The sequence below is a fragment of the Mitsuaria sp. BK041 genome, from assembly GCF_014193085.1.
Lineage (GTDB): Bacteria > Pseudomonadota > Gammaproteobacteria > Burkholderiales > Burkholderiaceae_C > Roseateles.
Window position 1 is genome coordinate 339,791 of record NZ_JACHYT010000001.1, and the last position, 365,916, is coordinate 705,706.

Genomic DNA, 365,916 nt, shown 5'->3' on the forward strand with positions numbered 1-365,916 from the left:
GCCCGCCAGCAGCGAAGCATCCGGGCCGTACCGGCCGTTGCCGCGCGGATAGGCGTCGTCGTGGTGGACGCAGAACAGGAAGGGGTCGACCGTGTCCCAGGGCATGCCCAGGGGCTGAACGGAGAGGACGGGAGAGGCGGAGAGGTCGGTGCGGAGGGTGGTCATGGCGGGGCCCCAAGGGCCCTCACCCTAACGCGAAATCGTGCATCGTGCTGGGGGCATGCTGGAAGGCGGCGGTCAGCCTGAACCTCTCGACGAAGAAGACGCGCAAGCCAAGACCGGCACGGCGGTGGACGCGACGTTGATCTCGGCGCCCAGCTCGACGAAGAACGCCTCGGGCGAACGCGACCCTCAGATGAAGCAGAGCAAGAAGGGCAACCAGTGGTACTTCGGCATGAAGGCGCATATCGGCGTCGATGCCGAATCGGGCCTGGTCCACTCGGTGCGCGGCACGGCGGGCCCCTTCATCCCGGCCACGAGGCATCGGCCAACGTGTTGTGCAGAACTTCCCTGACGAGTCGACGTCACTTGAGTCGACGTCACTTCGCCAGCGCCGCGATCTCGGCAGCGTTCAATGCGCCCACCTGGACGCGGAAGTCCTGGATGCGGCCGTTGAAGGACGGATGCCCCCAGTTTCGACCCAGGAAGGTGACCTGGTCACCGACCTGCCGCGGCGACAGCAGGATGTCGTCGGCCTTCGCCACCTCCACGCCGTCGAGGTAGAGCCGCCCGGTGCCCGCCCGGAGCGTCACCGCCACATGAGCCCAGCGCCGGATGGGCAAGGGCCCCGGCGCCTCCATGCCTTGCGAGTCGTTGTGGGTTGCGCCTGCAATGGCGAATCGCAGCCCGCCCCGGCCGCTCTGGGGCGCGATGCACATATAGGAGAAAGCGTCGTTCCCGGCGAAGAACAGGCAGGTGTCCCAGCGCAGCGCATTCGCATACGCCCACAGCGACACCGTGAAGTCCTCCAGCCCGCTGAAGATCCCGGCGGGCAACTGCAGGCCCGCCTTCTTGCCGTCGAAGACGATGGCCTTGTCATCCCGGCGTCCGTCACCCCAGGCCGCGCCGTCCAGCAGCTTGCCCTCGATGACGCTCCGGTTGCCGTCGGCGCCCAGCAGCGCGCCGAAGGTCTCCGTGCCGTTCCGGCCATTTAGCGGCAGCGACAAGCGGTCCTCGCCCGGCATCACGGCCCGCACCGCCGGGGAACTGGCGCTCGCGCCGTTGCCCTGCGCGGTGACCTGGTAGAACCAGACGCCGCTGGGGGGCGCGTCGCTGTAGGTCAGCACCTCGCTCGCCGAGACCGTGCCCAGCAGCGTGAACGGCCCGGCGGCCCGGCTGCCGCGCCGGACGGCATAAGCGGTGGCGCCCACGCTGCCCCACCACGACAGCACGACGCGATCGCCGCGCGTGTGCGCCGTGAGGCCGGAGGCCGGCTTCATCGGGGCGGTGTAGTCCGCGCGGCGGTGGATCAGCGTCGGCCACCAGATGTCGTCGCTGCTGCCGCCGTACTTCGGCTCGCACAGCTTCACCATGCGCGCCACGTTCGGCGCCGCCAGCCCCATGCGGTTCACGTAATGGTTGTAGATCGGCTCCCAGGCGTTGCGGCCGTGCTGGAAGGACTGGTTCACCTCCGTCCACAGCGAGGTGTGAGGCTGCGTCGGATTGTGTTCACGGGCGAACGGCATCGGATAGGGCTTGCCGTTCTCGTCGAGCAGGTTGGAGCGCGCCACGTACTCCGCCGCCGACAGGAAGCGGTTGTTGCCCAGCCCATAGAGATCGTCGCCTTGGTTCCAGGCCATCTCCATCACGTCGCCGCCCAGCGACATGCCCAGCGTCGCGTGGCCCTGGTCGCGGCCGCTCTCCTCCCACTGCCCGAAGTGGCCCGGGTGCATGAAGTACACGCCGTGGACCATGGAGCCGTTGCCGAAGTTCCTGAGCTTGCCGCGGTTGTTGCCTGCGTAGCAGTCGCAGGCCAGCCGGTACAGGTCAGGCTGGTCGCAGAAGATACCGATGGCCATGGCGCCGACGATCGAGGCCATGTCCCAGTTGGCATGGGACCCGATGCGCCCGTCGCTGAGGAACCAGGACGAGATCGAGCCGAAGACCTTGAGCAGCATGTCCTGGAAGCGCTTCAGGCTCTCCGGCGCCCAGCCCGGGTAGGTGCGCAGGATCTCGCCGATCTGCGCCAACTGGTGGCCCTGCATGCCGGCCATCAGGATGAAGGTGTGGTCGTCATGGGCGGTCGATCCGGGCGGCACCGTCCCGACCTCCTTCAGCGTGCTGGCCCAGGCGTCCAGGAACTCCACGGCCTTGTCGGCATAGCGGTTGTCCGGCGGGTCCGACAGCTTCCAGCGCAGGGTCAGCGTCCAGGCGCGCCAGATGTCGACGTACAGGTTGTTCTTGCTGCCGTCGGCGCGGTAGACGGCAGGCAGCGGAAAGGGCCGGGTGTCCAGGCTGGCGAAGCGGTCGGCGCTCAGCTTGTTCCACCAGCCCGTCCATGGCTCCTGACCCGCCTTGATGTGGGCGCGGATGCGCGTGAAGTCGTCCTCGGTCACCAGCAGCCCCGGGTGGCGGAAGACGCCGCTCTGTGAGGCCGGGATGCGCCCCGCCGGCGAGCCCGCGGAGCCGTCAGGCGTCTTCGCATCGGCCACGGCCTCGCCCCCGGCGGCCTTGCCTTCCGAGTCGCCGTTGACGCCCCCGCAGGCGGGCAGCAGCGGCAGCATCGGCAACCCGAAGAGTCCCGCCGACAGCCTGCGGCGGGTGGTGTTGACAGGGGCCTCGCCCTCGTCGAATGGGAATTTGTTGCCGGACATTTCACGCCTCCAACCTCCGGTGACCCGGTAGGTGTTTTCCATCGATAGTTCATGCGCCGGCCGAACTAACATGCCGGGATTTAGCGTTATATCAATAACCTGGTCGGGCTTCCGTTACCTTTCGTTCCCCGCTCCTCATGAACACATCAATCAAGAGACAACGACTTGCCGCCCTGTCCCTCGTCGCAGCAGCCCTCGCGTCGGGTTGCGGAGGAGGTGGGGGCGACAGCGGCACCACGACGACTCCCAGCCCGACTTCGGGCTCGGGCGCACCGGCCCCGGCGCCCGCGCCCGGGCCTGCTCCCGCGCCAGCGCCTGCGCCAGAACCCGCGCCGGCGCCACCTTCCGCCCCGGCCCCCGCGCCTGCTCCGTCGCAGGCGACGTCCTGGAACAGCATGAAGTTCGGAGGCGGCGGTTACGTCACCGGCCTGGTGTTCCATCCCAGCACGGCGAACCTGCTGTATGCGCGGACCGACATCGGCGGCGCCTACCGATGGAACCCGGCCGCCTCGTCGTGGACCCCGATCACCGACGGCCTGGGCTTCAGCGCCGCGGAGAGCTCCTACCACGGCATCGAGAGCATGGCCGTCGATCCGAACGACGACCGCCTCGTGTACATGGCCGCCGGCATGTACAACACCGACAAGGCCGATGCCCGCCTGTACATCTCCAGCGATCGCGGCGATCACTGGAGCTTCGTCAACCTGCCGTTCTCGACCGGCGGCAACAACGGCGGCCGCGCGATGGGCGAGCGCCTGATGGTCGATCCCAACAAGCCGTCGACCTTGTTCTACGGTTCGCGCACCGCCGGCCTGTGGAAGAGCGAGGACTCGGGCCGCAGCTGGGCGCAGGTCAGCGCGTTGTCCAGCGCCAGGATGACCCAGGACCAGATCAAGGCCGCGGGCGGCAGCGCGATGGGCATCGAGCTGGTCGTGTACGACACCGGCACGAAAGGCACCGGCACCGCGACCTCCACGCTCTACGCCGCGGTCGCGCCGGACTACGCCAGCGTCGCGGGCCTGGGTTCCAACATGTACCGGTCCACCAACGGCGGCGCCACCTGGACCGCGGTCACGACGCCGGTCTCGGGCTTCCACATCCCGCACATGGTGCGTGCCGCCGACGGCGTCTTCTACGTCGTGTTCACCAAGGACGCGGGACCCGGCGCCGGCGGCCCCGGCCGTCTCTACAAGTTCGACGGCACCACCTGGACCCTGCTCAAGAGCGTGGACCCGGCGGGAGGCATCAACTTCGGCCTGGGCGGGGTCTCGGTCCAGGGCAGCGGGGCCAGCACCCGCATCGCGCTGGGCGTGACCAACTCCTGGGGGAACTGGAACGGCCAGCAGATCGTCCAGCTGTCCGACGACGCCGGCCTGACCTGGCGCGAGATCGAAGCGCAGATGCCGGGCGAGATCGCCTCGGGCTGGGTCGACGACGTCGAGATCGATCCCTCCGACCGCGACCACATCCTGCATGTCCACGGGGGCGGCGTCGTCGAAACGCGCAACGCCTCCGCGGCCAAGCCGACCTGGAGCGGCGTCATCGCCGGCATCGAGGAGATCGCCGCGCAGGCCATCGTGGCGCCGCCGCCCGGCGCGTCCTACCTGCTGATCAACAGCTCGGGCGACGTCGGCACCTGGATCCACACGGATGTGACGACCACGCCGACCCGGTCGCCGGGCCTGGGCTGGAGCAACGGCATCGCGGCCGACATGGCGTGGTCCGATCCGCAGTACATCGCGGCCTCCGGCGTCATCAACTCGAGCGCCACCGGCACCGGCTACTGGTCCGGCGACGGCGGCAAGACCTGGACGACCTTCGCCAGCCTGCCGGCCGGCGCCACGACCAACACCTCCAGCGAGTCGAGCCTGGTCGTCACCGCGCGCAACAAGGCGGTCTGGGCGCCCGCCAATTCGGTGCCGTCCTACACGACCGACAACGGCGCCACCTGGACTGCGACCAACCTGCCGGCGCTGCCCGCCGTCGGGTGGAACCGCGGCTACCGGCTGGTGGTCGATCGCAAGAACCCGAACAAGGTCTATGCCTACGACTCGGGCGGCGCCTGGTGGGCGTCGGCCGGCCGGGTCTACGTCTCGACCGATGGCGGCCACAGCTTCGCGCTGAGCCAGGGCTCGGTGACGGCGGCGCTCGCGCCCAACGGCTGGTGGGTGACCTCGATGGCGGTCAACCCCAACGCGGAAGGCGACCTCTGGATGGCCGACGGCAATGCCGTGTACCACTCGGTGGACTCGGGCGCCACCTGGCAGAAGCTCAGCCAGTTCGCATCGGTCCAGGGCAGCAACGCCTGGCCCGACCTGCAGGGCGCCACCGTGGTGGCCCTGGGCAAGGCGAAGGACGGCGCCTCCTACTCGGCGGCGGTCTACGTGGTCGGCACCGTCGGCGGCGTGTGGGGCGTGTACCGCTCCGACGATGGCGGCGCCACCTGGACCCGCTTCAACGACGACGCCCACCAGTTCGGCGGCATCGGCGTGATGGCGGCCGACCAGAACGTCTACGGGCGCGTCTACCTCAGCGGCACCGGCCGCGGGCTGCTGTACAGCAACTGAAGCCTGATCGCCCCTCGCCAGCGTCCGCGTTGCCCCGGGCAATGCGTCGACGCCGGCGGGGCATCACCATCTCGTCACCACCCCGACATCCGCACCGTCACGCTGCGAGGCGAGATCGCCGGAGACCTTCGACCATGCGCAACTTCAACATCACGCCAGGCTGGCCGTCCGCCCTCTGGCTGGCCCTCTGCACGGCCCTGAGCCCGCTGGCCCACGCGGCGGAACCCGCGGCCCAACCCGCGATGGCGCCGGCGCCTGCTTTCGCCTGGGAATCCAGCGAACCCCTGATCAAGCCGCCCGCCGACGCAGCGGGCCTCTTCGGCGTCAAGGACCCGTCCGTCGTCTTCCACGACAAGCGCTATCACGTCTTCTTCACGACGGCCGGCACCAAGGGTTGGGGCATGGCCTACACCAGCTTCGCCGATTGGAAGGACGCGCCCCGGGCGCCGGTCTTCATGCTGGACCAGTCGCCCATCGGGCCCGGTTACCGGGCGGCGCCGCAGGTCTTCTACTTCGCGCCGCAAAAGCTCTGGTACCTCATCTACCAGGGCGGCGATCCGATGTATTCCACGACCACGAATGTGGCGGATCCCCGCTCGTGGACGGCGCCGCGGCCGTTCTACGCGGCCGCGCCGGACATCGTGAAGGACGAGAAGGGCCAGGCCGCCTGGCTCGACTTCTGGATCATCTGCGACGACCGGAAGTGCCACCTCTTCTTCACCAACGACAACGGCAGCTTCTTCCGCGCGGAGACCTCGATCGAGCGTTTCCCTCAAGGCTTCTCCACGCCCGTGCTCGCCATGAAGACCGAGCGGCGTGAAGACCTGTTCGAGGCGAGCAACACCTACAAGATCGAAGGCACCGGGCACTACCTGACCTTGATCGAGGCCATGGGTCCGACCGGGCGCTACTTCCGCGCCTGGCTGGCCGACCGCCTGGACGGGGAATGGCGGCCGATCCCGGGCAGCGCGATGAACCGGTTCGCGGGTGCCGAGAACCTCAAGTTCAACGGCCGCGTCTGGTCGGAGGGCGTCTCGCACGGCGAGATGATCCGCGCGGGCGTCGATCAGACGCTGACGATCGATCCGTGCAAGCCGCTCCAGTTCCTCTACCAGGGCCTGGACATGACGCCCGGCAAGAAGTACGAGTACATCGAGCTGCCTTATCGGCTGGGCCTGATCACGGCCGTCGGTCGCAACGCCATCAGCGATCTGTGCAAGCGCTGATGGCCTTCACGAAATGAGGCCGCCCGGGGTGACGGGCGCCGCCGCTCACTGGCAGCTCAGCTTGGCCAGCGAGGTGCCGGCCCCGGCCACCTGGGGCAGCTTGGCCTTCACGCAGCTGGGCGTGTCCGGCGTGTAGCTGTAGGAGATGCTGACCGGGTAGGCGGCGGTGGTGGTCCAGTCCGACGCGTTCCTGGACGGACTGCTGTCCGAATCGGTCCACGACACCCCGTAGGTGCTGAAGTCCGCCACCTTGGTGATGTTGTTGTTGCGCAGCTCCCAGTAGCCGAGCGTCGGGCTGTCCCGCGAGGTCACCGGGTTCTTGGCGTTCTCGAAGTAATTGGCTTCGATCAGCGAGTAGCCGCCCATGCGCACGTTGATGCCGGAGGCCGTCACGCCGCTGTAGAGGTTGTTGTAGAGGTGGGTGTAGCCACCCCGCTGCAGCGGCAGGCGCGAGCCGACGTTGCGGTAGTAGTTGTGATGGAAGGTGATGTAGCGGTCGCTCGAGTCGCTGTCGCTGCTGCCGATCAGGCCGACCTTGTGGTGGTCGTGGATGGCGTTGTAGCTGTAGGTGATGTGGTGGGCCCCCGCCTTGTTGTCCACCAGGCCGTCGAACTCCAGGTCCCCCGCGCCGGCGCATTCGGCCAGCGAGCTGAACAGCGTGTTGTGGTCCACCCAGATGTAGGCGGGGAACTTGCTGCCCAGGCCCTCGATGCCGATGGCGTCGATGGAGCCGGGCAGCAGGCCGATCGTCATGTTGCGGATGATGATGTTGCTGGCGTCGGCCTTGATGGCCAGGCCGAAGTTGGCGGCCGAGCCGGTGGCGCCCTGGATGGTGATGTCGCGCTTGCCCTTGAGCTCCACGATGTCGCCTGCCGGCTTCTTCCATTGCGTGCAGGGGTCGGGAATGGTGCCGAAATCAAAGCTGCCGGCGTAGGTGATCACCAGGCCGCCGGAGCCGCTGTAGGCATCGACCGCGGCCTGCATCTGCGCGGCCGTGGTGACCACCACGGGCTTGGCCGTGCCGCCGCCGGTGACCGTGCCGGCATAACCGCCGCTGTGGTTGTCGGTCGGTGTGGGCGGCGGGGTGGACGGCGCGGGTGCCGGTGCTGGAGCCGGAGCTGGTGCCGGTGCTGGTGCTGGTGCAGGAGTCGGCGCAGGCGCAGGAGCCGGTGTAGGCGCTGGTGCAGGCCCAGGGGCTGGAGCTGGCGATGGCGACGGCGACGGCGCCGGTGACGGTGACGGTGACGGTGACGGTGACGGTGACGGTGACGGTGCGGGCGCCGGGGCGGGCGAGGGTGAGGGCGACGGCGACGGCGAGGGTGAGGGCGACGGCGATGGCGTCGGGGTTGACGCGGTCGGCGGCGCGGTGCTCGCCGTGGTGTCCGCGTTGCCGGAGCCGCCCCCGCCGCAGGCGGTCATCAGGCTGGTGGCCGCCACTGCGGCAGCGAAGTAGCGGAGTTGGGCCAACTCCACGGGGCCCACCTGCGTGCGTCTTGTCATGATCTTGATCTTCGATGTGCGCGGACCGGCCTCGCCATCGGCCAGGCGATCGTCCGCTCCCAAACCAGCCCTTGCTGCCGCACCGCGTGCCTGCCGATGCAAAGGCGCCCCTCGTCTCCTGCGACGGAGTACCGCTCCCGCATGCGGGAGTCGGAGCCTCCGTTCCCTGGTGTGCTGACAACGTAGTCAGCGGCGCGGATGCTAAGAGGCGTTCGCCATGCGACTGCGTGACAACTGGTAAGTGCTGTCAGCGACTGCCTGAACGCCGTGGTGATAACTCCGCCACACCGATGACATGACCGGCAGGCAAGGTGACGGGGTTGTTGTTCTTCGTTGTTGGATCACCGCCCATGTCGTCAAAGCATCCGAGCGCCTTGTCGCTGCCCCTCTCCTCGCTGCGTCAACTCGAGGGCCTTCCCGACCGCCAGCGCCGATTGCTGCTGCGCGCGGGCCTGGGCCTGTCCCTGGGCGGTGCCGCCCTTCTCACCGCCTGCGGCGGCGGCGATGACAACGACGGCGGCAGCGGCCCGGACGCCGGCGGCGGCACCCCGGCGGGAACGCCGGCCCAGGTCTCGAGCTTCGCGCTGGCCGTGCTGCCGGACACGCAGTTCTATTCGCGCTACGCCACCACCGACGAGAACCTGCAGTTCCAGCGCAAGTACGGCTCGACGCCGTATGTGGCGCAGACGAAGTGGATCGCCGACAACGCCGCGGCGCTGCGCATCCCGTTCACCATCCACCTCGGCGACGTCGTCGACCAGCAGGGCAAGCCGCTGCAGTGGCAGGTCGCGGATTCGGCGATGAAGGTGCTGGAGTCGGCCAAGATGCCGTACTCCATCCTGGCCGGCAACCACGACGTGATCTCCGACGTGGACTATGTCGATGCCAGCAGCCAGTCGGCCAACACCGACGCGCAGCGCAACCTCGCCAAGGAGCCCTACCTGCAGGCCTTCCCGACCACGCGGGCGCAGCAGCAGTCCACCTTCGGCGGGCGCGACCCGTCGGGCTTCCACGAGTACCACGTCATCAACGTCGACGGCAACGCCTTCATGGTGCTGTCGATGTCCTGGCGCGCGTCCGACGCCGCGATCGCCTGGGCGCGCGGTGTGCTCGCCAAGCATCCGACGCTGCCGACCATCCTCGCGACCCACCAGCTGCTCAACATCGCGGCCGACGGCGTGAGCCCGCTCGAGGTCCCCTACGGGCTGATGCTGTGGGACAAGCTGATCCGCGACAACGACCAGATCTTCATGACCCTGAACGGGCATTACCACGGCGGCGCCCACCTGACGAAGACCAATGACTTCGGCAACGCGGTCGAGGAGATGGTGGTCGACTACCAGATGGCCTACATGGGCGGCAACGGCCTCATGCGCCTGTACGAATTCGACCTGACCAACAACAAGATCAAGGTGATGTCGTTCTCGCCCTGGGTCACGCAGAAGCCGACCGACACGCTCAACGAGTTCGACGTGGCGGTGCTCTCCGACGCGAACCATCAGTTCGAGATCAACATCGACTTCAAGAAGCGCTTCGCGCGCTTCAACCCCGACTTCGCCCAACCGGCGGCCGGCAACGCGCCGATCAACGAGCGCGCCAAGGCGGCCCTGCTGACCCACTTCACCGAGCCGGCGCCCAGCGTCAAGAAGGCGGCGGCGGACCCGAGCGACTACCCGGTGGTGGCGTCGACCGTCGCGCACTGGCGCTTCTTCGGCGGCACCGAGGGCGGCGTCGTGCCGGTGGGCCAGGTGATCCAGGACGAGACCGGCGCCAATCCGATCGCGCGCCAGCCGCTGGCCCAGGGCGGCGCCGCGCAGGAAGGCGACCTGACCTGGTCGAGCGACCACCATTACCTTTCGGCCGCGCCGGGCAGCGTGCGCTTCTCCAACTCGGTGAACTCGCCGCTGCGGATGAGCGCCTTCGCGACCGACGTGACGGCACCGCTGAACGGGCTGAGCTTCAGCGCCGGCTACACGGTCGAGGCCTTCCTCAAGCTGCCCGCCAACTGGACGGCGGCCAACAACGCGTGGATGAACATCATGGAGCGCGAGGGGCGGCGCGGCGATGTCGCCGGCATCGACGCCAGCGCCGATGGCGACGAGAGCGCCCTGATCTTCGCGATCTCCAGCCTGCGCGAGGTGCAATGGGAAGTGACGCCGAGCACGCCGGGCACGCGCTCGCCGGCGGCGAATTTCTCCGGCGAGATTGTCACCGAGCGCTGGATCCACGTCGCCATCGTCAACGACCCGGCGCAGAACAGCACCATCATGTACGTGGAGGGCGCGCCCATCCTGCGCAATGCGTCCAACACGAACGGCATCGCGTTCAGCAGCGCCAGCGACCGGATGATCATCGGCGGCGGCGTCTACGCGAACGCGCCGTCGAACGGCTTCCTCGGCAGCCTGGGCGAGATCCGCATCTGCAGCGAGCCCTTGAGCGCCGACAAGTGGCTCACCGCGCGCAAGCGTTGAGCCCGACGCGGCGGGCGGGCTGAAGGCGGCGGGCCCGCCCGCGCCTGGGTTGTCGCGGCCCGGCTCGGCGCGGCGCGGGCCGTCACGGCAGTCGGGGTCTCCCGCTGGAGGACTCGAACAGGACGTGGTCCAGCGACCAGCGCCCCGGACCCCGACCCACCAGATACAGCATCGGTGCCGCCCAGCTCAGGTGGGTCGGCCAGCCCGACGGATAGACGAAGAGCTGGATCACCGCCGTCATCCCCAGCACGCCCAGCGCCGCCAGGCGGGTGAACAGCCCCAGCACCAGCAGGATGGGCAGGAGGTGCTCGGCGCCGGTGGCGAGGTAGGCGGCCCATTCGGGCGGGATCAGCGGCAGCGCGTAGTCCTGGCGGAACAGCAGGAAGGTGGTGTCGGTGAGCGTGAACCAGCCCTCGACCTTGGTGCGGCCGGATAGCCAGAAGACGCCTGCGATGCTGAAGCGGCAGGCCAGCGCGATCAGGTCGTGCGAGATCAACCGCTCCAGGCGCGCGCGCAGCGCGGCCAGCGACCACGAGGCGCCGCTCAGGGCGCGGGACGAGGACGTGGACAGGGTGTTCATGACGGCATCTCCGTGAGGGCGGCGAAAGCGCCTTGTTGAAGCAGGCGACCCAGCGAGGCGCCGGGATCGAAGCAGGCATGGCGGGCCTGGACCGCGTCCAGCGCCTCGCCCAGCGCCTGGCCGGCGGCGCAGGCCTCGAGCAGCGCGCAGTCGGCGCTGTCGATGGCCAGGCCCAGCACCGCGCCGGCGGGCCGCGTCAGCAACGCGCCCTGGCCGTGCCAGCACGGCGGATTCGGATCGGCGGCCGCGGTCCGTGCGGCCTGCCAGAGCGAGAAGGCGGGCCAGTCCGCGCACCAGCGCCAACGGGCCGCGGGATGCGGCACCAGCCGCGCGGTGGCGAGCCGCCCGGGATCGAGTGCCGCGATCGTGTGGAGATCGAGCACCGGCGCGTCGGCCGCGACGTGGCATTCGCTCCAGAGGCGGTCCAGCCGAGCGACCTCGCCCAGCCAGGGCCAGTCGCCGCCGGCCAGCGCCTGATCGAGGAAGGCCGGGAAGTGGGCGCCGTAGTGCTGCAGGTCACCGCCCGCGGGCGGGGCGGCCCGCGCCGCGTCCAGCGCGACGGCCCGCATCCAGTCGTCGCCGACCAGCCGGTGGACGGCCGGGTACAACGAGACCAGCGCCTCCGCGCAGCCCTTCAGCACGGTGTTGCGGTAGACGGCGAAGCCCGGCTGCGCCGCCGGCCCCTCGGGCGGGGCCCGATCGTCGGCCTCGGCCCAGAGGTCGCGCCAGAAGGCGGTCTGGAATTCAACGAGCGTCATGCGGTCACCTCCAGCGCAAGGCGCGGGGCGGCCGCGAGCACCGACTGGGCACGGCCGCGCTCGGCGATCAGCTCGGCGAATGGAGGTAGGTGGCCGTCGCGCTCGAGCAGGGTGGGGCGTGGTCCGATGCGGGCGGTCAGCCGCTCCAGCAGGGCCCAGACCGGCGCCGCCACCGGCGCATCGTGGCTGTCGATCAGCAGGCCGGTCGACGGATCCGCGTCGGGGCGGTGTCCGGCGACATGGATCTCCATCACCGCGTCGCCGTCGATCGCGTCGATCCATGCCGCGGCGTCCAGGCCGAGGTTGCTGGCCGACACGAACACGTTGTTGACGTCGACCAGCAGGCCGCAGCCGCTGCGTCGGACCAGCTCGTGCAGGAAGTCGACCTCGCCCCACGCATGGTCCAGGCGCAGGTAGTGCGAGGGGTTCTCGATGGCGACCGGGCGTCGCAGCGCGTCCTGCAGTCGCGACACGTTGGCCACGACGCGCCGCAGCGCTTCGGTCGTGCGCGGCACCGGCAGCAGGTCCGGCGCGTAGGCGCCGCCGGCGCGGCTCCAGGCCAGGTGCTCGGACACCAGCGCCGGCGCCACCCGGTCGACCAGCGCCGCCAGTCGCCGCAGGTGATCGGCATCGGGCGGCGCGGCGCCGCCCAGCGAGGCCGAGACACCGTGCAGCGACAGCGGATGCGTGGACCGCAAGGCCTCGAGCAGGGCCAGGCGCGGGCCGCCGGCGACGAGGTAGTTCTCGGGATGGACCTCGAACCAGAGCCCCGGATCGCGCGCGGCCAGCGCGTCCTCCGCGAACTCGGGCTTGAAGCCCAGGCCGGCGCCCAGCGCGCGCGTCATGGCCGGCCGATCAGGACTTGGTGGCGGTCAGCGAGCCCATGCCCTTGGGCGTCTTGATCGTCGTGCAGGTGCCGGCGGGCACGTACTTCCAGGCATTGGCCTGGTAGTCCATCTTGGCGGTGCCGGCGCAGGTGGTGCCGGGGCCGGCGGCGCAGTCGTTCTTGCCGGCCATCGCCACGCCGTAGCAGCGCTCCTTCTCGGCGGCGGCTGGCTTGGCGTCTTGCGCCATCGCGGAAGCGGACAGGGTGGTCAGCGTGACCAGGGCGAGGCTCAGAGTGGTCGACTTCATGGGGGCACTCCTTGTGCGGTGGATCGGGGTTGTGGGTCGGACGCGGCGGCGATTCCGTCGCGTTCCGGCAGCTAGTTCGCGACGGACGCGCTCCGGGTTACAGCGCCACGGGAAATTTCCCGGATTCTTTTTTCGAGCGGTCTGTAACCTTCCAGGCCCATGACGCGAATAGACCCCGTGATCGCGACCGAGCATGAGCTGCACGAGCTGTTCCTGGCCGGGCTGGACGGGGACGCGGCGGCCTACCGCCGCTTCCTCGAACGCCTGGGGGCCTTGCTGCGCGGGTACTTCCGGCGTCGGCTGCAGCAGCTGCCGGACGAGGTCGAGGACCTGGTCCAGGACACCTTGATGGCCGTGCACGCGCAGCGCCAGACCTATCGCCGCGGCGAGCCGCTGACGGCCTGGGTGCACGCGGTGGCCCGCTACAAGCTGGTGGACCTCTGGCGCCGGCGCGCGCGGCAAGAGGCCTTGAACGATCCGCTGGACGAGGACCTGGCCGTGTTCGCGACCGCCGACCACGAGGCCGGCGACACCCGTCGTGACCTCGGCCGGCTGCTGGAGCGGCTGCCGACCAGCCAGCGCCTGCCCATCCTGCACACCAAGCTGGAAGGCCTGTCGGTGGAGGAGACCGCGCGCCTCACCGGCATGAGCGAATCGGCGGTGAAGGTCGGCGTGCATCGCGGCTTGAAGGCGCTGGCGCGCCTGTGGAAGGACATGACATGAAGACCGACGAGCTCATCGCGCTGCTGGCCCGGGATGCCGGCCCGGTGCCCACTGGCGTGGGGGAGCGGCGCTTCGCCGCGGCGCTGGTGCTGGGCATCCTGGCGGCCCTGGCCTGGGTGCAGGCCGCCTTCGGCCTGCGGGCCGATCTGCCGCTGCTGATGACGACCGCCGATTTCTGGCAGAAGGTCGCGATGCCGCTGGCGGTGGCGGTCACCGGGCTGGTCGTGGTCTTCCGGCTGGGCCATCCGGGCGCGCGGGTGCGCGGCTGGTGGCTGGGCGTGTGGCTGCCGGTGTCGCTGCTGTGGATCTGGGCCGCGGCCGTGCTGTGGATGGCCGAGCCGGCCGCGCGCATGCCGCTGGTGCTGGGCACCACCTGGCGCAGTTGCGTGTTCAACGTGACGGCGACCGCGCTGCCGATCGGCATCGCGCTGCTGTGGGCGCTGCGCGGCCTGGCGCCGACGCGGCCCACGTTGACGGGCGCGGCGGCTGGCTGGCTGGCCGGCGCGGTGGGCGCCTGCGTCTATTCGCTGCACTGCCCGGAGATGGCCGCGCCCTTCGTCGCCGTCTGGTACGTGCTGGGCATGGGGCTGTCGGCGGCGCTGGGGGCGATCGCCGGGCGGCACTGGCTGAGATGGTGATCAGCCCCTCACTCATCGGCGCTCGCTCGTCCGTCTTCGGAGCGACCGGCATCTCTTTCTGATCGTCGAGCAACTCGTCGTTCACACAGCCTTCCGACAATCTCCGAGAGGGCCAGCCCGACGAGGGTTGCGACGAGGGGGCGGCCGGTGATCAGATGGCCGACCAAGCCGGATAGCACGATCACGAGGACGCGGGCGGTTGAGCAGTCGATTCGCATGGAAGAGATTCCGGCGCTGTCGATCAGCCTGCGCAGGGCTCATGTTGTCGTCAGCAGGGGCGAAGCCGGATGGACTTTCCGGCGCGGGTCGTGCAACCCCGCTTGCCGTATCGCGTCGGAACGCCACGAATGAATGGCGCCCGCGCATGCATCTATCCGATGGGCGATCCCGGATCCCGATTCGAAGTCGGCGTGACTGTCCGATGAACTGATCAACGCCTGCTAGTTCCCGCTCATGCTTGCATTCACGCCAGTAGGGAGAAATCGAAGGATTGGCCAGCCGTCGTCGCGACGGCCCCACAGGCGCTCGGTCGCGCGGTCGTCACTTGGGGGCTCCAAGCCGCCGTCGCGGCTATTCGTCGCGCCGGAACCGCGATTGCACGCGTCGGTCGAGCGCGCCGGACGCGGCGGCCTTGAGCAGGCCGCGGAAGGTCGCGCAGGCAGCGTGGCTCTTGGCGGGGCAGACGGCGGCGTGCTTCAGCCCGCGGCTGATGGCGCGCAGCTGGCGGATCGTCGCGTCGATCTCGTCGGCCTTGGCGGCCAATAGCTGACGGTCGATCACCGGGCCGGTGGGCGTCAGCATCGACTGGATCTCGTCCAGCGAGAGCCCGCCCGCCTGACCGAGTGCGATCAGCGCCAGGTCGTCCAGCACCTTCGCCGGGAACTGGCGCCGCGCGCCGGCCGGTCCGAGCGACCGGATCAGCCCGCGCTGCTCGTAGTAGCGCAGCGTCGAGGACGCAATGCCGGTCCGTTTCGCGACCTGCGCGATGTCCATCGGACCGGGTGGGGATTGGCTCATGAGCGCTTGACTTGAAGTTGACTTCAACTTCTATCGTGCCGCCCATCGACGCCACACGTCAACCCGCCACCCCAACCGCCCGCGACTGCCCACGAGGCCCACGATGACAAGCCCACCGCTGCCCCTCCTCCTTTCCCTGCCGCCGAGTGCCCTCGGCCACATCGCGCTGATCGGCATCGGTGCGACCGCCATCCTCGACCTTTGGCTGATGGCGCTGCGACGCGCCGGCGTGCCCACGCAGCCGATGGCCTGGATCGGACGCTGGGTCGGGCACATGGCGCAGGGACGTTTCGCTCACGCGTCGATCGGACAGGCATCGGCTGTCCCGGGCGAAGCGGTCCTCGGATGGCTGGTGCACTACGCCGTCGGCATTGCTTTCGCGGCCTTGCTCGTGCTGATCGCCGGACCCGGCTGGCTCCTCGCGCCGAGCTGGGAGCCGGCGTTGGGGGTTGGTGTCGCCACGGTCCTGATGCCCTGGTTCGTCATGCAGCCCGCGATGGGCGCCGGTGTCGCGGCGAGCCGCACCGCCGCGCCCTTCCAGAACCGGCTGCGCAACCTGGCCAACCACCTCGTGTTTGGCCTCGGCCTGCTGGTCAGCGCGCTGGCGCTGCAAGCGCTGCGATGAGCGGGCGGGGCCGCGCCGCGGCCCCGATGTCTGCCTGTCCGCCTCCTCTTCCCTCGAAAGGACTCCCATGAAAGCCACCGCCATCCCCACCGACCGACCGGTCCGGACGACACGCCGCCTCGCGATCGTCTATCACAGCGCCCACGGGCACACGGAGCACATCGCGTCGCACATCCGCGCGGGCGCTCGCGACGTGCCAGACGTCGTGGCCGACCTGCTGAAGGCCGAGCACCTCACCGCGACGCCGGCCGACCTGATCGCCTACGACGGACTGGTGCTGGGCTCGCCGACCTACCTGGGCGGCGTGTCGGGACCGTTCAAGCACTTCATGGACGCGACCGGCCCCTTGTGGCGCACGCAGCGCCTGCGTGGCAAGCTGGCGGCGGCGTTCACGGTGTCCTCGCTGCCGTCCGGCGACAAGCAGTCCACGCTGATGTCGCTGTTCGTCTTCTGCATGCAGCACGGCATGGTGTGGGTCGGCAACCCGCTGTTGCCCGAGCAGCACCGCGGCGTGCCCGAGGCGGAGGCGGCCAATCGGCTGGGCTCCTGGTCCGGGCTGATGGCCCAGTCCGCCCACGGCGCGTCAGCGGATGCGTTCTCGTCCGGGGACGTGCGTACCGCCCGCTTGTTCGGGCGTCATGTCGCGGAGACCCTGCATCGGCTGGGCGGCATGGAGGCCGGCAGCTTGGTCGCCGCGTCGGGTGCGACGGGAGCGCCCGCATGACGCCCGAGCGCCGCGCCGGCCTGCTGTTCGGCTTCATCCTGTCGGGGCTGATGTCGCTGCTCGTCTCGGCGGTGACCACGCTGCGCGCGGTGGGGCTGGTCGACGGCGTCGGCGGCCTGTGGATGACGGGGTGGCTCAGTGCCTGGGTGATCGCGTTTCCCACCGTGCTGGTCGTCGCGCCGCTGACGAGGCGGCTGGTGGCACGGCTGACCGGTCGATGAGCGCGACCCGCAGCTCTCGGGTGAACGCGGTCCTTGTCCGCTGACGCGGTTCCCGCTGCCTCACGGGATATACGACAACGGCAGCGCCGTCGTGAATTTCAGCTCCTCCATCGCGAAGCTGGAGCTGACGTCCGAGAGCTGCGTGTTGGCGATCAGCCGCTTGTAGACCTGGTCGTAGGCCGCGATGTCCGGCACGACCACGCGCAGCAGGTAATCGACGTCGCCGCTCATCCGGTAGAACTCGACGACCTCCGGGATCGCCTCGACCGCGGCGCGGAACTGCTCGAACCAGCCTTGCGAATGCATGCTGGGGCGTGATAAATAGGTTCTTAACCAGCCAAGCCAGAGAATCCCTTCTCTGACAACGACTTAGCTGGGTCACCGATTTTTCCGTGATAAATCCGACTTTAACTGGCCCGGAGCGCCGTTTCTGGCCGTGATAAATCAGGTTCTTAACTGGCTCTACCTGCCGCCGCTGGGCGGCCCACCGCATCTGCCACCACCCCCATCTTTCTACTCCGACGCGCCCCCACTTTCCAGCCTCTCAGGTCGCCGGCCATAGCCTCACGGCCCGGCCCTGGATGCGCCAACGCTCACCCGGGCCGCAGCTTCCTTCTTGGCACGCTCGACCTTCCACATCTTTGGCTCAAGCGTTTGCGTGAGCCGAGTGGAGACGCTCAGACGGTAGGCCATCGCTACCCGCTCCCTGGTGAACTGCAGCCGGCGAGCAAACTGATGCTTGTCCCGTTCTTGGCGCAGCTGAGGTGTTGGAAAGAGGTAGGCCTCGTAGTGTTTGAACAGCTCTTCGGTGATCTGTGAGAACTCACCATCGTCGTCGAGCAGCGACGGGTCAGCCGCAGCTCTACGCGGCAACTCCTGAACTGTCTGACGAGTGCGCAGGCGCTCAGCTTCGAGCTCCGCAACGATGGGCTTCGCCCAAGCTCGCCAAGCTTCTAGGTCTGCCGCGCCTAGTTGCTTGGAAGTCTCGGCGCGCGCAAGGTGTCGGTCCACGCAGTCCTTCACATTGACGTCAAGTCGTAGGCGGTACGCTTCCTCTGGTTCTCTCTCCCCTGCGGGAAGGTCCATGAAACCACGGAAGGAGTCGGAGCACTCCTCTGCGGCGCCTCTGACAGTTACTCGCACCAAGTCGTCCCTGCGCAGCCGGTAGACCTCAGCCTTCCCCTCCGTCAGCGAGGCCTCTACCGCCTTGAGCTCCATCTCGCGCCGCGCCAACTGCTCGTCCACGGCGGCCTTCTGGTACAGCGGAATGACCGTGTAGAAGAGGCCCGCCAGCGCCAAGGCCACGCCGACGATTTGCGCTACCGATGCACCGCGGGAGAGCCAACTGTCCCAGCGTGGCGGTGTTGTTGATGGCGGAGCGGCCGGCGCGGCCGGACCTGGCCGTTGGAGGTGACGGTTGCGGGGCGGAATCAGGCCGGGTTGGTGGGCCGGCCGGCGAAGCGGTTTCATTCGCGGGATGCTATCTGCCAAGTCAAGACCTGGCCCTGCTGAGCGTGGATGGAGGCGTCGCATAGGCAAGAATGCGCCGCCGCGCAACATCTGCCGCGCCCTGAGAGCCAACAACAAGACGCATGACCACGCCGACCCCGACCGTTGAGCCGATTTCGTCCACGCTTCTGTCCCCCAAGGTCTGGCTCGCGCCCTATGCGCTGTTGGTTTCCACGCTGTACCTGTGGGGCTACTGGGGCGCCTTCGGCATCAATGTGCTGGACTACATCGGGGCCAGCGACATCATCAAGGCGGCGGTCTATCCGGTGGTGTCGGCCTTCGCCTTCATGGCCATTGGCGCGCTCCTTGGCGAGGTGCTGTCTCCTCGCCTCGAGCCTGGCGCCGGAGCGAATACTCCAGTCGCTCAGGTCCTGCGCAAGGCTGCGCCGTACATCGTCGCTGGCTACTTCGGCCTGATCGTGGTCTTCGCATTGTTTGGAGGACCGAACAAGTGGCACGTCGTACCCATCATGCTTGCCGTTGCTGGGTATGTGCCGGCAAAGGCGTCTGGGTTGCTGGCCAAGGAGATTCGCTCTGACGGCTTCCGCTCAATCGTCGTGTTCCTGCTGGTCGCGCTGGTGCCGTTCTCGTTTGGTCATGGTCGCAAACAGGCCTACGAGGTGACGGACAGTTCCAAGTACCAAGTTGTCGTGTCCGAGTTGCCCGTGAAGAGTTCAGCGCCCAAGTTGGCCACCGCGGAGAAGCCACGCTTCGTCGGCAAGCTTGGCGACCGATTCGCCATCTACGACCCGGTCGCGCATTCCGTTTCGCTCATCGCGGCCTCGGAAATGAAGGTGCTCACATTGGCAGACAGCGAGGTCCTGTCGAAGGCCATGCACTCCGCTGCGGTTCCAGCGTCCGCACCAGCTTCCAGCACACGGGCGTCCACCACTTCATCACCGCTGTCCGCTGCAAGCGCAGCCAGCACGCAGCCTTCCTCTTCGTCTCCAGCTTCAAGTCTGATTCCCTAAGTGTGACTTCATCCTCAACCGCGCGCGTTCGCAGTCGGGTCGACTAGCTGGCCTCCCTATGATGCGCCGCCAAAGATCATGGGAGAGATAGCGTGCTCAAGAAGATGTGGGGAAAGCTCCTTTGCTGGACGGGCAAGCATGACTTCGTTGCCGATTCAGAAGGGAAGCAGCAAAACGCTCACGAATTCGTCGTGAGAGAGTTCCGCTGCAAGCGACCTGGTTGCAAGGGGTACACACACAAAAAGCTGTAGGTACTTCTGGCAGACCGTTGCCGACGATGATCCTGCAAGACCAGCGCTGAGGCGCTATACGGAACTTTGGAGTTCCGCATGTACCCTCACACTGTCCATGTCTGCGCCGCCACCATCCGGCCGGTCATGGTTTCGCCGGCACGGCCGCCCCTGCGCAATGTCTTCGATCTGGATGCCTTGATGTGTCCAGGTGGGGAGACGATGCACTTCTATTCGGTCTACGCTGAGCCTGCGATTCAGGAGGCCCTGGCGGCCGAACAGATTCGTGAAGTCCACCTTGCCCCATTGGATAGCCCTGCACCTATGAGTCGAATGCTTGGAGCGCACTCGCTTTGGGTGCTGGACCAAGTCGTCACGGCTGAAGGAAAGGTTGTCACGGCTCTGCCGAAAGTGTTGCAGCGCGCGCGTTTCAAGCGCGTGGCGCTGGGACTTGGCTTTGTGGCTACGGCCTTCGCCGCCGGCTTTGTGGGGCATGGCGTCGTTGCGGTCGTTGTAGCTCTCCTAGGCTCGTCGATCCTCTCTTCGGGCCTTCGCTTCCCGAAGCAGCTCTACAGTGAAACGGAAGCCGCGTAGCAGGTATGCGCGTGGACGCTGCGTTTCGGGCGACCTCCGAACGCATGCGGCCCGATGGTGCCGTGGCGCGACAACTTCGTCACACTTCAGATTGCTTCGAGCGGGCGCGCCCCTGGTTGGGCTTCAGCCTCCAACACACTTCCAGCAAACAACCATCGACAGGGAGTCGACTTGAGTTCGCTTGGAATGAATGACCGCGGGGAGGTGCGAAGCGCCTCCGAGTTCAAGAGTGCCTTTCTTGATGGAGAGGGGTCGTACGGGCCGTACAAGTGTCCGTTCTGCGAGGTGGCATACGAAGACCGGTGCATCGTGCGACAGTGCGTGAAAGCGCCGCACTTCAAGCTCCCCAACGGCACTGACCATCGCAATGGGTGCAACGGTGAATCAGGCGACGTCGTGGAGGTCGTAGCGGTCAAGCCTTCTCGCGCCCCGAAGCGCAAGGTGGTGGGCGACATTGAGATGCCGCAGGCGCTTGTGAAGCGCAGACCTCCCCGAGTGGTGAAGCCGGCAGGCGCTCCGGGGCTCACCGTTCCTGATGCGGTCGAAGTGACGAGGCGTCGCAAGGCCCTGGCCGGCGAGTCAACCATGTCGACCTGCTACACGACGACGCAGCTGCGTGCCATCGTTCAGGCGTTTGAAGGACTCAAGGACCACATTCGCAGTGAGGCGCCGAAGAAGGGACTGACTCCCGGAACCCCGGCGTACAACGAGTTCTACCGGGATGTCTTGGCGTCCTTCGACTTGTCGCTCTATGGGCAGCACCTGAGCTACGCCACTGCCTTCCAAAGCCACAAGATTGCGCCGCGGCGCCAACCGCGGATCAGTTTCGGTTCTGGGCGGGTAACTGTCGAGGGCGACACATGCGTCATCACCGACGTGAACGTGTGGCCAACGGTTCCGAAGAGCAAGGACAACCTGGTGCCGTTCGTTGTAGTGCTCAACAGAGTGCTGCCTGGCAATGCCCCAACGAATCATTGGCACGCGCTCGAGGTAATCGAGGGGTTCGCGGCGACCGGTCAGCGCATCTCGTGGCACGGCTATGGGCTGCCGGTCCTTCGAGACGGGCGGTTCGTGCTGGAGGTCGATTCGTTGGACGACCTTTACTGCGCTGCTTGAGGCGGCTGCGCCTCGTGCGCTAGCAGGGCAAGGAGCTTAGAGAGGTCGCTGTTCGTTGGAACAGTGGGGTACGGGTTGCCTGGTCGAAGATCGAGCGCCACCAGGGGGCCAAGGCCCTCTGCCTCCATCGCTTCGGCGGACTCGGCCTGCACCTTCACCGCGGCCAGTCCGTCCCGATGCGTCTCTACGAACGCTAGCAAGTCCTCCTCGGTCGCGGTGATCCTCGCCGTGACGTCGTTCCAGCGCGGGTAGCTCACGAGCTCCAACACCCACGCACCTGTCGGCGCTCGGCGAGCTCCCACCTCTGCCAGATGAGTGGGATAGCCATCCGGATCGTCTTCGCCATCAACAAGGATCGTCACGGGGTGACCGGCGGGTCCGCGAGCTTCAGCAGCCAACGCAAGGGCAGCATCGCGCGTCAACGGGTAGAGGCCCTGAGCTTGAAGAGAGACGAGCGAGATGTGGATGGTTTGACTCAGCATGATTCGGCGGTGGTTGTGCACCTGTCCGTATAGGGTTGAGCCGCATGTTTTTGATCCGGAGCACGTCACACGAATGACAGCGCGACTGCGCTGCTCATTGGGCGCTCGTGCTACAACCCGGCTCTCCCTTGCCACTCCTTAACGAATATGCCGAAACGCTCACTCCGCCAAGTCCTGGACCAGATTGATGTCCTGCAGAAGGAAGCAGCAGAGCTTCGTGCTCGCGAGGTCAAGGACGTCGTCGCCAGAATCAAAGAGGCCATCGAGCATTACGGCCTGACCCCCAAGGACCTGTTCTCTTCAGCGCCTCGAGCAAAGGCGGCGGCTGAAGCGCCGGTGAAGAAGGCTCGCCGCAAGCGCGCCGCCACAGGTAAGCGCGGAGCCGGTGTGCCCAAGTACGCTGACCCCTCTGGGTCCGGCAAGACCTGGACTGGCCAAGGTAAGCGGCCTGGCTGGTACGTGGCTGCTTTGGATGGCGGCAAGACCGCTGAGGATTTGCTCATCAAGTGAGCCTTCTAGCTGGGGCGGTCTGCTCGGCCCAACTCGTGCTCACAGGGATTGTGGCGCTGTGCGAGGTTCTCCGTGTACGTCTTCAAATACTCCGCGCCTTCCATCCTGAGCTTCGGCGCCTTGTCGCGCGGCGAGCTGTACTTCGCTTCGGCCGAGGAGCTGAACGACGGTAGCGAATGCCGGCCCCGGTACATCCTCAAGGGGGCTGTCGAGTTGTGGACTCGGCTTGCAGACATGCTCCTGTTGGATGCGGTCGCCCTGTCGCCCATGCCCTCTTCTGAGGCTGCGAAGACGCTTGGCCGGTTTGCGAAGCCGCTGGGGCGCTCGCTACACGCGAAGGTGGGAAAGCGCGACCTCGACTTTGAACAGCTGGGGACTGTGATTGGAGGCGTACTTCCTCGATTGCTTGAAGAGGCGCAGCTTGGGCCTGCCGCTGAAGGCATCATGGCTCTCGTCCTGCAGGCCTGTGCCCGCGCGCGGAAGCATCTGGACGAGCCCGCATACATCGCGTCGCTTACAACGACCCCGCGCGATCCGACGATGTGGGGGCACTACGGCGGTGCCGAGCGTGGGTTCGCCATCATGTTCCATGCCCCTGAGGGCAAACTGCGGATTCATTCGCCGCTGGACGTCTTTGATGTTTGCCGCGAGCCCGAAGGTGGCGGGCCGCTGGTGGTCGGGCCATATACGGAAGCGGCGGTGGACTTGCAGCCGGTACTTTACCGGGCAGCCCCACAGCGCTTCAACGCATTCCATCGGCTCATCCATCACTTCAGCTTCACCGAAGCGGAGGAGCACTATGACGTGCCCTTGCTGCTCCCGGGAGATGCGCCCACCAAGAAGGAGGCGCAGTACGGCCTGATCAAAGCGAAGACCTGGAAGTACGAGCAAGAAGTTCGAGCCCTTCTGCCGACAGGCCAGGAGCTGACCCCAGAGCAGCGCTGCACGAACTACGACCGGTCCCAGATGGCGGGCCTTGTCTTCGGCCCGAAGATGTCTGAGGGAGACAAGGCGCGAGCGGTGATGTGCTGTTGCAAGCTTCACGCCGCCAGCTCCGGACAGAAACGGCGCTCAACTCCTTTCGTGTTCCTGCAAGCGCGGCAGCAGGTGAGTTCGTTCGAGATGGAAATAAGCGTAGCCGGTGTGCTCCAGGAGACCTACGGAGACCGGAGTTTCCAGTTTCGGCCGATCTCCGAAGTTGATGATGTGACGAAGGCGATGCTGCAGGAACTGCTCATCTCTCTTGGTGCACGCTGATGCCTTACCACCTCTCGTGATTCACCGGATCGCCTCGCATCGAGCATTTCTCAAATCAGAACTGGAGCAGTGTCGCCATGCAATTCCCAAAGGTTGGTGCCACTTATGCGCAGGAGCGGCGAGGAATCGCGGCGGTGCAGCACTACGCGGCGCAGCGACAGCAGATTTGGCGCGAGACCGGCACAGGCGACGTAGGCATCGACGGAAATCTTGAGTTCGTGAACTCAGACGGCCAAGCGCAGGGCCGGATTGTCGCGGTACAGGTCAAGTCGGGGCCGTCGTACTTCGCCGATCCAACGGAGTACGGCTGGAAGTTCTACCCGGAGGAGAAGCATCGCAATTACTGGGAATCGTTCCCGTTGCCCGTCTTGCTCGTGTTGCACGACCCGGTGAAAGATTTGTCGTACTGGGCGGACGTCCGCCAGGCCTTGCGCACGAGGTCGGGCGGGAAGACCAGCTTCGTCGAAGTTCCTTCCACCAATGTGCTGGCTGCCACCGATCCGGTGACGCTATTCGAGACCGCCGGCGTACAGGGGCAGCCATTCATCAGTGACCTGCATGAGGTTCTGAGGGCACTTCTCGACACCCGATCCATCGACGCAGGCTTTCCACTCAGCTACTTCGACCTCTTCGCGCAGGGCCTCACCAACGTCTGTCGCAGCATCTACTACGGCATGGACCTGGTCTGCAAAGCAGCGGAATACAACCTAGGCGCTTCGCAGTCACCCTTTGGTCTGGGAGTGGGCGACGTCGAGCAAAACTTCGCCTTCGATTTTGTGAGGTTCCTTCTCGCCCAAGGCCTTGCTCAAATCGACTACTCCGACTGCTTGATTGACTGGGTTGACCAGCGGATGCAGCCGCACTTCGTGGCGCCCCTAACGGCGCGCGGACGAGCCTTGGTTTCCCTAATCGGACAGGAAGAGACCAGGCTCGTCGCTGAAGGCAGACTTCCTCATGACGATCACCTGCGCGTGGCACAGGAAGCCTTCCTCGAGATGAATCTGATGTCCTACTTTGCTCGGTTGCCGCGCATCCGGAAGTTTCAGCAGCTGCTAGAGCACGGCTCGGAGCCGACCTAGAAGGAGCGCTGCGACCGTTTGGGGTCGCACGATGAGTCGCCGGCGCATCTACCCCCACCGCGCCATCCGCACCGTCAACCACTTCTTGTCAGCTGTCACCTCGAAGCTTCCCACGCGGCAGGCGAGCGGGACATCCGGAACCTGCAGCTCCTCCAGCGCATCGCACACCCGCCGGCGGAAGTCATTCGGCCGGCAGAGCATCCCGCTGACTTCGTGGAGCCGCTCGAAGCTCAGCGTCTCAGCCACGACCTGCGTCGCGAGCAAGCCCGACAACCAACCGCGCAGCGCCTTCATGGCCAGCACCTCGTTCGGAACGACCGTCCAACTCCTCATCCCGTAGAGCAGCGCTACCTGCTCTGGAACGCGGACCAGCAGGTCGTCGGCTCCTTGGGGCTCGTCGTCCCCCTTCGTGAACGCCACATCGAGCAGTTGCGGCACTTGGTGCAGCGCGCCTCGGAGCCTTACCTGCAAGGACGCTTGCCGAAGGCGCAGAAGACTGGATCGGATCGCGGTGTGCGTATTCAGCGTGTACGCGTTGCCCATCGCCTGAGCCACCTCGTAGTAGGTGACCGTCGTCGACCTCCCCGGCGCATCGTCGTTCGACAACGGCTGATCCTTGACGATGGCGAGGCACGCCGCGAAGACCCGTCGGTCGTACTGAAGCAGTGGCTTGCCGCTCAGCAGCACCCTCACATCGTCCCCCAGGGTCGGGATCGCGAGGTCCTTGACCAGCACTTCATCCTGCTCACCGGCCGCCCACAACGCGGAGCGGAGCAGAACAGTTGGAAGGCCGACCGCGCCCGCTGGCCACGACGGTAGGAACACCTCGCCAGCGAAGCGGATAGCTCGGCGGCTGCGAGCTTGCAGCACGGCAGCGCCGGTGGTGGTCGCGGGGAGCTCGAGGAGCGCGGACTCTTCTGGGCCGGTAGCGGCGGTGGGAAGCCCTTCGTAGAAGTCTTGGTCGCGCTTCATGGGTTGAGTGCGGCGGCCAGTGCCAGTTCAAGGTGGATCGTGAACATCGAGTCTGTGAAGCGATTCAGGAGGAGTTGAGCCGTCGAGGCTCATTCACAGATTCTCATGCGTGGGATCGGACTTGCCCTTCTGAGTACCGCTGTCGGTGCGACTTGCGGCCGGCTTCATGAGGCTTCGCCGACGATGACGTTCACGTTCAAGTCTGCGGGTGAGCCGAAGTCGATGATCCAAGCCGACATCGGGCCTGCAACTTCCTTGGGGTCGTCCGGGTCGGTCCAGTCGAGCTGCACGACGGCATGCGTCCAGAGAAGCTCCCGCAGGAACTTGCAGGACCGCCGGACCAGCTCAGGAGCCTCGTCGTACTTCACTCGCTCTTTGTTCACCTGCTCGACGAAGTCGGCAGCGAGCGGGTTCTTCGCATGCATGAAGCCTCCGCACTTCTCGTAGAGCTCCACGAGCCTTCCGTGATTCACGGCCAGGTTGGTCCTGCTCAGGTGGAAGGCCTGCGGGCCGGATGGCTCGATTTGCTTGATGGGAATGGGTAGGGCGTGAGGGCTGAGCTTCACCAGTCGCCCGAGGATTTCCTTGGCCTGCCAGTCCTTGGTCGCATCGCCCTGGTCCCACTTCCCCTGCGGGTTCAACTCCCTGAGCCGACGGTAGCGCCCCTCCTCGCGCTTCATGGCCGAGAACGCGACCAACTCAACCACTCGGCGGAGCTGTAGGAAGCAGAACTCGCTGTCCAACGCGGCGAGCCCCGACAGAGGCTGCACCGCCGCGCTGATGCGCTCGATGGCCAGCAGGCGCTGCTTGGCCTCCGCCATCAGGGTTTGGTAGATGACATGGGCTTCAACTTGTTCGGGAGGCATGGACTGACCCTCGCGGTCGGACATCGTGCGGCGGCAGCCGCCCTGGGTGGGAATCTGTGAAGTTCTCGAGCGATTTTGATGGACGTCACGAGCGCCAGGCTGTTCGTCCAGAACGCGCACGTTGGCGTCTGTTATCTTCCGTTACACAAGTCTGTCCCCGCGCATGTGCGCAGGGAGACGGATGACAACTAGAGCCAGGGAGGCTCGCCTTGCCCAACGACTCGCTGCAACTGCGCGACGACCTGCTCGCGTGCCTGCCCAGCCTTGTCATCGACCGGCCGCTCGCGGAATCCGGCCAACGCGTGGTCTATCTGGCGCGTTTCGATGACTCCTTGATCCCGGACGACGTGCCTCCGCCGGAGGACGACGATCCGGATGCCAAGCCGTTCCTTCACGGTTGGCAAGGATGGGGCGACATTGTCGTCAAGGTTGTGTCCGGCGCGGACTCCGAGACGATTGCTCGCCTGCAGGCCGAGGCGGACATCCTTGGCGAAGTCCGGCCAACCAACTTCCCACGGCTGCTCTACGACAACCTGTTCTACGAGAACCCGGTGACCGAGGAGCGCTTGGCAGAGCGCCTGTACGTGACGGTGGAGGAATTCATCGTTTCGAAGCCGCTGAGCGAGGTCATTGACCAGTACCGCGGCAACGAAGAGCGAGTGCTCGACGTCGCCATCGGCATCGCCGAGGCGTTGCTCCCGCTGTGGATGCATCCCAAGCGCTTCGTCCACCGCGACATCAAGCCGGCCAACGTGCTCATCCGAAAGACCGGCGAGGTGGTCGTGATTGACCTGGGCATTGCGCGCGAGACCGGTGCGAAGGGGGTCACCAAGACCGGCTTCAATCTGGCGCCGTACACCCTGGGTTTCGCAGCTCCTGAGCAGATCGAGAACGAGAAGACCTCGATCACGTTCAAGACCGACCTCTTCACCATCGGGGTGCTCATGTACCTGCTGCACTCCGGCATCAGGCCCTTCGAGCCGCGCAAGAACATGCACGATTTCGAGATTCTGCTGGCAACCAAGAACGACAACCCACCGCCGCTGAGTCAGGCATCTGGCGCGTCTGCTGCGCTCTCGGACTTCGTTGAGAAGGCGATGCAGAAGGAGCCATTCAAGCGGCACCGAACGCCGGCGCTGTTCATCCAAGAGCTGCGGGAACTGCGTGGTCGCTCCACGCCGAAGAACTAGGAGGAGATGCGCATGGCGCTAGGTTTGCTTCACCAGGTCGGTCACAACAGCAACTGGAATGTCGAGTCGTTCCAGGATGACGGCAACGGCGACGGCCTCATCTTGAGTCCGCTTCACCAAGCAAAGAACACGGTCGAGAAACTCCCGCTATCGACTCGGCAGGCGTCTCTATTCGACCCGCAGTTCTATCTGCCCAGCTCAAGGAAGAAGAAGCTGCTGAGCTATCCGTTCTTCCCTGAGCAGGTCGATGGAGGCTTCCGCACGGCGACCTTTGGGACGCATGTGAACGAGGTGGCACGGCAGTGCATCGACTTCCAGCTCGAACAGCAGTTCCGTAAGGTCGTCGTCCCGACGCGCTTCCTGGATCAGATGTATCCCGACTACTTCGAGATGCAGAACCAGTTCACGGTGAACGCGTTCATGCAGCATGCGGGCGACCAGCCGCTCTGCCTGTCGGTTGCGGTGACAGACCACATGATTCGTCATCCGGCCTGGCGCCGCTACCTGCTGAACTGGATCACCGCGTTCCCCACGGTGGACGAGGTCTACCTGATGTACCAGCATGAGCGCGACCTCAAGCAGGTGCAGGACCCGGAGTTCCTTCGCGAGGCACTGCGCTTCTTCTCGGATGTCCTATCCACCGGCCTGAAGTTGACCGTTGGGTACACGAACTGCGAAGGTCTGCTGTTCTCCGCCGTCGGCGACTTGAACATCACCATGGGTGCCTTTGAGAACACCCGAATCTTCTCGGTGGACAAGTTCCTTGAGTCCGAAGGGGATCGCCGCGGGCTGAAGGCGCGCATCTACATGCCAGGTCTTTTCAACTGGGTGCAGTTCGAAGATGCGAAGCGCATCCGCGACCGGGCGCCTGGGGTTTGGCAGCGCATCTACTTCCCAACGACTTGGGCAGATGAGGCGCTGCAGCGCGATGTTGAGCCCACGTTCAACCAGCCGCCGCTCTACAAGCACTACTTCGCCAACATGCAGATGCAGGTGGAGACGCTTCGACCGATGTCACCTGAACAGCGCCGTGCCTTCTTGCTGCAGCAGGTCGAGGCAGCTCAGGGCGCTTATCGGGAGCTGAACCTACACGGCGTGCAGTTGGAGAAGCACGGCCAGGCTTCACATCTCGCCGGTTGGCACGAGGCGCTGCGGACGTTCAGGTGAAGGCCTGCGGGCGACGGCTCGGGCGGCAAGGACTGCTTGGGCTTGCCACCGCTTGCCTACGCTCATGGGGCCCGTGTTCTGTGCTGCCAGGTGGATGAACAGCCCTTGTGCTCGGTCGACGGATGCGAGTCCAACGCCGGAGACCTTGAAGCGGTCGAGCTGGGCAATCGCCGGGCGGATGTATGCGTGGTCGAGCACCACCCACGACTCATCGGCGAACTGCAGGTTTCGGTAGGCCTGGACCAGCACGCGCTGCCACTCGCTGACCTTGGCCTCGACGGCGATGAGCCGTTCGAAGGGGAGCGTTGAGATGGTGGCGAGGCGAAGGTCCGACGCGTTGCCGGTGGCAAGGCCGGCGGAGGTGAGTTGGGACAGGAGGCGTTGTGCGGCTGCGCTCGAGGACCCGATGGTGGAAGCGAGTGCGTCTCGGGTGGTGATGGCGTCACCGACGGTTCGGCTGAGCAGAACGGCAAGCCGCGGGTTCATGGAGCCGAGGGCTCTTAGGGCTGCGGTGGACCTGGGGGAACGTTTGGCGAGGACTAGGTCAGCGATGCCAACGCCGGCGTCGACTTCAGCTTCGACCTTGTAGTCATGGCGCCGGGCGCGCCTGGTGCAGGCAACGATGGCCTTCACCAGCTGCTCTTCGGAGGCAAATCCAACGCTCTTCAATTCGTGTTCTCGGTACCTGGGAGGGGCTCGCGGAGGCTGGCTCCCGGCGGGTTGGGGACTATAGCGCGGCGGCTTCTGAGGCCGTCCAAGGGTATCCGGCCAGGGCGCGCGGCGAGCGCGCGCGGAGGGCTTGGATGAAGCAGTCAAATCAAAGCACGCGGTGTGAGCGGGTGAAGCATGGAGGAGAAAAAGTGACTTGGGATGCAACCACCATGGCGACCGTCGCCTCAGCAGTTTTCGCGGGGCTGTCTGCCATATTCGCGGCGGTCTCGGCGATCCTGTCGGCGCGAACGATAAAGGTCCAGCAACAGACCCAGGCAAGCCAGGCCATCTTGCAGCAAGCTGAGTTGTCGTTGCAGTGGGCGTGGGAAGCTCTCACAGAGCAGGGCAAACACGTCGACCCGCCATTGGCGGACCGGTTGAACTGGCTCACGGCCGCTCGACACATCGAGCGCTACAAGCAGCTGAAATTGGCCATCACTGACTCAGCACACAAAACCATCTGCGAGGAACGCGAGGAGTTCTGGCGCCATCGCTTCTACCTGTCTCTGCCCGCCAAGACCTACCTGCAGCCAGGCTACCTTCGCACCCAGACACCGATGCAGAACGGCCTTGAGAAGACATCTGTAGCTGTGGTCTTCGCGTTCAGCAGTTGGCCCGAAAGCAAGCAGGACCCCATTGCAGACGTCCACGTCCAAAATCTGCTCGAAGGGTCCAAAGTCTTGAACGGCAAGCCGGGCCTCCGAGCCTTCATCGAGACCACGGGGAGGACCGCTTGAGTGACGATGGCCCGGGCAACATGAAGGGGCGCAGCGCGCACTCCTTGCTCACCGACGACAGCATCGCTGCGTGGATTGCCGACAACGGGCCCAACGGCGAAGAGAATCTGCGCAGCGCGCTGGAGCTTGGGAGAATTGGCGGGGCGAGAGCCCGCTACGTTGAGAATTGGTTCCGAAGGCGCGATGCGGCGGCCGAACAGTCTCGTCAAGCCCGAGAGCTCGAGTACAGCGAGCGGAGCGTCGCGGCAGCAGAATCACAGGCAACTAGCGCGAAGTCCTCTTTGCGCTTCGCAATTTTGGCCATCGTTGTAACGCTCGTGGGATTGGTCGTGGCCGCGTTGACTTACGTCCTTCCCCGGAGCGCTTGAACCGCAGTTGAAGCAGGCACTAGAGGTACTTCCCACCAACGGCGGCCACCTTGTAGTAACACCCCAAGATGCCTTTCTCCTCGGCTGGCTGGAGAACGATGACCTCGTTGGGTGCTCCTTGTTTCTCAAGGGTGATCTGGACGGTCTGGCTCTTGTTGTTGTTCCGAATGCGCCAGCTATGTCCGGTCGCCCCAGCGCAGAAGGCGCCCTGAATCAGCTTCACGTCGTCGACCGCTGCAGCCTGAACGGATGCCGGTGCGAACAGGAGCGCCACGATGCCCGCGACGCAGAGGTAAAGGGCAGCAGATCGCATGGGTACTCCTTGTACGACATAGGGTACAGACCTTCATCCTGTTGGAGCATCCCACCGACGTGCGACCGCCGCATCACATAGCTTGACGATGCGACGGCCAACTTCTGCACGCCGCTTGGCGTTTGGTGGGCAGTTGGTTGGTGGCGAAGGTCGGAGCGTTCGAGAATGGATTGTCTGCTTGTCGCTGCCCTCAGTTGTCCACCATCTCTCTCCACTCCGCCCTCGACCAGTGCTCCCGCCTCCCTGCCGGCAAGCGGCTCAGCCGGGTCCTGGAGCTTCGCTTGCACTTGAACGAGCAGGCCTTCCTTCAGCTGCTTGGATCGGTCCTCGGCGATGAACAGCCGCACTGGCCTTTCCGAGACGCGCTGAGGCAGGACCTCCGCGGGCTGGATCATCACCGGCGCACCGCGCTGATGACGGCGGAGGAGCAAAGCCTCTGGGAACAACTCCCGTTGGTGGTCCCGGTCTACCGCGGCTGCTACTGGGAGAACGTCGACGGCCTGGCCTGGTCGTTGGTGCCAGGACTTGCCTCGTCATTCCCCTTGAGCGCGGAGTTCCGTCAGGAAGGGTCCCCGCTTCTCGTGTCGGGCGATGTCGAGCGCGAGAGTTGCATCGTCAAGCTCAACGGCCGCCGGGTGGACATCATTTCTTGCGAGGTGATGGCCGGGCAGCCTGTCCAAATCCCGCCGCGCGGGCACTGACAGGTCAGGCTAGTCCCGCCAGCTCGCGCACTTGCCATTCGCCTTGCGCCAGCCTGGCCCACCTCGGCTGCCGCATCCGCCGCTGGCGTGAGACACCGACGGGGCGTACAGGTATGCGGGCGCGGACGCAGACGGTTGTGCCAAGTACGCGCTCGCGGCCGCTTTCGACTTCTCTTCGGCTGCCGCCACCTGGGTTGCTTGCTCCGAGGTGAGCTTGTCGTGCTTGCACAGCGACGGATAGCGCCCCATGAGGCAGCGTTGTAGGTTGACCTGGCTCTCGGCGGATTCGACCCGCCGAAGCTCCTCCTCGCTTAGTGAGCTCCGCTTGCAAAGCGAGGGGTATGAACCCGTCAGGCATCGGCGGAGGTTGGCTTCGCGTTCTGCCTTATCAGCCTTCAGCTTCTCAGTGTCCGACAGCCAAACCCGCTTGCAGAGGGATGGCGTCGTACCGGTGTAGCAGACGACAAGGTTGCGCGCGTAGTCGAGGTCAGTCTGTGCAGAAACAGGCGCTGCCGCAGCGCCGAAGAAGGCTGCGGCAGCCAACAGGCGCAGGCGATTCGACGGGCTCATGCCGTGGGCACCTCAAACCCTATCCAAGCCGTCCCAGCTTCGTCCTGCGGATTCGGTAACCAGTACCGCGTACTTGCTGACGACCTTGCCAGCACACGACTTCGCCGACTCGAGAACCTGATCCCGCGTTTGGGAGGTCTCGATGTTGTACTCGCCGGGCGGCATCTTGTACTTCACGCCTTCGCCACTGGTCAGGATGTCGGTGTACCCCGCACGTGCCATGTGCTCATAGAGCTTCTTGTAGTGATCCCACGTCGCAGAGTGAAGCTCGATGCGAACGGTGTAACGCGCCATGTGGCCCTCCCATGTTGTTGTGATGGCAGCATCGCACAGTGGCCCGGCGGCTTCGATCCCCCAGTGATGGGGGACCGCGTCAGCCTTGCGGTGACGTAGCGCCGCTCACCCGGAACTCCTCGCGGTTGCGACCTTGCTCTTCGTAGGCCGCCAGCCATCGCGCAGCGCGTCCGCGGCCGCTCCATGTGTTCTGGGGGTTCTGCGGATCGCGGTACATCACCGGGGCCGGGGCGCCCGCATCAGAGCGCTTGCCGCGCTGCTTGTCCTCAACATAGGGTCGCAGGGCATCGAAGGCCTCGTCCGCGGTGAAGCCCGCAGCTTGTGCCTTCTTCACGTAGCCATCCGCGAGCACCTTCAGCTCCTCGTCGCGCTTCTCGCCGATCTCCCGGTCCAGCCGAGCTCGCAAGGCCAGGAGCTCCGTGTAGGTCAGCTTCGCAACATCAAGTTCAGTCATGGTCATCTCAGGCATCCCGCGGAACAGCGGCAGCGGATGGTATGTCGAGGAGGCTGCGGTCCTCGAAGGTGGCCGCTGGCCCTGGTGGAATTAGCCACCTTGTACCGCGTAGAACCTCGCCTGCAGGGAGATGGCGTCTGCAAGCGCGTGATGCCGGTGTAGGCCTCGTTCGGCCCCGAGCCTTTCCCAGCTCGAGGTAGCCGCTCCTTCACCGGTGGGATCGTCAAGCAAGTAACCAACATGCGCCGGGACGACCACCGTGCCAAGCTCACCGGGCAACAGCGTCGTCAGTTGCTCAAGCAGCAGGAAGTCGATGTTGAAGTCGTAATGGACTTCCACCCGTTCTGCACCTAACGAGTTCAGCCAGCCCACGAGCGCCGCTGCTATGGCGTAGGCATCGCCTTGAATCCCCAGACCGGTTCCCATCTGCGCCACGACCTTTGTCTCGATGAAGCTGCCACGCTGCCAGGAGGATCGAGGGAGGGGCAGCGGCCGCTCGGCGTAGAACTCAGTCGTTCCGCAGACCAATCCGAGGCTGAGCAGCTCCACGTCGGTCCGCCGGTCGACGAATTCCGTGTCGAGGAAGACACGGGCCACGTTGCTCTGTTGGGTGGAAACCGTGACCGGATGGCGATGCCCCGGAAGAGGTTGCTCGACAGGAAAGCGGCACTCCCTGAGCAATTGAAGACGGTCCACCAATGCCTTCAACACACCGGAGGTCGTCCACTGATGCAGCAGCCATCCGAGCTCCAGCACCACGCCAGGCGCTTCGCGCTCCCAGTAACGCTGCGCAAGGTAGCGGCCTAGGTGCCGTAGCTGCGCCGCCTCCCAGGCGAAACCATGGATTCGGAGCTGCGGCTCGATGGCCTTCCATTCAGCGTCCGACACAAGTGGCAGCACCTCGCCAGCACGACGAGTCACATCCGTCGACGGGTCCCGATGGAGGAAGAACACCTCCGCTTGGCCGGTCAGGTTGTCTGTGGGATCGACCTCGACAGACTCCACTTCCACCGCCGTGGCATAGAACGACCGGCCAGAATGCTGTCCAACCAGGTTGAGCTCGAATTTGCCGCGAGGCAGGTCGAGGGTGAGTCGGCCTCGACTGGCCCCAACCTCAACGCTTTGCGCGCTGGCACGCGCACTCTGCGAGATATGAATCCAGCGGAGATTACGGTCGTTCCCCTTTCTCGGGTCGAACGACCTGAAGCCCGTAAGCCCGCCTTCGACCTGAACCACAGGCAGGTCATCAGCGAACCTGAGGAAGGCCAGCTTGTCGACGTTCAAGCTCGTGAACGTTTCCGGCAGAACATCCTTGGCCGGCCAGAAGAATGCGCGCATGAACGCCAGCGCGGGCACGAAGAGGCTCTCACCATCATCTCGTTCGATGCGGAACACCGCGTGTCGCGGGCCGGCCCAGGCCGGCAGTTCGATGCCCAGACCCTGAGCGTAGTCCGCGAATCGGGCTGGCTGCCAGTCGGTGAGCGCTCCACTGAAGCTCACCCGCGCTCGCTTCATCGGCAGCCCGTCGGTGGCCAAACTCGGGATGGAAGTCGTCGCGCGTTCGCCGTTCTTTCCAACCGCCTCGACCGCCAAGGAGCCGTCGATGAGAAGGATGCCAATCGCTAGGAACATGCAGGTCGTGCTGTTGAAGTGTTCATGAGTCAAGCTTCCCGCGAGGGCGACCGCCTACTTGCCGTTCTGAGTAGCAGCTGCATTTGAACGCCGCTACCCACTCGGCCACCATTGGCAACTTGCTTCGGCTGTAGCGCCACGAGCTCTCAAGGCCTACGCGCTTCATCAGCGAGTCCACCGAGGAACGTTGGCGCGAACTGCTGAGCGTCTCAAGCTCACGCTCAAGAGCCTCGACTGCCTCAGCATCCACCTGCTTCCAATCAAATTGCGAACCTCGCGGGGTTCGTTCGTGCCGCTCGGGGTCGTACGAGGGGTTCGCTGCGTACTGGAAGAAGACGAGCAGAAGGATGTGCTTGAGCGGTTCGGTGTGGAAGCTGCTGGGCCGCAACAGTCTCGCAGGCCAAGCCTGCGCAAAGTCCGAGCCAATGGCGCATTGAAGGCGTTCAAGAACCTCCTTCCCGAAGAAGGACTGCAGGTCCCTCGCCAGCAACTCGCCATACGCCGATCCATTGAGTCGAACGTACCCACACTCGATGGCGCGCTGTCGATACCAGGTGGCCCAGAGTTCGTCGAGGAGAGTGTGGCCAGCCAGTGCTTCTTCGGACCAGTGAGCGATGGCAAGCTCAATGTCCTCAGCGAGGTGCAGCGCGCACTCACCATCGCAGCACAGTTCATGCGGGAGCGGAACGGGCGCAGGCGCGCTGAGCGGGATGGTCGAACCGACCAGATGGCGGCGGTGCTCGATGCACATGGTGACGCCTGGAAGCTGGTGCACGCGCCGCCAGTAGGACTCACCGTGCATGACCAAGTCTTCATGAACGCAAGCCGGGCAGTACCGCAGCGGAAAGGCTCCGTTGATGGCGCTCTGTGCCAACGCCGCGGGCGGCTTCGGCTTCGGCGTGGCCACCAGCATGCTGGCCCACATGCGGCGGCGTCGCTCCGGTGGCATGAAGCCGATGGAGTAACGGAGCACTGTGTGACGCCTGTTGAAGTCCTCCAGGCTCATCCCGCATGCATGTGCGATCCCGGCCTGCCGCGTCACAACAAGGGAGTGCTGCATCATGGGTTGCCCAGTGAGCTCCTGCAGCAATGTCGTAGGCCGCAGCCCAAGCTCGCGCATGGCCCGCGACAGCACGCTGCCGACGAGCTCATCCCCGTACGGCCGCTGCAAATGCATGGTCAGAGCACCAGAAACTCTTCGACTGCCGGCGCCATACCCAGCAGACCAAGCTGTTCAAGCACCGTCGTGCCGTCTTGCTCGGCGTACGCGTAGGCACGGCGGTAGTCGTACTGGTTGCCGTCGAAGCGCTTTGGGTCTTCTTCCGGCGAGACATTGGCCGCCGCGCCGGAAGTCTTCTTCTTCGGCTTGGTCTTCGGAGGCTTCTCGATGTAGCTATCGGCTAGCAGGACGGCCTGCCGGACGGTCTTTGCCTTGCCCTCCGCAATCACGAAGTCGGCGGCTTCCTCGGCCAGACCGGGGGGCGTCCCCATGTTCATGAGTGCCTCGATGACACTGACGCGGAAGGCCATGTCATCAGGGAGCGGACTGTGCCGCGGGGTCTTCAGATTCTCATGCTGCAGCCAAGCCTGCTGGAGGTGGCGGTCCAGATCGACCGGGCGGATGTCGTCGTACTTGGCCAGCAGCACGAGATTGTTCGTGCGAATTGCATCGAGCAGGTGGTGCAGGATTTTGAAGTCCCGCTTGTAGACCGCTTCGATGAACTCGACCGTGATGGTCTCAGTGCCATTCAACATGGCTCGAATCTGGATAGACCTGAAGAGCTTGATCGTCAGGTCGATGATGCCCTGCGTCGACTCAAACATCATCTGGCGCATAGCACCGGTGAGGGGCACTGGCTTCTTGATCCATTGGTACGCCCAAAGTGTGCCGATGAAGTCCTCCCACTCGCCGTTTCCGCCAGCCGTTTTTGGAACAAGCCGATCCCAGGTGGCGATGCCCTCACCGGTGCTGCGGCGAGCCTGTTGAAGCGCGATGCCGCTGAACCTGGCGGCCTTGTTGGTGCCCACGAAAAGCAGCGGCACGCCGGTGGTATTGCACAGGTTGGTCAACTGGGTCATCAGCACTTGGGCGTTGACCTTCGCGTTGAGCAGGTTGTGGAGCTCGTCACAGATGAGCAGCCCCACGCAGTGCCTATGCATCAGCTTCACCGCGTTCAGAATCATCGTCACCGCGTTCGGGCGACCCTTCGTGTACGTTCGAACGTAGTCGCTCCGCGGGATGCGTTGCTCGAGCGCGTGGAAGATGGAGTTCGCCAGGCCGATGACCGATGCCCCATCGGGCGGGAGCTCAATGTGCAGCACCGGCACCTGATAGGTGTTCGTTGCCGAGTGGTAGATGGTGTCCTTCATGCGAACCCACCAGCGCTTCATCGTCGTGGTCTTCCCCATGCCGGAAAGGCCGATGAGCGCCGTGCTGATTTGAGGCGTCTGCTCGGCCATGAGCTGGTCGAAGGCTTCGCCGGAATGCTGTAGGTCGTACAGCTTCTGGCTGATTTCTGCATGCATGGGTGTCCGCGGAGCGCGACCGACGTAGCCGCTCCGGATCATGTTCTCCAGGGAGTAGAAGAGCTCAACCTGCTGCTGAAGCGGCATCATGAACCTGCTGAGGCTGCTCAACATGTTCATGCGTTCGGACGTGGGCCAGGAGCGTTGCTCCTCGTTGAAGCGCGGCCTGCTGGACAGAGCTCTGAGAACGGCATCGTCTTCGAGCGTCGGTGGCAGGGCCTCGATGAGTGGGTTGCCCTTGTGGTCGGGAATGCGGGAAGGCGTGTACCGGGCCGTCACCGCACCTTCAGGCGCAACGATGGGGTCAAGCTCCTTCATGGCGACTCCTCAGCGGGTGGCGGCGGGAGGAAAGTCTTCTTCAGCGCTGCCAGACGGTCAGCCAGCGACGGAGCAACCTTTTCCGGTGCGGCCACTGGAACTGGTTCGCCGCCTGAGATGTACACCTCTGCCTCGGTGGCCGGCTTTGTGCCCGTGGTGACCACACGCAGCTTCGGCGGAGCTTGCCGCGCCGGAGCCGGAGGTGTCTCACCTGAATCCGAGACGATGATGGGGCGGTCCTCCCGCTCTCGGTTCCGCTCCGCCTCACGATTCTCCTTGGCGTTCTTCTTCCGGGCGCTCTTGGACATGCCCTTGGTTGCCGCCTTCATCTTCGCGTGGCTCTCCTGGATCGCAGGTTCGATTGCATCGAGGTACCGCACGTGCTCCTCACGGTTGCGATGCTTGCCGTCGCCGGTCAGCTTGCTGAGCATGCCCTGAAGTTTGTCGGTGTCCGCGAACGGCAGGCCAGCGTATTGAGCAGAACGAGGAGAAAGCTTGGCCAGATGCGGCTTTGCCTTCCGGTCATTCGGTGGATAGACGAGTATGTGATCGCACCGACGCGGGTCGTATTGAACTTGGACGGGAAACGTCTTGTCGTGCCCGAGGTCGAACCATTCTTCGTCCTCCGCCACCTTGGACCAGTAGTAGAGGTTGTTGAACTGAATGCCGAACTGGTTCACGCTGGCCTTTCCACGGGGAAGGAGAGCGCGGCGAACCGCTTCTTCTGACATCCTTGGGAGTCCGCCCGTCTTGCGGATGCCGTAGGCCCAGAGGTTGAGCGGAGTGGGAAAGACCTCAGCACGGATCATCTCCGAGTTCATCGGGAACTTATGCTGCTCCGTTCGATTCAGCGAGATGATGGTCTCCAGGACGTGCTTGTTCAGCAGCTTCATCGTTGCGTGGGCATCCTTGCGGTAGTCCACCTTCTGTCGGTCGCGCTGGTTGGCGTCCGGATCGGCCGACGGCTCAGAAGTCTGCAAGCGCAGCTGAAGCTGCCCATGCATCGACTCCACGATTGGCTTCATTTCTGGTCGGCTCGCCGGCATGATGTTGAGGACGCCGCCGATGTCCTCGATGTACCTCATGGAGTTTTCGGACGTCCATTCGCTTCCTCGGTCCACGATGAACTCCCATGGGAAAAGCCCATGAGCCGGCCAATCCGCAGGGTCATATTCAACGCCGTATTTTCGGCAGAGCTCTTGCTTGTCCTCGACCATGGAGAGGAACGCCATCGCGGCCGCAGACCAGCTGGGGTTCTCTAGACCCAGGTAGTACCCCACAATCAATCGCGACCAGCGGTCGATGATGAGGTACAGCGTCGGTTTCCCGATGTCGAAACGGGGGTCTTCTTCGAGGACGGCGTAGCATTCCAGCGGGCTTGCATCCACTTCGAAGATATGGCCCACCCCATACACGCCGACCAGCGCGTTCCCCGTCTGGCTTCGCTCATTCTGGTTGAAGTTTTCAATCCCGCCGGCGTTCGTCTTGCGCGTCTTGATCCCGTAAACCGTGTTGTAAAAGTGCCGGAACTGCGCGAGTGACGGGTAGTCGCCCTCATCGCGCAGGGCTTTCGTCTCCTCAGAGACTCGATAGCGCTGACTCAGCATCTCGAGGTGTGTGCGAGGAATCTTCCATCGCAGGTCCTTGATGTACGTCTTGATGAAGTGCCGCATGTTCTCCTGGTCATTTGCCGTGACCTGGTAGGTGCTGACCCCTCGGGGGCTTGGCCGGCCCCGGCCTGCAGTGAGCCCGACGACGCGGCGTTGTTTTGTCTCATCCTGGGGCTTCTTGCCCATAGGGTAGTCGCGCAGGAGTGCCTGCGGCTTCTGACCCCGTTGCCAGAAGCGCCGGAGGTACTTGTACAGAGTCGGCTCCGTGGATGTGGCCGAAGTCACTCCATGTTCCTTCGCCATCTCCGCCTTCAACTTCAGCTTCTCGACGTAGGAACGGATGGCTGCCTTCCTCAGGGAAGGCTGGACCAGACTGAGAAACGGAACGTCGGCACGCAGTCCTTGCAGAAGCGCATAGGCCTTGTTCATTGCGAGCCGCTCGTCTGCCCGGAGCTCGTGCGGAAGGTTCTCTTCGACATCGACGAACTGCAGAAGCGCGACGTGCGACACGCGGAAGATGATCGGCCACGCCTTGTTGTCGTCAATGTCGATGCACCAAACCTGATTGGGGTCGGCGTCGGCCTGCAGAACGCGGAATCGCTTGCCTTCGAAGTCGAAGACTGCATTGAGGTCTAGCTTCATGCCGCGCTCCTGAAAAGGATGCTCTTCTCGTCGCTCGGACGAGGCTGCGTCAGGTGGACCCAGGGAGCGGTGAAGAGGTTGTCAATGTAGAGATTGACGGGAATGGCGCGCTCACGGAACAGAATCGCAAGGAGGCGTAGGCCGTCACCGGAGGGAAGTCCGTAAAACTCCTCGAAATCGGCGCAGAGCAGCGTGGCCGACAGGTCGGCCTGTGAGCCTTTGATACTCCGTGCCCAGCTGACCATCGCCTCTTTGTGGTCGAGCAGCCGTCTCTGTTCAGCGGACTCCTCGCCCTTCCGTATTAGCTTCGAGCGAAGTGTCGCCAGGTTCAGACATACCGACGACGGCAGACGAGACTCGAAGACCAACAGGTGCTTGATGCTTAGGGCTTCGAAGTAGGCACGTTGAAGTTCAAGCCTGTTCAGCGTGCCGCGATCTTCCGCCGCGTCATCGGTCTTGATGTTGACCGCCAGCTCAAAGGGTTGGCCGTTTTCCCCTTGCATGATTAGCAGGAAATCGACCGTCATCACCATGGGGACATTGGTCCTGTCGTACTTCGGATGCGGGAGTCCAACATCGTTCGCGATGCGCAGCGAAACTTCTCGATCCAGCGGGAATTGCTCCCGAATGTCCAGGACGTTCGGCGACCATTCCGCGCACAGCAGAAAGTTGTACTCAGGGTCTGAGAGTACCTGGTGCATGCGATCTATCTTCAGCCCTGGAACAGGACGAGACTTCCCTCGTGACGAGAAGTCGGTGACGTAAATCCACGGCTTGTAGTCAGCCCCTTCGCCCTGACCGCGGCCCTCCTTCTGGAGGCGCGCAACGGTGTCCTCGTCCCACTTCAGTATGGGCATGTCAGACCTCCAGCGGCGGCTGAGGGAGACTCGGCCGCTCGGTCAAACCTTCGATGAGCGAATGGCATCGCAACGCGCGCCGCGTCGCCCGAACCTTCGCCCCCCTCGTCGTTGCGCCGGACGTCATGGGACGCTCCCGTCGCTGACTGTCGGCCATCACCACTCGTCCTGCTGACCGTGTCGTCGATGAGCAGTGGGCACGACCCGACGAATTCATCGTAGGCGATGAATTTTCATCGTCAAAGAAGAAGACCATTGCAGCTAAGTGTGAAGTTTCGGGTGGTGGGAGCGCGGTTGAGTCATCATTGCGTTAGACCATCCTTCACAGATTGCCAACCACGATGAACAGCTGGGAAGAAGAAGCCCGCAACATGCTGCGCGCTGAGATGCAACGCCGCGGCATGAACTTCAAGGCGCTTCAGGAGCGCCTTGAGGCGCTGGGTGTTCGCGAGACTTCTGTGAACCTCTCCAACAAGATGGCGCGTGGGAAGTTCTCTTTCGCCTTCGCCTTGCAGTGCATGGCTGCGATGGAGAAGGACCTGCAGCAGCCCGCGCGGCGGAGCTCCGGTGAGAAGCTCCGAGCCAGGCCGAAGGCGGCCAGCCCTCAAGACGGAGAAGCTGACGCTCCGGTCCTTCGACGAGGCGATTCTGTCGAGAGCAACAGCGCCACTTTCCGGCGGCGCCCTGGAAGCTCATGAGCGCACAGCCAACGAGACCTCAGTCCCGGCCGCGAATCGTGAAGGCCAGGTCAATCTCTTCGGCGTGGATGATCGACTCCACCAGGCGGAACGCCTCGCGGTCCTCGCGCCGGTCGAATTCGGTGTCGATTCGGTCAGAGAAGGGGCTGTAGTTCAGCTCATCGACCAGGCCCGCATGCGCGTCTTCGATGCGGTCCTCGTCTTCTGACGCTACGGCCCATGCGGCCAGGCGACATGCATCAGAGACGTCCCCCAGGTGCTTGCGGTAGGCGATGCCGTCGTCGGTGCGTGCCAGCGCAAGCAGATGAGCTTCTTGCACGAGCGCGACGCAGAACTTCTCCGCCCGTTCGCGCGTCCCTGCGTCGTCAATGACGGCGAGCGCCTTCTGCATGGCGAGCAGCCGATAGTCGATCTTTTCGACCTTCTTGACCGCACGCTTTTTCGCCGGAGCTGCCTTGGTCGCAGCCGTCTTCTTCGCTGCGGCCGGCGCCTTCTTTGCGGTGGCGCTCTTCGCCGGTGCTGCTTTCTTCGTTGCCATATTCCCTCGTGATGGTCCTGTTATGGGTGCGCGTTACATCGCGTCACTGCCATTCTTGCCTTCACAAAATGTCGGCGTCGGCAACAAGCAATAGTTGGGGAATGGAAGCGCGAACTCTTCCACGACCGGCAGAAGGCGGCCGTGCGAATGTCGGAGTGCGACTGTCCCGTTTGGGGGTCAGGTCTTGAGAAGAGTGAGCCGCCCGTCGGTGCGGCGTGCGTCCGCTTGGTCGAAGAAAGCTGAGGCCGGCAGGCCCAGTGCGCTCCTCGCCGCAGTCCCCCGCCGTTCGGCCCAACATCCCAGCGCCTCCCGCCTGAGTGGTCAGCAGTGCATCGCAGCTTCCGGTCGCCCTGGCACGCGGCCGACACACCTGTAGAGCTAAGGTCTCTGGCCACTGTGAAGCGTTGCTTCTGAACGAAAGCGGAACACCTCCAGAGCATGCATCCTCCAGAGTTCGAGAGCGGTCGACGTGACCGCGTGCACTCCAGAGCCGCTAATGACCAAGAAGAACGCCGCTGCCCGCCAGTCCCCTACCGTCGCAGATGTTGCGAGGATGAAGTCAGGTTTCGCGAAACACCACGGCGGAGGCACTCCTCCTCCCCCGCATGTACGTCGCATCGAGCGCGCGTCCGCCAAGGCGCCGGCGAAGGGAGCGAAGTGACATGGCAGCTCCGCGCTCCGGAAACGTCCCTTCGCCGACCAAGCAGGACCAGAACAATCGCTCCGACCAACTCAACCCGAACAACGATGCTTACTGGCAGTCGAGGGGCGACAGCCTGAGGCCGAATGACTGGGAGGACCGCATAAAGCCCGGAGACGAAGACTGAGCCCGTAGCCACTCAGGCCAAGGGAGGTCCGCAGGCGCAGGTAGACGGTCGGCCCAACGCCTGCGGTGTCCCTCCCAAATGTTCCCGTAAGACTCATGGCACAGCACGATCACAGTGCCGGCGAGGCTTGAGCCTGGCTTCTTGCGAACTAACGACCGTTCCATCCACAGCGCCAGCGAAATCCACGGAACTGGAACCTCGAAGCAACCTTCACCGGATAGGTTGGTGGTCAACGAGCTCCACAGCTCAACCGCCTGATCGAACCGCAAAGGCTTGGCGCCGGACACCCATTTGCGGACGACGAGGTCACTCGTGGATTCATGCGCGATGTCTTGCGTCAGTTCTTTCGGGCCGGGCTTCTCGGTAGGCCACTCTTTCCGACCCGTACCTCGTTTTGCGACCGCCCAAAGCAGCTCGAACAGATGCCGCGTGGGCCTCGCGACCACATCCCGCTTCAAGCCGTTTGAGTTCGTAGGATCGAAGTCGGGGTGGAACTTCGGCTGCATCCAAAAGAAGGTCGGCACGGGCTGAAGCCGACCCAGGTAGCGGGCACCCCATTCGACATCGACAGCAGCAAGCGCTGCCATCAGTGCGTAACTCGCTGCAGTGGCCGACGGTTTGACCAGAGCCTGCCATTCACGGGCCTCGAGGATCGCCTGGCGCAGTCCCAAGGCTTCATGTCGAAGCTCCTCCGATGCATACACCTGAGCCTCATCCACCAAGAAGTCTGCCAACACCTGTTTGCAGGATTCGAAGTCGCCTCCCTCAATATGAGCGAGGACGTCGGCCGCGAGACGGTCAACCTTCGCGCAGTATGCGATGGCATGCTCAAGCGGCAGTGGACTGGCTTGGCCTAGCCTGTAGGCGAAGCTTGCTAGCGGCGTCCTCGGATGAGCCGCCAGGACCCCATCGACTTCCTGCTCCGAGTACCCCTTGTCTCTGAGGTACTCCCTCGAGACCCTCTGGGAGTGCTCGCCGATTCGCTCCAGCCGTCGCGCTCCCTTCACGTTGAACCCCTCCTGGCTGAGATGAGCGGGGGAAATGCCCGTGAGCCTGCTGATGAGGCTGCGCAATGAACTGCCTTCGCAGGCGGCAAGCACGTCGAAGGGGAACAGCAGGAGGTTGCCCCAATGGGAGGCAACACCGCGTGATGGGCTTTCGCGGGGCATGCGCTCATTTTCGGCGACTGAGGCGAGCGGATTGAGCGGGCATTCCCACTTGGTGGCGGAGAGACGGCGTACGGCCATCCGTCTTGTCGACTATCAGATGTACGACAGCGGCAGTGCGGTCGTGAACTTGATTTCCTCCATCGCGAAGCTCGATGAGACGTCGAAGAGCTCTGTGTTGTGGATGAGGCGCTTGTAGACCTGGTCGTACGCGGCGATGTCAGGCACGACTACGCGTAGGAGGTAATCCACATCTCCGCTCATCCGGTAGAACTCGACGACCTCTGGGATCGCTTCAACGGTGGCCCGAAAGCGCTCAAACCAAGCCTGGGAGTGGGTGTTGGTGCGCACTGACACGAACACGGTCACACCGACGTTTACCTTCATGCGGTCAAGCAGAACCACGTTCGCCGTGATGACGCCGGCCTCCTTCAGGCGCTGAACTCGCCGCCAGCACGGCGTCGAAGAGAGCCCCACTTCGTTGGCCAAATCCGCGATCTGCATCGCCGAGTCCTTCTGAAGCAACTCAAGCAACTTGCGGTCGATGGAATCCAGTTTTACTTTCGCCATGATTCTTGAAATTTTCCGCAAGTAGACGAGGTCTCCCGCAGGGCCGCAAGCTGAATTTTGGCCAAACACCGAGTGGCCGGTACCTTTGGGCTGTCCGGTCCGAACCGACCTTGGTGGCTCATTCAGTGAGCCACCTTTGATCTATGGTGCTCTCGAAGCTTCGCCGGTTGCGAGGCTAGGGAGTCGCCATGGTGCTCAACGAGATTCGTCAGGCGCTGGCTGAAGCAGCCGGACAGCTTGGGCTCGACCGCTGGACGATGGCGCGGCGGCTCGATCTTCCAGAACCCGCAGTGGAGTCGATCCTGGCTTGCGACACGACCCTCACGGTCGACCAACTCATCCGCGCGGCGGAGGCACTTGAGCTTGAGGTGGTCTTGCAAGCAGCGCGTCCCAGGCCGAGGTTGGTCGGCCCGGTTCCATCAGTCGTCGACGAGGTGGTTGAGCGGCTGTTCCCAGACCGCGTTGTTCATCTCAACGAGGCCGGTCCCGCGCTTCCAGGCGATGCCGAGCCGGAAGGGGAAACGCAATGAACGTCGTGTACTTGGGAATCTCTGGGGTCTTGCACCCGTCGTCCAGCTTCTACCGCTACGTGCATGGGCGGGAAGCCAGCGAGGACGGCCACCGGAAGTATCAGTCGGTGGACGCGTTGGACGATGCACTGGTTGGATGGCCGTCCGCGAGGATCGTGCTGACGTCAACACAACCGTGGGCGAAGAGCCTTGCTGAGGTGCTTGTCGAACTCGGGCCACTCGCTACTCGGGTTGATGGTTTCAGCTTCGAAGACCTGACGACGAAGGCGCCTTCCCGAGTTCGCCGCGGACGTCCGATGTACGACGTGGACTACTGGCGTCTCTCCAAGGGACAGATTGTTCATGCGCACGTGGACTGGTTGCGGCCGAAGGCGTGGATCGCCCTCGACGACGAAGACCTGGGATGGGACGACGATGACCGCAAGCAGCGCTTGGTGCTGACGAGCGGCACGGAAGGGTTGAAGGACCCCAAAGCGATGGACCGACTGGTGACCGTCCTCGAGGGCAACTTTGGGCGGCCTGGATCGCTCGCGACGCGAAAGGAGCGGCGTTGATGGCCGCAGCAACTGCCCCTTGCTGGAAGCTGTTCCTGGACCGAGAGAACCAGGTGTGGGACGAGACTTGGAGGTTGCTTGGCGGAGCGGAAGGTTGGGGCCCAAAGCCCGACGGCCCTTGGGACGTTCAATGCCGCGCGCGGCGTGGGGTGCCGGACAGGGCCCTGACGCAGCTTCTTATATGCCTGGAGGCCCTTGGCCTCTCTCAGGTGGTCCAGCGGCTCAGGAATGATGCCGAGCGGTCAGAGCGGGATGCCGGCGAGAGCTGCCAGATGACACCAGCGCTCGCGCAGAGGGTCTGGCAAGTCGCACATGTCCTAGCCCGGTCGACCGGGATGCAAGGGTCTCAGCGCGCCGCGCGGGCCTGGTTACTGACGCCTGCCAGGAGCCTCGACGCAGCCCGCCCGGTGGAACTTCTGACCACAGCCCAGGGGACCGAGGCGGTCCTTGAGCACCTGCAGCGCTTGGCGCTAAACGCGTACGTCTGAGTCTGTTTCAAGGGTTGGATGCGCGCGCTGTCCCAGAGGCGAGGCAACAGACCGACGAGAAGCTTCGGCGCGGAGCGCCCTGGGTGGCCTGTGAGACCTTCGCGGCGCGGCGCGGAGAGGAAATCAACGCGTTGATTTGATCCTCAATCAAGGATTTCCTCAGAAATGTTGATCTTGGATTTAGGGTGCTGGTGTGACACCCTGGAGGTATGGAGAGGGAATCTTTGCATAGGAATTGCCACCCCGACGCAGCAAGCGTCGGTTCCCTTCAGACTCGCTTCCAGATGCGTGCCTCCCGGGGCACTACCTCAAAGATTTAGCCTTCCGCCAAGACTTGTGTCCACGGGCTCTAGCTTCGCCACCCGCCTCGCTGTCTCAGGACACTACCCCACAGTACGAGTCTCCTCCAGCCGCTGTCGTCATGTCTCTCCCCAGCTGGACGACGGCCCTCTCGAGCCGCAGGCACGGTATAGGTGATCGCAGGCTTGATGCCTCTTGTTCCCTCTGCAAGCAATTCGCCTTGTGACGGTGGGAGTTTTGGCGCCCGGCACCCGAAATGAGCCTCAACGGTGTGTGCGACTGGCGAGCTGGAGGTGCTTCATCGGGCGCGATTAGTCAGGCGAACTCTGGGCCTGCCCCAACTTCTTCCGCAAGGCTGTCGCCTTCCGCGCGACGCCGATCTTGGGATTGAGTGCCAGCGCTGCGTCGTATGACGCAAGAGCCTCAGCGCTCCGGCCTAGCGCTTCCAACGCCTCGCCCTGTACGCGCAGGCCGAGCGCTTGGTAGTCGCCGACATTGGAGCTCAGCTGCTGCAGAGCACCACCCACCGCCAGCAATGCCTCCTCGATCTTCTGTTGGTTGCCGCCAGCGGCGTCCATGGCGGCACGAGCTCCAAGGATGCGACTCTCCGGTCCGCCTTTTTCGAGGCGAGCCCCGCAGAATGATTCGCTATCCAGGAACTCGCCCGTCGGCCCATAGCGGAAGCGCCCAAGCGTCTTGTGAACCACCGTCAGGTGCTTCAACGAACCGTCGTCGCTCACCGCAAACGCGTAGCTGTCAGCCCAGCCTGTGTCAGGTGAAGTCGAGAAAAGGATTGCTCCCCCATCGACGTTCAGCACCTCCAGCAGGTCTCCGTCGGCGTGCGACGAGTTCGCGGTTTGGACCACGACGTAGCGGCCGCACTTTGAGATGTCGAGGTTGTAGACGTTGGCCTCGTACTGCCGACGGAACAGCTCGCGACCAGCAGCGTCGAAGACACGCACATCCCCACTGATGCCACTCTCCCAGGTGCTGTCATCGACCACGAAGATGCCCTCGTCTGAGACGGCACACTCCATCGGACGGGATAAGCCAGTCACGAGCGCCCCGACGCGGTCTGCCGGGTAGTCCACCAGAACGGCGCGTCCGTCCAGCTGGCCGCGCCGCGGGTTGGACAGCGGAGGCCGGTCCATGCAACCGACAACCCAGCGCTTGTTCCGGGACTGGCGTCCTTGGCCCATGAAATTCAAAGAATCGACGGTGAGGAAGTTGTCCGAATAGGACGCGTCCCTGGGGCCTGACCGGCGGGAAGGACTGGCGGGGCCAGATCGGACTTTGGACTTCGAGCTCAAGCCGAGGAGGCGAAGGATGAAACGTCCGACTCCCATGGGTCAGCCAACTCGCAGTTCAGATTGGGTCGTGGGGGCGAGGAAGTCAGGCATCTGCTCTGGTCTGAAGTGGAGCACCAGGCGAACGATCTTCATCGCGAGACCCTGATCCAGCGCGTGCATCAGGCTGCTCATGTTGCGTGTGATTTGCGCGCGTCGCATGACCTCTCGCCAACGGGGACGACCGTCAGGCGTGCTCTCCCAGTGAAGCAACTCCACGAGGGCACGGTGTCCGAACTGGCTTGTGTCGGAGACGGTGTAGTGGAACCAGACGTGCGACGGCGTGTCCTCCACGCGTTCGCCCAGGTCGGAGCACATGAAGATCGCCTGCAGGTTCCCTTCCAGGTCTTCTAGGGTCTCCCCGGTGTAGGACGTGTACTCGATCTTGTCGAAGGACCCGATCCACTTTTCGGTGGTCTCACCGTCCTTGTGCTCGCTTGAAACCAGCTGGTCCTTGCGCATGCGGAGATGGACGCCGGCGCCGTCGCCTAGCGAAAACGCCACATCTCCGGCCAGCGCGCACATCAGGTTCTGTCGCATCGCGAGGTCGAGGTCGATGTAGTGGTTCCCCTTGCGCTCCTCCATGTGCTGGGCTTCGAAGAGCGTCCAGATGCCGTAGTGCTTCCAGGCGATGAGCAGCGACATACCCACCAGGGTCGCGTATGCCTTGAGCCTGTTCAGATACCCGTCGGAGAACCTGAGCTTGGGCCCATCCGACGTCTTGACCTCGATGAGCACCGGCCGTTCATCAACCTGTGTGGTGAACCTGGCCAGCAGATCAGGCACCTGGTACTCCGCCTTCGACGAGGCTGGCACCTGGACTTGGTCCAGCTTGTGCAGCAGGCGGCACTTGCCGAGCCAAGCGCAAACTGCGGCGAACTCATCCTCCGCCGGTATCCCCCGATCCAGCCGTCGGACGCGTCTCGCGAGCTCTTCCGGGTCGGCGCTCCACCCCAGGTTTGCCAGAGCCTCTTGAAACAGCCAGGGGCCATCTGCCGGCATGCTGCCGTTCGTGTTCTTGTCGGTCATCCCAACCTCCCTACGCGGATTCTGCGGCCCACCGCGCAAGTCTTCGAGCGGATGACGTGCCTTGCGGCGACGCCAGCCCTCCGGGCGCCGATCCCCCGGTGGTCGACGCTGCGAGAATGCATCACCCCGCACGTCGCCATCTCTGGTGGACGGCGGCGGAGCGGTGGATAAGGTGACCGATGAACTTTTCCATCCCCGACGCCACAACGGTTGAAGCGCTGCTCGTAGTCCTTGAGCGGCATCCGTTCGGAGTTGCTCTTGCAGCAGGCCTCATTGCTGTGGCCGGGTACTTTTGGAGAACGAAGAAGTGATCGTATTACTCGGCGTCCCAGATGGGCGCCTCGTCGACACGCTCAAGAGGTGCTATGACGAGCACGTTGAGCGGATGAGGCGCATCGTGGGATTCGACTACGACTTGATCGAGCAGGTGCCGCGGGCTGTGCACGTCATGCCTACGACGCCGACGGAAGCCGCCGACGTGGCAGCATCCCAGTCGAACGGGCCAGGCTCGCCCACACGCAGGGGCCGAGTTTGCCGTGGTCGCGAGGCACGGTGGCTGATTACGCCCCAGGTCGAATGGAGCCAGGCTCCCCCCTGCGGCACTTGATGCCGTTCATCAGCTTTGGGGCCCTGCGGGGCCCTTTCGCATTTCGTGTTGGCAGGACAACCGTATGGAGTACGCGCCAGTCTGTCCTGCGGTGAGACCTCGGGCTACTCGCAGAGGCGCTGTCTGATGCCCGGTACAGAAGCAAATCTGAAGGTGAAGCGACCCTCAGGTGCGTGGTGTCAGCCTCCGCTCCACTCCGATACCCTTCAAGATTCGAAGCAAAAAATGAATCGCCCAGGGAGGGTGGAATGGCTTCTAAGTTGAATCGAGCGCTGCAGAGACGGCTGCTGGAGCAGATCGCCGATGGCTATCCTGACTTCGTACAACCTGACGATTTAGGGTTCGACCAAGCTGACCCTGCATGGGTTCAGAACGTGGCCTATCTTGAGGAGCACGGGCTTGTCGAGAATCGCGGCCATGTCGCGCTTGATGGTCCACCTTGCATCTTGCTCTCCAAAATTACGGCGCAAGGCATCGACTTCTTGTCCGAAGACGGTGGCCTAAATGCCGTCCTTAACGTGGTGACTGTCCGGCTCGACGGAGATACTTTGAAGGCGTTGCTGACTCAGAAGGTTGAGGAAAGCCCCCTCCCTCCCGAAGAGAAATCGCGGATCAAAGAGCTTCTTCAGAAGGCAGGCGAGGAAGGGCTAAAGAAGGCCACCACGCTGCTCGTTGAGGCCGCCGTGAAGCACGCCCCGGACATCGGACGCATCGTCCAAGCTGCGCTGACCTGACGGATAACCGGCGTGGGTACTGATGAGCAGTTTCTTCTCAGAGCGCACCGCGGAATACTCGATTCTTCCCCCATTGGTTGGGCACCTCGCAGGGCGCTTCGGCCGGGCGGTGCCAATGTTCCTGTGGAGCAACCGCGAGGGCAACACAACCTCGGGACGAATCCATGAAGGGGTAGACGTCCGCGTCTTGGCCGTCTTCGCGAGGCGACCGAAGGTGACCAAGGACCCCGAGGTTGTGGGCGGAAAGCTCAACGCTGAGCTCATGGAGTTCGCCGCAGAGGCAGCGACTTGCGGGATTCCATGCGTGGCGGGGTTCCCGGCGGTGGGAAGGCTGGTGGACATGTGCGGCGACTTCAAGACCCATTGGTTCTTGGTGCCTACCAGGGGCGCCGGCGACAGCACCTTCACCGTGAACATCTCGAGCTCCGACGCTGAACCTCAATGGGAGAGTGGCCGCCCAATAGACGTGCTGAGCCTGGGGCAGGTCGCTGATCTGGTCGAGGACAGTTCGAGCCCCAGGCCCTGGGCGGCAGCCATGGACGCCATAGAAAGGTCTCGGGTGAAGCGGGCGTACGGCATGTTCGGCCCCTACGGAGGCAATCCCTACCGGCCTGTCTACGTGATGATTCCGGTACAGGCCACTCGACCAACAACACGACGACGCATCCTGTTGGACCCAAGCTAACGGCGCACGCCGGCTTCGAGGAGCTCCGCCGGTGTCGTCGACCCGCCGAAGTAGCTTGGCTTAGCGCGACGTACTCGCAGTGGGAGTTCGCCTAGCTCGAGGGTCCGGCGCAATCTCACCAGCCACACAGGACACAACGTTGCTTGGGTGAATCACCACTTCACTTGCGTCGACCATGTCCAGGCCAATGTTGTGGACCACCTGATGCAATGCCATCTTCTCGTTCAAGGCGACGACAGTTCTGGTGCTTCCATCTCGCAGGGTCGTGTGCCAGTAGCGCCAGGCTGCCTTGTTCAGCAAGGTCCCACACTCGAAGCAGCAGTAGTTTCCAAGCCAGAGCCGATGCACCCCACGCGCACAGTGCCGTCGGCGCATGTAGAGCTGAAGGACGTCAAGGCACGGCCTAGCCAGGATGCTAGGTAGGTGATGTAGCGCAGCGTACAACTCTTCGTAGCGCACGAGATGAGGCGCTCAACGAGCGCGGCTTGATGGCGACGCCGAATTGTCGCGGCTCCCGTTCGACCCCAGTCGCGTCGAAGCCCTGGCCACGCCGCGAACCCGTGAGATTCTCAGCGCGATCACACACCTCGGCGCAGCTCGTTCCTCCGGCACGGATTCAGGGCGGGGGCAACGCCACGAGGGCGGCCCAGTAACCCATCGAAGAAGCCATGCCACGACCAGGCGCTCACGGGCTCGCTGTCAAAAACAGAGGCTTCGACATGCTCGACGACGTTCCGTTCTTGCGGCGCTGACATCAGCCCTCTCCAGGTTCGAACGGAGAGTGCCCAGAAGCTCAGTTCGACCTGGACCTGGTCAAAGCCGTCGCTCCCCCCGCACTCCCTGGAGCAGACCGACTGGCACCCGCTCCTCACGCAAGGAAATCATGGTCCAGCAGGTGCAGGACCCCAGGCCCAGGCGAAGGGCTCGCGAACGGGGTTCAGCATTTGGCTCTCAGAATTGGGGGCTGTTTCACCCCCTCCGCTCCCAAGTCGTGACAAGACAATGGCGCCATGACCCAACCCAGAAGCATCGAGCGGGATGACATTCCCCGGATAGGCGATCCCCTGATTTCGGTTCCGCTGGTCCGCGCACGACCCGACACATCTTCACGCTCAAGCGTGATGCCCACACCCGCCGGGGTGTGGCTTCAGTCTTGACGTCCCAGCCTGACGCAGCCCCTAGGAACAAACACCTCTTCTAAGAACTTCCCATGGCCACCAAGTTCACGCATCGCCTTGTTGAGTTGACCTATGAAGCCGCTCTTAAGTCCTTCTGGCGGAAGACGGCGCTACGCAAGTTCCTCTTGAGTGCCCATGTCGCCGACGCGCACCTGAATACTTGGTCCGTCGATGAGAGTAAGCGCGACTTTCTCGACCGCACGTTCCAGAAGCTTCAGGGCAGCGACCGCGGCAAGGCTGTCATTTTCGAGATGGCCAATGCCCTGTCGGAACAGACATCCTTCCCGGACTTGCGGGACTGGGAGGACAGCGAGCAGAAGATTGCCGCCGCGACAAAGGCCGTGGCAGAACTGAGAGCGTACGTCGGGGCGCAAGCAGAAGAAGTTCGCACCGAGCGGGAGCGGGAGGAAGCGAAATCTCGAGCCCATGAAGAACGCCAGAAGGTCCAGCGGGGCCTGACCGACAAGCGCAAGCTGCAGGAGCGACTGGATCAGCTTCACCCGTTGGTTGGCACCCAGCAGGGGGGCTACGAGTTTCAAGATTGGTTCTACGAGCTGCTGGACTTCTGCGAGATTCAGAACCGTCGGCCCTACGTCAGCGCCGGCCGGCAAATAGACGGCTCGATCACTCTCGACGGGACGACCTATCTGGTGGAGCTGAAGTTCACGAGCGGTCAGGCCAGCGCGACAGACATCGACTCGCTGCGGTCCAAGGTCGACGATAAGGCCGACAACACCATGGGCATCATGGTGTCCATCTCTGGGTATTCGTCGGTCGCTATCACGCAGGCGTCGGGACGCAAGACAGCTCTGCTGCTCTTCGACGCTATGCACCTGTACCTTTTCCTGGCCGGGGCGATCTCGTTCCAAGAGGTGCTGCTGCGTGTGCGTCGGCATGCCTCGCAGACTGGCGAAGCCTACTTGCCAACATCAGGCTTTGGCGGTTGACCGAGCTTGTGCCACCGACGTCATGCGGCGGTCGAGCAACGCCGACCAAGGCCTTGAGCGTTCACCCGCGGTCGGCGCATAGACTCGAGCGCGAAGTGCGGGGACATCGAAGCCCCGCGCCCGTTTCCGGAGCAGAGCCATCTGAATCTTGGAGGCCGCGATGGCAGGAACCAAGCTTGCGTCGAGACTGGCGGTGGCTCGATGGGCCATGGAGACCCTGGCGCCTCGCGTACAGGCTGGCGGGCAGTACCAGCTGGCCGAACCGCACATGCCAGCGTACTACCTACTGAACGAAGCAGGCTGCAGCCTGCTCCTGGCGCCCAACGTGCTTCGCCTTCCGGACGACCCTGAGGCGTCCATGCTCCTCGACGTCAGCATGGAGCACGGCCGCAAGGTAATGTCGATCAGCTGGTTCCCCTCGCGGCCGTGGGTGCCACCGCACATCTCAGCGATGAAAGCTGGGGACTGGATGATCCGACTGGGGTGGCGTGAGCCGGGGTAGGCCGGGTCAACTCCACGGCGTCCTTGCTGCCGACAGCCGCCCTATCAGAGCAGCCTGATCTAGCTACGACGTGATGGCTTACCCAGCAGGTATCCAGAGAGTCTGTCAGGCTCAGTGGGCGACGAGGTCATCCGGTTCTCCGGCCCCGACTATCCCCGCTCGCTGTGGACAACTCTGTTCGTTCTCTGAGCAGCGCGAGCCCAAGTCGTTGTCCCCGTGCGGAAAGTCTTCCTCAGCCACAAAATGAGGCACTGGTCGCGTTAGCACCTCTAGGGCTGCGTTGCTAGCTAGCGGCATTCGGCCGCATCGGACCTGACCAAGGGCCCCGGGTGGGGCCGGAAACTTACGGGCGCGGATCAAAAACGCTTTGGTATCGCCGGAAAATTCACTTTGGTTTCGCCGAGGGGAATCGTTTCAAGTCATTGATTTTGTTGGTGTTTTTACTGCCCACCGCAAACTGTCTAGGATGCGGACGAGCTTGGCTCATGTCATGAGCTACCAGGGGCCCTACGCTGACGGGAGGAGAACGCAATGTGCACTGACCTCACCCCCGCCCAACAACAGCTCGCGACTCTCATGTCCCAGATGTCTGAGCGCGCCTACCGAGCACAGTGGATGCTCAACATCGAGGTCGAACTCTGGCGGGCTATGCATGCACCAGGTGGCGGAGGAGCTCCTCACAACCTGACGCCGGACGATGCAGCGCAGCTCCAGACGATTGCGGAGACCTGCGGAGGTTGAATCGCCCACGACCACACCTCGGGACTGGCGTTCGTGCCGATGGAGGAGTGGCTGGCCCGAATGGGTGAAGGCCAACGCGGCTGAAGGGGAGGCAATGGAGAGGGGCAGAGCCGCGCTGCAGCTTTCGGTCTGAGCCAGGGCGCCCCCCAGCGGACGAAAACGTCCCGCAGTGCCAAGGACGGCTTGAACTTCAAGACGTACATGCCTTCGCTCATAAGGTTGTGCGAATGCTGGAACAACCGAAGCGACCGAAGTGGCAGGTCCGCGGATCGCGAGGTACCGAATCCTCATGAGCCGTTCTTCACTTCTGCGCCGTCGAGGCCCGCCGGCTGCGCTTCGCATAGCCCTTGCTCGCGTAAAGTCTGCTCGCAAGAAAGCGAGCGTTATGTTCAATCTGTTGGTGTCGGCGGACGAGACCGCCTGGGAGGGCCGCCCCTCCATCTTCGACCTTACCCGGTGCATCCGCGAGTACACGGACGCGGACATCACCAAGCGGTTTGGCGACCTCGACGAAGCCAGCGTCGAGCAGTTGAAAAAGCTGCCGGCCATCTTTGCCTACGAGGAGGCCGTCGGTAAGGCCCCGAAGTTCGGGCGGATCACGGACGTCAGCAAGCGTGCGAACCGACGGGAGGTCCGCGTCGACTACGAATTGATCCCGCTCCAGAGGTTCCTGACGAGCGAAGAGCTTTGGTCCATGGGCGCGGAGCTCGACTACGGCACATGGGAATCGAGCCGTACGCATTGGGCGGTGAAAAACGTCGACCTGATGCGAGAACTGCTAGCGAAGGGGATCATCCTGCCGCCCCAGTTCGCCGCAGCTGGTCAGCCGCGCATCCCATCGCCGCTTCAATACGTCGACATCACACAGCACCACTTCGACGTCGCCTTCTCCTTCCCAGGTGAGTATCGAGAGACCGTGGAGGCGGTGGCACGTGAGACCACGGTGCTGAAGGGCAGCCACTCGCGCTTCTACGACAACAACTATCAGGCGCAGTTGGCACGACCCGGCCTAGATTTGCTGCTGCAGGCCCTTTACCGCGACAGGGCAAAGCTTATCGTGGTCTTCATCGGGAGCGACTACCAACGGAAGGTTTGGCCGGGCATCGAGTGGACCGCCATCCGGTCCATCATCACGAACTTGCGGGAGCCTGCGCGCGTGATGTACGTGAAGATGGACGAGGGCCAAGTGGACGGCATCTTCCACCACGATGGGTACATCGACGGCCGCAAGTTCAGCGCAGCCCAGATCGCCGAATTCATCGCGGAGCGGCTCCACTTCCTTGGCCCCCGACAAGCCGTTTGACCTGCCCCACGCTAAGCGCGCATGCTCCGCGAACTGTGAAGTCGCCTTCTCACACCTAGCAGGTTCGACCCGTGGCGTCGTGCCAGTCGCCTTCCTCTTCGTTAACCCGCTGCGCTTCTCGCTTTCGCCATTCCTCCGCTTCTTGCGCTCGCCTTGATTCGTGAGCTCGGATCAGGCGCTCGCATTCACCAAGGCGTTCGTAATCCATCAGCGGCACGACGTGGAAACACACCTGTGCGAGCTCGTCCAACTGCGCGCACGCAGCAGACGCATCGAGGAAGAGGCGAGCGAATCTGCAGCGATGTGCCTCCAGCGCATTTGCGCTCAGCCCAGGCATCTCCAGAGTCTTCGCCGACGAAACGGCACTTTCAAGCTGCGCTGGAAGTCGAAGAATCGCGACCAGAAGGTCCTTCGGGAGCACTTTCCACGAGACGTCGACATCAGGCGGATTGAAGAGTTCCGGATACTTCACCGAAGGCTTCCACCGGTTTTGCTGTCGCAGCCTGGTCGTCCGCCGTGTTGAGCTTTCGCTGGCGCCCTCGTCCGTGGCCACCTCATAGCAGGCGTCAGCGAATTCGGAGAGCTGCCTGCCCACAACGACGGCTAGGTGCACGATGTCCCTTTCGTCGCGTTCCTTTGCGGTTCGACGTTCTCGCCGGTTGGTCAACCATGCACCCAGCATGACTCCGGAGATTCCGGAGACAGCCGTGGCGAGCGGAATGAATGGAACCCACCAACTTTGAGCCATAGCCCCTCCGTGCTCTGGGTTGAGGACCGGCCGGACGTTGCACAGCCCGGAGCCGAACTGCGGGGGAGTTGCACGAGACGCAGGGTGCCGAGCGGTTGTTCACCAGGACGTCGACACCGTGCGACAAGAATGCCATGGAACCGTGATTCGTGTCCGACAGGATCGCATCGCGAGGGCCCAATGACGCGGCACCTCTTTCGTAGACGCTTGTCGTTGCGCTATGTCTCCGCGTCCGAGCCCGTCGCCATGGGCATAACGTCCTTGAACTGCTCGTAGGCCACTTCGATTCGACGCATCACTTCGCGGTCGCCGGTGTACCTGGACAGGAGTCTTGCTGAGAGGTGCACCAGCCCGTTTGAGAGCTTCACAACGCTGACCGCGAGTTGCTCGGGAAAACCGTCCCGGGTACGTGCCAACGGATGGAGCCCGGCGTGGACGAAAGCGTTCATCTGCCTCCAAGCTGCATTACGCAGCTCGCGCAGGGGGGCTACGAGGCCGGCCAGTCCAGGTTGGTCCTTCAGCTTGCGCTCAAGGTCCAGCAACATCTGCTCAGCATTGGGCAGGCCCTTGGCGGCGTCAGCGCTTTCGCGCGTCAGCGGCGCCGACGCCTTTTCGACCTGAGCGTCTGTTGCGGCGTAGAGCAGCCACGCGGCCCTGAGCAGCGCTTCGTACTGGAGCCGAAGGAGAGCCACGCCAGAGTTGGCCAGCCCCATGTCGAAGAGCGCGTTCAGGGCGGTTCCGTGCTCCAGCGCCAGCTCCGCTGCCGCGATGGACGCCTCCTCTCGGTCGTTGGCACCGCCGAAGCTCTCGGCCGCGGCAATCGTGTCCATCAGGGCCTCTAGGAAGGCAGCAGACCGCACTTGGACTTCGGGGAGGGGGCTCATGATCGAGTTCCGGACATGGAAGGACCGCGTCGCCGTGAGGGCTTGCGGCAACAGCTGTTATCGCCACCTCGGTGGACGCATGTGAGCGCGCGCTCTCATTGAAGTGCAGCGTAGACGCCTATACATGGGAAGGACAGCAGCTGCTAAGTTGCTACCGAGTAGGCATAGCCGTAACGCTTGTCACTGTGACGCTATGGATGCTGGCAACAAATGTTGCCGGCAACTGCTACACTGGATGTACTCCGCAACCGAGAAACCCGGAAAGGCGTCCCGGTGGTCGACTTGGTGCACACGAGTCGACATTGATGAGGAAAATGGGAGACCTTGCAGGCTTGCCTGGACAAGGCGACCGACCAAGGGTCGGAAGCTGGTTTCTCAGCCGTCCTCCTCTGTTGCGGAGTTTATTTTTCTACTTTTTAAGAGCTCGCTGGTCGAGCTTTTTTGTTTTTCCGGGGTTCGCCCAGTACGCGGTCTCAAGGCGGAAGTGCGGCTCTGGATAGCTGACCCACTGCAGCGCCGCCACGGGTGACTCACCGCTGACAGTGGCGTCCACACCCTTGTAGCTCGGGTCGAACATCAGCAGCTGATTCGGATACTTTACGGTGTCATGGTGAGGCGCGTACTTCGGCGTACCGTGGATGAAGAGCGCTGCCATCAGCTCTTCGACGCCCGCAATACTGACGCCATCTTCTGTCGTGCGCTCGTGACGCGCGTGCTCCACGCGGTCGCGCGCGATGACGATGGGACCCAGCTCCGCCTTGGTCAGATGGAGCATCGCCAAGTTCTTGCTGCCCAGCCACTTGTTGATGAGTGCGGTCGCCTTCTTGCTCATGAACCATGCGACCTCGTCCGGGCCACCAACGGTCGCCGGATGGGTCCCGTTGATCCAGCCGTTGAAGAGGGTGGCCATCTCCGCTTTTACAAGGCCAGGAGCAACCGCCAACGCCACCTGCATAGTTACAGCGGGGACGGACGACGAAGCCGCCTGCACGGCATTCGCTGCCGACGTCGGCGACGGCAGCGTTGCGTTCGGAACGCCGCTGACGTCCATTTCCTGATCCTGGCCAGCTTGGGCGCCAGCCTCATCCGCGCCCAGCTCGGCGCCATCCTTCATTTCGACCGACATTTTTTTGGAATCTCCTCCGTGGGGGAGAATTCTCAGGGCGCTGCCGCGGATGTGCAAATTTGTGAAGTTAACGACCGCCGGTTAGATGGCGTACGTTGTACAGTTTCTTGATGGGACTTTTTCCCCGGCCAGGGCGCCCGTCCGCGGGCGCGAAATGTTCTCCAGGAATTCGTCCGCCGAACGGACGGCGTACAGTTCTACGAGCTGCGCGCCGTCGCGCACTAAGCAGGCGCCAGAGCCGAAACGCCTGCGGCACCTGGGCGGCCCCTTCAAAAGAGGCGCCTCCCCGTGAAGGCCTGACGTGCCCGTTGCAACACCCGTATGGTCGACAAGGTGATCGACGTGGAGCTGTTCAGGCCACGCAACGACCGGGTTTGCGGCGCCAAACCGGCGTCGCTCTGACAGGTCTGAGCCGGTCGCGACACCACAATTGGCGCATGAACAAACCCACAAGGTTCAACACCGATGGGCGAGCCGCCCGGATCACCGAGCCGCTGAAGCTGGTACCCAAGGATCGGCCATGGCTGTTCCTCACAGCACTGTTCCTCCTGGTGCTCAACGATCAGGTCGGGAAGTGGATGGCCTGTTCATTCGTGGCGCTTGCGAGCGGCAGCGGAGCAGCCTGGTGGGTTTTCCGGCAAGCCGCAGTCGGCTGAGCCCGAACGAGTTGCCTTTGGCACGGACAGCCCGTTGCGTGTTTCAGCGGGTGGCCGCGCGGCAACGGGGGGCCGCGCTCGTCGCACCGAGTGGGTCAGGCCTTCGGCCCGTACTTAGCAATCAGGTCGTCATCATTTCCGAACGTGCCGCGGGTCTTCGCCCACTCGGCGGCGATCTGGAAGATGACGTTGGTGACCGCATTGAAGGCTTGGACCAACTCCAGCTTCGCTTTGGTAGGAACCTCGGGCTCGCCTGCGCCGATGTAGAAGCCGTGCTGCCCGGCATCAGTTGGTTTGGCCTTGCTCAACAAGTTTCCAATAGCGGCATTGGAAAGATGGACGTAGCCCGACGACAAGGAATAGACGTGCTTGATGGCCTTGTTCGCATCGGAAATTGAGCTGAACAGATCGACCAGATAAGCGTCCGTCATCGGCTTCCCGTGTTTGTCCTTGATCTTGGACAGCTTCACTTCGTTCATGACCTGGGTAGCAACGTCATGCGGATCGGTGGTCTGCAGCAATCCGTAGCAGCGGAGGACGGAATCAAGCTGGACGCGCAGCAAGATCATGGAAGTCGAAAAGAAGTCGGCCTTCATCGTCAGCTGAAAGGCGTCGAAGTTCTGCAGCGCTCGATTGCAGGTCGCCATGAAGTAGACGTCCGCCGGGAAGATGCTTCCAGCGCATGCAGTGATGACCTGCTTCCCCGCAGTGTCGAAGTGCCGGCGTTGGCTGGCTAGCTTGCTCAGGGCGCTCCGAACGGTCGCTCCATTCCTCCACCTCCGACTCTTCTTCATCAGGCCGCTCCCTCTTGTGAAGCGGCAACTCTAGCCAGGGAATACGACCAAGTGGCCCACCGGTTTCTGGGGGAGTCATCCAGATAAGGACCTACATATTTTCGCGTTTTCCGGACAACGGGCATTTATCACGACGAGTTGCGCGAAGAATCAGAGAAAGTCTTTGCTCAACAACAAGTTATCCCAACTTCTTGGATGTCGTGTAGTCAGGAATTGTCAGTGATGGCGCCTCGGCCTGGCCAAAATTCGGTGGAACTACGGGTTTATTCGCACTTCGCGACAAAGGTTGACGGGTGATCCGGCTTCGGAGGAGTTAAAGCCGGATTTATCACGTCGGCCAGCCCGAAGAAGGGGCAGTTAAAGGAAAACATATCAAATCCGGGCTGGACAAGGCGGATTTATGTCAGACAAGGGGGTATTTATGATGCCCCAATGCTGGTCCGCACCGACACGAACACCGTCACCCCGACGTTGACCTTCTTCGGATCGACCAGCATCACGTTGCGGGTGATCACGCCCGACTCCTTGAGCCGTTGCACCCGCCGCCAGCAGGGCGTCGTGGACAAGCCCACCTCCGCCGCCAGGTCGCTGACCTGGACCGCGGCATCCCGCTGCAGCACATGCAGGATCTTGCGGTCAATGGAATCCAGTTTTGTCATTTCCGGCCGCCTTGGAATGCATTTGCTGAAAGCGATGAAGGACAGGTGGATTTTGCATGCGGATTCCACAGCGGCCTTCTGACAATCGTCGGCCATGGAAATCTATCTCGACGCCAACGCCACCACCCCCGTCCTGCCGCAGGCCCGCGAGGCCGCGCTCTCCGTGATGGCGGACGCGTTCGGGAACCCCAGCAGCATCCACGGCAGCGGCCTCAAGGCCCGCGCCCGGCTCGACGAGGTCCGCGCCACCGCGCGCCGGGTGCTGGGCGCGCCGGGCGGCCGGCTGGTCTTCACCAGCGGCGCGACCGAAGGCATCCAGACCGCCGTCCTCTCCGCGCTGACCGCGCTGCGCCAGCGCCGCGACGCCGGCCAGGCGATCCCGCCGCGGCTGCTGTACGGCGCCACCGAGCACAAGGCCGTCCCCGAGGCGCTCAAGCATTGGAACGCGCTGCTCGGCCTGGGGCTGGAGGTCGTCGCGATCCCGGTCGGACTGGACGGTCGCCATGACCTCGTCTGGCTGCGCGAGCAGGTGTCCGCCGCCGGCCTGGTCTGCACGATGGCGGCCAACAACGAGACCGGCGTCATCAGCGACCTCGACGGCATCGCCGAGGTGTTGCGCGGCAGCGGCGCGCTGTGGCTGGTCGACGGCGTGCAGGCGCTGGGCAAGCTGCCGCTGCAGCTCGGCGAGCGCGCCATCGACTACGCGCCGTTCTCCGGCCACAAGCTCTACGCGCCCAAGGGCGTCGGCATGCTCTACGTCCGCGAAGGCGCGCCGTTCACGCCGCTGATGGCCGGCGGCGGCCAGGAGGGCGCGCTGCGTTCCGGCACCGAGAACATGGCCGGCATCGCCGCGCTGGGCGCGGTGCTGGACGCGCTCGAGCAGGGCGGCACCTTCGCCTCGCTCAGCCAGCTGATCGACCGCCGCCAGCGCCTGGCCGACGCGCTGCGCGACGCCTTCCCCGGCGTGGTCTTCAACGCGCCGTTCGACATCAGCCTGCCCACCACGCTGAACGTCTCCGTCCCGGGCCTGGGCGCGAAGCTGCTGCTCGACCTCTTCGATGCCGCCGGCCTGCGCGTCAGCGGCGGATCGGCCTGCGGCGCGTCGAAGGCCGCGCCGAGCTACGTGCTCCAGGCCATGGGCCTGCCGGCGTGGCGCGCCGCGTCGGCGGTGCGCCTGTCCTTCGGCGCGGCCGATACCGACGCCACGCTGGAGGAAGCCTGCCGCCGCGTGCGCGCCTGCGGCGAGTCGCTGCGCGCCACCTGCCAGACGCCGTCGCCGAACGACAGCCCGCAGGCGCCGGATCTGCTGACGCGCTTCACCGTCGACGGCGCCTGCTGTTACGTCGTCGCCGATGTCGCCAGCCGCCGCTGCGTCGTCGTCGATCCGCTGCCGGAGCTGACCGGCACGCTGGCGCAATGGCTGCGATGTCGCGGCCTGTCGCTGGCGGCGGTGCTCGACACCCACAGCCATGGCGATCACGCCTCCTCGGCGCAGGCGCTGCGCGACGCGGTGCCGGAGTTGCTGTCCGAGGACGCCCGGCCGGGCCGGGTAGATGCCCTGGGCTGGCCCGCGGGCGCCGAGGTGATCGCGCTGGGTGGCTATCGCCTGTCGCGCCTGGCGACCCCCGGTCACACCGAGGACTCGACCGCCTATCTCCTGCATGCCGGCGGCGACCTGGTCGCGACCTTCGTCGGCGACACGGTGATGCCGGGCGCGCTCGGCCGCAGCGATTTCGCGCAGAGCGCGCCGGCCGCCTTCGGGCCGTCGTTGAAGACGCTGGAGCGCAATGTCGGCCTGGACGGCCTGCTGCTGCCCGGCCATGACTACGACGACCGCTTCGCCACGACGCTGGCGGTCGAATGCGAGGCGCAGCCGCTGCTCGACGGCGTGCTCAAGGGCCGGCTCAGCGCCGAGGCCTTCGCGATCGGCAAGGGCGTGCTGGAGCACGACCTCGCGCCGACCCAGTACCAGACCATGGCGTGCGGCGCGCGCGTGGCCTGCGCGCGGTCGGCGGAACGCGTCGAGCTGGATGTCGCTGGCCTGCAGGCGCTGCTGGGCGAGGGCGCTCATCCGAAGCCGGTGCTGGTCGACGTGCGCGAGGCCTACGAGGCGCGGCTGAGCCCGAACGAGGCGCTCGCGCCCGAGGCCGTGCCGCTGTCCGCGCTGATCAATGCGTTGCCGCGCTGGCGCGCCTTGCCAGCCGACACGCCGGTCGTCTTCTTCTGCCGCAGCGGCAATCGCAGCGCGCAGGCGGCGCGGGCGCTGCGCCGCCTCGGCCATGCGCAGTCCTGGAGCCTGGCCGGCGGCCTCGCCCTGTGGCCGGAAGCCGGCGCCTCCCTCGCGACCGGCGCGCGCGGCAATCCCAATGCCGGCACCACCAGCGGCGTCCCCATCGCCTTCGACGCGATCGCGATCTGAGCGGCCTCGCGTCCTCACCCTCCTGGGGCCATCCCTGGATTGACCGTCGGACGGAGTGCCTCTATGCTCGGTGCTTGAAAGCGCTTTCATAAGCGCGCAGCACAAAGGCATTCCCATGACGGAGACGACGACGGGGCGCGCCAGCGCCTCGCTGCGATGGACGCTGTCCGCCAAAGGCGCGGACCTGGCGAGTTCGACGCGCCTGGCCGCGCAGCCCGACCTGGCACTGCAGCCGGTCGCGCAGCTGATGGCCGATGCCGCGATCGCCGGCATGCCCAAGCTGGTGGTGAACAGCGCCAGGCGCTTCCAGCGCATCGAGGGCTTCGGCGGTGCCTTCACCGAAGCCGCCGCGATCACCTGGCAGCAGCTGCCACCCGCCGAGGCCAACGCGCTGCTGCAGGCCTACTTCGACGTCGGCGCCGGCCACGGCTACACCTTCAACCGGGTGCACATGAACAGCTGCGACTTCTCGCTGGGCAACTACGCCCATGCGGAGGTCCCCGGCGACGAGGCGCTGGCCCACTTCAGCATCGATCGCGACCGCCGCGCGCTGCTGCCGATGATCAAGGCCGCGATGAAGGTCGCCGCCCGGCCGATGAAGCTGCTGGTCTCGCCCTGGAGTCCGCCGGCGTGGATGAAGACCAATGGCGAGATGAACAACGGCGGCAAGCTGCTGGCGCGGTACGCCCGGGCCTGGGCGCAGTGCTACGTGAAGTTCATCCAGGCCTACGAGGCCGAGGGCGTGCCCATCTGGGGCGTCTCGGTGCAGAACGAACCCGACGCGGTGCAGCGCTGGGACTCCTGCGTCTACAGCGCCGAGGAGGAACGCGACTTCGTCCGCGATCACCTCGGCCCGGCGCTGCACGCGGCCGGCCTGGCGCGCATCCGCATCGTGATCTGGGACCACAACCGCGACCAGATGGTGCAGCGCGCCGACGTCGTCTACTCGGACCCCGAGGCGGCGAAGTACGTCTGGGGCTGCGGTTTCCACTGGTATGTCGAGGACCACTTCGACCACGTCGGCCTGCTGCATGACGCCTATCCGGACAAGCAGCTGCTGTTCACCGAGGGCTGCCAGGAAGGCGGCCCGCACATCGGCTCCTGGGCGACCGGCGAGCGCTACGGGCGCAGCATCATCAACGACCTCAATCGCTGGACGGTCGGGTGGATCGACTGGAACCTGCTGCTGGACGAGACCGGCGGGCCCAACCACGTCGGCAACCTGTGCAGCGCGCCGATGCTGGCGGACCGGGAGCAGAACCGGCTGATGCCGCAGAGCGCTTACGACTACCTGGGCCACTTCAGCCGCTTCATCCGACCGGGCGCGCATCGGGTGCTGTGCTCGGCCAGCAGCCAGGACCTGGAATGCACCGCCGCGCTCAACGAGGACGGCAGCATCGCCGTCGTCGTGATGAACCGCAGCGAACGCGCGCACCGATTCACGCTGCGCATCGACGGCCAGGCCGGCGTCGCGGCGCTGCCGGCGCGCTGCATCGCGACCTACCTGCTGCCGCGCTGAGGCGGGGACGACCGCATGACCGTCGCCGATGTCACCGCCTCCGCCCGCGTCGAGGCGCTCTACCTGTACCCGGTGAAGTCCTGCGCCGGCGCACGCGTGCCCGAACTCCGCTTCGATGCCGACGGCCGCATCGAGGGCGATCGCGAATGGATCGTGGTCGACGCGCGTGGCGAGCTGGCCTGGCTGGGCTCGCATCCGAAGCTGGCGCTGCTCCAGCCGAGCCTGCTGCCGGATGCGCTGCTGCTGCGCGGCGGCGGGCAGCAGCCGCTGCGGCTGTCGCGCGAGCCCGAGGGCGACGCGACGCAGGCACTGATCTGGCATCCCGGCGAGCGTCGCATGGTGGGGTACGCCGGACGCGACGCCGGCGCGCTCGCGGCCCAGTTCCTGCGCGAGCTGACCGGCGAGGAGCTGCGGCTGGTGAAACTGGAGCGCGAGGCGATGCTCGCCACCGCGCCGCATCCGCTGCATGCGGTGTCGACGGCCTCGGTGGCGGAGCTCAACGCGCATCTGGCGACGTTGGGACTGAGACCGGTGGACGTGCGCCGGCTGCGGCCCAACCTGGTGCTGGGCAGCGGGCCGGACGCGGGGATGCCCTTCATCGAGGAGCACCTGACGCAGATGGTCTGGCGCGACGGAGAGGGCGCCTGGCGACGCCTGGTGCATCGGATGCCGAGCGAGCGCTGCGTCGTGCCCAACGTCGATCCCGACACCGGCCAGGCGCAGGCCGGCATCGACACGGCGATCGCGGCGCTCAGCGCGCAGCGCTGGCCGGGACAGGCCTCGCGCTTCGGCGTCTACCTGCAGCCGCCGTCGGGCGGCTCGCTGGCCGAAGGCGCCAGCCTGACGATGGAGCTCGACTTTTGAGCGCCGGCCGGGGACTCTCCCGCCGCGGGCTTCTTGCGGCGATGACGGCGCCCGCCTGGACCGGCGTGCTGGTCGTGCCGGCGCGGGCGCAGCCGCGCGAGGTGCTGACCGTCGCCGCCTTTCCGCTGATGGACGAGATCGCCGAGGCGGCGATCCCGGCTTGGCAGGCGCTGCATCCGGACGTCGAGCTGCGCATCCTGATGCGCCAGTACAGCGACCACCACACGGCGATGACGACCGCGCTGTCGACCGCCGTCGGGCTGCCCGACGTGATGGCGTTGGAGGCCAGCTTCGTCGGCCGCTTCGCCCAGGGCGGCGGCCTGGAGGACCTGCGGCAGCCGCCCTTCGGCATCGAGTCGGTGCGCGCGCGGCTGGTGCCGTATGCCTACGACCAGGCGATCGCGCGCAGCGGCGCGGTGGTGGCGATGCCGGCGGACATCGGCCCGGGGACCCTGCTGTATCGCAAGGACATCCTGGACCGCGCGGGCGTGGCGCCGGAGGACCTCACGCGCAGTTGGGATGCCTACGTCGCCGCCGGCGAGCGCATCAAGGCGCGCACCGGCGCCTACCTGGTCGCCAACGTGCAGGAGATCAAGGACATCCTGGTGGCCGACGGCCTGCGGCCGGGCGAGGGCGTCTACTTCGACACCGAGTCGCGGGTGCTGGTGAACACGCCGCGCTTCGAGCGCGCCTTCGAGGTGTCCCTGCGCGCCCGCCAGAAGGAACTGGATGCGAAGGTGCAGGCCTGGTCCAACGACTGGGGCGCGGGCTTCAAGCAGGGGCGGCTGGCGACGGAGCTCTCGGGCGCGTGGCTGGTGGGGCAGCTCAACGCCTTCGTCGCGCCGGAGACCAAGGGCCTGTGGCGGGCGGCCTCGTTGCCGGGCGGCTCGCAGGTGCCCTACGGCGGCACGTTCTATGCGATCGCGCGCCGGTCGGCGCCGGCGCGCAAGCGCCTGGCCTGGCAGTTCATCCAGCTGATGACGCTGGACCCGGCGCGGCAGCTGCAGGCCTTCAAGGACTACGACGCCTTCCCCGCGCTGCGCGACGTGCACGACGATCCCTTCTTCAGCGAGCCGGTGGACTTCCTCGGCGGGCAGCGGGCGCGCCTGCTGTGGCGCGACGATGCCCTGCGCATCACCGCCTTGCCGGTCCACAAGCAGAACAAGTTCGCCGAGGAAGTGGTGCAGACCGAGCTGGACAAGGTGCTGCGCGGGCACAAGACGATCAAGGCGGCGCTCGCGGATGCCGAGCAGCTGCTGCTGCGGCGCGCGAAGCGCTGAAGGAAGGGGAGCTCTTTCATGAAGCAACGAATGACGCGGCGCTGGGCCGCCGTGCCGCTGTTGGCGGCCCTGACGATCGACGGCGGCGCGGCGCTGGCGCAGACCGCGACCGGCAAGGGCGGCGCGGCCTCCGGGCCGATCGCCCTGCCGGCCGGCTACACGCTGGTGTGGTCGGACGAGTTCGACCGGGACGGGCTGCCCGACCCGTCGAAGTGGGCCCACGACACCGGCATGAACCAGCAGGGCTGGCACAACCGCGAGCAGCAGTACTACGCCGGCCCGCGCCTGGAGAACGCAGCGGTGCGCGAGGGCCGGCTGGTCATCACCGCGCGCAAGGAGGCGCTGTCGTCGCGGCCCGACTGGGGCGGCCAGCAATACAGCTCGACGCGGCTGATCACGAAAGGCAAGGCCGAGTGGACCTACGGCTTCTTCGAGATCCGCGCCCGGCTGCCCTGCGGCCGCGGCACCTGGCCGGCGATCTGGACCCTGGGCAGCCAGGGCGACTGGCCGGCCGCCGGGGAGCTCGACATCCTCGAGCACATGGGCCAGAAGCCGGACTGGGTCTTCAGCACGGTCCACACGAGCTCCGGGCACGGCGGGCATGGCGTCGGCGACGGCCGCAAGCTCGCGACCGCCTGCGGCCAGTTCCACGACTACCAGATGCTGTGGACGCCCCGGGAGATCCGCTTCGGCATCGACGGCCAGGTGCATGCCGCCTATCCCAACCTCGGCCAGGGCCCGGCGCAATGGCCGTTCGACAAGCCGCAGTTCCTGATCCTCAACCTCGCCATCGGTGGCGACCTCGGCGGGGAGATCGACGACGCGATCTTCCCGGTCAGCTACGAGGTGGCCCACGTGCGGGTCTATCAGCAGGCGCGCTGAACGCGGGGCGCCGGCGGCGCTCGCCGGACCCGGCGCGGATCGATGGTCTACTTCCGGCTTGGCCGGAGACCGCAAGACGGTCTTCATGACCTGGTCCGTCGACACGTCCGTCGACGCGCCCATCGACCCGCTTCGAGAGCCCCACTTGTCCCGCAGTACCCAAGGCGCCACGCTGCTCGGCCTGATCGCCATCCTGTTCTGGAGCACCTCCGTCGGCGTCACGCGCAGCACGATCGAGTTCCTCGGCCGGACCGGCGCGCCGGCGGTGATGTTCACCCTGTCCGCCTTGCTCCTGCTGCCCACGCGCAGCGCGCTGCGCGAGTTGCCGCGGCGCTACCTGTGGCTGGGCGCCGCGCTGTTCGTCGGTTATGAGCTGTGCTTCGTGCTCGCGCTCGGTTTCGCGCGGACGCGGCACGAGGCCATCGAGGTCGGCATGGTGAATTACCTGTGGCCCAGCCTCACCGTGCTGTGTTCCGCGATCGCCGGCGGGCGGCGGCTGAATGCGCTGATGCTGGGCGGCCTGGCGCTGGCCTTCACCGGGGTCGTCACCGCGTCCTCGCCGCCCGAGGGGCTGTCGCTGGCGCGCTTCTTCCACAACGCCGCGTCGAATCCGCTGGCCTATGGCCTGGCCTTCGTCGGCGCGATCGTGTGGGCGCTCTACAGCACCTGCACCCGCTACATGGCCGAGGGCCGGAACGCGCTGTGGTTCTTCATGGCGCTGAGCGCCGCCGGCTTCTGGGTGGTGCACGCGCTTAACCCGGAGCGAGCACCGATGCAGGCGTCGATGCATGTCGTCGTCCAGGTCGCGCTGGCGAGCACCGCGGTGACGCTGGCGTATACCTTCTGGAACCTCGGCGTGCTGCGCGGCAACATCCACCTGCTGGGGCTGGCGGCCAACGGCACGCCGGTGATGTCGGCGCTGTTCGCGTCGCTGCTGCTGAGCGCGCCCTTGCCGCCGATCTTCTGGGGCGGCGCGGCGCTGGTGGCGCTCGGCTCGCTGGTGGCGGGGATCGGGGCGCGACGCGCCGCCCGGCGCGCCGATTGAACGATTGAAGCAACGGCGATGATCCGCCCGATCAAGACATCGCGATCACGCATGCCCGGGGAGGGGCTTGGATGAACGAGAACGAAGAGGCGCCGACCGCCGCCGAGCCGGACCGCGTCGACCTGGCCGCCTGGTGCCTGGCGGTGTGCCGCGTGGCGACCTTCCGCGCACCGCCGTGGGAACGGCTCGTCACCAACCCGACCTGGATCGCCGCGCTGCTGCTGGGGCATCTGCTGCTGGCCTTCGGCGTCCAGCGCCTGGCCATCGACGGGCCCGCGCGGCTGTATTGGCCGGCGGTGCTGAACGGCTGGGCGGCCACGGTCCTGTGGATCTGGATCAGCTGGATCGCCGCCCGCGCCGCGCGTCAGCAGCCAGGGGCCGCCGCGATGCCCGACACGTCGGTGGTGCTGACCCTGGTGATGGCCAACAGCGCGCTGATTTCCGTCGCGGTCAGCCTGCTCCTCGTGCCGCTGCTGCGACTGATCGGCCCGCTGGAAAGCTGGCCGCTCGGCGCCCGTTGGGGCGTCTGGCTGCTGCCGATGATGTGGCTGCTGGCGACCGCCACCGGCCTGCTCTGGCGCGTCATCCCTTCCGCCGCGCCCCGCGCGTTCGCGGGCCTGGTGGCGCTCGCGGCCGTCGCCATCGCCGGCTGGTTGCAGCCGGCGATGTTCTGGTGGCCCGATCTGTCGGCAAAGACCACCGGCACGGCCGCGACCGACGAAGACGCCGCCACCGACCCGGGCCTGAAGCTCACCGAGGCCGTGCTGGCCGCGCAACCGCGCCTGATCGCCGAGGCCCTGGACGCCTTGCCGCGCTCCGAGCCGGATCGGATCAAGGTCTACGCGGTCACCTACGCGCCCTACGCGATCGAGGACGTCTTCAAGCGCGAGAGCGCGGTCGTCGCCCAGGCGATGGCGGAGCGCTTCGGCGCGGGCGACAGGACGGTCCAGCTGGTGATGAACCCGTCGACGACCGAGTCGCTGCCCTGGGCGACGCAGGCCAACCTGCGCCGGACGCTGGACCGCATGGGGCAGCTGATGGATCGCGACAAGGACGTGCTCTTCCTCCATCTCACCTCGCACGGCGGCCGCGACGGGCAACTGGCCGCCGAGGCCTGGCCGCTCGAATCCGAGCCGGTGACGCCGGCGCTGCTGAAGCAGTGGCTGGACGAGGCCGGCATCCGCTGGCGCGTGATCTCGATCTCGGCCTGCTACTCGGGCAGCTGGATCGAGCCGCTCGCGGGCGACGACACCCTGGTGATGACGGCGGCCGACGCGACCCACACCTCGTATGGCTGCGGGTCGCGCTCGCCGCTGACCTTCTTCGGGCAGGCGCTCTACGTCGACGCGCTGAAGGACACCTGGTCCTTCGCGCAGGCCCATGCGCGGGCGCGCCAGCTCATCGAGGTCCGCGAGCGCGAGGCCGGCAAGACCGACGGTTATTCGAATCCGCAGATCCGCGAAGGCGCGGCGATCGGCGAGGTGCTCCGGCGCCTGGAGCGGCAGCAGCGGGGCGACTGACGCCGCCGTGACGCGGGGTCGGGCGGGGCGGGCTGCGACTCAGCATTCTGCCGATGGCGTTGCCGCGGGCGGTGCGATAGCTTCCCATCGCGGTCACCCGACCCGCAGCGGGAGATGCCTCGATGAAGCGCTCGATCGAACAGGCCGAAGAACGGACCGAAGCCGCGCCGGCTCAGCGCGCGACCGCCCCGCGGTCGGCGGGGTTCGCCTCGACCGGCCCCCGTGACGCGGCGCCGCGCGCCAGTGGCTGGCAGGCCACGATCGAGGCCACGCCGCGCATGCAGCTGCAGCGCCGCACGATCGAGGCTGTTTTCGGGCGCGCGGCCCGGCGCGGACCAATCACCCCGACGCTTCAGGCGGCGGGCCGTGCCGGCGGCACGACGCCGCTCGCGGTGCTGGCCACCGGTGGGGTCGCGCAGCGCAAGATGGGCTTCGAGTTCGAGAGCGGCAATACCTTCATCAAGGACCCGAACGCGGCCGCCGACGACCCGGCCACGCCCGAGGCGCTCGATCGCAAGGACGTCGCCTACGGCAACGGCAACAGCGCGTTCCGCCTGGAGGCCGATTCGGGCCACAACCTGGAATTCGTGACCCAGCCCTATGACAACTGGCCCGCGCTCGCCCAGGCGATCACGGGGGCAAAGGCCTTGGCGGACACGCTCGAGCAGCGCGCCGGAGCGGCGCCTCGGGGAGAGTTCTCCGTCGGCATCGCCGACGGTTTCACCCAGGACGGCATCTGGATGAGGGTAGACGATCCGGCGTTCGAGGCCGCGGTGCAGTCGACGGAAGGGGTGGCGCTGGGCGACCTGTCCCGCATGATCGACGAGCACCTCGAGGCGGGCGACGAGCACGACGACATTCATGACGACATGCGCGACGTGATCGGCGACGCCCGCGCCAACACCTCGCTGGGTCCGCAGACCGCGGTCTTCCCGAACGTGAAAGGCATGCTGCTGGCGCTGGTGATGTACATCGACCGGGCCCGCACGACCGTGCCGGACAGCACGGATGGACCGAAGGCGTCATTCCGGCTGATGGCGCGAACCGATTTCCGCAGCATGTTCCGCTCGCTGACCCAGGGGGAGCGGGACCAACTGAAGCTGATCCTCTACGGCACCGCGACGGCCGGTACGGTCGACAGCAGGGCCAACACCCTCACGCGTGTCGTGGACATGGAGCTGGACAGCCAGCTGTTCCGCCGTGGCTATCTGGACGAAGGCGCTCCGAACGTGCCGCAGAAGGTCAACGCGGGGCCGACCCTGCGCGCCTGGCTGAGCAGCATCACGACGGCGGCCCCCGGCCGCGACGTGTTGTCGCCGCCGCCCGGATACACGCCCCACAGCGCGCTGTCCGGCGAGAACAAGAAATTCCGGTATGGCATGGGTGCGATGGGGATGGATGGCGACCTGGCGCTCTTCGAGATGCGCGGCTACTCCGCGCTGGACGGATGGCAACCTAAGAACGACTGGGAGGCCTTCGCGCAGACCCGTTTCGACCGGGCCGCCCGGCGCAACACCAGCCTCACGCCGCGCGTGCCGCCGCAAGCGGTGGTCCCGGTCAACGCGCAGCCCGCGCAGGTGCCGGTCCCGGTGCCGCAGGCGCCGATCGGTGTGCCCCAGGTGGCGCCCCTCCAGCAGGCGCAGCACCTGCAGCAGCAGGCCATCGCGCTGTTGCCCGTCTTCCCCGCCCAGCCTGCACCGCCCTTGCAGCAGGTGGGGCACCAGGGCCAAGGTCAGGGCCAGGGTCAGGGCCAGGGCCAGGGCCAGGGCGCGCGCAAGCGCAAGTTCGGGCAGTGAGGCGGCTCGCGCCGCGGGGGACATCGATCGCCGGTGGGACCCACGGGGCCGCGGTCGTCGCTATCATCGCCCCCGCAGACAAGGAGTCGAGATGGCATCACGCTTCTGGTTGGCGCTCCAGGTGGGCGCGCTCTTCAGCCTGTCGGCCGCGGCCCAGGACCTCACCCTGACGCGGCTGGACTGCGGCAGCGGCAGCAACGACCCGCGGCGCTTCAGCGACACCTACGCCTACACCGAGACCACCAAGCCCTTCACCTTCAGCTGCTACGTCATCCGGCATGGCAACGACGTGATGGTCTGGGACACCGGCTACCTGCCGGGCTCGGTGCCCAACGCCACCAACAAGCCGCTGGCCGACCTGCTGCGACAGATCAAGGTCGAGCCCGGCGAGGTGAAGTACGTCGGCATCAGCCACTACCACGCCGACCACACCGGCCAGCTCGCCGGGCTCAGGAATGCGACCCTGCTGATCGGCAAGGGCGACTGGGAAGGCATCACCGCCACGCCGCCGATGAGCGGTGCCAACGTCAAGGGCTTCGCCGAATGGATCGCCGAGAAGCGCAAGGTCGAGACGCTGAGCGCGGACAAGGACGTGTTCGGCGACGGCAGCGTCATGATCCTGCGCGCGCCGGGGCACACGCCGGGCCACTCGATGCTGCTGGTGCGGCTCAAGGAGACGGGGCCGGTGCTGCTGAGCGGCGACGCGGTCCACTTCCATGAGAACTACGAGCATGACGGCGTGCCCGGCTTCAACGACGACCGCGCGCAGACGCTCGCGTCGATCCAGCGCATGAAAGAGATCGAGAAGAACCTGAAGGCGACGGTCATCATCCAGCACGACCCGCGTGACATCGGCAAGCTGCCGGCCTTCCCGAACGCGGCGAAGTAGCCGGCGCGGCCGCGTCCCGTGAACCGGGCGCGATTACACGCGGGTACGGCCCTAGCATCGCGCGCATGACGCAAATTCCTTCCCGACGCCTGGTGCTGGGCGCGGCACTGGCGGCGCCGGCCGTGGTGGCCGCCGCTCCCGCACCCTCCAACAGCGCCAGCGCGACCGTCCTGCGCTTGGCGCCGGGCGCTCCCGGCTCGACACTCTCGCCGCGGCGCATCGACCAGACGCTGCGCCGCATGGTGGCCGACGGCCGCGCGGCGGGCGTGTCGGCCCTGGTCTGGCAAGCGGGCGTGGAGCGCTACTTCGGCGCCCACGGCCTGGCCGACGTGGAAGCGAAGCGGCCGATGGCCCGCGACACGCTCGCGCGCATCTGGTCGATGACCAAGCCGGTGGCGTCGGTCGCGCTCATGCGGCTATGGGACGCGGGGCGGTTCCGGCTGGACGATCCGCTGGCGCTCTACCTGCCGGAGTTCAGCTCGATGCGGGTCCATGCCGACGATGGCCGCGGCGAGCGGCCGGCCGAGCGGACCCTCCTCGTGCGCGACGTGCTGCTGCACACCGCCGGCCTGACCTACGCGATGGAGGACGGCCCTGCCGACCGCGCGTTCCGCGCCGCGAGCCCGTTCGAGCGCTCCCCCGACCTGGCCGCCTTCAGCCGCGCGGTGGCTGCGCTGCCGCTGCGGCATGAGCCGGGCACGGCCTGGCACTACGGCACCTCGACCGACATCCTCGCCCGGCTGGTGGAGGCGCTGGCGGAGGAACCCTTCGATGCGCATGTGCGTCGCCATGTGCTGCAGCCGCTGGGCCTGCGGGAGACCGACTGGACCGCGCCGGCTGCGCTGCAGGACCGCATGGCCGCGACCTACCGCCTGTCCGCCGACGGCAAGCCGGAGCGCGAGCCCGATCAGCCCTTCACCTTCGCCAGCGGCGGCGCCGGCCTGATCGGTCCCATCGACGACTACCTGCGCTTCGCCCGGATGCTGCTCGGCGAAGGCGAGCTCGACGGCGTGCGGGTGCTGCGCCCGGCGACGGTGCGACTGATGCTGGTCGACCACCTCGACCCCGCGATCACGCAGCGGCATCTCCTGACGAGCCCGGGCGTGGGCTTCGGCTTCGGCGGTTCGGTGCGCATCGCGCCGCCGCTGCGGGACGAGCCGCCCGGCGCGGTGGGCGAGTTCTCCTGGGGCGGCGCCGCGTCGACGCTGTTCTGGATCGACCCGGCGAATCAGCTCGCGGTGGTGTTCTTCGCCCAGAAGCTGCCCTTCGACGACGCCCTGCATCGCGACCTGCGACGCGCGGTGTACGGCTAGGCCGCTCAGGGCGCGAGCTTCGTGAACACATCGTCGCGCGCCTTCACGAGCGCGTTGTGGCAGGCGAAGCAGGTCTGGTGCTGGGCCGCGTCGACGGGCTTGCCGTCGATGAAGCGGCCGTAGCCCCAGCCGCCGCTGTCGGCGTAGCGCTTCGAATCCTTGACCATCACCTGTACCGTCGTCGGCGCGCCGGGAACCGTCGCGGCCGGGAACTCGGTGGAGCGCTGCCGCTTCCACGCCAGCTTGACCAGCATGGCGCCGTCGGGGAACGGCAGCTGGCCCAGTCGATAGGCCTTCATCGCGATCGGATTGCCGACCACGGCGCGCAATTCGTCGAGCGGTGCGTCCTCCGTGGCGACGCCCACCATCTCCCATTGGCGATAGCCGTCCGGCAGCACCACGCCGTAGATCGGCGAAGCGGGTTTCGAGGGCTTTCCCTGGGCCAACGCGGGAAACGAGCTGGCGCTGAGCGAAGCCAGGAGAAGCATCGAGGCGAGACGGTGGGCATGCATGTGGGTCTTCCAGGCAAGTGGGGCAGTGCCACGGATCAGACCAAATTCATCGCTGCCTGGGCATTGAACCTTGGTATGGGCAGAGCCTCGCGGTGATCGGCGTTCCCGGCGGTTGCATTCGAAAACCCGCTCGTTGTGAAAGCGCTTTCACAATCGACCGATATTGCCTAGGATGCGTCCCGCCGGAGAGAAGTCGCGACCTTGGACCCGCGCCGCAGAGCGCTGGCCGGATCGCGCCGATCGGTGCCCTCCTGCACACCATCGACACCTCTTGGAGACATGAATGGGATTTCCGAACCGCATGGGCGCGCCGATGCTGCGCGCCGTCGCCCTGGGCTTGTGCGCGACTGCCGCCGCGCCGGCGTTTGCCAGCGTCACCAATCCGACCATCGGCCGCCTGTTGTGGTCCGAGGAATTCAACGGCGCGTCGTTGAACACCAGTGTCTGGACGCCCTATGACGGCAATGGCTGCCAGATCAACCTGTGCGGCTACGGCAATGCCGAGCTCGAGTACTACAGCCCCAACAACCTCTCGATCGCCGACGTGCCCTTTGAAGCCGGCACGCGCGCCCTGGCGATCCGCGCGCTGCGGCAGACCATCGGCAGCAATGAGTTCACGTCCGGAAAGGTCGATTCCTACGGCAAGGTGCAGGTGCAGTACGGAATGATCGAGATCCGCATGGCCACGCCGCAGGTCACCACCGGGCTGTGGCCGGCCGCCTGGCTGCTGGGAACCAGTCCGCAGGTCTGGCCGCGCAAGGGCGAGATCGACATCGCCGAGCTGGGCCATCGCGCCTCGGCCTGGGCCGCGGCGGGCGCGCCTTCGCCCGACCATTTCGTCGGCGCCAATGTGATCACCTGGTCGCAGGCCGCCTGCGTGCCGGGCAATGAGTCGTGTGCCGCCTCCACCGCCTGGCAGACCAAGAACTGGTACAAGCCGCAGGCCTCATTGGCGAATCGCTTCGTCAAATACCGCTTCTACTGGACCGAAAGCCAGATGCGATTCACCGTCGTCGACAACGACGGTGAACACGACATGTACGACGCGCCGTTGCCGGTGAACTCGACGGCCTTGCAGGCGCCGTTCTATCTGCTGCTGAACATGGCGGTGGGGGGCAACTTCACCGATGCGGCGACGCCCTCGCAGGTGAACGCGCCACTGCCCGCCACGATGTACGTCGACTACATCCGGGTGTATGAACTCGACGGCAAGGGAGAGGTGAAGTTGGGCAACCAGGTGGTGCCGGAAGTCGCCGGCAAATTCGGCGTGTTCACCGACAACACGGTGGTCAACAACAAGCTGGTCGCCGGCAGCACGTCCGACATCTTCCTGTGGAATGGCGCGTCGACCGCGGCCGGCAACACGCTGCCGTATGAAGGCGGCAATGTGATCGCGTGGAGCTACAACACGCCGGGACAGTGGTTCGGCGGCGGCATCCAGTCCCGCCAGATCCGCGACCTCACCAACTACCGCAATGGCCAGCTGAAGTTCCGGATCAAGATCCCGGCCAACGTGTCTTTCAACATCGGCATTGGCGACACCTACACCAACCAGAACTGGGTGAACTTCCCAGCCAATACGACGGCATTCGGCCTGGTGCGCAATGGCGAATGGGCGACGGCGACCGTTCCCGTCTCGACGCTCATCGGACCGAAGGTCGCGCTGCAATCGATCGCCGACATCTTCATGTTCTCGGGCGACAACAACCGGCTGCCAACTTCGGCTTTCCAGTTCGCGATCGATGACGTGGTGTGGGAGTCCGGCACGACGACCCAGGAGCCGCCGACGCCGGCCGGCATCACCCAGCCGTCGGCGACCACGGTCAAGTTCACGGAGCCGACGGGGACCTGGGCCGACGTGCATTACACGATCAATGGCGGCGGCCAGATGAATGTGCGGATGCTGAAGGAAGGCAGCGGCAATGCCTACACGGTCACCGGGCTGAAGCAGGGCGATGTCGTGCGATTCAACTTCACTTACTGGGACCCGGCCCGCAATGGCGCCTACGACACGGCGCTGCAGAGCTACACGGTGAAGTGAACACGCGGGATGAGGCGTCAGGGGATTGACGACGACTCGTCAGTCGACGATCTCCGCGCCCCATCCGTCGTAGACCACGCCATGTGTTTTCGCGAGCGCCTCGAATTGCGCCGACAACGCCATGAGCGCATCCAGGTCCGGAATCATGCGGCGAGCGGCGACCACCTGCCAGGTCGGCGCATCGTCCTCCGGACCGAAGATCCGCACATCGAAATCCAAGTCGGCCAGGGCGTGCGCGATCGACATCGCGGCGGCTTCTTCGGCGGCGTCGAAGGCGAATTCGGGGACGTGTGGCAAGGACAGATCCGCGCCGAGTTCAACCATCTGCGCCAACACCTTGGCGTCCGGATCGTCGTTGTTGACCAGGCGATCGAGGAGTTCGGGAGAAGTCGGCATGGGTGCAGCGGATGAGAGCGTGAGGAATGGCCTGCCGCCGTCGGTCACGGCGGTGCGGGATCATCCCACGGCGCGATGAGTCGACGCCTTCAGCCCCTGACGTCTTCGCTCGCGCGGCCGGGAGACCCGCGGATCGGGGCGGCCGCATTCGGCGCCCCGACTAACGTCGCGCGATGGATCGAAGCATCATGGCTGTCAGGCCGCCGGGCCATCCGGCAGCTTCGCGATGACCTTGATCTCGAACTGGAACCCGGACAGCCAGGTCACGCCGATGGCGGTGGCGGTCGGATAGGGCGCCTCGCCCCAGAACTCGGCGGCGACGGCCCAGGCGCGCTCGAAGTGGGTGTGGGGATCCACCATGAAGACGGTCACGTCGATGACGTCGCGGAAGCTGCAGCCCGCCGCCGCCAGGATGGCGTTGAGGTTCCTGAACGCGAGTCGGACCTGCTCGTCCCGGTCCGGCTCGGGCGATCCATCGGCGCGGCTGCCGACCTGGCCGGACACGAACAGCAGCCCATTGGCGCGAATGGCGGGGGAGTAGCGGTGCAGCTCATAGAGCGCGTGGCGGTCGGGCGGGGAGACGACATCTCGAGTGAACATGACCGGCATTCCTTTGAAGCACGAATTGCGATGTGCTCACTGTAGAAATTCGCCGCCCGCCGATAAACCAGCGACTCGCACAATCACTGTTTGGGGTCGCCAAACAGTGAGGGCGGATACAACCGCCGCCTCAGCATTCTGCTGATAGGCAAGCCGTGGCGTGCTGACTATCGTCCTCCCTCATCGGCCAGCAATCACGCTGCGCGACAGCATGGAGGAAGCCCACGATGAAAGCTCATGACTCCCGGCCCAGGGTGATGCAACGCCAGCCCGCGGCCGCCGCGCATCGTGGCGATGCCATGGACGGCGCCTCGCGAACCTCGCTGGTTCACCAGTCGCCTCGCATGGTGTCCCAGCGTCAGGCCATCGACGCTGCTTTCGGCGCTGCCTGCCGACATCGGGTTGGACCCGCACCGCGCACCCTGTCTGGCGGGCGCATGGGCCCGCACGGTGCGGTCCTGCAAGGGATGTTCAACCTCACAACCGTGCCACGCCAGAGCAAGAACCGGGGTGGCGTCATGGCCGGCTACACGGCCGGGCCCAATATCGCCGATCTGCACATCGCGGCGGGCGCCAACCTCGCCGGCGAACTGATGCAGAACTTCCTGATGACGCTCTGGGAGGTGCGCGACACCCTGCAGGCCAGGCAGGCCGCAGGTGGCCCGGCCGGCACGGTCGAGATGCATCCGGCCGGGTCTCAGGTCCTCAAGATGACCATGGAAATGCTCGCCGAGGCGGTGGGCCAGAACCCGGCCCTCCAGAACGCGCAAGCGGCCAAGCACCTGCGCCAGCTCAACAACGTGCCGCTGACCGCCAACAACAATGTCCTCGATGCGACCGTGGTCCCTGAGCATGTGCGTTATCGCGACGCGCTCATCGGCGTCGGCGGCGTGACGATGAACCCGGTCGGAGGCGGCACCACCGGTGGCACGGTGGACATGCTGCAGAACAACGCCGGCGGCGCCGCCGAGCGGGTGCTCTACGACACGGCGTTGGCCACCCTGCAGCCTTTCATGAGCATCAACGTCACGATCACCTTGCCAGTGCTGCTTGGCATCATCGGCATGCTCGAGGGAAGGATGAGCGACTTCAAGCGCTGGGCGCTCCAGGCGAAGTACGCCGTGTTCGGGTGAGGCCGAACACGGCCGCCGGCTACTCCTCCAACCGGAACGCCCCCGCCTCGAAATCGGCGATCGTCGCGCGCGCGGCGGCGAGCTGGGAGGCCGGCACCAGCACGCGCACGCCGCCAACGGCCGGCGAGAGCAGCGAGTAGTTCTGCACCATGTGCTCGTCCGCCAGGTGCGGCGTGAGCGCGGCGGACCGGAGTACGCCCATCAGCAGGTGGGCCTCGATGGGCGAGTCGCGCGTGGCGACACAGACGAAGTCATCGGAGCTGGCGTCGGCGCGGTCGGGCATGGGTCCTCCTGGGTTCCTCCCAAGGGCCGCAGCTTAGACCGCTTCCCGCGTGGGCGCATCCGTCGTCCGGAGCGCACCGCGCGCTCAGACCGTCACCGGCGCCTGCGGCACCTGCGGCATCTGCCACTGCGTCCCCGGCGCATAACGCGCGATGTACTGCTGATGCCCCGGCATCTGCTGCACCGTCTGGTCGATGCGCGCCTTGATCCCGCCCAGGAAGCCGGCCAGCTCGCGGTCGCTCATCAGGTCGGCCGTCGGATGATGCTGCTCGGGCATCAGGCCCTGGCCCAGCATCACCTGGATCCACGAGTTCTCGGTGAACAGCTCATTCGGCCCGCGGAACACCCGGCCGCTCTCGCGGAACAGGTCCAGCCGGTGCTGCAGCGACGCCGGCACCGACATCTCGCGCAGGTCGCGCCACATCGGCGAATCGGTCCGCTGCTGCAGGTGGTAATGCAGCACGATGAAGTCGCGGATGTGCTCCAGCTCATGCCGCATCTGGGCGTTGTACTCGTCGACGTCGGACTGCCGGATCCCGTCCTTCGGGAACATCTGCAGCAGCCGGATCGCGCTGCGCTGGATCAGGTGGATGCTGGTGGACTCCAGCGGCTCCAGGAAGCCGCTGGCCAGGCCCACGGCGACGCAGTTGCGCTGCCACACCACGTCGCGCTGGCCCGGCTTGAAGCGGATCACGCGATGCGGCGTCAGCACCTCGCCCTCGATGTTGCCCAGCAGCGCCGCGCGCGCGGTCTCGTCGTCGGTGTAGCGGCTGCTGAAGACCACGCCGTTGCCGACGCGGTGCTGCAGCGGGATCTGCCACTGCCAGCCCCAGGGATGCGCGATCGCGCGCGTGTAGGGCACCGCGTCCCGCACCGACGCGGTCTGCAGCGCGATCGCGCTGTCGCAGGGCAGCCAGTGCGACCAGTCCTGGTAGCCGACGCCCAGCGTCTGCCCCAGCAGCACCGAGCGCATGCCGGTGCAGTCGATGAAGAGATCCCCTTCGACCTCGGACCCATCCTGCAGCTTCAGCGCGCGCAGGTCGCCATCGGGCCGCAGCAGCACCTCGGCGATACGGCCCTCGATGCGGCGCACGCCGAAGCCCTCGCTGAAGCGGCGCAGGAAGGCGCCGTACAGCGATGCGTCCAGGTGGAACGCGTAGTTGATGCCGTCGCCCGGCAGATGCGCGAAGCGGTTCTGCTGCGCCGCGCGCAGTTCCAGGCAGTAGTCGCCGTAGTCCGACGCCATGCCGCGCTCGCGGCCCTTCATCCAGAAGTGCTGGAAGCCGGCGGTCCAGTGGTCGATGCCGGTGCTGCCGAACGCGTGGATGTAGCGCGCGTCGGGGTCGCGCCAGCCCTCGAACTGGATACCCAGCTTGATGGTGGCCTGCGTCGCGGCCATGAACTCCCGCTCGTCCAGTCCGAGCAACTGGTGGAAGGTCAGCATCGTCGGGATCGTCGCCTCGCCGACGCCGACGGTGCCGATCTCGTCGGACTCGACCAGGCGGATGTCCAGCTGCTTGCCCAGGTGCTTGGCGATGCAGGCGGCCATCATCCAGCCGGCCGTGCCGCCGCCGGCGATGACGACGCGTCGCACCGGCGAGCGGGGAACGGACGGGGCGGGGGGCGTGAAGCTCATGGCGTCTCCTCCATGTCGTGGGTCGGGCGGCTTCCGGCGCGACGATGCGGGCGTCCGCAAGGACGCGTCGCTCAACGCTGCCGGAGCCGCTGGATCAGGTGGGCGCGCAGATGGCCGGCGCCCTCGGCGGTGATCGGGGCCAGCGCATGGCGGGCATGCGCGGGGATGTGGGCCGAGGTCTGGCCGTCGGCATTGAACACGTAATGGTCGAAGATCCCCTGCCAGGCGCGGCGTTGCGGCGCCGGCAGATCGCGCAGCGACAGCAGCGCCAGCATCAGCGCGAAGACCGGCGGATCCATGTGGGCCGGCGACTGCCGCCACCAGTAGTTGATCAGCACGTTGAACGCGTCCAGCGCCTCCACCTGGTGCCACCACATGCTGGGGATGTAGAGCGCGTCGCCCGGCTCGAGCTCGGCGACCTGCGCGTGCTCGAGCGCCGTCGCGAAGCGCGGGAAGCGCTCGAAGTCCGGCTGCTTGAGGTCGACCAGGCTGACCGGCTGGCCGGCCGGCGTGAAGTCGATCGGACCGACATACAGGTTGGGCAACTGCTCCGGCGGGAACAGCGTGAAGCGGCGATGGCCGGCCGCCACGCACGCGATGTTGTCGGGCAGGTCGTAGTGCGGCGCGATGCGGCTGCGATTGCCCAGCCAGACGCTGGCCAGCGCCTCCGGTGCCGCCGTGCCGCCGGTCGCCAGCGAGGACAGGTCCAGGTCGTTGTGCGCGCGAAAGCCGGGCAGGCACTCGTCGACCGTCGTTGAGCCGACGTAGTAGCAGGGCGGACGCTCGACCTCCGCGAGTTGGAGCAGTTCCTCCATCAGCGCCGGCAGCGGCGCGTCGGCCCGGCTGAAGTTCATGCCGGTGAGGTCGTCGTTGTAGAAGATGCGGCCGTCGATCTCCGGCGGGCCGGTCATGATCGCCACCGGCGCGCCGCGCCAGCAGCCGTGCAGGTAGTCGACCGCGGCGCGGTCGGAGCGCCGCGCCTCCCGCACCATCGGCCAATGCGACACGAGGCCGCGCAGCACCACCGGCTGCGCGGCCTCGATCAGGAGGGAAGGAAGCCGACCCGGCACCAGGTCGTGGAGTTCTCGGATCGGCTTCATGCGGGCATCGCCCCCGGCGGGGTCAGAACTTGTAGCGGAGGCCCAGCATATAGCGGCGTCCCGTCTGCGTGACCGCGTACACCTCCTCCTTGGTCCGGCCATGCTGGCGCAGGACCGAATCGCCGAGGTTGATGACTTCGGCCTGCAGGCTCAGGCGTTCGCTGAAGTTGTAGCCCAGGCTGACGTCCACCTGCGAGTAGGGCTCGGTGAAGATCGGCGCCGAGCGGCCCAGCTGGTTGCCGTCGTTGACGGCGGCCAGGAACTTGTCGCGCCAGTTGTAGGCCACGCGCACGCTGAACTTCGCGTCCTCGTAGAAGCCCACCAGGTTGGCGGAGTCGCTCAGGCCCACCAGCGCGTACTGCTGCGCGAAGCTCATGTTGTCGTACTTGAGCCCCGACTTCACCTTGGTGTAGTTGGCCGCGACGCCGAAGCCCGAGTTCCCGAACGCGTGCTGCACGTTCAGCTCGAAGCCCTTCAGGCTGTTGGACTGCGTGTTGGCCGGCACCGTGATCTGGAAGTTGGCCACCGGATCGCCGGGCTGTCCGACGATGGTCCCCAGCGCATGGCCGTTGCTCTCGCCGGTCTTGGTCACGCCCGGCTGGCCGTTGTAGCGGTTGAGGATGTAGTCGCGGATGCAGGTGATGTCGCTGCCGCAGCCGCCGGTGGTCGAGGCCTCGTTGTAGTACGCGCCGCCGATCGGGGTGTGGAGGTTGAACGGGGTGGCGTTCTCGAGCGTCGAGCCGATGTAGTTGCTGATGTTCTTGCGGAACACGCCCGCCGCCACATAGCTGGACCGCGCGTAGTAGTACTCCAGCGAGAAGTCGATGTTCTTCGACTTCAGCGGCTTCAGCCCCGGGTTGCCCTGCGAGCCGGTGCCGCCGCTCAGGCGCGCCAGGTCGTTCAGCGTCTGCCCGCCCTGGATCGCGTCCCAGCCTGGACGGCCGATCGTCGTGCCGTAGCTGGCGCGCAGCTTGAGCTTGTCGGTCAGGTCGGCCTGGTAATCGATGTTGGGCAGCCAGTAGCTGTACTTGCCGTCCAGCGTCGTGAAGCCCGGGTCGCCCTTGAGCACCGTCAGCTCGTTGTTGGAGCCCCAGGTGATGCCGGTGGCGATCGGCACCAGCGCGCTGGAGGTGACCTTGGTTTTCTCGTAGCGCATGCCGACCGTGGCGCTCATCGGGACGCCCAGTTCCCACTCGCGGGTGTACTCGGCGTAGGCGCTGGTGGACTTCTCCGTCGTGCGGCGGTCCGTCGAGAAGACGTTGGACGCGAGGTACTTCGACGGATCGCCGTTGCCTTTGGCGGCCAGGTCGCGGACCGTCCCGAAGTCGAAGGTGTAGAACTGCGTGAACAGGCGCGGATCGCCGACGCCGCCGATCTTGCCGAAGAAGTCTCGCAGGTCCTGCGGGATCCAGACTTCGTCCGGGTAGTTGGCCGGGCCGTTGGCCACGCCACCCCAGTTGTCCAGCTGGACGTTGGCGTAGGCCGAGCGGTTCTTCGCCTTGGTCAGGCCGACGCCGAAGTCCAGCTTCGATTCGTCGCTGATCTCCCAGCTGCCGTTGATCTGCTGCTGGTCGACCTGCGCCTTCATGTAGCTGTTGCGGAAGGACGAGCCCGTCACCTGTTGCAGCGCCGCGTTGCGCGTCGTCGTCGGCATGATCAGGATGGGCAGGTCCTGGCTGAAGTCCACGCCGGTCTGGCCGCGGTTGAAGCTGGCCGTGCCGATCACGTTGTTGCTGCCCCAGGGGCTGTCGGCGCCCGACTCCGCAGTGGAGTGGTGGGCGTCGAAGCCGAAGCGCAGCTTGTCGGTGACCTTCCAGTCGGCGTTGAAGCCCAGCGACTTGTTGTCGTTCTTGGTCGCGAAGTCGGCGCCGCCCATGGACAGGTCGGCGTCGCCGTTGGCGATCAGCTCGGTGTAGTTCAGCGGCGCGGACACGGGGCCGGAGGTCCACGAGCTCGACGAGGGGCCGAAGCTGAACCAGGCCGACAGGTCGTTGCGGCGCGTGTGCACCTTGTTCTGCGAGACCGTGTAGTCCAGCGTCGTCGTCAGCGACTTGGTCGGCGCGAACTGGAACGTCAGCTGGCCGTTCGTGCGCTCACGGCTGATGGCGTTCATGTTGTAGTTGACGTTCTGCGGCAGCGAGTAGACGTCGCTCGCGCCCGGACGGTTGGTGATCCGTTCCGAACCCGGCGCGCCCGGCAGCGGGATCGCGCCGTTGCCCGTCTCGTCGCCCTTGAAGGGCAGCCAGCCGTTGGGCACGCCGGCGCTGTTGTAGCCGGCGTCGCGCTTCTGGAAGCTGCCCGAGACCGACACGCCGAACATGCCTTCGCCGAAGGTCGTGCTGTAGATGCCCGACACCTCGGGCGTCACGCTGTCGCCCTTGATGTTGTCCGGCAGGCGCGAGTTGCCGCCGTCATGCACCGCCTTGACGCCGATGCTGGCGATGGTCTTCTTGGTGTCCAGCGGGCGCGCGGTCTTGATGTTGATCGTTGCGCCGATGCCGCCGGTCGGGGCGCTGGCGCGGCTGGTCTTGTAGACCTCCAGCGCGGCGATCGATTCCGTGGCCAGGTTGGCGAAGTCGAAGGCGCGCGAGTTCGACGGACCCGTGTCCGCCAGCGTCGAGGCCGGCATCTGGCGGCCGTTGAGCAGCACCAGGTTGAAGTCGGGGCCGACGCCGCGCACGGTGACCTTGGAGCCTTCGCCCATCGAGCGGTCGATCGACACGCCCGAGATGCGCTGCATCGACTCGGCCAGGTTGGTGTCGGGGAACTTGCCGATGTCCTCGGCGACGATGCCGTCGACCACGCCGCGCTGCTGGCGCTTGAGGTTCAGCGAGGTGTCCAGCGACTGCCGGATGCCGGTCACGACGACGGTGTCGATCTGCGCGTCGGCCGTCTTGCGCTGGGCCTCGGACGCGGCACCCTCGGGGGCCGCGGGCGCCTGCTGGGCATGCGCCGCGGCGGCCAGGAACAGCATCGCGCAGGCCGCCGCCACCGGTTGGGGTTGCGGTCCGCGGCCCTGCCGCTGTCGGGTGGGGTGGACGTGTTTCATGTGTCTCCTTGTTGTCTCTCAGTCTTGGCCATGACCCACGTGCGACGGCGGGCCCGAGGGATGCAGGGCAAGCTGGATCCGGATCTCGTCGGGGCACGGCTTCGTTGGCCGTCGCCCCGTCTGTCCTTCGCTGCCAGGACGCTCCTTCCCTCGCACCGGAGGGCGCGTGGCGGATCATCTTGAAAGCGCTTTCAGAATTTAACTGCTTCGGCTCCGGGTCCTCTACTGACTTTCCCTAGCGAGGGGTCCGCGCCACACCGGGCGCGGGGGTACTGCGAAATGGGGCGGCCGCGGCGGCCTGGCGGACGCCGGGCGGCGTGGCGCTTTCAGGCCGCCACGGGGACGGCGGGGCGCGCGTCCAGCGCGCGGGACTCGGCGTCGAAAGCCAGCGCGTGCTCGGCGCCGGCGATCAGGCGGACGCTGTCCCCGTCGTGCAGCGCGGCCGCGCCGGCGGGCAGCTTGGCGGTGAGCAGCTCGGGGATGCCGTCCACGCGCAGGTGCAGGATGGACACGTCACCCAGGTGCTCCGCCAGCACGACGGTCGCCGGCACCGCGGCCTCGTCGGTGGCCGCCGCCAGCTGCAGATGCTCGGGCCGCAGGCCCAGGCGGGCCGCCGCCGGACGCGCGGCGCCGCCGAGCGCGTCCCACAGCCGCCGCGCCGCGCCGGGCGCGTGCGCGGCCGGTCGTTCGATGAAGTTGATCCGCGGCGCGCCGAGGAAGCCGGCGACGAAGGCATTGGCCGGATGGCGGTAGAGGTCCATCGGCGCGCCGAGCTGCTCGATGCGGCCCTTGTTGAAGACCGCGATGCGGTCGCCCATCGTCATCGCCTCGACCTGGTCATGGGTGACGTAGATCATGGTCGTGCCGAGCTGCTGATGCAGCCGGGTGAGCTCGATGCGCATGTCCACGCGCAGCGCGGCGTCCAGGTTGGACAGCGGCTCGTCGAACAGGAATACCTTGGGCTTGCGCACGATCGCGCGGCCGATGGCCACGCGCTGGCGCTGGCCGCCGGAGAGCTGCCGGGGCGTGCGCTGCAGCAGGTCGGTGATGCGCAGGACCTCGGCGGTGCGGCGCACCTGCTCGTCGCGCTCGGCGCGGCCGACGCCGGCCATCTTCAGCGCGAAGCCCATGTTCTCGGCCACGGTCATGTGCGGGTAGAGCGCGTAGCTCTGGAACACCATCGCCGCGCCGCGGTCGGCGGGGCGCAGGTCGTTGGCGCGGGTGCCGTCGATCAGCAGGTCGCCGCCGCTGATCTCCTCCAGGCCCGCGATCATGCGCAGCGTCGTGCTCTTGCCGCAGCCCGACGGGCCGACGAAGACCATGAACTCGCCGTCCCGCACGTCCAGGTCGATGCCCTGGATCACCTCGTGATCGCCGTAGCGCTTGCGGATGCCGCGCAGCGTGACTTGTCCCATGACGGTGCTCCCGATCAAGCCTGGCGCGCCGCGCGCCGAGCCAACACGAAGTCGCGGTAGGCGAGCGCGCTGTCCTTGGGCGTGCGCCGCTGCGTCGCGTAGTCCACATGCACGATGCCGAAGCGCTTCTCGTAGCCCGAGGCCCATTCGAAGTTGTCCATCAGGCTCCACACCATGTAGCCGCCCATGGGCGCGCCCTGCGCGATCGCGTCGCCGACGGCGGCGATGTGTGTGTCCAGATAGCGGGTGCGGTCGTCGTCATGCACGCGGCCGTCGGCGCCCACCGGATCGGGGAAGGCCCCGCCGTTCTCGGTCACGTACAGGCGCTTGGCCGCCGGGTAGTCGCGATGCACCGACACCAGCAGGTCGGTCAGGCCCTGCGGGTAGACCTCCCAGCCCATGTCGGTGAGCTCCAGGCCGCTGGTCTTCGGGTCGAAGCTGTTGTCCGCGCTGGCCATGCCGCGCGAGTAGTAGTTGATGCCGACGAAGTCGATGGGCACGCGGATGCGGTCCATGTCGCCGGCCTCGACGTACGGCGCGTCATCGCCCAGGTGCTCGATCACGTCCTGGGGATAGTGGCCGTTGAACAGCGGGTCCATGTACCAGCGGCGCAGCTTGCCGTCCTCGAGCCGGGCCTTGGCGCGGTCCGCATCGGAGTCGGTGGCGGGATACATCGGCGCCATGTTCAGCACGATGCCCAGCGAGGCCTTCAGTTGCAGCTCGCGCATCGCGGTCACGGCCAGGCCGTGGCTGAGCAGCAGGTGATGCGAGACCTGCGCGGCCAGGCGGCGGTCCTTGAGGCCGGGCGCGAAGACGCCGGTCTCGTGGCCGAGCTGCGCGACCACCCAGGGCTCGTTGTGCGTGGCGATGGAGACCACCTTGTGGCCCAGCCGCTTCGCGATGCCCACGGCGTATTCGACGAAGCGCTCGACGGTGGCGCGGTTGCCCCAGCCGCCGATGTCCTGCAGCGCCTGCGGCAGGTCCCAGTGGTTCAGCGTCAGGTAGGGCTTGAGGCCGCGCGCCAGCAGGCCGTCGACGAGCCGCTCGTAGAAGGCCAGGCCGGCTTCGTTCCACTCGCCGTCGCCGGTCGGGCGTACGCGCGGCCAGGACACCGAGAAGCGATAGGCCTCGACGCCCAGGTCCCGGATCATGTCCAGGTCCTGCTCCCAGCGCGCGTAGTGCTCGCAGGCGACGTCGCCGCTGCTGCCGTCGGCGATCACGCCGGGCTGCCGGCAGAAGCTGTCCCAGATCGACGGGCCCTTGCCGTCGGCGTCATGGGCGCCCTCGATCTGGAAGGCGCTGGTGGCCACGCCCCAGACGAAGTCGTCGGGGAAGCGCTTGGCGGAGGCGGTCGGCAGGGTGGAGGATGACATCGGAGCAGGCGTGCTTATGGTTGTTGGAGGGCGGAAGGCGAGAGGCGGAGGGCGTGATGCGATGCGTGGCGCGTCACTTCACCGCGCCGACGGTCAGGCCCGAGATGAGCTGCCGCGAGCACAGGACGAAGAGCACGATCAGCGGCAGCGTCGCGATGGCGGAGCCGGCCATCAGCGCGCCCCATTCGGTGTCGACGGGGCTCTGCAGCGAGCGCAGCGCCAGCGGCAGCGTGTACATGTCGGGCGAGCGCATGACGACCAGCGGCCCGATGAAGTTGTTCCAGGAAGAGATGAAGGTGATCAGGCCGAGCGTCCCCAGCGCCGGCTTGAGCAGCGGCAGCACGATGCGGGCGTAGATGCCGAGCTCGCCGCAGCCGTCCATGCGCGCAGCCTCGACGAGCTCGCGCGGCACGGCCGAGGTGATGACCTGGCGCATCAGAAAGATGCCGAAGGCGCTGGCCGCGCCGGGGATGTAGAGCGCGCGCGGCTGATCGATCCAGCCCAGCAGGTCCATGATCATGAAGCTCGGGATCATGTTCATGAAGCTGGGCAGCAGCATCGTGCCCATGACGAGGCCGAAGAGCGCCTTCTTGAAGCGGAACTCGTACATCGCGAAGGCATAGCCGCCCATCGAGCAGAACAGCAGCGTCAGGCCGGTGTTGCACAGGCCCACGTAGAGGCTCAGGCCGAGGTTGCGCCAGAAGGGCAGGCGTTTGGTGAGGATGTCGACGTTGTTCAGGAAGTCGTTGCCGAACCACATCGGCGGCGGCAGGCTGAAGATCTCGGTGCGCGAGTGCGTCGCGAAGACGAACATGAAATAGAAGGGCGCCAGCATGATCAGCGCCCCGGCGCCCACCAGCAGGTAGGCGGCCCAGGCGGTCATGCGCGGCGGCTGCGCGGCGCGCGGCGCGGTGGCGTCGAGGGAGGCAGGCATCGTGGTGCTCATGGCGCGGCGTCCTCAGTCGTCCTTGCGCCGGAAGGCGCGGTTCGTCAGCCACGTCAGCGCGGCCACGATGAAGAACAGCAGCCAGGACATCGCGCTGGCGGCGCCGAAATCGTTGAAGTCGAAGGCGTTGCGGTAGAGGTAGACCGCGGCGCTCATGCCGGCCTGGTCGGAGCCGCCCTTGCCGCCGGTGAGGATGAAGGGTTCCTCGAACAGCTGCAGACCGCCGATGACGCTCAGCGTCACGCCGAAGAAGATCATCGGCCGCAGGCTGGGCAGCGTGATGTGGAAGAACTGCTGCACGCGGCTGGCGCCGTCCATGGTCGCGGCCTCGTAGAGATCGGGCGGGATGGTCTGCAGCGCGGCCAGGTAGAGCACGACGTTGAAGCCGACGTAGCGCCAGAAGACGATGGTCGAGATGGCGGGCTTGAGGGCGTCGGGATCGTTGAGCCAGTCCACCGCGGCCTGCGGCATCAGCGGGCCCAGCAGCGGGATCTCGCGCAGCGTGGCGATGGCGAGGTTGATCAGGCCGTAGTCGGTCGAGAACAGCGAGCTGAACAGGATCGCGATCGCGACGGAGGAGGTGATGTAGGGCAGGAAGTAAGCCCCGACCATCGGGTTGCGCCAGCGCTTGAAGGCGATGTGCAGGAAGGTGGCGAGCGGGATCGCGACCAGGTGCTGCGGCACGCCGGAGGCGATCGCCAGCCAGGCGGTGTTGCGCATGGACTTCCAGAACCACTCGTCCTGCAGCGCGAAAGCGAAGTTGTCCAGCCCGACCCAGTGCATCGCGCCCAGGCCGCTGGTGGGCTCCCAGCTGTGGAAGGCCAGGTAGAGCGAGAACAGCAGCGGGAACAGCCCGAAGACCACGAACAGCAGCAGGAAGGGCGCCAGCAGCGCGTAGGGCGCGTAGCGGGGCGAGAGGCGCAGGGCCGGCGGGAGTCGGAAGTGCATCGTCGTCGTTCCGTGTCAGCGTCGCGCGCGTTGCTGGAGCAGCCGCTGCGCATCGGCGAGCGCGGTGGCGATGTCCTTGCCGCGGTCCAGGACCTTGTCGAGCTCGGTGTCGATGACCTCGCGGGCGAAGGCGTCCTGCTTGTGGACCGGGAAGGCGCGGATGTGGCTGGCGGCATCGCGCCAGTCGCGGCGGGCGACCTGGCCGCCGAGGAAGGGCAGCGGCTGGTCGTAGAAGGCGTCCTGCTGCGCATCGACCAGCGCGGGGAAGGCGTCCTGCGACTTGAAGGCCGCGAGCTGCTGCGCGCGGTTCATCGTCATGAAGCGGATGAAGGCGTAGGCCATCGGCTTGCGGGCGGCGTCGCCATGGCGGGCCATCGCGAAGAAGGTGCCGCCATAGGCGGCGAAGGCGCCCTCGGGCAGCTGCGCCGCGCGCCACTTGCCGCGCGTGCCGGGCGCGAGCCAGGTGTTCAGGTGGCCGGCCAGCCAGGCGCCGGACATCTGCGTGGCGATGCCGCCGCGCTTGAAGCCCTCGGTCCAGTCGGAGGACCAGGCGGTGACCTTGGCGTCGAGCTGCTGGCGGCGCACGGCGCGCGCCAGCTCGAAGGCGCGGACGAAACGCGGCGAGGTCACCAGCGGCCGCGAGTCCTTGTCGAAGTAGAGGCCCTCGCCCGCTTGCAGGCCGGTGCGGATGAGGATGTCCTTCATGTCGCGCGCGTGCGCCATCAGGTAGGCGCCGGTCGAGGCCTTGATCTTCACGCCGGCGGCGACGTAGCCCTCCCAGCTCCGTGTCAGGTCGGCCTCCTTGAGGCCGGCGCGCGCCAGCAGGTCGGCGCGGTAGAGGAGGGTGCCGGGGCCGATGTCGGTAGGGACGGCCAGCACGGCGCCGGCCGGGGTCGTCGCCTGGTCGAAGGCGTAGCCGACGAAGCGCGCGCGCTCGCGGCCGAGCTCATAGGGCGGACGGGACAGGTCCTCGAGCCCGGTGCCCTGCGCGAATCGGCCGAGGTAGCCGATCTCCAGCGCCATCACGTCCGGCAGGCCCTTCGCGGTCGAGAGCGCCGTCGTCATCGCGGTGTGGTGGTCGTTGAGCTCGCGGCTCACGATCTTCACCTCGACGTCGGGATGCAGCTGCTTCCAGGCAGGCAGGGCGGACCGGACGATCTCGTCGATGGCGGGGAAGGCGGCGACGGTGAGCGTGGTTGCCGTAGGCACGGGCGCCGGCGTGGGAGTGGGCGTGGCGGTCGCGCTGGCCGGCTGCGCGGCAACGCCTGACCCCGCCTGGATCAGGGCCAGGGTCAATGTCGCCGTGGATAGCCATCGGGCCCACTGCCGCATGCTTTGTGTCTCCGTCGTTGGTGCCGTTATGAAAGCGCTTTCATGATATCGGTCGTCAGAGTGGGAACGTACCAGGGTTATCGCTAGTGAGGCAGGCTTGCCTGCGGAGCGAGGTCGAGCCCGAAGCCCCGCTCAGACCGCCCGTGTGGACGATCGAATGATCAACCGCGGCTCCGGAAGCTGCGTCGTCGGTGTCTTGTCCGCCAGCAGCTCCAGCAGCGCCTGCGCCGCGCAGCGTCCCAGCTCGAGGCCGGCCTGGTGGATGGTCGTCAGCGGCGGGATGCAGTGCGCGGCGCCGGCCAGGTCGTCGAAGCCGACGATGGAGACGTCCTCCGGCACCCGCAGCCCGCGGCGGTACAACGCCAGCGAGGCGCCGAAGGCCATCTGGTCGTTGGCCGCGAAGATCGCGGTGAAGGGCTCGCGGCTGTCGATCAGGCGCTCGGCGGCCATCACGCCGCTGTCCTCGTGGAACAGGCCGGGCAGCACCAGCGCCGGCTTGTACTTCACGCCCGCCGCCTCGAGCGCGGCGCGGTAGCCCCTCAGGCGCTCCTGCGCGTCGGGGTGGACCGGGTCGCCGGCGATGAACGCGATCTTGCGATGTCCCAGCGACAGCAGATGGTGCGTCGCCAATCGCGCGCCTTCGAAGTCATTGAAGTTCAGCGCATGCAGGCTGGGCGCCTTCAGGCTGCGGCCGGTTACGACGACCGGCAGCTCTTTCGCCAGCTTGCGCAGCGACTCGTCGCTGAGGCGGCCGGTGAGCACGATGATCCCGTCGACGCGGCGCGAGCGCAGCGTGTCGATGCAGCGCTGCTCCTCCTTGGCATTCCAATGCCCGCTGGCGAAGAGCGGCACGAAGCCGGCGGCGTCGAGCACTTCCTCGATGCCGCGCAGCGCGACGCCGTAGTAGGGGCTGTCGATCGCCTGCGTGACGACGCCGACGCTGAGCGAGCGCCCGCCGGCCAGCACGCGCGCGATCGGATTGGGGACGAAGCCGAGTTCCGCGATGGCGCGGTCGACGGCGTCCTTCTTCTCCTGGCTGACGACGGCGGTGCCGTTGAGGATGCGCGAGACGGTGCTCGGCGAGACCCCGCTGGCTTCGGCCACCATGCCCAGCGTCACCTTCGATGACGGGCGGGCGGACTTGGAGCTCTTCATGGGCGGGATGGCGTTGTCGTGGGCGCGGGCGAGTTTAAGGGACGGGAAGTGAGGCGCGATCGGCGGCGTCGTTCAACGACCAGGCGGAGCGGATGAACGAACTGGCGTGACGCTGGCGGTGACCAGCAGCGCGCGGGCATCGTCGAGCTCGCGCTCACAGCCCACGCCACAGGTTGGCCGCGCCCAGCACGATGAACATGAGGAACAGCCCGCGCTGGAAGGCCGCGGCGCTGATGCGCGCGCGCAGCGCCGCGCCCAGCGCGAGTCCGACGCTGGCGGCCGCCAGCGCGACGAAGGAGGGCAGCGACCACAGCGCGCCGCCGTCGAAGGCCTGCAGCCGCGCGGCCAGCGCCAGCGTCGCGACGGTGAAGGACAGGCCCAGCGCCTGGATCATCGTGTCCTTGTCCAGTCGCAGCGCCTGCAGGTAGGGCACGAGCGGCAGCGCGAAGACGGCGGTGGCGGCGGTGACGACACCCGTCGCCAGTCCCGCGGCCAGGCCGACCCACCACGCGCCCGGCGCGACGCGCGGCAGCACCGGTTTCCGCAGGCCCCACAGCCCGTAGACCACCAGGATCGCGCCCAGCGGGAGCCGGGCGTCGATCGGCGCGAGGGTGGCGAGGTCCGGACTCCAGACGGTCGTGAGCACCAGGCCGGTCCACATCGGCCAGAGCGTCGCGACCAGCTCCCGTCCCGCCGGTCCTCGGCACTGCGCGACATTGGTCACCAGCGAGGGCATCACGAGCAGCGCGGCGGCCTGGGCCGGCGCCATCCACAGGCCGAGCAGGCTCATGGCGACCGTCGGCAGGCCCATGCCGGTGATGCCCTTGACGCCACCGGCCAGGACGAAGACCAGCCCGATGCCGAGCCAGGGCGCGAGCGCCGCGAAGGAGATCGACTGCATGCGGCGCATCTTCAGGGCCGGCCGTGGCGCTGTCGATCTCGATGTGCGGCGGATATCCTTCGCGTCTGCAAGAGGATGGCCCTGATGACCGCCGCCAACACCCGCTCCCGCGCCGCCGCGCGACCGATCGACTACCGCGTCGATCCCTTCGACCTGCAGCTCTTCGAGGCGGTGGTGGCGCAGGGGTCGATCACCGCGGGCGCGGCGGCGATGGGCCTTTCGCTCGCCGCGGCCAGCGCGCGCTTGAAGGCGCTGGAGCATCGCGTCGGCGTGCGGCTGCTCGACCGCGCCAAGACCGGCGCCGCGGCCACCGACGCGGGCCGTGCGCTGTCGCGGCAGGCCCACCGGGTGCTGGCGGAACTCGATTCGCTGCATGTCGCGATGTCGGCTTTCGGGCACGGCTTGCGCGGCACGGTGCGCCTGCTGGGCAACACGGCGGCGGTGGTCGAGGCGCTGCCGCCGCGCCTGGGGGCCTTCCTGGCCGCGCATCCCGACATCGACCTCGAGCTCCAGGAGATGCCCAGCGACGCCGCGCTGCAGGCGCTGCGCGACGGCGTCGCGGACGTGGCGGTGGTCGCGGACCACGTCGACACCGCCGGCCTGAGCGCCCACGCCTGGCTGGACGACGAACTGGTCGCGTTGCTGCCGGCGAGCCCGCGCCGGCGCGCGGCATCGATCCGGTTCGTCGAGCTGCTGGATCAGCCCTTCGTCGGCCTCGGCGCCGAGAGCGGATTGAGTCGCTTCCTGCAGGCGCAGGCCGCGCGCGGCGGCCGGGTGCCGAAGCATCGCGTGCGGGTGTCCAGCTTCGAGGCCATCGCGCGCCTGGTCGAGGCTGGCGCGGGCGTGGCCGTGATGCCGCGCAGCGCGGCGAAGCGGCAGATGACGGCCGGCTTGCGCATGGTGGCGCTCGCCGACGCCTGGGCGCGCCGCACGCTGCTGCTGTGCCACACGGCGCAGGCGCCGTCGCTGCCGGGCGTGCGGGCCCTGATCGACGCCCTGTCGATCGCCCCGGCAGGCGATTCGCGTCGCCCTCCGGCCGAACGCTGAACCCGGCGCCGCCCGCCGGCCGGGCGCCTCGCTTGCCAAGCCGGGTATCGTCCCGACTTTCCCGCCCGCCACGCGCCCCAACGCCCATGTCCGTGCCACTCGCGCCCCGCTCCGCACCGCTCTTCGTCGTGTTCAACCGCGCCTCGGGCCGAGGCGACCGCGATGAGCTCGGTCCGGCCGTCGAGGCCGCCTGCCGCGCGGCGGGCCGCGTCTGCGAGCTGATGCCCGTCGAGGAACCGGGCCGCCTGGTCGAGACCGCGCGCGAGGCGGTGCGGCGAGCGAGCGAGGCTGGCGGCGTCGTCGTGGCCGCGGGCGGCGACGGGACCATCAACTGCGTCGCCCAGGCGGTGCTCGGCAGCGGCTGCGCCTTCGGCGTGCTGCCGCGGGGCACCTTCAACTACTTCGCCCGCACCCACGGCATTCCCGCCGAGCTGGACGCCGCGCTGCGGGTGCTGCTGGAGGAGCGCGCGGTGCCGGTCCAGGTCGGCCTGCTCAACGACCGGGTCTTCCTCGTCAACGCGAGCCTGGGGCTGTACTCGCAGTCGCTCGAAGACCGGGAGGTCTGGAAGCGGCAGTTCGGCCGCAGCCGCGCCATCGCCATCGGCGCGGTGCTCGCGACCATCCTGCGCGGTCATCGCAGCCTCGGGCTGACGATCGAGTCGCAGGGCGCGCCGCGCAAGGTCCGCACACCGACGGTTTTCGTCGGCAACAACGCGCTGCAGATGGAGCAGGTCGGCCTGCCCGAGGCGCAGGCCATCGACCAGGGCGCGCTGGCCGGCGTGATGCTCAAGCCGGTGGGCCGCTGGGGACTGCTGAAGCTGCTGGTGCGCGGCGCCATGGGGCGCCTGGCCGAGGCGGACCAGATCGTCAACTTCGCCTTCCGCCGGCTCACGGTGCGGGACCGCCGCATCGGCGCACGGCGGGTGAAGGTCGCCACGGACGGGGAAGTCCTCTGGATGCGGCTGCCGCTGCATTTCGAGGTCTCGCCCCATCGGCTGATGCTGATCCGTCCACCCGGCTTGGCGGAGGAACGCCGTCAGGCGCAGGCCAGCCTCGCCGAGGCGGAGTCCGGGCGATGACGCTGGTGCTGCAGATGTCCGACCCGCACTTCGGCACCGAGCGGCCGATGGCGCTGGCGGCGCTGGAGCGGCTGTGCGGCGAGCTGCGGCCCGATGTGCTGCTGATCACCGGCGACATCACCCAGCGGGCGCGGCCGATCGAGTTCTCGCGCGCCCGGGCCTTCGTCGACAAGCTCGGCATTCCGGCGCGGCTGGTCATTCCCGGCAACCACGACATCCCGCTCTACGCGCTGTCCACGCGGCTGCTGCATCCCTACCAGCGGTATGAACGCGCCTTCGGGCCGGTCCGTGACGACGAGTTCGAGACCGACGATCTGCTGCTGATCGCGCTCAACACCACGCGGCGCTACCGGCACAAGAACGGAGAGCTGTCCGAGCGCCAGATCGAGCGCACCGCGCAGCGGCTGGCCGCGGCGCGCGCCGGTCAGGTGAAGCTGGTGGCGGTCCACCAGCCGGTGGCGGTGACGCGCGCATCGGACCTGGCCAACCTGCTGCGCGGTCATGCGAAGGCCGCCCGGCGGTGGGCGGAGGCGGGCGTGGACGCGATCGTCGGCGGCCACATCCACCTGCCCTACGTGCTGCCGCTGCACGAGCGCCGAACGGACCTGCCGCGGCCGGTCTGGGCGGTCCAGGCCGGCACCGCGCTGAGCACGCGGGTGCGGGGCGGCATCCCGAATTCGGTGAACCTGATCCGGACCGAGCAGGGGCAGGCGGCGGTTGTCGAGCGCTGGGATGTCGACGAGACCGTGGGCCTCTTTCAGCGGGTGAGCTCGACGCCGCTGACCTGAGGCGCTCTGCGCCGGCGCTTGGCCCAGCGGGCGAGCTCGATGCTGGCGATCGAGACCGTCAGCCAGGCCGTGCCGGAGGCGAAGCCGGCGAGGACGTCGCTGGGGAAGTGCACGCGCAGGAAGACGCGGCTCGCGCCGATCGAGAAGGCCAGCCCCGCGGCCGCGATCCAGGCCGGCACATGCCAGCGCCGCGGCAGCAGCCGCACCGCCAGGTAGGCGAGCATGCCCATGGCGATCACCGCACCCGAGCTGTGCCCGCTGGGGAAGCTGAAGCCGTCCTCGGTGAGCCAGTGGGTCGGATGGATGGGGCGGGCGCGCTCGAAGACCTGCTTCAGCGTCGGGTTGAGGGCGCCGTTGCCCAGCATCGCCAGCGCCCAGCCCAGGGCCAGCCCGCGGCGGCGCAGGACCAGCAGGGCCGCGGTGACCACCACGCCCAGCGTGATCAGCGTCTCCCGGTTGCCCACGACGGTGATCAGGTAGAAGGCGCGCAGCGCGAGCTCGGGCACGTGGTCGATCATCGCGACGATGAAGGCCTCGTCGAGCTGGCCGAGCGTCGGCTCGGTGTGGAGCTCCTCCGCGATCGTGGCGAAGAGCATCGCGCCGCCGACCAGGCAGGCGAAACCCGCCGCGAAGCGCAGCAGCAGGGCGACGGGCGAGAGCGGCTCGGGCGCCGCGGCGGACGGGCCGCGCAGGGGCAGCAGGCCGCGGGCGACGAGTCCCGCGGTGAGCATCACCAGCAGCAGGAGCGCGGCGTAGATCGCCAGCGCGTGGGCGCCGGCGAAGCGCACGGCCTGGAGAACGGTCGGATCGGGCATGGGCCGATCATCCCAGCATCCAGACGTACCGCTGCATCGAACGCCGATACAGCCATTCGAAGAGGTCGACGGCGACCGACACGTCGTTGCGCTCGTAGACGCCCAGCATGGCCACCACGTAGTCGCGCTTCTCCGCACCGGCGAAGCTCAGCGGCGCGCAGTGCCCGCTGAGCAGCGGGAGGTTGGCGGCGACCCGGCCGGTGCGCTTGTTGCCGTCGGCGAAGGCCTGCAGGTAGGCGATGTGGATCCACAGGAAGAAGGCGGCTTCGACCGGGTTGCGGATGGCCGCGGCCTTGGTGGCGATCTGCTGGAACATTTCCTCCAGCAAGGCGGGAATGTCGTTGGGCTTGTAGGAGGTGCCCGTGACGCTCACGGCGATGTCCCGAATCCGACCGCATCGGGAGGGCGGCAGCAAATCCGCCATCAGCAAGCCTTGCAGCTGCAGCAGCAAGGCAGGGCTCGCCTTGCGGGTGTAGCCGTGATAGGCCAGGAACTCGAGCGCATGCTTGTGATTCACGACGATGCGGGAGGCCTCGCTTCGCCCGGCCGCGTCGGTCTGGAGCGCGTGGCTGAGCCGCAGCAGGGCGTCGGTCTCTGCCAGCGTGAAGGGGCAGCCCTCCAGCCGCGAGGAGGACCAGCAGAACTCCGTCATGAACTCGGTCAGCATCGTCACCGCGCCTTCGAAATGATGGGGACCGTTCTCCCAGTGCGCGGTGCGGTACAGCGAGTCGGCGAGGCTTGGCGGCAGCAGCGAATCGACGTTGGGCTCGTAGGCATCGAGGAACGCTCGCCGGTAGGACACGGCATCGCGGTAGTCGACCGGGATCTCCATGAAGTCGAACATCTGCCGGGACGGCTCGGACCAGGCGGGCGGTCGGGGCCGGGGGGCGAGATAGCTGGCGTCCGGCTCGCGCAGGACCTGAGGCGCCAGGATGGCGGGCGGGTACGCGCCGCAAGCGGCTCCCGGCTTTCGGGCGTGGAGATTTTCGACTGGCATGGCTGGCCTCCTTCGACAGGAACGAGGCAGCGATGTTGAGAGGCCGTCGATGGCCTTCCGGCCAAAACCCGGTCCGCAGGCGCGGAAGCAACGAAGGATTTGACCGATCCGGACTCGGCGGCCGGCGCAAAGAAAAAAGCCGGACCTTGCGGTCCGGCTCAATCCTTGCAGGAGCGGACGCGGGTCAGGCGTCCGGAGGAGACTCGGTCAATACATCATCCAGCCGTTGCGGGCGACGCGGCGCAGCGAGAAGGCCAGGTCCGGGCGCTCGGCCGACTGCTCGGCGGCGGCCTGCAGCACCGCGTCGCGGGGACGCAGCTCGGCGGCGGCGTTGACGAACTCGACGACCGCATGGCCGGCGCGCAGGGCCAGGCTCACCAGGCGCTCGCCGGCCGCGCTCGCGGCACGGACGCGGGCTGCGTCGGCAGCCATCACTTGGACATTCAGCGTGGTGGTGATCATGGCGGTTCCCTTCTTGAGGTGGTGTTGGGGGCGCTGGGCGGGTGGCCTTGCGCCATGGCCGAGATATTGCGGTTTTTACGTAGGGCACGCCAATTGCGCTTCGGAATCGGGTCATCACGGCCGGAAATGACCCGTGACGGAATTAGCATCCGGCGCATGAGCACCCCCCGCCCCGTCAACTTCCGGACGCTGGACCTGAACCTGCTACGCGTCTTCGACGTGGTGATGGAAGAGCGTCATGTCACCCGCGCCGCGCACCGGCTGGCCATCACCCAGCCGGCGGTCAGCAACGCGCTGCGCCGGCTGCGCGAGGCGACGCATGAGGAGCTGTTCATCCCGTCCTCCACCGGCGTCGAGCCCACGCCGCATGCCCAGGCGCTGTGGCCGGTGGTGCGGCGCGCGCTCTCCAGCCTGCAGCAGGCGCTGGAGCCGCAGGTCTTCGATCCGCGCGCCGCCGGCAACACCGTCAGCTTCACGCTGGCGATGGCCGACGCCACCGCCGCCCTGGTGGTGCCGCAGCTGGCGCGGCGTTTCCTGGACGAAGGCATCCATGTCGGCCTGCGCGTCGTGCCGCTGACCACGCGCGACCCGCGCGAGCTGCTGGAGCAGGGCTGGGCCGACCTCGCGATCGGTTTCTTCCCGGACCTGACCGAGCAGCTGCTGGTCGAGGATGACAGCGCCGCCTTCCGCCGCGAGGCGCTCTACGCGAGCCGTTATGTCTGCGTCATGCGCGCCGACCATCCGCTGGCCGCGCCGGGCGCGCTTACGCTGGACGCCTACTGCGCGGCGCAGCACCTGCGAGTGAGCTTCGCGGGCCGGGCGCACGGCTTCGTCGACGACGCCCTGGCGATGATCGGCCGCAAGCGCACGGTGGCGATGACGGTCAACAGCTTCTTCACCGGCACGATGGCGGTGCAGCAGTCCGACCTGATCACGGTGCTGCCCGACAGCTTCGTGCCCGCGACGGGCTTCGCGGGACAGCTCGCCTGCCGGCACCTGCCGTTCGCGCTGCGCGGCATCGACATCAGCCAGGTCTGGCACGTGCGCGCCGAGCCCGATCCCGCCCAGCGCTGGCTGCGGCAGGTGATCGGCGAGATCTCGGACGTGATCGCCGCCGGCGCGCGGGCGCTGCCGCAGACGGCCCCATCACCGCCCGAGCCCGCGGAGCCCGCCGAGCCGGCCTGAGCGACGGGCCCTGCCCGCGCTGCGGGGCCCCGTCGGCGGGCGCCTACCTCCGCCGTACGGGATACGTCAATTCCTGCGTCCGTCCCAGAATTTGTCTCCTTGCCGGGACGGAGGGTGGCGCCTAAAGTGCGCCACTCCTCAGATGAGAGTAATTCTCATCGACAGGCTCCGGTTCCACCGTCCTCCGGGATACCAGCGAAAGAGACCCACGATGCGCTCACTGACGACCTCCTTCCGACCCGCCCTCCGCCCGACCGCGACCGCCGCGGCGCTGACCGGCTTGGCCCTCGCGACGGTGATGGTGCCGGCGGGCGCGCAAGCCGAGGCCCGACCCGGTGGCGAGCTGACGCTCTACACGACGCGCGAGGTCGCGCTGGTCCAGCCGCTGCTGTCGGCCTTCACCGCCCGCACCGGCACCCAGGTCAACACCGTGTTCGTGAAGGACGGCCTGCTGGAACGGGTCAAGGCCGAGGGCGCGCGCTCGCCGGCCGACCTGCTGATGACGGTGGACGTGGGCAACCTGGTCGACCTCGTCGAAGGCGGCGTGACCCAGCCGCTGAAGTCGGCCGAGGTCGAGGCCGCGGTGCCCGCCCACCTGCGCGGCGCGGACGGGCAATGGACCGCGCTGTCGATGCGCGCCCGCGTGCTGTATGCCGACCAGGCGCTCAAGGCCGGCCCGATCCGCTACGAGGACCTGGCCGACCCGAAGTGGAAGGGCAAGGTCTGCACGCGCTCCGGCCAGCATCCCTACAACACCGCGCTGGTGGCGGCGATGATCGCGCACGACGGCGAGGCCCGGACCGAGCAGTGGCTGCGCGGCCTGAAGGCCAACCTCGGCCGCAAGCCGACCGGCGGCGACCGCGACGTGGCGCGCGACATCCTGGGCGGCATCTGCGACGTGGGCCTGGCCAACTCCTATTACGTGGGCCAGATGAAGTCGTCCAAGCCGGGCAGCGACGCCCGCAAGTGGGGCGACGGCATCCAGGTGCTGAAGCCGACCTTCGCCGCCAAGGGGGCCGGCACGCACGTGAACATCAGCGGCGCCGCAGTCGCCAGGCATGCGCCCAACCCGGCGGCCGCGCGGGCGCTGCTGGCCTTCCTGGTGTCCGAGCCGGCGCAGCAGCTCTACGCGCAGACCAACTACGAATACCCGGTGCGTGCCGGCGTCGCGCTGGATCCGCTGATCCAGTCGGCGATCGGCCCGGTCAAGGCGGACACCCTGCCGCTCACCGAGATCGCCCGTCATCGCAAGCAGGCCAGCCTGCTGATCGACAAGGTCGCCTTCGACCAGTGACGGCGTGAGGACGGTGCTCGGCCGGCCGCGCGCGGTCGGTCCGCTCTGGCACGCGACGGCCACCGCGATCGCGCTGGCGGTGCTGGCGCCGCTGGCCGCGCTCGCCTGGACGGCGCTGGGCGCCGGGACCGCGCACTGGGGGCACCTGGTCGCGCATGTGCTGCCGCTCGCGGCGGCGCAGACGGCGACCCTGCTGGCCGGGGTGGGGCTGCTGACGGCGCTCGTGGGCACCGGCAGCGCCTGGCTGGTGACGCGCACTGACTTCCCTGGCCGCGCCGTCCTGCAATGGGCGCTGCTGTTGCCGCTGACGGTGCCGACCTACATCGCGGCCTACAGCTATGTCGACCTGCTGCATCCGATCGGCCCCTTCCAGAGCGCAGTGCGCGCGCTGCTGGGCGTCGAGTCGCCGCGCCAGTTCCGCCTGCCCGATGCGCGCTCGATGACGGGCGCGGTGCTGGTGTTGTCCGCCGTCCTCTATCCCTACGTCTACCTGATCATGCGCGCCATGTTCGCGACCCAGCCCGCCCGGCTGATGGAGGTGGCGCGCCTGCTCGGCGAGGGGCCGTGGGGCGCGTTCCGGCGCGTCGCGCTGCCGATGGCGCGGCCGGCGCTGGCGGTCGGCGTCGGGCTGGTGCTGCTGGAGGTGCTGAACGACGTGGGCGCGTCGGAGTTCCTCGGCGTGACCACGCTGACCACCACGGTCTACACGACCTGGATCACGCGCTCGGACCTGGGCGCGGCGGCGCAGATCGCCTGCGCGATGCTGGCGATGGTGGCCCTGCTGGTCTGGCTGGAACGCCAGGGCCGGCGGCGGCGTCGCGCCGGCACGGTCCACGCGATGCGGCCCGCGCAGCGGCGCCGGCTGCGCGGCCTGCGGGCGGGACTCGCGACGGCGGCGGCGGCGTTGCCCGTGCTGATCGGCTTCGTGCTGCCGGCCGGCCATCTGGCGGTGCTGGCCTGGCAGCGCGCCGCCGAAGGGCACGGCCTGTCCGCCCAGGTGCTGGCGGGCGCGAAGCACTCGGCGGGCCTGGCGCTCGGCGTGACCGCGATCGCGGTGGCGACCGGATTGATCGTCGCCTGGGCCTCGCGTCCGACCGGCGGGGCGGGGCGTCGTCGCGCCTGGTGGCTGGGCAGTGCGGCGCTGGGCTACGGCATCCCGGGCACGGTGCTGGCGATCGGGCTGCTGCCGCCGGCGCTGGCGGTGGACGGCTGGATCGCCGGCGCGCTGGGCTGGCCCGGCCTGCCGCTGATGGGCCTGGGCGCGGTGCTGGTCCTGGCCTGCGTGCTGCGTTTCCTGGCGCTACCCATCGGTGGCGTCGAGGCGGGGCTGGCGCGGCTGCCGGCGCCGCTGGAGCAGGTCGCGCGCAGCCTGGGCGAATCGCCCTGGGGCACGCTGCGACGCGTCCACCTGCCGCTGCTCAGGCCGGCGCTGTCCGCCAGCGCGCTGCTGGTGTTCATCGACGTGATGAAGGAACTGCCGGCCTCGCTGCTGCTGCGGCCGGCCAACTTCGAGACGCTGCCGACGCTGCTATACGCCGAGGCCGCGCGCGGCAGCTACGAGCACGGCGCGCTCGCGGCGCTGCTGATCGTGGCGGTGGGGCTGCCGGCGGTGCTGCTGCTGAGCCGCGAGCCCGCGCCCGCGTCACCCGCGGACGACGCGTCCCCCGCATTCATGCCGATGAAGGAGGCGACATGAGCACCCTGGCCCTCGAGGACCTCCAGGTCCGGTATCCCGGCGCCGCCGCGCCGGTCCTGCGCGGCCTGTCGCTGGTCCAGCCGCTGGGGACCATCGCCTGCCTGCTGGGTCCGTCGGGCTGCGGCAAGAGCACGGCGCTGCGCGCGATCGCCGGCTTCGAGCCGCTGGAAGCGGGCCGCATCGTGTTGGCGGGGCAGGTCTTGTCCGGCCCGGGCCGGCACGTCGAGCCCGAGCGGCGCGGCGTCGGCCTGCTCTTTCAGGAGATCGCGCTGTTTCCGCACCTGGACGCGGCGGCGAACGTGGGATTCGGCCTGCGGCGCCGGCCGCGCGCCGAGCGTGACCAGCGCGTGCGCGAACTGCTGGCGATGGTGGGCCTGGAGTCGCTGGGCGCGCGCATGCCGCATGAGCTGTCCGGCGGCCAGCAGCAGCGGATCGCGCTGGCCCGGGCGCTGGCGCCGTCGCCGCGGCTGCTGCTGCTCGACGAGCCCTTCTCCAGCCTGGACGCGACCACCCGCGACCGCCTGGCCGGCGAGGTGCGCGACATCCTGCGCGCCGCCGGCCAGACCGCGTTGATGGTCACCCATGACCCCGACGAGGCCGAGACGATCGGCGACTGGATCGGCGTGATGGACGGCGGGCGCCTGGTCGAATGGCGGCCGACCCGCGCGGCGGCGGTCCAATAGCGCAAAGCTGCGATTGCGGAAATCGCGCGGTCGCGCAGCATCACGGGTTCCCTCATCACGGAGCACCCGATGCGACGCGGACTCACCGGCACCTATGAATACTCGATCGCGGGCGGCGACACATGCCAGGCCTTCGTGCCGCTGCCCTTGCCGCCGCGGCCCGCGCTGAGCCTCGACGCCGAGTTGCAGGAGCGGCTCAACGCCGCCCATCTGGCCCTGGGGCGACTGGATGGACTCTCGCTGCTGATGCCGGAGACCTCGGTGCTGCTCTACAGCTACGTGCGCAAGGAGGCGGTGATGTCCTCCCGCATCGAGGGCACGCAGTCGTCCCTCGCCGACCTGTTGATCTATGAGGCGGACGGCGCGCCCGGCTCGCCGCTGGACGACGTGCGGGAGGTGTCCTGCTACGTCGCGGCGCTGGAGCATGGCCGGGACCGCATGCGGCAGGGGATGCCGCTGTGCACGCGCCTGATGAACGACATGCACCGGCGGCTGATGACCCAGGGCCGGGGGCGTGGCAAGGCGCCCGGAGAACTGCGGCGCACGCAGAACTGGATCGGCGGTGCGTCCGCGGCGTCCGCCTCCTTCGTGCCGCCGCCGCCCCATCGGCTCGAGCGCTGCCTGTCCGACCTGGAGAAGTTCATCAACGACCAGCCGGAGCGGCATCCCTCGCTGGTCAAGGCCGCGATGGCCCACCTGCAGTTCGAGACCATCCATCCCTACCTGGACGGCAACGGCCGGCTGGGCCGGCTGCTGATCCCGCTGATCCTGGTGAGCGAAGGCGTGCTGCGCGAGCCCTTGCTCTACCTGTCGCTCTACTTCAAGTCGTGCAGGAACGACTACTACGACCTGCTCCAGGCGGTGCGCGAGCATGGGGACTGGGAGTCCTGGCTGTCCTTCTTCGCGACCGCGGTGCAGGTGGCGGCGATGCAGGCGGTGGAGATGACCCTGGCGATCACGCGGCTCTTCACCGTGGACGGGGCGCGGATCCGCCGCGAGGCGCGGGCCGACGAGGACGCGCTGCGCTTGCATCACGCGCTGTTCAGCCGGCCCGTGGCACGCCGGGTCGACATCACCGCCTTCAACGGCCAGGACGCGGCCGCGATCGATCGGGGCGCGCGGGTGCTGACCGGCCTGGGCCTGCTGCGCACCGTCTTCGGCACGGCTGGCGAGCCGATCTACGTCTACACCGCCTACCTCGACCTGCTGAACCGCGAAGCCCCATGAGCGGTCGAGCGGTCGTGCTTTCGCGATCCCGCGCGCCGCCCCTCGGTTTCTCTTGATGCCGCCTTGATGCCATCCGGGCTACGCTCGCCGCAAGCAAGAACGAGTGAGACGCCCCATGCTCATCAACTGTGTCGCCTACCGCGACGGCCGCCGGCTGGCCGATATCCAGCCCGAAGAGATCAGCGACTACGTGAAGCTGCCCGACTGCTTCGTCTGGGTCGCGTTGCGCGACGCCTCCACCGAGGAGGTCCTCGCGATGAAGGAGGAGTTCGACCTGCACGAGCTCGCCGTCGAGGACGCGTTGCACGGGCAGCAGCGGCCCAAGGTCGAGGAGTACGGCGACACCCTGTTCGCCGTCATGCAGACGGTGCAGTTCACGCCGACCGACGAGCTCTGCACCGGCGAGGTGTCCATCTTCGCCGGCAGCAACTTCGTGCTGTCGATCCGCAACCGCGTCGCGCAGAGCCTGCTGGGCGTGCGGGCCCGCGCGGAGAAGGAGCCGCACATGCTCAAGCGCGGGCCCGGCTTCGTGATGTACGCGATCATGGACGCGGTGGTGGACCGCTACTTCCCCGTCATCGAGGCGCTGGAGGCGGAGCTCGACGCGATCGAGGCCCAGATCTTCGAGCCGGGCGTCACCCGCGAGAACATCCGCCGCGTGTATGAGCTCAAGCAGCGCATCACCACCGTCAAGCATGCGGTGTCGCCGCTGCTGGACGCGGTGGGCAAGCTGGTGCGCGGCCGGGTGCCGCCGATCTGCGAGGACACGCGCGAGTACTTCCGCGATGTCTACGACCACCTCGAGCGCATGCAGTCCGCGCTGGACTCGCTGCGCGATACCGCGACGACGGCGATCCAGGTCCATCTGTCGATGGCCACGATCGAGGAGTCCGAGGTCACCAAGCGCCTCGCGGCCTGGGCCGGCATCTTCGCGGCGGCAACCGCCTTCGCCGGCATCTGGGGCATGAACTTCGAGGTCATGCCGGAGCTCAAGTGGCGCTGGGGTTATCCGGCGGCGCTCGGCGTCATCGCCGCAACCTGCGGCGTCCTGTTCTGGCGGTTCCGCAAGGCGGGGTGGCTGTAGGCCAGCAGTCAGACGAGCGCCGCGATCGCCTGTCCCATCTCGGTCGTGCTGGCCTCGCCGCCGAGATCGCGCGTGCGCGGCCCCGACGCCAGCGTCTGCTCGATCGCCGCGAGGATCGCGTCGTGCGCCTGCTGCTCGCCCAGGAACTGCAGCATCAGCGCGCCCGACCAGATCATCGCCACCGGATTGGCGATGTTCCTGCCGTAGATGTCCGGCGCCGAGCCATGCACCGGCTCGAACAGCGAGGGGAAGTTCCGCTCCGGATTCAGGTTGGCCGACGGCGCCAGGCCGATCGTGCCGGTGGTCGCGGGCCCGAGGTCCGACAGGATGTCGCCGAACAGGTTGGATGCCACCACCACGTCGAAGCGCCCCGGCTGCAGCACGAAACGCGCCGACAGGATGTCGATGTGCTGCTTGTCCACCGTCACCGACGGATAACCCGCGCCGACCGCGTCCGCGCGCCCGTCCCACCACGGCATCGAGATCGCGATCCCATTGCTCTTGGTCGCCACCGTCAGGTGCTTGCGCGCACGCGCCTGCGCCAGCTCGAACGCGTACTTCAGCACCCGGTCCGCGCCGAAGCGCGAATAGACCGACTCCTGGATCACGATCTCGCGGTCGGTGCCGGCGTACATCACGCCGCCGAGGTTGGTGTACTCGCCCTCGGTGTTCTCGCGCACGACGAGGTAATCGATCTCGCCCGGCTTGCGATGGGCCAGCGGGCAGGGCACGCCCTCGAAGAGCCGCACCGGCCGCAGGTTGATGTACTGGTCGAACTCACGGCGGAACTTCAGCAGCGAGCCCCACAGCGACACATGGTCCGGCACGGTCGCCGGCCAGCCCACCGCGCCGAAGAAGATCGCATCCTGGCCTTGCAACTGCGCCTTCCAGTCGTCCGGCATCATCTGGCCGGTCTGCTGGTAGTAGTCGCAGCTGGCCCACTCGATGGGGGTGAACTCGAAGCGGATGCCGAAGCGCCGGGCGGCGGCTTCCAGCACGCGCAGGCCCTCGGGCATCACTTCCTTGCCGATGCCGTCGCCGGGAATGACGGCGATCCTGTACGTCTTGCTCATGGTCGTGCTTTCGGTCTTGAAATCAACGGAGGTCGGAAGGGCGGACCGCGTGCGCCGGGCCGCCGAAGGGGGCGACCGATCAGCGCGGGCGATCCGCCGTCGCGATCAGTACGGCGAGCCGGTCGGCGCCGGTTGCGGCGGCGAGAGCTCGAAGTCTGCCGCAAGGCGCCGCGTGGCCTGTGCGAGCAGCGTGACGTCGATGCCCACCGCGACGAAGCTCGCGCCCAGCGACAGGTAGTGCCGCGCCAGCGCCGCATCACCGGTCAGCGTGCCGGCCGCCTTGCCGCTGGCGACGATGGTGCGCACCGCCGCGTCGATGGCCGCCTGCACCTCCGGATGCGTCGGGTTGCCGCGATGACCCATTGAGGCCGCCAGGTCCGCCGGCCCGATGAACACGCCGTCGACGCCGTCCACCGCGCAGATCGATGCGAGGTTGCGCAGCGCGGTGACCGTTTCCGCCTGCACCAGCACGCAGGTCTCGCCGTCGGCCTCGTCGAGGTAGTGCCGACGCAGGCCCCAGCGCGACGCGCGCGCCACCGCCGCTCCGACGCCGCGCACGCCGTGCGGCGGATAACGCGTCGCGGCCACCACCGCGGCCGCCTGCTCGGCGGTGTCGATCATCGGCACCAGCAGCGTCTGCACGCCGATGTCCAGCAGCTTCTTGATGCCGTCCTTGTCCGCATTGACCGCGCGCACCACCGGATGCGACGGATACGGCGCCACCGCCTGCAGCTGCTGCAGCGTGCTGGTCAGCTCATTGGGTGCGTGCTCGCCGTCGATCAGCAGCCACTGGAATCCGGCCGTCGCGCAGACCTCGGCGCTGTAGGCCTGCGCCATCGACAGCCACAGGCCGATCTGCGGCCGGCGCGCGGCCAGGGCCTGCTTGAAGGTGTTGGCGAAATGCATGGCGCTCATGACAGGCCTCCCTGGCAAACGTACTTGATGTGCAGGTAGTCGTCGAGCCCGTGCGTGGAGCCCTCGCGCCCGTAGCCGGATTCCTTGACGCCGCCAAAGGGCGCCGCCTCGGCGGCGATCGCGCCTTCGTTCAGGCCGACGATGCCGCTCTCCAGCGCGTCGGCGACGCGCCAGGCGCGCGCGATGTCGCGCGTATAGAAGTAGGCGGCCAGGCCGAAGGGCGTGTCGTTGGCGGCGGCGACGACTTCGTCCTCGCGCTCGAATCGGAACACCGGCACCACCGGCCCGAAGGTCTCCTCCTGCCACAGCAGCATGTCGGTCGTCGCGCCGGTGAGCACGGTGGGCGCGAAGTAGTTCGGGCCGGCGGCGACCTCATCGCGCAGGCGGCGGCCGCCGGCGACCGCGGTCGCGCCGCGCGCCAGCGCGTCCCGCACGTGGCGCTCGATCTTCTCGACCGCGCGGGCGTTGATCATCGGACCGATCTGCGAGTCGGCACGGCTGGCCGGCCCGACCCGCAGCGCGCTCACCCGCGCCGCGAGCCGCTCGACGAACCGATCATGGATGCCCGCCTGCGCGAACACACGGTTGGGGCACACGCAGGTCTGGCCGCCGTTGCGGAACTTGGCCGCCATCAAGCCCTCGACGGCCGCGTCGACATCGGCATCGTCGAAGACGATGAAGGGCGCATTGCCGCCGAGTTCCAGCGACAGCTTCTTCAGCGTGGCGGCTGATTCGCGCGCCAGGTGCTTGCCCACCGGCGTCGAGCCGGTGAAGGTGATCTTGCGCACGCGATCGTCGGCGAGCCAGACGTCGACGACCTCCGGCGTGCGCTCGCGCGACGCGCAGACGATGTTGAGCACGCCCGGCGGCAGGCCGGCCTCGACGGCCAGCTCGACCAGTGCCAGCGAGGTCAGCGGCGTGTCCTCGGCCGGCTTGGCCACGACGGTGCAGCCGGCGGCCAGCGCCGGCGCGATCTTGCGGGCGATCATCGCGGCCGGGAAATTCCATGGCGTGATCGCGGCGACGACGCCGACCGGCTCACGCAGCGCCAGCATCCGGCGACCCGCCACCGGCGCGGGAATGACCTCGCCGTTGGCGCGCGTGGCCTCCTCGGCGAACCACTCGACGTAGCTTGCCGCGTAGGCGACCTCGGCGCGACCTTCGGCCAGCGGCTTGCCTTGCTCCTGCGAGATCAGCGCGCCCAGGCGCTCCTGGTCGCGCAGGAGGAGGTCGTTCCAGCGCTTGAGCAAGGCGGCGCGCTGCTTGGCCGGCACCGCGCGCCAGCCGGCGAAGGCGGCGTGCGCGGCATCGACCGCGGCGCGCGCGTCCTCGGCGCGGCTGTCGGGCACCTCGGCGATGCGGCCGTCGTCGGCGGGATCGACGACCGGGAAACGGTCGCCGGCGGCCGCGTCGCACCAGCGACCGGCAATGTGGTTCTGCGTCTGCATGAAGGGACCTGGAGGGAAGCGAAGTCAGGACGCGGCCGGCGCCGCGGCGTGGGCGGCGGTCGCGATGGCGCGGGAAGCGGGCGGGCCGGTCATCAACTGACGATGCCCAGGTGCCAGGGCACGAACTCGTGGTCGCCCAGGCCCAGCAGCTCGCTCTTGGTCGGCTCGCCGGAGGCGGCGCGCAGGATGTGCTCGAAGATCTGCCGGCCCATCTCCTCGATGCTCAAGGTGCCGTCGATGACCTGGCCGCAGTTGATGTCCATGTCCTCCTCGAGGCGCGTGAACATCGGCGTGTTGCTGGCCAGTTTGATCGTCGGCGCCGGTTTGGAGCCGAACATCGAGCCGCGGCCGGTGGTGAAGCAGATCAGGTTGGCGCCGCTGGCGATCTGGCCGGTGACCGCGACGGGGTCGTAGCCCGGCGAGTCCATGAACACGAAGCCGTGCTCGTCGATCGGCTCCGCGTAGTCGTAGACCTGCCGCAGCGGCGTGGTGCCGCCCTTCATCGCGGAGCCCAGCGACTTCTCGAAGATGTTGGCCAGCCCGCCGGCCTGGTTGCCGGGGCCGACGACGCCATTGAACTGCCCGTTGTGGCCGCGGGTGTAGTCCTCCCACCAGGCCAGCCGGTCCAGCAGCTTCTGGCCGACCTCGGGGCTGACCGCGCGGCGGGTGAGCATGTATTCGACGCCGTGGATCTCCGGTGTCTCCGACAGGATCGCAGTGCCGCCGTGGCGCACCAGCAGGTCCATGGCCGCGCCCAGCGCCGGATTCGCGCCGATGCCGGAGAAACCGTCCGAGCCGCCGCATTCCAGCCCGATCTTCAGATGCGCGGCGCTGACCGGCTGGCGCTCAACGCGATTGGCGATCGGCAGCATCGCCTCGACGGCGCGGATGCCGGCCTCGATCGTGGCGCGCGTGCCGCCGGTCTCCTGCATCACCAGCGTGCGCAGCGTCTCGCCGGCCACCAGATGCTGCGACTCCATCAGGCCGGCGACCTGATTGCGCTCGCAGCCCAGGCCGACGATCAGCGCGCCGCCGAGGTTGGGGTGGCGCACGTAGCCGGCGATCGTGCGACGCAGCAGGTCGAAGTGGGGACTGGGCGAGGACATGCCGCAGCCGGTGGTCTGCGCGAAGGCGACGACGCCATCGACGTTGGGATAGTCCTTCAGCCGCTCCGGCGTGAAGTGCTCCGCGATGCGATTGATCGCCGTCGACGAGCAGTTGACCGACGCGAGGATGCCGATGAAGTTGCGCGTCGCGACGCGGCCGTCGGCCCGCACGATGCCCAGGAAGGTCGCGCGTTCCGCCTCGGGCAGGTAGTCGACCGGTTTCACGTCCGCGCCGAAGGCGGGATCGCGGTGGAACTCGACCAGCGCGATGTTGTGCGCGTGGACGTAGTCGCCAGCCTCGATGTCGCGCGCGGCCACGCCGATCACCGCGTTGTACTTGCGGATCGGCTCGCCCGCGGCGATGCGGCGCGCGGCGATCTTGTGGCCGGCCGGCACCTGCGCTTTCAGGCGCAGGCCGAATTCCGGCAGCACCTGGCCCAGCGCCAGCGCCTGGCGGGCGATCAGCACGTTGTCGTCGGCATGCAGGCGCAGCAGCGGCGAGGCCATCGCGAGCGCGGCCGCACCGTAGGCGGGGGCGATGAAGGCGTCGCTCACGCTCAGCCCTTGGCCAGCAGCTCGCGCAGCTTCAGCCGCTCGATCAACTGCGTGTCCTTGCGGTAGGTGGCCTGGATGTACTTCTCGTAGTCGGGTTGGTCCAGGTACATCACCGGCGCATCGATGCGATCGCAGACGGCGATGAACTCGGGGTCGGCGGTCGCTTTGCGGAAGGCGTCGCGCAGCCGGGCGACGATCGCCGGGTCCATGCCCTTGGGCGCGCCGATGCCGTTGGGCGCGTCGACGACCAGGTCGTAGCCGGATTCCTTCAGCGTCGGGACGGCCGGGAAGTCCTTGGTGCGGGTCTCGCCCCAGGTCACGAGCAGGCGCAGCTTGCCGGACTTGACGTGCGGCGCCCACGAGCTGGAGTCCGCCACCGCGTCCACCTGGCCGCCGAGCAGGTCCTGCAGCGCCGGCGCGCCGCCCTTGTAGGGGATGTGGTTGAGCTGGATGCCGGCGAGCAGGTTGAACTCCTCCATGCCGACATGGGTGGCGCCGCCGATGCCGGCGCTGCCGTAGCTGATCAGGCCGGGCTTGGCCTTCGCGGCGGCGACGAACTCGGCCAGCGTCTTCCACGGCGAGTCGGCGCGCACCGCCAGGCCGAAGGTCTGGCCGTTGACGCGGGCGAGGTAGGTCAGGTCCTTGAGCGGATCCAGCTGCACCGTGCGCAGCTGCGCGAAGCGGGTCACCGAGATCGGCACCTGGCCGATCGTGTAGCCGTCGGGTTTGGCCGTGGACAGCACCTTGGTGCCGAGCATGCCGGACGCGCCGGCGCGGTTCTCGATGATGACGGTCTGTCCCAGCACCTTGGCCGCGGCCTGGCACAGCGCGCGCATCGTCACGTCGGCGGTGCCGCCGGCGGGCCAGGGGCAGATGAAGGTGATGGCGCGTTCGGAAGGGTAGGCAGCGGCGCGCGCGACGCGCGGCAGCGACAGGGCGCTGGCGCCGAGGCCGGCGGCGCCGGCAAGCAGGACGCGGCGGCGGTCCATGCGGAAGGTCATCGTTGTCTCCTGGCTCGGGATCGAGGTCTGGCTCGGCATCGAAGGCGGGGCCCTGTCGCGTCGTTTTGCGCCGTTTCGCGCCGTGTCACGTGGGCTCTTTGCGTCGCATTGTGGGCATCCGGTCCATGCGGCTCAATTGAAGAACTGGACAGGCTTCATGCCGGAAACGGCATGAAGCCTAAGATGCGCGCCCATGAGCCAGATCGACCGCGTCCTGCGTTCCAACCTGAAGCTGCGCCACCTGCAGATGCTGGTCGCGCTCGACCAGTTCCGTCACCTGGGCCGCGCGGCGGAGTTCCTGTCGCAGACGCAGCCGGCGGTGTCGAAGTCGCTGGCGGAGGTCGAGCGCATGTTCGGCCTGGCGCTGTTCACCCGCTCCACGCGCGGCACCGAGCCGACGCCGTTCGGCGAGGCGGTGGTGCGCTTCGCGCGTTCGGTGCTGTCGGACTACGCCCGCACCCGCGACGAGATCGCCGCCGTGGCCAGCGGCGCGGCGGGACGTGTCAGCGTCGGCGCGATGGTGGTGGCGATGCCGGGCCTGGTGGCTGGCGCGGTGGAGCGGCTCAAGCGCCACTCGTCGCTGACGACGGTGCACCTGGAGGAGGGCGACCTGACGCGGCTGCTGCCGCGCCTGCGGGTGGGCGAGCTGGACGTGATCGTCGCGCGGCTGGAGCCCGGCTACGCGGCGCCGGACCTGGCGACCGAGCCGCTGATGGAGGAAGCGATGCGCATCGTCGTGAGGCCCGACCATCCGCTGGTCGGCGGCCGCAGGCGGCGCGAGCCGCCCTGGGCCGAGCTCGCGCGGATGCCGTGGGTGATGCCGCCGCCATGGGCCTCGTCGCGGATCAAGCTGAACCAGCTGTTCTACGCACAGCGGCTGGATCCGCCGAGCGACATCATCGAGAGCGCGTCCTTCCTGGTGACGCTGACCTTCCTGCGCCAGCGCGGCGCGGCCGCCTTCGTCGCCGACAACGTGGCGCGTTACCTGGCGCGCGAGGGGCTGGCGAAGGCGCTGCCCATCGACGTGCCGATCGAGCTGCCGCCGGTGGGCCTGCTGACGCTGCGCAACCGGCGCGCGACGCCGGCGGCCGAGCAATTCATGGCCTGCTGCCGGGAGGTCGCGGAGGCTCAGCCGCCCAGGGCGGCGTCGCGGAAGCTGTCCAGGGCCAGCTCGTAGTTCATCTCGCCGAGCAGCGCGACCAGGCGGTCGCGGTCCGCGTTCCAGCTGTCGACGACATGGCGCCAGGCCGGCGCGAGCGAGCGTGGCTCGGCCTCGTCGTCCGGGATCTCCGCTTCGATCGAGGCCGGCGGCAGGTCCGAGGGCAGCATCAGCCGGGAGGCCACGACCGGCCGGTCGGCATCCTCGTCATAACGCGGGTCGCCGGCGCCCGCATCGATGCCGGGGTCGATGCGCCAGCGGCCGTCGGCCTGCACGGTGATCCTCGGGCGCAGCCAGGGCTCGTGGGCGCGCGGGTTCAGCAGGTGGCAGCTGCGATGGCGGGCGTCCACCACCAGCAGGCTCAGCACCGACCCACGGCCGTTGGCCAGTTCCTCGACATAGTCGGGATGCTCCGGCGGGCCGTCGACGTCCAGCACGAAGTAGCGGTCGTCCAGCCATTCCCCGGAGCCCGCGATCGAGCAGCCGAAGGTCAGCTCCTGCGGGTAGGGCAGCAGGCGGCCGTCCAGCCACAGCGCGGCGCCATAGGGCGCTTCGAAGACGGCGCCGTCCCGCGGGAACTCGGGCAGGCGGCCGTCCTCCCACCAGACGACGGCGCGGTGCAGGCGCCCCGGCGCGTCGGCGATGCGGAAGCCGGCGCTGCGCCATTCGGGCCAGGAGCTCCAGACGCGGGACTCGACGCGCTCGTCCAGCCCCATCGCGCGCAGGTCGCGGCTGCTGGCGTGCTGCAACAGATGCTGTGCGAAGTGCCGCCACATCGCCGGGCCGAGCGCGCGCGCGATGGGCTCGGCGTCGCGCAGCCAGTCCAGCAGCAGCGGCACGATCGGCGCCTGGCGCGACCAGAGCGCGTGCGCCGCCACCGACTGCGCCCAGCGCCGCTCCAAGGCCCGCAGGCCGCGGGCGTCGGGGGCTGCGGCCGGTGGCGGCGCGGGGGGGGAGGAGGAGTCGGCGGGCTCCCTGGAGCCGGCCGGAAGATCGGGGAGCCCCACCAGCGAGGGCGGGACGGGGGAGGGCGGCAGGTGGTACAGCGGCATCAGGTCAGGCGCACCGGGGTGGAGAAGCGGTGTCGCGAGCGCTGGTGGGCAGGTGGGATTCCTGGGGCAGGGGACGCCCGTCGCCATCGTGGGGGACGCCTGTCGGGCGACGCGGGGGCGGGTCTTGCCCAGGCGCCGCACCATCGGAAAAAGCTGCCGTCGGGGCGTCGGCCGTCCCGTTCAGTCGGAAGCGCTCAGCGCCGCCGGCGCCACCACAGCCAGGTCCCGGTGACCCCCATGCCGAAAAGCACGAGCCCGAGCACGCCGGTGATCGACCGGTGCGCCACGCCGAACAACTCGCCCGCGTGCAGCGGATAGATCCACGCGGTGGAGCGGCCCGCGAGATCGAGCTCATCCCAGCGCTGGCGCGCCAGCACATGGCCGTCGACCGGATGGGCCCAGACCGAGGACAGCCCGTTGGGATGCGGGTCGCCGGGCAGCTTGAAGCGGATGCGCACCGGGCGCGTGTCCGCGGCGCCGAGCTGGACGAAGCCGACCCGGCCGTCCGGCCAGGCCGCCTGCGCCGCGGCCACGATGGCGTCGAGCGGGCGGCGCTCGCCGTGGTCCTTGCCGACCTGGGGCGGCTTGGGCGCCGTCTCGCCGACCAGCGCATTGAGCCAGCCGCCGATCGGCCGCCAGGCCATCCACGCGCCGCTGGCCACGGTCACCGCGAGCAGCAGGCCCAGCACCGCGCCGCCGAAGCGGTGCAGGTCGAAGAGGCCGCGGGTGGTGCCCTTGTCGAGCTTGAGCCCGAAGGCGTGGCGCCACTGCGCCGCCGTCGTCGGCCACCACAGGACCAGCCCGGTGACCAGCAGCGCAAGGTAGGCCAGCGCGGTGAACGCGAGCACCGCCTTGCCGGTGTCCCCCAGCAGCAGCGCGCTGTGCAGTTCGAACACCAGGTTCGCGAGTCCCTCGGCCTCGCCGCGACGGCCGAGCTCGGCCACGGTGACCGGGTCCAGGTAGAGCGTGCCTTCCCAGGCCGGGCCGCGCACCATCACGCGCAGCGATTCGCCGGGCTCGCGCGGCGGCCGGATCGTCATCGTCGACTTCGGGCCGAATTCATCGGCGACGCGACGGCGCAGGGTTTCCAGCGGCGTGGCCGACGCCTGCGTGACGGGCCCGACGGGCGCGGAGCCGGACGCCGTGGCGGCGGCCACCGGCGCGCGGAAGAGCTCGGGATGCATCGCCTCGTCCAGCGGGCGCAGCACCGTCATCAGCGCGCCCAGCAGCGCCGCCGCGGTGAGCAGCAGGCCGAGCGTCAGCCCGGTCCAGCGGTGCAGCCAGATCCAGACGCGGCGGGCGGTCATCAGCGCCATGGCGTGCTCGCTCCCGGGCCGGCGGTCAGAAGTCGACCTTGGCGGTGAGGCGCAGCGTACGCGGCGCGCCGACGCCCAGCAGGCCGTTGCCGGCGGTGCTCCAGTAGTTCTTGTTGGTCGCGTTGTCGAGGTTGGCCTGCAGGTTGACCGCCTTGTCGAAGATCCGCGTCTGGTAGCGCGCGCCCAGCGACAGCGTCTGGTACCCGTCGACCCAGGCCTGGTTGCTGTTGTTCACCGCACGCTTGCCGACGTGATAGACCCCCGCGTTCAGCGCCAGGCCCGGCACCATCGGCAGCCGGTACTCGCCGAACACGCCCAGCGTGTTCTTCGGCGTGTTCTCCGGCGTCTTGCCCAGCTCCAGCGGGTTGCCGGTGCCGACCTTGGTGATCTCCGCGTCCAGCACCACCCCGGAGACCACCAGCGCGAAGTCGCGGCCGATCTCACCGCTGGCGGAGAACTCCAGGCCGCGATAGCGGGTCTCGCCGCCGACCTGGTAGACGCGGTTGATCGTCGTGGCCAGCGGGCGGTCCGTCTGGAACAGTGCCGTCTGCAGCAGCACCGCGCCCAGGCGGGCCTTCACGCCGAGTTCGTGCTGACGGCTCACCGCCGGCGGCAGTACCTGGCCGAAGTTGTCGGTGTTCAGCGGCGCGGTGCCGGTCTCTTCCAGGCCGCGCAGCGCGCTGGCGTAGACGCTCAGGTCCTTGAGCGGCTTCCACATCACCGAGACGTTGGGCGTCACCTTGTCGGCGCGGTAGGTCGGCACCGGCGACGAGGGATTGCTCGCCTCGCTGCGGTACACCGTCTTGCGCAGTCCCGCCAGCAGCTGCCACTGCTCGCCGACGCTCATCCGGTCGAAGACGTAGAGGCCGCGGTCGTTGACCTCGGACGGGAAGCCGGTCTGCGTCAGCGTCGGGCTGACCGGCGCGATGTCGACCGGGTCGTACAGGTTCTGCGCCGCGCGCGCCGTGCCGTTGAACCAGCCGGCCGAGGCGCGCCGGTTGTAGGTGGCGCCGATCGTCAGCTCGTGGCCGATGCCGGCCGTGTCGAAGCGGCCGATGGCCTCGACGCGGTGATTGGTGTTGGTGTACTCCTGGCCCTTGAGCACGGAGATGTTGGCGGTGCCGGCGCCCGTCTGCGTGTTGTAGTTGGTCAGCGTGGTGTAGTTGCGGTCGCGCTGGGTGTTGGCGCGGCCGGATTCGACGCTCAGCACCCAGTCGTCGCTGAGCGCGAAGTCGCCGCGCACCAGGACGTTGGTCGCCTCGGCGTCGTAGCGGGCCCATTCGGGCGCGATGTTGGTGGTGTTGTCCGGCACGCGCGGCAGCGTGATCACGCCGTTGACCGCGGCCGGCAGCGTGATCGCGCCCTGCTCGCTGACGTTCTTGCGGTAATGCTCGACGTCCACCTTCAGGTTGGCCCACGAGGTCGCACGCCAGTCGTAGGCGACGGCCACCAGGTCGCGGTGGCCCTCGTAGCGGTCGATGCCGGTGGCTTCCTTGCTGGTGACGGCGTTCAGGCGCAGGCCCATGCTGTCGTCGGCGCCGAAGCGGCGGCCGATGTCGACGTGGGCCTTCATGCCGCCGTGGTCGTTGAAGGTGGTCGTGAGCGAGGTGACCGGCGTCGGGCCGGCCCGCTTGGTCACGAAGTTGACGATGCCCGAGGGCGGCACCATGCCGTAGTACATCGAGGACGCGCCCTTCAGCACCTCCACCTGCTCCTTGTTCTCGAGCGGGATGTCGATCAGGTTGACGATGGGCAGGTTGCCGTTGAGGCGGTAGTTGCCGCGGTTCTCGACGACGATGCCGCGGATCGACAGGTTGTCGTAGGTCGAGCCGCTGACCTGCGAGCGGGTCACGCCGGCGGTGTTCTTCAACGCGTCGTACAGGCCCTGCGCGGCCTGCGCGTCGAGCAGGTCGCGCGACATCACGCTGTTGGTCAGCGGCACGTCCAGCGGGTCCTGGTCGCGGAAGGCGCCGACCCGCACCGTCGTCGGCGCGAAGGTCTTCTTGCGCACGCCGTTGACCGTGACCTCGTCCAGCAGCTTGGCCGGCGCCGGGCCGTCGGCGGCGGGGCGGGGGGCGGGCGCTGTCGCGTCCGTCGTCGAGGAAGAAGGCGCTACGGGCTGCGCCGCGGATTGCGCGGCAGCCGCCAGCGGGGCCAGCAGCGCGAGGACGGAGAGGGAAATCAGGGACCGGCGCGGCGAGGCGCCGCGGGACGCGGTGGACGACATGGACGTGGACCGGGGGGACCGGAGATCAGGGATTCGGAGGCGGGCCGGGGTGGCCCGCGGCGCGGCGATGGGCCGTGCGTGCTCAGCTAACGCGATACGTTATCAAATGCGAATAGTTCGCAACATTCGGGTCGCCGGATTTCGTGCGCAGGACGCGCGCGGGCACCCCGATCGGGTGGAATCGCAACGAAATCGTGGCGGCAGCACCACCGTTTCGAGGGTCTCCGGGCCGGCCGTCGCGAACGGGGCGGGGAGCGAGGGGGCCGGGAAGACGTCCGATTCCTGCCAGACGGCGGCAGGGGCCCGGTCCTACGATGCGCCCCTCACCCTTCACGAGGCCCTCAAGATGACCACCGCATCCCCCACCGCCGCCGACAAGTCCGCCGCCCTGTTCGCGTTGCATCAGCGCCCGGGTCCCTTCGTCATCGCCAACGCCTGGGACATCGCGTCGGCGCGGATGCTGGAGGCGGCGGGCTTTCCCGCGCTGGCGACCTCGAGCGCCGCGGCCGCCGAGGCCATCGGCCGGCGCGACGGCCAACTGACTCGCGACGAGACCCTGGCCCACATCCGCCAGTTGGCCGGCGCGACGCCGCTGCCGCTGAGCGCCGACCTGGGCAACGGCTTCGGCCACCGGCCCGAGGACTGCGCGCTGACGATCCGCCTGGCGGCGGAAGCGGGCGCGGTCGGCGGATCGATCGAGGATGCGTCGAGCGAGGGCGGCGCGCCCATCCTCGATTTCAACTTGGCCGTCGAGCGCGTCGCCGCCGCGGTCGAGGCCGCGCGGGCGTTGCCGGTCCCCTTCCTGGTCACGGCGCGCTCGGAGAATTTCCTGCACGGCGTGAACGACCTCGAGGACACCATCCGCCGCCTGCAGGCTTTCGAGCGCGCCGGCGCCGACGTGCTGTTCGCGCCACTGCTGCCCGACCTGGACGCGGTGCGCCAGGTCTGCGCGTCGGTATCCAGGCCGGTGAACTTCATGGCCGGCATCCCGGGGCGCTCGTTCAGCGTGCGCGAACTGGGCGAGGCGGGCGTCAAGCGCGTGAGCCTGGCGATGTCGCTGTTCCGGCATGCGATGAAGGCGGCCCGCCTGGCCGCCGAGGAGATCCGCGACCACGGCACCTTCGGATATCTCGATCCGCGCTGAAGGCGGCGCGCGGGGTGGAGGGAACGACACTTGCTCGCTTCGGCGCGCCCGTTCCCCGTCACTGGAGTCCCCGATGAAGATGCTTCTCGCCGCCGCGCTCGCGGCGCTGTCCCTCGCCACGTCGGCGCAGGCCGCCCCCAGCTACGGCGCCCGGCTCGAGGGTTTCGAGTACCCGTACCCGCAGCAACGCTTCAAGCTGAATTCGCAGCGCCAGGCGCTGGAGATGGTCTACATGGACGTCGCGCCGACCGCGCCGCCCAACGGCCGGACCGCGGTGCTGCTGCACGGCAAGAACTTCTGCGGCGCGACCTGGGCGGAGACGATCGCGGTGCTCGCCGGTGCGGGCTACCGCGTCGTGGTGCCGGACCAGGTCGGCTTCTGCGCCTCGACCAAGCCGGTCGGTTACCAGTTCAGCTTCAACCAGCTCGCCGCCAACACGCAGGCGCTGCTGCAGTCGCTGGGCATTGCCAAGGCGACGGTGATCGGCCACTCGATGGGCGGCATGCTGGCGATGCGCTACGCGCTGCAGTACCCGGCGCAGGTCGAGCAGCTCGTCGCCGTCAACCCGCTGGGGCTGGAGGACTGGCAGGCGGCGGGCGTGCCGTACGCGACCATCGACCAGCTGAACGCGCAGGAACTGAAGACGACGGCCGAGAGCATCAAGGCCTATCAGCTGCGTTTCTATTACAACGGCCAATGGAAGCCGGCCTACGACCGCTGGGTCGAGATGGCCGCCGGCCTGTATGCCGGTCCGGGACGTGAGCTCGTCGCCTGGAACCAGGCCCAGACCTCCGAGATGATCTTCACCCAGCCGGTGGTCCACGAGCTGCCACATCTGCAGGTGCGGACGCTGCTGATGATCGGCGGCAAGGACCGCACCGCGCCGGGCGCCAACCGCGCGCCCAAGGCGATCGCCGAGCAGCTGGGCGATTACGCGACGCTCGGCCGCACGACCGCGAAGATGATTCCCGGCGCCGCGCTGGTCGAGTTCCCGGCGCTGGGCCACTCGCCGCAGGTCGAGTCGCCGAAGGAATTCCACGAGGCGCTGCTGAAGGGACTCGCCGCCCGATGAAGACCCGGAAATGGATCGACGCCTCGCCGACATCCCGGCGCGCGCGCCCGCTCAGCTGACCGGCAGGTTGCTGGGCGCCGTCTTCAGCGCCGGGGCGTGGGCCTTCTTGCGGTAGAGCTGCGCTGGCCGGTGGCTGCCGCCGCTGGTGAAGGCGCCGGGGACTTCCTCGATGACATCGAGCTCCTCGATGCGGCGGCGGAATCCGCGCTTGTCGAGCACCGCGCCGAGCACCTGCTCATAGGTGCGCTGCAACTCGCCGAGCGTGAACTGCGCCGGCATCAGGTGCACCGGCAGCGAGGAGTACAGCGTCTTCGACCGCACGCGCTCGACGGCGGTGCGCAGGATCTGCGCATGGTCGAAGGGCAGCGAGCGCAGGCCGTCGACCGGCGCCCAGCGGAAGCGCCCGCCCGACGGCTCGCCCACCGGCGCCGGCACGACCGCGTAGTAGCTCACCGACAACGACCACCCGCGCGCATCGCGATGCATGCCGGAGAAGGTCCTGAGCTGCTCCAGGTAGGGCGAGACCACCCCCGCCTTGTCCCGCAGGATGCGCGCCGCGGCCTCGTCGGCGTCCTGGTCCTGGTCGGTGTGCACCCAGCCGCCGGGCAGCGTCCAGGCGCCGAGCGCCGGCGCCTTGTCGCGTCGTACCAGGCCGGCGTGCAACGCGCCGTCGAGCAGAGTGAGCAGCACGATGTCGACGGTGACGATGGGGCGTTCGAAGTCCACGGCGCCAAGCTTAGTGCAAAAGGGCACGAATTATGGGCGGTCACATCCTCAGACGTCAAACCGCTTCCTGGAACACGCGAAATAAGCGGATACAAATCGTGGCTTCTGATCCGTCGGTTGCGAACGCGACTTAGTGCAAACTAGCACGAAGAGCGGTATGCTGTCGCCACGACATCACAAAGACCGAAACGGAGTTCCCATGGACCGCCAAGCCCAACTGCTCATCGTTGATCCGCAGAACGACTTCTGCGACATCCCCGGCGCCGCGCTGCCGGTGACTGGCGCGGACGCGGACATGAAGCGCCTGGCCGCGCTGGTGGACCAGGCCGGCGATGCGATCGGCGACATCGTCGTGACGCTGGACTCGCACCCGGTCTACGCGATCGAGCGCCCGGCCTTCTGGCAACAGCCGGGCGCGGAGGGCGCGCCGCAGCCGGTCGCGCCGTTCACGCAGATCCGCGCGGCCGACGTGCGCGAGGGCCGCTACGCCCCGCGCGATCCGGCGCTGCGGGACGCGGTGCTGCGCTACCTCGACGCGCTCGAGGCCAGCCCGAGGAAATACGTGTTGATGGTGTGGCCGACCCACTGCGTCGTCGGCACCTGGGGCCACAACCTGCATGGCGCGCTGGCCGACGCCTTGGGCCGCTGGGAATCGGCGCGCCTGCGCACGGTGGAGAAGGTGCTGAAGGGCCTGAATCCGATGACCGAGCAATACAGCGCCGTGCGCGCCGAGGTGCCGGTCGACGGCGACCCGCGCACGCAGACGAATCAGGCGCTGGTCGACCGCATCGTCGACTTCCCCGGCCTGAGCTTCATCGCCGGCGAGGCCAGCAGCCATTGCGTCGCTGCGACGGCGGAAGACCTCTTCGCGGCGATGACGCCCGAGCGGCTCGCGCGGGTCGTGCTGATCGAGGACGCGATGAGCGCGGTGGGCGGCTTCGAGGCCGGCGCCTCGGCTTTCGTCGAGCGCGCCCGCGCGCTGGGCGTGCGGACGATGACGGCGGCGCAGGCGCTCGGCCTGCTCTCTGCCTGAGCGGGGTGGCTTCATGAACGACACGCCTGTCATCCGCTCCCTGCTGGAGACCGATCTCTACAAGTTCACGATGTGGCAGACGCTGCTGCATGCGTTTCCGGCCAACGATGCCGAGTACCGCTTCGTGTGCCGCAACACGCCCGCCTTCCCGCTGAGCGAGCTCTGCGAGGCGGTCAACCGCGAGCTCGACCACCTCTGCACGCTCGGCTTCAGTGACGAGGAACTCGCCTACCTGGGCGGGCTGCGCTTCATGAAGGCCGACTTCATCGACTTCCTGCGCATCTTCCGTTTCCAGCGGCGCTTCATCGAGGCGCGGCCGGGCGAGGAAGCCGAGGCCGGACAGCTGGTCATCGTCGCCAAGGGGCCGCAGGTCCACGTGATGGGCTTCGAGATCTTCGTGCTGGCGATCGTCAACGAGCTCTACTTCCGCCGCCTGTGCGCGGGCCGCGAGCGCGAGGTGCTGGTCGAGGGCCGCGCGCGGCTCGCAACGAAGGCGGCCCGCCTGCGCGACTACGCCGCGGCCGTGCCCGCGACGCTGGGCGCCGAAGTCCATCCCTTCGAGTGCTTCGACTTCGGCTTGCGCCGCCGCTTCTCCGGCGCCTGGCACGACGAGGTCGTCGCCACGCTCAAGCGTGAGGCCCCGCAGGTCTTCAAGGGCAGCTCCAACGTGGCGCTGGCGCGGCGTCACGGGCTGGTGCCGATCGGCACGATGGCCCATGAGTACCTGCAGACCTGGCAGGCGGTGGGCGTGCAGCTGCGGCTGTCGCAGCGGGCGGCGCTGGAGGGATGGGTGCAGGAGTTCCGCGGCGACCTCGGCATCGCGCTGACCGACGTGATCGGCATGGACGCCTTCCTGGCCGACTTCGACCTCTACTTCGCCAAGCTCTTCGATGGCCTGCGGCATGACTCGGGCGATCCGGTCGAATGGGGCGAGAAGGCGCTCGCGCATTACGCGGCGCTGCGCATCGACGCGCGGACCAAGCGACTGGTGTTCAGCGACGGGCTCGACACCGACGAGGCCTTCCGCTTGCATGCGCACTTCGCCGGGCGCGTGCCGGTCGGATTCGGCATCGGCACGCACCTCACCAACGACCTCGGGCCCAAGCCGCTGAACATCGTCATGAAGCTGGTGCGCTGCAACGGCCAGCCGGTGGCCAAGCTGTCCGACGCGCCCGGCAAGACGCTGTGCGACGACCAGACCTTCCTCAACTACCTGCGGCAGGTCTTTCGAGTGAGGGCCAGCTGAGGAGCGAAGTCATGCTCAAGATCACCATCGCGCAAATCAATCCCACCATTGGCGACCTCGAAGGCAACCTGGCGCTGCACCTGGACGCGGCGCGCCGCGCCCGGCACGACGGGGCGGACCTGGTCGTCTTTCCGGAGCTGTCGCTGACCGGCTACTACCCGGCCGACCTGCTCGACGACGAAGACTTCCGCGAGCGTCTCGACCGCGCGATGGCGGCGCTGCTGGCGGCCACGCGCGAGGTGAGCTCGCTGCACTGGGTTGTCGGCGCGCCGACCCGCAACCCGGGCGCCGGCAAGGCCTTCCGCAATTCGCTGCTGGTGATCCGCGACGGCGAGCTGCTGCTGGACTATCACAAGCAGCTGCTTCCCACCTACAACGTCTTCGACGAGCGCCGGCACTTCGAACCCGGGCCGGACGTCGCCCGCGTGCTGCGCATCGGCGGCGCGCAGGTGGGCTTCATGATCTGCGAGGACGGCTGGAACGACGACGGCAAGGACTACACCGTCAATCCGTTCCAGCGCCTGGCGGATTCGGTGCCCGACCTGATCGTGTCGATCAACGCCAGCCCCAGCCACGTCGGCAAGCGCGAGCTCCGCCACGAGGTCTTCCGCGCCGCCTGCTGGCGGCATCGGCTGCCGCTGGTTTTCGTCAACCAGATCGGCGGGCACGACCAGCTGGTCTACGACGGCGCGTCCTTCGCGATCGAGCCCGAGCCGGGCGTCGTCTTCGAGGCCCGGCGTTTCGAGGAGCAGGTCGTGACCCTGGGCTTCGAGGTCGACCGCGGCCACTTCGCGTCGCTCGACGGCGGCGCGCTGCCGCCAGCGGCCACCGGGCTGGACACGATGGCCTTCTATCGCCGGCAGATCGTGCTGGGGCTGCGGGACTACGCGCGGCGCTGCGGCTTCGAGCGCGTCGTCGTCGGCGCGTCCGGTGGCATCGACTCGGCGCTGACGCTGGCGCTGGCCGTCGAGGCGCTGGGCGCGGACCGGGTCATGGCCATCACCATGCCGTCGCGCTTCTCGTCGAGCGGCAGCGTCGACGATTCGAAGGCGCTGTGCGATCGGCTCGGCATCGCGCTCGAGGTCTGCCCGATCGAAGACATCGTCGGCCAGGTCGGCGAGACCCTGGCCGCCAGCACGCTGGCACTGCGACCGTCCGGCCTGGCGCTCGAGAACCTGCAGGCGCGGGTGCGCGGCACGCTCTTGATGACCGTGTCCAACGCGCGCGGCCACCTGCTGCTGACCACCGGCAACAAGAGCGAGATCGCCGTCGGCTACTGCACGCTCTACGGCGACACCAACGGCGGCCTCGGCCTGATCGGCGATCTCTACAAGACGGAGGTCTTCGCGCTGAGCCGGCATCTCAACGAGGTGGCCGGCCGGGAGCTCATTCCCGCCGCCATCCTCGACAAGCCGCCGAGCGCCGAGCTGGCGCCCGACCAGCGCGACACCGACAGCCTGCCGCCCTACGAGTTGCTGGACGAGGTGCTGAAGCTGCTGATCGAAGGCGAGCGGCTGGCCGCCGACGAACGCGCCGCGGCCGAGGCGGCCGTCGCCGCGCTGCGCGGAAGCGACGAAGGTCAGGCGCTGCTCGCGCGGATCAAGGGCATGATCGCGCGCAACGAGTACAAGCGCCGCCAGGCGCCGCCGATCGTGCGGCTGCGCGCCCGGGCCTTCGGCAGCGGCCGGCAGTTGCCGATCGCGGCGCGGCACTATTGAACCGAAGCGCCGATGACCGCATCGGCGCGCGTCGAATCCGAGGGAAAGGACAAGGCATGACCCGCAAGACCGTCGCCGTGGTGGTGGGCCGTTGGCAGCTGGTGCACCAGGGGCAGGAGGCGCTGTTCCAGGCGGCCTTCGGCCTGGCGGACGAGGTGATCGCGGTGCTGGGCTCCTCGCACAGGGCGCGTGATCCGCGCAATCCCTTCGTGCACGAGGAGCGCCGCCAGATGCTGCTGGCCAACCTCAGCGAGGCGCAGCGGCAACGGCTGCACGTGCTGCCGGTGCGCGACTACTTCGACGACCGGCGCTGGAACGCCGCCGTGACCCTGGGCGTGCGGGCACTGGCGGGCGAGGAGGCCGACATCGTGCTGGTGGGCCATCGCAAGGACCACACCAGCTACTACCTGAACAACTTCCCGCGCTGGCGGCAGCAGCTGGTGGACCGCCTGGCCGACGTCGACGCCACGGCGATGCGGCAGGTGTTCTTCGAGGCCGAGGATCCGGACGCGGCGCTGACCGTCATGACGCCTTACGTCAGCGCGCCGGTGCGCGCATGGCTGCAGGCCTGGAGCCGCCTGCCCGAATACGCGCGGCGCAAGGCCGAGCATGCGGCCGTGGCGAGCTATCGGAAGAAGTACACCGCGGTCGCGTACATGACCGGCGACGCGGTGGTGACCGTCGGCGACCATGTGCTGCTGGTGCGGCGCAAGGGCCCCTTCGGCGAGGACCTCTGGGCCGTGCCCGGCGGCCACCTCGACCGCGACGAGAAGCTGGTGGCCTGCGCGATCCGCGAGCTGATCGAGGAGACGCGCTTTCCCTTGCTGCCGGCCTCCATCCTCGCGGCGCTGCACGGGGTCGCCACCTTCGAGGACCCGCTGCGCAGCGCGCGCGGCCGGCTGATCACGATGGCCCACCACTTCAAGTTCCCGGCCATGGGCACGCTGCCGGAGGTCGTCGGCTGCGACGACGTGAAGGAGGCGCGCTGGTTCCATCGCGATGAGTTGGCGGCGATGGAGTCGCGCTTGTTCGAGGACCACTTCGTGATCCTCGATCACTTCCTCGGGCTGATCGAGGACTGATCGGGACCGATCGGGGCGCGGGTCAGAACGGCAGGCCGATGTAGTTCTCGGCCAGCACGCGGCGGGCCGCCTCCGACCCGAGGACGTAGTCCAGCTCCGCCTCCTGCAGCTTGGCCTGGAAGGCCGGTTCCTGGTCGAAGTTGTGCATCAGGCTGGTCAGCCACCAGGAGAAGCGCTCGGCTTTCCACACGCGGGCCAGGCAGCGGGCGGAGTAGTGGTCCAGTCCGGCATCGCTGTGCTCGCGGTAGTGCTCGATCAGGGCCTGCGACAGGTAGCGGACGTCGGAGGCCGCGAGGTTCAGTCCCTTCGCGCCGGTCGGCGGCACGATGTGGGCCGCGTCACCGGCCAGGAACAGGCGGCCGAAGCGCATCGGCTCGGCGACGAAGCTGCGCAGCGGCGCGATGCTCTTCTCCAGCGACGGACCGGTGACCAGCGCGGCCGCCGCCTCGGGATCCAGCCGCAGACGCAGCTCGTCCCAGAAGCGGGCATCGGTCCAGTCCTCCACGCGCTCGCCCAGCGGCACCTGCAGGTAATAGCGGCTGCGGGTCGGCGAGCGCATGCTGCACAGGCTGAAGCCGCGCGCATGGCGGCTGTAGATCAGTTCGTCGGCCACCGGCGGCGTGTCGCTGAGCAGGCCCAGCCAGCCGAAGGGATAGACCTTCTCGTAGAGGCGGATCGCGTCCGGCGGGACGCTCGCGCGGCACACGCCGTGGAAGCCGTCGCAACCGGCGATGAAATCGGCATGGATCTCGACCGCCTCTCCGCGCACCATGCATCGCCCGCGGGGCGTCGCGGTGTGGAAGCCGTCGATGCGGACCTCGGCCGCCTCGTACAGCGTGGGCAGCCCGGCGGCGTCGCGCGCGGCCATGAGGTCGCGGGTGACCTCGGTCTGGCCATAGACCAGCACCCCATGCCCGCCGGTGAGCTGGCGCAGGTCGATGCGGTGCCGCACGCCGCCGACCGCCAGCTCGAAGCCGTCGTGGACCAGCCCCTCGGCATGCATGCGGGCGCCGACGCCGGCTTCGTCCATCAGGTCGGCGGTGCCTTGCTCCAGCACGCCGGCCCGGATGCGCGAGAGCACGTGGTCGGCGGTCTGGCGCTCGACGATCAGCGTGTCGATGCCGGCGCGGTGCAGCAACTGGCCCAGCAGCAGGCCCGAGGGTCCGGCGCCGACGATCAGCACCTGGGTTCGCAAGGTCTTCATGGCAATCCGGCCTTCTGGCGAGGCGCGTGGTGTTGTCTCCGATGGGCGCAGCCTACGGCGCGGACGATCCGCGGTGAATGGACGGCGCCGACGCGCGCTTGCACAATCCGAACCTATGCCCGAATCGCGCCCGAAGTCCTCTTCCCGATCACGCGCCGGCGCGACGCCGGTGTATTCCCTCTACGGCGAGGAAGGACAAGCGCCCGCCCTGGACGGGCTGCACCTCGAATCGATCGCCGAGCGCAGCCGCTTGCACAATTGGGAAATCCAGCCGCATCGGCATGGCGCGCTGGTGCAGCTGCTGCTGATCGAGCGCGGCCGGGTCGTGGTCCGCATGGACGAGGACGAGCGCGAACTGCGTGCGCCCGCGCTGGTGTGGGTGCCGGCGCTGGCGGTGCACGGCTTCCGCTTCGCACCGGAGACGGAAGGGCTGGTCGTGACGCTGGACCAGGGCCGGCTGCGGGACTTGCTCGATCACCTGCCGGACTTGCTGGAGAGCCTCGCCGAGCCGCGGTTGGTGCCGCTGGAACGCGGCGCGACGGTGACGCGCGCGCTGTTCGCGGTCGGCCATGGGCTGAGGGAAGACTACGCCGGCGCGGTGGCCTGGCGCGGTCCGGCCCTGGACCACGCGGTGGCGCTGCTGGCGACGCAGGCGGCGCGTTTCGGCGCCGCGGAGCCGGCGACCCATGCGGCCGGCGAGGGCCGCGCCTTGCAGCACCTGGCCCGCTATCGCGAGCAGGTCGAGCGCCACTACCGGCGCCAGCCGCCGGTGGCCGAGCTGGCGGCGCCGCTGGGCATCACGCCGACGCAGCTGAACCGGCTGTGCCGCCGCCATCTGCACTGCTCGGCGCTCGCCGTCCTGCACCAGCGCGTGCTGCTGGAGGCCAAGCGCGAGCTGGGCTACACCAACCTGATGGTCCGTCAGATCGCCGACGGCCTGGGCTTCGCCGACCCGGCCTACTTCACGCGCTTCTTCCTGAAGCACACCGGGCGCGCGCCGACCGAATGGCGCGAGCACGGCGGCGGACGCTGACGGCCGCGGCCGCTGATGATGGCCGCGTGCCGTCGCCGAGGATCACAGGCCCAGGTCGCTCAGGCCGGGATGGTCGTCGGGGCGGCGGCCCTGCGGCCAGAAGAACTTGCGGTCCGCGGCCTGGATCGGCTGATCGTTGATGCTGGCGTGGCGGTGGGTCATCAGCCCTTGCGCGTCGAATTCCCAGTTCTCGTTGCCGTGGCTGCGGAACCAGTTGCCGGCGTCGTCACGCCATTCGTAGGCGAATCGAACGGCGATGCGGTGGCCCTCGAAGGCCCACAGTTCCTTGATCAGGCGGTAGTCCAGTTCACGCGTCCACTTGCGCTCCAGGAAGGCCTGGGCCTGCGCACGGCCGCGCGGGAACTCGGCGCGATTGCGCCACTGCGTGTCCGGGCTGTAGGCGAGCACGATGCGCGCCGGGTCGCGGCTGTTCCAGGCGTCCTCGGCCAGACGGACCTTCTGGATCGCGGTGTCGCGGGTGAACGGGGGCAGGGGCGGGCGGGAGTCCATGTCGTTGGCCTTTCATTGGGAGACATCAGGTAGACAGGTCTGTCTACGTCGGCATTCTGTCGGAGGTAGACAGGTCTGTCTACAATAGCCGCATGAACGACATCGATGGCAGCGTGGACATCGGCGAGCTGCCCGCCCGCGATCGCATCCTGCGCACCGCCCACGGCCTGTTCTATGGCGAGGGCATCCGCGCGACCGGCATTGACCGCGTGATCGCCGCGTCCGGCGTCACCAAGGTCACCTTCTATCGGCACTTCCCCAGCAAGAACGACCTGATCGTGGCCTACCTCGACATGCGGCACGCGCGCTGGATGGCGTGGTTCAGCGAGGCGCTCGCTCGCCACGGCGACAGGCACCCGGGTGCGCTCGCGCTGGTGCCGGCGATGGGTGAATGGTTCCGTGACGAGGCCCTGGGCGACTACCGCGGCTGCGCCTTCCTCAACGGGGTGGGCGAGATGGGACCCGCGCTGCCCGAGGTGGTCGAGATCACGCGGCGCCACAAGCAGGACATGACGGACGCGATCGTCGGGCGCTTGCCCGCTTCGCGGCAACGCCGGAAGCTGGCGGCCGCGCTCGCCCTGGCCGTCGATGGCGCGATCGTGCAGGCGCAGTTCGCGGACGATCCCGCGCCGGCGCTGAAGGGCCTGCAGCTGATCGTCGAGTCGCTGACCGGCGATACCGCCTGACGAGCGGGGAGACGCGCGTCCGACGCCACCGTTGTGGGGGCTGCCTCATTCCGCAGCACCGCAATCATTTCCTTGCCGTGACAAGCACTTGCGACATCCGTGCGCGGGCAGCCAACAGAGTTGTCCACAGCAGCCGTGGACAGACTGACCCGCCGGTGCACAACCGGTGGGCACTGTGAGCAACTCCAGGACGGGAACGTGGCTTGCTCAAGGTTCCCGGCCCGGCCGTCAAGACCTGACGCTCGTCAATCGCCCCGCTCGCCGGCCTGCCTGTTTTTAAGGCGAAGCAAGAATTTCCCTGACATGACAAGAGCTTGCGTCGCTCCTGCAGCGGCAGCCAACAGGCTTGTCCACAGCGCGCGGGGATAGCCGCAGCACCGTCGCAGGTCGTTCCGTATGGCTCATTCGGATCACTGCCTCATTTCGCGGCAGTGCAATGAATTCCGTGATGAATCAACGGCTTGCACCATCCCTGCCCGTTGAGCCAACAGACTTGTCCACAGAAGTCGTGGACAGTGCCGTCGGCGGCGAGGCGGGGAGGCTCAGCCTGGCCTCCAGGCCCCCACCCGGGCGGTTGCGGAGGGAGAGGTGTCCCCCCATCGCGGTGGCGAGTTGCTGGGCGATGGCCAGCCCGAGCCCGGTGCCGCCGGTCTCGCGATTGCGGGAGGTTTCCAGCCGGTGGAAGGGTTTGAAGACTTCGCCCAGTTGGTCCTCCGGGATGCCGGGCCCCCGGTCCAGCACGGCGATGGTCAAGCGCGGGGCCGGGCCTTGCGCGTCATCGCGCCGGACCTGGATCTCCGCCGCGCCGCCGAAGGCCAGGGCGTTGTCGATCAGGTTGACCAGGATGCGCTTGAGCGCCTGCGGCGGCGCCACGATGGGCGCGCCCGCCGCGCCGTCGAGCGTCACGGATTCGCCGGCGTCTTCGTAGTCACCGACGATGCTCGCCAGCAGCGCGTCGGTGTCCAGGCGCGCGGTCGGCTCGGAAGTCCCGTGCAGCGTCCGCGCGTAGGTCACGCCTTCACGGACCAGCGCGTGCATCGCGTCGAGGTCCTGCCGGAACTTGTCGCGCAGCGCCTCGTCGGCCATCAGGTCCGCGCGCAGCCGCATCCGCGTGATCGGCGTCTGCAGGTCGTGCGAGATCGCCGCCAGGATCTCCACCCGCTCGGCGGTGTAGCCGGCGATGCGCTGCTGCATCGCGTTGAAGGCGCGCGCGGCATGGGCCACCTCGGCCGGGCCGTCCTCGGCGATCAGGCGCGGCGTGAGGTCCGGGCCGAGATCGTCGGCCGCGGTCGCCAGCGCGTTCAGCGGCCGCGTCACCAGCCGCACCGCCATCCAGGTGCAGAAGGTCAGCACCACCAGCTGCGCCACCAGCACCCAGGTGACCCACTCGGGGATGGGCATGTCGACGCGGCGCGCATGCACGGTGACGGCGGTGCCGTCGCCCAGGCGGACCAGCAACTGATAGCGCCGCGCGCCGACCTGCGCGACGCGCTCGATGCGGAAGGGCCGCAACGCCTGCGTCAACGCGTCGACGAACGCGCCGCTGAATTCGGTGTGATCGACCGGTCCCGCCTGCGCATCAATCTCGTCGGCGAGCGCGAAGCGGAAGTTGGGCCGCTCCAGGCGGTTCAGCCACGCGGCGCGCTCGGCGGGCGGCAGGCGGTCGAGGACGGCGACGCCGGTGGCGATGTCGCGCTCGATGCCCGACATCATCAGCGAGCGCAGCGCCATCGAGCGCTCCTGCCGGATCGCGACGTAGGCCAGCGCCTGTGCGATCGCGATGCCCAGCACCATCATCCAGAACACGCGCGCGAAGAGCGTGCGGGGCCCGAAGCGGCGCGGTCGCGGCGGCGGGTTCGCGCTGGCGCCGCCCGGAGCGCGGAGGGCGCTCATGTCCGGTCGGCGGCCAGCGCGCGCTGCACGAAGTCCAGCCGGTCCTGGCCCCAGAACAGCTCGCCATCGATGACGTAGCTGGGGGCACCGAACAGGCTGGCATCGATCGCGCGCTGCGTGTTGGCGTCGTAGCGCGCGCCGATGTCGTCGGCGGCGGAGCGGGCCAGGCGCTCGGCGGGCAGGGCTTGCTCGCCCAGGATGGCGGTCAGCGTGGCGGCGTCGGCGATGTCGCGTTGCTGCTCCCAGACCGCACGCAGCAACGCGCCGGTCAGGCGCAGCGCCGCCTCCGCGCCGTCGGCCTCGTCGACCGCGATGATCAGCCGCGCCGCCGTATGCGGCACGACGGGAAAGAAGGTCGGCTCCACATGCATCGGCATGCCCAGATGGCGCGAGAAGCGCCGCAGCTCCAGCAGACGATAGGCCTGGCGCTGGGCGGGGCGCTGCGACAGCGGCAGGCCGCCGGAGACCGAGAACAGCTTGAGCAGGTCGATCGGGATCGGGCGCACCGTGGCGCCCGCCTCGCGCGCGATGGCGACGAAGCGCTCGTGGCCGAGGTAGGTCCAGGGGCTGTGGGGAGCGAGGAAGTAGTCGATGACGCGGCTCACGGGGATCTCCGATGCGGTGACGCTGGGGATGAGGTCGAAGGGCGGCGGCGGCGCCGCAGGCAGGTTTATAGGCGCGCGGCTCCGGTTTGTGGCGGGCTTTGTATGGGCGTGTATCCGCGTCCCGCACCGGAGACACAACATTGCCCCGGCCGACGCCACGCGGGCTGCGGGCCGCTACATTCCGGCTCATCCGTCCCCAGCGTTCCGCCTTCCACGCCTATGCAGACGACCGCGCCCACCCAGGACCATGTCCTGATCGTCGACGACGACCGCGAGATCCGCGAGTTGCTCACCACCTACCTGACCCGCAACGGCCTGCGCGCCACCGCGGTGCCGACCGGCCGGCACATGCGCATCGCGATGGAGACCGGCGGCCCCTTCGACCTGGTGATCCTGGACCTGATGCTGCCGGGCGAGGATGGCCTGTCGCTGTGCCGCGACCTGCGCGCCGGCCGGCACAAGGCGACGCCGGTCATCATGCTGACCGCGCGGGGCGACGAGGCCGACCGCATCCTTGGCCTGGAGATGGGCGCGGACGATTACCTGGCCAAGCCCTTCGCGGCGCGCGAGCTGCTGGCGAGGATCAAGTCGGTGCTGCGGCGCGCGCGCATGCTGCCGCCCAACATGCGCTCGTCGGACGAGTCGCCGCGACTGGCCTTCGGCGATTGGGTGCTGGACACGATCGAGCGTCACCTGGTCGATGCCCAGGGCACGGTGGTGCCGCTCAGCGGCGCGGAGTACCGGCTGCTGCGCGTGTTCCTGGACCATCCGCAGCGGGTGCTGAGCCGCGACCAGCTGCTCGGCCTCACGCAGGGGCGCGAGGCCGAGCTCTTCGAGCGCTCGATCGACCTGCTCGTCAGCCGCATCCGCCAGCGGCTGCGCGACGACGCGCGCGAGCCCAAATACATCAAGACGGTCCGCAGCGAGGGCTACGTGCTGTCGATGGCCGTCGAGGGCCGCGATTAGGCCGGCTGCTTCAGCAGCGCCTGGATCTGCGCTTCGGTCTGCTGGTAGGCGCCCTCGCCGAAGTGGGTGTAGACGACCTTGCCCTGCTTGTCGACGAGGTACAGCGCCGGCCAGTAGCGGTTGCTGTAGTTCTTCCACGTCTTGAAGTCGTTGTCCTGCGCCACCGGATGGGTGATGCCCAGCCGCGTGATGGCCTCCTTCAAGCCCGCCAGCGACTTCTCTTCCTCGTACTCGGGCGAATGCACGCCGACGACGACCAGCCCCTGGTCCTTGTACTTCTCATGCCAGGCCTTCACGTAGGGCAGGGCGTTCAGGCAGTTGATGCAGGTGTAGGTCCAGAAGTCGACCAGCACCACCTTGCCGCGCAGCTCCTCCATCTTCAGCGGCGGGCTGTTGACCCAGCTGTTGATGCCGGCGAAGGCGGGCGCCGGCTTGCCGGTCATGCCGCCGCCGCCCAGCAGCGAAGCGGCCGCCGCGTCGGTGGACATCGTCGGCAGCGAGAGCGCCACGGTGGCCGCGGCGGCGGCACCGGCCAGCGCCAGCGGGAGCAGGGAACGTCGGGAGATCGATCGCATGGGGAATCCTTTCCAGGCCAGCAGCGGGAGGCTGCGATGGAGCGGATTCTTCGAGCGCGGGCCGATGGGCGATACGGCTTTCGTATGCCCGTGTATCCGGCCTGGGAAGGAAAGACGATCCGATGCGCGAGGACACATCACCGCACTGGCGACAGCGACACATCGCCCCGCTTGAGCAATCGTGCGATCAGCGCAGCAGGTGCAGTGCCACGTCCGTGAGCTCGCGCTTGAAGCGGCCCGGGTCGTCCGGCAGCGGGGAGACCGCGCGCAGCACATGCGCATACGCCACCGTCTTGCTGATGCCTTGCATCAGCACCGAGAACAGCAGCGCCGGATCGCAGCGGCGCAGCTCGCCGGCATCCATCGCGTCGCTGAACAGCGGCAGGCAGACGGCGTGGAAAGGCCGCACCATCACGTCGACCAGCACGTTGAGCCGCTCGCCTTCCTCGGTCGCCGCCGTCGAGAAGAAGATGCCGATGTCCGGGTGCTCGAAGACGCGGTCGATGAACGCCAGCAGGCAGTGCTCGACCCGCTGCCGCGGTCCCAGCGACGCGTCGGCGCGCAGCGCCGCCGTCGTCTCCAGCATCGGCTCGAGGAGCTCCCTGATCTGCTCCACCACCGCGAGCCACAGCGCTTCCTTCGATCCGAAATGATGGGCGATCAGCGCCGGATCGACCTCGGCCTGGCGCGCGATCTCACGGACGCTGGTGGCTTCATATCCCCGCAGCGCGAAGGTGCGCCGCGCGACGCGCAGCAGTTCATCGGCGCCGCGGGCGCAATCCGCGCTCGGCCGTCCGCGACGCCGCGGCGCCCCGACGGTCCTTGGGGTCTTGTTCATGCGCTGGCTGCCTTTGTTATATTCATCACCCGTTGAATTATTTCAGGCTTCGACGTCGATTGTCGGCGGACGTGAAAGGCGGTGCGGCATGCACAGCAATCTGGCAAACGATCCAACGCGCGAGGGTTGGCTGCGCACGGTGTCTTGGCTCGGGAACGGCGGCGTGCCCGATACGCCTCACCCCCCAACCTCCAAGTCCCGCTCCAACCGCAACCACGACAGCACCAGCCTCTCCTTGCGGCCTCCCCCCACCATCCACGTCCTCGACCGACCCACGCCGCGCACCGCCGCCATCTCGTGGTCCGACGCAGGCGCCTGCCATTACGGCTATCAAATCTGGGACATGGTGCCGTCCAAACGCGATGGCATCTGCGTGCTCAGCGGCGCCAGCATTCGCGCGGGGGACCTCATCTACACACCGAGGGTCGATGAGCCGTCACCCATCAACGCAGGGGAAATGATCGCGGCGGCGTTTGTGGACGCTTGATCGGGGCGTACAGCGCGAGGAGCTCGGTACTTGGCCGGGGCCGCCGGCGAAGCCGAAGCTCAGGGCGCCAACTCGCGACGCTCACCTTCGGCTCGCTCTGCTCAAACAGACGGCGCCCCAGTCAGTTGACGAAGCTTCGGCTTCGCCGGCGGCCCCGGCCAAGCACCCGACGGACTGCGGTGGTCAGAGCAGGACGAAGAGGGACCAGACGACGATCGGGGCAATCACCGTCACGGCAGCGCCGTAGAGCAGCAACATGCGGAAGAAGCGGTCGCGGTCCATGCCCTTGGCATTGGCCAGCACCAGCGCACCGTTCGTCGAGAAGGGGCTCACGTCGACGATCGTCGAGGACACCGCCATCGCAGCGATGAAACCAATCGCCATGCCGGCGTTGTCTCCCGTCAGGAACGGCACACCGAGCGGAATCAATGAGCCCAGCACCGCCGTCGACGACGCGAAGGCCGACACCACCGCGCCCACGAAACACAGCAGCAGCGCAGCCATCAGCGGCGACGTCAGGTTCGCGACACTGTGACCGACGTAGTCGATCGTCCCCATCTTCTCCATCACGCCCACATACGTGCTCACGCCGACGATCAACATGATCTCCGGCCACGACACCTGGCCCAGCGCACTCTTCTGCAGCCGCGGCTGCATCAGGCTCAGCACCAGGCCAATCGTGATCGACACGAAACCGATGTCCAGCTTGTAGCCCAGCGTCAGCACCGCCAGCAGCACCAGGCCCAGCGCCGTGATGACCTGATGCACGCTCGTGGCCTGGAAAGTCTGCGTCTGCACCTGGCCCAGCATCGACGAACGACTCGCCGCGACACGCCGCCCTTCACCATACGACTCGGCCTCCGCACCGCCGAAGACCTGCGGCCCACCCTGCGGGCGCGCCACCGGAGGAATCGGCGCCAGCTCGCCGTCCTCCTCGACACGGCCCCGTCGCATCAGCTTCAAACCGCCCAGCGCCACGAACAGCCCCAGCGCGACCGCGAAGTTCACGCCGAAGCTGGCCAGCATGGTGGTGACCTCGCTGAGCGGCAGCCCCGCCTTCGCGACGATCTTGTTGGTGATGCCGCCGTAGATGCTCATTGGCGAGAACCCACCCGCCTGCGCGCCGTGGATCACCATCAGGCCCATCATCAGCGGATGGATGCCGTGGCGGGCCGCGAAGCCCAGCGCGATGGGCGCGATGATCGCCACCGCCGCCGGGCTGACCGCACCGACCGAGGTCAGCAGCGCCGCCACCAGGAACATGATCCACGGGATGGCGGCGATGCGGCCCCGCACCGCGCGCACGGCCAGTCGCACCAACCAGTCGATCGTGCCGTTGTTCTGCGCGAGGGCGAAGAGGTAGGTGATGCCGGCGAGCGTCAGGAAGAGCTCGGCCGGGAAGCCGGCCATGATCGCTTTCGCGCTCATGCCGGCCACCAGCGTGCCCACCAGAAATGCGCCGACGAAGGCGAGCACGCCCATGTTGATGGGCAGGGCGGTGGCCACCACGAACATGGCCCCGAGCGGAAGGATCGACATCCAGTGTGTGGTCATCGCTGTCTCCTGTTGAGGCGGTCCGGCATGTCGAGCACCGGCCGCTCCGTTCTTCATCGGTTTCTCATCGGGTCGCACGGTATCCAGCGCGCGAGCCTGCTTCAATCAAGCTCCCAAGCGGACCGTTACGCGCGCCGCAACGATCGAGGGTGAACCCGCGCGCAGGTCGCCGCTCACCGCTCACTGCTCGCATGTCGCATCGCCGACCGTCGACCGTCGACCGTCGACCGCTGGCTGCCATTCGCTGATCCCCGCTCAGGTGTTGCAACGCTCGATCCACGCGATCACGCCGTCGACGGTGCGGAACTCGTCCGCCGACCGCGCGGGGATCGCCGGATGACGCCGCTGCCAGAGCCGAGCGAGCGCCTGGCCGCCGCCGATCTCCAGCACGCACGACGGCGCGCGCGCCGCCAACTGGTCCATCACCGCATCCCATCGCACCGTCGTGGCGATCTGCCGCGACAGCCCGTCACGCGCCTGCTCGGCGGTCCAACTGCGATTGCCGTCGCTGTCGAACACCGGCAGCGTGGGCGCGTCGATCGCCGCGCCTGCCAGCTCGACGGCGAAAGCCTTGGCGGCTGTCCGCATCAGCGGTGTGTGCGACGCCACCGTGACCGCCAGGCGCGTGCAGCGCGCGCCGCGTTCAGTCAGCGCGGCTTCGGCCGCGTCGAGCGACCCGTCCGACGGAGGCATCGCCCCAGGTCCGTGTGCATGCGAGTCGCTGAGCGGACCGCCGATCACCACCGAATCCTCGCCATTGCGAATGGCGACGGTCACCGCCGAGCCGTGCAGGAGTTCGTCCACCGCGGCCGCGCCGAGGCCGGTGACGCCGCACAGGCCACCGCGTCCCACGCTGCCCGCGGCATCCATGAGCGCGGCCCGACGCGCCGCCAGCGCGACCGCTCGCTCTGGACTGAACACGCCGGCCGCCGCACAGGCGGCAAGCTCGCCGACGCTGTAACCGGCGAGGGCGTCGACCTCGATTGACGTGACGCGCAACGCCGCATGGAGTTGAGTCCAGGCCGACACCGCGGTCGCGGTGATCAGCACCTGCGCATGTCGGTTCGCGTGAGCCCATGCCTCGTCGGCGAGCGCGCCTCGCCAGTCGTCGACGTCGAGCCGTGCCGCCATCGCGGCGATCGCCGCGTCATGCCGCAACCACGGCAGCATCGCCGGATGTTGGTGGCCTTGCCCGCTGAAGACGATCGCGACGCTCACGAGCACTGCCCGAGGTGTTCACCGGCCGTCGACCGCATCGACCGCGCCGATGCGAACCATCCAACAGACGGCGGCCAGCATGTCGGCGGAGCCGCCGGGCGATAGCCGGCGCACCTCGAATTCCTGACCGAGTGCCTCAGCCCGTGCGGTGGCAAAGGGATGAGCGGCGCCGCCGTCGGCGAGGAATCCGCGCGCCGTCTGCTGCGCGAATCGCAGACCCTCCAGGCCGCCGCGATGCGCGAGGTTGCTGTCGTCGAGGGCAGCCATCAAATGGAAGAAGGTGTCGAGCTGTGCGCGCTCGTGCGACAGGCCGCGCGTGCGCGCCGACCGCATCGCGGGCACGCCCACGTCGAAGACAGCGGGAAATCCGAGCGCCGCTTCTTCCGACGCACTGCGAAGCCCGTGCCGCCGCGCGGCCATGCCGCCGGGCAACATCGACGGACGCTGCGCGCGCCGATGCAGCGCCGCGCCCCAACGCTCGACGAGCATCGCCCGCAGCGCCGCCGGCGTCAGCGGTCGGCCGGCCACGACGAGCGCGCCAGCGCTTGCGCACAGCAGCCCCAGCAGGAAGATCGCGCCGCGATGGGTGTTGATGCCTCCGGTCGCCGCGAGCATGCGGGCCTCGGCCTCGATGCCGGCTCGCTCCAGGGCCTCGAAGTCCGCGCCGGACATGCCCAGCCTGGCAATCCGGACGAAGTAGCCGCGCAGCGCGGCGATGCTGCGAAAGAAGGTCCTCGCGTCCATGTCGTCATGGCTGCCGTTGCTGATCAGGGTGACCAGACCCGGTTTGGGCGACAGCGCCAGCTCGTCGTACAGCGCGGCTGCGGCGGCGTGGCCGAGGTCGCGGGCCACGGGCGCCAGGATCGCGTCGGCGTCGCGTGGGCGCCGGCCCAGCGGCCTCTGCTGCGCTGGCGCGCTCATGCCGCCACCTTCATGTCGCGGACGATCTCGCCCAGATCGCTGGCCAGTCGACTGCCGCTGACGGTCTTTACCAGGATCGAGCGGCTGCCGCCGGCGCGCCAGGTCAACCACTCGCGCCACGACACCGCGGTGTCGCCGTCGAAGATCAGCTCGCCATCAAGCCTCAGCCCGGGGATCTCGGTGCGCGCGAGCAACGCGGCGATCGTGTCGGCCTGGGCCGCATCCTGGACGCCCACCCAAAGGTCCACATCCGAATCCGCACGCACATGCGCCATGCCGGTCAAGGCCTGCCAGCCGTAGCTGCCGTAGACGCGCGACTGGACGCCGTCCGCGGCGGCGGACCGGCACAGCCGATCCCACGCGGGCCGCGCCGCGGCGGGCAGCAGTTTGGTCAGCGCGCGCGCGACGGGGAACTCGTCGAAGAACAGCACCTCGCTCCGCGCGAGCATCACGCCAAGCCGGCGGGATTCCCAGCGCAGCGGCGCGGACAGGCCCGTCGCGATGCCGCCAGCGGTCGAGTCGACGGCCGGGCCGGCGTCGCAGCGCTGCTGCGTGACCACCAGCGGCAGGCCACGCGCGGCCCACAGCATCATGCATTCCCGCTCGACCGCGTCGCGAGCGCCCGCGCGCAGGCGCTCCCAGGCCGCGGGCGACGGATGCACGAGTTGATGTCGATGCAGGCGGGTCATGGCGCCTCCAGCACGCGGTCCATCACGGCCGCAGCGAGCCGGCGACCGCCGCGCTGTGCGCCATCGAGCGCACGGCGGTCCTCGGTCGGCGCATCGGCCAGCGCCTGGCGCAGCGCGGCCCGCAGGTCGCCGGTCCACACGCGCCGCACACCGCCCATCGCGACGTAGTTCTCGACGCCCGGCGCGAAGACCGGGTTGGTCCGGGACAGCCCGGTCAGCATCGCCTCCGGCAGCTTGGTCACCCGCGACATCGCTGGAATGCGCATCACGCGGATCTCCGCCTGCGGCAGCGCATCGCAGGCGTCGGCGATCAGGCCCGACGTGATGAAGCCGCCCGACAGCGCCTGGTCGTAGACCAGGCCCAGCACGCGATGCCCGCGCCGGCGCGCGAGGTCGATGCTCATGCCCAGATGGGCCATCGCGCGGTTGATGCCCAGCAGCTCATCGCGCCGCCGCAACTGCTGTCCCTGGGTGTCGATCAACAGCAGGATCGGCCGGCCCGGATGGCGGGCCACGGTGTCCAGCACCACGCGCGCCTGCGCCAGTGCGAGCCGAACGCCGATCGGCGCATGCCCGGTCGTGCCGACGACGGTCAGCGGTTCATCGTCGAGCGCGACTTCGCCGTGCAGCAGTTCGCCGTCCAGCGTCAGCCCGCGGTCCGAGCCGAACAGCGCCTCGGCCAAGGTCTTCCAGTCCATGTTCGAACTCCTTTGCGGTTCAGCGGTTTATCGGCACGTCGGCACATCGGCACATCGGCTCAGCGGCACATCGGCTCAGTGGTTCTCGGGGACGGCCGCGCCGGTGCGCAACGCAACGACCTCGGCCACGTCCAGGTCCGGCACGCTCGCGGCGTCCTCGACACCCAGCCGGCGCCACAGCGCCAGCGCGTCGTCGCCGGAGACCGGCGCATCGAGCAGCGCCAACCGCCGCGCCAGCAGCGCGTGTTCCGCCTCGAGTGCCTCTAGCGTCACGGCGCGCGCCGTGGGCAGCGCGTCCATGGCGTCGATCGCCGCGCGACGGAACGCGGCGACCTCGTCCTCCACCAGCGCGTCACAGTCGCCGCTTAACCAACGATGCTTGCCGCCCGTGGTGCGCCAGACCAGCGCGCGATCGCGCGCGTCGAATTCCTCGACCCCATGGGACGCCTCGATGACCTCCGGCCCCGACATCGCCAGGCGGCCGAGGTCGCTCATGACGACGAAATCGGTGCAGCGCGCCACGATCCCCATGCCACCGAAGCAGCCGTTGGCCGCGCCGATCAACGCGATCACCGGGATGCCGGCATCGCGCGCATCGAGCACGGCGCGCATCACCTCGGAGACCGCGATCAAGCCCGCGTTGGCCTCGTGCAGTCGCACGCCACCGGAATCGAGCAGCAGCAGCACCGCGGCGGGCCGCTCCCGCAGTGCGCGGCGCAGCAGGCCGACGAGCTTGGCGCCATGCACCTCGCCGACGCCACCGCCCATGAAGGCGCCTTCCTGCGCGGCGACGAAGACGGTCCGTCCGTCGAGCCGCGCGCGGCCGATCGCCACGCCGTCGTCGAAGGCGGAGGGAACGCCAAGCTGCGCCAGGTGCGGACTCATCACGCGCTCGGCGGGCGGCAGCCATTCGTGGAAGCTGCCGGGATCGAGCAGCTGTGCAAGTCGCTCGCGCGCGCTGCATTCGGCGTAGGAGTTCGCGGCCACGGCGCTGGTGGACGCGGCGCTCGCGGCCACGGCGTTTGCGCGGGCGATGGGCGTCGTCGCCGTCATGGCCGCAGCTCCCGCACCGCCTGATCCAGGCGCAGGCTGACGACGGCGGGTGTGGCGCCCATGTCGTTGATGGACACCCGCACGCCGGCCAGGTCGTGGCGATGGTGGAAGTCGTCGAGCACCGCCTGCCAGACCGGCGCGAAGCCGCGCGCGGAGGTCTGCACATGCACCGCGCAGTCGCCGCCGTCCCCGGGCTCGAGCATCACCTCGAGGTTGCCGGAGCCGACCACGCCGACCAGCACCGGCGCGAAGGCCGGCACGGCGCGCGTGCCGGCGAAGCGGAAGTCCAGGGTCTCGAGACCCGGTGGGATGGCTGTCATGGGAGTCCTCGTCGTGGGGCGTGGCGTCGTGGCGTCGGGGGCGTCTCGCGCGGTCCGGCGGCGTCACCAGTTGCGGAAGCGTTTCGGGGGGCGATACAGACCGCCGGACGCCCGCACCAGGTCGCGCATGCCGCGCGCGGCCAGCAGGTTGCGCGTGGCGTCGCGCGGGTCGATGCCCAGGTCCTCGGGACGCCGGATGACGCCGCGCTCGCGCAGCTGCTCGACTGCGCGGCGGTCGCGGCCCAGGCCGACCGCGGTGTAGCCGGCCACGCCGCGGATCGCCTGTTCGCGCTCCTCGTCGTTGCGGCACAGCAGCAGGTTGGCGATGCCCTCCTCGGTGAGGACGTGGGTGACGTCGTCGCCGTAGATCATGATCGGCGGCAGGTCCATGCCGGCCTGGCGCTGCAGTTCCCAGGCGTCCAGGCGCTCGACGAAGGCGGGCTGCATGTGCTCGCGGAAGGTCTCGACCATCTGCACGACCAGCTTGCGCCCGCGCGGCGTCGCGGCCGCGCCGCTGCGATGGCTGCGGGCCTCCTCGCCGGCCTTCAGCCAGGCCGGGCTCGCATGCCGGCGCCCGCGCGCGTCGGCGCCCATGTTGGGCGCGCCGCCGAAGCCGGCGATGCGGCCCAGCGTCGCCGTCGAGCTGTTGCCCAGAAGGTCCATCTGCAGCGTCGAGCCGATAAACAGGTCGCAGGCGTAATGGCCCGCGGCCTGGCTGAACGCCCGGTTGCTGCGCAGGCTGCCGTCGGGCCCGGTGAAGAAGACGTCCGAGCGCGCGCGGATGTAGTCCTCCATGCCGAGCTCGGACCCGAAGGAATGGATGGACTCGACCCAGCCCGCCTCGATCGCCGGGATCAGCGCCGGGTGCGGGTTCAGCGCCCAGTGGCGGCAGATCCTGCCCTTCAGGCCGAGCGATTCGCCGTAGGTCGGCAGCAGCAGCTCGATCGCGGCCGTGTCGAAGCCGATGCCGTGGTTGAGCCGCTGCACGCCGTACCCGGCGTAGATGCCCTTGATGGCCATCATCGCCATCAGGACCTGGATCTCGCTGATCTGCGCCGGGTCGCGGGTGAACAGCGGCTCGATGAAGTTGGGCGTGGGCGCCTGCACCACGAAGTCGACCCAGTCCGCCGGCACGTCGACGCGGGGCAGGGGCGTGCCGTCGGGCACCCGCTCGTTGACCTGCGCGATGACCAGGCCGCCGGAGAACGCGGTGGCCTCGACGATCGCCGGTGTGTCCTCGGTGTTGGGGCCGGTGTAGAGGTTGCCCAGCGCGTCGGCGGCGTGCGCGGCGATCAGCGAGACCTTGGGCGTGAGGTCGACGAAGTAGCGGGAGAAGAGCTCCAGGTAGGTGTGGATCGCGCCGATGCGCACGCGCCCGCCGGACAGCAGCTTGGCGAGCCGCGCGCCCTGCGGGCCGGAGAAACTGAAGTCCAGCTGGCCGGCGATGCCGCGCTCGAAGACGTCCAGGTGCTCGGGCAGGGCGAGCACCGACTGGACCATGTGCAGGTCGTGGATGCGGGCCGGGTCCAGCCGCACCAGCGCCTTGGCCAGGAAGTCCGCCTGCTTCTGGTTGTTGCCTTCGAGGCAGACGCGGTCGCCGGGCTTGAGCACCGCGTGCAGCAGGTCGACGATGGCGTCGGTCTCGACCTGCTTGCCGGTCAGGCGCGTGCCGAGCGCCTCGCGAGCCGCGCCGATGCGCGCGGCGCGGTCGCGGGCCTTGGTGTCCAGGTTGATGCGGTCCATGGGCACGGACGGTACGGGCACCGCCGTGCCCGATCAATCAACCGCCGCGCCTGACGATTACGCGCAGCGGAATGATCGAGGCCGTCCGGGACGGCTCAGTGCCCGCCCAGGCGCAGCGTGCGGCTGGCGGCGAGCAGGGCCAGCAGGTTGGGGTCGCGCTCGCGGGCGCGGAGGAAGCACAGCGCGATGGTCTGGCGCACCGCGTAGCGTTCCTGGAGCGGGATCAGCCGGACGCTGGGCGGCAGCACGGCGCGCACGCGCCCGGGCAGCAGCGTGCAGCCGATGCCGCCGCCGACCAGGTTCATCAACGAGAAGATGTCGTTGGTCTTCATCACGATCTGCGGCTCGAAGCCGGCGATGCGGAAGGCGTCGACGAAGCGGCTGTAGGTGACGAAGCCTTCCTGCAGACTGACGAAGCGCTCCTCGGCGCAGTCCCGCAGGTCGATGGCGGCGAGCGCGGCGTAGGGCGACTGGGCCGGCGCGGCGAAGAAGACGTCGTCGTCGAAGAGGGCGTGGGTCTCGAGTTCCGGTGCGGACTCGGGCAGGCCCATGACGGCGGCGTCGAGCGTGCCGTCGCGCAGGCGCTGGGTGAGGTCGGAGTTGGAGCCCAGGATCAGCTCGGCCTGCACCTCGGGCTTGCGGGCCTTGAGCGCCATGATCATCGACGGCACGGTGCCGCTGGTCAGCGAGTACAGCGAGCCGATGCGGATGCGCTCGGCGCCGTAGCCGGCGATGGCGCGCGTGGCATTGATGCCTTCGTCCATGCGCTGCAGGATCTCGCGGGCGACGTCGGCCAGCGCATGGGCCGCGTCGGTGGGCTGCAGGTTGCGGCCCTCCAGCCGGAACAGCGCGCAGCGCGTGCCGGCCTCCAGCGAATGCAGCGCGCGGTGCACGCTGACCGCGCTCGTGCCCAGCCGCTCCGCGGCGCGCGCCAGGCTGCCGCTCTCCAGGAACGTGATCAGGATCTCGAGTTTGCGGAAGGTGATCTCTTCGCTGATGCGGGGGAGCATGGGTCAGGTGCCTTCGAAGGCGGATTTGACCGCGTCGATCAGACGCGCGTGGCGTTCGTAAAGCTTGCCGCCCTCCTGGAACAACTGGGGCAGGCTCTTGCGCAACTTGCCGCTGACGGCCCAGTTGCTCTCCTTCAGCGACCGGATGATCCGGTCGGCATCCTGGTCCGGCATCTCGATGACGCGCTTGATGGCAGCGCGCGCTTCATCGTTCCGCCGGAGCAGCAGGGCCTCCTCGGCCATCTCGTGCTCGACGGTCTGGCGCAGCACGCCACCCAGGTAGTGCGAGTGCGCCGTGAGGTCGGGGTACCGCCAGGCGTGGATGGCATCGCCGGACTCCAGAAACTCGAAATCCGTGATGACGCCATCGACGCAAGTGCGAAGGTCCCCGAAGCGATAGCTGTCGGTGTATCGCTTCATGAAGGGCTTGGAGATGGTTTCGAGCACGTGGTCGTACTCGGCCCGCGCGCGGGCACTGCCGGCGATGGTGGCCGAGATGGGCACGACGATGTTGGGCGGGACGAGACCGTCGATGGCCAGCAGGTGATTGATCAGGAAGCGGTGTGCCCGACCGTTGCCGTCGGCCAAGGGGTGCAGGTAGACGAAGGCGAAAGAGATGGCGGCGATACGCGCGACGCCTCCAACGCCGCGCGTGCGGAGTTCGAGTTCGCGCAACGCCGTCAGCATCGGTTCAACCAAGTCCTCGGATGGCGCGATGTAGTGGACGATCTGGCCGCGAAACGTGCTTTCTCCGATGAACACGGGAGACTGCCTGATGCCAATGCGCAGCGCCGCCTCGCCGAGCACCGCCCGCTGGAGGATTTCGAGGTTGGCAGGCGACATGGCATCGTCCATGTGTCCGCTGTATTCCTGGATGACGGAGGCAAATCGCTTGACGCGATCCTCCTTGTCGGCCTCGTGCTCGATGGCGAAGCTGGCACGCGATTCCTTGAAGGTCAGCCACGTCGCGCTGCGCAACAGGATCTCTGGGCCGTAGAGGTCGTCCAGGTTCTTGACGCCGGTCTGGACGTCGTAGTCCCAGTCCCGCTGTTCGGGAGGCCCCAGGAAGACCAGTGGGCAGAACGCTGGCATCCCGGGCATGTTGTCGTTGACGCGCCAACGGCGATTGCGTTCAGGTCTTGCAGCGCAAAGGTAAAGATCCCCGGCAATGGCGTCGACATAGCCCACCGTCGAGCGGCAATCCGGCACCGGAAGAACAGCTCCAGTGAACCACTCGAAGAGGAAGCCGGCTCGCCGCGCATAGAGACCTGTGGGTTCCCTGCGTATCCAAGCCGCGACTTCCTCGGGATCGAGCACGGCGAAGAGCCGGGAGAAGAATTCGAAGTTCAAGCGTTCGTACTTCAGACCGAACTCGAAATGTCCAGCGAAGTTGTCCTCGGGCTGGTACCTGGATGTCCATGTCCGAAGCTCGCGCCCGCCCGCTTCTTCGCGTTGGAGCCGTGTCCCGATCCGGCTCCGGGTGAACAACGGCTGCACGAGCCGAAGCTGATGCAGCTCTGCCAGTCGCTGAAACCCGATGTGGACGTCGGCCATCACGTGAAATCCGCTAGAGGATCAGGCATTTTGCTAGAGAAACCGTGCATCCGGAGAAATCCGCTATAGCGAGGTCTCCGGCTGAGGTCGGCCCACGATCGGACCCCAACAGGACTCCAGCGCATCATCCAGCCGCGCCTGCCAGTACGCGGCCGTTGATGACGGGCTGGCGGCCTTCGTCAGCGCCTGCAGCGGCGCGATCAGCCGTGGATCAGCCAGGGCCTCCGCGGCATCCAGTTCATAGACATGGCAATCGGGTGTGAGCCGCTTGATCAGCGCTTCGACGATGCCGTCGTCACGCCGCCGGGCCAGGCCGACCAGCGCTTCGCCGCGCACGTCGAGGTCGGTGTCGTCGAGGTTGCGCCGCAGCGCCGCGCGGATCTCCGGCGAGTCCTCCATCCGCAGCGAGCCGAGCGCGAAGGTGGCCCAGTCGCGCACCTCGTCCGACGGGTCCGCGCTCAGGCGGATGAGCCCCGCGATCGTCTCGGGTTCCTCGTAGGACCCCAGCGCCACCGCGACCTGCCAGCGCATCCTGGCGTCGGGATGCGAGGCCAGTCGCAGCAGCGCCTGAACGCTCTCGCCATGCGGCCGCAGCCCCAGCCCGCCCACCGCCGCGCGGACCACGTCGTGATGCGGATCGGCCAAGCCGCGCAGCAGCAGGCGCTGCGTCTCCTCCTCGGCGTACAGGGCGAGCCCAGCCGGGGTGCGGCGACTGAGCTGCGCGGCGATCGAGACGCCCACGGCCCGTCGCCGGACGTTCGGGCTCGCGCACAGCGCGACGACCCGCGCCAGCAGCGCGGGCGATCCGCGTCGCTGCAGGGCTTCGATCGCGCGCCAGCCCTCGTCGGCGTGCCAGTGCCGCAGCGCATGGCGCAGCAGGCGATCGACACCGAGGGACTTCCAACGGGGGCGGGCGGTGCGCTTCATCGGGGCGGCTCGCAGTCGCGGAGCCCCGACTCTACCGAGCCCGGCGCCGCGCGCCTGACGCTCATCCCGGTGGCAAGGGCCACCGGCCTCCTGGCGAGGCCGGCGACCGCTCACCGCGTCGCGGTCTCCTCTTCGCCGGTCGGCAGGCGCAGCGCGCCGGTGTTGTAGTCGTACTCGAACACCTCGCCATGCCGCGCCCAGCTGACCGCCGTCTGCAGCACGGCGCCGGCCTCGGCATCGTCCAGGTGCTCGCTCAGCAGCCGCAGCACCGGCTTGTCGGGCATCTCGCCGCTGGGCTCCTGCTCCAGGCTGTGGCGGATGTGCGCGATCAGCGGCACGTGGGTGACCAGCTGCTGCCCGAAGAGATCGCGCCGCAGGCCATGCGAGCCCTCGACGTAGCGCCGGCCCAGCGAGGTGAGCTGCAGGTCGCCGCTGTCGAGTTGCGCCAGCCCCAGCAGCGCCAGCGCGTGCGCCACCGGCAGCAGCTCCGCGTCGGGCAGGCCGGCTTCCTCGCAGAGCTGCGGCAGGTCCGCGCGGCCGTCGAAGGGCGGATCGGCCAGCAGCTCCAGCAGGCCGTCCATGCGCGCCACGTCGGCGGCGGGCAGGCGCTCGGCCAGCGGGGCCGGGGCGACCGCCGCATCCACCGTGCCGGCCGCGCGCGTCGGGCGCGCCGCGCCGGCGGTCATCAGCGCGTAGACCTCGTCGATCAGCGCGCGCACGTCGGCGCTCTCGGGATCGCGCGGTCGCGGCAGCTGCACCGACAGCTGGCAGCGGATGCGTCCGGGATCGCTCGCGAAGATCAGCACGCGGTCAGCCATCATGACGGCCTCCTCGATGTTGTGGGACACCACCAGCATCGCCTGCGTCGGCATGTGCCCGCCGTCCCACAGCTCCAGGATGTCCTCCCGCAGCCGCTCGCCGGTCAGCACGTCCAGCGCCGAGAAGGCCTCGTCCATCAGCAGCACGTCCGGCTCCGTCACCAGCGCGCGCGCGATGCCGACGCGCTGCCGCATGCCGCCCGACAGCTCGCGCGGCAGGGCGCCCTCGAAGCCCGACAGGCCGATCAGCGCGATCGCCTCCTCGGCCTTGACCGCGCGTTCGGCCTTGGCCACGCCGCGCGCCTCCAGGCCCAGCTCGACGTTCTGCTGCACCGTCAGCCAGGGGAACAGGGCGAAGGACTGGAACACCATGCTGATGCCGCGCGCCGGGCCCGACAGCGGCTGTCCGCGATAACGGACCTGGCCGGCATCGGCCGGCACCAGCCCGGCCATGATGCGCAGCAGCGTGCTCTTGCCCGAGCCCGACTGCCCCAGCAGCGCGACGATCTCGCCCTCGCGCAGGTGGAAGTCCACGTCCGCGAGCACCGGCCGCGGATGCCCGTCGGCCGAGCGGAAGCGCTTGCCGACGCCATGGAGTTCGATGATGGATGCGGTCATGCGGTGCTCCTCACAGATGCATGCGGTCCTCGGCCAGCCGGTACAGGCGGCGCCAGACGAAGTGGTTCAGGCCCATCACGAAGACGCACATCACGCCGATGCCCAGCGCGATCCGCGGGAAGTCGCCCTTGGCCGTCATCTCCGCGATGTAGCTGCCCAGGCCATGCGCCTTGAGCGTGGTGTCGCCCCAGGACACGTACTCGGCCACGATGCTGGCGTTCCACGAGCCGCCGCTGGCGGTGATCGCCCCGGTGACGAAGCTGGGGAAGACCGCCGGCAGCAGGTAGCGGCGCCATTTCAGCCAGCCGCTCAGGCCCAGGTTGCGCGCGGCGTGCCGCAGCTCGGCCGGGATGTTGGACGCGCCGGCGATGACGTTGAACAGCAGGTACCACTGCGTGCCGAAGATCATCAGCGGCGAGAGCCACACGTCCGGATCGAGCTTCCAGCGCACGATCAGCACCACGACCACCGGGAACAGCAGGTTGGCTGGGAAGGCCGCCAGGAACTGCGCCACCGCCTGCAGGCGGCCGGACCAGCGCGGATTCATCCCGATCCAGATGCCCACCGGCACCCACACCAGCGCCGCCAGCGCGATCAGCACCAGCACCCGCGCCAGCGTCACCAGGCCCAGGCCGACCACATGACCCGCTTCGGACCAGCCGACCTCGGCATGGACGAAGCGCACCAGCTGGTACAGCGCCACCATCACCGCGGCGGCCAGCACCGCATCCCAGGCGCGCTGCCACGCGGCCACGGCGATGCGCGGGCGCGCGCGGATCGAGGTGCCGTCATGGTGCCGGCGGAACCAGACCAGGCTGCCCTCGAGCCGGTCCACCAGCCACGCCGCGGCGCGGCGCGTGAACGCGGTGCGGCGCAGCCAGTTCAGCATCCAGGAGTTGGGCGCGTTGTCGGTGCCGCTGTCCTCGAAGCGGAACTTGTCGGCCCAGGCGACCAGCGGCCGGAACACCAGCTGGTCGTAGAGCACGATGCCCACGAGCATCGCCACGATCGCCCAGCCGATCGCGCCGAGGTCGCGCGCCTCGATCGCCATGGCGATGTAGGAGCCGACGCCGGGCAGCTTGATGCTCTGGTCGGAGACCGAGATGGCCTCCGACGCGACGACGAAGAACCAGCCGCCCGACATCGACATCATCATGTTCCACAGCAGTCCGGGCATCGCGTAGGGCAGCTCCAGCCGCCAGAAGCGCTGCCAGCCGGAGAGCTGGAACACCCGCGCCGCTTCGTCGAGCTCCGAAGGCACGGTGCGCAGCGACTGGTAGAGGCTGAAGGCCATGTTCCAGGCCTGCGAGGTGAAGATCGCGAAGATCGCCGCGCACTCGACGCCCAGCAGGTTGCCGGGGAACAGCGCGATGAAGCCGGTCACCGTGATCGACAGGAACCCCAGGATGGGGATGGACTGCAGGATGTCGAGCATCGGCACCAGCACCTTCTCGGCGGCGCGCACCTTGGCCGCCAGCACCGCGAAGACCGCGCTGAAGAGCAGCGCCAGCACCATCGCTGCCAGCATGCGCAGGTTGGTGCGCAGCAGGTAGTAGGGCAGGTGGGACGGGTCCAGCGACAAGGGCAGCGGATCGCCCAGCGCGAAGGGACGCGTCATCTGCGCCGCGCCGTAGGCCAGCAGCACGAGCAGGCCCAGCACCAGCGGCAGCAGCGCCCAGTCCCAGCGATTGGTGCCCGCCTCGACCACGGGGCGGGGGAAGAATTGGCGGCGGTCCATGCGCGCTCTCTTCTCTACATGGATTCCAGGGAACAGACGACCCCCTGGGGCCCCCCGCGCGAAGGTCCGCAGGATGCCTGCGGCGGCCTTCAGAAACCTGTCCACTGTCTGTCCGCTGTCTGGCCGCGCGCGACCCGCGCGTTACCCGCGCGCTACCTGCGCCTCAGCGGCGCAGGCCTTGCGCCACCTCGAAGAAGGAGCCGAGCAGCAGGCTGTCGCGGCGCTCCTTCAGGCAGTACAGATGGGTCTCGGTGAAGGCCGGGTCGCCCTCGATGCGCACCGGGCGGAAGCGCGCGTCGGGGATGAATTCCGCCTCGGACACGACGCCGATGCCGATGCCGCGCGCGGCCGCCTCGCGCAGCGCCTCGCGGCTGCCGATCTCCATCGCGACGCGCGGCGTGATGCCCGCCTGGCGCAGCGCCGACTCGAGCGCGCGGCGCGTGCTCGATCCGGCTTCGCGCTGCAGCAGCGGCTGCTCGGCCAGCTCCCGCAGCGACACATGCTCCCGCGCGGCGAAGGGATGGTCGAGGTGGACGAAGAGGATGATCGCGTGCCGCGCGTAGGCCATGGTCTCGAAGCCCGGCGCGTCGTGGAAGCGCGCCAGCACGCCGACGTCGATCACGTAGTTCTCCAGGTCGCCGAAGACCTGCGCCGAATTGCCCAGCCGGATCGAGACGTCCACCTTGGGATAGCGCTGGCGGTAGGCGTCGACCATCTCGATGACGTGGAAGGGACCCACCGCGCCGAGCTTGAGCTGCCCCCGGGTGAGCTCCCCGCAGTCATGCAGCAGGTTGTAGGCCTCGACCTCCAGCGCGGCGAGCTGCCGGGCGATCGGCAGCAGCTGGTGGCCGACGCTGGTCAGCTCGATGCGATGGCCGCGGCGGTGGAAGAGCTCCACCTTGTGCTGCTGCTCCAGGCCCTGCACCTGCGTCGTCAGGGTTGGCTGCGAGAGCCCGAGCGCCCGCGCCGCCGCGCTGAAGCTGCCATGGCGGGCGACGGCGAGGAAGGCGCGGAGCTTGGCGGCGGACATGTATAGACGCTCTCGATGATTTCTTGCGGTTGGCCATATTGATTCGATCGAGTGACGGTCACGTGACGTTCCTACGCTGCGTGGGCAGTTCCCCCTCAACCCAACCTGGAGTGCCCATGAACCGCACCCGTTTTCGGCCTGTCTGGCTGACGCGCGCAGGTCCTGGTGCGCGAGCTTCGACTACTACAAGGCCTCGCAGCAGTGCGACCTCAGCCAGAGGCGCGACGGCCTGCGTGGCGACGCCCTGTTCTACGCCGGTCGCGCGACCCGGGGCCCTCGCGGCACGGCCGACCTACGAGCAGGAGGCGTGGCCGATCGTCGGAGAGACCGAGCGGACGATCCATAGATCGCATGAATGCTTCGGTCGAGAAATCAACATGGGATCGATGGATCTGCTGTCATGTTGGATTCATAGAGTGCCGGCATTCGCTCACCACTCCTGGATGCCGCCATGTCCCATCCCCGCTTCTCCGCCGCGCGCCGCGCCGCACTGGGTGCCGCCCTGGTCCTCACCGTCTGCGCGGGCCTGCCGCGGCACGCATCGGCCCAGCCGCGGGCGCTGACCATCGGCCTGATCCCGGCCGAGGACTCCCAGGCCATGATCGAGTCCAGCCGGCAGGTGCTGGACGCGCTGCAGCAGCAGCTGGGCATGCCGGTGAAGCCCTTCGTGGCCACCGACTACAACGGCGTCATCGAGGCGCTGCGCGCGAAGAAGCTGGACGTGGCCTACCTCGGCCCGTTCTCCTACGTGCTGGCGAGCTCGGTGGCCGAGGTCGAGGCCTTCTCCGTCGCGGTGACGAAGAAGACCGGCCAGAGCGCCTACCGGAGCGTCATCCTCGCCCGCAAGGACAGCGGCCTGCGCAGCGTCGCCGAGCTCAAGGGCCGCAACTTCGCCTTCGTGGATCCGAGTTCCGCCTCCGGCCATCTGTTCCCCAAGGCAGGACTGCAGCAGACGGGCCTGGACCCGGACGCCTACTTCGGCCGCGTCGTGTTCTCGGGCTCGCATGACGCCAGCATCCTGGCGGTGGCCAACAGGAAGGTTGACGCGGCCGCTGTCGCGGACCGCATCTTCAACGGCGCGGTCGCCAAGGGGACGGTCAAGCAGGACGACTTCGTCGTGCTGTGGTCCTCCAGGCCGATTCCCGAATCGCCGATGGTCTGGCGCAAGGACCTCGATCCAGCGCTCAAGGAGAAGCTCGCCAAGGCGCTGGCCAATCTCAAGGACGTGAAGTGGGGCGACCAGGGCGTTCTCAACGGCTTCCAGCCGACCAGCGACGCCGCCTACGACGTGGTCCGCGACACCGCCAAGGTGCTCAAGCTCGACCTGCGGGGCATGAAGTGATCGCACTGCGTGGCGTCACCAAGCGCTTCGGCGACAACGACGTGCTGCGCGGCGTCGACCTGGACGTGCGGCCCGGCGAGTTCCTGGTGGTGCTCGGCCCGTCCGGCGCCGGCAAGTCCACCTTGCTGCGCTGCATGAACCGCCTGGTCCAGGCCGACGGCGGGACGATGACGATCGCCGGCCTGGACGCGCGTGGCGCTGCGCGTGCCACGGAGCTGCGTGAGCTGCGTCGGCGCGTGGCGATGGTGTTCCAGCACCACCAGGTCGTGCTGCGGCTCAGCGTGCTGAAGAACGTGCTCAGCGGGCGGCTCGGCGCGATGGCCGTCTGGCGCTCGGTGCTGCAGCTGTTCCGCGCGTCCGACATCGCGCTGGCCATGGCCTGCCTGGACCGCGTCGGCCTCGCCCACAAGGCGGCGTCGCGCACCGACGCGCTGTCGGGCGGGCAGATGCAGCGCGTGGGCATCGCCCGCGCGCTGGCGCAGCAACCGCAGGTGATCCTGGCCGATGAGCCGGTCGCGAGCCTGGACCCGCACACCGCCCGCCAGGCGCTCGGCTACCTGAAGCAGGCCTGCCGCGAGCTCGGCATCACCGTGGTCTGCAACCTGCACCAGGTCGACTACGCGCGCGAATTCGGCGATCGCATCGTCGGGCTCTCGCAGGGGCGCGTGCTTTTCGACCGGCTGCCGCGCGAGCTCTCCGAGGCGGAACTCGAGGCGCTCTACGCGGGCAGCGCCGCGCAGGCGGGCCTGCAGCTGATCGCGCCGGTGAACGTGCCGGTGAATGCCTCGATGAATGCGCCAGCGAATGACCCGGAGCGCATCGCCTCGATGGCCGCGTCGGCGCCGCCGGCCGCTACCGCCCCGACCTGGAGAACCGCATGACGACGATGACCGCTGTGGACCGCGCCGCCCGCGATCGCACCCGCTGGCTGGTGGCGCTACCCACCACGCCGGGCGGCTGGACGAAGCTGCTGGCGCTGATGGTCGCGGGCCTGTGGGCGCTGCAGTGGAGCGCCCGGGGCGCGCAGCTGAGCCCGGCCGAGCTGGCGAGCGGCCTGCCGCAGATCGCCGATTTCCTCGGCCGCACCTGGCCGCCGGACTGGCGCATCCTGGAGCGGCTGTGGGCGCCGGCGCTGGAGACGGTCCAGATCGCCGTGTGGGGCACGCTGCTGGGCGTGATCGGCGCGATCCCGGCGTCCTTCCTCGCGGCGCGCAACCTGCACGGACCCCGCTGGCTGTATCACCTCACCCGCCAGGGCCTGAACGTGACGCGCAGCATCAATGAACTGATCCTGGCGCTGGTGTTCGTGTCGGCCGTGGGACTGGGACCGTTCCCCGGCGTGCTGGCGCTGGCGGTGCATGGCGCCGGCATGCTGGGCAAGTTCTTCGCCGAGGCCATCGAGGAGATCGACGACGGTCCGCTCGAGGCGCTGCGCGCCACCGGCGCCCGGCCGCTGCAGGTGATCGCCTTCGGCGTGCTGCCGCAGGTGATCACCGCCTGGATCGCGGTGGTGCTCTATCGCTTCGAGGTCAACCTGCGCTCGGCGACGGTGCTGGGCATGGTGGGCGCGGGCGGGCTGGGCTTCGAGCTGGTGGGCAGCCTCAAGCTCTTCAAGTATCCCGAGACCGCGACCTGCATCCTCGTGATCACGGCGATGGTCGTCAGCGCCGACCTGGTGTCGAGCCGGCTGCGCCGCGCGATCCAGGATGCCGGCCGGCATTGAGCAGGCATTGACCGTCATCGAGCGCGAGGACCCGCCCATGACCCCCTGGACCTTCCACAACCCCGTCGACGTGCGGGCCGGCAACGGCGCGCTGGCGCAACTGCCGCGCCTGGTCGGCGCGCGCGACGCGCTGCTGATCGCCTTCCCGGAGGCCGACGCGCTCGGTCTCGTCGGCCGGGTGCGCGAGCTGCTCGGCGATCGCCTCGTCGCGGTCGAGACCGACATCCGCCCCAATCCCGACCTGCGCTGGCTCGCGCCGCTGTACGAGCGACTCTGGCGCGAGCATCGCGGCGCGCGCTGCGTGATCGCGCTGGGCGGCGGCAGCAGCATCGACTGCGCCAAGGCGATGCTGACGGCGACGCCCTCGGGCCGCTTCGATGAACTGCTCGATCACCTGGTCGACCCGAAGGCGGCGCCGCTGTCGGCGGATGCGCCGCATCGCGCGCTGATCGCGGTGCCGACCACCGCCGGCACCGGCAGCGAGGTCACGCCCTGGGCGACGCTGTGGGACGCCGCGCGCGGCCGCAAGCATTCGCTGCACCTGCCCTGGACCTGGCCGGAGGCGGCGATCGTCGATCCGTCGCTGATGGTGAGCCTGCCGGTGGGCGCCACGCTCGCCAGCGGACTGGACGCGCTGTCGCACGCGCTGGAGGCGCTGTGGAACGTGCATCGCAATCCGGTGTCCTCCAGCCTGGCGGCGAGCGCCGCGCGGGCGATCGTCGCGACGCTGCCGGCGCTGCTGCGCGAGCCGCGCCGGCTCGACCTGCGGGAGGCGCTGGCCGTCGCGGCGCTGCAGGCCGGCATGGCCTTCTCCAACACCCGGACCGCGCTGGCGCATTCGCTGTCCTACGACATCACCTTGACGCGCGGCACGGCGCACGGCATCGCCTGTTCGTTCAGCCTGCCGCGCGTGATGCGCCTGGCCTTCGGGCGCGACGCGGCGCTGGACGCGCGGCTGCTGTCGATCTTCGACGCGGTCGATGCCGACGGCGCGGTCGCCGCGCTGGAACGTTTCCTGGCCGCGCTGGGCGTGTCCACCGATCCCGCCGACTACGGCATCTCCCCCGACGACTGGGACGCGCGCGTCGCTCAAGCGCTGCGCGGCCCTCGCGGACGCAACTTCATCCAGGCCCTCGCATGAACGACGTTTCGATTGCCACCCCTGTTTCAACGGATTCGACGGACTCGACGAGCCACGGCGCGTCGACCGCCACGACCGCCGAGGCCCGGCGCCATTCGCGCCTGCAGGCGGTGATCTTCGACTGGGCCGGCACGCTGGTCGATCACGGCTCGCTGGCGCCGACGCAGATCTTCGTCGACGCCTTCGCGACCTTCGGGATCACGCTGACGCTGGACGAGGCGCGCGGCCCGATGGGGCTGTCCAAGCGCGACCACATCCGCACGCTGCTGGAGGACGACGGCCTGCAGGCGCAATGGCGCGCGCGTTTCGGCCGCGCATCGAGCGACGCGGACATCGACGCGATCTATGAGCGCTTCATGCCGATGCAGATCGCGCATGTCGGTCGTTACTCGGCGCCGATCCCGGGCGCGGTGGAGGTGCTCGCCGCGCTGCGCGGCGCCGGGCTGAAGATCGGCTCGTGCTCGGGCTATCCGCGCCAGGTGATGGACGTGCTGCTGCCGCAGGCCAAGGCCGATGGCGTCTGGGCGGACCACGTCGTCGCTGGCGACGAGCTGGCCGCGGGCGGCCGCCCGGGCCCGTTCATGGCCCTGGCCAACGTGCTGGCGCTGGGCATCGGCGACGTGCGCGCCTGCGTGAAGGTCGACGACACGACGCCCGGCATCGAGGAAGGCCGGCGCGCCGGCATGTGGACGGTGGGCCTGAGCCTGTCGGGCAACGAGACCGGCTTGACGCTCGAGCAGCTGCAGGCGCTACCCGACGCGGAGCTCGTCGCGCGCCGCGACGCCGCGGCGCGGCGGCTGACGGCCTCGGGCGCGCACCTGGTGATCGACTCGGTCGCGCAGCTGCCGCGGGCGCTCGCGGAGATCGAGGCCCGGATGGCGCGCGGCGAGCAGCCCTGATCCCTCCCGAACGGGCGGTCCCGGCTCCCCGCGTGCGAAACGCGTCCGTGCTCCGGCGGCCCGGGGGATGGGCGCTCCTATCATGGCCGGCGAACTTCCAGCCCCATGAGGTCGCCGTGTCCGCCAATCCCTCGATGCCTGCTCCCACGTCCTCGCGCCGCAAGCTGCTGGTGCTGATGCCGACGGCGGAGGAGCATCTGGCCCAGTTCCGCCAGCGTTATGACGTGATCTACGCGCCGACCGCCGAGGCGCGCGCCCAGGCGGTCGCCGGGCAGGGCGCGGAGATCGAGCTGGTCGTGACCATCGGCGCGGTCGGCCTGCGCGCCGACGAGATGGCGGCGATGCCCCGGCTGGGCGCCGTCGCGGCGCAGGGCGCCGGCTACGAGGCCATCGACCTGGCGGCCGCCCGGGCCCGCGGCCTCACCCTGTGGAACGGCGCGGGCACCAACGATTCCTGCGTCGCGGACCATGCAATGGCGCTGCTGCTGGCCTCGGTGCGGGCGCTCCCGCAGCAGGAGGGCGCGCTGCGCGCCGGCCTTTGGCGCGACGCGCTGCCGCTGCGCCCCAGCGTCAACGGCCGCAAGCTGGGCATCCTGGGCCTGGGCACCATCGGGCTGCGCATCGCCAAGCGGGCGCTGGCCTTCGACATGGAGGTCGGTTATCACAACCGCCGGGAACGCCATGACGCGCTGGGCTCGCGCTACTTCGACTCGGCGCTGGCGCTGGCCGGGTGGGCCGACTTCCTCATCGTCGCCGCGCCCGGCGGCCCCGCCACCCGGCACATCGTCAACGCCGAGGTGCTGAAGGCGCTCGGGCCGCAGGGGCACGTCGTCAACATCGCGCGCGGCAGCCTGGTCGACACCGCCGCGCTGGCCGCGGCGCTTGCGGCCGGCGAGCTCGGCGGCGCGGCGCTCGATGTCTATGAATCGGAACCGAAACCGCCCGAGGCCCTGCTCGGCTTCCCCAACGTGATCCTCACGCCGCACATCGCCGGATGGTCGCCCGAGTCGGTGCAGGCGACCGTCGACCTGTTCCTCGAGAACGCCCGGCGCTGGGAGGCGGGCGAAGCCGTGCTGACGCCGCTTTGAAGCCGCCAAAAAAAAGTCCGCGGCCCCAGGGGGCAGCGGACGAAGACTTGAGAACTGAAAAGAAAGGTCCCCTGGACAGGGGACCCCGGCTCCGCGGACGGAACGAAGGCGGCGGCGGAAGCTAGGCTGTCAACCCAGCAGACCGGTCGCCAACCCCACGCAGGACATGACGCCGATGCAGACCACCCAGGCATCCGCGTTGTTCAACGAGGTCCAGACCGTTTGCTTGAGCATCTGCATTGCCATCTCCTGCTGCAGCCGGAAGTGGCTGCGATGGATGGCAATGTACTGTATGTCCATACAGTATTCAACAGGGGATCGCCGGATTGTGCGCCTCGCGCCACGGCGACCCGCTGATCGACGCGCCCATCACCTTTGGCGCCGGGCCCGGCACGCCGGGTTGGAGCACAGGCCGTACAGCGCCAGCGCATGCTCCACCAGCTCGTAGCCGCGCTCCTCGGCGATCTCGCGCTGGCGCTGCTCGATGCCGGCGTCGTAGAACTCCTCCACCCGGCCGCAGGCCAGGCAGACCATGTGGTCGTGGTGCTGTTCGGAATTGAGCTCGAACACCGCTTTGCCCGACTCGAAATGCTGCCGCGCCAGCAGCCCCGCCTCGACGAACTGCATCAGCACCCGGTACACCGTCGCCAGGCCGATGTCGGCCTCCTCCAGCAGCAGCTGGCGGTAGACGTCCTCGGCGCTGAGGTGGCGTTGGTTCGACTGCTCGAAGATCTGCAGCACCTTGATGCGGGGCAGCGTCGCCTTCAGGCCGCTGGATTGCAGGCTCTCGATCTGGTGCTTGGGGGAGTCGGGCTTGTGCGAGTCGGGCATGGGCGGGCAGGGCAGGTGCGGACTGGCGATCAGGCGGCCGCGGTTTCGGGGTTCGGGGCGTCGTCCGGGTCCGGCGATGCGTCGGCCGCGGCGCCGCCCGGAGCGCCCTTGCGGGCGCCCTGCGGCTTGCGCAGCCACAGGTAGAGGCCGCTGCCCAGCACGACGATGGTCGCCACGTCCAGCAGCGCCCACAGGATCTTCATCGGCATGCCGCCGTAGTCGCCGAAGTGCAGTGGCTGCGAGACCAGCAGCGCGGTGAGGTACCAGGGCAGTTCCGGCGCCGCTGTCAGCTGCGCCGTCCGGGCGTCCACCAGCAGCGGCTGCAGCAGCCGCGAGGTCAGCGGCGTGGTGCCCTTCAGGAAGATCGTGTTGTGGTGCGGGCTGGAGAAGGCCGTGCCCGGGAAGGCGATGAACGAGACCTTGCGCTGCTGGCCGTGATGCATCGCGGTGTCGAGCGAGGCCTGCAGCGGACCGCGGTCCCTGGCCGCGAGCAGCGGCTGGCCCTGGTAGGGGGCGAGCAGCGTGGAGACCTCGGTGTACTGCCAGTACTTCACCAGCAGGTCGGCCCAGGTGTTGATCATCCCGGTCGCGCCGACGACGAAGCACCACACCAGCGTGACGATGCCCACGAGGTTGTGCAGGTCCAGCCACTTGACGCGGGTGGAGCGGTCCTTGCGCACCGCGCCGAAGTCCAGCTTGCGCATGAACGGCGCATACAGCACCACGCCGCTGACCAGCGCGATCAGCAGCAGCAGGCCCATGAAGCCGAGGAAGAGCTTGCCCGGCAGGCCCGCGAACATGTTCACGTGCAGGCGCAGCATCAGGTCCATGAAGCCCTCGCCGACGCGGTACTCGCGCACCACCAGGCCGGTGCGGGCGTCGACGGCGACGGACTTGAAGTCCTCGGTCGGCGCCGGCGTCGGCGCGAGCGTGAACCACCACAGGCGCGGGTCGTCCTCGTTCTCGCCGGCGTACTGGATGACACGGGTCGGATGCACCGCGTTCGCGGCCTTGGCCATGACGTCCAGCGAGACCCGCTGCGCGTCCATGGCGGCGGGCAGCACGGGGGCCTCGATCTCGTCGCCGAGCAGGTGGCCGATCTCGTGATGGAAGATCAGCGGCAGCCCGGTCAGGCACAGCAGCAGCATGAACAGCGTGCAGACCAGGCTGGTCCACTTGTGGAACCAGCTCCAGACGCGGATGGCGCGCGAGCTCAGCATCGTCGTGTCCTCAGAAGTCGGCCGCCAGGCTCAGGTTGACGCTGCGCGGCTGGCCGACGACCAGGTAGCTCTGGTCCGGATAGCCGCCCGCGGACGCCCAGTACTTGCGGTTGGTGAGGTTGTCGATCCGCGCACGCAGCGTGAGCAGCGTGCCCTGCACCTCGAACAGATAGCGCGCGCCCGCGTCCAGGCGGGTCCAGGCCGGCACGCGCAGCGTGTTGGCGCTGTCGGCGAAGACCTTGCCGGTGTGCACGACGCGCGCGTCCAGCGCCAGGGCCTGCAGCGCGGGGACTTCCCATTCGGCGCCGAGGTTGGCCTGCACCCGCGCGATGCCCAGCGTGCGCTTGCCTTCGGTGGCGGCCACGCCGGTGCCGTGCTGCCTGGCGTCCAGCCAGGTCAGGCCTCCCAGCACCTTGAGCTCGCGGGTGGCCATGCCGAAGGCGGTCAGCTCGACGCCGCGATGGCGGTCCTCGCCCTGGGCGGTGTCCCGCGCCAGCACCGCGCGCGGCTTGTCGGTGGTGAAGTAGGAGGCGCCGAAGCCCAGGCGTCCGCCGTCGTACTTCAGGCCGACTTCCTTCTGCTTGGAGGCGTAGGGCGCCAGGTCGCGCGCCGGCTGGCCGTTCTGCGCGGCCAGGCTGTCGCCCTTGTTCAGGCCCTCGATGTAGTTGCCGTAGACCGACAGCTGCCTGGACAGGCGGTAGACGATGCCGGCGACGGGGCTGGTCTTGCTCCGGTCGTAGGTGGTGACGACGCCACCCGGCGTGATCGTGTCCAGGAAGCGGACCGTGGCGCTGATCGAGTCGACCTTGAGCGTCTGGTGACGCAGGCCCAGCGTGATCAGCAGCGAGTCGTCCAGCAGCGACAGCGTGTCGCCGATGGCGACGCTGCGGTTGCGGATGCGGGTGTTGAGCCGCGGGTCGTCGACGCTGTTGCCGACGTACACGCTGTCCGAGAACGCGGGCAGCGCGCTCCGGGCCGGCGTGTAGAGGTTGGTCGGCTGCGTGTTCAGGAAGTCCATCGCGTAGCCGTTCTTCGTGTCCAGCGAGAACACGGCCGCCGAGACCACCCATTCATGCCCGACCGAGCCGGTGCGCAGCTTGCCGCGCAGGCCGGCCTCGCCGGTGTCGACGCTGTCCTTGCGGCCGTTCTCGAAGCGGTAGAAGGTGCCGTCGCCGGTGGCGGCGTCGGTGACCGTGAGGTTGCCCAGCCGGTTCGCTTCCTTGCTGCGGCGCGCGCCGTAGGCGGCCCAGGCGGTGACGGCGTCGTTGAGGTCCCATTCGCCGCGCAGCGTGCCGAAGGCGTCGCGCTCGTTGGAATAGGTCCAGGGCTGGGCGTAGTTGGCCTTGTTGTCCGGCAGCGCCGGCATCGCGCTCAGGCCGTTGACGGTGACGCTGGGGCGCGTGCGGGTGAGCTGGTTGTCCTGCCAGCCCAGGTCGGCGCTCAGGCGGACGTCGCGGCTGCGCCAGTCCACGCCCAGCGCGACGACGCTGGTCCGCGCCTTCTCGTCGTCGACCGCGGTGCCGCCGTCGCGGTAGGCGGCGTTGAAGCGCACGCCGGTGGCCTTGTCCGGACCGAAGCGCCGCGCGACGTCCAGCGCCGCGCCGCCCGCGCCGCCGCTGCCGGCGTTCACCGTGAGGCGCGTCAGCGGCTCGACCGGCGCGCGCTTGGGCAGCAGGCTGATGTTGCCGCCGATGCCGCTGCCGTTGGGGCTCGCGCCCATCAGGAAGGCGGAGGCGCCGCGCAGCACCTCGACGCGCTCGAACAGCTCCGAGGCGATGTACTGGCGCGGCAGCAGGCTGTAGAGGCCGTTGTAGGCGACGTCGTCCGAATTCAGGATGAAGCCGCGGATGAAGTAGGCCTCCTGGAAGTTGCCGAAGCCGCGCGCGGCACGGATGCCGGGATCGTTCTGCAGCACCTCGGCGACGCTCCTGGCCTGGCGGTCCTGGATCAGCTCGTTGGTGTAGGCGGTGATCGAGAACGGGGTCTCGAGGTTGTCCTTGGTGCCGAGGATCCCGGCGCGCCCGCCGCGCGCCACCTGGCCGCCGGCATAGGCCTTGGACAGGCCCTGCTTGTCCGCGGTGGCGCTGACGGTCACCACCGGCAACTGGGAGGGCGCGTCGCCGTCCTTGTCCTTGGGAGCGTCCTGCGCGAAGGCGGCAGGGGCGGCGAGGGCGCACAGGCCCAGGGCGATGGCGAGCGCCAGCGGGCGCTTCGGGAAGTGATTCATGGGACGGGGACCTGGAGGGAGTTCTTCTTCGGGGAGGGACAGCGGCCGGCGCCGGGCCGGCACGGTATGGGTGACGGGCGTCAGGCCGCCTTGCGGGGCCGCCAGGCAAACCAGGCGATCACCGCCACCGGCACGCCCAGGCCGATCCACGACCAGACGTCGCCCCAGGCGTCCGACACCAGCGCCGACAGCAGGCCGGAGGTGCTCAGCACGCCCAGCGCGATCGGCCAGGACCAGAGACGGCGGGATTCGGGAGACCACATCGGCGGACGCTCAGCTTGCAAATAACAATTATTCGCATTCTAGAGCGAAGCGCAGCCCGGCTGGGTGGCGGGATCTCCCGTTTGGGCGGTGGGAAAGCGGAGGCTGAAAGCGCTGCCGCCCCTTTTGGGGGCGGCAGGGGGGGCGAAGGCCGGGCGACCGCTAGACGGTCGCGCGGGCGGCCGCCGCCGGGGTGGTGCGTTCGGCGCGCTCGGCGTCCTGGCGGGCGAGGTACTGGTGGATGCTGGCCACCACCTGCGCGCCTTCGCCGATCGCGCCGCCGACCCGCTTGACCGAGCCCGAGCGCACGTCGCCGACCGCGAAGACGCCCGGGATGCTCGACTCGAGCAGCTCCGGCTTGTACTGCGACAGCGGGCAGGCGCAGGCGCGGCCGGTGATGATGAAGCCGGCCTGGTCCAGTTCGAGGCCGCACTGCGAGATCAGGCCGGTCTCGGGTTCCGCGCCGATGAACATGAACAGGTGCTGCAGTGCCAGCCGGCGCTGCTGGCCGTTGCGACGGTCGCGCCAGCAGACGGCCTCCAGCGAGTCGCCGCCTTCGAGCTCGCACAGCTCCTGGTGCGGCAGCAGCTCGATGTTGGCGGTGCCCTGGATGCGGTCGATCAGGTAGCGCGACATCGTCGCCGCCAGCCCCGGGCCGCGGACCAGCATGATCACCTTGGCGGCGTGATTGGCCAGGAACACCGCCGCCTGGCCGGCCGAGTTGCCGCCGCCGACGATCACCACCGTCTGCCGGCTGCAGATGCGGGCCTCGATCGGCGAGGCCCAGTACCAGACCCCCCGGCCCTCGAAGCGCGCCAGCGCGTCGAGGTCGGGACGGCGGTAGCGCGCGCCGGTGGCGATCACCGCGGTGCGGGCCCGCACCGTGCGGCCGTCCTCCAGCGCCAGGCGCAGCTCGTCGTCCTCGCCGTGGCGCTCGCAGCTCATCTCGGTGACCTTGGCCGGGATCAGCATGTCGGCGCCGAACTTCTGGGCCTGGACGAAGGCCCGGCCCGCCAGCGCCTGGCCCGAGATGCCGGTCGGGAAGCCGAGGTAGTTCTCGATGCGCGAGCTCGCACCGGCCTGGCCGCCGAACGAGCGGCAGTCCATCACCAGCACCGACAGCCCCTCCGACGCCGCGTACACCGCGGCCGACAGGCCCGCCGGGCCGGCGCCGACGATGGCCACGTCGTAGAGCTCGGGGCGCTCGCGCATGTCGACGATGCCCATGCAGCGGGCGACCTCCTCGTCGGTCGGGTCGACCAGCACGTCGCCGCCGGGGCAGATGACCAGCATCTGCACGCCCTCGCTCATGTACTGGTCGGCGAGCGCCTTGGCGTCGTCGTTCTGGTCGGGCTCGAGCTGCTGGTGCGGATAGCCGTTGCGGCCGAGGAAACTGCGCAGCCGCATCACCGGCGCGGCCTTGGCCCGTCCGATCAGCGTCGCGCCGCTGGCGCCGGCCTCGATCAGGCCGACGCGGCGCAGGATGAAGGCGCGGGTGAGGCGCTCGCCCAGGTCGGCCTCGGCGATCAGCAGCGCGCGCAGCTGCGGCGGGCTGACCTCGACCGCCTCGACCTCGGTTTCCGCGATCGCGTCGATGAACGAGGGCCGGCCGCTGAGCTGGCCAACCTCGCCCAGGAAACCGCCCGGGCCGTGCCGGTGGATCGGCGTCACGTGGCCGAGGCTGTCACGCTGGGAGACGGTGATCTCGCCGCTGAGGATCAGGGTCATGCCCATGCCGGCATCGCCGGCACGCACGACCCACTCGCCTTGGGAATAGCGCCGGAACCGGCCGAAGCGCGCGACGCGCGCGATGTCGGCGACGCCGAGCGTGGGAAACATCTGGGCACCGCGCGTGTCGGCGATGCTGGGCTGCTGGACCTGGGCCATGGGACCTCCTGGCGCGCACCCTAACCGACGGGCGGGCCAGCGGCAAGCGCCGGACGGGAGAGCGCGGCGCGCGGCGCCGGGCGGGGGACGGACGGCCGCTGCGCCTCCGGGGGAGGGGGGTCGCCGCCGACTCTGGCACCATGGCGGCCGCCCCTTCCTTCACGATCCGTTCCGGAGCCTTCGCCATGGACCTGCCTTCCCACCAACTGACGATGACCGTGCTGATGACGCCGGACATGGCCAACTTCTCCGGCAACGTGCACGGCGGGACCATCCTGAAGCTGCTCGACCAGGTCGCCTACGCCTGCGCCAGCCGCTTCGCCGGTCGCTACACGGTGACGCTGTCGGTGGACCAGGTGATGTTCCGCCAGCCGATCCATGTCGGCGAGCTGGTCAGCTTCCTGGCCTCGGTGAACTACACCGGCACCTCGTCGATGGAGATCGGCATCAAGGTCGTCACCGAGAACATCCGCGACCAGGTGGTGCGGCATGCCAACAGCTGCTTCTTCACGATGGTGGCCGTCGGCGAGGACGGCCGGCCGGTGCCGGTGCCGCCGCTGTCGCCGAGTTCCCCCGACGAGAAGCGCCGCTGGGAAGCCGCGATCGAGCGCAAGAAGCTGCGCCAGGAACTGCAGCGCCGGCACGACGAGCTGCGCAGCTCCACCCTGCCGGGCTGAGCCGGCGGCCTCAGCCGCGCAGCTGCGCCGGATCGAGGTACTGCTGGCGGAAGGTCTCGAAGTCGACCGTGTCGGCCGCCTCGATCGCCGCCTGCGTCTCCAGCGAGGCCCGCGCCGACTGTTCGAAGCGGGCCATCAGGCCCTCGGGCATCGGCTGCGCCAGCACATGGGCGCGGGCGGCCTCGGAGCGGGCCGCGACGAAGTCCAGGTGCGAGCACCGGTGTCCGGCGCTCATCGCCGCCAGCACCCGCGCCGACGGCAGCTCGTCCGGCCGCTCCCAGCGCTCGACGGCCTGGGCGAGCGCCTCGCGGTAGAGCGAGCCGCCCAGCGCCTCGTCGATCTTGCGGGCGATCGGCGCGAAGTCGGTCAGCAGCTCGCGGCCCCAGTCGCGCAGCGCGATCTCGCCGCCGCGGCGCTCCAGCTTCAGGCCGGGCTCGCGTCCGGCCGAGGCGGTGCGGTGCTGGTTGCGGGCCAGCGCGCCGAGTTCGTCCGGCGTGTCGTTGGGGCTGTCGGTCAGCCAGCAGTGCAGCAGGAAGATGTCCAGGAAACGCATCGTGCTGGCGGCGATGCCGACCGGCTCGAACGGATCCAGGTCCATGCAGCGGACCTCGATGTATTCGACGCCGCGCTCGCGCAGCGCATGCAGGGGACGCTCACCCGAGCGGATGGTGCGCTTGGGGCGGATCGTGCCGTAGAACTCGTTCTCGATCTGCAGCAGCGTGGTCGACAGCTGGTTGTATTCGCCGCCCGGATTGACCACGCCGACCTTCTCGTAGGCGGGGTAGGGGCGGGTCAGCGCGTCCTGCAGCGAGGCGGCGTAGCCGTCCAGGCTGTTGTAGCTGACCGCCAGCGAGGCCTGCGCGTCGCTCTGGTAGCCGAGGCGGCCCATGCGCAGCGAGGTGCCGTGGGGCATGTGCAGCGTGCCGTCGGTCAGCGGCTGCAGGCCGTGCTCGCGGCCGGCGACGAAGCTGGCGCACAGCGCCGGCGACGCGCCGAACAGCGTCAGCAGCAGGAAGGAATGGCGGCGGAAGTTGCGGATCAGCGCGAAGTGGTCGGCGTTGTCCAGGCCCGGCATCGACCAGTTGTAGTGGATGCCGGAGATGGTCTGCATGCGCCGCCCGTAGCGGTGGCCCAGGCCCATCCGGTAGACGCTCTTGGCGCGGCCGATGTTGGAGGCGCCGTAGCGGCCGATGGGGATGGTTTCATCGGCGGGCAGCAGGCAGGGCATGCTCGACGCCCACATCAGTTCCTCGCCCAGGCTGCGGTAGACGGCCTGGTGGATCTCGGTCAGCTGCGCCAGGCAGGCCTCGGCGGAGGCATGCACGCCGGTGATCAGCTCCAGCTGCGACTCGCTGAAGTCGGTGGTGACCGTCTCATGGGTCAGCGCGGAGCCGAGCGCGGTCGGATGCGGCGTCAGCGCCAGCGAGGCGGCGGTCGGCAGCGCGCGCAGGCTTTCCTTCTCCACGCCGCGGCGCATGCCCGCCAGACGGGCCGGATCCAGGGCCTCCAGTCGCTTCAGCCAATCGCTCAAAACCCGCTCCTCGTTCGATGTGGGCGCGCAAGTTAACAGATGTGCACGAATCCCGCTTGACTTGGCTTTCTCGGGTTTGTGCTAAGCGGGGTGAGGCGATCGACCGGCCTTCAGCGGGTCAACGGCCGGCAATCCCTCGCAACTTGCGGGCAATCCGCAGGCCGGAGGAGGCCTCGGGGGCCCGCCCTGGGCCGGACTCGCAGCGGGCCGGCGCGGGACCCGCTCCGGTGGGGAACGCAGCGGCTCAGGCCGGCGCGCTCATCCGTCGTCGCGTGCGCCGGAGCTGCTGATCCGAGCTGAAGCCGGCGGCCAGGGCCGCCTGCGCCGGCCGCTGGCCCCGCGCCAGCTCACGCCGGGCCAGTTCAAGCCGGATCGCGCGCAGGTAGTCGAGCGGCGTGGTGCCGCCGTGCTGGGTGAAGAGCCGGGTGAGGTGGCGCGGCGTGACATGGGCGACCTCGGCCATCCGAGCCAGGCTCCAGTCCGCGCGCGGGTCGCCGCAGATCGCGTCCTGCACCCGGTGCAGCGCGGGATGCAGGTGGTGGCGGTGCGCCAGCATCGGCGACAGCTCCGGGTCCTGCGCGCCGCGCCGCAGGTAGACCACCATCACCTGCGCCACCGACGCAGCCAGCGCCTCGCCGCAGTGCTCGGCGATGAGGGCCAGCACCAGGTCGATGCCGGCCGTGATGCCGGCGCTGCTGGCCAGCGGGCCGTCGAGCACGAACACCCGGTTGGCCTGCACGTCCGCGCCGGGCGCGGCGGCGCGCAGCGCGTCGAGCGATTCATGGTGCGTGGTGCAGCGCCGGCCCTCGAGCAGCCCGGCCCGGGCCGCGAGCAGGGCGCCGGCGCAGATGCTCAGCAGCCGGCCTTCGCCGCCGGCCAGCAGCGCCGTGCCCTCGCGATGCAGCCAGCGCTCGATGCGCAGTTCCTCCTCGCGCTCGACGGCGCCCGGCGCCGGGTCGTCCGGATGCGCATGCCGGCGGCCGCTCAGGATCAGCCAGTCGCGCGGCCCCAGCGCCGGCAGCGGCTCCAGCGCGGCCAGCGTCAGGCCGACCGAGCTCGAGGCCGTCGGCGACGCGGCGCAGTAGCGCAGCCGGAAGGCTTCCGGCTCGCCGCGGCGGCGCAAGGCCTGGTTGGCGAGCCGCAGCGCCTCGGCCGCGCCGGCCAGGTCCAGCAGCAGCGTGTGGCGCTCGACCAGGATCCAGACGTCGACCGGGTTGTCGTCCGGTCGGCGCGCGGCCAGGGGAGAGTCAGGAAAGGACATCGCGGCAGTATGCCCCCGGGGCATTCGGGAATGGGGCTCAAGGGAGAGCGGGCTCCCGGCGCGGGCGAGCGCGCCGCGCCGTGGACCCGCCGACCATCAGGCCGCGACGGCGCTGCGCTGGGTGGCGCGATCGAGCGCCGCCTCGACGTCGACGATCTGCGCGAACCGGTCCTGCAGCGCCACCTCGGTGCGCAGCTTGAGCTCGTCCACGCCGACGACCACGCCGCTGGCATGCCGGATGGGGAAGGTGAGCGTCGCCTCGGTCACGTAGTCGACGGTCCAGCCCTCGTCGCTGGCGTGGCGCGTCGTCGTCTCGCAGCACTGCTCGGTGCGGATGCCCGCGACGATCAGGCGGCGGATGCCGTGCTCGGTCAGCCAGATCGACAGGCCGGTGCCGGCCAGCGCGCTGTGGCGGCGCTTGAGGAACTCGGCGGCGATGGGCACGTTGGCCAGCTCGGCCATTGGGCGCACGTGGCCGCTGACCAGCGAGAAGGGGTTGTCCGGCGTGGCCGGGCCGTCGGTGTGGAGGATGCGCACGATCGGCAGGCCGCGTGCGGCGGCGCCGGTCAGCAGCGCGTTGGTGCGGGCCATGTAGGGCTCGAAGCCGGCCGGGTCCCAGTAGGGGCGGTGGCGGAAGGATTCCTGGACGTCGATCAGCAGGACGGCGGTGTCGGCGTCGGGACGGAAGGCGGTGGCGGCGGTCATCGGGGGCTCCATCGAGCAGTGGGTGATGGACGCCATCGTGCCGACGGACGCGCGCGGCGTCGCGCCGTCGCAGGACCAGTCGCGGTCAAATCAGGACATCGGACGTGCCACGATCGCAGCCCTCACCCCCGCCCCTCTCCCGCAAGCGGGAGAGGCGGCAAGGCGGCGCGGCGCTTTCCTTGGCAGGAGGGAGAGGAGCAAGGCGGCGCGGCGCCTCGCCACTCGACCGATCAGTCCTCGCGCGTGGTGCGCTGGGCCAGCGGCAGCTTGGCCTCGAGGTCCAGCGCGTCCCAGCCCTTGCGGCCGATGCGACGCAGCGTGTCGATGTTGGCCTCGTAGATCGCGTCGGTGTCCGGCATGGTCTCGACGGCCCGCTCGATGCTCTCCTCGCGCAGCAGGTGCAGCGTCGGGTAGGGCGAGCGGTTGCTGAAGTTGTCGACGTCGTCCGCGTCGGTGCCCTCGAACTGGTAGTCGGGGTGGAAGCTGGCCACCTGCAGCACGCCGTCCAGGTCCAGGTCCTCGACCAGCGCGTCGGCCGCGCCCAGGAAGTCGTTGAAGTCCAGGAAGTCGTTGAGCACCCACGGATGGACCAGCAGCGTCGTCTCCGTCTCCTCCGGATCGGCGCGGTTGAGCGCCAGCAGCTCGCGCGCCAGGTCCTTGAGCAGTTCCTCCGGCGTGTGCGCCGCGCTGACCACGGTGCGCAGGCGCTGGTTGACCTCCACGCTCTTGGCGAAGGGGCACAGGTTCAGGCCGATCACGGCCCGCTGCAGCCAGCGCTGGGTGTCCTCGCGGACGGTCTTCTCTTGGTCGGGCGCGATCGGGGCGGTCATCGGGCGTGGGGCTGGAGTCGAAGAAGAGGGCGGGGCGCGGAGGGCGGGGGCGGCCCTCAGGCCTGGGCCGGGCGCGGCCGCTTGAACCAGGCGTCGACCAGCCGGACCCACATCGAGCCGCCCAGCGGGATCAGCTCGTCGTTGAAGTCGTAGCTCGGGTTGTGCAGCATGCAGGGCCCCAGGCCGTGGCCGCCCTCGCGGTGGCTGCCGTCGCCGTTGCCGATCAGGAAGTAGCAGCCCGGCACTTCCTGCAGGTAGTAGCTGAAGTCCTCGGCGCCCATGGTGGGCTCGAACTCCTGCACATTGGCCGCGCCCAGCATTTCGGTCAGCACGCCGCGGGCGAATTCGGTCTCGGCCGGGTGGTTGATCGTCGGCGGGTAGTTGCGGTGGAAGCTGAACTCGCACTCGACCTCGAAGGCGGTGCCCGTGGCCTCGGTCAGTTGCCGCATGCGGCGCTCGATCAGGTCCAGCGTCTCCAGCGTGAAGGTCCGCACCGTGCCCTGCAGCTCGCAGCGCTCGGGGATCACGTTGGTCGCCTCGCCGGCGTGGATCATCGTCACCGAGATCACGCCCGCGTCGATCGGCCGCTTGTTGCGGGTGATGATGGTCTGGAAGGCCTGCACCAGGTGCGCGGCCACGACCACCGGGTCGGTGCCCAGGTGCGGCATCGCGCCGTGCGCGCCCTTGCCCTTGATCACGATCTTGAATTCGTTGCTCGAGGCGAAGACCGGTCCGGTCTTGAGCGCGAACTGCCCGGCGGCCATGCCCGGCCAGTTGTGGACGCCGAACATGGCCTCCATCGGGAACTTGCGGAACAGGCCGTCCTTGATCATCTCGCGGGCGCCGCCGCCGCCCTCCTCGGCGGGCTGGAAGACGACATAGACGGTGCCGTCGAAGTCGCGATGCGCGGCCAGGTGCTTGGCCGCGGCCAGCAGCATCGCGGTGTGGCCGTCATGGCCGCACGCATGCATCTTGCCGGGATGCTTGCTCGCGTGCGCGAAGGTGTTGTGCTCGGTGATGGGCAGCGCGTCGATGTCGGCGCGCAGGCCCAGCGTGCGGCCGCTCCTGCCGCCGTCGCGGCCCGGGATGATGCCGACCACGCCGGTCTTGCCCAGGCCGCGGTGGACCTCGATGCCCCAGTCGGTCAGCGCTTTCGCGACCACGTCCGAGGTGCGGTCTTCATGGAAGCAGAGTTCAGGATGCGCGTGCAGGTCTCGTCGCAGCTTGGCGATGGCCGGCGCGTCGGCCAGGATGGGTTCGATCAGCTTCATGGGCGGGCACTCCGATGTCATCGCGACAGCGCGTCGGGCTTGCCGCGAGCCAGAAAGGCCGCGGCGCCGCTCAGGGCGGCGCCGCTGTGTCGGGCCAGTGTACCCGCCGCACCGCGAAGGTGCCCGACGCCGCCGCGCCCGTCCGGGCGATCAGCGCCGCGTCACTGCCGGATCAAGGCCGGATCAACGCTTCACGCGTCCGTCGCTGGTCAGCAGGGTCATCTCGACGAAGCTGGAGCCGACATGCTTGTTGGGCCGGAAGTTCACGTTGAAGCCGCCGAGGTTGTAGTTCTGCAGGCTGTCCAGCCCGGCGACCAGGCCCTCGCGGGTCGGGCGGGTCGCGCGGCGGATGCCCTCGCTGATGACCTTGGCGCCGATGTAGCCCTCGATGGCGGTGTAGTTGAACTTCTGGCCGGCCTTGGTCGCGGCCTGCTGGTATTCATGGACCACGCCGACCTGGGTGCCGAACGGGTAGGGCATGACCTGGCTGACCACCACGCCCATCGCGTCCTTGCCCAGTTCCTCCAGCAGCGCCTGGGTGCCGACGAAGGAGACGTTGTAGAACACGCCGCCGTAGCCGGCCTTGCGCGCGGCGCGGATGAAGGCGGCGCAGCTCTTGTAGGCGCTGATCATGACGATGGCCTCGGGCGGCGCGCCGGTCTGCACCAGGTCCTTGACCGCCTTGGCGACGTCGACGCTGTTGCGCTCGACGGTGGAGGTGGCCAGCGGCTGGATCGACAGCGGCTTCATCGCGCGCAGCACGCCGTCCAGGCCGGCCTTGCCGTAGGCGTCGTTCTGGTGGAAGACGGAGATCCGCATCAGGCCCAGGTGGGACAGCTGCTTCACGATCAGGGCGGTCTCGTCGTAATACGAGGCGCGCACGTGATAGACCCAGGGGCTGAACGGATCGCGCAGCGCCTCGGCGCCGGTGAAGGGCGCCACGAACGGGATCTTGGCCTGGTTGACCAGCGGCAGCGCGGCCAGCGAGGTCGGCGTGCCGACGTAGCCGAACAGCGCGAAGACGTCGTCGGCGATCAGCTTCTCGGTGTTGGCCTTGCAGCGGTCCGGCTCATAGCCGTCGTCCAGCGTGCGCAGCTCGATCAGGGTGCCGTTGATGCCGCCGGCGGCGTTCTGCGCGTCGAAGAAGAGCTTCGCGCCGGCCTGCATCTGCAGGCCCAACTGCGAGGCCGCGCCCGTCAGCGGCGCCGACTGGCCCAGCACGAGGCGTTTGCCTTGCGCGCGGACGGCCGTCGGGATGGGCAGGGTGGCGAGCGCGCCCAGGGCGCTGGCGGAGGCGAGGAGTTGGCGGCGATCCAAGAGAGGCTCCCAGGGGGTGCGATAGATGTTGTGGCGCCTGCCTGAGCGACTGACGCCAGGAGGCTCGACACGACCTATTTCGGCCCCCAGCAAGCGAGCTTAGCGGTTCGTGCGCCAAGCGTCGTCACCATGTTCGGTAAGAAAGCGCAAGCGTGTGGCGCCTGTGCAATAGTTGACGTTCCTCGCCCGCTCTCCAAGAACCGATCGTGAATCTTCCGCCACCGGCCCATCACCATGACGATCCGGCCCTCGCCCGGACGCCCGCACCGCCGTCGCGGGTGGTGAAGGGCGCCTGCCCGCATGACTGCCCCGACACCTGCGCCCTGCGCATCACCGTCGAGGACGGCAAGGTCGTCAAGGTGCAGGGCCAGCCGGACCATCCCAGCACCCACGGCGCGCTGTGCACCAAGGTCTCGCGCTACCCGGAGCGGACCTACCACGCGGAGCGCGTGCTGCACCCGCTCAAGCGCGGCAACGCCAAGCACGAGCCGCCGCGCTTCGAGCGCATCGGCTGGGACCAGGCGATCGCCGAGATCGCCGGCCGCCTGAAGGCGATCGCGGCGCGCGACCCGCAGGCCATCCTCCCCTACAGCTATGCCGGCACCATGGGCCTGCTGCAGGGCGAGGCCATGGCGGGTCGCTTCTTCAACCGGCTCGGCGCGTCCTGCCTGGACCGCACGATCTGCGCCTCGGCCGGCGGCGCGGCGCTGACGACCACCTACGGGCACAAGGTCGGCATGCACCTGCCGCACTTCGCCGAATCGAAGCTGATCCTCATCTGGGGCAGCAACTCGATCGCCTCCAACCTGCATTTCTGGACCTTCGCCAACCAGGCCAAGCGCGAGGGCGCGAAGCTGATCTGCATCGACCCGCGCAAGACCGAGACCGCGGACAAGTGCCACCAGCACCTGGCGCTGCTGCCCGGCACCGACGGCGCGCTGGCGCTGGGCCTGATGCACGAGCTGATCGCCCAGGACTGGCTGGACCACGACTACATCGCCCGGCATGTCGACGGCTGGGAGGAGCTGCGCGCGAAGGCGCTGGCCTGGCCCCCCGAGCGCACCGCCGCCGAATGCGGCCTGACCGCGGACGAGGTGCGCGGCCTGGCGCGCGACTACGCGACGCTGGCGCCGGCGGCGATCCGCCTGAACTACGGCATGCAGCGCGTGCGCGGCGGCGGCAACGCGGTGCGCCTGATCGCGCTGCTGCCCTGCCTGACCGGCGCCTGGCGCCATCGCGCGGGCGGGCTGCTGCTGTCGAGCTCGGGCTGGTTCGCGCCCTTCAAGAACCCGACGCTGGAGCGTCCCGAGCTGCGCGCCGGCCGGCCCTCCCGCACGATCAACATGAGCACCATCGGCGACGACCTGCTGCGCGAGGCCTCGCCCGACTTCGGGCCGCGGATCGAGGCGCTGGTCGTCTACAACAGCAACCCGGTCGCGGTGGCGCCGGAGTCGCCGAAGGTGGTGGCCGGCTTCCAGCGGCCCGACCTGTTCACGGTGGTGCTGGAGCACTTCCTGACCGACACCGCCGACCTGGCCGACTACGTGCTGCCGGCGACCACGCAGCTCGAGCACCTGGACATCCACACCAGCTACGGCCACACCGACGTGCTGGTCAACGAGCCGGCGGTCGCGCCGCTGGGCGAGTCGCGGTCCAACACGCGGATCTTCCGCGAGCTCGCCGCGGCGATGGGCTTCGACGAGCCCGCCTTCCACGACGACGACGAGGCGCTGCTGCGCCAGGCCTTCCGCGACGACATCGACCTGGCCCAGCTGCGCGAGCGCGGCTGGTTCAAGCTGCCGCTCAAGGAGGCGCCGTTCGCCGAGGGCGGCTTCCCGTCGGCCAGCGGCAAGGCCGATGCGCGCGGGGCGGACTACGTGGCCAACTACGAGAGCCGGTCCAGCGCGCCGGCGCTGGCGGCGCGGTACCCGCTGGCGATGATCTCGCCACCGGCGCGCAACCACCTGAACAGCACCTTCGTGAACGTGAAGAGCCTGCGCGACATCGAAGGCGAGCAGGTGCTCGAGATGAGCGCCGGCGACGCCGCCGCGCGCGGCCTGGCCGATGGACAGCTGGTGCGGGTCTTCAACGACCGCGGCAGCTATGCCTGCCGGCTGGACGTCAGCGCCCGCGCGCGCGAGGGCGTCGTGCACGGACTGGGCATCTGGTGGCGCAAGCTCGGCGCCGACGGCCGCAATGTCAACGAGGTGACGCACCAGCGGCTCACCGACATGGGCCGCGCGCCGTGCTTCTACGACTGCCTGGTCGAGGTCGCCGCGGCCTGAGCGCCGCGCACGGACGGCGACGCCGATGACGACGCGGATCACGACGCCGATCGCGACGCGGATCCCTCGCGGACTGAAGGCGCTGTGCCTCGCGCCGCTGCTGCTGGCGCTGTTCGCGCTGGGCGGTTGCGCGCAGTTGTCCTATTACGGGCAGTCGCTGTCGGGCCATCTGTCGCTGGTGCGCGCGGCCAAGCCGGTCGACGACTGGCTCGCGCAGCCCGACCTGGATCCGGAAGTCCGCCAGCAACTGGTGCTGTCGCAGGCGCTGCGCGCCTATGCATCGTCGGAGCTGAAGCTGCCGGACAACGACAGCTACCGCCGCTACGCCGACCTCAAGCGCGGCGCCGCGGTGTGGAACGTCGTCGCGACGCCGGAGCTGAGCCTGCAGCTGAAGACCTGGTGCTACCCGATCATGGGCTGCGCCGGCTACCGCGGCTACTTCGATCCGCAGGCCGCGCGCGCGCTCGCGCAGCAGCTGCGCCAGGACGGCTACGAGCCCTACGTGTACGGCGTGCCGGCCTATTCCTCGCTGGGCTGGAGCAACTGGCTGGGCGGCGATCCGCTGCTCAACACCTTCATCCGGTATCCGGAGGGGCAGCTTGCGCGGATGATCTTCCACGAGCTCGCGCACCAGGTGGCCTACGCGAATGACGACACCACTTTCAACGAGAGCTTCGCGACCGCGGTCGAGCAGATCGGCGTCGCGCGCTGGCTGAAGGACCGCCCGGACGCATTGCGCGAGGACGAGCAGTCGCGCCGCCGGCAGGACGAGGTCCAGGCGCTGCTCAAGGCGACGCGCGAGCAGTTGCGCGAGGTCTTCCGCAGCACCGCCAGCGACGACGAGAAGCGCGCCGGCAAGGCCGCGGCCTTCGCGCGGCTGCGCGCCGACTACGAGGCGATGAAGCGGGACCGCTGGGGCGGTGACACGCGCTTCGATCGCTGGGTCTCGGGCCTGAACACGCCGGCGCTGGCGATCCAGGGCAGCTACACGGACCTGGTGCCGGACTTCCTCCGGTTGTTCGAGCGCCTGGACGGGGACTGGCCGCGCTTCTACGCGGAAGTCCAGCGACTGGCCAAGCTGCCCAAGGACGAGCGCCGGGCGGCGCTGTCCCGCTGAGGCCGAAGCCGCTTGGAGAGCCGCTTGCGAGGCTGCTTACTTCAGGCCTTCGACCAGGTCGATGTAGTCCTGCATCGCCTCGTCGCTGGTCTTGCCTTCCAGCGTCTTCCAGGCGTCCCACTTGGCGCGGTTGACGAAGTCCGTCATGCCGGGGCGATCGCCCTCGACATCCCCGGCGGTGGCCTGCTTGAACAGCGCGTACAGCTTCAGCAGGGTCTGGTTGTCCGGCCGCTCGGGCAGGGTCTTGGAATCGGCGACGGCCGCGTCGAACTGGTCCTTGAGGCTCATGTGTGTCTCCCGTGGCGATGAGCAGGGCGTCCCGTTGGCGACAATCGGGACGGACGGCCGCGATGTTACCCAGCCCACCTCCCGGCGCGGACTGGGGCCGCCTCTCTAGATGACGCATCATCGGGAGCGCATCGCCCGCCGCCAGAACCCCTTCCGCCAGGAGACCGCATTGCCCACTTCCGCCGCGTCGCGCCCGTCGCCCTCCCGCCGGAGCGCCAAGTCCACGCCGTCGAAGACGGCCGCACCGCCCGCGCGGTCGGCGTCGTCCGCGAGGGCCGCGAAGCCTGCCGGCCTCCCGCGTGACGCGGAGCCGATGTCCAAGGTCGACACCGCCTGGCTGCGCCTGGACACCGAGGCCAACCGCATGATCATCCACGGGGTGCTGCTGCTGAAGCCGACCATCGCGCTCGAGGACCTGCGTCGGCGCGTCGCCGAGCGGCTGCTGCGCTTCCCGCGCTTCCGGCAGCGCGTCGTCGAAACCGGCGACAGCGCCTGGTGGGTGGAGGACGCCGAGGTCGACATCGCCCGCCACGTGGTGCCCGAGACGCTGCCGCGCCGCCGCGGCCGACCGCTGGAAGGCGCGCTGCAGGACCGCCTGGCCGAGCTGGCCGCCGAGCCGCTCGATCCGTCGCGGCCGCTGTGGCAGCTGCACCTGATCGAGCATTACGACGGCAGCAGCGCGCTGATCGCGCGCGTGCATCACTGCATCGCCGACGGCATCGCGCTGATCGCGGTGCTGCTGTCGATCACCGATGGCGGCGCGGTGCCGCCGGCGCAGGCGGCGGCGGGACCGAAGAAGACCCCGGTGGGGAAGGCGGCGAAGGCCGGCTCGGTCGCGAGCGCCGAGGACGCCGAGCCCGAATGGCTCGCCGACGCGATGGTCAAGCCGATCCATGCCTGGACGGTGCGCGAGATCCAGGAACGCGCCGGCTCGGACCGCTCGGGCGCCGCGGCCGCCTCGCCGGCCGAGCGGCTCGGCCGCCAGGTGCTGGAGGACGCGGCGGCGCTGACCGAGGCGCCCGATGACGCCAAGACCCGCCTCAAGGGCAAGGCCGGCCGCGCCAAGCGGGTGGCCTGGGGTGCGCCGCTGGCGCTGGACGCCGTCAAGGCGGTGGGCAAGTCGATGAACGTGTCGGTGAACGACGTGCTGCTGAGCTGCGTCGCCGGCGCGATCGGGCTCTACCTGCGCGGCCACGGCGACGACACCGAGGGCCAGGAGATCCGCGCGCTGGTGCCGGTCAACCTGCGGCCGCTGGAGACGGCCTGGCAACTGGGCAACCGCTTCGGCATGGTGCCGCTGCCGATGCCGGTGGGCATCACGAATCCGGTCAAGCGGCTCTACGCGGTGCACGCGCAGACGCAGGCGCTCAAGAACAGCCTGCAGCCGGCGCTGTCGCTGGGGCTGATGGCGACCTCCGGCACGGTCGAGAAGGCGGCGCAGCGGGCGATGCTCAAGACCCTGTCGCGCAAGGCGACGGCGCTGATGACCCACGTGCCGGGCCCGGCGCAGACGCTGCGGCTGTGCGACTCGGCGGTCGAGCGCGTCATGTTCTGGGCGCCGCAGGCCGGCGACATGAGCCTGGGCATCAGCATCCTGACCTACGCCGGCCAAGTGCAGTTCGGCCTCATCGCCGACGCCGGGCTGTGCCCCGATCCGCAGGCCATCGTGGCCCACTTCGAGCCCGAGTTCCAGCACCTGCTCACGCTGGCGCTGATGCTCCCGTGGGAGACGAAGGACTGAGCGCCGGCCCGCCGTCCGCGCCATGCAGAACGCCGCCCGGGGGCGGCGTTCGTCGCTGGGGCAGGACGCCTTATTTGGCGGCCTTCTTCGCCGGCTGCGGACGGCCGGCGGCGGTCGGGTAGGCGGACATCACCTTGACCGGGTCGGCGCTGGCCAGGTACTCGGCGTACTGCGTCTGGGCGCAGGCGACCGGCTGACCGGAAGTGGCCTCGCCGCGGTACTCGCCGCGGTTGTAGACGAAGCGGTACTCGTTGGCGGCGGCCGGCTGCTCGAAGCGCACCGCGTGCTGGCTGGCGCACTCGGCGCGCAGGGCCTTGGCGTCGGCATTCTCGGCAGAGGCGGCGGCGGCATGCGCCATCGGGGCGGCCAGGGCCAGCAGGGCGGCGGAGATCAGGATGCGCGTCATGGAGTCGGTCCCTAGAGGTCGTTGAATGCGATATCCCTAATTTATAGGGTGTCGTTTTTCGACGCCAACCGCGACCAGGGGGGCTGGCCGCGCACGATGCCAGGGTTTCCTCGGAGGCCCGCCGCGGGACCGGATGCTAGTCCGCCGAAGCGCTAGGGCGGCTCCCGGGGGTCAGGCCGTGCCGTCCGCGGGCGCCTGGTACTTGCCCGCCAGCTGGAACAGGTGGTCCCGCGAGGTCGGCTCCAGGTAGGGCAGCAGCAGCCCCAGCACGTGGAAGGCGCCGCGCATCAGCGCCTCGCCGGCGCGGTCGGGCTCCAGCGCGTTGCGCGGATCGCGCACGTATTCGTAGCTCAGCCAGTAGCTCAGCAGCACCACCATCGCGTTGGCGGTGGGCACGGCCTCGCGCACCTGCATGGTCAGCGCGCCGCTGGCCTGCAGCCCGCCCAGCAGGCCCACCATCGCCTGCGTCTTCTGCTCCAGCACATGCTGGAAGTGCGTCTCCAGCTTGCGGTTCTTGGACAGCAGGTCGTTGAGGTCGCGGTACAGGAAGCGGTGCTGCCAGATCAGCTCGAACAGCATGTGGAAGAACAGCCAGGCGTCCTCCACGTTCCGCACATTGCCCACCGCGCCCAGCAGCTCCGACAGCGACTTGTCGTAGCGGTTGAACAGCGCGTTGATCAGCTCGTCCTTGGCCGGGTAGTGGTAGTACAGGTTGCCGGGCGAGATGCCGAGCTCCGCCGAAATCAGCGTGGTCGAGACGTTCGGCTCGCCGAAGCGATTGAAGAGGTCCAGCGTGACTTCGAGGATGCGTTCGGCGGTGCGGCGCGGCTTCTTGGTGGCCATGGGCCCGTGGGCGTGGGTGGGGGGAGGTGGGCGCATTCTGTCATGACCCCAGGCGGGCACGGGACGGCCCCGCTCCCTACAATCCGCGCCCATGCCCGCAAGCCCCCAACAACAGCCGGCCGCCATGCCCGCGCCGGCCGGCGGTCCGCCCGCCCTGCGATTCAGCAACGTCAGCAAGACCTACCGGGCCGGCCAGTTCCGCGCGCTGGACGGCGTCAGCTTCGACATCCAGCCCGGTGAGTTCTTCGGCCTGCTCGGCCCCAACGGCGCCGGCAAGACCAGCCTGATCAGCATCCTGGCCGGTCTGTCGCGCGCCAGCGGCGGGCAGGTGTCGGTGCTGGGCCATGACGTCGTGGACGACTACGCCAACGCCCGCAAGAAGCTGGGCATCGTGCCGCAGGAACTGGTCTTCGACCCGTTCTTCAGCGTGCGCGAGACGCTGCGCATCCAGTCCGGCTACTTCGGCGTGCGCCACAACGACGACTGGATCGACGAGCTGCTGCTCAACCTCGGCCTGGCCGACAAGGCCCACAACAACATGCGCCAGCTCTCCGGCGGCATGAAGCGCCGCGTGCTGGTGGCGCAGGCGCTGGTGCACCGGCCGCCGGTCATCGTGCTGGACGAACCCACCGCCGGCGTCGACGTCGAGCTGCGCCAGACGCTGTGGCAGTTCATCGCGCGCCTGAACCGCGAGGGCCACACCGTCCTGCTCACGACGCATTACCTCGAGGAGGCCGAGGCGCTGTGCCACCGCATCGCGATGCTCAAGCAGGGCCGGATCGTCGCGCTGAACCGCACCTCCGAGCTGCTTGCCGGCACCGCCTCGACGATGCTGCAGTTCAAGACCGACTCCGCGCTGCCGCTGGCGCTGGCCGAGCGCGCCCGCATCACCGGCCGCATTGTCCAGCTCACCGCGCACGACGCGGCCGAGGTCGAGCAGATCCTGGCCACCTTGCGCCAGGCCGCCGTGCCCATCGAGGACCTGGAGATCGGCCGCGCCGACCTCGAGGACGTCTTCCTGGAAATCATGCAAGGGGGCCGCGCATGAGCGCCAGCCATTTCCCGATCCGCCTCGAGGGCGCCCGTCCGCTCTTCTACAAGGAGGTGCTGCGCTTCTGGAAGGTCGGTTTCCAGACCGTGGGCGCGCCGGTGCTGACCGCGGTGCTCTACCTGCTGGTCTTCGGCCACGTGCTGGAGGACCACGTCAAGGTCTACGGCACCGTCGGCTACACCAGCTTCCTGATCCCGGGCCTGGTGATGATGAGCGTGCTGCAGAACGCGTTCGCGAACAGCAGCTCCTCGCTGATCCAGAGCAAGATCACCGGCAACCTGGTGTTCCTGCTGGTCACGCCGCTCTCGCACTGGGCCTGGTTCCTGGCCTACGTCGGCGCGTCGGTGATCCGCGGGCTGATGGTCGGCGCGGGCGTGTTCGTCGCCACCGTGTGGTTCGCGCCGCCGGGCATGGCCAAGCCGCTGTGGGTGCTGGCCTTCGCGATCCTGGGCGCGGGGCTGATGGGCTCGCTCGGCCTGATCGCCGGCCTGTGGGCGGAGAAGTTCGACCAGATGGCCGCCTTCCAGAACTTCATCGTGATGCCGATGACCTTCCTGTCGGGCGTCTTCTACTCGGTGCATTCGCTGCCCGCGTTCTGGCAGGGCGTGAGCCACCTGAATCCGTTCTTCTACATGATCGACGGCTTCCGCCACGGCTTCTTCGGCGTCAGCGACGCCTCGCCGTGGGTGAGCCTGGGCGTCGTGGCGATCGCCTTCGCCGCGGTGGCCGCGGTCGCGCTGGAGCTGCTGCGCCGCGGCTACAAGATCCGCCACTGAACCGTCGCGACGACCGCGCCGGCCCGGCCCTCGCAAGCCGGGCCTCTCCAAGCACGAAAGCGCCCGCGCGAGGCGCCCGAGTAGAATCCCGCCCCATCATGGCCGATCCGACCCCCGCAGAAGTCCAGAGCTACATCGCCCAGGGTCTCGCTTGCAGCGAGCTCCAGGTCGAGGGCGATGGACGCCATTTCTTCGCGACGATCGTGTCGGCCGAGTTCGAGGGCCTGAGCCGGATCAAGCGCCACCAGCGCGTGTACCAGGCACTGGGCGATCGCATGCGCGAGCAGATCCACGCGCTGTCGATGAAGACGCTGACCCCCGCCGAGTTCGCGCAGCAAGGCAGCGCGCATCACCATCACTGAAAGCCACCCGGCTGCGAGGCGGGTGGCGGTGTGGCCCGTCCGGTGAACCCGCTGCCGTCCCGCTGAACAGCCCGAAGCGCTTCCGCGTGGAGCGCGCGTTCACCGAGGACACCGCATGATCACCCTGGCACTTTCCAAGGGCCGCATCTTCGAAGAGACCCTGCCGCTGCTGGCGGCCGCGGGCATCTCCGTGCTGGAAGACCCGGACAGCTCCCGCAAGCTGATCCTCCCGACCAACCAGGCCGAGGTGCGCGTGGTGCTCGTGCGCGCGACCGACGTGCCGACCTACGTCGAATACGGCGGCGCTGACCTGGGCGTGGCCGGCCGCGACGTGCTGATCGAGCACGGCGGCCAGGGCCTGTACCAGCCGCTGGACCTGCGCATCGCGCAGTGCCGCATGAGCGTCGCGGTGCGGGACGACTTCGATTACGAGAACGCCGTGCACCAGGGCTCGCGGCTGCGCGTGGCGACCAAGTACACCTCGATCGCGCGCCAGCACTTCGCCGACAAGGGCGTGCACGTGGACCTCATCAAGCTCTACGGCTCGATGGAGCTGGCGCCGCTGACCGGCCTGGCCGACGCCATCGTCGACCTGGTCTCCACCGGCAGCACGCTCAAGGCCAACCGGCTGGTCGAGGTGGAGCGGATCATGGACATCTCCTCGCGCCTGGTCGTCAACCAGGCGGCGCTCAAGCTCAAGCGCGAGGCGCTCAAGCCGCTGATCGACGCGATCGGGTCGGCCATCCCGAACGCCTGATCGACCGACCGCCCCCGACGCCTGCCCGGAGCCCCGCCATGAGCCCAGCCCTTCAACTTCGCACCCTCGTCACCACCGACGCCGACTTCGACGCGCAATTCCAGCGCGTGCTGCACTGGTCCGCCGAGACCGACGCCGCGATCGAGTCGCGCGTCGCCGAGATCCTGGCCGACGTGCGCGCCCGTGGCGATGCCGCGGTGCTGGCGTACACCGCCCGCTTCGACCACCTGGACGCCGCGACGCTCGGCGCGCTGGAGCTGACGCGCGAGGAGCTGCGGGCCGCCTTCGACGGCCTGCCCGCGGAGCAGGCGAAAGCCCTGACCCAGGCCGCCGAGCGGGTGCGCCGCTATCACGAGCGCCAGAAGCAGGCCTGCGGCGAGAGCTGGAGCTATCGCGACGAGGACGGCACGCTGCTGGGCCAGAAGGTCACGCCGCTGGATCGTGTCGGCATCTACGTGCCGGGCGGCAAGGCCGCGTATCCCTCGAGCGTGCTGATGAACGCGATCCCGGCGCAGGTCGCCGGCGTGCCCGAGATCGTGATGGTCGTGCCCACGCCGCGCGGCGAGAAGAATCCGCTGGTGCTGGCGGCGGCCTACGTGGCGGGCGTGCACCGCGCCTTCACCATCGGCGGCGCGCAGGCGGTGGCGGCGCTGGCCTACGGCACGGCCACCGTGCCGCGCGTGGACAAGATCACCGGACCGGGCAACGCCTACGTCGCCAGCGCGAAGAAACATGTCTTCGGCCAGGTCGGCATCGACATGATCGCGGGGCCGAGCGAGATCCTCGTGCTCGCCGACGGCACCACGCCGCCGGACTGGGTCGCGATGGATCTGTTCAGCCAGGCCGAGCACGACGAGCTCGCGCAGAGCATCCTGCTGTGCCCGGACGCCGCCTACATCGCGCAGGTGCGTGAGGCCATCGAGCGCCTGCTGCCCGGCATGCCGCGGCGTGACGTGATCCGCGCGTCGCTGGAAGGGCGGGGCGCGCTGATCCACACGCGCTCGATGGAGGAGGCCTGCGAGATCAGCAACCGCATCGCGCCCGAGCACCTCGAGGTCTCCAGCGCCGACCCGCATCGCTGGGAGCCGCTGCTGCGCCACGCCGGCGCGATCTTCCTGGGCGCCTACACCAGCGAGTCGCTGGGCGACTACTGCGCCGGCCCCAATCACGTGCTGCCGACCTCGGGCACGGCGCGTTTCTCCTCGCCGCTGGGCGTCTACGACTTCCAGAAGCGCTCCAGCCTGATCGAGGTCAGCGAGGCCGGCGCGCAGGTGCTGGGCCCGATCGCCGCGACGCTGGCCTACGGCGAAGGCCTGCAGGCGCATGCGCAGGCGGCGGAGTTCCGGCTCAAGCGCTGAGGCCGCGTCGGCGGCCGCCCCGCCTGCGCAGATTTCACGCGGCGGCGCCGGGCAAACCCTGGCTCGCGGATAAGCCGCCACTTTTGACGCTGTTTTGAGGTTCGCCCGCCGGGGCGGACGTTCTAGGATTCGCCGACATCTCCACAAGAGGACGGCGAAGCATGAAGGTCTCCGATCTGCGCGTCGGTGTGCGCATCTCCCTGGGGTTTGCAGCGGTGCTGCTGGCCACGGTGCTCGTGGGCATCGTGGCCATCAACCGCATGCAGGCGATTCAGAAGAACGTCGAGGACATGGGCGGGGACTGGATCCCGTCGATCAACGCCATCAACGCGCTGCGCGGGCAGCTCAACGAGCTGCGGCGCGCCGAGATGTCGATGTGCCTGAAGGAAGTGGTCCTCGAGGTCGAGGAGCAGCAGGAGCGCATCAAGACGCTGCGCGAGAAGACGCTGCCCGAGCTGGCCAAGACCTACGAGACGATGGTCAGCACGCCGCAGGAGTCCGAGCAGTGGAAGGACGCCAAGGCGCAGTACGCCGCCTACCTGGGCATCCAGGACCGGCTGATCGCGGCGCGCAAGGCCGGCAACCGCGGCGAGTACCTGGCCACCGTCAGCGGCGAATCCAGCAAGGCCTTCGGTGCCGTCATCGGCGCGACGCAGAAGCTGGTGGACATCAACACCCAGGGGGCCGAGGCCGACGTCGAAGCGTCGCGCGCGGTCTACAAGGCCGTGCTCACGACGATGGTCGTGCTGATCGTCGCCGCGCTGGCGGCCGGCGGCGCGCTGGCCTTCTACCTGACCCGCAGCACCGTCCGGCCGCTGACCGACATGGTGGGCGTCGCCAGCCGCGTCGCCGAGGGCGACCTGACGGTCGACATCGACACCTCGCGCCGCGACGAGCTGGGACAGCTGGCGCAGGCGCTCTCGGCGATGCAGGGGGCGCTCAACCGCTCGCTGTCGACGGTGCGCACCAGCGCGGAGAGCATCGCGATGTCCAGCGGCGAGGTGGCCGCGGGCAGCAGCGACCTGTCGGCGCGGACCGAGCAGATGGCCTCCAGCCTGGAGGAGACCTCGGCCACGATGCAGGCGCTGACCGACACGGTGCGCATGAACGCGGACGCCACGCGCCAGGCCAGCCAGCTCGCGCTCAACGCCAGCCAGGTCGCCGACCGCGGCGGCGTGGTGGTGTCCGAGGTGGTCAGCACGATGGACCAGATCAATGCGTCCTCGCGCAAGATCGCCGACATCATCGGCACCATCGACGGCATCGCCTTCCAGACCAACATCCTGGCGCTGAACGCGGCCGTCGAGGCGGCGCGGGCGGGCGAGCAAGGCCGCGGCTTCGCGGTGGTGGCGGGCGAGGTGCGCTCGCTGGCGCAGCGCAGCGCCGAGGCGGCGCGCGAGATCAAGGGCCTGATCGGTTCCTCGGTCGAGCGCGTCGAGGCGGGCGCCCGCCTGGTCGGCGACGCCGGCGAGACCATGCGCGAGATCGTCGCCGCCGTGCAGCGGGTGACGGACATCATCCAGGAGATCTCCTCGGCCACGCAGGAGCAGAGCACCAGCCTGATGGAAGTCGGCCAGGCCGTGCGGCGCCTGGACGAGGTCACCCAGCAGAACGCGGCGCTGGTCGAGGAATCCTCGGCCGCCTCGGAATCGCTGCGCGAGCAGGCGGGCAGCCTGCAGCACGTGGTCGCGCAGTTCCGTCTCCAGGGCTGAAACCCGCCCTTCCTAGTCGGATCCCGGCGCCAAGCCCCGAAGGTCGGTAGGGACACGAAGTTCGTGGAACACGAACTTCGTGTTACCCTGCGGCCTTCATGAAGAACGTCACCGTCACCATGGAAGACAGCGTCGCCGAGTGGGCGAGGCTGGAGGCGGCGCGGCGCAACACCAGCGTCTCGCGGCTGGTCGGCGAGCTGCTCGCCGAGAAGATGCGTCACGACGACGCCTATGAACGCGCGCTGCAGGACTGGCTGCACCGCGAGCGCACCTGGTCCTCCGACGGCCAGCCCTATCCGGGCCGGGAGCTGCTGTGAGCGCGGGCCTGGAGCTGACCGCCCCGGTGTTCGTGGACACCTCGGTGCTGATCCTGAGCGAGGACGGCGCCGACTCAGGCCGCCGCGCGCAGGCCATGCGCTGGCTGCGCGTGCTGTGGCAGCTGCGTCTGGGCCGCACCTCCAGCCAGGTGCTCAACGACTTCTACCGCGCCGTCACCACCCGCATCGCGCCCGCCATGCCCAATGGCGACGCCCGGGCCGAGGTGCGCCGCTACCAGCGCTGGACGCCGTGGTCGACCGACCACGCCACCGTCGAGTCCGCCTGGTCGCTGGAAAGCCGCTTCGCGCTGCCCTATGCCGATGCGCTGATCGTCGCCGCCGCCAAGGCGCAGGGCTGCGAGACGCTGCTCAGCCTGGCGCTGCCGCACGGCCAGCTCTACGACAGCGTCCTGATCGTCGACCCGCTGCGCGCGCTGCCGGCGGGCGCGGCCTTCGATCCCGATCCCCTCTCCGATACCCCACCGCCGCTGGCGGTCGCCCCATGAAAGCTGCCCTCGATCGAGCCCTCGGTGTCCTGCGCGACGACCTGCGCGTCATGCACGCCTACGCGGTGCATCCGTCCGCCGGCCTGATCAAGCTGGACGCGATGGAGAACCCCTTCCGGCTGCCCGCCGAGCTGCAGCGGGCGCTGGGCGAGCGCCTGGGCGCGGTCGCGATCAACCGCTATCCCGGCGAGCGCACGCAGGACCTGGCGCGCGCGCTGGCCGCGCACGCCGGCCTGCCGGACGGCAAGGCGCTGATGCTGGGCAATGGCTCGGACGAACTGATCTCGCTGCTGGCGATGGCCGTCAGCAAGCCGGGCCAGCGCGTCGCCGTGCTGGCGCCGCTGCCCGGTTTCGTCATGTACGGACTGTCCTCGGCCTACCAGCACCTGGACTTCGTCGGCGTGCCGCTGACGGCGGACTTCGAGCTCGACGAAGCGGCGATGCTGGCCGCCATCGCCGAGCACCGGCCCGCCATCGTCTACCTGGCCTATCCGAACAACCCCACCGCCAACCTTTGGGACGACGCCGTCATCGAGCGCATCGCCGAGGCGGCGCCGGGGCTGGTCGTGATCGACGAGGCCTACCAGCCCTTCGCCGCGCGAGACGCGATGGCGCTGATGGCGCGCCATCCGCAGGTGCTGATCATGCGCACGATGAGCAAGTTCGGGCTGGCCGGCGTGCGCATCGGCTACCTGATGGGCCATGCCGAGCTGATCCATCACATCGACAAGCTGCGCCCGCCCTACAACGTCAGCGTGCTGAACGCGGAAGCCGGCCTGTTCGCGCTCGAGCATGCCGAGGTCTACGAGCGCCAGGCCGCCGCGCTGCGCGACGGGCGCGCCGCGCTGCAGGCCGCGCTGGCGCGCCTGCCGGGCGTGCGGGCCTATCCGAGCGAGGCCAACATGATCCTGGTGCGCGTGCCCGAGGCCGACCGGCTGCATGCCGACATGAAGGCGCGCGGCGTGCTGGTCAAGAATGTCTCGGGCATGCATCCGCTGCTGGCGGGCTGCCTGCGGCTGACGGTCGGCACGGCCGACGAGAACGCGGCGATGCTGGCGGCGCTCGAAGCCTCGCTCGCCGCGCTGGTTTCCGACTGATGCCAGACTGGCGCCTGCCGGCAGGTCCCCTGTTCTCCTGATCCCTGTGGAATCCCCATGAGCTCCGAACGCATCGCCGAAGTCCGCCGCGACACCAAGGAAACGCAGATCCGCGTGCGCGTGAACCTGGACGGCACCGGCCAGGCCACGCTGAACACCGGCATCGGCTTCTTCGACCACATGCTCGACCAGATCGCCCGCCACGGGCTGATCGACCTGGACATCGAGGCCAAGGGCGACCTGCACATCGACGGCCACCACACCGTCGAGGACGTCGGCATCACGCTGGGCATGGCGGTGGCGCAGGCGATCGGCGACAAGAAGGGCATCACCCGCTACGGCCACAGCTACGTGCCGCTGGACGAGGCGCTGTCGCGCGTGGTGGTGGACTTCTCCGGCCGTCCGGGGCTGGCGATGGACGTCAAGTTCACCGCCGGATCGGTCGGCGCCTTCGACACGCAGCTGACCTACGAGTTCTTCCAGGGCTTCGTGAATCACGCGCTGGTGTCGCTGCACGTGGACAACCTCAAGGGCCACAACGCGCATCACCAGTGCGAGACGATCTTCAAGGCCTTCGGCCGCGCGCTGCGCATGGCGATGACGCCGGACGCGCGCTCGGCCGGCGTGATCCCGTCGACGAAGGGCACGCTGTGAGCGTCATGCCCAGGACGGTCGCCGTCGTCGATTACGGCATGGGCAACCTGCGCTCGGTGTCGCAGGCGGTGATGGCCGCGGCCCAGGACCAGGGCGTGCGGGTGCTCATCACCGCCGAGCCCGACGAGGTCTACGCCGCCGAGCGCATCGTGCTGCCCGGCCAGGGCGCGATGCGCGACTGCATGCGCGAGCTGGAGGGCAGCGGCTTGAAGGAAGCCGTGCTGGACGCCGCCGCGCGCAAGCCGCTGATGGGCGTGTGCGTCGGCATGCAGATGCTGCTGGACCACAGCGAGGAGCAGGACACGCCCGGCCTCGGGCTGATCCCCGGCCGCGTGAAGCGCTTCCGGCTCGAGGGCCGGCTGCAGCCCGACGGCAGCCGCTACAAGGTGCCGCAGATGGGCTGGAACCGCGTGCACCAGACGCGGGCGCATCCGGTCTGGGGCGAGGTGCCGGACGAGAGCTGGTTCTACTTCGTCCACAGCTTCTATGCCGAGACGTCGGACCCGCGCGACAGCGCCGGCCAGAGCGACTACGGCCTGCGCTTTACCTGTGCGGTGGCGCGGGATAACATTTTTGCCACCCAATTCCACCCCGAGAAAAGTGCCGCGTCCGGGCTCGCCCTGTACCGCAATTTCCTGCACTGGACGCCCTGAGGCCTGGCCTCCGGTCCTGCGTCGCACGACACCTTCTCGAGCGTCCCTCCCTCTCTTCCCCTTCCTCCACCCCTAGCTCCCCGGGCCATGCTGCTGATTCCCGCGATCGACCTGAAAGACGGCAAGTGCGTCCGCCTCAAGCAAGGCGACATGAACGACTCCACGACCTTCGGTGAAGACCCGGCGCAGATGGCGCGACGATGGGTCGACGCCGGCGCGCGTCGCCTGCACCTGGTGGACCTGAACGGCGCCTTCGCCGGCAAGCCGGTCAACGAGGCCGCGATCAAGGCCATCCTGCGCGAGGTCGGCGACGACATCCCGGTGCAGCTGGGCGGCGGCATCCGCGACCTGGACACGATCGAGCGCTACCTGGACGACGGTCTCTCGTACGTGATCATCGGCACCGCGGCGGTGAAGAACCCGGGCTTCCTGAAGGATGCGGCCTCGGCCTTCGGCGGCCACATCATCGTGGGCCTGGACGCCAAGGACGGCAAGGTCGCCACCGACGGCTGGAGCAAGCTGACCGGCCACGAGGTCATCGACCTGGCGAAGAAATTCGAGGATTACGGCATCGAAGGCGTGATCTACACCGACATCGGCCGCGACGGCATGCTCACCGGCATCAACATCGACGCGACGGTGAAGCTGGCGCAGGCGCTGTCCATCCCGGTGATCGCCTCGGGCGGGCTGTCCAACATCGCCGACATCGAGGCGCTGTGCGCGGTCGAGTCCGAAGGCGTGGGCGGCGTGATCTGCGGCCGCGCGATCTACACCGGCGACCTCGACTTCGCCGCGGCGCAGCGTCGCGCCGACGAGCTGAACGGGGGCTGAGCGGTGCTGGCCAAGCGGATCATCCCGTGCCTGGACGTGACCGGCGGTCGCGTCGTGAAGGGTGTCAACTTCGTCGAGCTGCGCGATGCGGGCGATCCGGTCGAGATCGCCGCCCGCTACAACGAGCAGGGCGCGGACGAGCTGACCTTCCTGGACATCACCGCCACCAGCGACGGCCGCGACCTGATCCTGCCCATCATCGAGCGCGTGGCCTCGCAGGTCTTCATCCCGCTGACGGTGGGCGGCGGCGTGCGCTCGGTCGCCGATGTGCGGCGGCTGCTGAACGCCGGCGCGGACAAGGTCAGCTTCAACTCCGCCGCGGTGGCCGATCCCGAGCTGATCCGCGCCGCGTCCGACAAGTACGGCGCGCAGTGCATCGTCGTGGCGATCGACGCCAAGCGGCGCCAGAACGCCGACGGCAGTACCGGCTGGGACGTGTACACGCATGGCGGCCGCAAGAACACCGGCCTGGACGCGATCGAGTGGGCCACGAAGATGGCCGAGCTCGGCGCCGGCGAGATCCTGCTGACCAGCATGGACCGCGACGGCACCCGCAACGGTTTCGACCTGGCGCTGACGCGCGCGGTGTCGGACGCGGTGAGCGTGCCGGTGATCGCCTCGGGCGGCGTGGGCTCGCTGCAGGACCTGGCCGACGGCATCACGCAGGGCGGCGCCGATGCGGTGCTGGCCGCGAGCATCTTCCATTACGGCGATCACACCGTCGGCGAGGCCAAGGCGCTGATGGCGTCGCAGGGCATCCCGGTGCGTCAATGAGCGCTGCCAAGGCGAATGCGCCCGACGGCCTGCGCCGCGCCGGCCGCCCCGGTCCCCGCGTGACGGTGGGCGAAGGCGCGGTGAAGCCGCGTCCGCCCAAGGCCGCCGGTCCGGGCGAGGTGCGCATCGTCGGCGGCGTCTGGAAGCGCTCCAAGCTGCCGGTGCCCTTCAGCCCGGGGCTGCGGCCCACGCCCGACCGGGTGCGTGAGACGCTGTTCAATTGGCTGGGCCAGGACCTGGCCGGCTGGCGCGTGCTGGATGCCTTCGCCGGCAGCGGGGCGCTGGGCTTCGAGGCCGCCTCGCGCGGCGCGGCGCAGGTCACGCTGCTGGAGCGCGATGCGACGCTGGCCAGCGCGCTGCGCGCCAACCTGAAGCGGCTGGACAAGGACGGCACCGTGCCGATGGCGATCGAGAACGCCGATGCGCTGGCCTGGATGCGGCGCGCGGCGCCGGAGTCGCTGGACCTGGTGTTCCTGGATCCGCCGTTCGCGCAGGACCTGTTCCTCCCCGCGCTGGCCGCCGCGGTGCCGCTGCTGGCGCAGGGCGGGCTGATCTATCTGGAATCGCCGCATCCGGTGGAAGCGCCCGCGGCGATGGGCTTGTCCGTGTGGAAGGAAGGGCGGGCCGGGGCGGTGCATTACCGCCTGTTGCGACGCGGCGGATAATCCGCGCCCATGACTTCGCAGACCCTGCTGACCGCCGTCTACCCCGGCACCTTCGACCCGATGACCCTCGGCCACGAGGATCTGGTGCGTCGCGCGAGCCGCCTGTTCGAGCGCCTGGTCCTGGCTGTCGCGGCCGGGCACCACAAGAAGACGATGTTCAGCGTCGAGGAACGGCTGGACATGGCCCGCGCGCTGGTGGCGCCGTATCCGAATGTCGAGGTGGTCGCCTTCAAGGGGCTGCTGCGCGACTTCGTGATGGAGAACGGCGGCAAGGTCGTGGTGCGCGGCCTGCGGGCGGTGTCGGACTTCGAATACGAATTCCAGATGGCCGGCATGAACCGGCAGCTGATGCCCGAGGTGGAAACGGTGTTCCTGACGCCGTCGGACCATTACCAGTTCATCTCCTCGACCTTCGTCCGGGAGATCGCCACGCTGGGCGGCGAAGTCTCCAAGTTCGTCTCGCCGCTGGTGCGCGAACGGCTGGAAGACCGCATCGCCAAGAACCGCATGGAGCAGTAAAGCCATGGCGTTGATGATTACGGATGAATGCATCAATTGCGATGTGTGCGAGCCCGAGTGCCCGAACCACGCGATCTCGATGGGCGAGGAGTACTACCAGATCGATCCGGGCAAGTGCACCGAATGCGTCGGCCACTTCGACGAGCCGCAGTGCGCGACGCTGTGCCCGGTCGCCTGCATTCCGGTCGATCCGGCGCACGTCGAATCGCGCGAGACCCTGATGCAGAAGTACATCCGCCTGACCCAGCAGGCCGCCTGAGGCCGGCGTCGACCGGCGGCGGCGCTCAGAGCGCCCAGCGCTCGCCGTAGGCCGGTGGTCGCGGCCATTGATCGGCACGCGGCAGTTCTCCGGGATGCGCCATGGACCAGCGCCGCGCCAGCATCCAGCCGCCATGGCTGACGACCAGGGCGCCGCCCGACCAGCCCGACGCGCGAGCCAGCAGCGCGACCAGCGTCTCGCCGCCTGCCGGCGCGTAGCGCGCGAAGTCCGCGACCCAGGCGTCGATCTCCGCCTTCGGGATCCCGGCCCACGGCCGGCCATCCCATTCACCGAAGTCGAGTTCCGCGAGCGCCGCCTCCACCCGATGCCGCCAGCCCCAGCGCTTCAGCCATCGACCGACGTCGGCGCAGCGCCGCAGCGGCGAGGTCCACACCTCATGCGGCAACCGGTGTCGCCGCGCATGGGCCTGGATGCGCCGCGCGAGGCGCTTGGCCCGACGCCGCGCCACGGGCAGGTCGCAGCGCGCGCCGACACACAGGCCGCTCGCGCCTTCCGGACGGGGATGCCGCCAGACAACGACGGCCCCGTCGGCGCGGGCCTGAGCATGGGAATAGGCATGGGCTTGCGCCTGCGCACGCGCCTGGACGCCAGCACGGGCGTTGGCGTCGACACCGCCGCCCATCGTCAGTCCACCGGGAACAGCGGCGCCAGCGCCAGGAAGGCCAGTAGCGCGCCCAGCTCCACGACCTGCTGCGTCGCGCCCAGCGTGTCGCCGGTGTAGCCGTGCAGGCGGCGCTCGAGCATCGACTGCATGTAGAAGGTCAGCCCCGCCGCCACCACCACCGCGCCCAGCATCAGCGGCACGTTCTCCGGCGTCAGCCAGGCGCCGACGGCCGTCGCCAGCACCACCAGGCCCAGCGCGATGCCCAGGCCCGGGCCGCTGATCTGCGTCGCCAGCGGCTTGGCCTTGGCGTGGTCGGCATCGCCGGCGTAGGGCAGCGCATGCAGCAGCCAGACCGGCGCCGCGCGCGACGCCACATGCGCCCACACGATCGCCAGCGCCGCCAGCGCCGGATCGGTGTCCGCCAGGCCCAGCAGCACCGCCGCCTTCAGGCCCAGCACCAGGATCAGCCCCAGCGCGCCATAGCTGCCGATGCGCGAGTCCTTCATGATGGCCAGCGCCTTCTCCCGCGACACCGCGCCGCCGAGCGCGTCGCAGCTGTCGGCGAGCCCGTCCTCATGGAAACCGCCGGTCAGCCAGACGCTGGCGGCCATCGCCAGCCCCACCGACACCGTGGCCGGGAACAGCTGCATCGCGCCCCACAGCACCAGCGCCGAGCAGCCGCCCACCACCGCGCCGACCAGCGGGAAGTAGCGCGCGCACTGCTGCAGCCAGGCCGGCTCGAAGCCGACCCAGCGCGGCACCGGCACGCGGGTGAAGAACTGCAGGGCGATGAAGAAGAGGCGAAGCTGATGCATGGACACGGAACCGCGGACCCCCGGAATGCCGGGAAAGCGGCCGCGATGATAGGCCGCTTCAGCGCGCCCGATCCCGTGCCAGCAGGCCCTCGTAGGCGATCGCGACGTTGGCGCAGAAGATGTCCAGCATCTCGCGCCCTTCGTCGTCGATGGGATCCGACAGCACCATGTACAGCAGGCTCTCGTTGCCCGAGTGCGTCTGGTAGTAGCCGATGAAGCGCCCGTCCTCGAAGCGGCTCTCGCGCGTGACCAGCGCCTGGTCCAGCGCGTCGCGCACGTCGGGCGGCAGGTCGGTGAGGCGGTTGCCGGCCAGCAGCCCCTGGTACTCCGAGGTGGCGGCCAGCACCTGCAGCCGGCCCTCGGCATGCGAGGCCGCGTACATGCGGCTCGCGCACAGGCCCTGCGCCTGGTAACCCAGCATGTGGCCCACCTGCTCCAGCAGCGCCGATGCGAAGTGGCGCAGGTTGCTCGAGTCGTGGATCTGCGTGATCGCATCGATCGAGCGCCGCAGCGCCGCGCGCGACTGCGACAGGATCACGATGTCCCGGTAGGAACGCAGCGCCGAGTAGAAGACGGTGATCAGCTTGCGCTTGGTCAGCTCCGTCTTCTCCTTGTAGTCGTTGATGTCGTAGGTCTTGATGACATGCTCTTCGGGCGCCTGGCCCGGCTGTCCGGTGCGCAGCACGATGCGCACCTGCGTGTTGCGCAGCTCCTCGCGGATGAAGCGCGCGACGTCCAGCCCGGCGTGCTCCGACTCCATCACCACGTCCAGCAGGATCAGCGCGATGTCGTGGCGGTCGCGCAGCACGTCGCGCGCCTCGCTGCCGCTGTAGGCATTCAGGAACTGGAGCCGGCGCCCGGCGAACTCGAAGTCCGCCATCACCAGCTGCGTGACCTGGTGCACGGCGGGATCGTCGTCGACGATCATCACCACCCACGGATCGAGCACGCGGCTCCGGCTCTCCTCCCCGGGTTCCGGCAGCTCGTCGGCGAACACCATGTCGGTCATCGGTCCCTCCCTGCGGGCTCTTGATGTGCCGGCATTATCAGCAGCGGCCGCGACAAGGGAATGCGGACATGCACGCGGGCGCGGCGCGCCGCGTGACCGCCCGCACGGTTTCGGCGCTCGACAGGGCGCCCGGCCGCCAGCGCGCGGTCAGCAGAGCACGGTCAGCACGGCGGGTCCAGCGGCACAGGCCCGGTGCGGTCGCGGCCCTGGCGGGTGCGCTTGGCCTCGTACATCCGCATGTCGGCGCACTCCATCAGCGCCGTCGCGTCGCGCCAGTCTTCCGGGCAGCGCGAGGCGCCCATGCTGGCGCGCAGCCGCAGCACGCGGTCCAGGTAGGCGAAGGGGCCCTCGACGGCCGTCTGGATGCGATCGAGCGTGGTCGCCAGCGTCGAGGCCGAGCCCGCGTGGGTCAGCAGCACGGCGAACTCGTCGCCGCCCAGTCGCGCGACCGTGTCCGACTCCCGCGTGGCCATGGCCAGACGGCGGCTGAACTCGATCAGCGCGGCGTCGCCGGCGGCATGGCCGAGGCTGTCGTTGATGAGCTTCAGGCCGTCCATGTCCAGCAGCAGCACGGCGATCGGCGGATCGCCGCGCTCGACCTCCGCGGTCGCATGCCGCAGCCGGTCCATGAACAGGGAGCGGTTGGCCAGGCCGGTCATGTCGTCGTGGGTGGCGCGGTGGAAGAGGTCGTCGCGGCCGTAGCGGGTGGCCCAGTACATCGCGGCGCCCAGCACCTTGGACATCAGCGAGAGCACCTCCACCTCGCGGTTGCCGAAGTTGCGGGTGCGGGCGGAGAAGGCCTTGAGCACGCCCACCGGCGTGCCCTGGTGCGACAGCGGCAGCACGACCATCGAGCGCAGGCCGACGCGGCGGCAGGCCTCGAGGTCGACCCGGCTGTCGGATTCGACGTCCTCGCAGATCAGCGGGATGCCCTGGCGCAGGCAGGTGCCGGAGAGGCTGCCGTCGCGCCGCACCCGCACGCCCAGCTGGTGGGAGGCGGCGCCGGCGACGGCGCGGTAGACCAGGTCCTCGCCCTCGGCCAGTTCGATCGCGGCGCCGTCGGCGTCGACCAGTTCCAGCGTGCCGTGGACCGACAGCGACATCACGCCCGCCAGGTCCAGTCCCAGCTGGGCGACCTGGCTGTGGATCTCGATGATGCGGAGAAGCGCTTCCCGGCTCGGCATCGAACGCCCCGAAGAGAACCGCTCCCTGGCCCCTGCCGGCCGCCGCGCGCGCACTGTCGTGCGTCGATGCGCGGCACCACCTTGCCGGCGTGGCGCCAGTCTAGACCTCGTGCCACCGCGATTCATCCCCTGTTTCTGGTGAAAAGGGGGTTGACGTCCGCCGGCCCGCGGCAATCTCCGGATGCCGGCGATGTCTTTACGCCATGTCTTTACGCAGTCGGGACAGGCGGTGCGCAGAATCGCGCCCCATGCCTGACCACCAATCCGCTCCCGCCGGCACACCCGCCGCGACATCCACGGCGACATCCACGGCCCCACCCGCCGCGATGCAGCCCTTCACGCCCTACCAACGCCTGGCCGCCGGCCTGATGGCGCTGCTGCAATTCGCCGTCGTGCTGGACTTCATGATCATGTCCCCGCTGGGCGTGATGATCATGCCGGCACTGCGGATGAGCGCCGGCGAGTTCGGCACGGCCGTCTCGGCCTACGCCTTCAGCGCCGGCATCGCCGGCCTGCTGACCGCCGGCTTCGCCGACCGCTTCGACCGCAAGCGGCTGCTGCTGTTCTTCTTCGGCGGCTTCCTGCTGGGCACGCTGTGGTGCGGGCTGGCCACCAGCTTCGTGTCGCTGCTGGCGGCGCGCATCGTCACCGGCCTGTTCGGCGGCGTCATCGGCTCCATCGTCATGGCCATCACCGCCGACCTGTTCCCGCCCGCGCAGCGCGGCCGCGTGATGGGCCTGCTGCAGGGCGGCTTCGCGGCCAGCCAGGTGCTGGGGCTGCCGTTCTCGATCTTCCTGGCCTCGCGCTTCGACTGGCATGCGCCGTTCATCGCGATCGTGCTGTTCGGGCTGCTCGCCGCGCTGGTGATCGCGACCCGGCTGCAGCCGGTCAATGCGCACCTCGGCGCGGCCGGCACCGGCCGGCACAGCGCCGGGCGGCACCTGCTGCAGACGGTGCGGGTGTCGCGCCAGCAGCTGGCCTTCGCGCTGACCGCGCTGCTGACGACGGGCGGCTTCATGCTCATGCCCTTCGCCAGCGCCTTCGTGGTGCACAACGTCGGCATCCCGCTGGATCACCTGCCGGTGATCTACCTGGTGACCGGCCTGTGCACGCTGGTGTTCTCGCCGCTGATCGGCCGCATGGCCGACCGCGTCGGCGCGATGCCGGTGTTCTACGCCGGCTGCGCCATCACCATCGCCACGGTCGCGGTCTACACCCACCTGGGCCCGTCGCCGCTGTGGCTGCTGATCCTGGTGAACGTGGTGATGTTCGTGGGCATCTTCTCGCGCATGATCCCGGCCCAGGCGACCCTCGCCGGCGTGCCCGCGCCGGAGCAGCGCGGCTCGTTCAACGCGATCAATTCGGCGCTGCAGCAGCTCGCCGGCGGGGTGGCCTCGCTGGTGGCGGGCCACATCGTCCACATCGGGCCGGACGGCCACGTCCAGGACTTCGGCCAGGTGGGCTACGTCGTGATCGGATCGACGCTGGTGGCCGCGCTGCTGATGCGCCAGCTGGTGCGCGGCCAGCCGGCAGGCGGCGCGCCCTTGACGGCGCCTTCACGGTGAGTCCGGTTATCGACCCGTGATTGATTTCACGGAAGGGTTCGGCTTGCGCCTGGGCGGTAGGGAACCGGTGGTCGAGCGGCGGTGGCTGGTGACGCTTCGGTGAGGACGCATCCCTAGAATTCAGGGTTTTCACTGACCCGAACTTCGACCATGTCCTCCGCGATCCGGCGCCTGAGCGGCGTCCTTGTCATGTCCGCCGCCGCGCTGACGTCGCTGTCGGCCAGCGCCGCCGGCTCCACCATCGACACGATGGCCCGCATCAAGGAGACCCGCACGATCACGCTGGGCGTGCGCGAGACGTCCCGTCCGTTCTCCTTCGTCAACGAGCAGAAGCAGGGCCAGGGCTACACCGTCGAGCTGTGCCTGGCGGCTGTCGACGAGATCAAGAAGGAACTCAAGCTGCCCGAGCTGAAGGTCGAGTACGTCGTCGTCTCGGGCGCCGACCGCATCCCCAAGCTGCAGAAGGGCGACATCGACCTGGAGTGCGGCTCCACGACCAACACCAAGGCGCGGCAGGAGCAGGTCGACTTCAGCTACACCGTCTTCGTCGCCGGCATGCGGGTGCTGCTGCCCAACGGCACCCGGGTCGAGACGACCAAGGACCTGGACGGCATGACGATCGCGCTGACCAAGGGCACGACGTCGGAGAAGCTGTTCAACCAGCTGAACAAGTCGGGCGAAGCCAAGATGCAGCTGGTGCAGTACGCCAGCAACGGCGACGCCTTCAAGGCGCTGCGCGAGGGCAAGGCCCGCGCGTTCGCGCAGGACGACGCGCTGCTGCTGGGCCTGACCTCGAAGGAGAAGGCGCAGGACAGCCTGAGCCTGGGCGGCATGGCGTTCTCGGTCGAGCCCTACGGGATCATGATGCGCAAGGGCGACACCCGCCTCGGCTCGATCGTGGACCGCGTGCTGAGCCGCATCTACGCCAGCGGCGAGATCGACCAGCTCTACGCCAAGTGGTTCCAGACCTCGTCGCTGTCGATCCCGATGAACCGCCTGACCCGCGACGGCTTCAAGCGTCCCAACAAGGAAGCCGGCGTGGCGATGCTGCTGGGTTACTCCATCTGATCCGCGAGCGTCGCTCGAGGAACTCCGGCGGGCCTCAGGGCCCGCTTTGCATTTCTGGCACTCCCTAGGGCTGGGGAGAGGCGGACGGACGCATCGCCGTGACACTGCGCGCTCCTCATTGCCGCAGGATCGTCATGCGCCTGGATGCCTTCCGCCGTTGCCTGATGTCGTGGATGCCGCGCATACCGCGAGTGCCGCGAGTGCCGCGAGTGCCGCGGGTGCAGTCGATGCCATCGACGCCACCGCTGTCATTGGTGGGGCTGATGTTCCTCGTGCTCGCCTCGCCCGTCCGCGCGTACGACGCCCCGACCGGCTGGACGATGCGCGTGGTCGATGACGGGCTGCTGCAGCAGCCGGCCGACCTGCCGCCGGGCAAGGTGATGCAGTTGTGGGCGGCGCCGCCGCTGGAGGTCGGGCGCGCCCAGGGCCTGGACGCCTTCGCGCGCATCCGTGAGCCGCTGCGCGGGCTGGGCGCGAGCGGCCAGCCCGCCTGCCGCGCGCCCGAGACGCTGACCGCCGGCGTCGTGGTGCAGAGCTGCGTGGTGACGGTGGCGGGCGCCGCCGTCGAGACCCAGGTCTACATGCGCCCGCCGCGCGACGGCAAGGTCGAATGGCTGCGCATCGCGTTCTCGCAGGAGGAGGCGCTGCTGCAGCGCTACGGCGACGGCCTGAAGTCCATCACGGGCAAGTCCAACGAGCTGTGGCCGACGCTGCGCGCGCTGGCCGGCGACGACCGCCGCCTGCGCGAGGAGGCGGAGCGCAGCGCCACGCTGGAACGCCGCGCCGCCGCCGAGCGCGCGATCCGGGCCGCGCCAGGCAAGGGCGTCGCGGACAAGGACATCGCCTTCCTGCTCTGGACCTGGTACCAGCCCAGCGGCGAGAGCCTGGTCGAGCACGTGCACCTGCTGCTCAAGGACGGCAGCGGCTACCAGCGGCTGGACCTGCCGCCCGACGAGCTCGACATGGCCGGCGCGCGCCGCTTCCAGCCCGAGCGCGTCATCCAGTGGCGCCGCCAGGGCAGCGAGTGGCAGATCCGCGACCACGACGACAAGGACTGGCGCACCGTGCAGGGCCGGCCGGCGCAGCCCGCCGAGGCGGGGCAGCGGGTGGACGGCACCTTCACCCACTCGTGGTACTCGATCCTGGGCGGCAGCAGCTCGCAGAACCGCTTCCACTTCCATGGCGACGGCCAGTTCGAGCAGAGCGGCCGCGCGGTCTTCGGCACCGGCTCGATGGCCGCCGCGGCCGGCGTGACCGGCATGGCGACGACGTCCTACTCGCGCGGCGGCAGCACGGGGACCTCGTCGGTGAGCGCCGTCGGCGCCGGCGCCGGCGGCGGGACGACGCAGCGCCGCAACGGGGCCGATTTCACCGGACGCTACCGGCTCGAGCGCTGGGCCATGGTCGTCGAGCGCGACAACGGCGAGCAGCAGCGCGTGCTGTTCGCCTTCAGCGGCCCGGAGCGGCGGTCGGTGTTCATCAAGGACACGGGCTACTCGAAGTAGCCCGGTCGGCGGCTGTCGGAAGTCGAAGGCCGGCTCCGGCTCCGCACGCCGATGCCAGCCGCGTTCAGACGCTCATGCGCCGAGCGCCCACACGCTGTGCGGCGCGCCGTTGCGGGCGCGATGCCGCGTCGCGCGGGCCAGCAGGAGCAGCAGCGCGGCGCCGAGCAGCGCCGTCAGGTCGACGGTCCACAGCAGCAGGTCGCCGCGCAGCAGGCGCGGGCCGAGCATCGCGGCGTCGGCCAGCGCGATGCAGCCGGTGAGCGCCGCGGCGGCGACGCACAGCTCGAAGGCTGCCTTCGGCAGCGGGCGGACCAGCGCCCAGAGCACGCACAGGCCCAGCACCGCGAAGTAGACCGGCTGCACCGCGTCGGCGAAACGGTCCGGCCCCAGCACCCGGGTGCCGACGAACAGCGCCGAGATGCCCGCGATGCAGCCCAGCGCCACGCCCAGCGTCAGCCGCGCCATCACGCTGGCGCGGCGCGGCTGGGCCGCTTGCTGGTGCTTGCGGCGCGATTCGACCCACAGCAGGTTGCCGCTGTAGAAGAGGAAGGCGCCGGCGAGCGCCAGCACGAAGTACACCCAGCGCAGCGCCAGTCCGCCGAAGTCGCCGTAATGCAGGGTCTGCAAGCCGCGCAGCAGGGCGGTGCCGCTGCCGTAGCTCGTGGGCCGCTGGACCGGATGCAGCAGCGCGCCAGTAGTGCCGGACAGCTCCACGCGCGTGGCCCCGCTGAGGTGGCGTTCGTGCACGACGCCGTCGGCTTCCACCTGCGCGGCGGCGTCGCCGTGATGGCGGATGTGCAGGCGTTCGACTTCCAGTCCGGGCGCCGCCCGGGTGGCCGCGGCGACCAGTTGCTCCACGTTCAGCGGCGATGCCGGCGTGCCGCTGGCCTGGACCGGCCGCGAGAAGCCGGCCTGCGGGCCGATCAGCGCCAGCAGCTTGCCCTCGAAGACCAGGAACTGGAACGGCGCCAGCAGCAGCGTGCCGATGCACAGCACCGCGCCGCTCCAGGCGAAAACGATGTGGAAAGGCAGGGAGAGCAGGCCGACGGCGTTGTGCGCGTCCTGCCAGAGCCGCTTCAGGTTGCGGCCCCAGCGCAGCGCGAAGAGATCGCGCGCCAGCACCGGCAGGTAGATCACCAGCCCGCTGACCAGCGCCAGGCCGTAGACCAGCGACACCACGCCCATCGTGTAGGTGCCCCAGGCGCCGGGAATGCCGACGGTGTAGTGCAGGCGGTAGATGAACTCGCCGAGCTCGCCGCGCTCCCGCTGCTCGCGGGGCTGGCCGTCGGCGCCGAGCTCGAACGACCGCCAGGCCTTCGTCGCGGGATCCTGGCCGTAGGCGCGCAGGCCGTGGCCGTCGTGGGGCAGCTGCAGGCGGATGTCGGCCGCCATCTTCGGCGCCTGCGCGAGCACGCCGTCCAGCAGCCGCTGCGCGTCGGCCAGCGCGGGGGGCGGGCCGGCCGGGGGCTCGGCGGCGGCGGACCATTCCTCGATCTCGTGATGGAACAGCGTCAGCGCGCCGGCGTAGAAGGCGATGAACAGCAGCAGGCCGGCGGCGATGCCGATGCCGCTGTGCACCGAGAGCCAGGTCTTGAGGGTCTTGGCGTTCATGCGATGCGCACCCAGCCGATGAACTTGAGTCCGTGGATCGCCGCGAAGCACAGCGCGGTGATCGCGGTCATGACGATCCAGGCGCGCGTCGCGCTGCGCAGCTGGAAGGGCAGGGCCAGCGCGCCGACCCAGACGGGGCAGGCGCAGACCAGCAGCACCAGCGCGTGGTCGCGCAGCGGGCCGGGCCACAGCAGCGCGGCCAGGCCCACCACGCCGACGGTCAGCGGCAGGCCGAGCAGGCCCGCGGCGAGGGATCTAGCCCACATCGCTGTCTCCCTGGGCGTGGACGCGCCACGCGTTGAGGAAGGGCAGGGCGACCGCGCCCAGCATCGCGGCGCTGAGCGCGACCGAGAACGCGGCGGTGACGCCGAGCGCGGGCACGGCCAGCAGCGTGGCGACCACGAGTAGCGCGAGCGCGGCGCAGCGCCAGCGGCGCGGCCGCGCGCTGCGGGGCCAGAGCCGCTGATGGCTGCTGGCGCGGTAGAGCGCGATCGCGGCGGCCAGGCCGACGACCGAGGCCAGCACGGCGGCCGCACCCGGCGCGGCCAGCAGGGATTGGGAAAGGGGATCGGCGAGCGAGGTGTCGGCGGCGGCCCACGCGGACGTGCCGGCGAACAGACTCAGCGCCAGCGCCCGCGAGGGGCGCGCCAGGGGTGGTCGGGACATGAGGAGCGGTCCTTGTGACAGGCGACGGCTGGCTCACTCATGTTGGCTGGCGGGGCTGGCGATTATTCCATCGCGTCGGCGGAGGTCCGCAATCTCCCTGCGGCCGGCGTGTCGCGCCCGGAAGTCGGCCTCGTCACGGCCCTTCGGGCCTTGCAGCCTCGGGGTCTGTCTCCCCGCCTCGGGGCCGCGTGGCGCCCTTACCAGGGCTGCGCCGCCGGCGTGCCCTGGTGGTAGCGCATCTGCCAGCCGTCGGCGGTCTTCAGCCACAGCGAGGACCGCAGCGTGTGGTGGACCAGCGTCCCGTCCTCCTGGCGATGCGCCGAGCGGTAGGTCAGCAGCGCCGCTTCCGGCGAGATCGGCGCGAGGCGGAAGTCGTCGGGCACGACCTTGGGCGGCTCATGGTCGTCGGCCAGCCACGCGATGATCGTCGGCCGGTCGTACTGGCGACCGGAGCGGCCGACCTCGTGGAAGTCGGGATGCAGCAGCTGCGAGAGCCGCTCGGCGCTGCAGCGCACGCCGGGGTGGTGCAGCTCGACCTCCAGCGCGCGGAGGGTGTCGAGCAGGGAGCGGTCGGTATCGGGCATGGGCGTCGGGCGGGATGCGGAGAGGCGAGGATACCGGCCGCGGCGCTCATGCCCTGTCACTCACGCCCTGTCACTCACCCCCGCCGAGTCGAAGCTCGCCATCTCGTCGAGCAGGCGGCAGGCCGACGCCAGCAGCGGCCAGGCCAGCGCCGCGCCGGAGCCTTCGCCCAGGCGCAGGCCCAGGTCCAGCAGCGGCTCGGCCTGCAGCGTGTCCAGCATCAGCCGATGGCCCTGCTCGTTGGAGCGGTGCGCGAAGACGCAGCGCTCCAGCACCGCCGGCTGCAGCGCCGAGGCCACCAGCACCGCCGCACCGGTGATGAAGCCGTCCACCACGATCACCCGGCGCTCCTGCGCCGCCTGCAGCACCGCGCCGACCATCATCGCGATCTCCAGGCCGCCCAGCGCGGCCAGCGCGGCCAGCGGCTCGGTCGCGCGCGGATGCTTGTCCAGGGCGCGCGTCAGCACGTCCAGCTTGTGGCGCAGCTGCGCGTCGTCCAGGCCCGTGCCGCGGCCGACGCAGGCCGCCAGCGCATGCCCGCCCAGCCGCGACAGCAGCAGCGCCGCCGACGAGGTGTTGCCGATGCCCATCTCGCCCAGCAGCAGCACATTGCCCGGGCGCTTCTGCAGCAGCGTCTTGCCCGCCGCGATCGCGGTGGCGCATTCGTCCATCGTCATCGCCGGGCCGTCCAGCATGTCGCGGCTGCCCATGCCGATCTTCGCGATCAGCAGGCCCGGCCGGGGCTCGAAGACATGGCGCACGCCGGCGTCAACGATGCTCAGCTGCAGCCCGTGCTGGCGCGCCAGCACCGACACCGCCGCGCCGCCCGCCAGGAAGTTCTCCACCATCTGCCAGGTCACGTCCGGCAGATAGGCCGAGACGCCGTGCGCCGCCAGCCCGTGGTCGGCCGCGAAGACCATCAGCTGCGGATCGACCAGCCGCGGCTGCTCGGTGCCCAGGATCAGGCCCAGGCGCAGCATCAGCGCCTCCAGCCGTCCCAGCGAGCCCAGCGGCTTGGTCTTGCGGTCGATGCGGTGGCGCAGCGCCGCGGCCAGCGCGTCGTCGTGCAGCGAAGGGATCGCGGGAATCAGGTCTTGCGTGGTCATGCGGACTTCTTGTGACGTCAAGGAAGACGGGCGCGTCGCTCAGCGTGAGGCCGCTGGCGTCGATGTGCGTGGGGGTGGCGGCGAGGACGAAGGCGCCGGCGACAGCAGGCCCGCCAGCGCGCCGGGTTCGAAGTGGCGATCGACGTAGTCGGCCAGTTCGTCGAAGACCTGGTCGAGCGGGCGGACCGGCCGGTCGAACAGCGCGGTCAGGACCCGCTCGTCCTCGAAGAGGCCGTGCAGGTAATGGCCGAGCACCGGTCCGTGCTGCCAGCCGACCGGTTCGCCGAGGTCGTCGAACAGCACCGGCCGCGCCTCGGGGAGGGCCGGGTGTTGCGCGGTGCGGCCGTGATGGATCTCGTAGCCGCGCGCCGGCTGTCCGCCAAGCGCCGACCACGGCGCCGCCAACTCGGGCGCGAAGCGGCAGCGGCTCTCGCGCAGCAGCTTGTCGCGCTCGAACAGCGTCACCAGCGGCAGCAGCCCCAGGCCCGGCGCGTTGCCGTCCAGGCCATGCGGGTCGACCAGCGCTTCGCCCAGCATCTGCAGGCCGCCGCAGATGCCCAGCACCGGCCGGCCGGCCGCCGCGTGCGCCGCGATCGCCACGTCCAGCCACTGCGCGCGCAGCCAGGCCAGGTCCGCGGCCACCGCCTTCGAGCCCGGCAGCACGATCCAGTCCACGCCGTCGAGCTCGGCCGGCGAGCGGGCCCAGCTCAGCCGCACGTCGGCCAGGTTGCGCAGCGGCTGGAACTCGTCCAGGTTGGACAGGCGCGGATAAGCGACCACCGCGATGCGCAGCGCGCGGCCGCCGCCGGTGCCGCCGGTGGCGCGGTCGTCGAAGACGCCGTCCTCCTCCGGCAGGCCATGGCCGCGCCACATCGGCAGCGTCGCGAGCGTCGGGACGCCGGTCAGCTGCGCCAGCATCTCCGGCCCCGGCGACAGCAGCGAGGCATCGCCGCGGAAGCGGTTCAGCACGAAGCCGCGGATCAGCGCGCGCTCCTCGGCCGGCAGCAGCTGGTGCGTGCCGTACAGGTGCGCGAAGGCGCCGCCGCGGTCGATGTCGCTCACCAGCAGGCAGGCCGCGCCGGCCTCGCGGGCGGTGCGCATGTTGACGTAGTCGCTGCTGTGCAGGTTGATCTCGGCGGGCGAGCCGGCGCCTTCGATGACGACCACGTCGTTTTCGTCCAGCAGCGCGTGCAGCGCGCCGCGCGCGCGGACCCAGAGCGCCTCGCTGCGCTCGCGCCAGGGCGCGCGGCTCAGCGCCTCGTCGACCTCGCCCAGCACCACCACCTGCGAGGCCGTGTCCTTCTCCGGCTTGAGCAGCACCGGATTCATGCGCACCTCGGGCCGCGCGCGGGCGGCCAGCGCCTGGAAGTACTGCGCGGCGCCGATCTCGCCCTGCCGACCGCCGAGGCCGGGCACGACGCGCGCGTTGTTGCTCATGTTCTGCGCCTTGTAGGGCGCGACGCGCAGCCCCTGGCGCGCATACCAGCGGCACAGCGCCGTGGTGAGGAAGCTCTTGCCGGCGCCGCTGGTGGTGCCCAGCACCATGACCGCGCGGCCGCGGCCGGTGGTCGCGCGGGGGCGGTCGTTGTCGCCGCCGCTCATTGCGTGGTCTCCACTGGCACGGTCGTGTCGAACGCGCCATGCACCGACGGCGCCGCGGGCAGCGCCCGATGCCCGCCGAAGGTCTGCATCGCCGCCGCCAGCGCGTCGACGGCTTCCGGCGCCTGCACCGACACCCGCACCAGGCCCGGCAGGCCGAAGGAGCTGGCGTCGCGGAGCTTGATCCCCAGCGCCCGCAGGCCTTCGAGCAGCGGCTCTGGCGTCGCCAGCCAGGGCGCCGGCAGCGCCGCGAGCCAGAAGTTGGCGACGCCGCCGTCGATCTGGTCGAAGCCCAGCGCCGCCATCCGGTCCCATTGCGCGGCGCGCCACTCGCGCAGCAGCGGCAGCGAGGCCTCGAGCTCGTCGCGGATCGCCGGCGTGGTCCAGGCCTCGAGCAGCGCCTGGCCCTCGGCCGACAGCACCCAGCTGGGCGCCAGTTCCGCGACGCGGTCGACCCAGAGGCCGTCGCGCGGCCCGAGCAGGTAGGCGCCGCGCACGCCGGTCATGCCCAGCGCCTTGTTGGGACAGACCAGGCGCCAGGCGCCGTCGGCGATGGCCTGAGGCAGGGCGCAGCCGCCGCCCAGGCGCAGCGCGCCGTAGGCCTGGTCGACGACGAGTTGCGAGCCGCTGTGGCCGAGCGCGAGCGCGACCGCGGTCCATTCGGCCGCGCCGAAGCTGGCGCCGGTGGGGTTGTTGGGATCGCAGACCCAGACCAGCGACGGCAGGGTCAGCGTGTCGGCGAGCTGGAAGGCGTCCTCGTAGCCGCACACCTGCAGGCCGAGTGCATGCGCCGCGGCGGCGTAGTCGCCGAAGCCGGGCTGCGGCACGCACACGCGGGTCACGCCGGACAGCATCGCGGCCAGCGTCAGGCGGCGGATGGCTTCCGAGCCGCCGGAGGCCGGCAGCACGCGGTCGGCATCGACGCCGTGCCAGTCGCCCAGGCGCGCGCGCAGCGTCGAGTAGGCGGGATCGGGATACCGCAGCCGGTCCGCGCGCAGCACCGCGTCGAGCGCGGCCGGCGGCGGGCCGAGCGGATGGGCGTTGGTGGAGAAATCGTGGCGCACGGGCGGGCCGGCGTCGGTGCCGCCGTGCAGCGGCAGGGGGAAGCGGCTCATCGCGGGCCTCCGAGGATCAGGGCCAGGCCGAGGCCCGGCGCGAACGCGCCGCGCAGCGCCGCGGCGCCGAGCGCCAGCAGCGCTGCCAGCCCCAGCAGCGCGCCGGCCGCGAGGCGCTGGGCGGCGCCGATGTCGCCGGCGACCACGGGCGCGCCGGACGGGTTCAGGGTGTAGTGGCCGGGCTTGCTCAGCAGCCGGTCGAGCCGCAAGGCCATCGCGCCCATCGGCCAGCCGCCGTTGGGCGAGGGCGTGCGGGCGGCTTCGCGCCGCAGGGACGCGAGCAGCGCCGGCCGCAGCGCGATGAGGGCCAGGCCGGTCAGCCGCGCGGGGATCCAGGACAGCAGGTCGTCGGCGCGCGCGGCCCATTTGCCGGCCCATTCCCAGCGACCGCGATAACCCCACATCGCATCGGCGGTGTTGGCGAAGCGGTAGGCGGCCGCGCCGGGCAGTCCAGCGACCATGAACCAGAACAGCGGCGCCACGACCGAATCGTTGAGGTTCTCGGCCAGCGTCTCGATGGCGGTCTCGCGCACCTGCACCGGCGAGAGCGCGCGCGTGTCGCGGCTGACGAGGCGGGACAGACGGGTGCGGCCGTCGTCGAGCGAGCGCGCCAGCGCGGTCTCGACGGCGCCGACCTCGTCGCGCAGCATGCGCCAGGCCAGCATCGGCTTGAGCGCGAGTCCCACCAGCAGCGCCGCGGCGCCCAGGCGCCAGCCGCCGAGCCACGGTTCCAGGCCCGCGATGATCGTGTGCTCGATGGCCCAGGCGGTGAGGGCGGCGAGGACAAGGCCGATCGTCCAGGCGAGTGCGCCGCCCAGGAAGGCGGCCTTGGCCGACATCGCGCACAGCCGGTCGCCGAAGAGCGTCAGGAAGCGGCCCATGCCGACGACGGGATGCACGGCGGCCGGTGGCTCGCCGAACCAGCGGTCGACCAGCAGGGCGATCGGGATCGCGAGAGCGAGCAGCCAGGGCATGGGAAGCGTGGACATCTTGGCGCGGGCGGGCGGGATCAGGCGCGCAGCTTAGCGGTCAATCCTCGATGCCCCGCTGGGCGGGGACACCGGCCTTGAAGTGATGCTTGACCATCGTCATCTCGGTGACGGTGTCGGCCAGGTCGATCAGCTCCTGCGGCGCGCCGCGACCGGTCAGGCAGACATGCACATGGGGCGGCCGCTCGCGCAGCGCCTGCAGGACCGGCTCCAGCGGCAGCCAGCCGTAGCGCAGCGGATACATGATCTCGTCCAGCACGACCAGGAAGTGCTCACCGCCCAGGATGGTCGCCTTCGCGCGCTCCCAGCCGTCGCGCGCCAACTGCGCCGAGTGATCCAGGTCCTTGCTCTTCCACGAGAAACCATCGCCGAGCCCCTCGATCGGCACGCCGATCTGCTCGAACAGCCGGTGCTCGCCGAAGCGCGCGCTCGGCACCTTCATGAACTGGTAGATGTGGACCCGCTTGCCGCGGCCATGCGCCCGCAGCGCCAGGCCGAAGGCGGCCGTACTCTTGCCCTTGCCGTTGCCGGTGTGGACCAACACCAAGCCGCGGCGCTCGCCGCTGGGGATGATGCGTTCGCGGTCGACGGGCGGTTGTTCGATTTCCATGTCGTGCTCCGAAAGAGAGAGACCGTGACCCCACTCCCGCTTGCCGGAAAAGAGGTCATCGACGATTCACTCGGTGAACCCCCTCTCCCGCTTGCGGGAGAGGGAAGGGGTGAGGGCCAGCGGTGGTGGAAGGGCGGAGGACTCCTCAAGCGATCAGATCCGCGCCCGCAAGCTGAGGCGGAAGGTGCGCGGCTCCATCGGATGGACGAGCCGGCCGTCGATCCCCGCACCGCCATTGCAGCCCGCGCCTTCGGCCCGCGTGCAGGCGGCACCCCAATACTCGATGTCGTTGGCCTTCGTGTTGAAGACGTTCAGCACATCCAGCCCCACCTGCCAGCGCTCGCTGACCTGGTACCCGAGCCGCCAGTTGGCGGTGAACACCGCCTTGGACTGCTGCGTGCCGGTCTCCTCGAGCGCGTAGGCGCCCAGGTAGCGCAGCTTGACGCCGCTGGACCAGCGCCCCGCCGGCGCCCAGTTGGCCGACAGCGAGGCCGAGACCGGCACCGCATTGGGCACGCGCCGGCCGCTGCCGAATTCATTCGAGGTCGCTTCGACGAAGCGCGCCCGCGACCAGGCGAGGTCCGCGTCGATCAGCCAGTCGCGGCCGACCTGCACGTCGTTGGACCACTCCAGGCCGAGGCGCCGCGACGCGCCGCGTGCCTCGGTCACGCCCTCGTCGCCGACGAAGACCAGCTCCGACGCCAGCCGGGCCTGCCACAGCGCCAGGCTGGTGGTCCAGCCCGACGCCGGCCGGGTGCGCAGGCCCAGTTCGGTGCTTTGCGTGCGGGCCAACAGCGGCAGCGTGTCGGCCGGGCTGCCGTCGGCGGGGTTGGTCGTCATCGTCGCGCCGCGCGCGTCGTTGGAGCGGAAGGCGCGCGCCCAGTGCAGGTAGAGCTCGGTGTCCGAGGCGACCCGCGCGATCAGGCCCAGCTTCGGGCTGAACTGCGACTGGCTCGCCTTGCCGCCATTGCCGAGGTTGAACTCACCGCCGGTGGGCGTGACCGTCGCCCGCATCGTGTCCCAGCGCGCGCCGACGGTGCTGCGCAGCCAGCCGGTCCAGCGGCTGCCCCATTCGACGAAGGCACCGGCGTTGTCCTGCGTGACGCGGTCCTCGCGCACGGTGTGCGTGCGCACCCGGCCGACGGTGTCGTACAGCCCGAGCGTGCCGATCCGGTCATGGCGCCATTGCAGACCCCAGGTCAGCGTCTGGTCGGCGGGCAGCCAGGCGGCCGGCAACTGGTGCTTGAGCGATCCGCCCCAGAGCCGGCGGTGGTCCGCCTGCTCGTGCTGGTCGCCGTCCGGGCCGTTGATGAAGCCCGACGGCGCGGAGAACAGGTTGAGCGCGTAATCGATCACCCAGGCCTGCGCGGTCCACTGGCCGCCGCCCTGGTTGTAGGCGAGCGCGCCGCTCAGGCTGTGGCGGTGGGTGCGGCCGCCGTCGTCGGGCGAGAGCGTGCCGTAGCGGCCGATCTCGCCGCTGTCGATGGCGCGCTCGGGCACGTGCTCGCTGGCGCGCCAGCCGGCGCTGTAGCTCAGCAGGTCGACCTGCGCGCCGTTGCGCTCGTCGCCGCGCGTCAGCCGCAGCACCGCGTTGCGGCGGTGCAGGTCCTCGGGCTGGTCCCAGGGGCCGTCGTACCGGCTGCCCTCGACGGCGCCCAGCAGCGTCCAGCCGCCGCCCACCCGCGTGCTGCCGGCCGCCAGCGCGCGCTGGTAGCCGTAGGGGCCGGCGGTGAGCTGCGCATAGGGGCGCTCGATCTCGCCCAGGTAGCCGATGCGCGAGGCGCCGGTGGTGGCGAAGTCGCCGTCCTCGGCGGCGAACGCGCCCTTGCGGTAGCGCAGGCTCTCGACCAGCTCCGGGATCAGGAAGTTCAGGTCCATGTAGCCCTGGCCGTGCGCGTGGCTGGCCATGTTCACCGGCATGCCCAGGACGAAGGTCGCGAAGTCGCTGCCGTGGTCGAGGTTGTAGCCGCGCAGGAAGTACTGGTTGGCCTTGCCGTCGCCGCTGTGCTGGGTGACGGTCATGCCGGGCATCGCCTCCAGCAGCTCGGCCGGGCGCAGCAGCGGGCGCAGCGCCAGGCGCTCGACGCCGACCTCGCCCTCGGAGGCGCTGCCCGCTTCGCCGAGCTGCGCGCGGCTGCTGATGCGGACGGTGTCCAGCGTGCCCGATGGGTCGGCCTGCGCGGCGGCGCCCGTCGCCGTTGTTGCGATCGCGATGGCGATGGCAATGGCCACGGCGGTCGGGCGATGTGCCCGCAGTGTGTGGGAGTCGTTGGCGTTCATGCAGTCCCCTGTGGGCTCAAGTTGTTGTCGTTGTTCGTCGCCCGTCGCGCCTGCCACATCGCGCCGGCGCTCATCAGCAGCGCCATCGCGACCCACGCGAGCGCCTGCTCGAGCGAGCGCTGCGTCGCCGCACGCGGCTCGGGCTTCGGCGCGTCGGGCACGCGCTGCAGCGCGAGGCCGCGCACGGTCGGCACCGGCGGCACGGTCGCGGGCGCGCGCTCCGGCGCCTTCGCCGCGGGGCGAGGCGCGGCCGCCGGCGCGACCGGCAACGCGGGCACCGCCTGCGGCAGTTGATCCTCCGTCCAGCGCCGCACGGCCGCCAGCTCGTTGCTCAGCGGCGCGTCCTTCGTGAGCTCGCGGTACAGCGCGGCGAGCCCCTGCTTCGTCTGCGCGTCCGGCTGCCAGTAGCCCATGCGCTCGGCCTGCACCAGCCGCTCCAGCGCCTGCGCGTAGGCCTGCGGGTTCTGCTTGAGCCACGCGGGCACGCCGAGCTGGTGCTTGTCCTTCACCAGCACGTCGTAGAAGCTCTGCCAGTGGTCGGCGCGCACCGTGCCCGGCGCGATGCTCTGCCAGCCGAAGCTGTACTGCACCGCCTTGAGCACCTGCAGCGCGCCCGCCCAGCCCTCGGCCTGCTGCGCCTTCAGCCAGCCGGGATGCAGGTAGCGGCTCTGCATCTCCAGCGCGATCGCCTGCGTGGCGGTCTCGGTGTGCGCCTCGGCGGCGTCCTGCAGCTGGCTCACGTGCAGGGCCAGGCCCTTCGTGTTGCCGGCGACCCGCGCGGCCGCGGCCAGTCCGCCGAGGTACTGGAACGGATCGTCGCTGCTGACCATCGCGTAGAGGTGGCTGCTGCGCGACATCAGCGCCGCGTCGGTGTGACGCAGGTGCGCGCCCAGCGCCTGGCGCGCCTGCCCCGCGGGCACGGCAAGCGGCTCGCCGTCGACATAGGGCTGGCTCATCGTCGAGAGGAACAGCTGGCCCAGCCGCGGATCGGGTCGGCCGTCGCCGCCCTGCAGGCCGTTGTCCTGCACCGCGTCGGCGATGCCGGTGCCGTAGTCGCCGGCCGGGTTGCCGAAGACGCGGGCCTGCGCCAGCGTCCGCGCCTGCGCCGCCGGCAGCCCGGCCTGGCGCAGCTCGGCCGCGATGGCGCGGTTGTTGACGGCGATGGCGTTGTCCGCCTCGGCCTCGCCGGCCGCGGCGACCGCCTGGTCCACCAGCTTCATCAGCGCCGGGAACTGGTCGCGGTAGGAGCCGGTGATCGACAACAGCACGTCCACCCGAGGCCGGCCCAGCTCGGCGACGCTCAGCAGCCGGATCGAGGTCGGACGGCCGGTGGCGTCCCACACCGGCGTCGCGCCCAGCGCCACCAGTGCCTGCGCCTCCATCACGCCCTGATGGCGCAAGGTCTCGCCGGCCCACAGCGACAGCGCCAGCCGCGTCGGCGCCGCGCCGGCCCGGGCCTGCTCCTCGTACCAGCGCTTGAACAGCGCCTGCGCCGCCTCGAAGGCCTGGCGCGTGGGCAGCCGCGCGGGGTCGAGGCCGGTGAGGTTGCGGCCGGTCGGCAGGCTCTCCGGATTGCGCAGCAGGTCGCCGCCGTAGGCCGCGGGGATGAAGCGGCCATCGAGCGCGCGCAGCAGGCCGGGCATCTCGCCTTCGGTCGACAGCCGCGCGGCCATCTCCTGCGCCCGCAGCGCGAGCTGGTACAGCGCCGCCTGGTCGATCGGCTTGCGCGCCGCGCGGTTGGGCACGAAGCCGTCGCCGCAGGTCACCGGCAGCGCGTGCGCGGCGCTGGCGCTGCCCGCCGGTGTCGACGCCGCAGCCGACGCCGCGTGTTTCGCCTCGGCCGCCACGGCCGATGCCGCCGACGCCGCCGACGCCGCCGCCGGCGTGCCGACGGCCACGCAGGCGGAGGGTCGCAGGTCGAGCTGGCTGGCCGCCTGCGCGTCCTTCAGCGCGACATCGAGCCAGCGGGCCGGCCGCGCCTGCGCGACGCCCTCGTGGTTGATCAGGAAGGCCTCGTCGATGTCCTCGCCCAGCGCCTCGATCAAGGGCACGCGCAGCAGCTGCAGGATCGAGCCGCGGCGCTGGTCCTCGTCGGGGACCACGCCGAAGACCGCCAGCCCCTTGGGCTGCGAGCTCTGCGCCAGGCGGTCCAGGTAGGGATGCAGCAGCTCCAGGAAACCGCTGAAGTCGGCCGCGATCCGCTCGGCGCTCCAGCCCAGGTCGCGGTGCAGGTTGTGCTCGACGAACTGCTGCAGCATGCGGCGCTCCAGCCCCTGGCGCGTCGGGCCGGGATCGACCGTCTCCCACTCGTGCATCAGCTCATGCATGTGGGCCATGCCCGCGTTGAAGCCCGCCGGCGCGAAGCTCGGCGTGCGGTGGCTCACCATCAGCGCGCGGCCGCGGCGCTTGGCGGTGAGCGCCTCGCCGAGGTTGTCGACGATGTAGGGATAGATCACCGGCGTGTCGCCCAGCGGCAGCCAGACCGGGTCCCACACGTCGGGACCGCGCAGCTTGCCCGGCGCCCACTCCTGCGTGCCGTGCGTGCCGAAATGGAGGATCGCGTCGGCCTGCCGCGCCCACAGGTAGGTGGCGAGGTAGTGATGCGACAGCGGCGTGCGGCTGCGATGCATGAAAGGATCCTGGCCGTTGCGCAGGGTCTCCTCGCGCGGCGGCTGCGGCAGCACGGTCAGCGCGCCGAGCTTCAGGCGCGGGATGACGAAGACCGGCTCGCCGCGCTGCCGCACGACATAGCGGCTGCTCGCGGGCGGGCCCCACTTCGCGACGATGGGCTCGCGCACCGCGGCGGGCAGCGCGTCGAACCAGGCGGTGTAGCGCGCGAGCGGCAAGGCCTCGGCCTGGTCGGCGTCGAGCAGGGCCTGCAGGTCGGTGCCGGGGTAGTAGGCCGAGAGCAGCGGCTTGAGGCCGGCGATCCAGTCCGCCTCCGCCTTCGGCGTGACGGCGTAGCCGGCGTCCTTCAGCCCCTCGCTGACGCGCGCGAGGCTGCGCGGCACGTTGAGGAAGGAGGCGCCGAAGTTGCTGCCGCCGGGCGGATAGTTGTAGACGAAGGCCACCAGCCGCTTGTCGGCGTTGGCCCGGGTCTGCAGCGCGATCCAGCGCGCCGCCTTGCCGGCGACGCTGGCGGCCTGGCGGTCGATGAGTTCGGGCTCGCCCCGTTTCGGATGGGCGACGACGACGACCGGATCGATCAGGCCCGCCGCCTCCGGCTGCGCGAAGTAGAACGGAATGTCGGCTTGCGAGAGGCCGGTCTCGCTGCCTTCCCAGGCCGCGGCCTGGTCCTGCCGGTAGGGCTGCGTCTGCAGCACCGGCACGCCCCAGCGCTCGAAGGTGGGCTGCAGGCTGGCGCCCTGCGGCAGCAGGCTGTGGTTGACGATCACGCGGGCCTGGACCTGGCCGTCGCGCTCCAGCAGGGCCGACAGCGGCTGGTCGCTGAGCTGGCCGCTGAAGGCGGCGTAGGCGAGCAGGCCGCGCTCGCGGAACATCGCGAGCCAGCGGTCCAGCCAGGCGGTGTTGCCTTGGACGAAGTGGTAGCGGTGCAGCAGCAGCGCCACGGCCTCGCCGCGCAGGCCCTGCTGCGCGGCCCAGGCGCGGAACTCGGCGGCGTCGGCGAAGAGCCGCGGCGCGCCGGGGTAGTGGATGCCGCGCTGCGGGATCAACTGCGGTGGGCCGAGGTCGGGTGCGGGCGCGCCCGCGAGCTGCGCCCGCGCGAGCGCGAAGGCGATGCGCGTGTTGGTCGGTCCGCCGGCCTGCAGGTAGGCGCGCAGGCTGCGGTCGCTAGGGGTGGGCTCGCCGGCGGGGATCCACAGCACCTGCGCGTCCGGCTTGCCGACGCGCCGGATTGCGGCGTCGACGATCGGGCGCAGCCGCGCCTCGGCGGTCGCATGCGGGATGTCGACCCAGACCAGCGCGGCCTCGCGCAGCGCGCGGTCGAGCGCGGGATCCTGCTCGATGGGCGCGCCGCGCAGCGGGTATTCGATCTGCCGGACTGCGAAGCCGGCGGCCTTTCCCTCGCGCTCGAGCAGCGCGTGCTTGGCCGCGGGCGTGATGTCGACGCTGAGGAAGAGCACCGGAGTGCCGGCGGCCGCGCCTCCGGCGCCCGCCGACGCGCATGACGCCGCCGCGCAGAAGCTCAGGGCCGCGGCCGCGAGGCAGCGGGCCAGCAGGGCGCGGACGCTCATGGCTGAGGCGTTCCGGCCGTCGTCGGCGCGGGGGCCGCCGCGGCGCCGCGACCGCCGCCCGCAGCAGGGCCCGTGGGACCGGCCGGCGTGGCCGCGGGCGAGCCGCCCGGCGTTCCGGCCGCGCCAGCCTCACCGGCTTCGGGCACGTAGATGATGGAGCCGTCCTTCATCTTGTAGGCGACGCCGGCGCGCTCCCCCTGGCCTTCGGCGCTGCCGCCGTTGCCGCGGTACTTGATCTCCTGCCCGTCCTTGCGCACGACGATCTCCATGCCCGGTTGACCGGGGTTGCGGATCACCGTTTCGTTCGCATGCGATTGCTGCTGCAGCGCGACCGCCGTCAGCAGCGCGACGACCAGCACCAGGAACACGTCCACCAGGTTCACCGCGGACAGCATCGGGTCGTCGTCCTCCTCGGCGAGGATGGACAGGCGGCGGCCGGTGCTCATGCCCAGCCCTGTTCGGTCTTGATCGCCAGCAGCTCGGCCAGCAGCCAGCGGCGGCGGATCGAGTAGACGACCAGCGCGATCGCCGCCGCGGCCAGCGCGAGCACGACGCCCGAGAAGGCCGAGCTGAACACCGCCAGCGCCTGCTGGCCCTGGCCGGCCGCGACGCTCTGCAGCGCCGGGCCCAGCGGGACCATGGTCGCGATCAGGCCCAGCAGCGGGGCGACGCGGCCCAGCAGGCGCGGCGCCTCCAGGCGACGCACGACCTGCAGCTCCAGCGTCTCGAGCGAGCTGCCGGCCGGCACCTGCAGCAGCCGGTAGCCGGGACGGCGCCGCTGCACGGCTTCCATCAGCGTGGCGCCGGCGCTCCACAGCGCATAGACGAAGCCCAGGGCGACGAGGATGAGCACCGGCCACAGCAGGGCCTGCGCGATGTGGGCGAATCCGGATTCGAGCAGCATGGGGAACTCAGTTCGTGGCAGTGGAATGGGGGTGGGCGGGGGCCGCATCGGCGGTGGGAGCGGTCGCGGTGACGGCAGCGGTTGCGATGGCAGCGTGGGCGTCAGCGGTGGCGGCGGTCGCGGTGGCGCCGCCGAAGAACGCGGCGACCGCGGCCGGGTTCGAGGGGAAGTAGTGATGCACGTAGCTCGCGCGCAGCGAGCCCGCGATGTAGAGCGCCTCGGCCGCGCGACCCGCGTTGGGATTGCGCGCGGTGGCCACCGGCGACCACGGCGTCGCCATCGTCGAGTAATGGAAGGTGTGGCCCCGCAACTCGCCCTCCGGCCAGTCGAGCGACTGCAAGCCGAGCGCAGCCAGCCGCTTCTGCATCGAGGCACGGCCCGGCATCAGGCCCGCCATCGGATGGGCCGCGCCGTCGGCATCGGCCAGCTCATCCAGCAGCACCAGCATCCCGCCGCACTCGGCGAGCAGCGGCTTGCCCGCCGCCAGGTGCGCGGCCAGGTCGCTGAAGAAGCCCGCATGCGCACGCAGCGCCGCGGCGTGCAGCTCGGGGTAACCGCCCGGCAGCCACACGGCCTCGCACGCGGGCAAGGGCTCGCCGGCGATCGGGCTGAACGTCAGGACCTCCGCGCCAAGCGCGCGAAGGAGGTCGAGATTGGCGGGGTAGATGAAGGAGAAACACGCGTCGCTCGCCACGGCGATGCGTCGGCCGGTGAGCGGCAGTCCGGCCTGCACGGGATCGAGCGACGGACAGGCAACCGGGGGCCCCTTTTCTCCATCTCCTACCTTTGCTTGCCTACCGGCAAGCAAATTCCTCCCTTGAGTTCCGAAAAGGGGCCCCCGGTCGCCCGTCCCACCACCATCGAGGACTTCGCCGGTCAGCGCTGCAGGCGCGTGGGGCGGTGCTGCTTCTGGCAGGGATGTCGATGTGCGGGTGGCATTCGCGGGGGCGGCCAGGGCGGTGCCTGCGTCCCAGGCATCGGCCCAGGCGTCCAGCTGCGCGTCGATGTCGGGGAGCTCCAGCGCCTGCACCAGGCCCAGGTGGCGCTCGGGGAGCGAGAGCGAGGCGTCGCGCTTGAGCGCGGCAATCAGCGGCAGGTCGGCAGGCAGGGACTCGCCGACCATGCGCGCATGCGCGTCGCTGCCCACCCGGTTGGCGATCACGCCCACGACCTGGATGTCGTCGCGGAAGCGCGCCAGGCCCGTGGCCAGCGCGCCGAAGGTCTGCGCCATCGCGGAGGCATCCATCACCGCGATCACCGGCAGGCCGAAGGCCGCCGCCAGGTCGGCGCTGCTGGGCTTGCCGTCGAACAGGCCCATCACGCCCTCGACCAGCACCAGATCCGACTCGCGCGACGCCTGCGCCAGCAACTCGCGGCAGTGCGATTCGCCGCCCATGAAGAGGTCGAGCTGGTAGACGGTGTGGCCGCTGGCGCGGGCGAGCACCATCGGGTCCAGGTAGTCCGGGCCGGTCTTGAAGACGCGCACGCGCAGGCCGCGCCGGCGCGCCGAGCGCGCAATGGCCGCAGTGACGCTGGTCTTGCCCTGGCCAGAAGCCGGCGCGCTGATCAGGAAGGCGGGGCAGTCGGTCATCGCGGCATCGGCTCCGTCGTTGTCGCGTCGTTCATGCATTGAGCGCCACCCATCGGCCTTGCACCTGCAGGATCAGCAGGCGGTGGTGGAAGACGCGCTGCAACGCGTCGTGCGTGGTGGGGTCGTGGGGCGGGCCCTGGTGGACGATGCGGCCGCCATCCATGACGACCAGCGTGTCCGCCTGCAGCGCGACATTGAGTTCATGCAGCACGCTGACCACCGCGCCGCCCGCCGCGACGCGGCCGCGCACGATGCGCGCCCAGTCGCTCTGGTGCGGCGGATCCAGGTGGGCCAGCGGCTCGTCCATCAGCAGCACGCCGGAATGCACCGCCAGCGCCCGCGCCAGCAGCACCCGCTGGCGCTCGCCGCCGGAGAGGCTGCCCAGCGCGCGGTCCCGCCAGTCCCAGCTCTGCGTCTGGCGCATCGCATGCTCGACCGCGGCATGGTCGGCCGCGCTCGCCGGCGCCAGCCAGGGCTGGTGGGGCAGGCGGCCGAGCATCGCGATGTCGTAGGCGGTCAGGTCCTCGGACGCGGCCTCGTTCTGGCCCAGCCACGCGACCTGGCGCGCACGCGCCTTCGCCGGCCAGGCCTGCCACGGCTTGCCGTCCAGCGTCAGCGTGCCGTCGAAGGGCAGCAGGCCCGCGATCGCGCGCAGCAGCGTGGACTTGCCGGCGCCGTTCGGGCCGACGATGGCCGTCCACGCGCGCGGCGCGGGCGCCAGCGACAGCGGGTGCAGCACCTGCCGGTGGCCCAGCGACAGCGCGCGGAGCTCGATGCGCAGCGCGGGCACGTGTCCGAGCGTCACGGCGTCGGCCGCCTGGGCTGCGTGGTCGCTTGCGCCAGCATCCATGGCGACGGCGGCGGACGCGACATCGGCCGCAGTCGCGGACGTGCCGGCGTTCCCGGTTACGAAGGATGCGCCAGAGCTTGCGAGCACGCCGCCAGCGCCTGGCCGGCTGCCGTCGTCGAATCGGGCGGCGCTCATTGGCTGCCTCCCGCGCCGCCGAAATGCGCCTTGCGTCTGTGCATCAGCCACAGCAGGTAGCTGCCGCCCAGCAGCGCGGTGATGATGCCCACCGGCAGTTCCTGCGGCGCGATGACCCAGCGGGCGGCGATGTCGGACGCCAGCAGCAGCGCGCCGCCGGTCAGCGCGGACAGCAGCAGCAGCGCGCCATGCGTCGTCGGTCCCCAGCTGCGCACCAGGTGCGGCGCGACCAGGCCGACGAAGGCGATCAGCCCGCACTGCGCGACCGCCGCGCCCGTGGCCAGCGAGAGCGTCGCGATCAGCAGCAGTCGGATGAGCGTGAGGCGCTGGCCCAGCGAGCGGGCGGTGTCCTCGCCCAGCGTCAGCGCGTCCAACGTGCGGCTGCAGCCGAGCGCCGTCAGCAGGCACAGGCCCAGGGCGACGGCCATGACCTGCACCGCGCTCCAGCCGACATAACCGGTGCTGCCCAGCATGAAGGCCTGCATCGCGCGCAGGATGTCGGGGTTCATCAGCGTCAGCAGCGCGGCGCCTGAGCCCAGCACCACGCCTACGACGACGCCGGCCAGCAGCAGCCGCAGGCTCTGCGTGACGCCGCGCGCCAGCACCAGCGTGAGCAGCACCGCGCCGATGGCGCCGACGAAGGCCGCGCCGGTCATGCCGACGCGCAGCGCCAGCGCCGCCGCCGCCGGCGAGATGCCCATGACGAAGAGCAGCGCGGCCACGCCCAGCGACGCGCCGGCCGAGCAGCCGAGCAGGTAGGGATCGGCCAGCGGGTTGCGGAACAGGCCCTGCGCGACCGCGCCGGCCAGCGCCAGCAGCGCGCCCGCCAGCCAGGCGCCGAGGGAGCGCGGCGCGCGGATGTCCCAGAGGATCAGCCGCATCGTGTCGCCGGCCTCGGTCCAGGGACTCCAGCCCAGGCTGCCGATCGCCAGGCCCAGCGCGAGCAGCACCGCGCCCAGCACGAGCAGCGCGACGAACTGCGCGGCGGTCCTGGCGGACGCGGCCGATGCGGCCGATGCAGCCGACGGAGCGGACTTGGCGCGCATCAGCGCATGCCTCCGGGCGGGGCGTTGAAGGGCGTGGTCGGCCAAGCCACCGGCCCCTGCGCCGCCTCGCGCAGGCAGCGCGCCATCAGCGCCGCGGCTTCCGACATGCGCGGGCCGGGGCGCACCAGCACGTCGGACTCGGCCGGCACCCAGACGCAGATGCGCTGCTGCTTGACGGCGCGGATCGCGGACCAGCCCGGCCGCTGCGGCAGGCCCGCGGCGTTGCGCTGGCCGACCATGATCACCTGCGGGTCGGCGCGGACGATGAACTCGGGATTGAGCTTGGGGAAGGGCCCGAGCTCGGCCGGGATGATGTTCTTCGCGCCGAGCCGGGCCAGGATCTCGCCCATGAAGGAGGCGGTGCCGGCGCCATAGGGCCCGGCGTCGACCTCGTAATAGACGCTCAGCCCGCGCGCGGCCGGCGGCAGCGTGGCGGCGCTCTGCGCGATGTGGCCGTCGACCCGGTTCCACAGGCGGCGCGCGTCGTCCTCCTTGCCGAGCAGCCGGCCCATCTTGCCCAGCACCCGCTGGACGTCGTTCATGCTCTTGGGTTCCAGCGCCAGGACACGCAGGCCCAAGCCCTCCAGGCGATCGATGACGCGCGCCGAGACGCCGGCCACGACGACGTCGGGCTTGAGCGCGACCAGGGCCTCGATGCTGGTGTCGTCCAGGCCGCCGAGCCGGGGCAGCTTCTGCACGCTGGCGGGGAAGTTGGAGAAGCGGTCGACGCCGACGACCTTGGCGCAATCGCCCAGTTCGCAGATGGTCTCGGTCAGCGAAGGCAGCAGGCTGACAATGCGCCGCGGCACGTCCGGCAAGGTCACCGTGTGACCGCGGTCGTCCTGGATCGTGATCGGCGCGGCGACCGCCGAGGTCGCGGTCAGCACCAGCGTGGCCAGCGACAACGCGGCGCGGCTCAGGGGTCCCATCGACTTCATCGCTTGTTCTCCTCGTTGTCCGTGGCGTCGACGCGCTCGCGGGCGGCGGCCTCGTTGTCGTCCTGGTCCTCGTCGAGCGGCTCGACCGGACGCGTCCACGGTTGGCCGGCCACCATCAGCGTCAGCTCGCCGCACTGCCGCGCGACCTGCTGGTTGAGCCGGCCGAGTTCGTCCACATAGGCGCGCACCTCGCGGCCCATCGGCATCACGCCCCATCCGACCTCGTTGGACACGAAGATCACCGGCGAGGCCAGCGTCGGCAGCAGGCGCCGCAGTCCGGAGCACTCGGCGCGCCAGTCGTCCAGGCGCGGCGCGCCCACCATCGGCATCAGCCAGTTGGTGAGCCACAGCGTCAGGCAGTCGACGACCAGCAGCCGCTGGGGCGATGCCGCCGCCCGCAGCGCCTCGCACAGTTGCAGCGGCGCCTCGACGGTGTCGAAGCCGGCCGGCCGGTCGGCGCGGTGGCGGGCGATGCGCTCGCGCATCTCGTCGTCATGGGCCTCGGCGGTCGCGACCACCGTGACCCGATGGCCCGGCGTGCGCGCCCAGCGCAGCGCGAGGCGCTCCGCATGGCGCGACTTGCCGCTGCGCTGGCCGCCGACGATCAGGTGATGAGCAGGCATCCGGGACTCCGGGGGCGAAGGGGAAGTGCGGACCTTACCGCGAGGGTCCGCGCGGCGGGGAACGACGGTCGAGGCGGGCCGCGCTCACAGCGTCGGCGCGTAGCGCAGCATCACGAACCAGGTCCGGCCCGCCTGGTTGTAGAAGTTCGCCGTCTGGTACTGACGGTTGAACGCGTTGTCGACGTTCAGCTGCAGGCGCCAGTCCTTGGCGAACGCGAACTGCGCGTCCAGGTTGAGCAGGCCGTAGCCGCCGAGCCGGGTCTTGTTGGCGGCGTCGTCGAAGCGCTCGCCGGAACCGACCAGGTTCGCGCCCAGCGTCCAGGCGCGCAGCGTCGTTTCGGCGCGCAGCGTGCCGAAGCGCTTGGCGCGGCGCTGCAGCTGGCGGCCGGTGTTGGCGTCGGTCGGGTCGAGGAAGTCGGCGGTGGCGCTGAGCTTGACCGCGCCCAGGGTCGCGCCGCCCTTGAGGCTGGTGCCCTTGAGCATCGCGCGCGCGACGTTGGTGTAGCAGCCGGTCGTGGAGCGGCAGCTGCCCGCGGCGCCGAAGGCGATCAGGTCGCTGACGCGGTTGCGGAAGGTGGTGATGGCGAAGTCCAGGTCGCCCTGGGCCCAGGCCAGGCCGGCCTCGCGGTTGTGGCCGCGCTCCGGCCGCAGTTCCGGGAAGCCCTTGCTGGTGTCCGGGCCGTAGACGCTGCCGCGGTGGAACAGCGTCGGCGCGCGGAAGGCGTTGCCGGCCGAGGCCGTCACCCGCCAGCCGCCACCGAGCCGGTAGCCGGCCGCCAGACTGCCGGTGTCGATGCCGCCGAACTCGCTGTCGTCGTCATGGCGACCGTGCGCCTGCAGGCTCAGCGCGCCCAGCGTGCCGAGGTAGCTCAGGCCGGCCGCGTTCTGGCTGCGCGTGCCGGTACCGCCGCCGACCAGGTCGGCGTTGACGAGGCGGTCCTCGCGCCGCTCCAGCACGCCATTGAGCTGGTGCGCGGCATCGATCCGGTAGAAGCCCAGCAGCGAGGCGCTGCGGATGCGGGTTCTGGTCAGGTAGGGGGCGCTGGGGCGCGTCTCGTAGTTCTCTTCGGACTGGCCGACGGAGAGCTGCGTCGACAGCGCCTGCGACCAGACCGACTTCAGGCTGAGCTTGGCGGCGATGGATTCGGTGATGCCGCGGTCGTCGGCGTTCTTGCCGGCGTCGTAGCCGACGTCGCTGCGGCTCTTCAGGCCGAGCAGCTCCAGGCGCTGGCCCTCGGCGATGCGGCCGCCCAGGCGCAGGCTGCCGTTGTAGTTGCGCCAGCCGTCCTTGTCGGCATTGAAGCTCCTGCTGGTCGTGAGGCCGTAGGCGTTGAAACCGGTGCCGCGGTCGACGGCCAGCGAGCCGGCGTAGTCGAAGTCCGCATTGCCGCCCAGCAGCGACACGTCGGCCTTGACCTGGCCGAGGTTGCCGCCGCCGACGCCCAGGTCCAGCTGCGGCCGGCCGCTGCCCTGGCGCGTGAAGATCTGCACCACGCCGCCGATGGCGTCGGAGCCGTACAGCGCGCTGGCCGGGCCCTTGAGCACCTCGACGCGATCGATCAGCGAGACCGGCAGGTTCTCCCAGCGCGCGCCGCCGGTGGACTGGCCGTCGATGCGCACGCCGTCGATCAGGACGACGGTGTGGCGGGTCTCGGCGCCGCGGATGAAGACGGAGGTGGTGTTGCCCGGCCCGCCGTTGTTGGTCATCTGCAGGCCGGCGACGTTGCGCAGCAGCGCGGCGACGTTGCCGAAGCCCTGGCGCTCGATGGTGTCGCGGTGGATGACGGTGAGATCGGCGGCGATGTCGCCCAGCCGCATCGGGCTGCGCGAGCCGGTGACGGTGACTTCGTCGAGCCGGCTCGCGGGAGCGGTGGCGTCGGCTGAGGAAACGTCCGGGGTGGAGGAGGGCGCGGACTGCGCGAAGGCCGTGGCGGCGAGCGCCAGCGGCGTGAAGGCGAGCAGCGAGCGGGCACCGGCGCGCGCGCGCGAAACGAACGGAAGCATGAGAACGGACCAACGACGGGTTCAGGGCCCTGCTCACCCGCAGGACGTCTGAGGAACGATGCCGCCGGCTGCGTCGTCGATCCACCGGGTGGGCGGGTCGGGATCGGCTGGCGGGCACCACCTGTTGGCCGGTATCCGGGCTGGTGGCCGCTGCCTGTGTCCTTCCCAGCGCGGGCGCGCCAGTGGACATGGGGACAGGCAGTGCCGGCGGCGTGCCGGGTCCTTCGTCAGGATCCGGGGCGCGCGGCCGGTGGCCACTTACCGTTGCGGGGACAGCTCAGGTTGGCTCGCGCATCGGCGATGCGCCCGCTTCCTGATTCCCGTTTAACTGCACGGACGCAATGTCCGCGCGAGCACCAACGGCGCGCATTCTAGCGAGGTGTTTCCGCCTCGCCGCGTCTGGGCAGTGGCTGGAGCGCGCCATCGCCGACCATCGCGGGCGCCTTCTTGCCGGGCTTGGTCGTCGGCTTGGGCGGCAGCGACGGGTCGGGCGACTTCGGCAGCTTGGGCTTCTTCTTGGGCGGCTGCTTCGGATCCTTGGGCTTGGGCTTCTTCGGATCGGCGGGCTTGGAGGGGCGCGTCGACGCCTTCGGGGGCCGGGGCTCGATGGAGCCGTCGATGCCGGCGGCGGCGGGCGCGGGCGATTGCGCCGCGAGGCGTTCGCGTTCGCGCTGCCGCGATGCGAGCTCGCGGGACTCGTCGGCGGCGCGCTTTCGGGCGGCGGCGGCCTCCTTCGGATCGACGCGGTCCTGCGGCAGGTCCAGCGCCTGCGACGGGCCGTCGGGGCAGGGGCTGTCGCGCAGGTCCAGGCCCTGCGGGCCGCAGCGGTAGTAGCCGAAGGTGCGTTCCTGCGCGGGCTTGGGCTTGGCGCTCTCGGGCTGCGCGTGCGCCGCGCCGAACATGAGGACCAGCACAACAGTCATCAGGATCGAGGGGGCGCGCGTCGGCATGTCAGGCTCCGGAGGTCGGGGGAACGGGATCGGGAACGGGGGGAGTGGACGTCGCCGGCGTGGCGGCGGCCGACGCCCCCATCGGTGGGGCGTCCGCCGGGGCGCCTGTCGGGGCGCCCGGTTTCGGCGGCAGGTGGGCGGGGCGGGGGGGCTTGGGTCTGGGCGGCTTGGCATGCAGCAGCGCCACGGCCTTGGCCATGTCGCCGGCGGTCATCAGCTTGAAGGCCTCGAAGGACTTGGCGATGCTGTCCTCCACCGCCTGGCGCTCCGCCAGCGGCGGCTTGCGCAGCACGTAGCCGGCAACCTCGCCCTTGTGGCCCGGGTGGCCGATGCCCAGCCGCAAGCGCCAGAAGTTCGCGCTGCCCAGCTGGGCCTGCATGTCCTTCAGGCCGTTGTGGCCGGCGTTGCCGCCGCCCTGCTTGAGCTTGAGCTCGCCCGGCGCGATCTCGAGCTCGTCGTGGATCGCCAGGATCTCCTCCGGCGCGATCTTGAAGAAGCGCGCCAGCGCCGCCACCGACTTGCCGGAGAGATTCATGTAGGTCATCGGCTGCAGCAGCCAGATCGGACCGGCGGCGCCCGGCGCATCGTTGACGCGTGCCACCAGGCCGAAGTACTTGGTGTCCAGCTGCGGCGTGACCTTGAGGCCGCGCGCCAGCGCATCTATCCACCAGAACCCGGCGTTGTGCCGGGTGTCCTCATATTCCGGGCCGGGATTGCCCAGGCCGACAAAGAGACGAATCATGGGGAGGAATTATCAGCGTCGAGCCCAAATGCAGAAGGCCCCGCAAGCGGGGCCTTCTTCGGGGCGATGGACACGCGCCTCGTCAGCGGCGTATCCATCGCAGAGGAAGAAATTACTTCTTCTTCTTTTTCTTGTCGTCCGCGGCCGGAGCGGCGGCCACCACGATCTCTTCCACGACCGGGGGCACCGGGGTGGCGACGACCGGGTTCGGCTTGCCGTGGGTGACGATCTTGATGTGATCGGCCAGCTTCAGGTCGTTCACATGGATCGAGTGACCCATCGTCAGGTTGCTCAGGTCCACTTCGATGAACTCGGGCAGCTGTTGCGCCAGGCAGGTGATTTCCAGCTGGGTCAGCACGTGGTTCACGGTGCCCTTGTCGGTCTTGACGGCCGGCGACTCGGCTTCACCGACGAAGTGCAGCGGCACCTTCTTGGTGATGCGGGTCGTGGCGTCGACGCGCTGGAAGTCCACGTGCAGCACTTGCTGCTTGTACGGGTGCATCTGGAAGTCACGCAGCAGCACTTGCGTGGTCTTGCCGTCCACTTCCATGTCGAGGATGGAGCTGTGGAAAGCTTCCTTCTTCATGGCGTGGTACAGCGCGTTGTGGTCCAGTTCGACCAGGGCCGGCTCGCCAGCACCGTAGACGATGCCGGGCACCTTGCCGGCGAAACGCAGGCGGCGGCTCGCTCCGGTCCCCTGCTGCTTACGCTCGAAAGCGACGAATTTCATATCTGACTCCAAATTGACGGAGCACCCCCATGGCGCTCCGGTTGAAGGCCCCGCGACCAGGCACCTTCACGAAACGGCCGCTGTCCTCGCGAACAGCGGCCGGAACTGGCAACGCGATCAGAAGTTGTTGTTCTGCTCGCTGAAGAGGGAGGTCACCGATTCACCGTCCGAAATGCGGCGGATGGTTTCGGCGAACAGGAAGGCAACGGACAGCTGGCGGATCTTGCCGCAGGCCTTGGCGGCTTCCGACAGCGGGATCGTGTTGCTGATGACGACTTCGTCCAGGTGGGAGCCGGCGATGCGCTCGATCGCCGGGCCCGAGAGGATGGGATGGGTGCAGTAGGCGAAGACGCTCTTGGCGCCGCGGTCCTTCAGGACCTCCGCGGCCTTCACCAGCGTGCCGGCCGTGTCGATCATGTCGTCCATGATCACGCAGTTGCGGCCGTCGATCTCGCCGATGACATGCATCACTTCCGAGACGTTGGCCGCCGGACGGCGCTTGTCGATGATGGCCAGGTCGCAGCCCAGCTGCTTGGCCAGCGCGCGGGCGCGCACCACGCCGCCGACGTCGGGGCTGACCACCACCAGGTCGCTGTAGTTGCGGGCCTTCAGGTCCGACAGCAGCACCGGCGAGGCGTAGATGTTGTCGACCGGGATGTCGAAGAAGCCCTGGATCTGGTCCGCGTGCAGGTCCATGGTCAGGACGCGCTCGACGCCGACGGTCTCCAGCAGGTTGGCCACGACCTTGGCCGAGATGGGCACGCGCGTCGAACGCGGACGGCGGTCCTGGCGGGCATAACCGAAGTAGGGGATCACGGCGGTGATGCGGCGCGCGCTGGCGCGCTTCAACGCATCGACCATGATCAGCAGCTCCATCAGGTTCTCGTTCGTGGGCGCGCAGGTGGGCTGGATCACGAACACGTCGCGGGCGCGGACGTTCTGCTGGATCTCGACCGTCACTTCACCGTCGGAAAAACGACCGACCACGGCCTTGCCGAGCTCGAGGCCCAGATGCGAGGCGATTTCCTTGGAGAGGGAAGGGTTAGCGTTACCCGTGAAGAGGACGGTATTGAGCAGCACGACGGGCCATCCTTAGATTTATGGCCCGGTGGCCAACCCAGCGGGTCCCGGATTGAAACTGAGAATTTGGCAGGGGAGGAAGGACTCGAACCCTCGCATGTCGGAATCAAAATCCGATGCCTTAACCAACTTGGCGACTCCCCTACACAGGACATTGTTCGAGGAACAACACCCTACAACCTTCAGTCTTCCGCCCAGCCCCGCAAAGGGTGGACTGACAGACTGCGACACATCCTTCCGACCCAACCGTCCGGGAGTTCCTGGAACTCACCTTCCGGTGTCGCCTTGAGATTGCTCTCCAGGCCGGTGACCGTGTCCTTTTCCTGCACCGCGTTTTGCACTGCTGTTTGCGTTGCAATTCGCGAGGGCCGAACTATAGCAAAAACCGCACTGCCTGAACCCGTCATCCGAGAATTTTCGTAGCGGGTTTGCAACCATTCAAGCGCTGTCGATACTTCGTGACTGGCAGCTTCCGCGGGCGGTTGCAGATCATTTCTGCCCCAACCTTCGTACAACTGCTGCACGGGTATTTCTTGCGTTTGGTGATCGCGGCAGATATTGCCTTTGCGTTCACCCGAGCTATTGGCTTCGTCGCTTGGAAAATCCGCTACCGGGGTAACCAGACTATCTTCGCTGCGTCTGCCGTTCGCTGCAGGAAAGCCCGCTACTATAGCCACGCTTTCCGACCTTTGCAACAGCGGGCTCGAAAAAATTTCCTTGGTGCCGATGCTGACCGCGGGTTTGACCACCGCCAGGCGCAACTCGGGCACCGCCACCGGGGTGAGGACCTCGCCGATGCCTTCGACGAAGGCATTGCGCCCGCCGACGAAGAACGGCACGTCTGCGCCCAGTTGGAGCGCGATCGGCAATAGCCGCCGACGGGACCAGTTCAGCCCCCACAGCCGGTTCAGCGCCAGCAGCGTGCTGGCGGCATCCGAGGATCCGCCGCCCATGCCCGCGCCCGAGGGCAGGCGCTTCTCGATGTGGATGTCGGCGCCGAAAGCGCAGCCGCTGGCCTGCTGCAGCGCACGCGCGGCGCGCAGGCAGAGGTCGTCCGCCGGCAGCGCGTCGCCGCGGTCGTGGCGGCGCAGCGCGCCGTCCTCGCGGCGCTCGAAGTGCAGCGTGTCGGCCCAGTCGACCAGCACGAACAGCGACTGCAGCAGGTGATAGCCGTCCGCCCGCTTGCCCACCACGTGCAGGAACAGGTTGAGTTTGGCCGGCGCTGGCACGTCGTAGAGCGCCTTCAAGGGCGCGGCGGTGGAAATCGGGATCATGGGCGTCGACATGGCGGCGCAGTATGCCGCCGAGTATTCAGGGGCCGTGCGTGCGATTAACGAGCCGCGCGCGATTCCCTCGTGAAAAGTGCTCGAAAAATACCCCGGCGCGACGCCGGGATATCAAGGACTGACGGGCGCGTCGAGTTTCAGGCGCAGCGTCGCCAGCGGTTCGGATCCATTCGGGTTGAGGCGCTGGGCGGAGATCAGCTGGTCGCCGAAGCGGCGCAGGTCCACCTGCCAGCCCAGTTGCTGGAAGCCGGTGCCGTCCGCCGCCCGCGACGGCGCCTGCGGCCAGGGCCGCCCGCGCAGCCAGTCGAACAGGGCCTGCACGGGCAGCGCCTCGCCGAGCAATTCCTGCGTCAGCGCGTCGATGTCGTCGTAGGCGCGGTCGCCGTCGGGCGTCTTGACCCAGGCGGAGCCGGGCTGCCACGACACCCGCGCGACCAGGCTGCCCATCGGCGTGCTCATCTCGAGCTGACCGCGGCGGGGATCGCCGAGCAGCTCGAAGCTGGCGTTGACGTTCTGCCCGCGCGGCTGGCCACCGGGGCCGGCCGGCACGATCAGCCCGAACTTGCCGGTCAGGCGGGGCGCCTGCGCCAGCGAGGCGGCGTCCGCGCCCGAGGCCCGGGGCACCGAGCTGCAACCGGCGAGCGCCGTCGCCCCGAGAACGGCCAGCGCGCCGAGGTGGAATTGCCGCCGCCGCATCAGGGACGGACCTGCAGGCGTTGCATCACCGACTGCAGCGCCTCGTTGCGCGGATCGCGTCTGGCGGCATCGGCGAGGACGCGGCGCGCCTCGTCCTGCTGGCCGGCGGCCCAGAGCACCTCGCCGAGGTGGGCGGCGATCTCCGCGTCCGGGCGCGAGCCGTAGGCCTGGCGCAGCAGCCGCTCGGCCTCGCCCAGCCGGCCGAGGCGGAATTCCACCCAGCCCATGCTGTCGACGATGAAGGGCTCGCCCGGCGCGAAGCTCAGCGCCTTGGAGATCAGGTCGCGCGCCTCCTGCAGCCGCTCGTTGCGATCGGCCAGCGAGTAGCCCAGGGCGTTGTACGCGTGGTAATGCTGGGGCTTGAGCTGGATGACCTTCTGCAGCAGCGCTTCCATCTCCTGCGCCCGGCCGAGCTTCTCGGCCATCATCGACTGCTCGTAGATCAGGTCCGCATCCTCGGGCGACTGCTTGATCGCCTGGCCGAGCAGGTCGTAGGCGGCCTGCCACTGCTTGTTTTCGCGCAGCAGCTGGGATTCGGCCAGCACGCGGGCGCGGCGGTCCTGGTCGCGGTCGGCGGGCAGTTGCCGCAGCAGTTCGCGGCCCTCGTCGAGCCGGCCCTGGCGCGCCAGCAGCGAGGCACGGCGGTAGGCGATGTCCAGGTTGCCCGGCGCGGCCTCGATGCCGGCCAGGCGCTTCTCGGCGGTCTTGAAGTCGCCGCGCATCTCCGCGGCCTGCGCCAGCAGCAACTGGCCCTGCAGGCGGGCTTCCTTGTCGGCCTTGTCCAGGCCGGCCGCCGCGATCGCGCGCTCCGCCAGCGAGGACGAGTCGCCGCCGGGCTTGTCCACCAGCTTCAGATAGCGCTGCAGCGCGGTCTCGGCCGCGTCGGGATGCTGCAAATCCAGCTCCAGCGCGCCCAGCGCCAGCCAGTGGGACGCGTCCTCGGGCGACTCCTGCGTCAGCACGCGGAACTCCCGCGCGGCGTCGCCGGGCCGCTGGGCCCGTGCCAGCGCGCGGGCGTAGGCCAGGCGCAGCGCCTGCTTGTCGGGCTTGGCCTGCAGCTCGGCGGTGACCAGCGCCTCGGCCTCGGGGCGGCGCGGCAGCAGCTCCAGCGCCATCAGCAGCGGTTCCTCGCGCTCGGGGAAGTCCTTCGCGGCGGCGCGGACGTGGATCAGCGCGGTCTCGTAGCGGTCCGCGTTCTTGGCGAGCTGGGCCAGCACCAGCAGCGACGAGAAACGCGTCTCCGGCTTCGCTGCGGTCTCGCGCAGCAGCGGCTCGAAGGCCTCCAGCACGCGCGCCGGTTCCGGGCTGCGCTGGAACAGCGCCGGCAGCGCCGCGATCAGCGCGCCGCGGCCATCGGCCGGCGTCAGCGCCAGCAGCGAGCGCAGCACCGGCGGGATCTCGGCCGGGCGGTTCAGCAGCGCGAGCAACTGGATCTGCGTGCGGTGCGCCTCCAGCGAAGTCGGCAGCGCCTCGCGCCAGGCGCGGGCGGCGATGGCGGCCTGGTCGCCGGCGCGCGACTGCAGCGCGATCTGGACCACGCGGCGGAACAGTTCCTCGTCGTTGCTGCGGCGGGCGGCGTCGAGCAGCACCTGGTAGGCGACGCCGGCCTGGCCGCCCTGGAGTTCGAGCTCGCCGATCAGCAGCTGGTAGAACATCGGCGCGTCGAGGTCGGAATTGACGACCGGCGCCGAGGCGGCGGAGGCGGGCGCGTCGGCCGCGGCCGGCGCTTGCGGGGGCTGGGTCTGGGCGTGGGCGGCGCAGCTCAGGGCGAGGGCGGCTGGGAGCCACCAGCGGTGGCGCACGAGGGCGGGCATGAGGAACTCCTGAACTGGGCGGGAAGGCCTGACGGGCAAGCCGCGGACCATTCTAGGGAAGCGGCGCGGGCGCCGCGCCTATGATTCCGGGATGCCCGAGTTACCGGAAGTTGAAGTTACACGACGAAGTTTTGCGCCGGCCATCGCCGGCGCGCGCGTGCTGGACGTGCGGCTGGGAAAACCACTGCGCTGGCCGCTGGGCGTGGCGGCGGAACGGCTGGTGGGGCGCCGGGTCGGCGAGGCCCAGCGCCGCGGCAAGTACATCTGGCTGCCGCTGGTGGCGACGGCCGAGCAGCCCGGCCATCCGGACGAGAGCGGCGGCGGCCTGTTGCTGCACCTGGGCATGTCGGGCTCGCTGGCCTTCCGCGAGCAGCCGCCGGCGGCCGGGCCGCACGACCACTTCGAACTGGTCACCGACCGCGGCGTGCTGCGCCTGACCGATCCGCGGCGCTTCGGCGCGGTGGTCTGGTCGGACGGACTGGCCGTCGAGCCGGCGGCCAAGCTGCTGGCCCGGATCGGGCTGGAGCCCTTCGACATCGAATTCCACGGCCCCTACCTGCATGACGGTTTCCGCGGCCGGCGCGTGGCGGTGAAGCAGGCGATCCTGGCCGGCGACGTGGTCGTCGGCGCGGGCAACATCTATGCGTGCGAGGCGCTGTTCCTGGCTGGCGTCGATCCGCGCCTGGCGGCGGGCAAGCTGAGCCGGCCGCGCGCCGCCAAGCTGGCGGCGGCGCTGCGGCAGGTGCTGGGCGAAGCGCTCGAGGCCGGCGGCAGCACGCTGCGGGACTTCAAGGATGCGCACGGCGTGGCGGGCAGTTTCCAGATGCAGGCGCGCGTCTATGGCCGCGAGGGCGAACCCTGCCGCGCCTGCGGCACGCCGATCCGGCGCATCGTGCAGGGGCAGCGCTCGACCTTCTTCTGTCCGGTCTGCCAGAAGCGATGAGCGCCAAAGCGATGAGCGCCAGTACGCCAGCCAAGAAGCAAGCCTTGAGAACGACGCCCGACTCCCCGATCCCCGATGCCGACCTGGACGCCCGCGTGGCGGCGCTGCGCGGCGACTTCGCCCCGCGGCTGCTCGCGTGGCAGCGCCGCGAGGGGCGGCATGACCTGCCGTGGCAGAACACGCGCGACCCGTACCGGGTCTGGCTGTCGGAAATCATGCTGCAGCAGACGCAGGTGACGACGGTGCTGGGCTACTACAAGCGCTTCCTGGAGCGCTTCCCCGACGTGGCCGCGCTGGCCGCGGCGCCCAGTGACGAGGTCATGGCCGCGTGGGCCGGGCTGGGCTACTACAGCCGGGCGCGCAACCTGCACAAGTGCGCGCAGGCGGTGGTCGAGCGCCATGGCGGCGCCTTCCCGCGCAGCGCCGCCGAACTGGCGGAGCTGCCGGGCATCGGGCGCTCGACGGCGGCGGCGATCGCGTCCTTCTGCTTCGGCGAGCGCGTGGCCATCCTGGATGGCAACGTCAAGCGCGTGCTGGGCCGGCTGCTGGCCTTCGACGGCGACCTGTCCTCCGCCGCGCAGGAGAAGCGCCTGTGGCGCCAGGCCGAGGCGCTGCTGCCGCCGTCGCCCGAGGACATGCCCGCGTACACGCAGGGCCTGATGGACCTCGGCGCCAGCCTGTGCGCGACGCGCAGCCCGCAGTGCCTGCTGTGCCCGGTGGCGGCGCTGTGCACCGGGCTGGCGCAGGGCGAGCCCACCCGCTATCCGGTCAAGACCAAGAAGCTCAAGCGCGGCCAGCGGGAGAGCTGGTGGCTGTGGCTGGAGCACGAGGGCCGCGTCTGGCTGCAGCAGCGGCCGGCCGAGGGCGTCTGGGGCGGGCTCTGGACGCTGCCGCTGTTCGACGACGAGGCCACGCTGACGGCGCAGAGCGCCGCGCTGGGCGTGGCGGCGCCCGAGCCGCTGCCGCGCGTCAAGCATGTGCTGACGCATTTCGACTGGCTGCTGCATCCGCGCCGGGCGCTGCTGCCGCGCGAGACGCGACCGGCGAGCGAAGGCGTGTGGGTCGCGCGCGAGCGGCTGGGCGAGTACGCGTTGCCGGCGCCGCTGAAGAAGCTGCTGGACTAAGGTCGCCGCGCTGGCCGTCGACCCCCGGTTTCCGGGTCGGGCGCGGGGTTCCGCCGGTTCCCGACGGGCGCCGCTCCGTTATGCTCCCGCGATTGCCAGAACGGGCCACGACAGGCCCGCGCACGCCACCACCGCATTCAGGGACACCATGTCGAACGACGTCAAGCCGGGCCGGGCCGCGGCCCTCAAGAGCGCACTGGAATCGGCCTTCATCGCCGTGCTCGCCAGCGGCGTTTGCCTGTGGTTCCTGATCAGCGAGACGCAGGTGCCCGGCGAGGGCGATCCCGCCAAGCTGACCATGTTCGGCCTGGGTCTGTTCGCCGGCCTGTGCGCGCACTTCGCCTACATGGGCATCGCGCTCAAGCGCGCCGGGCGCAACGTGGTGCTGTGGCTGCTGCTGATGCTGGTGCTGATGCCCTTCGCCTCGGTGGTGCTGGGCATCCTGCTGTTCAACCAGGTGCAGGAGATGGAGCAGGCACGCGAGGAGGGCGGCGCGAGCGCCGTGTGAGCGGACGGCTCAGCGGGCGTCCAGCTCGCGGTGCCGCTTCAGCACCTGGCCGTGGTAGGCGAACTGCTTGGCCAGCGTCTCGACGAGATAGACCGAGCGGTGCTGGCCGCCGGTGCAGCCGATGGCCACGGTCAGGTAGCTGCGCTGGTCCTGCGCGAAGTTGGGCAGCCACTGCGCGATGAAGGCGCCGATCTGGCTGAGCATCAAGCGCACCTCCGGCTGGCCTTCCAGGTAGGCCGCGACTGGCTCGTCGCGGCCGGTGAAGGGCCGCAGCTCGCGGTCGTAATACGGGTTGGGCAGCACGCGCACGTCGAAGACGAAGTCCGCGTCGCTGGGCACGCCGTGCTTGAACGCGAAGGACTCGAACACCAGCGTCAGCGAGGCGCCGCTGACATGCACCAGGTCGCGCAGCCAGCCGCGCAGCTGCGCCGGGCGGAGCTGGCTGCTGTCGATGACGGTGGACTCCATCCGCAGCGGCGTCAGCAGCTCGCGCTCGAGCGCGATCGCCTCCTGCAGCGCGCGGTGGGTGTCGCTGTCCTCGTTGCCGACGCGCAGCGGGTGCGGGCGGCGCGTCTCGGAGAAGCGGCGCAGCAGCGTGTCGTCGTCGGCGTCCAGGAAGATCGAGCGCAGCGACACGCCTTCCTGGCGCATCGTCTTGATGTGGCCCAGCAGCTGCGGCAGCGAGCCGGCGCTGCGCACGTCCACCGCGATGGCCACGCGCCGCCAGCCGCGCTGGCGCTCCAGGTCGAGGAACTGCGGCAGCAGCTCGGGCGGGAGGTTGTCAACGCAGAAGAAGCCGGCGTCCTCGAGCGCATGCATCGCGATCGATTTGCCGCCGCCGGACATGCCGGTGACGAGCACCACCTCGCCGCGCGGCGAGTTGGCATTGGGCGTGGCCTGAGGCGCCGGTACCGGCGCGGTGTGGGGCGCGCTCATGGCTTGACCTTCCTGCCGGCGGCCGCGGGCGCGGCGGGGGTGGACTTGGCGGACAGGTCCAGCATCTCCTGCGCATGCGCCAGCGAGGTCGACGACAGGCGCTCGCCGCCGAGCATGCGGGCGATCTCGGCGGTGCGGGCCTCGCCGGCGATGGGGCGGACCTCGGAGTTGGTCTTGCCGTCCTTGAGCGCCTTGGCGACGAGGAAGTGGTGATCGGCGCAGGCGGCGACCTGCGGCAGGTGGGTGACCGCGAGCACCTGCACCCGCTGGCCGAGCTGCTTCATCAGGCGGCCGACGGTCTCGGCGACCGCGCCGCCGACGCCGGCATCGATCTCATCGAAGATCAGCGTGCCGGCGCCGCTGTTCTGCTGGCTGGTGGTGACGGCGATGGCCAGCGCGATGCGCGAGAGCTCGCCGCCCGAGGCGACCTTGGCCAGCGGGCGCGGCGTGCTGCCGGCGTGGCCGGCGACGAGGAACTCGGCCGATTCCATCCCGAAGCCCTGCGGCTCGTCCTGCGCCAGCAGCGCGACCTCGAAGCGGCCGCCGGCCATGCCGAGCTGCTGCATCGCCTGCGACACCGCATTCGACAGCGCCGGCGCGGCCTTGGCGCGCGCGGTGCTGACGGCCTTGGCTTCCTTCTGGTAGCGCTTGAGCGCGTCGGCCTGGCGGGCCTGCAGCGCGTCGAGGTCGGAGGCGGCGTCGAGCTGCGCGAGCTCGGTCTTCCATTCGGCCAGCAGCGCCGGCAGCTCGGCCGGCTGCCGGCGATAGCGGCGGGCGAGCGTGACCCAGGCGGACAGGCGGTCGTCGAGCTGCCGCAGCCGGTCCGGATCGAGGTCGGCCGCATGCAGGTAGGCGCCGAGGCTGTGCGCGGCGTCCTGCAGCTGGGCCTGCGCGCCCAGCAGCGCGTTGACGGTGTCCTGCAGGCCGGCGTCGTAGCCGAGCACGTCCTGCAGCGCGGACAGCGCTTCGTCGGTCAGCGACTCGGCGTTGATCTCGGCCTCGGCGATGCGCTCCAGCGCGCCGCGCGCGGCGTCCATCAGCGACTGCGCATGCGACAGGCGCTGATGCTCCGCGTTGAGTTCGTCCCACTCGTCGGCGCCGGGCGCGAGGCGGTCGACCTCGCCGATCTGCCAGCTCAGGCGCTCATGCTCGCGCGCCAGGTCGGCCTGCCTGGACTGCGCGGCGCCCAGCGCCTCGCTGGCCTGGCGCCACTCGGTGAAGGCGGCGGCCATCGGCCGGGTCTCGATCTGGGCGAAGCTGTCCAGCAGCTCGCGCACGCTGGCCGGGCGGGTCAGGCCTTGCCAGGCGTGCTGGCCGTGGATGTCGAGCAGGTGCTCGGCCAGCTCGCGCAGCTGGGCGACGGTGGCGGTGCCGCCGTTGATCCACGCGCGGCTCTTGCCCTGGGCGTCGATGACGCGGCGCAGCAGCAGCGTGTCCTCGGCGCCGTCGGTGGTGTCGAAGCCGGCTTCCTCCAGCCAGGCGGCGAGGGCGGCGGGGCGGTCGAACTCGGCGGAGATCTCGGCGCGGGTGGCGCCCTCGCGCACGACGGCGGCGTCGCCGCGCGAGCCCAGGGCCAGCTGCAGCGCGTCGATCAGGATGGACTTGCCGGCGCCGGTCTCGCCGGTGAGGGCCGAGAAACCGGCGGCGAAGTCCAGCTCCAGCGCTGGGACGATGACGAAGTCCTTGAGGCTCAGGCGGCGCAGCATCAGGTGTTTCCCTCGTTCCAGCGGAGCTTGCGGCGCAGCGTGGCGTAGTAGGACCAGCCGCGCGGATGCAGGAAGGGCGCGCGGTGCTGGGAGCGGCGCACGGTGATGCAGTCGCCGTGCAGCAGCGAGGCCAGGGATTGCATGTCGAAGTTCACCGAGGCGTCGCGGCCGGCGACGATGGTCAGGCGCACCTCGCCGCTGTCGGGCAGGACGATGGGGCGGTTGGAGAGCGCGTGGGACGCGATCGGCAGCAGCACCCAGCCGGCGATGCCGGGGTGGAGGATGGGGCCGCCGGCGGACAGCGCGTAGGCGGTGGAGCCGGTGGGAGTGCCGACGATGACGCCGTCGGCGCGCATGTTGGCGACGAACTCGTCGCCGACGTCGACGCGCAGCTCGACCATGGCGGCGGTGGCGCCGCGGGAGACGACGACGTCGTTCAGGGCCACGCCGGAGAAGATCTGCTCGCCGTCGCGGAAGACGGCGCCTTCGAGCAGGGAGCGGTGTTCGATCTCGAAGTCGCCGGCGAGGATGGGGGCGAGGGCGTCGCGGAACTGGTCGGCGGAGATGTCGGTGATGAAGCCCAGGCGGCCCTGGTTGATGCCGACCAGCGGCAGGCCGTAGCGGGCGACCTGGCGGGCGAAGCCGAGCATGGTGCCGTCGCCGCCGACGACGATGGCCAGGTCGCACTGGGTGCCGAGTTCGGCGTGGGTCAATGCGGGGAAGGCGGTGATGCCGGTGCTGTCGGCGGTTTCCTGTTCGAGGGAAACATCCAATCCCTGGGAGGCGACAAAATCGGCAATCTCTTCCAGGATGGGCCGGATGCCCCGGGACTGGGGTTTTCCGACGATGGCCACGTGACGGAAGCGCTTGGACATAGCGCGGAATTACACCACAGCGAGGTGGCGGGGCCGGGGGGTGGGAAGGGGTGCCGCTGGTGGCTTCACTAGAATGAAAAACATGCTCGACGACCGCGCGAAAACACTGCTGAAGGCTCTGGTGGAGCGGTACATCGCCGATGGCCAACCGGTGGGCTCTCGCACGCTGTCCAAGGCGTCGGGGCTGGAGCTGAGCCCGGCGACGATCCGCAACGTGATGGCCGACCTGGAGGAGCTGGGTCTGATTGCCAGCCCGCACACCAGCGCGGGGCGGATTCCGACGGCGCGGGGTTACCGGCTGTTCGTGGACACGCTGCTGACGGCCAAGCCGGGGATGCCACGCGAGGCGGGTTCCTTCGAAAGCCAGCTGCTGCCGGATCAACCGCAACGGGTGATCGCGAACGCGGCGCAGCTGCTGAGCAGCCTGTCGAGTTTCGTGGGGGTAGTGACGTCGCCGCGCAAGACGGCGGTGTTCCACCACATCGAGTTCCTGCGGCTGGGCGAGCGCCGGGTGCTGGTGATCATGGTGTCGCCGGACGGGGACGTGCAGAACCGGCTGGTGTTCACGGCGCAGGACCTGTCGCAGTCGGACCTGACGGAGGCGAGCAACCGGCTGAACGCGCATTACGCGGGGCTGAGCCTGGACGTGGTGCGGGACCGCCTGCGGCTGGAGGTGGATCAGCTGCGCGGGGAGATCGCCAAGCTGATGAGCGCGGCGGTGGACGTGGGCCAGCAGGGGTTGCAGGAGCACGAGCCGATGATCATTTCCGGCGAGCGCAACTTGCTGACGGTGCAGGACTTCAGCCACGACATGGGCAGCCTGCGCAGGATGTTCGACCTCTTCGAGCAGAAGACGCAGCTGATGCGGCTGCTGGATGTGTCCTCGCGCGCGGAGGGGGTGCGGATCTACATCGGCGGCGAGAGCCAGGTGGTGCCGGTGGAGGAGCTGTCCATCGTGTCGGCGCCGTATGAGGTCGATGGGGAGGTGGTCGGGACGCTGGGGGTCATCGGCCCGACGCGGATGGCCTACGACCGGATGATCGAGATCGTCGACATCACGTCGAGGATGGTGAGCAATGCGTTGTCGCAGAAGTGAGCGTGCTAAGCGCGGCGCTTAAGCATGCTTACAATCCGCGCCTTCGGTGCAAAGCCGGAACACGCGAATCCGCCAGGATTCGTATATGCGCATTACCCCCAGGGGGCCGTTAGCTCAGTTGGTTAGAGCAGAGGACTCATAATCCTTTGGTCACAGGTTCAAGTCCTGTACGGCCTACCAGATATTTACTTGGAAGGTCCGGTTTGGGGCCCCATCTCGGGCAACGCAAGCAGCAACCAAGCCAAGTTCTCCAGAGCCAGCTCGTCTCTGGCCTCGCACTCCCAAAGCACAAAAGTGTTCCATCCCGCCTCCTCTAGCAGTCGGATGGAGCGGGCGTCTCGGGCTTGATTTGCAGCGAACTTCTGCTTCCAAAACTCCGGTCGAGTTGACGGCATGACTGCTTCGCGACACCCGGGGTGCTGATGCCAGAAGCATCCGTGCACGAAGACGGCCGCGCGACGACCGGGGAGCACGATATCGGGGCGGCCGGGGAGGTCCTTCGCGTGGAGCCGGAAGCGCAATCCGACCGCATGGAGAAATCTCCGGACCGTCAGTTCCGGACTGGTGTCTCGGCCTCGAATCCGACTCATCATCTTGGATCGAGTCTCAGGAGAGACGATGTCTGTCATACGTTCCTCACGTAGCTGCGGCCACTCGCGCAAGTGGTGCAGATGCCGCCCCAAGACACGGAGGCGCCTGGTAGCATCTCGCAATTCCGGCGGAGTCACGCGCTCGCCGATTAGAAAGAAATACTAGATGAGCATCCCCGTGATTGATCTCTTTGCCGGCCCCGGGGGACTCGGCGAAGGGTTTTCCCGCGCGACTGGCGCTTCGTTCCAGACGGTGATTTCCATTGAAAAGGATGGAATGGCGCATGAAACCTTGCGGCTCAGAGCTGCGCATCGGCACTTGGCCAGAAATGGAGCGAGCGAGGACGACTGGAAGACGTGGGACGGGATCATCGAACGCGAGTCTTGGAACATCGTCTTCAATCAACTCAAGGAATGCGGCAATGCGCGCATCCGTGAGGCGTGCATTGCCGCAGATCATGAGGCGCTGGAGCTCGAACTTGGACCTGCATGTCGCGAAGAAGTCACTCGGGAAATCAGAAAGCGACTGAAGCCTTACATGACGGGCGGCAAGTATCCAAACAACGCGGTGCTTATCGGAGGCCCCCCGTGCCAAGCATACTCAATCGTGGGGCGTTCACGGAACAGGGGTCAGAAGGACTACGTTCCTGAGCTGGATCACCGCCACTTCCTCTACGAGGAGTACCTACACGTAATCACTGAATTCCGTCCCGCCGTCTTTGTGATGGAGAACGTAAAGGGGATTCTGTCTTCTCGAGTAGGAGAGCGCCAAATATTCGAGAAGATTCTGTCCGATCTTCGAAAGCCTGGCTTGGCGGACGGAACTGCAAAGCGTTTGGAATACGTGCTAGTTCCTCTAACGGCGCATGCGACTGGGGTCGAGCCCGAACCGGACGACTTTCTCTTAAAGGCAGAGGGCTTTGGCGTTCCGCAGGCTCGGCACAGAGTAATCATCCTTGGGGTCCGCAAGGACGTGTTTTCCGCTGCCGGAACAATTCGAAAACTGCTGCCTTCCCCGGCGCCAACGGTTCAGAAGGTCATTGGTGACCTAGAGAGTCTGCGTCCTCAGATCTCCAGCCGCGGCAAAGGCATGCATTGGTCGGATGCGCTATCGCTCCCGCTATTCGATGAGGCAGTCCGAACGTTGCATTCGATGGGCGATCAAGGACGGGAAATCGCGGCTGTGATGACGTCTGCAAGGCAAAACATTCAAACCCGCCAAGTCGACCCCGGCCCAGGCGCAGAGCGGTCTCGTGTTCTCCCCACCACCCGAAGCGCAAGGCTTGGGAGCTTGGCGACTTGGTACAAGGACCGGTCGACAACCCTCATGACCAACCACGAAAGCCGTGCGCACATGCCGAGCGATCTGGTTCGCTATTTGTTTGTTGCTGCGTTCGGGAAAGCCACTGGATCAAGCCCGCGACTCGCTGACTTCCCAAGGTGTCTGCTGCCAGCGCACAAGAACGTCGATCCTGACAACGCGGGAGAGTCCATCTTCAAAGATAGATTCCGCGTACAGCTGGCGTCGCGCCACAGCATGACGATCACCAGCCACATCGCCAAGGATGGCCATGCGTTCATTCATTACATGCCGAAGCAATGCAGGAGCCTGACAGTACGCGAGGCGGCAAGGCTCCAAACCTTCCCAGACTCCTATGTGTTCCTTGGGAACAGGACTTCGCAGTTCACCCAGGTGGGCAACGCCGTTCCGCCGCTGCTGGCTGTGCAGATCGCCGAAGTCGTCGCCAGCGTCTTGGCCGCGGCCGCGACAAAAAGCGGGTGCTGACGCCATCCCCGTAAATGCGCGGGTTCGAGTTCGCCAAGCATGCGGTACTCTGTAATGAGTCAAGACCCTCGCTGCGCTGTCGCGCGAGCACAAAAAAAGGGCACGAACTCGATGAAGCGGCATTTGGGAGGGTGCATTGATCCACGTCCGTACTGCGCGCGGGAGCGCGCTGGAAGCCCCATTTTTTAACTGCGATCGCGCCGCAGCGTGTGACGTTAAAAGATGAGTGGGAACTCGTCCGAAGTTTTCGAGGAGACCCTTGAGGTCATTCCCGATCCTGTATCGCTCATGGAGGCAATGCGTGCTGTCGGCTACTCGGCGGAGACGGCAATTGCTGACCTGCTTGACAACAGCATCTCGGCGCACGCTCAGCAAATTCACATTCAATACGATGGCATAGGCGATCCCTACATCGCCATCTTTGATGATGGCGACGGCATGACGAGTCCGGAACTTACCGCAGCAATGCGCCACGGAAGTCGGAACCCTTTAGATCAAAGGCAGGCGCATGATTTGGGGCGATTTGGGCTCGGTCTGAAGACAGCCTCGTTGTCCCAGTGTCGAAAGCTGACCGTCGTGAGCAAAAAGGACGGCGTTGTTTCCGGACGGCGTTGGGACTTGGATATCGTAGAGAAGACGGGAAAATGGCTTGTCGTTGTTCCTTCCCTAAGCGAGCTCCAGGCGATTCCAATGTATGGCCGCCTCGAAAACGCGCCCACGGGAACCATTGTAGTTTGGCAGGAGTTGGATCGCCTTTCCGCAGGGGCCGCTGATATCGAGAAAGAGCTTACCCAGAAGCTCTCCACGCTCCGAGAGCATTTGGCCCTCGTATTCCACAGATTTCTGGAAGGCGATAGCTCTTCCAGAGGCTTGGTGATCTCGGTGAATGGCTTGCTTCTGCCGAAGCGAGACCCCTTTCTAAGAAGCAACAAATTTATTCAGCCGCTGGAAGGTCAATGCATCAAGCACCCTCGTGGCGATGTTCAGGTGCTGCCCTTCGTCCTACCACCAGTTGGGCGACTTTCCGCTGACGAAATAGAGACTGCTGGCGGCGGCGACGGGCTTAGAAGTACACAGGGTTTCTATATCTATCGAAATCGCAGGCTCGTCGTATGGGGTACTTGGTTCAAGATTGTCCCCAAAGATGAATTCTATAAGCTTACGCGCGTTCAGGTCGATATTCCAAACTCATTCGACGATCTTTGGTCGTTAGATATAAAGAAGTCCACGGCCCAACCCCCGGAATTTATACGGAATCGCCTCCGGGAGCTGCTCCCCCACTTCTCTAACGCAAGCCGGAAGACAATTACATTTCCTGGACGAAAAGCGACGGGAAGTTCCGTGTTGTCCTTATGGGTTAGATATGAGGCTAGCAAGGAACGATTCGACTATCGGGTCAACTCCGAGCATCCTCTGATTTCTGATCTTGCATCTGAACTTTCATCGTCTCAAGTCAGAAAGCTCCAAACGCTGACTGAACTCTTTGGCCATGCATTGCCGCTTGAGGCAATCTACGCCGATATGTGCGGAGACCGCCGTTCGAAAGCCGACAAGGTCGAAATCGAGCAACTTGCAGATCTCGTCAGACGGGTAATGGAGGTTTCAGGTATGCCGCTCAATAAAATCATTGAGATGGAGCCGTTCTGTCGATTTCCAGAGCTTTTCGAGATGCTAAAGGGAGGAGAGAAAAATGTATGACGTCGACCCGCTCATGATTGCAGTAGGAATGATTGGCTCTCGCCAACTAACCGATGAACTGCTAAGCGAGACACTAGAGAAACTAAGGATTATATTTCCTCATCTTGGCGATCAGGTGATATCGGAGGTTCGGCGCCAGCTGGAGGGCTCTCTCGGCGTTGTGATGAAGGCCGGACAAGGGCTTCACGACGGGGATATCGCCCCTTGGGTCCAAGATGCAAAGTCGTCAATTGTCTGGGAATACTGGCGATCCTATGTTCGGCAACTTCAGTCCAAAGGCCAAGCACTGGACGTCATTAGAGTTCTGGATGAGGATACCGACAACGTCCTGACTGAATGCGGCGATCCACGCAAGGAAGGACCTTGGCTATCCAAGGGCCTAGTCATGGGAGATGTGCAGTCGGGAAAGACGTCTAACTATTGCGGACTGATCGCAAAGGCGGCTGATGCGGGCTATAAAGTCATCGTTCTTTTGACGGGGACGATCGAGGACCTTCGGGCGCAATCTCAGGAGCGACTCGATGAGGGGTTCGTAGGGAGGGATAGCCGGCAACTGCTGCGTCGCGAGAAGACGAGCGCAACGATTGGAGCCGGCCGCTTTCGCACCAAGATTCCCAACGTTCTCACATCCATCGACTCAGATTTCCTGACTGCGAACAAGCAAGTATTGGGCGGAATTCCTTTGGAGAATCTCAAAGAGCCCGTCTTGCTTGTTGTGAAGAAAAACTCGACCGCATTGGGAAACCTAGTCGAGTTCTTGGACTCTCAAAAGGATGCCGGAAAGATCCAAGTCCCTCTCTTGGTTGTTGACGATGAGGCGGACAACGCTTCGGTTAATGCAAAGAAGGATGACAACCCTGCGACGATCAATCGGTTGATTCGCGAGTTGCTCCAGAAGTTCTCACGTACCTCGTACGTGGCGTATACGGCGACTCCATTCGCAAATGTGTTTATTGACCCCGATCTCGAAGATCTGTTTCCATCGAACTTTGTCTATTCCCTGAATGCTCCAAGTACCTATAGGGGTGTTGGCAGCTTCTTCGTGGAAGGCGGTGCAACAGCTTCTGGCGTGCGGGACATTGTCGATGCGGCTGCCATACTGCCCTACGGTCACAAAATCGATCATCCGATTTCGGAGCTTCCCAAGTCGTTGCAGGATGCTGTCGATGTATTCCTATTGAGCTGCGCCATTCGCGATCTTAGAGACGAGCCGCTCAAACATCGATCGATGCTCGTGAACGCGACAAGGTTCTCTTCGGTACAGGAGCGGATCGCTGAAAAGCTCAAGGAGTATCTGTATCGTACGGTGGAAGATGTTAAGCAGTACTTGGCCGCGGACGAAGTTTGGCAGGGGCATCCCCCCTTGGTGAGGCTTCATGAACTTTGGGAAGAGCATTTCGCCGACTGTGGGAAATCGTGGGATTCCGTTCGGCATTGTCTTTACGACGCCATCTCAAGCGTCAAGGTCGTTACCGTAAATAAGAATACCGAGAAAGCCGAGCGACTGAATTACAGCGCGTTCAAAGATACCCGACTTGGGCGCCGCGTCATTGCAGTCGGTGGCCTCACTCTCTCGAGAGGTCTTACGCTGGAGGGGCTGTGCGTCAGTTATTTCTACCGCAACTCGAAGGCGTACGACACCCTGCTTCAGATGGGGCGTTGGTTTGGGTACCGCCCAGGCTACGAAGACTTGTGCCGAATCTGGGCGGACCCGCAGGCCCAAGATTGGTATGCGCATTTGGCCGATGTCGTTGCAAAGCTGCGATTCGATATTCAGGTGATGCATGCGAACGGTCTGCCGCCGAGGAAGTTCGGGATGAAGGTTCTCGCTCATCCCAACGCCCTTGTCGCAACTGCTGCGGCCAAGATGCGGCATTCAGATGAAATTGAAATCAAGGTTTCGTTCAGCGGCGCTGGAGTCGAAACTCCGCTCCTTCCGGCTGATGGTGCAACGAACGAAAGAAATTTGGAAGAGCTTGAACGGCTGCTCCGGGAGCTTCCGACGAACTTCGCCTTCGAACGGGGAAGGTATTATTGGCAGGGCATCGATCGTTCCGTAGTTTCTCGTTTCCTGGGGCGTCTCGAAATTCTTGAATTGAACCCACATTTCATGAGGGAAATGGAAACCGGGCAGCGACCCCTTCTCAATTTCATTGCCAATGCCGATCTGGAGGAGCTCGAAAAATGGGATTTGGCAATTCCACAGGGTTCGGCAGACGCTTGCAACATATCGTTGCTCTCACCGATCTCAGGTCGATCGGAATATCTGCGCCCGAGAATGCGGCAGTTCGAGAAGGTTTCCAAGGGTACGGGATTCCTTCGACTCAATAAGCAGCGGGTGGGCGAGATTTCCGACGAGCAGGTCGGGTTGCTCGTCGATGAAGAGGCGATAGCCGCGGCTTGGGAGACGAAGAAGTTGGCTGATCCACAGCTCGGCAAGACTATTCCGGGATGGTTCTACCGCAGTTATAGGAAGCGACCGCTGTTGACGATCCATCTCGTCCAACCGGCGAAGAGGGAACCCAAAGAACCAAAGGTCCGGGCGGATGGAAAGGTAATTCCTCCGAGGGAAATGATGGATCCGGCGGACATTGAACCGTCGATCCTGCTCGCACTCAGTATTTCCTTCCCGGGATACGCCGGGAAAGAGGAAACCGTCGTCTATTCGTTGAACAAGGTCGCTCTGCGTCAAATCGGTCTTCTTGATGAGGCGGATGATGACGAAGATTGAGAGTGCATGGGAAATCTTGAGGCGGGCGGAGGATTTGCCGATTTCCGAAAGCCTCGACGGTGTCCGGCTACGAAATCTCCAGATGTCCGCAGAATATGATTTCTATGCGGGCCTTGATAGGGAGGACCGGGCGATCATCGCTTTTGGGTTTGACGCTCGACCCGAATTGCCTGCGCTTGGAAGGGGTGCGCTTGACTCTTTTCGGTTACGTCGAGCAAATGGGAAATGGTTGCTTCTCCTACGCGTGCAAAGTAAATCGATTGAGTCTGTATTTGCGCGACTTGGCACGGATCTAATAGGAGAGGTGATATCGCTGGTAAATGAAGACGTGAAAGGGGTCTTTATTACCGAAAGGATAGAGTTATGGCAACGCCTCTTCCTGTCTGGCATCGATGGAATCTTAGAGGACCGCAGAGTTAGGGGATTGTTTGCGGAACTTTCCTTCTTGGATTCGCTGGTGCGATCGCATGAAAGGTCGGTGAGCGACTGCGTTTCAGCTTGGGTTGGTCCCGCAAGGGCGGACCAAGATTTTGTGTTTCACGACAAGGCGTACGAGATTAAATCTGTCCTGCCCGGACGTGATTCTGTGAAGATATCTTCACTTTCGCAGCTCCAGGCTCGCACTCCTCTAGAGTTGGTGGTGATGAACATCGCAGAGGTGCCGGAAGGCGCGCAGGGCGGAACTACTCTCAACGAACTGGTAGCGAGACTCGAACGGATAATCGCGCATGATGTTCGCGCGCTGGCCATCTTCCGAATGAAACTGCTGGAAGCCGGATATGTATCCCGATTGGAGTACGATGCGCGAGATCTTTACGTCCAAGATCTCCGAAGATTCGATGTCAGCCAAGACTTCCCACGATTGACGTCCTCGTCGGTTCCTGATGGTGTACTTGCCGCACAGTATGACCTTGTCTTGGCGGCATTAGAGAGATTCCGGCTGAGCGCCTAAGCTATGGATGATGGGCAGTTTCTCGATGAATTGAAAGGTATGGTGCGCCGTCGCGCTGCGGCGTCGCATCTTGTTGATACTCTTGCATTCGCTCAGGAAGTGGGGGACCGGCTGGAAGGTGAGCCGGCGTTTGGAGAGCTGATTCCACTTGAGTACTCCGGCTCAGGGCGTCGAGGGCGCGCATTTCGAATTCATGGCTATACACGCCTAGATGAGTCCGACGGAAGCATAGGTCTTGTCATTGGGAGCTGGTCCGACCAAGCTGAAGTCGAGCTTTTTCCTGCCGAAGATGTTGATTTGCTCACCGGCATGTTGGAGACCTTTACTCGAGAGGCGATTGAGGGCGACTTGGTAGAGCTAATGCCAGAGGCGAACTCAGCTTTCGAACTGGCTCTACTCCTTCGCGATGGGCGCTCGGCAATATCGCGGATCCGATTGCATGTGCTTGCAAATCGGCGACTGAGTCAGAGATTTAAGGAGCGCGTGCTGCCACCCATTGGCGGAGTTCCTGTTGAGCAACATGTCTGGGACTTCTCTCGGCTGAAGGATATTTATGGCTCGTCGCGGGAGCGAGAAGCCATCGAGATTTCGCTCTCCGACTTTGATTCCCTGGGCTTTCCCTTCTTGGAGGCGGTCAGACAGCAAGACCTGCGGTCGTATCTCTGTGTCGTCGACGCGGAGACACTTTCGAAGATGTTTGAGCGATTTGGTAGCAGGCTGCTTGAAGGGAATGTCCGAAGTTTCTTGGGAATGAAGGGCGGCGTTAATAAGGGAATACGTCGAACGGTGCAGACAGCCCCCGAGCTCTTCTTCGCGTTCAATAACGGTATCGCGGCAACTGCTTCAGCCGTTGCAATTCAAACGGATGGCGGAGTCGGTCGCATTGTTGGATTGACCGATCTGCAGATTGTGAACGGAGGGCAGACAACAGCCAGTTTACTGAGCGTGCGGAAGAAGGAGGGCGTTACGATTCGTGAGGTCTCAGTCGCGATGAAGTTGACTGTGGTGGCACCTGATCGGGCTAACGAATTGATTCCTCGGATCGCAGAGTACGCGAATACGCAGAATAAAATCGCTGCAGCGGACTTCTTTGCCAATCATCCGTTCCATCGGAAGATGGAGGAGATCTCTCGCCGTCTTTCTGTTGCATCGTTGGTCGATCCGCGCGCAAGGAGTAAGTGGTTCTATGAACGGGCGCGAGGGCAATATCAGAACGAGCGGCTTTATTTGCCTGATGGAAAGCGTAGACTGTTTGATCTTGAATTCCCGCCCATCCAAGTAATTAACAAGACCGAGCTTGCGAAATATGATGGGGTACTGAATTGTCGTCCGCATCAAATTAGCTTCGGTGCACAGAAGAACTTCTTGAAGTTCGCTGCCGCCTTCGAGCCGCCGACATCCGACATTCCACCGCTTGAGTATTGGGAGTCAATTGAGTCAAGCTACTCGGATGAGTACTATCGACGAATCGTCGTCTGTGCGCTTCTTTGGCGCTCCGCCGAATCGGTAGTTGCGCGGGGCAAGGCGGACTGGTACGAGGGCGACTATCGGCCGCAGCTCGTTGCTTACGCTTTGAGCATGATCATCCACGCTCTTCGGGGCGCTGGAGAAGAGTTGGATTTTGCGTCGCTTTGGAATGCGCAGAGCATTCCTCACGACCTAGAGGTGTTGATCAGGAGTGTTGCGATTGAGGCGCAGCAGGTGATATTGAATCCCCCCCTCGGTATGAAGAACGTGGGGGAGTGGGCAAAGAAGGAACAATGCTGGGACCGTGCACGCGTGCGAAGGTTTGAAGTCCCTTCGCAGGCATCGTGGCTCACATCCGCGGAAGTGAATCGCCGTCGAGCAATGGACGCCAAAAGAGAGGGCGTCCGAGACCAGGAAATTGCTCTCCAACAGATGGTTTTGGAGAAGGTGCAGTCAGGCTATTGGGCTTCTTTGGCGAAATGGCCGCGTTTGAGGGACTTTGCAACCGATCAGCAGTTGGCCTTGGTGTTGAAGTGCGCCACAGTGACGGGCTTTAGCCGGATTAACACCGAGCGTGATTGGAAACGGCTTATTGAGACAGGGCGAATTGCTGAGGATGAGGGCTTCGTACACCGACCGGGAAATTGACGCTGCTTTCATCCGACTGAGGCACTTAGCAACCCGTCGGTAAACGACTTTCGTGGTGCTCCTGGGCCGGTAGATCAGCGCCCGTGCATTCGCGCTCTTCATATCGATAGCGAAGAGGCGCCGAGGCGTCCGGAATGGCGGAAATGCACCGCGTCGGCGTCTTGGCAATCGCGAAGTCCGGCACATACACCTCCTTCCACTTCAGATAGCAGCCGAGAAATGCGTCGTAGGCGAGTAGGGGCTCAAACACATGACGCCCCGTGGCTTTGTTGATGCGCTCGCCTTTATAGAAGAAGGACACGCCCTTTCCGAGCGGGATCCTGAAGCTCTGAAAGAGCTGGTAGTCCTCCGTGAAGAGCGACACGCGGAGGTATGCGTTCTTTCCGTATGTGTCTGCCATGAGACGCGCGAGCTGGTCTATGTACTCGGAGCCGCTACTGCGCGGCGGCTTCAAATCGTCGATCACCATGACCTTCGACGTGTCGATCGCTTTCTCGATCCTTTCGAGCAGTCCTGGAAATGCGATCGAGTCGCCGAGCGTGACCTCCGCTGTTTTCCCTGCGGCGACTCGAATCGGGCTCGTGCTGCCAATGCTGCTGTGGAGAGCTCCCTCTCCGAAGTAGCTACCCTGTAATACCGCGCCCTTGGCGCCGACCACTTCGAGCCTTCCAGCGGTCAGGACGACGTCCCTCTCGGACAAGTTCCTGAGCACCAACGAGAGGATTCCGATCTCATTCGAGTGGGAAACCGGCGGAAAAAAGAATGCGGGGGACGGTCGTAGCCAAGCATTTCTAATGACCACCTTGGCAGCCTTTGGCGCGGGTGCCTTGAAGGTGCAATGCACTTCCGCGGAGCCGCTGGAGGCGCCGATCGGCGAGCACGGCCCAGAGGTACTGACTTGCGGTTCCGCGTGTGCCAGCAGCGGCGCGAGCGAGGCGAGCGCGATCGCTCGAAGGAGCAAGGCCTTCATTTGGTTTTGAGCGTTGCGCTGGCGTGGCTCTCGGGGCCGACCGCGATGGGCGATGCGTCGCCATGCGTGACGAACTTGGCCGAGCTGCTGGCCGCTGGGGCGCGGGACGGGGCAGCGCTTTCGGAAGTCATCGACGCCTCGACGGATGCGCCTTTCTCGCCCGCGATGGGCGATGCCTTGCCGAACGTCTCGGCGACAGGCTGACTCTCCGCCGCCTGTTTCGAATCCACCTTGATTTCGCCTGTCTTGGTGTTCATCGAGAGGCCGCGTCCGAGAAACACGGCCAGCACGAGCACGATGACCGCGCCGATCGCAAACACCATGCTGGCGCCCAGCCAGCTGAAAGGCTTCTTCTTCATGTCACTCTCTGTTGGATGAACTGTTTCGGCGATTCTTCCTCAATCGCCTGAGGCACCTGGCCTTAATCGCCGAGGGCCGGCCTCACGCCGCCCTCGTCCCCCTACACGCCGGATACGTCGAGCACCCATAAAACTGCTCACCGGCATTGGGCCCACGTTTCGCGACTCGCCTGACCATTGCGCTTGAGCACAGCGGGCAGACGACCATCGTCATCTCCGCGTTCGCCCGCTCATCGCGCACAGTGGCAGCCTTCCCAGGCCCACCCGTCCTCGCTACTTCCAGCAGCTCCTTCAACCTCGCCCCATCCACGAGCCTGACATTCCGCCCCTGCGCAAACGCCATCGCCTCGGTGGTGAACCTCCCCGACGTCACCACGAACCCGCCCGCCGCGCCTCTGGCCGCCATCACGCCGTAGAGCTCCCGCACCACGTCGACGCCGACCTTGTGGGCCTTCCAGTGCTTGCACTGCACGACGTAGGTCTCGTTGCCGTTCGTGACCGGCTTGCGCAGCACCAGGTCGATGCCGCCATCCGGGCCGCCGCCGCCCGTCTCCACCACGGCATAGCCCTTGCGCCGGAACGCCTCGCCGATCAGCAGCTCGAACTCGTGCCAGGTCATGCCGTCCACGGCCGCGGCGTCCTGCGATCGCAATGCCTCCTCGAGCAGCTTCCCGCGCCGGTATCGACGCACCGCCGACACCACCGCTGCCGCGAGCAGCAAAACCGGTACGACGTACTGCCCGAAGGTCGCGAGACCCCGAAGCGCCGCGCCGACGAGGAGCTTGTCCATCTGATTCAGCGCCTGCGCCGGATCCACCGTCGCCGGCGCCTTCGACGCCAACGCATGCAGCGCCACGTACGCCACCGCCGCCAGAGCCACGCAGGCCCACCACGGCATCAACGCGAGGAGGTCGATGACCGTCTGCGCGTCGCTCTTCTTCTTTCTGGCCATTCGGCTCTCTCCCTGAAGATCTCGGGCAAGCATAGCGAGCGCCGTGGTCTTGAATCCGTCGCGGCGCGTGGAGGAGGCGAATGGACCGTTATGGAGTTCTCGTTTCGCGGAGGGCGGTGCTCTTCATCACGATTCACCCGCCTGAAAACATCGTGATTGCCTTGCCCGGTGCGATGCCCCAAGTTCTTCCATGTCCTGGTCGACTGCCGCTGAATCCCCACTGCGCGTCCTCACGACGCTCGCGCTCGCTGCATTCGTCGGTGCTGCTCACGCCGACGCACCGCCGCCCGCCACGCCGTGCTCGATCGTCGCCTTCGTCGAGGAGACCGATCCCGCCGGTCTGAACGTCCGCGCCGCGCCGAATGCGAAAGCCCGCGTGCTGGGCACGCTGCCGCCCGTGTGGGTCGACAAGGCCTCGGGCACCTGGATCCGCATCCGTGTCGAGATCATCGCGAGCGACTCCGGTTGGTTCCGAATCCGCAATGCGCGGGATGACGAGGACCTCACCGGCCAGCCACCGCGGCCCACGTTCTCCGGCGAGGGCTGGATCTCCGGCAGGAAGCTCGTCGTGAAGCCTCAAGCCCGTGTTGGTCGCGGTCGCCCCGACGCTCAAGCACCGGTCTGGCTCCAGCTCAACGACGAGCAGCTGTTCGACAGCGACGTGATGGTCAGCGCCAGTTCACTCGCCGCGTGCCAGGGGCAATGGGCGCAGGTGGAATACGTCGACGCGAAGCTCCCCGCCGAAGAGCGCAAGGCGCTGAACGTCGCCCCCGCCGCTCGCGCCGGCCTGCCACCGGGCCGGTTCCGTCTCTGGGTGGACAAGATCTGCGGATCCCAGGAAACGGTCTGCGACGGCTTGTAGACGCGCTGACGCGTCGCCGTCGGAAACCTTCCTAAGCCGCCTCCCTCCCCACCCCCCTCGCCGCCACCCTCAACAGCTGCCGCACCTCCTCCGGCGACACCGGCTTGGTGGCATACCGATCGAACCCCTGCGCCAGCGCCTGCTCCCGCACCGCCGCGCCGTCATGCGCCGACAGCGCCACCACGAAGCACCGCGGCTCGCCGCTCAGCTGTTCATGGCGCCGCAGCGCCTGCACCACCTCGAAGCCGCTCATGCCCGGCATCTCCAGGTCCAGGAACACCGCATCGAAGGCCCGCTCGGACAGCGCCTGCAGCGCCTCGCGGCCCTGCGTCGCCGTGACCACCTCTGCGCCCGGGAAGGGGAAGCAGCGGCGCAGCGCCAGCAGGTTGTACTCGTCGTCGTCCACCAGCAGCACGCTCACCCGCGGCAAGGCCTCCTCGGGCTCCGGCAGCGGCGCCAGCGGCATCGCCAGCGAGGCCGGCCCGGTCTCGAGGAACTCCGTCTCCTCCGCGCTCGCCGCCTTCAGGCGCAGGATCACCGTCGTGCCCTCGCGCTCGCTCGTGCGCAGCAGCACCTCGCCCTGCTGCATGCGCGCCATCAGCCGCGCCGAGTAGGTGCCGAAGCCACTGCCATCCCGCTTGCCGTGGCTGACGTACTTGTCGAAGAAGCGCTCCCGCACCTCGATCGGCACCGCGCCTTCGTTGTGGATGTGCAGGCCGACCCAGCCGGTCTCGACGGTGTCGAACCACACCCGCACCTCGCTGCCCGAAGGCGCCGCCTCCACCGCGTTCTTCAGGAGATTGGCCAGGATCGAATAGCACAGCGTCTCCTCGGCCCGCGCCACCGGCCACATGCCGCCGTGGCGCTGCACGCTCACCCGCACGCCATGCGCCGCCTCCAGCGAGGTCAGGTCAGCCCGCACCCGCTGCAGCACCGCCGCCAGGTCCACCGGGCCGGGCTGCCAGTCGTAGCAGCCTTGCTCCATCTTCATCAGGTCCAGCGACAGGTTCACCATGTTGAGCGCGCGATACCCCGCGCGCTCCACCCGCCGCAGCAGCAGTTGCTGCTCGGGGCTCAGCGGCCCCAGCTCATGCAGCAGCCGCGGCGTCGACACGATGCTGATCAGCGGCGTCTTCAGGTCGTGCCGGCTCATGCGGTCGACCTGCTCGCGCAGCTTCACGTTCTCCTTGAGCATCTCGTTCTGCAGCTCGAGCTGCCGCGCCTGCGCCGCCGCCAGCAAGGCGTGATCGCGCTCGCGCCGGATGGAGAGCACCTGGTCGGCCAGGCCCAGCGTCAGCACCACCGCCTCGCAGACGACGCCCACCGCGTAGAGATTCGGCGCATCGGGCGGCACGCTGACGCCCAACCCCTGCAGCGCGCGCATCAGGCCGGCCGCGGCCAGCGGCCCCCAGCCGACGAGGAAGTACCACGCATAGCGACTGCCGCGCCGCGCCACCGCGGCGGCCACCGGCAGCAGCAGCACGCTCACGCTCAGGCTGACCACCGACAGCGCCATGCCGAACCAGTCCCAGTCCAGCGGCAGGACCAGCACCAGCAGGCCCCCCGGAATCAGCACGCCGGCCGTCAGGTCGAAGCCTCGAGCGACGCGCGGCAAGGCAGCGCGCAGGCCCAGGAAGTCCCGCGCGAACGCCACCACGCAGCCCACCGACCAAGCCCCCAGCGCCCACTGCGTGCGATGCCCGAAGGGCGCCAGCACGCCGGCGCCCGGCCACGCATAGAGGAAGCCCACGCTCGCCGCGATGAACAGCAGCAGCGACACCACGTGCAGCGTGTAGAAGCCAAACATGCGCTGGCGCAGCACGACCCAGTAGCCCAGCGCCACCAGCGCGAAGGCGCCCAGCAGCGCCGACAGCACGGTCAGGCGCACCAGCTTGTTGCGGTCGAGCGCGTCCCAGGCCGGACCATCCAGCAGGCGCAGCGTGAGCGGCGTCGGCAGGCGGTCCTCGACATGCAGCCACAGCACCTCGCCCGCCTTCAGCGTGGCGGGCAGGCGGAAGGACAGCGCCAGCGACGAGGCGTCCCCGCCCGCGGGCACCTGCAGCTTGCTGCGCACCAGCCGACGGCCGTCGGGCAGCAGCAGTGTCACCCGCGGCGCCAGCGGGGTCTCCACCATCAGCACCGGTGACTGCGGTACGGAGGCGGGCAGGCGCAGCCGCACCCAGCTGCCGCGCTCGCGGTCGGGCAGCGTGGCGCGCAGCGCCGCGGCGCCGCAGCCCAGCGGCGTCATGGCGGCGCCGGCGGGCGGCGGGGCGGAGACGGGGAGGTCCCGCGCGAGCCAGTCAGCGCACAGGCCGGCGTCGGCGCGCGCGGGCATGACCGTCAGCGCGCCCAGCAGAAGCAGGACGCAGGGCAGCAGGCGGACGACGACGGACAGCAGGAGGGCGGGCACGGACGGGCGGACGAAACGGGGGAGGGCGCGGGCAGGATAGCAACGGCCACGCGCCGCGCGCCGCGCGACGACGGCGCTCTCCGCGATTCCTACACACTTCGCGGCCACACTGCGGCGCACCTCCTGCCGCCCACCCCATGAACTCGCGCCGCAAGCTGCTGCTGATCGACGACGACCAGGCCGTCACCGACTGCCTGAGCATCGTGCTGGGCGGTCGTTACGACGTGGCAGTGCTGCATCAGCCCGAGCAGGCGCTGGCGGCGGTGCGGCGCGAGCGGCCCGACCTGGTCGTCTGCGACCTGGAGATGCCCGGCATGGGCGGGGACGCCGTGGCGCGCACCCTGGCCCAGACGCCGGACACCGCGGCCGTCGCGCTGATGTTCCTGACCGGCGCCTACACGCCGGCCGAGTTCAGCGCCCGGGGCGACGCGCTCGATGGCCATCCCGGCCAGTCGAAGCAGGCGCCGCTGGGCGACATCGTCGCCCGCGTCCACGCCGAGGTGGACGCCGCGCTCAGAAGGACCGGCTGAGTCGCGCGTAGGCGTGCCAGCCGCGCTGCTCCGGCACCACGGTGCTCAGCTCGCGGCCGGCCGTCACGCTCAGCGTCAGGCCCGACCAGCCCGACCAGTTCGCGCCCAGGCCGGCGGCGGTCGGACGCACGCGGGGGTTGATCGAGCGCACCTCGCTGGTGTCGACGAACGCGAACAGGTCCACCCGCGTGCCACCCGGCGACCAGCCGTCGGCGTGCAGTTCCCAGCCGGTGGTGAAGCCCTCGTCGCCGCTGATCTGGCCGGGCTCGTAGCCGCGCACCGAAACCGGTCCGCCCACCGAGAACGCCAGCGCGCCCGGCAGGCCCTTGCGGTTGCTGAGCTGCCAGCTCAGTTGTCCCAGCACGTACCAGTCGCGGGCGAAGCGCCAGGCCAGGGTGCTGTCGCCGGTGAACAAGGTGGCGTTGACCGATTGATCGGGCAGCAGGCGGTTGCGGGCGCGCGCCTGCGTGAGCACCGGGTTGAAGCTCCATTGCCAGCCGGTGCCGGTGACGGTCAGCGGCGCGCCGAGGTTCACGCGCGTCACCTGGTAGCGGCTCACCGCGGCGCCGGCCACGTCGTTGCCGGAATCGGCCACCTGCACGCTGCCGGTGGCGCTCCACCACCAACTGTCGGCCGAGTGCGCCAGCACGCTGGCGTCCAGCCCGACGCTGTGGCCGCTGCCCTTGACGTTGAGCGCGGCGAAGTCGCCGGCCACCATGCGGGTGGTGCTGGTCGAGGCCGAGCCGCCGAAGCGCCAGCTGCTGGTGCCCGCCGGCGCCGAGTACGACAGCGACAGCGCCCGCGTGCCTTGCGAGCCGCTGAGATGCCCCGCCACCCGGTCGCCTTCGGTGAGCACGGCCTGGCGGCGCAGCGCGACACCGGCCTCGGCGCGGCCGGTGCTGGCGTAGCCGAAGTTGTCGATGAAGACCTGGCCGCTGGTGCGCGCCGGCTCCTGCACCGCCAGGACCAGATCGGTTTCGCCGAAGGCCTGGCCGGCCTTGAGCGAGGCCTGCAGCCGCGCGTCATTGATGCGGTTGAAGCGGGCGAGGTCGGCCTCGAGCCGCCGCGCATCCACGTCGCCGCCGGGCTGCACGCCGCCGACCCAGCCGCGGACCCAGCCGTCCGACAGATAAGCGTTCTCCGCCACCAGCACCTGGCCGACCCGTCCCTCCACCAGCTGCACCACCACCGTGCCGTCCTGCACCTGCTGCTCGGGCAGCGTGGCGGCCGCGGTGTAGATGCCGAGCTCGCGATAGAGCTGATTCACGCGCTCCAGCAGCGCCTGCAGGTCGCTCCAGCGGATCGGCCTGCCCAGCAGCGGCTGGGTGAGCGTCGCGAGCTGCTCGCGCTGCAGATGGCGGGAGGCGCTGAAGCGCACCCGTTGCAGAACGAACGAGGGGCCCTCGTCGGTCGCGGCGGCGGGTTTGTCTTCCCGCTTGGCTGGCGGCGCGGCCTCGCGCTGTTGCTGCAGCTGCTCGCGGCGCAGGCGCTCCTGCTCCTGCAGCGCCGGATCGGCGGCGGGCGGCAGCACCGGCGGCGCGGACTGCGCGCGCGCGATCGTCGGCAGGACGGCGGGCGCCAGGGCGGCGCCGGCCAGCGCCAGCGCCGGCCAGGAACGGGAGAACTTCGACACGGGCAGAGACCTTCTTCCAAACATCTGATTCATCCGGATCAGCGCGCCGCCAGCGGTTCGCCGATCACGATCTCGTCGCGGCGCTCCGCGTCGCGCTTGTCGTCGCGCTGGCCGTCCCGCCCGGCATCGCGGCCGAGGTCGCGACCGCTGGCGCCGCGGTCGGTGCGTTCGGCCAGGCCCTCGGCGGCACGCGCCGCCGCGAGGGCGGCCGCCAGGGTGGGCATGCCCTCGAGGTTCACCGCGGGCATCAAGGTGCTGCCCCAGCTCACCAGCGGCGTGCCGGTCACCAGCGGCAGCGAGGTGGCCGGCAGACGCCAGCTGTGGCCGGCGACTTCCTGGGACAGGTGCTCGGTGCTCATGCGGTAGAAGGCCTGCTGGGCGACGAGCTTGTCCTCGGTGGCGCGATGGAAGTACAGCGCCAGCGGCGACTGGAAGCGCGTGACCAGGGCGTCGGTGTAGAGCGCGTTGCCCTGCAGCTGCAGCCAGAAGCGGTCCTGGGGCGTGATCAGTTGCGCGTCGGCGGGACGGGCAGCGGCGCTCACGTTGTCCAGGCTGATCGACACGACCGGCGTCTTGATCGTCAGCTCGCCGCTGGCGCTGGCGTCGCGCAGCGCGACGTCGGCGGGCAGCGTGAGCTGGCCGTCGCGGGTGGAGAGCCGCGTGATGTCGACCTTCTTCGTGCCGGTGACGGTCAGCGCGATCTCCTCGGCGCGAGCGCCGTCGCGGCCGGTCAGCGACAGCGTCGTGACCGGCGCGCCGGCGCCATCCACGCCGAGCGCGATGCGCGGCGCCTCGACCGTCAGCGGTCCGCCGTCGAGCAGCGTGAGGTCGTCGACCTCGAGCGCCTCACGCGAGCTCAGCGTGCCGCCGTGCAGCGTCATCTGGCCGGCCGCGAGACGGCCGTCGATCCACAGGTTCGGATTGCCGATCAGGTGGTCGACGCCGAGGCTGCCCTTCACCGTCATCGTGACCGTGCCATTGGCGGCGCTGATCAGCGGCGAATACAGATCGCGCTCGACGACCAGGTGGATGTCGCCGCTGCTGGTGGTCACGCTCAGCCACGGCACGTCGACCACCAGCGGATCGCCGATGCCCAGGCCGGCCTTGAGCTCGGCGCGCGTGCCGGTGGCGGTGCGCAGATGCACCGCGGCATCGGAGCGGCCGAGCAGCTTGCCGCCGGCCTGCACCGACAGCGCGTCGCCGTGCCCGGTGACGGCCGCCAGCAGCACGTCGCCGCTGGCCTGCAGCCGCAGGTCGCCTTCGGCCTGCAAGCCGCTGCCCGCGCCCATCCGCCATTCAGCGGACTCGCTGCTGAACGCACCGCCGGCCGTGAGACCGTGGCCGTCGGCGAGCTGCGTCGCGCCGCCGCTCTGCAACGCGACCTGGCCGCCCGCGGCCACGCTGCCCTGCAGCGCGAGCTTGTCGCCGGCTGCCACGGACAGGTCGTTGCCGATGCGGAGCTGGTCCAGCTGCGCTCCTTGCGCGGCACGCAGGCTGGCATTGCCGCCGGTCGCGAGCAGGCTGCCCGCTTCCATCACGACGGTGTCGGCGCCGAGCTGCAAAGCCCCGCCCACGTTCATCGCGCGGCCCGCGGCGAGGCGAGCCTCGCCCGCGGCGTCGACCACGGCATTGCCGCCGACGGTCAGCGGCCCGCCCACGCGGAGGTCGCCCCCGGTCTGCAGGGAGAGGTCGCCACCGACGCTCACCTGCTCATTGACGCCCAGGGCGCCGCCGGCCTTCAGCGCGAGGTCGCCACCGGTCTTCACCTGACCGTTGAGGCTCACGCCGCCGCCGGCCTGCAGCGAGACGTCGCCGCCCACGGTGATCCGCTCGTTGACGCCCAGGGCGCCGCCGGCCTTCAGCGCGAGGTCGCCATCGGTCTTCACCTGACCGTTGAGGCTCACGCCGCCGCCAGCCTGCAGCGACACGTCGCCGCCTGCGCTGAGCGTCGAGAGCGTCTGCGCGCCCGATGTCGTCAGCGACAACGAGCCGCCGGCCGACATGGCGCTGCCGCTTGCCATCGCCAGCGTGTCCGCCTTCAGCTGCAGCGCGCTGCCCGTGGTCAAGGCGCTGTCGGCGCCCATCGTCACGGTCGAAGCGTTCAACTTGATCGCATCACCGCTGCGCAGCGCCACGCCGGCGGCGAGATCGACGGAGCCGGCGTCGATCGACACCTGGCCCGCGCGCACCTCACTGTTCAGCGCGACGCCGCCCGATGCCTGCACAGTCAGCGCGCCTTGCGACGCCCAGCCGCCATCGACGACGAGGCTGTCGCCCAGCAGCGAAGCCGAGCCCTGCACCGACACGGCGTCGCGGGTCCGCACCGCGCCGCGAGCCTGCAAGGCGAGACCGCCACCGCTCTCCAGCCGCGCCAGCCGCACGTCGCCATCGGCGACGACCGTCATGTCCCCGCCCGATCGCAGCAGGCTCGCGTCGCCGCCTTCGAGGCTGCGGGCCTGGGCGTCCAGTCGTCCGCCCGCGCCCAGCGTGACGCCAGGAGCGAGGACCAACGCGTCGCCCGTCGCCAGGCCGATGTCGCCCGAGGCGAGCAAGTCGCCGTTCAACGAGACGCCGCCGCCAGCGGCCAGGGACAGCGCGCCGCCAGTCGACACCTGACCCAGGTGCTGCTCGCCACGGGTGCGTAGCACCACGTCGCCTTGCGCGGCGATGCGGCTGCCCGTCGCCATGCTCAGCGAGCCAGCATCGAGGCTCAGGCTGCCGGAGGCCGCGAGCGGCGCACCTGCCGCGATCGTCACCGCATCGGCTTCGACCGACACGTTGCCGGCCTGGACCGCGCGGTTCAGCGCCACAGTCCGGTCCGCGTGCACGCGCAGCGCGCCGGCCGAGTTCCAGTCGCCGTCGAGGGTCAGGCCCTGCACCCGCAACTGCGCATCGCCATTCACGCCGACGCGATCAGCCAAGCTCACCGCGCCGCCCGCCTGCAGCGCGAGCGAGCCGCCCACGTCCAGCAAGGCCAGCGTCACGCCGTTGCCGCTGACGAGCTGCATGTCGCCGCCCGAGGCGATGCGGCTGCCCATGCCGGCTTGCAGGCCGGCCGCCTGCAGCGACAGGGCGCCGCCCGCCTGGACCAGCGCGCCGGGCGCCACGTCGAGCGAACCACCGGCGGTGCCGGTCAGCGACTGCCCCGCGATGGCCTGCTCTCGCAGCGACAGATCGCCACCCGCCTGCAGCAGCAGGTCGGTGCCCGCCTTCAGTCGCGTGATCGATTGCCGGCCCTGCGAGATCAGTTGCATCGCGCCCGCGGCTTCCAGCGCGCTGCCGTCGCCCATCGCGATGGCTCCGGCATTGATCGTCAGCGCGCTCGCGGCGTTCACCGTGACGCCGTCGGCGACCGTCAGATCGGCGGCGCTCAGCGTCGCGTTCGCCGCGTGCAGGCCGCTGTTCAGCGCCAGGCCTTGCGCGGCCGAGACCCGCAGGTCGCCGCTGGAGAACCAGCCGCCGTCGATGGCCAGCGACTGCGCGTTCACCTGCGCATCGCCCTGCACCGAAGTCGACGCCATCAGACGCATCGCGCCGCCGCTCTGCAGCAGCAGGTCGCCCAGCACGTTCACCCGCGCCAGCGTCTGGTCGCCGAGCGTGACCAGGCGAGCGCCGCCCGCGCTGTCCAGCAGGCTGCCGGTGCCCATGAGCAGGCGGCCGCTGTCCACCGACAGCGCGCCGCCGCTGGTCAGCGTCACCCCGTCGCCGAGCGTGAGGCTGTCGGCGAACAGGGACACGTTGAAGGCCTGGACGTCGGCGTCGAGCGCGAGCCCGCGCGCCACATGCGCTGCCAGGTCGCCATTCACCGTCCAGCGGCCGAGGACCTGCAGTTCGCCCGCATCGACGCGAGCACCGGCCTGGGCGCTCAGCCCCTCGTCGGTGCGCAGCGTGCCACCGGCAGACAGCGCCAGCGCGCCGCCGGACACGGCCTGCGCGAGGCCGAGATCGCCACGCGCGGACAAGGTCATGGCGCCACCCGACAGGAAGCGGCTGCCAGCGCCCGCCTGCAGCGCATCAGCCTGCACGTCGAGCGCGCGGCCCGACTGCACGGTGCCCGCCGCGTCGAGGCGCAGCGCGCCATCGGCGACGATGGCCGCGGCACCGTTGGCATAGACCGCTTCTCGGATCGCGAGCGCGCCGCCCGCGTTCAGCGTCAGGTCGTTGCCCGCGTAGAGCGTGGCGAGCGTCTGGTCGCCGGTGGTGCTGAGGCGCAGGTCACCGCCGCTGTGCAGCTGGCTCTGCGCGCCCATGCCGATGCGGCCGGCGTCCACCGCGACGGAACCGGTGGCCGTCGCTTGCACGCCGTCGGCCAGGTCCAGTGACGCGGCACTCACGCCGAGCGCCCGGGCCTTCAACAGGGCCTCGATCGTGACGCCCTGCGTCGCGGTGAGCTGCAGGTCGTTGGCGGATTGCCAGCTTCCCTGCAGTCGCAGGCTGTCGGCCTGCAGACGGGCCAGTCCCTGCACCGACGTGACGCCGGCGACGCTTGCCGCGCCGCCAGCGCTCAGCAGCAACTGACCGCCCGATTGCAGCGCCTCCAAGGCCACGCCGCCGAGGCTGGTGATCTGGAGATCGCCACCCGACACCAGGCGGTTGCCATGGCCGGCGGCCACGCTGCCCGCCTGCAGGCTCAGCGCGCCGCGCGCCTGCACCAGCGAGGCATCGGCCAGCGACAGCACGCCGCCAGCCCGCAGGCTCATGCCCGCATTGGCGGTCGCGAACTCGCCGATCGACAGGTCGGTACCGGCTTGTACCGTCATCGCGCCACCGGAGCGCAGACGCGCCAGCTGCTGGGCGCCGGTGGTCGTCAGCGCCAGCGTGGTGCCCGCGTCGATGCGGCTGCCCGCGGCCATGCTCAGCGTGTCCGCCGTCACGGCCAGCGATTGACCGCCGTACAGCGAGCCCGCCGCGGACAAGCTGACGGCCTGCCCCGTCGCCGTGGTGCTTCCGCCCCAGACCGTGCTGGCGATGGCCAGGTCGCGGTCGCCTTGCAGGCGCAGCGCGCCACCGGCGTTGAGGCCGCCGTCGATCGTCAGCTGCGTCGCCCGCAGGGTCGCGTCGCCGGTCACCTGCGTCGCTTCCGTCAGCCGTGCCTGGCCCGCCGCCTGCAGTTGCAGATGGCGGCCCACCGTCAGTTGCGCCAGCTGCACGTCGCCATCGCCAGCCAGTTGCAGGTCGGTGCCCGCCACCAGTTGGCTGGCCGCCCCGGCCGTGACCTCGGTGGCCTGGGCCGTCAACGATCCGCCGGAGGTCACGGCCACGCCGGCACCGACGGTGAGGCGGTCCGCCGTCATCAGGATCGATGGACCGCCGTGGATGGCGTCCATGAGCGACAGCGTGCCCCCCGACCGCAGCGTGAGCTGGCCGTCGGCCGACACCCGGCCCAGCGACAGGTCCGCTTGCCCGATCAGCGCGAGATCGCCCGCGCTGACGAAGGCGCTGCCGGTGCTCATGTCGATGCTGCCGGCGTCCGCCCGCAGCAGGTTCGACGCCTGCAGGCCGGCGCCGCTCGCGACAAGCAGCGTGCCGGCATCGACCGTGATGTCACGCGCCCGCACCCACTGGTTGAGCGCCAGATCACGAGCGGCGATCAGGCTCACCGCGTTGGACGAGGAGAGTTCGCCGTCCAGGCGCAGGCTGTCGGCCCGCAGCGTCGCGTTGCCCTGGATCCAGCCGGCATCCGCCAGACGCGCATCGCCGTCCGCGCGCAGATCCAGCTTGCCGCCGACGACCAGCTGCGCCAGCAACAGGTCGCCGGTCGTCGTGATCGACGCATCGCCGGCCGATTGCAGCAGGCTGCCGCCGCCGGCGTTCAGGCTGCCGCCTTGCAGCTGCAGCGCGCCGTTCGACTGCAGGCTGGCACCGGAGGCGATCCGGATCGCGCCCTGCGCCGTCAGGCGGGTGTCCAGCGCCGAGGTCGACGCGCCATCCAGGGTCAGCGCACCGCCGGACTGAAGCGCCAGCGCCTCCCCGGCCTGCAGCGAGCGCAGCGACTGGTCGCCCGTCGTGATGACGGTGAGCGCGCCGGCCGTGCCGAGCGAGCTGCCCGCGGCCATGGCGGCGCTGCCCGCTTGCATGTTGACCGGGCCTTGCGCCCAGGCCTCGCCGTTCAGGGACAGCGCGCCGCCTGCCGTCAGCGCCAGCTCGCCGCCCGCGCTCAAGCGCGCGAACTGCTGGTCGCCGGTGGTGGTGACGGCCAGGCGGCCGCCGGTCGACAGCAGCGCGCCATCGCCCATCGTGAGCTGCGTGCCGTTCAGGCGGGCGTCCTGCCCGGCCTGCAACAGGCTGCCGGCCGCGAGATCGATGCGGGTGGCGTCGACCTCGACGCGTGCGCCGCGCAGCTGCCGCGACACGCTCAGCGCGCCGGCGTCCAGCCGCAGGTCGCCGCCCGCTTCGAGGAAGCTCAGGTCCATCGCGCCCACCGTCGTGAACGTGATGCCGCCGCCGGCCGAGGCGCTCGCTCCGGCGTCCATCAGCAGCGACTGGCCATCGGCCAGCAGGTGGCCCGAGCTGGAGATCGGGCCGCGCAGGCCGATCAGCGCCGTGCCGAGCAGATCGATGCCGCCATCGCCGGCGCTCAGTTCGCCGACCTCGAGTCCGCCAGCCGTCGCCTGCAGCGCCAGCGCCGAGGCGGAGAAACGTCCGCTCGCCAAGGCCAGGCTGGTGCCGGTCACGGTGGTGGCGCCGCTGGTGAGCCAGTTCGCCGCAGCGGTTGCCGACACGGCGCCCGTGCCGCGCAGCGTGGCGCTCGCCGCATTGAGCGTGCCCGCGAGCGAGAGGTCGCCGGTGGCGTCGAGCACCAGGCCGTTCAACAGCGAGACCTGGCCGAGCGTCCACTGGTTGCTGCTCTGCGCCTCCAGGGTGGCGGAGGTGCCGGCCAGCGTCAGCGTGCCGCCGGTCAGGCGCAGGCGCAGTGCGCGGTCGGCGCTGCCCAGCGCGCCTCCGGCCAGCAGGCTGATGCTGTCGCCCAGCAGGTGATAGCCGCTGCCATTGGAGGCCCAGTTCGTCAGCGAGCCGCCCGCGGTGACGCTGAGCGTGCCGCCGGCGCCCAGGCTGCCCAGCGCCAGATCGCCGCTGCCTTGGGAGACGTAGATGTCGCCCGGGGCGCTGGCCACGCGCAGCGCGTCGCTCAGGGCCAGCCGGATCGGCGCGGCGGCCGTGCCGATGCTGCCTTGCGACACCGCCAGGTTCAGCCCGTGGGCCGAGATGGTGGTGCCGCCGCCGGTGGCGCTGGTGAGGCTGCCGCCCGCGCTCAGGCGCACGTCGCCCAGCGTCGACTGCACGCCGCCCAGCGCCAGGGCCTGGTCGGACTCCACGTACAGCGCGTCGCGGCTCGTCGCCTTGAACACGCCCGACGCGTTGACCTTCAGCGGATCCTGCTGCTTGACGGTGGCCAGCACCTGCGCGTCGGTCGTGACGAAGCTGAGGTCGCCCGGGCCGGCGCTGACCAGCGCGGCCTTCTCCGCGTCGCTGAGCACAGGGTTGGCACGCGCGATCGCGATGGACAGGCTGGCGGCGTCCTTGCCCACGCTGCCGGCGCTGGTCTTGAGCGTGACGTTGTTGCCGCTGATGTTGGCCGCGCGGCTGCTGATGGTGGTCGAGGTGACCGGCGTCAGCGCCGCCTCGCTGATCGCCACCTCCAGCTGGCTCTGCTTCCACTTCGCGCCCGAGACGAGGCTCGCGTAGAGCGCCGAGTTCGTGTCCAGCGTGTAGCGCCAGCCGGTGTCGAAGGCCGCGGCCGTGTCGAACGGCAACGCGTTGCCGAACTGCGCGGTGAAGAAACTGGTGATGCCCTGGTACTCGGCCTTCACCGCCGCGGTCACCGCGGCGTCGCTCAGGCTGGCGGTGCTCACGCCCTTTTGCAGCGCGACGCGCGTGCGCATCGCCTCCAGATAAGCGGGCGCGATCGCGAAGCCGGCGTCGCTGGCATCGCTCAAACGCTGCTTGATCAGGTGGTACTGCTGGTACCGCGCGCTGACCTGGTTCTCGAAAGCCTTGACGGTCTCCTGGCCGGCGTCGGCGCCGGTCATGTTGAGCGACTGCCACAGCGCCGCGAGGTAGGCCGTCTCTTCCGCGCTGCGCGTGTTGCTGCCGATGCCGTTGAGCAGGCGGCCGTTGTCCACCGTGACGCTGACGTCGCCGCCTTCGGCGGTGAGCGTGTTGAGCGTCAGGTCCCCGCTGGCCTGCCGCAGCGCGATGTCGCCGCGGGTGTTGACGGTCAGCGTGCCGGTGACGGCGGTGTTCACGACCTGGTTGCCCGCCACGTCCCCCAGCCCGCCGAAGGTGCTGGTGACATTGACATTGCGGCCCGCCAGGTGGGTGCCGCTGCCGGTGGGCAGCAGCGACTTGTCCGCGACCACGGTGACGTCGCCGCCGCCGCGGATGGTCTGCAGCGCGATCGACGACGACTGCGCGGTCAGGTCCAGGTTCACCAGCCCGCCCGCGGTGGCGCTGATGTTGCTGGTGATGGCGTTGATCGCCTGCGTGCCGGTGCCGAGGTTGCCGCCGGCGGACAGGGTCAGCGTCTTGCTGTTGACCACGGCCGCGGCGTCCGCGCTCAGGTTGCCGCTGGTGCTGATGCTGGTGCTGCCCAGCGAGTTGCTGATCGTGCCGTTGAGCGCGACGTTGGTGCTGGAGCCGATCGCGACCGTGCCTTGCGCCGCGCCGACGAACTGCATCTTGATCGCGTGGTCGGCCTTGACGTAATAGTCCACCGACATCGTCAGGTCGTAGGGCACGTAGTACTGCCAGTAGCGATCGACGAAGGTGCCGCCGTAGTACGGGGAGTAGGACCAAGGGACGTGGAAGCTGTCCACCGCGCGCACCGAGCCGGCATTGAAGACGCCGGTGAGGTAGTCGCTGCCGCAGCTGCCGCAGGCGGTGACGATGCTGCCGCTGCCGACCGTCCAGGGCGTGTCCTGGTTGACGAACTTCCAGTCGCCGGTGGGCCAGATGGTGGCCAGGTCGTTGGTGCTGCGGCCGCTGTAGCTGCGCGTGACGCGGGTGCTTTCGGTCCACTTGTACCACTGGCCCTGCATCGGCTGGTAGCTGGTGGTGGCGTTGCCGCTCTCCATCCAGCCGTCGGTCACGCCGGTGCTGCCGGTGTAGGTCGTGGCGCCGCTGCCGGTGACGTAATGCTTGATCGACTGGCCCGCCTCGTGGACATACCAGTCGGTGCGGTTGTTGTAGTTGGTGTCGGTGATCCGGATGATGCCGGTGGACTGGTTGCCGGCGTTCAGGTCGTTGACCACCAGCGCCTTGGTCGAGCTGTTGTTGACCTTGATCGTGCCCAGCCCGTCGTCCACCAGGATCTTGCCGTCCTGGCCGGTGGAGACGATCTTGCCGCGCAGCATCACCATGCCGTTGCCGCTGGCGTTCACGTCGGCCAGCGCGAGCTTGCCGCTGGCCACGTCGTAGGTCAGGCCGATGCCGGCGTCGCCGCCGCTGGCCAGCGCCACGCCGGTGTCGATGCTGTAGGTCTTGAGCTTCCAGCTGCAGCCGATGTTGAGGAAGGCGCAGCTGTAGACGTTCTCGCTGTAGTACAGCGGCTGGCCCGGGGTGATGCTGACCGTGTCCCCGGCCTTCAGGCCCTTCTTGGCGATGTAGGTGGCGATCGCGCTGTCGAAGCCCGCGCCGATGTCCACCGACCAGTTGTTGAAGTTGCCCGCGCGGATGGTGCCGTTGATGTCGATCGTGCCGGCGTTCACCGCGATCAGCGACGCGTTCAGCGCGTCCTTCGTGACCGCGGTGCCGAGGAAGCCGCTGTTCTTGATCGTGTCGTAGCTGGCGTGCAGCGTGAGCTTGCCGGTGTAGTCGCCGACGTTGTCGAAGCCCCAGGTGCCATTGCCGCGCGTGCCGCCGCCCGAGTTGTTCTGGAACGAGAAGGTCGTGCAGTTGGTCTTGCACTCGTCCGCGTCGTTGAAGCCCCAGTTCAGGAAGACGTTGGTGGTGACGGTGGCCTGCGAGCCGTAGGCGCTGGCGTAGTCCGTGCCGTAGAAGTACTTGTTGAAATCGGTGATGCCCTTGCTCTTGATCTGGCTCTCGTAGCGATCGCTGACGAACCACATCACCGCCTCTTCGGCGGAGGCGGGCTTCCAGCCGCGGCCGCTGGTCACGTAGCCCGACAGCGACAGCGGCGAGAAGCCGTAGCTCTGCATGCCGCTGGTGTTGACCAGGTAGACGTCGGCGACGGTGAGGTCCAGCTCCTTGGCGTAGATGCTGGCCGTCTGCAGCATGCTGCCGCGCGTGACGTCGACGGTGACCTTGCCGCCGAGGTTGGTGATGTCGCCCTGCACGACCAGATCGGCGCCGTCCACGCCCGGGTTGTGCGTGATCGTGATCTGGCTGCCGGTGCCGTTGCCGCCCTCGCTCACCTTCAGCGCCGCCGGCAGGCTGTTGGCCGCCCCGCCGGTCACCAGCACCTGACCGCCGGCATCGTTGGGGATGCTGAGCGTGTCGACGATCAAGGCCTTGGCGCTGTTGTTGACGATGGTGATGGTGGGATCGCCATGCGCGGTGATCGTCGGCGCGCCGGTCTTCACCGTCACCTTGTCGGCCGCCAGGTGCACGTCGCCGCCGGCGGCGGTGATGCCGGCCACGACGACCGCGTTGACCGTGCCGGCCGAGAGCTCGCTCAGCAGCGGCGTCAGGAAGCTCAGCTGGCTCTGGACCTCCTGGTAGCGCGCCGAGTAGACATAGGAGTCGCGCGCGCTCGCGTCGAGGCTCGCGACGTAGTCGTCGGTGACCTTCTTCTCCGCGGTGAGCGTGTCGATGTAGGTCTGCAGGCTGTCGCGCGAGCTGAAGCTCGGCATGTTGTAGACCGTGGCCTGGGTGCCGGTGCCCTTGGTCCAGGAGCCGTCGGCGTTGATCGTGACCGACTGGTTGTGGCGGATGCCGGCTTCGACCGTGGCCGTGCCCTGGAAGGTGATCGTGGAGTTGGTGGTGCTGGTGGCGGAGCCCGCCTTGGTCTCGGTGCTCAGCAGCTCCAGGTAGGGGTTGTGGCCGCGGCCGGTGCCGCTGACGACCACACGCCCTTCGTCCGCCTGCAGCCAGATGTTGCGCACGCTCGTCACCGAGGCGCCGCTGCCGATGTCGATGTTGTTGTTGACCACCGCGTTGGCGTCGGCCTTCACGTTGGTGCTGATGGAGGCGAGCGTCCAGTTGTAGACGTCGGACACCGCGTTCAGCGACATCGTGTTGTCGGTGATGCTGTCGGCGCTGCGGCCCGCGTACAGGCTGACGCTGCCGTAGCCGGTGAGGAGGTCGCCGGCACCCAGCGTGACGGTGTTGTTGACGGTGGCGTTGATGACCGCCGTGCCGCCGGCACCGCCCACGGCGCCGTAGGTCTTGGCGTTGGCGGTGGCCCACACGTTCTGCAGCGCGTAGGTGCCCAGCTGCACCGTGTCGACCTCGTTGTCCAGCGTCACCGCGTTGCCCAGCGTGATGGCGTTGTTGGCGGTGCTGGTGATGGTGGAGCCCGCATCGGCGCGCTGGATCGCGCCGCCGGTGGAAATCTGCGCCTTGTCGAACAGGTTGAGCGTGCTGTAGGCATCCAGCCGCAAGCGGTTGCCCAGGGTCTCATGCGCCGACAGCGCGAACACGTCCAGGCTGGCGTTGTTGCCCAGGCTGATCTGCGAGCCCTGGGTCACGTTGACGGTCGATCCGGCGGCGTAGCCGTTGATGCCGCCGCCGGCGCCGGCATTCACCGACACGTCCCAGCCCGAGACGGACGGGGTGGTGAGCTGCTCGACGGCGTTCACCGCCGCGATGTCGATCGCCTGCGATTCGAAGGCGGCGTAGGTGCCGAGCTTGACCTTCGCGTCGACGTCGATCGTGGTGGTCGAGTTGGCCGCCGCGCCGCCGATCACCGACACGGCGGTGGTGTCGGCGCCGCCGAAGAACTGCGTCGTGTGCTCGGCCAGCAGCTTCAGACCGCCGGTGCCGACGATGTTGCGCCCGCTGGTCCAGTCCTTGACCTGCACCAGCACGGCGGGGCGGTCGTCGGTGTCGGTGGCCTTGACCACCGCTTCCGCCGCGCCGCCGCTCACCACGCCGCCGCTGCCGCCGATGGCGAAGGCCTCGTTGCGATCCAGGCCGACGGCGCTGAGCGTCAGGTCGCCCGCGCGGGTGACGCCGGCGATCGGGTCCACGCCCAGCAGCACCTGCGTCGAGGTGCTGGACGAGGCGGTGGCGACGTTGCGGCCGAAGGCGAGGATGCCGCCGAAGTAGGCGTCGCCCTGCGCGCGCTGACCGGAGTAGCCGGTGGCGCTGACGCTCAGATCGCCGACCGGCAGCGTCACGTGGTCGCCGACTTGAGCGACGGTCTTGCTGCTGTTGGAGGCCGTGACCTCGGTGCCGGCCAGGCCCAGCAGCAGGCCGCCGGAGGCAGCGACCGCCTTGGCGTCGGCGCTGAAGTAGCTGCCCTGCAGGGCCGCGTTGGTCTCGCCGGTCGTGGCGTTGACCGCGACCGTGCCGCCGCCGGTGAAGACGGTGTTGTCGGCGACCGCCGCGGTGGCGCTGGTATTGGCCGTGGCATAGGCGAAGGAGCCGCCCACCGCGGCACCCAGCGCCGCCTGCACGCCGTAGGCGCGCGCGTAGGTCTCGGGTCGCGCGCTGGCGTTGACGGTGACGGCGCCGGTGGTGCCCGTGTCCACGGTGCCGAACAGCCGCGCATCGGCGCTGGAGTTGTCTTCCGCGTTCGCGCTCACGCCGGTGACATTGATCACGCCGGCGCTCACCGAGAAACCGGTGGCGCGCACCAGCCCGCTCACGCTGGCGCCCACGGTCATGGCGCCATAGCCGTCGAGCGTGTAGCCCGTCTTGCCCATCCAGGCGTCGACGTCGCTGTTCTTCTCCGCGCGAACGACGCTGGCGCCGATCACGCCGATGCCGACGCTGACGTTCTCCGGGCTGTTCTCGTTGTCGCCGCCGACCTTGACGGTGGTGGCGTCGCGCGCGCTGACCACGAGCGCGCCGGTGTCGTTGCCCACCGCGCGGTTCACGCCCGCGACGACGCGGTTCTGCACCAGCACGTCGGAATAGGCGACGCCGATCACCAGCCCGCCGGCGCCGGCGGTGAAGGCCTCGATCTCGCCGGCCGCGCCGCCGGCCCCGTCGCGCGCGGTGGCGCTCACGGTCACCGCATGGGCCTGCACGTTGCCGTCCACGACGGCGCTGTTGACGAAGTATTCGCGCGTGATGCCCAGGCCGCCGGAGAGGCCCGCCAGCGAGCCCTGCACCGCGCCGGCCAGGGTGTACGCGTGGGTGCGGCCATCGGTGCCGACGGCCAGGGTGTCCGCCACGACCGCGCCGCCCGAGACGCGCGCGGCAAGCAGGCTGGCGCTGGCCACCTTCAGCGCGGTGCCGTCGCCGGTGGTGGTGGTCGCGTCCGCGGCGGCCGAGCTGTTCTGCACGCTGCCCGACAGGCTCAGCCCGCCGCTCTGGGCGGTGAGCCGGCTTTGCTCGGCGCTGGTGAGCTGGCTGTTCTGCTGCGCGTAGCCCTGGTTGACCGCGGCGTCGGCCGCGGCGGCGGTGTCGATCAGCTCGCCGTCCGCGCCGCCGGCGTCGCCGGAGCCGAACTTGATGAAGCCCAGGCTGACCGCGCCGGCGAATTTGCCGGCGCCGCCCGCGACGCTGCTCATGCCGACTTCGCGATCGGCATAACCCTGGATGTCGATGCTGCCCGCCTTCACGTCGCTGCCGACGAGCTCGGCCACGGTCGACGCGCGCGACAGCGCCACGTTGAAGGTCGCGCCGATGCCGACGAGGCCGATGCCGGCGCCGGCCGCATGCTGGTTGGCGCTGTAGATGTCCTGCGCGGTGATGGCCAGCGAGGTGGCGGCGCTGCTGCCATCGGCGGCGCGCAGCACGGTGTCGTACACGCCGGCGCGCGTGTCGCCGGTCTGATCGCTGACGTTCACCATGCCCGCGATGCCGGTGGCGGCCACGCCGATGCCGGCGCCGAAGGCGTAGCTGTTGATGACGGTGGAGCGGGCGGCGTCCACGTCGACCGCGCCAGCATTCACCGTGGTGACGGTGGTGGCGTCGTCGTCGTCGGGATCGCGGCCGACGGTGGCGCGGGTCTCGCCGCCGATGCGGCTGACGGACAGGCCGAAGCCCACGCCGACCTGGCCGGCGCCGGCCACGGCGCCGGCGGCGACGTCGCTCTCCTGCTGCCGATCGGCCTTCACCGTCAGCGTGTTGGCCGTGGTCGTGCCGCCCTTGAGCCAGGCGGTCACGTCGCCGTACTGCGTGGTGACCACCATCGACGCGGCGCCCGCGCCGGTGCCACCGCCGGCGCCGCCGGCCGCCACGGCCTGGGCGGTCTGCGTGGCCGCCGCATCCAGCGTCAACGCATCCGCCTTGACGGTGCTGCCTTCGACGCGCGCATCGACGTCGTGGGTCTGCAGGTTCATCGCCAGGCCGGCGATGCCGGCGCCCTGGCTCGCACCGGCGAGACCGGCCGCGATGCCCAGGCCGAAGCTGTGGCCGCTGGCGCGCACGGTGACGTCGGCGCCGGCTTCGCCGCTCACGCCGGCATTGATCGCGCTGTTGGTGACGCGGGCGCTGGTGCGGCCCTCGAAGTCGTTGGTGGTGACGTTGATCGTCACCGCGGCCGCGCCGGTGCTGCCGGCGCCGGCCACGTCGACGGTGCGCATCTTCTGCGCGCTGGTGGCGTTGACCGCCAGGCCGCTGACGGTGGCGCTGCCTTCGGCGAGGCCCTGGTCCTGGAAGGACTGGCTCAGCGCGTCGGTGTCGACGCTGTCGCCAGCGGTGGACAGGTCGGGCGTGGAGGGACCACTGGCGAGCCGGCCGCTGCGGATCGCGACGCCGCCGCTGCGGCCGAGCGCCTTGACCTCGGCGTTGTCGACCAGCGCTTCCGTGATGCCGGTGTCGACGGCGGTGCTCACCGCCAGCGCGCCGGCCGCGGCGCCGGTGCCCAGGCCGATCGCGCCGCTGCCGACGGCGTGGAAGGTGTCCGCCTGCGCGGAGACGCGCACGTTGTTGGTCGCGTCCACCTTGGCCGAACCGGCGATCTGCGCGAGCACGTGGCCGTCGGTGACGCTGGTGCCGATGGAGGCCGCGCCCGACAGCCCGCTGGCGCCGGAAACGCCGACGTCGAAGGTGTACAGGTCGTTGCGACGGCTGGCGTCGACCAGCAGGCTCTGCGTGTAGAGCGTGGTGGCGCGGCCGCCCAGCACCTGCGCGGTGACGTCGCTGTCGATGCGGTTGACGCCGACGCCGATGGCGGCGGCGATGCCGTTCTCGGAGCCTGCGCCCATCACGCCGAAGGCCTGGTTCTCGGTGTCGTCGGAGGCCTTCACCGAGACGCTGACCGGTCGGTAGGTGGTGTTGCCGCTGACGGTGTTGACGGCGCGCAGACCGGCGTCGACCGACTGGTCCACGTTGTTGATGCCCAATGCGCCGGCGAAGGCCAGGCCGCCCTGCGACAGCGCCACGCCCGCGGAGAAGGCGATCAGCGTGTTGGCATCGCCGCTGGTGCCGCTGGTGGCGGAGACGTCGACGGTGCCGTTGGTGTAGAGATCGGTCCAGCCGATCTGCGCGGTGGTGGCGTGCTCGCGCGTGCCGATGAGGTTGAGCGCCAGCGCCAGGCCGCCGGAGCTGCCCTTGGAGACGGCCAGCGCGCCGGCGCCGGCCACGATGTCGGCGCGGTGCTGCGCCGTCACGCTGATGCCGCCGGCGGTGATGGAGCCGCTGGCGGTGGTGGCGTTCCAGTCGCCGATGCGGGCCGACAGCGTGTTGTTGACCTCGTTCACCGCCACCGAGCCGACGCCGGACAGCGTGCCGGTGGAGACGCCCACGCCGGCGGACACCGCGATGGCGGCGCTCTCGTCCTGCGCGTTCACCTTCACGGTCGTGGCCGTGACGGTGGAGCCGGTGATCGCGGCTTCGTGCGTCTGCTCGATGTCGTTGTGGACGTAGGCGATGCCGATGTTGGACTTGCCGTACTGCAGGAAACCGGCCACGCCCAGCACGCGTGATCCGGTGCCGTTGAAGCTGCCGCCGGGGCTGGCGAAGTCGGCGACCAGCGCGCCGCTGAAGTCGAAGTTGCCGTTCTCGCTGCCGCTGCCCAGGCCGTCGAGCGTGGTGTCGAGCGCCGAGTTCACGGCGCCGCGCACGTCGAGGCTGAGCACGCCGGTGTTGAGGACCGTCGAGTTCAGCAGCCTGGCGCCGTGCGTGCCGCCGACCTGGTTGATCACGAAGCTGCCGGCGAAGCCCAGCGCGTCGTTGCCGCCGCCCAGGCTGGCCGCGCCGGAGGCGATGCGGCTGGCGTTGGTGGCGCTCAGGCTGAGCGTGCTGAAGTCGGTGAGCGTGGAGCCGGAGATCAGCGCCTCGGTGGCGTCGCGGCTGCCGTTGCCGATCTCCGCATAGGTGATGGCCAGGCCGATGCCGCCCTTGCCGCCGCCGAACAGCGAGCCGCCGCCGACGCCGATGTCGGTGCGGGTGTAGGCCTGCACGTCCAGCGTCCGGCTGGCGTCCTGGGCGTCCAGCGTGCTGTCTTCGATGCGCGCGCTGGCGCTGTCGTTGACCTGCGCGGCGGAGGCCGACACGCCGACGCTGTAGTTCTTGCCGCTGGCATTGTTGGTGTTGACGGAGAAGCCCAGGCCGATGCCCAGCCGCTGGCCGGCCTGCGCGGCCTGCACGGTGACGTCGCCGGCGTTCAGCGCGGTGACGCTGTTGACCACCGCTTCGGCATCGTTGTTGCTCAGCAGATAGGCGGCGGCGCCGGAGAACGCGGTCGTGCTGCTGGCGGCCGGATCCTTGGCCGCCATGATGAAGGCGGCCGAGCCGGCGGCACCGACCTGCACGGTCTTCTCGAGCGCCTGCACGTCGATCGCGCTGCGCGTGGTGCGCGCGCTGACCGTCACGCCGGTCAACTGGGCCTGGGTGTCCAGGTCGGTGAGGTTGGCGGCGAGGCTGCCCGAGATGCCCAGGCCCGCATCCGGGTTCTGGGCCACGCTGTCGCCCGAGCCGCTGTTCTGCTGGCCGCTCTTGGACTGGCTGCTGATCTGGGACTGGGAGCCGCCGAACGCGGCCGTCAGCTTGCCCTGCAGCGCGGCCCACTTGTCCTCGAACTGCTGGCCGTAGCCGGGCTCGCCGGTCTTGGGCGTGGTGGCGGCGCCGGCGGCGGCGATCGAGCCGCTGGTGCCGTCGGTGCTCGCATGGACCGTGAGCCGGTCCGTCGTGATGCCGGCGGTGGGCGCGCTGCCGGTGTAGGCGGTGCTGACCGGCGTGTAGCCGGCGACCAGCGCGTCGTCGTCGCTGTTGTCGCCGATGCGGGCGCGGGTGGTGCCTTCGCTGTCGTTGATCGCGATGGCGACGCCGATGGCCTTGGAGTCGGTGTACGCGAAGCTGCCGGCCGCGGCCCAGTTGCCGGCGTACTGGTGTGCTTCCACGCCGATCGCCGAGGCGGTCAGACGGGCGCTGTTGCTGATGGAGGCGCGCGTGTCGTTGTCCATCGAGAACACGCCGAGGATGCCGTTGAACGCGGTGCCCGAGCCCATGCCGGAGGTCGGCGCCACGACGATGTGGGCGTCGTCGTTGGTGGCCTTGACCGCGAGGTCGCCCGCGCCGGCGTTCACCGTGGCGCCGCTGCCGATGCCGGCGACGGTGCTGCTCTGGCTGCCGACGTAGGTGATGGAGGCGCCGAGCGAGCTGCCGTCGTCACCGGCGCCGACGGCGGCGCCGATCAGCAGCGCGCCCATGTTGCCGGCGATATCGATGGTCTGGGCCTGGCTGTAGGCGTAGACGCCGGTGGCGCCACCGAAGGTGAAGGCGGTGGCGGCGTCGGCGAAGTCGCCGAGGTCCTTCAGCGTGTGGGCGGCGGTCCAGCCGCCGGCGGCGGCGGTGCTGGTCAGCCTGGCGCGGCTGCCGACCCAGGCCTTGGTCTCGTGGGTCTGCGCCTGCAAGTTGAAGGAGAAGGCGATCGCGTTCTCTTCGGCCTCGCCGGCGGCATTGGCGAAGCCCGACAGCAGGCTGGTGCCCAGGCCGGCGGTGGGGGTGAGGTGGTCGAGGTAGTCGCTGAAGCTGTCCCACCGGTTGTAGGTGCTGACCAGCGGCTGCCATTGCTCGGCCGCGACGCCGATGCGCGCGGCGGTGATGTCGGTGTGATCGCCGATCTCGGCGCTGGCGCGGGTGTCGCCGATGGCCAGGTTGATCGCGACGCTGGCGCTGTTGGCCACCTCCGGGTCGGAGGCGGTGCCGCTGCCCTGGCTGGTGCGGGCGGAGACGCTGCTCTCGCTGGTGGTCCGCATCTCGCGCACGTCGGCACGGGCGCCGACGACGACGTTGCCCGAGGACACCAGCGTCGGCGCATTCTTGCCGGCGACGTTGTTGCCGACATGGGCGACGGCCTGGTGGTCGTACTCGGACAGCGTGAAGGCGGCGCCGACGCGGAAGTCCATCGAGCCGTCGGCATTGCGGGCCAGGTCGGCCGCGGCGTTGGTGGGCACGACGCGCGACATCGCGCTGTTGACGAAGCTCTGCGCCGCGCCGATGGCGGCGAGCGGGGCCGCGCCCAGGGTGCGGAACAGCAGGCTCTTGCCCACGGTGGAGCTGCTGTGCACGCGCTGCTCGGTGGTGCGGTCGAGCGCGAGGACTTCCACGTCGCCCACCTTGGCGGCGTTCGTGCCCACGCTGGCGCCCAAGTCGGCGATCGAGCTGGTGACCAGGTTGCCGTAGGCGACGGTGGCGCCCAGCGCGGTGCCCGACAGGCCGTAGGCCGTGGCGCCGACGTAGAAGGCGGTCTGGTTCTCGGCGTTCACCGCGACGCTGCCGGCGGTGAGGTTGGCGCCGGTTTCCACGAGCGCCTTCGAATGCGAACTGGCTTCGCCGATGGCGACCGAGGCCACGGCGGTGTTGTCGTTGGTGGCGACGAAGGTGAGGGCGCTGACGCTGAGCGTGTTCTCGTTGTGCGCCGTGACCGAGAGCTTGCCGCCGGCGCTGAGCGTCGCGCCGCTGGTGACCTTGGTGGTGCTGTCGGAGGTGGCCTTGCCGTAGACCACGGCGGCACCGATCAGCGAGTTGCCGTTGAGCGTGATGGCGGGGTCGTCGGCCAGGGCGCGGGCCTGGCTGGCGAGGGTCAGGTTGCCGCTGGCGGTGAGGGCGGCGCCGCTGCCCACCGTGACGGTCGCATCGGCGTTGGCGCCGACCCAGTTGGCGTTGAGGCCGCTGACCGCGCCCAGGGCGATGGTGGCTGCCCAGACGCCGGCGTCCTCGCTGTAGGACGAGCGCGCCTGCGCGCTGGCGGTGGCGCTGAAGTCGGTGGCGACGACGCTGCCGTCCAGCGTGATCGAGGTCGCGGCGCTGGCCTGGCCCATGCCGACCTTGTCGGTCGCCGTGGCGGTGAGTGTGACCGCGCCGGTGGCGGCGCCGGCGGTCCGCTCGGTGTTGAGCCTGGAGCCGGCGTTCAGCGCGATGGTCGGGGCTTCGATGGTGATGCCGCCGTCGGCCAGCAGCTGGCCGGAGACGGCGACCGCGGTGCCCGACTTGCCCTGCGCGACGATCGAGATCGTGCCGCCGTTCTGCTGCAGCGTCTTCGGCGCGGTGAGGTCGCCGGTGTTGACCGCGGCGTCGTTGACGTAGCTGGCCGACTTCGCGTTGCCGGCGGTGATCACACCGCCCGCCTCGACGCTGAGCTGGTCGGCGTCGATGACCACGCCGTCGCGGGTGTTGACCTTGCCCTGGATCGTGACCAGCCCGCTGGCCGACAGCGAGTAGGTGCCGCTGGCGAGGTCGCCGATCGCCTTGTTGCCGCTGACGAAGTCGTCGATGTCGGTCTGCGAGGGCGTGCGCAGCGTCAGCTTGCCGACGTTAACGACGCCGGTGGAGCCCACGAGGAAGCCGTCGGCGCTGGCGAAGGTGACGTCGCCACCGAGGCTGCCGTTCTGGTAGGCGTTGAGGACGCCCCAGACCTGGGGGCGGCTGCTGCGCACGATGTTGACCAGCTTGGCGCCGGTCGGCACCTGCAGGTTGACCGTGTGGCCGTCGCCGACGACGAAGTGGTTGAAGACGTTGACCGCGACGCCGCCGGTGGCCGGGTTGCTCACCACCTGCTGGATGTTGGTGCCGGTGGTGGTGACGGTGGTGAAGCCGCTGACTGGGTCGATGTTGTGCGCCGGGCCCGCGGCCCACGCGTTGACCGAGGCCGCCGACAACAGCCAGCGCAGCGGCCGGCTCACCTGGCGCACGGCGGGCGCTCGGCGCGGTTGACGACGGGAGGCGGGGACGCGGCGCTTGGACATGGTGGATCCTGCGAGGGCAGCAGAAAGGCGGGGCCGGGGGGAGGCCCGGGGGGCGTGGGTGCGGGCGGTGGCGCGGCGATCAGGCCGCGGCGCGCGTGTCGAGCTGGTCGCCCAGGCGCTTGAGCGCGCCCAGCGAATGCAGGTGCGCATGGATCCAGGCCAGCCAGCCGCGGCGGAACCACGCATCGACGGTGGCGGCGTCGAGCTGCTGCAGCTTGGTCTCGTCGATGGCGCTCAGGCCGCCGAGGCGGGCGGTCTGCTTGTCGGCGGTGATGACCTGCAGCACGAAGGGCTTGAAGAGGTCCTTGGCCTGGAGGGCGTCGCAGAACTCGCGGGTGCGGGCGTGCTCGGCATCGAACTCACGCAGGAAGCCGATCACACCCTGGAGGGTGGCCGAGGGGCTGTCGCCGTCGAAGAGGGCTTGGCCCTCGAGGGTGAAGTGGGCGGCCGCGCGGTCGAAGCACACGTTCTTGTCGCCGTCCAGCGCGAAGGGATAGCGACGCACGAAGGCGGGGGTGTAGCCGCCGGTCCAGCGGCCGTCGCTGGCGAGCTGGGCGTTGTGGTCGTTGGCCAGGGACAGCAGCGCCAGCGGGAAGCGGCGCTCCTGGGCGTCGTCGGCGAACAACACGGGGAGCGTGCGGCTGGCCTCGAAGAACTCCACCGCCAGGAGGGGGACGGAGTTGACCTCGCGGGTGAAACCGAAGTCGGCGCTGGGGGTGTAGCGCAGCGCGGCGTGGCCGGCGCGGTCGAGCAAGGTCGGCTCGCGATAGAAGAGCAGTTCAGCCATGGATTTTTCCCTCGATGCCCGCGATGTCCCGCCAGCGCCGCGGATGTTTTTGGATCTGCTGACGGGGGCGCGAGTCTAGGGAGGGAATGGGGGGCAAATGCGATTGGCCCGGAGGGGAGGGAGCCCTCCCCAATTGCTACACAATCTTTTGGAAGACTTCTTCGGCTTCCTGGTCCGTTCCGAGCCCCCATTCCCCATGTCCGCGCCTTCCCCTCCGCTGGTGCTCGTCGTCGAGGACGAGGCCCCGATCGCCGAACTGATCCGGCATCACCTGGAGGCGGCGGGATTCGACATCCGGCATCTGGCGCGCGGGGACGCCGCGGAGGCGGTGGTCCGAGCGATCGCGCCGGCGGTGGTGATGCTGGACGTGGTCCTGCCGGGACTGAACGGCGTCGAGGTCTGCCGGCGGCTGCGGCACTTCAGCCAGGTGCCGGTGCTGATGGTGACCTCCAAGGCGGAGGAGGCGGATCGATTGGCCGGGTTCGATGCCGGCGCCGACGACTACCTCTGCAAGCCGTTCAGCGCCGCGGAACTGGTGGCGCGGGTGAGGGTGCTGGCGCGGCGCGGCGCGCAACGACTGGCACCGGCGGTCGATGAAGACGCGCTGGTGCAGGTGGATTCACTGCGGCGCTGCATCCGTTGCCGAGGGCAGGAACTGGAGCTGACGCCGCAGGAGTACCGGCTGCTGTCCGTGATGGTGCAGCACCCGGGGCGGCTGTTCAGCCGGGCGCAGCTGCTGGACCTGGCCTATGACGACGCGGTGGGGGTGTTCGATCGGGCGGTGGACAGCCACGTCAAGAACATCCGCAAGAAGCTCGCGGCCTTGCTGCCGGAACACAACCTGATCCGGTCGGTGTATGGCCAGGGCTACCGATTCGAGATCGGGCCGGAGACCTCCCAGGAGCCCCCGGCGCCGGAGGCGGGCAATGCATTGATCGCCCGCGTGCCCGGGGAGCTCAAGCCATGGCTGCCGGGGTTCCTGTCCTCGCGGTTCCAGGCGCTCGACGACATGGAGTTGGCGATCGGCGCAGGCACCGGGGACGGGGTGTTCCGGATCGCGCATCGGCTGGCGGGCAGTTTCGCGCTGTATGGCTTCAGCGAGGCGGCGCGGACTTGCCATCGGTTGGAGCACGAAGGGCCGCAACTCGGACTGGAGGAATTGCGCCGCCGAGTGCTGGGTCTCCGGGAGCACCTCAGGCAGGTGGAGGTGAGGTTTGTCGATGAGCAGGGACGGGAACTGCCGGGCGGAGGATGACGCGTTCGAGGTTATTGGTCCTGGAATCAAGAGGGCGCCGAGAGGCGCCTGCTGGGCGCGGCACTGATCTTCACGCTGATGCATCCGCCGAAGGACGCGGTGCTGGTGGTGCCCGGCGCGCTGCTGCTGGGGGTCGTTTTCTGGCGCACCCGGTCGCTGGTCTGCACCACCGCCCTGCATCTGTCGATGAACGTGACGGTCGACCTGCTGAAGGCCGCAGCCTGATGGTGTCACCGCTGCTCAGCGCCGAGGAGTTCGCGCCCATGCGGCCGGCCATCGGGCTGGCGCTCATCCTGCTCGCGCTCGCCTTCGAGTGCTGGCATCGCCGCGCAAGCCGGCGCGCCGCCACCGCTCCCCCGAACGAGAGAGCCGCAATCGCCGCCGCCGAATCAACATCGGGATGAGTTCACCTCCCTCGTTCCGATGCAGTACCGCTTCCTCCCTTCGCTCGTGCCCGCGGTTCTCGCGCTCATCGCGGCTGGCGCCCAGGCCCAATCCAGCGTCACGATCTACGGCCGACTGAACGTCTCCCTCGAGCACGCCGATGTCGCCCGTGCGCCACGCGATCGCGCGGTCAACCGCGAGTCCAACAACCGCTCCGTCATCGGCTTTCGCGGCGCCGAGGATCTGGGCGACGGCTACCAGGCGGTGTTCCAGATCGAAGGCTCGCTGGCGCTCGACACCGGCGCCGGGACATCGCTCGCCAACCGCGACACGCGCGTCGGCCTGCAGACGCCTTACGGGCTGGTCTTCGCCGGTCATTGGGGAACGCCGTATCTGCTGGCCACCAGCACCCTCGACCCCTGGTACCCGACCACCGCCGGCTACATGGCGTTGATGGCCAACGGCTCCGCGCCCACCACCAACCACCTCGGCAACACCGCGTCCTTCGACCGGCGCCAGCAGAACATCGTCCAGTACTGGAGCCCCAGCTGGCAGGGGCTCTCCGCACGCGTCGCCTACGCCCTCAACGACGGCGAGATCGGCCCCGGTGGCTCGAAGCCCGACCTGTGGTCCGCCTCGCTCAGTTGGGACGACGGCCCGTGGAACGTCTCCCTCGCGCACGAACAGCACCGCGGCTACCAGGGCCCTGGTCGCACGGACACGGCGACCAAACTCGGCGCCGCGTATCGCGTCGGTCCGGCCCGCCTGAGCGGCGCCATCGAGCGCCTCCGGTACGAAACGCCACTCGGTCCGTTGACCCGCACCGCGCTCTTCATGGCGGCCACCTGGCAGGTCGACCGCTTCAACCTGCGCGCGAGCTTCACCGACGCCGCCGACGGCAAGGGGCCGGCGGGCGCGCGGATCGGTTTCGTCTCGGCGGGCGACGCCACGGGCGCGCGGCAATGGACGCTGGGCGCGGACTACACGCTCTCGCCGCGCACCGGCCTCTATGCGTATGTCTCGCGCATCGACAACCAGGCCCGCGCGGCCTACGACTTCGCCATCAACCCGCTGGGCGTGGGCGCGGGGGAGAAGCCGACGGAGGTCGCGCTCGGACTGCGGCACGCGTTCTGATTCGCTGATCCCGGATCGGGCGCACCCCACCGGCTCCGCGGCACCGATCGACGCAGGGCGTCGACCCTTCCGAGGGGCGTGAAAACTTGCCGGCATTCGGCCGCGTGAGGGTTTGCGGGCGGAGCGAGCCTCGGGCCGACGTGGACACTGGCCGCCCCGCATTGCCGACACGCAACCCATGGCCCTCGTAGACACCGTCGTTTCGTTGATCCCCCTACTCAGGAAAGCCCCGCCGCCGATCGCCTACACCTTCGTCGAGCCCCGATATCAATGGGTCCCCGACGTGGCCTTGAAGAAGATTCACAGTCAGAAGGGCTTCCTGCTGGCCTGGCTCAGCCTCACCAATCTGTCTTCCGTCGTCCTCAGGAACGTGCGGATCAAACTGCCGTTCGCGCCCGAGTACGAGCCCAACGTCGAAGGCTCGAGCCGCTCCGTGGCCATGGCCGTGGCCTACGACCGCCCGGTCAGCGAGTTCCGGCTGGACAAGCTCGATCCGGACGAGCAGCTGTTCATCGCGATCCATCTGCTCCCCGACGAAGCCCATCGATTCACGGAGCCGCAGGTCATCATCGGAGACCGGCTGTTGTCTCGGGGCATGCGTACTGCGGGCTTCGTCAAGCGATCGCCCGGGGAGGCGCTCCTGATGACGGCCGCCATCGGGAGCGTGGTGGCTGCGGCCGCCATGGCGGGCTTCCTGCTCTACCGGACCCTTCATCCCGATGCCGGCACCTTGGCGATCGAGGCCGCTGTGGCGACGCTCCAGCACCGAGGCTGCGTGTTCAAGTCCTTTCCCGCGACCATGGTCAACGACACCCTGCTGGCGAAGCACGAGCGGGACGAGGCCTTTCTGTTGCACATCAACCAGGTGGTGACGCGCAAGGACCTGCTTGCGAAGGAGCAGGTCGTGCTCTGCGTGAGCCAGTGAGCGCCTCGGGCGGCCCCCGTCCCTCATTGCGGCCAGGCATATCCATATGCGAGGGAATGCCAACGACTGGTGGCAACATCGGCCCCTCCTACGAACAACGAGGGGCCTCATGAAAGCCTTCCGCACTTCCCTGATCGCCGCCGCGCTGCTCGCCGGCGCTTCCCTCGCGGCCCAGGCCGCCGACCTGCTCGACGACGTGAAGTCGCGCGGCACGCTGCGGGTGGCCGTCGAGGGCACCTACCCGCCGTTCAACTTCAAGGACGCCAAGGGCCAGCTCGACGGCTTCGACGTCGACATCGCCAAGGCGATCGCCGCCAAGCTGGGCGTGAAGCCGGAATTCACCACCACCGAATGGAGCGGCATCCTCGCCGGCCTGCAGGCGGGCAAGTACGACGTCATCGTCAACCAGGTCGCCGCCACCGACGAGCGCCGCAAGACCTTCGACTTCAGCGCGCCCTACGTCACCTCCTATCCGCAGCTGATCGTGCGCGCCAACGAGACCCGGCCGCTGCAGTCGCCGGCCGATCTCAAGGGCAAGAAGATCGGCGTCGGCCAGGGCAGCAACTTCGCCGACCTGGCCAAGACCTGGGACGGCGCCGAGGTGCGCACCTATCCCGGCGCCACCGAGTACCTGCAGGACCTGGCCACCGGCCGCATCGACGCCGCCCTCAACGACAGCCTGCTCATCCCCTACCTGAAGGAGAAGACCAAGCTGCCGATCAAGGCCGGCGCCGCCATCGGCAAGCCCGCTACCAACGCGATCCCGTTCCGCAAGGGCAGCCCGAAGTTCCAGGCCGCCATCGACAAGGCGATCGCCGATCTCCAGGCCGACGGCACCTACGCCCGGATCTCGACCAAGTGGTTCGAGCGCGACGTGAGCAAGCCCATCGACAACAAGTGAGCCTTGGCCGGCGCGCGGTCCACGCCGCGTGCCGACCGGCGCCGGCCGTCGCTCAGTTGGCTGTCGCTCAGGTGGCTGTCGCTCAGGTGGCCGTCGCTCCGGTCACCATCGCTCGGGTGCCCATCGCTCAAATGGCCATTGCTCAGGTGGCCAGCGTGTCTCTCCCCGCCGGGCGCGGCAGTTCGTCGACCGCGCCGCCCTCCAGCACGATCACCCGCTCCGCGCCGGCGATGGTGTCCGGCCGGTGCGCGATCATCAATCGCGTCAGCGGCAACCGGGCCAGGTTGGCGGTCACCGCCCGCTCCCGTGTGACGTCGAGGTGGCTGGTTGCCTCGTCGAGCGCCAGGATCCTCGGCCGTCGATAGATCGCCCGCGCCAGCAGCACCCGCTGCTTCTGCCCCCCCGACAGGCCGCTGCCCAGGTCCCCGACCAGGGTCTGGTAGCCCATCGGCATCCGGCAGATGTCCTCGTGGATCTGCGCGAGCATCGCGGCGGCCTGCACCCGCTCCGGATCGGGCTGCGTGTCGAAGCAGGCGATGTTGTCCGCGAGCGAGCCGGTCAGCAGCACGTCCTCCTGCATCACCGTGCCGATCTGCCGGCGCACGTTCCTCAATCCGAGCTGCCGCATCGGCATGCCGCCGTAGCGCACCTCGCCTTCCTCGGGCGCCAGCAGCCCCAGCAGCACCTTCAGCAGCGTCGTCTTGCCCGAGCCGCTCGGGCCGGTGATCGCGATGCTCTGGCCGGCGGGCACCGTCAGGTTCACGTGGCGCAGGATCCAGGGCTCGCGCTCGCCGTAGCGGAAGCTGACGTCGCGCAGTTCCAGGCTAGCCTCCAGGTGCGCGAGGTCATGGTCCGGCACCTCGTCGGGTTCGGGCGGCTCGAGCGCGATGTCGGCCAGGCGTTCGGCATGCAGGCCCAGCATCCGCAGTTCCACCGCGTAGTTGATCAGCGCCGACACGCGGCCGGTGAACTGGCCCTTGTAGCTGAGGAACGCGAACAGCATGCCCACCGTCATCGTGACCGTGCCGGCCTGTTGCCCGTCCAGGATGAGCCCGGCGCCGAGGAAGAGCACCAGCAGGTTCTCCACGCCGAAGAGGAAGGTGTTGGCGGTGCTCATCGCCATCGACAGCTTGGCGGTGCGGACATCGCGGTTCTGGACCTCGACGATCAGGTTCTGCCATTGCGCGCGCCGCTCCTGCTCGCGGCCAAAGAGCTTCAGGGGCGTCATCGCCCGCAGGGTCTCGAGGAAGTGCGTGCTTTCCCGCGCGGCGACGACCAGCCGTTCGGCGGCCGCGTCGCGCAGCGGCCGGTAGGCGGCCCAGCGCAGCAGGCCGTACAGCAGCACGGCGGCGATCACGACCAGCGCCAGCGGCCAGGCATAGATCAGCATCATGACCAGCGCGGCCACACCCATCAGGCCGTCGAGGAGGGCCTCGATCGCGGCGGTGGTCAGCGTCTTTTGGATCGCGTCGACCGCACCGAAGCGCGAGGTGATGTCGCCGAGGTGGCGCCGCTCGAAGAATCCAACCGGCAGCCGCAGCAGATGCGCGAAGGTGTTGCCCCGCCATTGCAGCGACAGCGTCTGCGTCAGCAGGACCAGCATCCACGAGCGCGCCAGGCCGAGCGCCGTCTGGGTCACCAGCAGCAGGCCGAAGCCGATCAGCAGCACCTTGAGCAGGTCGCGGTCGCCCGAGGTGAGGACGTCGTCGATGATGAGCTGGTTGCACAGCGGCGCGACGATCGCGAACAGCTCCAGCACCAGCGCGACGAGCAGGATCTGCACCAGCGATCGACGCAGGCCGAGCACCTTGCCGGTGAGCGCGGCGAGCGAGACCCGCGGCGGCGGCGCGGCGGGCTTGAAGTCGGCGTTGGGCGTCAATTCGACGGCGACGCCGGTGAAATGGGCGGAGACCTCGTCCAGGCTCAGCCGGCGCTCGCCGACGGCCGGATCGAGCACGGTCACGCTGCCGCGGCGGACCCGGGCCAGCACCACGAAGTGGTTCATGTCCCAGTGCAGGATGCAGGGCAGCGACAGCTTGGCGAGGAAGGGCAGGTCCAGCTTCAGCGGCCGGCCGGAGAAACCAATGCCCGCAGCCACCTCCAGCAGGTCGCGCAGCTTCATGCCCTTGAGCGCGACCGGGAAGCGCCGGCGCAGGTCCTGCAGCGTCGTGGCCTGGCCATGGGCCGTCGTGATCATCGCCAGGCAGGCCAAGCCGCATTCGGCCACCTCGGATTGAAGGATCGGGGTGGGCCGGGTCATGAATCCTCCTGCCGCACGACGATGACGTAGGGGCCGCCGCCCGGCGTCACCGTGACCTCATGGACCTGTTCCTCCAGAGGCACGACCACCGCGGGGCCGCGGGCGGTCCGCCGGACCTCGAGGTTCACGGGCGCGCCGCTGGCATCGCGTCCGGTCACGGTCAGCGCATCGTCGAGCGGCAGGAAGGTCACATCGGCGCACTGCAGGTCTCGCGCTTGCAGCGCCTGCAGCCAGCCCTGGGCCTTGAACATGGCCACCGCCTGTGCGCAGGCCTCGCGCAGACCGTCGACCGGGTAGCGGTCATCGGCGCGCGGGGCGATCGCGATCCAGTATTCGAGCGACACGCTGCCTTTCGGCCGATTGACGACGAATCGGGCCTTCGCGGCGTCGACCGCGAATGCGGCGGGCAACGGGGCCCATCCTTTTCTTGTCGGGATGGGAATGAGGGTGTCGGCGTCCTCGACCGCGAGCGCGAGCTGCTCGAAGGAGAAGGTGGCGGGATCCGATGGCAGCAGGCGCAGGTACCACTGCACCCGGTCCTGCGGACCCGGGTAGGACTTGACGAAGGCCAGAGCCTGGCCCGCCCCGCGAAAGGGAATGTGATGCCGATGGACGGACTGTCCGGAGATATCGGACCGGGGGAGCGGGATCGGGTCCCGGAGCTCGGGCTCGGCCGAAGCGCCGCCGAGGACCGCGAAGCCGATCAACCCGAGCAGGCCGGTGAACAGGGTGCGTTTCATTGCTGGAGGCTGTCATGCGCCGTCGCGGCGCGACGCGGTGAGCGGCCAGCCACGGAGGTGGCCGGCCGCAGGTGAGGTCGAGTCAACGCAAGGTCTGGGCAGGCGCATCAGCTGACGCGCGCGGCCACCGGGCCGGTCAGCCCGAAGTGCGCGCCGAGGTAGGACGCGGCGCAGCGGACCATGAACTTGGCGAACTTGGACAGGAATCCGCCGCCGCCATGCACTTGATCGATCTCGTCTTGAGTCAGTTCCGTCATTTCAATCTCCGTCAGTTGAAGGGCCGAGAACGGTCGGCCGCCGTTTCCCCGGCGTCGATCACTCGCCGCCGGAAGATCGATGTCCCGCTAGATCCGCCTGGCCGTCGCCAGCAGCGGTTCCAGCAGCCACTCCCAGATGCGCCGGTGCTCCAGCGTCACGTCGGCGTCGAGCGCCATGCCGGCGCGCAGCGGCAGATCGCGGCCATACGCGGCGATCGCCTGGCGCTCCAGGCGCACGTCGATGCGGTACAGCGGCTCGTTGGCCTGGGCCGCGCTGACCAGCGCCTGCGCCTGTCCGGACGGCAGGTCCTGCGGCGCGATCGGCGTCGGGCTGACGTGGGCCACCTGGCCCAGCGCCATGCCGAACTTCTGGTACGGGTAGGCCGCGTAGCGCAGCCAGACCTGCTGTCCGGGCTGGATGAAGCCGACCGTGCGGCTCGGGGCATAGAGCTGCGCCACCAGCACGTCGGCGTCCGTCGTCGCGGCGCTGACCGGCGTCAGCGTCACCAGGGTCTGGCCGGCCTGCACCGCCTGGCCCGCATGCAGCGGCAGCGCGCTGACGCGGCCATCGCGCGGCGCCGTCACCTCCAGACCGGCCCGGGCCTCGAGCTCCGCGCGCTCCTGCTCGAGTTGCGCCGCGGCCCGGTCCAGCTGCGCCAGCGAGGTCGCCAGCGTCGTCGGGATCGCGGCGAGTTCCGCCTCGATGGCGCGCGCCTCGCGGCTCAGGTTCTCGACCGACCGCTGCGCGCCGCGTTCCCGCGCCCGCAGGTCGAGCAGTTCTTCGTCCCGTTGCTGCACCTGGGTGTCGGGCACGAAGCCGTTCTCGGCCAGGGTGGCGTAACGCGACCGGCTGCGCTGCGCCAGCGCGACGCGGGCGCGCACCATGTCCAGCTCCTCGCCCGCCTGCGTCGCCTCCAGGCGCAGGCTGCGCAGGCGGTCACTCAGCGTGTCCTGCCTGTCCCCGGCCTGCCGACGCTGCAGCTGGCGCTCGGTCGCCAAGCTGCCGGCGCGCGTCTGGATCGCGCGGAGGTTGAGCGCGGTCATGTCGCTGCCGTCCACCCGGCGCTCGCTGCGCACCCGCAGCAGCGGCTGGCCTTGGCGCACCTCGTCGTCCTCGCCGACGAGCACGGCCTCGACCTGCCCCGCCAGCGGCGAGGACACCTGCAGCAGCCCGCCCACCGGCATCAGCAGTCCCGGCACGCGGGCCTTGCGCGAGACCTGGCCGATCAGCGCGAAAGCGATCAGCGCGGTCGCCAGCAGCACCGCCACCGCGGCCACCACCTGGAAGGCCGGCCGCTGCGCGACGCGGATGGTGCCCATCCATGGCGCCTGCTGGAACTCCTGGACCGCCGCTCGAAACATGTGCCGCTCCTTCGCCGATGACGCCGCTGGTGCGGCCATGGGAAGGATTCTTTGGTGACCGCGGGCCTCGGCCGCGACGGCGACGGGGTGGCTCCGAATGAGGATTGATTTCGCCGCGGCGGCATGCACGGCGAACAGGACGGGCCTTCGGCTGACTCGCGTTGATCAGCCCACTGCCGGATGCAGGTGTATCGATGCTTCGATCTGTCGGTCGGCCCTGGCGAAGTGCTGCCGCATTTGCAGCAGTCTCCACAAGCTGTGGAAGGAGATGCCGGGGGCATGCCGCTGCACGGCGTGATCGAAATCGGCGCGCGATGTGGCGTGAGGCCCACGATGGCGGGGCGCCTGTCTACACTGGCGCCCCCGTTCCCGGACTCCCCATGCAAGCGCTCCTCGACGTCATCGCCACGCTTCCCCGGCCCAGCGGCCCCGGCCGCTTCTTCCACGGTCGCGGCGGCCTGTTTCCCGGCTGCGAGCAGTGGGCCCTCGATGTCTATCCACCGGTCTGGGTGCTGACCAGCTTCGCGCCGGTGAAACACGAAGACCTGGCCCGCATCGGCGAGGCGCTGGCCGCGCGCTGGGCCGAGGTGGCGCCGGGCGAGCCGCTGAACTGGATGTTCCAGCACCGCGACGAGCACCGTCCCACCAACCGCCTGATGGCCGGCGCCATCCCCGACGAGCATGTGGTCGAGGAGGACGGCGCGCGCTTCGTGGTCCACCTGGCGCAAGGACAGAACCACGGCTTCTTCCTCGACATGGCCGAAGGCCGCCGCTGGGTGCGGCGCTGGGCGGCGGCGCATCCGGATGGGCGGGTGCTCAACCTGTTCGCCTATACCTGCGCCTTCTCGGTCGTCGCGCTGCAGGCCGGCGCCGCGACCGTGGCGAACTACGACATGGCCCGCGGCGCGCTCTCCACCGGTCGCCGCAACCACCAGCTCAATGGCGTGCAGGACCGCGCCGCCTTCCATGCGCACGACATCTTCAGCTCGTGGGGGAAGATCCGCCGCGGCGGTCCCTACGACCTGGTCGTGCTGGACCCGCCGAGCTACCAGAAGGGCAGCTTCGTCGCGACCAAGGACTACGCCCGCCTGGTGCGGCGGCTGCCGGAACTGCTGGCGCCGGGCGGCCATGCGCTCGTGTGCCTGAACACGCCCAAGCTGGATACCGCGTTCCTGCGCGAGCTCGTCGCCGCCGAGGCGCCCGGACTCGCCTTCATCGAACGCGTCGCCAACCCGCCGGCCTTCGCGGACGAGTCGGAGGAGCGGTCGTTGAAGGTGCTCGTCTACCGGCAGCCGGCGGCCTGACGGGCGGGGCGGCCGCGGTCAGAAGGTCCTGGCCTCGATCGCCGCCCTGACGCGGTCCAGCGCCGCGCCCAGCCGCACCAGGTCCACCGACCCCAGCGCCAGCCGGATCGCATGCGGCGCCTGCGGCGTGGTGGCGAAGGGCTCGGCCGTCGACACGGACACCCGCTCGCGCTGCAGCGCCATCGCCACCTGGTCGGCGCGCACGGCCTCGCCCAGCGGCAACCAGACGAAGTAGGACGACGGATGCGCGATGCGCTTCATCGTCCCGAGCCGTTCCGCCACCAGGCGCTGGCGGCGTCGCGCGTCCTCGCGCTTGTGCGCCTCGAGCCGGGCCACGGTGCCGTCCTCCAGCCAGCCGGTGGTGATGGCCGTCATCACGCCGGGCGTGTTCCAGGTCGTCGCGCGGATCGCCCGTTCCAGCGCGTGGACCCGCGCGGCCGGCGCGACGGCGAACCCCACCCGCAGCCCCGCCGCGACGCTCTTGGAGAACCCCGACACGTAGACGGTCCGCTCGGGCGCCAGCATCGCCAGGGGCGGCGGCGGATGGTCGGCGAGGTAGGCGTAGGCGCCGTCCTCGATGATCAGCAGGTCGTGTCGCCGCGCGAGCGCCACCAGCTCGCGCCGGCGCGTGGCCGCCATCACCCAGCCGAGCGGGTTGTTCAGCGTCGGCATCGTGTAGATCGCCTTGACGCGGCGGCGCCGGCACAGCGCCTCCAGCGCATCGAGGTCGGGCCCCGCGCCGGCCGCCGGCAACGGCGCCAGTTCCAGCCGCTGCATCCCGGCCACGAGGCGGAAGCCGGGATAGGTGAGCGCATCCACGGCGACCACGTCGCCCGGCTCCAGCAGCGCCATCAGCGTCACCGCCAGGCCGTGCTGCGCGCCGTCCACGACCAGCACGCGGTCGCCTTCGACCTCGAGGCCCCGTCGCCGCAGATGGCGCGCGATCGCGGCGCGGTCGGCGGGCCGGCCGCCATGCGGCTGGTAGCGCAGCAGCGCTTCCAGGTCGCCCGCGCCGGCCAGCTGGCGCAAGGCGCCGCGCAGCAGTTCCGCTTGACCGGGCAGCGACGGGTAGTTGAAGCTGAGGTCGACCATGTCCGCCGCCACCGCGTCCAGGTCCACGCCCTGGCCGGGCGCGAGCGCGGTCTCCTTGACGAAGGTGCCGCGGCCGGTCTCGCCGCTGATCAGTCCCATCGCCCGCAGCTCGGCGTAGACGCGGGTCGCGGTGACCAGCGCGAAGCCCTCGCGGGTCGCGAGGTCCCGATGGGTCGGCAGCCGCGCGCCCGCGGGCAGGGCGCCCGATCGGATCTCCGCCGCCAGCCGGTCCACCACCGCCTTGTACCTGGGCTCCGCCATGCGCCACCGCCTGTATCCATGACAATTTTTTGATTGTATTGATGAGCCCGCTTACCCTGCGGCCCTTCTTCCATCGAGGCATCGGGGACATGGACACCGCATCGCGAGGCTGGCTGAACGGATTCATCGGCGTGCTGATCTTCAGCGGCTCGCTGCCGGCGACGCGGGTCGCGGTGGCCGACTTCGACCCGGTGTTCCTGACCGCCGCGCGCGCCACCATCGCCGGGCTGATCGCGCTGGCGGCGCTGCGCCTGCTGCGCGCGCCGCGGCCCACGCGCGCGCAGGCCGGGCCGCTCGCGATCGTCGCGGCCGGCGTGGTGATCGGTTTCCCGCTGCTGACGGCGCTGGCGCTGCGGCATGTCACCTCGGCCCATTCGATCGTGTTCATCGCGCTGCTGCCGCTGTCGACGGCTGCCTTCGGCGTGCTGCGTGGCGGCGAGCGCCCGCGCGCGGCCTTCTGGATCTTCTCGGTGCTGGGCAGCCTGTGCGTCATCGGCTTCGCGGCGGGGCAGGGCCTGCGCGCCGCGCCGCTGGGCGACCTGCTGATGCTGGGCGCCATCCTCGTCTGCGGCCTGGGGTACGCGGAGGGCGCCCGGCTTTCTCGCACGCTCGGCGGCTGGCAGGTGATCTGCTGGGCGCTGGTGCTGGCGCTGCCGCCGATGCTCGCCCTGGCCGCGTGGCGCGTGCCGGCCAGCTTCGCGCCGGTCGGCGCCGCGGCCTGGGCGGGGCTGGGGTATGTCTCGCTGTTCAGCATGCTGATCGGCTTCGTCTTCTGGTACCGCGGGCTCGCGCAGGGCGGCATCGCCGCGGTGGGGCAGCTGCAGCTGCTGCAGCCGCTGTTCGGCCTGGCGCTGGCCGCGGGCCTGTTGCGGGAAGCGGTGAGTCCGGCGATGCTCGCGGTCACCGTTGCCGTGATCGGATGCGTGGCGGGTGCGCGCCGCTTCTCGCGCCCCCGCTGAACGCTCGTGGACCGCGCCGTCGAAATGGGCAAGTCTCCCGTCGGATCAGGCAAGCCGCGTCGCCCGTCGCCTTTCTAGACTGCGGGGCAACCCGACGCAGCCATCAGGAGGTCGACATGGGTGATCGCTTCGCAGCGGATGTCTCGATGCCCGCGTCATGCAGGCTGGCGTGCTCGGCGGTGCTGGGCGCGGCGTGCGTGGTCGTCGTGGCGGGCCTCATGGCCGCGGCGGCGCCGGCAAGCGCGGCCGACGGCGCCGCCTTCCAGCCGACGCCGATCTCGGCCACGCCGAACCGGCAGGAAGGCCTGGCCGCCTTCGCGCAGCTCGAGCGCGTGCTGCTCCATCCCCGATGTCTGAACTGTCATGTGCCCAATGCGCCGCTGCAGGGCGACTTCAGCCGGGTCCACTATCCGCCAGTGCAGCGCGGCGCGGACGGCAAGGGCGTCGCGCCGCTGCAGTGCGCGACCTGCCATTCGACGCGCAACAGCCCGCTCCAGCACGCGCCGCCGGGGCTGGAGACCGACGGCAAGCCGGGCTGGCACATGCCGCCCGAGACCATGAAGATGTCCTGGCTCGGCCTGAAGGGCGCGGCGCTGTGCAAGGTCTTCCGCGAGCCCGCGACCAACGGTCACCGCTCTCTCGCGATGATCGAGCAGCACCTGGTCACCGACCACCTCGTCGCCTGGGGATGGCAGCCGGGGCCGGGCCGCGCGCTGCCGCCGCTGGACAAGGCGGCCTTCGACACGCAGGTGCGCGCCTGGATCCGCAACGGCGCGCCTTGCGACGCCACCGAGCCGCTGCGCAAGTCCATCGGATCGACGAAGGCCGCATCGACGCGCGAGGTCGTCGAGCACCTGCGCGCGATGGCCGGCGCCGCCGCTCCGGCCGACCCCCTCATCCCCATCAGCGCCACCGCCACGGTGAGCAGGAGCCAGCCATGATCTCGTTCCGCCTGAACGGCCAAGCGCAGCAAGTCGACGTGCCGGGCGATACGCCGGTGCTCTGGGTCCTGCGCGACACGCTGGGCATGACCGGCACCAAGTTCGGCTGCGGCGTCGCGGTCTGCGGCGCCTGCACGGTGCATGTGGACGGCGAGCAGCGGCGCGCCTGCGTCACGCCGATCGAGTCCGTCGCCGGCCAGCAGATCACCACGATCGAGGCCATCGGCGGCGACCGCATCGGGCAGGCGGTGCAGGAGGCCTGGGTCAAGCACGACGTCGTGCAATGCGGCTACTGCCAGAGCGGCCAGATCATGGCCGCGGTCGCGCTGCTGCGGCACCGGCCCCAGCCCAGCGACGCCGACATCGACGCCGCGATGAGCGCCAACCTCTGCCGCTGCGGCACCTACGTGCGGATCCATGCCGCCGTCAAGGACGCGGCCCGCTCGCTCGCCTGAAGGAGCCTCCCATGCGCCCCATGCTCCAGTACCTCAGCGGTGAACTGCCGACGGCCTTGGCCGAGGCGCCCGAGTCCTCCGCCGCGCCGGGCGAGGGCGGCCTCGGTCGCCGCGTCTTCCTCAAGCTGGGCCTGGCCGCCGGCTTCGCGCTGTACGCGGCGCCCGGCGGCGCGCAGGACGCGTCGGTGGGCGGCTCCGCGCCGGGCGCGCCGGAGCCGCTCAAGCCCTTCCAGCAGCCATCGGCCTTCGTCGCGATCGACGCGGACGGCATCGTCACCGTCACCATCGGCAAGATCGACTTCGGCCAGGGCGTGCAGACCGCGCTGCCGATGCTGGTGGCCGAGGAAATGGACGCGGACTGGAGCAAGGTCCGCTGCGAGCTCGCGCCGGCGGGCGAGGCCTACAAGGATCCGTTCTTCCACATCCAGATGGTGGGGGGCTCGACCAGCATCAAGGCGTCCTGGCAGCAGTACCGCGAGATCGGCGCCCGCATGCGCGCGATGCTGGTCGCGGCCGCGGCGAAGCAGCTCAACACGCCGGCCGCGCAGCTGCGCACCGAGTCGGGCAGCGTCGTCACGCCGGACGGCCGTCGGCTAGGGTATGGCGCGCTGGCGCAGGCAGCCTTTGCCGAGCCGGTGCCGGCCTCGGTGGCGCTCAAGGATCCGTCGCAGTTCAAGCTGATCGGCAAGCCGGTCAACCGGCTCGATGCGCGCGCCAAGTCCAGCGGCCGCCAGGACTTCGGCATCGACCTGCAGCTGCCGGGGCAACGCACCGTCGTCATGGTCCATCCGCCGGTCTTCGGCGGCCGCGTCGCGCGCTTCGACGCGGCGCCGGCGCTCGCGGTGCCGGGCGTGGAGGAGGTGCTGCAGGTGCCGCTGAGCGGCGGCGCGACCGGCCTGGCCATCGTGGCCAACGGCTTCTGGCCGGCGCGCAAGGCGCGCGAGCTGGTCAAGGTCGAGTGGGACCTGAGCGGCGTGGAGCGCGTGGACAGCGCGGCGCAGCTGGCGCAGTTCCGCGCGCTGGCCAGGCAGCCGGGCATCGCGGTCCAGCGGGCCGACACCGCGGCGCTGACGGCGAAGCCGGCACCGGCGCTCATCACCGCGGAGTTCACCTTCCCCTACCTGGCGCACACGCCGATGGAGCCGCTGAACTGCACCATCGACTTCCGGGGCGATCGCTGCACGGTGTGGGTCGGCTCGCAGTTCCAGACGGTGGACCAGGCGCAGGTCGCCGGCGTGCTGGGGCTCAAGCCCGAGCAGGTCACGCTGCACACGATGACCGCCGGTGGCGGCTTCGGACGGCGGGCGACGCCGACCTCGGACTATGTCGTCGAGGCCGCGCAGGTGGCCAAGGCGCGGCACGCCGCGGGCAAGACCGGGCCGGTGAAGATGATCTGGACGCGCGAGGACGACGTGCGCGGCGGCTACTACCGTCCGACGCACCTGCACCGCGTCGAGATCGCGCATGACCGGCAGGGCGGGGTGCTGGCCTGGAAGCATGTGATCGTGGGCCAGTCCATCACCATGGGCACGCCCTTCGCGGACTTCATGGTGAAGAACGGCGCGGATGCGACGATGACCGAGGGCGTGGCCGAGAGCGCCTATCCCTTCCCGATCGCGCTGGAGGTCCATCACCCCAAGGCCAACGTGCCGGTGCTGTGGTGGCGCTCGGTGGGGCACACGCACACCGCCTTCGTGATGGAGACGCTGGTGGACGAGCTGGCGCGCGCCGGCAAGCTCGATCCGGTGGCCTACCGGCGGCAGCTGCTGGCCAAGCATGCGCGCCACCTGGCGGCGCTGGACCTGGCGGTGGCGAAGTCGGGCTACGGCAAGGCGACGCTCGCCAAGGGGCGGGCCTGGGGCGTGGCCGTGCATGAGTCCTTCAACACGGTGGTGGCCTATGTCGTCGAGGTCTCGATGAAGGGCGGGCGGCCGGTGCTGCACCGGGTCACGGCGGGGGTGCACTGCAACCTCGCGGTGAACCCGCGCACGATCGAGGCGCAGGTGCAGGGCGCGCTGGTGATGGGCATCGGCATGACCTTGCCCGGTGCGGCGATCACGCTGAAGAACGGCGAGGTCGAGCAGAGCAATTGGCACGACTACCGGGTGCCCATCCATGTGGACGCGCCGCCGGTGGACCTGCACATCGTGCCTTCCGCGGATCCCCCGACCGGCATGGGCGAATGCGGCGTGCCACCGATCGCGCCCGCGATCGCCAACGCCGTGGCGGCGCTCACCGGCAAGCGCTGGCGCAGCCTGCCGTTCCCGGCTTGACTGCGGCCTGACTTTTCCATCGAAGGGCTTCAGCGGCCTCCGCCGCTGGCCCGGGCCACGTCCTTGAGCCACGGTTGCGCCGCCCAATGCGCGGCCGCGAAGGCCTCGATCCGATCGCGGTAGGTCATCGAGAGCCCGATCGCATCGAGCCCCTCGAGCAGCATCCGCTGGTGCCGCGGCAGCATCTCGAAGCGCGCCTCGACGCCCCCGGCGCTGCGCAGCGTGAGCGTCTCCACGTCGATCTCGACGGTGTTCCCCGGCACCGCGTCCGCCTCGTCCATGAGCCGGCGCACCTCGGCCTCCGGCAGCGTCACCAGCAGCAGCCCGTTCCCCATCGCATTCGAATAGAAGATCTCGCCGAACCCCGGCGCGACGACAGCGCGGATGCCCGCCTGCTGCAGGCCCCAGACGGCGTGCTCGCGGCTGGACCCGCAGCCGAAATTGTTGCCGCCGATGAGCACGGACACCCCGGCGTAGGCGGGCTGGTTCAGCACGAAGCCGGGCCGCTCGCGGCCCTCGCCGTCGAAGCGCAGGTCGTGGAACAGGCCCTGGCGCAGCCCCTGCTTGTCGATGCCGCGCAGGAACTGCTTGGGCATGATCTGGTCGGTGTCGAGGTTCTCCAGGCGCAGGGCCGCGCTGCGGCCCTCGATGCGGCGGACGGGATTCATCGCGGGCTCTCCTCACCGAGGACGGGCGGCAGTCGGCGGACATCGGTCAGGCGGCCGGTGACCGCGGCGGCGGCGGCCATCGCCGGACTCATCAGGTGGGTGATCGCGCCGCGCCCTTGCCGGCCCTCGAAGTTGCGGTTGGTCGTCGAGGCGCAGCGGATGCCGTCGGCAAGCACGTCGTCGTTCATCGCCAGGCACATCGAGCAGCCGGGCTGGCGCCATTCGAAGCCCGCATCGAGGAAGACGCGATCCAGGCCTTCCGCCTCGGCCATCGCGCGCACCGCGCCGGAGCCGGGCACCACCATCGCGCGCACGCCCGGCGCGACGCGGCGGCCGCGCAGCACGGCGGCGGCGGCGCGCAGGTCCTCGATGCGGCCATTGGTGCAGGAACCGATGAAGACATGCTGGATCGGCGTGCCCGCCAGCGCCGCGCCGGCCTCGAGCCGCGTGTAGCGCAGCGCGCGTTCGGCGCTGTCGCGCGCCGGGCCGACGGCCATCCGGGCCGGGTCGGGCGCGTGGCCGTCGATCGGCGCGACCTGGTCGGGACTGGTGCCCCAGGTGACCTGCGGCCCGATGTCGGCCGCGTCGAAGCGGTGCTCGGCATCGAAGCGGGCGCCCGGATCGCTGCGCAGCGTGCGCCAGCGCGCGAGCGCGGGCTCGCGCCATTCGCCGGCGAGGTCGGGACTGCGGGCCAGCACGTAGTTGATCGCCGTCGCGTCGGGCGCGATCAGCGCGCCGCGCGCGCCGGCCTCGACGGCCATGTTGCAGAGCGTGAAGCGCGCCTCGACGGACAGCGCGTCGATCGTCGTCCCGCAGAACTCGACCACGTAGCCGCGTGCGCCCTGCGCGCCGATGCGGCCGATGATCGCCAGCACCAGGTCCTTGGCCGTCGTGCCCGCGGGGAGGGGGCCGTCGACGCGGATCCGCATGTCCCTGGCGACCCGGTAGACCAGCGTCTGCGTCGCCAGCACATGCTCGACCTCGGTGGTGCCGATGCCGAAACCCAGCGCGCCGAGCGCGCCATAGGTCGTGGTGTGGCTGTCGCCGCAGATGACGACCATGCCGGGGCGGATCATCCCGTGTTCCGGCGCGACCACGTGCTCGATGCCCTGCAGCGCGTCGGTCGTGTCGAAGAGGCGGATGCCATGACGGTCGCAATTGGCCTTGAGGTTGCTCGCCTGCAGTGCCGAAGGCGGGTCGGCGATCACGCGCAGGGCCGACGGCACCGCATGCGTCGGGATGATGTGGCTCACCACCGCGACCTGCTGTCCCGGCATCGGCACGCCGCGGCCCTGCTCGCGCAGGCCGGTGAAGGCCTGGGGGCTGGTGTACTCGTTCATCAGGTGCAGGTCGCAGAACAACAGCACGTTCTGGGCGTCGAGCGTCGCCACCGTGTGGCTGTCGACAAGCTTGCGGTAGAGCGTGCGCGGCGCGGCGTTCGAGGACTTGGGATCGGGCGTCGCGATGGGCGAGTCGCTGATGTCCTTTGCGTCCGCGGCGTCAGCGGCGTCAGCAGCGTCCGTGGCGCGGATCGTGCCGGTCACGGCGTTGGTGGCGGTCATGGCTGGCGCTCCGCTTCGGCGGCGATGTCGCGGTCTGGCGCGGTGAAGAAGGGCAGGACCCGATCGAGCAGCGCCTGAGGCGCTTCCTCGGGGATGTAGTGACCGCAGGGCAGGGCCTCGCCGCGCAGGTCCGTCGCCAGCGGCCGCCAAAGCGCCAGCGGATCGAAGCAGCGATGCACGACGCCGTGCTCGCCCCACAGTGCCAGCAGCGGCATGGTGAGCCGCCGTCCGGCGTCGCGGTCCTCACGGTCGTGGACCAGGTCGATGCCGGCGCTGGCGCGGTAGTCCTCGCAGAGGCCGCGCGCGGTGCCCGGCAGCGCGAGGCAGCGCTGGTACTCCGACAGGGCCAGCGGATCGAAGGGCGCCAGGCCCGCGCTGCGGCGGCCCATCACGTCGCGGACATAGGCGGCGGGATCGGCCTCGATGAGGCGCTCGGGCAGCGGCGCCGGCTGGATCAGGAAGAACCAGTGCCAGTAGGCACGCGCGAAGGCGTCATTGGCGCCGGCGTACATGTCCAGGGTCGGCGCGATGTCCAGCAGCGCCAGCCGCCGCACGGCCGTCGGGGCGTCCATCGCGAGTCGGTGGGCGACGCGCGCGCCGCGGTCGTGCGCCAGCACGTCGAAGCGCGCGTGACCGAGCGCCCGCATCACCGCCAGCATGTCCGCCGCCATCGTCCGCTTGCTGTAGGCGGATGCGTCGGTCGCCGAGCCTGGTGCCGACGCCGATGTCGATGTCGATGTCGATGTCGATGTCGACGCTGGCGGCTTCGATGAATCGCCATAACCGCGCAGGTCGGCGGCGACGACAGTGAAGCGCTCCGCCAGCGCCGGCGCGACCTTGTGCCAGATCGCGCGCGTCTGCGGATGGCCATGCAGCAGGAGCAGTGGCGGCCCCGAGCCGCCGACGGTCGCTTCTACATCCACACCATTGGCGGTGGCAACGCGAATGTGGCGGAAGCCGGGGAACAGCGCGTCGAGTGCGCCGCGACCGGCGATAGCTTCGAGCACTCCGGCGCGGGCGGATGGGGACGACGGGGCGTCCATGTCGGGGTAGGGCGGCATGTGGGCTCCAGGGCGGGATCGCCGTCGACGGTGGACGATCAGCGGTCCAAGTCGGCCTGATTCTGGAAGTGAATCGGCCGGACATAATTTCCACTTTGGAAGTTCTTTCATTCCTGGAGTTCATCAATGGACGGCTTCTCCGACCTGGCCTTCTTCGCGCTGTTGGTGAAGCAAGGCAGCCTGGCCGCCGCGGCGCAGCAGCTGGGCGTCACGCCGCCGGCCGTCAGCAAGCGGCTGGCCGCGATCGAGCGCCGGCTGGGTGTCCAGCTGCTGCAGCGGACCACGCGCCGCATCGGCCTGACGCCGGAGGGCGAGACCTACCTCGTTGACGGCGCGCGCGTGCTGGAGGAACTCGAGGCGCTGGAGCGCACGGTGGCCGGGAGCCGGGCGGCGCCGAAGGGGCTGCTGCGGGTGTCGGCGAGTTTCGGCTTCGGTCGCAAGCATGTGGCGCCGGCGCTGTCGCGCTTCGCGCGGCAGTTCCCGGACGTGGAGGTGCAACTCGAACTCACCGACCGGCCGGTCAACCTGATCGAGCAGGGCGTGGACCTGCAGGTCCTGGTCGGCACGCCGCCGGATGCGCGCCTGACCGCGCGGTTGCTGGCGCGCAACCGTCGCGTGCTGTGCGCCGCGCCGGCCTACCTCAAGCGCGCTGGCGAGCCAGCGACGCCGCGCGAGCTCGCACGACACGCCTGCCTCTTCATCCGCGAGAGCGACGAGACCTTCGGCACCTGGCACTTCCAGCAGGGAGCGCGCAAGGAGACGGTGAAGGTGCGCGGACCGCTGGCGGCCAACGACGGCGAGAGCGTGCTGGCCTGGGGTCTGGATGGGCACGGCGTGCTGATGCGCTCGCGGTGGGAGGCGGCGCCGATGCTGCGCTCGGGGCGGCTGCGGCCGCTGCTGATTGACTGGGAACTGCCGCCGGCGGACATCCACCTGATTTATCCGCCGCGCGCGCAACTGGCGGCGAAGACGCGCGCGCTGGTGGACTTCCTGATGGCGCGCTTCGAGCCGCATCGCGACGGCGACGGAGGTTGGTGACGCGGGACGAGACCCCTCACCCCTCCCTCTCCCCCGCGGGGGGAGAGGGTGTTCCACCGAGCGTGTGCTGAAGAAGCCACCGCGCCTGCGGACTCCCTCTCCCGCTTGCGGGAGAGGGCTGGGGTGAGGGCCAGCGGCCTGGGCATGAGGGCAATTTGTCCTAGGGCGATCTGTCCTAGGACGATCTGTCCCTTCCTTGCGATCGCGCAATGCCCAACACTGCGCGGCCATGGACCCGTTCATCCTGGCGCGCATGCAGTTCGCGCTCAACATCACCTTCCACATCCTCTTCCCGACGATCACCATCGCGCTGGGCTGGGTCGTGCTCTTCATGCTCTGGCGCTGGCGGCGCAGCGGCGAGTCCGCGTGGCTCGCGGCCTACCAGTTCTGGACCAAGGTCTTCGCGCTGAGCTTCGCCCTCGGCGTGGTCAGCGGCGTGACGATGAGCTTCCAGTTCGGCACGAACTGGCCCGGCTTCATGGAACGCGCCGGCAACATCGCCGGCCCGCTGCTCGGCTACGAGGTCCTCACCGCCTTCTTCCTGGAGGCCGGCTTCCTCGGCATCATGCTGTTCGGCCGCGAGCGCGTCAGCCCGCGCCTGCATTTCATCGCCACCGCGACGGTGGCCTTCGGCACGACGCTGAGCGCGTTCTGGATCCTCAGCCTCAACTCGTGGATGCAGACCCCGGCCGGCTACGAGATGCGCGACGGCGTCCTGCATGCGGTGGACTGGTGGGCGGTGATCTTCAACCCGTCCTTCCCCTACCGGCTGGCCCACAAGCTGCTCGCCTCCGGGCTGACCGTGGCCTTCCTGCTCAGCGGCGTCAGCGCCTGGCAGATGCTCAAGGGCGTCGAGCGGGCGGAGACGCGGCGGGTGATGCGCCTCGGGCTGACGCTGGGCGCGGTGCTGATCCCGCTGCAGATCCTGGCCGGTGACCTGCATGGCCTCAACACGCTCAAGCACCAGCCCGCCAAGATCGCTGCGATGGAGGGCGTCTGGCACACCGAGCGCGGCGCGCCGCTGCTGCTGTTCGCGCTGCCCGACGAGCAGGCGAAGGAGAACCGCCTGGCCATCGGCATTCCGCGCCTGGCCAGCCTCGTCCTCCAGCACGACGCCGAGGGCGAGATCCGCGGCCTGGATGAATTCGAAGGCGCGCATCCACCGGTCAAGCCGCTGTTTTTCGGCTTTCGCGTGATGGTGGGCATGGGCGTGCTGATGCTGGGTTTCGCCTGGGGCGGCTGGTGGCTGTTCCGCCGCTCGGGCTGGCGGCGCCTGCCGCGCGCCTGGCTGTGGGGCATGTCGCTGATGAGCTTCTCCGGCTGGATCGCGACCGTCGCCGGCTGGTACGTCACCGAGATCGGCCGGCAGCCCTTCATCGTCCATGGCCTGCTGCGGACGCAGGAGGTGGCGGCGCACAACCCCGGCTCGATGATCGCCGCGTCGCTGGCCGGCTACGCCACCGTCTACCTGGCGCTGCTGGTCGCCTACGTCGCCGCCATCAAGCGCATGGCGGAGAAGCGTCCCGCCGATGCGCCCGCGCACCTCGGGCAGGACGATCCGCATCCCGGCAGCGCCTCGCACGGCGCCGGCATTCCCGTCATCTCGAGGACCTTCGCATGAACGCGCTCGCCGCAACGCCACTGGTCGAGGGCAGCGTGCTGCCGGTGATCTTCATGGCCCTGATGGGCGTGTCGCTGCTGCTCTACGTGGTGCTGGACGGCTACGACCTGGGCGTGGGCCTGCTGACCGCGGTGGCGCCGGAGGCCGATCGCGACCGGATGGTCGCGTCGATCGGACCGTTCTGGGATGCCAACGAGACCTGGCTGGTGCTCGCTGTCGGGCTGCTGCTGATCGCCTTCCCGAAGGCGCAGGGCGTGGTGCTCACCGCGCTGTACGCGCCGGTCGTGCTGATGCTGCTGGGGCTGATCCTGCGCGGCGCGGCCTTCGACTTCCGCGCCAAGGGCGACCCGGCGCACAAGCGCTGGTGGGATGCCGCCTTCGCCGGGGGCTCGGTGCTGGCCGCGCTGGCGCAGGGCTGGATGCTGGGCCGCTACGTCACCGGCTTCGACGACGGCGCGGGAGCGCGGGTCTTCGCGGCCGGCATCGCACTGGCGCTGACGGCCTGTTATGCGCTGCTCGGGGCCGGCTGGCTGCTGATCAAGACCGAGGGCGAGCTCCAGCGGCGCGCCGTCGTCTGGGCCAGGCGCGTGTGGCCGGCGGTCATCGCGGGGCTGGTGCTGGTGTCGGTCGCCTCGCCGTGCTTGAGCGGCACGGTGCGGGCGCGCTGGTTCGAGCTGCCGGGGATCATCGCGCTGGCTCCGCTGCCGCTGACGGCGGTGCTGGCGCTCGCGGCCCTGCGGGGATTGCTGAACTCGCATCGCGTGCTGGGCAAGCTGTGCTGGGCGCCGTTCGCGCTGATGGTGGTGGTGCTGACGCTGAGTTTCTTCGGGCTCTCCTACAGCCTCTATCCGTTCGTCGTGATCGACCGGATCACGCTGTGGCAGGCCGCCGCGGCGGACGAGTCGCTGCGTTTCCTGCTGGTCGGCGCGGTGCTGACCCTCCCGGTGATCCTGGCCTACAGCGTGTTCTCGTATCGAGTCTTCAAAGGCAAGGTCCGCGCGCTCGCGTACTGACCGCAGGTCTGGCTGTACCGACTCCCTCTCCCGCTTGCGGGAGAGGGAAGGGGTGAGGGTTCCTGCGACGGCCGCTGGCCCTCACCCCCGCCCCTCTCCCGCAAGCGGGAGAGGGAGTTCGACAGAGGTGGGGAGAGGGTGAGGAGAAGATGGCAACATCGCCACTTCCGCCGCGAGGCGCGCTGCTCCCGAAGAACTCCATGGATCTCCCGTCCTTGCTTTCCCTGGCCGAGATGGCCTGGCCGGTGCTCTTGAAAGGCACCGGCTACACGCTCCTATTCGCGGTGATGGCGATGATCTTCGGCCTGCCGCTCGCGGGATTGATCACGCTGGTGCGCGTGCTGCGCGTGCCGGTCCTGGACACGCTGATGGCGGTCTACGTGAGCGCGATGCGCGGCACGCCGCTGCTGGTGCAGGTGTTCATCGTCTACTACGGCCTGCCCAGCATCGGCATCGAGTTCTCCCCGCTGGTCGCCGGCGTGCTGACGCTGACGCTGAACGTGGCCGCCTACATGAGCGAGACGATGCGTGGCGCCATCGGCGCGGTGGAGCAGGGCCAGTGGCTGGCCGGCACCTCGCTGGGTTTGAGCCGTCACCAGACGCTGCGTTTCGTGATCGGGCCGCAGGCGCTGCGCGCGGCGGTGCCCAGCCTGTCCAACAGCCTGATCTCGCTGATCAAGGACACCTCGCTGGTGTCGGTGATCGCGGTCACCGAGCTGATGCTGGCCACCAAGGAGTTGATCTCCACCACCTTCCAGCCGTTCCCGCTCTACATGGCGGCCGCGGCGATCTACTGGCTGCTGAGCTTCGCCTTCGAGCAGGTGCAGAAGTGGATGGAGAAGCGGATGGCCTACCCGCATTGAGGCCGCTTGGCGCTCACTGCTCACTGCTCACTGCCTGGGCCTCGGCGTGCCTTCTGGCACCCCCTCTCGACACGGGCGCGCATCGCCCGGACCGTGACGCCGAGCGCCGATAGTTCCCACCATGAGCGCCGCCCCGATGACCCATGCCCCTTCGCATCTCTCCACCCACCTGCGCCTGGTCGGCATGGCGGTGCTGTGGGGCGCGTCCTGGCCTTGGGGGCGGGTGCTGGCGCAGGCGATGCCGCCGCTGGCCGCGGCCGCGTGCCGCTTCCTGATCGCCGGCGCGATCCTGATGCTGTGGCTGGCCAGCACCGGCCGCCTGGCCGCGCTGCGCAGCTGGACGGCCTCGCGCTGGGCCGGCATGGTGCTGGCGGCGAGCTTCGGCGTCTTCGGCTACGCGACCTTCTTCATGAGCGGCCTCAAGCATGTGCCGGCCGGCAAGGGTGCGCTGGTGATCACGCTGAATCCGGTGATCACGCTGCTGCTGGCGGCCTGGATCTTCCATGAGCGGCTGAACAAGCGCATCGGCCTGGGCATGGCGCTCGCGGCGGTGGGCGCGGCCGTCGTGATCACGCGCGGCGAGCCGTGGCATGTGCTGGACGGGCGCGTCGGCATCGGCGAGTTGCTGCTGCTGGGCTGCGTCGGCTGCTGGGTGGCCTACACGCTGATCGGTCGCAAGGTGATGGCCGGCGTCGACGCGCTGACCACCACCGCCGTCACCGCCGCGATCGGCGCGGTGATGCTGCTGGCGCTGACGCTGGCCGTCGACGGCACGGCCGGCCTGGCCGGCGTGCTGGCCGCGCCGCGCAACGCGTGGCTGTGCATGGCGGGCATCACCGTCGGCTCGACGGCGCTGGCCTACGCCTGGTACTTCGACGGCGTGAAGGCGCTGGGCGCCGGCGCGGCGTCCGGCTACATCACGCTGGTGCCGGTGTTCGGCGTCGTGTTCTCGGCGCTGTGGCTGGGCGAGGTCGTGGATGCGTCGCTGCTGGTCGGCGGCACGATGGCGATCGCCGGCACCGCGCTGATGAACCTCGGCCGGCGCTGAGCCCCGGGCCGCTTACTTGCGGCCGGCGCCGAGCAGCACCACGCCGCCCAGCGCGATGGCGGCCACGCCGGCCCACATCGGCACGTTGACGTGCTTGGTCTCCTCGACCTTGAGCTCGATCGGGCCCAGCTTGGCGGCGGTGTTCTCCTTCGTGTACGAGAAGCCGCCATAGACCAGCGCGAGCACGCCCGCCGCGATCAGGATCACGCCCACCCAACGAATGCCACCCATGATGTCCTCCAGTCCTTGCGATAGGGATTGACCGGCGGCCGCGTCGCTTCGCGTCCATCCCGCCGGGGTGGCTCATTGGACCTCAAGCCGGCGGCGGCGCAAGTAGGACGGCACCGCATTCTGGCGACGAGGCCGGCCCGAGGCCCGGCTCGCGGCGCGGGCCCGTGGAGAATGCGCCGATGCGTGTCCTTCGAGTCCTCGTCCTGACGCGGCGCCATCCGTCCGCCATCCTGTTGCTGGTGCAGCTGCTGGGGCTGCTGCTGTATCCGCTGATCGAGTCGAGCCGCGCCGCGCCGCTGGCGCTCAGCGCCTTCGGCATCGTGGTGCTGGTCTTCACGACGCGCATGGTGCGCAGCACGCCGGGGCTGACCTGGCTGAGCGTGACCATCGCGCTGCCGGCGATCGCGCTGCTGCTGCTGCAGGCGTTCTGGGGCATGGACCAGCTGCTGCCGTGGTCCGCCGCGCTGGAGGCGCTGTTCTACTTCTATGCCGCAGCCAGCCTGATCGCCTACATGATGAGCGACTGGCATGCGACCACCGACGAGCTCTTCGCCGCCGGCGCCACCTTCACGCTGCTGGCCTGGGGCTTCGCCCACCTGTTCGTCGTGGTGCAGGCGCTGTATCCGGGCAGCTTCTCGGCGGCGGTGGATCCGCAGTCGCCGCGCACCTGGACCGAGCTGATGTTCCTGAGCTTCGCGCTGCTGTCCAGCACCGGCATCGGCGACGTGATCCCGGTCAAGCCGCTGGCGCGCGCGGTCACGACGATCGAGATGTTCGTCGGCGTCATGTACCTGGCAGCCGTCGTGTCGCGCTTGATCGGGCTGACGCTGATCCGGCGCCGCGAGCTGTCCGACCTCGACTGACGATCGCGTCGCGTCGCGGCGCAGCGCCGCGGTGGCCGTCGTCGTCGCCTAACGCTTGGCCGGCGGCACGTCGCCGCGCGGCAGCTGATCGGCGCCGGGGGCCTCGGGTGCGCGCGTCGTCAGGTCCTTGGCCCAGGCGAAGCCCTTCTTCGCGACGCCCATGGCCTGGTTGGCGGCCTCGGCGGTGGTGCTGCGGACCTGCTCGGCGCTGGGCAGCCGCTCCTGCGTCCACTGGGCGGCCTTGCGCGCCGCGTCGGCCGCCTGCATGGCGGCGTCGCCGGCCTGCGCGCGCACCTGATCGATGGTCGGCAGCTGCTGCTGCGTCCAGTCCGCGGCCTTGCGCGCGGCGTCCCAGGCGGTCGTCGCGGCAGTGGCCGTCGTCACGCGCACCTGGTCGGCGCTGGGCAGGCGCTGCTGGGTCCAGTCGGCGGCGTCGACCAGCACGGTGCGCACCTGGCCCGCCGCGCCGCCGGCCAGACCCATGGTCTGGTTCCAGCGCTTGGAGAGCTCGCCCGGCGGCGCGGTGGCGAGCAGCCGCACGACGGTGTCGAGCGCCTCGGCCTCGGCCGGCGTCAGCGGCCCGCCGGCCTCGAGCATGCCGCGCATGAAGACACCCAGGTCCTTGGCGATGGCGGCATGGTTGCAGTCGGGATTCAGGTGCAGGAACTCGGCGCCCTCGGCCGCCATCGCGGCCAGGTCGCTGCCGCCCAGCCGCGCCTCGACGGCGGCGACGGACTGCTCGACGAAGGCGCGGTTCAAGCCCCAGTCGGCGATCAGGTGGTCGACCAGGTACTGGCGCTCGGCGGCCTCGATGGCGCCGTCCACGGCCGCCAGCCGCAGCGACAGCGGCGCGATCAGGTCGAACAGCGCCAGGCCCAGCGTGTCCAGCGGGGTGTTGAGGTACTTGGGGATCTCGATGACGCGGTCGCCCTTGGTCGAGCTCAGCAGGCGGTACATGCCGTAGCAGGCGCCGCCCGAGGCGAGCGCTGCGAAGGCCACCCAGCCGATCGGCGTGGCCGACGCGCCCAGCAGCGAAGCGACCATGCCGGTCTTGGCGACCGCCGCGCCCGCGCCGGCGGCGCCGAGGACGTCCCACACCTCGCGGCCGCGATTGATCATGCGCAGCGAGGCATAGGCAGCCTCGCCGATGGCGAGCTTGGCCTTGAATCGCAAGGGGTCGGCGACGACCTCGTCGACGCCCTTCAATTCGGGCGGGGGCAGCAGCAGGGGCGCGGGGGCGGACATGCGGGACGGCTCCAGTGGAATGGAGGGAGTCTAGCGAAGTGGCGCGACGCCCCCGTCGCGCCTGTCCTCAACGCTTCACATACGCGTCGATCGCCTTGCGCGCCAGGAAGGACTGGTCGCTGAACAGGCCGTCCATGCCGAGCTTGAGGAAGGCATCGATCTGACCGGCGAGGTTGCCGATCGCCGCCGGGTCCTCGCTGCTGTCGAACTCGTTGGGCAGGAAGCTGTTCTCCGCGCGGAAGGTCCAGCCGTGCACGATCAGCCCCGCCGCATGCGCGTCCTTCACCAGCGTCGTCGGCGTGCCCAGGCGGCCGGCCACCAGCGGGATCATCAGGTTGGTGTTGGCGCCGATGCCTTGTGCGTAGCTGGAGATCTCGGCCAGGCCGGCCGGCTTGGCCAGGTCGGCGTAGCTGCGCTTGTCGCCGCTGAGCGTGAAGTCGTAGGGCTGGCCCGTGGCGCTGAGCAGCTGCACCAGCGGCACGCGCGTCATGCGCTTGAGCTTGCGCAGGTTGCCGACCTCGAAGGACTGGATGAAGACCGCCGCGTCCGGGCCGCGGTAGCCGTACTTGTGGAGCAGGCGCACCAGCGGCTCCTCCAGCGGCTGGCCGATGCCGGCGAAGTAGCTCGGGTGCTTGGTCTCCGGATAGACGCCGATCGGCTTGACCTTGCGGTGGCCCCAGCGGCCGTCTCGGCCGTCGCGGCCGGCTTCCTCGCGGCGGCGCTCGTTGGCCTGCTGCACCAGCTGCAGCACTTCCTCGAAGGTCGGCACCTCGAACATGTCGTTGAAGCGGCTGTTGGCCGGCCGGATCTGCGGGATACGCTCGCGGGCGCGCAGCGTCTTGAGCTCGGCCAGCGTGAAGTCCTCGGTGAACCAGCCGGTGATGGCCACGCCGTCGATGCTCTTGGTCGTCTTGCGCGAGGCGAATTCAGGCCGCTCGGCCACATCGGTCGTCGCTTCGCGCACCGAGCCGTCCGGATTCAGGATCGCGATCGCGTTCTCGTGGCGCGCCACCAGCACGCCGTCCTTGGTCAGCACGAGGTCGGGCTCGACGTAATCCGCGCCCTGCTCGATGGCCAGCCAGTACGCGGCCAGCGTGTGCTCCGGCAGATAGCCGCTGGCGCCGCGGTGCGCGATCAGCAGCGGCTCCTTGGCGCGCGGCGGGTGGTAGGCCTCGTGCGCGCAGGCGGTGGACGCCAGCGAGGCGGCCGCGACGGCGGCGAGCAGGGTGGAACGGAGCAGCTTCATGCGAGGGTCTCCTTCGAGCGGATGGTGTCGTTGGGGCGAGTCACGAAGGTCCGCCAGCGCAGAGGCTGTCGAGTCGATGTGACGGTCGCGTGGTCGAAACGTGAAGCGCTCGAAGGGTAGGCGCTGACGGATGAAGATTTGATGATCTCCCCACCGCGGGAAGTCCCCTGAAACAGGTCTTACAGGGGAGGAGGGCGGGGGAGGGCGCTGAGCGGCTGGCGCTCAGGAGGCCACGGGCAGGATTTCGTCGCCTGGCGCGGCGCGGCAGTCCGGTGGCAGCGGCTCCCAGCCGCGTCGCACGACGATCTCGCCGCCAGTCGCGCAGAGCTCGATGCGCTGCGCCTGCGGCACCCGCTGTTGGACGAAGGCCTCCAGCGCCGCCGGGGTGGAGACCTTCAGGCGCATCGCGTAGAGGTCGTCGAGCGGGTGATCGTCGCTGTGGATCAGCGGGACGAACTGAGCGGCGAACATCACCGCATGCGACGGCACGACCACCGGCGTCGGGTCGTAGCCCAGCGCCCGCAGCGCGCGTTGCGCCTGGGCGCGGTCGGGCGTCGACGCGTCGTCCTCGCGGGGCTGCCAGGCGAAGCCCATCAACTCCGCGACCCACTGGTTGCAGTTCTGGTAGCGCGTGGCGAAGGCATAGGCGCTCGCGCTGTAGCGCGGCGACAGCAACGCGAGCGCCAGGCGGTTGTCCAAGGCGCGCGCGGCGAGCCGGCTGCCGGCCTCGCCAGGCAGGGTCACGATGGCGAGCCGGATCGGCGCGGTCTTGCCCGCGCTCAGCAGGAAGCCGGCCAGGCCCTGGTCGTAGAGCCGGGCCCGTGACTCGTCGCAGGAGTAATACAGCTGGCGCACCGACCAGGGGCCGTTGCGGCTGTCCTTCAGCGCGAGGCCGCTGTGGGAGTACTGCAGTTGGAAGCGGCTCAGGTCGGTGCCGGAGCGCGACACCAGCGCGGCGTCGACGCCGCTGGCCACCAGCTCGCGGCGCGCGACCGCGACGACCTGGAGCTGGCGGTCCTGCTCGGTGGCGGGGACCTCGCCGCCTCGGTCGCAGAAGGTCGCGGCGCGGGCGCTCGTGACGAGCGTGAGTCCGAGGGCCAGCGCGGCCAGCAGGCCGAGGCCGAGGCCGGCCGCGGTGGGGACCGCGGCGCGGCGCGGCCGTCGCGGGGTCACAGGGTCACCGGATGGGATTCCAGTTCGCGGTGCCAGTCGTCGCGCAGCGCCAGCAGGAAGGCCTGGCGGTTCTCCGCGCGGGCGAACTCGTAGCCGTAGTCACGCTGGCGCGCCAGCACATGGTCGCCGACCCGCAGCGGCTGGGCGGCGACGGCCTGCTTGGGCACGTAGAGGAAGAAATCGGTGCCGCCTTCGGCGCGCACCGGCTGCAGGTGCAGGCGCGTCGTGTCGGCGCGGCCGGCGGCATCTTCGACGGCGAGGACCTTGTATTCGCCTTCGGCGACCTTGCGGTCCTTGCTGGAGCTGTCGCTCGACTGGCCGATCGAATCGGACAGCTGCTTCGACGACACCGAGCCGGCGCTGGAGGCCGAGGTGACCAGGCTGTCGGCGCGGGCGGGCGTGGTGATGAGGGCAGTGGCCGCGGCGGCGGCGGCAAGGGCGAGGGAAAGGCGGGAGAAGCGGGAGAAGCGGGAGAAGCTGTGGCGCATAAGACCGTCCATGGGCAAGTCGGTCCTGCCGCGAATCGGCGGCCGGACCGGGGCAAGCATACGGGATGACGGACTTTCAGGTGTCAGGGGCCGCGCACTTGGCGAAGACTTGACGAGTGGCATCGAGTTGCTCGCGCACCGCATCTTCGTCGATCGTTTTCCAGAGGTGATAGTCCGCCGCCACTCGGCAGTCCAGTTCCTGCTTGAGGAGCTTCGCCAGCGCGCGAGATCGCTCCGCGAGTGCGTCACAGCATCGCCGGTCCGGCGCGTCAAGACGCTGTATCAGGCGATCATGGACGCCGCCGGGAAGCTTCGCGCGGCCGCGATGAGGCAGCATCAGTTCCCAGCGGCGACATCGGTGGTACGCGGCGTAGTAGGCCCGTGAGATCGCCGAGCGGCGCCCCGCTTCATTGCCGGCCTGGGCGGCCTGGGCGTCGGCGAGACGGCTGAGGTCCTTCGCTTCGATGGGCATGCGATCTCCTCATTCGTCGTCGAAGGACGCTCCGGGCTCATCGTCGAGGTCGTCGAACAGCTCGGCCAGCAGTCGCCCATGAAAGCGGGCCGGCCTGGGGGCATCGACCGACTCGAAGGTGATGTCGAAATATCCAACCGGGCAACCGTACATTTCGTCGTTCAGCGCCGCAGCCCGTTCCGGGGTTGCGTCCACGCTGACGATGACGTCGACATAACAGTCGTCGCAATCGTCGTACCAGATGCGCACCTCGAGCGGGCCGCTGCAGATCTGCACACCGCGCCGCTGCATCAGGCCTCCCGCGTAGAGCAAGGTGGCATAGGCATCCATGCATCGGCGCTGATAGCGACGGAAGTAGCGCTTCAATTCCTTGGTGGTGTGGGGCCCGATCGCCGGGTATCGACTTGACGCCAGCCGCGGGGACGGCACATTGAACAGCGTCTCCGGCTCCTTCAAGTGGTGCACGAACTCGTCCACCCCGGCGGTCCAGAAGTCCAACCTGGGTGCCGGCGGCGCCCCCTCGCGCGCCATCGGCTCTGGCAAATCAACCATCACTGCACTCATCGCATTCATCCTTTCGCCACTGCAAAGACATCCCGAATGCCCTGCAGTTTGCTGGTGAGCGATGCCGAATTCACTCCCTCGGAAGAGCGCATCGTCGGGGGATGCCGGTTCGAGTAGGTCGGTCCCCCGACGCATATCGATAGTGGGGATGGACGCCGCGGGGTCAGGGCTCGCCTGACCCGCACGCTCAGTTGAGCTCGCCCGCCGGCACCACCGGCAGCACGACGCTCGAGGGCCGCAGCGGGCCCGCGTGGAGGGTCGTGATGTTGCCCTCGGCCTGGCGCTGCAGCGGCGCCGGCCAGATGCCCTGCGCCTGGTTGCTCGCGCTGATCGCGATGCGCAACCGGTGCCCCGCGCGGACCAGCGCCGCCACCGGGAACACCTCCACCGGCACCAGCATCGGCTCGCCGGCCACCACCGGCAGCATCGCGGCCGTGGTGAACGGGTGCCACGGCTGGATCATCGTGCCGTTGACGAAGCGGGAGCGGCTCGTGTCCACCGCCCGGTGCGCGGCCGACATCAACCCGTGCGTCAGCGGCTTGACCGTGCCGGTGGCCGGGTCGACATCGTCGATGCGCACCGACAGCGCCGCCTGCGTGCGCGTCGTCGAGATCCAGAGGTCCGCCTGGATCGGCCCGTTCAGGTAGAGGTCCTGCGCCATCGGCGCGGTCTCGAAGACCGCCGCGCCCTGCAGCGACTCGACGCGCGCGCTGTCCGAGTAGCACGGCCGCGGCAGCAGCCCCGCCAGGCCCAGGGTCCACTGCACCTGGCTCGCCGAGCAGTCGCTGTGGTCGCGCACCTGGACGCTCGCGGTGAACAGCGTCCCCAGCGCGGTGCCGCGGGTGGCGGTCGGCGCCGGCGGCTCGGCCACCGTCCGCCCCGCCGCCTCCGCCGGGATGCGCGCGGCCAGGCTGCCGTCGGGCTGCAGGTACCAGCGCTGCGGCGCCATGCGCGGATGCGGCCAGTCGCTCGCCGTCGCGAAGCGCGGCGTGGCGCCGGCGCCATAACCGTCGACGAACTGCGTCACCGTCGGCAGCGCCTGCGTGCCGGTCTCGCGCCCCTGCAGGTACTGGTCGAACCATTGCAGCAGCAGCGAGGTCGTGCTCGGCGGCCCGAACGACGGCGCGCCGCCATAGCCGCCGATGCCCGCCTGCACGGACTGCAGGTGCGCCCCCGGCAGGATCGCCAGCTTGGCCGGCACGTTGCGCTTGAGCTGCTCGTACAGCAGCGGCTGGTCGCGCTGGAAGATGTCCAGCGACGCGCCGACGATGAAGGTCGGCACCCGGATCTTCCCGGCGCTCTCCACCGGCGACCGGCCGGCCCAGAAGCCGCCGTCGTCGGTGGCGATGCCGCTCGCGCCGCCGACGAAGCCGTCGAAGGTCGGCGCGTACCAGCCGTCGATCGCGGCGACGTGGTCCGCCGTCGCGGCGTTGATCTGGCTCGCGTACCAGGGATGGAGCAGCAGCTCCGGCGCGTTGGCCACGCTCAGCGACTGGGTCAGCGGCAGCCAGGTGCTCAGGAACTGCGCGTTGAACATCCCGCCGGTGGCCGCGACGCCTCGGTAGGCGTCACCCATCGGCACCTGCGCGAAGGCGGCCTTCACCGCCGGATGCTGCTGGCCGGCGGTCAGCAGCGCGCTGATGCCGAGGTAGGAGGTGCCCGCCACGCCGATGCTGCCGTTGAAGAACGGCTGCCGCGTCACCCACTCGACCGCTTCGCGGTAGGCCTGCTGTTCCTCCTCGCCGATCAGCTGCGTGACGCCGCCGCTCATGCCGGTGCCGTGGGCGTCGATCGCGACGGTGACATAACCGCGGCGCACCATGAACTGGTCCAGGCCGCCGATCAGCAGCGTGTTGCCGCCGGCCGGGGTGAAGACGCCCAGGAACTGGCCGACGTCGATGCGGTAGGCCGTCTGCGTCAGCACCACCGGGTAGCGGCCCGACCGGGGAATGCCGAGGAAGTCCGCCGGCATCGACACCAGCACCGCCAGCTGCCTGCCTGACGAGAGCGGGATGAACCGCAGCGGCAGCGTCACGGCGCGCGGGTGGTCGGGAGCGCGGGTGTAGGCGGTGGCGGGCCAGCTCGCGCCGGCATTGGCCGTCACCGCCGGATTGGGCGCGGCGAGCGTGCCGCGCGTGCCCAGCGTCGTCGTCTGGGCGACGGCCTGGAGCGACCCGGCGGCGGCGAGCCCGACCAGCAGCGCGCGGCCGCGCGCGCGCCAGGAACGGTCCGCGCGGCGCGGGGTGGGGTGGGCCTGGGTCATCTCTTGTCTCCGTGATCCCGAGGTCGGGTGGTCGCTGCGGCGACTCTGTGCGAGGCATGAGCCGGCGACTATGCCGGCCGCCGCCGTGGCCGGGACGGAGGGGAAATCAGGAGGGCGGTGGGTATGCGGCTTGCCTCGCCGGGCCCTCGGATGCGAAGGATGTCACGCGACCGCGCCGTCGCGATGTCGGCTGGCGTCGCCGCGCCCGTGCTGTAGGGCAAGTCCCTACAGCAGCTGCGGCAAGCGGCGTTCATGGGGAGTGGCAGCCGCTTGCTGGCGCCGGCGGCGACGGAAGCGGACCATGGCGTCCATGAAAGTCGCTGTCATCGAAGACCATGTTCCCGTGCGCCAGCTGCTGGTGCGCCGCGCCCTCAAGCTGGAGGGACTGACGGTTGTCGCCGAAGCCTCCGGCGAGGACGAAGCGGTGGACGCCGTGATGGCCACCACCCCCGACGTCGTCCTGCTGGACCTGCGCCTGGCGCAGGGCAGCGGCCTGTCGGTGCTGACGCGCCTGCGCGGCCAGGCCTACCCCGGCCGCGTCTTCGTCCTCAGCGGCGAATCCTCCGGCGTCGTCGCCGGCCTGTGCCGCCACCGCGGCGCCGATGCCTTCTACGACAAGGCCTTCGATTTCGAGCAGCTGCTCAGCGACCTGCACGAGCTGTGCAAGCGCGGCGCGGCCAACGCCCCCATGCACGCCCCGACCAGCGACGGCCCCCGCGCCGTCGCCGTCGGCTGAGGCCGCGCGACCCGGACCACCAGGGAGGACCCGCCATGAAACTCGCAATGACGCTGCCCCGCATTCCGCTGCCGACGCTGCCCAGGCTGTCCTGGTCGCCGCGCGGCGCCATGGCGTCCTGGCTGGTGGCCGGCAATCTGCTGGTGGTCGTCGCGCTGGTCGGGATGACGGCGCTGAGCCTCTGGAGCCACCGCGCGACCGAGACCGACCGCGCCCGCGACGTGGTCGAGAACCTGGCGCAGAACATGGCCGTGGAGATCAACGCCGAGCTGCGCAACACCGACAACGCGCTGGCCACGATCGCGCTGCGCTACCGCAGCGCGCGCCAGTCGCCGGACCAGGCGGCGATGGTCGCCAAGCTGCTGCAGGAGCAGCGCGGCCTGCTGCCGCAGGTCACCGCGCTGCGCATCGCCGACATCCACGGCACCGTCACCACCGGCCTGATGCCCGGCGAGCGGCCCTTCAACGTGGGCGACCGCGCCTATTTCTCGCAGGCCCGCGCGACCGACGCGATGGTGATCTCCGAGCCGCTGAACAGCCGCGCCCAGAACCACTGGTGCATCATCCTGGCCCGCCGCCTGATCGACCACGACGGCAACTTCGACGGCATCGTCTACGCCGTCGTGACCGCCAAGCACTTCGTCGACCGCTTCAGCGGCGTGGCCCTGGGCCCGTCCGGCGCGGTGTCGCTGCGCTCGGAGGCGATGAACCTGGTGGCGCGCTACTCTGCCAGCGAACCCAACTCGACCAAGGGCTTCGGCACCCGGTCGCTGTCGGAGCAGGCGCAGCGTTCGCTTGAGCAGAACCCCGAACGCGGCGTCTACATCACGCCGACGGCGATCGACCAGGTCGACCGCATCACCGCCTATCGCAAGGTGCCGGGGTATTCGATGACGCTGTTCACCGGCATGAGCAGCGACTACTTCCTGGCGGGCTGGCGCACCCAGCTCGTGCGGCAATCGCTGCTGGCGGCGCTGGTGGCGCTGGCGCTGGCCGCCGCCTCCGGCCTCATCCACCGCATCCACCGCGGCGAGCGCCGCTCGCGGGAGGCGCTGGCGAAGCTGGCGCGCGAGCAGGACGCGATGCTGCAGAACGACCTGATCGGCATGGTGCGCGTGCGCGACGGCCATGCCGTCTGGAGCAACCCGGCGCTGGAGCGCATGTTCGGCTACGGCCCCGGCGAGATGGTCGGCCAGGCCGCCATCCGGCTGTTCCTCAGCCCGCAGGAGCATGCCCGCGTGCGCGACACCGCGCTGGCGACGATGCGGGCCGGCGGCCGCTTCCAGACGCAGCTGCGCATGCGCCGCCAGGACGGCAGCGAGTTCTGGGTGGACCTGCACGGCACCGTCGTCTCGGAGACCGAATCGATGTGGATGCTGGTGGACATCGACGGCCTCAAGCGCAGCGAGGAGCAGGCCCAGCACCTGGCGCTGCGCGACGTGCTGACCGGCCTGCCCAACCGCCGCCTGTTCGAGGAGAAGGTCGGCGACGCCATCCAGGGCGCGCGCCGCACCGGCCGCGGTTTCGCGGTCTGCTACCTGGACCTGGACGGCTTCAAGGCGATCAACGACCAGCACGGCCACGAGGCCGGCGACGAGGTGCTGATGGAGATCGGCCAGCGCCTGCAGACCCTGGTGCGCGGCAACGACGTGGTCGCCCGCCTGGGCGGCGATGAGTTCGCGATCCTGCTCTCGGGCATCGCGCGTCCGGAGGATGTCGAGCAGACGCTGCAGCGCTGCCTGTTCTCGATCCAGCGCCGCATCACGTTGGACTGCGGCGAGAAGGTTTCGGTCGGCGCCAGCATCGGCGCGGTGGTCGGCGGCGGCGGCGACAACTGCCGCGAGCTGCTCCACGCGGCCGACGAATCGATGTACGCGGTCAAGCGCACCGGCAAGGGCCAGATCCAGATCGCCGGCCACGCGCATTCGGAATGGGCCGTGGCCGCATGAGCCCCCGCGTCGCCCGCATCCCCGCACCGGTGCTGCGCGCCTGCCGGGCCGGTGCGTGCGGCGCGGCGCCGTCGGGCCTGCTGTGCCTGTCGCGCCGCCCGCGTTCCCCGCGCCAATCAGGCGGCGGGTCCCTCCGATGGGCGACAGGCGTGGCGGCCAACGCCACCTTGCGCTCAACTTCCGGGCAGGATCTGCCGATGTGGGGGGAAACACCCCCGGCGGGTGGTGGCTAGCCCAAGCCCACGGCCAGGGAGAATTCATCCAGTCTGTCCAGGAGGAGGGATCACATGAACATTGGCGCCTGGCGTCTGTCGACGCAATTGACCGTGTCCTTCGTGCTGCTGGTGGCGCTGTGCGCGCTGGTCGGCGGCATGGGGCTGCTGCAGCTCAACCGGGTCCACGAGAACACGACCGAGATCGCGGAGGACTGGCTGCCCAGCATCCAGAGCATGGCCGCCATCCGGGTCAAGGCCAACCAGATCCGTCGCATGGAGCCGGACCATCTGCTCTCCGACGACCATCAGGAGCGCGCCCAGATCGAAGGCGCGATCGCCAACGCCCGCAAGGAGCTGGCCGCCGCGGAGCAGGCCTACCAGCCCTTCATCACCAACGACGAGGAGCGTCGGCTCTATGCCGAGGTGGTCGCCGCGCGCGACACCTATTTCAAGGCGCAGGAGAAGCTGCTGCACCTGTCGCGCGGCGAGAACTCCGACGCGGAGGCGCGGGCCTTCTTCCGCGCCGAGTCGCGCAGCAGCTTCAACGCCTGGGTGCGGGCGATCGAGCGCAGCGCCGACTACAACGCCGCCGGCAGCGAGCAGTCGCGCAAGGACGCGGAGGCGGACTACGCGGCCGGGCACGGCTGGAGCGTGTCGCTGACGCTGGTGTCGGTGCTGGTGGCCGTCGGCCTGGCGCTGCTGCTGCTGGGGCACGTCCGCCGCCTGCTGGGCGGCGATCCGGCCGAGGCGGCCCGGCTGGTGCGGCAGGTCGCCGAGGGCGACCTCAGCGGCGACATCCGCGTGCGTCCCGGTGACCAGCGCAGCCTGATCGCGGCGCTGCATGCGATGCAGCTGAGCCTGCGCCAGGTGGTGGGCGGCGTGCGCCAGGGCAGCGAGTCGGTGGCCAGCGCCAGCGCGCAGATCGCCATGGGCAACAGCGACTTGAGCCAGCGCACCGAGGAACAGGCCAGCGCGCTGGAGCAGACGGCGGCGACGATGACCGAGCTCGGCGAGACGGTGCATCAGACCTCGGAGAACGCGCAGCAGGCCGATCGCCTGGCGCGCTCGGCCAGCGAGGTGGCGCAGCGCGGCGGTGCGGTGGTGGCGCGCTTCGTCGACACGATGCGCGGCATCGACGAGAGCAGCCGCCGCATCGCCGACATCATCGGCACCATCGACGGGATCGCGTTCCAGACCAACATCCTGGCGCTCAACGCCGCCGTGGAGGCGGCCCGCGCCGGCGAGCACGGCAAGGGCTTCGCGGTGGTGGCGTCGGAGGTGCGCGCGCTGGCCGGCCGCAGCGCCGAGGCGGCCAAGGAGATCAAGACGCTGATCGGCACCAGCGTCGAGCGCGTCGAGCAGGGCTCCGGCCTGGTGGCCGAGGCGGGCGCCACGATGGAGGAGATCGTCTCGGCCATCGGGCGCGTCACCGACGTCGTCGGCGAGATCAGCAGTGCGACGCGCGAGCAGTCGCAGGGCGTCCATCAGGTCGGCGAGGCGGTCAGCCAGATGGACCAGGTGACGCAGCAGAACGCCGCGCTGGTGGAGGAATCCGCGGCCGCCGCCGAAAGCCTGCGGCAGCAGGCCGATGCGCTGGTGCAGTCGGTGGCGCGGTTCCGGCTGGGGTAAGCCCCGCCGCACGGACGGGGGCCGCCCCGTCGCGCGCCGAGGGCGCCGAGGGCGCTGAAGGCCGTCAGCGCGGTCCGTCGGTCACGGCGCGGCGACGGTCACGGCGCGGCGACGGTCACGACGACCTTGCCGAGGTGCCGTCCGTCGAGCAGATCGATCAGGCCGCGGGGCGCGAGCTCGAGCCCGTCGATGACGTGCTCGAGCGCCCGGACCTCGCCCGCCGCGATGGCGGCGAGCATCTCGCGCTGGAAGGCCTTGAAGCGCGACAGCCCGTCGCCGTAATGGTCCAGCACGATGAAGCCTTCCATGCGGACGCGCTTCTGCAGCAGCGTCGCGAGCAAGGCCGCCCGCCGGTCCGGCGCCGGGACCTCGTCCTTGCCCGCCTCGTTGTAATGCGCGATGAAGCCGCACACCGGCACGCGCGCACCGAGGTTGAGCAGCGGCAACACCGCATCGAGCACCTCGCCGCCGACGCTCTCGAAGTAGACGTCGATGCCGGCGGGCGCGGCCTCGCGCAGACGCTCGGCGAAGCGCGGATCGCGCCGGACGACCGCCGCGTCGAAGCCGAAGGTGTCCACCAGGTGCCGGACCTTCTCAGCGCCGCTGGCGATGCCGACGACGCGCGCGCCGGCCCGCCGCGCCAGCTGGCCGACCATCGCGCCGACCGCACCGGTCGCCGCGCCGACCACGACGGTCTCGCCGGGCCGAGGCCGGCCGATGTCCAACAGGCCGACCTGCGCGGTGAAGCCCGGCATGCCCGCCGCGCCCAGCGCCAGCGAGGGCCGGCCGATGTCGCCCAGCGGCACCAGGTCCTGGCCGTCCGACAGCGCGTAGTCCTGCCAGCCGCCGTTCGCCAGCACCAGCTCACCGGCGCGCCAGTCCGGATGGCGCGACTCGACCACGCGGCTGACGGTGCCGCCGACCAGCACTTCGCCCAGCCCGATCGGCGGCGCGTAGCCGGGGCCGACCTCCTCCATCAGGTTGCGCATGTACGGGTCGAGCGACAGGGACAGCGTGCGCAGCAGCACCTGTCCCGCGCCGGGGGCCGGCACGGGCACGGTCTCGAGGCGGAAGTCCTCCGGCACCGGGCGCCCGGCGGGGCGGGCGGCGAGCACGATGCGGCGGTTGAGGGGCGTGGTCATGCGGGATTCCTTCAAGGGGGTGAGGACGTCGCTCAGGCGGCGGCGCGCGGGCCGTGGCGCAGCGTGAGCAGGGTGCCGAGCGTGATCGCGGCGGCGGCGAAGGTCGGTCCGCCGAGCGCGCCGATGTGGTCGACCAGCATGCCGCCGCCGATCGCGCCGCTGGCGATGGCGATCTGGAACGCGGCGACCAGCAGGCCGCCGGCGCCCTCGGCCTGGTCCGGCGCGGCGCGCACGATCCAGGTCTGGAAGCCCACCGGGAAGGCGCCGAAGGCGAAGCCCCACAGCACCACCGCCACCGCGGTCACCCAGGTCGACGACCCCGCCAGCAGCAGGCTGGCGGCGAGCACCACGATCAGGCTGCCGCCCGCGACGATCGCGCGCCGCTCGCTGCGCTCGGCCAGGACGCCGCCGGCCAGGTTGCCGAAGAAGCCGCCGATGCCGTAGCCCAGCAGGATCGCGGTGATCGCGGACACCGGCAGGTGGGTCACGTTCTCCATCAGCGGCCGGATGTAGGTGAAGCCGGCGAAGTGGCCGGAGATCACCAGCAGCACCGCCAGCAGCGCCACCCGCACGCCGGGTCGCGTCAGCAGCTCGCCGAGCACGCGCAGGTCCGGGTTGTCCTTGGGCGGCAGCGCCGGCAGCGTCGCGACCTGCGTCGCCAGCGTCACCAGGCTGAGCGCGCCGGCGGCGACGAAGGCGCTGCGCCAGCCCCAGACCTCGCCCATCCAGGCGCCCAGCGGCGCGGCGCAGACGGTCGCCACCGAGACGCCGGCCAGGATCACCGACATCGCGCGGGCGAACAGGCGCTCGGGCACCAGCCGCATCGCCAGCGCCGCGGCCATCGACCAGAAGCCGCCCAGCGCCACGCCCAGGATCACCCGCGCGGCCAGCAGCACGCCCAGCGAGGACGCGGTCACCGCCAGCAGGTTGGACAGCACCAGCAGCAGCGTCAGCGCGACCATGACCGCGCGCCGGTCGAAACGCCGCGTCAGCAGCGGGATGGACGGCGCCGCGACGGCGCCCACCAGCGCCGTGGCCGTGACCGTCTGGCCGGCCGCGCCGGCGCTGATGCCGAGGTCGGCGGCCATCGCCGTCAGGAGGCTCGCGGGCAGGAACTCGGCGGTGACCAGGCCGAAGACGCCCAGCGTCAGCGAGGCGATGGCCGGCCAGTGCGGGGCGTCGTCCTCGAGCGGCGGCGCGCCGGCCGACGGGGAGGGGGAGGCCGGGGAAGCGGTGGATGAGATTGATGGGGCCGATGAAGCCGCCGTGGGCGACAGGGGCGCGTGCGGATCGAGGCAGTCGGTGCAGGAGGAAGACACGGTGCAGAGACGGGTCAGTGGCAATGGCTTTCAGCTTACGGATAGCATTCCGGCGTTTCCATGACGGAAGAGCCGAAATGCTTGACGAATCCTCCAGCGCTGCCGCCGTCCATGCCCCCCGTCATGCCCCGGTTCACGTTCCCGTGACCGGGCCGCTGCCGCCCACGCCGCTCAAGCCGGCCGACCTGCTGACGCAGATCCTGCTGGGCCTGCGACTGGAAGGCGTCGAGTACGGCCGCTGCCTGCTGCGCGCGCCCTGGGCCGTCGCCTTTCCGGCGCGGGCCGAGGCGCGTTTCCATTTCGTCGCGCGCGGCGGCTGCTGGCTGAAGACCGGCGGCAGCACCGAATGGGTGCGGCTCAATGCCGGTGACGCGGTGCTGCTGCCGCGCGGCAGCGCGCACGTGCTGGCGAGCGCGCCGGACCTGCCGACGGTGGAGATCGATTCGCTGTCGCGTCGCGCCGTCGCCGACGACATCTACCTGGTGGGCGCCGAGGCCGAGGCCGCCGCCAAGGCGATGCCGTCCGCCGAGCCGGTCGACGTGATGTTCTGCGGTGCGATGCGCTTCAACCTGGACCCGCTGCATCCGCTGCTGGCGATGATGCCGGACGCGATGCGCGCCAACGACCTGGCGCGCCGCGACCCGACCGTGCCCGCGCTGCTGGAGGCCATGGAGCGCGAGGTGGCGATGGACCGCATCGGCGCCTGCGGCATCCTGGCGCGCATGGCCGACGTGCTGGCCGCCAGCATCATCCGCGCCTGGGTCGAGTGCGCCTGCAACGACGCCAGCGGCTGGATCGCCGCGGTGCAGTGCCCCAGCATCGGCAAGGTCATCGCGGCCATCCATGCCGAGCCGGAGCGCGACTGGCGCGTGCCCGAGCTGGCCGGGCTGATGGGTGCCTCGCGCTCGCGCTTCGCCGAGGCCTTCACCCGCACCGTCGGCGAGAGCCCCGCCAAATACGTGGCCAAGGTCAAGATGTTCCAGGCGCGCCGCTGGATCGCGCAGGAAGGGATGCGCGTGGCGGTGGCGGCCGACCGGCTCGGTTACGACTCGGAAGCCTCCTTCAGCCGCGCCTTCAAGCGCATCGTCGGGCAGCCGCCCGGCGCGCTGCGGCGCAGCGCGGCGAGCGCCGCGACCTGATCGCCGCGATGTGAGGCCCGCGTGAAGCGCGGCCTGCATTTTCAAGCGCGTTTTTCAAGCGGTTGCAAAGACGGCCGCTCCGCGTTTTTGCGGGTCATCTCCCCCTTGTTTGCGGGGGCCGGAAGGCCGATGGCGACGAGGGCAGGACCCATTCTTGCTATGGACCCCTGCGAACCCGGGATGGAGGCCTCCAGACCCCCTGGAATGAGGCAGTTCCGTCATGGTGCAGGGCTACACTCGCCGCTCGCGAGCGCCCGCTGGCCGCCCTCGACAGGCCTGCGGGACAGACACAACAAACAAGGTCGAAACATGCATGTGAAGCGGACTCGGGTCCACGGTATTCCAGCGCGACGCGCCGCTCCGGTCGGCGCGTTTTTCACCGCCGTTCTTGCCGCAATCCTGCTCACCGCCTGCGGCGGCGGCAGCGGCGCGAAGGCCTCGCAGACCGCGGCCAAGGTGAACAAGGAAGAGATCACCGTCCACCAGATCAACTTCGTGCTGCAGCGCCAGCCCAACATCAAGCCCGAGCAGGTGGACGCGGCGTCGCGCCAGATCCTGGAGCGCCTGATCGACCAGGAACTGGCGGTGCAGAAGGCCCAGGACCTCAAGCTCGATCGCGATCCGCGGGTGGTGCAACAGATCGAAACCGCCAAGCGGGAGATCATCGCCAGGGCCTATGCTGACCATCTGGGCGAGACGGCGGCCAAGCCGACCGACCAGGAAATCAAGCAGTACTACAACGACAAGCCGGCACTTTTTGCCGAGCGTCGTATCTACAACTTGCAGGAAATCAACATCGAGGCGAAGCCGGATCAATTCGAATCGATCCGCGCCAAGCTGCAGGGTGCCAAGACCCTCCCCGACTTCCTCGAAGCGCTCAAGGCCGACAACTTCAAGTTCGTCGGCTCGCAGATGGTGCGCTCGGCCGAGCAGATCCCGCTCAACAACCTCGACGCCATCGCGCGCCTGAAGGACGGCCAGTTCATCATGAACGGCCATCCCAACGGCCTCACCGTGCTGTTCCTCGCCGGCTCGCAGCGCCAGCCCGCGACCGAGGCGCAGGCGCGCGCGTCGATCGAGATGTTCCTGCTGAACCAGCGCCGTGCCGAGCTGGTCGCCAAGGACATCAAGTCCATGCGCGACAACGCCAAGATCGAATACGTCGGCAAGTTCGCCGAGGCCGCGGCCTCCGCGCCCGCCGGCACTCCGCCCGCGGCGGCCCCAGCGCCCGCCGCGTCCGACAGCCCCACCGGCGCCAGCGGCCCGGTGGACAACAACGAACTCGCCAAGGGCCTCGGCATCAAATGATGAACACGCGTCGCTTCCCGATCCTCCCGCTCGTCTCGACGGCCGTCTCGGCCGTGCTGGCGGTCTCGCTCGCCACCGGCGCCGTCGCCCAGACGCCCGCCCGTCCCGGCAACGCGCCGGCGCCGACCGGCCTGTCCACCGGCGCCGCCGCCGAATACCGCCTGGGATCGGGCGACGCGATCAAGATCAGCGTGTTCCAGAACCCGGACATGACGCTGGAGACGCGCGTGTCCGAGGCGGGCACGATCAGCTTCCCGCTCCTGGGCGTGGTGCGCATCGGCGGCCTGTCCGTCAGCGACGCCGAGAGCCGCATCGCCGAGGGCCTGCGCAAGGGCAACTTCGTCAAGCAGCCGCAGGTGACGATCCTGGTGCTCAAGGTCACCGGCAACCAGGCCAGCGTGCTGGGCCAGGTGAACCAGCCGGGGCGTTATCCGCTGGAAGTCGCCGACACCCGCCTGACCGACCTGCTGGCCAACGCGCGCGGCGTCTCGCCCGCGGGCGGCGACCTGCTGGTGCTGACCGGCCAGCGCGGCGGCAAGCCCTTCCGTCTCGAGGTCGACCTGCCGACGCTGTTCGGCCCCAACGGCCGCGAGCAGGACGTGGTGGTGCTCAACGGCGACGTGCTGTGGGTCGAGCGCTTCCCGATGATCTACATCTACGGCGAGGTCCAGAAGCCCGGCCAGATCCGCCTGGAGCGCGGCATGACGCTGCTGCAGGGCCTGGCCGCCGGCGGTGGCCTGACGCTGCGCGGCACCGACCGCGGCATCCGCGTGCACCGCAAGGATGCGTCGGGCAAGGTCCAGGAGATCAAGCCCGGCATGGACGAGCCGCTCAAGGACGGCGACGTGATCTTCGTCCGCGAGAGCCTGTTCTGACGCAGTAACCCCGGGCACCCGTCCCGGTGAAGGAGTGCATGGTGACGCCCAGCAAATTGATGTCGATCATCCTGGCCCGCTGGCAGCTGGTGCTGCTGGTGGTCGTGGTGACCACCCTGACGGCGCTCGGGGTGAGCCTCGTGCTGCCCAAGCGCTACCTGGCCAGCGCCTCGGTGGTCGTGGACGCCAAGCCCGACCCGGTGTCGGCCCTGATCTATCCCGGCATGGCCTCGCCGGCCTACATGAACACGCAGGTCGACGTGATCGCCAGCGATCGCGTCGCGCTGCGCGTCGTGCGCGACCTGCGCCTGACCGAACTGCCGGAGTTGCGCGAGCAATGGCAGGCGCAGGGCGCCGAGGGCTCGATGGAGCAATGGGTCGCCACCTTCCTGCAGGCCAACATGGAGGTCAAGCCCTCCAAGGAAAGCAACGTGCTGACGGTCAACTACCGGTCGCCGTCGGCCCAGGTCGCCGCGCAGATGGCCAATGCCTTCGTCAAGGCCTACATCGCCACCACGCTGGACCTGCGCGTCGAACCCGCGCGGCAGTACGCCGGCTACTTCGACCAGCAGGCCAAGGCGGCGCTGGACCGGCTGGAGCAGGCGCGCACCAAGCTCTCCGCCTATGAACGCGAGCACGGCATCCTGGCCTCCGACGAGCGCCTGGACGTCGAGAACGCGCGCCTGAACGAGCTGTCCTCGCAGCTGGTGGCGCTGTCCTCGCTGGCGACCGAGTCGCGCAGCCGCTCCGGCCAGGCCGCGCGCGGCGGCGACCAGCTGCCCGACGTGCTGGCCAACCCGGTGGTGTCGCAGCTCAAGGCCGACGTCAGCCGTGCCGAGGCCAACCTGCAGCAGCTCAGCACGCGCTACGGCGACAACCATCCCCAGGTGATCGAGGCCAAGGCCTCGGTGGCCGATACCCGCGCCAAGCTCAACACCGAAATCCGCCGCGTGACCGGCTCGGTCGCGGTGACCAGCACCATCAACAGCCAGCGCGAGGCCGAGACCCGCGCGCAACTGGAGGCGCAGCGCGCCAAGGTCATCAAGCTGAAGGAAGCGCGCGACGAAGCCGGCGGCCTGATGCGCGAGGTCGAGAGCGCCCAGCGCGCCTACGAGAACATCACGACCCGGCTGACGCAGACCAGCCTGGAGAGCCAGTCGACGCAGAGCAACGTGAACCTGCTCGCCGAGGCGACGCCGCCGCTCAAGCCCGCCTCGCCGCGCGTGGCGCTGAACACGGCGCTGGCCTTCGTGGCCGGCCTGGTGCTGGCGATCGGCCTGGCGCTGCTGCTGGAACTGCGTGACCGCAAGGTGCGCGACGCCGACGACGTCATGGCCGTGCTGCCGCTGCCGATGCTGGGCGTGCTGCCCGCGCCGGGCAAGCGCGCGCAGGCGCTGCCGTCCGCCGAGCGGCGACTACTTGGCGCACCCGGCGCCGCGAGTCGAGGAGCCGCCTGATGTCGGACCTCAAGGAACCCATTCCCCTGGCGCAAAGCAAACCCGTGGACGGACCTCTGAACAAGCCTTCCGGCAGCGGCGCCGGCGTGCACGACCGCTCGATCGGCGCGATCATCGCCGAGACCCGCAACCTCAGCGCCGACCAGGTCGAGCGCGTGCTGCAGTACCAGCGCGAGCGCGGCATCCGCTTCGGCGAGGCCGCCGTGGCGCTGGGCTACGCGAACGCCGAGGACGTGCTGGAGGCGCTGTCCAAGCAGTTCCACTACCCCTACGCCCCGAACGAGCGCAAGACCCGCAGCCCGGAACTGGTGGCCCTGAACCAGCCGTTCTCGTCGCAGTCGGAAGTCTTCCGCGGCATCCGCAGCCAGATCACGATGCGGCTCTATCGCGAGGGCGAACCGCGCCGCGCGCTGGCGGTGATCAGCCCGGACACGCTGGACGGGAAGAGCTACTTCACCGCCAACCTGGCGGTGACGCTGGCGCAGCTGGGCGGGCGCACGCTGCTGGTGGACGCCGACCTGCGCCGGCCGCGGCAGCACGAGATCTTCGACGTCAGCAACCAGGCCGGGCTGTCCTCGATCCTGTCCGGCCGCAGCGAGCCGCGCGTGATCCAGCAGGTGGAGGGCATGAACAGCCTGTTCATCCTGCCGGTGGGGGCGGTCCCGCCCAACCCGGTGGAGCTGCTCGAGCGCCCTGCGTTCGGCATGCTGATGCGGGAGCTGGCCGGCAAATTCGATTACGTCCTGGTGGACACCTCCGCGAGCCGGTACGGCGCGGACGCGGCCATCGTCGCGTCGCGCTGCGGCGCGGCGCTGGTCCTGGCGCGCCAGAACCAGTCGCGGGTGAGCGCGCTGCAGGACCTCACCGACAGCCTGGACGGTGTGTCCACGACGCTCGTGGGCACCGTGATGAACCAGTACTGACACCGGGCCCCGGGCGAGACGGCACAGCGGCCACCAGAGCCGCGAGCATCGACCACCGGCACGGCCGCGAGGCCACGCCGCCGCATGTCCGGAATCAGCAGCAGGGATCGCAGTGAACACCATGTCGCAGAACGTCCTCCCCGGCGCGCCGGGTCACCCGGGCGCGGCCTTCTGGGCCGCCAACCGGATCGCGCTGATCGCGCTGGCGATCGGCCTGGTCGCGCTCTACGTGCCGACGATCGTCGACTTCATGCGCGGCCCGTGGCGTGGCGACCGCAATTCCCACGGCCCGATCGTGCTGGCGCTGTCGGCCTGGTACTTCTATTTCCAGACCCGGCGCATGGCGCGCCAGGGCCAGTCCTTCCGTCCGCGGCCCGCGCCCCTGGCGGGCTGGACGCTGATCGTGCTGGGGCTGCTGGGCTACGTGCTGGGCCGCTCGCAGTCGATCGCGCTGCTGGAGATGGGCTCGCTGATGCCGGTGCTGCTGGGCCTGGCGCTGCTGCTGCTCGGGCCGACGATCGCGCGCCGCTACGGCTTCGCGTTCTTCCTGCTGCTGTTCGCGGTGCCGCTGCCGGCGTCCATCGTCGACGTCATCACCCAGCCGATGAAGCTGGCCGCGTCCTGGGGCGCGGAGTCCCTCATGTACGCGCTGGGCTACCCGATCGCCCGGGCCGGCGTGATCCTGCAGATCGGCCCGTACCAGCTGATGGTCGCGGATGCCTGCGCGGGCCTGAACTCGCTGTTCACGCTGGAGGCCCTGGGCCTGCTCTACATGAATGTCGTGCGCCATGAATCGGTGTTCCGCAACATCGCGCTGGCGCTGCTGATCGTGCCGATTTCCTACTGCTCCAACGTGATCCGCATCCTGATCCTGGCCTTGCTGACCTACCACCTGGGCGACGACGTCGGCCAGGGCTTCATGCACGAGTTCTCCGGCATGGCGCTGTTCCTGACGGCGCTGATGCTGATCGTGGGCGTGGACACCCTGCTGCGCGGCCTGTCGGCGCGCTGGGACCGCCTGCGCGGTCGGGAGGCGGCGCGATGAGCACGCCCCTGCATCCCCCCGTGCCGACGCCCCGGGGCGTGGCCCCCGGCATGCCCGACCCGGCCGACGCGCTGCCGCGCCTGTCGCGCCGCGCCTGCCTGGGCGGCGCCGCCCTGATGGGCGTGGCCGCGGCCGGCGCGTGGCTGGCCACGCCGCGGCTGCAGGCCGTGACCGGCGCGCCCAGCCTGGACGCCATCGTGCCCAAGGCCTTCGGCGACTGGCGCGTGATCGCCGATGCGACCACGCAGGTCGACGTGGCGCAAGGCGTGGAGACGGTGCTGGAGCAGCCCTATGACCAGACCGTGATGCGGACCTATGCCAACGGCCAGGGCGAGCAGGTGATGCTCGCGCTGGCCTGGGGCGAGCGCCAGCGCCAGGACGTCAAGGTGCACCGTCCCGAGGTCTGTTATCCGGCGCAGGGCTTCGCGCTGCGCCGGGTCGAGCCGGGCCCGCCGATCGCCACCGAGGGCCGCGCCAGGCCGGTGCCCACGACCGAGTTGCTGGCCGAGGCCCGCGGCGGTGGTTTCGAGGCGGTGCGCTACTGGATCCGCATCGGCGACAACTACGGGGGCGACGGGCTGGGCGCGCGCTGGTACATCCTCAACGAGGGGCTGGCCGGGCGCATTCCCGACGGCATCCTGGTGCGCGCGTCGCAGCGCCTGGCGCAGGCCTCGGCCGCCCCGGGCTCGCAGCGCCTGATGGCGCGTTTCCTGGCCGAGCTGGTCGCGGCGGTGCCGGCGCCCTCCCGCGGGATGCTGGTCCGATGAGCGCGACGAGCAGCCCGCTCAAGGGCACCCCGCGGCCGCAGGGCCTGAATCCCTACGGCAACGACCGCCCGTCGCGCTGGCCTGGCTGGCGCACCCTGTTCGCGGCGGCGGCGTTGGCCGCGGGCTGCGTGGTGATGGGGCTGGTCTGCGTCGTGATGGGCGACATGGTGGCGCAGAAGCCGGTGTTTTTCGTCGTGCTGCCGGTGGCGCTGATCGTCGCCTTCATGTTCGTGGCCAATCCGAAGGCGCTGCTGCTGACCATCCTGCTGCTGCGCGCGATCGCCAACCCGGTGCTGGAGGAGGCGCGCTTCGCCAGCTTCGGTGGACTGGGCGGCCTGGTGAACCTGGCGGTGATCCTGCTGGCGGCGGTCTTCTGGATGCGCGAGCCGCGGCGCATCCCGCGCGTGGCGTGGATGGTGTGGCTGCCCTTCATCGCGATGCAGGCGGTGGGGCTGCTCTATTCGCCGGACAAGCTGCCCGAGCTGCGGACCTTCCTCGGCACGCTGAGCACGATGGCGATGTTCGTGGTGGCCTTCTACGTCGTGGACGACTGGAGCTCGTTCGACCGCATCCTGAAGCTGGTCATCTGGTCCTCGGTGCCGGTGGCGATCTACACGCTGATCGCGATCGCGCGCGGCGACGTGCACGTCACCAACGATCCCGCGGCCATGGGCCGCTACAAGGGCCCGTTCTCCCATCCCAACATCCTGGCCTTCTACCTGGTGCTGATGCAGGGCGTGCTGCTGTACCTGTGGAAGAACGCCCGCACGCTCGCCACCACCACCACCGCCACGCGGCTGGCCATGGCGGGCTACCTGCTGGTCCTGCTGGCGCTGCTGGCGGCGACCAAGACCCGCAGCGCCTGGATGGCCGCCGGCGCGATGTTCTTCCTGTACGGGCTGCTCTTCGAGCGCCGTTTCCTGCTCTATCTGATGCTGGTGCCGCTGCTGGCGCTGCTGGTGCCCGACATCCGGGACCGCGTGCTGGACATCGGCCAGGGCAACGTGGTGGTGCAGTACGCCAAGCTGAACTCCTTCACCTGGCGTCGCGTGCTCTGGGCCGATGCCGTCAGCTGGATGGCGCCGGCCCGCTACCTGTTCGGCTACGGCTCGGGCGGCTTCTTCTTCAACTCGCCCACCTTCTTCAGCCTGAGCGGCGGCATGACCACCGGCGCGCACAGCGTCGCGGTGCAGATGCTGTTCGACGTCGGCATCGTGGGGCTGGCCACCTACTACTGGAAGTACCTGCGCGCGGCGCAGATCTTCTGGCGCTTCCGCCGCGACGATGCCTTGCTGTCGGCGATGTTCATCGCGCTGCTCATCGGCTACGTGGTGGTCTCGCTGTCGGACAACATGCTGAGCTACCTCGTCTTCAACTGGTTCTTCTGGTTCGTGATGGGCGCGGGCTGCGCCATCGTCTGCCGCGTCCGGCCCGATGTCGGGCATCGGGCGCCGCGGACACTGGGCCGGCGCGCGCGTCCCTGGTCGGTGAGGCCGGCATGAGCGCCGTCGGCACCCGGTCCGCGGTCCTGGACGGCGTGCGCGGGCTGAGCATCGCGACCGTGCTGGTCGCCCACTGGCTGCCGCTCAACGCGTTGCGGCCCCGGCTCAACGAATCGGTCGGCATGCTGGGCATGGCGCTGTTCTTCGTGCTGTCCGGCTACTTCATCGGCAGGCAGGTGCTGGTGCACGTGCACCCGCTGGAGTTCGTCGCCAAGCGGCTGCTGCGCATCCTTCCGCTGGCCTGGCTGGTGGCGGTGGTGGTCGCGGCGATCTGGCACTTCGAGCCGTCGGTGCTGGCCGCGCACCTGCTGTTCTACGCCAACCTCAGCGACGCCGGCATGCGGGTGCCGCTGGACCATTACTGGAGCCTGTGCGTGGAACTGCAGTTCTATGCGCTGGCCACCGCGCTGCTGCTGTTCCGTCCCGCCGTGGCGCGGGTGCTGGTGCCGGCGCTGCTGGTGGCGGTGACCGGTTACCGCGTGTACATGAGCGGCTACAGCGGCAGCATCACCTGGTACCGCATCGACGACATCCTGGCGGGCTTCGTGCTGGCGATCCTGCTGCACTCGCCGAGCCGGCGCGAGGCGATCGGCTTCTTCGAGCGCCCCGTCTTGCTGTGGGGCGCGGCGGCGTTGCTGTGCCTGGCCTGCTACAACGTCGACGGCAACGTCGCGTCCTTCCTGCGGCCCTATGCCGTGCTGTGCCTGACCGGGGCCCTGCTGTGCCAGCCGCGATCGGCGGCGGCGGCCTTCCTGTCCCGCCCGTTCTGGACCTACCTCGCGACGGTGTCCTTCGCGGTGTACGTGCTGCACGTGCCGCTGGAGCACACCTGGCTGGGCAGCGGCGATGTCACCGAAAAGTACCTCAAGCGACCGCTGCTGCTGGCGGCGGTCTTCCTGCTCGCGCACCTGTCGACGTTTTACTTCGAGCGACACTTTATTGCGATGGGCCACCGGCTGAGGATGTCCAATGACGCGGTTCGTAGTGTTTAAGGGTGGACGGATGACGTCGATGCTCACAATCCGTTCCGCCCGCTGGCTGCTGTCGGGCGTGTTCGCCGGCCTCGCGGCGGCGATGGGCGCGGGCGCGTGGGCGACGCCGCAGGCCACCGACAAGGCCGATGCCGCCGATCCCCAGGCCCGCGCGGTGCGTCACCTGCGCTTCGGCACCGCCGACCGGCCCTTCGCGGCGGACTCGCCCTGGAACGCGCGCCCGATCGGCGTGACGCTGGGCAGCTTCGAAATCCCGAAGGCGAAGAACTTCCCCACGATGGAAGACGGCAAGTGGTCGACCGGCGTGTTCGTGGCCGCGTCCGACGATCCGCCGGTCACCGTGCTGCCGCTGCCGGGCCGCAAGGGCATCTGGGATCCGGACGCCGAGGCGATGCGCGAGCAGATCACCATCCCGCGCTGGCCCGCCGGCGTCGTGCCCGCGAGCGCGGCCGACGGCCATGGCGACATCGTCGACCCGGTGGACCGCGTGATCCATTCCTTCAACGTGCTGCGATTCATCGACGGCCAGTGGCGCGCCGACCAGTACGCGTGGACGCGCCTGGACGGTCGCGGCTGGGGCGAGCCCGGTCACTACTTCCAGGGCGCCCGCGCCGCGGCGGTGCCGACGATGGGCGGCCTGGTGCGCGCCAAGGAGATCGACGACGGCGACGAGCTCTTCCGGCACGCGCTGGCGATGTCGCTGACGCACACCGGGCTGTCGGCCGATCCCGCCTACATCTTCCCGGCCACCTCGGCCGACACCGGCGCCAGGTCCAACACCGGCCAGATCCCGCAGGGCGCGCTGCTGATGCTGCCGCCGGACTTCGACGTCAGCCCCATCGAGGACCCGCTGCTGCGCAAGGTCGCGCGCACGCTGAAGGTCTACGGCGCCTACGTCGTCGATCGCAACGTCGAGACGCCGTTCGTGATCTACGTCGAGATGGGGGCCAACAAGTCGCCGATGAAGCGCGGCTGGCATCCCGCGTTCGCGGCCCAGCTCGACCGGGTGCGCGCTGCGCTGCGCCAGGTCACGGCCGTGGAGCGCTGGGTCGACGGCAATGGCCGGCCGATGTCGATGGAGACGCCGCAGAACCAGATGTCGCTGCGCGGGCCGTGGCGCCGCGGCGGCGCGGAAGCCACCGCGATGAAGGCAGCGGTCGCGGGTGCGGGCGCCGATCGGCCGCCGGGCGTCTTCGACACCCGCCGCCAGGCAGTCGTGTTCCCGCCCGGCGAGGGCATCGCCGTGCAGGTGAACGACAGCGGTCGCAGCCTGCAGCCGGTCACCTGGGCCAAGCCCGAGGCCGGCCGGCGCTACCGGCTGACCGTGACCGCGACCGGCGACGCGAAGCTGCAATTGCAGCTGCTCGACGCGGACCGGCGCACGACGCTCTTCGACAGCGGCGAGCTCGCCGACGGTGCGAGCAAGACCTTCGAATGGCCGCAAGGGCCGGGCGCCGTCCGGCTGACCGTGCGCAGCGGACCCGGACCGGGCGAGTCGTCGGTGGGCGGCGCGCTGGTGCCGGTCGAGGCCTCGGTCGCCCGCCGCGGGCCGGCCCGGTCCGACGGCGAGAGGAGCAGGCGATGACGTTGCGCGCGCACCGCGACCCGGACTGGGCCGCCGATGTCGCCCGCTGGGGGCTGGGCCGCATGCCGCTGCGCGAGCAGTCGATGTGGGCGCTGTGGGTCTACCGCTACGGACGTCGCGTCGATGCGGCGCCGCCCGGTTTCGCGCAGGGCCTGCACCGCCGGCTGCACCTGCTGCTGCACACCGTCGTGGAGACGCTGACCGGCATCAGCCTGCCCAAGCAGACGCGCATCGGGCCGGGGCTCCGGATCTGGCATTTCGGCGGCATCTTCGTGAACCCGGGCACCGTCATCGGTGCTGGCTGCACGCTGCGCCAGGGCGTGACCCTGGGCAACCGCGTCGACGGCGGCCCCTGCCCGGTGCTGGAGGACGGCGTGGAGCTGGGCGCCTACGCGCAGGTGCTCGGCGGTGTGCGACTGGGCGCCGGTTGCAAGGTCGGCGCGATGAGCGTCGTGCTGCAGGATGTGCCGCCGGGTGCGACCGCGGTCGGCAATCCGGCCCGCATCCTGCATCGGGGCGAGGCGCTGCGCGCCAGGAACGATGCTTGCCCTGGCGCCGGACCTGTCGGCGTCGACGCCGGCCAAGAGCAAAACAAGCATCCGGCTCCGCAGGAGCAGGAGCCAGGGAGTGTGACCCTTTGAAGATCGCCTACCTCGTCAATCACTATCCGAAGGTCAGCCACACGTTCATCCGCCGGGAGATCCTCGCGCTTGAAAAGCAGGGCCAGGACGTCCTGCGCGTGGCCGTGCGCGGCTGGGACGATCCCGCGCCCGACGCCCAGGACCAGGCCGAGAAGGCGCGCACCCATTACCTGCTGCGAGGCGGCGCGGCGGCGCTGGGCACCGCGCTCGTGCGCGAGGCGCTGCGCGCGCCCGGACGTTTCCTCGGCGCGCTCGGACTGGCGCTGCGCATGGGCCGTCGCGCCGATCGCCCCTGGCCGCTGCATCTGGTCTACCTGGCCGAGGCCTGCGTCGCGCTGCGCCTGATGCGCGATGCCGGCGTCACGCATGTGCATGCGCATTTCGGCACCAACTCGACCGAGGTCGCGATGCTGCTGCATGCGCTCGGCGGGCCGGGCTACAGCTTCACCGTCCATGGCCCGGAGGAATTCGACAAACCCGAATTCCTCCACCTGGGCGAGAAGATCCGCCGCGCGCGTTTCGTCGTTGCCATCACGTCCTTCTGCCGTAGCCAGCTGTTCCGGTGGGTGGAGCGTGCGCACTGGGCCAAGGTGCAGGTCGTGCATTGCGGGCTGGAGCCCGGCTTCCACGCCGGTGCGGACGCGCCGCCCAGCGGTCGCCGGCTGGTGGCCGTCGGACGCCTTGCCGAGCAGAAGGGCCACCTGCTCCTGATCGAGGCCGCCGCGCTGCTGGCGCGCGAGCGCCCCGACTTCGAGCTGGTGCTGGCCGGCGACGGCGAGTTGCGCGCGGCCATCGAGACCCGCATCGCCGAGCTGGGCCTGCAGCGCACGGTGCGCATCACCGGCTGGATCGGCAGCGACCAGGTCCGCGCCGAGCTGATGGCCGCGCGCGCGCTGGTGCTGGCGAGCTTCGCCGAGGGCCTGCCCGTCGTGGCGATGGAGGCGATGGCGCTGGGCCGTCCGGTCGTGAGCACGTCCATCGCCGGCATCCCCGAGTTGATCGTGCCGGGCACGCATGGCTGGCTGGTGCCCGCGGGCGACGCGCCGGCGCTGGCCGAGGCGATGCGCGAGTGCCTGGACTGCGACGACGCACGCCTGCGCCAGATGGCCGAGGCCGCGCGCACCCGCGTGCTCGCCCGCCACGACGTGGACACCGAGGCCTCGCGCCTGCTCCGTCTCTTCAGCGAGTACGCCCATGCTTGACACCGTCCTGGCCGTCGTCAACGGGCTGCTGCTGGCCGGCACCGCGCTGCTGGTACTGCCCGCGCTGCTGCTGCTGGTGCAGATCGTGCTGGCGTTGCGGCAGCCGCCGCCCTTGCCCGCACAGCCGCGGCCCGCGCGCATCGCTGTGCTGATTCCCGCCCACAACGAGGGCCACGGCGTGCGCGCGACCATCATGCAGACGCTGTCGCAACTGGGGCCCGATGACCGCGTGCTGGTGGTGGCGGACAACTGCAGCGACGACACCGCCGCGCAGGCGCGGCTGGTGGGCGCCGAGGTCGTCGAGCGCCACGATGCGGAGCGCCGCGGCAAGGGCTACGCGCTGGACTTCGGCGTGCGACACCTGGAGATGCTGGCACAGCACGAGGGCCATGCGCCGGACGTCGTCCTGGTGCTGGACGCGGACTGCGTGCTGTCGCCGGGGTTGATCCCGCGCGTGGCCGGGCTGGCGCAGGCGCATGGCCGGCCGGTGCAGGCGAGCTACCTGATGCACGCCCCCACGCCCGGCCTGAAGGCGCGGGTGGCGGAATTCGCGATGCGGGTGAAGAACCTGGCACGCTCGCGCGGCATGTTCCGGCTGGGACTGCCCTGCCAGCTGCTGGGCACGGGCATGGCTTTTCCCTGGGCGGTGGCGCTGCGCGCGCCGCTGGCCAGCGGCCATCTGGCCGAGGACATGCAGCTGGGCGTGCGGCTGGCCCGCGACGGCACACCGCCGCTGTTCTGCGAGGACGTGCTGGTGACCAGCGTCTTCGCCGCCAGCCAGGAAGGCGAGCGCAGCCAGCGCACGCGCTGGGAGCACGGCCATCTCTCGCTGCTGGTGGGCGAGGGCCCGAAGCTGCTATGGGAGGCGCTGCGCCGCGGCCGCTTCGCGCAGGCGATGCTGGTGATGGACATGCTGGTGCCGCCGCTAGCCCTGCTGGCCGGGCTGCTGGTCGTGGCCACGCTGGCGCAGGCGATCTGGGCGCTGCTGACCGGCTGGGCGGCGGGGCTGGTCGTCGCGCTGCTGGGCGTGGCGGCGCTGCTGGTCGCGATCGTCGCGGCGCGCCATCGCTTCGCCGCCGAGCTGATCGGACTGGGCGAGCTGCTGAAGGCGCCGGTCTACGTGCTGGCCAAGCTGCCCATCTACCTGAGCTTCGTCGTGCGCCGCCAGACCGAATGGGTGCGCACCAAGCGCGATCACTGAGACGCAGCCCCGCACCATGACGGATCTCCACAGTTCCACCTCCCGCGCCGCCACCCCGGTCGGTCCGACCTGGATCGACCGCTGGCGCGCGATCCTGGGTGCGCTCACGGTCGTGGCGGATGAACGCGGCGTCGAGGACGAGCTGCTGCGGGCCATGACCGCCGGCGGCCCGGGCGGTGTCGACCGCCCGCGCGTGGTCGCCTTCGTCAACGCGCATGCGATGAACTCGGCGGTGACCGACGCCGGTTTCGCCGATGCCGTGGCGCAGGCCGACTGGGTGCTGCGCGACGGCTCGGGCATGCGCATGCTGATGGACCGGCTGGGCCGCGCGCCCGGCTTGAACCTCAACGGCACCGACCTGATCCCGCGCATCGTCGCGCGTCACGCCGGCCGGCGCATCCTGGTGCTGGGCACGCGCGATCCGCAGCTGTCCGTGGCGGCCGCGCGGATCCGCGACGAGCTCGCGCCCGGCGCCGTGGTCGAGGCACTGGACGGGTTCCAGGCGCCGGAGGCCTACGTCGCGCTGGCCCGCGCCTTCGCACCCGACCTGGTCGTGCTGGGCATGGGCATGCCCAAGCAGGAGCAGGTCGCGCAGCAGCTCCGCCGCGCGCTGGCGCACCCCTGCGTGATCGTGTGCGGCGGCGCCATCCTCGACTTCCTGGGCGGTGGCGCGACGCGCGCGCCGGCCTGGATGCGTCGCCTGGGCATCGAGTGGCTGTACCGCCTGGCGCGCGAGCCGCGCCGGCTGTTCAAGCGCTACGTGCTCGGCAATCCCCTGTTCCTGTCAAGGGCCCGGCGTTATGCCGCGGCCGTCGGCCGGCGGCGCTCGTCAGCCTGACATGCCAGCGATGCCCCTCGCCCGTTCCGGAGGAAATTCCCATGTCCCAGCCTGAGCCGATCGTCCACGCCAATCCCCGCCAGCAGCACGTCATCGCCATCGACCTGGTGCGCTTCCTGGCCGCCGTGCTGGTGCTGTTCTCGCACCTGGCCTTCAGCATCGGCGACCGCCCCGACAGCCGGCCCTACGAGCTCAGCGGCGGCACCTTCGCGCAGCCGCTGATCCCGTGGTTGTCCTTCTACGGCTGGATCGGCGTGCAGGTGTTCTTCGTGATCTCGGGCATCGTGATCGCGTACTCGGCGCGCGGCGCGACGCCCTATGCCTTCCTGCGCAGCCGCGTGGTGCGCCTGGTGCCGGCGGCCTGGGTGTGCTCGACGCTGACGCTGGGGGTGCTGGCCTGGCACTACGGCGGCTTCACCACCGACCTGATGCGGGGTTATCGCCACAGCATGCTGTTCATGCCCTGGTACCCGTGGATCGACAACGTCTTCTGGACGCTGGGCGTGGAGATCTTCTTCTACGCGTCGGTGGGCGTGCTGATCTGGCGCGGCAAGGAGCGCGCCATCGGCCGGCTGGCCGCGGCGCTGGCCTGGATCTGCCTGGCCTACTGGGCGGCCTACACGCTGGGCCAGACCGGCGCGGTGCCGGCGCTGGCGGTGCTGCACAAGACGCTGCCCTACCTGGTGGAGCGCGTGCTGGAACTGCTGCTGGTCAAGCACGGCGCGTTCTTCGCCGCCGGCATCTTCATCTGGGCCGTGCTGATCGACGGCCAGAAGCGACCGTCCTGGGCGACCCTGGCCGCGACGCTGGCGGCCTGCGTGGTCCAGATCTTCTGGACCAACGTCGATGCCAACGGCCCGCGCACCAACCCCTGGTGGCCCGCGCTGGCGATCTGGCTGGTCAGCCTGGCCGTGATCTTGCTTGGCATCCGGCACAACGCGGCGTGGCGCTCGAGCAAGTCGCTGGTGAGCCTGCTGCGCGTGCTGGGCCTGATGACCTACCCGCTGTACCTGGTGCACCAGAACATCGGCGCGGTCGCGATGGGGCAGCTGCGCCGCGTGGGCGTGGAGCCCGCGATGGCGCTGGTGATCGCCTCGCTGGCGGTACTGCTGCTGAGCTGGCTGGTGGTGACCTATGCCGAGCCGGTGGTCAAGCGCTGGGTGGGTGGCGTGATGGACCTGGTCCGCCTGCGCCTGACGGGGGCGCGGGCGGCGGCGACGCCCCGCTCCAAGGGTTGATTCGAGGAGGGGTACTGGGTTCATGGACATCGATCTGCTGATCTCGAAGATTCACCGCAAGCTGGTCTACAAGCTCGCGCCGCGGCTGGTGCCGGGGCAGGTGCGCGCGCTGCAGCGGCTCAACGAGACCGCCACCGAGCCGGTCGTCGCGCCGGGCGGCCCGGTCGTGTCGCTCACGACCTACGGCCCGCGCATCGACACCGTCCACCTGACGATCGAGAGCATCGGCCGCGGCCGGCTCAAGCCCTCGCGGCTGATCCTGTGGCTGGACGACGCGGCGCGCTTCAAGGACCTGCCGGAGGGACTGCGACGGCTGAAGGCGCGTGGGCTGGAGGTGCACCTCACCGACAACCTCGGTCCGCACACGAAGTACTACCCCTACGTGGCCTCGCAGGCGCATCACGAAGTGCCGCTGGTCACCGCCGACGACGACATCGTCTATCCGCGCTGGTGGCTGCGTCGCCTGTGGGAGGCCTACCGCGCCGCGCCGGACCAGATCAGCTGCTACCGCGCCCACGTGGTGGCGCTGCAGGACCCGGACGGGACCGCCATCCGCCCATACCGGGAATGGCCGCCGTGCGGCAGCCGGGAGCCGCGCTGGCGCCATTTCGCCACCGGCGTGTCGGGGGTGATCTATCCGCCGCAGTTCCTGGACTTCATGCACGCGCAGGGCGATGCGTTCAAGGCCTGCTGCCCCAAGGCGGACGACATCTGGCTGCACGCGATGGCGCTGCGCGCGGGACTGCGGGTGCGCCAGCTCGGCCGGCTGCCGCGCTACTTCGAGGGGCTGCCCGGCACGCACGACCAGGGGCTGGTGCACTTCAACAGCTTCAACGGCGGCAACGACCGTCAGGTCGCCGCGACCTATGTCGCGGACGACCTGCGCAAGATGGCGCAGGAGCCGGCCTGAGCCGGCCCGCGTCCAGAGATCCGGAACGCGCGCGTGTCCATCCTGCACAACATCAAATGGGCGGCCTTCTCGCAGCTGGCCCGCATCGGCTCGCAGATCGCCAGCGTGACGCTGCTGGCGCGGCTGCTGTCGCCGTCGGACTACGGGTTGCTGGCGATCGCGGCGATCTTCACCAACTTCGCGATGCTGTTCCGCGACTTCGGCACCGGCTCGGCGCTGATCCAGCGCGAGACGCTGACCGAGGGCCTCAAGGCCTCGGTGTTCTGGCTCAACATGGCGCTGGGCGGCCTGATCTGCCTGACGCTGATGGCGGCGTCGCCCGCCGTGGCGCATTTCTACGACGCCCCGACGCTGGTGCCGGTGCTGTGCCTGATGGCGCTGTCCTTCCCGGTGGCATGCAGCAGCATCGTCCACCAGTCGCTGCTGGAGCGGGCGTCGCAGTTCAAGCGCATCGCCGCGGTGGAGAGCGTCGCCGTGGTGCTGGCGCTGCTGGCCGCGGTCGGCGCCGCGCTGGCCGGCTGGGGCGTGTACGCGCTGGTGGCGCAGACCCTGGTGGCCGCGACGGTGCAGGGCGCGATGCTGTGGGCGATGTCGGACTGGCGGCCCGCGCCGCGCCCGCGCTGGGACGGGCTGCGGGAGATCTCGGGCTACAGCGGCAACGTGTCCGCGTTCCAGTTCGTCAACTACTTCGCCCGCAACGCCGACAGCTTCATCATCGGCAAGGTGCTGGGCTCGGCGGTGCTGGGCCTGTACAGCGTGGCCTACCGGCTGATGCTGTTCCCGGTGCAGAACATCAGCCACGTGGTGGCCCGCGCGGTGTTCCCGCTGCTGACGCAGGCGCACCAGCAGGGCGGTCGCGCGCAGATGGCCGAGGTGTACCTGCGCTCGCTGGGCGTGATCACCTTCGGCACCGCGCCGGTGATGGCCGCGCTCTGGTTCTTCCGCGAGCCGACGGTGGCCGTGGTCTTCGGCGCGAAGTGGGCGGGCGCCGAGGTGCTGCTCGCATGGTTGGCGCCCACCGGCTTCATCCAGTCGGTGCTGAGCACCTCGGGCAGCGCCTTCCTGGCCACCGGCCAGGCCGGGCTGATGCTGCGCTATGGCGTGATCGGCTCGGTGCTGCAGGTCGCGTCCTTCGCCGCGGGCATCCATTTCGGCGTGGTGGGGCTGACGCAGGCCTACCTGATCGCCACCGTGCTCAACCTGCTGCTGACGATGGCCGCGGTGCTGCGCCTGCTCGAGACCGGCCCGGCGCCGCTGCTGCGGGCGATCGGCTACCAGGTGCTCGCGGCGCTGGCCGCCGGCGTGCTGGTCTGGGGCGGCGACCGCTGGATCTTCGGCCACGCGGCGGCCGTGGGCCGGACCGGCCTGTGGCGCCTGGCCGCGCAGTACGCGCTCTTCGCCGCCTGCTACCTCGGCCTGATGGCCGTCCTCGCGCCGCAGAAGATGGCCTCGGTCAAGGCCATGTTCCGCGGCAAGCTGTCCCGTGCATCCTGAGGCGTCCCCGATGACTTCCCCTGTTCCCGCCACTGCCGACCCGCTCGACGAATCCCGGGCCACCGCCTCGGCCGCCGATGGCGCCATCCTGATGGTGTGCTTCACCTTCCCGCCCGAATTCGGTGGCGCGATCGTGCAGGCGCTGCGCCTGGGCGCCGAACTCCAGACGCGCGGCTGCGAGGTCGCCTTCCTGGCCGACAACGGCGACGGCGCCGATGCCGACCTGCGGCACGAGTCCTTCGACCTCTATCGGCGCCGCACCTTCACCGCGGCGCGCTCCAACCTGCGCAAGCTGATCTGGACGCTGCGCATCGTGCTGTTCGCGCTGGCGCACCCCAAGTTCCGCGTCTTCCATTTCCACTCGGTGCAGGGGCCCGAACTGCTGGCCATGCCGGTGCTGAAGTGGCTGGGTCGCAAGACCATCGTCAAGCTGACGCTGGCCGAGTCCGACGACCCCGCCACGCTGACGCGGCGCCGGCTGATGGGCAAGCTGTACCGCGCCTGCCTGGGCTCGGTGCACCGCTACATCGCGATCTCGCCCAGCCTCAAGCGCATGGCCTGCAGCGTGGGCGTGGCGCCCAAGCGGGTGCTGCTGGTGGCCAACGGCGTGGAGACCGCGCGCTATTACCTGCCCATGCCCGACGAGATCGCGCGCGCGCGCGCCGCGCTGGACATTCCCGAGGGCGTGCCGGTGATGGCGAGCATCGGCGCGGTCGAGCACCGCAAGGGCTACGACCTGCTGATCGCCGCCTTCGAGACCATCCGGCGCGAGCGGCCCGACGCGGTCCTGCTGATCATCGGGCCGGGCAACGAGGACACCAACCCCTTCCACGTCCAGCTGCAGCAGTACATGGCCGAGCGCGGCATCGGCGGCGTGCGTTTCCTGGGGCGGCGCGAGGACATCCACGAGATCCTGCGCGCGGTCGACCTGTTCGCGTTCTGCTCGCGCCAGGAGGGCTTCGGCACCGCCATCGTCGAGGCGATGTGCGCGGGGCTGGCCGTGGCGGTGATGGACATCCCGGAGATCACCGGCTGGATCGTCGGCGAGCGCCCGGACGCGGTGAACACGCCGTCGCGCGATCCGCAGGAGTTCGCGCGGCTGTGCCTGCAGCTGCTGGCGCAGCGCACGCCGGCCTCGTCGGCCGCCCTGGCGGAAAGCGCCGCGCGCGACTTCGGCATGGCCGCCATCGGCAACACCTACGAGGCCCTGTATGCGGAACTGCGCGGGCACTGAAACGATCAACACGGAGCACCCTCGATGAGCGCGGTCACCTTCCGCATCCAGCCCACCGGCAACCTGGGCAACCAGATGATGCAGCTGATGCTCGGGCATTCGCTGCGCTCGCGGATCCCGGAGCTCGACATCGTCGGCTACGACATGCCGCTGTGGTCGCTCAAGGGCGGCGAGGAACCGGCGCCGCGCGCCAAGCCGGTGGAACTGCGCGGCCATCTGATCGACATCGACGGCGTGGCGTCGCTGGTCAAGGCCGGGCTGCTGCGCGACATGAAGCTGGTGGGCATCGGCTCGCGCATGGCCAACTACCTGCCGCCCTCGGCCTACCAGGCGCTGTTCCCGGCGGGCCGGGCCGAGGTCGAGCGTCACGGCGACGACGAGCTGCTCATCAGCGTGCGGGGCGCCGAGATCCTCGGCCAGTGCCACCCCGACTACGGCCCGGTGCCGCCGGCCTATTACCGGCAACTGGCCCGCGAGACCGGCTTGCGTCCGGTGCTGTTCGGCCAGATCGAGGACGACTGGTACTCGCGCCTGCTGATGGAGGCGATGCCCGATGCGCGCGTCGTGCGCAGCCAGGGCGTGCTGGCGGACTTCGAGCGCCTGCGCAGCGCGCGGCACGTCGTCACCAGCGTGAGTTCCTTCGCCTGGCTGGCGACGTGGCTGTCGGACGCGCAGACCATCCACGTGCCGGTGCTGGGCCTGCTCAACCCGGCGCAGCGGCCCGATGTCGACCTGCTGCCGCTGGATGACCCGCGCTATCGCTTCTACCGCTTCCCGGTGCGGCTGTGGAATGGGCAGCAGGAGGACGTCGACGGCCTGAGCCGCGAGGCGCATTACCCGCTGATGACGCGCGACGAGGTCGCCGCGCTGCTGCGCCAGGCGGCCTCGCGCACCCGCGCCGAGCGCCTGGAGGTGGCGGCCAAGACGATGGTCAAGGGCCTGCTGGGACGGTTGCGCGGATGACACCCCCCATGAGCAAGGGACCGGCGTCCGCCCGGCGTGATCCGTCATGGAGAATGGCCGGCATTGCGTTCATCGATTCGCGGGAGTGCGCTTGAAGATCCTCGTCACCGGCGCCGCCGGCTTCATCGGCATGCATGTCAGCCAGATCCTGCTGGCGCGGGGCGACCAGGTGGTCGGCCTGGACAACCTCAACGACTACTACGATCCGCGGCTCAAGCACGACCGGCTGGCGCGCCTGAACGGCCGCCCCGGCTTCGAGTTCGTGCACATGGACGTGGCGGACCGCCAGGGCATCGCGGATCTTTTCGCCAAGCATCGCTTCGATCGCGTCGTGCACTTGGCGGCGCAGGCCGGCGTGCGTTATTCGCTGGTGAACCCGCATGCCTACATCGACGCCAACATCGTCGGCTTCACCAACATCCTCGAGGGCTGCCGCCACACCGGCGTGCAGCACCTGGCCTACGCGTCCAGCTCCAGCGTCTATGGCGGCAACACGCTGATGCCCTTCAGCGAGCACCACGGCGTGGACCACCCGGTCAGCCTGTATGCCGCGACCAAGAAGGCCAACGAGCTGATGGCGCACACCTACAGCCATCTGTTCAACCTGCCCACGACGGGGCTGCGCTTCTTCACCGTGTACGGCCCCTGGGGCCGGCCCGACATGGCGCTGTTCCTGTTCACCAAGGCCATCCTCGCGAACGAGCCGATCAAGGTCTTCAACCACGGGAAGATGATCCGCGACTTCACCTACATCGACGACATCGCCGAAGGCGTGGTGCGGGTGCTCGACCGCAGCGCCACGCCCGACCCGGCCTACGACCCGGTGAAGGCGGATCCGGCGCGCTCCAACGCGCCTTACCGCGTGTTCAACATCGGCAACCACGCGCCGATCCCGCTGATGGACTTCATCGCGGCGATCGAGCAGGCGGTGGGCCGCGAGGCGATCAAGGAGTTCCTGCCGCTGCAGGATGGCGACGTCCCGGCCACCCACGCGGACGTCGAGGAACTGGCCGAATGGACCGGTTTCCGCCCGGCGATGCCGGTGCCCGAGGGCATCCGGCGTTTCGTCGCCTGGTACCGCGACTACTTCAAGCAATGAGATCCCAGGCGGACCGGCGAAGCGGTCCGTCCCCGTTGATTCAATCAGGAGTACTGGAATGAAAGTCACGACGATCGGCACCGGCTACGTGGGCCTGGTCACCGGCGCCTGCCTGGCCGAGATGGGCAACCACGTGGTCTGCCTGGATGTGAATGCCGAGAAGATCCGCATCCTCAACGAGGGCGGCATTCCCATCCACGAGCCGGGCCTGGACGCGGTGGTCAAGCGCAACGTCGAGGCCGGCCGCCTGCAGTTCACGACCGATGTCGATGCGGCGGTCAATCACGGCACCATCCTGTTCATCGCGGTGGGCACGCCCCCGGGCGAGGACGGCTCGGCCGACCTGCAGTACGTGCTGGCCGCGGCGCGCTCGATCGGCCAGCGCATGACCGACTACAAGGTGGTCGTCGACAAGAGCACCGTGCCGGTGGGCACCGCGGACAAGGTCCGCGCCGCCATCGCCGAGGAACTGGCCCGGCGCGATGCGACCGTCGGTTTCGCGGTGGTGTCCAACCCCGAGTTCCTGAAGGAAGGCGCGGCGATCGAGGACTTCATGAAGCCCGACCGCATCGTCGTGGGTTCCGACGACGAGCAGGCCACGCTGATGATGCGCGCGCTGTATGCGCCGTTCACCCGCAGCCATGACCGGCTCTTCGTGATGGACGTGCGCAGCGCCGAGTTCACCAAGTACGCCGCCAACGCGATGCTGGCCACGCGCATCAGCTTCATGAACGAGCTGGCGCTGCTGGCGGAGAAGGTCGGCGCGGACATCGAACTGGTGCGTCGCGGCATCGGCTCGGACCCGCGCATCGGCTACCAGTTCCTGTACGCGGGCGCCGGTTATGGCGGTTCGTGTTTCCCCAAGGACGTCAAGGCGCTGGTGCGCACCGGCCGCGAGTACGACCAGGAACTGAAGGTGCTGAACGCCGTCGAGGAAGCCAACGACCGGCAGAAGCTGGTGCTGGTGGACAAGATCGTGGCGCGATTCGGCCAGGACCTGGCGGGCAAGCGCTTCGCCCTGTGGGGCCTGGCGTTCAAGCCCAACACCGACGACATGCGCGAGGCACCGTCGCTGGTGATCATCGAGGAGCTGGTCAAGCGCGGCGCGGCCATCGCGGCCTACGACCCGGTGGCGATGAGCGAGGCCAGCAAGCTGCTCGCGCAGGTGCAGGGCGTGAGCTTCTGCGAACGCGCGGAGCATGCGCTGGCGGATTCGGACGCGCTGGTGATCGTGACCGAGTGGAAGGAGTTCCGCACGCCGGACTTCGACCGCATCAAGTCCGAGCTCAAGCAGCCGGTGGTCTTCGACGGTCGCAACCTGTACGAGCCGGCGCTGATGTCGACGCTGGGCATCGAGCACCACGCCATCGGCCGCGGCAAGCGCAAGCCGGATTGAGGCGTCGGCGCCGCGGCCCTGCCTGGGCGCCGATCCGCACCCGAGGCGTCCTCGCAACGACAACGCCGCGTCCCCGAAAGGGACGCGGCGTTGTCCTTTCAGCCCCTGCGCGTCAGGACGCGCAGACGCTGCCCGTGGCCCCGCTGGCGCGGACCAGCGTCGGGCGCAGCGTCGATTCCACGTTGGCGGTGCCGCTGCGGCCCCAGGTCGTGACCTTGAAGCTGGTGCCCGCCGGCCAGGTGAAGTTGAGCACCGCGCCGTCGGCCAGATACCCGGTGTCGTAGACGGTGGCGCCCGTCTGGCGGTCGGCGATGGTCATGCGGAAGGTCGCGCCGCCGGTGCCCGCGACGGTGAGCCGATACGGATCGCCGGCCACCGGCAGCGCCCAGCTCACCGGGTTCATCGCCCGGCCGGTGGCATTGGCCTGCTCGATCAGCGTCGTCGTCGCGGGGAAGACCAGCGCCTGGCGCCAGGTGTCGAACTCGCCGCTGACCGTGCCCTTGGTGCGCCACCAGGCGCCGCGCATCGACAGCAGGTTCATCGCCGTGCTGGTCACCGAGCTGCTGTTCTTGTTGTTCCCGTCGACCCACCAGGCCGCGCTCTCCAGCGGACGCAGCGCGGCGCGAATGGTGTCCAGGTCGGTGGCCGTGCTGCTGCTCCAGCCGTTCTTGTGCAGCTTCAGGTCAGCGCCGATCTCCACGTAGATGACGAAGGGCGTGCCGTGGTTGCGGTCCACGACGTAGGCGCCGTACTTCTTCAGCGTCTCGGCGATCTTGCGCAGCTCCGGCGTGGCCAGCGCCTGCGCGTCGAAGCTGGCCGGCAGCATCAGCAGCGAGCCCATCGGGATCTGGCCGCTGTTGGTCGTGGCCGCATTCGAATCCGCCGAGGTGGCCGGGAAGCGGTAGGTCGGGCTGTTGCTCAGGCCGGTGAAGTCCAGCGACATCGCCAGCGCGTGGCTGTAGCTGGCCGCGCCGTCGTTGGCCTCATGGATGCGGATCAGGCCGCCGATCGTGGACACGCCCGCGGCGCGCGCGCCCTGGTAGTAGTGCGACGGGTCGCCCATGCCACGGCCGGCCAGCGGCGTCCAGGCGTACTGGTTCGTCACCCAGGCGCCGTTGACCTGCTTGAGGCCCCAGAACGAATGGATGACCCCGGCGGCGGCGTCGACGATCTCGGCGTGACCATCGCTGCCGGTGGCCGGCTGCGTCTGCGCCGGCCAGTGCGGGATGGTGATGCTGGGACGGTAGACCTCGCTGTCCGGATCCCATACGCCTTGCGTGTTGGTGCCGGTCACAACCATGGGCGCGTCGGTTTCCGACGCCTCGAAGGCGGCGCTCGACCAGGTGCCGCTGTCCACGGACGGGTAATAGGTGGAGGCCGGGATCGTCGCCGACCCCAGCACTGCGCCGACCGGGCGGCTGTTCCACGGCGAATCCGGGCTGAACGGACGCAGGAAGCTGCCGAAGTTGCCCGCGGTGCAGGCGGCGGTCGCGGAGGGACGGGCGATGGCGTCGGCGGCCAGGACGGCGACGCCGGCGACGGCCTCGCTGGCCGGCGAGGCGGGCGTGGTGGCGATCGAGACCGGGGTGGAGGCGGCGGTCGGCGGCGTCTCCAGCGCCAGCGGCGCGGCGCCGGCGGCGCTGCTGCCGCCCCCGCCGCCGCAACCGGCCAGCAGCAGGCTGGCGGCGAGCGCGCAGGCGCTCAGGCCGGCGGAGATTCCAAAGGAAGAAGAGGTTTTCGTCATGGTGTTTCGAACTGCTGAAAATGCGCGGAGCGCGTTGACGAGTAAATGCCGGTATCTCTTCTTCTTGCGCGCCGACGCCTCGTTGCAGGCGTCGGGCGGGATTCTTGTTACTGGATGTTGGCACCCGGGAAATTGACTGCTTCATTCCCGCCCGGCTGGGCAGGTGTTGCGGCCATGACTCAGTATGCGGAGTCCGATGGGCTGATTTCCAGAGTGGACGCCGGCCACACGCGGGTGATTCCGGGAATATTGGGCAGCTGCGGGGAGGTACTCTTTGAAACATCCAGGTCAAGGGTTGACAACCTGACGGATGTCTCGGATCGAGGGGTTATTGCCCGTCGTTACATACTCTTCCTCGGGTCCGAGATACTGGGGTTCGATATTCGAAACAAAACATCGGACGTCGCACGAAACTCGGGAAAGCAACCCGCTGAAGGAGGTGTCAGCCGATTCCCGACGGGTCCCCGACGGGCCCCCCGGACGGGCCCCCGATGGGCGGGCGGGACGGTCGATGCCGGCCCCTCAACGAGGGGGGCGAGGCGGCCAGGGGGCGGCCGGTCGCCAGAGGGGCCTATGGGATACTCCGCGCCTTCGCCTCAGGGAATCGGAATCGAGATGGTCAAGATCAATGACATCGTGGTCGACAACGCCCGGCCGTTCGTGCTGTTCGGCGGTGTCAACGTGCTGGAGTCGGAGCAGTTCGCGGTCGATGTGTGCGGCGAATACCTGCGCGTGACCCGGGAACTGGGCATTCCCTACGTCTTCAAGGCGTCCTTCGACAAGGCCAACCGGTCCTCGATCAAGAGCTACCGCGGCCCGGGTCTGGACGCCGGCCTGAAGATCTTCGAGGCGGTCAAGAAGGCGCATGGCGTCGCGGTGCTGACCGACGTGCATGAACCCCACCAGGCGGCCGAGGTGGCCGCCGTCTGCGACGTGCTGCAACTGCCGGCCTTCCTGGCCCGCCAGACCGACCTGGTGATCGCGCTCGCGAAGACCGGCCGGGTGATCAACATCAAGAAGCCGCAGTTCGTCAGCCCGCCGCAGATGAAGAACATCGTCGAGAAGTTCGAGGAAGGCGGCAATCCGAACGTGATGCTGTGCGACCGCGGCGCCCAGTTCGGCTACGACAACCTCGTCGTGGACATGCTGGGCTTCGGCGTGATGAAGCAGGTCAGCGGTGGCAAGCCGGTGATCTTCGACGTGACCCATGCGCTGCAGCAGCGCGAGTCCGGTGCCGCCGCCTCGGGCGGCCGCCGCGGCCAGGTCACCGAGCTGGCCCGCGCCGGCATGGCGATCGGCCTGGCCGGCCTGTTCCTGGAGGCCCATCCCGAGCCCGAGAAGGCGCTGTGCGACGGCCCCAGCGCGCTGCGCCTGTCGCAGCTCAAGCCCTTCCTGGAGCAGGTCAAGGCGATCGACGACCTGGTCAAGGGTTTCCCGGTTCTGGACACCCACTGACCGCCGCGGCCCCTGGCCGCGCGGGCCGGCGCCGGATCAAGCGCCGGATCAGGCGCGGCCCGGCGCGGGCGTGACCGGGCGCTCGCCCTGAGGGGCGGGCGTGCGGCCGTTGAAGAGCAGCCGCATGAGGGCGAAGGGCCGCACCAGCCAGCGGTGGATCGCCAGACTCAGCGCCAGCGTGGCCAGCGCGATGATCGGGAACTTGACCGCCGCCGGCCAATCGAGCGGCAACAGCAGCAGCGCCAGCGCCACCACCAGCAGGTGGTGGACGAGGAAGATCGTGTAGCTCGCTTCCGAGAGCAAGCGGCCAAGCCCGCCACGCGGGCCAGTGCGCCAGCGGCCCAGCGCGCCGACGGCGGCCCCGGTCGCGATCCAGATGCCCAGCAGTTCCACCGCCAGTGCCGCCTCGCGGGCCAGCGGATGCGGCAGCGTGGCGCTGGCCGCGTCGCCCCAGTTGGCCGCGAAGGCGGCCACCGGCAGCAGCCAGAGCGGCGTCGACAGCCACGCACGCAGCCAGACGGGGCGATGCCACAGCGCCAGACCGGCGAGGAACAGCGGCGCGTAGAAGGCCAGGTTGAACAGCGTCAGGTCGCCCGGGCCGGCCTCGTAGGCGATGCCGGTCAACCGGACGGCGAGGATCAAGGCATGGCCCAGCAGCGCGCCGGCCAGCGCCACCGACAGCCAGTGCGCCGGCCCGGCGTCGCCGGCACGCGCGAGCCAGGCGGCGAAGCGCCCGGGGCCGCGGGCGGCGGTCCGGGTGGCGCGGCGATGCCGGCCCTGGGCGATGGCCCAGGCGGCGAGCACCAGCAGGTTCAGCACCAGCAGGTCGCGCAGGAACCAGAGGTGGAACACCGGGGCGGACAGGCCGTCCAGCGCCGCCCAGGGATCGGCGCCCCGTTGCCAGGCGAGCAGTGCCTGCTGCGCGCCGTTGAGCAGCAGCCAGCAGCTCAGCAGCGGCACCCCCAGGCGCAGCAGCTGGCGCACGAGCAGGTCGGGCGTGGCGTGGCGGCGCAGGCTGCCGGCGAAGAGCAGGCCCGACAGCAGGAAGAAGCCGGGCACCCGGAAGCTGTGGATCAGCGCGACCAGCGCGTCGAAGAAGGCGCTGCGGTGGCTGTCGGCGACCAGCCAGTCGCCCGAGGTGATGAAGACGTCCGCGGTGTGCAGGGCGATGCCCAGGACCATCAGCGTCGCGCGGGTCCTGTCGAGGTCCAGATCTGCTGCGCCGGCGATGCCGGGGCGGTGCGCCTCCCTGGTGGAAGCGGTTGAAACATCCATGGCGATCCCCCTCTGCCCAGGCCCGGCGCTTCTCTGAGCGCGTGAGGCCGCAACTGTACGCCCGCGACCCGGCCCGGCTTCACGCCAGCGTGACAGCTTCCCGGGGCAGACCCCCGGAACGCGGGGGGGGCTCAGCAGAGCAGGTCCGTCGCCAGGCGCTCGACGATGCGCGCGGCCGATCGGCCGTCCCACAGCGGGGGGCGTCGCACCGGGGCGGTGCCCGCGCCAGCGGCGTCGAGCTCGTCCAGCCGCTGCCCTGCCAGCGCCAGCACGCGCGCGGCGTCGGTGCCGGCGATGCGGTTGGTGCCCAGTTCCACCGTCACCGGCCGCTCGGTGTTGTCGCGCACGGTGAGGCAGGGGATGCCCAGCGCGGTGGTTTCCTCCTGCAGGCCGCCGCTGTCGGTGAGCACCAGCGCGGCGCGGCGCCACAGCGCCAGGAAGGGGCGGTAAGGCAGCGGCGGCAGCAGGTGCAGGCCCGGCGTCGGCGCCAGGCCCAGCGCCGCCAGCCGGTCGCGGGTGCGCGGATGGACCGGGAAGAGCAGCGGCAGCCGCCCGGCGAGCGTGCCCAGCGCGCCCATCAGCGCCGCGAGCTGGGCCGGCTCGTCGACATTGGACGGCCGGTGCAGCGTGACCACGCCGAAGCGGCCGGCGATCGCGTGCCGGGCGCCGGCCGCGTCGAGCGCGGCGAGCGCCGCGGCCTCGGCGGCCCGGGCCGGGGCGTCGCCGGCCTCCAGGCGGTCGAGCTGGAACAGCAGGTTGTCGACCATCACATGGCCGACCTCGACGATGCGGGCGTCGGGGTGGCCTTCGCGGCGCAGGTGGGCGGCGGCGCTCGGCTCGGTCGTGAAGAGCCAGTCCGCGATCGCGTCGGTGGCGCGGCGGTTGATCTCTTCCGGCATGGTCATGTCGCCGCTGCGCAGGCCGGCCTCGACATGCGCCACCGGCACGCCGAGCTTGCGGGCCGCCAGCGCGCAGGCGAGCGTCGAGTCGACATCGCCGACGACGACGCAGGCCGCGGGCCGGTCGGCCAGCAGGTGCGGCTCATAGGCCTGCAGGATGGCGGCCGTCAGCCGCGCGTGGCCGCCGCCGTGGCAGTCCAGCGAGACGTCAGGCGGCGGCAGGCCGAGCTCGTCGAAGAAGACACCGCTCATCGCGGCGTCGTGGTGCTGGCCGGTGTGGATCAGCTTCCAATCGAGCCGGCCGTCCGCGCGCAGCGCCCGCACCAGCGGCGCGAGCTTCATGAAGTTGGGTCGCGCGCCCGCGATCAGGTGCAGCAGGGGCGCGGCCATCGGCGGGTCAGTCGAAGGACTTCGCGTCGGCGAGCAGCGGCGCCTTCGCGTCCTTCTCGGCGAGCTTGAACTCGACGCCCAGCTTCGGCCAGTCGATGCCGATGGCCGGATCGTCCCAGCGCACCGAGCCCTCGGCCTGCGGCGCGTAGAGGTCGGTGGTCTTGTAGAGGAAGTCGGCGGTCTCGCTCAGCACCAGGAAGCCGTGGGCGAAGCCCGGCGGGATCCACAGCTGACGATGGTTCTCCCCGGTGAGCTCGACGCCGGCCCACTTGCCGAAGTTGGGGCTGGAGCGGCGCATGTCCACGGCCACGTCGAACACCGCGCCGGCGGTGCAGCGCACCAGCTTGCCCTGCGCGTGCGGCGGCAGCTGGAAGTGCAGGCCGCGCAGCACGCCCTGGCTGGAGCGCGAATGGTTGTCCTGCACGAAGCGCACGTCGTAGCCGCAGGCGGCGTTGAACTTGGGCTCGGTCCAGCTTTCCATGAAGAAGCCACGCGCGTCGCCGAAGACCTTCGGCTCGATGATCAGCACCTCGGGCAGCGCGGTCGGGATCACATTCATCAGAACACCTGTTCGTTGAGCACCTGCTTCAGGTACTGGCCATATCCGTTCTTGAGCATCGGCTGCGCCAGCTTCTCCAGCTGCTCGGCCGTGATCCAGCCCTGGCGGTAGGCGATCTCCTCGGGGCAGGCGACCTTCAGGCCCTGGCGCTTCTCCAACGTCGCGATGAACTGGCCGGCTTCCATCAGGCTGTCATGCGTGCCGGTGTCCAGCCAGGCATAACCGCGGCCCATGATCTCGACGCGCAGCTGCTGCTGCTCGAGGTAGCGGGCGTTGACGTCGGTGATCTCGAGCTCGCCGCGCGGGCTGGGTTTGATGTCGGCGGCGATGTCGCAGACCTGGCGGTCGTAGAAGTACAGGCCGGTCACCGCGTAGTTGCTCTTGGGCGCCTTGGGCTTTTCCTCGATGCTGACCGCGCGCTGGGCGGCATCGAACTCGACCACGCCATAACGCTCCGGGTCGTGCACGTGGTAGGCGAAGACGGTGGCGCCGTCGGTCTGCGCATCGGCGCTGTCCAGCAGGCCGGCGAAGTCGTGGCCGTAGAAGATGTTGTCGCCCAGCACCAGCGCGCTGGGCGCGCCGCCGATGAAGTCCTTGCCGAGCACGAAGGCCTGCGCCAGGCCGTCCGGGCTGGGTTGCACGCAGTACTGGAGGTTCAGGCCCCAGCGCGCGCCGTCGCCCAGCAGCGCCTCGAAGCGCGGCAGGTCCTGCGGCGTGCTGATCAGCAGGATGTCGCGCATGCCCGCCAGCATCAGGGTGCTGAGCGGGTAATAGACCATCGGCTTGTCGTAGACCGGCAGCAGCTGCTTGCTGATGGCCAGCGTCGCCGGGTGCAGCCGGGTGCCGGAGCCGCCGGCCAGGATGATGCCCTTGCGGGGGGTGTTGCTCATCGCGGTCTCTCCAATCACAGGATTTCTTCGAGCAGGCGGTCGACGCCGACCTGCCAGTGCGGCAGCACCAGCCCGAAGCGGTCCTGCAGCTTGTGGTTGTCCAGGCGCGAGTTCAGCGGGCGCGGCGCCGGCGTCGGATAGGCGCTGCTGGGCAGCGCCTCGACCTGCTCGGGCTGCACCTTCAGCGCCAGTCCCTTGTCGCGGGCGCGGCCGAGCACATGCCGGGCGTAGGCGTGCCAGCTGGTCTCGCCGCTCGCCACGGCGTGGTAGATGCCGCACAGCGCGCGGTCCCGCAGCGTGGCGCGGACCAGGTGCGCGGTGACATCGGCCAGCAGGTCCGCGCCGGTGGGCGCGCCGATCTGGTCGGCGACGACCTTGAGCTGCTCGCGCTCGGCCGCCAGCCGCAGCATGGTCTTGGCGAAGTTGCCGCCGCGCGCGGCGTAGACCCAGCTGGTGCGCAGCACCAGCGCATCCGCGCCGCTCGCGGCGATGCGCTGCTCGCCCTCGAGCTTGGTCTTGCCGTAGACGCTCAGCGGGCCGGTGGGCGCGTCCTCGAAGCGCCAGTCCGAGCCGGCGCCATCGAAGACGTAGTCGGTCGAGTAATGCACCAGCAGCGCGCCCAAGGCCTTGGCCTCCTCGGCCAGCACGCCGGGGGCCAGCGCGTTGATCTGGCGCGCGGCCTCGGGCTCGCTCTCGGCCTTGTCGACGGCGGTGTAGGCCGCGGCATTGACGATCACGTCGGGCGCCACGCGGCGCACCGTGGCGCGCAGCGCCTCGCTGTCGCCAAGGTCGCCGCCCTCATGGCGATCCAGCGCGACCAACTCGCCCAGCGGGGCGAGCGCGCGTTGCAGCTCCCAGCCGAGCTGGCCGTTCTTTCCGAGCAGCAGAATCTTCATGCCGATGTCCTGCCCGGGCGCTCAGGCGCCGTATTGCTTCGAGACCCACTCGCGGTACGCGCCCGAGAGCACGCGCGAGGCCCAGTCCTCGTTGGCCAGGTACCACTGCACCGTCTTGCGGATGCCGGTCTCGAAGGTCTCGGCGGGACGCCAGCCCAGGTCGCGCTCGATCTTGCGGGCGTCGATCGCGTAGCGGCGGTCGTGGCCGGGGCGGTCCTTCACGTAGGTGATGAGCCGCGCGTAAGGGCCGGCGGGATCGGGGCGCAGTTCGTCGAGCAGGGCGCACACCGTTTTCACGATGTCGATGTTGGCCTTCTCGTTCCAGCCGCCAATGTTGTAGGTCTCGCCCAGCGTGCCGCCGGCCAGCACCGCGCGGATGCCCGAGCAGTGGTCGGTGACGTAGAGCCAGTCGCGGATCTGCTGGCCGTCGCCGTACACCGGCAGCGGCTTGCCGGCCAGCGCGTTGACGATCATCAGCGGGATCAGCTTCTCGGGGAAGTGATACGGGCCGTAGTTGTTGGAGCAGTTGGTCGTCACCACCGGCAGGCCGTAGGTGTGGTGCCAGGCGCGGACCAGGTGGTCGCTGGCCGCCTTGGAGGCCGAGTACGGGCTGTTGGGCTCGTAGGGATTCGTCTCGGCGAAGGGCGGGTCCTCGGCCTTCAGCGAGCCGTAGACCTCGTCGGTGGAGACGTGATGGAAGCGGAAGGCCGCCTTGGCTTCGCCCTCCAGCGCGCTCCAGTAGCCGCGCGCGGCCTCCAGCAGCGTGAAGGTGCCCTCGACATTGGTGCGCATGAAGGCGCCGGGGCCGTGGATGGAGCGGTCGACGTGGGACTCGGCCGCGAAGTGCACGATCGCGCGGGGGCGGTGCGTGGCCAGCAGCTGGTCGACGAGCGCGCGGTCGCAGATGTCGCCCTTGACGAAGACGTGGCGCGCGTCGTCCTTGAGCGAGGCCAGGTTCTCGAGGTTGCCCGCGTAGGTGAGGGCGTCCAGGTTGACGACCGGCTCGTCCGAGGTCTTGAACCAGTCGAGCACGAAATTGCTGCCGATGAATCCGGCACCGCCGGTGACGAGGATCGTCATGAAACTTCCCTGAAATGTGTGGCGTCGCGACCCGGGCGGGCGGTGACGCCGGTCGGATTACAGCCGCCAGACCCGGAGGCCGGCGGCACGGAGATCGTCGGCCCGGAAGGCCGCCTTGACGTCGATGAAGGCGCCGCCTTCCACCAGCTTGGCGGCGAGCGCGCCGGCCGCCAGCGCCTTGTACTCGCGGTGCGCGACCGCCGCCACGATGGCGTCGGCGCGCGGCAGGTCCTCGAAAGCCTGCAGCCGCACGCCGTATTCGTGCATCGCTTCGTCGGCCTCGGCCGCCGGGTCGGTGACGAAGACCTCGACGCCGTAGGTCCTGAGCTCGCGGATGATGTCGATCACCTTGGAGTTGCGCAGGTCGCCGCAGTCCTCCTTGAAGGTCAGGCCCAGCACGTTGACCTTGGCCCCCTTGATCGGCGAGCCCGCGGCGATCATCTGCTTGATGGTCTGCTCGGCGATGAACTTGCCCATGCCGTCGTTGATGCGCCGGCCCGCCAGGATGACCTGCGGGTGGTAGCCGAGCATGTCGGCCTTGTGCGTCAGGTAGTAGGGGTCCACGCCGATGCAGTGGCCGCCGACCAGGCCCGGCTTGAACTTCAGGAAGTTCCATTTCGTGCCGGCGGCCTCCAGCACCTCGGAGGTGTCCAGGCCCAGACGCTCGAAGATGATCGCCAGCTCGTTCATCAGCGCGATGTTCAGGTCGCGCTGGGTGTTCTCGATGACCTTGGCGGCCTCGGCCGTCTTGATGCTGGAGGCGCGGTGCACGCCCGGCACGATGATGCGCTCGTAGGTCCTGGCGACGATCTCCAGCGTCTCGGGCGTGTCGCCGGAGACGATCTTGAGGATCTTCGTCAGCGTGTGGTCCTTGTCGCCCGGATTGATCCGCTCGGGGCTGTAGCCGACGAAGAAGTCCTGCTTCCACTTGAAGCCGGATTCGCGCTCCAGCACCGGGATGCAGACCTCCTCGGTCGCGCCGGGATAGACGGTCGATTCGTACACGACGACCGCGCCGCGCTTCATGTGCCGGCCCACGCTGGTGGACGAGCCGATCAGCGGGCGGAAGTCGGGGATCTTGGCCTCGTCCACCGGCGTGGGCACGGCCACGATGATGACGTCGGCATCGGCCAGGCAGGCCGGGTCGCTGTGGTACTCGGCGTGCACGGCCGCGCGCACTTCCTCGTCGCTCAGCTCGCGCGACGGGTCGGTGCCCGCGCGGCACTTGGCGACCTTGTCCTCGGCGATGTCGAAGCCGATGGTCCGTCCGTGCTTGCCGAACTCGACCACCAGCGGCAGTCCCACATATCCCAATCCGACGACGGCAATCACGGACACGATCTTCTCCTGTCGACGGCCGACGTCGCTGCGACGCCGGCGTCCTGTTGTGGTGGGCCCGGAGCGTCCCCACCGGACCGGAAGGTCCGGGCGCCCCGCGCGATGGTCGGCTTTGTATCCGGTTTTCAGGTCGGCGCCGACCCCTCAAGCGGGGCCCGGGCTTCAGTTCCGGCCGTAGGTGTCCTGGTAGCGCACGATGTCGTCCTCGCCCAGGTAGGAACCGGACTGGACCTCGATGATCTCCAGCGGCACCTTGCCCGGGTTGGACAGGCGATGGACCTGGCCCAGCGGGATGTAGGTCGACTGGTTCTCGGTCAGCAGCAGGGTCTTGTCGCCGTTGACGATCTCGGCGGTGCCCTGCACCACGATCCAGTGTTCGGCGCGATGGTGGTGCATCTGCAGGCTCAGCGAGGCGCCGGGCTTGACCATGATGCGCTTGACCTGGAAACGCTCGCCCATGTCGATGCTGTCGTACCAGCCCCAGGGGCGGTGCACCTTGCGATGCAGGTTCTGCTCGTCGCGCTGGGCGGCGGTCAGCTGGCTGACGATCTTCTTGACGTCCTGGCTCTTGCTGCGATCGGCGACCAGCACCGCGTCCGGCGTCTCGACGACGACGATGTTGTCCAGACCCACGGCCGAGACCAGCCGGCTGGTCGCGTGCACCAGCGTGTTGCGGCTGTCCGCGATGATCGCGTCGCCGCGGCTGGCATTGCCGGACGCATCCTTCTCGGCCACCTGCCAGACCGCTTCCCAGGCGCCCAGGTCGTTCCATCCGGCGTCCAGCGGCACCATGCGCAGCGCGACCGGGCTGCCGGGGCAGCGCTCCATCACGGCGTAGTCGATCGATTCCGACGGCACGGCCGCGAAGGCGTCCTTGGCCGGGCGCACGAAGGGACCGTCCACCGCCTTGCCGCCGAAGGCCACGCGCGTGGCCTGGTCGATGTCGGGGCGGAACTGCTGCAGCGCCTTCAGCCAGACGCTGGCGCGCAACACGAACATGCCGCTGTTCCAGTAGTAGCCGCCCTGGTCGACGTACTTCTGGGCGGTCGGGGCATCGGGCTTCTCGACGAAGGCCTCGACGCGCAGGCCGGTGCCTTCGGCGCCGGCGCGGATGTAGCCGTAGCCGGTCTCGGGCCGGTCGGGCGTGATGCCGAGGATGACGATGGCGCCGCCGCTGGCCTGGCGCACCGCGTCCTGCAGCGCGGCGGTGAAGGCCGGGCCGTCGGTGACCGTCTGGTCGGCCGGGGTGACGACCAGCACCGGGTCCTCGCCGCCTTCCAGCGCCTGCAGCGCCGCCAGCGTGATCGCCGGCGCGGTGTTGCGGCCGACCGGCTCCAGCAGCACGGCGCTGGGCGCGAGCCGCTGCTCGCGCAGCTGGTCCAGCACCATGAAGCGGTGTTCCTCGTTGCCGACGACGATCGGCGGCTTCACCGCGATGTCCTCGGCACCGAGCGTGGCCAGGCGGTCCGCCGCCTGCTGGAACAGGCTGGTGTTGCCGTTCAGCACCAGGAACTGCTTGGGATAACCGGCGCGGGACAGCGGCCACAGCCGCGTGCCGCTGCCACCCGCCATGATCACCGGTTGCGTGTCGATCTTGCTCAAGGTACTGCTCCCTCTGGAACTGGCGCCCCTTGCATGTCGATGCGGGGCTGTGGATTCGAAAAATGGGTCGGAAGTGTCGCAGAGCGGCGGATCAGCCCTCGAAACCGTTCGGATTGGACGATTGCCAGCGCCAGCTGTCCTCGCACATGCGCTGCAGGTCGAAGCGGGCGCTCCAGCCCAGCTTCTCGCGCGCCAGCGCCGGATCGGCGTAGCAGGCGGCGACGTCGCCCGGGCGGCGGGCGACGATCTCGTAGGGGATCTCGCGGCCGCTGGCCTTGGCGAAGGCGTTCACCAGTTCCAGCACGCTGTAGCCGCGGCCGGTGCCCAGGTTGACCCAGATCGACTCCTGGCCGCGCAGCAGGAAGTTCAGCGCGGCGACATGGCCCTCGGCCAGGTCGACGACGTGGATGTAGTCGCGCACGCCGGTGCCGTCGGGGGTGTCGTAGTCGTTGCCGAAGATCGACAGCTTGGCGCGCCGGCCCACCGCCACCTGCGTGACGTAGGGCATCAGGTTGTTGGGGTTGCCGCGCGGGTCCTCGCCGATGCGGCCGCTCTCGTGCGCCCCCACCGGGTTGAAGTAGCGCAGGCAGGCGGTCTGCCATTGCGGGTCCGAGGCGCCCAGGTCGCGCAGGATGCCCTCGCCGATCAGCTTGGTCGCGCCGTAGGGGTTGACCGCCATCAGCTCGGCGTCCTCGCGCAGCGGCAGCGACCTGGGCTGGCCGTACACGGTGGCGCTGGAGGAGAAGACGATGCGCTTGCAGTCATGCCGGCGCATCGCCTCGCAGACCGTCAGCAGCCCGTCCAGGTTGTTGCGGTAGTAGCTCAGCGGCTTGGCCGTCGATTCGCCGACCGCCTTGAAGGCGGCGAAGTGCACCACCGCGGCCGGCTTGTACTCGTTGAACACCGCGTCCAGCGCCGCGCCGTCGCAGACGTCGAGCTTCTCGAACAGCGGGGTCTGGCCGCTCAGCTCGGCCAGGCGATCCAGCACCTTGGGCGAGCTGTTGCTGAAGTTGTCCACGCCGACGACGCGGTAGCCGGCCGCCAGCAGCGCGAGCCAGGTGTGGGAGGCGATGTAGCCGGTCGCGCCGGTCAGCAGGATGGTGTCGTTGGCCATGGAGTCGGAAGGTCAGCGGATCATGCCCTGCACGTAGCAGCCGGCGGTGTAGGCGTTGTAGGAGTAGATCACGTCGGTCGTGTCGCGATCCAGGCGGGTGTACTGGCAGCCCACGGTGACGTTGCGCAGCGCCTCCCAGGCCAGCCCGAGGCTGTATTGCTTGGAGTTGTCCTTGGAACGGATCCCGCCCAGGGCGATGTCGCGATCGCGGCTCAGACGCGTGAAGCCCACGCCGGCCTGAGCGGTGAGCTTGCCGGTGATGCGGTAGCTGAACTGGGTCTGGAAGGCCGTCTGCACCCGGTTGAAGTCGGACTGGCCGTTGTTGATGCCCAGGTAATAGGTTTCGACGCCGGTGTCCCGGGACAGCTTGGTGCTGAGGGTCCAGCGCCCCCCGGGGGCCCAGTTCCAGTTCAGCGAGCCGGTCAGGCCGGTGAAGGTGTCCGAGGTGCTGCGGCTCAGGCGCGCGTTCAGGCTGCTGGCCCCGGTGGCGCGCCACAGCGCCGTCAGGTCGATGTCCTTGCGATCCCACTCGAAGCCGTTCACCGGCACGCGGCCCTTGGTGTAGCGGCCGGCCAGGCCGAAGCGCCAGGCGCTGCTGGCGTTGTAGAGCAGGCCCACGGAGGAGGTGTTCTGGCGGTATTCCTGCGTGTCCCACAGCGGCAGCGAATAGTCGCGCTGGCGCCGCACGAAGGTGCCCTCGAGGGTGAACGGCGACAGCCCCGGCAGGCCCAGGCGCACGCTGCCACCGGCGCTCTGGTCGGTCTGCAGATTGCGCTCGGTGGTCGGGGCGATGCCGGTGTTGCTGTTGAAGTCCGCCAGCGTGCGCGCGCGGGTGTAGTCCAGCGTGCCCGACAGGTTGCCCGCGGTTTCCCAGTCCAGGCCGGTGTCCAGGCTGTAGCCGCGGTTGTCCAGCCGGCTGTTGTCCTGGTAGCGGGTGTCGTTGAAGCGGCCGTCGGCGTGCAAGCGTTGGCGGCCCAGCCGCGTGTCCACGCCGGCCAGCAGGCTCAGCGAGGTGAGCCGGTCGCTGCTTTCGGCCGCATTCGAGCGGAACACGTTGTTCGTGTAGTAATGGCCCAGCGAGGCGCCCAGGTACCAGGGACTGCCCTGGTCGCTCTGGGCCCAGCAGGAGGCGGACGCGAGCAGGGCGAAGGGCAGCGACAGTCGGTGGAGGCGGTTCATCGTGGGAAGGTCTCCTGCGGGTCAATAGGCGTGGCGGTCGAACAGCATCAGCCGCACGGTGCGCACGATGATCTGGAGATCCAGGCCGAGCGACCAGTTGCGCAGGTATTCCAGATCGTATTCGACGCGCGCCTTCATCTTGTCGACGGTGTCGGTCTCGCCGCGCAGGCCGTTGACCTGCGCCCAGCCGGTGATGCCGGGCTTGACCTTGTGGCGGACCATGTAGGCCTTGATCAGCTGGCGGTATTCCTCGTTGTGCGCGACGGCGTGCGGGCGCGGGCCGACGATGCTCATGCGGCCCTGCAGCACATTGATGAACTGCGGCAGCTCGTCCAGCGAGGTCTTGCGGATGAAGGCCCCGAACGGCGTGATGCGCGGGTCGCCCTTGGTCGCCTGCTTGACGACCGCGCCGTTGTCCATCGCGCGCATCGAGCGGAACTTGTAGACGATGATCTCCTCGCCATCCAGGCCGTTGCGGCGCTGCTTGAAGATCACCGGGCCGGGTGAGCTCATCTTCACGCCGATCGCCAGGATCAGCAGGATCGGCGAGATCAGCACCAGGATGAGCGCGGCCAGGATGATGTCGCTGATGCGCTTGACCACCTCGTTCACGCCGGTGAACGGGGTTTCCAGGATGCCCACCACCGGCACGCCGTTCACGTCCTGCAGCCGGCCCTGGATGATGCTGATGCCGAAGACGTCCGGCACGAAGAACAGCGAGGCGGTCGTGCCCTGCAACTGCTCGAGCAGCTGCAGGATGCGGGGCTGCGAGCCCAGCGGCAGGGTGATGTAGACCTCGCGCACGCCGTTGGCGCGGACGTAGTCGCTCAGTTCCGGCAGCGTGCCCAGCACCCGGCCGACGCTGTCGGGATGAAGGCGGTCGTCGGTGCGGTCATCGAAGAAGCCCAGGCATTCGACGCCGCGGATGGAGCCGAAGGACAGCGCCCGGCCGACCTTCGCGCCCAGCGGCCCGGCGCCGACGATCACCGCGGTGCGCCGCACCGAGGGCTGCTGCGCGCGCCAGCGCAGCACGCGCCGGCCGATCTCGACCGCCAGGATCTGCGCCAGCGGCGTCAGCAGCGCCCACCACAGCAGCACCGGGCGCTCGAAGTAATGGAAGCTGCTGGTGGCGTAGGCGAACATGCCCAGGATCAGCAGCAGCATCAGCCAGGAACCGACGATGTCGGTCACGGCGCTGGCGGGATGATCCGAGAAGCGGTTGCGTCCCGGGAAGGTCAGCGCGAACACCAGCATGCACAGCGTGTAGGTGGAGCGCATGACCGGTTCGCCGAACCAGGCCAGCAGGCACAGGTAGATCAGGACGATCAGCGTCGGTTCCAGGAATGCCGCGATGAACGACTGGACCGACTGCGGCGCGCTGTAGAAGGTTCTCTTGTAGTTCCGGTCCTCAAACATCACCCGTTGGTCCTTCGTTGCTTCCCTCGTGGCCGTACGGCGGGCGGCATCGAGGCCGGCCTGCCGCTCCTGTCCGGCCGGAGCCGGAAATTCTCTCTCAATTCATCTCACGAACTCGTAACCGGACGCCCTAGCTTGTCACCGGTTTCCTCGTTCATCAGGCCGTCCTCCGGGCCTGCCTACAATCCGCCCCATGCTTCAAGAATGGTCCAAGCTCCTGGCCCCTGCGCTCCAGGATCGCATCACGCTGTTGCTCAACCATGTCATGTCCCGCGAGCCGGTCGCCACCGCGCGCCTGGCCCCGCACACGGGCAAGACGCTGCGGCTGCGCCTGGTGGGTTGGCCGGCCATGCTGCCGGCCGCGCCGGACCTGCGGCTGCGCATCACCCCGGCCGGTCTTTTAGAACGGTTGGGCGACGAGGATGGCCCTAGGCAAGAACCGGACCTGCTCATTGAACTCGACGCGTCGAATCCGGCGGCGGCGGCCTTCGCGGCCCTGTCCGGTGCCCGGCCCGAGGTGCGGGTGGACGGCGATGCGCAACTGGCCGGCGACTTCAACTGGTTGATCGATCACGTGCGCTGGGACATCGAGGACGACCTCGCCGCCATCACCGGTCCGGCGGTGGCGCACCAGCTGGGTCGCTTCGGACGCGCCGTCGCGGGCGCGATGGCGACCCTGGCCCGCCAGGCGGGCCGTTTCATGCCGGACGGCCAGGGCCGGGCATGAGGTCCGGGAATCCGGTCCGGGCATGAGGTATCTGTCCCGCCTTCTGGTCATCGTCTGGACCCTCTACCGATTCGGGCTGGACGAGCTGGCGTTGTCGACGCTCAAGCGTCGGCGTTTCCGCTTCCTGCGCCGGCTGATCTCGGTCGGCCGCGCTTGGGACCAGCCGCGCGGCGTGCGGCTGCGGCTCGCGCTGGAGCGGCTCGGGCCGATCTTCGTCAAGTTCGGCCAGCTGCTGTCGACGCGGCGCGACCTGGTGCCGCCGGACATGATCGAGGAGCTGTCCAAGCTGCAGGACAACGTGCCTCCATTCCCGGCCGAGCTGTCCCGCGAACTGATCGAGCGTGCCTTCGGGCGCCGCATCGAGGAGCTTTTCGCCACCTTCGAGGCCGAGCCGGTGGCCAGCGCCTCGATCGCGCAGGTCCACTTCGCGACGCTGATGGATGGGCGGGAGGTCGCGGTGAAGGTGCTGCGGCCGGGGATGCTCGACATCATCGAGGACGACCTGGCGCTGATGCGCACCGTCGCGGGCTGGGTGGAGCGCTTCTCCGCCGACGGGCGCCGGCTCAAGCCGCGCGAGGTCGTCGCCGAATTCAATACCTACCTGCACGACGAACTGGACCTGGTGCGCGAGGCCGCCAACGCCGCCCAGCTGCGCCGCAACATGCAGGACCTGCACCTGGTGCTGGTGCCGGAGATGATCTGGGAGCTCTGCCGGAGCGAGGTCATCGTGATGGAGCGCATGCGCGGCGTGCCGATCTCGCAGCTCGAGCGCCTGCGGGAGGCCGGCGTCGACATCAAGAAGCTGGCCCGCGACGGCGTCACGATCTTCTTCACGCAGGTCTTCCGGGACGGCTTCTTCCACGCCGACATGCACCCGGGGAACATCCAGGTCAGCCTGGATCCGCACACCTTCGGCAACTACGTGGCGCTGGACTTCGGGATCATCGGCACGCTCACCGAGGTCGACAAGGATTACTTGGCGCAGAACTTCATCGCCTTCTTCCGTCGCGACTACAAGCGCGTGGCGGAACTCCACATCGAGTCCGGCTGGGTGCCGCCAGAGACCCGCGTCGATGAACTGGAAGGGGCGGTGCGCACCGTCTGCGAGCCGCATTTCGACAAGCCGCTGAAGGACATCTCGCTCGGCCAGGTGCTGATGCGGCTGTTTCAGATCTCCCGCAGATTTAACGTGGAGATTCAGCCGCAGCTGGTTTTGCTGCAAAAAACGCTGCTCAACATTGAAGGATTGGGCAGGCAGCTCGATCCTGATCTGGATCTCTGGGCCACGGCCAAGCCCTTCCTCGAGCGCTGGATGGATGAGCAGGTGGGCTGGCGCGCCTTCGTGCGGCAGCTGAAGAAGGAGGCGCCGCGATTCGCGCAGATGGTGCCGGAATTCCCCCGCCTGATGCACGAGGTGCTGCGCCAGCGCGCCGAAGGCGGGCATTCGGACCTGACGCGGCAACTGCTGCTGGAGCAGCGGCGGACCAACCATCTGCTCCAGACGCTGCTGTGGGGCATCGGCGGATTCACACTCGCGCTGGTGGCGACCCAATTGGTGATGCGCTGGATCGACTGACCGCGCTTGTGCGGCCGGGAGGCGGGAGGCGCGAGGCGGGAAGCACGAGGCGGGGGGATCAGACCGCGTAGTCGGCGAATTCCTGCTTCAGGCGGGCGCGCAGCAGGGTGCGGACGCGGTTCACCCGTGAGCGCACGGTGCCGATCGGGATCGCCTGCAGCGCGGCGACCTCGCGGTAGGACTCTTCCTGCAGGCAGGCCAGGTCGAAGGTGCAGCGCAGGTCGGGTGACAAGCCCGACAGCGTGACGTCGACGATGCCGGCCAGTTGCCGATAGGCGACCTGCTGGCTGACATCCTTCCTGCCGTCGCGCGCGTGGTGGACCGATTCGCCGTCCCGCGTGTGCGGCGCGTCGTCCAGGCTTTCCATCTGACGATTGCGTTTGGCACAGCGCGCCACATGGTTGCGCGCGACGTTGGCCGCGATGCCGAAGAACCAGGTCTCGACGGTGGAGCGGCCCTGGAAGCGGTCGGCGCAGCGGGTGGCCTCGAGCATGGCGTCCTGGATGATGTCGTCGAGCTCGCCGGGCGAGCGCTCGTAGCGCCGCAGGAAGCGCTTGAGCTTGCTGGAATCGCTGCGTGCGTCGTGGGCGATCTTGATGATGTGGGACAGGACCAGTTGCTGGCGCTGCCGGGCCAGTTCCGGATCGACCGGTTCGTCAGGCGCGGCGTGCGGCGCGCAGGCGGCGGCGCTGGAGGGGTGGGGCGCGGCGCTCGTCGCCCCGGACTTCGCAAGGGGGCCGGGCGGGCGGGCCGTGGCGTCGGTGTGATGGCTCATGGACAGACTCGAAGAAGATCCGGTGGGCCTCTCCCGGAGCCAGTGGCTCCCTGGGACAGGGGAGGAAAGGGCGCGCCGCGCCAGACAGGTCACCGTGGATGGCCCCACTGCAGCACCTCGACCGCCAGCCGGTCGTCGTGCTCGACCAACCGTCCGATGCCGAGCTCGGTGCCGTGCGCGACGATGCGCACGAGGGCCGGCGTCGAGGTGTCCAGCGGGACGATCCGGCCCGCCGCGAGGCCGCTCAGTTCGCCGACGGTCATGGCGACGCGGCCGACGATGAAATCCAGGTCTACGGTCAGGGCATCCACGTTGCGGGGCTCCGGTGGCGGTGGCAGGGCGTGGAGGGGATTGGAAAGGGAGCCCCTTGGCGGCCCCATCCCTGGAACTCGCGTGAGACATGCGCCCCATGACCCAAATGGAGGAACTGACCCGCAGATATCTGGTGAAAAGGGGGCGGATCCCCCATCGCGGGTGCCGCTGAAACGGGGTGTCCGGGGGGCGGGGAGGACCCTGGGCAGCAGTCCCCGAGGTTCCGGGGATAATCCGCGCGCAATTTTTTGTGCGCCGGATTCCTGCGCTCCCGCCTTCCCCGCATTCCCAAGGCCCGCTGCCATGCTCCTGACCCTGGTCATCCTTTACCTGCTTGTCACCATCGCGATCGGCCTGTGGGCCGCCAAGCGGGTGAAGAACACGGCGGACTTCGCCATCGCCGGCCGGCACCTGCCGCTGGTGATGATCATCACCACCACCTTCGCGACCTGGTTCGGCTCCGAGACGGTGCTGGGCATCCCGGCCAAGTTCGTGCAGTCGGGCCTGAACGGCGTGGTCGAGGATCCGTTCGGCGCGGGTTCGTGCCTGATCCTGGTGGGCCTGTTCTTCGCGGCCAGGCTCTACAAGATGACGCTGCTGACGATCAGCGACTACTACCGCGAGCGCTACGGCCGCGTGGTCGAGGTGGTCTGCAGCTTCATCATCATCCTGTCCTACCTCGGCTGGGTGGCGGCGCAGGTGACCGCGCTGGGGCTGGTGTTCAAGCTGCTGTCCGGCGGCGCGATCAGCATCCCGGTGGGCATGATGATCGGCACGGCGTCGATCCTGGCCTACACGCTGTTCGGCGGCATGTGGTCGGTGGCGGTGACCGACTTCATCCAGATGATCATCCTGGTGGTGGGGCTGTCGCTGATCGCCTGGTTCGCGGCCGACATGGCCGGCGGCGCCGACAAGGTCATCGCGCTGGCGTCGAGCCAGGACATGTTCCGCTTCCTGCCCGAGCCGAGCTTCCACGACGTCGTGTTCTTCGTCGGCGCGGCCATCACGATGATGCTGGGATCGATCCCGCAGCAGGACGTGTTCCAGCGCGTCATGTCCGCCAAGGACGTCAAGGCGGCGACCCGCGGCCCGGTCATCGGCGGCATCTGCTACATCCTGTTCGCCTTCGTGCCGATGTTCATCGTCGTGAGCGCGCTGATCATCATGCCCACCGAGGCCAAGCAGCTGATCGCCGAGGACCCCCAGCAGGTGATCCCCACGCTGGTGATCGACAAGATGCCCTTCGTGATGCAGGTGATCTTCTTCGGCGCGCTGCTGTCGGCGCTGAAGTCGACCGCCTCGGCCACGCTGCTGGCGCCGTCGGTGACCTTCGTCGAGAACATCTGGCGCCAGTTCTTCCCGCGCGTGTCCGACAAGCAGGAACTGCGCACGATGCGCATCGCGGTGCTGCTGTTCTCGGTCTGCGTCTGCGCCTACGCGATCGCGCTGCAGGGCACCTCGATCTACGAGATGGTCTCCAGCGCCTACCAGGTCACGCTGGTCGGCGCCTTCGTGCCGCTGCTGTTCGGCCTCTACTGGAAGCGCGCGACGACGCAGGGCGCGATCTTCGCCATCGTGCTGGGCGTGCTGACCTGGATCCTGTTCCTGATGACGCCGGCGGGCGAGCAGTTCCCGGCCCAGCTGGCGGGCCTGCTGGCCGGCATCGTGGGCATGCTGGTGGGCTCGCTGGGGCCGCAGGCGATCCGCGACGTGCACGGCAGCCACCACCGCCTGGCCGGTGCGGCGTCGGCGGGCCACTCTATATAATTTCGGGTTTTTGACCCGGTAGTCCCTCAAATGCCGATCTACGCCTATCGCTGCGGCGCCTGCGGCCACGCCAAAGACGTGCTGCAGAAGCTGTCCGACGCTCCGCTGACCGTCTGCCCCGCCTGCGGCGCGGAGAGTTTTTCGAAGCAGGTCACCGCCGCCGGTTTCCAGCTCAAGGGCTCGGGCTGGTACGTGACGGACTTCCGCGGCGGATCGGGCGGCGCCAGCGCACCGGCGTCGCCGGCCGCCGCGCCGGCTGCGGGTGGCGAGGCCGCCCCGGCCTCCGGCGGGACCGCCGCCGCCTCGTCCGAGTCCTCCTCCGGCACGTCGGCCCCGTCGGGCACCGCCTGCGGCGGTTCCTGCGCCTGCCACTGACGCCGAGGCCGGACCCAGGCATGAGAAAGTACATCATCACCGGCCTGCTGGTCTGGCTCCCGCTCGCGATCACCGTCTGGGTCCTGCTGTGGATCCTCGGCATGATCGACGGCGTCTTCGTCTGGCTGCTGTCGGCGGTCGGCGCGGTGCTGCCGCTGTCGGCGCAGACCTCGCTCAAGCAGCTGCATGACATCCCCGGCCTGGGGGTGGTCGTCATGGTCGCGCTGCTGATGCTGACCGGCATGTTCGTGGCGAACATCTTCGGCCAGTGGTGGCTGCGTCAATGGGACCGGCTGCTCTACAAGATCCCCATCGTCAAGAGCATCTACAGCTCGGTCAAGCAGGTCTCGGACACGCTGTTCTCCTCCAGTGGCAACGCCTTCCGCGAAGCCGTGCTGGTGCCGTACCCGCACCAGGGCTCGTGGACCATCGCCTTCGTCACCGGCAAGCCAGGCGGCGAGGTGGCCCAGCAGCTGGGCACGCTCAGCGGCGCGGAGCCGGAGGAGCATGTCGCGCTGTACGTGCCGACGACGCCGAACCCGACCTCCGGCTTCTTCCTGATGATGCCCCGCGCGCAATTGCGGCCTTTGGCGATGAGCGTCGATGAGGCGCTCAAATACATCATCTCGATGGGGGTGGTCGCTCCTCAGGGGGAGCCGGCCATCGTCCTGCCGAGCGAGGTCGCCCGAAATTGACCGGGCTGAGCGCCCCGGCAAGCGCTCAGTCCTGAGGGTCCGCGGGACCCCGCCAGCGCCCATTCCCTGAATCCGTCCTTCCCGCGCCGGCCGCGCGCGTTGCGATCCGCATCGACGCCCCGCCGCCAGCGCCGTCCCGACACTCGAAATTTCCGGAGAACTCCATGCGTACCTGCTATGCCGGCCAAGTCAGCGAGAAGCTGCTGGACCAGACCGTGACCCTGATGGGCTGGGCCCATCGCCGCCGCGACCATGGCGGCGTGATCTTCATCGACCTGCGCGACCGTGAAGGCCTGGTCCAGATCGTCTGCGACCCGGACCGCCCCGAGATGTTCAAGGTGGCCGAAGAGGTCCGCAACGAGTTCTGCGTGAAGATCGTCGGCAAGGTGCGCGCGCGCCCGGCCGGCACCGAGAACGCCAACCTGGTCAGCGGCAAGGTCGAGGTGCTGTGCCACGAGCTGGAAGTGCTGAACCCGTCGGTGACGCCGGCCTTCCCGCTGGACGACGAGAACATCTCCGAGACGACGCGCCTGACGCATCGCGTGCTGGACCTGCGCCGCCCGTACATGCAGAACAACCTGATGCTGCGCTACCGCGTGGCGATGGAGGCGCGCAAGTTCCTGGACGAGCACGGCTTCGTCGACATCGAGACCCCGATGCTGACCAAGAGCACGCCGGAAGGCGCGCGCGACTACCTGGTCCCGTCGCGCGTGCATGACGGCATGTTCTTCGCGTTGCCGCAGTCGCCGCAGCTGTTCAAGCAGCTGCTGATGGTGGCGGGCTTCGACCGCTACTACCAGATCACCAAGTGCTTCCGCGACGAGGACCTGCGCGCCGACCGCCAGCCCGAGTTCACGCAGATCGATATCGAGACCTCGTTCCTGAACGAGGAAGAGATCCGCGCGATGTTCGAGGGCATGATCCGCCACGTCTTCCGCAAGGCGCTGAACGTCGAGCTGGGCGACTACCCGGTCATGAAGTACGCCGAGGCCATGCACCGCTTCGGCTCGGACAAGCCCGACCTGCGGGTGAAGCTAGAGTTCACCGAGCTGACCGACGTGATGGGCGACGTCGACTTCAAGGTCTTCTCCGGTCCGGCCACGACGCCGGGCGGCCGCGTGGTCGCGCTGCGCGTGCCGGGCGGCGCGACGATGAGCCGCGGCGAGATCGACAGCTACACCGAGTTCGTGAAGATCTACGGCGCCAAGGGCCTGGCCTGGATCAAGGTCAACGAGACGGCCAAGGGCCGCGAGGGCCTGCAGTCGCCGATCGTGAAGAACCTGCACGACAAGGCCGTGGCCGACATCCTGTCGCGCACCGGCGCCCAGGACGGCGACCTGATCTTCTTCGGCGCCGACAAGGCCAAGATCGTCAACGACGCCATCGGCGGACTGCGCCTGAAGATCGGTCACAGCGAGTTCGGCAAGTCCACCGGCCTGTTCGAGGACAAGTGGGCGCCGCTTTGGGTGGTCGACTTCCCGATGTTCGAGGAAGACGAGGAGAACAAGCGCTGGGCCGCGGTCCATCACCCGTTCACCGCGCCGAAGGACGGCCATGAGGACCTGATGGTCACCGACCCCGGCAAGTGCGTGGCCAAGGCCTACGACATGGTGCTCAACGGCTGGGAACTGGGCGGCGGCTCGGTGCGTATCCACCGTGCCGACGTGCAGGCCAAGGTCTTCGAGGCGCTCAACATCAGCCCCGAGGAGCAGCGCGTGAAGTTCGGCTTCCTGCTGGATGCGCTGCAGTACGGCGCGCCGCCGCACGGCGGCCTGGCCTTCGGCCTGGACCGCCTGGTCACGCTGATGACCAAGGCCGAGTCCATCCGCGACGTGATCGCCTTCCCGAAGACGCAGCGCGCGCAGTGCCTGCTGACCGGCGCGCCGTCGTACGTGGACGAGAAGCAGCTGCGCGAGCTGCACATCCGCCTGCGCAACCCGGGCGCGGCTTCGGCCTGATCGCCGGGCACGGTGGCCTTCCCGCCACCGTCGCCAGGAACAACGCCTTGAGGCTCAGGCCGTCGGGGCGTTGTCGTTTTCGCGGCGGCATGGCGCGTGCCGCGCCAACCGCGCCGGGTCGTCAGAGCACCGCCTGGCCGGCCCCGGTCAGGACGGTGATCGTGTCGGTGGGCCGCAGGTCCGCCAGCGTGATCGTCAGCTCGGGCTGGTTGAAGTCGCCATTGCCGTGGGCGTCGATCAACAGCTCGACCTGGCCCTGCGCATCGACGCCGCGGCGGATGAAGCGGTCCTCGCCGCCGGCGGGGACGCCGCGCAGCAGCTGCGTCAGGTCGAGCCGGTCGCCCTGGGCATTGCTGTAGTCCAGCACCGTGTCATGGCCGGTCTGGCCGGCCTGCCAGCGGAAGGTGTCGGCGCCGCCACCGCCGATCAGCACGTCGTTGCGCGAGCTGGCGACGATCACGTCGTTGCGCTGGCTGCCGATGACCATCGTTTCCAGGTGGTCGCCGCTGTGCTGGAACTCGCGGCCATCGAGGATCAGCCGGTCCCCCACGTCCATCTGCACGACCAGCGGCGCATCGCCGTTGGCCGCCAGCGTGGCCGAGGTCAGCGTCAGCGTGTTGGCCGCGCCGTTGTCCATCCACACCTGAGCCAGGCCCTTCACGCCGCCGGAGAAGGCGCCGAAGTCGAGGTTCGCATCGCCCGAGACGTACAGCGCGTCATGGCCCAGCAGGCCGTCGATGCGGCTCACCTCGCGCTCGCCCGAGTAGGTCAGCACGTCGTTGCCGGCGGTGCCCAGCAGCGACTGCACGGCCGGCGTGGCGGTGCCGTCCTTGTCGAGGAAGACGAGGAACTCGTTGTACATGGCCTGCTGGTAATAGGCGGTGTCCGTGCCATTCGCCCAGTTGCCGTGCCAGCCGAGCTTCCACTGCGCACTGGTCGGGAACTGACTCGGCAGCGTGCCGTCGGAGGCCACCCGGATCCCCTCCTCGAAGATGACCTGCTTCGCATCGACGTAGTTCAGCGAGGCGGTGCCGGCGCCCGCGTTCCCGGCGTGGGCCTCGAAAACGACGTCATTGGCATGGCCCAGCAGCGCATTGCTCGACGGCAGCGGCTGCACGAGGCGACCATCCCCGCTGGCTGTCATGACGTCGAAGTAGTAGTTGTTCCAGGCGGGGTAATGGCTGCTGAGCCGGTCGTTGTCGGTGCCACCCAGGTTGAACAGCGTGCCGAAGCCCGTGCCTTCGGACTGGACCTTGGTGTAGACCGCCACGCTCCGCCAGTCGTCCGCCGCGACGCCGTTGGCCACCATGTAGTCGTTGTTCTTGCCGTTGCGACCGTTGTTGAAGCTGATGGCGGCTGAGCCATCGGCGCGCTGCACGACCTGTCCCGCGTCGACGATGACGCCCTGCCTGGCCAGGTCCGTCTGCGTCATGTCACGCCCGTTGCCGGACTGGTCGTACCACTGGGTCACGAAGCCCTTGTCCGAGGCGCCGCGGCCGACGAAGTCGAGCAACGCGGTGCGGTCGAGCTCGCCATTGAGGTCGAAGCCGATGTCCTGCTCGGCGTTGTCGGAACCGCGCCGCACCCGGATCGCGAAGTCGTTCTGGTGCGGGTTCAGGTCGCGCAGGCCGTAGGCCGCCTGCAGCCGGTTGACGTCGATCTCGTTGATGTTGCCGATGCCCAGGCCGTCGGCGATCCGTCCCGCCGTCGCGTCCTCCAACCGGACGACGACCTTCTCGTTCACCTCGCGGTAGTGGTCGCCGTTCACCGTGAAGCGGACCAGCTTGCTGGTCTCGCCCGCGGCGAAGCTGAGCAGGCCGGTGCTGGCGCCGCTGAAGTCGGCGGCCGAGGCGAGGGCGGCACCGCTCGAGCCGGCCGAGCTGGCGCCGCGGTCCACGGCGAAACGGACGCTGCCGGCCTCGCTCAGGTCGCCGTCGCGGGTGACCATGAACACCATCTCGCGGCTGCCGTCGGTGCCTTCGATCACATGCGAGTCGGAGATGCTGTACGTGGCGCCCGCGGTCACGCTGTCGGCGGTCTTCACCGTCACGTTGCCCGCCAGGTCGGCCGACGTGACCCGCACGTGCACCGGGTCGCCGGCGTCGAAGCGGTGGCGTTCGCCCGCCACCGGCGTGGCCGTGGCGGTGTCCACGCGCCACTGGCCGGCGGCGTCGGAGTGGGTCACGTAGCGTAGCTCGTAGCCGTTGGCGATGTTGTCGTCGGTGTCGATCTCGACGGTCACCTCGACCCGCGCGTCCGTCGTGCCGGACAGCACCGGACGGGGCTGGACCGTGTCGCCGATGGCCACCACGCTGGCCGGCGGATGCGTGTCGACGGTGAGCTCGAGCGCGCCGGAGGTCAGGCCATCGGCCACGGCGCCGAAGCGGTACACGCCGTCCTCGAGCCCGGCGCCGGCGAGCTGCAATTCCCACCGGCCGTTCCCGTCCGCCACGACCGTGCCCAGGACTTCGTTGCCTGCCATCACGCCGTCGCCGTCGGCGTCGAGGAACACCGTGACCGTCGCTCCCGCCGCGGCGTAGCCCTTGAGGATCAGCGGCGCCGCGGCGGAGCCGTTGGCCGAGGTGACGCCGTCGTACGGCGACAGGCCGGAGTCGCTGTCGCGGCTGAGCAGGATGGCGGGCGTGCCGGCGGGCCGCACCTCCAGCGTCACCTGCGAGGCCACGGCGCTGACGTTGCCCGCCAGGTCGGTGGCGGTGATCTCGACATGGCGTGTGCCCACCACGGCGCCCGCGCCCGCGCTGTAGGCCAGCTGCTCCAGCAGCGCGCGCGTCATGTCCGCGGTGAGCGTCATCGACGGGACGACGGTGAACAGCACCGTGCCGTCCGGCGAGCGCTCGCAGGTGATGCCGTAGCGCAGTCCGGGCGTCGAGGTGGTGGCCTCGACGGACGAGGCGGTCCCCATGCTCAGCATGCCGGCGGTCTGTTCCGGGTCGGCGCGGTCATACAGGCCGAAGCGCTCCAGGCGGTCGGCGTTGGCGGGGTCGTCCGCATCGGTCGCGACGAAGGCGCCGCCCACCTCGCTGCTGAAGCGGAACTGGAGGCGGACGATGCCGTTGGCCTCGGTGATCTCGGTCTTGGACGGCATCGCGAGCGGGAAGGCGATCGGCAGGCCCGGCGACACCGTCACCGTCCGGTCGAGGCCGGGCGCGGGGCCGTTGAGGTCGATGACCGGGGCGGTGCGGTCGACGATGAACAGGCTCGTGGCCGTGCCGGTCCGGCCGAGGTGGTCGGTGACGGTGATCTGGTACGAGCGGGGGCCTTCCAGCGCGAGCGGCGAGGTGTCGATCAGCCGCAGGGAGTCCAGCAGGGCCTGCGTCTGCGCCAGGCTGGCGGCAGAGCCGTCGGCCAGCACGAACTGGTAGCGATCCGCCAGCGCCATCGCCCGCCACTGGACGCCGGCCACGGTGATCGTGAGGTCGACCTGGCCCAGCTGGGTGATCACGCCGCCGTCCAGACAGCCGAGATGGTCGTCCGGGCTGACGCTCTCGCCGCTGATGTCGATCGTCACCTGCTGGAACGTCGCGTCCGGATTGGTGTGGGACAGCGTGCCGCCCGGCGCCAGCAGCGGCTGCGGCGTGGCGAGGTCGTGGATCACCGTCTCGGCGTCGACGCCGGCCAGCAAGCCGTTGAGGTCCAGCGAGGGCACGTGGTTGTCCATCACCACCGACACCTGCGACTCGGCGCTGACGTTGCCGGCGAGGTCGACCACGGACAGCGCGATCACGCGCTCGCCTTCGCGCGGGCGGCCCATGGTGTTGCTCAGGCGGATCGCGTTGGACAGCGCCGCGGCGTCGGAGCCGGTCAGCGCGGTGCCGTCGGAACGCCAGATCGACAGGCTGGCGGTGTCGGCGTCGTAGCGGTAGGAGAGACCGGCCAGGCCGCCGATCTCGATGTTGTCCCTCGCCGTGCTGACGTCGAGGTCCAGGGCCTGGTCCAGCTGGAGCTTGTCGTTGATCGGGTCGAATCCGACGCCGGTGATCCGCACGCGCAGCGCGCTGAGGTCCTGCGCGGTCAACGCGTCCTGCGTCGCGGTGAGGGCGACGCCCGGCGCCAGCTGGAAGCGGTCAACGACGCTGGTGACCGTCGTCTGGAGCCCTGCGGTCGAGGAGAGATCGAGATCGTCCGCGCGCGTCTGGAGGACGAATCGCAGCGTGGTGATCTCGCTGGCCCCTTGGGCATTGATCTGTCGCGCCAGGACGGTCTGCGCGCCGTCCTGCGTGAACTGCGAGGCGGGGATGGTGTCGTCCTGGCCGTCCTGCCAGGTCAGGCCCAGGTCCAGGCTGAACTGCCAGGTCGCCTTGTCCGCGAGGCCGGAGATCCTCACGCGCGCGTCGTTGGTGTGGAGGTCGGTGGCGGACAGGCCGGAATCGTGAACCAGCGCGAGATGGGGCGCGTCCGGGGGAGGGACCGGATCAACCGGATCCACCGGGTCGACCGGATCCACCGGATCAACCGGATCCACCGGATCGACCGGATCGACCGGATCGACCGGATCAACCGGATCAACCGGATCAACCGGATCAACCGGATCAACCGGATCAACCGGATCAACCGGATCGACCGGATCGACCGGATCAACCGGATCAACCGGATCAACCGGATCAACCGGATCAACCGGATCAACCGGATCAACCGGATCAACCGGATCAACCGGATCGACCGGATCGACCGGATCAACCGGA

General features: G+C 69.2%; 316 protein-coding genes, 2 tRNA genes, 3 pseudogenes and 1 riboswitch (1 of these 322 running past the window's edge). Of the genes and pseudogenes, 152 read left to right on the forward strand and 169 right to left on the reverse strand.

Annotated elements, in window-relative coordinates; genetic code table 11:
• Positions 1 to 165: the beginning of a pirin family protein gene (locus FHT38_RS01440; protein WP_147240635.1), read on the reverse strand. The gene continues 915 nt to the left of window position 1, outside the view; only the first 165 of its 1,080 coding nucleotides appear in the window; it begins with the start codon at positions 163 to 165; the stop codon falls past the left edge of the window.
• Positions 166 to 280: 115 nt separating this feature from the next.
• Here FHT38_RS01440 and FHT38_RS01445 point away from each other — a divergent pair.
• Positions 281 to 460 (forward strand): annotated as a pseudogene (locus tag FHT38_RS01445) (transposase); the annotation flags it as partial.
• 79 nt (positions 461 to 539) lie between these two features.
• Here the strand turns inward: FHT38_RS01445 and FHT38_RS01450 are convergent.
• Positions 540 to 2,813, reverse strand: coding sequence for a LamG-like jellyroll fold domain-containing protein (locus tag FHT38_RS01450; protein ID WP_183489155.1), 2,274 nt, complete (start codon positions 2,811 to 2,813; stop codon positions 540 to 542).
• Between the two features lie 395 nt (positions 2,814 to 3,208).
• Between FHT38_RS01450 and FHT38_RS01455 the strand changes: the two genes are divergently transcribed.
• Together FHT38_RS01455 and FHT38_RS01460 are read left to right on the forward strand one after the other, a co-directional pair.
• Positions 3,209 to 5,380, forward strand: coding sequence for a sialidase family protein (locus tag FHT38_RS01455; protein ID WP_183489158.1), 2,172 nt, complete (start codon positions 3,209 to 3,211; stop codon positions 5,378 to 5,380).
• Positions 5,381 to 5,514: 134 nt separating this feature from the next.
• Positions 5,515 to 6,606, forward strand: coding sequence for a non-reducing end alpha-L-arabinofuranosidase family hydrolase (locus tag FHT38_RS01460; protein ID WP_221213724.1), 1,092 nt, complete (start codon positions 5,515 to 5,517; stop codon positions 6,604 to 6,606).
• Positions 6,607 to 6,651: 45 nt separating this feature from the next.
• Here FHT38_RS01460 and FHT38_RS01465 read toward each other — a convergent pair whose 3' ends face one another.
• Positions 6,652 to 7,611: a polysaccharide lyase family 1 protein gene (locus FHT38_RS01465; RefSeq protein ID WP_221213972.1), complete on the reverse strand. Its 960-nt coding sequence runs from the start codon at positions 7,609 to 7,611 to the stop codon at positions 6,652 to 6,654.
• Positions 7,612 to 8,456: 845 nt separating this feature from the next.
• On the opposite strand from FHT38_RS01465, the gene FHT38_RS01470 reads away from it, so the two are divergent.
• Entirely contained in the window at positions 8,457 to 10,577 is a 2,121-nt protein-coding gene (locus tag FHT38_RS01470; protein ID WP_183489164.1) for a LamG-like jellyroll fold domain-containing protein, read from the forward strand.
• 82 nt (positions 10,578 to 10,659) lie between these two features.
• Here FHT38_RS01470 and FHT38_RS01475 read toward each other — a convergent pair whose 3' ends face one another.
• The 4 genes from FHT38_RS01475 to FHT38_RS01490 are packed head-to-tail and all read right to left on the reverse strand — an operon-like array spanning position 10,660 to position 13,049.
• The gene (locus tag FHT38_RS01475) at positions 10,660 to 11,157 is read right to left on the reverse strand and encodes a DoxX family protein (protein WP_091720690.1); all 498 of its coding nucleotides are present in this window, start codon (positions 11,155 to 11,157) and stop codon (positions 10,660 to 10,662) included.
• A complete protein-coding gene (locus FHT38_RS01480) occupies positions 11,154 to 11,915 on the reverse strand; it encodes a DNA-binding domain-containing protein (RefSeq protein WP_183489167.1) in 762 nt (253 codons plus the stop codon). Before FHT38_RS01480 ends, FHT38_RS01475 begins: the two co-directional genes overlap by 4 nt.
• Positions 11,912 to 12,760, reverse strand: coding sequence for a DUF692 domain-containing protein (locus FHT38_RS01485; protein WP_183489169.1), 849 nt, complete (start codon positions 12,758 to 12,760; stop codon positions 11,912 to 11,914). Before FHT38_RS01485 ends, FHT38_RS01480 begins: the two co-directional genes overlap by 4 nt.
• A 10-nt stretch (positions 12,761 to 12,770) precedes the next feature.
• Complete coding sequence (locus FHT38_RS01490) at positions 12,771 to 13,049, reverse strand: DUF2282 domain-containing protein (protein ID WP_091720700.1); 279 nt, start codon at positions 13,047 to 13,049, stop codon at positions 12,771 to 12,773.
• Positions 13,050 to 13,208: 159 nt separating this feature from the next.
• Between FHT38_RS01490 and FHT38_RS01495 the strand changes: the two genes are divergently transcribed.
• Together FHT38_RS01495 and FHT38_RS01500 are read left to right on the forward strand one after the other, a co-directional pair.
• Positions 13,209 to 13,772, forward strand: a complete 564-nt coding sequence (locus FHT38_RS01495) for a sigma-70 family RNA polymerase sigma factor (RefSeq protein ID WP_183489172.1) — start codon at positions 13,209 to 13,211, stop codon at positions 13,770 to 13,772.
• A complete protein-coding gene (locus tag FHT38_RS01500; RefSeq protein ID WP_183489175.1) occupies positions 13,769 to 14,410 on the forward strand; it encodes an NrsF family protein in 642 nt (213 codons plus the stop codon). The genes FHT38_RS01495 and FHT38_RS01500 overlap by 4 nt, the downstream gene beginning before the upstream one ends.
• A gap of 570 nt (positions 14,411 to 14,980) precedes the next feature.
• Here the strand turns inward: FHT38_RS01500 and FHT38_RS01505 are convergent.
• Positions 14,981 to 15,403, reverse strand: a complete 423-nt coding sequence (locus FHT38_RS01505) for a helix-turn-helix domain-containing protein (protein ID WP_147240969.1) — start codon at positions 15,401 to 15,403, stop codon at positions 14,981 to 14,983.
• A 127-nt stretch (positions 15,404 to 15,530) separates the two neighbouring features.
• On the opposite strand from FHT38_RS01505, the gene FHT38_RS01510 reads away from it, so the two are divergent.
• The 3 genes from FHT38_RS01510 to FHT38_RS01520 all read left to right on the forward strand — a co-directional run bounded on the left by FHT38_RS01510 (position 15,531) and on the right by FHT38_RS01520 (position 16,997).
• Positions 15,531 to 16,052, forward strand: coding sequence for a DUF2938 family protein (locus tag FHT38_RS01510; protein ID WP_183489177.1), 522 nt, complete (start codon positions 15,531 to 15,533; stop codon positions 16,050 to 16,052).
• A 67-nt stretch (positions 16,053 to 16,119) separates the two neighbouring features.
• Positions 16,120 to 16,776, forward strand: a complete 657-nt coding sequence (locus FHT38_RS01515; protein WP_183489180.1) for a flavodoxin family protein — start codon at positions 16,120 to 16,122, stop codon at positions 16,774 to 16,776.
• Complete coding sequence (locus FHT38_RS01520; protein WP_183489182.1) at positions 16,773 to 16,997, forward strand: DUF2798 domain-containing protein; 225 nt, start codon at positions 16,773 to 16,775, stop codon at positions 16,995 to 16,997. The genes FHT38_RS01515 and FHT38_RS01520 overlap by 4 nt, the downstream gene beginning before the upstream one ends.
• A gap of 60 nt (positions 16,998 to 17,057) precedes the next feature.
• Here the strand turns inward: FHT38_RS01520 and FHT38_RS01525 are convergent.
• Together FHT38_RS01525 and FHT38_RS01530 are read right to left on the reverse strand one after the other, a co-directional pair.
• Positions 17,058 to 17,294 (reverse strand): annotated as a pseudogene (locus FHT38_RS01525) (Lrp/AsnC ligand binding domain-containing protein); the annotation flags it as partial.
• A gap of 267 nt (positions 17,295 to 17,561) precedes the next feature.
• Complete coding sequence (locus FHT38_RS01530; RefSeq protein ID WP_221213973.1) at positions 17,562 to 18,302, reverse strand: hypothetical protein; 741 nt, start codon at positions 18,300 to 18,302, stop codon at positions 17,562 to 17,564.
• Between the two features lie 287 nt (positions 18,303 to 18,589).
• Here FHT38_RS01530 and FHT38_RS01535 point away from each other — a divergent pair, with 287 nt between their 5' ends.
• From FHT38_RS01535 to FHT38_RS01545, 3 genes are all read left to right on the forward strand, one after another.
• The gene (locus tag FHT38_RS01535) at positions 18,590 to 19,477 is read left to right on the forward strand and encodes a hypothetical protein (protein ID WP_183489187.1); all 888 of its coding nucleotides are present in this window, start codon (positions 18,590 to 18,592) and stop codon (positions 19,475 to 19,477) included.
• 329 nt (positions 19,478 to 19,806) lie between these two features.
• Positions 19,807 to 20,301, forward strand: a complete 495-nt coding sequence (locus tag FHT38_RS01540; protein ID WP_183489189.1) for a hypothetical protein — start codon at positions 19,807 to 19,809, stop codon at positions 20,299 to 20,301.
• Positions 20,302 to 20,622: 321 nt separating this feature from the next.
• A complete protein-coding gene (locus tag FHT38_RS01545; protein ID WP_183489191.1) occupies positions 20,623 to 21,417 on the forward strand; it encodes a hypothetical protein in 795 nt (264 codons plus the stop codon).
• On the opposite strand, the gene FHT38_RS01550 is transcribed toward FHT38_RS01545, so the two are convergent.
• Positions 21,402 to 21,899, reverse strand: a complete 498-nt coding sequence (locus FHT38_RS01550) for a hypothetical protein (protein WP_183489193.1) — start codon at positions 21,897 to 21,899, stop codon at positions 21,402 to 21,404. The two genes, FHT38_RS01545 and FHT38_RS01550, sit on opposite strands and share 16 nt — an antisense overlap.
• 147 nt (positions 21,900 to 22,046) lie before the next feature.
• Here FHT38_RS01550 and FHT38_RS01555 point away from each other — a divergent pair, with 147 nt between their 5' ends.
• From FHT38_RS01555 to FHT38_RS01565, 3 genes are all read left to right on the forward strand, one after another.
• Complete coding sequence (locus FHT38_RS01555; RefSeq protein ID WP_183489195.1) at positions 22,047 to 22,409, forward strand: H-NS family nucleoid-associated regulatory protein; 363 nt, start codon at positions 22,047 to 22,049, stop codon at positions 22,407 to 22,409.
• Positions 22,410 to 22,481: 72 nt separating this feature from the next.
• A complete protein-coding gene (locus tag FHT38_RS25540; protein ID WP_183489197.1) occupies positions 22,482 to 23,666 on the forward strand; it encodes a DUF2971 domain-containing protein in 1,185 nt (394 codons plus the stop codon).
• Positions 23,667 to 23,743: 77 nt separating this feature from the next.
• Complete coding sequence (locus FHT38_RS01565; protein WP_183489199.1) at positions 23,744 to 24,745, forward strand: DUF4365 domain-containing protein; 1,002 nt, start codon at positions 23,744 to 23,746, stop codon at positions 24,743 to 24,745.
• A 48-nt stretch (positions 24,746 to 24,793) separates the two neighbouring features.
• Here the strand turns inward: FHT38_RS01565 and FHT38_RS01570 are convergent, their stop codons facing one another.
• Both FHT38_RS01570 and FHT38_RS01575 read right to left on the reverse strand, forming a co-directional pair.
• The gene (locus tag FHT38_RS01570; protein WP_183489201.1) at positions 24,794 to 25,717 is read right to left on the reverse strand and encodes a hypothetical protein; all 924 of its coding nucleotides are present in this window, start codon (positions 25,715 to 25,717) and stop codon (positions 24,794 to 24,796) included.
• Positions 25,718 to 25,881: 164 nt separating this feature from the next.
• A complete protein-coding gene (locus FHT38_RS01575; RefSeq protein ID WP_183489204.1) occupies positions 25,882 to 26,583 on the reverse strand; it encodes a hypothetical protein in 702 nt (233 codons plus the stop codon).
• A 209-nt stretch (positions 26,584 to 26,792) separates the two neighbouring features.
• On the opposite strand from FHT38_RS01575, the gene FHT38_RS01580 reads away from it, so the two are divergent.
• Entirely contained in the window at positions 26,793 to 27,773 is a 981-nt protein-coding gene (locus tag FHT38_RS01580) for a serine/threonine-protein kinase (RefSeq protein WP_183489207.1), read from the forward strand.
• Between the two features lie 12 nt (positions 27,774 to 27,785).
• A complete protein-coding gene (locus FHT38_RS01585; RefSeq protein WP_183495068.1) occupies positions 27,786 to 28,940 on the forward strand; it encodes a hypothetical protein in 1,155 nt (384 codons plus the stop codon).
• Here the strand turns inward: FHT38_RS01585 and FHT38_RS01590 are convergent.
• Positions 28,896 to 29,609, reverse strand: a complete 714-nt coding sequence (locus FHT38_RS01590; RefSeq protein WP_183489213.1) for a hypothetical protein — start codon at positions 29,607 to 29,609, stop codon at positions 28,896 to 28,898. The two genes, FHT38_RS01585 and FHT38_RS01590, sit on opposite strands and share 45 nt — an antisense overlap.
• A gap of 134 nt (positions 29,610 to 29,743) precedes the next feature.
• Between FHT38_RS01590 and FHT38_RS01595 the strand changes: the two genes are divergently transcribed.
• Together FHT38_RS01595 and FHT38_RS01600 are read left to right on the forward strand one after the other, a co-directional pair.
• Positions 29,744 to 30,388 carry a hypothetical protein gene (locus FHT38_RS01595; RefSeq protein ID WP_183495069.1) on the forward strand — a complete coding sequence of 215 codons (645 nt, stop codon included), beginning with the start codon at positions 29,744 to 29,746 and terminating at the stop codon, positions 30,386 to 30,388.
• Positions 30,385 to 30,756, forward strand: a complete 372-nt coding sequence (locus tag FHT38_RS01600) for a hypothetical protein (RefSeq protein ID WP_183489219.1) — start codon at positions 30,385 to 30,387, stop codon at positions 30,754 to 30,756. Before FHT38_RS01595 ends, FHT38_RS01600 begins: the two co-directional genes overlap by 4 nt.
• Positions 30,757 to 30,775: 19 nt before the next feature.
• Here the strand turns inward: FHT38_RS01600 and FHT38_RS01605 are convergent, their stop codons facing one another.
• The gene (locus tag FHT38_RS01605) at positions 30,776 to 31,069 is read right to left on the reverse strand and encodes a hypothetical protein (RefSeq protein WP_183489222.1); all 294 of its coding nucleotides are present in this window, start codon (positions 31,067 to 31,069) and stop codon (positions 30,776 to 30,778) included.
• A 287-nt stretch (positions 31,070 to 31,356) separates the two neighbouring features.
• Between FHT38_RS01605 and FHT38_RS01610 the strand changes: the two genes are divergently transcribed.
• Positions 31,357 to 31,770, forward strand: coding sequence for a hypothetical protein (locus tag FHT38_RS01610; protein WP_183495070.1), 414 nt, complete (start codon positions 31,357 to 31,359; stop codon positions 31,768 to 31,770).
• A 9-nt stretch (positions 31,771 to 31,779) separates the two neighbouring features.
• Here the strand turns inward: FHT38_RS01610 and FHT38_RS01615 are convergent, their stop codons facing one another.
• From FHT38_RS01615 to FHT38_RS01650, 8 genes are all read right to left on the reverse strand, one after another.
• Positions 31,780 to 32,340, reverse strand: a complete 561-nt coding sequence (locus FHT38_RS01615; RefSeq protein WP_183489229.1) for a hypothetical protein — start codon at positions 32,338 to 32,340, stop codon at positions 31,780 to 31,782.
• Positions 32,341 to 32,352: 12 nt separating this feature from the next.
• Positions 32,353 to 32,634, reverse strand: a complete 282-nt coding sequence (ghoS, locus tag FHT38_RS01620; RefSeq protein ID WP_183489232.1) for a type V toxin-antitoxin system endoribonuclease antitoxin GhoS — start codon at positions 32,632 to 32,634, stop codon at positions 32,353 to 32,355.
• Positions 32,635 to 32,713: 79 nt separating this feature from the next.
• Positions 32,714 to 33,088: an H-NS family nucleoid-associated regulatory protein gene (locus tag FHT38_RS01625; protein ID WP_221213974.1), complete on the reverse strand. Its 375-nt coding sequence runs from the start codon at positions 33,086 to 33,088 to the stop codon at positions 32,714 to 32,716.
• 90 nt (positions 33,089 to 33,178) lie between these two features.
• Entirely contained in the window at positions 33,179 to 34,753 is a 1,575-nt protein-coding gene (locus FHT38_RS01630; protein WP_183489238.1) for a hypothetical protein, read from the reverse strand.
• Positions 34,743 to 35,897: a TnsD family Tn7-like transposition protein gene (locus FHT38_RS01635; RefSeq protein WP_183489241.1), complete on the reverse strand. Its 1,155-nt coding sequence runs from the start codon at positions 35,895 to 35,897 to the stop codon at positions 34,743 to 34,745. Before FHT38_RS01635 ends, FHT38_RS01630 begins: the two co-directional genes overlap by 11 nt.
• 2 nt (positions 35,898 to 35,899) lie before the next feature.
• Complete coding sequence (locus FHT38_RS01640; protein WP_183489243.1) at positions 35,900 to 37,564, reverse strand: TniB family NTP-binding protein; 1,665 nt, start codon at positions 37,562 to 37,564, stop codon at positions 35,900 to 35,902.
• Positions 37,561 to 39,816 (reverse strand): Mu transposase C-terminal domain-containing protein, encoded by a 2,256-nt coding sequence (locus tag FHT38_RS01645; protein WP_183489246.1) that lies wholly within the window; start codon positions 39,814 to 39,816, stop codon positions 37,561 to 37,563. Before FHT38_RS01645 ends, FHT38_RS01640 begins: the two co-directional genes overlap by 4 nt.
• Entirely contained in the window at positions 39,813 to 40,673 is an 861-nt protein-coding gene (locus tag FHT38_RS01650) for a TnsA endonuclease N-terminal domain-containing protein (protein ID WP_183489249.1), read from the reverse strand. Before FHT38_RS01650 ends, FHT38_RS01645 begins: the two co-directional genes overlap by 4 nt.
• 341 nt (positions 40,674 to 41,014) lie before the next feature.
• On the opposite strand from FHT38_RS01650, the gene FHT38_RS01655 reads away from it, so the two are divergent.
• Positions 41,015 to 41,371 (forward strand): DUF6471 domain-containing protein, encoded by a 357-nt coding sequence (locus tag FHT38_RS01655; RefSeq protein WP_183489252.1) that lies wholly within the window; start codon positions 41,015 to 41,017, stop codon positions 41,369 to 41,371.
• Positions 41,372 to 41,390: 19 nt separating this feature from the next.
• On the opposite strand, the gene FHT38_RS01660 is transcribed toward FHT38_RS01655, so the two are convergent.
• The 3 genes from FHT38_RS01660 to FHT38_RS01670 form a co-directional block, all read right to left on the reverse strand.
• The gene (locus FHT38_RS01660) at positions 41,391 to 41,909 is read right to left on the reverse strand and encodes a hypothetical protein (protein WP_183489255.1); all 519 of its coding nucleotides are present in this window, start codon (positions 41,907 to 41,909) and stop codon (positions 41,391 to 41,393) included.
• Positions 41,910 to 42,660: 751 nt separating this feature from the next.
• On the reverse strand, positions 42,661 to 43,983 hold the full coding sequence (locus tag FHT38_RS01665) for a hypothetical protein (RefSeq protein WP_183489258.1): 1,323 nt from the start codon (positions 43,981 to 43,983) through the stop codon (positions 42,661 to 42,663).
• A gap of 15 nt (positions 43,984 to 43,998) precedes the next feature.
• Positions 43,999 to 44,472 carry an Lrp/AsnC family transcriptional regulator gene (locus FHT38_RS01670; protein WP_183489261.1) on the reverse strand — a complete coding sequence of 158 codons (474 nt, stop codon included), beginning with the start codon at positions 44,470 to 44,472 and terminating at the stop codon, positions 43,999 to 44,001.
• A 188-nt stretch (positions 44,473 to 44,660) separates the two neighbouring features.
• Here FHT38_RS01670 and FHT38_RS01675 point away from each other — a divergent pair, with 188 nt between their 5' ends.
• From FHT38_RS01675 to FHT38_RS25715, 3 genes are all read left to right on the forward strand, one after another.
• Complete coding sequence (locus tag FHT38_RS01675; RefSeq protein WP_183489264.1) at positions 44,661 to 45,002, forward strand: hypothetical protein; 342 nt, start codon at positions 44,661 to 44,663, stop codon at positions 45,000 to 45,002.
• Positions 44,999 to 45,556 carry an HAD domain-containing protein gene (locus tag FHT38_RS01680; protein ID WP_183489267.1) on the forward strand — a complete coding sequence of 186 codons (558 nt, stop codon included), beginning with the start codon at positions 44,999 to 45,001 and terminating at the stop codon, positions 45,554 to 45,556. Before FHT38_RS01675 ends, FHT38_RS01680 begins: the two co-directional genes overlap by 4 nt.
• Before the next feature lie 335 nt (positions 45,557 to 45,891).
• Entirely contained in the window at positions 45,892 to 46,044 is a 153-nt protein-coding gene (locus FHT38_RS25715) for an MbcA/ParS/Xre antitoxin family protein (RefSeq protein WP_183489271.1), read from the forward strand.
• A gap of 611 nt (positions 46,045 to 46,655) precedes the next feature.
• Here FHT38_RS25715 and FHT38_RS01690 read toward each other — a convergent pair.
• Positions 46,656 to 47,654, reverse strand: a complete 999-nt coding sequence (locus FHT38_RS01690) for a tetratricopeptide repeat protein (protein ID WP_221213975.1) — start codon at positions 47,652 to 47,654, stop codon at positions 46,656 to 46,658.
• Positions 47,655 to 47,693: 39 nt separating this feature from the next.
• Positions 47,694 to 48,719: a restriction endonuclease gene (locus FHT38_RS01695; protein ID WP_255488573.1), complete on the reverse strand. Its 1,026-nt coding sequence runs from the start codon at positions 48,717 to 48,719 to the stop codon at positions 47,694 to 47,696.
• Between the two features lie 855 nt (positions 48,720 to 49,574).
• Here FHT38_RS01695 and FHT38_RS01700 point away from each other — a divergent pair.
• From FHT38_RS01700 to FHT38_RS01715, 4 genes are all read left to right on the forward strand, one after another.
• On the forward strand, positions 49,575 to 50,060 hold the full coding sequence (locus FHT38_RS01700) for a hypothetical protein (protein WP_183489276.1): 486 nt from the start codon (positions 49,575 to 49,577) through the stop codon (positions 50,058 to 50,060).
• 22 nt (positions 50,061 to 50,082) lie between these two features.
• The gene (locus tag FHT38_RS01705) at positions 50,083 to 50,745 is read left to right on the forward strand and encodes a hypothetical protein (RefSeq protein WP_183489279.1); all 663 of its coding nucleotides are present in this window, start codon (positions 50,083 to 50,085) and stop codon (positions 50,743 to 50,745) included.
• Between the two features lie 1,210 nt (positions 50,746 to 51,955).
• The gene (locus FHT38_RS01710) at positions 51,956 to 52,870 is read left to right on the forward strand and encodes a hypothetical protein (RefSeq protein ID WP_221213725.1); all 915 of its coding nucleotides are present in this window, start codon (positions 51,956 to 51,958) and stop codon (positions 52,868 to 52,870) included.
• Between the two features lie 1,628 nt (positions 52,871 to 54,498).
• On the forward strand, positions 54,499 to 55,416 hold the full coding sequence (locus FHT38_RS01715) for a hypothetical protein (RefSeq protein WP_183489282.1): 918 nt from the start codon (positions 54,499 to 54,501) through the stop codon (positions 55,414 to 55,416).
• Positions 55,417 to 55,471: 55 nt separating this feature from the next.
• Here FHT38_RS01715 and FHT38_RS01720 read toward each other — a convergent pair whose 3' ends face one another.
• The 3 genes from FHT38_RS01720 to FHT38_RS01730 form a co-directional block, all read right to left on the reverse strand.
• Positions 55,472 to 56,098, reverse strand: a complete 627-nt coding sequence (locus FHT38_RS01720; protein WP_183489285.1) for a hypothetical protein — start codon at positions 56,096 to 56,098, stop codon at positions 55,472 to 55,474.
• Between the two features lie 284 nt (positions 56,099 to 56,382).
• Positions 56,383 to 56,994: a DUF6988 family protein gene (locus tag FHT38_RS01725; protein WP_183489288.1), complete on the reverse strand. Its 612-nt coding sequence runs from the start codon at positions 56,992 to 56,994 to the stop codon at positions 56,383 to 56,385.
• Between the two features lie 463 nt (positions 56,995 to 57,457).
• The gene (locus FHT38_RS01730; protein WP_183489291.1) at positions 57,458 to 58,174 is read right to left on the reverse strand and encodes a hypothetical protein; all 717 of its coding nucleotides are present in this window, start codon (positions 58,172 to 58,174) and stop codon (positions 57,458 to 57,460) included.
• A gap of 437 nt (positions 58,175 to 58,611) precedes the next feature.
• Here FHT38_RS01730 and FHT38_RS01735 point away from each other — a divergent pair, with 437 nt between their 5' ends.
• Positions 58,612 to 58,830, forward strand: a complete 219-nt coding sequence (locus FHT38_RS01735; protein WP_183489294.1) for a hypothetical protein — start codon at positions 58,612 to 58,614, stop codon at positions 58,828 to 58,830.
• 95 nt (positions 58,831 to 58,925) lie between these two features.
• Here the strand turns inward: FHT38_RS01735 and FHT38_RS01740 are convergent, their stop codons facing one another.
• Positions 58,926 to 59,624: a hypothetical protein gene (locus FHT38_RS01740; RefSeq protein WP_183489297.1), complete on the reverse strand. Its 699-nt coding sequence runs from the start codon at positions 59,622 to 59,624 to the stop codon at positions 58,926 to 58,928.
• A 434-nt stretch (positions 59,625 to 60,058) separates the two neighbouring features.
• Positions 60,059 to 60,274 (reverse strand): annotated as a pseudogene (locus FHT38_RS01745) (Lrp/AsnC family transcriptional regulator); the annotation flags it as partial.
• Positions 60,275 to 60,377: 103 nt separating this feature from the next.
• On the opposite strand from FHT38_RS01745, the gene FHT38_RS01750 reads away from it, so the two are divergent.
• From FHT38_RS01750 to FHT38_RS01795, 10 genes are all read left to right on the forward strand, one after another.
• Complete coding sequence (locus FHT38_RS01750) at positions 60,378 to 62,702, forward strand: aminotransferase class V-fold PLP-dependent enzyme (protein ID WP_183489303.1); 2,325 nt, start codon at positions 60,378 to 60,380, stop codon at positions 62,700 to 62,702.
• 115 nt (positions 62,703 to 62,817) lie between these two features.
• Positions 62,818 to 64,221, forward strand: a complete 1,404-nt coding sequence (locus tag FHT38_RS01755; protein WP_255488574.1) for a glycoside hydrolase family 30 beta sandwich domain-containing protein — start codon at positions 62,818 to 62,820, stop codon at positions 64,219 to 64,221.
• A 15-nt stretch (positions 64,222 to 64,236) separates the two neighbouring features.
• Entirely contained in the window at positions 64,237 to 65,085 is an 849-nt protein-coding gene (locus FHT38_RS01760) for an MOSC domain-containing protein (RefSeq protein WP_183489306.1), read from the forward strand.
• 41 nt (positions 65,086 to 65,126) lie between these two features.
• Positions 65,127 to 66,365, forward strand: a complete 1,239-nt coding sequence (locus FHT38_RS01765; RefSeq protein ID WP_183489309.1) for an extracellular solute-binding protein — start codon at positions 65,127 to 65,129, stop codon at positions 66,363 to 66,365.
• Positions 66,366 to 66,383: 18 nt separating this feature from the next.
• Positions 66,384 to 67,247, forward strand: a complete 864-nt coding sequence (locus FHT38_RS01770; RefSeq protein WP_255488575.1) for a family 16 glycosylhydrolase — start codon at positions 66,384 to 66,386, stop codon at positions 67,245 to 67,247.
• 145 nt (positions 67,248 to 67,392) lie between these two features.
• Positions 67,393 to 68,292: an aromatic amino acid DMT transporter YddG gene (yddG, locus tag FHT38_RS01775; RefSeq protein ID WP_183489312.1), complete on the forward strand. Its 900-nt coding sequence runs from the start codon at positions 67,393 to 67,395 to the stop codon at positions 68,290 to 68,292.
• 71 nt (positions 68,293 to 68,363) lie between these two features.
• Positions 68,364 to 69,812 (forward strand): C13 family peptidase, encoded by a 1,449-nt coding sequence (locus FHT38_RS01780; protein WP_183489315.1) that lies wholly within the window; start codon positions 68,364 to 68,366, stop codon positions 69,810 to 69,812.
• 122 nt (positions 69,813 to 69,934) lie between these two features.
• The gene (locus FHT38_RS01785; RefSeq protein ID WP_183489318.1) at positions 69,935 to 71,608 is read left to right on the forward strand and encodes a hypothetical protein; all 1,674 of its coding nucleotides are present in this window, start codon (positions 69,935 to 69,937) and stop codon (positions 71,606 to 71,608) included.
• A gap of 91 nt (positions 71,609 to 71,699) precedes the next feature.
• Positions 71,700 to 72,497 carry an N-acyl homoserine lactonase family protein gene (locus FHT38_RS01790; RefSeq protein WP_183489321.1) on the forward strand — a complete coding sequence of 266 codons (798 nt, stop codon included), beginning with the start codon at positions 71,700 to 71,702 and terminating at the stop codon, positions 72,495 to 72,497.
• Between the two features lie 65 nt (positions 72,498 to 72,562).
• A complete protein-coding gene (locus FHT38_RS01795) occupies positions 72,563 to 73,810 on the forward strand; it encodes a serine hydrolase (protein ID WP_183489324.1) in 1,248 nt (415 codons plus the stop codon).
• A 5-nt stretch (positions 73,811 to 73,815) separates the two neighbouring features.
• On the opposite strand, the gene FHT38_RS01800 is transcribed toward FHT38_RS01795, so the two are convergent.
• A complete protein-coding gene (locus tag FHT38_RS01800; RefSeq protein WP_183489327.1) occupies positions 73,816 to 74,322 on the reverse strand; it encodes a cytochrome P460 family protein in 507 nt (168 codons plus the stop codon).
• Positions 74,323 to 74,605: 283 nt separating this feature from the next.
• Here FHT38_RS01800 and FHT38_RS01805 point away from each other — a divergent pair, with 283 nt between their 5' ends.
• Positions 74,606 to 76,363 carry a family 16 glycosylhydrolase gene (locus FHT38_RS01805; protein ID WP_255488576.1) on the forward strand — a complete coding sequence of 586 codons (1,758 nt, stop codon included), beginning with the start codon at positions 74,606 to 74,608 and terminating at the stop codon, positions 76,361 to 76,363.
• Positions 76,364 to 76,402: 39 nt separating this feature from the next.
• Here FHT38_RS01805 and FHT38_RS01810 read toward each other — a convergent pair whose 3' ends face one another.
• Both FHT38_RS01810 and FHT38_RS01815 read right to left on the reverse strand, forming a co-directional pair.
• Positions 76,403 to 76,759 (reverse strand): ribonuclease E inhibitor RraB, encoded by a 357-nt coding sequence (locus FHT38_RS01810; protein WP_183489330.1) that lies wholly within the window; start codon positions 76,757 to 76,759, stop codon positions 76,403 to 76,405.
• Positions 76,760 to 76,954: 195 nt separating this feature from the next.
• The gene (locus FHT38_RS01815; protein WP_147240396.1) at positions 76,955 to 77,359 is read right to left on the reverse strand and encodes a RidA family protein; all 405 of its coding nucleotides are present in this window, start codon (positions 77,357 to 77,359) and stop codon (positions 76,955 to 76,957) included.
• A 227-nt stretch (positions 77,360 to 77,586) separates the two neighbouring features.
• Here FHT38_RS01815 and FHT38_RS01820 point away from each other — a divergent pair, with 227 nt between their 5' ends.
• On the forward strand, positions 77,587 to 78,492 hold the full coding sequence (locus tag FHT38_RS01820) for a hypothetical protein (protein WP_147240397.1): 906 nt from the start codon (positions 77,587 to 77,589) through the stop codon (positions 78,490 to 78,492).
• A gap of 19 nt (positions 78,493 to 78,511) precedes the next feature.
• On the opposite strand, the gene FHT38_RS01825 is transcribed toward FHT38_RS01820, so the two are convergent.
• From FHT38_RS01825 to FHT38_RS01875, 11 genes are all read right to left on the reverse strand, one after another.
• Positions 78,512 to 78,775, reverse strand: coding sequence for a DUF2007 domain-containing protein (locus FHT38_RS01825; RefSeq protein ID WP_091720819.1), 264 nt, complete (start codon positions 78,773 to 78,775; stop codon positions 78,512 to 78,514).
• An 84-nt stretch (positions 78,776 to 78,859) separates the two neighbouring features.
• Positions 78,860 to 80,410 (reverse strand): tryptophan halogenase family protein, encoded by a 1,551-nt coding sequence (locus tag FHT38_RS01830; RefSeq protein WP_183489333.1) that lies wholly within the window; start codon positions 80,408 to 80,410, stop codon positions 78,860 to 78,862.
• 71 nt (positions 80,411 to 80,481) lie between these two features.
• Positions 80,482 to 81,510: a cupin-like domain-containing protein gene (locus FHT38_RS01835; protein WP_183489336.1), complete on the reverse strand. Its 1,029-nt coding sequence runs from the start codon at positions 81,508 to 81,510 to the stop codon at positions 80,482 to 80,484.
• Between the two features lie 22 nt (positions 81,511 to 81,532).
• Positions 81,533 to 84,559: a TonB-dependent receptor gene (locus FHT38_RS01840; protein WP_255488577.1), complete on the reverse strand. Its 3,027-nt coding sequence runs from the start codon at positions 84,557 to 84,559 to the stop codon at positions 81,533 to 81,535.
• Between the two features lie 326 nt (positions 84,560 to 84,885).
• A complete protein-coding gene (locus FHT38_RS01845) occupies positions 84,886 to 85,974 on the reverse strand; it encodes an ABC transporter ATP-binding protein (RefSeq protein ID WP_183489339.1) in 1,089 nt (362 codons plus the stop codon).
• A 14-nt stretch (positions 85,975 to 85,988) separates the two neighbouring features.
• The gene (locus tag FHT38_RS01850) at positions 85,989 to 87,347 is read right to left on the reverse strand and encodes a GH1 family beta-glucosidase (RefSeq protein WP_183489342.1); all 1,359 of its coding nucleotides are present in this window, start codon (positions 87,345 to 87,347) and stop codon (positions 85,989 to 85,991) included.
• Between the two features lie 73 nt (positions 87,348 to 87,420).
• Positions 87,421 to 88,281, reverse strand: a complete 861-nt coding sequence (locus tag FHT38_RS01855) for a carbohydrate ABC transporter permease (protein WP_255488578.1) — start codon at positions 88,279 to 88,281, stop codon at positions 87,421 to 87,423.
• A gap of 24 nt (positions 88,282 to 88,305) precedes the next feature.
• Complete coding sequence (locus FHT38_RS01860; protein WP_183489344.1) at positions 88,306 to 89,241, reverse strand: carbohydrate ABC transporter permease; 936 nt, start codon at positions 89,239 to 89,241, stop codon at positions 88,306 to 88,308.
• A 15-nt stretch (positions 89,242 to 89,256) separates the two neighbouring features.
• Positions 89,257 to 90,450, reverse strand: coding sequence for an extracellular solute-binding protein (locus FHT38_RS01865; protein WP_310737336.1), 1,194 nt, complete (start codon positions 90,448 to 90,450; stop codon positions 89,257 to 89,259).
• Between the two features lie 255 nt (positions 90,451 to 90,705).
• Positions 90,706 to 91,728, reverse strand: coding sequence for a LacI family DNA-binding transcriptional regulator (locus FHT38_RS01870; protein ID WP_091720842.1), 1,023 nt, complete (start codon positions 91,726 to 91,728; stop codon positions 90,706 to 90,708).
• A gap of 154 nt (positions 91,729 to 91,882) precedes the next feature.
• Complete coding sequence (locus FHT38_RS01875; RefSeq protein ID WP_183489350.1) at positions 91,883 to 92,629, reverse strand: sulfite exporter TauE/SafE family protein; 747 nt, start codon at positions 92,627 to 92,629, stop codon at positions 91,883 to 91,885.
• A gap of 84 nt (positions 92,630 to 92,713) precedes the next feature.
• Between FHT38_RS01875 and FHT38_RS01880 the strand changes: the two genes are divergently transcribed.
• From FHT38_RS01880 to FHT38_RS01890, 3 genes are all read left to right on the forward strand, one after another.
• Positions 92,714 to 93,676 (forward strand): LysR family transcriptional regulator, encoded by a 963-nt coding sequence (locus FHT38_RS01880; protein WP_183484916.1) that lies wholly within the window; start codon positions 92,714 to 92,716, stop codon positions 93,674 to 93,676.
• An 86-nt stretch (positions 93,677 to 93,762) separates the two neighbouring features.
• On the forward strand, positions 93,763 to 94,755 hold the full coding sequence (locus tag FHT38_RS01885; RefSeq protein WP_183489353.1) for a diacylglycerol kinase family protein: 993 nt from the start codon (positions 93,763 to 93,765) through the stop codon (positions 94,753 to 94,755).
• Complete coding sequence (locus FHT38_RS01890; protein WP_183489356.1) at positions 94,752 to 95,543, forward strand: metallophosphoesterase; 792 nt, start codon at positions 94,752 to 94,754, stop codon at positions 95,541 to 95,543. Before FHT38_RS01885 ends, FHT38_RS01890 begins: the two co-directional genes overlap by 4 nt.
• On the opposite strand, the gene FHT38_RS01895 is transcribed toward FHT38_RS01890, so the two are convergent.
• From FHT38_RS01895 to FHT38_RS01905, 3 genes are all read right to left on the reverse strand, one after another.
• Positions 95,513 to 96,358: a phosphatase PAP2 family protein gene (locus FHT38_RS01895; protein WP_183489360.1), complete on the reverse strand. Its 846-nt coding sequence runs from the start codon at positions 96,356 to 96,358 to the stop codon at positions 95,513 to 95,515. The two genes, FHT38_RS01890 and FHT38_RS01895, sit on opposite strands and share 31 nt — an antisense overlap.
• 7 nt (positions 96,359 to 96,365) lie before the next feature.
• Entirely contained in the window at positions 96,366 to 97,355 is a 990-nt protein-coding gene (locus FHT38_RS01900) for a Fic family protein (protein ID WP_183489363.1), read from the reverse strand.
• Positions 97,356 to 97,562: 207 nt separating this feature from the next.
• Positions 97,563 to 97,817 carry a hypothetical protein gene (locus tag FHT38_RS01905; RefSeq protein WP_091720983.1) on the reverse strand — a complete coding sequence of 85 codons (255 nt, stop codon included), beginning with the start codon at positions 97,815 to 97,817 and terminating at the stop codon, positions 97,563 to 97,565.
• Positions 97,818 to 97,973: 156 nt separating this feature from the next.
• Here FHT38_RS01905 and FHT38_RS01910 point away from each other — a divergent pair, with 156 nt between their 5' ends.
• From FHT38_RS01910 to corA, 6 genes are all read left to right on the forward strand, one after another.
• On the forward strand, positions 97,974 to 99,002 hold the full coding sequence (locus FHT38_RS01910; protein WP_183489366.1) for a LysR family transcriptional regulator: 1,029 nt from the start codon (positions 97,974 to 97,976) through the stop codon (positions 99,000 to 99,002).
• 211 nt (positions 99,003 to 99,213) lie between these two features.
• Complete coding sequence (locus FHT38_RS01915; protein WP_183489369.1) at positions 99,214 to 100,296, forward strand: extracellular solute-binding protein; 1,083 nt, start codon at positions 99,214 to 99,216, stop codon at positions 100,294 to 100,296.
• Between the two features lie 13 nt (positions 100,297 to 100,309).
• Complete coding sequence (locus tag FHT38_RS01920) at positions 100,310 to 101,992, forward strand: ABC transporter permease (protein ID WP_404935720.1); 1,683 nt, start codon at positions 100,310 to 100,312, stop codon at positions 101,990 to 101,992.
• Positions 101,989 to 102,675, forward strand: coding sequence for an ABC transporter ATP-binding protein (locus FHT38_RS01925; protein WP_183489374.1), 687 nt, complete (start codon positions 101,989 to 101,991; stop codon positions 102,673 to 102,675). The genes FHT38_RS01920 and FHT38_RS01925 overlap by 4 nt, the downstream gene beginning before the upstream one ends.
• A 69-nt stretch (positions 102,676 to 102,744) precedes the next feature.
• Entirely contained in the window at positions 102,745 to 103,902 is a 1,158-nt protein-coding gene (locus FHT38_RS01930) for a Fic family protein (protein ID WP_183489377.1), read from the forward strand.
• Positions 103,903 to 104,017: 115 nt separating this feature from the next.
• A complete protein-coding gene (gene corA, locus FHT38_RS01935; RefSeq protein ID WP_147240510.1) occupies positions 104,018 to 104,986 on the forward strand; it encodes a magnesium/cobalt transporter CorA in 969 nt (322 codons plus the stop codon).
• 8 nt (positions 104,987 to 104,994) lie between these two features.
• Here corA and FHT38_RS01940 read toward each other — a convergent pair whose 3' ends face one another.
• The 5 genes from FHT38_RS01940 to FHT38_RS01960 all read right to left on the reverse strand — a co-directional run bounded on the left by FHT38_RS01940 (position 104,995) and on the right by FHT38_RS01960 (position 111,084).
• Positions 104,995 to 106,059, reverse strand: coding sequence for a tartrate dehydrogenase (locus tag FHT38_RS01940; RefSeq protein WP_183484942.1), 1,065 nt, complete (start codon positions 106,057 to 106,059; stop codon positions 104,995 to 104,997).
• Positions 106,060 to 106,164: 105 nt separating this feature from the next.
• Positions 106,165 to 106,965, reverse strand: a complete 801-nt coding sequence (gene hpaI, locus FHT38_RS01945) for a 4-hydroxy-2-oxoheptanedioate aldolase (protein WP_091724916.1) — start codon at positions 106,963 to 106,965, stop codon at positions 106,165 to 106,167.
• 5 nt (positions 106,966 to 106,970) lie between these two features.
• Positions 106,971 to 108,422: an NAD-dependent succinate-semialdehyde dehydrogenase gene (locus FHT38_RS01950; protein WP_183489380.1), complete on the reverse strand. Its 1,452-nt coding sequence runs from the start codon at positions 108,420 to 108,422 to the stop codon at positions 106,971 to 106,973.
• Positions 108,423 to 108,514: 92 nt separating this feature from the next.
• The gene (locus FHT38_RS01955) at positions 108,515 to 110,035 is read right to left on the reverse strand and encodes a UxaA family hydrolase (RefSeq protein WP_183492361.1); all 1,521 of its coding nucleotides are present in this window, start codon (positions 110,033 to 110,035) and stop codon (positions 108,515 to 108,517) included.
• Positions 110,036 to 110,085: 50 nt separating this feature from the next.
• On the reverse strand, positions 110,086 to 111,084 hold the full coding sequence (locus FHT38_RS01960; RefSeq protein ID WP_254783174.1) for a tripartite tricarboxylate transporter substrate binding protein: 999 nt from the start codon (positions 111,082 to 111,084) through the stop codon (positions 110,086 to 110,088).
• Here FHT38_RS01960 and FHT38_RS01965 point away from each other — a divergent pair.
• The gene (locus FHT38_RS01965; protein ID WP_183489383.1) at positions 111,071 to 111,259 is read left to right on the forward strand and encodes a hypothetical protein; all 189 of its coding nucleotides are present in this window, start codon (positions 111,071 to 111,073) and stop codon (positions 111,257 to 111,259) included. The two genes, FHT38_RS01960 and FHT38_RS01965, sit on opposite strands and share 14 nt — an antisense overlap.
• A gap of 18 nt (positions 111,260 to 111,277) precedes the next feature.
• On the forward strand, positions 111,278 to 112,261 hold the full coding sequence (locus tag FHT38_RS01970) for a LysR substrate-binding domain-containing protein (RefSeq protein ID WP_183489386.1): 984 nt from the start codon (positions 111,278 to 111,280) through the stop codon (positions 112,259 to 112,261).
• Here FHT38_RS01970 and FHT38_RS01975 read toward each other — a convergent pair.
• The 3 genes from FHT38_RS01975 to FHT38_RS01985 all read right to left on the reverse strand — a co-directional run bounded on the left by FHT38_RS01975 (position 112,213) and on the right by FHT38_RS01985 (position 116,838).
• The gene (locus FHT38_RS01975) at positions 112,213 to 113,295 is read right to left on the reverse strand and encodes a hypothetical protein (protein ID WP_183489389.1); all 1,083 of its coding nucleotides are present in this window, start codon (positions 113,293 to 113,295) and stop codon (positions 112,213 to 112,215) included. The two genes, FHT38_RS01970 and FHT38_RS01975, sit on opposite strands and share 49 nt — an antisense overlap.
• 194 nt (positions 113,296 to 113,489) lie before the next feature.
• Positions 113,490 to 114,611 (reverse strand): PepSY domain-containing protein, encoded by a 1,122-nt coding sequence (locus tag FHT38_RS01980; RefSeq protein WP_183489391.1) that lies wholly within the window; start codon positions 114,609 to 114,611, stop codon positions 113,490 to 113,492.
• A 25-nt stretch (positions 114,612 to 114,636) separates the two neighbouring features.
• A complete protein-coding gene (locus FHT38_RS01985; protein WP_183489393.1) occupies positions 114,637 to 116,838 on the reverse strand; it encodes a TonB-dependent siderophore receptor in 2,202 nt (733 codons plus the stop codon).
• Between the two features lie 346 nt (positions 116,839 to 117,184).
• Between FHT38_RS01985 and FHT38_RS01990 the strand changes: the two genes are divergently transcribed.
• Positions 117,185 to 117,982, forward strand: a complete 798-nt coding sequence (locus tag FHT38_RS01990; RefSeq protein ID WP_183489395.1) for an isocitrate lyase/phosphoenolpyruvate mutase family protein — start codon at positions 117,185 to 117,187, stop codon at positions 117,980 to 117,982.
• Between the two features lie 73 nt (positions 117,983 to 118,055).
• The gene (locus tag FHT38_RS01995; protein ID WP_183489397.1) at positions 118,056 to 119,054 is read left to right on the forward strand and encodes an alpha/beta fold hydrolase; all 999 of its coding nucleotides are present in this window, start codon (positions 118,056 to 118,058) and stop codon (positions 119,052 to 119,054) included.
• Between the two features lie 51 nt (positions 119,055 to 119,105).
• Here FHT38_RS01995 and FHT38_RS02000 read toward each other — a convergent pair whose 3' ends face one another.
• On the reverse strand, positions 119,106 to 119,780 hold the full coding sequence (locus FHT38_RS02000) for an NrtR DNA-binding winged helix domain-containing protein (protein ID WP_183484963.1): 675 nt from the start codon (positions 119,778 to 119,780) through the stop codon (positions 119,106 to 119,108).
• Positions 119,781 to 119,979: 199 nt separating this feature from the next.
• On the opposite strand from FHT38_RS02000, the gene FHT38_RS02005 reads away from it, so the two are divergent.
• From FHT38_RS02005 to FHT38_RS02020, 4 genes are read left to right on the forward strand one after another with little or no spacing between them, the layout of a single operon-like run.
• Positions 119,980 to 120,813, forward strand: coding sequence for an isochorismatase family protein (locus tag FHT38_RS02005; protein WP_183489399.1), 834 nt, complete (start codon positions 119,980 to 119,982; stop codon positions 120,811 to 120,813).
• A gap of 13 nt (positions 120,814 to 120,826) precedes the next feature.
• On the forward strand, positions 120,827 to 122,059 hold the full coding sequence (gene pncB / locus FHT38_RS02010) for a nicotinate phosphoribosyltransferase (protein WP_183489401.1): 1,233 nt from the start codon (positions 120,827 to 120,829) through the stop codon (positions 122,057 to 122,059).
• Between the two features lie 11 nt (positions 122,060 to 122,070).
• Entirely contained in the window at positions 122,071 to 123,777 is a 1,707-nt protein-coding gene (locus FHT38_RS02015; protein ID WP_183489403.1) for an NAD+ synthase, read from the forward strand.
• Between the two features lie 56 nt (positions 123,778 to 123,833).
• On the forward strand, positions 123,834 to 124,859 hold the full coding sequence (locus FHT38_RS02020; RefSeq protein WP_183489406.1) for an NUDIX domain-containing protein: 1,026 nt from the start codon (positions 123,834 to 123,836) through the stop codon (positions 124,857 to 124,859).
• Between the two features lie 22 nt (positions 124,860 to 124,881).
• Here the strand turns inward: FHT38_RS02020 and pobA are convergent, their stop codons facing one another.
• Complete coding sequence (gene pobA / locus FHT38_RS02025; protein WP_183492362.1) at positions 124,882 to 126,054, reverse strand: 4-hydroxybenzoate 3-monooxygenase; 1,173 nt, start codon at positions 126,052 to 126,054, stop codon at positions 124,882 to 124,884.
• 124 nt (positions 126,055 to 126,178) lie between these two features.
• Here pobA and FHT38_RS02030 point away from each other — a divergent pair, with 124 nt between their 5' ends.
• The gene (locus tag FHT38_RS02030) at positions 126,179 to 127,096 is read left to right on the forward strand and encodes a helix-turn-helix domain-containing protein (RefSeq protein ID WP_183489409.1); all 918 of its coding nucleotides are present in this window, start codon (positions 126,179 to 126,181) and stop codon (positions 127,094 to 127,096) included.
• Positions 127,097 to 127,138: 42 nt separating this feature from the next.
• Here the strand turns inward: FHT38_RS02030 and FHT38_RS02035 are convergent, their stop codons facing one another.
• Positions 127,139 to 127,606: a nuclear transport factor 2 family protein gene (locus tag FHT38_RS02035; RefSeq protein WP_183489412.1), complete on the reverse strand. Its 468-nt coding sequence runs from the start codon at positions 127,604 to 127,606 to the stop codon at positions 127,139 to 127,141.
• Between the two features lie 92 nt (positions 127,607 to 127,698).
• Between FHT38_RS02035 and FHT38_RS02040 the strand changes: the two genes are divergently transcribed.
• Complete coding sequence (locus tag FHT38_RS02040; RefSeq protein WP_183489415.1) at positions 127,699 to 128,292, forward strand: TetR/AcrR family transcriptional regulator; 594 nt, start codon at positions 127,699 to 127,701, stop codon at positions 128,290 to 128,292.
• Positions 128,293 to 128,745: 453 nt separating this feature from the next.
• Here FHT38_RS02040 and FHT38_RS02045 read toward each other — a convergent pair whose 3' ends face one another.
• Both FHT38_RS02045 and FHT38_RS02050 read right to left on the reverse strand, forming a co-directional pair.
• On the reverse strand, positions 128,746 to 130,185 hold the full coding sequence (locus tag FHT38_RS02045; protein ID WP_183489418.1) for an ATP-binding protein: 1,440 nt from the start codon (positions 130,183 to 130,185) through the stop codon (positions 128,746 to 128,748).
• Entirely contained in the window at positions 130,182 to 130,790 is a 609-nt protein-coding gene (locus FHT38_RS02050; RefSeq protein ID WP_183484984.1) for a 2-hydroxychromene-2-carboxylate isomerase, read from the reverse strand. The genes FHT38_RS02045 and FHT38_RS02050 overlap by 4 nt, the downstream gene beginning before the upstream one ends.
• Before the next feature lie 219 nt (positions 130,791 to 131,009).
• Between FHT38_RS02050 and FHT38_RS02055 the strand changes: the two genes are divergently transcribed.
• Positions 131,010 to 131,756 carry a response regulator gene (locus FHT38_RS02055; protein WP_091721057.1) on the forward strand — a complete coding sequence of 249 codons (747 nt, stop codon included), beginning with the start codon at positions 131,010 to 131,012 and terminating at the stop codon, positions 131,754 to 131,756.
• Here the strand turns inward: FHT38_RS02055 and FHT38_RS02060 are convergent.
• Positions 131,753 to 132,331, reverse strand: a complete 579-nt coding sequence (locus FHT38_RS02060; RefSeq protein ID WP_147241368.1) for a thioredoxin family protein — start codon at positions 132,329 to 132,331, stop codon at positions 131,753 to 131,755. The genes FHT38_RS02055 and FHT38_RS02060 overlap by 4 nt on opposite strands.
• A 187-nt stretch (positions 132,332 to 132,518) precedes the next feature.
• On the reverse strand, positions 132,519 to 133,169 hold the full coding sequence (locus FHT38_RS02065) for a TetR/AcrR family transcriptional regulator (RefSeq protein ID WP_147241369.1): 651 nt from the start codon (positions 133,167 to 133,169) through the stop codon (positions 132,519 to 132,521).
• A gap of 88 nt (positions 133,170 to 133,257) precedes the next feature.
• Between FHT38_RS02065 and FHT38_RS02070 the strand changes: the two genes are divergently transcribed.
• On the forward strand, positions 133,258 to 133,656 hold the full coding sequence (locus FHT38_RS02070; RefSeq protein ID WP_183489421.1) for a DUF3331 domain-containing protein: 399 nt from the start codon (positions 133,258 to 133,260) through the stop codon (positions 133,654 to 133,656).
• 183 nt (positions 133,657 to 133,839) lie between these two features.
• Here FHT38_RS02070 and FHT38_RS02075 read toward each other — a convergent pair whose 3' ends face one another.
• From FHT38_RS02075 to FHT38_RS02140, 14 genes are all read right to left on the reverse strand, one after another.
• Positions 133,840 to 135,210: an SLC13 family permease gene (locus FHT38_RS02075; protein ID WP_183484996.1), complete on the reverse strand. Its 1,371-nt coding sequence runs from the start codon at positions 135,208 to 135,210 to the stop codon at positions 133,840 to 133,842.
• Between the two features lie 255 nt (positions 135,211 to 135,465).
• On the reverse strand, positions 135,466 to 136,428 hold the full coding sequence (locus FHT38_RS02080) for an acyltransferase domain-containing protein (protein WP_183489424.1): 963 nt from the start codon (positions 136,426 to 136,428) through the stop codon (positions 135,466 to 135,468).
• A gap of 18 nt (positions 136,429 to 136,446) precedes the next feature.
• Positions 136,447 to 137,349 carry a triphosphoribosyl-dephospho-CoA synthase MdcB gene (gene mdcB / locus FHT38_RS02085; RefSeq protein WP_183489427.1) on the reverse strand — a complete coding sequence of 301 codons (903 nt, stop codon included), beginning with the start codon at positions 137,347 to 137,349 and terminating at the stop codon, positions 136,447 to 136,449.
• Positions 137,346 to 138,038 carry a malonate decarboxylase holo-[acyl-carrier-protein] synthase gene (gene mdcG / locus FHT38_RS02090; protein ID WP_183489430.1) on the reverse strand — a complete coding sequence of 231 codons (693 nt, stop codon included), beginning with the start codon at positions 138,036 to 138,038 and terminating at the stop codon, positions 137,346 to 137,348. Before mdcG ends, mdcB begins: the two co-directional genes overlap by 4 nt.
• On the reverse strand, positions 138,035 to 138,736 hold the full coding sequence (locus tag FHT38_RS02095; RefSeq protein ID WP_183489433.1) for a biotin-independent malonate decarboxylase subunit gamma: 702 nt from the start codon (positions 138,734 to 138,736) through the stop codon (positions 138,035 to 138,037). The genes mdcG and FHT38_RS02095 overlap by 4 nt, the downstream gene beginning before the upstream one ends.
• Before the next feature lie 75 nt (positions 138,737 to 138,811).
• Positions 138,812 to 139,789, reverse strand: a complete 978-nt coding sequence (locus FHT38_RS02100; protein ID WP_183489436.1) for a biotin-independent malonate decarboxylase subunit beta — start codon at positions 139,787 to 139,789, stop codon at positions 138,812 to 138,814.
• The gene (gene mdcC, locus FHT38_RS02105; protein WP_183485014.1) at positions 139,786 to 140,109 is read right to left on the reverse strand and encodes a malonate decarboxylase acyl carrier protein; all 324 of its coding nucleotides are present in this window, start codon (positions 140,107 to 140,109) and stop codon (positions 139,786 to 139,788) included. Before mdcC ends, FHT38_RS02100 begins: the two co-directional genes overlap by 4 nt.
• A 63-nt stretch (positions 140,110 to 140,172) precedes the next feature.
• On the reverse strand, positions 140,173 to 141,852 hold the full coding sequence (gene mdcA, locus FHT38_RS02110; protein ID WP_183489439.1) for a malonate decarboxylase subunit alpha: 1,680 nt from the start codon (positions 141,850 to 141,852) through the stop codon (positions 140,173 to 140,175).
• Positions 141,853 to 141,947: 95 nt separating this feature from the next.
• A complete protein-coding gene (locus FHT38_RS02115; RefSeq protein ID WP_091721103.1) occupies positions 141,948 to 142,862 on the reverse strand; it encodes a LysR substrate-binding domain-containing protein in 915 nt (304 codons plus the stop codon).
• A 3-nt stretch (positions 142,863 to 142,865) separates the two neighbouring features.
• The gene (locus FHT38_RS02120) at positions 142,866 to 144,416 is read right to left on the reverse strand and encodes a Fic family protein (RefSeq protein ID WP_183489442.1); all 1,551 of its coding nucleotides are present in this window, start codon (positions 144,414 to 144,416) and stop codon (positions 142,866 to 142,868) included.
• Positions 144,417 to 144,479: 63 nt separating this feature from the next.
• Positions 144,480 to 145,343, reverse strand: coding sequence for a HEAT repeat domain-containing protein (locus FHT38_RS02125; protein WP_183489445.1), 864 nt, complete (start codon positions 145,341 to 145,343; stop codon positions 144,480 to 144,482).
• A 110-nt stretch (positions 145,344 to 145,453) separates the two neighbouring features.
• On the reverse strand, positions 145,454 to 146,779 hold the full coding sequence (locus FHT38_RS02130) for a nitrate/sulfonate/bicarbonate ABC transporter ATP-binding protein (RefSeq protein ID WP_183489448.1): 1,326 nt from the start codon (positions 146,777 to 146,779) through the stop codon (positions 145,454 to 145,456).
• A 10-nt stretch (positions 146,780 to 146,789) separates the two neighbouring features.
• A complete protein-coding gene (locus FHT38_RS02135; protein ID WP_183489451.1) occupies positions 146,790 to 148,517 on the reverse strand; it encodes an ABC transporter permease subunit in 1,728 nt (575 codons plus the stop codon).
• A gap of 163 nt (positions 148,518 to 148,680) precedes the next feature.
• The gene (locus FHT38_RS02140) at positions 148,681 to 149,547 is read right to left on the reverse strand and encodes a LysR substrate-binding domain-containing protein (protein WP_183489454.1); all 867 of its coding nucleotides are present in this window, start codon (positions 149,545 to 149,547) and stop codon (positions 148,681 to 148,683) included.
• 451 nt (positions 149,548 to 149,998) lie between these two features.
• Between FHT38_RS02140 and phnD the strand changes: the two genes are divergently transcribed.
• The 6 genes from phnD (at position 149,999) to FHT38_RS02170 (ending at position 155,740) form a co-directional block, all read left to right on the forward strand.
• Positions 149,999 to 150,889, forward strand: coding sequence for a phosphonate ABC transporter substrate-binding protein (gene phnD, locus FHT38_RS02145; RefSeq protein ID WP_183489457.1), 891 nt, complete (start codon positions 149,999 to 150,001; stop codon positions 150,887 to 150,889).
• A complete protein-coding gene (phnC, locus tag FHT38_RS02150) occupies positions 150,886 to 151,770 on the forward strand; it encodes a phosphonate ABC transporter ATP-binding protein (protein WP_183489460.1) in 885 nt (294 codons plus the stop codon). Before phnD ends, phnC begins: the two co-directional genes overlap by 4 nt.
• Entirely contained in the window at positions 151,767 to 152,612 is an 846-nt protein-coding gene (gene phnE, locus FHT38_RS02155; protein ID WP_221213727.1) for a phosphonate ABC transporter, permease protein PhnE, read from the forward strand. The genes phnC and phnE overlap by 4 nt, the downstream gene beginning before the upstream one ends.
• A gap of 37 nt (positions 152,613 to 152,649) precedes the next feature.
• Positions 152,650 to 153,753 carry an iron-containing alcohol dehydrogenase PsrA gene (gene psrA / locus FHT38_RS02160; protein WP_183489464.1) on the forward strand — a complete coding sequence of 368 codons (1,104 nt, stop codon included), beginning with the start codon at positions 152,650 to 152,652 and terminating at the stop codon, positions 153,751 to 153,753.
• Positions 153,750 to 154,652: a phosphonoacetaldehyde hydrolase gene (phnX, locus tag FHT38_RS02165; protein WP_183489467.1), complete on the forward strand. Its 903-nt coding sequence runs from the start codon at positions 153,750 to 153,752 to the stop codon at positions 154,650 to 154,652. Before psrA ends, phnX begins: the two co-directional genes overlap by 4 nt.
• A gap of 134 nt (positions 154,653 to 154,786) precedes the next feature.
• Positions 154,787 to 155,740: an NAD(P)-dependent oxidoreductase gene (locus tag FHT38_RS02170; protein ID WP_183492364.1), complete on the forward strand. Its 954-nt coding sequence runs from the start codon at positions 154,787 to 154,789 to the stop codon at positions 155,738 to 155,740.
• 129 nt (positions 155,741 to 155,869) lie between these two features.
• Here the strand turns inward: FHT38_RS02170 and FHT38_RS02175 are convergent, their stop codons facing one another.
• From FHT38_RS02175 to FHT38_RS02200, 6 genes are all read right to left on the reverse strand, one after another.
• A complete protein-coding gene (locus FHT38_RS02175; RefSeq protein WP_183489470.1) occupies positions 155,870 to 156,040 on the reverse strand; it encodes a hypothetical protein in 171 nt (56 codons plus the stop codon).
• 69 nt (positions 156,041 to 156,109) lie between these two features.
• Entirely contained in the window at positions 156,110 to 156,571 is a 462-nt protein-coding gene (gene fur / locus FHT38_RS02180; RefSeq protein ID WP_091721138.1) for a ferric iron uptake transcriptional regulator, read from the reverse strand.
• A gap of 29 nt (positions 156,572 to 156,600) precedes the next feature.
• Positions 156,601 to 157,791, reverse strand: a complete 1,191-nt coding sequence (locus FHT38_RS02185) for a PepSY domain-containing protein (protein ID WP_183489473.1) — start codon at positions 157,789 to 157,791, stop codon at positions 156,601 to 156,603.
• Between the two features lie 10 nt (positions 157,792 to 157,801).
• On the reverse strand, positions 157,802 to 160,018 hold the full coding sequence (locus FHT38_RS02190) for a TonB-dependent siderophore receptor (RefSeq protein ID WP_183489476.1): 2,217 nt from the start codon (positions 160,016 to 160,018) through the stop codon (positions 157,802 to 157,804).
• Positions 160,019 to 160,098: 80 nt separating this feature from the next.
• The gene (locus FHT38_RS02195) at positions 160,099 to 160,281 is read right to left on the reverse strand and encodes a hypothetical protein (protein WP_091721147.1); all 183 of its coding nucleotides are present in this window, start codon (positions 160,279 to 160,281) and stop codon (positions 160,099 to 160,101) included.
• 160 nt (positions 160,282 to 160,441) lie between these two features.
• Positions 160,442 to 162,166 (reverse strand): cyclic nucleotide-binding domain-containing thioredoxin-disulfide reductase, encoded by a 1,725-nt coding sequence (locus FHT38_RS02200; RefSeq protein ID WP_183489479.1) that lies wholly within the window; start codon positions 162,164 to 162,166, stop codon positions 160,442 to 160,444.
• 185 nt (positions 162,167 to 162,351) lie between these two features.
• Here FHT38_RS02200 and FHT38_RS02205 point away from each other — a divergent pair, with 185 nt between their 5' ends.
• Entirely contained in the window at positions 162,352 to 162,843 is a 492-nt protein-coding gene (locus FHT38_RS02205; RefSeq protein ID WP_091721154.1) for an acyl-CoA thioesterase, read from the forward strand.
• A gap of 10 nt (positions 162,844 to 162,853) precedes the next feature.
• On the opposite strand, the gene gshA is transcribed toward FHT38_RS02205, so the two are convergent.
• From gshA to FHT38_RS02235, 6 genes are all read right to left on the reverse strand, one after another.
• Positions 162,854 to 164,320 (reverse strand): glutamate--cysteine ligase, encoded by a 1,467-nt coding sequence (gshA, locus tag FHT38_RS02210; protein WP_254783375.1) that lies wholly within the window; start codon positions 164,318 to 164,320, stop codon positions 162,854 to 162,856.
• A gap of 298 nt (positions 164,321 to 164,618) precedes the next feature.
• A complete protein-coding gene (locus FHT38_RS02215) occupies positions 164,619 to 165,635 on the reverse strand; it encodes a GlxA family transcriptional regulator (protein WP_183485054.1) in 1,017 nt (338 codons plus the stop codon).
• Between the two features lie 96 nt (positions 165,636 to 165,731).
• Positions 165,732 to 166,340, reverse strand: a complete 609-nt coding sequence (locus FHT38_RS02220; RefSeq protein ID WP_183485057.1) for a cysteine hydrolase family protein — start codon at positions 166,338 to 166,340, stop codon at positions 165,732 to 165,734.
• Positions 166,341 to 166,570: 230 nt separating this feature from the next.
• Positions 166,571 to 167,170 (reverse strand): DUF1415 domain-containing protein, encoded by a 600-nt coding sequence (locus FHT38_RS02225; RefSeq protein ID WP_091721170.1) that lies wholly within the window; start codon positions 167,168 to 167,170, stop codon positions 166,571 to 166,573.
• A 56-nt stretch (positions 167,171 to 167,226) separates the two neighbouring features.
• Positions 167,227 to 168,441, reverse strand: coding sequence for a M20 aminoacylase family protein (locus FHT38_RS02230; protein ID WP_183485060.1), 1,215 nt, complete (start codon positions 168,439 to 168,441; stop codon positions 167,227 to 167,229).
• 183 nt (positions 168,442 to 168,624) lie between these two features.
• On the reverse strand, positions 168,625 to 169,758 hold the full coding sequence (locus FHT38_RS02235) for an ABC transporter substrate-binding protein (protein WP_183489482.1): 1,134 nt from the start codon (positions 169,756 to 169,758) through the stop codon (positions 168,625 to 168,627).
• 206 nt (positions 169,759 to 169,964) lie between these two features.
• Between FHT38_RS02235 and FHT38_RS02240 the strand changes: the two genes are divergently transcribed.
• Together FHT38_RS02240 and FHT38_RS02245 are read left to right on the forward strand one after the other, a co-directional pair.
• Positions 169,965 to 172,043: a molybdopterin oxidoreductase family protein gene (locus tag FHT38_RS02240; protein WP_183489485.1), complete on the forward strand. Its 2,079-nt coding sequence runs from the start codon at positions 169,965 to 169,967 to the stop codon at positions 172,041 to 172,043.
• 25 nt (positions 172,044 to 172,068) lie between these two features.
• Complete coding sequence (locus FHT38_RS02245; RefSeq protein ID WP_183485066.1) at positions 172,069 to 173,160, forward strand: aminopeptidase; 1,092 nt, start codon at positions 172,069 to 172,071, stop codon at positions 173,158 to 173,160.
• A gap of 36 nt (positions 173,161 to 173,196) precedes the next feature.
• Here the strand turns inward: FHT38_RS02245 and FHT38_RS02250 are convergent, their stop codons facing one another.
• Positions 173,197 to 173,448: an acyl-CoA-binding protein gene (locus FHT38_RS02250; RefSeq protein WP_091721188.1), complete on the reverse strand. Its 252-nt coding sequence runs from the start codon at positions 173,446 to 173,448 to the stop codon at positions 173,197 to 173,199.
• A gap of 313 nt (positions 173,449 to 173,761) precedes the next feature.
• Here FHT38_RS02250 and FHT38_RS02255 point away from each other — a divergent pair, with 313 nt between their 5' ends.
• Positions 173,762 to 175,189: a wax ester/triacylglycerol synthase family O-acyltransferase gene (locus tag FHT38_RS02255; protein WP_183489488.1), complete on the forward strand. Its 1,428-nt coding sequence runs from the start codon at positions 173,762 to 173,764 to the stop codon at positions 175,187 to 175,189.
• A 70-nt stretch (positions 175,190 to 175,259) separates the two neighbouring features.
• Here FHT38_RS02255 and FHT38_RS02260 read toward each other — a convergent pair whose 3' ends face one another.
• Both FHT38_RS02260 and FHT38_RS02265 read right to left on the reverse strand, forming a co-directional pair.
• On the reverse strand, positions 175,260 to 175,595 hold the full coding sequence (locus FHT38_RS02260; RefSeq protein WP_091721197.1) for a hypothetical protein: 336 nt from the start codon (positions 175,593 to 175,595) through the stop codon (positions 175,260 to 175,262).
• Between the two features lie 171 nt (positions 175,596 to 175,766).
• Complete coding sequence (locus FHT38_RS02265) at positions 175,767 to 176,438, reverse strand: TetR/AcrR family transcriptional regulator (protein WP_091721202.1); 672 nt, start codon at positions 176,436 to 176,438, stop codon at positions 175,767 to 175,769.
• Positions 176,439 to 176,529: 91 nt separating this feature from the next.
• Between FHT38_RS02265 and FHT38_RS02270 the strand changes: the two genes are divergently transcribed.
• The 16 genes from FHT38_RS02270 (at position 176,530) to FHT38_RS02345 (ending at position 188,729) form a co-directional block, all read left to right on the forward strand.
• Positions 176,530 to 177,486 carry an ABC transporter ATP-binding protein gene (locus FHT38_RS02270; RefSeq protein WP_255488579.1) on the forward strand — a complete coding sequence of 319 codons (957 nt, stop codon included), beginning with the start codon at positions 176,530 to 176,532 and terminating at the stop codon, positions 177,484 to 177,486.
• Positions 177,483 to 178,265 carry an ABC transporter permease gene (locus FHT38_RS02275; RefSeq protein WP_091721209.1) on the forward strand — a complete coding sequence of 261 codons (783 nt, stop codon included), beginning with the start codon at positions 177,483 to 177,485 and terminating at the stop codon, positions 178,263 to 178,265. The genes FHT38_RS02270 and FHT38_RS02275 overlap by 4 nt, the downstream gene beginning before the upstream one ends.
• 98 nt (positions 178,266 to 178,363) lie before the next feature.
• Positions 178,364 to 178,627 (forward strand): BolA family protein, encoded by a 264-nt coding sequence (locus tag FHT38_RS02280; protein WP_091721214.1) that lies wholly within the window; start codon positions 178,364 to 178,366, stop codon positions 178,625 to 178,627.
• 115 nt (positions 178,628 to 178,742) lie between these two features.
• On the forward strand, positions 178,743 to 179,384 hold the full coding sequence (hisG, locus tag FHT38_RS02285; RefSeq protein ID WP_147240828.1) for an ATP phosphoribosyltransferase: 642 nt from the start codon (positions 178,743 to 178,745) through the stop codon (positions 179,382 to 179,384).
• Between the two features lie 38 nt (positions 179,385 to 179,422).
• Entirely contained in the window at positions 179,423 to 180,742 is a 1,320-nt protein-coding gene (hisD, locus tag FHT38_RS02290; RefSeq protein ID WP_183485074.1) for a histidinol dehydrogenase, read from the forward strand.
• A 161-nt stretch (positions 180,743 to 180,903) separates the two neighbouring features.
• Positions 180,904 to 182,454 (forward strand): methyl-accepting chemotaxis protein, encoded by a 1,551-nt coding sequence (locus FHT38_RS25545; protein ID WP_183489491.1) that lies wholly within the window; start codon positions 180,904 to 180,906, stop codon positions 182,452 to 182,454.
• Positions 182,455 to 182,552: 98 nt separating this feature from the next.
• On the forward strand, positions 182,553 to 182,771 hold the full coding sequence (locus FHT38_RS02300) for a CopG family transcriptional regulator (RefSeq protein ID WP_088408424.1): 219 nt from the start codon (positions 182,553 to 182,555) through the stop codon (positions 182,769 to 182,771).
• Positions 182,768 to 183,277: a PIN domain-containing protein gene (locus tag FHT38_RS02305; protein WP_310737337.1), complete on the forward strand. Its 510-nt coding sequence runs from the start codon at positions 182,768 to 182,770 to the stop codon at positions 183,275 to 183,277. Before FHT38_RS02300 ends, FHT38_RS02305 begins: the two co-directional genes overlap by 4 nt.
• Positions 183,274 to 184,374: a histidinol-phosphate transaminase gene (gene hisC, locus FHT38_RS02310; RefSeq protein ID WP_183489494.1), complete on the forward strand. Its 1,101-nt coding sequence runs from the start codon at positions 183,274 to 183,276 to the stop codon at positions 184,372 to 184,374. The genes FHT38_RS02305 and hisC overlap by 4 nt, the downstream gene beginning before the upstream one ends.
• 57 nt (positions 184,375 to 184,431) lie before the next feature.
• Positions 184,432 to 185,028 carry an imidazoleglycerol-phosphate dehydratase HisB gene (hisB, locus tag FHT38_RS02315; protein ID WP_183489497.1) on the forward strand — a complete coding sequence of 199 codons (597 nt, stop codon included), beginning with the start codon at positions 184,432 to 184,434 and terminating at the stop codon, positions 185,026 to 185,028.
• Positions 185,029 to 185,033: 5 nt separating this feature from the next.
• Entirely contained in the window at positions 185,034 to 185,681 is a 648-nt protein-coding gene (gene hisH / locus FHT38_RS02320; RefSeq protein ID WP_175538296.1) for an imidazole glycerol phosphate synthase subunit HisH, read from the forward strand.
• Positions 185,682 to 185,768: 87 nt separating this feature from the next.
• A complete protein-coding gene (hisA, locus tag FHT38_RS02325) occupies positions 185,769 to 186,512 on the forward strand; it encodes a 1-(5-phosphoribosyl)-5-[(5-phosphoribosylamino)methylideneamino]imidazole-4-carboxamide isomerase (RefSeq protein ID WP_147241572.1) in 744 nt (247 codons plus the stop codon).
• Positions 186,513 to 186,515: 3 nt separating this feature from the next.
• Positions 186,516 to 187,286 (forward strand): imidazole glycerol phosphate synthase subunit HisF, encoded by a 771-nt coding sequence (hisF, locus tag FHT38_RS02330; RefSeq protein WP_091721243.1) that lies wholly within the window; start codon positions 186,516 to 186,518, stop codon positions 187,284 to 187,286.
• Complete coding sequence (rsmD, locus tag FHT38_RS02335; RefSeq protein WP_183489500.1) at positions 187,283 to 187,951, forward strand: 16S rRNA (guanine(966)-N(2))-methyltransferase RsmD; 669 nt, start codon at positions 187,283 to 187,285, stop codon at positions 187,949 to 187,951. Before hisF ends, rsmD begins: the two co-directional genes overlap by 4 nt.
• A 9-nt stretch (positions 187,952 to 187,960) precedes the next feature.
• Entirely contained in the window at positions 187,961 to 188,470 is a 510-nt protein-coding gene (gene coaD / locus FHT38_RS02340) for a pantetheine-phosphate adenylyltransferase (RefSeq protein ID WP_175538158.1), read from the forward strand.
• Between the two features lie 4 nt (positions 188,471 to 188,474).
• Complete coding sequence (locus FHT38_RS02345) at positions 188,475 to 188,729, forward strand: YfhL family 4Fe-4S dicluster ferredoxin (RefSeq protein ID WP_091721249.1); 255 nt, start codon at positions 188,475 to 188,477, stop codon at positions 188,727 to 188,729.
• 25 nt (positions 188,730 to 188,754) lie between these two features.
• Here the strand turns inward: FHT38_RS02345 and FHT38_RS02350 are convergent, their stop codons facing one another.
• The 4 genes from FHT38_RS02350 to FHT38_RS02365 form a co-directional block, all read right to left on the reverse strand.
• Complete coding sequence (locus FHT38_RS02350; protein WP_183489503.1) at positions 188,755 to 189,372, reverse strand: histidine phosphatase family protein; 618 nt, start codon at positions 189,370 to 189,372, stop codon at positions 188,755 to 188,757.
• A gap of 2 nt (positions 189,373 to 189,374) precedes the next feature.
• Positions 189,375 to 190,169 (reverse strand): adenosylcobinamide-GDP ribazoletransferase, encoded by a 795-nt coding sequence (locus FHT38_RS02355; RefSeq protein WP_183489506.1) that lies wholly within the window; start codon positions 190,167 to 190,169, stop codon positions 189,375 to 189,377.
• Positions 190,170 to 190,227: 58 nt separating this feature from the next.
• Positions 190,228 to 191,178: a DUF3369 domain-containing protein gene (locus FHT38_RS02360; RefSeq protein ID WP_147241508.1), complete on the reverse strand. Its 951-nt coding sequence runs from the start codon at positions 191,176 to 191,178 to the stop codon at positions 190,228 to 190,230.
• A gap of 161 nt (positions 191,179 to 191,339) precedes the next feature.
• Entirely contained in the window at positions 191,340 to 192,362 is a 1,023-nt protein-coding gene (locus tag FHT38_RS02365; protein ID WP_183485099.1) for a sensor domain-containing diguanylate cyclase, read from the reverse strand.
• A gap of 248 nt (positions 192,363 to 192,610) precedes the next feature.
• Here FHT38_RS02365 and FHT38_RS02370 point away from each other — a divergent pair, with 248 nt between their 5' ends.
• The 3 genes from FHT38_RS02370 (at position 192,611) to FHT38_RS02380 (ending at position 196,500) form a co-directional block, all read left to right on the forward strand.
• Entirely contained in the window at positions 192,611 to 193,927 is a 1,317-nt protein-coding gene (locus tag FHT38_RS02370; protein ID WP_183489510.1) for an MFS transporter, read from the forward strand.
• A 150-nt stretch (positions 193,928 to 194,077) separates the two neighbouring features.
• Positions 194,078 to 194,995, forward strand: coding sequence for an amino acid ABC transporter substrate-binding protein (locus FHT38_RS02375; protein WP_147241510.1), 918 nt, complete (start codon positions 194,078 to 194,080; stop codon positions 194,993 to 194,995).
• 263 nt (positions 194,996 to 195,258) lie between these two features.
• The gene (locus tag FHT38_RS02380; RefSeq protein WP_183489514.1) at positions 195,259 to 196,500 is read left to right on the forward strand and encodes a hypothetical protein; all 1,242 of its coding nucleotides are present in this window, start codon (positions 195,259 to 195,261) and stop codon (positions 196,498 to 196,500) included.
• A 72-nt stretch (positions 196,501 to 196,572) separates the two neighbouring features.
• Here FHT38_RS02380 and FHT38_RS02385 read toward each other — a convergent pair whose 3' ends face one another.
• The 27 genes from FHT38_RS02385 to FHT38_RS02515 form a co-directional block, all read right to left on the reverse strand.
• On the reverse strand, positions 196,573 to 198,111 hold the full coding sequence (locus FHT38_RS02385) for a PepSY domain-containing protein (protein WP_183489517.1): 1,539 nt from the start codon (positions 198,109 to 198,111) through the stop codon (positions 196,573 to 196,575).
• A complete protein-coding gene (locus tag FHT38_RS02390) occupies positions 198,108 to 198,377 on the reverse strand; it encodes a DUF3649 domain-containing protein (protein ID WP_183489521.1) in 270 nt (89 codons plus the stop codon). Before FHT38_RS02390 ends, FHT38_RS02385 begins: the two co-directional genes overlap by 4 nt.
• Entirely contained in the window at positions 198,367 to 198,777 is a 411-nt protein-coding gene (locus tag FHT38_RS02395) for a hypothetical protein (RefSeq protein ID WP_221213728.1), read from the reverse strand. The genes FHT38_RS02390 and FHT38_RS02395 overlap by 11 nt, the downstream gene beginning before the upstream one ends.
• A 197-nt stretch (positions 198,778 to 198,974) precedes the next feature.
• Positions 198,975 to 199,361, reverse strand: a complete 387-nt coding sequence (locus FHT38_RS02400; protein ID WP_091721282.1) for a DUF4440 domain-containing protein — start codon at positions 199,359 to 199,361, stop codon at positions 198,975 to 198,977.
• Positions 199,362 to 199,421: 60 nt separating this feature from the next.
• Positions 199,422 to 200,465, reverse strand: a complete 1,044-nt coding sequence (cobT, locus tag FHT38_RS02405) for a nicotinate-nucleotide--dimethylbenzimidazole phosphoribosyltransferase (protein ID WP_183489524.1) — start codon at positions 200,463 to 200,465, stop codon at positions 199,422 to 199,424.
• 39 nt (positions 200,466 to 200,504) lie between these two features.
• Positions 200,505 to 202,067, reverse strand: coding sequence for a cobyric acid synthase (locus tag FHT38_RS02410; protein WP_255488580.1), 1,563 nt, complete (start codon positions 202,065 to 202,067; stop codon positions 200,505 to 200,507).
• On the reverse strand, positions 202,064 to 203,179 hold the full coding sequence (locus FHT38_RS02415; protein WP_183489527.1) for a histidinol-phosphate transaminase: 1,116 nt from the start codon (positions 203,177 to 203,179) through the stop codon (positions 202,064 to 202,066). Before FHT38_RS02415 ends, FHT38_RS02410 begins: the two co-directional genes overlap by 4 nt.
• Positions 203,176 to 204,168 carry an adenosylcobinamide-phosphate synthase CbiB gene (gene cbiB / locus FHT38_RS02420; RefSeq protein ID WP_255488581.1) on the reverse strand — a complete coding sequence of 331 codons (993 nt, stop codon included), beginning with the start codon at positions 204,166 to 204,168 and terminating at the stop codon, positions 203,176 to 203,178. The genes FHT38_RS02415 and cbiB overlap by 4 nt, the downstream gene beginning before the upstream one ends.
• 40 nt (positions 204,169 to 204,208) lie before the next feature.
• Positions 204,209 to 204,778, reverse strand: a complete 570-nt coding sequence (cobO, locus tag FHT38_RS02425; RefSeq protein ID WP_147242047.1) for a cob(I)yrinic acid a,c-diamide adenosyltransferase — start codon at positions 204,776 to 204,778, stop codon at positions 204,209 to 204,211.
• A gap of 153 nt (positions 204,779 to 204,931) precedes the next feature.
• Positions 204,932 to 207,058 (reverse strand): TonB-dependent receptor, encoded by a 2,127-nt coding sequence (locus FHT38_RS02430; protein WP_183489530.1) that lies wholly within the window; start codon positions 207,056 to 207,058, stop codon positions 204,932 to 204,934.
• Positions 207,055 to 211,254 (reverse strand): cobaltochelatase subunit CobN, encoded by a 4,200-nt coding sequence (gene cobN / locus FHT38_RS02435; RefSeq protein ID WP_183489533.1) that lies wholly within the window; start codon positions 211,252 to 211,254, stop codon positions 207,055 to 207,057. The genes FHT38_RS02430 and cobN overlap by 4 nt, the downstream gene beginning before the upstream one ends.
• Positions 211,251 to 211,700, reverse strand: coding sequence for a DUF2149 domain-containing protein (locus FHT38_RS02440; protein ID WP_091721308.1), 450 nt, complete (start codon positions 211,698 to 211,700; stop codon positions 211,251 to 211,253). The genes cobN and FHT38_RS02440 overlap by 4 nt, the downstream gene beginning before the upstream one ends.
• Positions 211,697 to 212,158 (reverse strand): hypothetical protein, encoded by a 462-nt coding sequence (locus FHT38_RS02445; RefSeq protein ID WP_091721312.1) that lies wholly within the window; start codon positions 212,156 to 212,158, stop codon positions 211,697 to 211,699. Before FHT38_RS02445 ends, FHT38_RS02440 begins: the two co-directional genes overlap by 4 nt.
• A gap of 7 nt (positions 212,159 to 212,165) precedes the next feature.
• Positions 212,166 to 213,749 (reverse strand): cobyrinate a,c-diamide synthase, encoded by a 1,584-nt coding sequence (locus FHT38_RS02450; protein ID WP_183492370.1) that lies wholly within the window; start codon positions 213,747 to 213,749, stop codon positions 212,166 to 212,168.
• A gap of 31 nt (positions 213,750 to 213,780) precedes the next feature.
• Positions 213,781 to 214,599, reverse strand: a complete 819-nt coding sequence (locus FHT38_RS02455) for an ABC transporter ATP-binding protein (protein WP_183489536.1) — start codon at positions 214,597 to 214,599, stop codon at positions 213,781 to 213,783.
• A gap of 131 nt (positions 214,600 to 214,730) precedes the next feature.
• Positions 214,731 to 215,780 (reverse strand): iron ABC transporter permease, encoded by a 1,050-nt coding sequence (locus FHT38_RS02460; RefSeq protein WP_183489539.1) that lies wholly within the window; start codon positions 215,778 to 215,780, stop codon positions 214,731 to 214,733.
• Positions 215,780 to 216,718 (reverse strand): ABC transporter substrate-binding protein, encoded by a 939-nt coding sequence (locus FHT38_RS02465; RefSeq protein WP_310732142.1) that lies wholly within the window; start codon positions 216,716 to 216,718, stop codon positions 215,780 to 215,782. The genes FHT38_RS02460 and FHT38_RS02465 overlap by 1 nt, the downstream gene beginning before the upstream one ends.
• The gene (cobU, locus tag FHT38_RS02470; RefSeq protein ID WP_183489542.1) at positions 216,715 to 217,341 is read right to left on the reverse strand and encodes a bifunctional adenosylcobinamide kinase/adenosylcobinamide-phosphate guanylyltransferase; all 627 of its coding nucleotides are present in this window, start codon (positions 217,339 to 217,341) and stop codon (positions 216,715 to 216,717) included. The genes FHT38_RS02465 and cobU overlap by 4 nt, the downstream gene beginning before the upstream one ends.
• Positions 217,342 to 217,425: 84 nt before the next feature.
• On the reverse strand, positions 217,426 to 219,345 hold the full coding sequence (locus FHT38_RS02475; RefSeq protein ID WP_183489545.1) for a TonB-dependent siderophore receptor: 1,920 nt from the start codon (positions 219,343 to 219,345) through the stop codon (positions 217,426 to 217,428).
• Between the two features lie 108 nt (positions 219,346 to 219,453).
• Positions 219,454 to 219,721, reverse strand: a riboswitch (cobalamin riboswitch).
• Complete coding sequence (locus tag FHT38_RS02480) at positions 219,717 to 220,295, reverse strand: hypothetical protein (RefSeq protein WP_183489548.1); 579 nt, start codon at positions 220,293 to 220,295, stop codon at positions 219,717 to 219,719. (Overlaps the previous riboswitch by 5 nt.)
• A gap of 1 nt (position 220,296) precedes the next feature.
• Positions 220,297 to 221,037, reverse strand: coding sequence for an aminoacyl-tRNA hydrolase (gene pth, locus FHT38_RS02485; RefSeq protein WP_091721328.1), 741 nt, complete (start codon positions 221,035 to 221,037; stop codon positions 220,297 to 220,299).
• A gap of 112 nt (positions 221,038 to 221,149) precedes the next feature.
• Complete coding sequence (locus tag FHT38_RS02490; RefSeq protein ID WP_183489551.1) at positions 221,150 to 221,767, reverse strand: 50S ribosomal protein L25/general stress protein Ctc; 618 nt, start codon at positions 221,765 to 221,767, stop codon at positions 221,150 to 221,152.
• A 117-nt stretch (positions 221,768 to 221,884) separates the two neighbouring features.
• A complete protein-coding gene (locus tag FHT38_RS02495) occupies positions 221,885 to 222,847 on the reverse strand; it encodes a ribose-phosphate pyrophosphokinase (protein ID WP_091721334.1) in 963 nt (320 codons plus the stop codon).
• A gap of 67 nt (positions 222,848 to 222,914) precedes the next feature.
• A tRNA-Gln gene (locus FHT38_RS02500) sits at positions 222,915 to 222,991 on the reverse strand.
• Positions 222,992 to 223,029: 38 nt separating this feature from the next.
• Complete coding sequence (gene ispE / locus FHT38_RS25720) at positions 223,030 to 224,133, reverse strand: 4-(cytidine 5'-diphospho)-2-C-methyl-D-erythritol kinase (protein WP_404935691.1); 1,104 nt, start codon at positions 224,131 to 224,133, stop codon at positions 223,030 to 223,032.
• 111 nt (positions 224,134 to 224,244) lie between these two features.
• Complete coding sequence (locus FHT38_RS02510) at positions 224,245 to 224,829, reverse strand: outer membrane lipoprotein LolB (RefSeq protein WP_183489557.1); 585 nt, start codon at positions 224,827 to 224,829, stop codon at positions 224,245 to 224,247.
• Positions 224,829 to 226,643: a tetratricopeptide repeat protein gene (locus tag FHT38_RS02515; protein ID WP_091721343.1), complete on the reverse strand. Its 1,815-nt coding sequence runs from the start codon at positions 226,641 to 226,643 to the stop codon at positions 224,829 to 224,831. Before FHT38_RS02515 ends, FHT38_RS02510 begins: the two co-directional genes overlap by 1 nt.
• A gap of 91 nt (positions 226,644 to 226,734) precedes the next feature.
• Here FHT38_RS02515 and mutM point away from each other — a divergent pair, with 91 nt between their 5' ends.
• The 3 genes from mutM to FHT38_RS02530 all read left to right on the forward strand — a co-directional run bounded on the left by mutM (position 226,735) and on the right by FHT38_RS02530 (position 229,218).
• Entirely contained in the window at positions 226,735 to 227,586 is an 852-nt protein-coding gene (gene mutM / locus FHT38_RS02520) for a bifunctional DNA-formamidopyrimidine glycosylase/DNA-(apurinic or apyrimidinic site) lyase (protein ID WP_091721346.1), read from the forward strand.
• An 11-nt stretch (positions 227,587 to 227,597) separates the two neighbouring features.
• Entirely contained in the window at positions 227,598 to 228,710 is a 1,113-nt protein-coding gene (mutY, locus tag FHT38_RS02525) for an A/G-specific adenine glycosylase (protein ID WP_183489560.1), read from the forward strand.
• Positions 228,711 to 228,858: 148 nt separating this feature from the next.
• Entirely contained in the window at positions 228,859 to 229,218 is a 360-nt protein-coding gene (locus FHT38_RS02530; RefSeq protein ID WP_091721350.1) for a hypothetical protein, read from the forward strand.
• 9 nt (positions 229,219 to 229,227) lie between these two features.
• Here FHT38_RS02530 and rapZ read toward each other — a convergent pair whose 3' ends face one another.
• Genes rapZ through FHT38_RS02545 form a run of 3 tightly spaced genes read right to left on the reverse strand, consistent with a single transcriptional unit; the run spans position 229,228 to position 232,735 of the window.
• Positions 229,228 to 230,154, reverse strand: coding sequence for an RNase adapter RapZ (gene rapZ / locus FHT38_RS02535; protein ID WP_091721353.1), 927 nt, complete (start codon positions 230,152 to 230,154; stop codon positions 229,228 to 229,230).
• Positions 230,151 to 231,860, reverse strand: a complete 1,710-nt coding sequence (gene recN / locus FHT38_RS02540; protein ID WP_183489563.1) for a DNA repair protein RecN — start codon at positions 231,858 to 231,860, stop codon at positions 230,151 to 230,153. The genes rapZ and recN overlap by 4 nt, the downstream gene beginning before the upstream one ends.
• Positions 231,860 to 232,735 carry an NAD kinase gene (locus FHT38_RS02545; protein WP_091721359.1) on the reverse strand — a complete coding sequence of 292 codons (876 nt, stop codon included), beginning with the start codon at positions 232,733 to 232,735 and terminating at the stop codon, positions 231,860 to 231,862. Before FHT38_RS02545 ends, recN begins: the two co-directional genes overlap by 1 nt.
• 82 nt (positions 232,736 to 232,817) lie before the next feature.
• Here FHT38_RS02545 and hrcA point away from each other — a divergent pair, with 82 nt between their 5' ends.
• Together hrcA and FHT38_RS02555 are read left to right on the forward strand one after the other, a co-directional pair.
• On the forward strand, positions 232,818 to 233,831 hold the full coding sequence (hrcA, locus tag FHT38_RS02550; RefSeq protein WP_091721362.1) for a heat-inducible transcriptional repressor HrcA: 1,014 nt from the start codon (positions 232,818 to 232,820) through the stop codon (positions 233,829 to 233,831).
• A gap of 103 nt (positions 233,832 to 233,934) precedes the next feature.
• Positions 233,935 to 234,011, forward strand: a tRNA-Ile gene (locus tag FHT38_RS02555).
• A 5-nt stretch (positions 234,012 to 234,016) separates the two neighbouring features.
• On the opposite strand, the gene FHT38_RS02560 is transcribed toward FHT38_RS02555, so the two are convergent.
• A complete protein-coding gene (locus FHT38_RS02560; protein ID WP_183489565.1) occupies positions 234,017 to 234,460 on the reverse strand; it encodes a very short patch repair endonuclease in 444 nt (147 codons plus the stop codon).
• 127 nt (positions 234,461 to 234,587) lie between these two features.
• Here FHT38_RS02560 and FHT38_RS02565 point away from each other — a divergent pair, with 127 nt between their 5' ends.
• The 5 genes from FHT38_RS02565 (at position 234,588) to FHT38_RS02585 (ending at position 243,703) form a co-directional block, all read left to right on the forward strand.
• The gene (locus FHT38_RS02565) at positions 234,588 to 236,207 is read left to right on the forward strand and encodes a DNA cytosine methyltransferase (RefSeq protein ID WP_183489568.1); all 1,620 of its coding nucleotides are present in this window, start codon (positions 234,588 to 234,590) and stop codon (positions 236,205 to 236,207) included.
• A 222-nt stretch (positions 236,208 to 236,429) separates the two neighbouring features.
• Entirely contained in the window at positions 236,430 to 237,905 is a 1,476-nt protein-coding gene (locus FHT38_RS02570) for an ATP-binding protein (RefSeq protein ID WP_183489571.1), read from the forward strand.
• The gene (locus FHT38_RS02575) at positions 237,898 to 240,636 is read left to right on the forward strand and encodes a Z1 domain-containing protein (protein WP_183489574.1); all 2,739 of its coding nucleotides are present in this window, start codon (positions 237,898 to 237,900) and stop codon (positions 240,634 to 240,636) included. The genes FHT38_RS02570 and FHT38_RS02575 overlap by 8 nt, the downstream gene beginning before the upstream one ends.
• Positions 240,623 to 241,588: a PD-(D/E)XK motif protein gene (locus FHT38_RS02580; RefSeq protein WP_183489577.1), complete on the forward strand. Its 966-nt coding sequence runs from the start codon at positions 240,623 to 240,625 to the stop codon at positions 241,586 to 241,588. The genes FHT38_RS02575 and FHT38_RS02580 overlap by 14 nt, the downstream gene beginning before the upstream one ends.
• Positions 241,589 to 241,591: 3 nt before the next feature.
• Positions 241,592 to 243,703: an AIPR family protein gene (locus FHT38_RS02585; RefSeq protein WP_183489580.1), complete on the forward strand. Its 2,112-nt coding sequence runs from the start codon at positions 241,592 to 241,594 to the stop codon at positions 243,701 to 243,703.
• A gap of 25 nt (positions 243,704 to 243,728) precedes the next feature.
• Here the strand turns inward: FHT38_RS02585 and FHT38_RS02590 are convergent, their stop codons facing one another.
• The 3 genes from FHT38_RS02590 to FHT38_RS02600 all read right to left on the reverse strand — a co-directional run bounded on the left by FHT38_RS02590 (position 243,729) and on the right by FHT38_RS02600 (position 245,984).
• Positions 243,729 to 244,673, reverse strand: a complete 945-nt coding sequence (locus FHT38_RS02590; RefSeq protein WP_183489583.1) for a hypothetical protein — start codon at positions 244,671 to 244,673, stop codon at positions 243,729 to 243,731.
• Positions 244,670 to 245,032 (reverse strand): hypothetical protein, encoded by a 363-nt coding sequence (locus tag FHT38_RS02595; protein ID WP_183489586.1) that lies wholly within the window; start codon positions 245,030 to 245,032, stop codon positions 244,670 to 244,672. The genes FHT38_RS02590 and FHT38_RS02595 overlap by 4 nt, the downstream gene beginning before the upstream one ends.
• Before the next feature lie 82 nt (positions 245,033 to 245,114).
• The gene (locus tag FHT38_RS02600; protein ID WP_183489589.1) at positions 245,115 to 245,984 is read right to left on the reverse strand and encodes a restriction endonuclease; all 870 of its coding nucleotides are present in this window, start codon (positions 245,982 to 245,984) and stop codon (positions 245,115 to 245,117) included.
• A 190-nt stretch (positions 245,985 to 246,174) separates the two neighbouring features.
• Between FHT38_RS02600 and FHT38_RS02605 the strand changes: the two genes are divergently transcribed.
• On the forward strand, positions 246,175 to 246,846 hold the full coding sequence (locus tag FHT38_RS02605; RefSeq protein WP_183489592.1) for an SH3 domain-containing protein: 672 nt from the start codon (positions 246,175 to 246,177) through the stop codon (positions 246,844 to 246,846).
• 31 nt (positions 246,847 to 246,877) lie between these two features.
• On the opposite strand, the gene FHT38_RS02610 is transcribed toward FHT38_RS02605, so the two are convergent.
• Complete coding sequence (locus FHT38_RS02610) at positions 246,878 to 249,256, reverse strand: response regulator (protein WP_183489596.1); 2,379 nt, start codon at positions 249,254 to 249,256, stop codon at positions 246,878 to 246,880.
• Positions 249,257 to 249,393: 137 nt separating this feature from the next.
• Here FHT38_RS02610 and FHT38_RS02615 point away from each other — a divergent pair, with 137 nt between their 5' ends.
• A complete protein-coding gene (locus FHT38_RS02615; protein ID WP_183489599.1) occupies positions 249,394 to 249,786 on the forward strand; it encodes a two-component system response regulator in 393 nt (130 codons plus the stop codon).
• Here the strand turns inward: FHT38_RS02615 and FHT38_RS02620 are convergent.
• The 3 genes from FHT38_RS02620 to FHT38_RS02630 all read right to left on the reverse strand — a co-directional run bounded on the left by FHT38_RS02620 (position 249,770) and on the right by FHT38_RS02630 (position 272,470).
• Entirely contained in the window at positions 249,770 to 251,419 is a 1,650-nt protein-coding gene (locus FHT38_RS02620; protein ID WP_183489602.1) for a ShlB/FhaC/HecB family hemolysin secretion/activation protein, read from the reverse strand. The two genes, FHT38_RS02615 and FHT38_RS02620, sit on opposite strands and share 17 nt — an antisense overlap.
• A gap of 38 nt (positions 251,420 to 251,457) precedes the next feature.
• A complete protein-coding gene (locus FHT38_RS02625) occupies positions 251,458 to 271,683 on the reverse strand; it encodes a leukotoxin LktA family filamentous adhesin (RefSeq protein WP_183489605.1) in 20,226 nt (6,741 codons plus the stop codon).
• A 79-nt stretch (positions 271,684 to 271,762) separates the two neighbouring features.
• The gene (locus tag FHT38_RS02630) at positions 271,763 to 272,470 is read right to left on the reverse strand and encodes a SapC family protein (RefSeq protein ID WP_183489608.1); all 708 of its coding nucleotides are present in this window, start codon (positions 272,468 to 272,470) and stop codon (positions 271,763 to 271,765) included.
• Between the two features lie 196 nt (positions 272,471 to 272,666).
• Between FHT38_RS02630 and FHT38_RS02635 the strand changes: the two genes are divergently transcribed.
• From FHT38_RS02635 to FHT38_RS02660, 6 genes are all read left to right on the forward strand, one after another.
• Positions 272,667 to 273,725, forward strand: a complete 1,059-nt coding sequence (locus FHT38_RS02635) for a response regulator (protein WP_183489611.1) — start codon at positions 272,667 to 272,669, stop codon at positions 273,723 to 273,725.
• Between the two features lie 51 nt (positions 273,726 to 273,776).
• Positions 273,777 to 273,950, forward strand: a complete 174-nt coding sequence (locus tag FHT38_RS02640; RefSeq protein ID WP_255488723.1) for a CPBP family intramembrane glutamic endopeptidase — start codon at positions 273,777 to 273,779, stop codon at positions 273,948 to 273,950.
• A complete protein-coding gene (locus tag FHT38_RS02645; protein ID WP_183489617.1) occupies positions 273,950 to 274,129 on the forward strand; it encodes a hypothetical protein in 180 nt (59 codons plus the stop codon). The genes FHT38_RS02640 and FHT38_RS02645 overlap by 1 nt, the downstream gene beginning before the upstream one ends.
• Positions 274,130 to 274,175: 46 nt before the next feature.
• A complete protein-coding gene (locus FHT38_RS02650) occupies positions 274,176 to 275,243 on the forward strand; it encodes a porin (RefSeq protein ID WP_310737338.1) in 1,068 nt (355 codons plus the stop codon).
• 178 nt (positions 275,244 to 275,421) lie between these two features.
• Positions 275,422 to 276,168 (forward strand): hypothetical protein, encoded by a 747-nt coding sequence (locus FHT38_RS02655; protein ID WP_183489622.1) that lies wholly within the window; start codon positions 275,422 to 275,424, stop codon positions 276,166 to 276,168.
• Between the two features lie 109 nt (positions 276,169 to 276,277).
• A complete protein-coding gene (locus FHT38_RS02660) occupies positions 276,278 to 277,069 on the forward strand; it encodes a transporter substrate-binding domain-containing protein (RefSeq protein ID WP_091721396.1) in 792 nt (263 codons plus the stop codon).
• A gap of 142 nt (positions 277,070 to 277,211) precedes the next feature.
• On the opposite strand, the gene FHT38_RS02665 is transcribed toward FHT38_RS02660, so the two are convergent.
• The 4 genes from FHT38_RS02665 to FHT38_RS02680 all read right to left on the reverse strand — a co-directional run bounded on the left by FHT38_RS02665 (position 277,212) and on the right by FHT38_RS02680 (position 281,688).
• A complete protein-coding gene (locus tag FHT38_RS02665) occupies positions 277,212 to 279,329 on the reverse strand; it encodes a peptidase domain-containing ABC transporter (RefSeq protein ID WP_183489625.1) in 2,118 nt (705 codons plus the stop codon).
• Complete coding sequence (locus tag FHT38_RS02670; RefSeq protein WP_183489628.1) at positions 279,326 to 280,069, reverse strand: hypothetical protein; 744 nt, start codon at positions 280,067 to 280,069, stop codon at positions 279,326 to 279,328. Before FHT38_RS02670 ends, FHT38_RS02665 begins: the two co-directional genes overlap by 4 nt.
• Positions 280,070 to 280,176: 107 nt before the next feature.
• Positions 280,177 to 280,326 carry a hypothetical protein gene (locus FHT38_RS02675; RefSeq protein ID WP_183485208.1) on the reverse strand — a complete coding sequence of 50 codons (150 nt, stop codon included), beginning with the start codon at positions 280,324 to 280,326 and terminating at the stop codon, positions 280,177 to 280,179.
• 87 nt (positions 280,327 to 280,413) lie between these two features.
• Positions 280,414 to 281,688 carry an HlyD family secretion protein gene (locus FHT38_RS02680; RefSeq protein WP_183489631.1) on the reverse strand — a complete coding sequence of 425 codons (1,275 nt, stop codon included), beginning with the start codon at positions 281,686 to 281,688 and terminating at the stop codon, positions 280,414 to 280,416.
• Between the two features lie 380 nt (positions 281,689 to 282,068).
• On the opposite strand from FHT38_RS02680, the gene FHT38_RS02685 reads away from it, so the two are divergent.
• Positions 282,069 to 282,992: a class I SAM-dependent methyltransferase gene (locus FHT38_RS02685; RefSeq protein ID WP_183489633.1), complete on the forward strand. Its 924-nt coding sequence runs from the start codon at positions 282,069 to 282,071 to the stop codon at positions 282,990 to 282,992.
• Between the two features lie 18 nt (positions 282,993 to 283,010).
• Here the strand turns inward: FHT38_RS02685 and FHT38_RS02690 are convergent, their stop codons facing one another.
• Positions 283,011 to 284,345 carry a PLP-dependent aminotransferase family protein gene (locus FHT38_RS02690; RefSeq protein WP_183489636.1) on the reverse strand — a complete coding sequence of 445 codons (1,335 nt, stop codon included), beginning with the start codon at positions 284,343 to 284,345 and terminating at the stop codon, positions 283,011 to 283,013.
• Positions 284,346 to 284,434: 89 nt separating this feature from the next.
• On the opposite strand from FHT38_RS02690, the gene FHT38_RS02695 reads away from it, so the two are divergent.
• The 4 genes from FHT38_RS02695 to FHT38_RS02710 all read left to right on the forward strand — a co-directional run bounded on the left by FHT38_RS02695 (position 284,435) and on the right by FHT38_RS02710 (position 288,973).
• Positions 284,435 to 285,304, forward strand: a complete 870-nt coding sequence (locus FHT38_RS02695; RefSeq protein WP_091721418.1) for a DMT family transporter — start codon at positions 284,435 to 284,437, stop codon at positions 285,302 to 285,304.
• Between the two features lie 116 nt (positions 285,305 to 285,420).
• Positions 285,421 to 286,245 (forward strand): cytochrome c family protein, encoded by an 825-nt coding sequence (locus FHT38_RS02700; protein WP_255488583.1) that lies wholly within the window; start codon positions 285,421 to 285,423, stop codon positions 286,243 to 286,245.
• A complete protein-coding gene (locus FHT38_RS02705) occupies positions 286,242 to 286,700 on the forward strand; it encodes a (2Fe-2S)-binding protein (protein WP_091721422.1) in 459 nt (152 codons plus the stop codon). The genes FHT38_RS02700 and FHT38_RS02705 overlap by 4 nt, the downstream gene beginning before the upstream one ends.
• Before the next feature lie 11 nt (positions 286,701 to 286,711).
• Positions 286,712 to 288,973, forward strand: a complete 2,262-nt coding sequence (locus tag FHT38_RS02710; protein WP_183489639.1) for a xanthine dehydrogenase family protein molybdopterin-binding subunit — start codon at positions 286,712 to 286,714, stop codon at positions 288,971 to 288,973.
• Between the two features lie 29 nt (positions 288,974 to 289,002).
• Here the strand turns inward: FHT38_RS02710 and leuD are convergent, their stop codons facing one another.
• From leuD to FHT38_RS02725, 3 genes are read right to left on the reverse strand one after another with little or no spacing between them, the layout of a single operon-like run.
• The gene (leuD, locus tag FHT38_RS02715) at positions 289,003 to 289,641 is read right to left on the reverse strand and encodes a 3-isopropylmalate dehydratase small subunit (RefSeq protein ID WP_183489642.1); all 639 of its coding nucleotides are present in this window, start codon (positions 289,639 to 289,641) and stop codon (positions 289,003 to 289,005) included.
• Positions 289,638 to 291,203, reverse strand: coding sequence for a 3-isopropylmalate dehydratase large subunit (gene leuC / locus FHT38_RS02720; protein WP_183489645.1), 1,566 nt, complete (start codon positions 291,201 to 291,203; stop codon positions 289,638 to 289,640). Before leuC ends, leuD begins: the two co-directional genes overlap by 4 nt.
• Positions 291,200 to 292,246: an alpha/beta fold hydrolase gene (locus FHT38_RS02725; RefSeq protein ID WP_183492371.1), complete on the reverse strand. Its 1,047-nt coding sequence runs from the start codon at positions 292,244 to 292,246 to the stop codon at positions 291,200 to 291,202. The genes leuC and FHT38_RS02725 overlap by 4 nt, the downstream gene beginning before the upstream one ends.
• Positions 292,247 to 292,390: 144 nt before the next feature.
• Between FHT38_RS02725 and FHT38_RS02730 the strand changes: the two genes are divergently transcribed.
• From FHT38_RS02730 to FHT38_RS02750, 5 genes are all read left to right on the forward strand, one after another.
• Positions 292,391 to 293,302 (forward strand): LysR family transcriptional regulator, encoded by a 912-nt coding sequence (locus FHT38_RS02730; protein WP_183489647.1) that lies wholly within the window; start codon positions 292,391 to 292,393, stop codon positions 293,300 to 293,302.
• Between the two features lie 229 nt (positions 293,303 to 293,531).
• Positions 293,532 to 294,923, forward strand: a complete 1,392-nt coding sequence (locus tag FHT38_RS02735) for a cytochrome ubiquinol oxidase subunit I (RefSeq protein WP_183489649.1) — start codon at positions 293,532 to 293,534, stop codon at positions 294,921 to 294,923.
• Positions 294,920 to 295,936, forward strand: coding sequence for a cytochrome d ubiquinol oxidase subunit II (locus tag FHT38_RS02740; RefSeq protein WP_183489651.1), 1,017 nt, complete (start codon positions 294,920 to 294,922; stop codon positions 295,934 to 295,936). The genes FHT38_RS02735 and FHT38_RS02740 overlap by 4 nt, the downstream gene beginning before the upstream one ends.
• A gap of 200 nt (positions 295,937 to 296,136) precedes the next feature.
• Positions 296,137 to 296,799 carry an amino acid ABC transporter permease gene (locus tag FHT38_RS02745; RefSeq protein WP_091721452.1) on the forward strand — a complete coding sequence of 221 codons (663 nt, stop codon included), beginning with the start codon at positions 296,137 to 296,139 and terminating at the stop codon, positions 296,797 to 296,799.
• Positions 296,800 to 296,920: 121 nt separating this feature from the next.
• The gene (locus FHT38_RS02750) at positions 296,921 to 297,847 is read left to right on the forward strand and encodes a DMT family transporter (protein WP_254783182.1); all 927 of its coding nucleotides are present in this window, start codon (positions 296,921 to 296,923) and stop codon (positions 297,845 to 297,847) included.
• 12 nt (positions 297,848 to 297,859) lie between these two features.
• Here the strand turns inward: FHT38_RS02750 and FHT38_RS02755 are convergent, their stop codons facing one another.
• Complete coding sequence (locus FHT38_RS02755; RefSeq protein ID WP_183489653.1) at positions 297,860 to 298,078, reverse strand: hypothetical protein; 219 nt, start codon at positions 298,076 to 298,078, stop codon at positions 297,860 to 297,862.
• Positions 298,079 to 298,257: 179 nt separating this feature from the next.
• Here FHT38_RS02755 and FHT38_RS02760 point away from each other — a divergent pair, with 179 nt between their 5' ends.
• On the forward strand, positions 298,258 to 298,941 hold the full coding sequence (locus FHT38_RS02760; protein ID WP_183489655.1) for a two pore domain potassium channel family protein: 684 nt from the start codon (positions 298,258 to 298,260) through the stop codon (positions 298,939 to 298,941).
• Positions 298,942 to 298,989: 48 nt separating this feature from the next.
• On the opposite strand, the gene FHT38_RS02765 is transcribed toward FHT38_RS02760, so the two are convergent.
• From FHT38_RS02765 to FHT38_RS02795, 7 genes are all read right to left on the reverse strand, one after another.
• A complete protein-coding gene (locus FHT38_RS02765; RefSeq protein ID WP_183489657.1) occupies positions 298,990 to 300,186 on the reverse strand; it encodes a hypothetical protein in 1,197 nt (398 codons plus the stop codon).
• A 67-nt stretch (positions 300,187 to 300,253) separates the two neighbouring features.
• Entirely contained in the window at positions 300,254 to 301,432 is a 1,179-nt protein-coding gene (locus FHT38_RS02770; protein ID WP_183489660.1) for a glycerophosphodiester phosphodiesterase, read from the reverse strand.
• Positions 301,433 to 301,654: 222 nt separating this feature from the next.
• Entirely contained in the window at positions 301,655 to 302,605 is a 951-nt protein-coding gene (locus FHT38_RS02775; RefSeq protein ID WP_310737339.1) for a DUF2145 domain-containing protein, read from the reverse strand.
• Entirely contained in the window at positions 302,602 to 303,105 is a 504-nt protein-coding gene (locus FHT38_RS02780) for a hypothetical protein (RefSeq protein ID WP_255488585.1), read from the reverse strand. The genes FHT38_RS02775 and FHT38_RS02780 overlap by 4 nt, the downstream gene beginning before the upstream one ends.
• Positions 303,106 to 303,169: 64 nt before the next feature.
• On the reverse strand, positions 303,170 to 303,565 hold the full coding sequence (locus FHT38_RS02785) for a hypothetical protein (RefSeq protein ID WP_183485245.1): 396 nt from the start codon (positions 303,563 to 303,565) through the stop codon (positions 303,170 to 303,172).
• A gap of 9 nt (positions 303,566 to 303,574) precedes the next feature.
• Positions 303,575 to 304,129, reverse strand: coding sequence for a hypothetical protein (locus FHT38_RS02790; protein WP_183489663.1), 555 nt, complete (start codon positions 304,127 to 304,129; stop codon positions 303,575 to 303,577).
• A 187-nt stretch (positions 304,130 to 304,316) separates the two neighbouring features.
• Positions 304,317 to 306,392, reverse strand: a complete 2,076-nt coding sequence (locus tag FHT38_RS02795) for a CocE/NonD family hydrolase (protein ID WP_183489666.1) — start codon at positions 306,390 to 306,392, stop codon at positions 304,317 to 304,319.
• A 310-nt stretch (positions 306,393 to 306,702) separates the two neighbouring features.
• Here FHT38_RS02795 and FHT38_RS02800 point away from each other — a divergent pair, with 310 nt between their 5' ends.
• The 3 genes from FHT38_RS02800 (at position 306,703) to FHT38_RS02810 (ending at position 310,921) form a co-directional block, all read left to right on the forward strand.
• Positions 306,703 to 307,128 (forward strand): response regulator transcription factor, encoded by a 426-nt coding sequence (locus FHT38_RS02800; RefSeq protein ID WP_175538162.1) that lies wholly within the window; start codon positions 306,703 to 306,705, stop codon positions 307,126 to 307,128.
• Positions 307,129 to 307,163: 35 nt separating this feature from the next.
• Positions 307,164 to 309,077 carry a diguanylate cyclase domain-containing protein gene (locus FHT38_RS02805; protein ID WP_183489685.1) on the forward strand — a complete coding sequence of 638 codons (1,914 nt, stop codon included), beginning with the start codon at positions 307,164 to 307,166 and terminating at the stop codon, positions 309,075 to 309,077.
• Between the two features lie 287 nt (positions 309,078 to 309,364).
• Positions 309,365 to 310,921, forward strand: coding sequence for a methyl-accepting chemotaxis protein (locus tag FHT38_RS02810; RefSeq protein ID WP_183489688.1), 1,557 nt, complete (start codon positions 309,365 to 309,367; stop codon positions 310,919 to 310,921).
• A gap of 98 nt (positions 310,922 to 311,019) precedes the next feature.
• On the opposite strand, the gene FHT38_RS02815 is transcribed toward FHT38_RS02810, so the two are convergent.
• Both FHT38_RS02815 and FHT38_RS02820 read right to left on the reverse strand, forming a co-directional pair.
• Positions 311,020 to 312,063 (reverse strand): NADP-dependent oxidoreductase, encoded by a 1,044-nt coding sequence (locus tag FHT38_RS02815; protein ID WP_183489691.1) that lies wholly within the window; start codon positions 312,061 to 312,063, stop codon positions 311,020 to 311,022.
• Positions 312,064 to 312,095: 32 nt separating this feature from the next.
• Positions 312,096 to 313,340: an MFS transporter gene (locus FHT38_RS02820; RefSeq protein ID WP_221213789.1), complete on the reverse strand. Its 1,245-nt coding sequence runs from the start codon at positions 313,338 to 313,340 to the stop codon at positions 312,096 to 312,098.
• Between the two features lie 185 nt (positions 313,341 to 313,525).
• On the opposite strand from FHT38_RS02820, the gene FHT38_RS02825 reads away from it, so the two are divergent.
• From FHT38_RS02825 to FHT38_RS02925, 21 genes are all read left to right on the forward strand, one after another.
• Positions 313,526 to 314,521, forward strand: coding sequence for an AraC family transcriptional regulator (locus tag FHT38_RS02825; RefSeq protein WP_254783186.1), 996 nt, complete (start codon positions 313,526 to 313,528; stop codon positions 314,519 to 314,521).
• Positions 314,522 to 314,542: 21 nt separating this feature from the next.
• Positions 314,543 to 315,829, forward strand: coding sequence for an EpsD family peptidyl-prolyl cis-trans isomerase (locus tag FHT38_RS02830; protein WP_310737340.1), 1,287 nt, complete (start codon positions 314,543 to 314,545; stop codon positions 315,827 to 315,829).
• On the forward strand, positions 315,829 to 316,704 hold the full coding sequence (epsE, locus tag FHT38_RS02835; protein ID WP_147241812.1) for a polysaccharide export protein EpsE: 876 nt from the start codon (positions 315,829 to 315,831) through the stop codon (positions 316,702 to 316,704). The genes FHT38_RS02830 and epsE overlap by 1 nt, the downstream gene beginning before the upstream one ends.
• Positions 316,705 to 316,745: 41 nt before the next feature.
• Positions 316,746 to 318,161, forward strand: a complete 1,416-nt coding sequence (epsF, locus tag FHT38_RS02840) for a chain length determinant protein EpsF (RefSeq protein ID WP_183489698.1) — start codon at positions 316,746 to 316,748, stop codon at positions 318,159 to 318,161.
• The gene (locus FHT38_RS02845) at positions 318,161 to 319,084 is read left to right on the forward strand and encodes a polysaccharide biosynthesis tyrosine autokinase (protein WP_091721508.1); all 924 of its coding nucleotides are present in this window, start codon (positions 318,161 to 318,163) and stop codon (positions 319,082 to 319,084) included. Before epsF ends, FHT38_RS02845 begins: the two co-directional genes overlap by 1 nt.
• A gap of 121 nt (positions 319,085 to 319,205) precedes the next feature.
• A complete protein-coding gene (gene xrtB, locus FHT38_RS02850) occupies positions 319,206 to 320,129 on the forward strand; it encodes an exosortase B (protein WP_183485287.1) in 924 nt (307 codons plus the stop codon).
• Positions 320,126 to 320,896 carry an exosortase C-terminal domain/associated protein EpsI gene (locus FHT38_RS02855; protein ID WP_183489701.1) on the forward strand — a complete coding sequence of 257 codons (771 nt, stop codon included), beginning with the start codon at positions 320,126 to 320,128 and terminating at the stop codon, positions 320,894 to 320,896. Before xrtB ends, FHT38_RS02855 begins: the two co-directional genes overlap by 4 nt.
• Complete coding sequence (locus FHT38_RS02860) at positions 320,893 to 322,398, forward strand: O-antigen ligase (protein WP_183489704.1); 1,506 nt, start codon at positions 320,893 to 320,895, stop codon at positions 322,396 to 322,398. Before FHT38_RS02855 ends, FHT38_RS02860 begins: the two co-directional genes overlap by 4 nt.
• A complete protein-coding gene (locus FHT38_RS02865; RefSeq protein WP_183489707.1) occupies positions 322,395 to 323,390 on the forward strand; it encodes an acyltransferase in 996 nt (331 codons plus the stop codon). Before FHT38_RS02860 ends, FHT38_RS02865 begins: the two co-directional genes overlap by 4 nt.
• 19 nt (positions 323,391 to 323,409) lie before the next feature.
• Positions 323,410 to 324,975 (forward strand): Atrophin-1 multi-domain protein, encoded by a 1,566-nt coding sequence (locus tag FHT38_RS02870; protein WP_183489710.1) that lies wholly within the window; start codon positions 323,410 to 323,412, stop codon positions 324,973 to 324,975.
• Entirely contained in the window at positions 324,972 to 325,616 is a 645-nt protein-coding gene (locus FHT38_RS02875; protein ID WP_091721529.1) for a serine acetyltransferase, read from the forward strand. The genes FHT38_RS02870 and FHT38_RS02875 overlap by 4 nt, the downstream gene beginning before the upstream one ends.
• Positions 325,613 to 326,818, forward strand: a complete 1,206-nt coding sequence (locus tag FHT38_RS02880) for a glycosyltransferase (RefSeq protein WP_183485304.1) — start codon at positions 325,613 to 325,615, stop codon at positions 326,816 to 326,818. The genes FHT38_RS02875 and FHT38_RS02880 overlap by 4 nt, the downstream gene beginning before the upstream one ends.
• Entirely contained in the window at positions 326,811 to 328,019 is a 1,209-nt protein-coding gene (locus FHT38_RS02885) for a glycosyltransferase family 2 protein (protein WP_183489713.1), read from the forward strand. The genes FHT38_RS02880 and FHT38_RS02885 overlap by 8 nt, the downstream gene beginning before the upstream one ends.
• Before the next feature lie 16 nt (positions 328,020 to 328,035).
• Positions 328,036 to 328,857: a WecB/TagA/CpsF family glycosyltransferase gene (locus tag FHT38_RS02890; RefSeq protein ID WP_183485311.1), complete on the forward strand. Its 822-nt coding sequence runs from the start codon at positions 328,036 to 328,038 to the stop codon at positions 328,855 to 328,857.
• A 41-nt stretch (positions 328,858 to 328,898) separates the two neighbouring features.
• Entirely contained in the window at positions 328,899 to 330,095 is a 1,197-nt protein-coding gene (locus tag FHT38_RS02895; RefSeq protein ID WP_183489716.1) for an acyltransferase, read from the forward strand.
• A gap of 22 nt (positions 330,096 to 330,117) precedes the next feature.
• A complete protein-coding gene (locus FHT38_RS02900; protein WP_091721548.1) occupies positions 330,118 to 331,005 on the forward strand; it encodes a hypothetical protein in 888 nt (295 codons plus the stop codon).
• Between the two features lie 33 nt (positions 331,006 to 331,038).
• Positions 331,039 to 332,499, forward strand: a complete 1,461-nt coding sequence (locus FHT38_RS02905) for a lipopolysaccharide biosynthesis protein (RefSeq protein WP_183485317.1) — start codon at positions 331,039 to 331,041, stop codon at positions 332,497 to 332,499.
• Between the two features lie 10 nt (positions 332,500 to 332,509).
• Positions 332,510 to 333,733, forward strand: a complete 1,224-nt coding sequence (locus tag FHT38_RS02910) for a glycosyltransferase family 4 protein (RefSeq protein WP_183489719.1) — start codon at positions 332,510 to 332,512, stop codon at positions 333,731 to 333,733.
• 24 nt (positions 333,734 to 333,757) lie between these two features.
• On the forward strand, positions 333,758 to 334,696 hold the full coding sequence (locus FHT38_RS02915; protein ID WP_183489722.1) for a hypothetical protein: 939 nt from the start codon (positions 333,758 to 333,760) through the stop codon (positions 334,694 to 334,696).
• 91 nt (positions 334,697 to 334,787) lie between these two features.
• Entirely contained in the window at positions 334,788 to 335,795 is a 1,008-nt protein-coding gene (locus FHT38_RS02920) for an NAD-dependent epimerase (protein WP_310737341.1), read from the forward strand.
• 58 nt (positions 335,796 to 335,853) lie between these two features.
• Positions 335,854 to 337,191 carry a UDP-glucose/GDP-mannose dehydrogenase family protein gene (locus FHT38_RS02925; protein ID WP_183489728.1) on the forward strand — a complete coding sequence of 446 codons (1,338 nt, stop codon included), beginning with the start codon at positions 335,854 to 335,856 and terminating at the stop codon, positions 337,189 to 337,191.
• A gap of 112 nt (positions 337,192 to 337,303) precedes the next feature.
• Here FHT38_RS02925 and FHT38_RS02930 read toward each other — a convergent pair whose 3' ends face one another.
• Complete coding sequence (locus tag FHT38_RS02930) at positions 337,304 to 338,935, reverse strand: Atrophin-1 multi-domain protein (RefSeq protein ID WP_183489731.1); 1,632 nt, start codon at positions 338,933 to 338,935, stop codon at positions 337,304 to 337,306.
• A gap of 615 nt (positions 338,936 to 339,550) precedes the next feature.
• Between FHT38_RS02930 and kdsA the strand changes: the two genes are divergently transcribed.
• Complete coding sequence (gene kdsA / locus FHT38_RS02935) at positions 339,551 to 340,390, forward strand: 3-deoxy-8-phosphooctulonate synthase (RefSeq protein ID WP_183489734.1); 840 nt, start codon at positions 339,551 to 339,553, stop codon at positions 340,388 to 340,390.
• Between the two features lie 48 nt (positions 340,391 to 340,438).
• On the opposite strand, the gene FHT38_RS02940 is transcribed toward kdsA, so the two are convergent.
• From FHT38_RS02940 to FHT38_RS02990, 11 genes are all read right to left on the reverse strand, one after another.
• Positions 340,439 to 341,665: an acyltransferase family protein gene (locus tag FHT38_RS02940; protein WP_183489737.1), complete on the reverse strand. Its 1,227-nt coding sequence runs from the start codon at positions 341,663 to 341,665 to the stop codon at positions 340,439 to 340,441.
• A 131-nt stretch (positions 341,666 to 341,796) separates the two neighbouring features.
• A complete protein-coding gene (gene wecB / locus FHT38_RS02945; RefSeq protein WP_183489739.1) occupies positions 341,797 to 342,954 on the reverse strand; it encodes a non-hydrolyzing UDP-N-acetylglucosamine 2-epimerase in 1,158 nt (385 codons plus the stop codon).
• A gap of 7 nt (positions 342,955 to 342,961) precedes the next feature.
• Positions 342,962 to 343,513, reverse strand: a complete 552-nt coding sequence (rfbC, locus tag FHT38_RS02950) for a dTDP-4-dehydrorhamnose 3,5-epimerase (protein WP_147240364.1) — start codon at positions 343,511 to 343,513, stop codon at positions 342,962 to 342,964.
• A complete protein-coding gene (gene rfbA, locus FHT38_RS02955) occupies positions 343,513 to 344,403 on the reverse strand; it encodes a glucose-1-phosphate thymidylyltransferase RfbA (RefSeq protein WP_091721582.1) in 891 nt (296 codons plus the stop codon). Before rfbA ends, rfbC begins: the two co-directional genes overlap by 1 nt.
• A 14-nt stretch (positions 344,404 to 344,417) precedes the next feature.
• A complete protein-coding gene (gene rfbD, locus FHT38_RS02960) occupies positions 344,418 to 345,299 on the reverse strand; it encodes a dTDP-4-dehydrorhamnose reductase (protein WP_183489742.1) in 882 nt (293 codons plus the stop codon).
• A gap of 21 nt (positions 345,300 to 345,320) precedes the next feature.
• Positions 345,321 to 346,379: a dTDP-glucose 4,6-dehydratase gene (gene rfbB / locus FHT38_RS02965; protein ID WP_183489745.1), complete on the reverse strand. Its 1,059-nt coding sequence runs from the start codon at positions 346,377 to 346,379 to the stop codon at positions 345,321 to 345,323.
• Between the two features lie 57 nt (positions 346,380 to 346,436).
• Positions 346,437 to 347,717: a nucleotide sugar dehydrogenase gene (locus FHT38_RS02970; RefSeq protein WP_183489748.1), complete on the reverse strand. Its 1,281-nt coding sequence runs from the start codon at positions 347,715 to 347,717 to the stop codon at positions 346,437 to 346,439.
• A 162-nt stretch (positions 347,718 to 347,879) separates the two neighbouring features.
• Positions 347,880 to 349,289, reverse strand: a complete 1,410-nt coding sequence (locus tag FHT38_RS02975) for a mannose-1-phosphate guanylyltransferase/mannose-6-phosphate isomerase (RefSeq protein WP_183492374.1) — start codon at positions 349,287 to 349,289, stop codon at positions 347,880 to 347,882.
• A gap of 121 nt (positions 349,290 to 349,410) precedes the next feature.
• The gene (galE, locus tag FHT38_RS02980) at positions 349,411 to 350,433 is read right to left on the reverse strand and encodes a UDP-glucose 4-epimerase GalE (RefSeq protein WP_183489752.1); all 1,023 of its coding nucleotides are present in this window, start codon (positions 350,431 to 350,433) and stop codon (positions 349,411 to 349,413) included.
• A 12-nt stretch (positions 350,434 to 350,445) separates the two neighbouring features.
• Positions 350,446 to 351,612, reverse strand: coding sequence for a hypothetical protein (locus FHT38_RS02985; protein WP_183489756.1), 1,167 nt, complete (start codon positions 351,610 to 351,612; stop codon positions 350,446 to 350,448).
• 21 nt (positions 351,613 to 351,633) lie between these two features.
• Complete coding sequence (locus tag FHT38_RS02990) at positions 351,634 to 353,028, reverse strand: undecaprenyl-phosphate glucose phosphotransferase (RefSeq protein ID WP_183485382.1); 1,395 nt, start codon at positions 353,026 to 353,028, stop codon at positions 351,634 to 351,636.
• 193 nt (positions 353,029 to 353,221) lie between these two features.
• Here FHT38_RS02990 and FHT38_RS02995 point away from each other — a divergent pair, with 193 nt between their 5' ends.
• Together FHT38_RS02995 and ubiB are read left to right on the forward strand one after the other, a co-directional pair.
• A complete protein-coding gene (locus tag FHT38_RS02995) occupies positions 353,222 to 353,755 on the forward strand; it encodes a hypothetical protein (RefSeq protein WP_183489758.1) in 534 nt (177 codons plus the stop codon).
• Between the two features lie 22 nt (positions 353,756 to 353,777).
• The gene (ubiB, locus tag FHT38_RS03000; RefSeq protein ID WP_147242570.1) at positions 353,778 to 355,331 is read left to right on the forward strand and encodes a ubiquinone biosynthesis regulatory protein kinase UbiB; all 1,554 of its coding nucleotides are present in this window, start codon (positions 353,778 to 353,780) and stop codon (positions 355,329 to 355,331) included.
• Positions 355,332 to 355,389: 58 nt separating this feature from the next.
• Here the strand turns inward: ubiB and FHT38_RS03005 are convergent, their stop codons facing one another.
• Positions 355,390 to 356,106, reverse strand: a complete 717-nt coding sequence (locus FHT38_RS03005) for a sigma-70 family RNA polymerase sigma factor (RefSeq protein WP_183489761.1) — start codon at positions 356,104 to 356,106, stop codon at positions 355,390 to 355,392.
• An 89-nt stretch (positions 356,107 to 356,195) separates the two neighbouring features.
• Entirely contained in the window at positions 356,196 to 356,417 is a 222-nt protein-coding gene (locus FHT38_RS03010) for a FliM/FliN family flagellar motor switch protein (RefSeq protein ID WP_183489764.1), read from the reverse strand.
• Positions 356,418 to 356,721: 304 nt separating this feature from the next.
• On the opposite strand from FHT38_RS03010, the gene FHT38_RS03015 reads away from it, so the two are divergent.
• The 4 genes from FHT38_RS03015 to aspS all read left to right on the forward strand — a co-directional run bounded on the left by FHT38_RS03015 (position 356,722) and on the right by aspS (position 361,213).
• Entirely contained in the window at positions 356,722 to 358,185 is a 1,464-nt protein-coding gene (locus FHT38_RS03015; RefSeq protein ID WP_183489767.1) for a sodium:solute symporter family protein, read from the forward strand.
• A 30-nt stretch (positions 358,186 to 358,215) separates the two neighbouring features.
• Positions 358,216 to 358,560 carry an FmdB family zinc ribbon protein gene (locus tag FHT38_RS03020; protein ID WP_183489770.1) on the forward strand — a complete coding sequence of 115 codons (345 nt, stop codon included), beginning with the start codon at positions 358,216 to 358,218 and terminating at the stop codon, positions 358,558 to 358,560.
• Positions 358,561 to 358,580: 20 nt separating this feature from the next.
• Entirely contained in the window at positions 358,581 to 359,255 is a 675-nt protein-coding gene (locus FHT38_RS03025; protein ID WP_091721619.1) for a DUF502 domain-containing protein, read from the forward strand.
• A 164-nt stretch (positions 359,256 to 359,419) separates the two neighbouring features.
• Positions 359,420 to 361,213: an aspartate--tRNA ligase gene (aspS, locus tag FHT38_RS03030; protein WP_091721624.1), complete on the forward strand. Its 1,794-nt coding sequence runs from the start codon at positions 359,420 to 359,422 to the stop codon at positions 361,211 to 361,213.
• Between the two features lie 121 nt (positions 361,214 to 361,334).
• On the opposite strand, the gene FHT38_RS25550 is transcribed toward aspS, so the two are convergent.
• The gene (locus FHT38_RS25550) at positions 361,335 to 365,558 is read right to left on the reverse strand and encodes a type I secretion C-terminal target domain-containing protein (RefSeq protein ID WP_183489774.1); all 4,224 of its coding nucleotides are present in this window, start codon (positions 365,556 to 365,558) and stop codon (positions 361,335 to 361,337) included.
• A gap of 45 nt (positions 365,559 to 365,603) precedes the next feature.
• Here FHT38_RS25550 and FHT38_RS25555 point away from each other — a divergent pair.
• Positions 365,604 to 365,916: hypothetical protein (locus tag FHT38_RS25555; RefSeq protein WP_310739715.1), on the forward strand; the 313-nt coding region annotated here is incomplete at its 3' end.

Coding starts and splice junctions, on each gene's coding strand:
- FHT38_RS01615 (WP_183489229.1), bottom strand. CDS start 32,340: ATGAGCCCGTCGAATCGCCTGCGCCTGTTGGCTGCCGCAGCCTTCTTC.
- FHT38_RS01845 (WP_183489339.1), bottom strand. CDS start 85,974: ATGGGACAAGTCACGCTGCGCGGCATCCGCAAGCGCTACGGCGATCAC.
- FHT38_RS02005 (WP_183489399.1), top strand. CDS start 119,980: ATGGACCGCCAAGCCCAACTGCTCATCGTTGATCCGCAGAACGACTTC.
- FHT38_RS01780 (WP_183489315.1), top strand. CDS start 68,364: ATGAACGAGAACGAAGAGGCGCCGACCGCCGCCGAGCCGGACCGCGTC.
- FHT38_RS01800 (WP_183489327.1), bottom strand. CDS start 74,322: ATGCATGCCCACCGTCTCGCCTCGATGCTTCTCCTGGCTTCGCTCAGC.
- FHT38_RS02390 (WP_183489521.1), bottom strand. CDS start 198,377: ATGTGGGCTAGATCCCTCGCCGCGGGCCTGCTCGGCCTGCCGCTGACC.
- FHT38_RS01850 (WP_183489342.1), bottom strand. CDS start 87,347: ATGTCATCCTCCACCCTGCCGACCGCCTCCGCCAAGCGCTTCCCCGAC.
- FHT38_RS02490 (WP_183489551.1), bottom strand. CDS start 221,767: ATGAAATTCGTCGCTTTCGAGCGTAAGCAGCAGGGGACCGGAGCGAGC.
- psrA (WP_183489464.1), top strand. CDS start 152,650: ATGACCCCCTGGACCTTCCACAACCCCGTCGACGTGCGGGCCGGCAAC.
- FHT38_RS01635 (WP_183489241.1), bottom strand. CDS start 35,897: ATGCATTTGCAGCGGCCGTACGGGGATGAGCTCGTCGGCAGCGTGCTG.
- FHT38_RS02800 (WP_175538162.1), top strand. CDS start 306,703: ATGAAAGTCGCTGTCATCGAAGACCATGTTCCCGTGCGCCAGCTGCTG.
- FHT38_RS02705 (WP_091721422.1), top strand. CDS start 286,242: ATGATCTCGTTCCGCCTGAACGGCCAAGCGCAGCAAGTCGACGTGCCG.
- FHT38_RS02515 (WP_091721343.1), bottom strand. CDS start 226,643: ATGCCCGCCCTCGTGCGCCACCGCTGGTGGCTCCCAGCCGCCCTCGCC.
- FHT38_RS01965 (WP_183489383.1), top strand. CDS start 111,071: ATGCGGAAGGTCATCGTTGTCTCCTGGCTCGGGATCGAGGTCTGGCTC.
- FHT38_RS01915 (WP_183489369.1), top strand. CDS start 99,214: ATGCGCTCACTGACGACCTCCTTCCGACCCGCCCTCCGCCCGACCGCG.
- FHT38_RS01705 (WP_183489279.1), top strand. CDS start 50,083: ATGAGCAGTTTCTTCTCAGAGCGCACCGCGGAATACTCGATTCTTCCC.
- FHT38_RS01540 (WP_183489189.1), top strand. CDS start 19,807: ATGTACCCTCACACTGTCCATGTCTGCGCCGCCACCATCCGGCCGGTC.
- FHT38_RS02055 (WP_091721057.1), top strand. CDS start 131,010: ATGCAGACGACCGCGCCCACCCAGGACCATGTCCTGATCGTCGACGAC.
- FHT38_RS01990 (WP_183489395.1), top strand. CDS start 117,185: ATGACCACCGCATCCCCCACCGCCGCCGACAAGTCCGCCGCCCTGTTC.
- FHT38_RS02915 (WP_183489722.1), top strand. CDS start 333,758: ATGAGCGCGGTCACCTTCCGCATCCAGCCCACCGGCAACCTGGGCAAC.
- FHT38_RS01550 (WP_183489193.1), bottom strand. CDS start 21,899: ATGCTGAGTCAAACCATCCACATCTCGCTCGTCTCTCTTCAAGCTCAG.
- FHT38_RS01660 (WP_183489255.1), bottom strand. CDS start 41,909: ATGGCAACGAAGAAAGCAGCACCGGCGAAGAGCGCCACCGCAAAGAAG.
- corA (WP_147240510.1), top strand. CDS start 104,018: ATGCTCATCAACTGTGTCGCCTACCGCGACGGCCGCCGGCTGGCCGAT.
- mdcG (WP_183489430.1), bottom strand. CDS start 138,038: ATGACCCGCCTGCATCGACATCAACTCGTGCATCCGTCGCCCGCGGCC.
- FHT38_RS02385 (WP_183489517.1), bottom strand. CDS start 198,111: ATGAACGCCAAGACCCTCAAGACCTGGCTCTCGGTGCACAGCGGCATC.
- FHT38_RS25715 (WP_183489271.1), top strand. CDS start 45,892: ATGCAAGGGTCTCAGCGCGCCGCGCGGGCCTGGTTACTGACGCCTGCC.
- FHT38_RS01680 (WP_183489267.1), top strand. CDS start 44,999: ATGAACGTCGTGTACTTGGGAATCTCTGGGGTCTTGCACCCGTCGTCC.
- FHT38_RS01480 (WP_183489167.1), bottom strand. CDS start 11,915: ATGACGCTCGTTGAATTCCAGACCGCCTTCTGGCGCGACCTCTGGGCC.
- FHT38_RS02680 (WP_183489631.1), bottom strand. CDS start 281,688: ATGTTTCGAGCGGCGGTCCAGGAGTTCCAGCAGGCGCCATGGATGGGC.
- FHT38_RS01960 (WP_254783174.1), bottom strand. CDS start 111,084: ATGACCTTCCGCATGGACCGCCGCCGCGTCCTGCTTGCCGGCGCCGCC.
- FHT38_RS02020 (WP_183489406.1), top strand. CDS start 123,834: ATGACCCGCAAGACCGTCGCCGTGGTGGTGGGCCGTTGGCAGCTGGTG.
- FHT38_RS01870 (WP_091720842.1), bottom strand. CDS start 91,728: ATGAAGAGCTCCAAGTCCGCCCGCCCGTCATCGAAGGTGACGCTGGGC.
- FHT38_RS02270 (WP_255488579.1), top strand. CDS start 176,530: ATGCCCGCAAGCCCCCAACAACAGCCGGCCGCCATGCCCGCGCCGGCC.
- FHT38_RS02140 (WP_183489454.1), bottom strand. CDS start 149,547: ATGTCCGCCGCCAAGCTCCGCGCCTTCCTCGCCGTCGCCCGCCATGGC.
- FHT38_RS01475 (WP_091720690.1), bottom strand. CDS start 11,157: ATGAACACCCTGTCCACGTCCTCGTCCCGCGCCCTGAGCGGCGCCTCG.
- FHT38_RS01860 (WP_183489344.1), bottom strand. CDS start 89,241: ATGCACTTCCGACTCCCGCCGGCCCTGCGCCTCTCGCCCCGCTACGCG.
- mdcB (WP_183489427.1), bottom strand. CDS start 137,349: ATGAGCGCGCCAGCGCAGCAGAGGCCGCTGGGCCGGCGCCCACGCGAC.
- FHT38_RS02695 (WP_091721418.1), top strand. CDS start 284,435: ATGGACACCGCATCGCGAGGCTGGCTGAACGGATTCATCGGCGTGCTG.
- FHT38_RS02930 (WP_183489731.1), bottom strand. CDS start 338,935: ATGACGAAAACCTCTTCTTCCTTTGGAATCTCCGCCGGCCTGAGCGCC.
- FHT38_RS02760 (WP_183489655.1), top strand. CDS start 298,258: ATGCGTGTCCTTCGAGTCCTCGTCCTGACGCGGCGCCATCCGTCCGCC.
- FHT38_RS02785 (WP_183485245.1), bottom strand. CDS start 303,565: ATGCCCATCGAAGCGAAGGACCTCAGCCGTCTCGCCGACGCCCAGGCC.
- FHT38_RS02170 (WP_183492364.1), top strand. CDS start 154,787: ATGCCTGCTCCCACGTCCTCGCGCCGCAAGCTGCTGGTGCTGATGCCG.
- FHT38_RS02265 (WP_091721202.1), bottom strand. CDS start 176,438: ATGGCCACCAAGAAGCCGCGCCGCACCGCCGAACGCATCCTCGAAGTC.
- pncB (WP_183489401.1), top strand. CDS start 120,827: ATGAACGACACGCCTGTCATCCGCTCCCTGCTGGAGACCGATCTCTAC.
- FHT38_RS02375 (WP_147241510.1), top strand. CDS start 194,078: ATGTCCTCCGCGATCCGGCGCCTGAGCGGCGTCCTTGTCATGTCCGCC.
- FHT38_RS02275 (WP_091721209.1), top strand. CDS start 177,483: ATGAGCGCCAGCCATTTCCCGATCCGCCTCGAGGGCGCCCGTCCGCTC.
- FHT38_RS02065 (WP_147241369.1), bottom strand. CDS start 133,169: ATGAACAAGACCCCAAGGACCGTCGGGGCGCCGCGGCGTCGCGGACGG.
- FHT38_RS01895 (WP_183489360.1), bottom strand. CDS start 96,358: ATGCCCGATCCGACCGTTCTCCAGGCCGTGCGCTTCGCCGGCGCCCAC.
- FHT38_RS01815 (WP_147240396.1), bottom strand. CDS start 77,359: ATGTTCACTCGAGATGTCGTCTCCCCGCCCGACCGCCACGCGCTCTAT.
- FHT38_RS01725 (WP_183489288.1), bottom strand. CDS start 56,994: ATGGACACGATTGCCGCGGCCGAGAGCTTCGGCGGTGCCAACGACCGA.
- FHT38_RS01755 (WP_255488574.1), top strand. CDS start 62,818: ATGACGGAGACGACGACGGGGCGCGCCAGCGCCTCGCTGCGATGGACG.
- FHT38_RS01740 (WP_183489297.1), bottom strand. CDS start 59,624: ATGAAGAAGAGTCGGAGGTGGAGGAATGGAGCGACCGTTCGGAGCGCC.
- FHT38_RS02885 (WP_183489713.1), top strand. CDS start 326,811: ATGCTTGACACCGTCCTGGCCGTCGTCAACGGGCTGCTGCTGGCCGGC.
- FHT38_RS02690 (WP_183489636.1), bottom strand. CDS start 284,345: ATGGCGGAGCCCAGGTACAAGGCGGTGGTGGACCGGCTGGCGGCGGAG.
- FHT38_RS03005 (WP_183489761.1), bottom strand. CDS start 356,106: ATGAGCCATCACACCGACGCCACGGCCCGCCCGCCCGGCCCCCTTGCG.
- FHT38_RS02060 (WP_147241368.1), bottom strand. CDS start 132,331: ATGCGATCGATCTCCCGACGTTCCCTGCTCCCGCTGGCGCTGGCCGGT.
- wecB (WP_183489739.1), bottom strand. CDS start 342,954: ATGGCCGCGCCCCTGCTGCACCTGATCGCGGGCGCGCGACCCAACTTC.
- FHT38_RS01840 (WP_255488577.1), bottom strand. CDS start 84,559: ATGAAACACGTCCACCCCACCCGACAGCGGCAGGGCCGCGGACCGCAA.
- phnD (WP_183489457.1), top strand. CDS start 149,999: ATGTCCCATCCCCGCTTCTCCGCCGCGCGCCGCGCCGCACTGGGTGCC.
- FHT38_RS01675 (WP_183489264.1), top strand. CDS start 44,661: ATGGTGCTCAACGAGATTCGTCAGGCGCTGGCTGAAGCAGCCGGACAG.
- FHT38_RS02095 (WP_183489433.1), bottom strand. CDS start 138,736: ATGGACTGGAAGACCTTGGCCGAGGCGCTGTTCGGCTCGGACCGCGGG.
- FHT38_RS01890 (WP_183489356.1), top strand. CDS start 94,752: ATGACGCTGGTGCTGCAGATGTCCGACCCGCACTTCGGCACCGAGCGG.
- FHT38_RS02750 (WP_254783182.1), top strand. CDS start 296,921: ATGAGCGCCGCCCCGATGACCCATGCCCCTTCGCATCTCTCCACCCAC.
- FHT38_RS01905 (WP_091720983.1), bottom strand. CDS start 97,817: ATGATCACCACCACGCTGAATGTCCAAGTGATGGCTGCCGACGCAGCC.
- FHT38_RS01605 (WP_183489222.1), bottom strand. CDS start 31,069: ATGCGATCTGCTGCCCTTTACCTCTGCGTCGCGGGCATCGTGGCGCTC.
- FHT38_RS02810 (WP_183489688.1), top strand. CDS start 309,365: ATGAACATTGGCGCCTGGCGTCTGTCGACGCAATTGACCGTGTCCTTC.
- FHT38_RS02360 (WP_147241508.1), bottom strand. CDS start 191,178: ATGACCGACATGGTGTTCGCCGACGAGCTGCCGGAACCCGGGGAGGAG.
- FHT38_RS02895 (WP_183489716.1), top strand. CDS start 328,899: ATGTCCCAGCCTGAGCCGATCGTCCACGCCAATCCCCGCCAGCAGCAC.
- FHT38_RS02130 (WP_183489448.1), bottom strand. CDS start 146,779: ATGACCGCATCCATCATCGAACTCCATGGCGTCGGCAAGCGCTTCCGC.
- FHT38_RS01515 (WP_183489180.1), top strand. CDS start 16,120: ATGAAAGCCACCGCCATCCCCACCGACCGACCGGTCCGGACGACACGC.
- FHT38_RS02660 (WP_091721396.1), top strand. CDS start 276,278: ATGAAAGCCTTCCGCACTTCCCTGATCGCCGCCGCGCTGCTCGCCGGC.
- FHT38_RS02765 (WP_183489657.1), bottom strand. CDS start 300,186: ATGTCCGCCCCCGCGCCCCTGCTGCTGCCCCCGCCCGAATTGAAGGGC.
- FHT38_RS02480 (WP_183489548.1), bottom strand. CDS start 220,295: ATGCCGACGCGCGCCCCCTCGATCCTGATGACTGTTGTGCTGGTCCTC.
- FHT38_RS01460 (WP_221213724.1), top strand. CDS start 5,515: ATGCGCAACTTCAACATCACGCCAGGCTGGCCGTCCGCCCTCTGGCTG.
- FHT38_RS02700 (WP_255488583.1), top strand. CDS start 285,421: ATGGGTGATCGCTTCGCAGCGGATGTCTCGATGCCCGCGTCATGCAGG.
- rfbB (WP_183489745.1), bottom strand. CDS start 346,379: ATGACGATCCTCGTCACCGGCGGTGCCGGATTCATCGGCAGCAATTTC.
- FHT38_RS01625 (WP_221213974.1), bottom strand. CDS start 33,088: ATGACTGAACTTGATGTTGCGAAGCTGACCTACACGGAGCTCCTGGCC.
- FHT38_RS02370 (WP_183489510.1), top strand. CDS start 192,611: ATGCCTGACCACCAATCCGCTCCCGCCGGCACACCCGCCGCGACATCC.
- FHT38_RS02070 (WP_183489421.1), top strand. CDS start 133,258: ATGCACAGCAATCTGGCAAACGATCCAACGCGCGAGGGTTGGCTGCGC.
- FHT38_RS01970 (WP_183489386.1), top strand. CDS start 111,278: ATGAGCCAGATCGACCGCGTCCTGCGTTCCAACCTGAAGCTGCGCCAC.
- FHT38_RS02040 (WP_183489415.1), top strand. CDS start 127,699: ATGAACGACATCGATGGCAGCGTGGACATCGGCGAGCTGCCCGCCCGC.
- FHT38_RS02635 (WP_183489611.1), top strand. CDS start 272,667: ATGTCCGCGCCTTCCCCTCCGCTGGTGCTCGTCGTCGAGGACGAGGCC.
- cobN (WP_183489533.1), bottom strand. CDS start 211,254: ATGAGCGTCCGCGCCCTGCTGGCCCGCTGCCTCGCGGCCGCGGCCCTG.
- FHT38_RS01980 (WP_183489391.1), bottom strand. CDS start 114,611: ATGGCGCTGATGACCGCCCGCCGCGTCTGGATCTGGCTGCACCGCTGG.
- FHT38_RS02925 (WP_183489728.1), top strand. CDS start 335,854: ATGAAAGTCACGACGATCGGCACCGGCTACGTGGGCCTGGTCACCGGC.
- FHT38_RS02075 (WP_183484996.1), bottom strand. CDS start 135,210: ATGACCACACACTGGATGTCGATCCTTCCGCTCGGGGCCATGTTCGTG.
- FHT38_RS02030 (WP_183489409.1), top strand. CDS start 126,179: ATGCCCGAATCGCGCCCGAAGTCCTCTTCCCGATCACGCGCCGGCGCG.
- FHT38_RS02755 (WP_183489653.1), bottom strand. CDS start 298,078: ATGGGTGGCATTCGTTGGGTGGGCGTGATCCTGATCGCGGCGGGCGTG.
- FHT38_RS02460 (WP_183489539.1), bottom strand. CDS start 215,780: ATGCGCGCCAAGTCCGCTCCGTCGGCTGCATCGGCCGCATCGGCCGCG.
- FHT38_RS01655 (WP_183489252.1), top strand. CDS start 41,015: ATGAACAGCTGGGAAGAAGAAGCCCGCAACATGCTGCGCGCTGAGATG.
- FHT38_RS02355 (WP_183489506.1), bottom strand. CDS start 190,169: ATGCATCAGCTTCGCCTCTTCTTCATCGCCCTGCAGTTCTTCACCCGC.
- FHT38_RS02175 (WP_183489470.1), bottom strand. CDS start 156,040: ATGGACATACAGTACATTGCCATCCATCGCAGCCACTTCCGGCTGCAG.
- cobU (WP_183489542.1), bottom strand. CDS start 217,341: ATGCCTGCTCATCACCTGATCGTCGGCGGCCAGCGCAGCGGCAAGTCG.
- FHT38_RS02120 (WP_183489442.1), bottom strand. CDS start 144,416: ATGGCCGACGTCCACATCGGGTTTCAGCGACTGGCAGAGCTGCATCAG.
- FHT38_RS02645 (WP_183489617.1), top strand. CDS start 273,950: ATGGTGTCACCGCTGCTCAGCGCCGAGGAGTTCGCGCCCATGCGGCCG.
- hisG (WP_147240828.1), top strand. CDS start 178,743: ATGATCACCCTGGCACTTTCCAAGGGCCGCATCTTCGAAGAGACCCTG.
- gshA (WP_254783375.1), bottom strand. CDS start 164,320: ATGCGCCGCGGCGTGGAGAAGGAAAGCCTGCGCGCGCTGCCGACCGCC.
- FHT38_RS02875 (WP_091721529.1), top strand. CDS start 324,972: ATGACGTTGCGCGCGCACCGCGACCCGGACTGGGCCGCCGATGTCGCC.
- epsE (WP_147241812.1), top strand. CDS start 315,829: ATGAACACGCGTCGCTTCCCGATCCTCCCGCTCGTCTCGACGGCCGTC.
- kdsA (WP_183489734.1), top strand. CDS start 339,551: ATGGTCAAGATCAATGACATCGTGGTCGACAACGCCCGGCCGTTCGTG.
- xrtB (WP_183485287.1), top strand. CDS start 319,206: ATGTCGCAGAACGTCCTCCCCGGCGCGCCGGGTCACCCGGGCGCGGCC.
- FHT38_RS01940 (WP_183484942.1), bottom strand. CDS start 106,059: ATGAGCAAGACGTACAGGATCGCCGTCATTCCCGGCGACGGCATCGGC.
- FHT38_RS02745 (WP_091721452.1), top strand. CDS start 296,137: ATGGATCTCCCGTCCTTGCTTTCCCTGGCCGAGATGGCCTGGCCGGTG.
- FHT38_RS02565 (WP_183489568.1), top strand. CDS start 234,588: ATGAGCATCCCCGTGATTGATCTCTTTGCCGGCCCCGGGGGACTCGGC.
- leuC (WP_183489645.1), bottom strand. CDS start 291,203: ATGACCGCCACCAACGCCGTGACCGGCACGATCCGCGCCACGGACGCT.
- FHT38_RS01585 (WP_183495068.1), top strand. CDS start 27,786: ATGGCGCTAGGTTTGCTTCACCAGGTCGGTCACAACAGCAACTGGAAT.
- FHT38_RS01975 (WP_183489389.1), bottom strand. CDS start 113,295: ATGCCGCTGTACCACCTGCCGCCCTCCCCCGTCCCGCCCTCGCTGGTG.
- FHT38_RS02730 (WP_183489647.1), top strand. CDS start 292,391: ATGGACGGCTTCTCCGACCTGGCCTTCTTCGCGCTGTTGGTGAAGCAA.
- FHT38_RS01495 (WP_183489172.1), top strand. CDS start 13,209: ATGACGCGAATAGACCCCGTGATCGCGACCGAGCATGAGCTGCACGAG.
- mdcA (WP_183489439.1), bottom strand. CDS start 141,852: ATGGACCGCATCAACCTGGACACCAAGGCCCGCGACCGCGCCGCGCGC.
- FHT38_RS01885 (WP_183489353.1), top strand. CDS start 93,763: ATGTCCGTGCCACTCGCGCCCCGCTCCGCACCGCTCTTCGTCGTGTTC.
- FHT38_RS01955 (WP_183492361.1), bottom strand. CDS start 110,035: ATGGCCTCGCCGCTGCTGCGCCTGCATGCCGACGACAACGTGCTGATC.
- FHT38_RS01565 (WP_183489199.1), top strand. CDS start 23,744: ATGCAATTCCCAAAGGTTGGTGCCACTTATGCGCAGGAGCGGCGAGGA.
- FHT38_RS02870 (WP_183489710.1), top strand. CDS start 323,410: ATGCTCACAATCCGTTCCGCCCGCTGGCTGCTGTCGGGCGTGTTCGCC.
- FHT38_RS01575 (WP_183489204.1), bottom strand. CDS start 26,583: ATGCCTCCCGAACAAGTTGAAGCCCATGTCATCTACCAAACCCTGATG.
- FHT38_RS02545 (WP_091721359.1), bottom strand. CDS start 232,735: ATGTCCAAGCGCTTCCGTCACGTGGCCATCGTCGGAAAACCCCAGTCC.
- FHT38_RS01790 (WP_183489321.1), top strand. CDS start 71,700: ATGGCATCACGCTTCTGGTTGGCGCTCCAGGTGGGCGCGCTCTTCAGC.
- FHT38_RS01750 (WP_183489303.1), top strand. CDS start 60,378: ATGGAAATCTATCTCGACGCCAACGCCACCACCCCCGTCCTGCCGCAG.
- FHT38_RS01505 (WP_147240969.1), bottom strand. CDS start 15,403: ATGGACATCGCGCAGGTCGCGAAACGGACCGGCATTGCGTCCTCGACG.
- FHT38_RS02900 (WP_091721548.1), top strand. CDS start 330,118: ATGGACATCGATCTGCTGATCTCGAAGATTCACCGCAAGCTGGTCTAC.
- leuD (WP_183489642.1), bottom strand. CDS start 289,641: ATGAATCCCGTCCGCCGCATCGAGGGCCGCAGCGCGGCCCTGCGCCTG.
- FHT38_RS02735 (WP_183489649.1), top strand. CDS start 293,532: ATGGACCCGTTCATCCTGGCGCGCATGCAGTTCGCGCTCAACATCACC.
- FHT38_RS02430 (WP_183489530.1), bottom strand. CDS start 207,058: ATGAACGCCAACGACTCCCACACACTGCGGGCACATCGCCCGACCGCC.
- FHT38_RS02570 (WP_183489571.1), top strand. CDS start 236,430: ATGAGTGGGAACTCGTCCGAAGTTTTCGAGGAGACCCTTGAGGTCATT.
- rfbD (WP_183489742.1), bottom strand. CDS start 345,299: ATGAAGATTCTGCTGCTCGGAAAGAACGGCCAGCTCGGCTGGGAGCTG.
- FHT38_RS02590 (WP_183489583.1), bottom strand. CDS start 244,673: ATGAAGGCCTTGCTCCTTCGAGCGATCGCGCTCGCCTCGCTCGCGCCG.
- FHT38_RS02860 (WP_183489704.1), top strand. CDS start 320,893: ATGAGCGCGACGAGCAGCCCGCTCAAGGGCACCCCGCGGCCGCAGGGC.
- FHT38_RS02510 (WP_183489557.1), bottom strand. CDS start 224,829: ATGCGGCGGCGGCAATTCCACCTCGGCGCGCTGGCCGTTCTCGGGGCG.
- FHT38_RS01650 (WP_183489249.1), bottom strand. CDS start 40,673: ATGCCCATACTGAAGTGGGACGAGGACACCGTTGCGCGCCTCCAGAAG.
- hisH (WP_175538296.1), top strand. CDS start 185,034: ATGCCCAGGACGGTCGCCGTCGTCGATTACGGCATGGGCAACCTGCGC.
- FHT38_RS02045 (WP_183489418.1), bottom strand. CDS start 130,185: ATGAGCGCCCTCCGCGCTCCGGGCGGCGCCAGCGCGAACCCGCCGCCG.
- FHT38_RS01910 (WP_183489366.1), top strand. CDS start 97,974: ATGAGCACCCCCCGCCCCGTCAACTTCCGGACGCTGGACCTGAACCTG.
- FHT38_RS02345 (WP_091721249.1), top strand. CDS start 188,475: ATGGCGTTGATGATTACGGATGAATGCATCAATTGCGATGTGTGCGAG.
- FHT38_RS01695 (WP_255488573.1), bottom strand. CDS start 48,719: ATGACCGACAAGAACACGAACGGCAGCATGCCGGCAGATGGCCCCTGG.
- FHT38_RS01720 (WP_183489285.1), bottom strand. CDS start 56,098: ATGCTGGGTGCATGGTTGACCAACCGGCGAGAACGTCGAACCGCAAAG.
- FHT38_RS02410 (WP_255488580.1), bottom strand. CDS start 202,067: ATGAGCGGCGGCGACAACGACCGCCCCCGCGCGACCACCGGCCGCGGC.
- hpaI (WP_091724916.1), bottom strand. CDS start 106,965: ATGCATTTCGCCAACACCTTCAAGCAGGCCCTGGCCGCGCGCCGGCCG.
- FHT38_RS02990 (WP_183485382.1), bottom strand. CDS start 353,028: ATGTTTGAGGACCGGAACTACAAGAGAACCTTCTACAGCGCGCCGCAG.
- FHT38_RS02230 (WP_183485060.1), bottom strand. CDS start 168,441: ATGAAGCTGATCGAACCCATCCTGGCCGACGCGCCGGCCATCGCCAAG.
- cobT (WP_183489524.1), bottom strand. CDS start 200,465: ATGACCACGCAAGACCTGATTCCCGCGATCCCTTCGCTGCACGACGAC.
- FHT38_RS01810 (WP_183489330.1), bottom strand. CDS start 76,759: ATGCCGACTTCTCCCGAACTCCTCGATCGCCTGGTCAACAACGACGAT.
- FHT38_RS01710 (WP_221213725.1), top strand. CDS start 51,956: ATGGCCACCAAGTTCACGCATCGCCTTGTTGAGTTGACCTATGAAGCC.
- FHT38_RS02560 (WP_183489565.1), bottom strand. CDS start 234,460: ATGACAGACATCGTCTCTCCTGAGACTCGATCCAAGATGATGAGTCGG.
- FHT38_RS03025 (WP_091721619.1), top strand. CDS start 358,581: ATGAGAAAGTACATCATCACCGGCCTGCTGGTCTGGCTCCCGCTCGCG.
- FHT38_RS02455 (WP_183489536.1), bottom strand. CDS start 214,599: ATGGATGCTGGCGCAAGCGACCACGCAGCCCAGGCGGCCGACGCCGTG.
- FHT38_RS02585 (WP_183489580.1), top strand. CDS start 241,592: ATGGATGATGGGCAGTTTCTCGATGAATTGAAAGGTATGGTGCGCCGT.
- FHT38_RS01640 (WP_183489243.1), bottom strand. CDS start 37,564: ATGAAGGAGCTTGACCCCATCGTTGCGCCTGAAGGTGCGGTGACGGCC.
- FHT38_RS02995 (WP_183489758.1), top strand. CDS start 353,222: ATGCTTCAAGAATGGTCCAAGCTCCTGGCCCCTGCGCTCCAGGATCGC.
- FHT38_RS01950 (WP_183489380.1), bottom strand. CDS start 108,422: ATGCAGACGCAGAACCACATTGCCGGTCGCTGGTGCGACGCGGCCGCC.
- FHT38_RS02685 (WP_183489633.1), top strand. CDS start 282,069: ATGCAAGCGCTCCTCGACGTCATCGCCACGCTTCCCCGGCCCAGCGGC.
- FHT38_RS02605 (WP_183489592.1), top strand. CDS start 246,175: ATGTCCTGGTCGACTGCCGCTGAATCCCCACTGCGCGTCCTCACGACG.
- FHT38_RS01830 (WP_183489333.1), bottom strand. CDS start 80,410: ATGAGCTTCACGCCCCCCGCCCCGTCCGTTCCCCGCTCGCCGGTGCGA.
- FHT38_RS02400 (WP_091721282.1), bottom strand. CDS start 199,361: ATGCCCGATACCGACCGCTCCCTGCTCGACACCCTCCGCGCGCTGGAG.
- FHT38_RS01490 (WP_091720700.1), bottom strand. CDS start 13,049: ATGAAGTCGACCACTCTGAGCCTCGCCCTGGTCACGCTGACCACCCTG.
- FHT38_RS02380 (WP_183489514.1), top strand. CDS start 195,259: ATGTTCCTCGTGCTCGCCTCGCCCGTCCGCGCGTACGACGCCCCGACC.
- recN (WP_183489563.1), bottom strand. CDS start 231,860: ATGCTGCGCCGCCTGAGCCTCAAGGACTTCGTCATCGTCCCAGCGCTG.
- FHT38_RS02185 (WP_183489473.1), bottom strand. CDS start 157,791: ATGCTGAGCTCGCGCGCCATCCGCGTCTGGAGCTGGTTCCACAAGTGG.
- FHT38_RS02630 (WP_183489608.1), bottom strand. CDS start 272,470: ATGGCTGAACTGCTCTTCTATCGCGAGCCGACCTTGCTCGACCGCGCC.
- FHT38_RS02615 (WP_183489599.1), top strand. CDS start 249,394: ATGAACTCGCGCCGCAAGCTGCTGCTGATCGACGACGACCAGGCCGTC.
- FHT38_RS02710 (WP_183489639.1), top strand. CDS start 286,712: ATGCGCCCCATGCTCCAGTACCTCAGCGGTGAACTGCCGACGGCCTTG.
- FHT38_RS02300 (WP_088408424.1), top strand. CDS start 182,553: ATGAAGAACGTCACCGTCACCATGGAAGACAGCGTCGCCGAGTGGGCG.
- FHT38_RS02415 (WP_183489527.1), bottom strand. CDS start 203,179: ATGAGCCGCTTCCCCCTGCCGCTGCACGGCGGCACCGACGCCGGCCCG.
- FHT38_RS01770 (WP_255488575.1), top strand. CDS start 66,384: ATGAAGCAACGAATGACGCGGCGCTGGGCCGCCGTGCCGCTGTTGGCG.
- FHT38_RS01985 (WP_183489393.1), bottom strand. CDS start 116,838: ATGTCGTCCACCGCGTCCCGCGGCGCCTCGCCGCGCCGGTCCCTGATT.
- FHT38_RS02790 (WP_183489663.1), bottom strand. CDS start 304,129: ATGAGTGCAGTGATGGTTGATTTGCCAGAGCCGATGGCGCGCGAGGGG.
- hisC (WP_183489494.1), top strand. CDS start 183,274: ATGAAAGCTGCCCTCGATCGAGCCCTCGGTGTCCTGCGCGACGACCTG.
- hisB (WP_183489497.1), top strand. CDS start 184,432: ATGAGCTCCGAACGCATCGCCGAAGTCCGCCGCGACACCAAGGAAACG.
- rapZ (WP_091721353.1), bottom strand. CDS start 230,154: ATGAGCGCGCCCCACACCGCGCCGGTACCGGCGCCTCAGGCCACGCCC.
- mdcC (WP_183485014.1), bottom strand. CDS start 140,109: ATGACAGCCATCCCACCGGGTCTCGAGACCCTGGACTTCCGCTTCGCC.
- phnE (WP_221213727.1), top strand. CDS start 151,767: ATGACGACGATGACCGCTGTGGACCGCGCCGCCCGCGATCGCACCCGC.
- FHT38_RS01925 (WP_183489374.1), top strand. CDS start 101,989: ATGAGCACCCTGGCCCTCGAGGACCTCCAGGTCCGGTATCCCGGCGCC.
- FHT38_RS02215 (WP_183485054.1), bottom strand. CDS start 165,635: ATGTCCTTTCCTGACTCTCCCCTGGCCGCGCGCCGACCGGACGACAAC.
- FHT38_RS01835 (WP_183489336.1), bottom strand. CDS start 81,510: ATGAAGCCGATCCGAGAACTCCACGACCTGGTGCCGGGTCGGCTTCCT.
- FHT38_RS02595 (WP_183489586.1), bottom strand. CDS start 245,032: ATGAAGAAGAAGCCTTTCAGCTGGCTGGGCGCCAGCATGGTGTTTGCG.
- pth (WP_091721328.1), bottom strand. CDS start 221,037: ATGATTCGTCTCTTTGTCGGCCTGGGCAATCCCGGCCCGGAATATGAG.
- FHT38_RS01995 (WP_183489397.1), top strand. CDS start 118,056: ATGAAGATGCTTCTCGCCGCCGCGCTCGCGGCGCTGTCCCTCGCCACG.
- FHT38_RS01455 (WP_183489158.1), top strand. CDS start 3,209: ATGAAGTTCGGAGGCGGCGGTTACGTCACCGGCCTGGTGTTCCATCCC.
- hisD (WP_183485074.1), top strand. CDS start 179,423: ATGAGCCCAGCCCTTCAACTTCGCACCCTCGTCACCACCGACGCCGAC.
- FHT38_RS02740 (WP_183489651.1), top strand. CDS start 294,920: ATGAACGCGCTCGCCGCAACGCCACTGGTCGAGGGCAGCGTGCTGCCG.
- FHT38_RS02530 (WP_091721350.1), top strand. CDS start 228,859: ATGTCGAACGACGTCAAGCCGGGCCGGGCCGCGGCCCTCAAGAGCGCA.
- FHT38_RS01820 (WP_147240397.1), top strand. CDS start 77,587: ATGAAAGCTCATGACTCCCGGCCCAGGGTGATGCAACGCCAGCCCGCG.
- cbiB (WP_255488581.1), bottom strand. CDS start 204,168: ATGTCCACGCTTCCCATGCCCTGGCTGCTCGCTCTCGCGATCCCGATC.
- FHT38_RS01535 (WP_183489187.1), top strand. CDS start 18,590: ATGACCACGCCGACCCCGACCGTTGAGCCGATTTCGTCCACGCTTCTG.
- FHT38_RS02725 (WP_183492371.1), bottom strand. CDS start 292,246: ATGGACGCCCCGTCGTCCCCATCCGCCCGCGCCGGAGTGCTCGAAGCT.
- FHT38_RS02865 (WP_183489707.1), top strand. CDS start 322,395: ATGAGCGCCGTCGGCACCCGGTCCGCGGTCCTGGACGGCGTGCGCGGG.
- FHT38_RS02220 (WP_183485057.1), bottom strand. CDS start 166,340: ATGACCGCCGCCACCGCCTTCCGTCCCGACGCCGACACCGCCGTCCTG.
- hrcA (WP_091721362.1), top strand. CDS start 232,818: ATGCTCGACGACCGCGCGAAAACACTGCTGAAGGCTCTGGTGGAGCGG.
- FHT38_RS02855 (WP_183489701.1), top strand. CDS start 320,126: ATGAGCACGCCCCTGCATCCCCCCGTGCCGACGCCCCGGGGCGTGGCC.
- FHT38_RS02475 (WP_183489545.1), bottom strand. CDS start 219,345: ATGCTTCCGTTCGTTTCGCGCGCGCGCGCCGGTGCCCGCTCGCTGCTC.
- FHT38_RS01715 (WP_183489282.1), top strand. CDS start 54,499: ATGTTCAATCTGTTGGTGTCGGCGGACGAGACCGCCTGGGAGGGCCGC.
- FHT38_RS02890 (WP_183485311.1), top strand. CDS start 328,036: ATGACGGATCTCCACAGTTCCACCTCCCGCGCCGCCACCCCGGTCGGT.
- FHT38_RS03015 (WP_183489767.1), top strand. CDS start 356,722: ATGCTCCTGACCCTGGTCATCCTTTACCTGCTTGTCACCATCGCGATC.
- mutM (WP_091721346.1), top strand. CDS start 226,735: ATGCCCGAGTTACCGGAAGTTGAAGTTACACGACGAAGTTTTGCGCCG.
- coaD (WP_175538158.1), top strand. CDS start 187,961: ATGACTTCGCAGACCCTGCTGACCGCCGTCTACCCCGGCACCTTCGAC.
- FHT38_RS02190 (WP_183489476.1), bottom strand. CDS start 160,018: ATGAATCACTTCCCGAAGCGCCCGCTGGCGCTCGCCATCGCCCTGGGC.
- FHT38_RS02100 (WP_183489436.1), bottom strand. CDS start 139,789: ATGACGGCGACGACGCCCATCGCCCGCGCAAACGCCGTGGCCGCGAGC.
- FHT38_RS02975 (WP_183492374.1), bottom strand. CDS start 349,289: ATGGCGGGTGGCAGCGGCACGCGGCTGTGGCCGCTGTCCCGCGCCGGT.
- FHT38_RS02770 (WP_183489660.1), bottom strand. CDS start 301,432: ATGAAGCTGCTCCGTTCCACCCTGCTCGCCGCCGTCGCGGCCGCCTCG.
- FHT38_RS01825 (WP_091720819.1), bottom strand. CDS start 78,775: ATGCCCGACCGCGCCGACGCCAGCTCCGATGACTTCGTCTGTGTCGCC.
- mutY (WP_183489560.1), top strand. CDS start 227,598: ATGAGCGCCAGTACGCCAGCCAAGAAGCAAGCCTTGAGAACGACGCCC.
- FHT38_RS02440 (WP_091721308.1), bottom strand. CDS start 211,700: ATGAGCACCGGCCGCCGCCTGTCCATCCTCGCCGAGGAGGACGACGAC.
- hisA (WP_147241572.1), top strand. CDS start 185,769: ATGCTGCTGATTCCCGCGATCGACCTGAAAGACGGCAAGTGCGTCCGC.
- FHT38_RS02250 (WP_091721188.1), bottom strand. CDS start 173,448: ATGAGCCTCAAGGACCAGTTCGACGCGGCCGTCGCCGATTCCAAGACC.
- FHT38_RS02350 (WP_183489503.1), bottom strand. CDS start 189,372: ATGGGCGGCGGTGTCGACGCCAACGCCCGTGCTGGCGTCCAGGCGCGT.
- FHT38_RS01555 (WP_183489195.1), top strand. CDS start 22,047: ATGCCGAAACGCTCACTCCGCCAAGTCCTGGACCAGATTGATGTCCTG.
- FHT38_RS02260 (WP_091721197.1), bottom strand. CDS start 175,595: ATGACGCGCATCCTGATCTCCGCCGCCCTGCTGGCCCTGGCCGCCCCG.
- FHT38_RS01595 (WP_183495069.1), top strand. CDS start 29,744: ATGAAGCAGTCAAATCAAAGCACGCGGTGTGAGCGGGTGAAGCATGGA.
- FHT38_RS01645 (WP_183489246.1), bottom strand. CDS start 39,816: ATGAAGCTAGACCTCAATGCAGTCTTCGACTTCGAAGGCAAGCGATTC.
- FHT38_RS01785 (WP_183489318.1), top strand. CDS start 69,935: ATGAAGCGCTCGATCGAACAGGCCGAAGAACGGACCGAAGCCGCGCCG.
- ghoS (WP_183489232.1), bottom strand. CDS start 32,634: ATGGCGCGTTACACCGTTCGCATCGAGCTTCACTCTGCGACGTGGGAT.
- FHT38_RS01700 (WP_183489276.1), top strand. CDS start 49,575: ATGGCTTCTAAGTTGAATCGAGCGCTGCAGAGACGGCTGCTGGAGCAG.
- FHT38_RS02115 (WP_091721103.1), bottom strand. CDS start 142,862: ATGCTCCCCCGCATCAGCGAAGAGATCACCTTCCGCAAACTCGAGATC.
- FHT38_RS01570 (WP_183489201.1), bottom strand. CDS start 25,717: ATGAAGCGCGACCAAGACTTCTACGAAGGGCTTCCCACCGCCGCTACC.
- FHT38_RS02985 (WP_183489756.1), bottom strand. CDS start 351,612: ATGAACCGCCTCCACCGACTGTCGCTGCCCTTCGCCCTGCTCGCGTCC.
- FHT38_RS02845 (WP_091721508.1), top strand. CDS start 318,161: ATGTCGGACCTCAAGGAACCCATTCCCCTGGCGCAAAGCAAACCCGTG.
- FHT38_RS02035 (WP_183489412.1), bottom strand. CDS start 127,606: ATGGACTCCCGCCCGCCCCTGCCCCCGTTCACCCGCGACACCGCGATC.
- ispE (WP_404935691.1), bottom strand. CDS start 224,133: ATGTCGACGCCCATGATCCCGATTTCCACCGCCGCGCCCTTGAAGGCG.
- FHT38_RS01510 (WP_183489177.1), top strand. CDS start 15,531: ATGACAAGCCCACCGCTGCCCCTCCTCCTTTCCCTGCCGCCGAGTGCC.
- FHT38_RS02600 (WP_183489589.1), bottom strand. CDS start 245,984: ATGGCCAGAAAGAAGAAGAGCGACGCGCAGACGGTCATCGACCTCCTC.
- FHT38_RS02450 (WP_183492370.1), bottom strand. CDS start 213,749: ATGACCGACTGCCCCGCCTTCCTGATCAGCGCGCCGGCTTCTGGCCAG.
- FHT38_RS02910 (WP_183489719.1), top strand. CDS start 332,510: ATGACTTCCCCTGTTCCCGCCACTGCCGACCCGCTCGACGAATCCCGG.
- FHT38_RS01730 (WP_183489291.1), bottom strand. CDS start 58,174: ATGTCGGTCGAAATGAAGGATGGCGCCGAGCTGGGCGCGGATGAGGCT.
- FHT38_RS25545 (WP_183489491.1), top strand. CDS start 180,904: ATGAAGGTCTCCGATCTGCGCGTCGGTGTGCGCATCTCCCTGGGGTTT.
- FHT38_RS02780 (WP_255488585.1), bottom strand. CDS start 303,105: ATGGACGGTCTTATGCGCCACAGCTTCTCCCGCTTCTCCCGCTTCTCC.
- FHT38_RS02365 (WP_183485099.1), bottom strand. CDS start 192,362: ATGCCGAGCCGGGAAGCGCTTCTCCGCATCATCGAGATCCACAGCCAG.
- rfbA (WP_091721582.1), bottom strand. CDS start 344,403: ATGAGCAACACCCCCCGCAAGGGCATCATCCTGGCCGGCGGCTCCGGC.
- FHT38_RS01500 (WP_183489175.1), top strand. CDS start 13,769: ATGAAGACCGACGAGCTCATCGCGCTGCTGGCCCGGGATGCCGGCCCG.
- FHT38_RS02135 (WP_183489451.1), bottom strand. CDS start 148,517: ATGGACCGCCGCCAATTCTTCCCCCGCCCCGTGGTCGAGGCGGGCACC.
- fur (WP_091721138.1), bottom strand. CDS start 156,571: ATGCCCGACTCGCACAAGCCCGACTCCCCCAAGCACCAGATCGAGAGC.
- FHT38_RS02625 (WP_183489605.1), bottom strand. CDS start 271,683: ATGTCCAAGCGCCGCGTCCCCGCCTCCCGTCGTCAACCGCGCCGAGCG.
- FHT38_RS02805 (WP_183489685.1), top strand. CDS start 307,164: ATGAAACTCGCAATGACGCTGCCCCGCATTCCGCTGCCGACGCTGCCC.
- FHT38_RS01795 (WP_183489324.1), top strand. CDS start 72,563: ATGACGCAAATTCCTTCCCGACGCCTGGTGCTGGGCGCGGCACTGGCG.
- FHT38_RS02465 (WP_310732142.1), bottom strand. CDS start 216,718: ATGAAGTCGATGGGACCCCTGAGCCGCGCCGCGTTGTCGCTGGCCACG.
- rfbC (WP_147240364.1), bottom strand. CDS start 343,513: ATGAATGTGATCCCGACCGCGCTGCCCGAGGTGCTGATCATCGAGCCG.
- FHT38_RS02940 (WP_183489737.1), bottom strand. CDS start 341,665: ATGGATGTTTCAACCGCTTCCACCAGGGAGGCGCACCGCCCCGGCATC.
- FHT38_RS01880 (WP_183484916.1), top strand. CDS start 92,714: ATGACCGCCGCCAACACCCGCTCCCGCGCCGCCGCGCGACCGATCGAC.
- FHT38_RS01900 (WP_183489363.1), bottom strand. CDS start 97,355: ATGCCAGTCGAAAATCTCCACGCCCGAAAGCCGGGAGCCGCTTGCGGC.
- FHT38_RS02205 (WP_091721154.1), top strand. CDS start 162,352: ATGGACCTGCCTTCCCACCAACTGACGATGACCGTGCTGATGACGCCG.
- cobO (WP_147242047.1), bottom strand. CDS start 204,778: ATGGAAATCGAACAACCGCCCGTCGACCGCGAACGCATCATCCCCAGC.
- FHT38_RS01450 (WP_183489155.1), bottom strand. CDS start 2,813: ATGTCCGGCAACAAATTCCCATTCGACGAGGGCGAGGCCCCTGTCAAC.
- FHT38_RS02280 (WP_091721214.1), top strand. CDS start 178,364: ATGGCCGATCCGACCCCCGCAGAAGTCCAGAGCTACATCGCCCAGGGT.
- FHT38_RS02445 (WP_091721312.1), bottom strand. CDS start 212,158: ATGCTGCTCGAATCCGGATTCGCCCACATCGCGCAGGCCCTGCTGTGG.
- FHT38_RS01765 (WP_183489309.1), top strand. CDS start 65,127: ATGACGGCGCCCGCCTGGACCGGCGTGCTGGTCGTGCCGGCGCGGGCG.
- FHT38_RS02580 (WP_183489577.1), top strand. CDS start 240,623: ATGACGAAGATTGAGAGTGCATGGGAAATCTTGAGGCGGGCGGAGGAT.
- FHT38_RS01760 (WP_183489306.1), top strand. CDS start 64,237: ATGACCGTCGCCGATGTCACCGCCTCCGCCCGCGTCGAGGCGCTCTAC.
- FHT38_RS02245 (WP_183485066.1), top strand. CDS start 172,069: ATGACGACGCGGATCACGACGCCGATCGCGACGCGGATCCCTCGCGGA.
- FHT38_RS01875 (WP_183489350.1), bottom strand. CDS start 92,629: ATGCAGTCGATCTCCTTCGCGGCGCTCGCGCCCTGGCTCGGCATCGGG.
- FHT38_RS01735 (WP_183489294.1), top strand. CDS start 58,612: ATGAACAAACCCACAAGGTTCAACACCGATGGGCGAGCCGCCCGGATC.
- FHT38_RS03020 (WP_183489770.1), top strand. CDS start 358,216: ATGCCGATCTACGCCTATCGCTGCGGCGCCTGCGGCCACGCCAAAGAC.
- galE (WP_183489752.1), bottom strand. CDS start 350,433: ATGGCCAACGACACCATCCTGCTGACCGGCGCGACCGGCTACATCGCC.
- phnX (WP_183489467.1), top strand. CDS start 153,750: ATGAACGACGTTTCGATTGCCACCCCTGTTTCAACGGATTCGACGGAC.
- FHT38_RS01855 (WP_255488578.1), bottom strand. CDS start 88,281: ATGCCTGCCTCCCTCGACGCCACCGCGCCGCGCGCCGCGCAGCCGCCG.
- rsmD (WP_183489500.1), top strand. CDS start 187,283: ATGAGCGCTGCCAAGGCGAATGCGCCCGACGGCCTGCGCCGCGCCGGC.
- FHT38_RS01670 (WP_183489261.1), bottom strand. CDS start 44,472: ATGGCGAAAGTAAAACTGGATTCCATCGACCGCAAGTTGCTTGAGTTG.
- FHT38_RS01665 (WP_183489258.1), bottom strand. CDS start 43,983: ATGGCCGTACGCCGTCTCTCCGCCACCAAGTGGGAATGCCCGCTCAAT.
- FHT38_RS01520 (WP_183489182.1), top strand. CDS start 16,773: ATGACGCCCGAGCGCCGCGCCGGCCTGCTGTTCGGCTTCATCCTGTCG.
- FHT38_RS02815 (WP_183489691.1), bottom strand. CDS start 312,063: ATGACCACGCCCCTCAACCGCCGCATCGTGCTCGCCGCCCGCCCCGCC.
- FHT38_RS02675 (WP_183485208.1), bottom strand. CDS start 280,326: ATGACGGAACTGACTCAAGACGAGATCGATCAAGTGCATGGCGGCGGC.
- ubiB (WP_147242570.1), top strand. CDS start 353,778: ATGAGGTATCTGTCCCGCCTTCTGGTCATCGTCTGGACCCTCTACCGA.
- FHT38_RS02195 (WP_091721147.1), bottom strand. CDS start 160,281: ATGTGGTCTCCCGAATCCCGCCGTCTCTGGTCCTGGCCGATCGCGCTG.
- FHT38_RS02575 (WP_183489574.1), top strand. CDS start 237,898: ATGTATGACGTCGACCCGCTCATGATTGCAGTAGGAATGATTGGCTCT.
- FHT38_RS02015 (WP_183489403.1), top strand. CDS start 122,071: ATGCTCAAGATCACCATCGCGCAAATCAATCCCACCATTGGCGACCTC.
- FHT38_RS01805 (WP_255488576.1), top strand. CDS start 74,606: ATGGGATTTCCGAACCGCATGGGCGCGCCGATGCTGCGCGCCGTCGCC.
- FHT38_RS02670 (WP_183489628.1), bottom strand. CDS start 280,069: ATGAAACGCACCCTGTTCACCGGCCTGCTCGGGTTGATCGGCTTCGCG.
- FHT38_RS02125 (WP_183489445.1), bottom strand. CDS start 145,343: ATGAAGCGCACCGCCCGCCCCCGTTGGAAGTCCCTCGGTGTCGATCGC.
- FHT38_RS02255 (WP_183489488.1), top strand. CDS start 173,762: ATGTCCAAGGTCGACACCGCCTGGCTGCGCCTGGACACCGAGGCCAAC.
- FHT38_RS02665 (WP_183489625.1), bottom strand. CDS start 279,329: ATGACCCGGCCCACCCCGATCCTTCAATCCGAGGTGGCCGAATGCGGC.
- FHT38_RS02795 (WP_183489666.1), bottom strand. CDS start 306,392: ATGACCCAGGCCCACCCCACCCCGCGCCGCGCGGACCGTTCCTGGCGC.
- FHT38_RS01470 (WP_183489164.1), top strand. CDS start 8,457: ATGTCGTCAAAGCATCCGAGCGCCTTGTCGCTGCCCCTCTCCTCGCTG.
- FHT38_RS02200 (WP_183489479.1), bottom strand. CDS start 162,166: ATGGCCCAGGTCCAGCAGCCCAGCATCGCCGACACGCGCGGTGCCCAG.
- FHT38_RS02655 (WP_183489622.1), top strand. CDS start 275,422: ATGGCCCTCGTAGACACCGTCGTTTCGTTGATCCCCCTACTCAGGAAA.
- FHT38_RS01930 (WP_183489377.1), top strand. CDS start 102,745: ATGCGACGCGGACTCACCGGCACCTATGAATACTCGATCGCGGGCGGC.
- FHT38_RS01485 (WP_183489169.1), bottom strand. CDS start 12,760: ATGACGCGCGCGCTGGGCGCCGGCCTGGGCTTCAAGCCCGAGTTCGCG.
- FHT38_RS02225 (WP_091721170.1), bottom strand. CDS start 167,170: ATGACCGCCCCGATCGCGCCCGACCAAGAGAAGACCGTCCGCGAGGAC.
- aspS (WP_091721624.1), top strand. CDS start 359,420: ATGCGTACCTGCTATGCCGGCCAAGTCAGCGAGAAGCTGCTGGACCAG.
- FHT38_RS02395 (WP_221213728.1), bottom strand. CDS start 198,777: ATGTCCCGACCACCCCTGGCGCGCCCCTCGCGGGCGCTGGCGCTGAGT.